Origin of the sequence: Spirillospora sp. CA-128828, from assembly GCF_050945415.1 — a bacterium.
In the GTDB taxonomy this organism is placed as follows: domain Bacteria; phylum Actinomycetota; class Actinomycetes; order Streptosporangiales; family Streptosporangiaceae; genus Spirillospora.
The window spans coordinates 6,102,727-6,555,318 of record NZ_CP191986.1 but is presented as its reverse complement, the minus strand read 5'-3'; the positions used below and the strand labels follow the sequence as shown (position 1 = coordinate 6,555,318).

General features: G+C 71.5%; 414 protein-coding genes and 7 pseudogenes (2 of these 421 cut by a window edge). 211 read left to right on the top strand and 210 right to left on the bottom strand.

The window, feature by feature from the left end; all coding sequences use genetic code 11:
* The 7 genes from ACQPXG_RS31675 to ACQPXG_RS31645 all read right to left on the bottom strand — a co-directional run.
* Positions 1-196 carry the beginning of a carbohydrate ABC transporter permease gene (locus ACQPXG_RS31675; protein ID WP_433462798.1) on the bottom strand. 791 nt of this gene lie to the left of the window's left edge, so the window shows 196 of its 987 coding nt (coding positions 1-196); its start codon is at positions 194-196; its stop codon lies off the left edge, out of view.
* 108 nt (positions 197-304) lie between these two features.
* Positions 305-1,600 carry an ABC transporter substrate-binding protein gene (locus ACQPXG_RS31670; protein WP_433462797.1) on the bottom strand — a complete coding sequence of 432 codons (1,296 nt, stop codon included), beginning with the start codon at positions 1,598-1,600 and terminating at the stop codon, positions 305-307.
* A 177-nt stretch (positions 1,601-1,777) separates the two neighbouring features.
* Positions 1,778-2,824 (bottom strand): LacI family DNA-binding transcriptional regulator, encoded by a 1,047-nt coding sequence (locus ACQPXG_RS31665; RefSeq protein WP_433462796.1) that lies wholly within the window; start codon positions 2,822-2,824, stop codon positions 1,778-1,780.
* Positions 2,825-2,829: 5 nt separating this feature from the next.
* Positions 2,830-4,470 (bottom strand): glycoside hydrolase family 13 protein, encoded by a 1,641-nt coding sequence (locus tag ACQPXG_RS31660; RefSeq protein ID WP_433462795.1) that lies wholly within the window; start codon positions 4,468-4,470, stop codon positions 2,830-2,832.
* A 28-nt stretch (positions 4,471-4,498) separates the two neighbouring features.
* Complete coding sequence (locus ACQPXG_RS31655) at positions 4,499-5,323, bottom strand: carbohydrate ABC transporter permease (protein WP_433462794.1); 825 nt, start codon at positions 5,321-5,323, stop codon at positions 4,499-4,501.
* A complete protein-coding gene (locus tag ACQPXG_RS31650) occupies positions 5,320-6,336 on the bottom strand; it encodes a carbohydrate ABC transporter permease (RefSeq protein WP_433462793.1) in 1,017 nt (338 codons plus the stop codon). The genes ACQPXG_RS31655 and ACQPXG_RS31650 overlap by 4 nt, the downstream gene beginning before the upstream one ends.
* A gap of 5 nt (positions 6,337-6,341) precedes the next feature.
* On the bottom strand, positions 6,342-7,658 hold the full coding sequence (locus ACQPXG_RS31645; protein ID WP_433462792.1) for an ABC transporter substrate-binding protein: 1,317 nt from the start codon (positions 7,656-7,658) through the stop codon (positions 6,342-6,344).
* 209 nt (positions 7,659-7,867) lie between these two features.
* Here ACQPXG_RS31645 and ACQPXG_RS31640 point away from each other — a divergent pair, with 209 nt between their 5' ends.
* From ACQPXG_RS31640 to ACQPXG_RS31600, 9 genes are all read left to right on the top strand, one after another.
* A complete protein-coding gene (locus ACQPXG_RS31640) occupies positions 7,868-8,569 on the top strand; it encodes a nucleotidyltransferase domain-containing protein (protein WP_433462791.1) in 702 nt (233 codons plus the stop codon).
* Positions 8,566-9,312 (top strand): nucleotidyltransferase domain-containing protein, encoded by a 747-nt coding sequence (locus tag ACQPXG_RS31635; protein WP_433462790.1) that lies wholly within the window; start codon positions 8,566-8,568, stop codon positions 9,310-9,312. Before ACQPXG_RS31640 ends, ACQPXG_RS31635 begins: the two co-directional genes overlap by 4 nt.
* Before the next feature lie 112 nt (positions 9,313-9,424).
* The gene (locus ACQPXG_RS31630; RefSeq protein WP_433462789.1) at positions 9,425-10,087 is read left to right on the top strand and encodes a GTP cyclohydrolase II; all 663 of its coding nucleotides are present in this window, start codon (positions 9,425-9,427) and stop codon (positions 10,085-10,087) included.
* 11 nt (positions 10,088-10,098) lie between these two features.
* Positions 10,099-10,941 carry a CDP-alcohol phosphatidyltransferase family protein gene (locus ACQPXG_RS31625; RefSeq protein ID WP_433462788.1) on the top strand — a complete coding sequence of 281 codons (843 nt, stop codon included), beginning with the start codon at positions 10,099-10,101 and terminating at the stop codon, positions 10,939-10,941.
* Entirely contained in the window at positions 10,898-11,869 is a 972-nt protein-coding gene (locus ACQPXG_RS31620; RefSeq protein ID WP_433462787.1) for a zinc-dependent alcohol dehydrogenase, read from the top strand. The genes ACQPXG_RS31625 and ACQPXG_RS31620 overlap by 44 nt, the downstream gene beginning before the upstream one ends.
* Before the next feature lie 20 nt (positions 11,870-11,889).
* Positions 11,890-12,288: a 6-pyruvoyl trahydropterin synthase family protein gene (locus ACQPXG_RS31615; protein ID WP_433462786.1), complete on the top strand. Its 399-nt coding sequence runs from the start codon at positions 11,890-11,892 to the stop codon at positions 12,286-12,288.
* The gene (locus ACQPXG_RS31610) at positions 12,285-13,397 is read left to right on the top strand and encodes a glycosyltransferase family 4 protein (protein ID WP_433462785.1); all 1,113 of its coding nucleotides are present in this window, start codon (positions 12,285-12,287) and stop codon (positions 13,395-13,397) included. Before ACQPXG_RS31615 ends, ACQPXG_RS31610 begins: the two co-directional genes overlap by 4 nt.
* Complete coding sequence (locus ACQPXG_RS31605) at positions 13,394-14,191, top strand: SAM-dependent methyltransferase (RefSeq protein WP_433462784.1); 798 nt, start codon at positions 13,394-13,396, stop codon at positions 14,189-14,191. Before ACQPXG_RS31610 ends, ACQPXG_RS31605 begins: the two co-directional genes overlap by 4 nt.
* Entirely contained in the window at positions 14,188-15,117 is a 930-nt protein-coding gene (locus ACQPXG_RS31600; RefSeq protein ID WP_433462783.1) for a lysylphosphatidylglycerol synthase transmembrane domain-containing protein, read from the top strand. The genes ACQPXG_RS31605 and ACQPXG_RS31600 overlap by 4 nt, the downstream gene beginning before the upstream one ends.
* A 3-nt stretch (positions 15,118-15,120) precedes the next feature.
* Here the strand turns inward: ACQPXG_RS31600 and ACQPXG_RS31595 are convergent.
* The 5 genes and pseudogenes from ACQPXG_RS31595 to ACQPXG_RS31575 form a co-directional block, all read right to left on the bottom strand.
* A pseudogene (locus ACQPXG_RS31595) lies at positions 15,121-15,624 on the bottom strand (creatininase family protein); the annotation flags it as partial.
* The gene (locus ACQPXG_RS31590) at positions 15,524-16,456 is read right to left on the bottom strand and encodes a phosphatase PAP2 family protein (protein WP_433462782.1); all 933 of its coding nucleotides are present in this window, start codon (positions 16,454-16,456) and stop codon (positions 15,524-15,526) included. The gene ACQPXG_RS31590 and the pseudogene ACQPXG_RS31595, both read right to left, overlap by 101 nt.
* A 149-nt stretch (positions 16,457-16,605) precedes the next feature.
* Positions 16,606-17,502, bottom strand: coding sequence for a metallophosphoesterase family protein (locus tag ACQPXG_RS31585; RefSeq protein ID WP_433462781.1), 897 nt, complete (start codon positions 17,500-17,502; stop codon positions 16,606-16,608).
* Positions 17,499-17,675 (bottom strand): hypothetical protein, encoded by a 177-nt coding sequence (locus ACQPXG_RS31580; RefSeq protein ID WP_433462780.1) that lies wholly within the window; start codon positions 17,673-17,675, stop codon positions 17,499-17,501. The genes ACQPXG_RS31585 and ACQPXG_RS31580 overlap by 4 nt, the downstream gene beginning before the upstream one ends.
* Positions 17,675-17,923: a hypothetical protein gene (locus tag ACQPXG_RS31575; protein ID WP_433462779.1), complete on the bottom strand. Its 249-nt coding sequence runs from the start codon at positions 17,921-17,923 to the stop codon at positions 17,675-17,677. The genes ACQPXG_RS31580 and ACQPXG_RS31575 overlap by 1 nt, the downstream gene beginning before the upstream one ends.
* Before the next feature lie 346 nt (positions 17,924-18,269).
* Between ACQPXG_RS31575 and ACQPXG_RS31570 the strand changes: the two genes are divergently transcribed.
* Positions 18,270-18,773, top strand: a complete 504-nt coding sequence (locus tag ACQPXG_RS31570) for a hypothetical protein (protein WP_433462778.1) — start codon at positions 18,270-18,272, stop codon at positions 18,771-18,773.
* 19 nt (positions 18,774-18,792) lie between these two features.
* Here the strand turns inward: ACQPXG_RS31570 and ACQPXG_RS31565 are convergent, their stop codons facing one another.
* Both ACQPXG_RS31565 and ACQPXG_RS31560 read right to left on the bottom strand, forming a co-directional pair.
* Entirely contained in the window at positions 18,793-19,515 is a 723-nt protein-coding gene (locus ACQPXG_RS31565) for a hypothetical protein (protein WP_433462777.1), read from the bottom strand.
* Between the two features lie 126 nt (positions 19,516-19,641).
* The gene (locus tag ACQPXG_RS31560; protein ID WP_433462776.1) at positions 19,642-20,049 is read right to left on the bottom strand and encodes a VOC family protein; all 408 of its coding nucleotides are present in this window, start codon (positions 20,047-20,049) and stop codon (positions 19,642-19,644) included.
* Between the two features lie 217 nt (positions 20,050-20,266).
* Here ACQPXG_RS31560 and ACQPXG_RS31555 point away from each other — a divergent pair, with 217 nt between their 5' ends.
* From ACQPXG_RS31555 to ACQPXG_RS31540, 4 genes are all read left to right on the top strand, one after another.
* On the top strand, positions 20,267-20,791 hold the full coding sequence (locus ACQPXG_RS31555; RefSeq protein WP_433462775.1) for an alpha-ketoglutarate-dependent dioxygenase AlkB: 525 nt from the start codon (positions 20,267-20,269) through the stop codon (positions 20,789-20,791).
* 203 nt (positions 20,792-20,994) lie between these two features.
* Complete coding sequence (locus ACQPXG_RS31550) at positions 20,995-21,522, top strand: hypothetical protein (RefSeq protein ID WP_433462774.1); 528 nt, start codon at positions 20,995-20,997, stop codon at positions 21,520-21,522.
* A gap of 269 nt (positions 21,523-21,791) precedes the next feature.
* A complete protein-coding gene (locus ACQPXG_RS31545) occupies positions 21,792-22,637 on the top strand; it encodes a DUF1963 domain-containing protein (protein ID WP_433462773.1) in 846 nt (281 codons plus the stop codon).
* Positions 22,638-23,014: 377 nt separating this feature from the next.
* Positions 23,015-23,743, top strand: a complete 729-nt coding sequence (locus ACQPXG_RS31540) for a hypothetical protein (protein ID WP_433462772.1) — start codon at positions 23,015-23,017, stop codon at positions 23,741-23,743.
* A gap of 314 nt (positions 23,744-24,057) precedes the next feature.
* Here the strand turns inward: ACQPXG_RS31540 and ACQPXG_RS31535 are convergent, their stop codons facing one another.
* Positions 24,058-24,495 carry an ATP-binding protein gene (locus ACQPXG_RS31535; protein ID WP_433462771.1) on the bottom strand — a complete coding sequence of 146 codons (438 nt, stop codon included), beginning with the start codon at positions 24,493-24,495 and terminating at the stop codon, positions 24,058-24,060.
* Positions 24,496-24,659: 164 nt separating this feature from the next.
* On the opposite strand from ACQPXG_RS31535, the gene ACQPXG_RS31530 reads away from it, so the two are divergent.
* The 5 genes and pseudogenes from ACQPXG_RS31530 (at position 24,660) to ACQPXG_RS31510 (ending at position 27,012) form a co-directional block, all read left to right on the top strand.
* Positions 24,660-24,860 carry a helix-turn-helix domain-containing protein gene (locus tag ACQPXG_RS31530; RefSeq protein WP_433462770.1) on the top strand — a complete coding sequence of 67 codons (201 nt, stop codon included), beginning with the start codon at positions 24,660-24,662 and terminating at the stop codon, positions 24,858-24,860.
* Between the two features lie 118 nt (positions 24,861-24,978).
* Positions 24,979-26,118, top strand: coding sequence for an ISAs1 family transposase (locus ACQPXG_RS31525; protein WP_433462769.1), 1,140 nt, complete (start codon positions 24,979-24,981; stop codon positions 26,116-26,118).
* A gap of 63 nt (positions 26,119-26,181) precedes the next feature.
* Positions 26,182-26,526 (top strand): annotated as a pseudogene (locus ACQPXG_RS31520) (Scr1 family TA system antitoxin-like transcriptional regulator); the annotation flags it as partial.
* Positions 26,527-26,542: 16 nt separating this feature from the next.
* Positions 26,543-26,812, top strand: a complete 270-nt coding sequence (locus ACQPXG_RS31515) for a Scr1 family TA system antitoxin-like transcriptional regulator (RefSeq protein ID WP_433470086.1) — start codon at positions 26,543-26,545, stop codon at positions 26,810-26,812.
* On the top strand, positions 26,809-27,012 hold the full coding sequence (locus ACQPXG_RS31510; protein WP_433462768.1) for a DUF397 domain-containing protein: 204 nt from the start codon (positions 26,809-26,811) through the stop codon (positions 27,010-27,012). The genes ACQPXG_RS31515 and ACQPXG_RS31510 overlap by 4 nt, the downstream gene beginning before the upstream one ends.
* A 109-nt stretch (positions 27,013-27,121) precedes the next feature.
* Here the strand turns inward: ACQPXG_RS31510 and ACQPXG_RS31505 are convergent, their stop codons facing one another.
* Positions 27,122-27,697 (bottom strand): dihydrofolate reductase family protein, encoded by a 576-nt coding sequence (locus ACQPXG_RS31505; protein WP_433462767.1) that lies wholly within the window; start codon positions 27,695-27,697, stop codon positions 27,122-27,124.
* A gap of 363 nt (positions 27,698-28,060) precedes the next feature.
* Here ACQPXG_RS31505 and ACQPXG_RS31500 point away from each other — a divergent pair, with 363 nt between their 5' ends.
* Entirely contained in the window at positions 28,061-29,731 is a 1,671-nt protein-coding gene (locus ACQPXG_RS31500; protein ID WP_433462766.1) for an IS1182 family transposase, read from the top strand.
* Between the two features lie 38 nt (positions 29,732-29,769).
* On the opposite strand, the pseudogene ACQPXG_RS31495 reads toward ACQPXG_RS31500, so the two are convergent.
* The 3 genes and pseudogenes from ACQPXG_RS31495 to ACQPXG_RS31485 all read right to left on the bottom strand — a co-directional run.
* Positions 29,770-30,134 (bottom strand): annotated as a pseudogene (locus ACQPXG_RS31495) (ISL3 family transposase); the annotation flags it as partial.
* A gap of 128 nt (positions 30,135-30,262) precedes the next feature.
* Positions 30,263-31,636 carry a DUF222 domain-containing protein gene (locus tag ACQPXG_RS31490; protein WP_433462765.1) on the bottom strand — a complete coding sequence of 458 codons (1,374 nt, stop codon included), beginning with the start codon at positions 31,634-31,636 and terminating at the stop codon, positions 30,263-30,265.
* Between the two features lie 529 nt (positions 31,637-32,165).
* Positions 32,166-32,921 (bottom strand): class I SAM-dependent methyltransferase, encoded by a 756-nt coding sequence (locus tag ACQPXG_RS31485; RefSeq protein ID WP_433462764.1) that lies wholly within the window; start codon positions 32,919-32,921, stop codon positions 32,166-32,168.
* Positions 32,922-33,006: 85 nt separating this feature from the next.
* Here ACQPXG_RS31485 and ACQPXG_RS31480 point away from each other — a divergent pair, with 85 nt between their 5' ends.
* Positions 33,007-33,507, top strand: coding sequence for a winged helix-turn-helix transcriptional regulator (locus ACQPXG_RS31480; RefSeq protein ID WP_433462763.1), 501 nt, complete (start codon positions 33,007-33,009; stop codon positions 33,505-33,507).
* Positions 33,508-33,509: 2 nt separating this feature from the next.
* On the opposite strand, the gene ACQPXG_RS31475 is transcribed toward ACQPXG_RS31480, so the two are convergent.
* Positions 33,510-34,628 (bottom strand): ROK family protein, encoded by a 1,119-nt coding sequence (locus tag ACQPXG_RS31475; RefSeq protein ID WP_433462762.1) that lies wholly within the window; start codon positions 34,626-34,628, stop codon positions 33,510-33,512.
* A 149-nt stretch (positions 34,629-34,777) separates the two neighbouring features.
* On the opposite strand from ACQPXG_RS31475, the gene edd reads away from it, so the two are divergent.
* Genes edd through ACQPXG_RS31455 form a run of 4 tightly spaced genes read left to right on the top strand, consistent with a single transcriptional unit; the run spans position 34,778 to position 38,612 of the window.
* On the top strand, positions 34,778-36,589 hold the full coding sequence (edd, locus tag ACQPXG_RS31470; RefSeq protein WP_433462761.1) for a phosphogluconate dehydratase: 1,812 nt from the start codon (positions 34,778-34,780) through the stop codon (positions 36,587-36,589).
* Positions 36,586-37,563: a glucokinase gene (gene glk / locus ACQPXG_RS31465; RefSeq protein WP_433462760.1), complete on the top strand. Its 978-nt coding sequence runs from the start codon at positions 36,586-36,588 to the stop codon at positions 37,561-37,563. The genes edd and glk overlap by 4 nt, the downstream gene beginning before the upstream one ends.
* Positions 37,560-38,186 (top strand): bifunctional 4-hydroxy-2-oxoglutarate aldolase/2-dehydro-3-deoxy-phosphogluconate aldolase, encoded by a 627-nt coding sequence (locus ACQPXG_RS31460; RefSeq protein WP_433462759.1) that lies wholly within the window; start codon positions 37,560-37,562, stop codon positions 38,184-38,186. Before glk ends, ACQPXG_RS31460 begins: the two co-directional genes overlap by 4 nt.
* A gap of 48 nt (positions 38,187-38,234) precedes the next feature.
* Positions 38,235-38,612 (top strand): PPOX class F420-dependent oxidoreductase, encoded by a 378-nt coding sequence (locus tag ACQPXG_RS31455; protein ID WP_433462758.1) that lies wholly within the window; start codon positions 38,235-38,237, stop codon positions 38,610-38,612.
* On the opposite strand, the gene ACQPXG_RS31450 is transcribed toward ACQPXG_RS31455, so the two are convergent.
* Positions 38,585-38,764 (bottom strand): hypothetical protein, encoded by a 180-nt coding sequence (locus tag ACQPXG_RS31450; RefSeq protein ID WP_433462757.1) that lies wholly within the window; start codon positions 38,762-38,764, stop codon positions 38,585-38,587. The two genes, ACQPXG_RS31455 and ACQPXG_RS31450, sit on opposite strands and share 28 nt — an antisense overlap.
* Positions 38,765-38,837: 73 nt before the next feature.
* On the opposite strand from ACQPXG_RS31450, the gene ACQPXG_RS31445 reads away from it, so the two are divergent.
* On the top strand, positions 38,838-39,764 hold the full coding sequence (locus tag ACQPXG_RS31445; protein ID WP_433462756.1) for a LysR family transcriptional regulator: 927 nt from the start codon (positions 38,838-38,840) through the stop codon (positions 39,762-39,764).
* Between the two features lies 1 nt (position 39,765).
* Here the strand turns inward: ACQPXG_RS31445 and ACQPXG_RS31440 are convergent, their stop codons facing one another.
* Positions 39,766-42,306, bottom strand: coding sequence for an ABC transporter permease (locus tag ACQPXG_RS31440; protein ID WP_433462755.1), 2,541 nt, complete (start codon positions 42,304-42,306; stop codon positions 39,766-39,768).
* A 130-nt stretch (positions 42,307-42,436) separates the two neighbouring features.
* Here ACQPXG_RS31440 and ACQPXG_RS31435 point away from each other — a divergent pair, with 130 nt between their 5' ends.
* Both ACQPXG_RS31435 and ACQPXG_RS31430 read left to right on the top strand, forming a co-directional pair.
* Positions 42,437-43,720, top strand: coding sequence for a sensor histidine kinase (locus ACQPXG_RS31435; RefSeq protein ID WP_433462754.1), 1,284 nt, complete (start codon positions 42,437-42,439; stop codon positions 43,718-43,720).
* A 5-nt stretch (positions 43,721-43,725) separates the two neighbouring features.
* Complete coding sequence (locus ACQPXG_RS31430; RefSeq protein ID WP_433462753.1) at positions 43,726-44,361, top strand: response regulator; 636 nt, start codon at positions 43,726-43,728, stop codon at positions 44,359-44,361.
* A 5-nt stretch (positions 44,362-44,366) separates the two neighbouring features.
* Here the strand turns inward: ACQPXG_RS31430 and ACQPXG_RS31425 are convergent, their stop codons facing one another.
* Both ACQPXG_RS31425 and ACQPXG_RS31420 read right to left on the bottom strand, forming a co-directional pair.
* The gene (locus tag ACQPXG_RS31425) at positions 44,367-44,852 is read right to left on the bottom strand and encodes a DUF1707 SHOCT-like domain-containing protein (RefSeq protein WP_433462752.1); all 486 of its coding nucleotides are present in this window, start codon (positions 44,850-44,852) and stop codon (positions 44,367-44,369) included.
* 2 nt (positions 44,853-44,854) lie between these two features.
* A complete protein-coding gene (locus tag ACQPXG_RS31420; protein ID WP_433462751.1) occupies positions 44,855-45,523 on the bottom strand; it encodes a PadR family transcriptional regulator in 669 nt (222 codons plus the stop codon).
* 207 nt (positions 45,524-45,730) lie between these two features.
* Here ACQPXG_RS31420 and ACQPXG_RS31415 point away from each other — a divergent pair, with 207 nt between their 5' ends.
* Positions 45,731-47,710 (top strand): phosphatase PAP2 family protein, encoded by a 1,980-nt coding sequence (locus ACQPXG_RS31415; RefSeq protein ID WP_433462750.1) that lies wholly within the window; start codon positions 45,731-45,733, stop codon positions 47,708-47,710.
* Between the two features lie 4 nt (positions 47,711-47,714).
* Here the strand turns inward: ACQPXG_RS31415 and hpnH are convergent, their stop codons facing one another.
* From hpnH to ACQPXG_RS31375, 8 genes are all read right to left on the bottom strand, one after another.
* Entirely contained in the window at positions 47,715-48,713 is a 999-nt protein-coding gene (gene hpnH, locus ACQPXG_RS31410; RefSeq protein WP_433462749.1) for an adenosyl-hopene transferase HpnH, read from the bottom strand.
* 10 nt (positions 48,714-48,723) lie between these two features.
* Entirely contained in the window at positions 48,724-50,667 is a 1,944-nt protein-coding gene (gene shc, locus ACQPXG_RS31405) for a squalene--hopene cyclase (RefSeq protein ID WP_433462748.1), read from the bottom strand.
* The gene (locus ACQPXG_RS31400; protein ID WP_433462747.1) at positions 50,667-51,692 is read right to left on the bottom strand and encodes a polyprenyl synthetase family protein; all 1,026 of its coding nucleotides are present in this window, start codon (positions 51,690-51,692) and stop codon (positions 50,667-50,669) included. Before ACQPXG_RS31400 ends, shc begins: the two co-directional genes overlap by 1 nt.
* Positions 51,689-53,008, bottom strand: a complete 1,320-nt coding sequence (gene hpnE / locus ACQPXG_RS31395) for a hydroxysqualene dehydroxylase HpnE (RefSeq protein WP_433462746.1) — start codon at positions 53,006-53,008, stop codon at positions 51,689-51,691. The genes ACQPXG_RS31400 and hpnE overlap by 4 nt, the downstream gene beginning before the upstream one ends.
* The gene (locus ACQPXG_RS31390) at positions 53,005-53,922 is read right to left on the bottom strand and encodes a phytoene/squalene synthase family protein (RefSeq protein WP_433462745.1); all 918 of its coding nucleotides are present in this window, start codon (positions 53,920-53,922) and stop codon (positions 53,005-53,007) included. The genes hpnE and ACQPXG_RS31390 overlap by 4 nt, the downstream gene beginning before the upstream one ends.
* Positions 53,919-54,782, bottom strand: a complete 864-nt coding sequence (hpnC, locus tag ACQPXG_RS31385) for a squalene synthase HpnC (protein WP_433462744.1) — start codon at positions 54,780-54,782, stop codon at positions 53,919-53,921. Before hpnC ends, ACQPXG_RS31390 begins: the two co-directional genes overlap by 4 nt.
* A gap of 111 nt (positions 54,783-54,893) precedes the next feature.
* Positions 54,894-55,172, bottom strand: a complete 279-nt coding sequence (locus ACQPXG_RS31380; RefSeq protein ID WP_433462743.1) for a DUF1905 domain-containing protein — start codon at positions 55,170-55,172, stop codon at positions 54,894-54,896.
* 355 nt (positions 55,173-55,527) lie between these two features.
* On the bottom strand, positions 55,528-55,740 hold the full coding sequence (locus ACQPXG_RS31375) for a hypothetical protein (protein WP_433462742.1): 213 nt from the start codon (positions 55,738-55,740) through the stop codon (positions 55,528-55,530).
* 395 nt (positions 55,741-56,135) lie between these two features.
* Between ACQPXG_RS31375 and ACQPXG_RS31370 the strand changes: the two genes are divergently transcribed.
* Positions 56,136-58,901 (top strand): aconitate hydratase, encoded by a 2,766-nt coding sequence (locus ACQPXG_RS31370; protein ID WP_433462741.1) that lies wholly within the window; start codon positions 56,136-56,138, stop codon positions 58,899-58,901.
* Positions 58,902-58,956: 55 nt separating this feature from the next.
* On the opposite strand, the gene ACQPXG_RS31365 is transcribed toward ACQPXG_RS31370, so the two are convergent.
* Positions 58,957-59,676 (bottom strand): SDR family oxidoreductase, encoded by a 720-nt coding sequence (locus ACQPXG_RS31365; protein ID WP_433462740.1) that lies wholly within the window; start codon positions 59,674-59,676, stop codon positions 58,957-58,959.
* Positions 59,677-59,762: 86 nt separating this feature from the next.
* Here ACQPXG_RS31365 and ACQPXG_RS31360 point away from each other — a divergent pair, with 86 nt between their 5' ends.
* Complete coding sequence (locus ACQPXG_RS31360) at positions 59,763-60,353, top strand: TetR/AcrR family transcriptional regulator (RefSeq protein ID WP_433462739.1); 591 nt, start codon at positions 59,763-59,765, stop codon at positions 60,351-60,353.
* On the opposite strand, the gene ACQPXG_RS31355 is transcribed toward ACQPXG_RS31360, so the two are convergent.
* Entirely contained in the window at positions 60,350-60,970 is a 621-nt protein-coding gene (locus ACQPXG_RS31355; RefSeq protein WP_433462738.1) for a LysE family translocator, read from the bottom strand. The two genes, ACQPXG_RS31360 and ACQPXG_RS31355, sit on opposite strands and share 4 nt — an antisense overlap.
* A gap of 74 nt (positions 60,971-61,044) precedes the next feature.
* Between ACQPXG_RS31355 and ACQPXG_RS31350 the strand changes: the two genes are divergently transcribed.
* Positions 61,045-61,983 (top strand): aldo/keto reductase, encoded by a 939-nt coding sequence (locus tag ACQPXG_RS31350; RefSeq protein ID WP_433462737.1) that lies wholly within the window; start codon positions 61,045-61,047, stop codon positions 61,981-61,983.
* Between the two features lie 46 nt (positions 61,984-62,029).
* Positions 62,030-62,749: a sulfite exporter TauE/SafE family protein gene (locus ACQPXG_RS31345; RefSeq protein WP_433462736.1), complete on the top strand. Its 720-nt coding sequence runs from the start codon at positions 62,030-62,032 to the stop codon at positions 62,747-62,749.
* A 9-nt stretch (positions 62,750-62,758) separates the two neighbouring features.
* Here the strand turns inward: ACQPXG_RS31345 and ACQPXG_RS31340 are convergent, their stop codons facing one another.
* The 6 genes from ACQPXG_RS31340 to idi all read right to left on the bottom strand — a co-directional run bounded on the left by ACQPXG_RS31340 (position 62,759) and on the right by idi (position 67,893).
* Entirely contained in the window at positions 62,759-63,367 is a 609-nt protein-coding gene (locus tag ACQPXG_RS31340) for a Uma2 family endonuclease (RefSeq protein ID WP_433462735.1), read from the bottom strand.
* 91 nt (positions 63,368-63,458) lie between these two features.
* Positions 63,459-63,887: a hypothetical protein gene (locus tag ACQPXG_RS31335; RefSeq protein ID WP_433470085.1), complete on the bottom strand. Its 429-nt coding sequence runs from the start codon at positions 63,885-63,887 to the stop codon at positions 63,459-63,461.
* A gap of 259 nt (positions 63,888-64,146) precedes the next feature.
* Positions 64,147-64,983: a carbohydrate ABC transporter permease gene (locus tag ACQPXG_RS31330; protein ID WP_433462734.1), complete on the bottom strand. Its 837-nt coding sequence runs from the start codon at positions 64,981-64,983 to the stop codon at positions 64,147-64,149.
* A complete protein-coding gene (locus ACQPXG_RS31325) occupies positions 64,980-65,846 on the bottom strand; it encodes a carbohydrate ABC transporter permease (protein WP_433462733.1) in 867 nt (288 codons plus the stop codon). Before ACQPXG_RS31325 ends, ACQPXG_RS31330 begins: the two co-directional genes overlap by 4 nt.
* Positions 65,847-65,869: 23 nt before the next feature.
* Positions 65,870-67,174, bottom strand: coding sequence for an ABC transporter substrate-binding protein (locus ACQPXG_RS31320; RefSeq protein ID WP_433462732.1), 1,305 nt, complete (start codon positions 67,172-67,174; stop codon positions 65,870-65,872).
* A gap of 140 nt (positions 67,175-67,314) precedes the next feature.
* On the bottom strand, positions 67,315-67,893 hold the full coding sequence (gene idi, locus ACQPXG_RS31315) for an isopentenyl-diphosphate Delta-isomerase (protein ID WP_433462731.1): 579 nt from the start codon (positions 67,891-67,893) through the stop codon (positions 67,315-67,317).
* A gap of 151 nt (positions 67,894-68,044) precedes the next feature.
* On the opposite strand from idi, the gene dxs reads away from it, so the two are divergent.
* Positions 68,045-69,967, top strand: a complete 1,923-nt coding sequence (gene dxs, locus ACQPXG_RS31310) for a 1-deoxy-D-xylulose-5-phosphate synthase (RefSeq protein ID WP_433462730.1) — start codon at positions 68,045-68,047, stop codon at positions 69,965-69,967.
* Here dxs and ACQPXG_RS31305 read toward each other — a convergent pair.
* From ACQPXG_RS31305 to ACQPXG_RS31280, 6 genes are all read right to left on the bottom strand, one after another.
* Positions 69,964-70,329: a hypothetical protein gene (locus tag ACQPXG_RS31305; RefSeq protein ID WP_433462729.1), complete on the bottom strand. Its 366-nt coding sequence runs from the start codon at positions 70,327-70,329 to the stop codon at positions 69,964-69,966. The genes dxs and ACQPXG_RS31305 overlap by 4 nt on opposite strands.
* A 71-nt stretch (positions 70,330-70,400) precedes the next feature.
* The gene (locus ACQPXG_RS31300; protein ID WP_433462728.1) at positions 70,401-71,759 is read right to left on the bottom strand and encodes an FAD-dependent oxidoreductase; all 1,359 of its coding nucleotides are present in this window, start codon (positions 71,757-71,759) and stop codon (positions 70,401-70,403) included.
* Between the two features lie 56 nt (positions 71,760-71,815).
* On the bottom strand, positions 71,816-72,637 hold the full coding sequence (locus tag ACQPXG_RS31295; RefSeq protein ID WP_433462727.1) for an SAM-dependent methyltransferase: 822 nt from the start codon (positions 72,635-72,637) through the stop codon (positions 71,816-71,818).
* A 73-nt stretch (positions 72,638-72,710) separates the two neighbouring features.
* Complete coding sequence (locus ACQPXG_RS31290; protein WP_433462726.1) at positions 72,711-74,195, bottom strand: amino acid permease; 1,485 nt, start codon at positions 74,193-74,195, stop codon at positions 72,711-72,713.
* 191 nt (positions 74,196-74,386) lie between these two features.
* On the bottom strand, positions 74,387-76,474 hold the full coding sequence (locus tag ACQPXG_RS31285) for a 3-hydroxyacyl-CoA dehydrogenase NAD-binding domain-containing protein (protein WP_433462725.1): 2,088 nt from the start codon (positions 76,472-76,474) through the stop codon (positions 74,387-74,389).
* Positions 76,471-77,673, bottom strand: coding sequence for a thiolase family protein (locus tag ACQPXG_RS31280; RefSeq protein ID WP_433462724.1), 1,203 nt, complete (start codon positions 77,671-77,673; stop codon positions 76,471-76,473). The genes ACQPXG_RS31285 and ACQPXG_RS31280 overlap by 4 nt, the downstream gene beginning before the upstream one ends.
* Positions 77,674-77,857: 184 nt before the next feature.
* Between ACQPXG_RS31280 and ACQPXG_RS31275 the strand changes: the two genes are divergently transcribed.
* Entirely contained in the window at positions 77,858-79,663 is a 1,806-nt protein-coding gene (locus tag ACQPXG_RS31275; protein WP_433462723.1) for an AMP-binding protein, read from the top strand.
* On the opposite strand, the gene ACQPXG_RS31270 is transcribed toward ACQPXG_RS31275, so the two are convergent.
* Together ACQPXG_RS31270 and ACQPXG_RS31265 are read right to left on the bottom strand one after the other, a co-directional pair.
* Complete coding sequence (locus tag ACQPXG_RS31270; protein ID WP_433470084.1) at positions 79,660-80,835, bottom strand: sensor histidine kinase; 1,176 nt, start codon at positions 80,833-80,835, stop codon at positions 79,660-79,662. The genes ACQPXG_RS31275 and ACQPXG_RS31270 overlap by 4 nt on opposite strands.
* 20 nt (positions 80,836-80,855) lie before the next feature.
* On the bottom strand, positions 80,856-81,518 hold the full coding sequence (locus ACQPXG_RS31265) for a response regulator transcription factor (RefSeq protein WP_433462722.1): 663 nt from the start codon (positions 81,516-81,518) through the stop codon (positions 80,856-80,858).
* 204 nt (positions 81,519-81,722) lie between these two features.
* On the opposite strand from ACQPXG_RS31265, the gene ACQPXG_RS31260 reads away from it, so the two are divergent.
* From ACQPXG_RS31260 to ACQPXG_RS31245, 4 genes are all read left to right on the top strand, one after another.
* Positions 81,723-81,947, top strand: a complete 225-nt coding sequence (locus ACQPXG_RS31260) for a hypothetical protein (RefSeq protein WP_433462721.1) — start codon at positions 81,723-81,725, stop codon at positions 81,945-81,947.
* Entirely contained in the window at positions 81,940-82,548 is a 609-nt protein-coding gene (locus tag ACQPXG_RS31255; RefSeq protein ID WP_433462720.1) for a DUF2637 domain-containing protein, read from the top strand. Before ACQPXG_RS31260 ends, ACQPXG_RS31255 begins: the two co-directional genes overlap by 8 nt.
* A 307-nt stretch (positions 82,549-82,855) precedes the next feature.
* Positions 82,856-83,266: a hypothetical protein gene (locus ACQPXG_RS31250; protein ID WP_433462719.1), complete on the top strand. Its 411-nt coding sequence runs from the start codon at positions 82,856-82,858 to the stop codon at positions 83,264-83,266.
* Between the two features lie 2 nt (positions 83,267-83,268).
* Positions 83,269-83,889 carry a hypothetical protein gene (locus ACQPXG_RS31245; protein ID WP_433462718.1) on the top strand — a complete coding sequence of 207 codons (621 nt, stop codon included), beginning with the start codon at positions 83,269-83,271 and terminating at the stop codon, positions 83,887-83,889.
* A gap of 1,077 nt (positions 83,890-84,966) precedes the next feature.
* On the opposite strand, the gene ACQPXG_RS31240 is transcribed toward ACQPXG_RS31245, so the two are convergent.
* Positions 84,967-85,998 (bottom strand): DUF4238 domain-containing protein, encoded by a 1,032-nt coding sequence (locus tag ACQPXG_RS31240; RefSeq protein ID WP_433462717.1) that lies wholly within the window; start codon positions 85,996-85,998, stop codon positions 84,967-84,969.
* Positions 85,999-86,127: 129 nt separating this feature from the next.
* Between ACQPXG_RS31240 and ACQPXG_RS31235 the strand changes: the two genes are divergently transcribed.
* On the top strand, positions 86,128-86,979 hold the full coding sequence (locus tag ACQPXG_RS31235) for a hypothetical protein (RefSeq protein ID WP_433462716.1): 852 nt from the start codon (positions 86,128-86,130) through the stop codon (positions 86,977-86,979).
* A 293-nt stretch (positions 86,980-87,272) separates the two neighbouring features.
* On the opposite strand, the gene ACQPXG_RS31230 is transcribed toward ACQPXG_RS31235, so the two are convergent.
* Positions 87,273-88,004, bottom strand: a complete 732-nt coding sequence (locus ACQPXG_RS31230) for an XRE family transcriptional regulator (RefSeq protein WP_433462715.1) — start codon at positions 88,002-88,004, stop codon at positions 87,273-87,275.
* Positions 88,005-88,178: 174 nt separating this feature from the next.
* On the opposite strand from ACQPXG_RS31230, the gene ACQPXG_RS31225 reads away from it, so the two are divergent.
* From ACQPXG_RS31225 to ACQPXG_RS31215, 3 genes are all read left to right on the top strand, one after another.
* Positions 88,179-88,667, top strand: a complete 489-nt coding sequence (locus ACQPXG_RS31225) for an ATP-binding protein (protein WP_433462714.1) — start codon at positions 88,179-88,181, stop codon at positions 88,665-88,667.
* 415 nt (positions 88,668-89,082) lie between these two features.
* On the top strand, positions 89,083-89,538 hold the full coding sequence (locus tag ACQPXG_RS31220) for a GntR family transcriptional regulator (RefSeq protein ID WP_433462713.1): 456 nt from the start codon (positions 89,083-89,085) through the stop codon (positions 89,536-89,538).
* Positions 89,539-89,587: 49 nt separating this feature from the next.
* Complete coding sequence (locus tag ACQPXG_RS31215) at positions 89,588-90,154, top strand: HD domain-containing protein (protein WP_433462712.1); 567 nt, start codon at positions 89,588-89,590, stop codon at positions 90,152-90,154.
* 19 nt (positions 90,155-90,173) lie between these two features.
* Here ACQPXG_RS31215 and ACQPXG_RS31210 read toward each other — a convergent pair whose 3' ends face one another.
* From ACQPXG_RS31210 to ACQPXG_RS31200, 3 genes are read right to left on the bottom strand one after another with little or no spacing between them, the layout of a single operon-like run.
* Positions 90,174-90,680, bottom strand: a complete 507-nt coding sequence (locus tag ACQPXG_RS31210) for a hypothetical protein (protein WP_433462711.1) — start codon at positions 90,678-90,680, stop codon at positions 90,174-90,176.
* Positions 90,681-90,708: 28 nt separating this feature from the next.
* The gene (locus ACQPXG_RS31205) at positions 90,709-91,185 is read right to left on the bottom strand and encodes an NUDIX domain-containing protein (protein WP_433462710.1); all 477 of its coding nucleotides are present in this window, start codon (positions 91,183-91,185) and stop codon (positions 90,709-90,711) included.
* A 3-nt stretch (positions 91,186-91,188) separates the two neighbouring features.
* Positions 91,189-91,932 carry an XRE family transcriptional regulator gene (locus ACQPXG_RS31200; RefSeq protein ID WP_433462709.1) on the bottom strand — a complete coding sequence of 248 codons (744 nt, stop codon included), beginning with the start codon at positions 91,930-91,932 and terminating at the stop codon, positions 91,189-91,191.
* A gap of 179 nt (positions 91,933-92,111) precedes the next feature.
* Between ACQPXG_RS31200 and ACQPXG_RS31195 the strand changes: the two genes are divergently transcribed.
* From ACQPXG_RS31195 to ACQPXG_RS31165, 7 genes are all read left to right on the top strand, one after another.
* On the top strand, positions 92,112-92,321 hold the full coding sequence (locus tag ACQPXG_RS31195; RefSeq protein ID WP_433462708.1) for a hypothetical protein: 210 nt from the start codon (positions 92,112-92,114) through the stop codon (positions 92,319-92,321).
* A gap of 11 nt (positions 92,322-92,332) precedes the next feature.
* Complete coding sequence (locus ACQPXG_RS31190; RefSeq protein WP_433462707.1) at positions 92,333-92,473, top strand: hypothetical protein; 141 nt, start codon at positions 92,333-92,335, stop codon at positions 92,471-92,473.
* A 13-nt stretch (positions 92,474-92,486) separates the two neighbouring features.
* Positions 92,487-92,675, top strand: coding sequence for a hypothetical protein (locus ACQPXG_RS31185; RefSeq protein WP_433462706.1), 189 nt, complete (start codon positions 92,487-92,489; stop codon positions 92,673-92,675).
* 30 nt (positions 92,676-92,705) lie between these two features.
* Positions 92,706-93,047 carry a hypothetical protein gene (locus tag ACQPXG_RS31180; RefSeq protein ID WP_433462705.1) on the top strand — a complete coding sequence of 114 codons (342 nt, stop codon included), beginning with the start codon at positions 92,706-92,708 and terminating at the stop codon, positions 93,045-93,047.
* 59 nt (positions 93,048-93,106) lie between these two features.
* Positions 93,107-94,831: an FtsK/SpoIIIE domain-containing protein gene (locus tag ACQPXG_RS31175; RefSeq protein ID WP_433462704.1), complete on the top strand. Its 1,725-nt coding sequence runs from the start codon at positions 93,107-93,109 to the stop codon at positions 94,829-94,831.
* Positions 94,832-94,994: 163 nt separating this feature from the next.
* Complete coding sequence (locus tag ACQPXG_RS31170) at positions 94,995-95,183, top strand: helix-turn-helix domain-containing protein (RefSeq protein ID WP_433462703.1); 189 nt, start codon at positions 94,995-94,997, stop codon at positions 95,181-95,183.
* A gap of 119 nt (positions 95,184-95,302) precedes the next feature.
* Complete coding sequence (locus ACQPXG_RS31165) at positions 95,303-96,448, top strand: tyrosine-type recombinase/integrase (RefSeq protein ID WP_433462702.1); 1,146 nt, start codon at positions 95,303-95,305, stop codon at positions 96,446-96,448.
* 89 nt (positions 96,449-96,537) lie between these two features.
* On the opposite strand, the gene ACQPXG_RS31160 is transcribed toward ACQPXG_RS31165, so the two are convergent.
* The 3 genes from ACQPXG_RS31160 to ACQPXG_RS31150 all read right to left on the bottom strand — a co-directional run bounded on the left by ACQPXG_RS31160 (position 96,538) and on the right by ACQPXG_RS31150 (position 100,231).
* On the bottom strand, positions 96,538-97,365 hold the full coding sequence (locus ACQPXG_RS31160; protein ID WP_433462701.1) for a hypothetical protein: 828 nt from the start codon (positions 97,363-97,365) through the stop codon (positions 96,538-96,540).
* 421 nt (positions 97,366-97,786) lie between these two features.
* Positions 97,787-98,146 (bottom strand): nucleotide pyrophosphohydrolase, encoded by a 360-nt coding sequence (locus tag ACQPXG_RS31155; protein WP_433462700.1) that lies wholly within the window; start codon positions 98,144-98,146, stop codon positions 97,787-97,789.
* Between the two features lie 123 nt (positions 98,147-98,269).
* Complete coding sequence (locus tag ACQPXG_RS31150) at positions 98,270-100,231, bottom strand: DUF2075 domain-containing protein (protein ID WP_433462699.1); 1,962 nt, start codon at positions 100,229-100,231, stop codon at positions 98,270-98,272.
* 751 nt (positions 100,232-100,982) lie between these two features.
* Here ACQPXG_RS31150 and ACQPXG_RS31145 point away from each other — a divergent pair.
* The 5 genes from ACQPXG_RS31145 to ACQPXG_RS31125 all read left to right on the top strand — a co-directional run bounded on the left by ACQPXG_RS31145 (position 100,983) and on the right by ACQPXG_RS31125 (position 104,721).
* The gene (locus ACQPXG_RS31145) at positions 100,983-101,333 is read left to right on the top strand and encodes a hypothetical protein (protein WP_433462698.1); all 351 of its coding nucleotides are present in this window, start codon (positions 100,983-100,985) and stop codon (positions 101,331-101,333) included.
* Positions 101,300-102,376 carry a peptidoglycan-binding protein gene (locus tag ACQPXG_RS31140; protein WP_433462697.1) on the top strand — a complete coding sequence of 359 codons (1,077 nt, stop codon included), beginning with the start codon at positions 101,300-101,302 and terminating at the stop codon, positions 102,374-102,376. Before ACQPXG_RS31145 ends, ACQPXG_RS31140 begins: the two co-directional genes overlap by 34 nt.
* Positions 102,373-103,089, top strand: coding sequence for an ABC transporter ATP-binding protein (locus tag ACQPXG_RS31135; RefSeq protein ID WP_433462696.1), 717 nt, complete (start codon positions 102,373-102,375; stop codon positions 103,087-103,089). Before ACQPXG_RS31140 ends, ACQPXG_RS31135 begins: the two co-directional genes overlap by 4 nt.
* Complete coding sequence (locus tag ACQPXG_RS31130; protein WP_433462695.1) at positions 103,086-104,279, top strand: ABC transporter permease; 1,194 nt, start codon at positions 103,086-103,088, stop codon at positions 104,277-104,279. Before ACQPXG_RS31135 ends, ACQPXG_RS31130 begins: the two co-directional genes overlap by 4 nt.
* A 79-nt stretch (positions 104,280-104,358) precedes the next feature.
* Positions 104,359-104,721: a hypothetical protein gene (locus ACQPXG_RS31125; protein WP_433462694.1), complete on the top strand. Its 363-nt coding sequence runs from the start codon at positions 104,359-104,361 to the stop codon at positions 104,719-104,721.
* On the opposite strand, the gene efeU is transcribed toward ACQPXG_RS31125, so the two are convergent.
* From efeU to ACQPXG_RS31105, 4 genes are all read right to left on the bottom strand, one after another.
* Positions 104,718-105,584, bottom strand: coding sequence for an iron uptake transporter permease EfeU (efeU, locus tag ACQPXG_RS31120; RefSeq protein ID WP_433462693.1), 867 nt, complete (start codon positions 105,582-105,584; stop codon positions 104,718-104,720). The genes ACQPXG_RS31125 and efeU overlap by 4 nt on opposite strands.
* A 117-nt stretch (positions 105,585-105,701) precedes the next feature.
* Positions 105,702-106,901, bottom strand: coding sequence for an HRDC domain-containing protein (locus ACQPXG_RS31115; protein WP_433470083.1), 1,200 nt, complete (start codon positions 106,899-106,901; stop codon positions 105,702-105,704).
* 220 nt (positions 106,902-107,121) lie between these two features.
* Positions 107,122-107,688 carry a DUF3000 domain-containing protein gene (locus tag ACQPXG_RS31110; protein WP_433462692.1) on the bottom strand — a complete coding sequence of 189 codons (567 nt, stop codon included), beginning with the start codon at positions 107,686-107,688 and terminating at the stop codon, positions 107,122-107,124.
* A 136-nt stretch (positions 107,689-107,824) separates the two neighbouring features.
* Positions 107,825-108,004, bottom strand: a complete 180-nt coding sequence (locus ACQPXG_RS31105) for a hypothetical protein (protein ID WP_433462691.1) — start codon at positions 108,002-108,004, stop codon at positions 107,825-107,827.
* Positions 108,005-108,261: 257 nt separating this feature from the next.
* On the opposite strand from ACQPXG_RS31105, the gene hemE reads away from it, so the two are divergent.
* Positions 108,262-109,278: a uroporphyrinogen decarboxylase gene (gene hemE / locus ACQPXG_RS31100; RefSeq protein WP_433470082.1), complete on the top strand. Its 1,017-nt coding sequence runs from the start codon at positions 108,262-108,264 to the stop codon at positions 109,276-109,278.
* Here hemE and ACQPXG_RS31095 read toward each other — a convergent pair.
* Positions 109,275-110,255: a DUF4349 domain-containing protein gene (locus ACQPXG_RS31095; RefSeq protein WP_433462690.1), complete on the bottom strand. Its 981-nt coding sequence runs from the start codon at positions 110,253-110,255 to the stop codon at positions 109,275-109,277. The two genes, hemE and ACQPXG_RS31095, sit on opposite strands and share 4 nt — an antisense overlap.
* A 171-nt stretch (positions 110,256-110,426) precedes the next feature.
* Here ACQPXG_RS31095 and hemG point away from each other — a divergent pair, with 171 nt between their 5' ends.
* The 3 genes from hemG to ACQPXG_RS31080 are packed head-to-tail and all read left to right on the top strand — an operon-like array spanning position 110,427 to position 113,189.
* Complete coding sequence (gene hemG, locus ACQPXG_RS31090) at positions 110,427-111,899, top strand: protoporphyrinogen oxidase (protein ID WP_433462689.1); 1,473 nt, start codon at positions 110,427-110,429, stop codon at positions 111,897-111,899.
* Complete coding sequence (gene hemQ, locus ACQPXG_RS31085) at positions 111,856-112,554, top strand: hydrogen peroxide-dependent heme synthase (RefSeq protein ID WP_433462688.1); 699 nt, start codon at positions 111,856-111,858, stop codon at positions 112,552-112,554. The genes hemG and hemQ overlap by 44 nt, the downstream gene beginning before the upstream one ends.
* A gap of 56 nt (positions 112,555-112,610) precedes the next feature.
* Complete coding sequence (locus tag ACQPXG_RS31080; protein WP_433462687.1) at positions 112,611-113,189, top strand: hypothetical protein; 579 nt, start codon at positions 112,611-112,613, stop codon at positions 113,187-113,189.
* Here the strand turns inward: ACQPXG_RS31080 and ACQPXG_RS31075 are convergent.
* Together ACQPXG_RS31075 and msrB are read right to left on the bottom strand one after the other, a co-directional pair.
* A complete protein-coding gene (locus tag ACQPXG_RS31075; RefSeq protein ID WP_433462686.1) occupies positions 113,186-113,737 on the bottom strand; it encodes a TIGR04222 domain-containing membrane protein in 552 nt (183 codons plus the stop codon). The genes ACQPXG_RS31080 and ACQPXG_RS31075 overlap by 4 nt on opposite strands.
* 69 nt (positions 113,738-113,806) lie before the next feature.
* Positions 113,807-114,208 (bottom strand): peptide-methionine (R)-S-oxide reductase MsrB, encoded by a 402-nt coding sequence (msrB, locus tag ACQPXG_RS31070; protein WP_433462685.1) that lies wholly within the window; start codon positions 114,206-114,208, stop codon positions 113,807-113,809.
* 51 nt (positions 114,209-114,259) lie between these two features.
* Here msrB and ACQPXG_RS31065 point away from each other — a divergent pair, with 51 nt between their 5' ends.
* Positions 114,260-115,342 carry a DNA polymerase domain-containing protein gene (locus ACQPXG_RS31065; protein ID WP_433462684.1) on the top strand — a complete coding sequence of 361 codons (1,083 nt, stop codon included), beginning with the start codon at positions 114,260-114,262 and terminating at the stop codon, positions 115,340-115,342.
* Positions 115,343-115,410: 68 nt separating this feature from the next.
* Entirely contained in the window at positions 115,411-116,181 is a 771-nt protein-coding gene (locus tag ACQPXG_RS31060; protein ID WP_433462683.1) for an MBL fold metallo-hydrolase, read from the top strand.
* A gap of 47 nt (positions 116,182-116,228) precedes the next feature.
* Here the strand turns inward: ACQPXG_RS31060 and ACQPXG_RS31055 are convergent, their stop codons facing one another.
* Positions 116,229-118,205, bottom strand: a complete 1,977-nt coding sequence (locus tag ACQPXG_RS31055) for a Xaa-Pro dipeptidyl-peptidase (RefSeq protein ID WP_433462682.1) — start codon at positions 118,203-118,205, stop codon at positions 116,229-116,231.
* Between the two features lie 174 nt (positions 118,206-118,379).
* On the opposite strand from ACQPXG_RS31055, the gene ACQPXG_RS31050 reads away from it, so the two are divergent.
* Positions 118,380-118,502, top strand: a complete 123-nt coding sequence (locus ACQPXG_RS31050; RefSeq protein WP_433462681.1) for a hypothetical protein — start codon at positions 118,380-118,382, stop codon at positions 118,500-118,502.
* On the opposite strand, the pseudogene ACQPXG_RS31045 reads toward ACQPXG_RS31050, so the two are convergent.
* Both ACQPXG_RS31045 and ACQPXG_RS31040 read right to left on the bottom strand, forming a co-directional pair.
* Positions 118,499-119,674 (bottom strand): annotated as a pseudogene (locus ACQPXG_RS31045) (2-isopropylmalate synthase); the annotation flags it as partial. The gene ACQPXG_RS31050 and the pseudogene ACQPXG_RS31045 sit on opposite strands and share 4 nt — an antisense overlap.
* A gap of 15 nt (positions 119,675-119,689) precedes the next feature.
* The gene (locus tag ACQPXG_RS31040; RefSeq protein ID WP_433462680.1) at positions 119,690-120,904 is read right to left on the bottom strand and encodes an RNA-guided endonuclease InsQ/TnpB family protein; all 1,215 of its coding nucleotides are present in this window, start codon (positions 120,902-120,904) and stop codon (positions 119,690-119,692) included.
* 27 nt (positions 120,905-120,931) lie between these two features.
* On the opposite strand from ACQPXG_RS31040, the gene ACQPXG_RS31035 reads away from it, so the two are divergent.
* Entirely contained in the window at positions 120,932-121,258 is a 327-nt protein-coding gene (locus tag ACQPXG_RS31035) for an FCD domain-containing protein (protein WP_433462679.1), read from the top strand.
* On the opposite strand, the gene ACQPXG_RS31030 is transcribed toward ACQPXG_RS31035, so the two are convergent.
* Positions 121,241-123,646 carry a HelD family protein gene (locus tag ACQPXG_RS31030; RefSeq protein WP_433462678.1) on the bottom strand — a complete coding sequence of 802 codons (2,406 nt, stop codon included), beginning with the start codon at positions 123,644-123,646 and terminating at the stop codon, positions 121,241-121,243. The two genes, ACQPXG_RS31035 and ACQPXG_RS31030, sit on opposite strands and share 18 nt — an antisense overlap.
* A 219-nt stretch (positions 123,647-123,865) precedes the next feature.
* Between ACQPXG_RS31030 and ACQPXG_RS31025 the strand changes: the two genes are divergently transcribed.
* Positions 123,866-125,539: an alkaline phosphatase D family protein gene (locus tag ACQPXG_RS31025; RefSeq protein WP_433462677.1), complete on the top strand. Its 1,674-nt coding sequence runs from the start codon at positions 123,866-123,868 to the stop codon at positions 125,537-125,539.
* 53 nt (positions 125,540-125,592) lie between these two features.
* Here the strand turns inward: ACQPXG_RS31025 and ACQPXG_RS31020 are convergent, their stop codons facing one another.
* Positions 125,593-126,684, bottom strand: a complete 1,092-nt coding sequence (locus ACQPXG_RS31020; RefSeq protein WP_433462676.1) for an ATP-dependent DNA ligase — start codon at positions 126,682-126,684, stop codon at positions 125,593-125,595.
* A 73-nt stretch (positions 126,685-126,757) separates the two neighbouring features.
* On the opposite strand from ACQPXG_RS31020, the gene ACQPXG_RS31015 reads away from it, so the two are divergent.
* Positions 126,758-127,459: a dihydrofolate reductase family protein gene (locus ACQPXG_RS31015; RefSeq protein ID WP_433462675.1), complete on the top strand. Its 702-nt coding sequence runs from the start codon at positions 126,758-126,760 to the stop codon at positions 127,457-127,459.
* A gap of 209 nt (positions 127,460-127,668) precedes the next feature.
* Positions 127,669-127,974: a hypothetical protein gene (locus tag ACQPXG_RS31010; RefSeq protein ID WP_433462674.1), complete on the top strand. Its 306-nt coding sequence runs from the start codon at positions 127,669-127,671 to the stop codon at positions 127,972-127,974.
* A gap of 3 nt (positions 127,975-127,977) precedes the next feature.
* On the opposite strand, the gene glgX is transcribed toward ACQPXG_RS31010, so the two are convergent.
* From glgX to ACQPXG_RS30975, 7 genes are all read right to left on the bottom strand, one after another.
* Positions 127,978-130,071: a glycogen debranching protein GlgX gene (gene glgX, locus ACQPXG_RS31005; RefSeq protein ID WP_433462673.1), complete on the bottom strand. Its 2,094-nt coding sequence runs from the start codon at positions 130,069-130,071 to the stop codon at positions 127,978-127,980.
* A 106-nt stretch (positions 130,072-130,177) separates the two neighbouring features.
* On the bottom strand, positions 130,178-130,759 hold the full coding sequence (locus ACQPXG_RS31000; protein ID WP_433462672.1) for a GNAT family N-acetyltransferase: 582 nt from the start codon (positions 130,757-130,759) through the stop codon (positions 130,178-130,180).
* A 47-nt stretch (positions 130,760-130,806) separates the two neighbouring features.
* A complete protein-coding gene (locus ACQPXG_RS30995; RefSeq protein WP_433462671.1) occupies positions 130,807-131,382 on the bottom strand; it encodes a DUF4262 domain-containing protein in 576 nt (191 codons plus the stop codon).
* 73 nt (positions 131,383-131,455) lie between these two features.
* Entirely contained in the window at positions 131,456-132,310 is an 855-nt protein-coding gene (locus tag ACQPXG_RS30990; RefSeq protein WP_433462670.1) for a hypothetical protein, read from the bottom strand.
* Between the two features lie 27 nt (positions 132,311-132,337).
* Positions 132,338-133,837, bottom strand: a complete 1,500-nt coding sequence (locus tag ACQPXG_RS30985) for a dihydrolipoyl dehydrogenase family protein (RefSeq protein WP_433462669.1) — start codon at positions 133,835-133,837, stop codon at positions 132,338-132,340.
* A gap of 55 nt (positions 133,838-133,892) precedes the next feature.
* The gene (locus tag ACQPXG_RS30980) at positions 133,893-136,190 is read right to left on the bottom strand and encodes a xyloglucanase (RefSeq protein WP_433462668.1); all 2,298 of its coding nucleotides are present in this window, start codon (positions 136,188-136,190) and stop codon (positions 133,893-133,895) included.
* An 81-nt stretch (positions 136,191-136,271) separates the two neighbouring features.
* A complete protein-coding gene (locus tag ACQPXG_RS30975; RefSeq protein WP_433462667.1) occupies positions 136,272-136,592 on the bottom strand; it encodes a hypothetical protein in 321 nt (106 codons plus the stop codon).
* 37 nt (positions 136,593-136,629) lie between these two features.
* Here ACQPXG_RS30975 and ACQPXG_RS30970 point away from each other — a divergent pair, with 37 nt between their 5' ends.
* Entirely contained in the window at positions 136,630-137,034 is a 405-nt protein-coding gene (locus tag ACQPXG_RS30970) for a hypothetical protein (RefSeq protein ID WP_433462666.1), read from the top strand.
* A gap of 5 nt (positions 137,035-137,039) precedes the next feature.
* On the opposite strand, the gene ACQPXG_RS30965 is transcribed toward ACQPXG_RS30970, so the two are convergent.
* Positions 137,040-137,681 (bottom strand): TetR/AcrR family transcriptional regulator, encoded by a 642-nt coding sequence (locus tag ACQPXG_RS30965; protein ID WP_433462665.1) that lies wholly within the window; start codon positions 137,679-137,681, stop codon positions 137,040-137,042.
* Positions 137,682-137,783: 102 nt separating this feature from the next.
* Between ACQPXG_RS30965 and ACQPXG_RS30960 the strand changes: the two genes are divergently transcribed.
* Positions 137,784-139,391 carry an MFS transporter gene (locus tag ACQPXG_RS30960; RefSeq protein ID WP_433462664.1) on the top strand — a complete coding sequence of 536 codons (1,608 nt, stop codon included), beginning with the start codon at positions 137,784-137,786 and terminating at the stop codon, positions 139,389-139,391.
* Position 139,392: 1 nt separating this feature from the next.
* Here the strand turns inward: ACQPXG_RS30960 and ACQPXG_RS30955 are convergent, their stop codons facing one another.
* Positions 139,393-140,325, bottom strand: a complete 933-nt coding sequence (locus ACQPXG_RS30955) for an amidohydrolase family protein (RefSeq protein ID WP_433462663.1) — start codon at positions 140,323-140,325, stop codon at positions 139,393-139,395.
* Between the two features lie 219 nt (positions 140,326-140,544).
* Between ACQPXG_RS30955 and ACQPXG_RS30950 the strand changes: the two genes are divergently transcribed.
* Complete coding sequence (locus ACQPXG_RS30950) at positions 140,545-141,180, top strand: TetR/AcrR family transcriptional regulator (protein WP_433462662.1); 636 nt, start codon at positions 140,545-140,547, stop codon at positions 141,178-141,180.
* A 268-nt stretch (positions 141,181-141,448) separates the two neighbouring features.
* Here ACQPXG_RS30950 and ACQPXG_RS30945 read toward each other — a convergent pair whose 3' ends face one another.
* From ACQPXG_RS30945 to qcrB, 3 genes are all read right to left on the bottom strand, one after another.
* Complete coding sequence (locus ACQPXG_RS30945; RefSeq protein ID WP_433462661.1) at positions 141,449-142,645, bottom strand: hypothetical protein; 1,197 nt, start codon at positions 142,643-142,645, stop codon at positions 141,449-141,451.
* Between the two features lie 311 nt (positions 142,646-142,956).
* Positions 142,957-143,124: a hypothetical protein gene (locus ACQPXG_RS30940; protein ID WP_433462660.1), complete on the bottom strand. Its 168-nt coding sequence runs from the start codon at positions 143,122-143,124 to the stop codon at positions 142,957-142,959.
* 15 nt (positions 143,125-143,139) lie between these two features.
* On the bottom strand, positions 143,140-144,480 hold the full coding sequence (qcrB, locus tag ACQPXG_RS30935) for a cytochrome bc1 complex cytochrome b subunit (RefSeq protein WP_433462659.1): 1,341 nt from the start codon (positions 144,478-144,480) through the stop codon (positions 143,140-143,142).
* 822 nt (positions 144,481-145,302) lie between these two features.
* Here qcrB and ACQPXG_RS30930 point away from each other — a divergent pair.
* From ACQPXG_RS30930 to ACQPXG_RS30915, 4 genes are all read left to right on the top strand, one after another.
* Positions 145,303-145,533, top strand: a complete 231-nt coding sequence (locus ACQPXG_RS30930) for a hypothetical protein (RefSeq protein ID WP_433462658.1) — start codon at positions 145,303-145,305, stop codon at positions 145,531-145,533.
* On the top strand, positions 145,530-146,117 hold the full coding sequence (locus tag ACQPXG_RS30925; protein WP_433462657.1) for an RNA polymerase sigma factor: 588 nt from the start codon (positions 145,530-145,532) through the stop codon (positions 146,115-146,117). The genes ACQPXG_RS30930 and ACQPXG_RS30925 overlap by 4 nt, the downstream gene beginning before the upstream one ends.
* Entirely contained in the window at positions 146,114-146,578 is a 465-nt protein-coding gene (locus tag ACQPXG_RS30920; RefSeq protein ID WP_433462656.1) for a hypothetical protein, read from the top strand. Before ACQPXG_RS30925 ends, ACQPXG_RS30920 begins: the two co-directional genes overlap by 4 nt.
* Positions 146,579-146,946: 368 nt before the next feature.
* Entirely contained in the window at positions 146,947-147,987 is a 1,041-nt protein-coding gene (locus ACQPXG_RS30915) for a hypothetical protein (RefSeq protein ID WP_433462655.1), read from the top strand.
* 875 nt (positions 147,988-148,862) lie between these two features.
* Here the strand turns inward: ACQPXG_RS30915 and ACQPXG_RS30910 are convergent.
* Together ACQPXG_RS30910 and ACQPXG_RS30905 are read right to left on the bottom strand one after the other, a co-directional pair.
* Positions 148,863-149,264 carry a hypothetical protein gene (locus ACQPXG_RS30910; protein ID WP_433462654.1) on the bottom strand — a complete coding sequence of 134 codons (402 nt, stop codon included), beginning with the start codon at positions 149,262-149,264 and terminating at the stop codon, positions 148,863-148,865.
* 294 nt (positions 149,265-149,558) lie between these two features.
* Positions 149,559-150,056, bottom strand: a complete 498-nt coding sequence (locus ACQPXG_RS30905; RefSeq protein ID WP_433462653.1) for an HIT family protein — start codon at positions 150,054-150,056, stop codon at positions 149,559-149,561.
* Positions 150,057-150,576: 520 nt separating this feature from the next.
* On the opposite strand from ACQPXG_RS30905, the gene ACQPXG_RS30900 reads away from it, so the two are divergent.
* Both ACQPXG_RS30900 and ACQPXG_RS30895 read left to right on the top strand, forming a co-directional pair.
* Positions 150,577-151,173 carry an HD domain-containing protein gene (locus ACQPXG_RS30900; RefSeq protein WP_433462652.1) on the top strand — a complete coding sequence of 199 codons (597 nt, stop codon included), beginning with the start codon at positions 150,577-150,579 and terminating at the stop codon, positions 151,171-151,173.
* Between the two features lie 193 nt (positions 151,174-151,366).
* Positions 151,367-151,804, top strand: a complete 438-nt coding sequence (locus ACQPXG_RS30895; protein ID WP_433462651.1) for a hypothetical protein — start codon at positions 151,367-151,369, stop codon at positions 151,802-151,804.
* 241 nt (positions 151,805-152,045) lie between these two features.
* Here the strand turns inward: ACQPXG_RS30895 and ACQPXG_RS30890 are convergent, their stop codons facing one another.
* Positions 152,046-152,276: a hypothetical protein gene (locus ACQPXG_RS30890; RefSeq protein ID WP_433462650.1), complete on the bottom strand. Its 231-nt coding sequence runs from the start codon at positions 152,274-152,276 to the stop codon at positions 152,046-152,048.
* A 1,453-nt stretch (positions 152,277-153,729) separates the two neighbouring features.
* On the opposite strand from ACQPXG_RS30890, the gene ACQPXG_RS30885 reads away from it, so the two are divergent.
* Entirely contained in the window at positions 153,730-153,897 is a 168-nt protein-coding gene (locus ACQPXG_RS30885; RefSeq protein ID WP_433462649.1) for a hypothetical protein, read from the top strand.
* A 121-nt stretch (positions 153,898-154,018) separates the two neighbouring features.
* Here the strand turns inward: ACQPXG_RS30885 and ACQPXG_RS30880 are convergent, their stop codons facing one another.
* A complete protein-coding gene (locus ACQPXG_RS30880) occupies positions 154,019-155,644 on the bottom strand; it encodes an acyl-CoA dehydrogenase family protein (RefSeq protein WP_433462648.1) in 1,626 nt (541 codons plus the stop codon).
* A gap of 172 nt (positions 155,645-155,816) precedes the next feature.
* Between ACQPXG_RS30880 and ACQPXG_RS30875 the strand changes: the two genes are divergently transcribed.
* Positions 155,817-156,527: a DUF1707 SHOCT-like domain-containing protein gene (locus ACQPXG_RS30875; protein WP_433462647.1), complete on the top strand. Its 711-nt coding sequence runs from the start codon at positions 155,817-155,819 to the stop codon at positions 156,525-156,527.
* A gap of 7 nt (positions 156,528-156,534) precedes the next feature.
* Here ACQPXG_RS30875 and ACQPXG_RS30870 read toward each other — a convergent pair whose 3' ends face one another.
* The 5 genes from ACQPXG_RS30870 to ACQPXG_RS30850 all read right to left on the bottom strand — a co-directional run bounded on the left by ACQPXG_RS30870 (position 156,535) and on the right by ACQPXG_RS30850 (position 160,277).
* Complete coding sequence (locus ACQPXG_RS30870; RefSeq protein WP_433470081.1) at positions 156,535-157,269, bottom strand: sirohydrochlorin chelatase; 735 nt, start codon at positions 157,267-157,269, stop codon at positions 156,535-156,537.
* Between the two features lie 23 nt (positions 157,270-157,292).
* Positions 157,293-158,003 (bottom strand): phosphoadenylyl-sulfate reductase, encoded by a 711-nt coding sequence (locus ACQPXG_RS30865; protein WP_433462646.1) that lies wholly within the window; start codon positions 158,001-158,003, stop codon positions 157,293-157,295.
* The gene (locus ACQPXG_RS30860; RefSeq protein ID WP_433462645.1) at positions 158,000-158,167 is read right to left on the bottom strand and encodes an Insertion element protein; all 168 of its coding nucleotides are present in this window, start codon (positions 158,165-158,167) and stop codon (positions 158,000-158,002) included. The genes ACQPXG_RS30865 and ACQPXG_RS30860 overlap by 4 nt, the downstream gene beginning before the upstream one ends.
* On the bottom strand, positions 158,164-159,816 hold the full coding sequence (locus ACQPXG_RS30855) for a nitrite/sulfite reductase (protein ID WP_433462644.1): 1,653 nt from the start codon (positions 159,814-159,816) through the stop codon (positions 158,164-158,166). The genes ACQPXG_RS30860 and ACQPXG_RS30855 overlap by 4 nt, the downstream gene beginning before the upstream one ends.
* A gap of 287 nt (positions 159,817-160,103) precedes the next feature.
* Positions 160,104-160,277 (bottom strand): hypothetical protein, encoded by a 174-nt coding sequence (locus ACQPXG_RS30850; RefSeq protein WP_433462643.1) that lies wholly within the window; start codon positions 160,275-160,277, stop codon positions 160,104-160,106.
* Between the two features lie 243 nt (positions 160,278-160,520).
* On the opposite strand from ACQPXG_RS30850, the gene ACQPXG_RS30845 reads away from it, so the two are divergent.
* The 3 genes from ACQPXG_RS30845 to ACQPXG_RS30835 are packed head-to-tail and all read left to right on the top strand — an operon-like array spanning position 160,521 to position 163,363.
* Entirely contained in the window at positions 160,521-161,585 is a 1,065-nt protein-coding gene (locus ACQPXG_RS30845; protein ID WP_433462642.1) for a YihY/virulence factor BrkB family protein, read from the top strand.
* Positions 161,586-161,624: 39 nt separating this feature from the next.
* Entirely contained in the window at positions 161,625-162,611 is a 987-nt protein-coding gene (locus tag ACQPXG_RS30840; protein ID WP_433462641.1) for a phosphotriesterase family protein, read from the top strand.
* A 35-nt stretch (positions 162,612-162,646) separates the two neighbouring features.
* On the top strand, positions 162,647-163,363 hold the full coding sequence (locus ACQPXG_RS30835) for a phosphoribosyltransferase (RefSeq protein ID WP_433462640.1): 717 nt from the start codon (positions 162,647-162,649) through the stop codon (positions 163,361-163,363).
* 278 nt (positions 163,364-163,641) lie between these two features.
* Here ACQPXG_RS30835 and ACQPXG_RS30830 read toward each other — a convergent pair whose 3' ends face one another.
* From ACQPXG_RS30830 to ACQPXG_RS30815, 4 genes are all read right to left on the bottom strand, one after another.
* Complete coding sequence (locus tag ACQPXG_RS30830; RefSeq protein ID WP_021600082.1) at positions 163,642-163,938, bottom strand: WhiB family transcriptional regulator; 297 nt, start codon at positions 163,936-163,938, stop codon at positions 163,642-163,644.
* 184 nt (positions 163,939-164,122) lie between these two features.
* Entirely contained in the window at positions 164,123-165,028 is a 906-nt protein-coding gene (locus tag ACQPXG_RS30825; protein WP_433462639.1) for a sucrase ferredoxin, read from the bottom strand.
* 42 nt (positions 165,029-165,070) lie between these two features.
* Positions 165,071-166,630, bottom strand: a complete 1,560-nt coding sequence (locus tag ACQPXG_RS30820) for a glycerol-3-phosphate dehydrogenase/oxidase (protein WP_433470080.1) — start codon at positions 166,628-166,630, stop codon at positions 165,071-165,073.
* Positions 166,631-166,647: 17 nt separating this feature from the next.
* Positions 166,648-167,256, bottom strand: coding sequence for a TetR/AcrR family transcriptional regulator (locus tag ACQPXG_RS30815; RefSeq protein ID WP_433462638.1), 609 nt, complete (start codon positions 167,254-167,256; stop codon positions 166,648-166,650).
* A 64-nt stretch (positions 167,257-167,320) separates the two neighbouring features.
* Between ACQPXG_RS30815 and ACQPXG_RS30810 the strand changes: the two genes are divergently transcribed.
* The 5 genes from ACQPXG_RS30810 (at position 167,321) to ACQPXG_RS30790 (ending at position 174,508) form a co-directional block, all read left to right on the top strand.
* On the top strand, positions 167,321-168,907 hold the full coding sequence (locus ACQPXG_RS30810; RefSeq protein WP_433470079.1) for an FAD-binding oxidoreductase: 1,587 nt from the start codon (positions 167,321-167,323) through the stop codon (positions 168,905-168,907).
* A 5-nt stretch (positions 168,908-168,912) separates the two neighbouring features.
* Positions 168,913-169,794, top strand: coding sequence for a diacylglycerol/lipid kinase family protein (locus ACQPXG_RS30805; protein ID WP_433462637.1), 882 nt, complete (start codon positions 168,913-168,915; stop codon positions 169,792-169,794).
* Positions 169,795-170,112: 318 nt separating this feature from the next.
* Complete coding sequence (locus ACQPXG_RS30800; RefSeq protein ID WP_433462636.1) at positions 170,113-171,627, top strand: metallophosphoesterase family protein; 1,515 nt, start codon at positions 170,113-170,115, stop codon at positions 171,625-171,627.
* Positions 171,628-171,795: 168 nt separating this feature from the next.
* The gene (locus ACQPXG_RS30795) at positions 171,796-172,320 is read left to right on the top strand and encodes a DUF4234 domain-containing protein (RefSeq protein WP_433462635.1); all 525 of its coding nucleotides are present in this window, start codon (positions 171,796-171,798) and stop codon (positions 172,318-172,320) included.
* A 382-nt stretch (positions 172,321-172,702) separates the two neighbouring features.
* Positions 172,703-174,508: a bifunctional 3'-5' exonuclease/DNA polymerase gene (locus tag ACQPXG_RS30790; RefSeq protein WP_433462634.1), complete on the top strand. Its 1,806-nt coding sequence runs from the start codon at positions 172,703-172,705 to the stop codon at positions 174,506-174,508.
* Here the strand turns inward: ACQPXG_RS30790 and ACQPXG_RS30785 are convergent.
* Positions 174,490-175,176, bottom strand: coding sequence for an SGNH/GDSL hydrolase family protein (locus ACQPXG_RS30785; RefSeq protein WP_433462633.1), 687 nt, complete (start codon positions 175,174-175,176; stop codon positions 174,490-174,492). The two genes, ACQPXG_RS30790 and ACQPXG_RS30785, sit on opposite strands and share 19 nt — an antisense overlap.
* An 11-nt stretch (positions 175,177-175,187) precedes the next feature.
* The gene (locus ACQPXG_RS30780) at positions 175,188-176,573 is read right to left on the bottom strand and encodes an MFS transporter (RefSeq protein ID WP_433462632.1); all 1,386 of its coding nucleotides are present in this window, start codon (positions 176,571-176,573) and stop codon (positions 175,188-175,190) included.
* Positions 176,574-176,681: 108 nt separating this feature from the next.
* On the opposite strand from ACQPXG_RS30780, the gene ACQPXG_RS30775 reads away from it, so the two are divergent.
* Positions 176,682-177,302, top strand: a complete 621-nt coding sequence (locus tag ACQPXG_RS30775; protein ID WP_433462631.1) for a TetR/AcrR family transcriptional regulator — start codon at positions 176,682-176,684, stop codon at positions 177,300-177,302.
* Between the two features lie 72 nt (positions 177,303-177,374).
* Here the strand turns inward: ACQPXG_RS30775 and ACQPXG_RS30770 are convergent, their stop codons facing one another.
* From ACQPXG_RS30770 to ACQPXG_RS30750, 5 genes are all read right to left on the bottom strand, one after another.
* Positions 177,375-178,637 carry a flavin-dependent oxidoreductase gene (locus tag ACQPXG_RS30770; RefSeq protein ID WP_433462630.1) on the bottom strand — a complete coding sequence of 421 codons (1,263 nt, stop codon included), beginning with the start codon at positions 178,635-178,637 and terminating at the stop codon, positions 177,375-177,377.
* Between the two features lie 93 nt (positions 178,638-178,730).
* Positions 178,731-179,606, bottom strand: coding sequence for an ABC transporter ATP-binding protein (locus tag ACQPXG_RS30765; protein WP_433470078.1), 876 nt, complete (start codon positions 179,604-179,606; stop codon positions 178,731-178,733).
* A 52-nt stretch (positions 179,607-179,658) separates the two neighbouring features.
* Positions 179,659-180,462, bottom strand: coding sequence for an ABC transporter permease (locus tag ACQPXG_RS30760; protein WP_433462629.1), 804 nt, complete (start codon positions 180,460-180,462; stop codon positions 179,659-179,661).
* A complete protein-coding gene (locus tag ACQPXG_RS30755) occupies positions 180,459-181,235 on the bottom strand; it encodes an ABC transporter permease (protein ID WP_433462628.1) in 777 nt (258 codons plus the stop codon). The genes ACQPXG_RS30760 and ACQPXG_RS30755 overlap by 4 nt, the downstream gene beginning before the upstream one ends.
* A complete protein-coding gene (locus ACQPXG_RS30750; RefSeq protein ID WP_433462627.1) occupies positions 181,232-182,218 on the bottom strand; it encodes an ABC transporter substrate-binding protein in 987 nt (328 codons plus the stop codon). The genes ACQPXG_RS30755 and ACQPXG_RS30750 overlap by 4 nt, the downstream gene beginning before the upstream one ends.
* 349 nt (positions 182,219-182,567) lie before the next feature.
* Here ACQPXG_RS30750 and ACQPXG_RS30745 point away from each other — a divergent pair, with 349 nt between their 5' ends.
* The 5 genes from ACQPXG_RS30745 (at position 182,568) to ACQPXG_RS30725 (ending at position 188,396) form a co-directional block, all read left to right on the top strand.
* Complete coding sequence (locus ACQPXG_RS30745; RefSeq protein ID WP_433462626.1) at positions 182,568-185,888, top strand: nitrate- and nitrite sensing domain-containing protein; 3,321 nt, start codon at positions 182,568-182,570, stop codon at positions 185,886-185,888.
* Positions 185,885-186,334, top strand: coding sequence for a roadblock/LC7 domain-containing protein (locus ACQPXG_RS30740; RefSeq protein ID WP_433462625.1), 450 nt, complete (start codon positions 185,885-185,887; stop codon positions 186,332-186,334). Before ACQPXG_RS30745 ends, ACQPXG_RS30740 begins: the two co-directional genes overlap by 4 nt.
* Before the next feature lie 28 nt (positions 186,335-186,362).
* Positions 186,363-186,836 carry a DUF742 domain-containing protein gene (locus ACQPXG_RS30735; RefSeq protein WP_433462624.1) on the top strand — a complete coding sequence of 158 codons (474 nt, stop codon included), beginning with the start codon at positions 186,363-186,365 and terminating at the stop codon, positions 186,834-186,836.
* 34 nt (positions 186,837-186,870) lie between these two features.
* Positions 186,871-187,488 carry a GTP-binding protein gene (locus ACQPXG_RS30730; RefSeq protein WP_433470077.1) on the top strand — a complete coding sequence of 206 codons (618 nt, stop codon included), beginning with the start codon at positions 186,871-186,873 and terminating at the stop codon, positions 187,486-187,488.
* Between the two features lie 134 nt (positions 187,489-187,622).
* Entirely contained in the window at positions 187,623-188,396 is a 774-nt protein-coding gene (locus ACQPXG_RS30725) for an SGNH/GDSL hydrolase family protein (RefSeq protein WP_433462623.1), read from the top strand.
* On the opposite strand, the gene ACQPXG_RS30720 is transcribed toward ACQPXG_RS30725, so the two are convergent.
* Positions 188,393-188,746: an STAS domain-containing protein gene (locus ACQPXG_RS30720; protein WP_433462622.1), complete on the bottom strand. Its 354-nt coding sequence runs from the start codon at positions 188,744-188,746 to the stop codon at positions 188,393-188,395. The two genes, ACQPXG_RS30725 and ACQPXG_RS30720, sit on opposite strands and share 4 nt — an antisense overlap.
* A 193-nt stretch (positions 188,747-188,939) precedes the next feature.
* On the opposite strand from ACQPXG_RS30720, the gene ACQPXG_RS30715 reads away from it, so the two are divergent.
* On the top strand, positions 188,940-192,506 hold the full coding sequence (locus ACQPXG_RS30715; RefSeq protein WP_433462621.1) for an AAA family ATPase: 3,567 nt from the start codon (positions 188,940-188,942) through the stop codon (positions 192,504-192,506).
* On the opposite strand, the gene ACQPXG_RS30710 is transcribed toward ACQPXG_RS30715, so the two are convergent.
* Complete coding sequence (locus ACQPXG_RS30710; RefSeq protein WP_433462620.1) at positions 192,503-194,533, bottom strand: ABC transporter ATP-binding protein; 2,031 nt, start codon at positions 194,531-194,533, stop codon at positions 192,503-192,505. The genes ACQPXG_RS30715 and ACQPXG_RS30710 overlap by 4 nt on opposite strands.
* Positions 194,534-194,739: 206 nt before the next feature.
* Between ACQPXG_RS30710 and ACQPXG_RS30705 the strand changes: the two genes are divergently transcribed.
* The 6 genes from ACQPXG_RS30705 (at position 194,740) to ACQPXG_RS30680 (ending at position 198,377) form a co-directional block, all read left to right on the top strand.
* Positions 194,740-195,855 (top strand): LCP family protein, encoded by a 1,116-nt coding sequence (locus ACQPXG_RS30705; RefSeq protein ID WP_433462619.1) that lies wholly within the window; start codon positions 194,740-194,742, stop codon positions 195,853-195,855.
* Positions 195,856-195,884: 29 nt separating this feature from the next.
* Positions 195,885-196,178: a hypothetical protein gene (locus ACQPXG_RS30700; RefSeq protein WP_433462618.1), complete on the top strand. Its 294-nt coding sequence runs from the start codon at positions 195,885-195,887 to the stop codon at positions 196,176-196,178.
* 86 nt (positions 196,179-196,264) lie between these two features.
* Entirely contained in the window at positions 196,265-196,423 is a 159-nt protein-coding gene (locus ACQPXG_RS30695) for a hypothetical protein (protein WP_433462617.1), read from the top strand.
* A 169-nt stretch (positions 196,424-196,592) separates the two neighbouring features.
* Positions 196,593-196,748, top strand: a complete 156-nt coding sequence (locus ACQPXG_RS30690; RefSeq protein ID WP_433462616.1) for a hypothetical protein — start codon at positions 196,593-196,595, stop codon at positions 196,746-196,748.
* Between the two features lie 95 nt (positions 196,749-196,843).
* Entirely contained in the window at positions 196,844-197,332 is a 489-nt protein-coding gene (locus ACQPXG_RS30685) for a glutathione peroxidase (protein ID WP_433462615.1), read from the top strand.
* Positions 197,333-197,462: 130 nt separating this feature from the next.
* Positions 197,463-198,377 (top strand): oxidoreductase, encoded by a 915-nt coding sequence (locus ACQPXG_RS30680; RefSeq protein ID WP_433462614.1) that lies wholly within the window; start codon positions 197,463-197,465, stop codon positions 198,375-198,377.
* 28 nt (positions 198,378-198,405) lie between these two features.
* Here the strand turns inward: ACQPXG_RS30680 and ACQPXG_RS30675 are convergent, their stop codons facing one another.
* The 4 genes from ACQPXG_RS30675 to ACQPXG_RS30660 all read right to left on the bottom strand — a co-directional run bounded on the left by ACQPXG_RS30675 (position 198,406) and on the right by ACQPXG_RS30660 (position 204,329).
* Positions 198,406-198,948 (bottom strand): methylated-DNA--[protein]-cysteine S-methyltransferase, encoded by a 543-nt coding sequence (locus ACQPXG_RS30675; RefSeq protein WP_433462613.1) that lies wholly within the window; start codon positions 198,946-198,948, stop codon positions 198,406-198,408.
* A gap of 73 nt (positions 198,949-199,021) precedes the next feature.
* Positions 199,022-201,673, bottom strand: a complete 2,652-nt coding sequence (locus tag ACQPXG_RS30670) for a DUF6493 family protein (RefSeq protein WP_433462612.1) — start codon at positions 201,671-201,673, stop codon at positions 199,022-199,024.
* Positions 201,670-203,040, bottom strand: coding sequence for an SWIM zinc finger family protein (locus ACQPXG_RS30665; protein WP_433462611.1), 1,371 nt, complete (start codon positions 203,038-203,040; stop codon positions 201,670-201,672). Before ACQPXG_RS30665 ends, ACQPXG_RS30670 begins: the two co-directional genes overlap by 4 nt.
* Positions 203,041-203,132: 92 nt before the next feature.
* Positions 203,133-204,329: an RNA-guided endonuclease InsQ/TnpB family protein gene (locus ACQPXG_RS30660; RefSeq protein ID WP_433462610.1), complete on the bottom strand. Its 1,197-nt coding sequence runs from the start codon at positions 204,327-204,329 to the stop codon at positions 203,133-203,135.
* Between the two features lie 111 nt (positions 204,330-204,440).
* Here ACQPXG_RS30660 and ACQPXG_RS30655 point away from each other — a divergent pair, with 111 nt between their 5' ends.
* The 5 genes from ACQPXG_RS30655 to ACQPXG_RS30635 all read left to right on the top strand — a co-directional run bounded on the left by ACQPXG_RS30655 (position 204,441) and on the right by ACQPXG_RS30635 (position 209,162).
* The gene (locus ACQPXG_RS30655; protein WP_433462609.1) at positions 204,441-205,565 is read left to right on the top strand and encodes a citrate/2-methylcitrate synthase; all 1,125 of its coding nucleotides are present in this window, start codon (positions 204,441-204,443) and stop codon (positions 205,563-205,565) included.
* Positions 205,566-205,628: 63 nt separating this feature from the next.
* A complete protein-coding gene (locus ACQPXG_RS30650) occupies positions 205,629-205,985 on the top strand; it encodes a hypothetical protein (RefSeq protein WP_433462608.1) in 357 nt (118 codons plus the stop codon).
* Between the two features lie 51 nt (positions 205,986-206,036).
* On the top strand, positions 206,037-206,348 hold the full coding sequence (locus tag ACQPXG_RS30645; RefSeq protein ID WP_433462607.1) for a DUF3817 domain-containing protein: 312 nt from the start codon (positions 206,037-206,039) through the stop codon (positions 206,346-206,348).
* A gap of 71 nt (positions 206,349-206,419) precedes the next feature.
* Positions 206,420-207,343: a bifunctional helix-turn-helix transcriptional regulator/GNAT family N-acetyltransferase gene (locus ACQPXG_RS30640; RefSeq protein ID WP_433462606.1), complete on the top strand. Its 924-nt coding sequence runs from the start codon at positions 206,420-206,422 to the stop codon at positions 207,341-207,343.
* Positions 207,344-208,214: 871 nt separating this feature from the next.
* Complete coding sequence (locus ACQPXG_RS30635) at positions 208,215-209,162, top strand: hypothetical protein (RefSeq protein ID WP_433462605.1); 948 nt, start codon at positions 208,215-208,217, stop codon at positions 209,160-209,162.
* A 63-nt stretch (positions 209,163-209,225) separates the two neighbouring features.
* Here ACQPXG_RS30635 and ACQPXG_RS30630 read toward each other — a convergent pair whose 3' ends face one another.
* A complete protein-coding gene (locus ACQPXG_RS30630; protein WP_433462604.1) occupies positions 209,226-210,650 on the bottom strand; it encodes a hypothetical protein in 1,425 nt (474 codons plus the stop codon).
* A gap of 201 nt (positions 210,651-210,851) precedes the next feature.
* Here ACQPXG_RS30630 and lon point away from each other — a divergent pair, with 201 nt between their 5' ends.
* Together lon and ACQPXG_RS30620 are read left to right on the top strand one after the other, a co-directional pair.
* The gene (gene lon / locus ACQPXG_RS30625) at positions 210,852-213,251 is read left to right on the top strand and encodes an endopeptidase La (protein WP_433462603.1); all 2,400 of its coding nucleotides are present in this window, start codon (positions 210,852-210,854) and stop codon (positions 213,249-213,251) included.
* 194 nt (positions 213,252-213,445) lie between these two features.
* Positions 213,446-213,862 (top strand): VanZ family protein, encoded by a 417-nt coding sequence (locus ACQPXG_RS30620; protein ID WP_433462602.1) that lies wholly within the window; start codon positions 213,446-213,448, stop codon positions 213,860-213,862.
* Here ACQPXG_RS30620 and ACQPXG_RS30615 read toward each other — a convergent pair.
* Positions 213,859-215,370 (bottom strand): nitroreductase family deazaflavin-dependent oxidoreductase, encoded by a 1,512-nt coding sequence (locus ACQPXG_RS30615; RefSeq protein WP_433462601.1) that lies wholly within the window; start codon positions 215,368-215,370, stop codon positions 213,859-213,861. The two genes, ACQPXG_RS30620 and ACQPXG_RS30615, sit on opposite strands and share 4 nt — an antisense overlap.
* A 164-nt stretch (positions 215,371-215,534) precedes the next feature.
* Here ACQPXG_RS30615 and ACQPXG_RS30610 point away from each other — a divergent pair, with 164 nt between their 5' ends.
* The 9 genes from ACQPXG_RS30610 to ACQPXG_RS30570 are packed head-to-tail and all read left to right on the top strand — an operon-like array spanning position 215,535 to position 223,983.
* Positions 215,535-216,548, top strand: coding sequence for a Gfo/Idh/MocA family protein (locus ACQPXG_RS30610; protein ID WP_433462600.1), 1,014 nt, complete (start codon positions 215,535-215,537; stop codon positions 216,546-216,548).
* Positions 216,545-217,396, top strand: a complete 852-nt coding sequence (locus ACQPXG_RS30605) for a TIM barrel protein (RefSeq protein ID WP_433462599.1) — start codon at positions 216,545-216,547, stop codon at positions 217,394-217,396. Before ACQPXG_RS30610 ends, ACQPXG_RS30605 begins: the two co-directional genes overlap by 4 nt.
* Positions 217,393-218,328: a 5-dehydro-2-deoxygluconokinase gene (iolC, locus tag ACQPXG_RS30600; protein WP_433462598.1), complete on the top strand. Its 936-nt coding sequence runs from the start codon at positions 217,393-217,395 to the stop codon at positions 218,326-218,328. Before ACQPXG_RS30605 ends, iolC begins: the two co-directional genes overlap by 4 nt.
* Positions 218,325-219,182, top strand: a complete 858-nt coding sequence (gene iolB, locus ACQPXG_RS30595) for a 5-deoxy-glucuronate isomerase (protein ID WP_433462597.1) — start codon at positions 218,325-218,327, stop codon at positions 219,180-219,182. Before iolC ends, iolB begins: the two co-directional genes overlap by 4 nt.
* Positions 219,179-221,029: a 3D-(3,5/4)-trihydroxycyclohexane-1,2-dione acylhydrolase (decyclizing) gene (gene iolD / locus ACQPXG_RS30590; RefSeq protein WP_433462596.1), complete on the top strand. Its 1,851-nt coding sequence runs from the start codon at positions 219,179-219,181 to the stop codon at positions 221,027-221,029. The genes iolB and iolD overlap by 4 nt, the downstream gene beginning before the upstream one ends.
* 44 nt (positions 221,030-221,073) lie before the next feature.
* Positions 221,074-222,063: a sugar ABC transporter substrate-binding protein gene (locus ACQPXG_RS30585; RefSeq protein WP_433462595.1), complete on the top strand. Its 990-nt coding sequence runs from the start codon at positions 221,074-221,076 to the stop codon at positions 222,061-222,063.
* Complete coding sequence (locus ACQPXG_RS30580) at positions 222,060-222,791, top strand: ABC transporter permease (protein WP_433462594.1); 732 nt, start codon at positions 222,060-222,062, stop codon at positions 222,789-222,791. The genes ACQPXG_RS30585 and ACQPXG_RS30580 overlap by 4 nt, the downstream gene beginning before the upstream one ends.
* On the top strand, positions 222,788-223,120 hold the full coding sequence (locus tag ACQPXG_RS30575) for an ABC transporter permease (RefSeq protein WP_433462593.1): 333 nt from the start codon (positions 222,788-222,790) through the stop codon (positions 223,118-223,120). Before ACQPXG_RS30580 ends, ACQPXG_RS30575 begins: the two co-directional genes overlap by 4 nt.
* Positions 223,117-223,983, top strand: coding sequence for an ATP-binding cassette domain-containing protein (locus ACQPXG_RS30570; protein ID WP_433462592.1), 867 nt, complete (start codon positions 223,117-223,119; stop codon positions 223,981-223,983). Before ACQPXG_RS30575 ends, ACQPXG_RS30570 begins: the two co-directional genes overlap by 4 nt.
* A 74-nt stretch (positions 223,984-224,057) precedes the next feature.
* Here the strand turns inward: ACQPXG_RS30570 and ACQPXG_RS30565 are convergent, their stop codons facing one another.
* The 4 genes from ACQPXG_RS30565 to ACQPXG_RS30550 form a co-directional block, all read right to left on the bottom strand.
* Complete coding sequence (locus ACQPXG_RS30565; RefSeq protein ID WP_433462591.1) at positions 224,058-227,396, bottom strand: hypothetical protein; 3,339 nt, start codon at positions 227,394-227,396, stop codon at positions 224,058-224,060.
* A 106-nt stretch (positions 227,397-227,502) separates the two neighbouring features.
* The gene (locus tag ACQPXG_RS30560) at positions 227,503-228,942 is read right to left on the bottom strand and encodes an aldehyde dehydrogenase (RefSeq protein WP_433462590.1); all 1,440 of its coding nucleotides are present in this window, start codon (positions 228,940-228,942) and stop codon (positions 227,503-227,505) included.
* Between the two features lie 109 nt (positions 228,943-229,051).
* On the bottom strand, positions 229,052-229,486 hold the full coding sequence (locus tag ACQPXG_RS30555; RefSeq protein WP_433462589.1) for a dCMP deaminase: 435 nt from the start codon (positions 229,484-229,486) through the stop codon (positions 229,052-229,054).
* Positions 229,479-230,165, bottom strand: coding sequence for a RibD family protein (locus tag ACQPXG_RS30550; RefSeq protein ID WP_433462588.1), 687 nt, complete (start codon positions 230,163-230,165; stop codon positions 229,479-229,481). Before ACQPXG_RS30550 ends, ACQPXG_RS30555 begins: the two co-directional genes overlap by 8 nt.
* A gap of 118 nt (positions 230,166-230,283) precedes the next feature.
* Here ACQPXG_RS30550 and ACQPXG_RS30545 point away from each other — a divergent pair, with 118 nt between their 5' ends.
* Complete coding sequence (locus ACQPXG_RS30545; protein WP_433462587.1) at positions 230,284-231,411, top strand: exonuclease SbcCD subunit D; 1,128 nt, start codon at positions 230,284-230,286, stop codon at positions 231,409-231,411.
* Positions 231,408-234,431 carry an AAA family ATPase gene (locus tag ACQPXG_RS30540; protein WP_433462586.1) on the top strand — a complete coding sequence of 1,008 codons (3,024 nt, stop codon included), beginning with the start codon at positions 231,408-231,410 and terminating at the stop codon, positions 234,429-234,431. The genes ACQPXG_RS30545 and ACQPXG_RS30540 overlap by 4 nt, the downstream gene beginning before the upstream one ends.
* Before the next feature lie 26 nt (positions 234,432-234,457).
* Here the strand turns inward: ACQPXG_RS30540 and ACQPXG_RS30535 are convergent, their stop codons facing one another.
* Both ACQPXG_RS30535 and ACQPXG_RS30530 read right to left on the bottom strand, forming a co-directional pair.
* Positions 234,458-234,826, bottom strand: coding sequence for a PH domain-containing protein (locus ACQPXG_RS30535; RefSeq protein WP_433462585.1), 369 nt, complete (start codon positions 234,824-234,826; stop codon positions 234,458-234,460).
* Between the two features lie 47 nt (positions 234,827-234,873).
* Positions 234,874-235,326 carry a MarR family winged helix-turn-helix transcriptional regulator gene (locus ACQPXG_RS30530; protein WP_433462584.1) on the bottom strand — a complete coding sequence of 151 codons (453 nt, stop codon included), beginning with the start codon at positions 235,324-235,326 and terminating at the stop codon, positions 234,874-234,876.
* Positions 235,327-235,429: 103 nt separating this feature from the next.
* Between ACQPXG_RS30530 and ACQPXG_RS30525 the strand changes: the two genes are divergently transcribed.
* Positions 235,430-236,437, top strand: a complete 1,008-nt coding sequence (locus ACQPXG_RS30525; RefSeq protein ID WP_433462583.1) for an SMP-30/gluconolactonase/LRE family protein — start codon at positions 235,430-235,432, stop codon at positions 236,435-236,437.
* A 57-nt stretch (positions 236,438-236,494) separates the two neighbouring features.
* Here ACQPXG_RS30525 and ACQPXG_RS30520 read toward each other — a convergent pair whose 3' ends face one another.
* From ACQPXG_RS30520 to ACQPXG_RS30510, 3 genes are read right to left on the bottom strand one after another with little or no spacing between them, the layout of a single operon-like run.
* On the bottom strand, positions 236,495-237,289 hold the full coding sequence (locus tag ACQPXG_RS30520) for a citryl-CoA lyase (protein ID WP_433462582.1): 795 nt from the start codon (positions 237,287-237,289) through the stop codon (positions 236,495-236,497).
* Positions 237,286-238,503, bottom strand: coding sequence for a CaiB/BaiF CoA transferase family protein (locus ACQPXG_RS30515; RefSeq protein ID WP_433462581.1), 1,218 nt, complete (start codon positions 238,501-238,503; stop codon positions 237,286-237,288). The genes ACQPXG_RS30520 and ACQPXG_RS30515 overlap by 4 nt, the downstream gene beginning before the upstream one ends.
* A gap of 45 nt (positions 238,504-238,548) precedes the next feature.
* Positions 238,549-239,370, bottom strand: a complete 822-nt coding sequence (locus tag ACQPXG_RS30510) for an IclR family transcriptional regulator (RefSeq protein WP_433462580.1) — start codon at positions 239,368-239,370, stop codon at positions 238,549-238,551.
* Between the two features lie 355 nt (positions 239,371-239,725).
* Here ACQPXG_RS30510 and ACQPXG_RS30505 point away from each other — a divergent pair, with 355 nt between their 5' ends.
* From ACQPXG_RS30505 to ACQPXG_RS30475, 7 genes are all read left to right on the top strand, one after another.
* Positions 239,726-241,207 carry an aldehyde dehydrogenase family protein gene (locus ACQPXG_RS30505; RefSeq protein WP_433462579.1) on the top strand — a complete coding sequence of 494 codons (1,482 nt, stop codon included), beginning with the start codon at positions 239,726-239,728 and terminating at the stop codon, positions 241,205-241,207.
* The gene (locus tag ACQPXG_RS30500) at positions 241,204-242,202 is read left to right on the top strand and encodes a zinc-dependent alcohol dehydrogenase (RefSeq protein ID WP_433462578.1); all 999 of its coding nucleotides are present in this window, start codon (positions 241,204-241,206) and stop codon (positions 242,200-242,202) included. The genes ACQPXG_RS30505 and ACQPXG_RS30500 overlap by 4 nt, the downstream gene beginning before the upstream one ends.
* 76 nt (positions 242,203-242,278) lie before the next feature.
* Positions 242,279-244,084: a thiamine pyrophosphate-binding protein gene (locus tag ACQPXG_RS30495; RefSeq protein ID WP_433462577.1), complete on the top strand. Its 1,806-nt coding sequence runs from the start codon at positions 242,279-242,281 to the stop codon at positions 244,082-244,084.
* A 63-nt stretch (positions 244,085-244,147) separates the two neighbouring features.
* Positions 244,148-245,305 (top strand): ABC transporter substrate-binding protein, encoded by a 1,158-nt coding sequence (locus ACQPXG_RS30490; RefSeq protein ID WP_433462576.1) that lies wholly within the window; start codon positions 244,148-244,150, stop codon positions 245,303-245,305.
* Between the two features lie 16 nt (positions 245,306-245,321).
* The gene (locus ACQPXG_RS30485; RefSeq protein WP_433462575.1) at positions 245,322-246,191 is read left to right on the top strand and encodes a branched-chain amino acid ABC transporter permease; all 870 of its coding nucleotides are present in this window, start codon (positions 245,322-245,324) and stop codon (positions 246,189-246,191) included.
* A complete protein-coding gene (locus tag ACQPXG_RS30480) occupies positions 246,188-248,029 on the top strand; it encodes a branched-chain amino acid ABC transporter ATP-binding protein/permease (protein ID WP_433462574.1) in 1,842 nt (613 codons plus the stop codon). The genes ACQPXG_RS30485 and ACQPXG_RS30480 overlap by 4 nt, the downstream gene beginning before the upstream one ends.
* Positions 248,026-248,745, top strand: a complete 720-nt coding sequence (locus ACQPXG_RS30475; RefSeq protein WP_433462573.1) for an ABC transporter ATP-binding protein — start codon at positions 248,026-248,028, stop codon at positions 248,743-248,745. Before ACQPXG_RS30480 ends, ACQPXG_RS30475 begins: the two co-directional genes overlap by 4 nt.
* Before the next feature lie 58 nt (positions 248,746-248,803).
* On the opposite strand, the gene ACQPXG_RS30470 is transcribed toward ACQPXG_RS30475, so the two are convergent.
* Positions 248,804-249,796 carry a ThuA domain-containing protein gene (locus ACQPXG_RS30470; protein WP_433462572.1) on the bottom strand — a complete coding sequence of 331 codons (993 nt, stop codon included), beginning with the start codon at positions 249,794-249,796 and terminating at the stop codon, positions 248,804-248,806.
* 194 nt (positions 249,797-249,990) lie between these two features.
* On the opposite strand from ACQPXG_RS30470, the gene ACQPXG_RS30465 reads away from it, so the two are divergent.
* The 6 genes and pseudogenes from ACQPXG_RS30465 to ACQPXG_RS30440 all read left to right on the top strand — a co-directional run bounded on the left by ACQPXG_RS30465 (position 249,991) and on the right by ACQPXG_RS30440 (position 254,869).
* On the top strand, positions 249,991-252,150 hold the full coding sequence (locus ACQPXG_RS30465; protein WP_433462571.1) for a PQQ-binding-like beta-propeller repeat protein: 2,160 nt from the start codon (positions 249,991-249,993) through the stop codon (positions 252,148-252,150).
* Between the two features lie 51 nt (positions 252,151-252,201).
* Entirely contained in the window at positions 252,202-252,303 is a 102-nt protein-coding gene (gene pqqA, locus ACQPXG_RS30460) for a pyrroloquinoline quinone precursor peptide PqqA (RefSeq protein WP_433462570.1), read from the top strand.
* A gap of 187 nt (positions 252,304-252,490) precedes the next feature.
* Entirely contained in the window at positions 252,491-253,792 is a 1,302-nt protein-coding gene (locus ACQPXG_RS30455; RefSeq protein WP_433462569.1) for an RNA-guided endonuclease InsQ/TnpB family protein, read from the top strand.
* Positions 253,793-253,840: 48 nt separating this feature from the next.
* Positions 253,841-254,026: pseudogene (gene pqqD / locus ACQPXG_RS30450) on the top strand (pyrroloquinoline quinone biosynthesis peptide chaperone PqqD); the annotation flags it as partial.
* A 67-nt stretch (positions 254,027-254,093) separates the two neighbouring features.
* Positions 254,094-254,375, top strand: a pseudogene (locus ACQPXG_RS30445) (radical SAM protein); the annotation flags it as partial.
* Positions 254,376-254,443: 68 nt separating this feature from the next.
* Positions 254,444-254,869, top strand: a complete 426-nt coding sequence (locus ACQPXG_RS30440; RefSeq protein ID WP_433470076.1) for an SPASM domain-containing protein — start codon at positions 254,444-254,446, stop codon at positions 254,867-254,869.
* Here ACQPXG_RS30440 and ACQPXG_RS30435 read toward each other — a convergent pair.
* Both ACQPXG_RS30435 and ACQPXG_RS30430 read right to left on the bottom strand, forming a co-directional pair.
* On the bottom strand, positions 254,842-255,504 hold the full coding sequence (locus ACQPXG_RS30435) for a TetR/AcrR family transcriptional regulator (RefSeq protein ID WP_433462568.1): 663 nt from the start codon (positions 255,502-255,504) through the stop codon (positions 254,842-254,844). The two genes, ACQPXG_RS30440 and ACQPXG_RS30435, sit on opposite strands and share 28 nt — an antisense overlap.
* A gap of 38 nt (positions 255,505-255,542) precedes the next feature.
* Positions 255,543-257,387, bottom strand: a complete 1,845-nt coding sequence (locus tag ACQPXG_RS30430) for a bifunctional sugar phosphate isomerase/epimerase/4-hydroxyphenylpyruvate dioxygenase family protein (RefSeq protein ID WP_433462567.1) — start codon at positions 257,385-257,387, stop codon at positions 255,543-255,545.
* A 209-nt stretch (positions 257,388-257,596) separates the two neighbouring features.
* Here ACQPXG_RS30430 and ACQPXG_RS30425 point away from each other — a divergent pair, with 209 nt between their 5' ends.
* Positions 257,597-258,010: a nitroreductase family deazaflavin-dependent oxidoreductase gene (locus ACQPXG_RS30425; protein WP_433462566.1), complete on the top strand. Its 414-nt coding sequence runs from the start codon at positions 257,597-257,599 to the stop codon at positions 258,008-258,010.
* 18 nt (positions 258,011-258,028) lie between these two features.
* On the opposite strand, the gene ACQPXG_RS30420 is transcribed toward ACQPXG_RS30425, so the two are convergent.
* The 5 genes from ACQPXG_RS30420 to ACQPXG_RS30400 all read right to left on the bottom strand — a co-directional run bounded on the left by ACQPXG_RS30420 (position 258,029) and on the right by ACQPXG_RS30400 (position 261,287).
* Positions 258,029-259,312 (bottom strand): RNA polymerase sigma factor, encoded by a 1,284-nt coding sequence (locus ACQPXG_RS30420; protein ID WP_433462565.1) that lies wholly within the window; start codon positions 259,310-259,312, stop codon positions 258,029-258,031.
* Positions 259,312-259,731 (bottom strand): YciI family protein, encoded by a 420-nt coding sequence (locus tag ACQPXG_RS30415; protein ID WP_433462564.1) that lies wholly within the window; start codon positions 259,729-259,731, stop codon positions 259,312-259,314. The genes ACQPXG_RS30420 and ACQPXG_RS30415 overlap by 1 nt, the downstream gene beginning before the upstream one ends.
* Before the next feature lie 151 nt (positions 259,732-259,882).
* Positions 259,883-260,938 (bottom strand): hypothetical protein, encoded by a 1,056-nt coding sequence (locus ACQPXG_RS30410; protein WP_433462563.1) that lies wholly within the window; start codon positions 260,936-260,938, stop codon positions 259,883-259,885.
* Positions 260,938-261,147, bottom strand: coding sequence for a hypothetical protein (locus ACQPXG_RS30405; RefSeq protein WP_433462562.1), 210 nt, complete (start codon positions 261,145-261,147; stop codon positions 260,938-260,940). The genes ACQPXG_RS30410 and ACQPXG_RS30405 overlap by 1 nt, the downstream gene beginning before the upstream one ends.
* Entirely contained in the window at positions 261,144-261,287 is a 144-nt protein-coding gene (locus ACQPXG_RS30400) for a hypothetical protein (protein WP_433462561.1), read from the bottom strand. The genes ACQPXG_RS30405 and ACQPXG_RS30400 overlap by 4 nt, the downstream gene beginning before the upstream one ends.
* Between ACQPXG_RS30400 and ACQPXG_RS30395 the strand changes: the two genes are divergently transcribed.
* Positions 261,219-261,944: a PmoA family protein gene (locus tag ACQPXG_RS30395; protein WP_433470075.1), complete on the top strand. Its 726-nt coding sequence runs from the start codon at positions 261,219-261,221 to the stop codon at positions 261,942-261,944. The two genes, ACQPXG_RS30400 and ACQPXG_RS30395, sit on opposite strands and share 69 nt — an antisense overlap.
* Positions 261,941-264,115, top strand: a complete 2,175-nt coding sequence (locus ACQPXG_RS30390; protein WP_433462560.1) for an aldehyde dehydrogenase family protein — start codon at positions 261,941-261,943, stop codon at positions 264,113-264,115. Before ACQPXG_RS30395 ends, ACQPXG_RS30390 begins: the two co-directional genes overlap by 4 nt.
* A gap of 7 nt (positions 264,116-264,122) precedes the next feature.
* Here ACQPXG_RS30390 and ACQPXG_RS30385 read toward each other — a convergent pair whose 3' ends face one another.
* The gene (locus ACQPXG_RS30385) at positions 264,123-264,725 is read right to left on the bottom strand and encodes a response regulator transcription factor (RefSeq protein ID WP_433462559.1); all 603 of its coding nucleotides are present in this window, start codon (positions 264,723-264,725) and stop codon (positions 264,123-264,125) included.
* Positions 264,722-265,927 carry a sensor histidine kinase gene (locus tag ACQPXG_RS30380; RefSeq protein WP_433462558.1) on the bottom strand — a complete coding sequence of 402 codons (1,206 nt, stop codon included), beginning with the start codon at positions 265,925-265,927 and terminating at the stop codon, positions 264,722-264,724. Before ACQPXG_RS30380 ends, ACQPXG_RS30385 begins: the two co-directional genes overlap by 4 nt.
* Before the next feature lie 162 nt (positions 265,928-266,089).
* Here ACQPXG_RS30380 and ACQPXG_RS30375 point away from each other — a divergent pair, with 162 nt between their 5' ends.
* Together ACQPXG_RS30375 and ACQPXG_RS30370 are read left to right on the top strand one after the other, a co-directional pair.
* Positions 266,090-266,527: a hypothetical protein gene (locus ACQPXG_RS30375; protein WP_433462557.1), complete on the top strand. Its 438-nt coding sequence runs from the start codon at positions 266,090-266,092 to the stop codon at positions 266,525-266,527.
* A 28-nt stretch (positions 266,528-266,555) separates the two neighbouring features.
* Positions 266,556-267,131, top strand: coding sequence for a hypothetical protein (locus ACQPXG_RS30370; RefSeq protein ID WP_433462556.1), 576 nt, complete (start codon positions 266,556-266,558; stop codon positions 267,129-267,131).
* Between the two features lie 28 nt (positions 267,132-267,159).
* Here ACQPXG_RS30370 and ACQPXG_RS30365 read toward each other — a convergent pair whose 3' ends face one another.
* From ACQPXG_RS30365 to ACQPXG_RS30340, 6 genes are all read right to left on the bottom strand, one after another.
* The gene (locus ACQPXG_RS30365; protein ID WP_433462555.1) at positions 267,160-267,480 is read right to left on the bottom strand and encodes a GroES family chaperonin; all 321 of its coding nucleotides are present in this window, start codon (positions 267,478-267,480) and stop codon (positions 267,160-267,162) included.
* Between the two features lie 10 nt (positions 267,481-267,490).
* Positions 267,491-268,399: an NAD-dependent epimerase/dehydratase family protein gene (locus tag ACQPXG_RS30360; RefSeq protein WP_433462554.1), complete on the bottom strand. Its 909-nt coding sequence runs from the start codon at positions 268,397-268,399 to the stop codon at positions 267,491-267,493.
* A gap of 60 nt (positions 268,400-268,459) precedes the next feature.
* The gene (locus ACQPXG_RS30355) at positions 268,460-269,230 is read right to left on the bottom strand and encodes a serine protease (protein ID WP_433462553.1); all 771 of its coding nucleotides are present in this window, start codon (positions 269,228-269,230) and stop codon (positions 268,460-268,462) included.
* Positions 269,231-269,247: 17 nt separating this feature from the next.
* Complete coding sequence (locus ACQPXG_RS30350) at positions 269,248-270,195, bottom strand: DMT family transporter (protein WP_433462552.1); 948 nt, start codon at positions 270,193-270,195, stop codon at positions 269,248-269,250.
* Between the two features lie 129 nt (positions 270,196-270,324).
* Positions 270,325-271,092: an SDR family NAD(P)-dependent oxidoreductase gene (locus tag ACQPXG_RS30345; RefSeq protein ID WP_433462551.1), complete on the bottom strand. Its 768-nt coding sequence runs from the start codon at positions 271,090-271,092 to the stop codon at positions 270,325-270,327.
* A 24-nt stretch (positions 271,093-271,116) separates the two neighbouring features.
* On the bottom strand, positions 271,117-272,574 hold the full coding sequence (locus ACQPXG_RS30340) for a flavin-containing monooxygenase (RefSeq protein WP_433462550.1): 1,458 nt from the start codon (positions 272,572-272,574) through the stop codon (positions 271,117-271,119).
* A gap of 116 nt (positions 272,575-272,690) precedes the next feature.
* Here ACQPXG_RS30340 and ACQPXG_RS30335 point away from each other — a divergent pair, with 116 nt between their 5' ends.
* The 3 genes from ACQPXG_RS30335 to ACQPXG_RS30325 are packed head-to-tail and all read left to right on the top strand — an operon-like array spanning position 272,691 to position 277,839.
* Complete coding sequence (locus ACQPXG_RS30335) at positions 272,691-275,123, top strand: DUF4132 domain-containing protein (protein ID WP_433462549.1); 2,433 nt, start codon at positions 272,691-272,693, stop codon at positions 275,121-275,123.
* Complete coding sequence (locus tag ACQPXG_RS30330; RefSeq protein WP_433462548.1) at positions 275,120-277,447, top strand: DUF4132 domain-containing protein; 2,328 nt, start codon at positions 275,120-275,122, stop codon at positions 277,445-277,447. The genes ACQPXG_RS30335 and ACQPXG_RS30330 overlap by 4 nt, the downstream gene beginning before the upstream one ends.
* Entirely contained in the window at positions 277,447-277,839 is a 393-nt protein-coding gene (locus ACQPXG_RS30325) for a hypothetical protein (protein ID WP_433462547.1), read from the top strand. The genes ACQPXG_RS30330 and ACQPXG_RS30325 overlap by 1 nt, the downstream gene beginning before the upstream one ends.
* A gap of 18 nt (positions 277,840-277,857) precedes the next feature.
* On the opposite strand, the gene ACQPXG_RS30320 is transcribed toward ACQPXG_RS30325, so the two are convergent.
* Positions 277,858-278,523 (bottom strand): DNA-binding response regulator, encoded by a 666-nt coding sequence (locus ACQPXG_RS30320; protein WP_433462546.1) that lies wholly within the window; start codon positions 278,521-278,523, stop codon positions 277,858-277,860.
* A 76-nt stretch (positions 278,524-278,599) separates the two neighbouring features.
* On the opposite strand from ACQPXG_RS30320, the gene ACQPXG_RS30315 reads away from it, so the two are divergent.
* Both ACQPXG_RS30315 and ACQPXG_RS30310 read left to right on the top strand, forming a co-directional pair.
* Positions 278,600-279,454: an aldo/keto reductase gene (locus tag ACQPXG_RS30315; protein ID WP_433462545.1), complete on the top strand. Its 855-nt coding sequence runs from the start codon at positions 278,600-278,602 to the stop codon at positions 279,452-279,454.
* A gap of 62 nt (positions 279,455-279,516) precedes the next feature.
* Positions 279,517-280,074, top strand: coding sequence for a PadR family transcriptional regulator (locus tag ACQPXG_RS30310; protein ID WP_433462544.1), 558 nt, complete (start codon positions 279,517-279,519; stop codon positions 280,072-280,074).
* A gap of 21 nt (positions 280,075-280,095) precedes the next feature.
* Here ACQPXG_RS30310 and ACQPXG_RS30305 read toward each other — a convergent pair whose 3' ends face one another.
* Positions 280,096-281,082 carry a diacylglycerol/lipid kinase family protein gene (locus ACQPXG_RS30305; protein WP_433462543.1) on the bottom strand — a complete coding sequence of 329 codons (987 nt, stop codon included), beginning with the start codon at positions 281,080-281,082 and terminating at the stop codon, positions 280,096-280,098.
* Positions 281,083-281,254: 172 nt separating this feature from the next.
* Here ACQPXG_RS30305 and ACQPXG_RS30300 point away from each other — a divergent pair, with 172 nt between their 5' ends.
* Together ACQPXG_RS30300 and ACQPXG_RS30295 are read left to right on the top strand one after the other, a co-directional pair.
* Positions 281,255-282,250: an alpha/beta hydrolase gene (locus tag ACQPXG_RS30300; RefSeq protein ID WP_433462542.1), complete on the top strand. Its 996-nt coding sequence runs from the start codon at positions 281,255-281,257 to the stop codon at positions 282,248-282,250.
* Between the two features lie 21 nt (positions 282,251-282,271).
* Complete coding sequence (locus ACQPXG_RS30295) at positions 282,272-283,159, top strand: amidohydrolase family protein (RefSeq protein WP_433462541.1); 888 nt, start codon at positions 282,272-282,274, stop codon at positions 283,157-283,159.
* Between the two features lie 70 nt (positions 283,160-283,229).
* On the opposite strand, the gene ACQPXG_RS30290 is transcribed toward ACQPXG_RS30295, so the two are convergent.
* The 3 genes from ACQPXG_RS30290 to ACQPXG_RS30280 all read right to left on the bottom strand — a co-directional run bounded on the left by ACQPXG_RS30290 (position 283,230) and on the right by ACQPXG_RS30280 (position 285,765).
* Complete coding sequence (locus ACQPXG_RS30290; RefSeq protein ID WP_433462540.1) at positions 283,230-284,252, bottom strand: cation diffusion facilitator family transporter; 1,023 nt, start codon at positions 284,250-284,252, stop codon at positions 283,230-283,232.
* Complete coding sequence (locus ACQPXG_RS30285; protein ID WP_433462539.1) at positions 284,249-284,638, bottom strand: ArsR/SmtB family transcription factor; 390 nt, start codon at positions 284,636-284,638, stop codon at positions 284,249-284,251. Before ACQPXG_RS30285 ends, ACQPXG_RS30290 begins: the two co-directional genes overlap by 4 nt.
* 77 nt (positions 284,639-284,715) lie before the next feature.
* A complete protein-coding gene (locus ACQPXG_RS30280; RefSeq protein ID WP_433462538.1) occupies positions 284,716-285,765 on the bottom strand; it encodes a DUF6777 domain-containing protein in 1,050 nt (349 codons plus the stop codon).
* Between the two features lie 101 nt (positions 285,766-285,866).
* Between ACQPXG_RS30280 and ACQPXG_RS30275 the strand changes: the two genes are divergently transcribed.
* Positions 285,867-287,366 (top strand): serine/threonine-protein kinase, encoded by a 1,500-nt coding sequence (locus tag ACQPXG_RS30275; RefSeq protein WP_433462537.1) that lies wholly within the window; start codon positions 285,867-285,869, stop codon positions 287,364-287,366.
* Here ACQPXG_RS30275 and ACQPXG_RS30270 read toward each other — a convergent pair.
* From ACQPXG_RS30270 to ACQPXG_RS30245, 6 genes are all read right to left on the bottom strand, one after another.
* The gene (locus ACQPXG_RS30270) at positions 287,355-288,521 is read right to left on the bottom strand and encodes a VWA domain-containing protein (RefSeq protein WP_433470074.1); all 1,167 of its coding nucleotides are present in this window, start codon (positions 288,519-288,521) and stop codon (positions 287,355-287,357) included. The two genes, ACQPXG_RS30275 and ACQPXG_RS30270, sit on opposite strands and share 12 nt — an antisense overlap.
* 283 nt (positions 288,522-288,804) lie before the next feature.
* Entirely contained in the window at positions 288,805-291,099 is a 2,295-nt protein-coding gene (locus tag ACQPXG_RS30265; protein WP_433462536.1) for a DUF5682 family protein, read from the bottom strand.
* Positions 291,096-292,181, bottom strand: a complete 1,086-nt coding sequence (locus ACQPXG_RS30260; protein WP_433462535.1) for an ATP-binding protein — start codon at positions 292,179-292,181, stop codon at positions 291,096-291,098. Before ACQPXG_RS30260 ends, ACQPXG_RS30265 begins: the two co-directional genes overlap by 4 nt.
* Positions 292,178-293,677, bottom strand: coding sequence for a DUF5691 domain-containing protein (locus ACQPXG_RS30255; protein WP_433462534.1), 1,500 nt, complete (start codon positions 293,675-293,677; stop codon positions 292,178-292,180). Before ACQPXG_RS30255 ends, ACQPXG_RS30260 begins: the two co-directional genes overlap by 4 nt.
* A gap of 2 nt (positions 293,678-293,679) precedes the next feature.
* Entirely contained in the window at positions 293,680-294,978 is a 1,299-nt protein-coding gene (locus ACQPXG_RS30250; RefSeq protein ID WP_433462533.1) for an SWIM zinc finger family protein, read from the bottom strand.
* Between the two features lie 55 nt (positions 294,979-295,033).
* Positions 295,034-295,795, bottom strand: a complete 762-nt coding sequence (locus tag ACQPXG_RS30245) for a M50 family metallopeptidase (RefSeq protein ID WP_433462532.1) — start codon at positions 295,793-295,795, stop codon at positions 295,034-295,036.
* Between the two features lie 267 nt (positions 295,796-296,062).
* Between ACQPXG_RS30245 and ACQPXG_RS30240 the strand changes: the two genes are divergently transcribed.
* Genes ACQPXG_RS30240 through ACQPXG_RS30225 form a run of 4 tightly spaced genes read left to right on the top strand, consistent with a single transcriptional unit; the run spans position 296,063 to position 302,582 of the window.
* Complete coding sequence (locus ACQPXG_RS30240) at positions 296,063-298,204, top strand: hypothetical protein (protein ID WP_433462531.1); 2,142 nt, start codon at positions 296,063-296,065, stop codon at positions 298,202-298,204.
* A 57-nt stretch (positions 298,205-298,261) separates the two neighbouring features.
* Positions 298,262-299,245, top strand: a complete 984-nt coding sequence (locus ACQPXG_RS30235; protein WP_433462530.1) for an AAA family ATPase — start codon at positions 298,262-298,264, stop codon at positions 299,243-299,245.
* 14 nt (positions 299,246-299,259) lie between these two features.
* Complete coding sequence (locus ACQPXG_RS30230) at positions 299,260-300,402, top strand: DUF58 domain-containing protein (RefSeq protein ID WP_433462529.1); 1,143 nt, start codon at positions 299,260-299,262, stop codon at positions 300,400-300,402.
* A complete protein-coding gene (locus tag ACQPXG_RS30225) occupies positions 300,399-302,582 on the top strand; it encodes a DUF3488 and transglutaminase-like domain-containing protein (protein WP_433462528.1) in 2,184 nt (727 codons plus the stop codon). Before ACQPXG_RS30230 ends, ACQPXG_RS30225 begins: the two co-directional genes overlap by 4 nt.
* On the opposite strand, the gene ACQPXG_RS30220 is transcribed toward ACQPXG_RS30225, so the two are convergent.
* Positions 302,563-303,201: a hypothetical protein gene (locus ACQPXG_RS30220; RefSeq protein WP_433462527.1), complete on the bottom strand. Its 639-nt coding sequence runs from the start codon at positions 303,199-303,201 to the stop codon at positions 302,563-302,565. The genes ACQPXG_RS30225 and ACQPXG_RS30220 overlap by 20 nt on opposite strands.
* An 18-nt stretch (positions 303,202-303,219) precedes the next feature.
* Here ACQPXG_RS30220 and ACQPXG_RS30215 point away from each other — a divergent pair, with 18 nt between their 5' ends.
* The 3 genes from ACQPXG_RS30215 to ACQPXG_RS30205 all read left to right on the top strand — a co-directional run bounded on the left by ACQPXG_RS30215 (position 303,220) and on the right by ACQPXG_RS30205 (position 306,512).
* A complete protein-coding gene (locus tag ACQPXG_RS30215) occupies positions 303,220-303,417 on the top strand; it encodes a hypothetical protein (protein WP_433462526.1) in 198 nt (65 codons plus the stop codon).
* Positions 303,414-304,346 carry a threonine ammonia-lyase gene (locus tag ACQPXG_RS30210; RefSeq protein ID WP_433462525.1) on the top strand — a complete coding sequence of 311 codons (933 nt, stop codon included), beginning with the start codon at positions 303,414-303,416 and terminating at the stop codon, positions 304,344-304,346. Before ACQPXG_RS30215 ends, ACQPXG_RS30210 begins: the two co-directional genes overlap by 4 nt.
* A gap of 90 nt (positions 304,347-304,436) precedes the next feature.
* Positions 304,437-306,512 (top strand): fibronectin type III domain-containing protein, encoded by a 2,076-nt coding sequence (locus ACQPXG_RS30205; protein WP_433462524.1) that lies wholly within the window; start codon positions 304,437-304,439, stop codon positions 306,510-306,512.
* Here ACQPXG_RS30205 and ACQPXG_RS30200 read toward each other — a convergent pair.
* Positions 306,509-308,179, bottom strand: a complete 1,671-nt coding sequence (locus ACQPXG_RS30200) for a protein kinase domain-containing protein (protein WP_433462523.1) — start codon at positions 308,177-308,179, stop codon at positions 306,509-306,511. The two genes, ACQPXG_RS30205 and ACQPXG_RS30200, sit on opposite strands and share 4 nt — an antisense overlap.
* A 303-nt stretch (positions 308,180-308,482) precedes the next feature.
* On the opposite strand from ACQPXG_RS30200, the gene ACQPXG_RS30195 reads away from it, so the two are divergent.
* Positions 308,483-310,042, top strand: a complete 1,560-nt coding sequence (locus tag ACQPXG_RS30195; protein ID WP_433462522.1) for a hypothetical protein — start codon at positions 308,483-308,485, stop codon at positions 310,040-310,042.
* 74 nt (positions 310,043-310,116) lie between these two features.
* Entirely contained in the window at positions 310,117-311,262 is a 1,146-nt protein-coding gene (locus ACQPXG_RS30190; protein WP_433462521.1) for a CaiB/BaiF CoA transferase family protein, read from the top strand.
* A 47-nt stretch (positions 311,263-311,309) separates the two neighbouring features.
* Here ACQPXG_RS30190 and ACQPXG_RS30185 read toward each other — a convergent pair whose 3' ends face one another.
* Entirely contained in the window at positions 311,310-311,648 is a 339-nt protein-coding gene (locus ACQPXG_RS30185; protein WP_433462520.1) for a hypothetical protein, read from the bottom strand.
* 135 nt (positions 311,649-311,783) lie between these two features.
* On the bottom strand, positions 311,784-313,229 hold the full coding sequence (locus ACQPXG_RS30180) for an MFS transporter (protein WP_433462519.1): 1,446 nt from the start codon (positions 313,227-313,229) through the stop codon (positions 311,784-311,786).
* Positions 313,230-313,281: 52 nt separating this feature from the next.
* Between ACQPXG_RS30180 and ACQPXG_RS30175 the strand changes: the two genes are divergently transcribed.
* Both ACQPXG_RS30175 and ACQPXG_RS30170 read left to right on the top strand, forming a co-directional pair.
* The gene (locus ACQPXG_RS30175; protein WP_433462518.1) at positions 313,282-313,959 is read left to right on the top strand and encodes a TetR/AcrR family transcriptional regulator; all 678 of its coding nucleotides are present in this window, start codon (positions 313,282-313,284) and stop codon (positions 313,957-313,959) included.
* Between the two features lie 192 nt (positions 313,960-314,151).
* Positions 314,152-315,009, top strand: a complete 858-nt coding sequence (locus ACQPXG_RS30170) for an esterase/lipase family protein (RefSeq protein ID WP_433462517.1) — start codon at positions 314,152-314,154, stop codon at positions 315,007-315,009.
* A gap of 71 nt (positions 315,010-315,080) precedes the next feature.
* On the opposite strand, the gene ACQPXG_RS30165 is transcribed toward ACQPXG_RS30170, so the two are convergent.
* The 5 genes from ACQPXG_RS30165 to ACQPXG_RS30145 form a co-directional block, all read right to left on the bottom strand.
* On the bottom strand, positions 315,081-316,334 hold the full coding sequence (locus ACQPXG_RS30165; protein ID WP_433462516.1) for an aspartate aminotransferase family protein: 1,254 nt from the start codon (positions 316,332-316,334) through the stop codon (positions 315,081-315,083).
* A 71-nt stretch (positions 316,335-316,405) separates the two neighbouring features.
* Positions 316,406-317,065 (bottom strand): GntR family transcriptional regulator, encoded by a 660-nt coding sequence (locus tag ACQPXG_RS30160; protein WP_433462515.1) that lies wholly within the window; start codon positions 317,063-317,065, stop codon positions 316,406-316,408.
* Between the two features lie 25 nt (positions 317,066-317,090).
* Positions 317,091-317,879 carry a maleate cis-trans isomerase family protein gene (locus ACQPXG_RS30155; RefSeq protein WP_433462514.1) on the bottom strand — a complete coding sequence of 263 codons (789 nt, stop codon included), beginning with the start codon at positions 317,877-317,879 and terminating at the stop codon, positions 317,091-317,093.
* A 35-nt stretch (positions 317,880-317,914) separates the two neighbouring features.
* Complete coding sequence (locus ACQPXG_RS30150) at positions 317,915-318,676, bottom strand: maleate cis-trans isomerase family protein (RefSeq protein WP_433462513.1); 762 nt, start codon at positions 318,674-318,676, stop codon at positions 317,915-317,917.
* Positions 318,677-318,692: 16 nt separating this feature from the next.
* Positions 318,693-319,175: a DUF3830 family protein gene (locus tag ACQPXG_RS30145; protein WP_433470073.1), complete on the bottom strand. Its 483-nt coding sequence runs from the start codon at positions 319,173-319,175 to the stop codon at positions 318,693-318,695.
* A 304-nt stretch (positions 319,176-319,479) separates the two neighbouring features.
* Here ACQPXG_RS30145 and ACQPXG_RS30140 point away from each other — a divergent pair, with 304 nt between their 5' ends.
* Positions 319,480-320,496, top strand: a complete 1,017-nt coding sequence (locus ACQPXG_RS30140; RefSeq protein ID WP_433462512.1) for a D-2-hydroxyacid dehydrogenase — start codon at positions 319,480-319,482, stop codon at positions 320,494-320,496.
* Positions 320,497-320,498: 2 nt separating this feature from the next.
* Complete coding sequence (locus ACQPXG_RS30135) at positions 320,499-321,896, top strand: amidase (RefSeq protein ID WP_433462511.1); 1,398 nt, start codon at positions 320,499-320,501, stop codon at positions 321,894-321,896.
* On the opposite strand, the gene ACQPXG_RS30130 is transcribed toward ACQPXG_RS30135, so the two are convergent.
* Positions 321,883-322,896: an alcohol dehydrogenase catalytic domain-containing protein gene (locus ACQPXG_RS30130; protein WP_433462510.1), complete on the bottom strand. Its 1,014-nt coding sequence runs from the start codon at positions 322,894-322,896 to the stop codon at positions 321,883-321,885. The two genes, ACQPXG_RS30135 and ACQPXG_RS30130, sit on opposite strands and share 14 nt — an antisense overlap.
* Before the next feature lie 127 nt (positions 322,897-323,023).
* Between ACQPXG_RS30130 and ACQPXG_RS30125 the strand changes: the two genes are divergently transcribed.
* Positions 323,024-323,740, top strand: coding sequence for a TetR/AcrR family transcriptional regulator (locus ACQPXG_RS30125; protein WP_433462509.1), 717 nt, complete (start codon positions 323,024-323,026; stop codon positions 323,738-323,740).
* Here ACQPXG_RS30125 and ACQPXG_RS30120 read toward each other — a convergent pair.
* The 4 genes from ACQPXG_RS30120 to ACQPXG_RS30105 all read right to left on the bottom strand — a co-directional run bounded on the left by ACQPXG_RS30120 (position 323,737) and on the right by ACQPXG_RS30105 (position 328,945).
* Positions 323,737-324,387, bottom strand: coding sequence for a DUF1707 SHOCT-like domain-containing protein (locus ACQPXG_RS30120; RefSeq protein WP_433462508.1), 651 nt, complete (start codon positions 324,385-324,387; stop codon positions 323,737-323,739). The two genes, ACQPXG_RS30125 and ACQPXG_RS30120, sit on opposite strands and share 4 nt — an antisense overlap.
* A 44-nt stretch (positions 324,388-324,431) precedes the next feature.
* The gene (locus tag ACQPXG_RS30115) at positions 324,432-326,720 is read right to left on the bottom strand and encodes an FdhF/YdeP family oxidoreductase (RefSeq protein WP_433462507.1); all 2,289 of its coding nucleotides are present in this window, start codon (positions 326,718-326,720) and stop codon (positions 324,432-324,434) included.
* Between the two features lie 61 nt (positions 326,721-326,781).
* Positions 326,782-327,867: a S1C family serine protease gene (locus tag ACQPXG_RS30110; protein WP_433462506.1), complete on the bottom strand. Its 1,086-nt coding sequence runs from the start codon at positions 327,865-327,867 to the stop codon at positions 326,782-326,784.
* A 97-nt stretch (positions 327,868-327,964) separates the two neighbouring features.
* The gene (locus tag ACQPXG_RS30105; RefSeq protein ID WP_433462505.1) at positions 327,965-328,945 is read right to left on the bottom strand and encodes a phosphotriesterase family protein; all 981 of its coding nucleotides are present in this window, start codon (positions 328,943-328,945) and stop codon (positions 327,965-327,967) included.
* Positions 328,946-329,045: 100 nt separating this feature from the next.
* Between ACQPXG_RS30105 and ACQPXG_RS30100 the strand changes: the two genes are divergently transcribed.
* Complete coding sequence (locus ACQPXG_RS30100) at positions 329,046-329,684, top strand: TetR/AcrR family transcriptional regulator (RefSeq protein ID WP_433462504.1); 639 nt, start codon at positions 329,046-329,048, stop codon at positions 329,682-329,684.
* 8 nt (positions 329,685-329,692) lie between these two features.
* Here ACQPXG_RS30100 and ACQPXG_RS30095 read toward each other — a convergent pair whose 3' ends face one another.
* The 7 genes from ACQPXG_RS30095 to grpE form a co-directional block, all read right to left on the bottom strand.
* A complete protein-coding gene (locus tag ACQPXG_RS30095) occupies positions 329,693-330,595 on the bottom strand; it encodes an LLM class flavin-dependent oxidoreductase (RefSeq protein ID WP_433462503.1) in 903 nt (300 codons plus the stop codon).
* A 70-nt stretch (positions 330,596-330,665) separates the two neighbouring features.
* Positions 330,666-332,387: a TRAFAC clade GTPase domain-containing protein gene (locus ACQPXG_RS30090; protein ID WP_433462502.1), complete on the bottom strand. Its 1,722-nt coding sequence runs from the start codon at positions 332,385-332,387 to the stop codon at positions 330,666-330,668.
* On the bottom strand, positions 332,384-334,594 hold the full coding sequence (locus tag ACQPXG_RS30085; protein ID WP_433462501.1) for a hypothetical protein: 2,211 nt from the start codon (positions 334,592-334,594) through the stop codon (positions 332,384-332,386). Before ACQPXG_RS30085 ends, ACQPXG_RS30090 begins: the two co-directional genes overlap by 4 nt.
* Positions 334,595-334,596: 2 nt before the next feature.
* Complete coding sequence (locus ACQPXG_RS30080) at positions 334,597-335,838, bottom strand: TRAFAC clade GTPase domain-containing protein (RefSeq protein WP_433462500.1); 1,242 nt, start codon at positions 335,836-335,838, stop codon at positions 334,597-334,599.
* Positions 335,835-338,447 carry a hypothetical protein gene (locus tag ACQPXG_RS30075; RefSeq protein ID WP_433462499.1) on the bottom strand — a complete coding sequence of 871 codons (2,613 nt, stop codon included), beginning with the start codon at positions 338,445-338,447 and terminating at the stop codon, positions 335,835-335,837. Before ACQPXG_RS30075 ends, ACQPXG_RS30080 begins: the two co-directional genes overlap by 4 nt.
* Before the next feature lie 26 nt (positions 338,448-338,473).
* On the bottom strand, positions 338,474-340,057 hold the full coding sequence (locus ACQPXG_RS30070; RefSeq protein WP_433462498.1) for an Hsp70 family protein: 1,584 nt from the start codon (positions 340,055-340,057) through the stop codon (positions 338,474-338,476).
* 7 nt (positions 340,058-340,064) lie between these two features.
* Positions 340,065-340,817, bottom strand: a complete 753-nt coding sequence (gene grpE / locus ACQPXG_RS30065; protein WP_433462497.1) for a nucleotide exchange factor GrpE — start codon at positions 340,815-340,817, stop codon at positions 340,065-340,067.
* Positions 340,818-341,011: 194 nt separating this feature from the next.
* Here grpE and ACQPXG_RS30060 point away from each other — a divergent pair, with 194 nt between their 5' ends.
* Together ACQPXG_RS30060 and ACQPXG_RS30055 are read left to right on the top strand one after the other, a co-directional pair.
* Positions 341,012-341,653, top strand: coding sequence for an ACT domain-containing protein (locus ACQPXG_RS30060; protein ID WP_433462496.1), 642 nt, complete (start codon positions 341,012-341,014; stop codon positions 341,651-341,653).
* Positions 341,654-341,723: 70 nt separating this feature from the next.
* Positions 341,724-343,274, top strand: coding sequence for an AMP-binding protein (locus ACQPXG_RS30055; protein WP_433462495.1), 1,551 nt, complete (start codon positions 341,724-341,726; stop codon positions 343,272-343,274).
* 1 nt (position 343,275) lies between these two features.
* Here ACQPXG_RS30055 and ACQPXG_RS30050 read toward each other — a convergent pair whose 3' ends face one another.
* Positions 343,276-344,193 carry a carbohydrate kinase family protein gene (locus tag ACQPXG_RS30050; RefSeq protein ID WP_433462494.1) on the bottom strand — a complete coding sequence of 306 codons (918 nt, stop codon included), beginning with the start codon at positions 344,191-344,193 and terminating at the stop codon, positions 343,276-343,278.
* Between the two features lie 71 nt (positions 344,194-344,264).
* Here ACQPXG_RS30050 and ACQPXG_RS30045 point away from each other — a divergent pair, with 71 nt between their 5' ends.
* Both ACQPXG_RS30045 and ACQPXG_RS30040 read left to right on the top strand, forming a co-directional pair.
* Complete coding sequence (locus ACQPXG_RS30045) at positions 344,265-344,909, top strand: class II aldolase/adducin family protein (protein ID WP_433462493.1); 645 nt, start codon at positions 344,265-344,267, stop codon at positions 344,907-344,909.
* Positions 344,910-344,944: 35 nt separating this feature from the next.
* On the top strand, positions 344,945-345,748 hold the full coding sequence (locus tag ACQPXG_RS30040) for an enoyl-CoA hydratase (RefSeq protein WP_433462492.1): 804 nt from the start codon (positions 344,945-344,947) through the stop codon (positions 345,746-345,748).
* On the opposite strand, the gene ACQPXG_RS30035 is transcribed toward ACQPXG_RS30040, so the two are convergent.
* Positions 345,705-346,775, bottom strand: a complete 1,071-nt coding sequence (locus ACQPXG_RS30035) for a hypothetical protein (RefSeq protein WP_433462491.1) — start codon at positions 346,773-346,775, stop codon at positions 345,705-345,707. The genes ACQPXG_RS30040 and ACQPXG_RS30035 overlap by 44 nt on opposite strands.
* Before the next feature lie 94 nt (positions 346,776-346,869).
* Here ACQPXG_RS30035 and ACQPXG_RS30030 point away from each other — a divergent pair, with 94 nt between their 5' ends.
* The 3 genes from ACQPXG_RS30030 (at position 346,870) to ACQPXG_RS30020 (ending at position 348,510) form a co-directional block, all read left to right on the top strand.
* Positions 346,870-347,289, top strand: coding sequence for a TIGR03668 family PPOX class F420-dependent oxidoreductase (locus tag ACQPXG_RS30030; protein WP_433462490.1), 420 nt, complete (start codon positions 346,870-346,872; stop codon positions 347,287-347,289).
* Between the two features lie 289 nt (positions 347,290-347,578).
* A complete protein-coding gene (locus ACQPXG_RS30025; RefSeq protein ID WP_433462489.1) occupies positions 347,579-347,965 on the top strand; it encodes a hypothetical protein in 387 nt (128 codons plus the stop codon).
* Positions 347,966-348,174: 209 nt separating this feature from the next.
* Positions 348,175-348,510: a hypothetical protein gene (locus ACQPXG_RS30020; protein ID WP_433462488.1), complete on the top strand. Its 336-nt coding sequence runs from the start codon at positions 348,175-348,177 to the stop codon at positions 348,508-348,510.
* Between the two features lie 81 nt (positions 348,511-348,591).
* Here ACQPXG_RS30020 and ACQPXG_RS30015 read toward each other — a convergent pair whose 3' ends face one another.
* Together ACQPXG_RS30015 and ACQPXG_RS30010 are read right to left on the bottom strand one after the other, a co-directional pair.
* A complete protein-coding gene (locus ACQPXG_RS30015; RefSeq protein WP_433470072.1) occupies positions 348,592-349,614 on the bottom strand; it encodes a flavin-containing monooxygenase in 1,023 nt (340 codons plus the stop codon).
* Complete coding sequence (locus ACQPXG_RS30010) at positions 349,554-349,811, bottom strand: NAD(P)-binding protein (protein ID WP_433470071.1); 258 nt, start codon at positions 349,809-349,811, stop codon at positions 349,554-349,556. The genes ACQPXG_RS30015 and ACQPXG_RS30010 overlap by 61 nt, the downstream gene beginning before the upstream one ends.
* Positions 349,812-349,953: 142 nt before the next feature.
* Between ACQPXG_RS30010 and ACQPXG_RS30005 the strand changes: the two genes are divergently transcribed.
* On the top strand, positions 349,954-350,724 hold the full coding sequence (locus ACQPXG_RS30005; protein ID WP_433462487.1) for a transposase family protein: 771 nt from the start codon (positions 349,954-349,956) through the stop codon (positions 350,722-350,724).
* 497 nt (positions 350,725-351,221) lie between these two features.
* On the opposite strand, the gene ACQPXG_RS30000 is transcribed toward ACQPXG_RS30005, so the two are convergent.
* From ACQPXG_RS30000 to ACQPXG_RS29990, 3 genes are read right to left on the bottom strand one after another with little or no spacing between them, the layout of a single operon-like run.
* The gene (locus tag ACQPXG_RS30000; protein WP_433462486.1) at positions 351,222-352,019 is read right to left on the bottom strand and encodes an alpha/beta fold hydrolase; all 798 of its coding nucleotides are present in this window, start codon (positions 352,017-352,019) and stop codon (positions 351,222-351,224) included.
* Positions 352,020-352,066: 47 nt separating this feature from the next.
* Positions 352,067-353,092 (bottom strand): ADP-ribosylglycohydrolase family protein, encoded by a 1,026-nt coding sequence (locus tag ACQPXG_RS29995; RefSeq protein ID WP_433462485.1) that lies wholly within the window; start codon positions 353,090-353,092, stop codon positions 352,067-352,069.
* A 15-nt stretch (positions 353,093-353,107) separates the two neighbouring features.
* Positions 353,108-353,908 (bottom strand): AraC family transcriptional regulator, encoded by an 801-nt coding sequence (locus ACQPXG_RS29990; RefSeq protein ID WP_433462484.1) that lies wholly within the window; start codon positions 353,906-353,908, stop codon positions 353,108-353,110.
* A gap of 62 nt (positions 353,909-353,970) precedes the next feature.
* On the opposite strand from ACQPXG_RS29990, the gene ACQPXG_RS29985 reads away from it, so the two are divergent.
* Complete coding sequence (locus tag ACQPXG_RS29985; protein WP_433462483.1) at positions 353,971-354,381, top strand: DUF2000 family protein; 411 nt, start codon at positions 353,971-353,973, stop codon at positions 354,379-354,381.
* Here the strand turns inward: ACQPXG_RS29985 and ACQPXG_RS29980 are convergent.
* Positions 354,356-355,453, bottom strand: a complete 1,098-nt coding sequence (locus ACQPXG_RS29980; protein WP_433462482.1) for an acyl-CoA dehydrogenase family protein — start codon at positions 355,451-355,453, stop codon at positions 354,356-354,358. The two genes, ACQPXG_RS29985 and ACQPXG_RS29980, sit on opposite strands and share 26 nt — an antisense overlap.
* A gap of 91 nt (positions 355,454-355,544) precedes the next feature.
* Positions 355,545-355,787, bottom strand: a complete 243-nt coding sequence (locus ACQPXG_RS29975; RefSeq protein WP_433462481.1) for a hypothetical protein — start codon at positions 355,785-355,787, stop codon at positions 355,545-355,547.
* 149 nt (positions 355,788-355,936) lie between these two features.
* Here ACQPXG_RS29975 and ACQPXG_RS29970 point away from each other — a divergent pair, with 149 nt between their 5' ends.
* Both ACQPXG_RS29970 and ACQPXG_RS29965 read left to right on the top strand, forming a co-directional pair.
* Positions 355,937-356,527 carry a Uma2 family endonuclease gene (locus ACQPXG_RS29970; protein WP_433462480.1) on the top strand — a complete coding sequence of 197 codons (591 nt, stop codon included), beginning with the start codon at positions 355,937-355,939 and terminating at the stop codon, positions 356,525-356,527.
* 81 nt (positions 356,528-356,608) lie between these two features.
* Entirely contained in the window at positions 356,609-357,523 is a 915-nt protein-coding gene (locus tag ACQPXG_RS29965; protein WP_433462479.1) for an NADP-dependent oxidoreductase, read from the top strand.
* Positions 357,524-357,588: 65 nt separating this feature from the next.
* On the opposite strand, the gene ACQPXG_RS29960 is transcribed toward ACQPXG_RS29965, so the two are convergent.
* A complete protein-coding gene (locus tag ACQPXG_RS29960; RefSeq protein WP_433462478.1) occupies positions 357,589-358,056 on the bottom strand; it encodes a MarR family winged helix-turn-helix transcriptional regulator in 468 nt (155 codons plus the stop codon).
* A gap of 170 nt (positions 358,057-358,226) precedes the next feature.
* Between ACQPXG_RS29960 and ACQPXG_RS29955 the strand changes: the two genes are divergently transcribed.
* Complete coding sequence (locus ACQPXG_RS29955) at positions 358,227-359,531, top strand: MFS transporter (RefSeq protein WP_433462477.1); 1,305 nt, start codon at positions 358,227-358,229, stop codon at positions 359,529-359,531.
* A 1-nt stretch (position 359,532) separates the two neighbouring features.
* On the opposite strand, the gene ACQPXG_RS29950 is transcribed toward ACQPXG_RS29955, so the two are convergent.
* Positions 359,533-359,904 carry a hypothetical protein gene (locus tag ACQPXG_RS29950; protein WP_433462476.1) on the bottom strand — a complete coding sequence of 124 codons (372 nt, stop codon included), beginning with the start codon at positions 359,902-359,904 and terminating at the stop codon, positions 359,533-359,535.
* Positions 359,905-360,031: 127 nt separating this feature from the next.
* Positions 360,032-360,328, bottom strand: coding sequence for an ATP-binding protein (locus tag ACQPXG_RS29945; RefSeq protein ID WP_433462475.1), 297 nt, complete (start codon positions 360,326-360,328; stop codon positions 360,032-360,034).
* An 82-nt stretch (positions 360,329-360,410) separates the two neighbouring features.
* Here ACQPXG_RS29945 and ACQPXG_RS29940 point away from each other — a divergent pair, with 82 nt between their 5' ends.
* The 5 genes from ACQPXG_RS29940 (at position 360,411) to ACQPXG_RS29920 (ending at position 363,130) form a co-directional block, all read left to right on the top strand.
* Positions 360,411-361,406, top strand: coding sequence for a helix-turn-helix domain-containing protein (locus ACQPXG_RS29940; protein ID WP_433462474.1), 996 nt, complete (start codon positions 360,411-360,413; stop codon positions 361,404-361,406).
* Positions 361,375-361,569 carry a DUF397 domain-containing protein gene (locus tag ACQPXG_RS29935; RefSeq protein WP_433462473.1) on the top strand — a complete coding sequence of 65 codons (195 nt, stop codon included), beginning with the start codon at positions 361,375-361,377 and terminating at the stop codon, positions 361,567-361,569. Before ACQPXG_RS29940 ends, ACQPXG_RS29935 begins: the two co-directional genes overlap by 32 nt.
* Before the next feature lie 126 nt (positions 361,570-361,695).
* Positions 361,696-362,118, top strand: a complete 423-nt coding sequence (locus ACQPXG_RS29930) for a hypothetical protein (protein ID WP_433462472.1) — start codon at positions 361,696-361,698, stop codon at positions 362,116-362,118.
* A 63-nt stretch (positions 362,119-362,181) separates the two neighbouring features.
* A complete protein-coding gene (locus ACQPXG_RS29925; RefSeq protein WP_433462471.1) occupies positions 362,182-362,685 on the top strand; it encodes a nitroreductase family deazaflavin-dependent oxidoreductase in 504 nt (167 codons plus the stop codon).
* Between the two features lie 10 nt (positions 362,686-362,695).
* Positions 362,696-363,130, top strand: coding sequence for an NUDIX domain-containing protein (locus ACQPXG_RS29920; protein ID WP_433462470.1), 435 nt, complete (start codon positions 362,696-362,698; stop codon positions 363,128-363,130).
* On the opposite strand, the gene ACQPXG_RS29915 is transcribed toward ACQPXG_RS29920, so the two are convergent.
* Both ACQPXG_RS29915 and ACQPXG_RS29910 read right to left on the bottom strand, forming a co-directional pair.
* On the bottom strand, positions 363,131-363,886 hold the full coding sequence (locus ACQPXG_RS29915) for an SDR family NAD(P)-dependent oxidoreductase (RefSeq protein WP_433462469.1): 756 nt from the start codon (positions 363,884-363,886) through the stop codon (positions 363,131-363,133).
* A gap of 11 nt (positions 363,887-363,897) precedes the next feature.
* Positions 363,898-364,623, bottom strand: coding sequence for an SDR family oxidoreductase (locus ACQPXG_RS29910; RefSeq protein ID WP_433462468.1), 726 nt, complete (start codon positions 364,621-364,623; stop codon positions 363,898-363,900).
* Positions 364,624-364,844: 221 nt separating this feature from the next.
* Between ACQPXG_RS29910 and ACQPXG_RS29905 the strand changes: the two genes are divergently transcribed.
* Positions 364,845-365,423 carry a Uma2 family endonuclease gene (locus ACQPXG_RS29905; RefSeq protein WP_433462467.1) on the top strand — a complete coding sequence of 193 codons (579 nt, stop codon included), beginning with the start codon at positions 364,845-364,847 and terminating at the stop codon, positions 365,421-365,423.
* A 79-nt stretch (positions 365,424-365,502) separates the two neighbouring features.
* On the top strand, positions 365,503-366,330 hold the full coding sequence (locus ACQPXG_RS29900; protein WP_433462466.1) for a helix-turn-helix domain-containing protein: 828 nt from the start codon (positions 365,503-365,505) through the stop codon (positions 366,328-366,330).
* On the opposite strand, the gene sbnB is transcribed toward ACQPXG_RS29900, so the two are convergent.
* On the bottom strand, positions 366,321-367,346 hold the full coding sequence (gene sbnB, locus ACQPXG_RS29895; RefSeq protein WP_433462465.1) for a 2,3-diaminopropionate biosynthesis protein SbnB: 1,026 nt from the start codon (positions 367,344-367,346) through the stop codon (positions 366,321-366,323). The two genes, ACQPXG_RS29900 and sbnB, sit on opposite strands and share 10 nt — an antisense overlap.
* Before the next feature lie 26 nt (positions 367,347-367,372).
* Positions 367,373-368,338: a 2,3-diaminopropionate biosynthesis protein SbnA gene (sbnA, locus tag ACQPXG_RS29890; protein ID WP_433462464.1), complete on the bottom strand. Its 966-nt coding sequence runs from the start codon at positions 368,336-368,338 to the stop codon at positions 367,373-367,375.
* 233 nt (positions 368,339-368,571) lie between these two features.
* Here sbnA and ACQPXG_RS29885 point away from each other — a divergent pair, with 233 nt between their 5' ends.
* The 7 genes from ACQPXG_RS29885 (at position 368,572) to ACQPXG_RS29855 (ending at position 393,176) form a co-directional block, all read left to right on the top strand.
* The gene (locus tag ACQPXG_RS29885; protein ID WP_433462463.1) at positions 368,572-370,119 is read left to right on the top strand and encodes an amino acid adenylation domain-containing protein; all 1,548 of its coding nucleotides are present in this window, start codon (positions 368,572-368,574) and stop codon (positions 370,117-370,119) included.
* A 458-nt stretch (positions 370,120-370,577) separates the two neighbouring features.
* Positions 370,578-380,036: an amino acid adenylation domain-containing protein gene (locus tag ACQPXG_RS29880; protein ID WP_433462462.1), complete on the top strand. Its 9,459-nt coding sequence runs from the start codon at positions 370,578-370,580 to the stop codon at positions 380,034-380,036.
* Positions 380,033-387,712, top strand: a complete 7,680-nt coding sequence (locus ACQPXG_RS29875; protein WP_433462461.1) for an amino acid adenylation domain-containing protein — start codon at positions 380,033-380,035, stop codon at positions 387,710-387,712. Before ACQPXG_RS29880 ends, ACQPXG_RS29875 begins: the two co-directional genes overlap by 4 nt.
* Positions 387,709-391,602 carry an amino acid adenylation domain-containing protein gene (locus tag ACQPXG_RS29870; protein ID WP_433462460.1) on the top strand — a complete coding sequence of 1,298 codons (3,894 nt, stop codon included), beginning with the start codon at positions 387,709-387,711 and terminating at the stop codon, positions 391,600-391,602. Before ACQPXG_RS29875 ends, ACQPXG_RS29870 begins: the two co-directional genes overlap by 4 nt.
* An 11-nt stretch (positions 391,603-391,613) precedes the next feature.
* A complete protein-coding gene (locus tag ACQPXG_RS29865) occupies positions 391,614-391,823 on the top strand; it encodes an MbtH family protein (RefSeq protein ID WP_433462459.1) in 210 nt (69 codons plus the stop codon).
* Entirely contained in the window at positions 391,816-392,442 is a 627-nt protein-coding gene (locus tag ACQPXG_RS29860; protein ID WP_433462458.1) for a GNAT family N-acetyltransferase, read from the top strand. Before ACQPXG_RS29865 ends, ACQPXG_RS29860 begins: the two co-directional genes overlap by 8 nt.
* Positions 392,439-393,176, top strand: coding sequence for a thioesterase II family protein (locus ACQPXG_RS29855; RefSeq protein WP_433462457.1), 738 nt, complete (start codon positions 392,439-392,441; stop codon positions 393,174-393,176). Before ACQPXG_RS29860 ends, ACQPXG_RS29855 begins: the two co-directional genes overlap by 4 nt.
* 69 nt (positions 393,177-393,245) lie before the next feature.
* Here ACQPXG_RS29855 and ACQPXG_RS29850 read toward each other — a convergent pair whose 3' ends face one another.
* Both ACQPXG_RS29850 and ACQPXG_RS29845 read right to left on the bottom strand, forming a co-directional pair.
* A complete protein-coding gene (locus tag ACQPXG_RS29850; RefSeq protein ID WP_433462456.1) occupies positions 393,246-394,301 on the bottom strand; it encodes a S1 family peptidase in 1,056 nt (351 codons plus the stop codon).
* Positions 394,302-394,578: 277 nt separating this feature from the next.
* Positions 394,579-395,655 carry a S1 family peptidase gene (locus tag ACQPXG_RS29845; protein WP_433462455.1) on the bottom strand — a complete coding sequence of 359 codons (1,077 nt, stop codon included), beginning with the start codon at positions 395,653-395,655 and terminating at the stop codon, positions 394,579-394,581.
* Positions 395,656-395,964: 309 nt separating this feature from the next.
* On the opposite strand from ACQPXG_RS29845, the gene ACQPXG_RS29840 reads away from it, so the two are divergent.
* The 4 genes from ACQPXG_RS29840 (at position 395,965) to ACQPXG_RS29825 (ending at position 399,885) form a co-directional block, all read left to right on the top strand.
* Complete coding sequence (locus tag ACQPXG_RS29840) at positions 395,965-396,960, top strand: ABC transporter ATP-binding protein (protein ID WP_433462454.1); 996 nt, start codon at positions 395,965-395,967, stop codon at positions 396,958-396,960.
* A gap of 31 nt (positions 396,961-396,991) precedes the next feature.
* A complete protein-coding gene (locus ACQPXG_RS29835) occupies positions 396,992-397,945 on the top strand; it encodes an ornithine cyclodeaminase family protein (protein ID WP_433462453.1) in 954 nt (317 codons plus the stop codon).
* Positions 397,946-398,035: 90 nt separating this feature from the next.
* On the top strand, positions 398,036-398,824 hold the full coding sequence (locus ACQPXG_RS29830; RefSeq protein WP_433462452.1) for an SDR family oxidoreductase: 789 nt from the start codon (positions 398,036-398,038) through the stop codon (positions 398,822-398,824).
* A complete protein-coding gene (locus ACQPXG_RS29825) occupies positions 398,821-399,885 on the top strand; it encodes an NAD(P)H-dependent amine dehydrogenase family protein (RefSeq protein WP_433462451.1) in 1,065 nt (354 codons plus the stop codon). Before ACQPXG_RS29830 ends, ACQPXG_RS29825 begins: the two co-directional genes overlap by 4 nt.
* Here ACQPXG_RS29825 and ACQPXG_RS29820 read toward each other — a convergent pair.
* Positions 399,882-400,808, bottom strand: a complete 927-nt coding sequence (locus ACQPXG_RS29820; RefSeq protein ID WP_433462450.1) for an alpha/beta hydrolase — start codon at positions 400,806-400,808, stop codon at positions 399,882-399,884. The genes ACQPXG_RS29825 and ACQPXG_RS29820 overlap by 4 nt on opposite strands.
* Before the next feature lie 297 nt (positions 400,809-401,105).
* Here ACQPXG_RS29820 and ACQPXG_RS29815 point away from each other — a divergent pair, with 297 nt between their 5' ends.
* From ACQPXG_RS29815 to ACQPXG_RS29805, 3 genes are read left to right on the top strand one after another with little or no spacing between them, the layout of a single operon-like run.
* Positions 401,106-402,227, top strand: coding sequence for a sugar ABC transporter substrate-binding protein (locus tag ACQPXG_RS29815; protein ID WP_433462449.1), 1,122 nt, complete (start codon positions 401,106-401,108; stop codon positions 402,225-402,227).
* Positions 402,224-403,711, top strand: coding sequence for a sugar ABC transporter ATP-binding protein (locus tag ACQPXG_RS29810; protein WP_433462448.1), 1,488 nt, complete (start codon positions 402,224-402,226; stop codon positions 403,709-403,711). Before ACQPXG_RS29815 ends, ACQPXG_RS29810 begins: the two co-directional genes overlap by 4 nt.
* Positions 403,712-403,714: 3 nt before the next feature.
* Positions 403,715-404,698, top strand: coding sequence for an ABC transporter permease (locus ACQPXG_RS29805; protein ID WP_433462447.1), 984 nt, complete (start codon positions 403,715-403,717; stop codon positions 404,696-404,698).
* Positions 404,699-404,721: 23 nt separating this feature from the next.
* Here the strand turns inward: ACQPXG_RS29805 and ACQPXG_RS29800 are convergent, their stop codons facing one another.
* The 3 genes from ACQPXG_RS29800 to ACQPXG_RS29790 form a co-directional block, all read right to left on the bottom strand.
* On the bottom strand, positions 404,722-405,549 hold the full coding sequence (locus ACQPXG_RS29800) for a nitroreductase/quinone reductase family protein (protein ID WP_433462446.1): 828 nt from the start codon (positions 405,547-405,549) through the stop codon (positions 404,722-404,724).
* 254 nt (positions 405,550-405,803) lie between these two features.
* Positions 405,804-408,740, bottom strand: coding sequence for a helix-turn-helix transcriptional regulator (locus ACQPXG_RS29795; RefSeq protein ID WP_433462445.1), 2,937 nt, complete (start codon positions 408,738-408,740; stop codon positions 405,804-405,806).
* Between the two features lie 306 nt (positions 408,741-409,046).
* Positions 409,047-410,276, bottom strand: a complete 1,230-nt coding sequence (locus ACQPXG_RS29790; protein WP_433462444.1) for a glycosyltransferase — start codon at positions 410,274-410,276, stop codon at positions 409,047-409,049.
* Positions 410,277-410,471: 195 nt separating this feature from the next.
* On the opposite strand from ACQPXG_RS29790, the gene ACQPXG_RS29785 reads away from it, so the two are divergent.
* Together ACQPXG_RS29785 and ACQPXG_RS29780 are read left to right on the top strand one after the other, a co-directional pair.
* Positions 410,472-411,080, top strand: coding sequence for a histone deacetylase (locus tag ACQPXG_RS29785; RefSeq protein WP_433462443.1), 609 nt, complete (start codon positions 410,472-410,474; stop codon positions 411,078-411,080).
* A gap of 9 nt (positions 411,081-411,089) precedes the next feature.
* Entirely contained in the window at positions 411,090-411,542 is a 453-nt protein-coding gene (locus ACQPXG_RS29780; RefSeq protein ID WP_433462442.1) for a peroxiredoxin, read from the top strand.
* A gap of 113 nt (positions 411,543-411,655) precedes the next feature.
* Here ACQPXG_RS29780 and ACQPXG_RS29775 read toward each other — a convergent pair whose 3' ends face one another.
* Positions 411,656-413,296: a CocE/NonD family hydrolase gene (locus ACQPXG_RS29775; RefSeq protein ID WP_433462441.1), complete on the bottom strand. Its 1,641-nt coding sequence runs from the start codon at positions 413,294-413,296 to the stop codon at positions 411,656-411,658.
* A gap of 165 nt (positions 413,297-413,461) precedes the next feature.
* Between ACQPXG_RS29775 and ACQPXG_RS29770 the strand changes: the two genes are divergently transcribed.
* On the top strand, positions 413,462-414,511 hold the full coding sequence (locus ACQPXG_RS29770) for a mechanosensitive ion channel family protein (protein WP_433462440.1): 1,050 nt from the start codon (positions 413,462-413,464) through the stop codon (positions 414,509-414,511).
* Here ACQPXG_RS29770 and ACQPXG_RS29765 read toward each other — a convergent pair.
* Together ACQPXG_RS29765 and ACQPXG_RS29760 are read right to left on the bottom strand one after the other, a co-directional pair.
* Entirely contained in the window at positions 414,501-415,739 is a 1,239-nt protein-coding gene (locus ACQPXG_RS29765; RefSeq protein WP_433462439.1) for an alpha/beta hydrolase family protein, read from the bottom strand. The two genes, ACQPXG_RS29770 and ACQPXG_RS29765, sit on opposite strands and share 11 nt — an antisense overlap.
* 69 nt (positions 415,740-415,808) lie before the next feature.
* A complete protein-coding gene (locus ACQPXG_RS29760) occupies positions 415,809-416,387 on the bottom strand; it encodes a TetR/AcrR family transcriptional regulator (RefSeq protein WP_433462438.1) in 579 nt (192 codons plus the stop codon).
* Positions 416,388-416,495: 108 nt separating this feature from the next.
* Here ACQPXG_RS29760 and ACQPXG_RS29755 point away from each other — a divergent pair, with 108 nt between their 5' ends.
* Positions 416,496-417,917 (top strand): MFS transporter, encoded by a 1,422-nt coding sequence (locus ACQPXG_RS29755; protein ID WP_433462437.1) that lies wholly within the window; start codon positions 416,496-416,498, stop codon positions 417,915-417,917.
* Positions 417,918-417,925: 8 nt separating this feature from the next.
* On the opposite strand, the gene ACQPXG_RS29750 is transcribed toward ACQPXG_RS29755, so the two are convergent.
* Complete coding sequence (locus ACQPXG_RS29750; RefSeq protein WP_433462436.1) at positions 417,926-418,762, bottom strand: ATP-binding protein; 837 nt, start codon at positions 418,760-418,762, stop codon at positions 417,926-417,928.
* A 56-nt stretch (positions 418,763-418,818) separates the two neighbouring features.
* Positions 418,819-419,538: a lysophospholipid acyltransferase family protein gene (locus tag ACQPXG_RS29745; RefSeq protein WP_433462435.1), complete on the bottom strand. Its 720-nt coding sequence runs from the start codon at positions 419,536-419,538 to the stop codon at positions 418,819-418,821.
* Between the two features lie 139 nt (positions 419,539-419,677).
* On the opposite strand from ACQPXG_RS29745, the gene ACQPXG_RS29740 reads away from it, so the two are divergent.
* Entirely contained in the window at positions 419,678-420,085 is a 408-nt protein-coding gene (locus ACQPXG_RS29740) for an organic hydroperoxide resistance protein (protein ID WP_433462434.1), read from the top strand.
* 2 nt (positions 420,086-420,087) lie between these two features.
* On the opposite strand, the gene ACQPXG_RS29735 is transcribed toward ACQPXG_RS29740, so the two are convergent.
* The 5 genes from ACQPXG_RS29735 to ACQPXG_RS29715 all read right to left on the bottom strand — a co-directional run bounded on the left by ACQPXG_RS29735 (position 420,088) and on the right by ACQPXG_RS29715 (position 426,750).
* A complete protein-coding gene (locus tag ACQPXG_RS29735) occupies positions 420,088-420,711 on the bottom strand; it encodes a GOLPH3/VPS74 family protein (protein WP_433462433.1) in 624 nt (207 codons plus the stop codon).
* Positions 420,708-420,956 (bottom strand): hypothetical protein, encoded by a 249-nt coding sequence (locus ACQPXG_RS29730; RefSeq protein WP_433462432.1) that lies wholly within the window; start codon positions 420,954-420,956, stop codon positions 420,708-420,710. Before ACQPXG_RS29730 ends, ACQPXG_RS29735 begins: the two co-directional genes overlap by 4 nt.
* Entirely contained in the window at positions 420,953-421,867 is a 915-nt protein-coding gene (locus tag ACQPXG_RS29725; RefSeq protein WP_433462431.1) for an SPFH domain-containing protein, read from the bottom strand. The genes ACQPXG_RS29730 and ACQPXG_RS29725 overlap by 4 nt, the downstream gene beginning before the upstream one ends.
* A gap of 105 nt (positions 421,868-421,972) precedes the next feature.
* Positions 421,973-423,511 carry an MFS transporter gene (locus ACQPXG_RS29720; RefSeq protein WP_433462430.1) on the bottom strand — a complete coding sequence of 513 codons (1,539 nt, stop codon included), beginning with the start codon at positions 423,509-423,511 and terminating at the stop codon, positions 421,973-421,975.
* 68 nt (positions 423,512-423,579) lie between these two features.
* Positions 423,580-426,750: a BTAD domain-containing putative transcriptional regulator gene (locus ACQPXG_RS29715; protein ID WP_433462429.1), complete on the bottom strand. Its 3,171-nt coding sequence runs from the start codon at positions 426,748-426,750 to the stop codon at positions 423,580-423,582.
* 51 nt (positions 426,751-426,801) lie between these two features.
* On the opposite strand from ACQPXG_RS29715, the gene ACQPXG_RS29710 reads away from it, so the two are divergent.
* Entirely contained in the window at positions 426,802-427,251 is a 450-nt protein-coding gene (locus ACQPXG_RS29710; RefSeq protein ID WP_433462428.1) for a limonene-1,2-epoxide hydrolase family protein, read from the top strand.
* Positions 427,252-427,301: 50 nt separating this feature from the next.
* Here the strand turns inward: ACQPXG_RS29710 and ACQPXG_RS29705 are convergent, their stop codons facing one another.
* Positions 427,302-427,859, bottom strand: coding sequence for a hypothetical protein (locus ACQPXG_RS29705; protein ID WP_433462427.1), 558 nt, complete (start codon positions 427,857-427,859; stop codon positions 427,302-427,304).
* A 197-nt stretch (positions 427,860-428,056) separates the two neighbouring features.
* The gene (locus ACQPXG_RS29700; protein WP_433462426.1) at positions 428,057-428,233 is read right to left on the bottom strand and encodes a hypothetical protein; all 177 of its coding nucleotides are present in this window, start codon (positions 428,231-428,233) and stop codon (positions 428,057-428,059) included.
* An 80-nt stretch (positions 428,234-428,313) separates the two neighbouring features.
* Between ACQPXG_RS29700 and ACQPXG_RS29695 the strand changes: the two genes are divergently transcribed.
* Positions 428,314-428,556 (top strand): hypothetical protein, encoded by a 243-nt coding sequence (locus tag ACQPXG_RS29695; protein WP_433462425.1) that lies wholly within the window; start codon positions 428,314-428,316, stop codon positions 428,554-428,556.
* Here the strand turns inward: ACQPXG_RS29695 and ACQPXG_RS29690 are convergent.
* Entirely contained in the window at positions 428,513-432,853 is a 4,341-nt protein-coding gene (locus ACQPXG_RS29690) for an AAA domain-containing protein (RefSeq protein ID WP_433462424.1), read from the bottom strand. The two genes, ACQPXG_RS29695 and ACQPXG_RS29690, sit on opposite strands and share 44 nt — an antisense overlap.
* A gap of 245 nt (positions 432,854-433,098) precedes the next feature.
* On the opposite strand from ACQPXG_RS29690, the gene ACQPXG_RS29685 reads away from it, so the two are divergent.
* Complete coding sequence (locus ACQPXG_RS29685) at positions 433,099-433,557, top strand: hypothetical protein (RefSeq protein WP_433462423.1); 459 nt, start codon at positions 433,099-433,101, stop codon at positions 433,555-433,557.
* Between the two features lie 130 nt (positions 433,558-433,687).
* Here the strand turns inward: ACQPXG_RS29685 and ACQPXG_RS29680 are convergent, their stop codons facing one another.
* Complete coding sequence (locus tag ACQPXG_RS29680) at positions 433,688-434,017, bottom strand: hypothetical protein (protein WP_433462422.1); 330 nt, start codon at positions 434,015-434,017, stop codon at positions 433,688-433,690.
* 273 nt (positions 434,018-434,290) lie between these two features.
* Here ACQPXG_RS29680 and ACQPXG_RS29675 point away from each other — a divergent pair, with 273 nt between their 5' ends.
* The 5 genes from ACQPXG_RS29675 (at position 434,291) to ACQPXG_RS29655 (ending at position 439,895) form a co-directional block, all read left to right on the top strand.
* Positions 434,291-435,472, top strand: coding sequence for an ISAs1 family transposase (locus ACQPXG_RS29675; protein WP_433462421.1), 1,182 nt, complete (start codon positions 434,291-434,293; stop codon positions 435,470-435,472).
* A gap of 33 nt (positions 435,473-435,505) precedes the next feature.
* Positions 435,506-435,922, top strand: a complete 417-nt coding sequence (locus ACQPXG_RS29670; protein ID WP_433462420.1) for a hypothetical protein — start codon at positions 435,506-435,508, stop codon at positions 435,920-435,922.
* A 227-nt stretch (positions 435,923-436,149) separates the two neighbouring features.
* Positions 436,150-436,680, top strand: coding sequence for a hypothetical protein (locus tag ACQPXG_RS29665; protein ID WP_433462419.1), 531 nt, complete (start codon positions 436,150-436,152; stop codon positions 436,678-436,680).
* A 262-nt stretch (positions 436,681-436,942) separates the two neighbouring features.
* The gene (locus ACQPXG_RS29660) at positions 436,943-437,245 is read left to right on the top strand and encodes a trypco2 family protein (RefSeq protein WP_433462418.1); all 303 of its coding nucleotides are present in this window, start codon (positions 436,943-436,945) and stop codon (positions 437,243-437,245) included.
* A 1-nt stretch (position 437,246) separates the two neighbouring features.
* Positions 437,247-439,895 (top strand): tetratricopeptide repeat protein, encoded by a 2,649-nt coding sequence (locus ACQPXG_RS29655; RefSeq protein WP_433462417.1) that lies wholly within the window; start codon positions 437,247-437,249, stop codon positions 439,893-439,895.
* 565 nt (positions 439,896-440,460) lie between these two features.
* Here the strand turns inward: ACQPXG_RS29655 and ACQPXG_RS29650 are convergent.
* Entirely contained in the window at positions 440,461-440,655 is a 195-nt protein-coding gene (locus tag ACQPXG_RS29650) for a DUF397 domain-containing protein (protein ID WP_433462416.1), read from the bottom strand.
* A 2-nt stretch (positions 440,656-440,657) separates the two neighbouring features.
* Positions 440,658-441,533 (bottom strand): helix-turn-helix domain-containing protein, encoded by an 876-nt coding sequence (locus ACQPXG_RS29645; protein WP_433462415.1) that lies wholly within the window; start codon positions 441,531-441,533, stop codon positions 440,658-440,660.
* Positions 441,534-441,872: 339 nt separating this feature from the next.
* Between ACQPXG_RS29645 and ACQPXG_RS29640 the strand changes: the two are divergent.
* Positions 441,873-441,989, top strand: a pseudogene (locus tag ACQPXG_RS29640) (IS5/IS1182 family transposase); the annotation flags it as partial.
* Between the two features lie 15 nt (positions 441,990-442,004).
* Here the strand turns inward: ACQPXG_RS29640 and ACQPXG_RS29635 are convergent.
* From ACQPXG_RS29635 to ACQPXG_RS29615, 5 genes are all read right to left on the bottom strand, one after another.
* Positions 442,005-442,349, bottom strand: a complete 345-nt coding sequence (locus tag ACQPXG_RS29635) for a hypothetical protein (protein WP_433462414.1) — start codon at positions 442,347-442,349, stop codon at positions 442,005-442,007.
* A 261-nt stretch (positions 442,350-442,610) separates the two neighbouring features.
* On the bottom strand, positions 442,611-443,060 hold the full coding sequence (locus ACQPXG_RS29630; RefSeq protein ID WP_433462413.1) for a hypothetical protein: 450 nt from the start codon (positions 443,058-443,060) through the stop codon (positions 442,611-442,613).
* A 40-nt stretch (positions 443,061-443,100) separates the two neighbouring features.
* Entirely contained in the window at positions 443,101-443,598 is a 498-nt protein-coding gene (locus tag ACQPXG_RS29625) for a hypothetical protein (protein WP_433462412.1), read from the bottom strand.
* Positions 443,595-444,041 (bottom strand): hypothetical protein, encoded by a 447-nt coding sequence (locus tag ACQPXG_RS29620; protein ID WP_433462411.1) that lies wholly within the window; start codon positions 444,039-444,041, stop codon positions 443,595-443,597. The genes ACQPXG_RS29625 and ACQPXG_RS29620 overlap by 4 nt, the downstream gene beginning before the upstream one ends.
* Positions 444,025-446,064 carry a hypothetical protein gene (locus ACQPXG_RS29615; protein ID WP_433462410.1) on the bottom strand — a complete coding sequence of 680 codons (2,040 nt, stop codon included), beginning with the start codon at positions 446,062-446,064 and terminating at the stop codon, positions 444,025-444,027. Before ACQPXG_RS29615 ends, ACQPXG_RS29620 begins: the two co-directional genes overlap by 17 nt.
* 547 nt (positions 446,065-446,611) lie before the next feature.
* On the opposite strand from ACQPXG_RS29615, the gene ACQPXG_RS29610 reads away from it, so the two are divergent.
* The 3 genes from ACQPXG_RS29610 to ACQPXG_RS29600 are packed head-to-tail and all read left to right on the top strand — an operon-like array spanning position 446,612 to position 448,112.
* The gene (locus ACQPXG_RS29610) at positions 446,612-446,881 is read left to right on the top strand and encodes a hypothetical protein (RefSeq protein WP_433462409.1); all 270 of its coding nucleotides are present in this window, start codon (positions 446,612-446,614) and stop codon (positions 446,879-446,881) included.
* Positions 446,882-446,891: 10 nt separating this feature from the next.
* Positions 446,892-447,050, top strand: coding sequence for a hypothetical protein (locus ACQPXG_RS29605; protein WP_433462408.1), 159 nt, complete (start codon positions 446,892-446,894; stop codon positions 447,048-447,050).
* 45 nt (positions 447,051-447,095) lie between these two features.
* Positions 447,096-448,112, top strand: a complete 1,017-nt coding sequence (locus tag ACQPXG_RS29600; protein WP_433462407.1) for an SMI1/KNR4 family protein — start codon at positions 447,096-447,098, stop codon at positions 448,110-448,112.
* 78 nt (positions 448,113-448,190) lie between these two features.
* Here ACQPXG_RS29600 and ACQPXG_RS29595 read toward each other — a convergent pair whose 3' ends face one another.
* On the bottom strand, positions 448,191-449,132 hold the full coding sequence (locus ACQPXG_RS29595; RefSeq protein WP_433462406.1) for a hypothetical protein: 942 nt from the start codon (positions 449,130-449,132) through the stop codon (positions 448,191-448,193).
* Positions 449,133-449,521: 389 nt separating this feature from the next.
* Here ACQPXG_RS29595 and ACQPXG_RS29590 point away from each other — a divergent pair, with 389 nt between their 5' ends.
* Positions 449,522-449,947 carry an ATP-binding protein gene (locus ACQPXG_RS29590; protein WP_433462405.1) on the top strand — a complete coding sequence of 142 codons (426 nt, stop codon included), beginning with the start codon at positions 449,522-449,524 and terminating at the stop codon, positions 449,945-449,947.
* Positions 449,948-450,128: 181 nt separating this feature from the next.
* Positions 450,129-450,383 (top strand): hypothetical protein, encoded by a 255-nt coding sequence (locus tag ACQPXG_RS29585; RefSeq protein ID WP_433462404.1) that lies wholly within the window; start codon positions 450,129-450,131, stop codon positions 450,381-450,383.
* A gap of 318 nt (positions 450,384-450,701) precedes the next feature.
* Here the strand turns inward: ACQPXG_RS29585 and ACQPXG_RS29580 are convergent, their stop codons facing one another.
* A complete protein-coding gene (locus tag ACQPXG_RS29580) occupies positions 450,702-451,895 on the bottom strand; it encodes a phospholipase D-like domain-containing protein (RefSeq protein WP_433462403.1) in 1,194 nt (397 codons plus the stop codon).
* Between the two features lie 333 nt (positions 451,896-452,228).
* Here ACQPXG_RS29580 and ACQPXG_RS29575 point away from each other — a divergent pair, with 333 nt between their 5' ends.
* Positions 452,229-452,592, top strand: partial view of a hypothetical protein gene (locus ACQPXG_RS29575; protein ID WP_433462402.1) — the 5' portion only. 50 nt of this gene lie beyond the right edge of the window; 364 of the gene's 414 nt are visible here — the first part of the coding sequence; it begins with the start codon at positions 452,229-452,231; the stop codon falls past the right edge of the window.

The following is a 452,592-nucleotide window of genomic DNA, read 5'->3' as shown; positions in this document are numbered from 1 at the left end:
AGACCCAGAGCGTGTAGACGAGCGGGAACGCGCCGAAGACCAGGAAGACGAGGTAGAACGGCGAGATGAAGGCGTAGGGCGCGCCCTTCACGTCGAGCCGGGCCAGCCGGGCCCGCCAGGTGCGGGACGGCCCCGGGCGGTCCCGCGCCGGCGAGGGCGGCGGGCCGTTCCGGCTGGGGCGCAGATCGGTGGTCACGTCGTGCGCCTCCTTTCCGAGGACGGGACGGAGCGGGAGATGGGAACGGCGGCGGCGCCGGCGGGGAGGTAGCGCGGCGCCGCCGCCGTGGTCACGGGCCGTCCGGGGTTACCGGGCGGCCTTCTTGGCCTCGTCGACCGACTTCGTCCAGGCGTCGCCCGGCTTCTGCTTGCCCTGGCCCACGGAGATCAGGATGTTCTCCACCGCGGCCCGCACGTCCTCGTTCTTCGGCCCGAGGTAGACCGGCTTCACCCCGGCAGCCAGCTGGCCGAAGATCTGGCCGACCGGCGCGTCGTTGAAGTACGCGCTCTTCGCGCCGGCGACCGCCGGGTCCTGCGCGGCCTGCGGCGAGGACGGGAAGACGTTCGCGGCCTTGTACGCGCCGACCTGCCCCTCCGGGGAGGTCAGGAACTTGGCCAGCTCGGCGGCGGCCTTCGCGTGCTTGGTCTGCTTGGGCACGGCCAGCCACGAGCCGCCCCAGTAGCCGGCACCGCCCGGAGTGGTCGCCACGTCCCACTTGCCCTTGCCGAAGTCGCCGGAGAATTCCTCGATGCCCCCGAGCATCCAGGACGGGCACGGCAGAGTGGCGAAGGTGTTGCGCTTGAGGGCGGTCTGCCACGGCGGCGTGAAGATCGACATGTCGGCGGTGAGCTTGTTCTCCGCGAACTTCAGCGACGTGTCGAACGCCTGCTTGACGGCCGGGTTGGTGTCGTAGGCGAGGTTGTCGCTCTTGTCGAAGAAGCTGTAGCCGGGCCCGTTGCCGGCGTTCTGCAGGACGGTGGCGCGGAAGACGGCGGTGGGGCCGTCCAGCCACTTGCTGTCGGGCACCTTCTGCTGGAACTTCTGCCCGGTCGACAGGAACTCGTCCCATGTGGGCCAGAGCTTGCCGACCTCGTCGCGCTCGGTGGGCAGGCCCGCCTTCTTGAACAGGTCCTTGCGGTAGCACATGGCGAGGGGGCCGATGTCGGTGCCGAGACCGATCAGCTGCTTGCCGTCCGGGGTGACGCCCATCTGCCACTTCCACGGCAGGAAGTTCTTCTCCAGCGACTTGCCGCCGTAGTCGAAGAGGTTGAGGAACTTGGCCTTCTGCTGCATGTAGAGCGGCAGGATGCCCTCCTCCAGCATGACGACGTCGCCCGCGCCGCTGCCGGTGGCCATCCACTGCTGGATGCGCGGCTTGTACTCGTCCAGGGTGGAGACCTTGCGCTGCTTGATCTTCACGTTGGGGTGCGACTGCTCGTACTGCTTGTAGAGCGCGTCGTAGCCCGGCTCGCCGAACACGTCGACGGTGAGCTCGACCGGCCCGCTGTCGGAGCCGTCCTTCTCGTTGTCGTCCCCGCCGCAGGCGACGCCAAGGCCGCCGACGAGCACGGCCGCCAGGGCCGTACTCAGTCCGCGCCGCATGATGGCCCTCATCGCGGACCCCTCTCAGGTTGTGTCTTCCGGGTGGTGTGGGAGCGCTCCCACGAAGGAAAGACCGTGACCCGGCTCACTGTCAATGCGCCGAAACAGAACCGTTACAACAACCTGGCCCCGGCACGAGGCCGGTCAGTCCCCGTCCGACACCCGGTCAGCGCCGGGTCAGCCGTCCTTGACGGGGGACAGCCGGGCCGCCGCGGGAGCCGGCGCCGTGGACCGCCGGACGACGAGTTCCGGCCGGTAGAGCAGCTCGGTGCGGGGTGCGCGGGCGCCGCGGATCTCGTCCAGGACGGTGCTCACCGCGGCCATGGACATCTCCCGCACCGACTGCCTGATGGTGGTGAGCGGAGGGTCGAGGTAGGCGGTGAGGAGCGAGTCGTCCATGCCGGTGACCGACACGTCCCCGGGCACCCGGAGGCCGCGCGCCCGCGCGGCCCGGATCGCGCCGAGCGCCATGATGTCGTTGCCGCCGCAGATCGCCGTGCAGCCCGCGTCGAGCAGCTTCGCCGCCGCGGCCTGCCCGCCCTCGACCGTGTACATGGTGTTGACGATCAGCTCGTCCACCTCGTCCGGGGCGAGGTCGGTATGCGCGGCCATCCCGCGCCGGAACCCCTCGGTCTTGCGCCGCGTCGGCACGTACACGTCCTGGCCGATCGCCAGCCCGATCCGGCGGTGGCCCATTGCGGCCAGATGCGCGACGATCGCCTCCAGCGACGCCACGTCGTCGTTGGAGATGTACGGCGCGTCGATGTCCGGCCGGTAGCCGTTGACCAGGACGATCGGGAGCGCCTGCTCCAGCAGCCGCGCGTAGCGGGCCCGGTCGGAGTTGGCGTTGGCGTGCAGGCCGTTGACGAAGATGATCCCGGCGACGCCGCGTTCCAGCAGCATCTCGATGTAGTCGTCCTCGGCCACGCCGCCCGGCGCCTGCGAGCACAGCACCGCCATGTACCCGTGCCGGGCCAGCGCGCTCTCGATGACCTCGGCGAACGCCGGGAAGATCGGGTTGGTCAGCTCGGGGATGATCAGCCCGATCAGCCCGGCCCGCTGCTGGCGCAGCCGGGCCGGGCGCTCGTAGCCGAGCACGTCCAGGGCGGTCAGCACCGCCTGGCGGGTGCTCGGGGACACGCCCGGCTTGCCGTTGAGCACACGGCTCACGGTCGCCTCGCTCACCCCGGCATGTGCCGCGATATCCGCCAGGCGCGTCGTCATGGGTTTCAAGCTATCTCCTCGGCGTCCCACCACAGTGCGGTGTCCGGGGGCAGGTGCACGTGCTCGCCGTCCACGTCGAGCGGCCCGCTCGCCAGGAGCGGGCTCCCGTGCACGCGGACGCGCACGGTGCGGTCGCCCATGTTGATCGCGCAGGCGAGCCGCCGGTCCCCGTCGCCGGCCTCCCGGACGAAGACCAGTGTGCCGGGCGGGCCGGTGAGCCACCGCAGGTCGCCGTCGCCCAGCGCCGGGTGCTCGCGGCGGATGCGCAGCGCCTCGTGGTACAGGGCGAGCATGGAGCCGGGGTCGTCGCGCTGCGCCGCCACGGTCAGGTCACGCCACGCGGTGGGGATCGGGAGCCACGAGGCGGCTCCCGCACCGAAGCCGAACGGGGGCTCCTCGCCCTCCCACGGCAGCGGGACGCGGCAGCCGTCGCGGCCCGCGCCCTCGCCGCGCAGCCGCTGCGGGTCCTGCTGGAACTCCTCCGGCAGGTCGAGCACCTCCGGCAGGCCCAGCTCCTCGCCCTGGTAGACGTAGGAGGAGCCGGGCAGCGCGAGCGTCAGCAGCGCCGCCGCGCGGGCGCGCCGCAACCCCCGCTCACCGCCGCCGTACCGGGTGACGTGCCGTTTCACGTCGTGGTTGGACAGCACCCAGGTCGCTGGCGCGCCGACCGCCTCGGCGGTGCGCAGCGACTCCTCGATCACCTCCCGCATCCCGGGCGCCTCCCAGGGCGCGGTCAGGTAGTGGAAGTTGAACGCCTGGTGCAGCTCGTCCGGGCGGGTGTAGGCGGCGAGGCGCTCCGGCGTGGGCGCCCACGCCTCGGCGACGGCGATCCGCTCCCCGTCGTAGGAGTCGAGCAGGCGCCGCCACTCGCGGTGGATGCCGTGGACGGCGTCCTGGTCGAAATACGGCAGGACGGCCGTGCCGAGCATCTCCACCTGGTCCGCGTGGCCGACGTCCGGGAGCCCGGGCGCCTTGGCCATGCCGTGCGCGACGTCCACGCGGAAGCCGTCCACGCCGAGGTCGAGCCAGAACTTCAGGACGTCCGCGAACTCGGCGTGGACCTCGGGGTTCTCCCAGTTCAGGTCGGGCTGCTCGGGCGCGAACAGGTGCAGGTACCACTGGCCGTCCGGCAGCCGCGTCCAGGCGGGGCCGCCGAACACCGACTCCCAGTCGTTCGGCGGCTGCGCGCCGTCCGGTCCCCGCCCGTCCCGGAAGATGTAGCGGGCGCGTTCGGGGGAGCCGGGAGGTGCGGCGAGCGCGGCCCGGAACCAGGCGTGCCGGTCGGACGTGTGGTTCGGCACGATGTCCGCGATGATCCGCAGGCCGTGCGCGTGCGCGTCGGCGATCAGGTCGCGGGCGTCGGCGAGCGTGCCGAACAGCGGGTCGACGTCGCGGTAGTCCGCCACGTCGTAGCCGAAGTCGGCCATCGGGGAGACGTAGAACGGGGTCAGCCACAGCGCGTCCACGCCGAGGCCGGCCAGGTAGGGCAGCCGCGACCGGATGCCCGGCAGGTCGCCGACGCCGTCCCCGTCGGAGTCGGCGAAGCTGCGCACGTACACCTGGTAGATGACGGCGTCGCGCCACCATCGGGTGTCCTCCGCGGCGAGGTCGCCGGCCGCGGGGGCGAGCAGGGTGTCCTGGGTCATGAACATCCTTCGGATCGGGAGCGGGAAATCACTTCACGCCGCCGGCGGTCAGCCCGGCGACGATCCGGCGCTGGAAGACCAGCACCACGGCGATGAGCGGGACGGTCACGACCACCCCGGCCGCCATCTGGGTGCCGAACGGCTGGTCGAACCCGGAGACGCCGGCGAACTTGGAGATCGCGACCGTGGCGGTCTGCATCTCCTTCTTGTTGACCATGGACAGCGCGATGAGGAACTCGTTCCACGCGGCGATGAAGGTCAGGATGGCCGTCGTGAACACCCCGGGCGCCGCCAGCGGGACGATGATCTTGCGGAACGCCTGGCCGCGGGTGCAGCCGTCCACCATCGCCGCCTGCTCCAGCTCGAACGGCAGCTGCCGGAAGAACGCGGTGAGCAGCCACACCGACAGCGGCAGCGCGAACCCGAGGCTGGGCAGCACCATCGCCTGGTAGGTGTTGATCCATTTGATATCGGTGAAAAGTTTCAGCAAAGGAACGAGCTGCGAGATTCCCGGGAACATCGTGGTCGCGACGATGAGCCCGAGCACCGCGTTCTTGAACCGGAAGTCCAGCCTGGCCAGCGCGTACGCGGTGAACGTGCCGATCAGCAGCGTCAGCACGGTGGTGCTGCCCGCCACGATCAAGCTGTTCAGCAGGGCGCGGCCGAACCCGTTGCCGCTGGAGAACACCGCGGAGAAGTTCTCCCACGACCACCGGGACGGGACGATCGAGTTGTCGAACTGGTCCTGCGGTCGGCGGAACGCCGAGATCGCCATCCAGTAGAACGGCGCCAGGCAGTACACGGCCACCGCCGCGAACCCGAGGTAGGAGAGAAGACGCTTGGCCCCGGTCATTGCGCGACCCTCCTCTTGCCCCGTACCGGCCGGCTCTTGCGTTCGCGTTTCGTGTGCCGGCGGGCATCGCCGATGATGTCGGCGCCGAGCAGCTTCACGAACAGGTAGGCGATCAGCGCGATGTACAGGAACAGCACGGTCGCGTACGCCGCCGCCGACCCGTACCGCAGGTTGGACGCCTCGAACCAGGCGATCATCGTGAGCGTCTCCACGGACTTCTGGTTGACGCCGATCAGCACGGCGGGCAGGTCGAACATCCGCAGCACGTCCAGCATCCGGAACAGCACGGCGACCAGCAGCGCGGGTTTGACCAGCGGCAGCGTGATCCGCCAGAACTGCTGGACGGCCCCGGCGCCGTCCACCCGGGCCGCCTCGTAGACGTCCCGGGGGATCATCTGCAGGCCGGCGAGGACGAGCAGCCCGATGAACGGGGACGTCTTCCACACCTCGGCGATGACGACGGCCATCTTGGCGGGGAACCCGTCGGCGGTCCACAGGATCTCCTGGCGCAGCACCGCGTTGGCGGCGCCGTCCGCCTGGAAGATCCACCGCCACAGGAGGCCGGAGATCGCGGTCGGGATCGCCCACGGGACGAGGATGCTCGCGCGCACGATCGCCCGCCCGCGGAACGCCTGATGCATGATCAGCGCCATCGCGACGCCGATCAGCGTCTCCAGCACGACGGTGGTGAGCGTGAAGAACGTGGTGTTGGAGAAGGCGTTCCAGAACGCGTCGGCGCGGTCGCCCTGGAAGATCGCCGTGTAGTTGCCGAGACCGACGAACCTGTCGCCCTCCACGACGAACCCTTCGGCGTCCAGGCCCTCGCCCCGCGCGTACAGCGATTCGCGGAATCCGGCGAGGACCGGGTAGCCGATGACCAGCGCGAGCACGAGCAGCGTGGGGGACAGCAGCAGCGCCGCGAGCCGCCGCGTCCCCTGCACGTCGCCCCTGCGTCCGCGGGGCGCGCCCGCCGCGGCGGTGCCCGCGGCGGACGCGCTCTCGGTGGTGGTCATGCCGCTCACTGCGCGGTCAGCGGCTGGAGCTTGGACTGCAGGTCCGTCAGGGCCTGGTCGACGGGCTTCTTGCCGGTCACCGCGTCGTACATCTCGCCCTGGACGGCGGCGGTCACGTCGCCGTACTTCACCGTCACCGGACGCGGCCTGGCGTTCGCGATGGCCTGCTTGAGGACGGGCAGGTACGGGAACTTCTTCACCATCTCCGGGTCGTCGTAGAGAGCGGCGACGGTCGGCGCCTTCGAGGTCGCGAGCAGGTTGGCGCGCTGTGACTGCTCACCGGTCAGATACCGGATGAAGTCGAGCGAGGTGGCCTTGTTCTTGGCGAACGCGGAGATCGCGAGGTTGTGGCCGCCGAGGTTGGCGACGCCCGGGCCCGCCGGGCCGGGCAGCGGCGCGACCGCGAACTTGCCCGCGACCTTCGACGAGCCGTCATCGGAGTTCGCGAGGGCGTACTGGTACGGCCACTGCCGCTGGAAGAGCAGCCTGCCGGACTGGAAGTGGCGGCGCCCGCCCTCGGTGTCGAGGGTGACGGCCTCCTTCGGCATGTGGTCCTTCTTGGCGCCCACGAGGAACTCGACGCCCCGCTTCGCCTGCGGCGTGTTCAGCGTGGGCTTGCCGTCGGCGCCCACGATCGAGCCGCCGGCGCTCTCGATCGCCTCGACCGCGCTGATCGTCATGCTCTCGGTCTTGTTGACCTCGGTGAAGTAGCAGTCGGCGTCCTTGGCCTCAGGCAGCTTCTTGACCTTCTCGCAGGCGGCCCACATCTCGTCGTAGGTCTTCGGCGGATCGGAGATGCCGGCCTTCTCCAGCAGGTCCTTGCGGTAGTACAGCATCCCGGCGTCGGACGTGGACGGCACCGCGTACAGCTTGCCGCGGTACTGCCCGGTGGTGATCGTCGCGGGCAGCATCTTGGCGAGGTCGACCTGGTTCTTGGGAAGCTCGGTCAGCCACCGGTTCGCGGCGAACTCCGCGGTCCACACCACATCGAGGCTCAGCACCGAGTAGGCGTCCGACTTCGTCGTGGCGTTCTGGATCATCTGCTGGCGCTGGTCGTTCGGCTCGTCCGGCAGTTCGATGACGCGGACCTGCTCCTTAGGGTGCTCGGCGTTCCAGCCGTCGACCTGCTTCTGCTGGTAGCCCGAGCGGTCCTTGCCGGTCACGAAGGTGATCGGCCCGCGGCCCTGCAGGCTCGCCGCGCTCGTGCCGCCCTTCGAGCCGCCGTCGTCATCGCCGCCGCAGGCGGAGAGCGAGAGCGCGAGGGCGGCGCACACGACGCCTCCGGCCAGAGGGGCGCGGCCGATCGGGGGGATGCGCCGCATGGTGTCCTCCTTCGCGGGACGCCGCCTCGCCGGGCCGTCGTCCCGCAGGTGAGAAGTGGGGGTGGCTGGACCGGGACGCTAGCAAGGTGTTTCAGTCTCGTAAACCTCTTGCAGAAACTTTCAGCAAGTCCGTGGCCGATCTGTAACCCCCTTGCAGAGGCCGGCCAAAACGGTCGACACGCCCGCGCACCCTGCGCCAGGCTTCCTCCGTGACGGAACCCGGCCATGACCCCGCGCTCGACCTCGTCCGCGACCACACGATCCTGTCCGTGGTGACAGGGTCGCGAGCATACGGGCTCGCCACAGGCGAAAGTGACGTCGACCGGCGCGGCGTCTACGCAGCCCCTGCGCCCCTGTTCTGGGGTTTCACCAAGCCGCCGACCCATCTGGACGGCCCGCTCCCCGAGCAGTTCTCGTGGGAGCTCGAACGCTTCTGCGAGCTGGCGCTGGGCGCGAACCCGACCGTCCTGGAGTGCCTGTGGTCGCCGCTGGTCGAGCGGGTCACGCCGGTGGGCAAGGAGTTGCTGGCCGCCCGGTCCGCCTTCCTCTCCCGGCACGCGCACCGCACCTTCCTCCGCTATGCCGAGGCCCAGTTCCGCAAGCTGGAAGGTGACTTGCGCAACGGCGGTGTTCCGCGCTGGAAGCACGTCATGCACATGCTTCGGCTGCTGGAGAGCGGCGTGCACCTCGTCCGGAACGGCGAGCCGCGCGTGGACGTCGGTGACCTGCGCGACCGCCTCCTCGCCGTCCGCCGCGGAGAGGTCGGCTGGGACGAGATCGGCGCGTGGCGCGCCTCCCTCACCGCCGACCTCGACGAGGCCCTGGAGCGTAGCCCGCTGCCGCCCGAACCCGACCGCGCCACGATCGAGGAACTGCTGATCTCCGTCCGACGCAGGAGCGTGACCTGGTGAACCTGCCCGAAGGCATGATCGACCGCTTCGCCGCCGACCACCCCTACCCGCGCGCGTTCGTCACCGTCAGCGGCGCGCACCTGTACGGCTTCCCGTCCAAGGACTCCGACGTCGACCTGCGCGGCGTCCACCTGCTGCCGCTGGAGGAGATCGTCGGCCTGGAGACGGGGGAGGAGACCGTCACGCTCATGTGGGACCACGCGGGCGTGGAGGCCGACGCCGTCACCCATGACCTGGCCAAGTTCTGCACGCTGCTCCTGCGCCGCAACGGGTACGTCCTGGAGCAGGTCATGTCGCCGCTTGTGGTGGCGACCTCCCCGGTGCACGCCGAGCTGAAGGCCCTCGTCCCAGGACTGATCACCTTCAACCACGCGCACCACTACCTGGGATTCGCGCGGTCCCAGTGGAAGCTGTTCGAGCGGTCCGGCGAGCTGAAACCGCTGCTCTACACGTTCCGGGTGCTGCTGACGGGCATCCACCTGATGCGGACGGGCGAGGTCGAGGCCGACCTGACACGGCTCACCGGCGACGGGCCGTCCTACCTTCCCGAGCTGATCGAGGCGAAGCGGGCCGCCGAGCACGGCGCGCTGCCGGAGGACGCGCCCGGCAGGTCCCGCCTCCAGGACGACGTGGCCTCGCTCACCGCCCGGCTGGAGGAGGAACGCGACGGCGGCGACCTCCCCGAATCCCCTTCGAACCGTCGCGCCCTCCACGACTTGGTGGTTCGGTCCCGCCTAGGGTGAACCCTGAGGCGCCTCCCCTGCGTGCCACCGGTTATACGGACCGTTTCAGGACGCAACCACCCGGTGCGGTCGCCACGTACCAAGGGTGATTCGTAGCCGAGAAAGGGGAGCGATGCACGACCAGGGCATCGACCAGAAGGACATCGCGGAGGCGGACCTCAGGACCCGGCGGGGCGTGTTCCGCGCCGTCGCGTTCCGGGACCCGGTCGACGGGCACGAGCACATGGCGCTGGTGCGGGGCGACGTGCGGGGGCGCGAGGGCGTGCTCGTCCGGATGCACTCCGAATGCATGACGGGCGACATCTTCGGCGCGACGCGCTGCGAGTGCGGGGACCAGCTCGGCGCCGGCCTGGACGCGATCGTCCGCGAGGGCGCCGGCGTCCTGGTCTACCTGCGCGGCCACGAGGGACGCGGGATCGGCCTCGTGGCGAAGGTCCGGACCCACATCCTGCAGGACGACCAGGGCCTGGACACCGTCGACTCCGCCACGGCCATCGGGCTGCCGGTGGACGTCCGCGACTACGGCCCGGCCGCCCGCATCCTGCGCCACCTCGGCGTCGGCTCGGTGCGGCTGATGTCGAACAATCCGGTCAAGCTCCGCGCACTGGAGTCCTACGGGATCACCGTCGCGGCGCGTGTGCCGCTGCTCGTCCCGGTCAGCGACGACAACGTCCGCTACCTCACCGCCAAGCGCGACCGGCTCGGTCACGACCTGCCCCAGCTCGACGTCCCGGCCGTGCCTCTCGACGACGCCCAGGTCAGCGAGGTCCGCTGATGACGAGGCCGATGACGATGACACGGCCGGTGACCCGGCCGCTGACGGAGCCGGTGGCCGGGCCGGCGGTGCCGCCGGCGCCGGTGCGGCTGCCGGGTGCGCCGCGCCGTCCCCGGCTGACCCGGGGGCCGGAGCTGGCCGCCGCGGTCATGGCGCAGGTCGCGCTGCTGGCGCTGCTCCGCCCCGGCCATGCGGGCTTGGCCGTGGGCGCCGGATACGCGCTGGCGTCGTGGGCGGTCCTGGCCAGGGCGTTCCGGCGGCGCCGGACGCTCGGCCCGGCCGACCATGTGACGCTGGTCCGCGTCGTCCTCACCGGGGGTGTCGCGGCCCTGGTCGCGGGGCATCTGACGGGTGTCGGGCACACCTGGCTGCTCGTCGCGGTCGCATCCGTGGCGCTGGTCCTGGACGGGGTGGACGGGCAGGTCGCCCGGCGCACCGGGACGGCGTCCGAACTCGGCGCGCGCTTCGACATGGAGGTCGACGCCTTCCTCGTCCTCGTGCTGAGCGTCGAGGTCGCGTGGTCGGCGGGCGCGTGGGTGCTGGCGATCGGGGCGATGCGGTACGTGTTCGGCGCGGCGGCCTGGGCGGCGCCGTGGCTGCGCGGGCGGCTGCGGCCGAGCGTCGCGCGCAAGGCCGTCGCGGTCGTGCAGGGCGTGACGCTGGTCGTGGCGGCGTCCGGTGTCGTCCCGTACACGGGCGTGCTGGTGGCGGCGGCGCTGGGGCTGCTGGTGTGGTCGTTCGGACGCGACGTCGTGTGGCTGTTCACGCGGCGCCACGCCGATCATCGGGGGGCTCGGGGGAGGAGCACGGATGGAGCGCGAGGCGCGCGCCTTCTGGATCCGGTCGCCCGGTAAGGGAGAGATCCGCGATGTCGTCCTGCCGGAGCCGGGACCCGGGGAGGTGCTGGTCCGGACGGTGTTCTCGGGCGTGAGCCGCGGCACCGAGGCGATCGTGTTCCGCGGCGGCGTCCCGCCGAACCAGCACGCGATCATGCGGGCGCCGTTCCAGGACGGGGCGTTCCCGGGGCCGGTCAAGTACGGGTACCTGAACGTCGGCGTGGTGGAGCACGGGCCGTCCGAGCTCGCCGGGCGCACGGTGTTCTGCCTCTACCCGCACCAGACGCGGTACGTCGTCCCGGCCGGCGCGGTCAGCGTCGTCCCGGACGGGGTGCCGCCGGAGCGGGCGATCCTCGCCGGGACGGTGGAGACCGCCGTGAACGCGCTGTGGGACGCGGCGCCGCTGGTCGGCGACCGCATCGCCGTGGTCGGCGCCGGAATGGTCGGCAGCGCGGTCGCGGGCGTCCTCGCGGGCTTCCCCGGGAGCCGCGTCCAGCTGATCGACACCGACCCGTCCCGGGCCGATGTCGCGCGGGCGCTCGGCGTCGGGTTCGCCCACCCCGACCAGGCCGAGGGGGGCTGCGACCTCGTGGTCCACGCGAGCGCGACGGAGGCCGGGCTGGCGCGGTCGCTGGAACTGCTCGCACCCGAAGGGGAGGTCATCGAGCTGAGCTGGTATGGGGACCGGCGCGTCACCGTCCCGCTCGGCGAGTTCTTCCATTCGCGGCGGCTGACCGTCCGGGCCAGCCAGGTCGGCGCGGTCCCGCCGGCCCGCCGCTCGCGCCGGTCGTTCGCCGACCGGGTGGCGCTGGCGCTGCGGCTGCTCGCCGACCCGGCGTTCGGCGCCCTGATCACGGGGGAGAGCCCGTTCGGGGAGCTGCCGCAGGTCATGCCGCGTCTCGCCGCCGGTGAACTTTCCGCGCTGTGCCACCGAATCACCTACTGAAACCCCGACTGGAGGCGTTCTTGTTCGCCATCACCGTCCGCGACCACGTGATGATCGCGCACAGCTTCCGCGGCGAGGTCTTCGGACCCGCGCAGCGGCTGCACGGCGCCACATACGTGGTGGACGCGACGTTCCGCCGGGCCGATCTGGACCCGGACGGTCTCGTCGTCGACATCGGGCTCGCCACCCGCGAGCTGGGTGAGGTCCTGGGCGGGCTGAACTACCGGAACCTGGACGACGAGCCGGACTTCGCCGGGGTCAACACCTCGACGGAGTTCCTCGCCAAGGTCATCGCCGACCGGCTCGCCGGCCGCGTCCACGAGGGCGCGCTCGGCGAGAACGCGCGCGGCCTGTCCGGCATCCAGGTGACGCTGCACGAGTCGCACGTCGCCTGGGCCAGTTACGAGCGTGAGCTATGACCGTGCACGAGGCGGACGCCGCGCCCGCCCGGCGGGCGGGCGCGCACGAGATCTGCGTGGTCGTCCCCGGCGACATCGACGACGCCGAGGTGCCGAGCGGCGGGAACCGGTACGACCGGCGGCTGTGCGACGAGCTCGCGGCGGCGGGGCGGCCCGTCCGGGAACTGGCGGTGCCGGGGGCGTGGCCGCGCCCGGACGAGACGGCCCGGAGCGGCCTCGCCGGGTCGCTCGCGGAGCTGCCCGACGACTCAGTCGTCCTGCTCGACGGGCTGGTGGCGTGCGGCGTGCCGGAGATCGTCGTCCCGGAGGCGCGGCGGCTGCGGATGGCCGTCCTCGTCCACCTCCCGCTGGCGGACGAACCCGGGCAGACCGACCTGAACGCGGGCGAACGCAAGGTGCTGGAGGCGGCCGGCGCCGTCGTCACGACCAGCCCGTGGGCCAAGGACCACGTCCTCGCCCACCACGGCCTCGACCCGTCCCGCGTCCACGCGGTCACCCCGGGCACCGACCCGGCGCCGCTCGCGTCCGGCACCGACGGCGCGGCCCGCCTCCTGTGCGTGGCGTCGGTGACCCCGCGCAAGGGGCACGACGTCCTCGTCGAGGCGCTCGCCACCATCGCGCATCTGCCCTGGCAGTGCGCATGCGTCGGCCCGGTGCGCAGCGACTCCGACCACGTGACGCGGCTGCGCGGCCTCATCGGCGGGCACCGCCTCGACGACCGCGTCGACCTGGTGGGGCCGCTGACCGGCAGGCCGCTGGACGACGCCTACGCCGCCGCCGACCTGCTCGTCCTGGCGTCCCGGGCGGAGACGTTCGGGATGGTCGTGACGGAGGCGCTCGCGCGCGGCATCCCGGTCGTCGCGACCGCCGTGGACGGCGTCCCGGACACGCTCGGCTGGGACCCGGTCGGCGCCGTCCCCGGCCTCCTCGTCCCGCCGGACGACCCCGCCGCGCTCGCCACGGCGCTGCGCCGCTGGCTCGTCGAACCCGAGCTGCGGGGCCGGCTGCGCGCCGCCGCCCGGCTGCGCCGCGGTGCCCTGCCCGGCTGGGACGACACCGCCCGCCGCATGGCGACCGTCCTGTCCCGGCTGAGAAGGGAAACAAGATGACCGAGTACGCGCCCTCGTGGCTGGCGCTCCGGGAGGGCGCCGACGCGACCGCGCGCGCCGCCGAACTGCTCGACCCGCTGCGCGCCGCGCTCCCGCCGGACGAGCCGCTGGTCATCTGGGACCTCGGCTGCGGCACCGGCTCGCTCGGGCGCTGGCTGTCCGGGCGGCTGCGCGGCCCGCAGCACTGGATCCTGCACGACCACGACGCCGCGCTGCTCGACCGGGCGGGCGGCAACGCCTACGTCACCGCCGACGGGCTGCCCGCGACGATCGAGACCCGGCAGGGCGACCTCGGCTCGCTGCGCGCGTCCGACCTGGTGGGCGCGTCCCTCGTGACCGCGTCCGCGCTGCTGGACGTCCTGACCGCCGCCGAGATCGAGGCGATCGCGGCCGCGACGCCCTGCCCGGCCCTGCTGACGTTGTCGGTCGTCGGCCGCGTCCGGCTCTCCCCGTCCGAGCCGCTCGACGCCGAGTTCGCCGCCGCCTTCGACGCCCACCAGCGCCGCGCCGGGCTCCTCGGGCCCGACGCCGTCGGCGCCATGACCGAGGCGTTCGGGCGCCGCGGCGCCTCCGTGCAGACGCGTCCGAGCCCGTGGCGGCTCGGCCCCGGACAGGCCCCGCTGACCGCCGAGTGGCTGCGCGGCTGGGTCGCCGCCGCCGTCGAGCAGGAACCCGGCCTGTCCCCGTTCGCGGACGACTACCTCGGCCGCCGCATCGCCGAATGCGTCGCAGGCCGGCTGACCGTCGAGGTCCGCCACGTCGACCTTCTCGCCCTCCCAGGGAGTACACAGTGAAGAAGCTCTGGCCCTGGCTGCGCCTGCTCATCGGGGTGGGCATCATCACCGGGCTGCTGTGGTGGCACAGCACGGACGCGTTCGTGAACGCGCTCCATGCCATCAGCCCCGGTGCCGGGGTGGTGGCGCTCGCCCTGGGTCTGCTGACCACCGCGCTGAGTGCGGCCCGCTGGTGGCTGATCGCCCGTCGCCTCGGGCTGCGCCTGCCCTTGGGCGGCGCAGTCATGGACTACTACCGTGCCCAGTTCCTCAACGCCGTGCTGCCCGCGGGCGTCCTCGGGGACGTCCACCGCGCGGTGAGCCATGGACATCGATCCGGGGACGTGGCCCGTGGGGTGCGGGCCGTGTTCATCGAACGGGTCGCAGGCCAGGGTGTCGCCATCGTCGCGGGCGTCATCGCCCTGTTCGCGCATCCCGGTCTGCTGTCGGCGATGGCCCCGGCGCTGATTCCGGCCGGTGTCGTCCTGGGCGTCGTGCTGATCCTGGCCCGCTGGCGCCACCGCGCCATGGCGGCCACGTTCGCCGACCTGCGCGCCGTCCTGCATCTCTGGCCCGGCGTCGTGGGGCTGTCCGTAGCGGCGCTGGCCGGGCACCTTGCCCTCTTCGTCGTCGCCGCCCGCCTGGTCGGTTCGACGGCCTCGCTGCTCACCCTCCTGCCGCTCCTGCTGCTGGCCCTGCTCGTGATGGTGCTGCCGGTGAACGTCGGCGGCTGGGGCCCGCGCGAGGCGGTCCTCGCCCTCGCGTTCGGCGCCGCCGGGCTGGGCTCAGCGCAGGGCCTGACCGTCTCCGTCGTGTACGGGGTGCTGACCTTCGTCGCGTCCCTGCCCGGTGCTGCGACCCTGCTGCTGAAGCACCGCGAGGCAGTCCCCGAACGACGCGACCAGGCTCCGAAGCGCGTCCCGGCCCTTCTCGGCGCGGGCCATTGACGGCCGCCCGATGACGCCCGTCCGCGTGTAGGCCGCCATCCCCGTGGTGAGCAGGTGCCGCCGGTCGTCGGCCAGGTGATCGGCGGTCTCGTACCCGTCCCTGACCAGTTCGGGATGGGCGTGCAGCAGGATCGACGTCTCCAGTTCCCCGGCGTGCATGTCGCTGGCGCCGGGCGTCTCGACACCGGCCGCCGCGCTCGCCTCGTCCCACTCGTCCAGACCGGGGAACAGTGCCATGTCTCCGTGCGCCTCCTGGACGACGTTGCCCAGCACGTAGTTGCCCCCGTGCCCGTTGACCAGCACCAGCTTCGGGACACCGGCCCGCCGCAGCGACTCGGCGACGTCCCTGACCACCGCGTGGAGGGTCGCCGCCGAGATGCTCACCGTCCCGGGCCAGCCGTCGTGCTCATGCGAGCACGAGATCGTCACGGGCGGGAGCGTCCGCACCGGATGGACCTTCGCGATCTCCGCCGCGATCGTGCAGGCGATCACCGTGTCCGTCGCCAGCGGCAGGTACGGGCCGTGCTGCTCGTGGCTCCCGACCGGCAGGACCGCCACGGGAACGTCCGGAACCTCGGAACTCGTGTGCGTCGGCAGCATGCCCCCCACTCTGCCGCACCCGCCCGGTGATCGAAACCAGCGCCATGGCACCCGCGAGGAGCACGGCGGCGACGATCCCGTCCGTCCAGTAGTGGTTGGCCGTGACGACCACCACGAAGACCGTGACCGGCGCGTGCAGGGCGACGACCCACCGCCACCGGCTCCGCGACACCCGCAGGACCGCGACGGCGACCAGGATCGCCCACCCGATGTGCAGGGACGGCATGGCCGCGTACTGGTTGGCGATCCCGCCGGCCGCCGCCGGATAGGCCGACGGGCCGACGGTCAGCATCGTGTCCACGGCGCCGATGCCCGCCAGCCGCGGCGGCGCCAGCGGGAACAGCATGTGCACGGCGAGCCCGGCCGCCGTCAGCACCACCAGCTCGTTCCGCACCCTGGCGTAGGCGGCGCGATGCCGGACGTAGAGCCAGACCAGCAGCAACGCCGTCCCCGGGAAATGGACGCTCACGTAATACACGTTGGCCAGGAACGCCGTGTGATCCCATCCGAGCGCCCAATGCTGGAAACCGACCTCGCTCGGCAGCCAGAGCCGCTCGAACCCCCACAGCCGATGCGCGTTCGACATGGCCTGACCGGGGCCGTGCTCGATCAGAGTCCGGCCCCACTTGTAGAAGGAGAACAGGACCGCGAGCAGCCCCATCTCGGTGAGGAGCGGCCGCACCCTGCCCCGCACGGCCCCGCCCCGCATCGCCCTGCCCGCCGCGACCCCGCTCGCCATCGTGTCCTCCCGTGCCGGTGTTCCGCGTCCAATCACAACCCTCGCGTCCGACACTTCTCGGGACATTGGGCCCAGCTACCCGAACCCGGGAGGGAAAGCCCACGGCCAGGGGTGGAGCTAACCCCACCCCTCCCGTGGATTCCCGGCGGTCACTTGCAGGTGAACTCCTTGGTGGGGCCGGTGCTCAGAACGCAGTCCAGCGGCCAGGCCTGCCCGGAACTCTCGTGGAAGGTGAGATGCCACTGACCACCCGTGTCCCGCAGTAGCGCGTAGCCGTGCATACCGTGCGAGACCGAGTGCTGAACCGTCTGGCCGTCGACCGTCTGGCCCATCACCTTGGTGTCGTCCGGAGGGGTGTCGAGCGTCGTCCCGGAGGAGCCCACGGTCAACTGCGGAGGACGCGTGCTGTTGAGGAAGTCGAGCATTTGGTAAAGGTGCACGTGCCCCGACAACACGAGGCGGACGTTGGCGGCCAGGGCGTTCACCTCGTCGAACCGCTTCGCGAACTCGCGCGCCTGGGACTTGTCCGGCTGGTCGCCGTCACTGGCCGAGCTGGAGTCGAACAGGATGAAATGCAGGGTGCCCGCATTGATCTGGGCGGGCTCGGTCTCGGTCTGTGGGATCGTGAAGCACTTGTTGTCGTTCCGGGGGACCGTGGCGAAATAGCGGAACCACTCGGCGCCGCGTCCCACCATTCCGGCCTTGCAGTCCTCGTGGTTGCCTCGCGCGAAGATCAGCGGCGCCTCGGCGAGTAGGGCCTCGGCCGGCCGGAGGAAGTCCTTGATGAGGCACGCCCAGTCGGCCGCCTGCCCTTGAGCGTCGCAGCCCGGGGTGGCGTCGTCGGCGCCTTCCGGCTGCTCCCGGTACACGTAGTCGCCGACGTGGACGACGAGGTCCGGCCTGGACTGGGAGGCCGCGTGCATGGAGAGCGGCTGGAAGGGCCAGTTCTTCTGGCAGTCCTGGTTCTGCGGAGCGCCGACCGTGGACGATGTGACCTCGCAACCGGCGTCTCCGATGACCGCGACGCTCCGGGGACGCCCGTTCACGGGCCACTCGGGCAGCGGGAGCTGATGGTTCCCGGATGCACGGTGAGCGCGTTGGTCGTCGTCGGCTCGATCAGCGCATTTGCCGCTCCGTCGGGGATCGGCACTGTGCAGAAGGTGGTCGGAAACTGCTGGAGTCCGCCGCCGGTGATGTAAGGATCGCTGACCTTCCTCATTACCGCGCTGTGAAGCAGCCCCCATGGCTGTATTGCACGGTTGGACAGTGCCCGGTGGGCTTCTCGGTCGTGGCGAACCGGATCTCGGTCGAATGGCTCGTCCCGTTCACCAACTGCGTCCACGCCCATGCCTCGCCGTTCTTCGTCATGACGGGCGGCGCCGGCCCCGACGGTTTCGCGGACGGGCCGGGGGCGGCCTGCGCCAGCCCGGCCATCACGGCGGCCAGCAGCCCGCCGGCGGCCATCATGGACGCCACTATTCGCGACATAGAACCAGGTATCCCCTCAAATGCTTAAAATGGGCTAATCCGACACCTGGGAATCGGTGCCCGACGCCGATCGATCTGCCCTGGTCGATCCGCCGCTATGTCAGATGTTGTATGTGGTGTTGTTCAAGGTATGTCCGTCCGATTGTGGAAGGGCGGCTCCTCGCCCCGACGCTCCATCCGGAGCGTGCGCGCGACGTCGGCGGGACCAGGCGGGGGCCGGTCCCGGCAGCCGACCGGTGATTGCCGTTTTTGGGAGGTTCTCGTCCCTCCCTTTGCGAGTGTTCGTGCGAGGCTCGATGGAGCGGACCGACCGCTTGGAGGGCCTATGAAGGCGCTGCTGAACTCGCTCAACGAGCCTGAACTGGCTCTCGTCCGGGAGACCGAGACCGCTGTGCTCTCCGACCTCACGGAGGACGGGCTCGCGGACCTGCACACGCGGATCCGGCGTGCCCGCAACAAGTACAGCAAGCTGTACCGGCGCACCGCGAGCACGCGGGTCGAGGAGTTCGGCGGACGCGGCAAGGCCCGTCCGAAGAACCAGCGGGACGCCCAGAAGGCGGAGGTGTTCGAGGACGCGCTGGCCCGCGTGAGCTGGTACCTGGCAAGAGCCGCGAGGCGCAGCGCCGCGGAACTGAAGGCCGAGCGCCTCGCCGCCGCCGGCCCCGCCCGCACGCCCCCGCCACAGCCTGGGACCCCCCAGCCGGAGGCGATGACGCCCCAGACCACGCCCCGCCGCAGACCGACGACCGCCGACCCGGCCCTCAACCGCCGCCACGCCGCGACCCGCGCCAAGGGAGCCCGGAGGCAGGCCCGCCGCGACAGCCGCTGACCAGCGTCGGCGGCCCTGGTCAGCGACCGATTCTGCGCGCCACCGTGGCCCGGTAGCAGAAGAGTTTCCAGTGGGCGGTCGCGTCGGTGTGCCCCACCGGCACGACCTTGGAACCGGTCGCGGCCGTCACGTCCTTCGCGCCGGCGAGGAAGACCATGAACGTACTGAGGTTGTGCTCGTATCCCTCGTAGTACCACTTGCTGCGCAGGATCTTCTGGCCCCTGCCGAAGGGCTCCTGCAGAAGCTCCTGAGCCCGCGGAGGCAGGTTGCCGATCACTCCGCGGGCCTCCCCGCTGAGACCCAGGTCAGGAGGGGTGGTTCCGTGGGAACCGATCGACGGAGAAGCGTGCGGAGCCGGACGGTGGTCCACCTCGACGGTACGCAGCGAACCGGGCGCGAACTGAAATGAGGAGATGGCGTACACCGGGCGGTGTGCGGTGTTGATCCGGGGCTCGGCGATGGACAGCCCCGCGTCCCCGAAGGTCACGGCGTAGGCACGGCCGTCTCCACTTGACCTGTCGGGACCGGCGAACCACTCGATGGCGGTTCCGGACAGCTCGGCGAGCCGCTGCCGGGTACGCGGTCCGATCGACTCCCAATATTCCTCACGCAGCATGCCCTCGCCGAGCGTCATCTCACCCGGACGATGAAGGGGAGTGGCGCCGCGGGTGGTGAGCGGGCCGCTGCCACGCCGCTCCGGGCTGACCGAGCCGGACGGCACTATCGAGAAGGACGAATCCACGGGCCGCGCCCCCTTGACCGCTCACCGACACTCTTGATCAGGCTACCGGGACGGCACAGACAAGTCAGGCGTCCGTCACCGATCGTGCGGCCTCTTCAGGACGCGGGAGCGATCCGGGCCCGGTCTTCACCCGAGCTGCTCGGCCAGTCCGACGATAATGCCCTCCGGGCCGCGGATGTAGCAGAGCCGATAACTGTCCTCGAACTGCGCGATCTCGCCGACGAGTTCGGCGCCATGGGCCCGCAGGCGGGCCACGACGTCCTCGATGTCGTCGACGGCGAACATGATGCGGCGGATGCCCAGCGTGTTCGCCGGCGCGTTCTGCGGCTCCGGGTTGATCGCCGTCGGCGTGTGGAACTTCGCCAGCTCGATCCGGCCGTGGCCGTCCGGGACCCGCAGCATGGCGACGTCCTGCCGGACGCCATCGACCCCGATGACACGTTCCACCCAGCGCCCCTCGATCGGCCCCTTGCCCTCCAACTCCATTCCGAGCTCGACGAAGAACGCAATAACAGCCTCAAGGTCATCGACCACGAACCGCAACACCTACCCATTACTCGATGGCAGTGGCCCGCCCGCAATCGAAAGGACTGCCCTTGTCCAACGACAAGCCGAGGATCCCGGGCCTCAATCGCGGACTGTGCGTCACCAACGGCGCCGCGCCCTCGCTCTCTTCCGACCAAAACCTGCAGAGCTGTGGCGACTCGACGAACCTGGACCGGGTAGGCCCTGATCGAATAAGTTTTCGAACATGGTTCCGGGTCTTCTCTGTGTCCACCGCTGGCTGGACGAGGACGGTCAGCGGCAACTGACGGCGGACATCGACGCCATGCCTTGGTCGTCGCAGCTGCGGCGTCGTGTCCAGCATTACGGGCACCGCTACGACTATGGGAGCCGTGGTGTGGGTGGCGCTCCGGCCCCGCCACTACCCGGCTGGGCGGTGACGCTGGCCCGGCGGCTGCAGGAGGACGGTCACTTCGACCGCCGACCTGATCAGGTGATCGTGAACGAGTACCTGCCTGGTCAGGGCATCAGCGCCCACGTCGATCACGTCCTCGGCTTTGGACCGGTCGTCGCTTCGGTCAGCCTGCTGTCGGCGTGCGTCATGGAGTTCACTCACCCAGAGGACAAGAAGCGCGTGCCGGTACACCTCGAACCCGGCAGCCTGTGCGTGATGGCAGGCCCAGCACGATTCACCTGGCGGCACGCTATCCGGCGCGCAAGACCGACCCTGGCCCAGACGGCCGGGTTCCCCGCGGCCGACGCGTGTCCGTAACGTTGCGAACCGTCCTTCAAAAGTCGGCCGCACCAACGCTGACACCCTGCGGCGAGGGGTGAGGAATGCGGTGACGCCGAACTCACCGTGACTCGCATGAAGGTACTCGCGCGACCGCTGGAGCCGGTATCTTCTCGCGAACGATCTTGCCTCTCGCTCCCAACTGATCGGACGTCGCCCCGGTGGACAGTGACTATTCACCCGTGCCGGAACTGAACCTGCTCAGCGAACTCGAGAGGCGGCTCGAAGGAGAGTTCATCTCGGACGGGTTCGAGCTGTTCGAATTCGGAGAACCGAAGCACGACGCATGGTCGGACGCCCAGGAGTTCGTCGAGGCATTCCTCCCCTTCGCCCAAGCCACCGGCTCGGGCTCGTTCTATGCCTTGTGGCGCATCGACGACCGCGCGGACCTCGCCACCTTGCCGATCGTGGTGTTCGGCGACGAGGGAGGAGTCCATCTCACCGGACGCAACCTCCGAGACCTGTTCTGCCAGCTCGCGAGCGACCGGCCACTGTCGGTGGACTGGAGCGATGCCTGCTTCGGAGAGTACGAGGGTTACCACCGCGAACGCGACGGCGCCCCTCAGGCGCACCAATCTTACGTCGCGTGGCTGAACCAGCATTTCGGCCTAGAACCAGCAAGCGACCCCAACGACCTGATCGAGGCGGCCCGGAACGATTTCGGGGCACGCTTCGAGACCTGGATCGAACCACTCACACAAGAAATCTGAAAGCACCGCGCCACCCGCTCCGACATACACCCTGTCGGCATAGCCGGCGATCGCCCGAGCCGCCAGAGCGTCGATGATGCCGTGCTCACGGGCGGCGGTCAGATCACGACATGCGCCTTGCGCTGTGCCGATGCGTACGGCCTACCGCAGGTCGGGAGCGAGTTCGGCGAGCAGTTCGATCATCTCGGTGACTTAATAGCGCGACCAAGGCCGGACCGGTGGCTCCGCGTCGGGCCAGCGTGTCGCTGGTGGATGTTTGAATGCCTCGCATGAATCCCTCGACCACGCTCGCCGCCCTGCACGAGTTCTGCACCGAACGGCTGGGGGCGGAGCTCGCCCACCACTTCATGAGAATGGCGCGGCCCGGCTTCGACCTCACCGTCGCCGCACCGGACGAGGCGGCAGGGGAAAGCCGGTTTGGCGGCCTGCCGATGCTCGAACCGGGAACTCCCTGGCCGACATGCGACAATTTCCCGCTCAGTCTCCTGGCGGTGCTCGACACCGACGCACTGCCAAAGAGGTGGCTCGGCGATCTGTTCCCGGCCGGTACCGGTCTGCTCAACTTCTTCTACCTGGACACCGGCTCCGAACAGTGCCACGACGACGCCTTTCAGGTGGCCGGAGAGCGTGGTGTCTTCGGCACCGATCCAGACTTGGCGCGAGTGATCGCGGTGCCTTCCTCGCACGCCGTCCCGGCGGAGCCACCGGCGAGAGCGAGCGTCTTCGCGCCGGTGCCCTGGGCGGCATCGCCGGGCTTCGCCTTCCCCAACCAAAGCCCCGACCTGGACCTGCCGGACGACCTCGGTCCCGAAGCCAAGGAGACGAGGGAAACGATCATGCGCGGGCTGTACCTCGAATACGACTTCCCCGACTGGGAGCAGCGGCCGGGCGCGCTCACCGCCGATGACATCGCCTTCGGATGGCCTGTTCTGTCGAACTCACCGCCCCTGCCGGACGACAAGAAGCTCCACCGGTTCCACCACCTGCTCCAACTGTCCGGGCCACACGAGTGGGGCCTCGGGGGCGACGGCGGCGACATGCACTGGATGATCCCCAGCGAAGCCTTGCGGACCGGCGACTTCAGCCGCTCCATCCCGACCCCGGACTGGTCGTAGCCGCCCCTGGCCCTCCGCAGGCATCGCCGCAGCCCTCATCTGCAACCGCCACCTCACCAAATGAGACGACGTCTTAGCGGTGCGCGGTCGCGGCACCGACGCCGAACGCCGCTGCCACCGTGACCCGACCCGGCGCCGGTGCTTGCGGATCAGATCGGCCACGAACGTGCGGGCCGGGCGCGGGGATCGAGGGCAGCGTGATAGATCAGCATCGGAGCTCCTGCTGGTCAAGATCGTCGCAAATCTCGATCTACCAGGAACTCTCTCGTTGTCGCTCACGCCGCGCGGGACGCAACCACGACGACCGGTCGGTGACGATCAGTGAACCGGCCAAGATCGCTGTTGCCTTGTCACGGCCCCGTCGCTACTTTCCCGCCATGACGGCCACGAGGCTTGAGGAACTGCTGGAAGCCGGGTTCACCGATGGTCTGAGCGATCACGACAAGGCGCTTCTGGCCGAGCGAGCGCTTGCCGGAGGCGCCGGTGACGAGCCCTTCGGCCTGTCGCTCGACTGGTGGTATGCGGTTCCCGGTGACCAGGACGGGGGCGTGTTCGCCGCCCTGAACCTGCACGACCCGCTCCCGGTGACCTTCAGCGAGGGGACCGGCGTCGAGGATCTGCCGTTCCACCAGGGTGCGGTCCCCTTGTTCATCACGCCCGCACTCGATCGCTGGCGGCTGATTTTCGGCAACCTGGACAGCGTGATCGGAGTCGACTGGGACGAGTGGATGCGAGCGGTGAAAGGGCTGAGTGCGCACTGCGGTCAGGCACAGATGTTCTTCACCGACACCGCCGGTGGAACCGACACTTGGGTCGTCGCTGAGGACGGCCAAATCCGGCGCCGGTTCTCCCTGGGGAGCGACCCCGAATGGACAGGCACCCCTCTCCCGTGGGAGAGGCTACGCGTCGACGCAGACGGCTTCGATCCCGTGCATGACGAGGCCGACCCCAATGAGGGCACGTCGACATGCCGCGAGGCGTGCGGCCACCTGTCCGTGGATCCTGCTCGGCTCTCCCCCGACATCCACGTGCGTGGTCACGGCTGGCTGGCACTCAGCGAACCCGGGGTCGGCCACCGGGACTTGCGGATGGTCGTCGAATGCTGAGCTTGCCGCCCCTAACCAGGCGATGCGAAGGCAGGCTCGACCTGGGCGCGTACGCGCCACGGCACGACCGGTCGGCTCCCGAGTCGCGGTAGGCGGTGCGTGCGTCGGGCCAGTGTTCCGTCCACGATCGGTACCGTGTTCTGTCCGTGCTGCCTGGTCACCGACGCCAGGGCCGGCAGCGGCGCCAAGGTGGTCCACCCCCCGGCGCGCAGCCGACCTCGACACCCCGATTAGCAACGCGACCTGCCCCCGCTCACCGCCCCGACGTGCGACGATTCGCACCAGCCTGCGGAACTGCCGCCTCGCTGGACAGATCAGGTCCGCGACCTTCCATGATCGTCGTCGATGATCTGCCGATCGGTGCTCCGAAGATCGTCGGGTCGCTTGGCCGGAGCGTTCTCGGTGGTGGGCATGAGAGCCCAGATGATTTTGCCTTCGCCGGTGGTGGACGGGCGGACGCCGGTGTCCTTGGCGTAGGCGGCGATGATCGCGAGGCCGCGTCCGCCCAAGGCGTCCGAGCCGGCCGCGCGGGCGCACGGGAGTTCGGAGGACGGGTCCCCGCACTCCAGCAACGGGGCGCAGTCCTGTATCGCGACCCGGATTCTGAGCAGGCGGCCAGAGGCGGCCTCGACCGCATTCGTGACGATCTCGCTCATGACGACCGCCGAGTCGTCGATCACGGTTCGCTCATAACCCCAATTGAGGAGCGCGTACCGGACGAGTTCGCGCGCGAGCGCGACCGAAGAGTCCACTCCGAGGATAGTCATCCGGAATTCGTCCGATTTGGGCACCCAGAGTACCGGAACTTGATCACTCATATCCGCCGTCCTGGTTTTGATGGCTTTCGCGCACAGGATCGGTGAAGAGTGCTTACGGTGAGATGGATTGGAATCCAAGGAATACACCGGAGGTCGGCGTGAGCGTTCGGGAGTCCATCGACCCGGATTCATCGCTGTGGGCCTGGCTGGCCTTTGACCTGTGGCTTTACCGGACTCGGCGTGGGCTTTCGCTGGCTCAGACCGCGCAGGTCGTTCGTGTCGCGCGCGGCACTGTTTCGAACTGGGAGGCGGGCAGGCTTCGCCCCCAGGGCGATTTCAAGGTCGCCTGTCTGGGGTGATTGTCACCTGATGTCCAGGTCGGCGATGACCACGGAGCGTGACGTCGAGACGAGGATGACCTTCCGTCCGTGATCATGGAGTTCTCACGCTGCCAGGATCAGGACAAGAAGGTCATCGGTGCCAGTCTCGCATGCTCAGGCCGGGGTTTCGTCGTTGCTGGAGATGCTGGCGGGCATCGCCGACCCCCGGGATCCGCGCGGGGTCCGGCATCCGCTGCTGGCGGTTCTGGGAGTCGCGGTGGTGGCGACACTGGCCGGGGCGGCGAACTACCGGGAGTTGGGGTCGACCGCGGCCGATCTGCCGCAGCGGCTGTTGCGGCTGCTGGGCGCCCGATGGGCTCGGTCCCGCCTCCGGTTGGCCGCACCGAGTGGCGCCACGCTGCGGCGGGTATTGATCGGCCTGGACGCCGACGAACTGGACCGGGCGGTGGGGGCGTGGCTGCGCGAGCACGCCGCCTGTGACCGGCAGGGATGGGCGATCGCGCTGGACGGCAAGGATCTGCGGGGAGCCTGGGCCGACGACGGCCGGCTGGTGCTGTTCTCGGCGATGACCCACCGGACCGGGCGCTGCGACGCCGTCGTGCTCGGGCAGATCGCCGTGCCCGAGGGCACCACCGAGACCACCCAGGTGCGCACCCTGCTCGACCAGGCCGACATCGCCGGAGCCCTGGTCACCGCCGACGCGGCCCACACCTGCATCGAAACCGCCCGCTACCTGGTCGAAGACAAGCAGGCCGACTACCTGCTCACCATCAAGGGGAACCGTTCCTCGCTGCATGCCGCCGCGATCGCGGTCGGCCGCGAACTGGTCGGCGCCGAGCCCGGCCACGTGCTCGAAGAACGCGGCCACGGACGGATCAACCGCTGGACGACCTGGGCCACCGATATCGACCAGAGCATCGGCCTGCCGCATGGAGCCCGGCTGGCGGTCATCCGCCGTGACGTCGCCGACCTGGCCGGACAGCCGATCAGCAAAGAGATCGCACTCGTGGCCACCAGCCGCCCCGGCTTGACGGCGGCGCAGATCTCCGGCCACACCCGACGGCACTGGGGCATCGAGAACCTTCAACACCGCCCCCGCGACACCGTCTGGCGCGAGGACGACCAGCAGGCGCATCACGGCAACGGCCCGCGAGTGATGGCCACCCTGCGCAACCTGTCCCTCGGCCTGTTCGCCATCAACGGCATCACCAAGATCACCGAGACCGTTCAGGCGATCGGACGCCGCCCCATGCGCGCCGTCCCACTGATCACATAACGCCACCGGCAGCGATCACCCGCCGACTTTGAAATCGCCCTGCTTCGCCCCGGTGACCAGTACATGGCCGTGCTGGACCGGACATGGGAGACCGGCGGGCATTTCCAGAGGTTGTTGCATTACGCGCGCACGGGGCATGACCCCGACTGGTTCGCGCAGTACATCCAGTACGAATCAGGCGCCAAAATTATCAGGATCTATCATGGTAAATCCATCCCGGTGCCCGTGCAGACACTGGAATACGCGAGAGCGCTGCTGCTTTCGGGTGGCCAGGCGCAGCAGAGTGATCGCGAAGTGGAGGCACGTCGCAGGCGTCAGGAGATCCTGACCAGACGCAACCCGCCCTACGTCTGGATCATCCTGGACGAAGATGTGCTTGACCGTCCGGTCGGAACCCGCGAGATCATGAAGGCCCAGCTCGTACCTGCTCGAAGTCGACGCGCTGCCCCATGTGTCCGTGCGATTCATCTTGAAGTCGGCGGGTGCTCATCCGGGGCTGGATGGCGCCTTTCAGATCCTGGACATGGGAGGTCGGCAGGTCGCTTATGCCGGTGCGCAGCTTGCGGGCCGCCTCATCGAGGCCGGTGACGAGGTTGCCACCCTCGCGATACAGTTCGAGCAACTTGGGGCATTGGCCCTATCTCGTGATGACTCGCGGAAGTTGATCCAGAAAGTGCGGGAGAGCTACCTGTGATCGAATGGCGTAAGAGCTCTCGGAGCGGTGGTGTCAACGACAACGCCTGTGTCGAGGTTGCCCGACTTGGTGACGGCATCGGCGTCCGGGATTCCAAGGCCCCGGACGGCCCCCGCCTTGGGTTCAGCTCGCGGGATTTCGGCGGGTTGCTGACGCGTATCAGGACCGGCGAGTTGGACCTGGACCGCCGTCCGTCCTGACGATGACACGTGGGCTCGGGGACCCCCGAAAGGGCCCTCGCGCGAGGTGCGCGAAGACCAGCCTGGTCAGCCCATGTCGTCGAGCCGAGGCTCGCTTCCCCGTCGCCGATCAGCCGTGTCGGGTCGGCCGATAGGTCAGCACCTGCGTGTGGCCGTCGAAGGTCCGGGCATCGAGGAGTTCGAGGTCGAAGTCGTCCGCACCGTCGAAGATCCGGTCCACGCCGGTCGCCCCGGAGATCACTGGGAAGACCGTCACCTCGATGGTGTCGATCAGGCCGGCGTTCAGCAGTGCGCGGTTGAGCGTCAGGCTGCCGTGGGATCGCAGCGGCAGGTCGGATTCGGCCTTGAGCCGCGTGACCACCTCGACAGGATCGCCGGACTCGATGGTGGTGTCCGGCCAGCCGAGCGGCTCGGTCAGCCGGCTGGAGAGCACCGTGACCGGAGAGTCGAACATGCGCGTGATCCACCCGTCGAACTGGCTGCGGTCAAAGCCTGGGTTGAGGAACGGCGCGTTCGAGGAGTAGGTGTTGGCCCCGAGCACCATGCGCAGCGGGTCGCGGTAGGCAGCGGCGCGATGCGCGAGGAATTCGGGGCCCTGCTTGCCCCAGTAGCCGCCCCAGTCGCCGTTGTGGTTGGCGAAGCCGTCGAGCGTGGAGAAGATGTCGAAGGTGTACGTGGCGGTCATGGTGTCTCCTTGCGGGAAGTTGGTCGCGCTGCCCCTTGTGGTGGCCTCACCCCTGCTACGAACACCACTGCCCCGATCCGACACGCCTCCCGGATTTCTTTCAAAACTGACGTGGCTGCGCCGCACACGGCGGATGCCGTAGAGCGGGTCGCCGGAGCGCCGCGGTGCCGCAGGTCTGCTTCCATCGCCACGACCTCGCTCCCGTCGCGGAAGGCGCTGCTTGGGCGTCGAGTCAGGTCTTGAACACTGAGGGACTCTGTCGGGAATCTTGGGGCTCGTCGGCGCGTCTCACGGGGTGGCCGATGAGTGACCGACAAACTACCGCGGGTTCATGATGACTCTCATGTCCCCCGAGGTGGTTACGTGTCGGTTCGTCCCCGGTCTGGTGTCGAGATCCCAGAGCTGACCGCGCGGGTGGCCCGCGCCAGTAATCCGAAGGGGACCGCCGCGATGTGGGTCCGTGACCGCCTCGACGGGTTGTGGAGCGATGAGGATTTCGTCGCCTGGTATCCGCGTGACGGGCGCGCGGGTATCTCGCCTGCGCAGCTGGCCACCGTCAGTGTCCTGCAGTTCCTGCACAATCTGTCCGACCGGCAGGCGGCCGAGGCGGTCTGCTGCCGGATCGACTTCAAGTACGCGCTCGGCCTGGAGTTGGACGACCCCGGCTTTCATCACAGCGTGCTGGGCGACTTCCGTGAGCGCCTCGCGCGCGAAGGCCGCGCCGATGCCCTGCTGGACCTGGCGTTGGAGCGGCTGAAGGCGGCGGGGCTGGTGCGTGAGCGAGGACGGCAGCGCACCGATTCCACCCGCATCCTGAGCGCCGCGCGGGTGCTGACTCGGCTGGAGTTGGTGTTGGAGACGGTGCGGGCCGCGGTGGAGGAGGTGGCCCGCACCGCCCCGGAGGTTCTGGACGGGCTGGTCACGGCCGAATGGGGCGAGCGTTACGGGCGGCAGGTGCGGATGTGCAGCCAGCCCAGTCGTCCGGTGTCCCGGCTCACCCAGGCCGGCCTGGACGCTCACGCCTTGCTGACCGCCGTTGGCGCACAGACCCCCTGGTGTCAGGCAGGCAGGCAGGTACGGGTGTTGCGGCAGGTCCTGTTGCAGCAGTTCTACACCGATGCCGGCGACCGGCTGCGCCCCCGCGATGAGAAGGCCGGCCTGCCACCGGCGGGGCGCCGGATCCAATCGCCCTACGACACCGACGCCCGCTACGTCAGCCGCAACGACACCAAGTGGACCGGCTACCTCGCCCACGTCACCGAGACCTGCGACGACGAGGGCACCAACGTGATCACAGATGTGGCCACCCTGGTCTCGGCAGGTGACATCAAGGCCCTGCCCGGCATCCACCAGCGGCTCGCCCACCGGCGGCTGCTGCCCGCTCAGCACCTGGTCGACGCCGGCTACACCTCGGCCGTCGCCATCGATGACACTGCCCGCGCGCACAACACCGAATTGGTGGGTCCGCTGGCCGCCCGAGGCCCGAACCGGCACCGCAAACAGCAAACCGGTTTCGCCCGAGAAGACTTCGCCATCGACTTCGACCACCGCACCGTGACCTGCCCGAACGGCAAGGTCACCGCCAACTGGGTCCAGGCCCCGGCGATGGCCCCCTACCTGGTGGCCCGCTTCCACAAAAATCACTGCGCGCCGTGTCCCGACCGGTCCCGATGCACCAGCGGAGCCTCACCACGAACGATCAACTTCCTGCCCCGGCATCTGCACCAGATCCAGGCCAAGAACCGCGCCGACCAGCACGATCCCGCCTGGCTGCGCCTCTATCACTCCCGCTCGGGCGTCGAGGGCACCGTCAATGAGATCGTCAACGGCCATCGAATGCGCCGCTGCCGCTACCACCAGACCGCCAAGGTCCACCTCCAGCATGTCCTGACCGCGATCGCGATCAACATCCAACGCCTCAGCGAACAGGACCCGGATACCTCCACTTACCGGCCCCGCCCGCCGACCGCGTTCCAGCAATACCTCCAGCAACGCGAATTCCCCCGGCCCATGTGGTGGCGCCAGGGCAAGTGATCTAACACCCCAAGATTCCCGACAGAGTCGCTCACTGCTTTGGAGCGGCCTTCGGCCATGTCCAGCAGCCGCGCCGGGTCAGTGCCGTCACGCGCCGGTGCCAGGTCGATGATCAACGTGACGCCCTTGTCCCGCGATGGTGTGTCGCCACGCGTGCTCGTTGACGCCGATGACTTGCACGCGGTCGAGACGGTGCAGGTCACTGGCGCACGATGGCCTGAAACGCCCCGCGCAGCGCACGCCGTGACAGTCGAGCTTGCGGTTCGGCCACCCGGTTCGTGCGCCAGATGCCTGATCACCGTGTCTCTGCGGTGTTCCCACGCACCGCGCAATCGGGTACAAGCAGCTGACCCACCACGTCCAAGCCAAGCTCGCCGAGGCGGCAGAACGCGCCGACCCTCACCCGGCGATCGACGCGCCGAGAGCTACACCCTCAAGCCGGAAGAGCCGCTTTAAGTAACTCAGCGGGCTTGGTCCAGGCTTGGTCCGCCTTGGTTGTGCAATTCGCACACCCGTGGCGGCTACCGAAGGCTACTGGCGGGTGGGGAGGGTGATGTGCCAGCGTCCCGAAGGGGTTACCCAGATGAGGAGGCCTGGCCAGGGCTGGATCAGTGTCCAGCCGGGGGACTGTTTCGTCCGATGATGTCGCCTGCAGAGTGGGGCGAGGTTGCATTGGCACGTGATTCCCCGGCCCCAGGGGATGGTGTGGTCGAGGTCGCAGCGGTTTGACCGGCGGTTGCACGTCGGGAAGACGCAGGTTTCGTGGCGGGCCTCGATCATCCGCCGCATTGCCGCCGGCGGGCGGTAGCCGCTGTGGCCGTGCCGGTCGGGCGTCTGACCGGTGGTCTGGCACCAGTTTTCGCATAGGCCGTGCAGCTGGTCGTGCATGTCCTGGACGGCGCGCGTGATCAGGAAGGGGAGTGCCTTCGCTCGTCCCGAGGCGCGGGCGTGAGTGAGGATCTTGGTGAGGCGCCGATCGGCCATCTCGGCGAGAGTTTCAACGAGCGTCACGTCCGGACGAGGAAGCTCTGGGGCGGTGACCGGGGCGGTGGTGGCCTCGGCGCATGGTGGCTCGACCGGCTGAGTAAGGAGTCTGTGCGCCGCTTCGGGGAACGGTGCGCCCTGCAAGAGTTCCTTCGCAAGGTCGGCGCGGATGGCGTGAAGTGGGCGAGTGCCGCCATCACTCCTAATCCTCCGGGAGACCGCGGTGATCTTGTTGAAGATGGCGTGCGCCTCGGTCGTCTCCAGCCCGGTGATGGCGAGGTCGGCGGTACCGTCGGGCGTGTCCCAGATCTGCAGGTCGCGGCGGCGGACCGCCTCGCGCTTGCGCTCTTCGAGTTGTTCAGGGGCGAGTCGCCGCACGATGCGCCTGAGGCGTCGTCGGAGCTGACCCGTGGTCTGATCGGGCGCCTTGTCGAGGACGGCGGCTTCGGCTCGTTCGGCGATTCCGTCCGGGAGCCCGTCGGTGAGATCGCAGATCACCCGGGTCTTGTGCAGGTCGATCCGACCGGTCTCCAGGGCCTGGCGTGTGGCGGGCAAGTCATCGGCAAGCCGGTCGGCGAGGTGGACGAGCGTGGCCGCCGTGTTGCCGGTGACCGTGAGTGCGGCGGCTACTTCCTCGACGACCGACTCATGGGCGGACAAGATCCGGCAATCGGTGGCATCGTCGTTCTCGGCAGCGGTCCGGCGACGGGACAGTTCGGCGATCGCGGCTAGTTCGCGCGCCTGTGCCCAGGAGGTCTGGCGGCGTGCCGCAGCGGCCACTTCCATGAGTTCGGTGTCCGAAAGTTCGTCCAGCCCGCCGGAGAGGCAAATCGCCAGCTGCGGTCCTGGGGGAAACCAGCCGCGCCCATCCCATTCGCCGATTTCCGTATGTACGTCATCGACGATCGACAGAGCAGTCATCGCAAGATCCCCCCTCTCGCAAGTAAAACCATAATACCATCACGGTGACCCTGTGAAGCCAATTAGCGACCATCTGTGAAGCTTTTCTCGACCCTTCTCTTGATCGTCAAAGCTGCGGCGGTCTTTTTGTCGGAAAAGCGTGGCTGAGTGAGGTGGATGGCTGAGGAGGCCACTGCGGGTAGTGCATCCGTGCAGGTCGCTGTCGGCTGAAGTCACGTTGGTTGCGGTAGGGGGCTGGGGATTTGGTCGATCGGGTTAAGGTCCGTGCGGGCTTGAGGCGCGCGCCTTCGGCGCGCGTCGCCGACGACCGCGCGGCCGTCAGGCCGCGCCAAGGGACGGAGGGGCCGTAAAGCCGCAGATAAGAAGCCCATCAGAACCGACTACCTTAGCCAACGTGACAGCAATATGTGGTGACCGGAACGGGCGCGCTGGCGGAAAGGACCGGGCCCAGTTGTCCACCCGCATCAGCCAGGCTTTTCAGTAAATCACCCACCTGTAGGTTCACCGACCATCACGTAAGCAAAGGGCTTCAGTTGCGGCGGGCGTGGCCCAGGTAGGTGACCAGGGGCGGGCCCTTCGGGTCGAGTTTGAATTCGACCAGGGAAGGCAACTGTTTGTCGGTGACGCGTCCCGCGCGTCGGGCGCGGGTGGCGGTCACCAGGGCGGCGGCGCTGCGGGGTTTGAATGAGCAGGTCCCCAGGTTGGTAAGGCCGTGCGCGGTCATTCGGGAGGCCAGTTCGGCGGGCGGACGCAGCCGGGCGGCGGTGTATCGGCCGGGCGGCATGATGCGGGTTCCGGGGAAGCGCTGGAACGCACCGAGATAGATCAGGCGGGACAGCGGTGTGCGGTTGACGGTGTCGTAGATCATGGTGCCGCCGCTGCGCAACAGCCGGGACGCGGCAGAAAGCACGGCGTCCAAGTCTTCGGTGATCTCGAAGGTGTCCGCGCAGTACACCAGGTCGAAGGCGCCTTCCGGCAGGCCGGGACGTTCGGGCGGCGCGATCGCGTACACGACATCCCCTGCGTCGTCGGCCTGCCGGGCGAGCTCGGCGGCCTCGGGTGACGGGTCCACCGATGTGACCTCCATGCCCAGGCCGGCGAGGCCGCGGGCGAGCAGGCCCCGGCCGCCGCCGATCACCGCCGCGCGGATTCCGGCGGTGGGCACGCCGTGAAGGACGTCGGTGACATAACGCAGGCGCACGTCCTGGAACACGACCGCGCGGACATGGCGTCCGTCGACGGTGCCGGGTGCGGACGAGTTCAGGGCCAGGGTCGGTGCTGCCATGGCGGATCCCTTCCCGAGAGCGAGTTTCCTAAGGGAACTTAACATCGCCAGGTTCCCTCGGGGAACTCGGGTAGGGTCGGATGCCGTGACGCGTACACCACTGGGCCAGGTCGCCTGCTCGATCGCCAGGGCCACCGACCTGTTCGGCGACGCCTGGACGGCGCTGATCATGCGGGACGTCATCGCCGGCGTCACCCGGTTCGACGATCTGGCCCGCGACCTGGGCATCTCCCGCAAGGTCCTGGCCGCGCGGCTGGCCCGCCTGGTGGAAGAGGACGTGCTGGTCCGCGAGCGCTACCAGGAGCACCCGCCGCGCGAGCACTACCGCGCCACCGCCAAGGGCGAGGAGCTGTATCCGGTCCTCCTGGCGCTCATGGCCTGGGGTGATCGCTGGTATGCCGGGCCCGAAGGGCCGCCGGCGCGCATCCGGCACCTGGACTGCGGGCACGACACCGTGTCCGTCCCGTCATGCGCCCATTGCGGCGGGCCGTTGACGCCGGCCAACACCACGCAACTGCCCGGCCCGGGCGGGCGCGTCGGCCCCGGCACCCGCGTGCTCGGACCCCTGCTGGCCGAACGCGCCTGACCTCAGGTGGCGTCGATGGCGGTGGGGGCGAGGATGTGGTCCAGCACCATGGCGGCGCAGCCGGTCAGGCCCGCCTGTTCGCCCAGGCGGCTGGGCTCGATGCGCAGGTTGCGGGTGGCCAGCGCGGTGGAGCGCTGGTAGACGATCTCGCGCAGGCCCGCGATGAGGGGCTCGTCGGCGCCGACGAGGTCGCCGCCCAGGACGACGACGGCGGGGTTGAGGAGATTGACGGCGGTGGCGACGACCTCGCCGATGCGGCGCCCGGCGTCGCGGAGGAGGGCGACGGTGGCGGGGTCGCCGGAGCGGGCGAGGGCGGCGAGGCCGGGGAGGTCGTCCGCCGGGGACCGGGCGAGGAGCGCCGTGCCGCTCGCGATGGCCTCGACGCAGTTCACGTTGCCGCAGCGGCAGGGGGCCTCGACGGGCGACGGGACGGGGACGTGCCCGATCTCCCCGGCCGCGCCGAGGGCCCCGCGCTGGATGCGGCCGCCGAGGATGAGGGCCGCGCCGATGCCCGTCGAGACCTTGACGAAGAGGAGGTCGTCGACGCCCGGATGCGCCTGGTGCTCGCCCAGGGCGGCGGCGTTGACCTCGTTGTCCAGGTAGGCGGGCACACCGAAGTGGTCGGAGACGGGGGCGCCGATCTCGACGGCGTCCCAGCGTCCGGCGACGTGCTCGACGGCGTCGGGGACGCCGAGGCCGACACCGCGGACGGCGGACGGGTCGATGCCGGAGGACGACAGCAGCGACGACCACTGGTCGAGGAGGCGGGGGAGCGTCTTGCTCGCGGTGACCTCGGCCGGGGGGCCGTCGGCGCGGGCGAGGATCGTCCCGGCGAGGTCGCAGACGGCGAGCTGGCCGCGGGACTGGCCGAGGTTCGCGACGAGGACGGCCCCGCCCGCGGCGTTGAACTCCAGGCGGGCCGGGGGGCGCCCGCCGGTGGACGGTCCGTCGGCGCGTTCGACGAGGAGGCCGCGGGAGATCAGCGAGGAGACGCGGGACGCCACCGCCGGGCGCGACAGGCCGGTGATGCGGCCGAGGTCGGCGCGCGTGGCGATGCCGTCCTCGCGAATCAGGCGGAGGATGTCGCCGCTCGTTGAGGGGCGGGTGACGGGGCGCGGCATCCGGCCAGTCAAGCATGAGCCTCTTCAGTACGTCCAGTTGGCGGAACAGACGAACTTTTGTCATCCAAAGTTCATAAGTGGGGTTGATTGCATGACCAATGTCTCGGTAGCTTGATGATCTGGAGATCCCCCCGGTCCTGGAGCATCTGATGGCTGTGCATCCCGTGTTGGCGGCAGTGACCCGCCGCGTCGTCGAGCGGAGCGCCGAACGGCGTGACGCGTACTTGAGCCGCATGAGGGACGCCCGCACCGAGGGCCCCGTGCGCGGCGGGATGGGCTGCGCCAACCTCGCGCACGGCTTCGCCGCCTGCGGCGTCCAGGACAAGTTGTGGCTCCGCGGCGACGTCACGCCGAACATCGCGATCGTGTCGGCGTACAACGACATGCTGTCCGCGCACCAGCCGCTCCAGGACTACCCGGACATGCTGAAGGCCTCGATCCGGGCTGCGGGCGGGACGGCGCAGTTCGCCGGCGGCGTGCCCGCCATGTGCGACGGCATCACGCAGGGCCGTGCGGGCATGGAACTGTCGCTGTTCAGCCGGGACGTGGTGGCGATGGCGACGGCCGTGGCGCTGTCCCACGACATGTTCGACGGCGCCCTCCTGCTGGGCGTATGCGACAAGATCGTCCCGGGGCTGGTGATCGGGGCGCTGTCGTTCGGGCATCTGCCGGTGATCCTGGTGCCGGCCGGGCCGATGGCGTCGGGGCTGCCGAACGGGGAGAAGGCGAAGGTCCGCAAGCGGTTCGCCGCCGGGGAGATCGGCCGCGACCAGCTGCTCGCCGCCGAGGCCGCGTCCTACCACTCGCCGGGCACCTGCACCTTCTACGGGACGGCCAACTCCAACCAGCTGCTCATGGAGGTCATGGGCCTGCACCTTCCGGGGGCGAGCTTCGTCCCGCCGGGCACGAAGATGCGCGACGCCCTGACCGAGGCGGCCGGCCGCCGCATCCTGAAGCTCACCGGACTGGCCGACGAGTACACCCCGATCGGGGAGCTGCTGGACGAGCGCGCGTTCGTGAACGGCGTCGTCGCCCTCCTCGCGACGGGCGGCTCGACCAACCACACGCTGCATCTGGTCGCGATGGCCGCGGCCGCGGGCATCGAGCTGACCTGGGACGACTTCGACGAGCTGTCGAAGGTCACGCCGCTGCTCACCCGGCTCTACCCGAACGGGACCGCCGATGTGAACCACTTCCACGCGGCGGGCGGCACCGCGTTCCTCATCGGCGAGCTGATCGACGCCGGGCTGCTGCACGAGGACGCGCGGACGGTCGGCGGCGCCACTCTCGCCACCTACAGGAACGTTCCAGAGTACGCCGACGGCACGGTCGAATGGCGTCAGAGCGTGACCGCGTCGGGCGACACGGACGTGCTGCGCCCGGTCGCGGAGCCGTTCGACTCGCACGGCGGCCTGCACACCGTGCGCGGCAACCTCGGGCGCGCGGTGATCAAGGTGTCGGCCGTCAGTGCCGAGCACCGGACGATCGAGGCCCCCGCCCGCGTGTTCGACTCGCAGGAGCGGCTCCAGGAGGCGTTCGCCGCCGGGGAGCTGGACCGGGACGTGGTGGCGGTCGTCCGCAACCAGGGCCCGCGCGCCAACGGGATGCCGGAACTGCACCGGCTCACGCCGCCGCTGGGGGTCCTGCAGGACCGCGGGCACCGTGTCGCGCTCGTGACGGACGGCCGCATGTCGGGCGCGTCCGGGGCGGTGCCCGCCGCGATCCATGTGTCGCCGGAGGCGGCGGCGGGCGGACCGCTCGCGCGGGTCCGCGACGGCGACATCGTCCGGCTCGACGCGGACGCCGGTGTGCTGGAGGTCCTCGTCCCCGACGAGGAGTTCGCCGCCCGCGAGCCCGCCGCAGGACCGCCCGAGCAGACCTGGGGCACGGGACGCGAGCTGTTCCAGTCGTTCCGCCACGCGGTCGGCCCGGCCGAACGCGGTGCCGGGGTCTTCTCATGAGCGAAGCCGGTTATTGGCTGGTCGCCGACGTCGGCGGTACCAATGCCCGGTTCGCGCTGGTGGACGGCCCGGACGGCACCCCGTTCAACGTCCGGTCGCTGCCGACCCGCGGCCACCCCGGCCTCGCGGAGGCCGCGGTCGCCTACCTCGCCCGGTACGCGCCGGAGGCCGAGCCGGTGGCCGCGTGCCTGGCGGTGGCCGGGCCGGTCGGGGACGGCACCTTCCACCTGACCAACGCCGGATGGCCGAGGACCTCGGCCGAGGCGGTCCGCACCCGGCTCGGTCTGCCGCACCTGGAGGTCATCAACGACTTCGAGGCGCTCGCCCTCTCCCTGCCGCGCCTGGGCGCGGACGATCTGGTCTTCATCGGGGACGAGCGGCCGGCGGCCGGCGGGCCGCGGGCGGTGGTCGGCCCGGGCACGGGCCTCGGCGTCGCCGGTCTCGTCCCGGCCCCGTCCGGCTGGGTGCCGCTGCCCGGCGAGGGCGGCCAGGTCGACATCCCGCCCGCCACCGACCGGGAGGTGGAGGTGACGCGGCTGCTGCGCGCCGAGAAGGGCGCGGCCACCGCCGAGTACCTGCTCTGCGGGGCGGGCCTCGCCCGCATCCACCGCTACCTGGCCCTGATCGACGGCGCACCGGCGACGGTACGGACCGCCGAGCAGATCAGCGAGAACCGCGACGACCCGCTGTGCCGCGAGGCGCTGGAGATGTTCTGCGCGCTGCTCGGGTCGCTCGCCGGCAACGTGGCCCTGACGCTCGGCGCCCGGGGCGGCGTCTATCTTGGCGGGGGCATCCTGCCCCGCATCGTGGACGTGCTGCGCGGCAGCGCGTTCCGCGCCCGCTTCGAGGGGAAGCCCCCCGTCGAGGACTACCTGCGCGCCATCCCGACGGCGCTCATCGTCCATCCCGCCCCGGCCCTCGCCGGGGCCACCGTCCGGCTCGCGCAGAGCCTGCCCCACCTGGAGCCCGCATGATCGCCGAAGACCTGTTCGACCTCGCGCCCGTCATTCCCGTCGTGGTGCTGGACGACGCGGAGACCGCCGTCCCGCTGGCTCGCGCCCTGGTCGACGGCGGGCTGCCGGTCATCGAGGTGACGCTCCGCACGCCGGCCGCGGTGGAGGCGATCACGCGGATCGCCGCCGAGGTCCCGGACGCGGTGGTCGGCGCGGGGACGGTCGTCCGCCCCGAGGACGCCGAGCGCTCGGCCGCCGCCGGGGCGAGGTTCCTGGTCAGCCCCGGCTGCACGCCCCGGCTCCAGGCGGCGATGGTCGCGACCGGGCTGCCGTTCCTGCCGGGCGTCGCGACGGCGTCCGAGGCGATCGCGCTGCTGGAGGGCGGGATCACGGCGATGAAGTTCTTCCCCGCCGAGGCCGCGGGCGGGGCCGGCTACCTGAAGTCGCTCGGCGGGCCGCTGCCGCAGGTCCGGTTCTGCCCGACGGGCGGCATCAGCCCGCGGAACGCCGCCGACTACCTGGAGCTGAAGAACGTCGGCTGCGTCGGCGGCTCCTGGCTCACCCCGGCCGACACCGTCCGCGCCGGCGACTGGGACCGCATCCGCAAGCTCGCTTCCGAAGCGGCGGCCCTCCGCGCGCGGTGATGTCACGTCCGGCGGCGGCACTCCCGTCTCCTGGGTATGAACACCACGATGACACCGGAGACACTGAAGAAGCAGCGGACGTTCCTGCTGACGTCCTACCGAAAGGACGGGAAGCCGGTAGGGACGCCCGTCAACGTCGTCGTGCGGGACGGCCGCGCGTACTTCCGCACGTACGACAAGGCGTTCAAGACCAAGCGGCTCGCGCGCAACCCCGAGGTGGAACTGGCGCCGAGCACCTTCAAGGGCAAGGTCACCGGCCCGGAGGTGCACGGCCGCGTCCGGCCCGTCGCCGCTGAGGAGTCGAAGCCGATCGCCAGGCTGCTCGCCCGCAAGCATCCCCTCCTGCAGGGGATCGCGGTGCCGCTCGCGCACCGGCTGAAGCACTACCGGACGATGTACTACGAGCTCATCCTCGCCGAGGAGTGATCGCGGCAGTGCGGGCAGGGGCCCGCGACGAGGCCCGGGCCGCCGCCCGTCGGGACGAGGTCCATCCGGAGCCGCCCGCAGGCGCAGCGCGTCCAGACCACGATGCCGTCGCTGGTGAGGTGCCGGGAAACGAGAGTGTTCTGCTGGCTCATGGCAGCAGTCTGCAACCGGCCGAACGTTGGCGTCCATTTCAGATTTACATACTGGATCGTGCAATATGGTTTCATGATTGACCTGCGGCGACTGCACATGCTCCGGCTCGTCCACCAGTACGGGACGGTCACGGCCGCGGCCGAGGCGCTGCACCTCACCCCGTCCGCCGTCTCGCACCATCTGCGCGAGCTGGCGCGGGAGCTGAAGGTGCCGCTGCTGGAGCCGCAGGGCCGCAAGGTGCGGCTGACCCCGGCCGCGTACCTGCTCATCGAGCACGCCGACGGGCTCCTCGCCAAGTGGGAGGAGACCCTCGCCGACCTGGAGTCGCACCGGGCCGGGGGCGCCGGCCCGCTGCGCATGTGCGGGTTCACCACGGCGGTCGGCGGCCTCGTCGCTCCGGCCGCCGGCGCGCTGCTGCGCGACGATCCGGATCTGACCGTCGAGATCCGCGAATGCGACACCGACGTCGCCATGGGGATGCTGGCCGCGGGAGAGACCGACATCGCGGTCATCGAGCCCACCCCGGACGCGCCGCCGCCCGGCGACCCGCGCTTCGACCGGGAGCCGCTGCTGGAGGAGGCCCTCGACCTCATCGTCCCGGCCGGGCATCCGCTCGCCCTCCGGCCCGGCGTCCGGCTGGAGGACGCGGCCGGTGAGCCGTGGATCAGCGTCGAGCCCGCGGGCTGCGCCCACCATCAGCAGGTCATGGCCTACTGCGCCGCCGCCGGGTTCACGCCCCGCATCGCGCACAACGCCACCACCTGGTCGGTGATCTGGGCGCTCGTCGCCAACGGCCTCGGGGTGTCCCTCGTCCCGCGGCTGGCCGGCGGGCCGTCCGACCAGCCCGTCGTGCGGGTGCCGCTGAGCGGCGACGGCGTCCCGAAGCGGCGCGTGCTGACCTGCGTGCGGCGCGGCAGCCGCGGAAACCCGCTGATCGCGCGCGGGCTCCGGGCGCTGCGGGACGCCGTCCCCGACCGCTGCGGCCGCATGGCGGCATGACTCATTCCGTGGCGATCGCCTGGAGGACGTTCAGCCGGGCGGCCCGGCGGGCGGGCCACACGGCGGCGGCGACGCCGATCGCGGCCGCCGCCGCGACGCACACCGCCAGCCGCCCGTAGGGGATCGCGAGGACCTCCATACCGCCGTCCCCCGCGGCCAGCGCGTGCTGCAGGACGATCCCGAGCAGTACCCCCGTGCCCACGCCCAGCACCGCGCCGAACAGAGACACCACGACCGCCTCGCAGCGGATCATCCGGCGGAGCTGGCGGCGCTGCATGCCGAGGGCCCGGAGCATGCCGATCTCGCGCGTCCGCTCCGTCACCGCGAGCGCGAGCGTGTTGACGATGCCGAGCGCGGCGACGAGGACCGACAGCACCAGCAGGCCGAGGACGAGGTCGAGGAACAGGTCGATGTCGCCGGCGGCGTCGTCCTTGATCTGGGCGCGGTCCTTCAGTTCCAGGTTGGGCCATGGGGCGAGCGCCTTCTCCAGCGCGCCCCGCGTCGCGGTGGTCACGTTGATCTCGATGCGGTCGACGGGGGCGTCCGGGTCGTGCGCCCGGTAGCCCGCCCAGTTGATGATCATGGTGGGGGCGGACGGGGTGAGGGACGGCCGGTCCGCGTAGACCCCCGCGATGCGGAACCTCCGGCGCGTCCCGTCCTGGTACTCACCGCCGATCGTGGTGCCGGCCTTCCAGCCCTGAGCCTTGGCGACCGTGGCGCCGACCAGCAGTTCGTCTCCGCCGGCGGACGAGGAGCCCGCCTGGAGCGGAAGCCGGAAGTGGGCCAGCAGCCCGCCCGGCGAACCGGCCGTGGCCGTCCGGACGGAACCGTCCAGCCTGAACCGGGCCGTCCGGATCGGGATCGCCGTCCGCACGCCCGCGACCCCCGCCACCGCGCGGGCCGCGTCCGCGCCCACCGGCGTGACCTGGCTGCGGCCCGTGACCTGGTAGTCGGCGGTGAGGCCGGCGTCGAGCTGCCGGTCCACCGACGACGCCATCGACTGGACGATCACCGACACGGTCGCGATCAGCGCGAGGCCGATCGTCAGCGCGGACGCCGTCGCCGCCGTCTGCCGCGGCTCGCGCAGCGCGTTCCGCCCGCCCATCCGGCCCGCGCTGCCGCCCCATCGCGCGAACGGCCAGGCCAGGACGCGGATCGCCGGACGGCTCAGCACCGGCGAGACCGTGACCACCCCGGCGAACACCGCCAGGGCCCCTGCTCCGGTCAGCGTCAGCGCCGCGCGCCCGTCCGCCGCGAATCCGGCCGCGATCAGCCCTGCGCCCGCGACGGACACGCCCGTGCCGCAAACGACACGTCTCCGCAGCGGCCGGGGCGGCGCCGTCCCCTCGCGCAGGGCGGCGACGGGCGGAATCCGCGACGCGCGGCGCGCCGGAACGAACGCCGCGGCGAGCGTCACCGGCATGCCCACCGCGTAGGACGCGACCACGGCCGAGGCGGGCAGCACCAGCGTCCCGACCGGCAGTTCGCCGCCCGTGACGGCCGACAGCAGCCGGGCCAGCCCGGCCGCGACGCCTGCGCCCGCCGCCAGGCCGAGCGTCGAGCCGGCCAGGCCGACCCCGGCCGCCTCGCCGAGCACCGACCGCGTCACCTGGCCGCGGGACGCGCCGACGGCCCGCAGCAGCGCCAGCTCCTTCACCCGGGCGGTCACCAGCATCGCGAACGTGTTGAAGATGATGAACGAGCCGACGAACACGGCGATCAACGCGAAGACCAGCAGGAACGTCCGCATCACCTTGAGGATCTCCGTGAAGGAGCCGGCCTGCTCGTCGATGGCCCGCCGGCCGGTGACCGCCTCGATCCCCGGCGGGAGCGCCGCGGCCACGGCGTCCCGGAGCCGCTGCTGCGAGACACCGTCGTCGGCGTGCACCACGATCCGCACATACGTCCCGGGATGGTCGGAAAGGACCCGCATCGCCGTGCCCGGCGCGAACGCGGTCATCGAGATCGCGCCGCTCAGCGCCGAGTCGCCGACCTCGAACAGGCCAGTGAGGCGGAACGTCCGCGTGCCGGAGAGCAGCGCGACCGTGACCCGGTCGCCGATCCGGTAGCCGGCGTCGCGTGCGGTGGTGACGTCGGTCGCGATCTCGTCCGGCGCCGCGGGCGGCCTGCCGGAGGTGAGGCGGGGCAGGGACAGGTCCCGGTCGCCGTCCCAGGCCACCCCGGTCTGCGGCTCGGAGCCGGCGATCCGGCCGTGCCGGTCGACGACGGCGGCGAATCCGGTGACGACCCCGTGCGCCTTGGCGACCCCGTCCACGTCCTGGACGGACGCGAGCACCGACGCCGGGACCGGACGGTCGGACGCCCGCTCGCCCAGCCCTGGCTCGAAGGCACGCTGCGACCGGACGATCACGTCCGTGCCGCGTCCGAGATCGTCGAAGGCACGGTCGAACGAGCGGTCCAGCGTGGCCGAGAAGATCAGCGTGCCGGCGACGAACGCCACGCCGGCGACCACCGCGACCGTCGACAGCAGCAGGCGGGCGCGGTGCGCGACCAGGCCCCGGAAGACGAGCTTGACCATCATGCCGCCGATTCCAGCCGGGAGAGGCGTCCCGGCGGCAGCGCGGTTCGTCGCGTCCGGTCCCTACGAACTGCCGGGCGGACGCGACTTTCGTAGGGGTGGCGGGGGCCGCCGGGCTGCGTACCGTGAGGGCATGACCCGGCTCCTGCCGCCCGGACGGCGCCGTGACCGCATGGCGGACGCCGTCGTCGTGCTGTCCGGGGCGGCGCTCAGCCTGCAGACCGCCACCGACCCGCACACGATCGTCCGCTGGTACGGCGGCGCGTCGATCGCGCTGCTCATGGTGCCCGCCGCCGCGCTGGCGTTCCGGCGCCGCGCACCGCTGCGGGTCGCCTGGCTCACCGCCGGGTTCGCCGCGCTGGTCTGGCTCCTGGAGGTGATCGCGCCGGGCACGGTGCTGCGGGTGCACGCCGACCACACCCTCAATCCGGTGCTGTGGTGGCCGCCGACCGCGCCGCTCGCCGCGTACGCGGTGATGGCGTTCCCGCGCGAGGGCGGGCGGCCGGTCTGGGTCCGCTGGCCGCCCGTCGCCGCGCTGCTCCTCACGCTCGGCTGGACGGACGACGTGCTCCCCGACTCGGCCATGCGGCACTTCTCCGCCGGCGAGACCGACAGCGTCGACGCGATGGTGTTCCGCAGCTTCGCCGTCGTGATCGGCGGGGCGCTGCTCGGCATGTACGCCGCCGCGCGCCGCCGCGTCCTGCACGCCCTCACCGAGCGGGCCGAGCGGGCCGAACGGGAGCGGCACCTCCTCGCCGAGCAGGCGCGGGCCGAGGAACGGGCCCGGCTCGCCGCCGAGATGCACGACGTCGTGGCGCACCGGGTCACGCTGATGGTGCTCCAGGCGGGGGCGCTGCGGGTCCGGGCGCCGGACGAGCCGACCCGCGCGGCCGCGGAGGAGTTGCGCGGCACCGGGTGCCAGGCCCTCGAAGAGCTGCGCGACGTGATCGGCCTGCTGCGCCGGGACCCGGAGGGCTCGCCCGCGGCGGTGTCCGAGCCGCTGCCGGATCTGTCCGCGCTGGTCGCCGACTCGGCCGCGGTGGGCGTCCCGGTCGAGCTGGCCGAGCACGGCGACCCGCCGTCCGCCTCGCCCGCCGTCGGGCGCACCGCCTACCGGATCGTCCAGGAGGCGCTGACGAACGCCCGCAAGCACGCGCCGGGCGCGGCCGTCGAGGTGGACGTCCGCTACCGGACGGACGGCGTGACGCTGACCGTCCGCAACGCGGCCCCGTCCCGCGAGCCGGACGCCGAACTGGCCGCCAGCGGCTCCGGGATGGGCCTCGCAGGGCTCCGCGAACGCGTCGAGCTGATCGGCGGGACGTTCACGGCGGGCCCGGACGGGGGCGGCTTCCGCGTCGAGGCGTCCCTCCCCGCCTACGTGCCCGTGCCGGCGCCCGACCCGGCCGGCCTGCCGTGATCACCGTGCTGCTCGTCGACGACGAGCCGATGGTGTGCGCGCACCTGCGCACCATCCTCGGCGCGGCCGGCGACGTCCAGGTGGTCGGGGAGGCGCACGACGGGGCGGCGGGCGTCGAGGCCGTCGTCCGGTACCGGCCGCACGTGGTCCTCATGGACCTGCGGATGCCGGGCGTGGACGGTCTCGCCGCCATCGAGCGGATCGCCGCGCTGCGCTCCCCGCCCGTGGTCGTCGCGCTGACCACGTTCGACGCCGACGAGTACGTCATCCGGGCGCTGCGGGCGGGCGCGGCGGGATTCCTGCTGAAGTCGACGCCGCCCGAGGACCTGGTGAAGCTCGTCCGCGTCGCCGCCGACGGGCACACGGTCATGTCGGCCGCCGCGACGACGCGGCTGCTCGGCTCGGCGGCGGACCGCGCGTCCGGCCGCGACCGGACGCGCGCGCTCGTCGGCGGCCTCACCGAGCGGGAGACGCAGGTGCTGGCCCGCCTCGGCGAGGGCCTGTCCAACGCGCAGATCGCGGGACGCCTCCACCTCAGCGAGGCCACCGTCAAGGGCCACGTCTCCCGGCTGCTCGACAAGCTCGGCTGCGCCAACCGCACGCAGGCCGGCCTCCTCGCCCGCGACGCCGGCCTGCGCTGAGCCCGTCAGGCTCCGGGCAGGCGCCGGTGGGACCGGCGCACCCCGAACGCCAGCATGAGCGCGCGGATGACCCAGACGGCCAGCGCGATCTGCAGGACGACGAGGAATCCCGTCCCCGGACCGGCCGTGAAGGCGAGCACGAGGAACACCCCGAGCAGGAGCGGAAACGCCGGGAAGCGCGGTCCGTGCCGGTGATGGCGGGCCATGTGCCGGTGATGGCGCTGCCACGCGGGGTGCCCCGGCCCGCCGAACATGACCGACATCCCCGGCTCCCACGCGGGCGCCTTGGGCGGTTCGGGCAGTCCGGTCGGGGACGGGAGGTCGCGGACGAGGGCGCGCAGGTCGCCGCGCGTCTTGGCGGACAGCACGGCCTCCAGCCGCTCGTCCAGTTCGCCGCGGTCCAGGCGTCCCTCGGCGAAGTGGTCGTGCAAGGCGACCATGACGGCGTCCCGCTCGGCGTCGCCGATCCGGATCTCGTCGTGGAGGGCCATGATCACTCCTCGGTGTCGTCCGCCGTCGGCCCCGGTTCGTCCCCGCGGTCGTCGGTCAGGTCGTCGGCCAGGATGCGGTACAGGCTGCGGCGCGTCTCCGACAGGACGTCCTTGGCCTGGGCGACCTGCTCGGGCGAGCCGGAGTGGACGATCTGCATCACCGCGGCCCCCGTCTGCGCGGCCTGCTTGAACAGCTCCGGTACGCCCTCGCCGAACTCGGGCGTCATCTCCGCCCACGGCTCGGTCAGCCGGTCGGCGTTCTCCTCGACGTAGGCCCGGCCCTCGTCGGTCAGGTGGAAGGTGCGGCGCCCGCCGGACTCGTCGCCGGCGATCAGCCCCTCGTCGGCGAGCTGCTGCAGCGCCGGGTAGACCGCGCCGGGGCTCGGCTTCCAGGCCCCGTCGCTGCGCTCGTTGATCTCCTGGATGATCTGGTAGCCGTTGCGCGGCTCCTCGGCCAGCAGCACGAGGATCGCCGCGCGGACGTTCCCCTTGCGCGCCTTGGGGCCCCGGCTCCACGGCCCGCCGCGTCCCCGCGCCCAGGGCGGGCGGGGGCCCGGTCCGTGGCCGAAGCCGCCGGGCGGGCCCCAGGGGCCGGGTCCGCCGCCGAACAGCGCGCCGAAGTTCGGCAGGTCGCCGCGTCCCCACGGTCCGCGTCCATGCATGTGCCCCATGTTCTGCACCACCTTCTGAGAGCTCTCTATGACCTCTCGCGATACGACAACGATATATCGAAGACGTACTGACGGGCCAGATGGTTCCCGGAGATTCCAGGCGGAGCGCGGAGGGGTTCATCGCGGCGAACCGGGCATGATCCCGAATACCGGCATCGCCGTCTGTTTTCGCGGATCAGTGGGTACCAATCCGGGGCGAGGGGGACGATGGGCGTACACGAAGCGGTGACAGCGCCGGACGCGGTCTACACACCGGACGTCACGGTCGGCAGGCCTCGCGCCAGGAACGAACTCGCGCTGGGCCTGGCGCTGTTCGCGCTGTACTCGCTGGTGACGATGCTGCCCGAGCAGTCGAGGATGACGGCGGCCCGCGAGCACGGGGAGTCGCTCTACAGCCTGGAGCGGGCCCTCCATCTCGACGTGGAACCGACCCTCAACGGCTGGCTCGCGGGCCAGCCGTTCTGGCGGGTGCTGGCCAACTACGAGTACGCGATCACCTACATCGCGAGCGCGCTGGTCCTGCTGATCTGGTTATTCCTGCGGCATCCCGAGCGGTACCGGACGGCCCGCAACGCCTTCGTCATGCTCAACATCGGCGGGCTGGCGTGCTTCGCGCTGTATCCCGTCATGCCGCCGCGGCTGATGCCCGACCTCGGCTTCATCGACACCGTCAGCAAGGGCCGCACGTGGGGGTCGTGGGGCTCCCCGATGGTGGAGCACGCGGACGAGTTCGCCGCCGTCCCGTCCCTGCACATGGCCTGGACACTGTGGGTCGGCGTCGAACTCGCCCGGGTGAACGCGAAGCGATGGGTGCAGGGACTGAACACCGCGCACATCCTGCTCACGCTCTACGTCATCCTGGCGACCGCGAATCACTATTTGCTGGACGCCGTCGCCGCCGTACCCTTCGTCGTCGTGCCGGTGTACGCCGCGGAACGCCTCGCCCGCCCGCCGTCGTCGCGCGTCCAGGGGCCCGACGCCTTCTTCCTCGCGGTGGAGACGCCCGAGGCGCCGCAGCATCCCGGCGGCGTGATCATGCTCGACACCTCGCGCGCGGACGTCGGCCGGGCCGATCTCGTCCGGGTGATCAAGGAGCGGCTGGACGGGCTCCCGCGCTTCCGGCAGCGGCTCGTCCGCCGGGGCCGCTGGCGCCGCCCGGTGTGGCGCGACCACGACTCCGTCGACTGGGAGTGGCACGTCCCCGAACGGCGCGTCGACGGCATGGCGGGCCTGCGCGCCGAGGTCGCCCGCACCCAGTCCGAGGCGCTGCCGCTGGACCGGCCGCCGTGGCGGATGGTGGTGGTGAAGGGGGCCGAGCCGGGCCGCACCGCCGTCATCTACCTGATGCACCACGTCGTCGCCGACGGCGTCGGCATCGTGGCGCAGGCGATGTACCTGATGGACCCGCCGCCGGAACCCGTCGCGGGGCCTCCACGTGCGCCGTTCCGCAAGGCGCTCGCCACCGTGGTCGGGCTCGGCCAGCTCGCCACCGCCGTCACGAAGCCGGAGCCGCTGCCCGCCGCCGGGACGGCCGAACGCCGGTACAGCACCATGGACCTGCCGTTGGGCACGGTGCGGGACGTGGCTCGCCGGTACGGCACCCGCGTGACCGACGTCGTCCTGTGCGCGGTCGCGGGCGCCCTGAACCGGGTCGTCAGCGAGGACGACGGGCGGCCCGACACCTGCCGCGTCGCGGTCCCGCTGATGATGCGGCCGCCCGGCAGCGCGATGGTGGGCAACCACACCACCGCCGTGATGGTGGACCTGCCGGTCGGGAAGATGTCGGAGCCCGACCGGCTCGCGCTGATCGCCAGGCGCAGCCGGGTGCTGCGGTCGGGGACGCGGGCGCAGGCCGCCTGGTTCGTGATGTGGCAGGCGGGACGGCTGATGCCGGTCCCGCTGCACGCCCGCTTCGCCCGGATGTCCTACAGCGGACGGTTCCTGCAGGGCACCGTGTCGAGCCTCCCGGGGCCCGACAGGCAGCTGTGGCTGGCGGGCGCGGCCCTCACCGCCGTGTACCCGATCGTCCCGCTCGCGCCCGGCGCGCCGCTGGCGATCGCCGGGCTCGGCGTCGACCGCGACCTGTGCTTCGGCCTCTCCGTGGACCCGGGCCTGGCGGAGGACGCCGACGCGCTGATGGACGCCGTCCACGACGTCATCGAGGAACTGCGCGACGAGCCCGAGTGAAGGTTCACACGCTCCGCATCGCGCGGAGCGACTCCCTGAGCGAGCCCATCGTCGCGAACACGGCGGTGGGCTCGTAGCCGCAGTGCGCCATGCAGTTCGCGCAGCGGTCGTCGCGTCCCCGGCCGTAGGCGTTCCAGTCGGTCGTGTCGAGGAGTTCCTGGTAGGTCTCCGTGTACCCGTCGTCCATCAGGTAGCAGGGCCGCTGCCAACCCTTCAGCGAGTACGACGGGATCGCCCACGCCGTGCACGGGAAGTCGACCTTGCCTTCGAGGAAGTCGAGGAACAGCGGGGAGTGGTTGAACCGCCAGCGTTTGCGCCGGCCGTCGGCGAACGTCTTGCGGAACAGGTTCCTGGTCTCCTGGACGCCGAGGAAATGGTCCTGGTCGGGTGCCTTCTCGTAGGCGTAGGCGGGCGAGATCATCATCTGGTCGACGCGCAGGTCGTCGTTGAGGTAGTCGAGCACGTCGATGACGGTCTGCGGGGTGTCGGTGTTGAACACGGTCGTGTTCGTCGTGACCCTGAACCCGCGCTCCTGGCACATCCTGATCGCCTCGACCGCCTGGTCGAACACGCCCTCCTTGCAGACGGACGCGTCGTGCCGATCCCGCAACCCGTCGATGTGCACCGCCCAGGCGAAGTAGCGCGACGGCTTGAACCGGTCGATCTTCTTCGGGATCAGCGCAGCGTTCGTGCACAGGAACACGTACCGCTTCATCCGGATCAGCTCGGCGACCAGCTCGCCGATCCGCGGATGCATCAGCGGCTCGCCGCCCGCGATCGACACCATCGGCGCGCCGCACTCGCGGACCGCCGCGACCGCCTGCTCGACCGGCATCCGCTGCTTCAGCACGTCCGCCGGATGCTGGATCTTGCCGCAGCCCGCGCACGCCAGGTTGCACGCGTACAGCGGCTCCAGCTCGACGATCAGCGGGTACCTCGTCCGCCCCGCCAGCCGGTTGCGCAGGACGTATCCGCCGACGCGCAGGCTCTGGCGCAGTGGCATCGCCATTCTTCTAGGCCCCTTCCGGGTCGCTGTCCTCACCGTGCGCGGCGGCGGGATGTGGCAGGGGGGACGGACTCCCCTTCACGTACCGGCCGAGCGCGCTCAGCGGGAACACCAGGCGGTACAGGTGGTAGTTGATGTAGAAGTCGCCGGGGAAGCCGGTGCCGGTGAAGTGGTCCTCGTCCCACGTCCCGTCAGGGCGCTGGTGCTCGACGAGCCACCGGACCCCGCGCTCGACGGCCGGGCCGCGCTCACCGGCGGCGAGCAGCGCGAGCAGCGCCCACGCGGTCTGCGACGCCGTGGAGGCGCCGTGCCCGACCCACGTCCGGTCCCGGTAGGAGCGCAGGTCCTCGCCCCAGCCGCCGTCGTCGCGCTGGTGGCGCTCCAGCCAGCCGACCGCGTCCCGGATCGCGCGCCCGCCCGGCCGGACGCCCGCCGCGATGAGCGCGGGCACGACGCTGCCCGTCCCGTACACGTGGTTGGCGCCCCACCGGCCGAACCAGGACCCGTCCGGTTCCTGTGCCTTCAGCAGCCAGACGACGGCTCGCTTCACGAGCAGCGAGTCGGCCATGCCCCGGTGCGCCATCGCCTCCACGACGTGCGCGGTGACGTCGGCGGACGGCGGGTCGATGACCTCGCCGAAGTCGCAGAAGGGCAGCCTCCGGCACAGGGCGCGGGTGTTGTCGGCGTCGAACGCGCCGAACCCGCCGTCCCGGGACGCCATCCCGGCCATCCAGCGGACGCCGCGCTCGATCGCCGGCTCGGCGTCCGGATGCCGGACGCGGTTGAGCGCGATGACCGCCTCGGCGGTGTCGTCGGTGTCGGGGTAGCAGTCGTTGTCGAACTCGAACGCCCAGCCGCCCGGGGGCAGGCCGGGACGCCGCACCGCCCAGTCGCCGGGGCCCTTCACCTCCTCGCCGATCACCCACTCCGCGGCCCGCTCCAGGGCGGGGTGCCCGGCCTGCAGGCCCGCGTCGGCGAGCGCGTTCATGGCGAGGACGGTGTCCCAGACGGGGGACTGGCACGCCTCCAGGCGCCGCCCCTTCTCGTCCCGGATCGTGAACCGTTCGAGCCCGTCCAGTCCCCGCCGGACGACCGGGTGGCCGAGGCCGTAGCCGAGCAGGTGCAGCGCGATCAGCGAGTACACCCAGGGCGGCTGGATCCCGCCCCAGGACCCGTCCCGCTCCTGCCGCGCGACGATCCACTCGCCGGCGCGGCGGAGCGCGGCCGTGCGCAGCCCTTTCAGCGGACGCCGCTCGTACACGTGCAGGGCCCGGTCGAGCGCCCCGAACGCCTCGCCCCAGCCGGGCAGGCCGCGCTTCCGGGGACGCGGGACGTCGTAGCCGGGGTACAGCTCGTCCAGCCCGAACGGCAGCGGCCGGACCGGACGCAGCGCGGCCACCACCGTCAGCGGCACGACCGTCTGCCGCGCCCAGCACGCGAAGTCGTAGACGTTCAGCGGGAACCAGCGCGGCAGGAAGATCATCTCCGGGGGCAGGACCGGCAGCCGGTCCCACGGCCAGCGGCCGAACATGGCCAGCCAGAACCGGGTGAACACGCGGGTCGCCGGGATCCCGCCCTCGCCGCGGACGTAGGCGGCGGCCCGGATCATGTGGCCCGCGTCCGGCGGGTCCCCGGCGAGCCGCAGCGCCACGTACGCCTCGACGGTCGTGGACAGGTCCGGCGGGCCGTCGTGGAAGTTGGCCCAGGTGCCGTCCGCGGCCTGCTGGGATCTGATCCAGCGGGCCGCCTCGCGGGTGTCCTCCTCGGAGCGGATGCCGAGGAACTCGCGGAGCAGCAGGTCCTCGGCGTCCATCGTCACGTTGGTCTGCAGCTCGCCCTTCCACCAGCCTTCCGGCGACTGGAGGAACAGCAGCTGCTCGCGGGCGGCGTCCAGCGCCTCCGCGGCCGTCCTCGTCCCGGTGGCCGCCGCGGCGGGTTCGGTGGTCGTCATCAGTGGTCCCGGCAGGTGACGAAGTCGGCGATGTGCAGGAACTCGGCGCGGACGGGTTCGGGCAGCCGGGCGGAGACGAGATGCTCGGCGGCGCGCTGGATGCGGCTCTCCGCCTCTATCTCGGCCCAGGCTCGGCCGCCCGCCGCCTCCACGAGCGCGGCGGCCTCGGACAGCTCCTCCTCGGCGGGCTCCTTCCCGTCCGGCCCGGGCCGCGCGTACAGCGCGGCGAGCTTCGCGGCCTCCGGGGTGCCGGAGTTCAGCGCGGCGACGACCGGCAGCGACATCTTGCGGGACCGCAGGTCCGACAGCGCGGGCTTGCCGGTGGTCTCCGGGTCGCCCCAGATGCCGAGCAGGTCGTCCACGAGCTGGAACGCGATGCCGAGGTCCTCGCCGAACGCCTGCAGCGCGTCGCAGAGCCTGTCGGAGGCCCCGTCCAGGACGGCCCCGATCGAACAGGAGCACGCCAGCAGCGCGGCGGTCTTGCCGGACGCCATGGCGACGCACTCGTCCACGCTGATCTGCCTGCGCGTCTCGAAGTCCATGTCGAGGGACTGGCCGGCGATGAGGCGGCGCGTCGCGACGGACAGCGCGCGCGCCGCCCGCGCCGATCCCTGACCAGGCGCCTCCAGCAGGACCTCACCGGCGAGGGCGAGAAGCGCGTCCCCGGCCAGGATCGTGGACGCCTCGCCGAACACGGTCCATGCCGCCGGGCGGTGCCTGCGCGTCCGGTCGCGGTCCATGATGTCGTCGTGCAGGAGCGAGAACGCATGGGTCAGCTCGACCGCGACCGCTCCCGGCAGCCCGCTTTCCGGCGGCGCCACCGCGGCGCGCGCGGACAGCAGCGCGAGCGCCGGGCGGAGGGCCTTGCCCACCGGCGCCTTGTGCGGACGGCCCTCCTCGTCCGTCCAGCCGAGGTGGTAGGCCGCGACACGGTAGGTGCGCGGGTCGAGGCGGCCGACCGCGGCGCGCAGCGCGCCGTCGACGAGCCCGCGGACATCGGTCATCGAGACCGGCACAGTGGTCATCGGTCGGTCACCCTCTCCAGGTGGCGGCGGACCAGGCGGGCGGCGGTGAGACCACTGCGCACTGCTCCCTCCATCGTGTCGGGCCAGCCCGTGTCGGTCCACGCGCCGGCCAGGAACAGCCCGGGGGCGCGCGTCGCCGCGCCGGGACGCGCGGCCGCGGTGCCGGGACGCTGCCGGAACGTCGCGCGCCGCTCCCGCGTCACGAACAGCTCGCGGACCTCGGCGTCCCACGCGGCGGGCAGCAGCCGCCGCAGCTCCGGCAGGAACCGGGCGCGCAGCCGCGCGGTCGGCATGTCGACCCAGCGGTCCGCGGCCGACAGCGACACCGCGAGGTACTGGCCGCGGCGCAGCCCGCTCACCGCCGTCCGGTCGAACACCCACTGGACGGGGGAGCCCACCGCGGCGGCGAACGGCCCGTCCATGACCTTCCGGTCGTAGACGACGTGCACGTTCACGATCGGGCTGGCGTCCAGCTCGGGCCAGCGCAGCGGGTCCGGCAGCGCCTGCGCCGGCAGCAGCCGGGCCGCGGCCTCGTGCGGCACCGCCATGATCACCGCGTCGGCGGCGATCGGCACCCCGTCCACGACCACCTTCGGGTCGGTGGTGACGGCCTCGACCTTGGCCTTCAGCCGGACGGTCCCGCCCATCTCCGCGATGCGCCGCAGCGCCGGGCCGCCGTGCAGCTCCTCCAGCGGGACGAGCGGCAGCCCGATGTCGGCCGCGTCGGCGCGTCCGAACAGGGCCCGCCTGCAGACCATCGCGGACAGCCCGAGCGCCGCCTCGTCCACGTCGGCGTTCAGCGCGGACGTGATGAACACGCCCCACAGGGCGTCCCGCGCCCACGGCCGCTGCCCGTGCCGCGACAGCCACGTCCCCGCGGAGATCAGGTCGAGCTCGGGGTCGGCGGGATCGAGGCGCCGGAGCCCGGCCGCCGCGCGCACCGCGCGGAGCCGGTCGGCGGCCGACAGCGGCGCGTACCGGGCCAGCGCCGGCAGCAGGTGGAACGGGCTCGGCAGGCTCGACCGCCGCAGCCGCGCCGGGCCGCCGCCCGCCCTCAGGACGGGGACGTCGAACCGGTCCTGCAGGTCGACGAGATGGTCGGCGCGCAGCCTGCGCAGCAGTCCCTGATACGCCGAGCAGCACCGCAGGAACACGTGCTGGCCGTTGTCGACGCTCAGCTCGCCGCGCACGAACGAATGCGTGGCCCCGCCGAGCCATGGCCGGGCCTCGACGAGCGTGACCGGCACCCGCGACTCCTGGAGCGCGATCGCGGCGCTGATGCCCGCGAGCCCGCCGCCGACGATGACGACGCTCATCGCTCCACCCCCGAGAGTGCGCGTGCGGCCACGACCGCCTTCTGCCAGGTCGGCAGGGAGACCCGGGTGTTCAGCGCCAGCTGCGGGCGGGCGGCGATGGACTCCAGCAGCCGCCGGTAGATGCCGGCCATCGCCGCCGTGCACGCCGCGCTGCGCCGGTCCAGCAGCGGCAGGAGCCGCAGGCCCTCCGCGTACCAGGCGCGGGCCCGCTCCGCCTGGAAGCCGATCAGCTCGCCCAGCCGCCACGGCGGGTCGATGAACGTGCCCGACTCGTCCAGCTCCAGCGTGCAGCCGAACCGCGCGAGGTCCTCGGCCGGGATGTAGACCCGCCCGGCCATCCGGTCCTCGCGCAGGTCGCGCAGGATGTTGGTGAGCTGAAGCGCGACGCCGAGGGAGTCGGCGAGCCCCTCCGCCCGCTGCCGGCCGTCCGAGCCGAACACCCCGAGCGACAGCCGGCCGACCGTCCCCGCGACCCGCTGGCAGTAGCGCAGCAGGTCGTCGAACGTCCCGTAGTCGGCGCCCCGCACGTCGTTCTCGCACCCGTCGATCAGCTCGTCGAACGCGTCGAGGGGGATCGGGTAGCGGCCGGCCGCGTCCGCCAGCGCGGTCAGCACCGGATGCCCCTCCAGCGCCTGGACGTCCACCCGCCGCCGCAGCACCTCCTGGACGGTCAGCAGCCGCTGCCGGGACCGGTCCAGCAGGTCCAGCCGCACGCACGCCGGCTCCGGCCCGTCCCCGATGTCGTCGATGCCCCGCGCGAACGCGTAGATCGCGCTCATCGCCCGCCGCTTCGGGGCCGGCATCAGCCGGATCCCGTAGGCGAAGTTGCGGGCCTCGTCGCGCACCACCCGCTCGCAGTGCCGGTACGCCTCGACGACCCGCTCGGAACGCTCGCAAGCCTCCGAAACCGTCATCGCCCCCTCCTTCCAAGAGCGCGCGCCCAGCCGGCCGGCAGCGTCGCCCGCCGTGGACGCAGCGGATGCGCGAGCACGTCATGGCGCCCGCGTTCCAGGGCCGACAGCGCCGTGCGCCCCCCGGCCACATAGCCCGCGACGGCGAATCGCGCCCAGCCCGTCAGGTCCGCCATCAGGGGGGCGGCACCGCCGTCCAGCAGGTCGCGGGCGCGGCCCGCCTGCAGCGCCAGGACGCCGCGCAGCCGCGTCGGCGTCGCCCGGCGCGCCAGGTCCTCCTCCGCGCAGCCGAACCTCCGCAGGTCCTCGGCGGGCAGGTAGATCCGGCCGTTCCGGTAGTCCTCACCGGCGTCCTGGCAGTGCTCGATGATCTGTAACGCCGTGCAGACGTCGTCGGACGCGGCCACGAGACGCGGCCGGTGCGCGCGGAACAGGTGCAGGACGATGCGTCCCACGGGCGCCGCCGACAGGGCGCAGTAGCGTCTCAGCTCCTCGAACGTCTCGTACCGGTGGACGGCCTGGTCCTGCCGGTTCGCCTGGACGAGGTCGCGGAACGGCTCCTCCGGGATCCGGTGCGCGTGCACCGTCCCCGCCAGCCTGCGCAGTTGCGGCAGTGCCGGCGTCCGCCCCGCGAACACCCGGTCCAGGTCGTCGTCCACGAGGCCGAGCAGCTTGGGCCGCTGCTCCGGCGGCGCCTCGTCGCCGATGTCGTCGACGAGGCGCGCGAAACCGTAGACGGCCCGCAGGTCGGCGCGGTGGCGGGCGGGCAGCAGCCGCGCCGCCACCGGGAAGTTCTCCCGTGCCGCGAGCCGGTCCAGCGCGCGATCGTGCTCCGCGGCGCTCCAGGACGGTTCAATGATCACCTTGATGAGATCGACCGGTCCGGCACCAGAGAAACTCTGGCCAAGGTATGGACTTATTTAAACGGCGCGTGTCCGGGGCCTGAACCGTTCCAGGGCCCCGCCTGGGCGGCCCTATCCGAGGCGTTCGTCCAGGTGGACGGTGACGGTGTCGCCGGCGTCCTTGCCGAGCGCCTCGCGGATCTCCGCCTTCACGGCCAGCTTGTGCGTGCCGTCGCCCAGCGCCATGAAGGAGCCCCGGAACGGGTGCCCGTCGATGGTCCCCTTGACCTTCACCAGTCCGCGGGTGCCGAAGAACTCTACCGACTTCGGCCAGATGACGTACGTCCAGCCGCCTTTGGCCGGGCTCTTCCGCAGAACCGCCGTGAATGCCTCGTCGAGTTGCGTGGTCATGAGGTGTCCTTTCCGGAGCCGTTGTTCTCGGATGCAGACCTTCCGGGCGGCCGGAACTCATCGCGGCGCGTGCGCGCGGCGAGGCGGGATGTCGGAACATGACCAAGAGGCGTCCCCCTTCTCGGCATCAACCCATGATCCGGAACGGCGGGCATTGGACCTCTTGCAAGGCCGAGATCTGCGGTGCATCGTGGACCCATCGCGTCGAAGATCGTTTCGGATGCGATCCCCCTACAGGGAGGAAGACGCAGATGCGCCTGCGCAGAACAGCCGTTGGCGTCGGGATCGCCATCGCGGCGGTCGGCGGCATGAGCGGATCCTGTGGCTCAAGTAGAGCCCCCCTCATCCACCCGATTCACCAGCTGAGAAGAAGGCCGTAACCCGCCTCGGCGGTCTCCTCCATCCACCGGAGCATTTCGCCCGGGAGGGGATCGCCGAGGAATTCCTCGAACGGTGGCGGTTCCGCCACGAACACCTTCTGATTCCCTGGCACGCGGCGGTTCCATTTCCGCGCCAGGCCGATGAAAGGCGCGGCATCGACGCCGCCCGTTGCCGGACGGTCGTCCATTCCCCGGCGAGACGGCGGCTCACGGAGTAGGCGTCCCAGGCGTGCGGACACCGCCTGTGCCCTCCGTCCTCCCCCTCCGCGATGTGGGCGCGCCGGCGCCGCACGGCGGTCGGCGTCCACCCGTCGAGCCCACGGAGCCGCGGTCCGGTGGGTGCAAGTAACTTGATGTCGAGATAAATTGAAGATAGCTTGACGTCGAGAGAAAAGACGCGGAAGTTAGGCGGACCTGATTCCCGGTCGGGAGCCTGACTAGGGCAGGATCAAGGAAGACGAGCATCCCGCCCCGCCGCGCGCCGCCCCGCGACGGCCCCCGGGGCGGGCCTATCGAGGAACAAGACGAGCGCCGCGCGCTCATGTCCCGGACCGGACGCGCGGTGTCGACTGAGGAGGAGTCCGTGTCCGCGAACAGCTTCGGCAGCCGTGACAAGCTGCAGGTTGGCGACAGGTCGTACGACATCTACCGGCTGGACGCCGTCGAGGGCGCGGCCCGTCTCCCGTACAGCCTGAAGGTGCTGCTGGAGAACCTGCTGCGCACCGAGGACGGCGCGAACGTGACCGCCGAGCACATCCGCGCGCTGGCGCAGTGGGACTCGCAGGCGCAGCCGAGCAAGGAGATCCAGTTCACCCCCGCGCGGGTGATCATGCAGGACTTCACCGGCGTGCCGTGCGTGGTGGACCTCGCCACGATGCGCGAGGCCGTGCGGGACCTGGGCGGCGACCCGGCCAAGATCAACCCGTTGGCGCCGGCCGAGATGGTGATCGACCATTCGGTGATCGTCGACTACTTCGGCTCGCCGGACGCCTTCGAGCGCAACGTGAAGCGCGAGTACGAGCGCAACAAGGAGCGCTACCAGTTCCTGCGGTGGGGGCAGACGGCGTTCGACGAGTTCAAGGTCGTGCCGCCCGGCACCGGCATCGTGCACCAGGTGAACATCGAGCACCTGGCCCGCGTGGTGTTCGACCGGAACGGGGTCGCCTACCCGGACACGTGCGTCGGCACCGACTCGCACACCACGATGGAGAACGGCATCGGCGTCCTCGGCTGGGGCGTCGGCGGCATCGAGGCGGAGGCCGCCATGCTCGGCCAGCCGATCTCGATGCTCATCCCGCGCGTGGTCGGCTTCAAGCTGACCGGTGAGCTGCCCGCCGGCACGACCGCGACGGACCTGGTGCTGACCATCACCGAGATGCTGCGCGAGCACGGCGTCGTCGGCAAGTTCGTCGAGTTCTACGGCGAGGGCGTGCACGCGCTGCCGCTGGCCAACCGCGCCACGATCGGCAACATGAGCCCCGAGTTCGGCTCCACCTGCGCCATCTTCCCGATCGACGACGAGACGCTGAAGTACCTGCGGCTCACCGGGCGGGACGAGGAGCAGATCGCGCTCGTCGAGGCGTACGCCAAGGCGCAGGGCATGTGGCTCGACCCCTCGGTGGAGCCGGAGTTCTCCGAGTACCTGGAGCTGGACCTCGCGACGGTCGTCCCGTCGCTGGCCGGCCCGAAGCGCCCGCAGGACCGCATCTCCCTGGCGGAGGCCAAGCAGACCTGGCGGCGGGACGTGCAGAACTACGTCGCGAGCGTGCAGGGCGCGGCCGACGAGGCGTCCAACGAGTCGTTCCCGGCCTCGGACTCCCCGGCGATCAGCCACGACACGAGCGGCGACAAGCCGCGGCCGCACGGCACCAACGGCGCCGGGCGCCCGCACGACCTCGTCCCGGTCACCCTGGAGGACGGGACGGCGTTCGAGCTCGACCACGGGCACGTCGCCGTCGCCGCCATCACGTCCTGCACCAACACGTCCAACCCGTACGTGATGATCGGCGCCGCGCTGCTGGCCAAGAACGCGGTGGAGAAGGGCCTGACCCGCAAGCCGTGGGTGAAGACGTCGCTCGCGCCCGGGTCCCAGGTCGTCACCGACTACCTGGAGCGCGCCGGCCTCACCCCGTACCTCGACAAGATCGGCTTCAACCTGGTCGGGTACGGCTGCACCACCTGCATCGGCAACACCGGCCCCCTGCAGCCGGAGATCTCCAAGGCCGTCAACGACAACGACCTGGCGGTCACCGCGGTGCTGTCCGGCAACCGCAACTTCGAGGGCCGCATCAGCCCCGACGTGAAGATGAACTACCTGGCGTCCCCGCCGCTGGTCATCGCCTACGCGCTGGCCGGGACGATGGACATCGACATCCTCAACGACCCGATCGCCGAGGGCGCCGACGGCCCCGTACACCTGCGCGACATCTGGCCCGAGCCGGATGAGGTCGCCTCGATCGTCGAGTCGTCCATCGGGCAGGAGATGTTCGCGCAGAGCTACGCCGACGTCTTCAAGGGCGACGAGCGCTGGACCGGCCTCGACATCCCGACCGGCGACCTGTTCGAGTGGGACGCCGCGTCCACCTACGTCCGCAAGGCGCCGTACTTCGACGGCATGGCCGCCGAGCCGGAGCCGGTCGCCGACGTCCACGGCGCCCGCGTCCTGGCGAAGCTGGGCGACTCGGTCACCACCGACCACATCTCCCCGGCCGGGTCCATCAAGGCCGGCACCCCCGCCGCGCAGTACCTGCGGGACAACGGCGTCGAGGTCAAGGACTTCAACTCCTACGGCTCGCGCCGCGGGAACCACGAGGTCATGATCCGCGGGACGTTCGCCAACATCCGGCTCCGCAACCAGCTCCTGGACGGCGTCGAGGGCGGCTACACCCGCGACTTCACCCAGGACGGCGCGCCGCAGGCGTTCATCTACGACGCCGCGCAGAACTACGCCGCGCAGGGCACCCCGCTCGTTGTCATCGCCGGCAAGGAGTACGGCTCCGGATCGTCCCGCGACTGGGCGGCGAAGGGCACCGCGCTGCTCGGCGTCCGCGCCGTCATCGCGCAGTCCTACGAGCGGATCCACCGCTCGAACCTGATCGGCCTCGGCGTCCTGCCGCTGCAGTTCAAGGAGGGCGAGTCCGCCGAGTCCCTCGGCCTCACCGGCACCGAGACGTTCGACATCACCGGCGTCACCGCGCTGAACGAGGGCGGCGTCCCGGACGAGGTCACCGTCAAGGCCGACGGCAAGGAGTTCACCGCCGTCGTCCGCATCGACACGCCGGGCGAGGCGGACTACTACCGCAACGGCGGCATCCTCCAGTACGTCCTCCGCAACCTGATCCGCAAGTAGCCCACGACCGCGAAAAGGGCCGCTCCCTCCCGGGGGAGCGGCCCTTTTTCCGTGGTCAGCGGCCGGTGGGCAGGCTCAGGCCGCCGTTGCACTCGACGACGTTGCCGGTGATGAACCCGTTCGTCGCGGTCAGCAGGACCGCCTGCGCGACGTCCTCCGGACGCCCGATGCGGCCGACCGGAAGGGCGGCGGCGTGCTCGGCGAACATGGCCGCGCGCTGCTCGGCCGGCATGCCGTCCCACCACGGGGTCTCGATGACGCCGGGGGAGACCGCGTTGACGCGCAGCGGGGCCAGTTCCGCCGCCAGCGGGCCGACCATCGCCTCCAGCGCGCCGTTGATGGCGGCGAGGCCGGCCGTGCCGGGCAGCGCCGCGCGCGCCGACGACGCGGTGATGAACGTGATCGAGCCGCCCGGCGCCATCCGGGGCAGCGCCGCCTGCACGAGCCGCAGGTGCAGCCAGAACTTCGCCTCGAAGCCGGCGCGCAGGTCGGCCAGGTCGAGGGTGGCGATGGGGCCCGCCCCGGACCCGCCGCTCAAGGCCAGGACGAGGTGGTCGTACGTGGCGTCCCCGGCGAAGAAGGCGGTCACCTCCTCCTCCGCGGACGCGTCCATGCGACGCGCGGTGAGGCCGTCGGCCGCGGCCTTGGCAAGGCGCTCCTCGTCGCGTCCGGTGACGGCGACGTCGGCGCCCTGACCGGCGAACAGCGCGGCCGTGGCCGCGCCGATGCCCGAGGTGCCACCGCAGACCAGGACCTTCTTCCCGTTCAGCGTCATGGTGTGCGCTCCTTCATTGTCGAGACTTGCCGTCTCGTCAATTATTTGTCGAGACCGATGGTTTCGTCAAACGGTATGCTCGGGCCATGACCGCCGAGACCCGCCGCCCGCACACCGGCCGGCGCCGCAACGAGGCCGCGCGCCAGGCGATCCTGGACGTCGCCGTCGACCTGCTGGGACGCACCGACGACACGCCCGTGACGATCGACACGATCGCGGCGGCGGCCGGTGTCGGGAAGCAGACGATCTACCGCTGGTGGCCGTCCAAGGGGGCCGTCCTGCTGGAGGCGCTGGCGGGGCGGGCGGGGGTGGACGTGCCCGTGCCCGACACCGGCACGCTGGAGGACGACCTTGAGGCGTTCCTCCGCGCGACGTTCCTCGCCGGCGGGCATCCGCGGACCGTCTCGGCTCTGCGGTACACGATGGCCGAGGCGCAGCGCGACCCGCACGCCCGCGAGCACATGCGCGAATTCATCGCGGGGCGCCGCCGCGTCCTGCGCGGCCTGCTGGAACGCGCGCGCGATCGTGGCGAGACCGCGGCGGGGGCCGACCTCGATCTCATCGTCGACCAGGCCTACGGCGTGCTCTGGTATCGCATCCTGACCGGGCACGCGGACCTGTCCGAGGCGGACGCGGTCGCGCTGGCCGGGGCGCTCGCCGGCCAGGCCCGGGGTTAGCGCTCGATGGCGAGGCGGAGGCCGAAGCCGATGAAGGCGAGGCCCGTGACCTGCTGGATGCGGCGCTTCACGGCGGGGCGGGCCAGGGCGCGGCGCGCGGCGCCCGCGGCGCCGACGACGAGCCCGAACCACAGCAGGCCCTGGACGGCGTGGATCGCGGCGAAGAGCATGCTCGTCCAGAACATGGACGCCCCGTCCGGCACGAACTGGGGCAGCAGGCTCATGTAGAAGACGCCGATCTTGGGATTGAGCAGGTTGGTGGTGAAACCGGTGCGCAGCGCTGCGGCGCCGGACAGCTCCGGCTCGGGTGTCCCGGCGGTGTCGTGGGATTTGCGGCGGGCCCTCCACAGCGCCTGGCCGCCGAGCCACAGCAGGTAGCAGGCGCCCGCGACGCGCAGCACGTCGAACGCGATGCGGGACGCGGCGAGCAGCGCGGTCAGCCCGGCGGCGCTCGCCATCGCCCAGCACAGGCAGCCGGACGCGATGCCCAGGGCGGCGAGGTAGCCCGTCCGCCGTCCGCTGGTCACGGTGGTGCGAAGGACGAGCATGGTGTCGAGCCCCGGCGTGATCGTGACCAGGGCCGCCATGGCGGCGAAGGCGAGGCAGGCGGCGAGCATCCGGACATTCTGCCAAGAATCATCTTCGCGGCGAAGGGAAGGGCCGCCTCGAACCCGTTTGATTGGATCGACACATGGCTGACCCGAAGAAGATCGGTGACCTGGACGTCTTTCCCATGTGCCTGGGCGGCAACGTCTTCGGCTGGACCGCGGACAGGGACCGCTCGTTCGAAATCCTGGACGCCTATGCCGAGGCCGGCGGCGACTTCCTGGACACGGCCGACTCGTACCTGGCGTCCGCGCCCGGCAACAGCGGCGGCGAGTCCGAGACGATCATCGGCGAGTGGACGGCGTCGCGCGGCAACCGGGACGACATCGTCGTGGCGACCAAGGTAGGCCGCCATCCCGCGCGCCTGGGGCTGTCGGCGCCGAACATCAAGGCCGCCGCGGACGACTCGCTCCGGCGGCTCCGCACCGACCGCATCGACCTTTACTACACGCACTTCGACGACCCGGACGTCCCGGTCGAGGAGATCATGACGGCGCTGGACGACCTGGTCGCCGCCGGCAAGGTCCGGCAGATCGCGGTGTCCAACATCGAGCCCGACCGGCTCGAAGCCTCCCTGGCGTTCAGCGAGCGCGAGGGCACGGCCCGCTACGTCGCCATCCAGCCGCACTACAACCTGGTGTCCCGCGACACCTACGAGGGCCCGCGCCGCGACATCGCGCGACGGTACGGTCTGGCCGCCGTGCCGTACTACGGGCTCGCGTCCGGATTCCTGACCGGCAAGTACCGTCCCGGGGCCCGGGTGGACAGCGCGCGCGCCGGCCGCGCGGCCGGGCACCTGGAGACCGAACGCGGCCGCCGTGTCCTGGCCGCGCTCGACATCGTCGCAGGGGAACAGGGCGTCGCCGTCGCGGCCGTGGCGCTCGCCTGGCTGGCCGCGCAGCCGACCGTCGCCGCGCCCATCGCGAGCGCCCGGACCCTCGAACAGCTCCCGCCGATCATCGAGGCCGCCCGGACGACCCTGACCGACGACCAGCTCAAGCGCCTCACCGAGGCGTCCGCGTGATAGTGGCTTCACCGATCGGATAAGTCGGGATGTAGCGTCCGGCGGCGTGCCGGATCTCGACTTCCTCCTGTTCGGCGGCCTGGCCGCGCTGGTCGGCGCGATCGTGCAGGGCAGCGTCGGCCTCGGCGTCGGGCTGGTCGCGACGCCGATCGTGACGATGCTGTTCCCGTCCCTGATGCCGGGGTCGATCCTCGTCGTCGCGCTCGCCCTGCCGTTCGCGACCCTCGCCCAGGAGGTCGGGCACGCCGACCTGCGCGGGCTCGGCTGGGCGTTCGGCGGCCGCCTCGTCGGGACGCCGCTCGGCGTGTGGCTGGTGGCGGCCGCCCCGGAGCGCGTCCTCGGCGTCGTGATCGGCGTGGTCGTCCTCGCCGCGCTCGCCCTGACGAGCTGGTCGCGGGAGGTGCCGCGCAACCGCCGCACGCTCGCCACCGCCGGCGTCATCTCCGGCACCACCGGCACCGCGTCCGGCATCGGCGGCCCGCCGATGGCGCTGCTCTACCAGCGCGAGAGCGGGCCCCGCGTCCGCGCGACCCTGGCGGTCTTCTTCATCGCCGGCGCGCTGTTCTCCCTCGCCACCCTCGCCGCCGCCGGACGCCTCCCCGCCCGGCAGGTCGTCGCCGGGCTGGAGCTCCTCCCGTTCGTGCTCGCCGGGTTCCTCGCCGCCGGCCCGCTGCGCCGCTACCTGGACGCCGGCCGCCTCCGCCTGGCGCTCCTCATCGTCGTCGGGACGTCCGCGGTGACGCTCATCGTCCGCAACCTGGTCTGAACTTCCCGCTCAGAACTCCGTGAGCACCTGCGGGTCGAACCGCACGGTCAACGCTCTGTCCGCCTCGACCTCGGTCTTCAGTACGTCGCCTGCCCCGACCGTGCATCCGTGACGGTAGGCGGCGACCCCATGATCTAGAACGAAGACCTGGACCTTGGGCTGAGGGGAGAACTCGACGAGCCAGTACTGGGGGATGCCGAGGACCGCGTACTCCTTCAACTTGCGCACGCGGTCGGTACGTTCGCTGGCGCTGCCGGGAGAGATGACCTCGATCGAGAGGAGGACCTCCCGGCCTGGAATCACGATCGGGTTACGCTCCACGATCGACGCCCGGGCCACACACCTGGGCACCACGAAGACATCCGGCTTGCGGATACCCGCCTGCGTGCTGATCTCCCAATCGCCGCCACCGGCGACGAACACGGAGGCCCCGGCCTCCGCGGCGGCTTCCTTGATGATGTCCTGCAACTGCATGGCGACCCAGTTGTGCGTCGCGCTGGGGGACAAGTTGATCAGCCACCCGTCTTCGAGTTCCAGGCCTCGGCCTTCGTCCTCTCGGGCGTGTAGATCGTCCATGGTGTACGGACCAAATCCGCCATGATCGTGCGCGACGCTCACGTTCCGCTCCAGTTGGTGGCATGACGAATCCATGCAGGGACTACGTTACCCCGCCCGACTTTCGCGACCTAGCGTAGTGAAACGTTTACTCTCAGGTGGCGTTGTTGAAGGCGGCGGCGGCGAACATCGTGTTCACCTCGTTGACCAGGGTGGGGGACGGCTGCCAGAGGTCGGTGCGGCCCAGCGCCACGATGGGGCGGGGGAGTGCCCGGATCCCGGTCAGATGCCAGTGGTGGAGGCCCGGCGCGGCCCAGGGGCCGCAGTCGCAGGGGGCGTTCCCGACGGCGGCCGAGCACACGTGGTCGAGCTCGGCGACCGCGATGATGGCGCCGATGGTGGCGAGCGGGTCGCGGGGGTCCCAGCCGGCGGCCTGGATGAGCGGGGAGTCGCACGCCTTCAGGTCGACGCGCATGGAGGCGTGGATGAGGAGCGGCCCCCGGTAGGCGGACGGCAGGCTCTGGTTCGAAACCGACTTGCCACCACGCGCGATCGCGAACGCCCAGGGCTGCTGAACACTCATCGCCTGCACGCGGTCACCTCCAGTGCTCGCCCGTTCTCCACCGGCCCGGAATCGTCCGGGGCCTCCGGCCGGACGCCGGGGTGCCGCGCGACGATGCCCGAGAGGCTAGGCGCATCCCGGCTGATTTGCCAATGAACGAGGCGAATGGGTTGTTGTCCGCATGGGACGGCTGCCGGGCCGTTTCATCCCCATGCGGATCTCGTCTGAACACCCATGTGACGCCTGAGGATGGGGCCCGGTTGACGTGTTCGTGAGACTTTCAGCCCTTCAGCGCGCCCGCCATAAGGCCGCGCATGAAGAACCGTCCGAGCAGCAGGTAGACGAGGAGCGTCGGCAGGGAGGCCAGGAGTGCCTCGGCCATCTGCTGGTTGTACTGGACGGCGACCGCGCCCGACCCGGCCGTGTTGTTCAGCATCACCGTGACGGGCCAGCTGTCGGGTGCACCGAGGAAGACCGCGAACAGGAAGTCGTTCCACATCGACGTGAACTGCCAGATCAGCGTCACCGCGAACGCCGGCGCCGACACGGGCAGGACGACCGACCAGTACGTGCGGAGCATCCCGGCGCCGTCCACGCGGGACGCCTCGATCAGCTCGTCCGGGATCGTCACGTAGTAGTTCCGGAAGATCAGCGTGCAGATCGGGATGCCGTACACCACGTGGGCGAGGACGAGGCCGCGGATCGTCCCGACGAGCTCCATGTCGGTCAGCAGCCCGGCCAGCGGGATCATCACCGCCTGGTACGGGATGAACATGCCGAACAGGAACAGCGTGAAGACGACGTCCGCGCCGGGGAACCGCCACTTGGACAGGACGTATCCGTTCAGCGAGCCGAGCACGGCCGAGATCAGCGACCCGGAGACGGCGATCTTGACGCTGTTCTCCAGGCCCGGTCGCAGCGCGTCCCAGGCCGAGCTCCAGCCGGACGTGCTCCACTGGCCCGGCAGGTTCCACGCGCTGCTCGGATCCGCCTCGTCCAGCGGCTTGAAGCTCGTGACCACCAGCACGTACACGGGGATCAGGAACAGCAGGACGAACGCCAGCAGGACGGCCAGCTTCACCGCCCGCCAGGCGCCGGGTGCCTCCGCGCGCGTCATCGCGTCCGCTCCGAACGTACCGACCAGACCAGGTAGGGGATCACCAGGACGGCCACCGCGACCAGCATGTACGTGGCGATCGTGGCGCCGTTCGCGGGATCGTGCCGGTCGAAGATCTCCACATAGGTGGCGACGGCCGGCACGTAGGTGATGATCTGCTTGCCCGCGATCGCCATGATCAGGTCGAACACCTTCAGCGAGATGTGCCCGAGGATGATCAGCGCGGACAGCGTCACCGGGCGGAGCTGCGGGAACACCACGTACCGGTACACCTTCCACTCCGACGCGCCGTCCACCCGCGCCGCCTCCCGCAGCTCCTCGGGGACGCTGCGGAACCCGGCCAGATACAGCGCCATGACATATCCGGACATCTGCCAGATCGCGGGGAGGGCCATCGCCGCCATCCCCCAGTCCGGGTCCTGCCACCAGTCGTTCGCCAGCGCTCCGAAGTGCAGCTTGTCGAACAGCTGGTTGAAGCCGACCGCGCGCTCCGGCGGCGCCGGGTTCATCAGCCAGCGCCACACGACGCCGCTGGCGATGAACGACACCGCCATGGGGAACAGGTAGATGACGCGGAAGGACGCCTCACCCCTGATGCCCTTGTCCATCAGGAACGCCAGGAACGCGCCGAGCAGCAGCGCGCCGAGGACGAACACCGCCGTGAACAGCAGCGCGTGCTTCACCGCGCCGGGCCAGCTGGGCTGGTCCCACAGGTCGACGAAATTCTTGCCCTTGTCGAACCCGTACTCGGTGACCTCGTCGTGCTTGCCGCTCAGCGCGACCCGCGTGTTCCAGAAGATGAGCCCGTAGACGAACAGGCCGATCGCGACGATGGACGGCGAGACCAGCAGCAGCCCGGGCAACCACTTCCGGCTACGGCGAAACCTCACTGGCCGCTGTTCTTGGCCGCGTTCACCAGTCCCTGCTGCAGCTTGCCGACGTCCTTGTTCTGCAGGAAGAGGCCCACCGCCGTGTCGATGTCGGTGTGCTGCTTCTTACTGGCGTTGACGCCGTGCCAGAACGAGCCCGCCAGCTTGATGCTCGGGCTGTTCCACTGCTCGAACGCGTACTGGAGGTAGCCCTTGTAGAGGCTCTTGTCAGCGTCCTTGCGGGCGGGGACGGAGCCCTTCTTCGGGTTGAACAGGTCCTGCCCCTCCTTGCTGGACACCTCCTTCAGCCACGCGAGGGCACCGCCGCGGTGGGGTGCGCCCTTGGGAAGGGTGAAGCTGTCCGACAGCCACATGTAGGTGCCGTCCGTGCCGGGGGACGGCGCGTACTTGAAGTCGGTGTCGAGCTTCTTGCCGAGGCCGTTGGGCGCGCTGCCGGTGAAGTACCCGTACGCCCAGTCGCCCATGATGTTGAACGCGGCCTTGTCGTCCACGACGGCCTTCGCGGCGCCCTGCCAGTCGGTGGACGCGGCCTCCAGGGTCGTGTACTTCATGATCTCGGCGTAGTCGTTGAGCGCCTTGGTCACCTGCGGGCCGCTCCAGTCGGCGCCCGGCTTCCACAGCGCGTTGTAGCCGTCGGTGCCGAGGTCGCCGAGCAGGACGTTCTCCAGCAGGTGGTCGGCCGTCCACTGCGCGCCGAGCGACAGCGGGACCTTCTTGGTCTTCTCCTTGACGGCCTTCAGCGCGGTGATGAACTCGGCGATCGACTTGGGCGGCCCGGCGACCCCGGCGTCCTTGAGGATGTCCGGGTTGTACCAGAGCACGTTCGACCGGTGGATGTTCACCGGCACCGAGTAGATCTTCCCCTTGTAGCTGATCTGGTCGAGCAGCTGCTGGGGGTAGACCGACTTCAGCTTGTTCTCGTCGTAGAAGGAGTCCAGCGGCTCGATCTGGCCGGCCTTGATGTAGTCGAGCAGCTCGGCGCCCGCGTGGCCCTGGAACGAGTCCGGCGGCTTGCGGTTCTGCAGCCGGCTCGCCAGGACGGCCTGGGCCTGGGTGCCCGATCCGCCGGCGATGGCCGCGTTGACGAACTTGGTGCCGGGGTTCTTCTTCTCGAAGTCGGCCTGCATCGCGGCGAGCCCGTCCGCCTCGCCCGGCCCGGTCCACCAGGAGAAGACCTCGACCTCGGACTTGTCGTTCGAGCCCTTGTCGTCGTTTCCGCCGCAACCGGAGACGGCAAGGGCGCCGGTCATGGCCACGGCCGCGAACACCGTCCAGCGGCGCCGGGGAACACGTACTCGCATCGTCCGTCCCTTCGTTGCCCCGAAAAGCAAGCGTCCGCTCGGGGAACGGGACGGTCAACACCGGGCACCGCAATGTGATCTTTCGGTGATGCGCGGTGATCTTCCGGTGATCGCGCGAGCGCGCGCCGGGCCGCCGGCCGCTACCAGCCGAGCGCGGGCGGCAGGCCCGACCGCCCGGCGTCCGGCCAGTCGGCCGGCGCGCCGAGCGGCGCGAGCTCGGCCAGCTGAAGCCTGTACCAGGGCGAGGACTCGGGCCGGCCCGTCAGCTCCAGGCAGCGCTCCCAGGTCCACCACTCGGCCTGCTCGACCTCGTCCGGGTTCGGGTGGACGGCCTCGTCCGCTGGGACGGTCGCGCGCACGACGGGGCAGCGCTCGTGCTCGACGGTGCCGTCCTCGGCCACGGCCCGGTACCGGAACCGCGGCAGGACGGACGTGAGCGAGGCGTCCGGGATGCCGAGCTCGTCCCGCAGCCGCCGGAGCACGGCGTCGCGGAGCTTCTCGCCCGGGCCGGGATGGCCGCAGCAGCTGCCCGTCCACACGCCCGGGAACGTCCGTTTGTCCAGCGCGCGCCGAGTGATCAGCACGCGACCCTCCGTATCCACCACATAGCATGAAAAAGCCAGATGATATGGCGTGTCACTGTGGTGGCTGTCGCTCTTCGGTGCGGTCCCGACCGCCTCGTCATCCGCGTTGAGCAGCACGATCTCTTCGACGCCCATGCTCACTTCCTACCCCATCCCTCCCGATGGGGTCAGCCTTTTCACACCCGTGAGGCGGGTGGCGTGCGACGCGTCGCGGGCGAACCGGGATTAAACTCGGAACGGCCCGAGCCAGGGGCGAGACCGGGCCCCGACGGAGGAGTTGAAACGAGTGAGCCTGCTGGAGTCGATCAAGGGTCCCGACGACCTCAAACGACTGGAGGCCGGTCAGCTGTCTCGGCTCGCGGAGGAGGTCCGCGAGTTCCTCGTCCAGGCGGTCTCCAAGACCGGCGGGCATCTCGGCCCCAACCTGGGCGCCGTGGAGCTGACGATCGCGCTGCACCGCGTCTTCGACTCGCCGCACGACAAGATCCTCTTCGACACGGGCCACCAGGCGTACGTGCACAAGATGCTCACCGGGCGGCACGACTTCGAGCTGCTGCGCAAGCGCGGCGGCCTGTCCGGCTACCCGAGCCGCGCCGAGTCCGAGCACGACGTCATCGAGAACTCGCACGCCTCGACCGCCCTGTCCTACGCCGACGGGTTCGCCAAGGCGTTCCAGCTGCGCGGCGAGAGCGACCGCGCGGTGGTCGCGGTCGTCGGTGACGGCGCGCTGACCGGCGGCATGTGCTGGGAGGCGCTCAACAACATCGCCGCCGGCGTCGACCGTCCGGTCATCATCGTCGTCAACGACAACGGCCGGTCCTACTCGCCGACGATCGGCGGTCTCGCCTCCCACCTCGCCGACCTGCGCGTCACGCAGGGCTACGAGAACGCGCTCGACCTCATCAAGAAGACGGTGCCGCGCGCCCCGGTGGTCGGCAACGTCGCGTACGAGGCGCTGCACGGCATCAAGAAGGGCATCAAGGACGTCCTGCAGCCGCAGGCCATGTTCGAGGACCTCGGCATGAAGTACGTCGGCCCGATCGACGGCCACGACGAGGACGCCGTCGAGCGCGCGCTGCGCCGGGCCCGCGGGTTCGGCCGCCCGGTCATCGTGCACTGCATCACCACCAAGGGACGCGGCTACGCGCCCGCCGAGAACGACACCGAGGACTGCATGCACGGCGGCGGCGCGTTCGACCCCGCCACCGGCAGGTTCGTCACGAAGAAGGGCGGCCCCGCCTGGACGAAGGTGTTCGGCGAGGAGATGGTCGCGATCGGCCGGGAGCGCCGCGACGTCGTCGGCATCACCGCCGCGATGCTCTATCCGGTCGGGCTCGCGCCGTTCGCCGAGGCGTTCCCCGACCGCATCTTCGACGTCGGCATCGCCGAGCAGCACGCCGTCACCTCGGCCACGGCCCTCGCGATGGGCGGCATGCACCCGGTCGTGGCGGTCTACGCGACGTTCCTCAACCGCGCCTTCGACCAGGTCCTGATGGACACGGCGCTGCACCGGCAGCCCGTCACGTTCGCCCTGGACCGCTCCGGCGTGACCGGCGACGACGGCGCAAGCCACAACGGCATGTGGGACATGTCGATCCTCCAGCTCGTCCCCGGCATGCGCGTCGCCGTGCCTCGCGACGGCGCCCGGCTGCGCGAGCTGCTGCGCGAGTGCGTGGAGGTCTCCGACGGCCCCACCGCGATCCGCTACCCCAAGGGCTCGGCGGCCGACGACATCGAGGCGATCGGCAAGGCCGGCGGCATGGACGTGCTGGCCCGCCACGAGGGCTCCAACGGCACCCGCGTCCTGCTGGTCGCGGCCGGCTCGATGGCGACGCCCGCGGTCGAGGCCGCCGAGCTGGTCGCCGCGCAGGGCATCGGCGTCACCGTCGTCGACCCCCGGTGGGTGAAGCCGCTCGACCCGGCGCTGCTCGACCTCGCCCGCGAGCACGCGCTCGTCGCCGTCGCCGAGGACAACGGCCGCACCGGCGCCGTCGGCGACGCCGTGGCCCGGCTGCTGCGCGACGCCGAGGTGGACGCCCCGATCCGCACGTTCGGCATCCCGCAGGAGTTCCTCGACCACGCGTCCCGCGGCGAGATCCTCGCCGACATCGGCCTGACGCCGCAGGCCCTGGCCCGCGACATCACCGAGTACGTGGCCCGCATCACCGCGGACGCCCACGAGCCGGCGACCTCGGACGAGCGGCCCTAGACGCCCTCCGCGGACACCAGATGCCAGAAGTGGGTGATGGACGCGGAGGACGTGCCGAGTTCGCGTCCCGAGTACGTCCATCGCCCACGCAGGCACCAGGGGCGTCCGGCGCCGTCCTGGACGTAGACCTGGAGCGGGAAGCAGGCGTCGTGCGCGCGGATGACGCCCGCCGGGTCGACCGAGGGATCGAGCCGGGGCTCGCCTTCGCACCGCACGCCCATGACGGACGTGCGCGGGTCCTGGCGCAGAAGTCCCTGCGTCAGGTCGTACACGAGCACGGACACGTAATCAGGGCCGAGCCACCTCAGGTCGGGGACCGTCTCGGGTGGGGGGAACCCGTACAGTTCTGGACCGCCGGTCACACGCCGCACCGTAGCGCTCGGGTCACATGTCCGTCACTACTTTCCCGGCGGGATCTTCTCGCGAAGATGAATCACTCGTGTTTGCGGCAGGCGGACGTCATCGCCTCCCAGCGGGCGAGCTTGACGCGCTCGCCCCGGTCGAGGCTGCGGGCGAGGGCGATCTCGGCGGCGTCGAGGTTGAGCCAGTCGTCGTAGGTGACGACGGGCAGCCCGCGCGACTCCAGCAGCTCCTCGATGGTGCGCTCCGGCGCCGTGCCGGCTCCGGCGACGTCCTCCAGCAGGTTGCGGACGGTCTCGGCGGCGTCGGACTTGTTGGTCCCGACGACGCCGGTCGGCCCGCGCTTGATCCAGCCGGCGACGTACTCGCGGGGGACGGGCGCGCCGTCCGTCCCGATGATGCGGCCGCCCTCGTTGGGGACGACGAAGGAGCGCTCGTCGAACGGGACGCCCTCCAGCGGCACGCTCTGGTAGCCGACCGACCGCAGCACCATCCCGACGGGCAGCGTCTCGAACTCGCCGGTTCCGGTGACGCGGCCCGAATCGTCCAGCCGGGTCCTCTCCAGCCTGAGGCCCTCGACCCGGTCCGTGCCGATGATCTCGGCGGGCGCGCGCCAGAACCGCACGTCGATGTGGCGGGCCCGGTCCGCGGCGGGCTCGCCGGTCCAGGCGTTCAGGACCTTGACGTTGCCGCGGACGTGCCGGTCGCTCTCGGCCAGCTCGGCGCTCGCCGGGTCGAGGTCCATGTCCTCCGGGCTGACGTGGATGCTCGCGTTGGGCAGCTCGCCCAGCTCACGAGCCTCCTTGGTGGTGAACTTCGCCTGCGCGGGCCCGCGCCGCCCGATCATGTGGACGCGCTTGACCCGGCTCCGCGACAGCACCTCGATGACCTGCTCGGGGACGTCGGTCTCGCGCAGTTCCCCGGCCGTCTTGGCGAGGATCCGGACGACGTCGACGGCGACGTTCCCGACCCCGATCACCGCGACCTCCTCGACGGAGAGGTCGAACTCGTGGTCGGCGGCGTCGGGGTGCCCGCAGTACCAGTTGACGAAGTCGGTCGCGGCGATGCTGCCGGGCAGGTCCTCGCCCGGGATCCGCATGTGCCGGTCGACCATCGCGCCGGTGGAGTAGATCACGGCGTCGTAGCAGTCCAGGAGGTCGGCGCGGGTGATGTCGCGGCCCAGCTCGACGCAGCCGAAGAAGCGGACGCCGGCGGTCTCCAGCACCTTCTGCAGGTACCGGGCGATCGACTTGATCGACGTGTGGTCGGGCGCGACACCGTAGCGCACCAGCCCGTACGGCGTCGGCAGCCGGTCGAACACGTCCACCCGGACATCGCCGCCGGTCTGCTTGACGAGGGCCTCCGCGGCGTAGATCCCCGCCGGGCCGGAACCGATCACCGCGACGCGCGCTGGAGATGCCATGCGGGTCATTGTGCCCACCCGTCGGTCAAAAGGACACCGTGACCCCGGTCACGGGTCGGGCGTGTTCAGGGTTTGCGCGCGACGCCCGCCCACATCGGCACCTCGCATGGCTCCCGCTCCCCGTCCGGGCGCCACTGCGTCGGCGTGACCAGCCCCGGCTCCACCAGCTCCAGCCCGTCGATCAGCGCCAGGACCTCGTCGTGGTCGCGCGGCCGCGCCTTCTGGACGGCGTTCTCGTTCCACATGCGGAACGCCTCCCGCACCTGCGGGCCGCCGAGCTCCGCCGTGGCGTGGGTGAAGGCCAGCCAGCTCCCGGGCGGGACGGCGTCAAGCAGCCGCCACAGGATCGCGCGGGCGTCGCCGGCGTCGGTCACGAAGTGCATGAGGCTCATCAGCGTGATGGCGACGGGCTCGCCGAGGTCCAGGGTGCGGGACGCCTCGGCGAGGATCCGGCCGGGTTCGCGCAGGTCCGCGTCCAGGTAGGCGGTGACGCCCGACGGGGCGGAGTTCAGCAGCGCCCGGGCGTGCGCGAGCACCACGGGATCGTTGTCGGCGTACACCACGCGGGCGTCGGGCACGACGTCCTGCGCGACCTGGTGGACGTTCGGCTCGGTCGGCAGCCCGGTGCCGATGTCGAGGAACTGGCGGACGCCCTGCCCGGCGAGGAAGGCGACCGAGCGCCGCATGAACGTCCGGTCGGCGCGCACCATCGCGACGACGTGGGGATTGGCCTGGGCGATCTGCTCGCCGAGCTCGCGGTCGACCTCGTAGTTGTCCTTGCCGCCGAGCCAGTAGTCCCAGACCCGGGCCGAGTGCGGCCTGGTCGAGTCGATCCGGTCCGACGGGGTGGGGCCGCCCGCCGGAGGGGCGGAGGTGTCGCCTGCCATGTGCCTGTCACCGTCCAAGCGGGGGGATGCCGTGGCGCCTCACCAAGATCGTATGACGGATGAGACCGCGGTATCAGGACTTGACGGAAACCTCTGAGGCGCGGCCCAGCCGGCTGTGGCGGTACCCGTACAGGGCGTAGACGACGATGCCGACGACCATCCAGACAAGGAAGCGCAGCCAGGTCGCCACCGGCAGGTTGATCATCACGAACAGGCAGGCGAGCACCGACAGCACCGGGATGACCGGCACCCAGGGGGTGCGGAAGGCGCGCGGCAGTTCGGGGCGGGTGCGGCGCAGGATCATGATGCCGACGGAGACGACGAGGAACGCGAACAGGGTGCCGATGTTGACCAGCTCGGCGAGCTCGCTCAGCGGGATGAACCCGGCGAGGACCGCGACGATCACGCCCATGATGATCGTCGAGCGGTAGGGCGTGCCGAACCGCGGATGGACGACCGACAGCCAGCGCGGCATCAGGCCGTCCCGTCCCATGGCGAAGAAGATGCGGCTCTGCCCGAGCAGCAGGATCATCACCACGGTGGTGAGGCCGATCACGGCGCCGACGCTGATGATGGTGGAGAAGGCGGTGTGGCCGACGGACTTGAAGGCGTCGGCGAGGGGCGCGTCGGTGCTCAGATTCTTGTAGTTCTCCATCCCGGCGACGACGGCCGAAACGGACGAGTACAGGACCGCGGTGACGATGAGCGAGCCGATGAGCCCGATCGGCAGGTCCCGCTGCGGGCGGCGGGCCTCCTCGGCGGCGGTCGCGACGACGTCGAACCCGATGTAGGCGAAGAAGACGATGGCGACGGCGGAGAAGACGCCGGGCCAGCCGTAGCTGACCGGCGCGCTGCCGAACATCACCTGGACCAGCGGCGCGTCGAGGCCCGCCACGTCCGGGGTCGGGTGGGCGGGCGGGATGAACGGGTCGTAGTTGGCGCCCTTGATGAAGAACAGCCCGGCGAAGATGACCAGGAGCACCACGATGACCTTGATCGCGACCACCACCTCGTTGACCCGCGAGGAGATCTTGACGCCGAGGACGAGCAGCCCGGTCACCAGCAGCACGAGGGCGATGGCCGGGACGTTGACCGTCCCGCCCTCGCCGGGCGGGTCGGCGAGGGAGCCCGGCACCGTGATGCCGATGTCGTCCAGCAGCTCGGCGAAGTAGCCGGACCAGCCGACCGCCACGACCGCCGCGCCGAGCGCCATCTCCAGGATGAGGTCCCAGCCGATGATCCAGGCGGGGAACTCGCCGAGCGTGGAGTAGGAGAACGTGTACGCCGACCCCGCCACCGGGAGGGTCGAGGCGAACTCGGCGTAGCAGAGGGCCGCGAGACCGCACACCACGGCTGCGAAGATGAACGACAGCGAGACCGCCGGGCCTGCCTTGTCCTTGGCGACCTGCCCGGTCAGCACGAAGATCCCGGTCCCGATGATCACGCCGACGCCGAAGACGGTCAGGTCGAGCGCGGACAGTTCCCGGCGGAGCCGGTGCGCCGGCTCCTCGGTGTCCCGGATCGACTGCTCGACCGACTTCGTGCGCAGCAGGTTCATCCTCGGCGCCCCTTCGCGTCCCGGTGCTCAACGGCCGTCAGCCGTATGCCCATATGTGCGCGGCTTATGATCAGCCGAAACGCGGGCGCGTCCGTGACGTGCGGAGACGCCGGAAAAGAGGCGTTCCGAGAGCGGCTCGGGACGCCTCTTCTCCGGTGTTCTCCGGTCTCGGCGGTGCGGCAGGGGGAGCCTCAGGCGGGCAGGGAGGCGACCCCCGGGCGCAGGAAGCGGCGGCCGGCCGCCCGCTCCGCGACACCCGACCTGTCCAGGTACGGGGTGATGCCGCCGAGGTGGAACGGCCAGCCGGCGCCGAGGATCATGCACAGGTCGATGTCCTCGGGCGCCGCGACGACGCCCTCGTCCAGCATGATGCGGATCTCGTCGGCGAGCGCGGCGAGCGCCCGGTCCAGGACCTGCTCCTCGGTGGACGGGGCCGTCCCGCCGCCGAAGATCTGCACGACCTCCGGGTCGAGGGAGAAGTCGGGCAGGTACACGCCGCTCTTTCCGGCCGCGACCATCTTCGCCAGGTTGTCCGACAGCGGGAACCGGTCCGGGAACGCGCCGTGCAGGGTCTCGTTGACGTGCAGCGCGATGGCCGGGCCGACCAGCCCCATCAGCACGAACGGCGGCATCGGCAGGCCCAGCGGTGCGGCGGCCCGTTCGGCCACCTCGATCGGGGTGCCCTCGTCCACCGTCCTGACGATCTCGGCGAGCAGCCGCAGCAGGACCCGGTTGACGACGAACGCCGGGGCGTCCTTCACCAGTACGCAGGACTTCTTCAGCGCCTTGCCGGTCGCGAACGCGGTGGCGAGCGCCGCGTCGTCGGTCCTCTCACCCCGGACGATCTCCAGCAGCGGCAGCACCGCGACCGGGTTGAAGAAGTGGAACCCGACCACGCGCTCCGGGTGCTTCAGCCGCGCCGCCATCTCGCTGACCGACAGCGACGAGGTGTTGGTCGCGAGGACGCACTCGGCCGAGACGTACTCCTCGACCTCGGCGAACACCTTCTGCTTGACCGACATCTCCTCGAAGACGGCCTCGATGACGAAGTCGGCGTCGGCGAAGGCGTCCTTGGTGAGCGAGCCCGTGATGAGGGCCTTGAGCCGGTTCGCCTTGTCGGGGGAGAGGCGTCCCTTGCCGAGCAGCTTGTCGATCTCGCCGTGCGCGTAGCCGACGCCCTTGTCCAGGCGCTCCTGGTCGAGGTCGGTCAGCACGACCGGCACCTCCAGGCGGCGCGCGAACAGCAGCGCGAGCTGCGAGGCCATCAGGCCCGCGCCGACGACGCCGACCTTGGTGACCTTGCGGGCCAGCGACCGGTCGGGCGCCCCGGCGGGACGCTTCGCGCGCTTCTGCGTGAGGTCGAACGCGTAGAGGCCGGCGCGCAGCTCGTCGCTCATGATGAGGTCGGCGAGAGCCTCGTCCTCGGCGGCGAAGCCTTCGTCGCGGGTGCGGTCCTTGGCGGCGGCGACCAGGTCCAGGGCGCGGGTGTAGGACGGCGCGGCGCCGTGCAGCTTGCCTTCAACGTTCCAGCGGGCCATCGCGACGGCGTCGTCCCACGCCTTGCCCTTGTCGACCTCGGGACGCCGGACGGTGATCTCGTCCTTCAGGACCCGGGCCGTCCAGGCCAGCGACTCCTCCAGGAAGTCGGCCGAGTCGAAGACCGCGTCGGCGATGCCCAGCTCGTACGCCTGCGCGCCCTTCAGCATCCGGTTCTGGGAGAGCGGGTTCTCGATGACGACCTTGAGGGCCTTCTCCGCCCCGATCAGGTTCGGCAGCAGGTACGTCCCGCCCCAGCCGGGCACCAGGCCGAGGAACGCCTCCGGCAGCGCGAACGCCGGGACACCGGACGAGATCGTCCGGTAGGTGCAGTACAGGCCGATCTCGACGCCGCCGCCCATCGCCGCGCCGTTGTAGTAGGCGAAGGACGGGACGCCCAGCTCGCCGAGCCGCCGGAACACGTCATGGCCGAGCTTGCCGATGGCGCGCGCGTCCGCGTGGTCCGCGATCAGCGGGACGCCCTTGAGGTCGGCGCCGACCGCGAAGATGAACGGCTTGCCGGTGACGCCGACGGCCACGATGTCGTCGCGGCCGGCGATCGCGTCGATGGCGGCGTTCAGTTCGGCGAGCCCGTTCGGGCCGAAGGTGTTCGGCTTGGTGTGGTCGTGGCCGTTGTCGAGCGTGATGAGCGCGAGCGTGCCCGCGCCATAGGGAAGCGCCACGTCACGGACGTACGCGTGCGTGACGACCTCGTCCGAGAAGAGTTCTCCAAGGCTGCTCACTTCGCGCCCTCCCAGTTGGCGTTCTCCCAGAGGACGGTTCCGCCCATGCCCATGCCGACGCACATCGTGGTCAGCCCGTACCGGACGTCGGTGCGCTCCTCGAAAAGGCGGGCGAGCTGGTTCATCAGCCGCACGCCGGACGAGGCGAGGGGGTGGCCGAGGGCGATCGCGCCGCCCCAGGGGTTCACCCGCGCGTCGTCGTCGGCGATCTTGAAGTGCTCCAGGAACGCCAGGACCTGCACGGCGAACGCCTCGTTGATCTCGATGAGGCCGATGTCGTCCATGGTCAGCGCGTTGCGGGCGAGGAGCCGCTCGGTGGCGGGCACGGGCCCGACGCCCATGACCTCGGGCTCCACCCCGGCGAACGAGAAGTCGATCAGGCGCATCTTCGGCGCGAGGCCGAGCTCGCGGGCGACGTCCTCGGCGGCCAGCAGGCACGCGGTGGCGCCGTCGTTGAGGCCCGCGGCGTTGCCGGCGGTGACGTTGCCGTGCACGCGGAACGGGGTCTTCAGCTTGGCGAGGTCGTCCAGCGTGGTGCCGGGACGCGGCGGCTCGTCCTCCGTGGCGAGCCCCCATCCCTTCTCGGCGGAGCGGATCGCGGTCGGCACGAGGTCCGGCTGGATCTTCCCGGCGGCGTAGGCGGCGGCGACCTTCTGCTGGCTGCGCACGGCGTAGGCGTCCGCGCGCTCCTTGGTGATGCCGGGGAACCGGTCGTGCAGGTTCTCCGCCGTCGACCCCATGACCAGGGCGGACGGGTCGACGAGCTTGTCGGCGAGGAACCGCGGGTTCGGGTCGACGCCCTCGCCCATCGGGTGCCGGCCCATGTGCTCGACGCCGCCCGCGATGACGACGTCGTAGGAGCCGAAGGAGATGCCGGCGCCGGAGGTGGTGACGGCGGTCATCGCGCCCGCGCACATCCGGTCGACGGCGTAGCCGGGGACGCTCTTCGGCAGCCCGGCCAGCACGGCGGCGGACCGCCCGATGGTCAGGCCCTGGTCGCCGGTCTGCGTGGTGGCGGCGATCGCGACCTCGTCCACCCGCGCGGGCGGGAGGGACGGGTTGCGGCGCATCAGCTCGCGGATCGCGCGGATGACCATGTCGTCGGCGCGGGTCTCCGCGTACAGGCCCTTGGGGCCGGCCTTGCCGAACGGCGTGCGTACGCCGTCGACGAACACGACGTCGCGTGCGGTGCGAGGCACGGGGTCCTCCCTGGGATGGGACTCGGTGAAGGTGTCGAGCCTCGTGCCGCCCCTGCCTTCGGACGGCGGCACGAGTACCCGCTGCAACGATGCTACTCGCTGGTAACCGCTTATTCTACTCGTCAGTAACCACTGACCGGTGGCGCGGGTGTAACGTGGCTTGAAATCACCGCAGGAGGGCACGGTGACGCACGCGAGGCCCACGTACCGGCCGGGGATGCGCCGGCGGATCGGGCATATCCGCGACCTCACCTCGCTCCTCCTGCGCACCGGCCTGCTGTTCGGCGGCGGCCCGCGCCGGCTCGTCCGGCAGCTGCGCACGCTGCGCCGCTGGGGCACCACGCTCGCCGGGCTGGTCGCCTCGTCCGCCGCCCGCTCCCCGGCCCGCCCCGCCCTGATCGACGACGAGGGCGTGCTCACCTTCGCCGAACTGGACGAGCGCGCCGCCCGCCTCGCCGCCGGGCTGCCGCTGCGCGGCCCCCGCCCGCGCGTCGGCGTCCTCTGCCGCAACCACCGCGGCATGGCGGTGACGCTCGTCGCGTGCTCCCGGCGCGGCGCCGAGGTCGTGCTGCTCAACACCGGCTTCGGAACGGGCCAGATCCGCGCGGTGCTCGGCGAGCTGCGGCCCGGCCTGATCGTCGCCGACGCCGAGTTCGCGCCGCTGCTCGCGAACGTCCCGATCGCGCTGCGCCGGACCGTCCTGTGGGCCGACCGCCGGCCGCCCGCCGCCGCCCCGCTGTCCGCGCCCGTCCCCGCCGCGACGCTGCCGCCCCCGCCGCGCCCGGCGCCGGACGCCGACCCCGGCCCGGTCGAGCCGGGGCCGAGCATCGAGGAGGTCATCCGTTCGGTGCCGGCGTCCGCGGCCGTGGCCGCGCCGCCGCAGATCCAGAGCCGGACGATCATGCTCAGCTCGGGCACCACCGGGCGGCCGAAGGGCGCCCGCCGCCCGCCCCGCCCCGGGCTGTGGCCGCTGGCCTCGATGACGTCGCGGATCCCGCTGCGCGCCCGGCACACGATGATCGTCGAGGCGCCGCTGTTCCACACCTGGGGCTACGCCGCGCTGCAGATGGCGTGGGCGCTGCGCGCGCCGGTCGTCCTGCACCGCCGGTTCGACCCCGAGCAGACGCTGCGCGCGATCGCCTCGCACCGGGACGTCACCCTGTTCGCCGTCCCGGTCATGCTGCAGCGGGTCATGGAGCTGGCCCCCGAGGTCCGCGCCATCTACGACACCTCCTCGCTGCGGATCGCGGCGCTGAGCGGCGCCGCGCTGCCCGGCGACCTCGCCACCCGGTTCATGGACGCGTTCGGCGACCGCCTGTACAACGTCTACGGCTCCACCGAGGCGTCCTGGGTGTCCATCGCCACCCCGCGCGACCTGCGGCTCGACCCGCGCACCGCCGGGCGCCCGCCGCGCAACACCAAGCTGTCGATCCTGGACGGCGAGGGCCGCCGGCTGGGCCGCTCCACACGCGGCCAGATCTTCGCCGCCAACGAGCTGCTGTTCGAGGGCTACACCGGCGGCGAGCCGATGGAGGTCCGCGACGGGCTGCTGTCCACCGGCGACCTCGGCCACATCGACCACCGCGGCCTGCTGTTCGTGGACGGGCGCAGCGACGGCATGGTCGTCTCCGGCGGCGAGAACATCGTCCCCGGCGACGTGGAGGACGCCCTGCAGCGCCTGCCGGAGATCCACGAGGTCGCCGTCACCGGGGTCGCCGACGCCGAGTGGGGTCAGCGGCTCGCCGTGTACATCGTCCTGCGGCCCGGCGCGCGGCTGGACGCCGACGCCGTCCGCGAGTACGTGCACGCGCAGGTCGCCCGCTACGCGGTGCCGCGCGACGTCCACTTCATCCCCGAGCTTCCGCGCAACGCGACCGGCAAGGTCGTGCACCGCTGGCTGTCCGCGCGCCCCGACCGGCCCGAGCCCGAGGGACGCGTCAGCTGGCCGCAGCCGCCGCCCTGGCCCCTCGGCGCGCAGCGGACGGGCTAGCCCGCGGCGAGGGCCGGCTCCCGCGCCATCGGCAGCCGGACGGTGATCGACAGCCCGCCTTCCGGCCGCGGGACGGTCTCGATGGCGCCGCCGTGCGCGCGCACCACGGCCCGGACGATCGACAGGCCGAGACCCGCGCCGTCCCTGGACCCCGTCCGGTCCGCGCGCAGCCGCCGGAACGGCTCGAAGATCGTCGCGACCTCGTAGGACGGGACGGGCCGGCCGGTGTTGACCACCTGCAGGAACGCCTCGCCGTCCCGGACGCCCGTGCGGACCCAGATCCGCCCCTCCCGCACGTTGTACTTCACGGCGTTCTCCAGCAGGTTCACGGCGCACCGCTCCAGCAGCACGGGGTCACCGGTCACGGTGGCCGGGGCGAGCCGCGCCTCGACGTCCACCTCCGCCTCGTCGGCCGGATCGTCCAGCTGGTCGAGCGCGCTGCGGACCACGTCCGGCAGGGGGGTTCCGACCCGGGTCGCGAGCTCCCGCTCGGACTTCGCGAGCAGCAGCAGCCCCTCGATGAGCCGCTCGTGCCGCGCGGTGTTGCCGAGCAGGACGTCGGCGAGCGCCTTCGTCTCCGGCGGGCTCTTCCGGCTCGCGAGCGCGACCTCCAGCACCGTCCGGTTGATGGTCAGCGGCGTCCGCAGCTCGTGCGAGGCGTTCGCGACGAACCGCCGCTGACCGTCGAACGCGCGGTTCAGCCGGTCCAGCATCCGGTCGAATGTGTCGGCCAGGTCCTTGATCTCGTCCTGGGGGCCGTCCAGTGCGATCCGCTCGTGCAGGGTGCTCTCCGACAGCCGCCGCGCCGTCGCCGTCACCTTGTGCAGGGGGCGCAGCATCCGCCCCGCCACGACGTACCCGATCACCACGGCGAGGACGCCGAGGACCAGCATCGTCACCAGTGAACTCTGCAGCAGCTGCTGGAGGACGTCGTGCTTCTGCTGGGCGAGCTGCCGGTCGGCGTCGGCCTTCAGCCTCATCAGCTGGCCCACGTCGCCGTTCACCGCCATCGCCCGCAGCCGCGTGACCGTCGTCGCGTCCATGCTCTGGCGCACCGGGAACCGGTCGTCCATCGTCCGCACGGTCAGCAGGTATGTCACCGCGACCAGCGTCGCCGAGGTCACAAGGAACAGCGACCCGTACACCAGCGTCAGCCGCGTCCTGACACTCAGCCTCGTCACCGCCGGCCCCCTCACCGCGACTCCAGCCGGTATCCCGAGCCCGTCACCGTCTCGATCACCGGCGGCCCGCCGAGCTTGCGCCGCAGCGTCGCCATCGTGACCCGGACGATGTTGCTGAACGGGTCGATGTTCTCGTCCCACGCCCGCTCCAGCAGCCGTTCGGCGCTCACCACGCCGCCCTCCGCCCGCAGCAGTTCCTCCAGCACGGCGAACTCCTTGTTCGTCAGCCGCAGTTCCCGGCCGTCCCGGGCGACCCTGCGCCGGTGCGGATCGAGCCGGATTCCGCGGCACTCCAGGACGGGCGGCACCGGCGGCCCCGACCTGCGTCCGAGCGCCCGCACCCGCGCCACGAGCTCACTGAACGCGAACGGCTTCGGCAGATAGTCGTCGGCGCCGAGCGACAGCCCGTCCACCCGGTCCTCGACGTCCCCGGACGCGGTCAGCATCAGGATCCGGCCGGTGCGGCGGGATTCCACCAGCTCCCGGCACACGTCGTCCCCGTGAACGGTCGGCAGATCCCGGTCGAGGACAACCACGTCGTACTCGTTGTACGAGGCCCGCTCCAGCGCGTCGTCGCCGTCGTACACCACGTCAACGGCCATGGCCTCGTCGCGGAGCCCTTCGGCAATGGTGTCCGCGAGCACCCGCTCGTCCTCGACGATCAGTACACGCATACCCCCGAGCATCCCCCGCCACGGGTTAAACCCCGATAAGCCGCACCCTCTTTGCTGATATCGGGCCAAGTCTGAGGACGTCGCCGAGAGCCCCTCTCATCAGCGCAAACGTCCGGGTGAGTCGCGGTGAGTCAGAGCACATCGGATCTCATTGGCTCCCTGCTCTGGCTCCCGTGGCTCCCCGGACCGAGAGGAGGAGATCACATGTCCCTCAAGATCAACGACACCCGCATGATCCTCACGGTGAACGATGCTGTGATCGCCACCGCCGCCCGCGTCGATGGAGCCTGGCACGTCAGCACGTGGCCAACGCCCCTCAACCGCAACCAAGCAATCACAGCCCTCACGCTCGCCGAACTCCTCGCCATGGGACACAACGAGAGCGACTCCCTGGTGATCTCGTTCCGAGAGGAGTTGGCCCATGGCTGATCGCCTCACTCGGATCACTACCGCGCTGGCCGTGGGCATCGTCGCCGTGATCGCGGCCGTGATCTCGTACCGCCACGCGTACGAGTTGGTACGCACCCATGGCGAGACCGGCTTCACTGCCCGGTTGGTGCCGTTCACCGTGGACGGCCTCATCTGGGCCGCCTCCATGGTGATCCTCGACGCGAGCCGCCGGAAACAACGCGTACCAACGTTGGCCAAGTGGAGTCTCGCCGTGGGCATAGTGGCCACCATCGGCGCCAATGTGGCGCACGGTCTGAACCACGGCCCCACAGGTGCCCTCGTCAGCGCATGGCCCGCGCTCGCCCTCGTCGGCTCGTTTGAGCTACTGATGACACTCACCCGGAACGCCGCATCACAAGCTAGAACGCCTGAACAAGCTCAGTCGGCGGAGCCAGCGTTGATGGAGCCCGAACCAGGCCACACCAAAGTGGAGCACAACCCCGAACAAGCGGTTCTCGCTGACTACGTAGCGAGCCTCAACGGTCCAGGCAAGCCACTCTCGCAACGAGCGCTGGCCGAGAGGCATGGCATCGACCGACGCAAGGTGAAACAGATCATCACCACTGTGGCGCAGACCTGAACCATCGGGGTGCAAGACGAAACCCTCGCCGATTCGGAACATGGACGGCGGGGGTTTCGTATGCCCTGGATGCTGCTATGCCCTCCGTACCAGCGGTGTCCGGCCTGGGGATGTTGGGAAGCGAGGCCCCCAGCCGGACGCTACGGACCCGCCTGACACGTGCCTCGGGCAGAGTTTCCTAAGGCAGCGCTATATCAAACTGGCATGTTGCGGACACACTGATCAAGTGAATCTGTCGTTGCCTACACATAGAGTGAAGCTGACCCGATGCTGGAGATACGAAATCACCGGAGTTGCTGACAGGAGCGTGCTTGAGATGCTGGACCCGGAGACAACAGCGATCATCACCGGCGCAGCGGGAAACCTGGTTGCCTACATGCTCAATGGCCAGGTAGACGCTGTGCGTTCGTGGGTCGGGCGTATCTTCCGGGGAGGGAGCGAGGAGGATCAAGCCACCTCACTCCGCATCGTAGAAGAAGACTTGACGTCTCTGACACAACGAGCGGTATCAGAGGTTGAAGTGAGGGCTAGATGGGGTGCACTCCTAGCAGCGTACCTAGCTGAGCATCCCGAAATCCGGGCCGATCTTGAGGGTATGGCGAAATCGACATTCATGACGACGGAGACTATGAACGTCGGCGAGCAGCACAATTACGGCTCGGGCTCCTTCATTGGCCGAGACAACTATGGAGAAATCGCTACAACTGGAGAATCGTGACGATGGGCGAGCATCCGGACAGCAAACAGCCCCGAATCGAGCAACACAACCATGGTTCCGGTGCATTTATCGCCCGCGACAACTATGGCACAATAAATACCATTGATGCGACGACAAAAAAGATTCTCTCAAAGCTTTCAAAGGAGGCGCCAGCACTTGCGGAGCTACTGCAAAAGGCTCTTCAGGATGGCGTCGTATCGTCTGATGTCGTCTTCGCTCTTGAACACGCTGCTCGGAGCATCAACGAAGATGTCGCACATGCACTCTTAGTTGCCGGAAACAGTATCAATGAAGACGTTGCAAGCAACCTCCTTCATGCCAGCAGACAAATAAATGAGGCGGAAGGTCTAACGCAGGCCATCACAAGAATTGAATATGCATTGGGAGAGTTCGAAAGGGTGGCCACTGTCTTGAACGGCATGACCCCGCCTTCTGGCCGGAATGATCTGCTCAGCCGGCTAGAAAGCACCTTGCGCAGCATTGGAGATCACGCCGACCGGATCGAAGGTACAGTACAACCTCCGCCAGCACAGATGGTCGTCAATTGGAAGGTGACCATGTGGGCATTCGGGGTAGGATTCATGCTTGGCGTCGTCCTGCTGGCTTATGCGATAAATGGCTAGTGTAGCGGATAAGATTAAATTCTTTGACAAACAGATTCTTGTTCGCGCCGAGAAGCTTAGCTGGGCAGGGGCCGAGGCGGTTGGTCAAAGCGGTCATAACTGCCCTCCACGTAAGGATCGTTTGGACTGGCTAGCCCTTCAAGGTCAATTTCTTCTACCCACTTAAGGACTGTCGGCCATTCATCTGTCAAAGTCGTCCGAATTTCATTAACGAGATCCTCGCTGGGTGGCAAGCTGTGACGTGTGACGCTGCGTCGTCGAAACCTCTCCTCGTTGTCGACCCCTACGATGATTTCAATTTCTGCAGACTCTGTGTCGTTTACATGAGGCCATGTTACATATAGCAGAATCCATCGATTCAAAGGCTTGCCTGTTCGGACTGCGCTCCATGCCCAAGAACCGTGTCTATCGGCGGTGGACGACAAGACCTCGAAATGACTTGAGTCACACATTGCAGCAAAAGAGGCGGTTATTGGATCCAGTTTCTCCGTGTGCGGCTCATGCATGAATGCTACTCCCTCAACAGAGTTGTATCGCCCAGCCAGGACCGATTACCGCCTGGGGTAGGTATCCGCTAGGCAATATGTATTCGATGCCGGTGCTGAGTTCTATTGGATAGGGGCCATAAATCTTCTCGATCTTATCTGGGTCGAGCAGGATTACGTGGGTACGGCTCTTTTCGGGGGCTGGTAGTACCAAAAAATAAGACACGTGCTCCAAGCAATACGGTGTCGGTGTGACATAGGTTTTTGTCGTACGCCCTTCCGTGGATTCGTGGGCATTGTTCGCGTCAACGTATCGAAGCAGCGGTCGACCTTTTAGTATGTCATGCGCGTTGACATCCGAAGATGGGGCCTGGTCGCGCGATGTAAAACGGTCAGTGAATATCGCTCCGGATCTCCACGAAGTATAGCCATCGAGCCAAGTTGCTAGATTGCATGCACAGGCCATCGTCCCCCCTCCCGCTCCACGTTATTCATCGTACCCTTGGCTCAAGTTTCTATTGCGAACATAGATTCTATTGGACATATTTATACAATGGGATTGACGGATCTTGGTATCGAATTTGGCCAGATATTAGAGCATATGTTCGATGAGCGCGTTGAGGTCGTCGGGGCCGAACTCGGCATCGAGCAACACTTGCCGGTCATCCTCCGGGATCCACCCCCACAACTGCGCGGTAACGGCAACCTCACGCTCGCGGGGCTGCGGCAGATCGAACCCGGCGAGGGGCGTGTCCTTCGGGTGGTGGAACAGGAAGCGACGGGCACTGTTGACCACGCACGAGTTGCTGAATAGCGCCACCGCGGCGACCCCGGCAACGCGGACATCACGCTCATGGGCCGATATCTCGGGCGGAACCGCGGACGGTGGGTACATCGCCAGCGAGTGGCGACGGGTCAACGGCGCATGGAGGACGGTCGCGTTCTCAACACCGGTGCCCATGCCCATTCCGGTCGCATCGTCGTTCGGGACGACAAACACGGGGTGGTCGCTGGTCGCGAGGGTCTTGCGTTGGAACACGGTGAGCAGCCAGGAGCGGTCGAGGAGTGATTGCGTGACCCTGGGTAGCAACTGCGCTAGGTGCTGCACGTGGTGGTTGGCGTGAACCTGCGCCCGGAGCGGATTCTTGAAGAAGCCGACCCATTCGCGGTCGACCGTCTCGTCGTCGGCCGGTTCGCCCGCGGCTTGGAGGGCCTCGCGAACCCGTCGGCGCCCGCCGATGATCGTTTCGAGTAGCAGCGCGTGGGTCGCGATCTCACTCATGGAGTTCCTCACCCCACTACCGCGCAGGAGTTGCAGCGCCAACCACGCGGCCATGGCCTCTCGGTGCTCCTCGGGGAGCGGCCACACCCCGGCGGCGAGTTCACGCCACGCGTCGGCGGCGAGCGTCTCGATCTGGGAGAGGGCCTGTTCCGCGAGGTCGGACTCGTGCCCGTCGTTGTCGATGACCGTGTAGAAGTCGGTCTGCACCGAGGCATTCGCGATGTTCTGGGTGAAGGTCCGCTCACCCGGCAGCATGACCGTCGTGACCCGGTCGAGCTCGTCGGCGAAGTACCGCAGATAGAATCTCGACACGACGTGGTGGCGCCTCGCCCGCTCCGGCACGTTCCCCCTCAACACCCGTTCCCGCCCGGCCAAGGTCAGGCTAGGACGCCCCGCCCGACATACGCCCGTGTTTGCCGAATACTCCGAATCCTGCGGTTCCGGGCCCTCGCGGCAGCTAGCGTCCATCGGGTGACGAAGGACGAGTACGGCGACGGCATCATTGCCAAAGTTACCCGGGCGGCCGACTTGCTGGAGCAACTCCAGGCCATGCAAGCGGAACTCCGCGAGGGCCGCGAGGAACCCCAATACGAGCGCCGCGACAACGCACGCGGCGACGAAACCAACCCACTGGTGTGGGTTGAATGGGTGGTGACCAAAACCCCTGCGCCGCTTCCCCTGGCGTTCAGTGCTCTACTCGGCGACGTCATCCACAACCTCCGCGCCGCACTCGACTATTCCACCTGGGCCGCCGTCGACGGCGGCATTCGCGAGACGGACCCGCGAGGCGTCGCGTTCCCGCTGTACGACCGTGAGGCCGATTTCATCAAGTGGGCTAACCGGAAGAAAGACTGGTACGCAAAGCCCACCATGGACGCCATTGAGCGCGCCCAGCCGTTCAAGGCGCCGGCCGACCGGCTGCACCCGCTGGCGGTGCTCCAGCAACTCTCCAACGTCGACAAGCACCGGCTGCTCAACGTGGTCGAGTACGCGGCGTTCGACCTCGGGCCCGTCGGCATCACGCCCGAGCCGGTGGTGAAGCACTACGGGGCGGCGACGGGCCGAGTGGAGGCTGGTGATGTCCTGGTGCGCGTCGAGTTCCCGCGCCCGGTTGAGGGTCATGAGGTGGAATTGCGGCCCACGTTTGGCTGGTATGAATCCGTGCCGTACGAGCGCGACGGCGAGGTCGACTACCTCCGTATCGACTGGATGCTGACCGCTATTTACCAGATGGTCGTGACCACGGTAGCGGACATGGACGTGGCCCGCCGGATTGAACGCGGCGAGGTCGACCCGAACGCCGAAGCCGAGCGCGGCAACTAGCCCGAGGTCCGATCCCGCGGCGGGCTGTTCAAACCGGCCAGCGGCACGGGCGCGGTCAACTCGGCTTCGTGGCTGGTCTTCGTCTTCGTGCGGCCCCGTGACTCCTGCTTGTCTTCGCGCCTGCCCGACCGGCGTCGGCCGGGTCCCGTAGCCTGGCGCCCAAGCAGAGGCGGAGGGCCAAGCGCCGAGTCGGCGGCGCGTGCGGCCCGGTTCTAGGGCGGCCTTGAGACGTGCAGAAAGTCTGCACAAGGTCCCGGGCGCTAAATTCCGTGCGCTAGATCACGGGATACGTTCTAGGCCATGGGGGACGCGCCGGACCATACGCGTTCAAGGCTTTCCAGGTACATGCTCGCCATGTTGCCGTCTTCAGCCCTGCGTAGGTGGAGGACGGGGGCGTGGGATGCAGCGATGCCGTAGGCATGCGGGTTGATCAGTAACTCGCCGTCGGCGCGGTAGATCGAGTTGTAGAGCACCGTGTCATGTAGCCGGACGTCAACGTTGTCCACGTCCTGTAGAGCCCGGTAGTGGACGAGCGCATTGCGGATCTTCGCGGCCATGGATTCGCCCACGCCCTCGTCGCTGCCGCGCTCAGCTACGCACGTTCCGTCCGGGTCGCCGAGCAGGATCCGCACGCGAACGCCTTCACGTGCTCGCTGGGCGAGCGTGCGCATGATGCCCGTGTCTTCGGCGAGGAAGAGCCCCGCGTAGGCCAGGATGCCGATCTCGTCCCGCGCGGCTTGGAAGAGCTGGTGCCAGACCGTACGAGGCACCGCCCAGCGGTGCGGGTAAGTCGTAAGGATCTCAATCACCGGCGCCTCTACCGGTGTGCTCGTCACGGCGACGTGCGGCCATAGGTCGACCTCGTCGCGTCCGACCAGTGCGGCGACCCTCGTCCGGTGGCGCGGGTAGGGGACACGTCCGGCGATCCATCGGTGGACGGTCTTCGGGTCCACGCCCAGCCGCGCGGCAACGCCGGCTTCGGTCAGGTTCGCGTCGGCAAGGGCACGCCTCAACAAGTCGTTCACCGGACCTCCCGCGGATGCAAGCGACAACGACGCACAAGCGACGCTAACAGAAGACGTCCCTAGACGTCCCTAGATGCCGATGGAGAGGTCCCACTCCGGACGGAAAGCTCAACACGCACAGCGACGAGACACAGCCCCCGCGAGAGGCCAACCCCGATGACCACAACAGCCCTAATGGACAAATCGACGCATCTGCGTTCGCAGACGTTGACGAAAGCGTGCCCCGACAGCGTGTATCTGACCCGCTCTCTGGTGCGTGAGGCTCTCGACGGGTGGGGGCTGGCGGCGTATGCGAGCGACGCCTGTCAGATCATGAGTGAGCTTGCGGGAAACGCCGCAAGGCTCTGTGAAGGCGAGGAGATCCGGGCTTGGGTGTGCCGGATCGACGCAGGGGTAGAGCTGTGCGTGTGGGACGGGCACCCCGGGCGCCCCGAGCTGCAATCGCCGCGTGACGGTGCCGAGTGTGGGCGTGGGCTGATCATCGTTCAGGCGTTCGCGTCCGGTGGCTGGGGATGGTGCAGCCTGGGGGAGGGCAAGATCGTTTGGGCGCGCATCGCCATCGATTACGCGTTCATGCTGTCCGCCGCGCGGGCGGCGGGCCGCCCGGTAGTCGGACCTTTGCCACACGTGGACAGGCCGACCGCGCCAGCGGCAACCCCATAGACGGCCCCCGCCCTGCGGAGTCTCCCCGTCGGTTCCCCCGGCTTGGTGGGTTCCCCAGTCCCCGCAGGGCGGGCGGCAACCAACTCAACCCTGGCGTCAAAGTCACTCCGCGGCCCCAAGCGCCACACGTTTCAAGGGCCGTCCAGGAGAATCCAAGGCTCAATACGCACCCGGTGGGACACCGTTCAGGGGAAAACGGGGCCTGCGTCAACAAGGGTTGAGCCGGGCCCCGGCGCATCGCTGCCGACCCCTGCGAACCAGCGCCGGGGGCTCAGAACGCACGCTTGACTCTGCAACAATGAAAGGCCATTAATGTATGCACGTGGTTTGCAATTAGAAGGAATTGTGGACAAGATTTCAGTCAGGCTCATAATTCGTTTCGGGTCCGCGCAGAAAATTAAAGATACGTTCTGACATGGCCCGCCGAACGGAATGGGGTGCCTACCTTAAGATCACTGACGCCCTGCGTCAGCGCATCACCAATGGCACCTACCCTCCTGGTAGCCGCATACCTGGGGAAGCCGCGCTTTGCGCCGAGTTCAGCGTTGCCCGCAACACCATACGGCGGGCCCTCTCCGCCCTACATGCCGAAGGACTCATCACCGTCCGTACCGGCGTAGGACGCTTCGTCCGCGACTCGGCTACGCAACCGCGTACGCGTTCCGAGCATGTCGCCGCGAATCTACGCCACCAGATCGAGATCGGACGCTACCAACCGGGGGACGCACTCCCCAGCGAGGCGCAACTTGCCCGCCGCCATGGCGTGTCCCGATTCACCGCCCGCGCGGCCCTCATCGATCTTGAAACCGCTGGCCTGGTCACCTGCGTCCATGGCAAGGGACGCTACGTCCGTCAAGACGTCCCCAGATGAGCCACACATGCCCGTGGACGTCCACGTTCGCCCCCGTAGCGTCGACCTCATGAAGAAAAACACCGCAGCATGGGCCCTCGCCCTCGCGCGCAAGCACCTGGAGACCCCGCTCCCGCGCCGCTGGGCACACACCCAAGGAGTAGCCCGCCAAGCCCGCACACTTGCTCCCGTCCTGGGCGACAACGCCGACCTCCTAGAGGCCGCCGCATGGCTTCACGACATCGGCTACGCCCCCGACCTCGTCAATACCGGCTTCCACCCCCTAGACGGCGCCCGCTATCTCCGTGACATCCACCACGCCGACGACCACCTATGCCGTCTCGTTGCTGGTCATTCCTGCGCGATCATCGAGGCGAGAGAGCGAGGTCTAGACGAGAGCCTTGCCAGTGAGTTCCCTCCCGCCAACCCCGGGCTGGCCCGCGCCCTGACCTACTGCGACATGACCACAACCCCAGATGGTGCCCAGGTCACGGTAGAGGCTCGCCTCGCGGAAATCCGCAACCGTTACGGCCCCGTTCACCTAGTGACCCGGTTCATCAATCGTGCCCAGCCTTACCTAATCCAAGCTGTCCTCGACGTGCAGCAGGAGACGCTTCTCGCATGCTTGGATGTCTAGTGTGTCGCGTGAATGAAGTTCATCGCCGTCGAAGCAAACCCTTTCTCAGTTCCATTCGAATGGCGCTGCACAGGGAGTCGTATTTATCGTCAACCGACTCGCCTTTTGCAATGAAATCGTCTTGAGGAGTATGCCACCTTTCGCCAAAGAGTGGCGACTCGCCCAAGAATCTCCTTGGTTCACTTTCAAGGCGCCTAATGTCACGTTCGCGCCAATTTATTATTTCCGTCAACAGTTCATTCAAAGCCATCTGTACGGAGTCGGAAGCAAGAATTTCAGCCCTTCGCACGATCTCTGTTTCATTTGAGAGGGCTGCAGGAAATGGGGATGAAGGGGGCGAGCGATCGTACAGGCGCTGCCACATTTCACGGTTGTGTCTACCCAGGTGATCGACTAGTTCCATGTAGATATCTGCTCGCCTTGCCCAAGTTCTCTCCGAACTTTGTAGGCGCCGCTGATTCGCATATGCGATAATGCCGCCCACTGATACGCCGGGAATGCTGGCCAACCACACACTCAAGCTCATGACAGTACTCTGCGAAATTGATAGGCGATTAGTTAACGACTGGGTGTTGGCGATTCTCTAGGTAGTGGCCGATGCGGAGGCTCATTGATCGGTCCATCTGTCGATTTGTGGCCTTGTTGGCGGGAACCCAAAGAACTTCACTAGACTCGTCGCTTGTGCGGCGTTCGCCGGCCATTAGACGTGCCGTGAGTAGAATCGAGAACTCTTGACGGACCTCGTCGTTGCTGGTGTATTGGATTACGTGTTTGGGGTCACTGTAGATGCCCACTAGGCCGGTGATCTCTATCTCTATACCGGTTTCTTCTTTAGTTTCGCGTATGGCGGCTTGGGTTACAGACTCGCCGAGGTCGATGGCTCCGCCGGGGAGGGCCCAGTTGTCGTTGTCAGTGCGGCGTATCATGAGGATCTCGCCGTTGTCGTTCTCGACGACGACGTTGACGGATGGGACGAGGCTGTTGGCCTGGGGTGCGTTGGGGTCGTCGTAGTAATCGATTCTGCGGCCCATGCTTCAGTCCCCCGGTATCGGTGTGGCACCGTCCCAGACGCGTTCGAAGCTCTCTAGGTAGGTGTTGACCAAATCTCCGCCGGCTATGCGGCGCAGGTGCCAGACGGGGGCGTGTGCGGCTGTGACGCCGTAGACGTGGGTGTTGACGAGCAGTTGGTCATCGGCGCGGTAGATGGAGTTGTAGAGGACCGTGCGGTGAAGGCGGAACTCTACGCCGTCTCGTTTGCGTAGGTTCTTGTAGAGAACGAGGGCGTTGCGGATCTTTGCGGCCATGGCGTCGTCTACGCCCTCGTCTGTGCCGCGTTCGGCTACTTGTGAGCTATCGGGATCGCCTAGGAGGATGCGGACGCGCACACCCGCCTCCGCTTTCTCGGCGAACGTGCGGTGAATGCCTGCGTCTTCGGAGAGGAACAGGCCGGAGTAGACCAGCACGCCGATCTCGTCTTTGGCTGTAGCGAAGAGACGTCCCCATGCGTCCCTTGGGACGGACGTGCGGTGAGGGTAGATCGTCACCAGTTCGCTGCTGGACGCTGCCGTGACTTGCTCGTTGGAGAGAGCGTCCGGCCAAAGGAACGTCTCATCTACGCCCAAGCGCGAAGCCACTGCGTAGCGGTGCCGCCGGTAGGGGGTGCGGTCTTTGGTGATCCACCGTTCTACCGTTTTGGGGTCCACGTCGATCGCTTCGGCGAGCGTGGCGATAGTCAGGCCCTGCTCCAGCAGGGCTGCGCGTAGACGTTCGTTTGGCATGCACCCGTCCGAGATCCGGGACGTCCTAGGACGCGGTCAACCCTATGAGGACGTCATGAACACGTCCAGTCATGTAGTGATCTCGTCCCCCAGGTCAAGCGCACTCTCTTTCTCGTAAGCCACCGACCGCCCGAAACCGCCCCCGCCGGACACGGGCCTTACGAGAGGAGTGATCGCACATGATCCTCGTCCTGGCCTCCATTCTCGCTGTGTTCCTCGCCGGCTCCACCTGCGGCATCTTCGCCATGCTCGTCATCGGTATCCACGCCGAAGAGCGACGGGTGGCACGGGGGCGCGCCGCCTCGTCCCGCGCCGGTACGGCCTCCCGCCGTCTGCTCAGCACCCGGACGGGTGACGACCTCCCGGACCGCGTTCCGGCGGGGCGGTGAGCATGCGGCACATGCCTCGCGTCATCACCGGCCACGCCTGCGTGTGCGGCGCGCGTGTGGAGCCCGGTAACCGGCGGTGCCGCAAGTGCCGCGCCCGCGCCCGGTGGCTCCGGCGCGGGCGCGGTTCGCGGTACCCGGACCTGTGGCTGTGAAGGGGGTGAGCCTGTGAACGTCTCGGTTCCCCTGGTGGCGATTCTTGGCGCGGTGGTGTGGGTCGCGTGGCGGTACATGGGGCTTCGTGGCTGGCACATCGCGGTGTGTCTGCTGTTCGGGTTCTTCCTCGCCGCGACCAGTGCCGCGCCGGAAATCCGGCGACTGGTGTCCGTTCTCGTCCAGTCCCTTTCTCAGCACTGACGTCCCCTGACTGAAGGGAGGGATGCCCTGGTGCCTGATACACCGCACGTGAAGGTCAACGTTCAGGAGGTCCGTACGCGCAACCTCGCCGCGCGTGAAATCGTCTCGAATCTGTCCGCCGCGATGCCGTCCATTGAGGACTTGTGGCTTCGCCTCTACGCCGCGCTCGCCGATGTCCCCGCGCTCGTCTCCGAGATCGCCCGACTTGCGTCCGTGCTGTCGAAGGTGCGGCGCGACCGCGCGAATCTGGTGGCCGCTGGACGCGCCACCCTCAAGGCCGAGCGGGAGGCCGAACCGGATCCGTTGTACTACCTGCGGGACGAGCTTCGTGCGCAAGGGCACCTTCCCCCGGACTTCTGGGGGCGCTCATGAGCAGGACGCGTCAGATGCGGCGGCATGCCCACAAGATGCGCCGCAATGGGCTCCAGCCCATGGTGATCATCGACAGTGAGGGGCCGTTCCCGGACGTCGCCGGCGTCCTCCTCGCGCGGGCCATGTGGCGATACCGGTCCGAGCTGGCACCGGTCTACCTGGTGGCCGCGCTCACCCTTGGGGGCGCGCTCATGCACCTAACCCACTCGGAATGGTGGCCGTGGCTTTTGGCTCTGGCCACGGTGGCCGCATGGGCTCTCACCGTGTTCGGCGGACGGGTCGGGCTTGTCCTGCGGATCGAGCGGGCATATGCCGCCGCCGTTGCCACGGGTACCGGTGGGTGGCTCTCGGCCGCTACCGCGTTGGGAGTCACGTTCCGGCCGCTTCCTCTCGTTCTCGTCGGCGGCGGGCTTGCGCTCGCCTTGCCGTGGTGGGCACACCGGAGACGGCGCGCCAAAGTACGCGTCGATCGTCAGATAGCCGCATGGCCGGACATCGCGAAAGACGTCGGCCTCGCTGGATCACGCGCACAATCCGCGGTGGTGGACGTGTGGGGATGGCGCGCACGATTCGCCCTGGCACGCGGCCAGACGATTCAAGACGTCATCGCCAAAGTTCCGGCGATCGAGTCGGCTCTCGGGACGTTCCGGGGCGCTGTACGTGTCGCACCGACACGCGACGACAAGGCTAACCGATTCGAACTGCGGGTACTGGACACCGACCCGCACGCCGACGCCATCCCATGGCCTGGACCGTCCGTCTCGTCCATAACAGAGCCGATCGACCTGGGCCCGTTCGAGGACGCGACCGGCGCACGCGTTCTGCTGCTGCGACGTCACGGACTCTTCGGAGGTGTGGCCGGTTCGGGCAAGAGCGGCGGAATCAATGTCCTGATGGGGAACCTCAGCGCGTGTCAGGACGTGGTCATCTGGGCTATCGACCTCAAGCGCGGTATGGAACTCCAGCCGTGGGCGTCCTGTATCGATCGACTCGCCACCACACCCGAACAAGCTCGCGCCATGCTGCGCGACGCCGTCACCGTTCTGGAGGCGCGCGCCGAATGGCTCACTGCCAACGGACGGCGCGTGTGGGATCCGACTCCGGACCTTCCTGCACTCGTCATCGTCGTGGACGAGTACGCCGAACTCGCCGACGACGCTCCCGATGCCGCCGGCGACACGGACTCGATCGCGCGGCGGGGGCGTGCCGTCGCCGTAACGCTGATCGCGGCCACTCAGCGGCCCACACAGAAAGCCATGGGCAAGGGTGCCGTCCGGTCTCAGATGGACGTCCGCGTGAGCTTCCGCGTGCGGGAACGCAAGGACGTCGATCTCATCCTTGGGCAAGGGATGCTCAGCGCCGGATGGCACGCCCACATCCTCAACGCGCCCGGCAAGTTCCTGCTCTCCGCACCCGAACACGACACACCACGACGAGGCCGCGCCTACCTCCTCACTGACGCCACCGTGGCAGAGACGGCCCAGCGGCACTCATCCGCCCGTCCGTCGCTGGACGAGGTCTCTCGGCGTGCACTGGACGAGGCGCGCATGCCTGTCTCCGTGCCGTCCGTACACGTCATACCGTCCCGTGAGGACCCTGCAGAGACGGCGCTCAGGGAAGCCCTGGACGGCGCGCCCGACGAGGGGCTTCCGATCGCCCACCTTCTGATGATCACGCAACTGAGCCGCCCTACCCTCTACCGGCGCCTCGCCGAGCTGGTGAGGACCGGCCGCGCCGTCCAGGTCGGACGAGGCCGCTACAAGGCGTCCGATCACGCCCGGTAATCGTCTCAGCGTCTCGTCTCGCGTGCGCGTCTGCACGTATGGGCGGCGGAGACGTCCATGAGACGAGACGGAGACGGGCACTCCCCGTAGCCAAGGAGATGATCATCAACCCGCATCCACGCACGACCCCGGGACGATCCCGGGTGAGAGGAGGTGGTGTCCCTTGCAGGCGTACACCGTCGAACAGGCGGCCGAGATCCTCAACATCGGACGGGACAAGGTCTACTTCCTGATTCGCACCGGCCAACTCCGCAGCATCAAAATCGGCAAGTTGCGCCGCGTCACTGACCGGCACCTCGCCGAGTTCGTCACCTCCCTGGAAGAGCCCTCCCTCGAAGACGCGACGCGCTGACACGTGCGGGAGGTCCGTCCGGACACAGCATCCGTAGACGGACCTCCCAACCTAGGGACGTCTTGGGACGTCTTGAGTTATTGTCGGTGGTGACCTCGATCGAAACGAGGAGGGATCCGTTGGCAAAGATCCTGGTCGGCAAGTACGAAGGGTCGATTTACGAAGAGGGCGACGGGTACACCGGCGCCATCTCGCTCGGGTTCGGCCCGGACGGCAAGCGCAAGCGACTCAAGAGGAAGGGACGGACGAAAGCACAAGTCAAAGACAAGCTCATCAAGGCCGTGGAAGACCTTGAGAAGGGCGTCAAGGAAGAACGGGACCACACGGTAGAGAAGGCCGTGAACGCCCTGCTCGTTCACCTCGCCAAGCAAGGCAAGAGCGAGGCGACCATGGACACCTATCGCGGCCTCGCCGATCACCACATCATCGGCAGAATCGGGAAGGCCAAGCTCACAGACCTCACGGCGGACGACGTCGAGAGGTGGCTTGACGAGTGCGCCGAGAGGATGACCACGCAGACACTCAAGATCGTCCACGGTCTCCTCAGACGGTCGATCCGCCTCGCGGAACGACGTGACAAGGTGGCACGGAACGTTGCCCTACTGGTCGACACGCCGCAGGGCAAGCACCCCGGGAGGCGTTCGCGCTCCCTCTCCTTGGACGAGGCGACCAAGCTTCTCCGCGAAGCACAGGGGCCACAGCACCGACTCGGCGCATACGTCATCCTCGCGATCGTTTCGGGGCTCCGCACGGAGGAACTCCGGGCGCTCACGTGGGCGGACGTGGATCTCAAAGAGAAGGTCGTCTATGTCCTCCGCTCCGACCGGGAGGGAGGTGACACCAAGACCAAGAAGAGCCGCCGGGGCATCGCCGTGGCGGACATGGCCGTTGACGCGCTCACGGCACACCGCAAGCGGCAAGCCGCCGAGAAGCTCGCCGCAGGTGACGCGTGGCAGGGGCACAACCTCGTCTTCTGCAGAGAGGACGGCACCCCATACAGCAGTGACGACGTCCTACGCCGCTTCCAGCAGCTCACGGCGGCGGCCGGCATCGGTTCCACCTGGGTGCCGCGGGAGTTGCGGCACACGTTCGTGTCCATCATGAGTGACCACGGCGTCGCCTTGGAGAAGATTAGCGACCTCGTCGGACACTCTGACACCCGCACCACACAGACCGTCTACCGGCACGAACTCCGACCCGTGATCACCACGGGCGCCGAGAAGATGAATGCCATCTTCAAGGACGAGAGCAGCAAGTCAGCCTAGGGGAGTGGCTCCCGAATCGGCTCCTCAGACCTGGTACGACCCCGCTGAGCAGGCACGCGGCAAGATCATCGACTACACCCCGATAAGGGCTAGTGGTGTCGGCAGGTGAACGACACGGTCGCGGTGCCTCCCGGCTCGAATGAGACCGTCCCGCGGCCCCGGCCGGCGATGAAACACAGCACCGTTGGATGCACGGTCACCGGCACCGACTCCGACCGCCCTCCGGTGAGGGTCCCGCCTCCGTCGGCGCTGACGCGTCCGGCTCTGTCCTGCACCGACGACACCGACCACTTCACCGGCCCGCCGATGGCGGTCAGCCGGATGTAGCACCGGGCCGGCAGCCCGACGGCCCGCACTCCTTGACAGCCCTCGTCGTCCACCGAGAGCTGCCCGGGCCCGTCCGGCACCTTGTGCGTCTTCTCGGGCGCGGCCTTCTCCGGCTTCGGTTCGGGTTTCTTCTCCTCCTTCTTCGGGGGAGACGGCGTCGGGGTGGCCGTGGGGGAGGGCGACGCGGGCGTGGTCATCGCGACCGGCGGGGCGGCCGACGGCTTCGGCTCCAAGTCCGTCGACTCGAACAGGACGAGCATGCCGCCGGTCAGCGCGACCGCGGCCGCCGCGCCGCCGATCACCACGAGCGGTCCACACGGGGGCGCCGTCCGGCACCGGTCGCGCACCAGTTCGTACAGCCGGTCCCGGAACGTCCCGGCGTCGAGCGCGTCCGCGTCCCGCAGCGAGAGCAGCGCCTCCTGGACGGCCTCCACCGCCCGCTCGTGATCGCCGAGCAGCTCCTGCGCGTATTCGGCGAGCTCCGCTCCATAGACGTTGTAGACAAGGCCGACCGCCCCCGGCCGCTGCGCCTGAAGCGCTTCGACCAGCCGGAAGTCCTCGTTCACCGGCAGCGCGCTTTGAGAGGCCACGCCCGGATTATCACCGACCGACCGCATCACGCATTGCGTCGCGACCCCACATTTTGCGAACAATCTTTATCAACCAGCCAAGAAGGCCCGCCGGTCCACCCGCCGCCCGTTGCCCACCGGACGATCTTCATAAACGCGTCCGACGAGGCACGCCGCTCGATCCAGTCGGGCACGACCGCGCCTCACCCGCGCACTCGGATGTGCCCGGGCAGGTGGCGCGGCCACGATCCTCAGGCCAATCCGGGCATCGACGTGCCGCTCCCGTCCTTCCACATCCACCAAGCCGAGTCGTTCGCCGACGCCTGGACCTCACCTAATGCGCGTCAGGCTCCACGCAAAGCGGGTAGGCCCAAAATGTCGCGCGTGGTCTTTGCGCAACTTTCATGAACAGGTGCCCTGAGAAGTCGGACCCTGCTTCGAATTATTCTTCCCGTATTGCAGAATATTTGAGCGCATTACCGCGTGACTTGGATACAGGGTAGCGACTCTGATTTTCTTGGATTTTAGCGTTGACTGCTGACGGGAGGTCGATGTCCAGGACGTCCGCCAATCGCAAAAGGTAGGAAAACACGTCAGCCATTTCGTCTCGGATGGCTGCGCTCTCCTCGGGGTCATTCATGATGGAAGCAGATTCTTGTGGTGTTTTCCATTGTAGTAGTGCCAGCAATTCCCCGATCTCCCCGGCCAGGGCCATTGCCAGGTTCTTGGGCGTGTGGAACTGCTCCCAGTCTCGCTCATGCGCGAACCGCCGCAACTCTTCCTGCAACTCTTCGATGTCCACGTCATCACCTGATATCCGCCGGTGCTGATGGTTCTGTCGCCTATGGCCTGGCCGTGCCGATGAGGGAAGTGCTGATATCGCCTCGATCGTGAACTCAAAGACCTCATTTCTCGGTGCCAATCTTCAGAATATGGTCTCCTGAATCGGTGGAGGCTCCTTTGAGTGGGCAATTGAGTTCGCGACGTGAGGGTGTCGTCTGAGTATATCCGCCAGGATTGGCTGGACTGGAGGGATGCCAAGTGAGGCTAGCTTTCCTTGCGTTTCGTCATCGGTTGAGTAGAGAACAGTGCCCAACTTACCTCTTGTCGCCAGGACACGATAAATGTTGCGGATGAGCTGATGTCTTCTCCTGCTCTGTGTCCATATATCGAAATTGCGGATGGATGTCCACCGGTCATTCCGCCACGTGTAGTCGGGTCCCATGATCACGCCCGCGTGGTCCCAGTCGAAGTTCTGGGCCGTGTAGATGCAGCCAATCTGCTCGAACCCACTGGGATCGGTCGGCCACATATTGCGGCTGGGTATGTTGAGTTTAACGTTTCCCTTGTTTGCGTTCCAGGGGCGCTTCCAAGTCCCGATTTCGATGTCGGTTGCCAACCACCCGCCGGCAAGCGGTTCTTTCGTCCATTTCCAACAGAAACCCGCTACCATGCGTGCAGTATATCCGAGTGCGATCTTGGCTCTCAGATAGTCTTCCATTTGTTGAGGAGAATCGGCCAAGAGCAATCGGAACTCGCCTCCGCTTCTCCAGGGCCGCGGTGCGGGACCGTAGCCGAGCAGGTCTTCTATCCAGTCAACGTACCCTGGACAGGTGCTGTGCCGGAATTGGCGTCCCAAAGTGATTTCATGAATATTGTCTGGGGCTACTCCGCGATCCAGTGCCGCCTGTCTGATGAGTTCGGGTGCGCCGACTTCGTTGCGCGCCACCACCTGGTGGGGATCAAGGAGGAAGACCGGTACGCGGGCAGCTCTGATCAACTCCCAGACCTGAGGGGTGTTGCTGCGGAACTCTGCTTTCGTGAATCTCACATTGGAGTCTTTGCGGAGCCGGTGTGCCTCATCGATGATCAACACATTCAGGTCGTTGGGTTTGCGATTCCTGTGGTGGTGGAAGTAGGTGAATATTTCATTTATGCTGCCCCGCTGTCCAACGACGTGCTCCCGCAGGTTCACGCCAAAGGCGGAACTGCCCGACGCGTGGACCGTCGGGCAGCCCAGCCTGCTGAGTCGGCCGAGCAACTCCAAGGCTAGAACACTCTTGCCTGTGCCTGGACCGCCATTGATGATGAATACCTGCTTATTATCTTCGGTGAGCGCCTGATCCACTGCTCTGATCACACGATCCGCTGTCTCCTGTTGTTCGTCGAGGAGGACGTACATCTCGCGGTCGGCTACGGCTCGTGCGACTGCACGCATTAGGGACTCAGTCGGACGAACATGTGCATGGTTGATGTCTCGTGCATGTTCATGGGCATTCTCGGGGCTGAGTACCTGACTCAGGAACTGGGCGAACTCTATCCTGGCGTGCTTATCCTTGCCGTAGGTCCTTACTCGTTCTCTCACTTCTGCGGGGAATGGGTAGCGCGGAGGCAAGATGGCGGCGATGTCCTCGGTGTTGGCGTTGTGAAGGTTCACCACCGCGTGGAAGCGGCCGCCGAGCATGGGAAGGTTGCGTTCTAGAGCCCTGCAGTAGTTCCAGACCTGCTTGGCAGGGTGCTGACTGCCGTCATGCCTGGCACCAGGATGTGCGATGAGGTTGGTCCGCGGGTTGACGCCCGCGTGTGACCACTGTTTGTTCTCGATCGCGACCAAGGAAAGTTCATTGGCAGAAGAAGGGTGGGACCCGACCAGGAGCATGTCGATTCGAGCGTCGCTTGAGAGGGTGCTCATCTCCAGAAGTACCATTACTTGTCCCAGCCCGGCTGAGACGAGAACTTCAAGGACGGTCGGGATGCTGTGCCGCCAGGAATCAAGTTCTGCTGGGCCAACGCTGAAGCGGAACTGCTGCCCAGCGAGTTCTTCCATTTCCTCCACGAGGGCGATGATGTCCCTGGTGTGCAGATCGTGGGCGGTGCCGGCCAGCAAGCAACGCGGATGCAATCTCGATCTCCTAGCGAGAGCAGCTGATATCGGGATGTCCGATGGTACTCGGAGGCTGCAGGCCGCCTGTACCGATCGGTGCAAGAAGATGGGTCTCGACGCAGGGCGATGGAGGCCTCGCCACCCGAACTATTGGTAAGATTTTCTTACTGGCCGGTTCAGGCCGCGAGTGCGAGCGGTTGTTAAGGGGGTATCCCCTCCTGCTGAGTCCAAGGGGGCCACGCTCCTTAACGGCCGGACAGTATGCCTATCATCCCGCTCAGCTCGCAACGTTGCTGACGAGGCCACTTGCGTCGGCCCTCGGCGCTTTCCTTGCGCGAGGTAACGCGAGGTCGACGGTGGCAGCCTCGAGCTCCTGCGAAGATCTCCGTCTTCCCTCGCTTGTGACGATTCCTCATCCGCGTTGTGTGTGGGCGGTGGGTGCGACAGTCCAGCTGCCAGAACAGCGGTCATCTTGTCTTCCCCGCCGGGCGGTGCGGTCGGAGGGGGCACGACTAATGCGGGTTTAACCCGCGGGTGGGTCTTATTGCTGTTCGCCGGGGTGTGGCGCCTTGGCGGAGAGGATGAGATGGGGATTCGTGTGCCCACCGCGGTGCTTGTGCTGACGGTCGTGCTCGGGGTGGCTGGGTGTGGGGACGACGGGGGTGGGGGTGGGGTGGCCAGTGTTGGTGGGGCGGCGGGGAAGGCTTCGGCTTCGGCTTCGGCGAGTCGGTCGGTTTCGCCGGAGGACGCTCAGTTGAAGTTCGCGCAGTGCATGCGGGAGAACGGGGTGGACGTCCCCGACCCCGGCACCGGCGAGGGCAGGGCGTTGCGGCTTGGGAAGGGCGGCGACCGGACGAAGCTGCAGGCGGCGCTGGAGAAGTGCCAGCAGTGGCTGCAGGCGGGCGGGAAGATGCCCGATCTGAAGGACCCGAAGGTGCGCGACCAGTACGTCAAGTTCGCGCAGTGCATGCGCGAGCACGGGGTGAACATCCCGGACCCGGGGCCGGACGGGCAGATCACCATCCCGACGCAGCGCGTCGATCGGAGCAAGGCCGAGAAGGCCCGTGAGGCGTGCAAGGGCAGCCTGCCCGGGGCCGGACGGTGAAGCGGGTCGTGGTCGCGGGCGGCGTCGCCGTCGCGGTGGTGGCCGGCGGGGGAAGCGCGCTGGCCTGGACGATGGACGGAGGCGAGGCCGAAGCCGGGCACGAGACACGGCTGACCACCGTGGCCGTGAGCCGGGGCGATCTCGTGGACACCGAGGAGGTGGACGGGAAGCTGACCTACGACGACGTCCGCGAAGTGTGGACGGGCGCGTCGGGAGTTGTGACCTGGGCGCCGAAGGAGGGCCAGGCCGTCAAGCGGGGCGGGACGCTGCTGAAGGTGGCGGGTAAACCGGTCACGCTCATGTACGGCGGTAGCCCCATGTACCGGACGCTCAGGAGCGGTGACTCCGGCAAGGACGTCCGGCAGCTCGAAGAGAATCTGAAGGCCCTCGGCTACGGCGGCATGACCGTGGACGACGAGTTCACGGGGGCGACCGAGACCGCGGTCAAGGAGTGGCAGGACGATCGAGGTCTGGACCAGACCGGGATGGTCGACGCGAGCCAGGTCGTCTTCCTGGGCGGGGCCGTCCGGGTCCGGGAGGTCAAGGCGCCGGAAGGGAAGCGGACCGCACAGGGGCAGCCCGTCCTGACGGTCGCCGGGACGAAGCGTGTCGTGCACGTCGATCTGGACGCCGACAAGCAGGATCTCGCGAAGGAGGGCGCCAAGGTCTCGGTGGAGCTGCCCGGCGGCGCGACCGTCAAAGGGACGATCTCCGAGGTCGGCAGCGTCGCCGAGACCACCGGGTCGGGCCAGGACAAGCAGACCACGGTCGGCGTCGACATCTCGCTCGGGAACGCCAAGACGGGGCGGCTGGACGAGGCGCCGGTCACCGTCGAGCTGGAGAGCGAGCGGCGGGAGAACGTCCTGTCGGTGCCGGTCGAGGCGTTGCTGGCGCTGCGGGAGGGCGGTTTCGGCGTCGAGGTCGTGGACGTCAGTGGGCGGCACCTGCTTCCCGTGGAGGTCGGGGCGTTCGGCGGCGGGCGGGTCGAGATCAGCGGGAACGGGCTGCGCGAGGGACTGAAGGTCGGGGTGCCGGCCGAATGAACGCACTCGGAGCAGACGTCCAGGGCGCGAACATCGTCGAGCTGTCCGGGGTGACCAAGGAATACGCGGGCGGGGTCGCGGCGCTGCGGGGCGTCGACCTGGTGATCGCGCCGGGCGAGCTGGCCGCGATCGTCGGGCCGTCCGGGTCCGGCAAGTCCACGCTGCTGCACATGATCGGGACGCTCGACCGTCCGACCGAGGGCGGCGTCCAGGTCGCCGGGCACGAGGTCGCCGGCCTCACCGACCGGGAGCTGTCAGCGCTGCGGGCGCGGCACATCGGGTTCGTCTTCCAGCAGTTCCACCTCGCCGCGGGGGTGAGCGCGCTCGACAACGTCGCCGACGGCCTGCTCTACAGCGGCGCCGGCCTGAAGGAGCGGCGGGAGCGGGCACGCGCCGCCCTCGATCGGGTCGGGCTCGGGGAGCGGACGACGCACCGGCCGCATCAGCTGTCGGGCGGCGAGCAGCAGCGGGTCGCGGTCGCGCGGGCCGTCGTGGGGGAGCCGGACCTGCTGCTCGCGGACGAGCCGACCGGCAACCTCGACTCCGCCGCGGGCGCCGAGGTGCTCGCGCTGCTGGACGAGCTGAACCGCGCCGGCACCACCGTCGCGATCATCACGCACGACCTGGAGGTCGCGGCGCGTGCGCCGCGGCGGGTCCGGGTCCGGGACGGCCTCGTCGTCGCCGACGAGCGGGCGGAGGTGGGCAGCCGATGAGGGCGGCGCTGGCGCCGGCGAGACTCGGCGCGAACGACGTCCTGCGCGTCGGCCTCGGCGGGCTGCGGGCCCGCCCGGCGCGGGTCGTCCTGTCGGCGCTCGGCATCGCGATCGGGATCGCCACGATGGTCGCCGTCATCGGGATCTCGTCGTCCAGCAAGGAGGACCTGCTGCGGCGGCTCGACCGGCTCGGCACCAACCTGCTGACCGCCAAGCCGGGCGACACGCTGTTCGGCGAGAAGGCGGAGCTGCCCGAGACGGCGCCGGAGATGGTGCGCCGCATCGGGCCCGTGACGGCGGTCGGCGCGACCGGGTCGGTGGAGGCGACCGTGCGCCGCACCGACAAGATCCCGGACGAGGTCACCCAGGGCATCGCCGTGCAGGCCGCGACGACCGAGCTGCTCGGCACGCTCGACGTCGCACCGGCGAGCGGAAGCTGGCTCAACGCAGGTACCGGACGCTATCCCGGCGTCGTCCTCGGCTCGGAGGCCGCGCGGCGGCTCGGGCTGGACCGGGCGGGCGGCCAGGTGTGGATCGGCGGCCGCTGGTTCGTCGTCCTCGGCGTCCTGCGGCCGGCCGAGCTGGCGCCGGAGATCGACCGCTCCGCCCTCGTCGGGTGGGACGCGGCGCAGCGCTACCTCGGCTTCGACGGGCATCCGACGACGATCTACGAACGGTCCACGGACGCGTCCGTCGACGACGTCCGGGAGGTGCTCGCCCGGACGGTCAGCCCGGAGCGCCCCGAGGAGGTCGAGGTCAGCCGTCCGTCCGACGCGCTGGAGGCGCGGGCCGCGGCGGCCGGGGCGTTCACCGGGCTGCTGCTCGGGCTCGGCGCCGTCGCGCTGCTCGTCGGCGGCGTCGGCGTCGCCAACACGATGGTGATCTCGGTGCTGGAGCGGCGCCGCGAGATCGGGCTGCGCCGCTCGCTGGGCGCGACCCGCGGCCAGATCCGGGTCCAGTTCCTCGCCGAGTCGCTGCTGCTGTCGGCGTTCGGCGGCGCGGCGGGGGTCGTGCTCGGCGCCGCGGTGACCACCGGGTTCGCGCTGTGGAAGGGCTGGCCGCCGGTCGTGCCGCCGTGGGCGCTCGGCGGCGCGCTCGCCGCCACGCTGGCGATCGGGACGGTCGCGGGCCTGTACCCGGCGATGCGCGCGGCGCGGCTGCCGCCGACCGCGGCGCTCGCGACGGCCTGAGGCTGGTCACGCTCCGCCGAACCGGTGCATGATTGTCACGGCCGACGACGTCACGCCCGGGGGAGGTGCCTCACCAGCCATGCCGGTGCCACGCCCGCTCCGCGAGCGCTGCAGGGAGTTCCTCGGGATCGACGGAGAGATCCGCTACATCTTCCCCGCGATGGCCTACGGCGGCGGTGCGGGATTCATCTTCGTCGTCACCGACGACCAGGTCGCGGTGATCTCCACCGGCTCGCTGAGCCGCAGCACCCCGAAGACCGTCTGGGGCAGCTACCCGCGCGGCACCCGGATCGGGCCGGTGGAGACCGGCGGCGGCGCGTCGTTCGAGTTCGCCGGCGCCGTGTTCGAGGTGGACGACGAGTACGTCCCGGTCGTCAACGCGGCCGACGCGGAGATCTTCGCCCGCGACAGCCTCCCCCGCGACCCGCTGCCCGACCTCTAGGACGAGCTGGCGGCAGGCTCGGTGGTCTTGGCGGGGGCGGGCTTGGGCGTGGACGGCTTGCGCAGGAACAGGAACATCACCGGCACCAGGTAGGCCGCCCACATGATCAGCTGCAGCCAGGTGATCTGCGGGGTGACGTTGAGGACGCCCTGGAAGACGGTCTGCATCCAGTCGCCCGCGCTGCCGAACTTGGCGAAGAACGTGTGCGGCTCCAGCGCGACGGAGTTCAGGCCCGGGAAGACCTCGGCCTCCTGAAGGTCGTGGAAGCCGTAGCCGAAGACGCCCGCCGCGACGACGATGAGCGCGGCGCCCGTCCAGGTGAAGAACCGCTTGAGGTTGATCTTGAGGCCGCCCCGGTAGAGCAGGTAGCCGAGCGCGACGGCGACCGCGAGGCCGAGGAACGCGCCGACGATCGGCTGGGTGGACCCTTCGGAGGAGTTGGAGATGTTCGTCCACAGGAACAGGGCGGTCTCCAGGCCCTCGCGCCCGACGGCGAGGAAGGCGACGGCGGCGAGCGCGAGCGGCCCGACGTTCAGCGCGCCCTCCAGCCTGCCCTCCAGTTCGGCCTTCATGAACCGGGCGGTCTTGCGCATCCAGAAGACCATCCAGGTGACGAGCCCCACCGCGACGATCGACAGCACGCCGCCGAACAGCTCCTGCGTCTTGAACTGCATCTCCGACGACGCGGCGGTCAGCGCGATGCCGAACGCGAACGCGAGGACGATGGCGATGCCGATCCCCGTCCAGACGGGGAGGAGGGCCCGGCGGTTGCCGGTCTTCACCAGGTACGCGATCAGGATGCTCACGACCAGGGCGGCCTCAAGCCCCTCGCGCAGTCCGATGAGGAAGTTGCCCAGTAGCATCGCCGCACTCCTCGGGGGTCACACAGACGTTTTAGGCAAACCTAACCTAAGCCAGTGTGTGCTCCCCGGCCGCCCCCTGACAAGGCTCGAATCTCCGCAGCCGCCACAGGCCGGGAGTTACAGCTCGCCTTTGCTTTCGAGGCGGAGGAACGCCTTGGCGATGGGCTGGGCGGTCAGGCCGACCTGCCAGCCGCGGGCGCCGAGCTCGCGCAGCGCCGCGCCGACCGCGGACGCCGACGACTCCGCGGGCGGCGTCCAGGCCAGCCTGCGGACGTAGTCGGGCTGCACGAGGTTCTCCGACGGCATCGAGTGCTCGTCGGCGAGCGCGGCGACGACGGCGCGGGCGGCGGTGAGCCGCTTGGCGGCCTCCGGGTCGCGGTCGGCCCAGCGGTGCGCGGGCGGCGGGCCGTCGCCGGGCAGGTTGGACTCCGGCAGCGCGCGGTCGCCGAGGTCGCGGGCGCGGGCGACGGCGCGCAGCCACGCCGACTGGTGCCGGCGGGCGCCGCGGCCCCGCATCGTGGGCAGCGACTGCAGCTCGGCCGGGGTCTTCGGGGTCTTCTGCGCCAGCTCGATGATCGCGGCGTCCTGCAGCACCCGGCCGGGGGACAGGTCCCGGTCCCGGGCGATCCGGTCGCGCGCCTCCCAGACCTCGCGGACGGTGGCGAGCGCCCGCCGGTTCCGCACCCGGTGGATGCCGGACGTGCGGCGCCACGGGTCGGGACGCGGCGGCTTCGGCGGCGTGGTCAGGATCGCGGCGAACTCCTCCAGCGCCCAGTCCAGCTTGCCCGCGGCCTCAAGCTCGCCCTGCAGGGCGTCGCGCAGCTCGACCAGCAGCTCGACGTCCAGCGCGGCGTAGCGCAGCCAGTCCTCCGGGAGGGGACGCGTCGACCAGTCGGCCGCCGAGTACCCCTTCTCCAGCAGGAAGCCCAGCACGTTCTCGACCATGGAGCCGAGCCCGACCCGCGGATAGCCGAGCAGCCGCCCGGCGAGCTCGGTGTCGAACAGCCGGCGCGGCGCGAGGCCGACCTCGGCCAGGCACGGAAGGTCCTGGTTGGCGGCGTGCAGCACCATCTCGACGTCGGCGAGGGCGGCGTCCAGCCCGGACAGGTCGGGCAGCGCGACCGGGTCGATCAGCGCGGTGCCCGCGCCGGCCCGGCGCAGCTGGATCAGGTAGGCGCGCTGCCCGTACCGGTAGCCGGAGGCCCGCTCGGCGTCGACCGCGACCGGGCCGGTGCCCGCGGCGAACGCCGCGATGACACGTTCCAGATCCGCGGCGGTGGTGAGCACCGGCGGGACGCCCTCGCGCGGCTCCAGCAACGGGACGGCGGGGGGACCGGTGTCGGCCTCCGTGCCCGCCGGGCCGGGTTCCGGCCCGGCCGGCCCGGGAACGGTCCCGGGCGGAGTCGTCGCCGTCTTTTCTGCACCGGCGTCCCGTTCGGGGCCGGTGGCGCGCGTTTCGGACACTCCCACTGCTTCCGTGTTCTCCCCCGCCGCCTCGGTTTCGGACGCTGTGCTCACGCCCCCTACCGTACGTCGCTCAGCCGCCCGCCCCGCCCGGCCGGTCGGGCAGCGCCGCGACGCCGGTCGGGGGCAGCCCCGCCGTGGTGCACATCACCTCGCACCACGCCAGCACGTGACCGGCGAGATCGTCCCCGGCCGGGGACCACGACGCGCGCAGTTCCAGCTCGGTCGTGGACGGCTCGTCGCGCTTGTCGCCGAAGCTCTCCGACACCGCGCGGGTGATCGTGCCGGACTCGCCCGCGTAGCCGGCGGGCTCCAGCGCCTCCAGCAGCCAGTCCCACGCGACGGAGCCGATCAGCTCGTCCGCGGCGATGTCGGGCTCCAGGTCGGCGCGGATGTAGGCGACGACGCGGAAGCCGTTCGTCCAGCCGGGACGGCCGTCGGGGTCGTACAGCACGATGAGGCGTCCCATCGCGACCTCGGTGTCGTCGTCGCGGTAGACGCTGCCGGACATGGCCGCCGCGTACGGCGCGAGGCTCTGCGGGGCCGGCATGTCCTCCAGGTCGAGCTCCGGCCGGAGGGCGGGGCCCTCGAGGATCTCGCGCAGCGTGTCGACGGCCCGCTGGAAGGCAGGTGGGTTCATGGGTGGACCGGCCTGATCGCGGGGGAGTGACTCGGGTCGGGGAAGCCGGGACGGGCCGCCGCCGCACGCGGCGGCGGGGGGACGCGGAGGGGAGAAAGGCACGGCACAGGCTGTTTCGTTTCGGGGGCCGGGCCGTTCAGGCCACGGCCCGCTCGGCTGCGGCGCGGGCGCGCGCCGGGGCGGTGCCGGAGACCCGGACGGGGGCCGGAGCGGTCACGGGCGGCAGACCGACCAGGATGGCCGTGCCGCACTCCGCGCAGGCCCGCTCCGGGCACTCCTCACCGTGGCCGTCGGGACACGGCGGCTGCTCGAACACACGTTCATCACCGCAGGTGGAGCAGTACAAGGGGGAACCTCCCTCGGCTATGACACGCATCACGTTCGCACGCGCCGGTGACAGAATGCGGGACTTCGCTCGGCGTGTCCGGAAGTTCGTGCCGCCTCACATGTCACTCCCGTGCCTTGCCGACGTGTTTTCGTGGGACCATACGCAACGTGACCGCTGACGTTGCCCGCCCCAACGACGACTCCGCGAATCCGCCCGGCGACGGCGGCCTCGCGGGGAGCCCCTTCCTGCTGGCCTGCCGCCGGCGGCCGGTGCCGCACACGCCCGTGTGGTTCATGCGGCAGGCCGGGCGCTCCCTGCCGGAGTACCTGCGGGTGCGCGAGGGCGTGCCGATGCTGGAGTCGTGCACCCGGCCCGACATGATCGTGGAGATCACGATGCAGCCGGTGCGGCGGTACGCGGTGGACGCGGCGATCTTCTTCAGCGACATCGTGGTCCCGCTCAAGGCGATCGGCGTCGACGTCGACATCAAGCCGGGCGTCGGGCCGGTCATCGCCGACCCGGTCCGCTCGGCGGCCGACCTGGACGCGCTGCGCCCGCTCGTGCCCGACGACGTCCCGTACGTCACCGAGGCTGTCGCCGGGCTGCTCGGCGAGCTCAGCACGACGCCGCTGATCGGTTTCGCGGGCGGCCCGTTCACGCTCGCCTCGTACCTGATCGAGGGCGGCCCGTCCAAGAACCAAGAGCGCACCAAGGCCATGATGTACGGCGAGCCGGAGCTCTGGGCGAGGCTCATGGACCGGCTGGCCGACATCACGATCGCGTTCCTGAAGGTGCAGGTCGCCGCCGGCGCGAGCGCCGTGCAGGTCTTCGACTCGTGGGTGGGTTCGGTCGCCGCGCAGGACTACCGGGAGTCGGTCCTCCCGCACACCCGCCGCATCTTCGCCGAGGTCGAGCCGCTCGGCGTCCCGCGCATCCACTTCGGCGTCGGGACGGGCGAGCTGCTCGGCCCGATGGGCGAGGCCGGGGCGGACGTCGTCGGCGTCGACTGGCGGGTGCCGCTGGACGAGGCCGTCAGCCGCGTCGAACCGGGCAAGGCCCTGCAGGGCAACCTCGACCCGGCGATCCTGTTCGCGCCGTGGGAGATCGTCGAACGCCGCGCGCGCGACGTGCTGGCCCGCGGCCGCACCGCCGAGGGGCACATCTTCAACCTGGGGCACGGCGTCACGCCGTCCACGGACCCGGACGTCCTGGCCCGCCTCGCGGACCTCGTCCACGAGGCGAGTGCCGAGGACGCGTCCTAAGCCGACGGCGGGGCCTGCGGGGCCTCTTCATCGGCACCGGCACCGGCCACGGCCTTCTCCGCCTCCGGTCCGGGCTCGCCGTTCGCGCGGTCGCCCTCGCCGCCGCGGCGACGGCCGCGGAGGCGGTGCCGGAGCGCCAGCAGCGGGATCCCGATCACGGCGGCCGTGACGAGGAACGGCAGCAGCCAGCCCAGCACGGCGGCGACGCCTCCGACGAACGCGGTGAACGCGTGCCAACCGCTCTCCAGCCCGCCGGCGAAACCGCCGCGGGGCTCGTCCTTCTTCGGCGGCGTGGGCTTGGTCACGACCGTCACGGTCACGGTCGCGTACTGCGTCCGGTGCGCCAGCGACCTCTGGCGGGCCTGCAGCGCCTCCAGGTCGGCCTCCCGCTCGGCGATCTCCTGCTCGACGTTGATCACCTCGCCGACCGAACCCGCGCGGTCGAGCAGCTTGCGGAACGACTCCAGTGCGGCCTTGGCGGACCGCACCCGCGCGTCGACGTCGGCGACCTCGCCGGTGACGTCCTCGGCCTGCTGGCTGAGCGAGAGCTTCGTGCCGAGCTGCGTGCTCAGCTGGTTCAGCACGTCGGTGTACCGGTCGCCGGGGATCTTCAGCGCGATCTCCGAGCGCGCCGGGTCGCTGGAGGTCGACTCCCGCTCGACGTACCCGCCCGCCGCCGCGACCAGTTGCTTGGCCTTGCCGGCGGCGGCCTCCACGTCCCCGGCCCTGACCCGCAGGTCCGCGGTGTGGACGACCTCATGCCCGGTGGGCAGCGGCGCCTGGGGCGCCTTCTGCGCCCCCGGCCGAGAAGGGCCCGCCTCGCCGCGGGTGCCGCTCGCTCCGGCCGGTGCGCCGGCGCCGCCCCGGTCGGCCGCCTCCGAGGACGTCCCGGAGTCGCCGCCGCCGCTGCATGAGGCCAGGACCCCGGCCAGCAGCAGGACGACCAGTGCGCAGGTGATGCTCCTGACGATCCGCATAGGGCTTGGACGAGGTGACGTGGATCACCGTTCCGCGGACCGGATCGCGATGCGGGCACGGAGAGGGCACGCGCCGGTCACGGCCCGGCCCTGTGCGGGCGCTGTGCCCGCCGGCCCCTGTGCCCGCCGCCCCGGTGCGCGGTGCGGCGGGACGTCTGGGAGGCTGGGGCCATGACCACGTCCCATGCCGTTGTCGTCGGGGGCGGCATCGCGGGCCTCGCCGCCGCGCGCCTGCTCGCCCGGGGCGGCCTGCGGGTGACCGTCCTGGAGGGCTCCCCGGACATCGGCGGCAAGCTGCGGGTCGGCGACATCGCCGGCGTCCCGGTGGACGAGGGCGCCGAGTCGATGCTCGCCCGCCGCCCCGAGGGCCTGGACCTGGTGCGCGACCTCGGCCGGTCCGGTGACCTCGTGAACCCCGGCACCACGTCCTCGGCGATCCTCAGCCGCGGCGCGCTCCGGCCGATCCCGTCCGGGCAGGTGATGGGCGTCCCGTCCGACCTGAAGGCGCTGGCCGCCTCGCAGGTGCTGTCGCCGGCCGGGCTGGCGCGCGTCCCGCTCGACCTGGTGCTGCCCGAGACGCCGCGCGGCGCGGACGTGTCCGTCGCGGACTTCATCGGCGCCCGCGTGGGCCGGGAGGTCGTCGACCGGCTCGTCGAGCCGCTTCTCGGCGGCGTCTACGCGGGACGCGCCGAGCTGCTGTCGTTCGACTCCACCCTCCCCGCCGTCGCCGCCGCGGCGCGCGCGCACCGGTCGCTGATCAGCGCCGTCCAGGGCATCCGGGACGCCGCGCCCAAGGACCCCGGCCCGGTGTTCGCCACGCTGCCGGACGGCCTCGGCACGCTCCCGCACCTGGTCGCCGCCGACCTCGCCGAGGCGGGCGGGACGGTCCGCACCGGCGCGATGGTCCGTGAGCTGCGCCGCCGCGCGGACGGCTGGCGGCTCACCGTCGGCCCCGTCCGCGCCCCCGAGTACCTCGATGCCGACGCGGTGGTGATCGCGGTCCCGGCGGCCCCCGCGTCCCGGCTGCTGAAGCCGGACGTGCCCGCCGCCGCGCGGGAGCTGGCCGGCATCGAGTACGCCAGCATGGCGATCATCACGCTCGCCTACCGGGCCACCGCGTTCCCGCGGCGGCCGGACGGCAGCGGCTACCTCGTCCCGGGCGTGGAGAGCGCCCCGGACAACGGCGGCCGAGGGGTCAAGGCCGTCACCTTCAGCTCGGTAAAATGGCCTCACCTGCGCGACCGTGACCCCGGTGTCATCGCGGTCCGCTGCTCCATCGGGCGGTTCGGCGAGGAGCACACGCTCCAGCGGGCCGACGAGGAGCTCACCGCGACCGCCATGGCCGAGCTCGGCGCGACGTGCGGCGTCACCGAGTTGCCGGTGGAGAGCCGGGTGACCCGGTGGGGCGGCGGCCTCCCGCAGTACAACGTGGGCCACGCCGACCGCGTGGCCAAGATCCGGGCCGCGGTCGCCGGTGAACCGGGGCTGGCCGTCGCCGGCGCCGCCTACGACGGCCTCGGCGTCCCCGCGTGCATCGCCTCGGCGCGCGCGGCGGCGAACCGGGTGCTGGACCATCTGCGCAGTCGAGAAGGAGTGGATCATGACCGAGCCGGCGGGCAAGCCGAAGGCACGCGAACTCAATAACGTCATCCGCTACACCATGTGGTCGGTCTTCCGGGTCGCGGACCCGGGCACCGTCGGCGAGAAGGACGCGGCCGAGGTCCAGGACCTCCTCGACCAGGCGGCCCAGAAGGACGTCACCACGCGCGGCGCCTACGACGTCGCCGGCCTGCGCGCGGACGCCGACTTCATGTTCTGGTGGCACGCGCCCACGTCCGACGACCTCCAGGAGGTCTACACCCGGTTCCGCCGGACGGCGCTGGGCCGCGCGAGCGAGCCGGTGTGGTCGCAGATGGCGCTGCACCGCCCCGCCGAGTTCAACAAGAGCCACATTCCCGCGTTCCTCGCCGACGAGGAGCCGCGCAACTATGTCTGCGTGTACCCGTTCGTCCGGTCCTACGAGTGGTACCTGCTGCCGGACGAGGAGCGCCGCGCGATGCTCGCCGAGCACGGCATGATGGCGCGCGACTACCCCGACGTCCGGGCCAACACCGTGTCGGCCTTCGCGCTCGGCGACTACGAGTGGATGCTCGCGTTCGAGGCCGACGAGCTGCACCGCATCGTCGACCTGATGCGCCACCTGCGCGGCGCGAAGGCGCGGTTGCACACCCGCCTCGAAATCCCCTTCTACACCGGCCGCCGCAAGCCGGTCGCCGAGCTCGTCGCCGGCCTCGCCTAGCGGCACATCGCCCGACCCGGCGGAGGACGGGGCGAATCAGCAGTAAGGTGCCGTCCGTGACCAAGTCTCCCGGCAGCCACTCCCGCGGACGGCACGCGAGGCCGCCGTCCGAGTTCGCGATCCGCTGGAACCGCCTGACCGCGTCGCTGCGGGGGTCGCGGCGGCGCCGGCTGGCCGCCGCAGTCACGGCGGCCGCGGCGGTGGCGGCGGTCGTGACCGCCGGGGTGCTGGTGCTGCCCGGCGGCTCGGAGCCCGCCCCCCGCGCCGCCGCCGTCCGCAGCGCCGCCGCCTCCCCGTCGACGCACGAGAGCCTCGCGGCCGCCGGGGACCCCGACGAGATCACCGACGCGGTGCCGTACTTCGAGACCAAGGACCCGGACGGGAAGGTCGTCAAGCACGTCACCGACGTCCGCCGCAGCGGCAGCTTCGTCCGCGTCTACACGGACCTGGGCGAGGAGGACGAGAACTCCAAGCCCGCCCTCGACCTCTGCAAGTGGACGACCCAGTTCCTGGAGGACGGCGGCGACGACGAACCGCGCGTCTTCGTCCACGGCAAGAGCGACGACAACGGCAGCGTCGTCCTCGCGAACAAGCAGAGCGACAAGGACGACTGCGAGGTCCCCGAGACCCGCTAGTAGGCGCCGCCGCCGTACTGGTCGTCCGAGAGGTTGCTGGCCTCCAGGTTCCAGCGGCCGCGCGACCGGGCCCGGGGGAGCGTGACCGGCTTCGGGTCGCCGCTTTCCAGGATCTCCCGCAGCTTGGCGTCTTCGATCCCGGCCGGTCCGAGCACGGCGAGCCTCTCGACCTGGGACGCGCCTGGCCGTTCGGCGAGCGTCCGGCGGAGCGTCCGGCCCAGCCGGGTGGGCCGGAGCCGCCTGCCGCGCAGCAGGCCGGCCTCGCGCATCGCCTCGCCGATGGCGGCCACCTCCGGCGACCCGGCGACCGCCGCGATCACCTGGCCGAGCGGGCGCCCGATGCGGGGGATCTCGCCGAGGACCGCGTCCAGCAGCGGATCGCCGGACTCCTCACGCCGCACGACCTCCACCCGATGCGTCCCCCTGAAGATCCGGACCCGGCGCTCCTCGTACAGGGTGAACACCGCGATCTGGACGACCCTCGACGGACCGCCGCAGAGCAGCGCGGTCGTGTAGTGATCGAACTCGTCCGCATCGAACGCGTCCATGGCGACCCCCTGTGCCGTCGTCCATAGGACGTCCGGACCCCCACCGGGGTTGCCTTGCAGGCTTCGGTGTCAGCCGGCGGGTTCGAGCGTGAGCGAGATCGAGTTGATGCAGTAGCGGTCGTCGGTCGGGGTGTCGTAACCCTCGCCGTGGAAGACGTGGCCGAGGTGCGAGTCGCAGACGGCGCACCGCACCTCGGTGCGGACCATGCCGAGCGTGGTGTCCTCGATCAGGACGACGGCGTCGGACTCCGACGGCTCGAAGAACGAAGGCCAGCCGCAGTGGCTCTCGAACTTGGCGCCGGACCGGAACAGCTCCGTCCCGCAGGCGCGGCACCGGTACACGCCGACGGTCCTGGTGTCGGTGTACTCGCCGGTGAAGGGCTTCTCGGTGCCCGCTTCGCGCAGTACGTGGTACTCCTCGGGGCTGAGCCGCGCCCGCCACTCGTCCTCGCTCTTGCGGATCTTCTCCATACTCCCGACGGTACCCGCCACCTTGTCGGACGAGTGGGTTAGCGTGCTGGCATGGCCTCGCCCTTCATCGAGATCCCGGTCGGGGATCGGCTCGTCAAGGTGACCAATCCCGACAAGGTCTACTTTCCGGAGCACGGCTACACCAAGCGACAGCTGGTGGAGTACTACCTGGCCGTGGGGGAGGGGATCCTGCGCGCCACCCGCGACCGGCCGACGACTCTGGAACGCTGGCCGGCCGGCGTCTTCGAGGGCGCCAAGATGGCCACCCGCGAGGACTACGCCCGCGGCCAGGCCGGCATGGGCGCCGGCAAGTCCGACGCGTTCTACCAGAAGCGCATCCCGAAGGGCGCGCCCGACTGGGTGCGGACCGCCCGGATCGCCTTCCCCAGCGGACGTTCCGCCGACGAGGTCTGCCCGACCGAGGTCGCCGTGATCGCCTGGGCGGCGAACCTCGGCACGCTGACGTTCCACCCGTGGCCCGTCCGCAAGGGCGACGTCGATCACCCGGACGAGCTGCGGATCGACCTCGACCCGCAGCCCGGCACCGACTTCTCCGACGCCGTCAGGGTGGCTCTCGGCCCGGCCCGCGACCTGCTGTCGGAGCTGGGCTACACCGGCTACGTGAAGACGTCCGGGAAGGGCGGCGTGCACATCTACGTCCGCATCGAGCCCCGCTGGACGTTCACCGAGGTGCGCCGGGCCGCCCTCGCCTTCGGCCGCGAGGTGGAGCGCCGCGTCCCCGCCGAGGTCACCACGAAATGGTGGAAGGAGGAGCGGGGGGAACAGATCTTCATCGACTTCAACCAGAACGCGCGCGACCGCACGATCGCCTCGGCCTACAGCGTCCGCCCGGCTCCGCACGCCCCCGTCTCCGCCCCGGTGACCTGGGACGAGCTGCCCGACGTCGACCCGCACGACTTCACCATCGCCACCATGCCCGACCGCTTCGCCAAGGTCGGCGATCTCCACGCGTCCATCGACGACGAGTCGTTCTCCCTTGAGGCGCTCCTCGAGATGGCCGACCGCGACGAGGCGGACCACGGCCTCGGCGACATGCCGTACCCCCCGAACTACCCGAAGATGCCCGGCGAGCCCAAACGCGTCCAGCCGAGCAAGGACACCGACAACCACTGATCAGCGGGAATTTCCGCTGCCGCCCGGCGATTACGGCAAGACCACGTGATCGACCTGAAGGCGGCGCGATGTCCTCGCTGAACATCCGGTACCTCGGCGGTCCGAGCGCGATCCTGGAGACCGGCGGCGTGCGGCTCGTCGTCGACCCGACGTTCGACGCGCCCGGCGACTACCCGATCGGTTCCCGGAAGCTGACCAAGACCGCCGAACCCGTCCTCGGCCCGGACGAGATCGGCCCGGTCGACGCGGTGCTCCTCTCCCACGACCAGCACCCGGACAACCTGGACACCGGCGGCCGTGCCTACCTGTCCGGGGTCCCGCTCACCCTGACGACGGAGGCCGGTGCCGGACGCCTCGGCGGCACCGCCCGTGCGCTGCCGAACTGGGAGCACGTCGACCTGCCCCGGCCGGACGGCGGGACGCTCCGGGTCACCGGTGTCCCGGCCCAGCACGGCCCGGACGGCACCGAGCACCTCACGGGCCCGGTCACGGGCTTCGTCCTGTCCGGCGAAGGCCTGCCCAGCACCTATGTGAGCGGCGACAACGCGTCCCTGGACGTGGTCCGTGCCGTCGCCGGGCGGTTCGCCCCGTTCGACGTGGCCGTCCTCTTCGCCGGGGGAGCCCAGACCCCGCTCCTGGGCGACGCCTACCTGACGTTGACCAGTGAGGACGCCGCCGAGGCGGCCACAATCCTGGGCGCCGCCCACATCGTCCCGCTGCACTTCGAAGGCTGGGCGCACTTCTCCCGGGGGCGCGACACGATCCCGCCCGCCTTCGACAAGGCCGCCCTCGCCGACCGCCTCCACCTGCTCGGGCCCGGCGAGAGCATCGAGTTGTGAGACATGCGTGAGGCCCGCCGCATGGGGGCGGCGGGCCTCGGGGCGGGTCAGTAGAGCTTGCGTTCCTGGACGGGCAGGGTGACCTTGGACGGGCCGCGCCAGGTCTCGGCGGGCTGCGGCGGGGCGACCAGGGTGGTCACGTCCTCTTCGGCCGCGACGACCGGGATGCGGAGGGAGCTGCCGCGCAGGTCCACGGTCACCTGGGCGCCGGTCGGCATGTCGAAGTTGTAGTCGGCGTCCGTCCCGGCGAGGACGAGGGCCAGCCGGTGGCCCTTCTTGAGCAGGTACTCCTGGCTGAGCGTCCCCCAGCGGACGTCGTAGTAGCGGCCCGGCTCCAGCGGCGCCGGGCGGCTCAGCGACCGGTCGTTCTGGGCGTCGAGCCAGCCGCGGGCGACCACGTTCACCGGTGAGGTGACCGTCGTGACCTGGGTCTGCTTGTAGCAGGCGTCGTCGGCGGGCGTGCTCTCACCGTGGCAGTCCTCGGTGGTCAGCGTCCGGATGCCGGAGCCTGGGCCGAGGTAGTTCACGCGGGTGTCGTCGCCGTAGTCGACGAGCAGGGCGGTGAGGTTGGCGGTGGGCTTGTCCAGCTTGATCCTCAGGCGGGCGTCCGGGGTTCCGGACAGGCGGCCGGTCTTCGGCAGCGGGGCCGAGACGAACGCGGCCCGGTAGGGCTGGGAAGCCGTCGGGTCGGAGACCATCGCGTCCTCGGGGTGGCCCGCGCCCTGCGGGCCGGCGGCGTCGGTGAACGTGGCGGTCGTGCCCCCGGCGGCCTGCTCCAGGCCCAGCGTGCCGTTCGCGCCGGGGCGGAGGGTGATGGCGCGTGCGCCCGGGGACGGCCAGTCCCGCTGGGTGATCCACTGGTCCGGGCCGACCTCGATGTCGGCGCGCGGCTGCTTCATGACGTCGTTGGGGATCTTCTGCAGCTCGTGGTCGAACCACTTGTGCAGGGTCGCGACCCACGCGTCCCGCCGGGTGTCGAACGGGTCGACGTGGCCGCGCTGCGTCAGCCACACCTTGCGCTGCACGCCGCGCCGCGCGAGGGCGTTCCACCACTCGGCGAAGTTGTCGTCCTTGACGTTCAGGTCGTTGACGCCGTGGGCCGCGAAGATGCTCGCGCGGACGCGGGACGCGCGGGCGATCGTCCCGTCCCGGTAGTCGGCGGTCTTCCAGTACGCGTTGTAGTTGCCGGTCGCGTCGTCCTCGCCCCGGTCGAGCCCGGCGTTCACGGCGGCGCACTTCGCGGGCGGGTCGGTGTCGACGTAGTCGGCGAGCCAGGGCTGCTCGTCGTCGGTGTACTTCACGCCGTTCATCCGGCTGTAGTCGTACCAGCTGCTGATCGCCGAGATCGGGACGATCGTCTCCAGCCCCTCGACGCCGGTCGCGGCGACGCCGTTGGCGAGCGTCCCGTCGTACGACTTGCCGATCATGCCGGTGCGGCCGGTCGTCCAGGTCGCCTTCGCCGGGCTCCCGTCCGGCCGGTACGCCTTGGCGCGCCCGTTGAGCCAGTCCACCACGGCCTTGCCGCCGAGGACGTCCGTCGGCCCGCCGCTGACCGGGCAGCCGTCCGAGCGGGTCGTCCCCACCATGTCCACGGCGAGGAACGCGTACCCGCGCGGGACGAAGTAGTTGTCGTAGAACAGCGGGAACTTCACAGGGTTCCCGTTGGCGTCGTAGGTCTTGAGCTCGCTCTCGTTGCCGCGCCCCGCGTTGTCGTAGTACGGGCTCTCATCCATGATCACCGGCACCTTGAGACCGTGGTCGGTCTCCTTGGGCCGGATGATGTCGACGTTGACGCGGTCCTTCTTGCCGTCTCCGTCGCTGTCCACGCCGGACTCGACGTAGACGTGCTCGCGGATCGCGTCCTTGTAGGAGAAGGCGGGCTGGGTCACGCCGTCCTTCACCACGATCTTGGGGGACGGCTGGGCCAGCGCCGTCGCGCCGCCGCCCGCGCCGGTGAGCGCCGCGCCGGTCAGCACGGCCACCGTCATCGTCCGCCGGGTTCGTCTCAGGGGTCGCCTGGCCAACCCGCACCTCCGGGAATGAAAATGATCTCCGACGGGGCACAGGTTCCTCGCCCCGCGACGGCGGGTAAAGGGCGGCGCACGACGAACTCGGGCCGGTTTTGGTCACCTCCTGCCCTTGCGGGCAACGGTCGATCCGTATCCCGGTTCTCGGTCCGGCCGTGAAGGAGGGCGGGGATGCCCGGCCTCTTCGCCGGGCATCCCCGCAGCAGCCACTCGGCGGACGGGCGCCGGGAGATGACGTTCCGCATCCCTGGGACCGGCCTGTCCTGGCGGCGCCCCCTGCGGCGGCGCCGCTAAACGGTCTTCGTGCGGTTCACCGCCGACAGGACGGCCTGGACCGATGCGGTGAGCACCGACGTGTCGTGGCCGGCGCCCCAGGACGTGACGCCGTCGACGCGGCACTCGGCGTAGGCGGCGGCCCTGGCGTCGGGGCCGGCCTCGGTCGAATGCTCGGCGTACTGCAGGACGTCCACCTTCATCCCGGCGGCCGCCAGGGCGCCGGTGAGGGCGTCCAGCGGGCCGTTCCCCGAACCGGTGTACTCGCGCTCACTCCCGCCGACGCGGATGACGCCGGTGAAGTCGTGCCGCGCCGGACCTGTCTCCTGTGGGGGGCGACCCCCCACACCCCCCGGAAGAGCACCGGTGTGCGACGTCCGCCACCCGGCGAGCATCACCGGGCCGCCGTCGGACCGGTCCAGGTACTCGGCGCGGAACAGGTCCCAGAGCTCGGCCGCCGTGATCTCCTCGCCGCTGCCGTCCGTCGCCCGCTGGACGACCTGGGAGAACTCGATCTGCAGGCGGCGCGGGAGGTCCAGGCCATACTCCGTCTTCAGGAGATAGGAGATCCCGCCCTTCCCGGACTGGCTGTTGACGCGGATGACGGCCTCGTAGCCGCGGCCCACGTCGGCCGGATCGATCGGCAGGTACGGGACGTCCCACGGCAGTTCCTCCGGAGGCACGCCCCTCTCCTCGGCGCGCCGCGCGTGGAGGGCCATGCCCTTGCCGATGGCGTCTTGGTGCGTCCCGGAGAAGGCCGTGTACACCAGGTCGCCGCCGTACGGGTGCCGCTCGTGGACGGGCAGCCGGTTGCAGTACTCGACCGTCCGGCGGATCTCGTCGATGTCGGAGAAGTCGATCCGCGGGTCGACGCCCTGGGCGTGCAGGTTCATCGCCAGCGTGACCAGGTCGACGTTGCCCGTCCGCTCGCCGTTGCCGAACAGGCAGCCCTCGACCCGCTGCGCGCCCGCCAGCAGCGCCAGCTCCGCGCAGGCCACGCCCGTCCCGCGGTCGTTGTGCGGGTGGACGGACAGGACGACCGCGTCGCGCCGAGCCAGGTGGCGGTGCATGTACTCGATCTGGTCGGCGTACACGTTCGGCGTGGCGATCTCGACCGTGACCGGCAGGTTCAGGATCACCGGACGGTCGGGGGAGGCGTCCCAGAGCCCGGTGACCGCGTCGCACACCTCCATCGGGCTCGGTGACGGTCAACTACCCGGCCCCGAGGGCGGGTTTGCGGCTCGTGACTGTCCCTTACCTGGGGGCGGTGACACGGCCGCATTGGGCGTGTTGACGAACGCCCATGCCGTGCGTGCGCGTCTGGTGACGTTCACGGCGGCGATGTGGTCGGCCGGGCCAGCGAGCCCGCAGACCATGCAGGTGAAGTCGTCCCGGGTGGGACGGTTCTTGCGGCAGACGTGCCCGCAACGCGGGCACGTCTGCGAGGTGTAGGCGGCATCCACTTCCAGTACCGGCACGCCCGCACGCTGAGCCTTGTAGGCGATAAAGGCGCCGAGCTGGTGGAAAGGCCAGGACGAAAGGGTGGCCCGCTGGTGCCGCTTGAGCCGTACCCGGTCGCGGATGCCCTGGAGGTCTTCCAGAGCGATGCCGCGTCCGGTGCGTTGGGCATCGGCCACCACCGTCTTGGCGATCGAATGATTGACGTGCGCGGCGTGCCGCCGCTCGCGGCGTGCACGCCGCTTGAGCCTGCGTTTTGCAGACTTGGTGCCCTTGGCCTGCAGTTCGGCACGGACCCGCGCCATGCGCCGCCGATACCGCTGCAGACCGCTGCCCTGGTGATTGTCACCGTCGGACGTGGTGGCCAGATTGGCGATACCTCGATCCACCCCGATCCAGTCGCGCGGGCAGGTGTTCAGCGGGGTCTCGAGGACTTCGCAGGTGGCGATCAGGAACCACTTGCCATCCCGGTGCACCAGGTCCGACTCGCCTCTGCGGTACTCGGCGAGTGTCTTGAGCTGGGACGGCTTGCCGGTAAAAGCGACGCTCTTCAACCGGCCGCGGGTGGTCCAGATTGACACCGTTCGAGCGTCCATCTGCCACGACAGGCACCGGTCATCGAACGGGTGCGCAGCCTCCGCACGGAAGGTGATCGGCCTACTCTCAGCCTTGGCTCGGCGGGCCGACCCCGCTCGACCAAGCAACCCGGTCTGGACATGGGTGTGGAGGGTCCTGTAGGCGTCGGCGGTCTTACGGATCACATGCAATGCCGGCTGCGCTGACAGCCCTCGCGCTCTCAGTTCCAAGTAGAGGAGTTTCTGCAAGCCGGCGCGGGTGAAGACCCGCTGCTTGAACGCCACCTGCGATACCCAGTCAGCGGCGCTGTTGCAAGTGCGCAGGGTCTCAGCCAGAGCCGCCGCCTGCTCGGGCGTCGGGACCAATTTCACCTGCACCGTCAGCTTCACAAGGTGTGATGATTGCATATACCCAGGGTGATCGCAGCTAAAGCCGGGATTTGCGGTGCCCGGCGCTGCGGCGGTGCGTTCATCGACGCCGACATCGCCCTGCACACCGCCGTCATCGCCGCCGCGCACAACCCGGTCCTTGCCGACCTCTTCGCCGGGTTCGTCCCGGTCCTGCGCGACGGCCTCCTCGACCTCGTCACCCTGGTGGACGTCCGCGAGTCCGACACCGCCCACGGCCGGGACGCCCATGCCGCCCTGGTGGAGGCGATCCGCGCCGGCGACCCCGCGGCCGCCGGCCGGATCATCGAGACCGAGCTCCACCTGACCCTGGCGGCCCTACTCCAGGGCCGATAGGAGGGGCGGGAGGTCGTTGTCGTGGACGATCGTCAGACGGCGGGTCGCTCGGGTCAGCGCCACGTAGAGATCTTGGCCGCCCTTCGGGGACTCGGTGAGGACGCCGGACGGGTCGACGACGATGACGGAGTCGAACTCCAGGCCCTTGGCCTCCTCCGCGGTGAGGACGACGGTGGGGGAGTCGAGGGCCTCCGGGGTGGCGCCCACGGCGGCGTCCGGGAGGGCGTCCAGGACGGCGGTGCGGCGGGCTCCGGAGGTGATGACGGCGAGGCGGCCCTCCTTGAACGCGCCGCCGATGTCGTCGTCGCCCGCGATGCGGGACAGCTCCGAGCCGACGAGCGACGGCAGTTCGGCCACCGGCAGCGCCATCGCGGCAGGGGGCGGGCCGTCGTCGCGGACGGGTTCGGGCGGGGTCTCGCCCGGGGCGACGGCGGCGAGGACGTCGGCGGCGACCCGCATGATGGCGGCCGGGGTGCGGTAGTTGACGAGGAGGCGCTGCTCACGCCAGCGGCCCGGGACGTAGCGGTCGAGCATCTGGCCCCATGACGCGGCGCCCGCCGCGTTGCCGGTCTGGGCGATGTCGCCGACGACGGTGAGCGAGCGGGTCGGGACGCGGCGCATCACCGTGCGCCAGGCCATCTCGGAGAGTTCCTGCGCCTCGTCCACGATGACGTGGCCGTACGCCCATTCGCGGTCGGCCTTGGCGCGCTGGGCGGTGGTGAGGAACGGGCCGTCGTCGTTGTGGCGGTCGGCGAGGGCGCCGGCGGAGATCACGTCGGCCGCGGAAAGCAGGTTCGTGGTGCCGGCGGCCTCGATGACCTCCTGGGCGTAGCGCTCCTCCTCGGCACGGGCGGCGTCGGCGGCGCGCTTCCGGGCCTTGTCGGCGGAGTCGTCCTTGCCGAGGTGTTCGGCGGCCTCGTCGAGGAGGGGAACGTCCGAGACCGTCCAAGGGGAGCCGGGCGGGCGCTGCAGGAGCGTGCAGTCGGGAAGGCCCACCTGGGCGCCGAGGCGGGCGAGGGTCTCGGGGGAGTCGTAGAGGTCGGTGAGCAACCGCTGCGGTGTCAGTTTGGGCCAGAGCTTGTTCAGGGCCTGCCGGACGGCAGGGTCCTGCCAGAGGGCTTCCTTGGCCAGGCGGAGGTCCGTCTCGTCCAGGAGGGGTTCGTCTTCGGCCTCGTCGATGAGTTCCTGGATCCATTCGGGGAGCCCGCCGGATTTGGCCATCTCCTCCAAAGGCTCGTCCATGATGCGCTCGTACTGCTCGGCCCGGTTGACGGCGAGGGCCTCCAGCATGTCGTGGACGAAGCGGCGCCGCTGAACGTTGTGGGGGAGGCGCAGGCCACGGGCATGGTCGCGGATCTGCTCGCACTTTTCGGCGTCCACGACGAGAGTGAGGCCCTCCACGTCGAGATGGAGGCCGCCCGAAGGCACGCGCTGCCGGTCGTGAACGGCCGCTAGCACGAGGTCCGCCATGCGGTGGTCACCCTTGATGACGGCGACCGCGGGCGTTTCAGTGGCCGTCGCCTTGACGCCCGGATACAGTTCGCCGACCGTGGCCAGGGCGACATCGGTCTCGCCGAGACCCGGAAGGACCTGCTCGATGTAGCGGAGGAACGTGGCGTTGGGGCCGACGACGAGGACCCCGCGGCGTTCGAGGACGTCCCGGTGCGTGTACAGGAGGTACGCGGCCCGGTGCAGCGCGGCGACCGTCTTGCCGGTGCCGGGCCCGCCCTGGACGACCAGCACACCGTGCAGCCCCGAGCGGATCACTTGGTCCTGCTCCTCCTGGATGGTCGCGACCACGTCGCTCATCCGGCCCGTCCGGCGGCGGCGGAGGGTGGCGAGGAGGGCGGCCTCGCCCACGACGCCGCCGCGCTCCGACTCCTCCAGACCCTCCAGGTCGAACACCTCGTCGTCCAGCCGGACGACCTCGCGGTGGCGCAGGTGCAGGTGGCGGCGGCGCGCGAGCGTGCCGGGGGCGCCCGGCGTCGCGGTGTAGAACGGGCGGGCCGCCGCGGCGCGCCAGTCGATCAGGACGGGTTCGTGCTCCGCGTCGCGGAGGCCGATCCGGCCGATGTAGAACGTGTCGCCGGGGCCGTCGGCGTCGGCGCGGTGATCGATCCGGCCGAAGCACAGGCCCTGCTCGACGCCGCCGAGCCGGGCGAGCCGGCGGGCGGCCTCGTCGGTGGCGACGGCGCTCTCCAGCCGTGCCTGGAACGCGGCCCCGCCGCCCGCCGCCGGGCCCTGGCGCAGCGCGGACTCGGCGCTCTCCCGCTCGGCGTCGAGCAGCGCGTACACGCGGGACACGTATTCCTGCTCGGTGCGCACGGCGGCCTGCCGCGATTTTTCTTCCCGTTCCGGGTTGACAGCGTCGGCTTGACGGAGTCCCATGCCTCGGCTACACTCCTATTCATAGGATGGAGCTATTTGTGCGCAAGTCGCGATCTGCAAGCTTACCATCCTTCCTCCCGCGCCGCATGATCTTCTAGCGCCGCCCAAAAGATCGTCTTTGTTGTGGCGGGCGTCATCCGCGCGGTGCCCCGAGGTCACCGATCTTCGTGAGGCTGTCCGGCGATCGCTGTCGGACCCCCTCCGAAAGGTCGCTCCTCCATGGCCGACTTCGCCCGCCCGCTGAACCGGCGCACCTTCCTGGTCACCAGCGGACTCGCCACCGCCGTCGCCATCGCCCCCGGAACCGCCGCCAACGCGGCCCTTCGCACCCGTGCCCTCCCCGGCGACCCGTTCACGCTCGGCGTCGCCTCCGGTGATCCCGGCCCGGACGGATTCGTCCTCTGGACCCGGCTGGCCCTCGACCCCCACGCCGAGGACGGCCTCGGCGGCATGCCGGCCCGCACGATCCCGGTGCGCTGGGAGGTCTCGTCCGACCAGCGGTTCCGCCGCGTCGAACGCCACGGCGTCGCCGCCGCCCGGCCCCAGTCCGCCCACTCCGTCCACGTCGAGCTGAGCGGGCTGCGCCCGGGACGCGACTACTGGTACCGCTTCCGCGTCGACGACCACGTCTCCCCGGTGGGGCGGACCCGCACCGCCCCGCACCCCGCCACCTTCGGCCCCGCCCTCGCCATGGCCTTCGTGTCGTGCTCCCAGTTCGAGCACGGCTACTTCACCGCGTACCGGCGGCTCGCCGAGGAGCACCCGGATCTGATCCTGCACCTGGGCGACTACCAGTACGAGTACAAGAAAGGCGTCTACACCATCCCGGGCGGCAACGTCCGTGACCACGAGGGCCCCGAGACCGTCACGCTCGCGGACTACCGGCTGCGGCACGCCCAGTACAAGGCCGACCGTGACCTGCAGGCCGCGCACGAGGCCGCGCCGTGGCTCGTCGTGTTCGACGACCACGAGGTCGAGAACAACTGGGCCGGCTACATCCCCGAGGCGGGCTCGGACACACCCTCCTACGAGGAGTTCCGCGCCCGGCGCGCCGCCGCCTTCCAGGCGTACTACGAGAACATGCCGCTGCGCCGCCGGTCCATCCCGAAGGGACCCGACATCCAGGCCTACCGGCGCGTGCAGTGGGGCCGGCTCGCCAATTTCCACATGCTGGACACCCGCCAGTTCCGGGACGACCAGGGCTGCGGCGACGGCTACAAGGACTGCCCCGAGGCCACCGACCCGAAGCGCTCCATCACCGGCAACGAGCAGGAGAAGTGGCTGCTCGACGGCTTCCGCCGCTCCACCGCCCGCTGGGACGTCATCGGCCAGCAGGTGTTCTTCGCCCAGCGCGACAACACCGACGGGCCCGTCAAGAAGACCTCCATGGACGCCTGGGACGGCTACGCCGCGTCCCGGGACCGGATCACCAAGGGCTGGCTGGACGCCAAGGTCCGCAACCCGGTCGTGCTCACCGGTGACGTGCACGCCCACTGGGCCAGCGACCTCAAGGCCGACTACGACGACCCGAACTCCAGGACCGTCGGCTCCGAGCTCGTGTGCACGTCCATCACCAGCACCGGCGACGGCACGGACTCCGACCCCGCCGCCCAGCCCTTCCTCAAGATCAACCCGCATCTGCGCTTCTACAACAACCAGCGCGGCTACGTGCTGACGAAGATCGGCAAGGAGGAGCTGAAGGCCGACTTCAAGACGCTCCCGACCGTCCGGACGCCGGGCGCCGCGATCTCCACCAAGGCGACGTTCGTCGTAGAGGACCGCGTCCCCGGCGTCCACCAGACCTACCTGCGCCCCTACGTGTCGCCGAAGCTGGCCGCCGAGTCGGAGCGGCAGCTGATCCAGCAGACCATCGACAACGAGACCCAGCCCTGACGCCGCGCGGCCGGGACGCGCCGCACGCGTCCCGGCCCACGGCCCGCGGGTCCTCAGCGGTCGACGCGCGGATTCGTCGCCGGGCCGCTGAAAATATCGTCGAGGTCGTAGGCGACAGGCACCTCTAGCTGTTCGTAGGTGCAGGAATCGGGTGTCCGGTCGGGGCGCCAGTTGCGGAAGCGGGCGGTGTGCCGGAACCGGTCGCCCTCCATGGCCTCGTACGCCACCTCGACGACCAGGTCGGGGCGCAGCGGCACCCAGCTGAGGTCCTTCTTGCCGGTCCACCGGGAGATGGCGCCCGGCATGCGGTCGACGGTCGCCTCCGTCTGGTTCGCCCATTCCGCCCACGGATGCTCGGAGAGATCCTCCAGCCGGTACGGCTGCAGCTCCTCGACCAGCTCGGCACGGCGCTTCATCGTGAACGAGGCCGCGACGCCGACGTGCTGGAGGTGCCCATCGGTGTTGAAGAGGCCGAGAAGCAGCGACCCCACGATCGGGCCGGACTTGTGCCAGCGGAAGCCCGCCACCACGCAGTCGGCCGTCCGCTCGTGCTTGACCTTGAACAGCACCCGCTTGTCGGGCTGGTACGGGGTGTCCCGCGGCTTGGCGATGACGCCGTCCAGCCCGGCGCCCTCGAACTCGTCGAACCAGCGCAGCGCCAGGTCGTAGGAGTCGGACGCCGGCGTGACGTGGACCGGCGCCTTCACCCCGGACAGGGTCTCGGTGAGCCGCCGCCGCCGCTCGCCGAGCGGCACCTCCATCAGCGACTCGTCGCCGAGGGCGAGCAGGTCGAACGCCACGAACGAGGCCGGGGTCTGCTCCGACAGCAGCTTGATCCGCGACGCGGCGGGATGGATGCGCTGCTGCAGGGTGTCGAAGTCCAGGCGCGTCCCCTTCGGCAGCACGATCTCGCCGTCCACCACGCAGCGCGCGGGCAGCTCACGCCTGACCGCCTCGACCAGCTCGGGGAAGTAGCGGGTGAGCGGCTTCTCACCGCGGCTGGACAACTCCACCTCGTCGCCGTCGCGGAAGACGATGCAGCGGAAGCCGTCCCATTTCGGCTCGTACAGCAGGTCGCCCTTGGGCATGGTCTTGACCGCCTTGGCCAGCATCGGCGGCAGCGGCGGGCTGATCGGCAGATCCATCCCCCCATCTTGCGCCCCGGCACCGACAAAGGACATCACGGGCGGGGAAAGGGGGTTCGATAATGTGCAGGTCATGCGCCGCCTGCTGCCCGAGCCCGCCGCCGGCGGCGTCGACCCGTACGACGCCTACGGCGACCAGCCCGGGCTCAGGCTGGGCATGGTCATGAGCGTGGACGGCTCGGTCACCGACGCCGAGGGCTGGACGGACGGCCTCGGCGGCGCCGCCGACTTCCGCGTCTTCCGCACCCTCCGGGCGTTGACCGACGCGATCCTCGTCGGCGCCGGAACCGTCCGTACAGGGCGCCTCGGCCCGGCCCGCCTTGGCGACGATCTGCGCGCGCGCCGCGGCAGGCCCCCGGCGCCCATCGTCGTCGTGAGCCGTTCCCTCGACCTCGACTGGACGCTCCCGCTGTTCACCGGCGCCGAGACACCCACCATCGTGGTGACGTCACGGGACGTCCGGCAGAAGGTGCCGCCCCACATCCAGGTCGTCGCAGAAGGCGAAGGCGACGTCGATCTGAACGAGGCCGTCAGAACGCTCCGCGAGGACCTCGGGTACGAGCATCTTCTCTGCGAGGGCGGCCCATCCCTGGCGACCGCGCTCATCAGGGCGTCCCTGGTGGACGAACTCTGCCTCAACATCGCCCCGGCACTCTCCGGTGGCCCGCGTCACACCCGTCTCTTGGGCGACCTCGACGCCGAGGTGCCGCTCGACCCCACCGCCCTTTATCTGGACGAGGGCGTGCTGTTCGCCCGTTACCGGGCGCGGATCTGACCGTCCGAGTGACCGGCCGTACATCAATCTGTACGAATCCGTCATGCCGGGAGCGTTGGGGGGCGACACTATGCGGCGGGGACGGGGATGAGATTCTCACGAAAGGAGCGGGGGTGGAGTTCGCCGCATTGGGGGCGTGGATCCTCGCCGCCTTAGCGGGCGGTTATCTACTGATCATTTGGATGGCCAACGGGGGAGCCTCGACGAAGGTGACACGGTTCCCGATCCTGGTCGTGGTGGGGCATCCCCTCGCGGCCGTCGCGGGCCTGGCCGTCTGGATCGCCTACCTGGTCAACGGGGCCGCCGCGTACGCCTGGGTCGCGTTCGCGGCCCTGCTGATCGTCATCCTGCAGGGCTTCCTGCTGTTCACCCGCTGGCTCGTCGGACGCGGCGGGCGGCACGCCCGGGGCGCCGAGCAGGCGTTCCCCGCCACGGCGGTCGCCGTCCACGGGACGGTCGCGGTCACCACGCTGGTCCTGGTGTTCCTGACCGCGATGGAGGTCACCCGCGCGTGACGGTCACGAGCCCCTCTTCAGGACGAGGAGCGCGCGGCCGGTGACCCGGACGACGTCGCGGGCCTTGACGCGGGGACGTTCGCCGGCCGTGCCGGGCTCGGCGGTGTCGAGGGTGAACTCCCAGCGTTCGCCGTACTCGGCGCCGGGCAGCGTGAACTCGACCGGCTCGGACCCGGCGTTGATCAGCAGGAGGAACGAGTCGTCCCGGACGCGGCGGCCCCGCGGGTCGGGCTCGGTGATGGCGTCGCCGTTGAGGAACACGCCGAGCGACTTGGCGAACCCGACGTTCCAGTCCTGGTCGGTCATGGTCTCGCCGGCCGGGGTGAGCCAGGCGATGTCGGCGGCGGCGCCGGTGCCCGTCCCTGTGAAGAAGCGGCGGCGGCGGAACACCGGGTGGTCGCGCCGCAGCCGGGACAGGATGCGGACGAACTCCATGTCGTCCGAGTCCTCCCAGCGGACCCAGGCGATCTCGTTGTCCTGGCAGTAGGCGTTGTTGTTGCCCTGCTGCGTGCGGCCCAGCTCATCCCCGTGGGAGAGCATCGGCACGCCCTGCGAGAGGAACAGCGTGGCGAGGAAGTTGCGGCGCTGCCGGGCGCGCAGCTCCAGGACGGCGGGGTCGCGGGTGGGGCCTTCCACTCCGCAGTTCCAGGACCGGTTGTCGTCCGTCCCGTCCCGGTTGTTCTCGCCGTTGGCCTCGTTGTGCTTGTGGTGGTAGGAGACGAGGTCGGTCAGCGTGAACCCGTCGTGGCACGTGACGAAGTTGATGGACGCGAACGGGCGCCGCGCGCTGTGCTCGTACAGGTCGGACGAGCCGGTCAGCCGGGACGCGAACTCCGGCATGGTCGCGTACGAGCCGCGCCAGAAGTCGCGGACGGTGTCGCGGTACTTGCCGTTCCACTCCGTCCACAGCGGCGGGAAGTTGCCGACCTGGTAGCCGCCCTCGCCCACGTCCCACGGCTCGGCGATGAGCTTCACCTGGGAGACGACCGGGTCCTGCTGGACCAGGTCGAAGAACGCGGCCAGCCGGTCGACGTCGTGCAGCTCACGGGCGAGCGCCGAGGCGAGGTCGAAGCGGAACCCGTCCACGTGCATCTCCAGGATCCAGTAGCGCAGCGAGTCCATGATGAGCTGCAGCGCGTGTGGGTTCCGGACGTTCAGCGAGTTGCCGCAGCCGGTGTAGTCGAGGTGGTAGCGCTTGTCGTCGTCCCTCAGCCTGTAGTACGAGGCGTTGTCGATCCCGCGGAACGACAGCGTCGGGCCCAGGTGGTCGCCTTCCGCGGTGTGGTTGTAGACGACGTCCAGGATGACCTCGATGCCCGCCTCGTGCAGCGCGCGGACCATCGCCTTGAACTCCAGCACCTGCTCGCCGTACTGCCCGGACGAGCTGTAGGCGTTGTGCGGCGCGAAGAACCCGATCGTGTTGTAGCCCCAGTAGTTGTCGAGGCCCCGCGCCACCAGCGCGTGCTCGGGGACCGACTGGTGCACCGGCATCAGCTCGACGGCCGTCACGCCGAGGTCCAGCAGATGGTCGATCATGACCGGATGCGCGATGCCCGCGTACGTCCCGCGCTGCTCCTCCGGGATGCCGGGGTGCAGCTTCGTCAGGCCCTTGACGTGCGCCTCGTAGATGACGCTCTCGTGGTAGGGGACGCGCGGCGGCCGGTCGTCCGCCCAGTCGAAGAACGGATTCACCACGACGTTCTTCGGCATGTAGGGGGCGCTGTCGTCCTCGTTCAGGGCGTCGGGGTCGGCGAACCGGTAGGAGAACAGCGACTCGTGCCAGCGGACATCGCCCTCCACCGCCTTGCCGTAGGGGTCGAGCAGCAGCTTGGACGGGTTGCAGCGGTGCCCCTCGCGCGGGTCGAACGGCCCGTGCACCCGGTAGCCGTACCGCTGGCCGGGGCCGACGCCGGGCAGGTAGCCGTGCCAGACGAACCCGTCCACCTCGGGCAGCTCGCGCCGCGTCTCGCGCCCGCGGTCGTCGAACAGGCACAGCTCGACCCGCCGGGCGACCTCCGAGAACAGCGCGAAGTTCGTGCCCGTGCCGTCCCAGGTGGCGCCCAGCGGATAGGGATCCCCGGGCCAAACCTCCCGCATGCTCTCCACCCCTCGGCCGCTTCGTTCCTGGCCCGTCGATTGTGGCCTACCCACCGTCCTCCACCCCCCACCCCCACCCATCACCCGACCGTCCGGCATCAGGGTGTCATGGTGGGGTGGCGTGGGGGAGGCGCCAGACGGTCTCGTCGTCGCGGGTCTCGCCGGTGCGGCGCAGGCCGATCCTGGACGCGACGGTCTCGGACGCGCGGTTGTCCGGGTGCACGGTCGCGACGACGTCCCCGATCCCGTGCCCGAGGAGCCAGTGCAGCAGCGCGCGGGCGGCCTCGGTGGCGAAACCGAACCCCTGGTAGGGCATGCCGATCACCCACGCCACCGACGCGACGTGCCGCGGCGGGCCCGGCGTGACCGTCGACCCGGCGGACGCGGGCGTCACCGTGAACCCCGGTGCCGCGGGCGTGACCGTCGCCTGGACGTAGCCGACGGCCTGCCCGTCCCGGACCCGGCGGACGATCCAGTTCAGCCAGTACTCCTGGTGGAAGGGGGCCGGGCCCGCGACGAGATGCGCGTAGCGGGCGTGGAGCTCGTCCCGCGAGAGGGGCTCGCCGCCGATGTGGCGGTGCAGGCGCGGGTCGTCCAGGACGGGGGCCATCTCGTCCGCGTGATGGACCGCCAGCGGCTCCAGGACGAGCCGCTGGGTGCGGATGGTCTCGGCGATCGGCCCGTACACCCGCCGATCGTATGCCCTGGCACCCGACTAGGAGGTGAAAGTGCAGGTCAGAGGCGCCACTCGGCGCGTTTGTCGGAGAGCCTTCTGGTCCAGGCGCCGTCGGGGTGCTGTTTCGGGTCGAGCCACAGCCACGGCTGGGAGTGCCGGAACGGCAGTTCGGTGCCCGGCTGCCAGGGGAACAGGCCCTGCGGGTTCGGCCAGACGACCTGGAGGACCGGCAGCGGGGGGCGCCGGTAGAACGCGACCGCGCCGCCGAACATCCCGTCGTACCAGTGCGGGTCGACGTCCCGGAAGGCCGCCTGCTGCCCTCGGACGACGCCGTCGTGGCGCTCGCCGTCCGCCGGGCCGCGTCCCTCGGCGGTCTCCCGGCCGAGCCTGTTGAGGATCTCCTCCGTCTCGTACACGTCCCCGCCGAACATCGCCAGCTCGGGCGCCCGGTGGCTGTGCCAGAGCCCCACCGTGTACGCCCATCCGGGCCCTTCGTCGTCCGGGTGGACGAGGACGACGCTCCATCCGTACTGCGTGATGTGCACGATCGTGCGGAGCTGGAAGTTGTCCAGGCTGCCGCGGTCGCCGTAGTCACGGCAGATCACGCACGTGCACGAGGGACGATCGCCGGACATGACCCTCAGTTTACGATCAATCGACCCTGGGCGAGTGCGCCGTCCGGGTCCGCGAGATCGGGGGGGCGCACGGTCACCAGAAGACGCCGGTGTCCCGCGGCCGCGTCTCGGGCCCGTACCGGCCGGCCGGGCCGCCGAGCCGCCGGACGGCCACCGTGACGAGGAGCATCGCGGCCGGGAGACCGAGCGAGACGGCCGTCAGCGGGGCGACGGACGCCACGTCCAGCGCCGTCCCGCCGAGCAGCCCGGCGACGCCGAGGTCGGCCCCCGGCCGTCCCGCCGAGAGCGGCACCGCGAGGATCGCGGCGCAGACGGCGAGCGCGGCCGCCGGAAGGGCGATGACGCGGCGCCGGACGAAGAAGCCCAGCGCGACGCCGAGCGCCCCGAGCACCGGCAGCGCCATGACGGCGAACCAGTGTCCCGGCTCCGGCCTCATCTCGATGTCCACGACCGGAGCCGGGTCGCCCTTGCGCAGGTGCCACAGTCGATGTCCGGGCGAATCCGGGCGCACCGTGGCCGAAACCGGCGGCAGCCGCAGTTTCATGGCCGTGTCGTGAAACCCCCATGCGGTGAGTTCGCGCAACGCGCCGGAGGCGTCGATCCGCATGACCGGCCGGCGTCCCGTCCGGTAGGCGCGATCGATCTCGGCCCGGGCGAACGGCACACCGCGCCCTTTCCGCGTGCCGACGCGGACGTTTCCGGCGCCGGGGAACAGCTCCCGGCCGATCCGGGCGGCGAGCGCACGCACCTCGGCGTCCGAGCGGAGCCGTCCCGCCGCGTACAGGTCGACGCGGGCGTCCCCGTCGTCGAGGACGGCGACCTCGACCCGGGCGCGCTGCTCCCGGACCGGCGCCCCGCCGCCGCACCCGGCGAGCACGCCGAGCGCGATCAGCGTGATCACGATCGCGGCCAGCCGCCGAGAACGCATTCGGCCTCGCTTCGTCGGTCCGAGCGGCTACCGGCCGGCGTGCCGTTGCGTGCGCAGCGTCTCCAGCAGGCGGAGCCAGATCTCGCTGGCGGTGGGGTAGCTGGGCACGACGTGCCACAGGGTGGACAGCGGAACGCGTCCGACGATGGCCACGGTCGCCGAGTGCACGAGGTCGGCGATCCCGGCGCCGGCGAACGTGGCGCCCACGAGGACGTCGGCGGCCCGGTCGACGACGAGCTTCGCGCGGCCGCGGTAGTCGGCGCGCATGACATAGGTCCCGGCGAGCGCGCCGAGGTCGTACTCGACCACCTCGACGTCGAGGCCCGCCTCCCGCGCCTGCCGTTCGGTGAGGCCGGCGCTGCCGACCTCGGGGCTGGTGAACACGACCTGCGGCGCCCCGACGTGCCCGGCCGCGGCGGACGGCAGGTCGGCCGACCCGGCGGCCCGTGCCGCGATGACCTCGCCCGCGATGCGGGCCTGGTACTTGCCCATGTGGGTGAGGAGCGCGCGGCCGCACACGTCGCCGATGGCGTACAGCCAGGTGCCGTCGATGCCCCGGACGCCCTGCTGGTCGTCGACGTCGAGGTACCCGCCGGGGGACAGGCCGACGGTCTCCAGCCCGATGTCGCCGGTGTTCGGGGTGCGGCCGGTCGCCACGACGACCTCGTCGGCGACGACGGCGGTGCCGTCGTCGAGGGTCACGCTCACCTCGCCGCCGTGCACGCGGCCCTCGCCCGTGTCACGGATGTCGGACCGCTTCACCTGGGACATCGTGCGTCCGAGGCGCAGCCGCACGCCCGACTCCCGCAGCTCCTCGCCGACGAGGTCGCCCGCGAACGGCTCGTTGCGGGCCAGCAGCCGCTCGCCCCGATGGACGAGCGTCACCTCGGCTCCCAGCCCGCGCAGCCAGGTGGCCGCCTCGCAGGCGACCACGCCGCCGCCCAGGACGGCCACGCGGCGCGGCACCTCGTGCATCGTCGTCACGTCGCGTGAGGTCCAGGGCAGCGCGGCGCGCAGGCCTGGAACGTCCGGTACGGCCGGGCAGGAACCGGTGTCGATGACGACGGCATGCCGGGCGGTGAGCGTCCTGACCGAACCGTCCGGACGGCTCACCGCGATCGTGCGGTCGCCCGCCAGCCGCCCGTAGCCGCGGACCACGTCGATCCCGGTGTCCAGCGCCCACGCGACCTGGGAGGCGTCGTCCAGTCCGTTGATCACGACGTCGCGCCGGGCGAGGACGCCGGCGGGATCCAGTCGCGCGGACACGCCGGGCAGATGGGCCGCCGCGTCCACCACCTCCACGGGCCGGAGGAGCGCCTTACTGGGCATGCACGCCCAGTAGGAGCACTCCCCGCCGAGGAGCCGGTCCTCCACGAGCACCGAGGACAGGCCGGAGAACTGGCTCGCGTACTGGGCGGCGTTCTCGCCCGCGGCGGCTCCGCCGAGGACGATGACATCCCACTCCGACCGATCCGGGTCCACTGCCGCCGTCATGAGGTCCTCCCGGTCGTCCTTCGCCGCTGGCACGCGACGACAGCCTATGTGCCCGGCGGGCCCAGGGGAGTGGACCCGCCGGGCCGCGTCAGCCGGAGGTGTCGCCGTAGATGATCCCGCGGCCGTTGGTGCCGAGGTAGACGCGGCCGTAGACGCGGGGGTCGCCGGTCAGGGCCTCGCCCATGTTGCCGTACTGGTGCTGGTCGTCGTTGACGCGGACCCACGTCTGGCCGGTGTCGTCGGAGCGGAACACGCCCGTGACGCCGCCGATCGTGGCGACCGTGTAGATCGCCTGGTAGGACCGGCCCGGGGCGGCCTTGCCGAAGCCGACGTTCACCGCCTTGGCGGCCGAGGGCAGCTTGGTGAACGTGGCGCCCGAGTCCGTGGAACGGAAGAGGCCGGTGTCGCCTGCCAGCCAGATGTCCCCCTCATGTCCGGGCACTGCCTTGAAGTGTGCTGAGGATGGGAGGCCGGAGGCGGCGCCGGTGAAGGTCTGGCCACCGTCGGTGCTGACGTACAGGCGTCCGTTGGAGAACGCGTAGAACTTGCGGGGATTCACGCGGTCCGACTCGATCCGGGCGTTGGCCGGCACGCCCGAGGACTGCGCCCAGCTGTTGCCGAAACCGGTCGAATGGACCACGGGCTGTCCGCTGTCACCGGGAGCCCACACGAACCGCGCTCCGTCCGCGGACGCCGCGACGGTTCCTCCGTTGTTGACGCCACCGGGCTCGGTCCCCTGGAACCAGTTGGCGCCGCCGTCGGTGGAGAACGCGACATGGCTGTCGTTCGGGCGGTCGGAGTCGGTGAAGTTGCCCGCGCGCACCATCACCGACGGATTGTTCTCGGCGTAGTCCAGGCTGGTGGTGCTGGTGAAGCCCGGCCGCACGAACATCATGGCGGGCACGGCGTTCAGGTCGTCGTGACGGAAGCCGCCGATGTCGCCGAGGCCGCTGACCAGCGGTGCTCCGGAGGGCGGGCTGACGAGGTCGAGGACGGCCGTCTCTTCGAGCCCGGTCACCATGGGCTTGATCGTGAACTGCCCGCCGCCGTCCCACTGGGTGAGGTTCTCGGTCCCGTAGATCGTGGCGCCCGTCCCGTACATCATGCGGTCGGAGCTGAACGGGTCGATCTCGACGGACTCGGTCATCCAGCCGAGCTTGGGGGTGGCTTCGGGCGGGGCCGGGTTCTGGCCGAAGGTCAGCCAGGGGACGGCCGAGATGTCCAGCTTGTAGCGGAGGCTGCGGTTCGGGTAGCTCGTCCAGTCCCAGACCCGGGTCCAGGTCTGGCCCGCGTCGGTGCTGCGGAAGAAGACGACGTCCGGCCACCAGGAGATCTGCGTGGCGACCATGAGCGTGTTCGGGTGCTGCCGGTCGATGGTCAGGCCGCTGTAGCCGTAGTACGCGTCGGAGCTCGTGGACGGCACCGGACTGACGCGTGTCCAGGTGGACGCCCGGGTGTCGTACTTCCACACGTCTCCCTTGGCGCCGTTGTACGGGCCGGCGGTGTCGCTCGTGGCGATGTAGAGCGCGTGGCCGGCGGCGTCCAGCACGCCCTTGTGCGCGATGTAGCCGGTCGGCTGCCCCGGCACGCGTTGCCAGGAGGCGCCGGCGTCGGTGCTGCGGTAGACGGTGTTGTCCTTGTCGGCCACACCCGCGTAGATGGTGCGCGTCGGTGTTCCGGACGTCGCGGTGCTCTCGTCGAACGTCACCCACACGACGCCGGGCCGGTGACTGCCGTAGCCGCTGGAGTCGGACGGGTCGTCGGAGTAGTTCCCGGGGTTGGGGAAGGCGGAGACCTTCGCCCAGGTCGCTCCCCGGTCGGTGCTTCGCCACAGGCCGTTGCCCTCTGGGGCGCCGAAGTACAGGACGCGGTCGTCGCCGGGGTCGACGGCCAGCCGCTCGCCCATGCCGCGCCCTGGCATGTTCCCGCCGAGCTTGAACGGCAGCTGCGTGACCTGCCAGGTCCGTCCCCTGTCGGCGGACCGCAGGATCGCCCCGTTGTTCGGGTCCCAGGCGTTGGTGTACATCCCGGCGGCGGCGTACACCCGGTCGGCGTCCACCGGGTCGGCGGCGAGGCTGACCACGCCGTTGTAGCCCCACTTGTCCCAGCCCACCCAGTCCAGGAGCGGGGTCCAGCGCCGGGCGGCCTGGTCCCACCGGTAGGCGCCGCCGATGTCGGTGCGGGCGTAGATCAGGTTGTGCTCCTTGCGGCTGAACACGATCCCCGGGACGAAACCGCCGCCCGCGATCTGCACGTTCCGCCAGCTGTAGGCCGCCGCGCGGGGGGTCGCGGGCGCGGCCGCCGAAGCGGGCGCGGTGAAGGACGTGATGGCCAGCGTCAGCGCGGTCACGGCGGTCGCCATGAGGCGGGGGCGGTGTCTTCGCATCGGAGCCTCCTCGGGGATGCGGCGTGTCCGAGGAGGATGATCGAAGCGCTTCGACAGGGTCAAGACGGCTTTCGCCGCCTTTCACGCCATCGCCCCGAAAGCGGGCACGGCGGTGTGGAGCGCGGAGAGCCGCCCGGCGCGCAGGACCGTGCCGTCGGGCCGGACGATGGCGGCGCCCACGCGGCCTCGCCTCAGCCAGTGGTCCAGTGCGTCACCCGGCCCGGTGGTGATCACCACTGCCCCGCGCCGCTCGATCTCGGCCCGCTGCCCGGCGGACGGTTCGGTGGCTGTGACGATCGCGAACCGGCCCGCGGCCACGTCGTCGAACCGGCGGCCGCCGTCCAGCGGCGCGTTCGGGCACAGCCGGCCCGCCAGGGCGCGGCCGGGACGGCTCCGCGCCATCAGGCCGGAGCGGCGCAGCGCCGGGGTCGCGCTGTTCGTGATCTATTCCCTGAGGCCCGGGACGAGACGCAGCCGCGGCGCCACCGCGCGGCGCAGGAGGTCGCCCGGCTTCAGCAAGGTCCTGCTCAACAACGGCCTGGAACTGGCCACGTCCCACAGGGGCCTCGCCCCGCGCGCCCGGCGCGACATCGAGGCCGGTGTCCGCGCCGGCCGGTTCAGCGTGCGTGACCCTGAACTCGCCATGGTCACCGTGGCGGGCGCGGCGCTGTGCCTCGGCCGTCTGCTCCATGACCGTCCTGAACGCGACGACGCCGAAGCCACCGACCAGGTCACCGAGGACCTTCTGCGCATGCTCGGCCTCCCGGCCGGCGAGGCGCGCGAGATCTACCGGCGTCCGCTCCCCGGTCTCGCCGAGGCCGGGCGCAGCGACGGCACCGGGTAGGAGGGCTACGCCGGGGTCCGGCCGTCCTCGTCGAGGATCGTGCGGACGCGGCGAGCGGCCTCGGCGGGGGCGATCCCGGCGGCGACGAGAGCGGCGGTCGCGGCGGGCTCCGCCGTGTCGCCGGTCCAGCCGGGGCTGCCGCTGTTCTCGACGAGGCTCAGCAGGAACGCCTCCAGTGCCTGGGCGAGGACGGGCACGGGCAGGTGGCGGGCGAAGACGCCCTCCTCCTGGCCGCGCCGCAGGATCGAGATCGTCTCCTCCCGGGCCGGGCTGAGGACGGCGCGGACACCCTCCTCGCCCAGGTCCCGGCGCGCGAGCGAGATCAGCATGCGGTAGCGGTCCCCGACCCCCCAGACCGCCAGTGTCATCCGCGCCATCGCCGTGGCGGGATCCGCGCCCGGACGCCGCGCCTCGGTGAACGCCTGCTCCACCGCCTGCCCGGCCTCCTCGGCCAGTGCCCCGATCAGGATCTGGCGGTTCTGGAAGTGGCCGTAGAGCGTGCGGCGCACCACACCGGCGGCGCGGGCGATGTCCTCGATGCTCGCCTCCGGGTCGCGGCCGAGCTCCCGGCGGGCGGCGGCCAGGATGCGGGCCCGGTTGGAACGCGCGTGGCTGCGCTGCGGGGCGCCCCCTGTGAGCTTCGTCATGCCCCTCATACTTGCACATCACTGTGCACGTAACTAAATTTGCACACGAATGAGCAAGTTTTGTGGGCCGGCTCCCGGCCCGCTCGTGCGGAAGGAACGCCGATGTCGTTGATCGCCTCCACGCCGGTGGAGCGGATGAACGCCCCCTACGCCCGCCGGTGGCAGGCCCTCCTGGTGCTGTGCCTGAGCCTGCTGATGGTGCTGATGGCCAACACCTCGCTGCTCGTCGCCGCGCCCGACATGACGAAGGACCTGGGGCTGAGCAGCAGTGACCTGCAGTGGGTCATCGACGGCTACACCGTCCCGTACGCGGCGCTGATGCTGGTGCTGGGCGCGGTGGGCGACAAGTACAGCCGCCGCGGCGCGCTGGTCGCCGGCCTCGTGCTCTTCGCGGCCGCCTCGGTGGCCGGCAGCCTGGCGCACAGCGCCGCGGCCGTCATCGCGGCCCGCGCCATGATGGGCGTCGGCGCGGCGGTCGTCATGCCGGCCACCCTGTCGCTGCTGGTCGCCATGTTCCCGCGCGGGGAGCGGGCCCGGGCGATCACCGCCTGGTCGGCGACCTCCGGGCTCGCCATCGCCGCCGGCCCGCTGCTGGCCGGGTGGCTGCTGGAGGACCACGGCTGGGGCTCGACGTTCCTCATCAACGTGCCCATCGCCGCGGTGGCCGCCGTCGCCGCGCTGGTGCTGGTGCCGCCGTCCAAGGCCGCGGTCACGGGACGGCTCGACCTGATGGGCGGGCTGCTGTCGGTGCTGACCGTCGGCTCCCTCGTCTACATGATCATCGAGGGCCCGCACTACGGCTGGGGCACCGCCGCCGTCACCGCCGCCGTGGTCGCCGCCGCCGGGCTGGCCGCCTTCGTGGCGCGGGAGCTGCGCCACCCGCGTCCGCTGCTGAACCTGGGCATGTTCCGTGACCGGACGTTCACCGGTGCTGTGCTCGCCGTGCTGCTGTTCTTCCTCGGCGCGTTCGGCACCATCTACTACGCCAGCCAGCACCTGCAGTTCGTCCTCGGCTACGGCCCGCTGGAGACCGGAACGCGGCTTCTGCCGCTCGCCGCCGCCGTGTTCGCCGGCGCCGTGCTGACCGGCCGGCTGACGCCGCGCCTGGGCATGAAGCCCGTCGTGGTGACCGGCATGGTGCTGGGCACCATCGCGATCTTCCTGCTGACCAGGGTCGACTCGGGCTCGTCCTACGTCGACTTCCTGCCGACCCTGCTGCTGCTCGGCGTCGCCATCGGGCTCAGCGCCTCACCGTGCACCGACACCATCATGGGCGCGTTCCCCGAAGCCGAACTCGGCGTCGGCGGCGGCATCAACGACACCGCCCTGGAGTTCGGCGGCTCGCTGGGGATCGCCGTCCTGGGGTCGGTCCTGGCGACCGCCTACAGCGACAAGCTGGGCGGGGCGCTCGCCGGACACCTGCCGCCCGCGGCCCTGGCCACCGCCCAGGACTCCATCGGCGGCGCCCTGGGGGTCGCCGAGCAGGTGAGCCGGAACCCGGCGGGCGGGCCCGAGCAGGCCCACGCCCTCGTCATGGCCGCCGACAGCGCCTTCGCCCACGCCGTCGCGCACACCAGCCTGGTCGGCGGCATCATCCTGGCCGTCGGGACCGTCCTGGTCGCCCTGATCCTGCCCGGCCGCCGCCCGGCCCCGTCCGAGCCGGAGCCCGAGCGGGACGAGCCGGAGACCCTCGCTCTCCCGGTCCGGTAGATCAGTGCCCGGCCAGGCGGGGGAACAGCGCGAGAGCGTTGGCGGAGTCGATGGCCTGGTGCAAGTCCTCATCGTCCGCGGTGAAGGCGTCCAGGCCGTCGGTGAAGTACTTCACGGCGGCGTCCGGGGCGAACGGCCAGTCGGAGCCGAAGAGGACGTGCCCGGGACGGGCGAACGCCAGCAGGCTCGGCAGCGCGGCCGGGCTGCCCGACAGGGCGGTGTCGAAGTAGAAGGAGGCCAGGTCCTCGAACACCTCGCCGGGGTCGTGCCCCTGGCCGACGAGGGTGACGGCGATGCGGTGGGCGGCGTAGGGCAGGAACCCGCCCGCGTGCGAGAGGATGATCTTCAGGCCGGGATGCCGGCGCGGGATGCCGTGCAGGACCAGGTTCGCGGCCGCGCGGGTGGTGTCCAGCAGGAAGTCGGCGGCGAACGGCGGCAGCCCGGGCACGGCGGGTGCGGGCAGTTCCGCCGGGTGGACGAGCACCACCGCGGACCGGCGGCCCAGCTCGGCCATGAGCGGGTCGAAGGCCGGGTCGCCCAGGTAGGTGCCGCGGGAGTTGGCGAGCAGCACGACGCCGTCGGCTCCAAGCTCGTCCAGGGCGCGGACGCTCTCCTGGACGGCGCCGTCGACATACGGCAGCGGAACGGTGGCGAAGTGGCCGAACCGGTCGGGACGGTCCTTGACCAGCTCTGCGCCGAAGTCGTTGATCTCGCGCGCCAGGTCGAGCGCGCGGGCGTCGTCGCCCAGATGGGTGCCGGGCGTGGACAGCGACAGGACGCCGGTCGCGATCGAATGGTCGTCCATCAGCGCGATGGCGCCCTCGACGCTCCAGGCGGGGAGATCGCGTCCGCCCGCCTGGGCGATCCCCTCGGCGTTCAGCCGCCGGACGTACGCGTCGGGCAGCAGATGCTGATGGACGTCGATGCGGCTCATGATCCTCCCCTTGGCCGTTCCCTACCCTGGCCCGGTCATGGAACGATTGGTACAGTCCGGAACGATTGGTCCAGAGCGTATGCGGCCCCGGGCGGCGGCGTCAACGAAGCGGGAGCGGCCGGACGAGCGCCCGCGGGCGGGTCGGTCCCGGCGGCTCCGGGCTGAGAGACTGGGCGCACATCGACGCCCCCGCCGAAGGGCGGGCCGGGAAGGACACGGATGGGCCCGAAGACCGAGCGCCGCCAGCAGCACGGCGAGGAGTCGCGGCGGCGCATCCTCGACGCCACCGTCGAGATCGCCGCAGAACGCGGGTACGAGGGGACCAGCATCGGCCTGGTCAGCCAGCGGTCCGGTCTGCCCCGCAGCTCGATCTACTGGCACTTCCGCGACAAGGACGACCTGCTCGCCGCCGTGATCGAGCGCAGCTACCACCTGTGGCGGGAGCGCCTCCTCGGGGCCGAGATGACCAGCGATCCGAGGACGGACCGTGCCGGGCGGCTGCGCGAGATGACCGCCGCCGTCGCGGCGAGCCTGCTCGACCAGCCGGAGTTCCTGCGTCTCGGAATGATGCTCACTCTGGAGCGGCGTCCCGTCGAGGCCAAGGCGCGCCAGCTGTTCGTCGACATCCGCGACGAGGTCCTGGCGTTCGCGGCCGGGGAGTTCCAGGAGATGCTCGCCGACGCGCCGGCCGCCGAACGCAAGGCCGTCGCCCGCAAGCTGGCCGCGTTCACGCTCGCCGCCGCCGACGGGCTCTTCCTGGCCTACCAGCTCGATCCCGGGAGCTTCGACATGCGGGGCCAGTTCGAGATGCTCGCCGTCACCATCGACGCGGCCTGGGACCGCCTCACCGCCTGAACGCCGCCGCCACCGCCGAGGCCGGCGGTGAGGAGCCCGGCGGCACTGGGCAGGCGGAGCGGGATGAGCATGCCGGATGATGAGGTGCGGGTGCTGCAGGCATTGCCCCGGCTTGTGCTGACTTATGGCGGACGGTTGGTGGAGCTCGCCGAGGCGCATGGCGGTGGACGGCCTGACATGGAGTCCTGGAAAAGGTGGTGCCCCGGTGGGACGGCGTCACGCCGTCCCACCGGGCACCAGTTGGACCGGGCCGCACCGATCAGGCGGCCTAGTGGATGGTTGTCAGGACGCCCCGGGGGGTCGACCATGACTGCTTGGGATCGATCCCTTCCTCGGTTGGGGAGATCCAGATGCGGTCCTTCGGAGTGAAGTCGCCGGGGATGAACGGGCCGGGACCAGATCCTCCGAGGACCTTGGGCAGCGAGGAGACGAGCGCGAGCGGGAGTTCCCTGTCGGTGAAGTCCTCGCTCATGCCGATCGCGGTCTCCGCGTCGGGTGAATCGCTGACCGCGACGACCGGGGCCCGTTCGGCCTCGGCGGTCAGGGTCAGCGTCCGTGACATGGCGACCAGGTCCCCGAAGGTTCCGGGGACCTGCCACTCCAGCGCCGTCGGCCACCCCGATTCGGTGGCCCCGCGGAGGTCCTGGACCAGCTGCTCCAGGACCGGCTTCCGGTCCTGCGCCAGGCAGTCGAGGACGTACCTGCGGATGGGCTCGTCCGCCGAGGCGCCGACCACCGTCAGCCCCCCGTAGAGGTCGCCCATGGGACGGTAGTTGGCCTTCGCCGCCAGCAGCTCACGGAAGTACCCCTCCACGAACTCGTCGTGACGATCGGCAGCCTTGACCAGCCGGCGCAGTCGTGCGACGAGATCGCCCTGCCGGGGTGCGTCCAGTTTGCGCAAGACCCGCCCGAACTCCGAGGAGATCACGACATGCATGGCACCCGGCACCCCCCCGGACCGCCCACGGGCGGTGCAGAGCATGGCGATGATCGCCGTATGGCGGTGCATCGCCTCCCTCGTGGCGAATGACCACTTCCCTGCTGTCAGCAGCGGGACGTCTTGGAACGTCACGGCGTCGGTCACGACGGTCAGCCTGTCCTCGAAGGACGCGCCGTCCTGCGCGAGCCTGGCCGCCACCGCATCGGGCCGGCCCAAGACGGCCACATGCTGCCTGCCGCTCTGCCGACTCGACAGCTCGGCGTAGACCTGCTCATCCCGGCCAGGCCGACTGAGCCTGACACCGGACCACCCGACGCCGGCGCGCATGATCCGCAACCCCTCGATGAGGGCCCTGGCGGACTTGCCGGCCGCCCGCGCGGGCGGCAGCGTCTTGGGACGGCCGCTTCCGTGAATCCGGTGGATGTACTCCAGCCCAGGCAGTTTCGCCTGGCTGAGGTCCAGCACGGCAAGCCGTGCCTGCGCCCCCTCACCTTCCAGGTCAAGGAGCCAGTAGTCGTCCAACATGAACGCCACCTCCGGTTTCGATTGGCACGTCCGCGTACACACGCGGACGGGTCCGGGCTTCACACCGGACGTATGTGACCGTACCGGAAGCTCCAGACAAGGCAACGCGCCAGCTGTGCGGCGGCATCGGCAAGGGCGCCAAAGACACCGGGTGCTGCCCATTCGCCGGCTTCGCGGGCGCCGGCGACCGATGCCCTGAAGTATTCAGTCGCCGCGCGTCTGACGGCTGTTGGACGACGTGGCATCGACACCTCGGAACGGCTCGGACGACCTACAAGAAGCTCGCTCAGATCACCACATAGGACATGCTCTTAGTTCAAGCCGAGGGTCCCGTCTTTTAGCAGCTGAGCCAGATCGACCGAGGTCAGCTTGACGGTGTTGGGGAACACGCCCTCCTCGTCGCCGGAGTCTGTGGCAGGACGCTCGGGGGCGCCCCGGAACATCCGCGCGACATGTTTGCGTAGTCGGTTGCGCTTCATGTCATCCCTTTCTGGTCAGTGCGTCAGTTCGCGGGGGCTGTGCGGGGCTTCGTGAATCTCGCTGAAGCCGCCGTCCGGGCTCATCAGGATCCGTCCGGTCTCGCGGCCGTGCTCGGACTCCTTCTGCTCCCGGTAGGTCAATCCAAGGCAGATCCACCGGGTGACGGCGTAGGCGAGCGGTGGTCCGGCGAAGATGGCCACCCGGAAGAACCAGGTGACGTCGTACAAGGACAGGTGGAAGTCGCGTGCGATCTGGTCGTTGGCGGCCGCGGCCCACAGCAGTCCATAGAAGGCGATGCCGGCCGCGCCCACCGCGGTGCGGGTCGCCGCGTCGCGGGGACGGTCTAGGACGTGGTGGATGCCGCGATCGCCGGTAAGCCGCCGTTCGATCAGGGGATAGGCCGCCAGGAGGGTGAAGAACGCCCCCGGCATCAGGAGCGCGGGAACCAGCACCGCGAGGGTGACCGGGTGACCGGCCACGCTGAGTTCCCAGCCCGGCATGATCCGCACGGCTCCGTCCAGGAAGCCCATGTACCAGCCTGGCACCGCTCCGGCGGTGGTGTCCCCGGGCCGGTACGGGCCGTACTGCCAGATCGGGTTGATCTGCGCGAATGTGCCGATGAGTGCGAGGACCCCGCAGGTTGCCAGCAGAAGCGCCACCGCTGAGCCGCGCGACGCACGTCCTGAGAAGGTGTCGGGGAAACGGGTGTGGCCATGGTTGCGGACGAGCCTGTGGCGGAGCACGAACAGGCCGGCCAGGACCGCTGGGAGCACCAGGATGTGCAGCCAGTAGAGCCGGGGAATGATCTCCTCGCCCGGGAACTCATCGCCGAAGATCAAGAACGTCAGACTGGTGCCGACCAGCGGGATCGCCTGGGTCACGCCCTGGAGAAGCCCGAGGCTGCCGCCGGACAACATGTCGTCCGGCAAGATCGTGCCGGTCCAGGCCGTCACCATGCCCAGCACCAGTACGGTCACCCAGATCAGCCAGTTGAGACCGCGTGGGCGGCGGAACGCGCCGGTGAAGAACAGCCGCAGCAGTTGCAGGGCGATCGAGGCGACGAAGATCAGCGCGGCCCAGTGGTGGATCTGCCGCATCAGCAGCCCGCCGCGCACGTCGAGGCTGATGTCGAGCGTCGACGCGTACGCCTCGCTGACCGGAACGCCCCGCAGCGGCGCGTACGAGCCGTCATAGGCGACCTGCGTCATGTCGGGGTCGAAGAACACGGTCAGGAACGCACCCGTGGCGATGAGCACCAGGAACGAGTAAATGGCGAGCTGGGCGAACAGGAACGACCAATGATCGGTCCGTGCCTGTCGTGACCACCGGCCCACCCAGCGGGTTTGTCCCTGCATTGGCTCCACTCCCCGATTTGGTTCCGGTACACATGCGACGTGCCAAGATCGGCAGATGTGACACCGAAGGGAGTGAATCCGGCTGATGTGACATACGAGACAGGAAGACCGCCCGTGCGCATTCACAGGAAGGCGGCCTCCGATAGGTGGGTTTCAGTTGGGATCTTGGTGGCGTGGCAGCCGGAGGCCGCTCGGCCGCGGTATCCGGCAGGACCAACGCGGCGGTCCCGCAACGTGCATGACCACGGGCACCGCCTGGGTGTCGGTGGCGGCCTGAACGAACCGAATCGGCACCGTCGAAACGATCTTCGACCTCCACGCCGACGACTACAAAGAGGCTCTCGGGCTCCGCGCCGCGCACTGACTGGCGCCCTTCAGGACAGGGTCTGGTAAGTGGCCGCCAGATGGCCTTGGAGTTCGACGTGGCGGAGCTGGTAGATCGGACCGACCGCGCGCTGCAGCCCGAGCCGTCGGGTTGCGACGCGAGAAGCAGCAACGTTTGTGTGTCGGTGAGGTGGCGTTTTCCCACCTTGCGCCGCCGGTGTCGACCCGCGCCTACCCGACCGCGGTGTCGCTCGTGGCCCGCGTGAGGGACGGCCCGTCTGGCTTTGGCCGGTGACGTTCGTGGTGAGGTCGTCCTCCGCCTTGGTCCCGCGCCCTCCCCGCCGAGTGCGCGGGTGATCTGGGCGGTCTGGTCTTGTGCTGCCGACGTCTCCGCGCTCGGCGGCCAAACGGTTGTGCGGTCTGGTGCGAGGTAGCGGTGTGGCGGCAATGAGAACCCCCGGTGCGGGAGTGTGGGGGACAACGGTGGCAGGCGGTGTGATGTCGGGGGTGCTCTCCTGGCGGGCCGCAGCGATGGTGGTCGCGATCCTGGTGGTGAGCGGAGCCATGCGGATCCTCGTCGAGTGGCAGCGGCGCCAGACCTTTGCTGCTTTGATGGCCGACGCGCCGCCGGGCACGGTGGTCGTGCAAAGTGATCGTCCGGGGGAGCAGACGATGAAGGTCACGCTGGGTGGGCGGCCGCGCCGCTCCCGGGCACGGGACAGTGGGTGACCGGCGCCATTCCCCCCGAGCACGCCGATGAAGTGGGGAAGCTGTACGTGCAGACCGCGCAGGCGTTGTTCGGGTATGCCTGCACGCTTCCGCAGGTGGACCCTGCGCGTGCCGAGGACCTAGTGCAGGTGGCGTTTCAGGAGGCCGCGGTGTGCTGGGACAAGCTCGCCGCTCTGGATGCCGAGCGTCGGCGTCAGTGGCTGTTCCGGGTCGTGCGGAACAAGGCGATCGATGAGTGGCGTCGTAACCGGCGCGTGCAGCCCGACGCCGATCCCGCAGAGCACGGCCATCCGGCAGCAGAGCCATTCAGCCAGGTCTTGTCCACGCTGGCGTTGCGGAAATGCTGGTCGGCCATTGAGCGGATGCCTACGACCCGGCAGCGTGTGGCCTTCCTGCGCTGGAACGAGGAGTGGAGCACCCGTGAGATAGCCGACTGGCTGGGCGTCGCATCGGCCACGGTGCGGTGGCATCTGAAGATCGCGCGGGACGAACTGGTCGAACAGGTGGGTTCTGCCGTCCCGTTCTTGGACGGCCCCGAGGATGCTTGTGACAGTGAGAACGATCTCGGGGAGGAGGCGTCATGAGGGAAAAGGACCTCGACCTCCGCGTTCATGATCGAGTGGCACTCGATGAGATCGAACTCTACGCCGAAGTCCTCTCGGCAGCGGCCGCAGCCGATGGGCCCTTGACCGCTGCGGAGATCGACAACGTGCTCGGTGTCCGTCCCGGTCATCCCCCGCGGGGGGGTCTCCGAGCACGAACGCGGACGGCAGCGCTGATAGGCACGGGAGCCTCCGCCGGGCAGCACGCGCCAGATCCGGCGGAAGGCCAGATGGAAGGCCCGGTGCAAAGCCAGGCGCCAGACTTGACGGAAAGCCGGGCGCCGAGCTCTGCGGTGGAACGGGCCGCTGCGGTATCGCCGGCGCAGGTGTATCGGCAGGCCCGGCGCCAGGCGGCTGCCGAGCAGCCCTCCTTGGACGTGCGTAGCGGACTCGAAAAGCTGAACCGGTGGATGGCCGGTGGTTCCGGCGAGGACTCCGACTGAACCCGCCACATCCCACTGCAAGGACGGCCGGCCCTCGCCGGCAAGGGGTCCCGCTTGTCCCGTACGGGGACCGGGGCCGACGTGCTGCATGCGGTCTCATCGTGAAGATCGGCGCAATCCGACCGCCATGGGGCTGCGAGACGCGTGCTTGCGCATCACCGCACGGATCGACGGACGCAGGAACGTGTCCGGCAAGGATGAGATGCGCGATCAGGTCGGCAGATACTACCGCCCGGACGTGCAGCGGCGTCCTGCGCGGCCAGGGGCGGGGGCGCACCGGCGACGATGGGGGCGGGCACCATCCCAGGGGGTGGGGGAGAGGGCGAAGCGATCTTCCGCAGTGGTCGCGGACGACCTTGGTTTACCGGTTGATCGACCATCGGACGACGCGCGGGCGGTGGTGGCGTCGTTACCTTCCGGGCATGCGACGACCTGGACCGGCATTGGGCCTGTTTCTGCTGGCCCCGTTCGTAGGGGAATTCCTGCTGGGAAATCTCACGGGCCCCGATCTGGCCTTGGGTGTGTTCCTGGCGCCGCTGTACGGCTGCGGTGCCCTGCTGGTACGCGAGATGGGGCGGCGCAGCGGAGGGTGGCCGACGATGGTGCTGCTGGCCGCGGCGTACGCGCTGATCGAGGAAGGGCCGGTCGACCAGTTGCTCTGGAACGACGACTACGCCGGCCATGACTATCTCTCCGGTGACTCCTACATTCCGGTGCTCGGGATGAGCGTCGAGCTCACTCAGGCGATCCTGGCGCTCCACACAGTGTGGAGCATTTGCGTTCCAATCGCGATTGTGGAGGCGTTTGCGAAGAAGCGCGGCCCGTGGCTGGGCCGCACCGGAATGACGATCACGGCCGTGTTCTATGTGCTCGGCGCGTTGCTGGTGTTCTTCGGTAACTACAGCGAGGAGCACTTCCTGGCCTCGCCGACCCAGCTCATCGGGATCACGGCCGTCATCGTCGGGCTCATCGTGCTCGCGTTCCTGATGCCGCTTCGGCGGCTGCCCAGAGTGCGCGGGCGGGCGCCGACCCCGTGGATGGTCGGCGGGGCGGCACTGGCCGTGACCAGCGCCTACATGGGGCCGTCGACACTGGTCACTGCCGGATGTTACGAGTGGATCGGCGTGGTGGTGTGGTGCGTCGTGGTCGCCTGCGGTGTGCCGCTGGTGTCTCGTTGGTCGCGGCGGGACGGCTGGGACGGGCGGCACCGCTTCGCCATCGCCGCCGGCGCCACGCTGACGTACGTGTGGACCGCGTTCCCGACACGCCCGGAGGGCGGGGGCTCACTCACGGTCGACCTGGCGAGCAACGCCGTGTTCGGCGCCGTGTCGATCGTCATCCTGGTGCTGGCCGGACGAAGGGTCGCCACGCGATCCGATCGATCACCAGCGGCAGTAGATCCGAGGTAACCGTCGTGGAAACGGCCGCAGCGATCAAGGAGTTGCTGCGGTGGTCGTCGACCGCCTGCGTGATGCCGTTCATCGCCGCAAGCCCATCGACGAGGGCACCGCCCACGAGATCAAGGCGTGCCTCGTGATCGATCTTCACCACCGGGCTCAAGGACCGGGTCATGAGTGGGGCGCTGGTGCACCGGATCACCGACTTTGCGTCCACGCACCACCTACGGCCGAAGGACCTGTTGTTCGCCGCGCCGGCACAGCCGCCGCGTCCGGTGCCGCCGACGTTGCCGGACGGTGGCGACCTGGGGGCGACGGCGCCGAACTCCGCCGGCCGTACCTACCGGCACGGCACGTTGACGGGCTATTCGATGGGCCGTTGGCGCTGCGCGCATTGGCGCGTACGCGCAGTACCGGACAGTGCGACGAGCGCAGGGAAAAGATCAGCCGGGCCGGAGCCGGGTGCTGGATATTGATGGGCATACGCCACGGGATTGGTTTCGGCGCCGGGTGTGGGATCCGGCGGTGCGGGCCGCGGGCATCGGGCGAAAAATCCGGGTGGAGGGCCTGCGCATGCGCACGCCTCGCGGGTGTTGGCCGGGGAGTTGATGTGCAGATCGTGCGGGAACGGCTGGGCCACGCCAGCCTGCGCGCCACCGAGAGGTACCTGCACATCCTTCTGGATGCGGGCGATACGGCGCTGGGTGGGTAGCGGCCGGAGCTGTGACCTGGGCTTACGTGGTGGGCGATACTGGGATTGAACCAGTGGCCTCTACCGCGCCAAAAAAAATTCGTCCCGATCAACCCTCGACCTGCAAATATCCGAAATGCCGCGGGTCAGCGGTGGTGTGAGGCTTCCTCGTTTCGGGCCAAGTAGGGGCGGAGACTCAAGGGAGCTCCGTCCAGCCCCGCACCATCGCCAGCAGATCCTCCTCGGGCACGGAGGCTCGCCTGACATCGCCCAGCCACAGCATGTCGCCGGGAGTTCCGCGCTCGGGCGGCGTCAGCCATGCCGCGAGCAGCCGTCTACGCCCGGCGACCCGGACGCCGCAGCGCTCCACCCCCGACCAAAGGATCATCGCGCGGCGCCCCGGCAGCCGCACGCCGTCTGGAGTGAGCTTGGCCGGCCGGCCGTTCCACCAGCCCACTGCCAGGAGAACGCCGGCTACCACGACCACCAGCAGACCCACGACAAGAAGCGCCCAGGTGAGCAGTCCAACGACCCCACCATGGGCGTTGCGGATCGCCAGGCCGCCCGGCAGGACCGCAACAAGGAGCGCGAAAACCACGAACGCGACGATCGCTCGAGTCAGCGGCCACCCGAACGCGCCGGCATGCCCGAGACGCACGGGAGCGTCAGTGGGCCTCTCGCACTGATTCATCGACGTCCCCCTATATGGACCGGCATCCGATCCTAACGACGCCTGGGTGGCGTCCTCGGCAGCGTGCTTGACAGTCGTTCATGCCCGACGCCTGCCGAACTCGGCAGCAAGAGCGTCCTCATGTCCCACACCACGCTCCGCGGGAGCATGCCTGGAGAGCGATCACGACAACCATTTGGCTCGGGTCCAGTTCACGGTCCGTCAACCTCTGGACAGGACCGCTCGAAGTTGCCGGCACAACGCTTCCACCTCGCTCGCGCCCGGCACTGCCGCTTCACGAAACATTGCCATCTGCAGCGCAGGCCCGCACGCGTGAAACCGGGCCATGACCGCCTTCACCACAGGCTGGACCACGAAATGCACGTGACCCGGCACGGCATCCGCATGCGACCAGAGGCACACGTAGACCTGCTCCGGCCGGACAACCTCCGTCACCGCGGCAGCTACCCGCCGCAGCAACGGGCCCAAAGCCTCGCTCTCGACACCGTTCAACTCGGCGACATGGACAACATGTCGCACTGGCTTGACCACCAACGTCCCCAGGCCAAGCGGGCCCACCGAGTGCTCAACAACCCAACCCGACGACTCCGCAAGACGACCTCCTGGAAGAGGACGAACGCCAACAAGAAGATCACACGCAAGGCACCCGGCGACCGGTTCCATGACGGCCATCTTCGTGGACGCCAGCCCGATCGTCACCGCAATCTCCCCGGGTGGTCAGGGCCCTTGGCATACAGCGAGATGCCCCGGAGGGGGAGGACGAGGACGACCTGATGCGCAACCGAGTTCGAGCGGCCGCCAAGCCGCCCGCCCCGACAGCGGCAAGACCAGCGCACTGACCGAGCGGCAGGTGAGGCCCGCTGCTAGGAGGCTGCTGAAGATCTTGGGTTCTGGCCCGGCCGCGTGAGCGGCGGGGCCAGACTCCTGTGGTGGCGATGGGGAATGGGTTGCGGGGGGCCGGTCGGACCGGGTGTGTAGAAGACCTGCCGGGAACTGTTCCCGGCAGGGAGCCTGTTCGCGTTCTTGGCCGAGGACCGGGGGCACTGTTCCCGGCGGGATGTTCGCGGACATGTATCCCACCGGCGAACGGCAGCCCCAGCATGCCTCCGCAGATCCTGGCCGCAGCGATCACTTTGGAGGGCAATGCCGGCTGGCTCCCCCCTCCACACGTGTTGAGGATTACTCGGTTGTCGGAGAATGGGGAAGCATGATGGCATCTGTGAGACTCGACGACCTTTTGATCCCTGACACCCCGGCCTGCCGCGGCGCTCTCGAAGTGGCCACGATGTACGAGACGCCCTCCCTGCTCAACCACTCCGTCCGCTCCTACCTCTGGGCGGCGGCCCACGCGCGGCGCAACGGCATTGTGTTCGACGCCGAGTTGCTCTACGTGTCGGCCGTGTTGCACGACATCGGCTTGGTGGCGGAGTTCGACAGCCGCACGGTGCCCTTCGAGGAGGCGGGCGGCCACGTGGCCTGGGTCTTCGGTGCCGGCGCGGGCTGGCCCCCGGAGCGGCGGGTACGGGCTTCGGAGATCATCGTCCGGCATATGTGGCCCGAGGTGCCGATCGAACAGGATCCCGAGGGACACCTGCTGGAGCTGGCCACCGGCATCGACATCTCCGGCCGCGGCCTCGACGGGATCCCGGCCGGGCTGCGCGGCGAGGTGCTGGAGCGCTACCCGCGCCTGGACCTGGTCAAGGAGTTCACGGCCTGCTTCCGCGAGCAGGCCGCGCACAAGCCGGGCAGTTCCGCCGCGCTATCCGTGGCCGGCGGAGTCGCCGACCGCATCGCCCGTAACCCGCTCGACGCCTGACGGACCTCCCATGCACTGAGAGTCGAGCGGTGAGGGTTGAATTCCTTCTATGTCAAAGGGCCGCACCGCCCCCACGGGCGTGGCGAGCACGCGGTGTTCCCTACCGGCCGATGAAGCTGTTGTGAAGCAGATGTGAAGCCGCCGTCTGCTGAGCTTCAGTCCAGCGTCCACGAAAGGGGAGACCATGAAGGGAATGACACGGTGTGCCCTGGCTGTAACCGCCTTGGCCGCCCCGGCGATCATGGGAGCTGGTGCGCCCGCCCTCGCGGCGGCAGGACCAGCCGCGCCGAGTCCGGCCCGGGCCGCCACCGTCCACGGCTGCCCGTCCGGTGCCTTCTGCATCTATCCCGGCACCGGCTGGAACCAGGACCGGCCGGAGTACGTGTTCTACAGCTACGGTGCCCACAACATCTACAACGAGTACGGGTGGCGCAACACCTATAACAACCAGTACGCGGACCCTCCTGGCACTTATCCCCCGACCGTGGCCTACTGCAAGGGCTACAACGGAACCGGCGGTGCGCAGTTCGCGAACGACTACCTCGGTGAGGGCGGATTCGACGCCACCCCGATCAACTCGATCGAGATCATCAAGTACACCGGTGGCGGCACGTCGATCAATCCCTGCTGAGCAAGTCTCGCCGCGGCGGGCCCGCGGGCAGCGCCTCGGGCAGCCGCAGGCGCTCACCCCCGACCAGGTCCACCGGGCCCGCACCTTGCTGGCCCGTCCAGACGAGTCGCTCCTCCATCGCCCGGCTGCTCGGGTCAGCCGGTCCACGCTCTACAAGTAAGTGCCCAAGGCCAAGGGCGGTGCCCTAGCCGTCGACGCCGACCAAGCCCAGTCGGTCCCAGCACTGGCGGCCGGGCCCGACCTAGAGCACGACGTCGTCCACGCCGGGCACGTCGACGAGGACGCCGACGAAGTGGCCGCACTGCACGGCGAGGCAGCGGGCGTCGCCGATGAGGACCAGGACGACGCGGCCGAACGGCAGCGGGAAGAGGAGCAGAGGTGGCGGCGGGCGCTCAAGCCGATCGCCGTCGAGGTCGCCGGTGCCGAGGGGGATCGGGGCGCGGTCTGGCCGGACGGGTGGGGCCGGTGCCACGTGGTCGCGGGGTACTCACGAGCATGCCCGGACCCCGCCGCCCTGTTCGGAGTATCCGATCCGCTCCCCGCCCGGCGATCACCGCATATAGCGGCGCGGGACCCCCGTGCGCGGGGAGAACCTGCTGGCCTTTGATCACGGGCCGGTCGGGGTGGGACCATCCCCGCACGCGCGGGGAGCCCTGCCTCGCCACCTCCGACGGCAGCCGCTTCGAGGGACCATCCCCGCGCGCGGGGAGCATCTGGCCCCCATGCCCGGGAGTTGGCGTCGATCCTGGGACCATCCCCGCGCGGGGATGATCCCGAGCACGGCGGCCTGCGGGCCATCGCTTCGGCGTGCTCCCCGCACACGCGGGGACGTGTCGGCACGAGCCCAGTGTCGGTGGCGGCTGAATACTGCCCCCTGTCGGCGAACCCGCCCGCCCTCAGAGGGGCGCGATGACCTCCGTTGATACCCAGCCGCGCTCCCGGCGGCCACGTGCTCCCCGGGCAAGCGGGGATGGTCCGTGCCAGGCTCAACAGCTCATCAAGCGCCGGAAGTGCTCGGGTGGTCGCGCCCTGGCGTCGATCTTGCGACTGAAGCATCAAGAGGTCTTCGAGTAGCGATGGTCTTGTTGGCCGGCCTCACCAGCGCTCGGTCGCTGGGTCGCGGCCCAGACGCGCCGGTAGGTGATGGCGGCCGGCTCACTACGGCGGACGCCGCAGAACACGTGCCCGTTGGCGGGGCCGGCACCGATGGTCTCCAGGTGGCGCACGTAAGGTCCGGATGCGGGGCGGCCCTACGGGGACGCGTCGGCATGCGCCTTCTCCGCCGGGCGCCCGGCGGACCCATAAGCCTCGTCGGCCAATTCTGCACACCGCTCCCGCAGTACGGTCCCCACCCTCAGCGCGATAGGACCTGCGGACCCCGGTGACAGCCGCCAGCAGCAGCCCTCGGAACAGGACGCTGTGGATCAGTGGCTGGGACTGTTGTACTGCCGCAGCCCGACGCCCTGTGTCCGCCGAGCGGGCAACCGACTCTCCACCTTCCTGACCGCGATTGCAGTGTGATGATCCGGACCCTCTCAACTGCCAGAGGTCTGGCCGCCGCGCATGGAGGACACGCGGACGACGAGTGTCAGGGGATATCCAAACATCACCCGTGACTCGCCTGTCACCTGAACCCGGTGCCGCGTGAGAGCGGTGCCAGCGCCGGGCAAGCAGCGCGGTCGTGCTGGCGAGCATGCGGGAGGGGGACCCCAAAGAACAAATTCCGGTTCGGTCGGCTAGGCGCCCGAGCCGGACTCACGAAAGATCGAGACTGGCCAGGGTGGTCGAAACGGAGGGGAGCTGAACGCGATCAGCGCCGACCACGTCGAAGTCTGGCTGCGCTTGGTCCATCTGTCGGGACGGTTGTACCTGTCTGCTGTAAACCAATGCGGACTGGACAACCGAGACGACGAATGGAGTTCGACATGACTCAGCCGACGAACCCCCAAGGTCAGAGTGGCTCTCAGGGTGAGGGCTACTCCTTGGAGGACCTGGCAGCGGTGTCCGGGCAACTGCGGAGCGAGCAGGACGAAGACGTCGCCGCCTACGACAGCGCCGACGAAGACGCCGCCACGTGGACGCCTACGGATTGACGTCGCCCGTCTGAGCGGCCCGGCCCACCGGCCGGATAGAACCGCACCGCTCCTGTAAGCGGCAAGCACCGAGCCCGGTCCTTTCCGAAAGGGCCGGGCTTCCCTCTGATCGAAGGAAGACTCAGCCGACTTTTGGTGTGGCGCGGTCGATGATCGGGGCGAGGTCCAATCCTGCTGGGAGGGTGCCGAAGGCGGCTCCCCAGTCGCCGCCGAGGCGGGTGGCGCAGAAGGCGTCGGCTACCGCTGGGTGGCCGTGTCTGACCAGCAGCGATGCCTGTAGGACTAGTGCCAGGCGCTCGGCTACGCGGCGGGCGCGGTACTCGATTGTTGCGGTGTCGGCGAAGCTTTCCTTGGTTTCCTTGATGGCTGCGTCTAGGCGCTTGTCGGCTCCTTGGGAGAGGGCTACTTCCTCGAAGAACGCATCTAGGGTTTGCGGCTCGCGTAGTGTCGCGCGGAGGAGATCGAGCGCGGCGACGTTGCCGGAGCCCTCCCAGATGGAGTTCAGGGGCGACTCGCGGAACAGGCGCGGCATGCCGGACTCCTCGACGTAGCCATTGCCGCCCAGACATTCGAGCGCTTCGGCGGCGTGGCCGGGCCAGCGCTTGCAGATCCAGTACTTGCTGACCGCCAGGCCGAGGCGCTTGAAGGCGGTCTCGGACTCGTCCCCGCGCACCGAGCGGTCGGTGGCGCCCGCCAGGCGCAGCATGGTGATCGTGGCGGCCTCAGACTCGATCGCCAGGTCGGCGAGCACGTTGCGCATCAGCGGCTGGTCGATCAGGTAGGCGCCGAACGCTCTCCGGTGCGCGGCGTGGTGCGCGGCCGTGGTGACGCCGTGCCGCATCCCGGACGCCGCGCCGATCACGCAGTCGAGCCGGGTCATGTTGACCATCTCGATGATGGTGCGGACGCCGCGGCCCTCGTCCCCGACGCGCCAGGCGACCGCGTCGTCGTACTCCACCTCCGAGGACGCGTTCGACCTGTTGCCGAGCTTGTCCTTGAGGCGCATCAGGCGAAGCGGGTTGAGCGTGCCGTCCGGCAGGACGCGCGGGACGAGGAAGCAGGTCAGGCCGCCGGGAGCCTGGGCGAGTGTGAGGAACACGTCGCACATCGGGGCGCTGGTGAACCACTTGTGGCCGGTGAGGCGGTACGTCCCGTCCGGCTGGGGCGCGGCCTGCGTGGTGTTGGCCCGGACGTCCGAGCCGCCCTGCTTCTCGGTCATGGACATGCCGGCGAGCAGGGCGTTCTTGGTGAGGGGTGCGCGGAGCCCGAAGTCGTACTCCGGCCGCGCCAGCAGCGGCTCGTACCGAGCGGCCAGTTCCGGGGACTGCCGCAGGGCGGGGACGGCCGCGTAGGTCATCGAGATCGGGCAGCCATGGCCCGCGTCCACACGCCAGGTGTAGAACTTCGCGGCGCGGGCGACGTGGGCGCCTTCGCGCGAGTCGGCCCAGGCGGTGCCGTGCAGGCCGTGCGTCACCGCGACGGTCATGAGCTCATGCCAGGCCGGATGGAACTCGACCTCGTCGATCCGGTGCCCGTAACGGTCGTGGGTGCGCAGCACGGGCGGGTGCTCGTTGGCGAGGCGTCCCCACTCCTGGGCGCGCTCGGTGCCCGCCAGCCGGCCGAGCTCGCGGACCTCGGCCCCGGCCCATCCCGCGCCCTCGCGCTCCAGCCCGTCCAGCAGGACCGCATCGTCGGCCACATCGTGACCGGTCAGCGGGGGAACCTGATTCAACACCTCGTGCGTCACCCTGCTCCTCCCAACAACGTTCACGCCGCCGACCGAAGGATACAGAACCGCGTTCGGGCAAATGTTGATCATGCCGGTACGGTGGGCGGACCGTCCATCCTCCTCAGGTGGTGGGGCGATCTCGTTCGCGTGGCGGATTGTCCGGCGGCGCGAAGGGCATACCTTCTGAATCATGAGTCAGTCCAGTCCGCAGCCTGAGCGGCCGTGCCCCAGCCGCCCACTGGACCGGCGGCCGGACGTCCACCCCGAGCGGCACGTTCCCGACTCCCTCGACGCCGCCATCGCGCCGGACGGGGTTCGCGCGTCCGACGCCGAGCGGGAGGCGGCCGTCGAGCGGCTGCGGATCGCCTCGGTCGAGGGACGGCTCACCTTCGAGGAGCTCACCGAGCGCACCGAGGCCGCCTACGCGGCCGTCACCCGCGGCGACCTGGAGCACATCACCGCCGACCTGCCCGGCATGGGCGCGCCCGGGGCCACCCCCGCGCCCCTGCAGGTCAAGCGCAGGTTCAGCGCGGTCATGGGCGACTGCAAGGAACGCATCGTCGGGCGCATCGACGGCCCGCTGGAGGCGGTGTCGGTGATGGGCGACGTCGAGCTCGACCTGCGCGGCGCCCAGGTCCCCACCGGCGAGGTCCTCATCTCCGCGACCGCCGTGATGGGCGACGTCAAGATCATCGTCCCGGACGGGGTCAGCGTCGAGCTGTCCGGCCACAACTTCCTGGGAGACCGCAAGGTCGCCGTCCGCGACCCCCATCCCGGCGCCCGCGTCCCCGTCGTCCGGGTCACCGCGCACGCCGTGATGGGCGATATCAAGATCGTCGACGACGAGCACCACACCCCGCTCCGCCGCGCCCTCAGCACCTGGTGGAAGGACCGGCGGTAGGGCGGGCTCAGACGGCGGTGGCCGCCCGTGTGGTCTCCAGCGCCTCCTCGTAACGGAGGAGGACCAGCTCGGCGATCTCCGGGGCCGCGCCCAGCACCGGGGAGACCACGGACGCGCCCGCGGCCAGGGACTCCTTGCGGACCTTGTCGGCGAAGTAGCCGGGCGCCAGGAAATAGCACGCGACGGCCACCCGCGGCGCACCCGCGTCGAGCAGGGCCGCGACCGCCTCGGCCGGTTTCGGGCCGGTCGCCGACGCGTACGCGGGGACGACGTCCCGCCAGCCGCGCGGGCGCCACTCCCGGGCCAGCCGCGCGATCGTGGCGTTGGCGGACGGGTCGCTGGAGCCCGCCGAGACGAGCACGACCGCGGTGTCCGGGTCGCCGGGCTCCACGCCCGCGTCGGACAGCCGGCGCTCCAGGGCGTCCAGCAGCAGCGGGTGCGGCCCCAGCGTGCCGGCCGTGCGCAGTCGCAGCCGCGGGTGCATGCCCCGCACCCGGTTCAGCACACCCGGGATGTCGGTCTTGCTGTGGTAGGCCGCCGTGAGGAGCAGCGGCAGCACGACCGCCTCGTCCGCGCCGTTCCGGGCCAGGCCGTCCAGGACCCGGTCGGGGGCGGGCGGCGCGTGGTCCAGGAACGAGGCGTGCACGGGCAGGTCCGGGCGGCGGGCCCGGACGGCGCCGAGCAGTTCGGCGACCGTCGCGGCGGCGCGGGGGTCCCTGCTCCCGTGCGCCACCGCGGTCATCGGCACCGCCGCGGGAGGGACGCTCAAAGGTGGATACCGCACTCGGTCTTGCCCATCCCGGCCCAGCGGCCGCTGCGCGGGTCCTCGCCGGGCGCCACCGGGCGGGTGCACGGCTCGCAGCCGATCGAGGGGTAGTCGTCGTAGTGCAGCGGGTTGATGATGACCCCGTTGTCCTCGATGTAGTTGTCCATGTCCTCCTGGGTCCAGTCCAGGATCGGGTTCACCTTGACCATGCCGCGCTTGCGGTCCCACTCGACGACCCTGCGCTCGCGGCGGCTCGCGGTCTCGTCCCGGCGGATGCCGCTGAACCAGGCCATGTAGCCCTCCAGCGCGCGGCCGAGCGGCTCCACCTTGCGCAGGTGGCAGCACAGGTCGGGGTTGCGGCCGAACAGCCGGGGGCCGAGCGCGGCCTCCTGCTCCTCGACCGTCCGGGACGGGGTGACGTTGATGACGTTCACCGGGTAGACGGCCTCGACCGCGTCTCGCGTGCCGATCGTCTCGGCGAAGTGGTAGCCGGTGTCGACGAACAGCACGTCGATGCCGGGCTTCACCTTCGACACCAGGTGGATCAGCGCCGCGTCCGACATGGAGGAGGTGAGGCAGATGCGGTCGCCGAACGTCGCGGCGGCCCAGCGGATGACCTCCAGCGTGGGGGCGCCCTCCAGGGCGGCGGCGGCCGATTCGACGATGTCTTCGAGGTCAAGGGTAGGTCTGTCGGTCTCCAGAAGGGTCACCGAGGGATCTCCTTGCTCGCGGTGCGGGGAGCTCCGACACCGAGGAATTTCAACGTGAAGGAACGAAGGCAGTCGGGGCAGGACCACGACCCGTGCTCGGCACGGGGTTCGAGGTTCTCCTCGCCGCAGTAGGGGCAGTAGAACGGCGCCATGCGCTCGCTCATTTGAGGTCGGCTTCGTCGGCGCGGTGCACCCAGTCGGCGAACGTCTCGCCGTCGGCGCGCTGCTCGTCGAACCTGCGGACGACCCGCTCGACGTAGTCGGTGAGCCCGGCCGAGGTGGTCTTCAGTCCGCGGACCTTCTTGCCGAACGAGGCGCCCAGCCGTCCGCCGAGATGGATCTGGAAGCCCTCGACCTGGTCGCCGTTCTCGTCCACGACCAGCTGGCCCTTCAGCCCGATGTCGGCGACCTGGATGCGGGCGCAGGCGTTCGGGCAGCCGTTGACGTTGATCGTCAGGGGCTGGTCGAAGTCGGGCAGCCGCTTCTCCAACTCGTCGATCAAGTCCATCGCGCGCTGCTTGGTGTCGACGATCGCGAGCTTGCAGTACTCGATGCCCGTGCACGCCATCGTCTGGCGGCGGAACGTCGACGGGCGGACCTGGAGGTCGTGCTTCGCCAGCTCGTCGGCGAGCGCCTCGGTGTTCTGCTCCGGGACGTCCAGGATGACCATCTTCTGCTCGATGGTCGTCCGCACCCGGCCCGAGCCGTAGCGCTCGGCGAGGTCGCCGATGACGCCGAGCATCTCGCCGCTCACCCGGCCCACGCGGGGGGCGAACCCGACGTAGTAGGTGCCGTCCTTCTGCGGGTGGACGCCGACGTGGTCGCGGCGGGCCAGCGGCGCGGCGGGCTCGGGGCCGTCCGGTAGCGCGTACCCGAGGTACTCCTTCTCCAGCACCTCGCGGAACTTCTCCGCGCCCCAGTCCTTCATCAGGAACTTCAGCCGGGCGCGGCTGCGCAGCCGCCGGTAGCCGTAGTCGCGGAAGATGGACGTGACGCCGTGCCAGACCTCGCTGGTCTGCTCCGGCTTGACGAACACGCCGAGGCTCTGCGCGAACATCGGGTTGGTGGACAGCCCGCCGCCGACGAACAGCGCGTAGCCGGTCTCGCCCGCCTCGTTCACCACGCCCACGAACGCGATGTCGTTGATCTCGTGGACGGTGCAGTGCGACGTGCAGCCCGACAGCGCCGTCTTGTACTTGCGCGGCAGGTTGGAGAACTCGGGCGAGCCGATGTAGCGGTCGTGGATCTCGCGCAGGTCGCGGGTCGCGTCTATCACCTCGTCGGCCGCGATGCCGGCGAGCGGGCAGCCGAGGATGGTGCGCGGGACGTCCCCGCACGCCTCCATCGTGTGCAGCCCGACGGCTTCGAGCGCGTCCCAGATCGCCGGGACGTCCTCGATCCGCACCCAGTGCAGCTGGACGTTCTGCCGGTCGGTGATGTCGGCGCTGCCGCGCGCGTACCGGGTGGAGATGTCGGCGATCGTGCGGAGCTGCGGGCCGCTCAGCTGCCCGCCGTCGATCCGCACCCGCATCATGAAGTAGCGGTCCTCGAGCTCCTCGTCCTCCAGCGCGCCGGTCTTGCCGCCGTCGATGCCGGGCTTGCGCTGGGTGTAGAGGCCCATCCAGCGGAAGCGGCCGCGCAGGTCGGCCGGGTCGATCGAGTCGAAGCCGGTCTTGGAGTAGATGTCGATGATGCGGCGGCGGACGTTCAGGCCGTCGTCGTTCTTCTTGTTCTCTTCGTTCTTGTTGAGCGGCTCGTGGTAGCCCAGGGCCCACTGGCCCTCGGCCTTCTTGCGTTTGATCGCGGGTGGCACGGCGCGCGTCCTCGTCTGTGGTCGTGAGGGACGCGTAGCGCACCGGCGCTCTGAGGCAGCCGGCTCGACGCTGAGCTGGATGAAGTCAAAGGTGACGCCGATGCACCACGCGCCCGGTTGAGCTGGGGCGTGGTCGGAGCGTCACCGACAGATCGCGCTGCGGACGCGGAGGAAGTCGACGTGCCGGCGCTTGGCCAGCAGCGGGTCCGCGGCAGTCATACCAGAACTCTGACATGCCGTCTCGCGGGCTGTCCAGTTACGTCCGGCATGCGGACGCGTGAGATGTGTCATCCCTGCCGCCTCCAGTTCACCGGAGGCTCGGCGTCCTCGCCGGCCGGGGGATCCGTCCCGGGCGCCGCGGCGCGGCGCTCGCCGCCGGGCGCGGGAACGTGCTGGCAGTCGCACCAGGAGCCGCCACGGCACTCCTCGTGGCGGCGCTCACGGCACGACTCGCAGATCATGTCTCCTATTGTCACCCATGAAGGCAAATGCCCGGTTCACCGTGGCCGGACGGGGACGATCATGGTCCGGGCGACGTTCCGCACCGTCATAACGGGTATGGGCAAAGGGATGTGCAGGGGGCGGGCGGCACGCCCGCGCAATGACCGGGCGGGGGAGGCGATCGGCACGCCACGCGCGGAGCGGACCAGCGAAATGGGCGAGGCGGCATGTTCCGGGCGCGTAACGCTCTACGGTGGGGCGGTGTGACCACCGTCTCCGACGCCGCGGGCGTCCCCCCGGCCGGGGACTCCGAGTCCGGCTCCGACTCCGGGGAGGGCCGCAAGGGCCCGGAGCCGCGCGTGCGCGACCGCCTGCTCGCCCGTGCCAAGGCCGGGGCGCGGGCGGCCCCGGGGACCACGTGGATCCTGATCAAGGGCACGGCGGTCGGCGCGTTCCGCTACCGGGTGACCGGTCTCGCCGCCGAGGCGGCGTTCTTCGCCTTGCTGTCCCTGCCGCCCCTGGTCATCGGGCTGATCGGCACGATGGGCCACATGCGCGGCTTGTTCGGCCAGGACACCGTGGACGACGTCCACAAGTGGGTGATCGAGCAGGCGCAGACCGTGCTGACCGGCCCGGCCGTCAACACGGTCGTCGAACCGCTGATCCAGGACGTGCTCAGGGGCGGCAGTCCCGACATCGTCTCGGTCAGCTTCCTGATCTCGCTGTGGGCGGGGTCGCGGGCGACGAACGTCTACGTCGACACGATCACGATCGCCTACGGGCTGTCCGGCGTCCGCGGGGTGATCCGCACCCGGGTGCGCGCGTTCTTCCTCTACCTGATCGGCCTGCTGGTCATGCTGATCGTCATCCCGCTGCTGGTGGCCGGTCCCGCGCTGGTGCGGCAGGCGCTGCCGGAGAGCGCGGCGGCGGTCCAGACGGCCTACTGGCCGATCGTGGTGAGCCTGTCGATCGTCTTCCTCTCGCTGCTGTACCACATGAGCATCCCGGTGCGGACGTCCTGGTGGCGGCAGGTGCCCGGCGGCATGCTGGCGCTGCTGATCTGGATCGTCGGCAGCGTCAGCCTGCGGCTCTACCTGGCCGGGTCGCTGAGCGGGGTGTCGGTGTACGGGTCGCTGGCCGCCGCGATCGCGGTGCTCGCCTGGCTGTACGTCGCGGCGCTCGCGGTGCTGATCGGGGCCGCGCTGAACGCCGAGATCGACCGGCGGTGGCCGAGCGGCGACACCGCCCAGGCCCGCGCGGTGCGCGAGGCGCAGACCGCGCAGGTGCCGCGCGATCAGGAGGCGACGGGTAAAAACAACCCCGCCTGAGGTCTTGAAAAGGGCAAACATGTCGTAGCCTCCGGTGGCATGACCCCCCGTGAGGAGCCCGGTCGGCTGCGCACCGTGACCGGCACGATCGCCACGTCCGACATCACCGGGCCGGTGCTCTCCCACGAGCACCTGCAGCTGGACCTGCGCTGGCCGGCGCGCCCGCAGCAGGCCGCGTCCGACCCGGCCCGCTGGCTGGACGAGGAGAAGGCCGTCCAGCGGGAGCTGTCGGAGCTGCGCAAGGAGCACGGCCTCGGCCTCGTCGTCGACCTGACGTGCTCGGGCATGGGGCGCAACGCCGCCGCGCTCGCCCGGATCAGCGCCGGCGCCCGGGTCGCCGTGGTCGCCGGGACGGGCGTGTTCACCGAGCCGTTCCATCCCGCGTTCGTCCGCGAGACCCTCGCCGCCGCGACGGGGCCGGGCGCGCCGTCCGCCGTCGAGCGGCTCTCCGAGCGGCTGCTCGCCGAGGTCGGCTTCGGCATGGACGGCACCAACGCGCTGCCCGGCGTCATCGGCGAGATCGGCACCTGGGGCGAGGCGCCGACCGAGACCGAGGAGCTGTGCCTGCGGGCCGCCGCCCAGGCCGCGCGCTACTCGGGCCTCTCCGTCGCGACCTACGGGCGGGCGGGCCTCGCGCAGCTGGAGATCCTCACCGCCGCCGGGCTGTCCCCGGACCGCGTCGCGGTCGGGCAGCAGGACCGGGTGGACGACCCGGGCCAGCACCGCAAGATCGCCGAGATGGGCGGCTACGTCTCGTTCGGCACGCTCGGCCTCGCGGGCGACGACCGCGCCGCCCTCGGCGCGCGCGTCCGCTGCGTCATGGACCTGCTGGAGGCCGGGCATGGCGGCCGCGTGCTGCTCAGCACGGGCGTGTCCCGCATGGCGCAGGTCACCCGGTACGGCGGCGCCGGCTTCGGGTACCTCTTCGACACGTTCCTGCCCGCGCTGCGCGCCGCCGGCGCGGACGACGCCGCCCTCGCCGCGATCCTGCGCGACAACCCGCTGAGGTGGCTCACGGCTTCCTGAGTGGGTAGGGGTCCCTGGATGAAGGGGGTGCGCCGATGTCCTGGAACAGATCAGCGCACGAAGACTTCCAGCAGACGGAGACCGTCCGGCTCCCCTACACCGACCGCGCCGAGGCGGGCCGGGTGCTCGCCGGGCGCCTCGCCCCCATGGGACTGGACGGCGCCGCGGTCCTCGCCCTGCCGCGCGGCGGCGTTCCCGTCGGGTTCGAGATCGCGCGGCGGCTCGGCTCCCGGCTCGACGTCCTGGTGACCCGCAAGATCGGATACCCGCCGCAGCCGGAGCTCGGCGTCGGGGCGATCGCCGAGGGCGGCGTCCCGGTGTTCGACGGCGAGCTGCTGGCCCGGCTCGGGCTCGGTGAGGACGACCTGGCCCGCACGGTGGAGGCCGAACGCGCCGAGCTGGACCGCCGGGTGGCGGTCTACCGGCGCGGCCGCCCCCTGCCGGAGATCGCCGCCCGCCCGGTGATCGTCGTGGACGACGGGCTCGCCACCGGCGGGACCGCTCGCGCGGCCGTGCGGGCGATGCGCGAGCGCGGCCCGTCCCGGCTGGTCCTCGCGGTCCCGGTGGGCGCCGCCGAGACGGCGCGGAGCCTGGAGGCGGAGGTGGACGACCTGGTGGTTCCGGCCGCGCCGTGGGAGTTCCGCGCCGTGGGCCAGTGGTACCGCGACTTCGACCAGCTCACCGACGACGACGTGATCGCATGGCTGGACCGTGCGGCGCGGGCGGCCGGGGGCGCCACGGGGAAGGGCTGAGCGACGGGCCGGGCGCCGGGCGCCCGGCCGGAATGGTCCGGCGCGAAATTCCGGTGAATTGGCCACATCGGAGAGCCGGGTGCGGTAAAAGGGCGGCTCGGCAGAATGTCGTGGCACGATGTAACTCTGATGTGATGCACATGTGACGAAGCGCCGGGCCCGGCCGGGAGGGACCGGGCCCGGGCAACGCAAACGGCCCCGCGGGGCGGGGCCGTGACGTTTTTCAGGTGGCGTGCCGGGGATCGCGATGGGAGCGTTCTGGCTGCCTGCGTTCTCGGTTAGGCGGCGTTGGCGCGACGCATCCGGCGACGGCGCTCGGACGCGCGCTCGTCTTCGTTGAGCCCGCCCCAGGTGCCGTACTTCTCCGGCCGGGACACGGCGTAGTCCAGGCACTCCGTGCGAACGGGGCACCCCATGCAGATCTGCTTGGCCTTGCGCTCGCGAATCTCGCGCTCGGGCTGGCGTTCGCCGTCGGGACCGAAGAAGAGGACGAGGTCTTCCCCCCGGCACGCCGCGGCGTCCTGCCAGCCCCAGCTGGGACGAGGGAGGTTTGCCTGCCGACGTACCTGAGCCATGGAACACCCACCTTGATTGGTTTCGAACAAATTCGGGACATGGACGCTCGACGTACTTCGAGTGACATGAGTCAGAAGCGCCGAATGTTCCAACGTCTGGAGTTGCCGCTCTGTTCCCCACCCGGTTACTCCGGAATCTTGGGGACGTGCGACAGGGAGACCCTCGAATGGGGCCTCCAGGAGATTACACGAGGGCCGCCTCGTTGAGAAGGGTGAGTTCCCTAACAACATAGGTTCGCTGGTTCTCCTCGCACCCCGTCCCGCACGGGTCGGGCTGCTGAACGGCCTCCACGATCACCCGGTAACGGCTCTGCCGGACGGCAACGACCGCTTCGTACCGAGATGTCCCAGTGACCGATTCCACCCTGAGGCCGTCCACCCCGAGGTACCCCGTGTGCAGCCGGACGAAGTGCTCGGCCGCCTGCGCCGGCTCGGGCGTCCCGGCCCGGCCGCGCAGCCTGTCGAGGACGACCTCGCCCCGCAGGTAGGCGTCCACCGCCGCGACCGCCTCGGTCTCGCCGAGGTCGCCGTAGGAGAGCGCGTGGGGAAGACATACCAAATTCGCAGCAAATCGGTCACCGCCGACATGGGTGGTTTCCCAGATGAGCCGTTCGAAACGCGCCGCGAGGGAGCGGGCCAGCGGACCCCCCGTCCGGGCGCAGCAGGCGTTGCGGCGGCCGTGCGCGCAGACCAGCAGCACCGGCTCCGGCACCGGGTCGCCGAGACCGGGCGACCGGCCCTCGGCGAGCGCGTGCAGGTCGAGCGCCGCCAGCTCGGCCGGGTCGGCGAGCTCGCGCCCCTCGATCCAGACCTCGTCCCCGCGCGAGAACGCGGCGTAGACCTGCAGCGGCGGGGTGGCGCGGCGGCGGCCCGGCCGGCGGATCAGCTGCGGCCGGACGCCCGCCTTCTTCGCGGCGCGCACCGCCTCGGCGACGGGCCCCGGGCCGGCGAGGTCGGTGACGCGTTCGGGCCAGGGGCCGGGGTGCTCCACGAGCAGCCAGGCGCCCGCCTTCACGGTCGCGGTCGCCAGGCACGGCCGCTCGCCGGTGTGGCTCCCCGGGCAGTGCCCGCAGCCCTTGCCGCGCGTCAAGTGAACCCCCTGTCGATCTTCACTCGATTAGGTTAGGGTAACCTAACAGATCGCGGCGAAACCTGGAGGGGTCGCGAGTAGCGCCTCTGCCGCGGGCAGCGCGGTCTCCCGGTCGGCGGCGACGAGGCCGATCCGGGTGCGGCGGTCCAGGAGATCCCCGGCGTCGAGCGCGCCCTCGTGCAGGACCGCCCAGGCCAGCTCCGCTCCGGTCACCGGCAGTCCCGGGACGACCGGCTCCAGCAGCGCCGCGTCCGCCCGGCCCAGCGCGGCCAGCAGCGGCGCCTCGGTCCCGTACCGCTGGACGAGGCGGGACGGCGCGTCGAGCGCGTCCAGCCGGGCGCGTGGAGCCGCGCCGACGAGGGGCAGGCGCGCGGTCCGGCACGGCCCGGCGGGCAGGCCGCGGGCGCGCACGACCGCGTCCACGGCGTCCTGCGCCATCCGCCGGTACGTGGTGAGCTTGCCGCCGACGATCGTGACGACGCCGTCCCGCGAGGTCAGGACGGCGTGCCGGCGGGAGATGTCGGCTGTGTCGCGCCCGGTCCCCATGTCCAGCAGCGGGCGCAGCCCGGCGAACGCCCCGATCACGTCGTCGCGGCGCACCGGGACGTCGACCGCCGAGCCGAGCACGTCGAGCAGGAACCCGATCTCGCCCTCCGCGGGCTCAGGCACGTCCGGGACGGGCCCGTCCGCGGGCTCGTCGGTGAGGCCCACGTAGACGCGGCCGTCGCCCTGCGGCATCACCAGCATGAAGCGGTTGCCCCCACCCGGGATGGGGACGTGCATCGCGGCGGTCAGCCCGCGCAGCGTCTCCGCCCGGAGCACCAGATGGGTGCCCCGCGACGGGCGAAGCCGGACCCCGTCCACCAGGTCGCCCGCCCACACGCCCGTCGCGTTCACCACCGAACGGGCCCGGACGGTGAACTCCCGGCCGGTCAGCTCGTCCCGGACGAGCGCGCCGTCGCCGGTCAGCCCGGCCGCGCGGCAGCGGGTGAGGACGCGGGCGCCGTGCCCGGCGGCGGTCCGGGCGATCGCGGTGACGAGGCGGGCGTCGTCGGCGAGCTGCCCGTCCCACGACAGCAGCCCGCCGCGCAGCCCATAGGGGCGCAGCGCGGGCGCGAGCCGGAGCGTCTCGACCGCCGACAGCCGGCGCGGGCCGGGCAGCACCGAGCGCGGGGTGCGCGCGCCCAGCCGCAGCAGGTCGCCGGCCCGCATCCCGCCGCCGGCGAGCAGCGCCTGCGAGCGGGAGACGAGCGGCGTCAGCGGCAGCACGAACGGCAGGGCCCGCACCAGGTGGGGGGCCGTGTGCCGCATCAGCGTGCCGCGCTCGACCGCGCTCTCGTGCGCGACGTCCACCTGGCCCTGCGCGAGGTAGCGGAGCCCGCCGTGGATCAGCTTGGAGCTCCACCGGGACGTGCCGAACGCCAGGTCGTGGGCGTCGATCGCGGCGACGGACAGGCCGCGGGAGGCGGCGTCCAGCGCCGCGCCCGCCCCGGTCGCGCCGAGGCCGACGACCAGGACGTCCACCACCTCGCCGGGCAGGGCGGCGAGCTCGCGTTCGCGGCGCGCCGCGTTGAGTGACGTCAGCGGGTCAGGGCCGGGCATGGTTCGGCTGGGTGAGGTCACGGTGCGAGCATCCTTTCCAGGATTCCGCGGAGTTCGGCGTCGAAGGCGTCGGAATCCAGGTCGGGGTCGGCGTCGTCGAGCATCGTCGGCGCCGACAGCGCGTAGGACTGGACGACCAGCAGCAGCGCGCGGGCCTGCCGGGCGGGATGGCCGGGGCGGATCGTGCCGTCCCGGTGCCCGGCCGCGACCGCCTCCTCGAACCAGGCGAGGAACGCCTTCTGGCTGGCGCCGCAGCGGTCGAGCAGGTAGGGCAGCAGCAGCTCCGGGTCCACTTCGATGATCTTGCGGAGCAGCGGGTGGTCGCGGAACGTCCGCACGCCGGTGACCAGGCCGTCGACGAGCCGGGGCCGGACCGGGCGGCCGTCGTCCGGCGGCTGCAGCGCCGCGCCGATCCCGGTCCATTCGCGGGTCATCAGGTCGGCGACGATCGTGCGGACGTCCGGCCACCGGCGGTACAGCGTCATCCGGGAGACGCCGGCGCGGCGGGCGATGTCGGTCAGCGTCGTGCGGCGCACGCCGACGGCCAGCACGCAGTCGCGCGCGGCGTCGAGCACGGCGTCGTCGGCGGTCCGCCCGCCGTTCCTGTTGTGACGAATCGACGTCATGTGTCACAGTGTAATCATACGAACGGGAGGCCCGGTGACCGGAGACAGGGTGCAGACGCGGGACATGCTGTGGAGCGGCTGGGGCGACCCCGCGAAGGCGTCGCCGCTGCCCGAGCCGACGACCGGCCTGCTGCGCGACCTGCTCGGCGTGCGGCCCGCGGACGCGCCTCCGGTCGCCCTCGCCGACATCAAGGTCGCCGGCCCCCGGCTGTCCGGAGCGGACCTGACCGCGCTCGCCGGCATCGTGGGGGACGGCAACGTCCGCGCCGACACCGAGGCGCGCGTCCGGCACACGCGCGGCAAGTCGACGCCCGACCTGCTGCGCATCCGCGCCGGCGACACCTCCGACGCGCCGGACGCGGTCGTCCTGCCCGGATCCCACGACGAGGTCCTCGCCGTGCTCAGGACCTGCGCGGGCCGGGGGATCGCGGTCGTCCCGTTCGGCGGCGGCACCTCGGTCGTCGGCGGCCTCGCGCCGCGGGCCGTGGACAAGTTCATCGCCCTCGACCTGCGGCGCATGGACCGGCTGGTCGAGCTCGACGAGGTCTCCCGCACGGCCGTCCTCCAGCCGGGGCTGCGCGCCCCGGCGGCGGAGGCGCTGCTCAACGAGCGCGGCTTCACGCTCGGGCACTTCCCGCAGTCGTACGAGTGGGCGACGATCGGCGGGTTCGCGGCGGCGCGGTCGAGCGGGCAGGCGTCCGCCGGATACGGGCGGTTCGACGACATGGTGGCCGGCCTGACCGCGGCCACCCCCGAGGGGACCCTCGACCTCGGCCGGGCGCCGAAGTCGGCCGCGGGGCCGGACCTGCGGCAGCTCGTCCTCGGCTCCGAGGGCGCCTTCGGCGTGATCACCTCCGTGCGCGTGCGGATCCATCCGGTCCCCGAGGCCAGGGAGTACGAGGGCTGGCGGTTCGCGTCGTTCGACCGGGGCGCCGCCGCGCTGCGCCGGCTCGCCCAGGACGGCCCGCTCCCCGCGGTGCTGCGGCTGTCCGACGAGGCCGAGACCATGGTCGGGCTCGCCGACCCGGCCGCCATCGGGACGCCGAGAGGAGCCGGGTGCCTCGCCGTCCTCGGGTTCGAGGGCACGCCCGCGCGGGTCGCCGCGCGGCGGGCCGAGGCCGCGGACGTGCTGCGCGACGCCGGCGGCGAGCCGCTCGGCGCGGGGCCGGGCGAGAAATGGGAGCACGGCCGCTTCCACGCCCCCTATCTGCGCGACGCCCTGCTGGACGTGGGCGCCTTCGTCGAGACCCTGGAGACCGCGGGGTTCTGGTCGGACGTCCCGGCGCTGTACGAGGCCGTCCGGAACGCGCTGATCGGGACGCTGGCCGGCGCGGGGACGCCGCCGCTCGTGATGTGCCACATCTCGCACGTGTACGAGGCCGGCGCGTCCCTCTACTTCACCGTCGTGTCCGCGCAGGGCGAGGACCCGGCCGGGCACTGGGACCGGGCCAAGCGCGCGGCCAGCGACGCGATCGCCGGTGCCGGCGGGACGATCAGCCACCATCACGGCGTGGGCACCGACCACCGGGACTGGTACGCGCGGGAGATCGGGCCGCTCGGCGCCGCCGTGATCCGCGCCGTCAAGGACCGGCTCGATCCGGCCGGGATCCTCAATCCGGGCGTCCTCGTCCCGCCGGCCGCGGGGGAGTAGCCGCCGTGCGCGCGTTCACCGCGATCGTGAATCCGGCGGCGGGCGGGTCCGCGTCCGCCTCGTCCCTGGTGCCGCTGGGCCGGCTGCTGCGCGACGCGGGCGCCGAGCTCGACGTCGAGTACAGCCGCGGGATGGAGCACGCCGCGGGCGTCGCGCGGGCCGCCGCCGAGGCCGGGCGCGTGGTGCTCGGCGTCGGCGGGGACGGGATGGTCGGCTGCGTCGGCGGGGCGCTGGCGGGCACCGGGGCCGTCCTCGGGATCGTCCCGGCCGGGCGGGGCAACGACTTCGCGCGGCAGCTCGGCGTCCCGTCCGAGCCGGAGAGGCTCGCCCCGCTGCTGCTGGAGGGCGAGCCGCGCGCCGTGGACGCCATCGACGCCGACGGGACGGCCGTCCTGGGGAGCGTCTACGCGGGCGTGGACGCGGTCGCCAACGACAACGCCAACAGGACGCGGCTGCTCCGCGGCTCGGCCGCCTACTACGTCGGGGCGCTGCGCGCGATCCTTTCGTGGCGGCACGCCGACTACCGGATCACCGTGGACGGCGTGGAGTACCGGCGCGAGGGCTACACCGTCGTGGCCGCCAACTCCGGCTACTACGGCTTCGGCAAGCACATCGCCCCGGACGCGCGCCTGGACGACGGGCTGCTCGACGTCGTCCTGATCCGGAAGGCGCCGAGGAGGCTGTTCTTCGCGGTCATGCGGGAGCTGGAGGACGGGACGCACGTCCGGCGTCCCGAGGTGGAGGTCATGCGCGGCCGGGAGGTGCGGATCGAGCTGGCCGGCCCGGCCGGCCGGACGCTCCCGTACGGTGCGGACGGCGAGCTGCCCGGAGTCCTTCCGGTCACCGCCAGGGTGCTGCCGGGCGCGCTCCGCGTCCTCGCTCCCTGACCTGCGGTTCCGCGGTGCCCCGAGGTTTTGGGCACGCGTTTGGGGGGGTTTACGCCCCCATTACGGCCTCCCGGATAGCGTCGATTACGTCCCGCTTTCGGGACCTTGGGGCCGTCTGTGGGCCCATCATGGGAAGGCGACTGCTCGCCGTTCTGGGGGGACTCATGATGACCGCAGACGACCTGGTCGTGGTGGCGCCGGCGTCTCTGGGGGTGGCGCCGGCGTCCACCACGCGCGGCTGACCGTCGTGTCAGCTTGACGGCGCGATCACCTCCGGACAGGCTGTGAGCAACCCCTCACCCTGGCCGGAGGCGTTCTGTGTCTGCCGAGGTTCCCCCCGGACCCGACAACTCGCGCACGTCCGAAGCGGGCGCCGGATGGGTCTGCGGAAGACCCGGCACGTTCAACGACCTTCTCCCGGACCGCGTCCCCGACTTCTCCTGGCGCCGCCCGTCGGTGCTGTGGCGGTCGCGCAACGACGTCCTCGCGCGGCTGTTCGGCGACCCCACGGACGCGATCCGGCGCCGCTGCATCACGGCCCTGCGCGAGCGGGGCACGCCCGCGGCGTTCACCGTGCACCGCTCGGCGCCGGAGTTCTCGTTCGCGCTGCTCGGCGACACCGGGGAGGGGGACCGGTCGCAGTACGCGGTGGTCCCGCCGCTGCTGCACGCCGCCGCCGGCACCGACTTCATGGTCATCGCCAGCGACGTGATCTATCCGACGGGGGACGCGGGCGACTATCCCGAGAAGTTCTTCCGGCCTTACAAGGACTACCCCGCCCCCATCTACGCCGTGCCCGGCAACCACGACTGGTACGACGGCCTGCGCGGCTTCCTCCACGTGTTCTGCGACCTGGACGAGAACTGCTCACCGCCGCCCTGGCGCGGCCCCCTCGCCTTCCTGCCGCGCCTCCTCTGGCGCCATTCCGGAACGGTCGACTCGCACGCGCTCGCCGAGGCCCGCCGGACGTACCGGGGGGCGCCCGGCCAGCAGGGCGGGCAGCCGGGGCCGTACTGGGCGATCGACACGCCCTCGCTGCGCATCATCGGCGTCGACACCGGGATCACGGGGGTCCTCGACCGCGACCAGGGCCGCTGGCTTCGGGAGGTGTCCGGCGGTCCGAAACCCAAGCTGCTGGTGACCGGAAAGCCCCTGTACGTGGACGACGACCGCCGTCCCGGGCCGATCCGCGGGGGCGGGACCGTCGACGCGATCGTCCAGGACCCGGCGCACAACTACGTGGCCGCGATCGGCGGCGACATCCACAACTACCAGCGCTATCCGGTGCGGACCGGCGACGGCCGCACGATCCAGTACATCGTCTCGGGCGGCGGCGGCGCCTTCATGCACGCGACCCACACCATCCCGCGGACGCGCGTGGTGGAGGAGCGGGAATTCCGCTGCTACCCGCTGCGCGGCGACTCCCTCTCGCGCTACAGCAAGCTGTACGGCCGGTGGCTCCGGCTCCCGAAGCTCTTCGAGCTCACTCCGGAGGAGGCCACCGCCGCCGTCCGGCACCGGCTCGGCATCCGGCCGGGGCGCGGCTACAGCGGCCCCGAACCGTCCCGGCGCGCGCGCTTCGTCGCGGCCGTCCTGGGCGTCCCGCGCGACGGACGCCGCCGTCCCCGCTTCCTGCGCTTCCCGGTGCGCAGGCTGCCGCAGCGGTTCCGCTCGGAACTGGCCGACTGGGACAGGCCGCCTTTCTTCAAGAGCTTCCTGCGCCTGGACGTGACCGAGTCGCGGCTCCGCATCCGCTGCTACGCCGTGACGGGCTGCGGCGACCACGAGACGGCGCCGCCGTGCGAGGACGAGGTGACGATTCCGCTGCGCTAACCGGGCGGCCGGCCACCCGGTTTGGAGAATTCGCCAGTAATACGCGGAAAGTGGCCGATCTTGCCTCCCGACGTGCCCCGATGCCGTTACAGTCGTGGATCACCACATCGGTGGACGGTAACGGACGGTCGGCCGGAAAACGACCGCGTCCTTCAGGAGAGCTTCTCGATGAGTTACCCCCAGCAGGGTCAGGGCCAGCAGTACCCGCAGCAGCAGCAACAGCAACAGCAGGCGTACCAGGGCGGCTACTCGCCCGCCCCGGCCCAGCAGCAGCAGGCGCCCGTCGCCCGCGGCGCCGGCTACAACATGAAGCGCCGCAACCCGGCCGGTGCCTGGCTCGGCCTTCCCATGGTCACCTTCGGCATCTACGGCCTCGTCTGGTTCTTCAAGGTCCACAACGAGCTGCACGAGTACGACCGCCGCATCGACAACGCCGCGACCAACGCGCTGCTGTCCATGCTCTTCGGCGGCATCACCCTCGGCATCTGGCCGCTGGTCATGTGGGTCAAGCTCGGCGGCCGCATCGCCGAGGCCCAGCGCGCGGCCGGCCTGCAGCCGAGCTGCAGCGGCGGCATGGGCTTCCTGCTCGGCATCCTCGGCTTCGGCGTGCTGTACTACCAGATCCAGCTGAACAAGGTCGTCGACCGCTACGGCGACACCCCGGCCGGCCAGCAGGTCTCCCTGGTCGCGTGACTGTGTTCATTGCGTTTCCCTCCTCCTTCGGGCCTAGCGGCCCTGCTGTGCTCATGGCAGTGCCCTCCTCCTTCGGGCGCAGGGCGCCCTCCATCGTCGGGCACTGCATGCGATCGCTGCATCGCTCCGGCTCGCCTGGCGGCTCGCTGCGCGATCAGGTTCTCGCAAGCTCGAACCTGGCTTCGCACGCGATCGCAGTAGCTGAGGTCGGAGACGGCTGGGATTCAAAAAACTGAGATTCAAAAAACGCCGGAACGGCGGGCCGCGGCCCTGGCCTGCTGAATGAGATTGCGCTAGGCCCCTTCGTGCAACCGTCACGGAGGGGTCTTCGCGTGTGCGCGGTGCCCGCGGTTCTGTCGGTGGGCGGGGACACAATGGGGCGGTGAGGATCGCGGTGGCCGCCGGGCCGCGGGGCGGGGGAGCGCTGCGGGCGCTCGCCGAGGACGGCTCGCCCGCCGGGCCCGTGCAGGTCGTGCCCGACCTCGTCGCGGCGATCGCGGAGCGGGAGCGGGACGATGCGCCGCGATGGGTCTGGGCGTCCACGGCGCGGCTCTATCCCCGGCTGCTGGACGCGGACGTGCGGGTGGGCCGCTGCCATGACCTTGAGCTGGTCGAGAGCCTGCTGCTCGGTCACGCGGGACGGTACGGGGAGCCGCGCTCGGTCCCGGCGGCGTGGGCGCGGCTGCGCGGCGAGCCGGTGCCGCCGGACCGGCCGCCGCAGGAGGAGTCCGCGCAGGCGTCGCTGTTCGACGACGACCCGGGCGGACGGGACGACTCCGCCGACGACATCGGCCGGATCGTCGCGGTGCACGCCGAACAGCGGCGCGCCATCGCCGGGCTGGACGGGTTCGCGCTGCTCGCGGCGGCGGAGTCGGCGGGCTCGCTGGCGGCGGCCGAGATGGGCCACGACGGGCTGCCCTGGTCGGCCGAGGAGCACGACGCGCTGCTCACCGAGCTGCTCGGGCCGCGCCCGCCGGGCGGGCTGCGGCCCCGCAGGCTGCAGGATCTGGCCGACCGCATCAACGCCGCGTTCGAAGCTCCGCTCGGGCGACCGTCCTCCAGCCCCCACCAGCCACCAATCAATCGACGAGCTCCGCTCGGCCGTGTCATGCACGTCAACCCCGACTCTCCGGCGCAGATCCTCAAGGCGTTCGCGTCGGCGGGGCTGCCGGTCCCGTCCACCCGCGCGCACGTCCTCAAGCAGCTCGACCACCCGGCCGTCCCGCTGCTGCTGGAGTACAAGGAGCTGGCGCGGCTGCACACCGCGCATGGCTGGGCCTGGCTCGACACGTGGGTGAGCGGCGGGCGGTTCCGGCCCGAATACGTGGTCGGCGGCGTCGTGTCCGGACGGTGGGCGACGAGCGGCGGCGGCGCCCTGCAGATCCCGCGCGTGCTGCGCAGGGCCGTGGTCGCCGACCCCGGCTGGGCGCTGGTCGTCGCCGACGCGGCGCAGCTCGAACCGCGGGTGCTGGCGGCCCTGGCCGGCGACCGGGCGTTCACCGAGGCCGCCGCGCACGGCGACCTCTACGCGGCGCTCTCCGACGCCTTCCGCGACGGCGGCGGTGAGGGGAGCGCGCGCGACAAAGCCAAGATCGCCCTGCTGTCCGCGATGTACGGGGGAGGGACGGGGGAGGCGGTGCAGCTCCTCGCCATCCTCAGGAGCAGGTTCCCCGACGCGTTCGAGTACGTGGAGTCCGCCGCGCGGGCGGGGGAGCGGGGGCGGCTCGTCCGGTCCCGCCTCGGCCGCACCTGCCCGCCGCCGTCCGCCGGCTGGCGGGAGCTGACCTCGGCGGGCGACGACGACACGCTGCCGGAACCGCGCCAGGGCTCGGCCGCCCGGGCGCTGCGCAGCCGCGGCCGCTTCACCCGCAACTTCGTCGTCCAGGCGACGGCCGCCGACTGGGCGCTCGCCCTCCTCGCCTCCCTCCGCCGCCGCCTCACCGCGCTCGCCCCGTCCTCCAGCCCCCACCCGCCACCAGTCAATCGACGAGCTCCGCTCGCCGTCCCCCGGTTGGTGTTCTTCCAGCATGACGAGGTCATCGTGCACACCCCCACCGAGCTGGCCGGGGACGTCGCGGACGCCGTCCGCGCCTCGGCGGACGAGGCGCGGCGGCTCCTGTTCGGCGACATCCCCGTCGTGTTCCCCATGGAGATCGCCGTGGTGGACCGCTACGCCGACGCCAAGTGAGCCGCGAGCGCGCGGATCGTGTTGGCGGCGGCGAACGCGTGGCCCCGGGCGTTGAGGTGCAGCTGGTCGCTGCTGTAGATGCCCGGGTCGGCGGCGACCGGATGCCCGGGCGGGTTGTCCACGTGGCAGGCGCCGTGCTCGGCGGCGACCTCGGCGGTCAGGGCGGCGAGCCGCCGCGTCCGCGCCGACATCACCTCGCGGTAGCGGGCCGGGCCAAGACCGGCGGCTGTGATGTCGAGCAGCCCGATGGTGACGACGTCGGCGCCGGCCGCGCGGAACGCGGAGACCATCGAGACCAGCTCGCGGCGCACCTCGTCCTCGTCGAAGTGCGGGCGGAGCATGTCGTTGCCGCCGGCGACCACGAAGGCCAGGTCGGGTCCGAACGCCAGCGCGGGCCGGAGCTGCTCGGCCGCGACCTGGGCGGCGACCAGGTCGCGGCGGCCGAGGTTCAGCGCGGCGAACTCCGGCGTCACCGCGCCGAGCGCCTCCTCGACGCGGTCCGTCCAGGACATGTCGCGGTACCCGGGGACGGCCTCCCGGATCCCCTCGGCGACGCTGTCGCCGATCGTCACCATCCTCGTCCAGGGCGCGTCGGCCAGCAGCGCGGCCGCGTCGGCGGCGGGCATGACGGACGGGTCCGTCCACTCCGACAGGGTCGTCTCGGTCATGGTCTCTCCTTTCACGGCCTCGCCGGGCGGACGGCGAGGAGCAGGCCCGCGACGGCCGCGCCCGCGGCGGCGAGCGTGCAGAACAGGTAGACGGCGGTGTAGTCGTCGTGCACCGCCCGCTCCGGCAGGAGCGCGGCGAGGACGGCGATGCCGAGCGCGCCGCCGAGCTGCCGGGCCGTGGTGTTGAGCCCGGTCGCGCCGGCGAACCACAGCGGGCCGGCCGACAGCGCGGCGGCCGAGGCGGTGCCCGTGCTGACCATCCCCATCCCCGTCCCGGCCAGGAGGCCGAGCGGGAGCCAGAACGTGAGGAAGTGCGGCTCGGCCGGCAGCGAGACGACGGCCCAGACGCCCGCGGCGACCATGACCAGCGCGCCGCCGGTCACGGCGGGACGGACGCCGATGCGCCCGGTGAGCCGTCCCATCGCCACGGCCGCCGCGGTCGCGGTGAACGCCCCCGGCGTCGACGCGAAGCCCGCCTTCAGGATCGAGTAGTGCCACTGGCCGGTCACATAGAGCACACCGAGCAGCAGCCACGCGTACAGGGCCGTGCCGTACAGGAACGAAGCGGCGTTGGCGACGGCGAACTGGCGGTTTCGCCACAGCGAGATCTCCAGCGCCGGCACCGGGTGCCGCGCCGACCGCCACAGCGCGAGGGCGGCGAGGGCGGCGCCGCCCAGCAGCAGCGCGAGCGTCCGGGGATCCGACCAGGCCCAGTCCTGGGTCTGCGTCACGCCGAGCGCGACCCCGCCCACGCCGGCGCCGAGCAGGATCGTCCCGGCGAGGTCGGGCAGCCGGCCCGCCCCGGCCTCGGCGCGCGGCAGGCGCAGCCCGCCGAGCAGCATCGCCAGGCCGAACGGCACGTTGATGACGAACAGGGCGCGCCAGCCGGACTGGTCGACGAGGACGCCGCCCAGGCTGGGGCCGATCGCGGCGGCGAACGCGCCCGCGGCGCTCCACAGCCCGATGCTGCGCGCCCGCCGTTCGGCGGGCGTGTCGTGCAGCAGCAGTGCGAGGGACGCCGGGATCAGCGCGGCCGCGGCGGCGCCCTGCACGGCCCGCGTCGCGAGCAGGACGGGCACGTTCGGCGCGATCGCGCAGGCCAGCGAGGCCAGCGTGAACAGCCCGGTGCCCCACAGGTACAGCGACCGCCGGCCGACCAGGTCGGCCAGCCTCCCGGCGGGGGCGAGCAGCGCCGCGAACAGCACCGCGTACAGGGTGATCACCCAGGTCAGGCCGGACAGCGAGGTGCCCGGGAAGTCGGCGTGCAGGTCGGCGACGGCCAGGTTGGCGACGGTGGCGTCGAGCATGGCCAGGAACGTCGCCCCGGCCGCCAGCCAGGGCACGTCCCGCCGCGTGCCGGCCGCGCGCGGCGGCGCCGCGGTGGTCTCGGTGGTCATGACGGAGTCTCCCAGAAAAATAAACGAACGGTCGTACAATCTTCTACGGCGAAGGCCCGCGTCAAGGGGGTTGACGCATTGACTTTGAACGAACGGTCGTGCAGATTAATGAGGGTGAGCACCGACGGACGGCTCCTCAAGGGGGAGCAGACGCGCAAGGTCATCCTCCGCCGTGCCGCCGACATCGCCTCGGCGGAGGGCCTGGAGGGCCTGTCGATCGGCCGGCTCGCCACCGAACTGCGGATCAGCAAGAGCGGCGTGTTCACGCACTTCGGCTCCAAGGAGGAACTGCAGCTCGCGACCGTCCGCAAGGCGGTCGAGGTGTTCCGTGAGCACGTGGTGGAGCCCGCCCTCGCCGTCCCCGCGGGGCTCGGCCGCGTCCGCGCCCTGCTGGACGCCTGGCGGCGCTACCAGCGAGAACCGGTCTTCCCCGGCGGCTGCTTCTTCCACTCCACGATGGCCGAGTTCGACGCGCGTCCGGGCCGGGTCCGCGACGCCATCGCCTCGTCCCAGCGCGACTGGGGCGCCTTCCTGGAGCGGTGTCTTCGCGAGGCGCGCGAACTCGGCGAGATCGACGCGTCCGCCGACATCCCGCAGCTCGCGTTCGAACTGGACGCACTCTGCCGCACGGGCGCCGCGCACGCGCTCCTCTACGACGACCCGTCCCTCTTCGACCGCGCCACCCACGCCATGACCGCCCGTCTTGCCGCGGTCATGACCTCGTCCTGAGCCGGAAAAGCGCGACGGGCGCGGTGAGGCCGAGACCTCACCGCGCCCGTGGGGAACGCCTGGGGGACGCCGTCAGCTCGCCACCGTGTACGAGGGACGGGAGTTCAGCGCCTCGACGTCGGAGAACGAGGTCTGCCGGTATGCGCCGCTGATCGTGCTCAGCTCGTCCGGGGTCAGCACGTCCTCGATCGAGTCGAAACCGTGCGGCGCCCGCTGGGTCACCGTGTGCAGCACCCGGTCGGCCGGCATGTCCCGGCAGGCCATGACGATGGCGTTGACCGGCTCGCGGCGCCCCTTCTCGTAGGCGAGCAGTCCGTCGGCGGGGTCGGCGGAGCCGGCCAGCTCGTGCGCCAGCACGCGGGCGTCGAGGACGGCCTGGGAGCCGCCGTTGGAGCCGATCGGGTACATCGGGTGGGCGGCGTCGCCGAGCAGGGTGACGCGGCCGAACGTCCACCGGTCGAGGGGGTCCCGGTCGACCATCGGGTACTCCAGGATCTCCTCCGCCCGGGACATCAGCGCGGGGAAGTCGAGCCAGTCGTACTTCCAGTCCGCGAAGTAGGGGAGCACGTCCTCCAGGCGGCCGGCCTTGTTCCAGTCGGGATCCCAGTCGAGCCGGTCATTGGCGAGCCTGACCTCCGCGGCCCAGTTGAGCAGCGCCTTCCCCCTGCGCTCCGCCCGCATGGAGATCGGGTAGACGACGATCTTGGAGGTGGCGTTGCTGCCCGCGACGACCATGGTCCGCCCGGTCAGGATGGGGTCGGCCTCGGTGACGCCGCGCCACAGCCTGATGCCGTTCCACAGCGGTGCCGTCTCGTCCGGGTACAGCTGCGCGCGGACGGCGGAGTGCAGGCCGTCCGCGCCGATCAGCGCGTCGGCCGTGACCGTCTCGGCGGTGCCCGACGCCCGGTCGAGCAGGCGCGCCCGCACCTGCGTGCCGTCCTGCTCGAAACCCTCGAAGAGGGTCCCGGTGCGGACGGCGTCCTTGCCGAGCCGCGTCAGGACGGCGTCGAGCAGCATCATCTGCAGCTCGCCGCGGTGGATCGAGTACTGCGGCCAGTTGTAGCCGAGCGCGCGTCCGCGCGGCTCCGCCCAGATCCGGCCGCCGTACCGGTCGAAGTGCACCATCTCGCCCGTCGGGATGCCGATCTCGGCCATCTCGTCGGCGAACCCCAGCTCGGTGAGCTCCCGGACGGCGTGCGGCAGCAGGTTGATGCCGACGCCGAGCGGCAGCAGCCGGTTGGCGGAGTCGACCACGAGGGCCTCGACCCCGGCCTCGTGCAGGCTCAGCGCGGTGGTGAGCCCGCCGATGCCCGCCCCCACGATGAGTACGCGCATGAATCACCCTCCGTTGGTCTCGGGGCGAACGGGACCCCTGTGGCGGCCCCGCCCGCGCCGTCTCTTTCGTGTCGCCGCTCGTGGCGGCCGTTCTCACCGGGCCGGGTTCGTGCCCCGGCCGGGCCCGTGCTTGGACGCCGTCACGACTCCCGGCCCGTCGTCCTGCCCCGGCCCGCCCGGCGCGGCCCCGGTGCCCGCGGGCGCCGCGCCGGGCACCTTCGCGCCACCGCGGACCAGGCGCCCGACCTCGGCCCGGAGCTGGACGAACTCGGGCATCCCCCGGGTCTCGATCTGGTCGCGCACCGAGGGCAGCCCGACCGGCAGGTCGGCGTGCACCCGGGCGGGCGAGCGGTTCAGCACGACCACCCGGTCACCGACGTAGACGCTCTCGTCGATGTCGTGCGTGACCAGCAGGATCGTCATCTTCCGGGTCCGGTGCATCTGCAGGACGAGATCTTCCAGGTCCTCCCGGGTCTGCGCGTCCACGGACCCGAACGGCTCGTCCATCAGCAGCAGCGAGGGACGGTAGGCCAGGGCCCGCGCGATCGACGCGCGCTGCTGCATGCCCCCCGAAAGCTGCCAGGGGTACTTGCGTCCCGCGTCCGCGAGACCCACGGACTCCAGTGCCTCCTGGGCCGCGGCGCGCCGCTCCGAGCGGCCCTTCCCGCGCCGCCGCAGCGGCAGCGCCACGTTGTCGCGGACGGTCAGCCAGGGGAACAGCGACCGGCTGTAGTCCTGGAACACCACCGCGAGGTCGTCGGGCACGCCGTTGATCGGCGTGCCGTCCAGGGTGACGGTCCCGGCGGTCGGGCGGATCAGCCCGCCGATGCAGCGCAGCAGGGTGGACTTGCCGCAGCCGGACGGGCCGACGATGCTGATCAGCTGGCCGTCCGGGACGGTGAGGTCGAGTCCGTCGATGGCTCGGTGGCCGTCGCCGTAGGAATGGCTGAGGCCGGTTATCTGCAGCATCACGGCCGCCTTTGCTGTGTATACGTCGTCAGGGTCGGCGTAGGGGACATCGTCAGCTCGCGAGCCTCTTCGCGCCGGTGTGCCAGGCCAGCAGGCGCCGCTCCAGGAGCATGAAGACCGCGTTGAACAGAAGGCCGAGTATGCCCAGCATGACGATCCCGGCCCACATCCTGGGCAGTTCGAACGAGCGCTGGGCGCCGATCAGCTCGGAGCCGATGCCCGCGGTGCTGCCGAACAGCTCGGAGATGACCATCAGGATCAGCGCGAACGACAGCGCCACCCGCAGGCCCGCGAAGATCTTCGGGGAGGCCGCCGGGAGGATGACGGTCAGCAGCCGGCGGAGCCGGCCGACGCCGAACACCCGGGCTGTCTCCAGCTGCAGGGGGTCCACGGTGCGGACGCCCTCGCAGGTGTTGAGCAGCACCGGCCACACCACGCCGAACGCGATCGTGACGACCTGCATGGTCGCGCCGAGCTGGAACACGATGATGAAGAACGGCACCAGCGTGGGCGGCGGCACCGCGCGCAGGAACTCCAGCACCGGGTTCAGCAGGTCGTACAGGGCCCGCGACCGGCCGATCGCCGCGCCCACCAGGACGCCGGCGGCGCCCGCGGCGGCCCACCCGATGAACAGGTGGGTGAGGCTGGTGGAGAAGTCGTCCACCGCTTTGTCCGTGAGGAACAACTGGGACGCGGGTCCGGAGAACCACAGTTCGTGCAGCGCGTCGATGATCGTCGTGGGCGGGGGGAAGTAGGTCTCCTTCACCGCGCGCGTGATCAGTTCCCACAGCACGACGGCGACGGCGACCAGCCAGACCCGCTCGGCGAACCCGCGCAGCGCTCCGAGCGCCCTCATGCGACTCCCTCCACGCGAGCGGTGTGCCAGCGGAACGCGATCCGTTCTAGCCCGAAGAGGGCGGTGTTGGCCAGCAGCCCCAGCGCCCCGGCCCAGCAGGCGCCGGCCAGCAGCAGGTCGGTCCGGCCGCCTCCGGACTGGGTGTCGCTGAGGTAGATTCCCACTCCGTTGATCCCGCCCGCCAAAAGCTCGGTGCTGATCACGACGATGAGGGCGACGGAGGCGGCGATCCGGACGCCGGTGGCGATGAACGGCGCGGCGCTCGGCAGGGAGACGCGCCACAGCACCGACAGCGTCCCGAACCCGAAGCTGCGCAGGCTCTCCTTGGCGACCGGGTCGACGTCGCGGAGCGCGTACAGGGTGTTGATGAGGATCGGCCACAGGCAGGCGTAGAAGATCAACGACATCTTCATCTGCGTGGGGTCGGCGAACAGGATGATGGCGAGCGGGATCAGCGCGACCGAGGGGATGGGGCGCAGCAGTTCGACCAGCGCGCGGGAGGCGGTGCCCAGCAGCGGTACCGAGCCGAGCAGCACGCCCAGCGGCACCGCCACGAGCACCGCCAGCGCGAGCCCGCCGAACCACGCCTTGAGCGTGGCCCCGACGTCGACGAGGAACTCCTCGTCGACGGCCAGTTTCCCGGCCTCCCGCAGGACGGTCGACGCCGGGGGCAGGGCGGTCGCGTCGACGAGGCCGGCACGGCTGACGACCTCGACGGCGGCGACCACCCCGGCTACCCCGGCGGCGCCCAAAGCGATACGGCGGTATTTCATTGAGCGGATGTCGCCATGAAGGTCTTGACGTCGAGGGGCTTGTCCAGGTAGCCGAACTGCTGCATCAGGTCGGCCACGCGCTGGACACGGGTGGCGTTCAGCGTGGTCGGCCACGTGCCGAAGCTCATGGTGGAGGCGACCTTGGCGTCGATTCCCTTGGCGTAGGTCGGCAGGACGTCCTGGACGACCTTGCGGTCGGCGGCCATGCCCTGCGCCTTCAGCATCGCGCGCTGGAAGGCGGCGACCGTCTTCGGGTTCTCCTTGGCGAACTTCTCGGTGGTGGCGTAGCCCGCGATCGGGAAGTCCGCGGTCGGCCCGCTGGACAGGTCGGCGACCATGCGGGCGCCCATCGACTGCTGCATCTGGGTGCCGAACGGCTCGATCGCCTGGACGGCCTCGACGCTCTTGGACTTCAGGGCCTGCTCCATTGCGGGCGGGGCGACCTCGACGAAGTTCTTGTCCTCGTCGAATTCGACGCCCTGGGGCTTGCCGGCGGCGCGTACCAGCAGCGTGGCGATGTTGCGCTTGGTGTTGACGGCGATCTTCTTGCCGGCGAGGTCCTTGACCGTGTGGTACGGGGAATCCTTGCGCACCATCAGCGTGTGCGTCTTCGGAGCGCTCTGCATGCCCTCGACGACGATCTTCGGCTTGAAGCCGGGGTCCTTGGACCCGGCGGTGAGCAGCGAGACGTAGTTGCTGATGCTGAAGTCCAGCCGACCGCTCTTCAGGAGCGGGATGCCCGCGGCGCCACCCGGGATGACCTGTGTCTTGACGGTCAGGCCCTCGGCCTTGAACAGGCCCTTGGAGATGGCGAGCTGGACGGGCGCGGTGTCGGCGACGGTCATGTTGCCGAGGGTGATCTCGGACTTCTCCAGACCGTTGGCCGACACCTTCTTCTCTGAGTCGCCGCAGGCTGTGGCGGAGAGCGCCAGCGCGATCGCGAGCGTGCCGGCGACGGCCGTGCGGCGGTGGGAAGCAGACATGGGCAAGGCTCCATTTTGCGGGGGAAGCTAGTTGAAACCTGATCTTTCAAACGAGGCGGGAGCGTAGCGCACCGTGGGCATGGCTCGGGTGAGATGTGAGGTTTACGTGCAATTATGTGAACATGGGTTAACACACTGTGACATTGGTATCTTCCGCATCACAAGTCCAGACCTGTGTGATCATTCGGGTTGGCCATGATGGTGGCACTGTGTTGCAATGTTCCGCGCTCGCCAGCAGTGGCGCGGGCGAGCGATGCGACCCGAATCCCGTTCAGGTCACGGTACGCCGCGAGCGATCCACCCCATTGAGAGGTAGCGGAGGGCAGTGCGGAAAGCCGAAGGGGCCGAGATGGCCCCGCAGTCCCCCCAGCCAGGCCCGTCTGCCAGGGACGACGCCCCCAAGCGAGGCTCCCAGGGCGGCAGGTACAAGCTGCGCAACTGGCGCGTGCGCACGCGCCTGTTCGCCCTCATCGCGGTGCCCACGATCGTGGCCGCACTCCTTGCGGGTTACCGGGTTTCGGTGTCGATGGACAACGCCGAGGCCTATAACCGGACGGGCCAGGTGGCTACGCTAGGTAATCAGCTGACCGCACTCGCGCACGATGTGGAAGCCGAGCGCGACGTGATGGCGGAACGGGCCGCGGGAGGTTCGCGCGCCGTCACTCCCGAGACGATCGCCGCGCGCCAGGAATCGGTGGACGCCGACGCGCGCAAGGTGCGGGCCGCCGCCGCGGACGTCAAGGCGTACTCGCCCGGCCTGCGGCTGGCGGTCGGCAACGTCCTCAACCGGGTGGACGACCTGCCCGCGCTGCGCACGGCCGCCGCGCGCCTCGCGCCCGGAGTGGTCATCGACAAGTACACCGAGTTCGTCGACGACTTCACCTCCTTCCACGTCCTGGTCTCCCAGGACGCCCCGACGGCCGAGCTCGCGCAGAGCGCGCTGGCGCTGGCCGACCTCGCGAACGCCAAGGACGCCGCGTCCCGCGAGCGGGCCCTCCTCTCGGCGGCGCTCTGGGAGGGCCGGTTCGAGCCGCTCGACCGCGCCGCGGTCGACGACGCCCGCGCGGACATGAACACCAGCATCACCGCGTTCCGCAGCTCGGCGACGCCGGCCCAGCTGCGGCTGTTCGAGGACACCGTCACCGGCCCCGAGCTGGACCGCGCGGAGGTCACCCGGCTCCAGACGCTCGCCGTCGCCGACGCCTCCCCGCAGCTGAAGGTCAGGCTCGGCGCCCGCACCGCCCGGTCCTGGACGGCCGACTCCAGCGTGCGGGTCGACAGGCTGCGTACGGTCGAGAAGAGCATCGCCGCCGACCTCGCCGCCTCGGCGGACGACGCCCGGACCGACGCGCAGACGGCCGCGATCCGGGACGGCGTGCTGCTGTTCCTCGTCCTCGCGATCGTGCTGGCGACCCTGATCGTCATGGCCCGCTCGCTGGTGCGGCCGCTGCGCCGGCTGCAGTCCGGCGCGCTCGACGTCGCCAGCACCCGGCTGCCCGGCCTGGTCGACCGGCTCCGCGACCCGGAGGCCGCCGCCGACGGCATCGAGGTCGAGCCGATCGAGATCGACTCCACCGACGAGATCGGCCAGGTCGCCCGGGCGTTCGACGAGGTCCACCGGGAGGCGGTCCGGCTGGCGGCCGACGAGGCCGTCCTGCGCGGCAACATCAACGCGATGTTCGTCAACCTCTCCCGCCGCAGCCAGTCCCTCATCGAGCGCCAGCTGCGGCTGATCGAGGAGCTGGAGCAGAGCGAGCGCGACGAGGAGCAGCTCGGCAACCTGTTCCGGCTGGACCACCTGGCCACCCGCATGCGTCGCAACTGTGAGAACCTCCTCGTCCTCGGCGGGCAGGAGCAGGTGCGCCGGTGGAACCAGGCCGTCCCGCTGATCGACGTCGTCCGGGCGTCGTTGTCGGAGGTTGAGCAGTACGAACGGGTCGCGCTGCGGGTTCAAGGCGACATGACGGTCGCGGGACCGGTCGTCAACGACCTCGTCCACCTGCTGGCCGAGCTGGTGGAGAACGCCACGGTCTTCTCCTCCGAGAACACCAAGGTGACGGTCTCCGGGCAGATGCTGAGCGGCGGCGGCGCCATGCTGCAGATCACCGACAACGGCGTCGGCATGTCGCCGGAGGAGCTGGAGCAGGCCAACTGGCGGCTGGCCAACCCGCCCGTCATCGACTTCTCCGCGGCCCGCCGGATGGGTCTGTTCGTGGTCGGCCGGCTGGCCGTCCGGCACGGCGTCCGCGTGGAGCTGCGGGCCGCGCAGGGCGGCGGGCTCACCGCGTTCGTGGTGCTGCCCGACGTGGTGGTGACGCCCGGCGAGACCGGCGGCATCGGCGCCCGCGGCCTCGGCCCCCGCGACCTCGGCTCGCAGGGCCAGCTCGCCGCGCTCACCAGCGCGGTCGAGCCGCCCGCTCCCGGCGGCGCCTTCCGACCGGACGAGTACGGCCCCGCGGGGCAGCCGATGGGCGCCCCGCCCGGCGCCCCGGTCGCGGGCGGTACCGGCTCGAACCCCATGGTCGGCGGCACCGGCCCGCTCCGGCCCGTCCGGGGCGCCACCGGCCCGCAGCCCGCCCTCGGCGAGACGGGCCCCATCCCCTCCGCCGGCACCGGCGGGCACCCCGTGTACCCGGCCACCGGCCCGCAGCAGGCGGTCCCGCCCATCGACCGCCGCCCGCCCCGGGACCGCCGTCCCGCGGCGGAGGACCCGTACCAGCCGGGCGACTCCTACCGGCCCGGCGACCCGCGGTCGACGCGCCGGCCGGGCGAGCTGCCCGTTCGCGAGCCCGGCGCGCATCTGCCGGGACGTACGTCGAACGACCCGCCGAACGGCCTGTTCCAGCCGCGCGAGGAGCGTCCGCACGAGGACCGCCCGCGGGACGGCGCCGCCGGACGGCCCGGGACCAACGGCGTCTACCGGACCGGCGGTGGCCAGACCGGGCCGCAGTCCGTCGTCCCGGAGGCGCAGCCGATCATGCCCGAGCCCGGCGGCGGCCGGCACATCCCGTGGGAGACCGGGCCGCTGGAGCAGGTCGCGAACCCGGGTGTGGGGCCGTCCGGCCCCTACGCCGACGGACCCCCCGCCATGTCCGCTCCCAACCCGCCGGAGAGCCCCGTCCCCGAACCGGTCGTGCGGGCTCCGGAACCGGCGGCGCCGAGGCGGATGCCCGAGCGCTCGCCCATCTTCGACGCGATGCAGTCGGAGTGGTTCCAGCGCAGGTCGGGCGGGGCGTCCGGCGAGGACCCGGGGAAGGGCTGGGAGTCCCCGGCCGACGCGGGCTTCCGCGCCGCCGAGGCCGTCCGCGAGCCCGTGGCGGCGTCCCGGACCAGCGTCGGGCTGCCGAAGCGGGTGCCCGGCAAGAACCGCATTCCCGGGGCGGTGGGCCGGGCGGCGCAGGACGCGCCCCAGGCTCCGCCGGGGGTCCCGTTGCCAGGTGGGGCCGCCCAAGGGCAGGCTGTGCAAGGTCAGCAGATGCAGAGTCAGCAGGGTCAGCAGGTGCAGGGTCAGCAGGGTCAGCAGGGTCACGGCCAGTCGGCCGACGTCGTACGCAACCGCTTCGCGAGCCTGCAGCGCGGTGTCCACCGCGGACGCAACGAGGCTCGCGGCGGAGGCACTTCAGGTGAGGTGCCGTCACAGGGTGACGGCGAGACAGGAGGCACCCGGTGAGCGGGCAGGATCTCAACTGGTTGGTGACGAACTTCGCGGACCGTGTCGCGAAGGTCGCGCACGCCGTCGTGGTCTCCTCGGACGGATTGCCGATGGCGTACTCGTCGGGCTTCCCGCCGGAGCGGGCGGACCAGCTTTCGGCGATCGCCTCGGGGCTGATGAGCCTGACCCAGGGGGCTGCGAAGATCTTCGACGCCGGCGGGGTGAACCAGACCGTCGTGGAGATGGACCGCGGGCTGCTGTTCGTCATGTCCATCACGAACGGGTCGGTGTTCGCGGTGCTGGCGGCGCCCGACTGTGATCTCGGGCTGGTCGCGTACGAGATGACGTTGCTGGTGGAGCGGGTGGGCCGGGTGCTGACCCCCGCGCTGCGCGCCCAGGATCAGCAGCCGCCCCATGCGGGGCCTTCCGTGACCGAGCTGGGCGCCGGGCCCGCCCGCTATTGACCGTGAATGACTGACGGAGGTCGGCGACATGGATCGAGGCAGTCCCTTCGGCGGGGGTCCCGGAGGACCCGGCGGTCCGGGCGGGCCCGGCCGCTGGCCGGGTGACCAGGGACGAGGCCCGGTGCAGGGGCGGCCCGCCGCCCGCGACGAGGGCGACTCCAGCTCGCTGGTGCGCCCCTACGCGGTGACCGGCGGGCGGACGAAGCCGCGCTACGACCTGGCCATCGAGGCCCTGGTCACCGCGGCGCCCTACCCGCCGCGGGACGTGGCCGTGCTGACCCCGGAGTACCGGGCGATCATGGACCTGTGCCGGTCGGCCCGCTCGGTCGCCGAGGTGTCCGCGCTGCTGCGCCTGCCGCTCGGGGTGGCGCGGGTGCTCGTCGCCGACATGGCCGTCGAGGGGCTGCTGCGGCTGCACCAGTCGCAGCCCCCCACCACCGCCGGCGGACAGCCGGACCTCCGCTTGCTAGAAAGGGTGCTCAGTGGCCTTCGGAAGCTCTGACCAGGTCCCGGGGCCGCACGGCGGGGAGGCCGAGCTGACCTCGGTCAAGATCGTCGTCGGCGGCGGCTTCGGCGTCGGCAAGACCACGTTCGTCGGCTCGGTGTCGGAGATCATGCCGCTCACCACCGAGGCGGTGATGACCGCGGCCAGCGCCGACGTGGACGACCTGTCGGCCGTCCCGGACAAGACGACCACCACGGTCGCGATGGACTTCGGACGCGTGTCGCTGGACAGTGAGCTGATCCTCTACCTGTTCGGCACGCCCGGGCAGCACCGCTTCTGGTTCATGTGGGACGACCTGGTCCGCGGCGCGATCGGCGCCGTCGTGCTCGTCGACACCCGCCGGCTGGAGGACTGCTTCGCCGCGGTGGACTACTTCGAGGAACTCGGCCTGCCGTTCGTGGTGGGCGTCAACGGGTTCCACGGCGAGTTCCAGTACGCCGTCGAGGACATCCGCGACGCGCTGTCGATCAGCGCGCACGTGCCCATCGTGCAGTGCGACGCGCGGAGCCGCGAGTCCACCAAGCAGGTGCTGATCACGCTCGTGAAGCACGCGATGACGGTGCACGCCGGCGGCGCGCCCGCCGCTCCCGCGGGGCCGCCCGGCGCCCCGGGCGGCCAGCTCGGCTCCACCTCCCCGAGCTGGACGTAGCCGCGAGCGGCACCGTCCGGCCCGGATCGGCGTGTCGCGTCGCCCACATCCGGCCGGGCTACGGTCGCGTAGGTCGTGTGTACGATGCATGATTGATCTTCGTGATCGACCATGAATCCGTGCTGGGGGTTGCGATGAGCGAAATGGAGCAGATCCGGACGTACGTGGCCATCGGCGACAGCTTCACCGAGGGCCTGAACGACCCCTATCCCGGCGAGGACGACGTCTTCCGCGGCTGGGCGGACCGGCTCGCCGAGCACCTCGCCGAGCTGAGCCCCGGCCTGCAGTACGCCAACCTCGCCGTCCGCGGCAAGCTCGTCCGCCAGATCGTGGACGACCAGGTGCCGGTGGCCGTCGATCTCGCCCCCGACCTGGTGACGCTCTGCGCCGGCGGCAACGACATGATCCGCCCCGGCGCCGACCCGGACGCCGCCGCGGTCGTCTTCGACGACGCGGTCCGCCGGCTGCGCGGCACCGGCTCCCGCGTCGTGATCTTCACCGGGTTCGACCCGCGCGGGCTGCGCAGCGGCGGCCGCATCCGGGGCAGGGCCGCGACCTACAACATGCACCTGCGCGCGATCGCCGACCGCCGCGGCTGCACCGTCGTCGACCTGTGGTCGCTGCGGGTCTTCCACGACCCGCGCGCCTGGTACGAGGACCGCCTGCACCTGTCGCCCGAAGGGCACCGGCGCATGGCCCTCCTCGTCGCCGAGGCCGTCGGCGTCCCGGTCAAGGGGGACTGGCGCGAGCCGTGGCCGCCGCTGGACCGCGCCGACTGGCTCACCATGCGCCGCGAGGACGTCCACTGGGCCCGCACCTACCTCCTCCCGTGGATAGGCCGCCGGGCCACCGGCCGGTCCTCCGGCGACGGGCGGGGGCCCAAGCGCCCGACGCCCCTGCCCCTCTAGGCCGGGTCGGGCTCGGCCGCCAGCGCCTCCTCCAGGGTGTCCAGTACCGGGATGCGGCGGTGCAGGCCGGTGATCTCCAGCGTGCGGCGGACGATGGGGAGGGGCCCCGCGAGGACGAGGCTGCCGCCCGCCGCGGTCGTCGCCTTGTAGCAGGCGACGATCACCGAGAGCCCGCCCGAGTCCATGAACGCCAGTTCCGTCATGTCCAGGACGAGGCGCTCGCCGTGTTCGCGGCGGGCCTCGTTCAGATGCCTGCGCAGGTCGTCCGCGGAGGCGATATCGAGTTCTCCGCACAGCCGGACGACGGCGCGCCCGCCGTCCGGCCGTGTGGTGACTTCCAAAGGTGGCACGGGGGGTTCCCCTCCTGTGGTGCGGCATGCGCCGGAGGGTCGTCGTCCGGCGGATATTTTCCGTGTGACAACTATCGCCGACGGCGGGCCGCCTGCCAACCCGGCGCGCAACAGGGGTGTGCGTGATCGTGCCGGGTCGTAGGGTGCTGGGGGATGTGAATGCCCCGATCCGCTGTGTAGGAGACGACCACAGGTGAGTTCCCCCCGGCTGCCGGACCATCTCGAAGTGCTGCTCACCGAGGAGCCCGTCCTCGACGTGTACGCGCACGGGCCCTGGCGGGTGCCCGACGGCCTGTACGAGGAGATGCGCGAGCGCGCGGTCGCCTACAACACCGACCAGCGCGCCGTCGTGCTGACGCGGCAGCTCAGCGACTTCTACGGGAGCGGCACCAGCGCGGCGGGCGCGGAGCAGTGGTCGCTGCTGACCTTCCTGCTGGGCGCCTCCGCGGTCCGCGGCGGGTCGCGGGGGGACGTGGACTACGAACTGCTGTCGGACTTCCTCGCGACGCCCGAGTCGGCCGTCCACGACCCGGTGGCGTGGTTCACCCAGGGCGGGCGGTGGCGCCCGCCGGGCCTGTGGCTGCCCGAGCCCGCCGGGGACGACCGGGAGCGCCGCGCCGTGATGTTCGAGCTGGCGCGGGCCGGGCTGGACGTCTTCGAGGGCCTGGAACCGATCGAGCGGCGCCGGCGGACGCTGATGGACCTGTTCGACCGGCGCGCCGCCGACCCGGCGCTGCGCGAGATGGACATGACCGTCCCCAACCGCCGGCTGGAGGACGCCTGGGTCTCCGGCCTGACCGACGAGGAACTGGCCGTCCTGCCCGAGCTGGGCGGGCCGGTGGCCTATCTGGGCTGGGCCTGCGCGGGCCTGGACACCGCGCACGAGCGGCTGGCCGGGGCCGTCGACGACGGGGACGAGCCGGACGTGTCGCTGGCCAGGCTGCTGCTGGCGGCCGAGGCCCCGGTCGTCCCGGCCGAGCTGGCGGTCGTGCTCGGCACGGCGCGCTACGAGAACGTGGAGGAGCGGTTCCGCGCCGCGCGCGAGGGCTTCTCCGCCGAGGCATGGCAGTTCGAGGTGCGCGCCTGGCTGGCCCGGGGCCTGGTCGCCGGGGAGGCGGACGCGTCCCGCGCGTGGCTGGACATGGCCGTGCGCATCACCGGCGCCGTGCAAGGCCTGCCGGACGCGCCGGTCAGCCCGCGCTGCCGGGTGCCGGTGCGCCCCTTCCAGGCCGACCTGCGGCGCCTGTTCACCGTCCGCCGGGTCTTCAACACCCTGACGTTCGGCGCCGGGAAGAGCGAGGAGGGCGCCGGGACCGGCCGGCCCGAGCCCGCGGAGGCCGCCGGACCGGCACTCGTCGGGCAGCCGGAGCTGTCCCGGGCGCTGCGCGACGCGGTGGCCGCGCGGCTGGCCGGCGAACGGCCCGTCCGGCTGCTCATCGCCGGCCCGGAGGGCACCGGGAAGGGCACCGCCGCCGAACTGGCCGAGGGCATGCTCGCCGAGCGCGGCGCCGTCCGCGAGGCACTGTGGATCTCCGACCAGGTCTTCGCGTCGCTCGGCGTGAGCGACGCCGTCCTGTGGCTTCAGGCCCGCGTCCGGGACTGCCAGGAGGGGCGGATGCTCCTCGTCGTGGACGACCTGGAGAAGCTCGCCGCCCACGAGCGGTGCGGTGCCGCCGCCGCCGAGGAGCTGCGGCGGCTGATGGCGCGCTCGCCCGCCCTGAACGTCGTCGCGCTGTGCCGCCCCGGCGGCGACCGGCGGCTGTTCGACGCCAACCCGGCGCTCGTCCGGGCGTTCGACGTCGCCCGCACCCGGGACTTCGCCGAGGACGACTTCGCCGAGCTGTTCACCCTCGCCGTCGCGCGGCGCGGCGCGCACGCCGCCGCCGAGGTCGCGGCGACCGCCGCGGGCATGCTGCGGCGCACCCCGCCGCTGCTGAACCTGCGCGGCGCCCGGCTGGTGGAGCACATGGCCGGCCAGGCCGTCGCCGCGGCGGACCGGCGCGGCCGGGAGGCCGACGGCGCCGGGAGGTCCCTGGAGGTCACCGCCGCGGACCTGCCGCAGCGGCTCATCGCGGGCCGTCCCGCCGAGGCCGACCCGCTCGCCGAGCTGGCCGCCTGCGCCGGCATCGAGCCGGTGAAGCGCGAGGTCGAGGCCCTCGTCGCCGAGGCGAAGGCGGTGCGGCTGCGCCGCGACGCCGGCATGCCGGCCACCTGGCGGCCCCGCCACCTGGTGTTCGCGGGCGGCCCCGGGACCGGCAAGAGCAGCGTCGCCGGCATCATCGGCCGGATCTACGCCGACCTCGGGGTGCTGTCGTCCGGGCACCTGGTCGAGGCCGAGCGCGCGGACCTGCTCGGCGACTTCGCGGGGGACAGCGTCCAGCGCGTCCGCAGGACCGTCGAGCAGGCGTACGGCGGCGTCCTGGTGATCCGTGACGCGCACACACTGGTGTCGGCGGCGTCGGACGCGGTGCGCGGGCGCGAGGCGCTGGACGTGCTGCTGGGCACCGTCCAGGCGCACACCGAGGACCTCGTCGTCGTGCTGACCGGACCGGAGGCGGAGCTGAACGGGCTGCTGAAGTCGCATCCCGACCTGGCCGCGTACTTCCCGCGCACCGTCCGGTTCCCGGACCTCAGCCCGGACGAGATGGCGGAGGTCTTCGCGGGCAAGGCCGAGGACGCCGGATTCGCGCTGGCCCCCGGGGTGCTGGACAAGGTCCGCTCCCTCGCCCAGGCCGCGCCGCGCGAGCAGGGCTCCGGCAACGCCCGCGCGATGATCGCCCTGCTGGACCGCGCGGTGGCGATGCAGGGCCGCCGCGTCCTCGCCGACGGGGTCGTCGACGAGGACGAGTCGCTGGACGAGATCCTGCTGGTGGACGTCCCCGACACGCTCACCCGCGGCGCGGGCGCCGGCGACGTGCCGGGCGACCCGCTCGCCGAGATCGACCGGCTGATCGGCCTGGCCGAGATCAAGCGGGAGGTGGCGACGCTCGTCGCCGAGGCCCGTGCCGAGGGGCTGCGGCGCGACGCCGACATCGTCCCCGCCGCCCCGGCGCGGCACATGGTCTTCATGGGCAACCCCGGCACGGCCAAGACGACGATCGCCCGGCTGATCGCCGCCGTGTACGCGCGGCTCGGGCTGCTGTCGTCCGGCCATCTGGTGGAGGTGAGCCGTGCCGATCTCGTCGCCGAGTTCGTCGGCCAGACCGCGCCCCGGGTCCGGGGCGTGGTCGAGCGGGCGCTCGGCGGCGTGCTCTTCCTGGACGAGGCGTACGCGTTGGCGACCGGGAGCGGGGACCGGCACGACTTCGGCCACGAGGCGATCGCCGAACTGCTGCGGCTGATGGAGGAGCACCGGGGTGACCTCGTGGTCATCGTCGCGGGCTACGACGCCGAGATGGAGCAGTTCCTCAAGGCCAACCCGGGGCTGCGGGCCCGGTTCCCGAAGGTGCTGCGCTTCCCCGACTACACCGACGCCGAGCTCGTCACGATCTTCGAGCACATGGCGGCGGAGGCCGGGTTCACGCTGGCCGACGGGGTCCTGGACGCGCTGCGCCGGCTGGTCGGGGCGCACCGGCGGGACGCCTCGTTCGGCAACGCCCGGCTCGTCCGCAACCTGCTGGAGGCGGCGATCTCCCGGCAGGCGCTGCGCATCACCTCGGGCGGCGACATCGAGCCCGCCGAGGTGCGGCTGCTGCGCCCCGAGGACCTGCCGGACGCCCCGCCGCCCGAGAGGTCAATCGGCTTCGGCGCCTACATCTAGCCCGCCTGGGCGCGCGGGTCCACCGCGTGGTCCACCGCCGGGTCCTGGGCGCCGTACGCCGCCGCCTGCAGCGAGTACAGGTCGGCGTAGAGGCCGTCGCGCGCCATCAGCGAGGCGTGGTCGCCCTCCTCGGTCACCTCGCCGTGCTCCAGCACGTAGATCCGGTCGGCGTAGCGGACGCTGGCGAGCCGGTGCGTGATCAGCAGGACGGTCCGGCCGTCGGCGTGCGTGCGGATCCGCTCGAACAGCTGGTGCTCGGCGCGGGCGTCGAGGGCGGCGGTGGGCTCGTCGCAGATCAGCAGCGGCGCGTCGCGGAAGAAGCCGCGGGCCACGGCGAGCCGCTGCCACTGCCCTCCGGACAGTTCGGCGCCGCCCTTGAAGCGGCGGTCCAGCAGCGTCCCGTACTTGTGGGCGAGGTCCTCGACGACCTCGTCGGCCCCCGAGGCGCGGGCGGCGCCGAGCATCGCGGGGTCCTCGTCGTCACCGTCCGCGTGTTCGCGCCCGCGGCCCATGGTGATGTTCTGCCGCGCCGTCATCGGCCAGTGCGTGTACTCCTGCGCGATGACGGCGATGCGCTCCCACACGTCCTGCGGGTCCACCTTCGCCAGCGGCACCTCGTCCCAGCGCACCTCGCCGGCGTCCGGGTCGTACAGGCCCGCCATGATCTTGGCGAGGGTCGTCTTGCCGGAGCCGTTCTCGCCGACGAGCGCCACCACCTCGCCCTTCCGCAGGCTCAGCGAGACGCCCCTGAGGGACGGGGTCTTCGCTTCCGGGTAGGTGAACGTGACGTCCCGGACGCGGATGCACGCGAAGTCGTCCGGGAGCCGCTCGCGGCTCTCCGCGGCGGCCGCCGGCAGGGCGCGGCGCGGGATCCGCTCCTCGGCGGCGGCGCAGAACGCCACGTAGTCGCCGAAGTACAGCCCCTCCTCATAACACCGGTTGACGGCGAACACGAGGTTGACCAGGGACGTCTGGCCCGACCGTATGGCCAGCACCGCCGTGCCCGCGACCGCCAGCGGCACGGCCCCCTTCCACAGCATGACGCCCAGCGCGACGTAGACCAGCGCCGTCGCCACGCCCTTCAGCATGTCGCCGGTGATCTTCACGACCGTCTGCCGGCGGGCGACGTCCAGCTCGACGCCGCGCTGGTAGGAGGCGGACCGGTCGTACTGGTCCAGCAGGAACCCCCGCATCGTGAACGAGCGCACCTCGGCGGCGTGCCGCCGGTCCACCATCAGGTCGGACAGGATCCACTTGCGGCGCGTCACCCCGATCAGCGACAGCATCATCAGGTACCGCATCCGCGCGCTGCGGACCGACGCCCAGCCCTCCGGCACGGCGGTGAGGAGCAGCAGCGGCAGCAGCAGCAGCGGATGCAGCACGCCGAGGGTCCCCGCGGCCGCGACCATGCCGATGAGGCCGGTGAGGACGTCCACGGCGTGCTGGACGACCAGGGGCGCCGACATCATGCCCCGCCCCTGCGCGCGCTTCAGATCGTCCAGGAAGTCCGAGTCGTCCAGCGCGGTCATGTCCACCGCGGTCGTCGCCTCGTACAGGCGCAGCTCGACCAGCCGCTCGACCTGCGGCTCCAGCCGCGCCTGCGCCCAGCCGGCGCCCGCCTGCAGCCCGGCGCGCAGCGCCACCGCGCCCGCGACCAGCGCGAGCGACGGCAGCGCGTCGCGGACCCGGGACGGCGTCGGCGCGGCGCCGAACAGCGCGGTCAGCACGCCGGTCGTGGCCAGCAGCCAGAACGCGGTGAAGAACCCCGCGGCGATGTTGAGCGAGACCGTCACGAGCGTGTCGGCGCGGCTCGCCCGCCACGCCAGCGCCGAAGCCTGGACGATCATCGACGGGAGCCGCCGCGCGATCGTGGCCATGCCCGTCTCGGTGAGCTCCTTGTCCCGCGCGTGCCAGGTGAGAATCACCTCGGGCAGCCCCGGATCGGGGGGTGTCTCCCGGTGGCGACGGCGGCGCCGGGCCGCCCCGCGCACCCCGAGCCGCCTCGACAAACGCCGTCGTGCACCCATGCGCCACCCTCCGCGCGTACTACCGGCCAGGGGCAGTGTGCGCCTTTAGGGGGACGGTGTCCGCTTCATTCGTCACAGAGCGCGGTGATTTGTGGCTGTGGACAATCATGCGGCGGACGGACGCGGCGGGCGGTCGGGTTTGTCTATGGTGTCTACGCATGACCGAGGCCTGGCCAGAGGGCCGGACACACAGGGAGGGCGGCCGCGTGGCGCGCAGCAGAGACCATTCCGCACGCGCGGAGCACCAGCACGCCGCCTACGGGCGGGACACCCACGGGGACCCGTACGACGACCCGTACGCCGGAGACCAGCTCGCCGGCGGCCGGTTCGACGAAGGCGGCCCGGGCGGCGTCGCCCCCCACCGGCGGCGTCGCCGGCGCCGCTGGCCGCGGGTGCTCGGCGCCCTCGTGGTGGTGCTCGTGCTGGTCATCGTCGGCGGCTACTTCTACCTGGACTCGCGGCTGAAGCGGGAGTCGGTCCTGGTGGACTATCCCGGCCGGGTCGCCGACACCCCGGGGACGAACTGGCTGATCGTCGGGTCCGACAGCCGCGCCGGGCTGTCGAAGGCCGACCAGAAGCGGCTCCGCACCGGGTTCGCCGCCGGCCGCCGCACCGACTCGATGATGCTGCTGCACTACGGGTCCGGCGGGACGTCCCTCATCAGCCTTCCGCGCGACTCCTACGTCCCGATCGCGGGGCACGGGTCGAACAAGCTGAACGCGGCGTTCGCCTTCGGCGGCCCCAAGCTGCTCGTCCAGACGGTCGAGAAGGCCACCGGCGTCCACGTCGACCACTACGCCGAGATCGGCTTCAACGGCTTCGTGGGCGTGGTGGACGCGGTCGGCGGCGTCGACATCTGCGTCAAGGAGAACATCAACGACCCGAAGGCGGGGCTGAAGCTCAAGGCCGGCTGCCAGACGCTCGACGGCGGCCAGGCGCTCGGCTACGTCCGGACCCGCGCCTTCGCCCGCGCCGACCTCGAACGAGTTGAGCACCAGCGGCAGTTCTTCGGCGCGCTGATGAAGAAGGCGGCGAGCCCGGGGACGCTGATCAACCCGTTCCGCAGCGTCCCGCTGGCCCTGAACGCGACCAGCAACTTCCTGGTGGACGACGACGACCACCTGTACGACCTGGTCCGGATGATGTGGGCGATGAAGAACGTCAGCGGCGGGAGCGGCGTGACGACCACCGTCCCCATCGGGGGCACCGGCAGCTCGGCGGCCGCCGGTTCCTACATCACGTGGGACAGGTCCAAGTCGTCCAAGCTCTTCGACGCGCTCAAGCAGGACCAGGAGATCCCGCAGGACGTCATCACGAAGTGACCGTCCCGGCGCTCGATTAGAGTCGGACCATGTCCGATGTGACGCCAGAGGGCGCGGAACTGGACGACCTGACGTCCAAGGAGCTGTACGACCGCGCGGTGAACCTCGCCAGGGAGCGGCGCGACGTCGGCTTCCTCTGGGACCTGCTGCGCGCGATCCCCGCCGCCGCGGCGGCCACGGGGGAGGTCGGCCGGGCCGAGTTCGACCTCTTCCACGGCCTGTCGCTGCTGGAGGAGTTCACGCACGCGGGGGAGGGCGAGATGGCGGACGCGCTCCGGCCGTTCTACATCGAGTACCTCAGCGAGCACGCCAAGGGGACCTGACTCGCTCTTTACGCCCCCTTGATCTCCGTTCTCCCGCCCTCGGGTAATCACTCTCTGTAGTCCGTTGACCGCAGAGGGTGGTTGAAGTGAACAAGAAGCATATGAAGATCGCCGCCATCGCCTTCGTGGCGTGGTACGTCATCAGCAGGCCCGAGGGGGCGGCGAGTCTCGTCAACAACGCCCTCAGCGGGCTCGGCAACGCCGCGGAGTCGTTGTCGCAGTTCATGAGCGCCATCCCGAGCTGACAGGCGGGTCCCTGGCCCCGTGCCCCCGGCGGCGCGGGGCTTCTTCGTGCCCCGCCACCAAGCGGTGGCGCGCGCGTCACAGTAAAATCGCGCTTTGCGGGCAGACGCGGCTGGGCACAATTGGATCGGGTCAATTGTGTCGCGCGCTACAACCAGGGACGGCGTACGGATGAAGAAGAACCTCCGCTATGTGGCGATCGCCTTCGTCATCTTCTACTTGCTGAGCTCACCTACGGATGCGGCGGGAGTGGTCAACAACGCCTTCGACCAGCTGGGCAACGCGGGCAACCAGCTCGCCGCCTTCGTGAACGCCTTGGGCAAGTGAGACGCCGCCGGCGGCGCGGGCTCTCCGGCCCGCACCGGCGGCACGTCGGCGCAGGCCGGGTCCGGCCGGGGGAGTGATCTCCTAGGATCGGCCTCATGTCTGTCTTCGACGTAGAGATCGATGGTCTGCGGGGCGGATCCGCAGACCTCGCCCAGTACCGGGGCAAGACCGTGCTCGTCGTCAACGTCGCCTCCAAGTGCGGCCTCACCCCGCAGTACTCCGGCCTGGAGCGGCTGCAGGAGACGTACGCCGGACGGGGCTTCACCGTCCTCGGCGTCCCCTGCAACCAGTTCATGGGCCAGGAGCCCGGCACCGCCGGCGAGATCGCCGAGTTCTGCTCCACCACCTACGGCGTCACGTTCCCGATGACCGAGAAGATCGAGGTCAACGGCGACGGCCGGCACCCCCTCTACCAGGGGCTCGTCGGCACGCCGGACGCCGAGGGGCACACCGGCGACATCCGGTGGAACTTCGAGAAGTTCCTGATCGCCCCGGACGGCACGGTCGCGGCGCGGTTCGCGCCCCAGACCGAGCCGGAGGCGGACGAGGTCGCCGCCGCCATCGAGAAGAACCTCCCGGCCTGAGAGAACGGACGCGCCCTCCGTCGCCGGAGGGCGCGCCCGCGGCTGTGAATCGCGCCACATCGCGATTCCTTGCCCTCTATTCGAGCACGCGTCTAACTTGTGAAGTCGAGATATGACGTGGAGGTGCCCCATGGGCGGATGGACGACCGGCGACATCCCCGAGCTGCGCGGGCGGCGGGCGATCGTCACCGGGGCCAACAGCGGCATCGGCTACCACACCGCGCTCCAACTCGCCCGGCACGGCGCGTCCGTCGTGCTGGCCTGCCGCAGCGCCGAACGCGGCGGAGCCGCCCTCGACCGGATGCGGACCGCCGCGCCGGACGCCGACATCGTCCTCGGCTCCCTGGACCTCGCCGACCTGTCGTCCGTCCGGACGTTCGCGGCCGAGCACGGCGACGGGCCCCTCGACATCCTGGTCAACAACGCCGGCGTGATGGCCATCCCGCGCCGCGCCACCGCCGACGGGTTCGAGATGCAGTTCGGCACCAACCATCTCGGCCACTTCGCGCTCACCGGCCTGCTGCTGCCCGCGCTGCGCGCCGCGTCCGCCGCCCGTGTCGTCACGGTGACCTCGGGCTTCGCCTGGGCCGGGCGGCTCCGCTTCGACGACCTGCAGGGCGAGCACCGGTACCGCAAGTGGTCCGCCTACGGCCAGGCCAAGCTCGCGAATCTGATCTTCGCCAAGGAACTGGACCGGCGCGTCCCCGAGCTGACCAGCGTCGCCGCCCACCCCGGCTACGCCGCGACGAACCTGCAGCGGACGGGGCCGAGGATGCAGGGCAACACCTTCATGGAGAAGGCCACCGACCTCGGCAACACGGTGATGGCCCAGTCCGCCGCCGCGGGCGCCCTCCCGTCGCTCTACGCGGCGACGGCTCCGGACGTCCAGGGCGGCGCCAGCTACGGCCCCCGCCTGCTGCAGTACCGCGGCGCCCCGGTCAAGGTGGTCACGCCCCCGCAGGCGGACCGTCCGAACCTCGGAGAGCGCCTGTGGAAGGTCTCCGAGACCCTTACCGGCGTCACCTACGCCGAGGCGCACGCCTGACCCGGCCCCCGGCGGCTCGCCGAGACGGTCACGGGGCGCGGGTGATGTCCCAGTCGAGCGTGGCGGGGACGGCGCCCTCCAGGGTGAGGAGCCAGCGTTTGACCTCGACGCCGGAGCCGCCGCTGTAGCCGCCCAGGCCGTTCGAGGCGACGACCCGGTGGCAGGGCACGATCAGCGGGATCGGGTTGCTGCCCATCACCTGGCCGATGACCTGCGCGTGCACGCCGGTGCCGCTGCGGTCGCCCAGTTCACCGTAGGTGACGGTCCGCCCGTACGGGACGGACTCGTACAGCGTCGAGAGCACCTGCCGCTGGACGTCGGACGTGAGCCGCCAGTCGACCGGGACCTCGAAGCGTTTCAGGTCGCCGGCGAAGTAGTCGCGCAGGGCGGACAGGACGGGTGCCGTCCGGCCAGGGGCCTCCACGACCGGCAGGCCGGTCGTCTTGGCGACGCGGGCGCGGTGGGCCGGGGTGTCGCGGAAGTGCAGCGAGACGACGCCCGTCTCCGTCTCGCCGACGAGCAGGCGGCCGAGCACGGTGCCGACCGTGCCGAACGCGAGGGTCTCGGTCATCGTCCAGCGCTCCTTCCCAACGGTTCAGCGTCCCATACGGGACCGACATTCCTCTCAACACCGCGGCGGGCCGTCACGTTGCGAGGGTGCGGGCGAGGCGGGCGGCCTCCTTCACCAGACGGCTGGAGCCGCCGCGGGCCGCCGTGGCCTCCACCGCGGGGATCGGGCCCTTCGCACCGGTGGTCTCGGCCAGGCGGGTGGCCAGGGCGAGGAGGTCGGGCAGGCCGGTGGCGGCGCGCTCGCCCGGGGCGGGGAGCGCGTGCGGGAGCGCGGCGCCGACGATCGTCCAGACGCCGGCATGGGCGCCCGCGTCGGCGGCCGTGGTGAGAGCCTTCACGGCGCGGGGGAGGGTGACGCGCTTGAAAGCGGTCAGCCTTCCGAGTGCCGTGCCCGTCCCGGCCGCCGGAAGGGTGCCCTGGGCGCTGAAGGCGAGCAGGGCCTCGACGGCGTTCACGCGCTCGTCCGCGTGCCGGTTGGCGAGCGCGTAGGCGAGCAGCGTTCCGGTGGCGGCGCCGGTGGGGCCGCCGGCCTCCGCGAGGTCGAGCATGACGGCGCCCTGCTCCCATTCGCTGTCGTCGGTGCCCGCCAGGCAGGGGACGAGATGCGCGGCGGCGACCTCCCGGTGCGAAGGCAGCACCGACGGCCAGAACGTGGTGGACACGTTGTAGGTCGGCCTTCCGAAGTCGGTCCAGCCCTCTTCGGGGAAGGCGCAGAGATGCGCGATGTCGGAATCGCCGGGCACGTCCACCGTGGACAGGACACGGGTCGGGAGCCGCAGTTTCCGGTCGCCGACACGTCCGACCGGCTCGGCGAGGACCTCGCAGGCGACGTCGGGGTCGGCCAGCCCGCCCTCGGCCAGCCAGGACGCGACGGCCCGGCCCGCCGTGGACGTCAGATTCTTCGCGCGCACCACGGCGGCCGCGTCGATGTCGCGGGGGACGCGCAGCAGCGCCTGCGTCAGGTCGGACCGGCCGGGCTCGGCGCCGGCCTTCTCCAGCCTTTCGAGCCGGTCGACCAGGACGTCCGGGTCGACGTGGCCGCTGCCTTCCGTCGGCGTCGCCAGCAGGACGGGCACCTTCCCGACCGCGGACGCGATCTCGTGTCTCCGCAGGGTGAGGAAGCGCTGCATCTGCGGCTCGAACACCGTCCCGGACTTGCGGGACCGCCCCTTGAGGAACGAGCCGAGCACGCTGAACAGGCCGTGCGGCGTCGCCGGGACGAGCAGGCTCTGCACCGGGAACTGGATCCAGCTCGCGCGGACGTGAGCGCGCATGTACGGGTAGGCGTCGGCATTCGTGATCCACTGCGCCGTGCCGTCGGCGGCCTTCCGAAGGGCCGCACGGGTCGCCTCAGGGTCGCGGTAGGCGAACTCGACGAGCGCGGCCAGGAAGCGTTCGGCCGCGCGCCACTCCTCGGGGGCCCGCAGCAGGACGGCGAACTCCTCGGCCAGTTCGGCGAGAGAGCCGATGGGGGCCGGGGCCTCGCGCGGGACGAAGGGCGGCGGGCCCATGGGCGGCTCCGGCTCGGCCGGCGCCTGGACCTCGCCGAACGCCGTCGCGATCGGCTCGCGCAGGGCGGCGGGAAGGTCGGCGGCGGCGTCCCGGATCTCCTCGCGCACCGCACCGCTCGCGCGATCCGCGTGCCTGACGGCGATCTTCACGGCGCGTTCCCTGAGGTCGAGGGCGTCGGACGCGAAGACGGCGGCGACGGCGCGCAGCGTGGCGTCGACCCGGTCGCGCTTGCGTGCCGACCTGTCCAGCCAGGTCAGCGTGGTCTGGACGAGCTTCTTCTCCGGCCGGAACAGCACCGCTCCCGCGGCCTCTTCGAACAGCGCGTCGTCCAGCCGCCCCAGCTCGTCGGCCCGCCGTACCTCGCGCAGGGCCGGCGCGGCGACGGTCGAGGGCGCCGCGGGCAGGAGGCGGACGTAGTCGCGCACATGGGCCACCGCCTCGTCCTCGGTGGGCTCCAGCGCGTCGTGCAGCCGCACGAACCAGCGGAGGTTGTGGGGCGTGCCGCCGCGCAGGAAACGGCTGACACAGCCGTCCAGCAAGGGGGCGCGGTCGAGGCGGCCGGTGCGCGCCAAGCCGGCGAGGGCGTCGGCCCAGGTGCCCGCCCGGGTCTTGTCCCAGCGGAGTCTTGATTCGTCACTGGCCAGGGCCGCGCCCACTCCGTCCGCCTCGAACAGCTTCGGGACCAGGGCGTCCAGGAACGGATCGCCGGCGAGGTCGTGCGGAAGGACGCCGTCCGTCACCCAGCCGACCACGAAGCCGTCCGACACCGGGGGAGCCGCCCCGGCGGACCTGGTGAGGGCGGCCGCGATGTGCCAGAGCGCCCATTCGCCGTCGGAGACGCGGAGGCGGTCGGCGACGCGTCGGGCGACCTCCGCGCGCCACTCGTCCGGGCGGGTCGACGTCACCGCGCACAGCGCCGTGCAGAGCCGGGCGTAACGGTCCTGACTCCACCACAGCCGCAGGTCCCGGCGGCACAGCCACTGGGCCGCGGCGGCGGCCCCGCCGATCGTCCCCGCGCCGGTGAGCAGCAGCGGCTCCAGCACCGTGCGGTCCAGGAACCCGTACTCGGAGGCGGCGCGCATGTCCTTCAACCAGCCGGGCAGCTCTTTCGCGACGTCGCGGCGCGCGGCGTCGTCGAGCCCGGCGACCAGGCGCGCCGTCCGGTCCAGATCACCGGAGTCGATGGCCTTCCGGATCTCGCCCCAGCCGCTCATCGTCCCGCCTCCACGGTCGCCTCGCGGCGGACGATGCGGGCGGCGAGGACGTGCTTGCACGGCCCGCGCTCCCCCCGATGGTCGAACCACCAAGGGCACGTGCACGTGACGCGGTCGCCGTCGAAGCGGACCTGACGCTCACCGCCGTTGCTCAGCACGACCGCCGTGTCGTCACCGGTGAACCGCACGGCGCCGTCATCGACGAGCCGGCGGGCAGAACGCAGCCGCGGATTGAGACCGGCCACCCGCGCGGGATCGTAGGGCAGCTCCCGGTGGAAGAACGCGGCCTCGGCGGTGTCGAACCCGACCCGCCCGGACGTGCCCAGCTGGACCAGCGCGGCCTTCGTCCGCTCCAGCGTCAGCCCCGATCGCTCGGCGAGGAGGTCCGGCTCCACGCGCGGCTCGAAGGACAGCAGCGCGCCGACCAGGTCGGCGTCTCCCGCGGCCTCGTCGGTCGACAGGGCGTCCAGCACGGCGCCCTCGCCGGAGAAGCCGCGCGAGTGCTCGGGAGACAGGGTCAGGACGTACCGCATGCCAGGCAGCTCCAGTTCCCAGACGCTCGCCACGGGACCGCCGCCGCTGACGGCCGGCCCGTAGACGCGCATGGCCCGCGCGAAGCGGAGCAGCGGCAGCATCGTCCGCAGCCGGTCCGGCCCCGCAAGGCACACCGCCCCCGGAGCCGGACGGGACGTGACCCGGAGCGTCCGCCCGGCGGGCACCGCCCACAGCGCCCCGCGCGAGCCGCGCGGCAGGGAGCGCAGGAACCGCACCGCGTCGGGCCCCTTCAGCTCCCCGCGCAGATCGAACCCCGCCGTGATGACCTGCACCTCGGCGAAGCCGCGAAGCCACCGGTCGGGCAGCGGCACCTTCTTCTCCACGACGGCGCCGTCGAGCGTGGTCACCGCCAGTTCCTCGGCGCCGACCGCCAGGTGCAGCGGATCGGAACCGCCCACCCTGGCGAGGGCCTCGCGCAGCGGCCCGTTGACGTCCACGTTCGTCGTCCCGCGCTCGTGTACCTCGCCGTCCAGCGCGGGTTCCAGGACGTCCAGCCGGGCGTAGACGCCGCCGCAGGCGGAGAACGACTCCATCCGGATCCGGTCGCCGTTGCACGTGACGACCGGATCCCGGAAAGCGGTGGGACGCGGCTGGAAGTACCGGGTCTGCGCGACGTCGGCCAGCCCGAGCATCGCCGCCGCGGCCGGCGCCGCCTGGGTGAGCACGCCGCTGAAGAAGCGCGGATGCGCCTGCGCCCCGCTGCTCGTCGTCCCACCGGACGTGGACAGCCCCAGAAGGCCCTCCTCCAGCCCGGACGGCCGTGCGTACGTATAGGACTGTGCGACCCCTGCCGCCACCGCGCTGCTCGCCATGCCCGAGAACATAAGGTCCGGTGCCGACAGTTTCTTCCACGTTGTACGCCTACTTGGCATCCTCCCCCATAAGGGGATTCCAACGGCGACTGCTACCCCGTGAGGGGCAGGTCGTGTTGAGGTTCACGGTTCACCGGCTCGCCCGTCGGCGGGCCTCCCCGTGCAGCGACCGCATGCCCTGCGGCCGTATCGCGTATGTTGCGGGCGGCGTTCACGTCGGCGTTGACCCGATACCCGCAGGCCACGCATGAGAAGACCGTTTGGCTCTCGCGGCTCTCCCCGGCGACATGCCCGCAGGCGCTACAGGTCCGCGACGTGTTACGCGGATCGATCTTCACGACGCGCCCGGGTGCTTTGTCCTCAAGCCGCTGCACCAATCCGCCCCACCCGTTGGCCAGGATGCCCCGGTTCAACCCGGCCTTCTGCCGCACGTTGCGGCCCGGCGCCTCGACCGTGCCCTTCGCCGACCGCGTCATACCCCGGATGCTGAGGGCTTCGACTCCGATCAGGTCGAACCGGCGGGCCAGATCGGTGGAGGTCTTGTCGATCCAGTCGTTGCGGCGGTCGGTCTCGCGGGCCCGCAGTTGGGCGATGGCGGCCTTGACCCGGGCCCGCCGCTTCGACCCGCGCTGGGTGCGGGCGAGTCTGCGCAGCAACCGTCCCAGCCGGGCCCGCTCCGTCTCACGCAGGCCGGGGGCATGCAGCAGGTCGCCGGTCGACAGCGCAGCACTGACGGCGATGCCACGGTCCAGTCCCACCACCTCGCCGCCGCCGGGCGCGGGGATCGGGGCGGGGATCGCGGCGAACGCGACATGCCAGCGACCGCCCCGGTCCCGGGTGATGCGGTAGGACTTGGCGCTGTCGGGGACGGGCCGGGACCAGCGGAACCGCACCCACCCCACCTTGGGCACCTTCACCTGGCCGACCCGGCGGGAGACGCGCCGCACGTCGCAGGGCTCGACCGCCACGATCCGGAACCCCTCATGCCGTCCGGCCTTGCGCCAGGTCGGGCGCCGGTGGGTGCCGGCGAAGAAGTGGGCCATGGCTTGGTGGAAGTCCTTGAGCGCCTGCTGCTGCACCGTCACCGACCCCGCCCGCAGCCAGGCGAACTCCGCCCGCGCCTGCGTCAACTGGCGGCATTGCTCGGCGAACCCTGGCGCCGACCGGCGGCCTGGCCGCCAGCAGGCATGCTGCTCGACAGACAGGTTCCACACGAACCGGGCGTGCCCGCAGTGCTCCAGCAGGGCCTGCTCTTGAGCGGGCGTCGGCTGCAGACGGTAGCGAGACATGTCCAGTAGGTTACCGACCGCCACAGACAAAAAAGGGAGACCATCGTGCGGCACCGTGCCCGGATTTTCGCCCCATTCTGAGGGACTGGGCTCCACACCAGAAGACAACGGGTGAGCCGGGGCGTCCTGCGGCGCAGGCGGGCGCCGGACGGCCGCCGCAGCCTCTTCGACGCCGCGCAGGTGGAGGAGCTCGCCAGGCGAGGGAAGCCCCGCCGCCCACCCGGCCCCGGAGAGCTGGCGATCGAGTCGGCGATCACCGCCCTCGGGCCCGACCGGCCGTTCTACCGGGGGCGCGACGTCCTGCACATGGCGGAGACCATGGGGTTCGAGGACGTCGCCGAGTGGCTGTGGACGGGCCTCGACGGCCACGGGCCGGCCTGGCGCGCCCAGCCGGACGGCGTCGCCGCGGCCGTCGCCGCCCAGTCGGGGCTGCCGCCGGGGCTCCTGCCGCTCGACCGGCTCCAGCTGATCGTCAGCGCGCTCGCCGCGACCGATCCGCTGCGCCACCACCACGATCCCGAGGGCGTCACCGCGACCGGGCGGGCGCTGATCGCCGGCCTCGTGGAGGCCCTCCCGGCGGCCGGTGCGGTCCCGGGCGGCGGACGCCTCACCGAACGGCTCTGGGCTCGCCTGTGCCCGCGTCCGCCGGGCGACGGGCTGCTGCGCGCCTTCGAGGCCGCGATGATCCTGCTGGCCGACCACGAACTCGCCGCGTCCACGGTCGCCGCGCGGGTCGCGGCCTCCGTGCGCGCCGATCCGTACGCCGTCGCCGCGTCCGGGCTCGGGGTCCTGAGCGGCCCGCTGCACGGCGGCGCGTCCTACGGCGCGGAACGCCTGATCGCCGAGGTGGGCGATCCGGCGGGGGCGTCCCGCGTGATCGGGGAGCGGCTGCGCGGCGGCGAGCGCATCCCCGGATTCGGGCACGCGGTGTACAAGTCCGGCGACGGGCGCTTCACGCTGCTGATGGACCTCGTCCGGGCCGCGGCGCCCGGTCACGACCGGCTCGCCGCCGCGGAGGCCGTCCTGGACGAGGCCGCCCGGCGCCGCCTGCCGAGGCCCAACGTCGACTTCGCGCTCGCGACGCTGGGCGCGGTCGCCGGGCTCGTCCCGGGGGCCGGCGAGGCGGTCTTCGCGGTCGCCCGCACCGCCGGATGGCTCGCGCACGCGCTGGAGGAGTACGGCCGGCGCAGCCCGCTGCGTCCCCGCGCGGTCTATGTGGGGCCGGTCCCCGGATGACCGCCCGCGCGCCCGGACGGGGTCGGGGACGCGGCGCGCGGGACCGGCGGTAGGCTCGGTGACGTGCGACGGTTCCTCACCCCAGGCTGGCTCGGGTTGCACGCGCTCGCGATCGTGCTGTGCGGCGCGTTCATCGGCTTCGGCTGGTGGCAGTTCGACCGCGCCCAGGGCGGCAACGACCGCAGCTGGGCCTACACGTTCGAGTGGCCGATCTTCGCGATCTTCGTCATCGTGATGTGGGTCAAGATGATCCGGGACGAGCGGGCCGGGGTGCAGCCGGCCCCGAAGGTCCTGGAGGAACCGGCGGAGGCCAAGGTCAAGCGGGAGATCATCCGGCAGCAGGAGGAAGAGGACCCCGCCCTCGCGGCCTACAACCGCTACCTCGCCCGGCTCAACTCGCAGAGCCGCGGACGCGGCTGACCCCGCCTCGCGGGCCGTTGACGTGAAAGGTGTGCTCCTGTGGAAGGCGCGGTGACCAGGTACCGGATCCTGGCGCTTGTGGTCGGCACGCTGCTGGTGCTGCTGACGATCGGCATGATCCTCAAGTACGGGCCCACCGACATGCCGATGCTGGCGGGCATCGTCGCGCCCGTGCACGGCTTCCTCTACATGGTCTACCTGGCGGCCGCGTACGACCTCTGGCGGCGTACGGACTGGCCGCTCACCAGGATGGTCATGATCGTGCTGGGCGGCATCGTCCCGTTGATGACCTTCTTCGTCGAGCGCAAGGTCGTCCAGGAGGCGCGCACGCTGCCGCCCGCCAAGGTCGAGGCGAACGCCTGACGCTTCCGGGGCTGGCGCCTTTCCCCTCGCCGGTCTAATGTTTGACTGAGTCAAACATTGGAGGCAGCGGCATGGAGGTGACCCGGGAGGACGTCGGCACCGTCCGCGCGTTCAACCGCTTCTACACCGGCGTCATCGGTGTGCTCGGCGAGGGACTCGTCCGGTCGCCGTACTCCCTCACCGAGGCACGGGTGATCTTCGAGCTGGCCCAGCGGGAGGACACCGAGGTCCTCGCCCTGCGCCGCGTTCTCGACCTCGACGCCGGCTACCTCAGCCGGATGCTGGCCCGGTTCGAGACCGACGGCCTCGTCGTCCGGGAGCGTGCGGCGGAGGACGCCCGCCGCCAGATCGTCCGGCTCACCCCGCGGGGCCGCGAGGTGTTCGCCATGCTGGACGAGCGGTCCGTGGCCGAGATCCGCGGGCTGCTGACCGGGCTGGACCCCGGCGACCGCCACCGCCTCCTCGCCGCGATGCGTTCCATCAACGGCATCCTCGGCGACCGCCCGCGCGGGGACGCCTTCGTCCTGCGCCCGCCGCGTCCCGGCGATCTCGGCTGGGTGGTGGAGCGCAACGGCGCCCTCTACGACGAGGAGTGCGGCTGGGACCGCACCTACGAGGCTCTGGTCGCCTCCGTCGTCGCCGACTACGTGCGCGGCCACGACCCGGAACGGGAGAACGCGTGGATCGCCGAGTCCGGCGGCGACCGGCTGGGCGCCGTGTTCTGCGTCCGGCGGGAGGACGACGTCGCGCAGCTCCGGCTGCTGCACGTGGAGCCCGCCGCCCGCGGAACGGGCGTCGGGGCCGCGCTGGTCGCCGAGTGCGTCCGGTTCGCCGCCGAGGCCGGCTACGCCGAGATCATGCTGTGGACCACGGCGCTCCAGCGTCCCGCGCATCGCCTCTACGAACGGGCCGGGTTCGTCCTGGACGAGGAGGAGCCCCCGGCCGAACGCTTCGGGGACGTCATCACCGGGCAGATCTGGCGCAGGAAGCTTTGAACCGGGCCCGTGGAGGGTGTCGCGCCTCCACGGGCCCGGTTCCGCAGCGATCCCTACTGCGTGGGCGGCCGGGACGGGGGTCGGACGGAGTTCCGGCCGCCCGGGTTCACCGGCGGGACGCCGGTTCGTGTCGCGGCTGATTCCCACCTCCTCTCCGTGCCCGGCCGGACGCGGGCGATCGTCCGGCGTTCGGGGGAGGGCGCCGTCGCGGCGCCCGGATGCCTGCGGCCGGACCGGCGGCACGGCTCGCCGCCGCGGCCGGCCCGGCCGTCGGGGACGCCGGTGCCGCGGGGGCGGGCGGCACCGGGCCCAGGGGAGGACGATGACGCCGGTCCGGTCCGATACGGCCGAGGACCCGAGGTGTGTCGCCGTGTGCCGTCGCCGCGGCATCCGCCGGGGGGCGGTGCCGGCCGCGGTTCGGCGCGCCGCGAACGCCCTCGGCCGTATCGGGCCGGGCCGTGCGGGGGAGGGGCGCGGGGGCGGTCCGGATCTTGTGCTCCGTACGGTTCATCCGCCGCCTCCCGTCCCACGACCTGGGGCTTTGCCGCCCCGAGGCCTTCTCGTTCACCGTGTGTCACGATCTCGTTGCGTTAAGTACCCGCGCGTCATGCGCACGTAAACCGGCCCCCGCGCAAAGAATCAAGATCGCGAAGCGTCCTTTACCTCCGCATGGTGCGAGCCCCCGGCTCCGGCGAGATTCTCCAGTTTTTCGACTGGTTTAGTTGACAACTCGCCACCGCCCCGCACGGTCTCCCTTGCCGGTTCGCGGAACCGGTGGCTGACCGCTCCCAGAGCTCGGCCACCGGTTCGCAGGACCGGTGGCCGCTCGCTCGCGGAGTGCTCGGCCCCTTACAAACAAAGGGGCGGACGCATGTCCTCTTCACCCCACCCTCGCCGGCGCCTCGCCGGGAGGGGGCTCGTCGTTGCCAGCCTGTTATCGGGTGGCATCGGCTACGCGTTCACGACAGATTATCCGGCGCTGGAAGTGGCAGGACCGATGCAGTCGGTCGGTGCTGTCGCCCTTTGCGCACTGATGCTGTTCACAGGACGGTCTCCATTCAGGCGATACAGCACCGCCATGCGGTGGCTGATCGCCCGTCTGGCGGCGGGAAACGCGATCGTGGCGATCGCCTACCCGTTCGCCGTCCAGGGCCTGACGCTGGGCACCGTCGCCGCCGTCGTGGTGCTCGGCTACCTTTCGGTGGATTTCGCCATGATCTTGCGGCTCGGTGCGACCGCATGGGGCGTCAAGCACCTGTGCGGGCGTGCACTCGTGCTGGGCGGGGTCGTCGTGCTCAACTGGCCGCTGCAGGGCGGGAGCGAGTCTCTGGGGATGCCGTGCGCCGTGGTCAGCGCATTGTGTGTCTGGAACACGATCGACACCCTGGGGCGGATGAAGAAGCACGGACTGGAGGACCAGGGCGCCGCCATCGCCAATCTGCTGGCGGCACCGGTGCTCTTCGTACTGGTGTTCGTGCTGCACGGGTCCGGATGGATGTCCTGGGGCCTCTTCTCCACAGCCGGTCTGGCGGGTCTGCTCACGCTGTTCCTGCCGGTCCTGCTGATCAACGCCGCGCTCCGTCGTTCCCCGAAGGGCGACGTTGCGATGATGCAGTCACTCTCGTCGCCGGTCCACGCCCTGGTGGCGCAGGTCGGCGCGGCGATGGGGTGGCTCCCCTCCAAACAGGGACTCGCGCTCGGAGATTGGGCGGCCATCCTCCTGATCGCCGCCACGGCCGTCAGAGTCTCTTCGCTCAAGAAGCCTCCCGCCGCCGTGCTCGGCGACGGGACGCGACACCGCGGCGCAAGACGCCGCTGACCCGCAACGGCGGGAAGGGAACCCCCCTTTCCGCCGTTGTACCTCGCCACCGAGAGCCGAGATCTACACGGTGACAGGCCAGAGCCGCACAGTCCCATCGGTTCGGTCGGCGGTGGCGAGAAGCGTCCCGTCCGGGCTGAAGGCGACCGCGTCGGCGCCTGTGTCGAGGACGCTGATCTGTTCGCCGGTCGCCGGGTCCCACATCCGGACGGCGGCATCGGTCCAGAGGACCGATCGGCCGGTGGCCACCAGGCGTCCACCGGGGTGGAACGCGACCGCGTCGGCACCGCTGTCACCGAGGTCGCCGACGTGTTCACCGGTCGCCGGGTCCCAGAGCCGGACCCTGTCGTTGCCCGCGGTGGCGAGGAGGGTCCCGTCGGGGCCGAAGGCAACGGCGTTGGCCCTCGTGCTGAGGGCGTGGATGTGTTCGCCGGTTTCCGGGTTCCAGAGCCGCACCCGCCCGCCGCCGTTCCCGGCCATCAGCGTCCCGTCAGGGCTGAAGGCGGCCGCACGGGCGACGCCGAAGGTCGGCAGGGTGTGGAGATGCTCGCCGGTGACGGGGTTCCACAGCAGGATCGTTTGGTCGTTACCGCCGCAGGTGGCGAGCATCGCCCCATCCGGGGTGAAGGCCAGCGCGCACACGTAGCCGCCGCCGGTGAGGTCGATCGCTCTGAGCTCCCGGGCCGGCTGCCGGGCGGACAGCACTGCGGCCAGGTCGCGTCCTGCGATGCGGTCTCCTCTGGAGGCCAGCGCTCGAAGCTCGCTGATCGCCTCGTCCCGGCGGCCTTGGAGAAGCAGCAATCCTGCCCGTGTTCGCCGGCAGAGCGGGTGGTCGACGCCTCCCAGCAAGCCGATGGCCTCCTCGCGAAGGCGGAAGCGACCCTCCCGCCAGCCCTTGGCGATGTTCAGCAACGCCTGGTCGAGATCTCGATCACTGGTGGGGAAGGTGATGAGCAGCTTGACGCCCTCGCCGACGCGGGCCGCCCGCCACAGCCTTTGAATGATCCAGCGCAATTCTCCCCACGCGGCGTCGTCCCCGGAGGCGGCCCGCTGCTGGAGGAGGTCGATTCGCCCTTGACTCGCCAGCCAAGCGCATACGCGCCATCGGTCGTCCAATCGGACCCTCTGCAACTCCGCCATGGCCTCCTTGACGCGTCCCCGGCCCGCCAGCAGGCGTGCCAGGCGCCAGGTACCGCCCTCGTCGCCGGCGTCGGCCAGTGGCCGCAGTTCATTGATGGCGTCGTCGATCCGGCCCTGGCCCACCAACCAGTCGGCCAATTGCCGGCGAGCGAAACGATCTCCATTGTCCGCACGGCTCCGCAGCTCGTCGATGCGCCCCGTGCTGGCCAGCAGGACGGCCAACTGCCGCGCCCCCTGCGGATCACCGGCCTCGGCCAGCCGCTGCAATTCCTCGATGCGGCCCGCCCTCATCAACCGGATCGCCGCCTGGCGTCCGACGGGAGCATGGCGTGGGGAAGACCGGCTCACCGTGAAGTCTCCGGGTCGGTGCTGGGCGGGCGGCGTGATGCGGTCACCGTAATGCAGGTTCGAAGGGCGAAGTACTTCCACGGACGCACGGGGGTGATCGCTGAGAGCGAACGTTGCTGCGGAAACAAAATGCTGCTCCGTTTTCTTGAGTGTGTATGACTCAACTTGAGGTTGGGTCGACCTACGGACTTGGAGCTGAGCATGAGCGAGACCCTGACGCTGCCGGTGCTGCCCCTGGAAGACGGGGTCGTTCTGCCCGGCATGGTGGTGCCTCTGGACCTGTCCGAGAGCGGCGAGGTCCGGGCCGCCATCGAGGCCGCGCGGGCGGTGGCGCAGTCCAAGGGGCCGGGCATCCGGTCGGCGGGCAAGCCGCGGGTGCTGCTGGTGCCCAGGCTGAACGGGCAGTACGCCGGCATCGGGACGCTCGGCGTGATCGAGCAGGAGGGGCGGCTGCCCGGCGGTGAGCCGGGCGCGGTCGTCCGCGGCGTGCGGCGGGTGCGGATCGGGACCGGGACGACCGGGCCGGGCGCGGCGCTGTGGGTCGAGGGAACCGTGATCGAGGCGCCGCCGGCGTCCGGGCGCGCGCAGGAGCTGGCGAAGGAGTACAAGGGCCTGGTCAGCGCGATCCTGCAGAAGCGGGGCGCCTGGCAGGTCGTGGACGTGGTGCAGCAGATCGACGACCCGTCCACGCTGGCCGACAACGCCGGGTACGCGCCCTACCTGACGGACGAGCAGAAGATCGAGGTCCTGGAGACCGTCGATGTGGTGGAGCGGCTCGACCTGGTGATCGGGTGGACGCGCGACCACCTCGCCGAACTGGACGTGGCGGAGACCATCCGCAAGGACGTCCAGGAGGGCATGGAGAAGACGCAGCGGGAGTTCCTGCTGCGGCAGCAGCAGGAGGCCATCCGCAAGGAGCTGGCCGAGCTGAACGGCGACCCGGCCGACGAGGAGGACGACTACCGGGCCCGGATCGAGGCCGCGAACCTCCCCGAGAAGGTGCGCGAGGCGGCGCTGAAGGAGGTCGACAAGCTGGAGCGGTCGTCCGACGCCTCACCGGAGGGCGGCTGGATCCGCACGTGGCTGGACACCGTCCTCGACATCCCGTGGAACGAGCGGACCGAGGACGCCTACGACATCGCGGGCGCCAGGGAGATCCTGGACGCCGACCACGCCGGGCTCGATGACGTCAAGGAGCGCATCGTCGAGTACCTGGCCGTGCGCAAGCGCCGTGAGGAGCGTGGCCTGGGTGTCGTGGGCGGCCGCAGGAGCGGTGCGGTTCTGGCGCTGACCGGTCCCCCTGGCGTCGGTAAGACGTCGCTGGGCGAGTCGGTCGCGCGGGCCATGGGACGCGAGTTCGTCCGTGTCGCCCTGGGCGGCGTCAGGGACGAGGCCGAGATCCGCGGTCACCGCCGTACCTACGTGGGTGCGCTTCCGGGACGGATCGTCCGCGCCATCCGCGAGGCCGGTTCGATGAACCCGGTCGTCCTGCTGGACGAGGTCGACAAGGTCGGCGCCGACTACCGGGGCGACCCGACGGCGGCGCTGCTGGAGGTCCTCGACCCCGAGCAGAACCACACCTTCCGGGACCACTACCTGGAGGTGGAGCTCGATCTGAGCGACGTGCTGTTCCTCGCCACGGCGAACGTGGTGGAGGCGATCCCCGGGCCGCTGCTCGACCGGATGGAACTGGTGCAGCTGGACGGCTACACCGAGCACGAGAAGGTCACGATCGCCCGCGACCACCTGCTGCCGCGCCAGCTCGACAAGGCCGGGCTGGAGGCGTCCGAGGTTGGCTTCGGCGATGACGCCCTTCGGCTGCTGGCGTCGGAGTACACCCGCGAGGCCGGCGTCCGGTCCCTGGACCGCTCGATCGCGCGGGTGCTGCGGAAGGTCGCGGCCAACGTCGCGCTGGAGAAGGCGACGCTGCCCGTCCAGATCGGCGCGGACGACCTGAAGGACTACCTGGGACGGCCCAGGTTCACTCCGGAGGTCGAGCTGAGCAGGAACGAGCGCCGCACCGGTGTGCCGGGCGTCGCGACGGGCCTGGCTGTCACCGGCGCGGGCGGCGACGTCCTCTACATCGAGGCGTCGCTGGCCGACCGGGAGACCGGCGACACGGGCGTGACGCTCACCGGGCAGCTCGGCGACGTCATGAAGGAGTCGGCCCGGATCGCGCTCAGCTACCTGCGCTCGCGGGGGGCGGAGCTGGAGCTGCCGGTCGGCGACCTGAAGGACCGCGGCGTGCACGTCCACGTGCCCGCCGGCGCGATCCCGAAGGACGGCCCGAGTGCGGGCATCACCATGACGACGGCGCTGGCGTCCCTGCTGTCGGGCCGGCCGGTCCGGGCGGACGTGGCGATGACCGGCGAGGTGTCGCTGACCGGGCGGGTGCTGCCGATCGGGGGGCTGAAGCAGAAGCTGCTGGCCGCGTCCCGGCTCGGCATCACCACCGCGATCGTCCCGAAGCGCAACGAGCCGGACCTTGAGGACGTCCCGGCCGAGGTGCTGGACAACATGACGGTCTTCACCGTCAGCGACGTCCGCGAGGTGCTGGACCTGGCCCTGGAGCCGGCCACCACGGCCGCGGTGGCCGCCTGACCCTCATCGGAAACGCCCGCGCCGGGTTCGTCCCGGCGCGGGCGTTTCGACGTCAATTGGAGTTTCGGTCGACCCAAATTCCGGCCGGGCGCATGGAGCGGGACGGGCCCGGGGACACCGGCTGCGTGTTGGTGGCGATGTGGCAGCCCGCCCCGGCGGGTGAACGGGTTTCGTGGTACATCATCGTCCTTCGCGTGATCGTCGTGACCATCGCGTTGGGCTGTCTCGGCATCTTCTTCTATTTCGCGTTCAGGCTCACTCTGACGCCCGTCCACGACAATGGGCAGGCGGGCGGGAACACCGACCCGGGCCGTTCGGTCCGCTTCTACCTGGACCGCCCCACCAAGGAGGCGTTGCCCCAGATAGGCGGCAACCTGGTGCTGCTCGCGCCCATGGGCGTGCTGTTGCCGATCATCTGGACGACCCTGCGCGGTCCCATTCGGCTCGCACTGGTGACCGGCATGTTCTCGCTGACCATAGAGACGATCCAGGGCGCCTTCGTGGTGGGGCGGGCGTTCGACGTCGACGACGTCATCCTCAACGTCATCGGTGCGGTGATCGCCTATCTGTTCCTGGGCCGTCGCCTGTCGAGAACCTTTCGCGGCACTTAGCGGGGTGTCAGACGGAAAATTCTGATCTGCCGGTCTATGCGCTCGACGTAACGGTCGTAGACGGGCCATACGGCGGTGAGCCGGGGCCAGATCTCCTTGCGTTCCGCGTCGTCCAAAAGGTGCGCGGTCACGGGAACGGGACGGCCCTGGAAGCTGACCTCCGCGTCGGGGTTCTTCAGGAGATTGCCCGTCCAGGCAGGATGCTTCTCGCGGCCGAAGTTCGAACCGACGACGTACCAGCCGCCCTCTGGGTCGGGGAGGCAGGCGAGCGGGGTCTGCCGGGGGAGGCCGCTCACGGCGCCGGTCGTCGTCAGGACGAGGCTCGGGACGAGGAGCTGGCCGAGCAGGAGCCGTCCGCCGCTGAGCCTGTGCAGCGTCTTGTCCACGGGCGGGACGATCTTGGGACCCACCTTGGAGAACCATGCGGCGCCCGAGACCCGGTGGAAGACCGGCCCGAACGTGCGCTGGATGAGAGTCGGCATCGGTGTCTCCTTGGTGGCGAGCCGTCCGGCCCGGCGTGGGTTGAGGTGGCCGCTCTCGGCCAGCCACCGTAGGGCGTCGGCCACCGTCTCCTCGACGGGACGCAAGGTGAGGTCGAGCGCGTCCAGGACCGGGCGGTCGTCGGTGGGCACCAGCGTGACCATGAAGTCGGCGGCGTCACGGGTGAGCGGGTAGTCGAAATGATGGACGCGCTTGGCCGCGTCCAACACGGAACCCAGTCCGAGCATGACACGACTGGGGACGCGTACACGGCGGCACTTGACGCCGGTCAGGCGGTCGCACAGGTCGGCGCACTGCTGCCATGTCAGGTAGTGGCCGCCGAGCACCCAGCGGCTCGGCCCCTGCCTGGTCTCGACGGAACGTGCCAAAGCCTCGCCCAGGTCACGGACGTCGATGACCGAGACGCCGCCTCCTGGGAGCGGCCACACCTTGCCGAGCGCCGCCGCGAATCCCTCCATCAGCGCGTCCAGCGTCGGCTGGTCCGGGCCGCACACGCCGCCCGGGTAGACGATCGTGACGGGCGCGCCGTCCGCTTGCAGGCCGCGCACGTACCGCTCGGCCGCGAGCTTGGACCTGCCGTAGTCGGTCCTGGGGCTCGCCAGGGCGTCCCCTGCGGTGATGACCTGGCCGGCCGGCGGGACGAACACCGCGACCGTCGACACGTGGATCACCGGGGAGAGGCCCTGGGCGACGGCCGCGCCGACCACGTTGCGGGTCCCCTGGACGTTGACCTGCACCAGGTCGCCGGCTCCGCCGGTCACCCCGATGGCGGCGGCGGTGTGGATCGCGGCGTCGCAGCCGGCGAGCGCCTCGGACACCGTGTCCGCGTCCAGCATGTCGCCTGGGACGAGTTCCACCTCCTCGGCCGCGACACCGATCGCCTGCAGGACCTTGGCCGTCCTGCCCGGGTCCCGGACCAGCGCGCGCGGCCGGTGACCGGCGGCGAGGAGCGCGCGGACGGCATGGGATCCGACGAACCCGGAGGCGCCGGTGACGAAGATCCGCATGGTGCAAAACTAGCGCTTGGTAAGACCGCAGCGACAGCCGCCGGAGTAACCGGCCCGATTTCGGACACCTCCTTTTCCGGGAAGGCGGACGGCCGGTCGTTGACGGTTCTGGAACGCTCCATCACACTCGTGACTTCACCTGACCGCCGACCGGGAGGGGATCGATGAGGATCGGACTGGCCGGCGCGGGGCGCATCGGTGCGCGCCACGCCGCCGCTCTGTGTGGACTGCCGGAAGTGGACGCGCTGGTCATCGCCGACGCCGACCCGGGGCGCGCCCGCGACCTCGCGGCGCGGCTGCCCCGGACGCCGTCCGAGGTCACCGCGCTGGAGAAGGTCGACGCGCTCTTCGCCGCCGGCCTGGACGGGCTGGTCGTTGCGGCGGCCACGGACGCGCACGCGGACCTGGTGGACCGGGCCGTGACCGCCCGAATGCCCGTCTTCTGCGAGAAACCGCTCGCCTCGAACCTGGATGGAACGTTCCAAATCGTCCAGGCCGCGGCCGCCGCCGGGGTGCCCGTGCAGGTCGGGTTCCAGCGCCGGTTCGACGCCGGGAACGCGGCGGCGCGCGAGGCCCTCGCCTCGGGGCGGCTCGGCTGGCTGCACACCGTCCGGTCGTGCAGCTTCGATCCCGCGCCGCCGCCGGCCGGGTACATCCCTTCGTCGGGCGGGCTGTTCCGCGACTGCGTCATCCACGATCTGGACCTCATCCGCTTCGTCACGGGACGCGAGGTCGCCCGCGTGATGGCCGCGGGCGCCAATCGCGGCGACGACTTCTTCCGCGAGTACGGCGACGTCGACACCGGGTCGGCACTGCTGGTCCTGGACGACGGGACGCTCGGCCAGGTCTCGGCCACCCGCTACAACGCCGCCGGGTACGACGCACGGCTGGAACTGTTCGGGTCCAAGGACAGCGTCATCACCGGCATGGACGAGCGGACGCCCACGACCGCCCTCCCGGAGCGTGGGGAGGAGCCCAGGACCGCCTACAGCGGCTTCATGGACCGCTTCTCCGACGCCTACGACGCCGAACTCCAGGCGTTCGTGGACGTCGTGGCGGGCCGCCGCGCGAACCCGTGCCCGCCCGAGGACGCGCTGGAGGCGTTCTACCTCGCCGAGGCGTGCGAGCTGTCCATGCGGCAGGGGCGGATCGTCGGCACCGAGGAGGTGCGGCGGTGAGGATCGCCGGCGCGCCGATCTCGTGGGGCGTGTGCGAGGTGCCCGGCTGGGGGCACCAGATGGAACCCGGACGGGTGCTCGCCGAGATGCGCGCGCTCGGCCTCGCCGCCACGGAGCTCGGGCCGGACGGCTTCCTGCCGGGCGGTGCGCGGGAGCGGGACGAGCTGCTGGCGTCCCATGCGCTGGGCCTCGTGGGGGCGTTCGTCCCGATCGTCCTGCACGACCCCGCGTTCGACCCGGTGCCGGTGATCGACCGGGCCCTGGACGGCATCGGCGGTGTGCTCGTCCTGGCCGCCGCGACCGGCCTCGACGGATACGACGAGCGTCCCGTCCTCGACACGAAGGCGTGGTCCACGCTCCTGGCCAACCTCGACGCGATCACCGCGCGGGCCGCCGCACGCGGACGGCTGGTCACGCTGCATCCGCATGTCGGGACGGTCGTGGAACGGCGCGATGAGGTCGAACGTGTGCTCGGCGGCTGCAGCGTCCCGCTCTGCCTCGACACCGGGCACCTGCTCGTCGGCGGGACCGATCCGGTGTGGCTGGCCCGTTTCGCGGCGCCGCGCATAGCGCACGTCCATCTGAAAGACGTCGATGTGGGGCTCGCCCAGCAGGTGCTCAAGGGCGACGTCACCTACACGAACGCGGTCAAGGACGGGTTGTACCGGCCACTCGGGGACGGTGACATTGACATCCCCGGCATCATCCGCACTCTGGAGGACGCCGGTTACGAAGGCTGGTGGGTGATGGAACAGGACACCGTCCTGACCGACGAGCCCGCAGAGGGCGCGGGGCCGTACGACGACGTCCGCCGGAGCCTGGACTTTCTCTCCAGGGTGGCCCGATGACGTTCGACCTCATCACGATGGGACGGGTGAGCGTCGACGTCTACCCCGACCAGGTGGGCGTGCCGCTGGAGGACGTCGAATCGTTCGGGAAGTACCTGGGCGGCAGCCCGACCAACGTCGCCGTGGCGGCGGCCAGGTACGGCCGCCGCGCCGCCGTCATCACCCGCACCGGCGACGACCCCTTCGGACGATTCATCCACAAGGCGCTCCAGGGCTACGGCGTCGACGACCGGTTCGTCACGCCCGTTCCCGGACTGCCGACGCCGCTGGCGTTCTGCGAGATCTTCCCGCCCGACGACTTCCCGCTGTACTTCTACCGCTATCCGAAGGCGCCCGACCTGGAGATCCGCCCGGACGAGCTCGACCTTGAGGCGATCCGCGCCGCCCGCATCGTGTGGGCCACGGTCACGGGCCTTTCGCAGGCGCCCAGCCGTGAGGCGACCCTCACCGCGCTCGCCGAGCATCCCGGCCAGACCGTCATCGACCTCGACTACAGGCCGATGCTCTGGGACGATCCTGGAGAGGCACCGCACTGGGCCGGTCTCGCTCTGGAACGGGCGTCGGTCGCCGTCGGCAACCTGGACGAGTGCGAGGTCGCCGTGGGGGAGCGGGAACCGCATGCCGCCGCCCGCGCCATCCTGTCCCGTGGCCCGGAACTCGCCATCGTGAAGATGGGCCCCGAGGGCGTCCTCGCGGCGACGGCCGAGGAGGTGGTGCAGGTGCCGCCGGTCAAGGTCGACGTCGTCAACGGGCTCGGTGCCGGAGACGCGTTCGGCGGCGCGGTCTGCCACGGCCTCCTCGCCGGGTGGGACCTGCGGCGGCTGGTCGAGTTCGCCGGCACCGCCGGGGCGATCGTCGCATCCCGCATCGCCTGCTCGGACGCGATGCCCACCCAAGACGAGGTCGAAGAACTCCTCAAGGAGCCTCGATGAAGTACCACCTGCCCGCCGGGACCGCCGGCGAGGGCCCGTACGGGCTCGTCGTGACGCCCGAGTCGGCCGGCTGGGCGCATTCCGCGTTGCGCGTCCTGGAACTGCCCGACGGCGGCGAGCACACGTTCGCCACCGGCGAGTTCGAGACCATCGTGCTGCCGCTGGCGGGGTCGTGCGCCGTCGAGTGCGATGGCGAGCGGTTCGAGCTGGAGGGGCGGGACCACGTCTTCAGCCGGGTCAGCGACTTCGCGTACGTGCCGCGCGACGCGCAGGTGACCGTCCGGGGCCGCGGACGGTTCGCGCTGGCGGGCGCCCGGTGCGAGGGGCGGCTCGCACCCCGCTACGGCCCCGCGGAGAAGGTCCCGGTGGAGCTGCGGGGGGCGGGGGCGGCGAGCCGGCAGGTCAACAACTTCGGGACGCCCGAGGGTTTCCCGTTCGCCGAGAAGCTGATCGCGTGCGAGGTGCTGACGCCGGGCGGCTGCTGGTCGTCGTTCCCGCCGCACAAGCACGACGAGGAGACGCCGGACGAGGCCGTCCTGGAGGAGATCTACTACTTCGAGGTCGCCCGCGACGGCATGGCCTACCAGCGCGTCTACGGTTCGCCCGGGGGTCCGATCGACGTGCTCGCGGAGGTGCGCAGCGGCGACGCCGTGCTGATCCCGCACGGCTGGCACGGCCCGTCGATGGCCCCGCCGGGGCACGACCTGTACTACCTGAACGTGATGGCCGGGCCCTCGCCGGAGCGGGCCTGGCGCATCTGCGACGATCCGGCGCACGCATGGATCCGGGACACCTGGTCCGGGCGGCCGGTCGATCCCCGGCTCCCCCTGACCTCGGCGGAGGGACGGTCATGAGGCTCACGGTCGGTCAGGCGGTCGTCCGGTTCCTGGCATCCCAGTACAGCGAGCGGGACGGCGCCGAACGGCGGTTCTTCGCGGGCTGCTTCGGCATCTTCGGCCACGGCAACGTCGCGGGGGTCGGGCAGGCGCTGCTGGAGTACGCCGACGAGTTCCCGTACTACATGGCGCGCAATGAGCAGGCGATGGTGCACACCGCCTCCGGCTACGCCCGGATGAACGACCGGCTTTCGACGTTCGCGTGCACGACTTCCATCGGCCCTGGGGCCACCAACATGGTGACCGGTGCCGCTTTGGCGACCGTCAACCGGCTGCCGGTACTGCTGTTGCCCGGCGACATCTTCGCCACCAGGGTGGCCAACCCGGTGTTGCAGGAACTGGAAGACGCCCGCTCCTACGACGTGTCCGTGAACGACTGCTTCAAGCCGGTGTCGAAGTACTGGGATCGGATCAACCGTCCCGAGCAGCTTCCCAGTGCGCTGCTGGCGGCGATGCGGGTGCTCACCGACCCCGCCGACACCGGCGCGGTCACGCTCGCGCTGCCACAGGACGTGCAGGCCGAGGCGTTCGACTGGCCGGAGGAGCTGTTCGCCCGCCGGGTGTGGCGGATCGGCCGCCCCGTGCCCGAGCCGGCCGCGCTGGCCGAGGCGTCCGGCATTCTCCAGGCCGCCGAGCGTCCGCTGATCGTGGCGGGCGGCGGCGTCATCTACTCGGGCGCGACGGAAGAGCTGCGCGCCTTCGCCGAGCGGACGGGCGTCCCGGTGGCCGAGACCCAGGCGGGCAAGGGCGCGCTGCCCTGGAACCACGCCTGCTCGGTGGGCGCGATCGGCGCGACGGGGACGACCGCCGCCAACGCGCTGGCTCGCGAGGCCGACGTCGTGGTGGGGATCGGCACCCGCTACAGCGACTTCACCACCGCGTCCCACACCCTGTTCGCCAACCCGGACGTCCGCTTCGTCAACATCAACGTCGCCCGCGCGGACGCGGTCAAGCTCTCCGGCGCCGCCGTCGTCGCCGATGCCAGGGAGGCCATCCGGGGGCTCGGCGCGGCCGTCGGCGGCTACACCGCCCCGGATTCCCACCGCGACCGGGCGCGGACCCTGATCGCCGACTGGAACGCCGAGGTCGACGGCGCCTTCGCCCCCCAGAACGCGGAGCCGCCCACCCAGGCGGAGGTCATCGGAACCGTCAACGAGATCAGCGAGCCGCAGGACGTCGTGGTGTGCGCGGCGGGCTCCATGCCGGGCGATCTGCACAAGCTCTGGCGGACCCGGGACCCCAAGGGCTACCACGTGGAGTACGGCTACTCCTGCATGGGCTACGAGATCGCCGGCGGACTCGGGGTGAAGATGGCCGCACCCGACCGCGAGGTGTTCGTCCTCGTCGGGGACGGCTCGTACCTGATGATGGCGCAGGAGCTGACCACGGCGGTCGCCGAAGGGATCAAGCTGATCGTCGTCCTGGTCCAGAACCACGGGTTCGCGTCGATCGGGAACCTGTCGGAGTCGGTCGGGGCGCAGCGGTTCGGCACCCGCTACCGCGCCCGGACCGGCACCGGCCTCGACGGCGGCACCCTTCCGGTCGATCTCGCCGCCAACGCCGCGAGCCTCGGCGCCGACGTGATCCGCGCGTCCACCGTGGACGATCTGCGGGACGCGCTCCGCACCGCCAGGAAGGCCGAGCGCACGACGGTCGTCCACGTCGAGACGAACCCCTTGGCAGGGCCCCCCGACAGTGCGGCATGGTGGGACGTCCCAGTCGCGGAGGTGTCGGCGCTGGACTCCACCCGGGGGGCCCGTGCCCGATATGAGAGGGATCGGGGCGCACGCCGCCATCATCTGTGATCAACTCCTCAGACCGACCATTCGGGGAGAACGGAGATCAGTCGATGAGAGGCGTTTTCGCGCGTGGATCGTCGAGGGGACTCGCGGTGCTGGCCGCCGCGGGACTGCTGGCGCTGAGCGCCTGCAGCAGCTCGGGCGGCAAGAAGTCCGAGGAGACGCCGGAGGGCGCCGGGCCCCGGCTGAAGATCGCGATGGTCACGCACTCCGGCGCGGGCGACACCTTCTGGGACATCGTGCAGAAGGGCGCGAAGGCCGCCGCCGCCAAGGACAACGTCGAGTTCCTGTACTCGGCGGACCCGGACGGCGGCAAGCAGGCCGAGCTCGTCCAGGCCGCGATCGACAAGAAGGTCGACGGCATCATCGTCACCCTCGCCAAGCCGGACGCGATGAAGGACGTGCTGGTCCGCGCCATCGCCGCGAAGATCCCGGTCGTGTCGATCAACTCCGGCGCCGAGGAGTCGGCCAAGCTCGGCGCGATCGCGCACTTCGGGCAGGACGAGTCGATCGCCGGTGAGGCGGCCGGCACCGAGCTGGCGAAGATCGGCGCGAAGAAGGCGCTGTGCGTCGTCCACGAGCAGGGCAACGTCGGCCTGGAGGACCGCTGCGCCGGCGCGAAGAAGACGTTCGGCGGCGACATGCAGAACCTGTTCGTCCAGGGCACGAACATGCCGGAGGTGAAGTCGTCCATCACCGCCAAGCTGCAGGCCGACAAGAGCATCGACGGGATCCTGACGCTCGGCGCGCCGTTCGCCGCGACCGCCGTCGACTCGGTGAAGGAGACCAGCAGCAAGGCCAAGATCGGCACCTTCGACCTGAACAAGGACCTGATCGCCTCGATCGACTCCGGATCCATCCAGTTCGCCGTCGACCAGCAGCCCTACCTGCAGGGGTACGAGGCCGTGGACGAGCTTTGGCTGCTGAAGAACAACGGCAACGTGCTCGGCGGCGGCCGTCCGGTGCTGACCGGCCCCGCGATCGTCACCAAGGAGAACGCCGGTCAGCTGGCGGCGTTCGCCAACCGGGGGACGCGATGACGCAGGCCGTGACCGAGCCGCCCCCGGTGGCCGGCCCGGGCTCCGACGAGCGTCTGGCCCGGCGGTCGCCGATGCGGCGGCTGTTGGGCCGCCCGGAGCTCGGCGCGCTGCTCGGCGCGGTCGCCCTGTTCGTGTTCTTCTCGATCATTGCGGACGCGTTCCTGCAGACCGGGTCGTTCTCGACCGTGCTGTACGCCAGCTCCACGTTCGGGATCATGGCGGTCGGGGTGTCGCTGCTGATGATCGGCGGCGAGTTCGACCTGTCCGCCGGGGTGATGGTGACGTCCTCGGCGCTGATCGCCGCGCTGACCGCCTACCAGCTCACGCTGAACGTGTGGGCGGGCGTGGCGATCTCCCTGGTGCTGACGCTGGCGCTCGGCATGGTGAACGGCATTCTCTACGTCCGGACGAAGCTGCCGAGCTTCATCATCACGCTCGCGACGTTCTTCATGCTCGCCGGCCTGAACCTCGGCGTGACGAAGGCCCTCACCGGCAACGTCGCCAGCGACTCCGTCCGCGACATGGACGGCTTCGGCTCGGCGCGCTCGATCTTCGCGTCCGACATCGACGTCCTCGGCGTCAACGTGAAGATCACCGTGTTCTGGTGGCTGCTGTTCGTGGCGATCGCGACCTGGATCCTGCTGCGCACCCGCATCGGCAACTGGATCTTCGCGGTGGGCGGCTCGGCCGACAGCGCCCGCGCGGTCGGCGTCCCCGGGCCCGGGTGAAGATCGGCCTGTTCATGGGGGTCGCGTTCTGCGCCTGGTTCTCCGGGATGCACCTCGTGTTCGCGTTCGCGACCGTCCAGTCGGGGGAGGGTGTCGGCAACGAGTTCCTGTACATCATCTGCGCGGTCATCGGCGGGTGCCTGCTGACCGGCGGCTACGGGTCGGCGATCGGCGCGGCCATCGGCGCGTTCATCTTCGGCATGACGAACAAGGGCATCGTGTACGCGGAGTGGAACCCCGACTGGTTCCGGTTCTTCCTCGGCGCGATGCTGCTGATCGCCACCGTGGTCAACCTGATCGTGCGGCGCAGAGTGGAGCGGTCGTCATGACGGACGCGAAGACCGAGGCGGAGGCGGACGCGAAGGGGGCGCCGCTGATCAGGCTGACCGGCGTCGGAAAGAACTACGGCAACGTCATCGCGCTGCGGGACGTGACGCTGGAGGCGTCCGCCGGCGAGGTCACGTGCGTGCTCGGCGACAACGGCGCGGGCAAGTCCACGCTCATCAAGGTCGTCGCCGGGCTGCACCGGCATGACACCGGCACCTACGAGGTCCAGGGCGAGGGGGTCTCCTTCGGCTCGCCCCGGGAAGCGCTCGACCGGGGCATCGCCACGGTCTACCAGGACCTCGCGGTCGTCCCGCTGATGCCGGTGTGGCGGAACTTCTTCCTCGGGTCGGAGAAGCGCAAGGGCTTCGGCCGCATGGACATCGACTTCATGCGGCGGACCACCCACGGCGAGATGGCCGCGATGGGCATCGACCTGCGGGACGTCAACCAGCCGATCGGGACGCTGTCGGGCGGCGAACGGCAGTGCGTGGCGATCGCCCGCGCCGTGTACTTCGGCGCCAAGGCCCTCGTCCTGGACGAGCCGACGGCGGCCCTGGGCGTCAAGCAGGCCGGGGTGGTGCTGCGCTACATCGTCCAGGCACGGGAACGCGGCCTCGCGGTCATCTTCATCACCCACAACCCGCACCACGCCTACCCGGTCGGTGACCGCTTCCTGATCCTCAACCGGGGCCAGAGCATCGGCTACCACACCAAGGACGAGATCACCCGCGAGGAGCTGACCGGCCTCATGGCGGGCGGCAGCGAACTGGAGGAACTGGCCCACGAACTGGACGCCGCGGGGTCGCCGGCCGCGGCCGGGCAGCTGACCAAGGAGGCCGAGCACCTGGGCTTGACCAAGGACTGACCATCACGCCTTCCCCGCGCCTGCCGGCGCGGGGAAGGCGGGTGAGCCACCTGGTGTGTTCCCAGGGGGCGCCCTCACTCGTCGGCCGTGTGGATGTCGCGTGCGGAGAAGGCGACGTCAGGGGCCGGGTGGGTGCGGAGGGTGCGCAGGAGGGTCCGCCACTCGGGGGGCCAGCCGGCGCGCGGACCGTGCCGTGCGGTGAGCGCGCACGCGAACAGGCCGCCCGCCAGGTCACCGCGGTCCGCGAGCCGCACCGCGTGCGGGCGCACGTCGTCCGCGTCCGGTAGCAGCCAGGCCGAGGACCCCGAGTGCGGGCCGTCCGCGAGGGCTCGGGCGACCCACCGGACGGCGAGGACGGCCACGCCCGCGCAGTCGCCGGCCAGCGCGTCCACGGTGGCGGCCGTGTCCGGCGCCGTCCAGCGCACGGTCGCGGCCGACAGCTCCCGCGCAAGCTGCGCCGGAAGCCGTCCGATGACGGCCCGCAATGCGGGTTCGGCGGCATCGCGGCGGTTGGCGGCGGAGCTGCGGAGCGCGTCCGCAAGCGCGGTCAGCCGCTGCGCTGCGGGCAGGTCGCGCTCGGCCTCGGCGTCAGCGACGTCGCCGGCGGCCGCGAGCGTCGCGGCGGCCCCGGCCAGTTCCTCCGTGCCGGTGCCGCCGACGGCGCACGAGACCAGCGTGAACAGGGCGGTGCGCCAGCTGCGCGTCTCCCCGAGGTCGGTGAGGACGCCGGCCAGCACCGCCGGGATCTCCGGCGCCCAGGGCGCCCACCGCCCGAGCGCGGACAGCGCCGGGTCGGAGACGTCCGGGTCGGGGGAGTACGCCACCCGGACGACCAGGGCCGCGTACGCGGCCCGCCACGCGTCCTGGATCTCGTACGGCCACGCGCCGAGCACCTGGCGGGCCAGGTCGCGGGGACCGTCCGCCGCCTCGGCCAGGATCCGCCGCGCGACCGGCTCGGTCATGTGCGGGCGGACGGCCGACACGATCGCCGCGCGCACGTCGCGGTGCTGCCCCGGGTCGTCCCAGGCCGCCGCGACGACGTCCATCGCCTCCGGCACGCGGGTGCGCAGCAGGATCCGCAGCGCCTCCTTCCGCGCGGTGATCTTGCCGTCGGTGAGGACGGGGCGCAGCAGCGCCGCGAGCGCCGACGGCCGGACGAACCGCGCCGCGCGCCCCGCCGCGTACACGGCCACGTGCGCGTCGTCGGACGAGGCGTGCGCGAGCAGGTCGGGCAGGACGTCCTGCGGCCGGGCCGTCCACGGCGCGGCGGTCAGCGCCATCCGGCGCAGGTGGGTGTCGCCCGACTCCAGGAACGGGCGCAGCCGGGCGGCGTCCACGCCGGGAACGGTCGCGATCGCCGTGACCGCGCGTCCCCGGTCCGTGTCCGCAAGCCGCCCGTCGTGCGCGACCCGCTCCAGGAGGCTCAGGTAGGCGGTGTGCTGACGGGCCGTCCAGCGCCGTGTCCAGCGCGGCACAACCCAAGGGACGTAGGTGACGTCGGCGCGCTGGAACCGCCCTGCGGGCGTGGCGTCCGACAGGACCAGGTGCAGGAGGTCGGTCCGCTCGGCGGCGATGGCGGCGAGCACGGCGGGGACGGCGACGGTCGACGGGTCCTTCCCGACGACGCGCTCGACGCGCTCCGCGCGGGTCGCCGCCGGCTCCAGCCAGAGCGTGATCGCGTCGCGGATCACTCCGTCCGCGCGGGCGTCCAGCGCCTTCTCCAGCGCGTCCTGGAGCGCCTGGACGCCGTGGGCGCGGGGGCCGAGCGCCCGGACGAGCAGCAGCGCGAGGGCGTGGTCGTCGCGGCGCGCGCCCTCGTCGAGCAGCGGGACGAGCCGTTCGACGAGGCGGTGCTCCTGACCGCGGCGCAGGACGTGGTCGATCCGGCCGAGACGAACGTGGGAGGCGCTGCCCATGAGGCGCGTCATCAGCCCGATGCCGGACACCGCCAGTTCGGCGTCGTCACGGACGGCGCCCTGCGCGAAGATCGCGAGAGCGATCCGCATGAGCATGTCGCGCGTCGCGTCGGAGCAGTCACGGGCGTTCAGCGAGTCCTCGGTGAGCCGCTCGACGGCGGCCGCGTGCCCGGCCCGCAGCACCGTGCTCGGGACGGACACCAGGGCATGCAGCGCGGCGAGCCGCACGGGATTCTGCTCGTTCCGCAGCCGGCCGAGCGACTCCAGCAGGGCGGACAGCACCTCCGGGTCGCGCTCGCGCCCGGCGCACTCGACGAGCAGCCCGTAGCCTTCCGCGCGCTCCTCGGCGTCGGGCCTGCGCGTCTGCTCCTCCAGGAGGGGCCGCGCCTCCTCGAACGGGAGGAACGCGGTGACGGCGCGCACCCGCCGCGGCCGTTCGGCGACCGTGCGCAGCGCGAGCATCCGGCGTGCCTCCCGGACCCGGACCGGGCGGGGCAGGGCGTTCAGCAGATCCTCCCCGAGCTCGGCGGCGGTGAGGTCCACATCGGCCATCGCGGCGTCGAACAGGGCGCCGCGCCGGCTCGGCGGGACCGTCTTCAGCAGCCGCCGCAGCACGTACTCGTCGTCGCGGAGGGCGCGGGCCACGGCGATGAGCCCGTCCCCGCCGACGCGGGCGAGGCGTTCGCACAGGGAGCGGGAGTTCAGCAGCGAGGGGAGCGTCGGCCGGCAGCCGTCCGACAGCAGCAGCCGCAGCGTCCGCTCCGGCTCGGCGTCCAGCAGCGCTCCGATCCGGGGCCGCACGGCCTCCGGCAGCCCGCCCGCGTGCCAGTAGTCCTCCACCAGGCCGAGGACGCGCCCCGGGTCGTGCCGCACGGCCGCCGCGACGCCCGGGCCGTTCCAGTGCCACCAGGAGTTCCGCGCGCTTCCGGTCAGATCGCGCAGCTCCCGCTCCGCCTGGCCCAGGACCGTCTCCGGATGGGCGCGGCCGAGCGAGCGGCGGTTCGGAACGGCGTGCGCCAGCCCGGGGAGGTGTTCGGCGGCCTGCTCCGGGTCGCAGGCGGGCAGCAGCGCGGCGGCCTCGTCCGCGCCCCACCGCGCGGCGACCGGTCCGACCAGCGCGCCGGCGAGATCCGCGCGGCGGTGCCTGCGGATCGCCCGGTACGTCGCGGCCCGGATCGCGATCGGGGCGTCCGTCAGGCTCCGCACCAGCGGCTCCGGCGCGGGCGTGTACCGCACCGACAGCCGGATCGCCTGCAGCGCCAGCGCCGTGTCGGGGTCGCGCGCCGCCGCGAGGATGTGCGCGAGCGACGCCTCGTCCCGCACCGCGGACGCGATGAACAGCGCGACCGACCGCTCGTAGTGGCCGCGTCCTCCCAGCTCCGCGAGCAGGGCGGTGAGTTCCGGCCCGCCCGCGAGCCTCCGCAGGCCGACCAGGCGGCGGACGCGGTCCGGGTAGGAGAGGGGCTCGATCTCGTCGAGCAGATCGTCGGCGCGCATGAGCTGCATCGTTCCGGATCACCCGCCCCGATTCACCCGGTTTTCCGTTACCCGCGCGGCCACCGCGCCCCCGGGGTGGAATCGGCGAGGGCGCGGGGCCGGGCCGTCACGCCGGTGCGGGGTGGGGGATGGACTTGTGCTCCAGGTAGGCGCGGATGCCCTCGGGGCCGAGCTCGCGGCCGAGGCCGCTGTTCTTGTAGCCGCCGAACGGCGTGTTCGGGTCGAGCGTGTACATGTTCACGCCGCAGCTGCCGGTGCGGATCCGGCGGGCGACGTCGACGCCGTGGCCGACGTCGGACGTCCACACCGAGCCGCCGAGGCCGTAGTCGCTGTCGTTCGCGATCCTGACGGCGTCGGCCTCGTCCTCGTAGGGGATGAGGACGAGCACCGGCCCGAAGATCTCCTCGCGGGCGATGCGCATGTCGTTGCCGACGTCGCCGAACACGGTCGGGGCGACGTACCAGCCGCGGTCGTGCGGCCGGTTCAGCCCGCCGGTGATCAGCTTGGCGCCCTCGTCCTGGCCGATCCGGATGTAGTTCTCCACGCGTTCCTGCTGCCGCCTGGCGACCAGCGGGCCGATCTCGCTGCCGTAGTCGGCGGGGTCGCCGACGTTCAGGCCGCCGACCATGGTCGCGAGCGCGTCGGCGACCTCGTCGTAGCGGCGGCGGGACGCGAGGATGCGGGTCTGCGCCGCGCACGCCTCGCCGTTGTTCATCAGCGACGCCAGCTTGAAGCCCTCGACGGTGGAGGCGAGGTCGGCGTCGTCCAGGATGATCGCGGCGGACTTGCCGCCGAGTTCGAGGGTGACCCGCTTGAGCTGCTCCCCGCACACCGCGCCGATCTTGCGGCCGGCGGCGGTGGAGCCGGTGAAGGACACCTTGTCGACGTCCGGGTGCGCGACGAGGTACGCGCCGACCTCGCGCCCGGCCGGGACGAAGTTGACGACGCCCTCCGGGATCCCGGCCTCCTTGATCCACTCGGCGAGCAGGTAGGAGTCGAGCGGCGTCTCCGGGGACGGCTTGGCCACCACCGTGCAGCCGGCGATCAGCGCGGGCGCGAGCTTGAGCATCAGGGTGAACTGCGGGACGTTCCACGGGACGATCGCCGCGACGACGCCGACGGGTTCCTGTGTGACCGTGACCGGCCCCAGCATGCCCTGCCGCTCCTCCTCCCACGTGTAGGAGCCGGCGAGGTCCACGTAGTACTGCAGCACCATCTGCGGGATCGCGGACTGCCCGAACACCGAGAACATGATGGGCGACCCCATCTCCGCGGTGACGAGGTCGGCCATCTCCTGCTGCCGCTCGGCGTAGATCGCCGACAGCCGGCCGACGATCCCGGCGCGCTCCGCGGGCGTCATCCGGGGCCAGGGGCCCTCGTCGAACGCGCGCCGCGCCGCCGCGACGGCCGCGTCGATGTCGCCCTCGGTGCCCTCGGGCACCCGCCCGATGACCTCCTCGGTGTGCGGGGAGACGACGTCGATGGTGCCGGTGCCGGCCGGTGCGGTCCACTCGCCGCCGATGAACAGCCGATCGTGCTCGCGCATGCTGCTGTGCCTCCCTGCCCGCCGGGCCGATTCGGGTAACCGAATGCTTGCTTGGGCTCAGCATCGCATGCGGTCCCGGGGCGTTGGCAAGAGCAATGAGACTCGCGTCTCATTTCCCGAGGAGATGGGCGTTGGGTTCGCGGGCCCGGCCGGCCAGTTCCGGCACCTCGACCAGCTCGACCCCCGCCGCCGCGAGGATCTCGGCGCCCTTCCCCGCGGCGAACAGCGCCGGCTCCCGCCACGCGAACACCACGCGGCGGGCGCCCGACGCGACGATCAGCTCCGCGCACGTCCGGGGGCGGGACGCCCGGTGCCCGCACGGTTCGAGCGAGCTGTAGACGGTGGATCCCGTCAGGTCCCGGGCGGTCTTGGCGAGCGCGGCCTCCTCGGCGTGGTCGTGCGGGTCGTGCTCGCGGGAGAAGCCGCGCGCGACCTCCCGGCCGTCCGCGCCGACGACGACCGCGCCAACAGAGAACGCGGTGCTCGAAGGCGGGCACAGGGCCGCCAGATCGCAGGCCAGTTCCAGCCAGCCGAGATCATCCACGCACGTTCCCGATCACGTAGCGGAGCAGGGCCAGGTCGCCGATGCGGGTGGCCTCCTCCAGCCGCATCGGACGCTCCGGCGACTGCGGGAACACCCCGGACCGGACGAACCGCGGCGCGGACGGGTCGCCGATGAAGAACGGCGCCACCACGAGGTGGAGTTCGTCCACCACGTCCGCCGTCAGGAACAGCGTGTGGACGCCGCCGCCGCCCTCGACCATCAGCCGCCGGACGCCCCGCTTCGCGAGGTCGGCGAGCACCGTCCGCAGCGCGAGCGGGTCGCCCGCGTCCACGACCTCGGCGCGGCCCTCCAGCCGGGGCGCCAGCTCGCGGGCCGTGCCGGACGGCGCGTACACGAGCTTCGGCGACTCGCCCGTGGTGAAGAAGCGCGCGCCGGGGTCCAGGCCGCCGCTCCAGGTCAGCGTCACCTTGGTGAGGTCGGCGGGCAGCCCGCGCGCCACCCGCTGCTCCCGCCGCGCCGCGCCGCGGATCAGCAGCCGGGGATCGTCGGCGCGCACGGTCCCGGCGCCGACGAGGATCGCGTCGCAGCCGGCCCGCACCGCGTCGACCCGGTCCCAGTCCGCCGTGCTGGACAGCCGCAGCCGCTCCGGGGTCGCGTCGTCGATGTAGCCGTCGGCGGACATCGCGCAGCTCAGCAGCACATGGGGACGCTCGCTCACGCCGCCACCCTACGGGAGGGCGCAGGCCCGTGACCGCATGGGGTTTCGGAGATCGTTCGGGACGACTCGGCGTTTCTGCGCGGGATGTGTCGGAGGGGGTGCCTATGGTTGCTGCGACATGCGATTCCTGCACACCTCCGACTGGCATCTCGGCAGATCGTTCCACCGCGAGGACCTGCTGGCCGCGCAGGCGGCGTTCGTCGACCACCTGGTCGAGACCGTCACAGCGGAGCGGGTCGACTGCGTGCTGGTCTCCGGGGACGTCTACGACCGCGCGCTGCCCGGCGTGGACGCCGTCCGGCTGTGCGACGAGGCGCTGGCGCGGCTCGCCGCCCGCACCCGGGTCGTGGTCATCGCCGGCAACCACGACTCGGCGCGCCGCCTCGGGTTCGGGTCGGCGCTGATGGACGCGGCCGGCGTGCACGTCCGCACGGACTTCGCGGCCGTGGGGGAGCCGGTCATCGTCGGCGACGCGGCCGTCTACGGCATCCCCTACCTGGAACCCGAACTCGTCCGGCACCCATGGGAGCTGGACGAGCGCAGCCACGCCGCCGCGCTCACCGAGGCCATGCGCCGCGTCCGCGAGGACGCCGCGCGCCGCGCCGAGCGATCTGTCGTCCTCGCCCACGCGTTCGTCACCGGCGGCGAGTCCAGCGAGAGTGAACGCGACATCTCGGTCGGCGGGTCGTCGCTGGTGTCCGCGTCGGTGTTCGAGGGCGTCGACTACGCCGCGCTCGGCCACCTGCACGGCGCCTGGCGCATCACCGACCGGGTCCGCTACTCGGGCTCGCCGCTCGCGTACTCGTTCTCCGAGGAGAAGCACGTCAAAGGCTCCTGGCTCATCGATCTGCGCGAGGACGGCGTCGCGGCGGAGTTCGTGGAGGCGCCCGTCCCGCGCCGCCTCGCCCGGCTGCGCGGCCGCCTCGACGACCTCCTCGGCGACCCGGCCCACGAGGAGCTCGAAGACCGCTGGCTGCAGGTCACGCTCACCGATGCGCGCCGCCCGTCCGCCGCGATGGAACGGCTGCGCCGCCGCTTCCCCCACACGCTCGTCCTCGGCTTCGAGCCCGCGGGCGGCGGGACGGACGGCCCCCGCACCTGGTCCGGGCGCGTCCGCGAACGCTCGGCCCTCGACATCGCGGGCGACTTCGTCGCCGAGGTGACCGACGGCCCCGCCACCGGCGCCGAGCGCGCCCTCCTCCACGAGGCCTTCGAGGCCTGCCGCCACAAGGAGGCGCTCGCTTGAGGCTGCACCGGCTGGAGATCGCGGCGTTCGGGCCGTTCTCGGGGACGGAGGTCATCGACTTCGACGCACTGTCGGACGCCGGGCTGTTCCTCATCCAGGGCCGGACGGGCGCGGGCAAGACGAGCATCCTCGACGCGGTCTGCTTCGCCCTCTACGGGCAGGTGCCCGGCGTCCGGAACGCGGCGAAGGGGCTGCGCAGCGATCACGCCCCGCCCGGCGCCGGGCCGCGCGTCGTGCTGGAGACGACGATCCGGGGCCGCCGGCTGCGCATCACGCGGTCCCCGGCGTGGGAGCGGCCGAAACTGCGCGGCTCCGGGACGACCCTGGAGCACGCGAAGGTCGTTCTGGAGGAGTCCGAGCACGGCGAGTGGATCGGGCTCACCACGCGGCTGGACGAGGCGGGCGACCTGGTGTCGCGGATGCTCGGGATGACCGCCGTCCAGTTCTGCCAGGTGGCGATGCTGCCGCAGGGAGAATTCGCCGGGTTCCTGCGGGCCGGCGCGGACGAGCGCCGCAAGGTGCTGGAGCGCCTCTTCGCCGCCGAGGTGTTCACGCAGGTCGAGAAGTGGCTGGCCGACCGGCGCGCGGCCAACGGCCGGGAGGCCGCCGAGTTCGGCGCCGCCGCGGCGTCGATCGCCGACCGGATCGCCGGGACGACCGGTGCCGCGCCGCCGCGCGGGGAACGTCCGGTCGTGCCCGCTCCGCGCCGCGGCGAGCCCGCCGTGGAGCCGTTCGCCGAGGTGGAGGCGCTGCCCGCGTGGGCCGCCGAACTGGCCGGGGGGCACGAGGACGTCCGCTCGACGGTCGAGGAACTGCGCGCGGGCGTCACCGCGACGCTGCGCGCGGTGCGGGACGCGCTGGACGAGGCGAAGGGGCTCGCCGACCGGCGGCGCCGCCACGCCGAGGCCGTCACCAGGCGGGACGCCCTGGCCGGACGCGCGGAGGAGAAGTCCCGGCTGGCGTCGCGGCTCGACGCCGCCGCCCGTGCCGACCGGGCCGTCCCGCTGGTCAAGGACGTCCAGGTCCGGTACGGGGAGGCGGCCCGGGCGCGCCGCTGGGCCGACGAGACCCGCGCCAGGGTCGCCGCGCTGCTGCCGCCGAAGGCGCCCGAGGACGTCCTCGCCAAGGCCGAACGCGACCGCCGCGACGAGGCCGCGGCGCTGGACGGGCACCGCCGCGCGACGGTTCGGCTCAAGCAGATCGCGGACGAGCGGGCGGAACTCGCCCGCGAACTGACGCGCCTCGAACCCGAGGAGGCCAGGGTCGGCGCGGTGCTCGCCGACCTGCCGGGCATCGTCGCGGCGCGGCAGGCCGAACTCGACGAGGCCAGGGCCGCGGCCGCACGGCTGGCCGGCGCCGAGGCCGCCGCGACCGCCGCGCGCCACCGTTTCGAGGCGGCGCGGCGCCGTGACCAGGTGGAGCACCTGCTCGGCGACGCGGAGGCCGCGCACCGCGACCTGGTCGACGCCGCCCAGGCCGCGCGGCAACGAGTCCTCGACCTTCGCCAGGCGCGTCTCGACGGCATGGCCGCGGTGCTCGCCGGCGAGCTGAAGGACGGCGAACCGTGCCTGGTCTGCGGCGCGACGGAACACCCCGACCCCGTCGCGTCCCTCGCCGTGATCCCGACCGAGGAACAGGTGGACGACGCGCAGGCCGCCGCCGACAGGGCGCAGGCCGGCCGCGAGGAGAGCGGACGGCAGGTGGAGGCGCTCCGCACCGAACGCGACGGCCTCCTTGAGACGGCCGGCGAGGTCCTGGCCGAGTCGCTCGGCGAGGAACTCGCCGAAGCCGATCGGACCGTCCGCGAGACGACGGCGCGCGCCGCGGACGCCGAACGGCTGGAGGAGGCCCTCCACCGGGACGAGCGGGAACTCGCACGGGTCCGGGACGAGCGGGAGGAGATCTCCCTCGCCCTCACCGCGAACCGCACCGAGGACCAGAAGCTCGCCGACGAGCAGGCGAGGCTGTCCGCCGAGCTCGACGATGCGCGAGGTGACGATCCCAGCCTTGAGGCGCGCATCGCACGTCTCGGCAGGGAGGCCGACGCGCTCGCCGAGGCGGTCGAGGCGTCGCGCGCCTCCGGCCGCGCGGACGAGGAGCTGTCCGCCGCACGTGCGAAGGCGAAGCAGGAGGCCGAGGAGCAGGGCTTCGGAACACCCGAGGAGGTCCTCGCGGCCGCGCTGTCCGACGAGGACCAGGGGGAGCTCCGCGACGGGATCCGCCGTCTGGACGACGAGGAGGCGGCGGTCCGCGCGCTTCTCAAGGACCCGGCGCTGGTGGCGGCCGCCGCCGAACCCGAACCCGACCTGGCCGCGCTCGAAGCGTCGGTGCGGGTGGCGGAGGCGGCGCACACCGAGGCCGCGAACGCCGCCGACCGGGCCCGGCACCGCTGCGACCGCCTCGCCGAGCTCCGCGCGGAACTGGACCAGGCCGTCCGCGCGTGGCGTCCGGCCGCCGAACGGCACGCGGTCGCCGAGCGGCTCGCGGGCCTGACCTCGGGCAAGCACGGCGCGAACCGGCACGCGATGTCGCTGTCGGCATACGTGCTGGCGGCCCGCCTGGAACAGGTCGTCGCCGCCGCGAACGAGCGGCTGCACCGCATGTCCGGGGGCCGTTACGCCCTCGTCCACACCACCGAGAAGGCGGCCGGCGACCGCACCAAGGGCGCCGGCGGCCTCGGCCTGCGCGTCGCCGACTCCTGGACGGGCCTCGAACGCGACCCGGTGACCCTGTCCGGCGGCGAGTCGTTCATCACCTCGCTGTCCCTGGCGCTCGGGCTCGCGGACGTCGTCACCGCCGAGGCGGGCGGCACCGAGATCGGCACCCTGTTCGTCGACGAGGGGTTCGGCACGCTCGACGAGGAGACGCTCGACGAGGTCCTGGACGTCCTCGACGGCCTGCGCGACGGCGGCCGGGCGGTCGGCATCGTCAGCCACGTCGCGGAGCTGCGCGCCCGCATCCCCGCGCAGCTCCGCGTCGCCAAGGACCGCGCCGGCTCCACCGCCCGCGTCGTCGTCTGACGGCGGCCCTTCCGGCCGCGACGGGCTCAGCCGGAGATGTACTGCAGGATCACGTTGTGCACGTGGTGGCTCTTGTCGGAGCCGCGGAACTCGATCTCGTAGGTGTGGGTGCCGACGTTGATCGCGATCGACCCGGTGGAGAAGTACGACCCGGCCCACGACTTGTTGCTGACCACGCTCACCGAGGTGATCTTGCAGTAGGGGACGCTGGTGATCGCGTACCTCTTGCCCGCGAAGCTCTTGTCCTGGATGATCACGCGGCGGTCGGTGAGGCCGATGAAACCGGTGCCGGTGCCGACGGCGTCGTAGACGGCGATGATCTGCTCGCCGGGCAGCAGCCCGCTCTCGATCTGCTTGAGCTGCCCCGACCTGTCGTGCTCGACTTCGTTGCCCATGAGCCCTCCCGTGCCGGCGGTGTTCGTCCCGTTCCGTAGTGAGTGTCTCAGCCACCGGGGGCGGACCGCGCGGCATCCAGGAAGCCGACGCACCGGCCCAGCAGCGCGATCAGCGTCTCCCGCTCCGCGTCGGTGAACTCGGCGGCGAGCCCCCGCTCGACCCGGACCGCGCGGGCGTCGGCGTTCTCCAGCACCGCCTCGCCCTCGGCGGTGAGCCGGGTCTCCAGGATGTTGCGGTGCCATTCGTGCGGGGTGCGCTCGATCAGCCCGCGTTCCTGGAGGTTCTTCAGGACGGTGTTCATCGTCGGCGGGGTGACCGCGCACGCGCGGGCCAGCGCGGCCGCCGACATCCCCGGGTGGTCGGCGAGATGGAGCAGCGCCGCGTACTGCGGGACCGTGAGCCCGCTCGGCTTGAGCGCCGCGTGCTTGGCCCCGTTGAGCGCCTGCTCGGCACGCTTGAGGTGGGAGCCGAGCCGCTCCGGGGCGGGCATCGAGGTCATTCCCGCATGGTATCGAGCCGCGAAGAGAAGTCCGTTGACGAGCATTAGAGTTCTAACTATCGTATGAACGCATTCTAAGAATCTAGTTCGAATGGAGACGTTCATGTCGCGCTTCCAGCGCACCACGGCGGCAGCGGCGGCCGCTCTGGCCGTCGCCGTGCTGCCCGCGTCCGCGGCCCTGGCCTCGCCCTCCGGCGCCTCGCCGACGACCGCGTCGCACGCGCGGATCTCCACGGCCTATGTCCTTCCGGGAGACCGCGTGTACCCGGAGGGGATCGCCGCCGACCCCCGGAGCGGCACGATGTACGCCGGTTCCTTCGCGGACGGCACCGTCTACCGGATGCGGCCCGGCCACCGGGTGGCCGAGGTCTTCCTCCCGGCGGGCGCGGACGGCCGCCACACCGCCAACGGCCTGAAGGTCGACCGGGCGGGACGGCTCTGGGTGATCGACTCCTCGTCCGGCGTCGCGGTCTACGACGCGCGGAGCCGCCGCCTCCTGGCGCGGTTCACCGTCCCGGGCGACGGCGCCCGGTTCGTCAACGACCTCGCCATCGCCCCGGACGGCACCGCCTACCTGACCGACAGCGCCCGCGCGGTCGTCTACCAGGTCACGCCGGACGACCTGGCGAAGGCCCGGGGTGGGCACGGCACGCTGACCGCCCGGTTCGACCTGGACGGTGTCCTCGAACCGCACAAGCCGGGCGACTTCACCCTGAACGGGATCGCCGCCGACCCCGCCGGCCGGTTCGTCCTGACGGACGACATGCTCGGCGGCGATCTCTACCGGTTGGACATCGGCACCGGCGCGATCCGGAAGGTCGCCCTGGCCGGGGGCGACATGCACAACGCCGACGGGCTCGAACTCCAGAACGGGCGGATCTGGACGGCCGACAACGTCGACAACGTCCTCACCCGCTGGCGAGTCGCGCGCGACGGAACGCGGGCCCGCCTTGAGCGCACACTGGCGGACCCGTCCCTCCAGGTCCCGACGACGCTCGTCCGCCGCGACGGGACGCTCTACGTGGTCCGCTCGCAGTTCGACAAGGGCGGCCCGCTCGGCGACGGCACCCCGGAGATCCCGTTCACCGTCGCCGCCGTCCAGGGGCTCTGAAGAGCGGAGCGAACCGGGGGGTGTGGGGGTCGTCCCCCCACAGGCGGCTCTGATCCATCAGGACGGCGGACGGTAGGCGGGCAGGACCGAGCGCGGTACCGGTCCCTTGTTGCGCCGGCCGCTCTGGGTCTCCTCCCAGGCGTGCGCGAGGATGCCGATGCTGCGGCTCAGCACGAACAGGCCGCGGGCCAGGGGGGCGGGGAAGCCGAGTTCGGCGTAGACGATGGCGGTGGCGCCGTCGATGTTCATCGGCACCGGCCTCTCCCGCCCCCGGGCCAGGTACGCCTCCACCGCCAGGCCGGCGCGCAGGTGTCCGCCCGGGACGACACCGTCCCGGGCGGCCTCCTCCACCAGGGACAGCAGCGGGTCCCGGCGCGGGTCCACCGGGTGGAACCGGTGGCCGAACCCGGGCAGGTAGCGGGGCCAGGCCGCGACGACCTCCGCCGTCGCGGTGTCCAGCCCGGCCCCGGCGGCCTCCCGTTCGAGGATCTCGTCCAGCAGCCGGACGCACTGCTCTCCGGCGCCGCCATGGGAGTCGCCCAGGGTGTTCACCGCGCTGGCGACGGCGCCGTTGAGCCCGATGCCGCAGGTGGCGGCCATCCGCGCGACGGCGATCGAGGGCGCCTGCGGGCCGTGGTCGACGGCGGCGACGAGCGCCGCCTCGAGCAGCGCCGCCTGCCGGGGCGAGGGCGGGTCGCCGCGCAGCATCAGCCAGATCATGGAGGTGAGGCCGGTGGTGCCGATGAGCTCCTGGACCGGACGCCCCCGCAGCTCGATCACACCGGGCTCCATGCGGCTGATGCCGGTGGCCCACCACTCGCCGACGGCTCCCGTCGGATCGACGTCGCTCACGGGGTCTCCCGCCGCGTGCCGTTCATGACGGCGTCGTCCTCCCGGTCGTTCCAGCGGGCCGTGAGGGCCTCCCTTTCGCCGTTCTGCTGGCCGAGCAGCGGGGGAGGGGCGGCCGGCCGCAGCGCCTCGCCGTCGTGCAGGACCCCGCTGCCCGCGACCCGGAGGACGCGCCCGGACCCGTCCGGGAACGGGAGATCGGTGAAGAAGCCGCGGTGGCCGAGCTGTTCGAGCCGGACGGCCTGCGGGACGTCGGTGACCCGGGCGGCGGGGACCCCGGCCGCGCCGAGGAGTTCCTCCCATTCCGCGGCGGTGCGGCGGCGCAGCGCGCGGTTCAGCTCGTCCGTCAGCTCGTCGCGGTGCAGCTTGCGCGCCTCCCGGTCGGCGAACCGGGGGTCGTCGAGGAGATCGCGCCGGTCGAGGAGGCCGCAGAGCGTCTCGAACTGCCGCTGCCGGTTGGCGGCGATGTTCAGCGGCCCGTCGGCGGCCTCGAACGTGCCGGACGGCGCGGCGGTGGCGTTCTGGGTCCCCATCGGCTCGGGCGCGACCCCGCTGACCAGGTAGTTGGAGACCGCCCAGCCCATCGCCGAGACGGCCGCCTCCAGCATGGACACGTCCAGGAACGTCCCCCCGCCGGTGCGGGACCGGCCGGCCAGCGCCGCCGCGATGTGCAGCGCGGCGGCCAGCCCCCCGATCGTGTCGCAGACGGGGAAGCCGACGCGCAGCGGGGCGGTCTCCTTGGTCCCGGTGACGCTCATCATCCCGGACAGCCCCTGGATGATCTGGTCGTAGGCGGGCGCCTGGCTCATCGGGCCGGTCTGCCCGAACCCGGAGATGGCGCAGTAGACCAGCCGCGGGTTCAGCTCCCGCAGCCGCGGCCACCCGAAGCCGAGCCGGTCGAGGACGCCGGCCCGGAAGTTCTCCAGCAGCACGTCCGCCCCGCGGACCATCGCCGCGAACCCGGCCCGGCCGTCGGCGTCCTTGAGGTCGAGCTCGACCGACTTCTTCCCCGCGTTCTGGGCGAGGAACGAGGCGCCGAGGCCGTCGCGGTTCAGCTCGGCGTCCGGGCCGAGCCGCCGGGCGAGGTCGCCATGGCCGGGCACCTCGATCTTGACGACCTCGGCCCCGAGCAGCATCAGCTGGTAGCTGCAGTACGGCCCGGCGAGGACGTTGGTGAGGTCGAGGACCCGGATGCCGCTGAGCGGTCGCTCCTGCATGCGCGTGCTCCTTCCGCCCCGCCGCGCGGACGCCGGGGCGATTGGTCAGTGCGTGGGGCTGAGCGGGTGGTCGAAGCCGCGTTCGGACATCTCCCGGGCGACCTGCCGCAGGTCCTCGGCGAACTCCCGGACGACGTCGTCGGGGAACCGGACGGTGGGGCCGCTGAGCGACAGCGCCGCGACGACCGCGCCCGAGCGGCCGATGACGGGGACGGCGACGGCGGACAGGCCGTCCTCGCGCTCGCCGTGGCTGACCGCCCAGCCCTGATGGGCGGCCTCGTCGATCCACTCCCGGAGTCTCTTGACGTGGCCTTCTCCGTAGGGGGAGCTGAGGGCGACGCGCCGCAGCAGCGAGTCGGGGGCGTCCCTCAGCAGTGCCTTGGACGACGCGCCCGCCCACAGGGGGAGCTCGTCCCCGACGTGCACGACGTGGCGGAGCGGCTGCGGGCTCTCCTGCTGGGCGACGCAGACCCGGTAGATGTCGCGGAGCATGTAGAGGTTCACCGTCTCGCGGCGGCGCGCGCCCAGGTCCCGCATGGCCTTGCGGGTCTCGGGCGGCAGCTCCCAGCTGCTGCGGGCCAGGTGCGCCCAGCGCCAGAGGCCGGGGCCGGGCAGGTAGCCGTTGGGCGCGGCCCACAGCAGGCCGTTCTGCTCCAGAGTCTGGACGAGCCGGATCACCGTCGTCTTCGCCAGGCCGGTCGCCTCGACGATGTCCCGGACGGACACGACGGGACGTTCCTCGCTCAGCAGTGACATGATCTCGATGGCGCGCTGAACACTGCGAACGCCCTGCGCGTCGCCTGCGGGCGGGGCGCCCGGGACCTCGGCCGGCCCGGAACGGGCCTCCGGCCGCTTCGCTGGACTCACTGGTCTTCGCTCTCCCCGCTCTCGTGCTCGGACGGCTGCGGTCCGTACGTTACACGCAGTCCACACAGTGGTCTAGTTGGACCGTCAGTCGGTTCATCATCGTCTCCCGGCGGGAAATCCGGCCCGTCCCCTTCCCTCGATCCACCCGGTCGCCTATAACTAACTCACTGGTTCGAACATTAGAGACGCGGTCGGATCCGGGGAGGTGGCCGGGCATGCGCGAGAGTCACGCCCGCGGCCCGGTCGCGACTTTTCCGGCGGCGGGCCCTTGTCAGCGTCCCGAACCGCCCCGTACGTTGACTCGCAGTCCATATGACGGAACTTGTAGACCGCTGAGTGGTCCAGGAGGGGCTTGATGCTGGAAGCCTTGCTCGCATCCGCATCCGAGGTCAGACCGGTTGACGCGGCGGCACTCATCGGTGGCCGATGGGTCATGGATGGTCCGCAGAGTGAACGAGTTGGACCGTATTTGCGACGTCCGGTGAGCCGGGCGCCGGCCGCTTCCACCGGGGACGTGGCGGCCGTCCGCGCCTTCGCGCGCTCCTCGGCCCGCGTAGTGGGACGCCTGGCCCCCGCCGTCCGGGCGGAGGTGCTGGAGCGCGCCTCCGCCGCCGCGTCCGCGAACCGCGACGGCCTGGCCCGCCTGCTCGCCCTCGAACTGGGCAAACCCGTCAAGGACGGGCGCGGGGAGATCGACCGCGTCGCCGACACGTTCGCCGTCTGCGCGGCCGAAGCGCGGCGGATCGGCGGGGAGACGCTTCCGGTCGCGGGATGGGCCCGGGGCGTCGGCGACACCGCCTTCACCTACCGGGCACCGGCGGGCGTCGCGCTCGCCGTCACGCCGTTCAACGCCCCCGCCAACCTGCTGGCCCACAAGCTGGGCGCCTCGTTCGCGGCCGGCAACACCACGATCGTCAAGGCGCCGCCGCAGGCCCCCGCGACCTCGGCCGCCGTCGTGGCGCTGCTGACCGAGGCCGGGATGCCGTTCGAGGCCGTCCAGCTGCTGCACGGGGACGGTTCGGTCGGCGCGGCCCTGTGCGCGGCCGACGAGGTCGCCGTCATCAGCTTCACCGGCGGCGCCGCCACCGGCGCCGCGGTCGCCCGCGCGGCGGGCGCGAAGCGCCTGGTCCTGGAGCTGGGCGGCAACGCCGCGACGATCGTGTGCGAGGACGCCGACATCGCCGAGGCGGCCCGCGTCTGCGCCCGCACCGGATACAGCAACTCCGGCCAGAGCTGCATCTCCGTCCAGCGCGTCTACGTGCAGCGCTCCCGGTTCTCCGAGTTCCTGGACCTGTTCGCCGGGCACGTCGCCGCCCTCAGGGTCGGCGACCCCCTCGACCCGGACACCGACGTCGGCTCGATGGTCGACGAGGACGCCGCCGAGCGGGTCGTGCGCTGGAGCGCGGAGGCCGCGGCGGCTGGGGGACGCGTCGTCCTCGGCGGGAAGCGGGACGGTGCCACCGCCGCGCCGACCATCGTGGCCGACCCGCCCGCCGGCGCCTCGGTCGTCACCGAGGAGGTCTTCGGGGCGCTCGTCGCGGTCCTGCCGTTCGACGACCTCACCGAAGTGATCGAGCACTGCAACGAGAGCCGCTACGGCCTCCAGGCCGGCCTGTTCACCCGCGACCTCGACCGGATCGTCACCGCCTGGCGGGACCTGGACGTCGGCGGGCTCGTCGTCAACGGCTCCTCCAACCACCGGCTCGACCACGTCCCGTTCGGCGGGGTGAAGGACTCCGGCTTCGGACGGGAGTCGCCGCGCTGCATGATCGAGGACTTCACGGTCGTGAAGACGATGATCCTTCGCGGCACCTCCCTCTGGGGAGCGCGCGCATGAGGGCCGTCACGCTGGTCTCACCGGACAAGGTGGCGGTCGTCGACGACTGGCCCGAGCCGTCCTGCGGACCCGGCGACGTCATCGTCGGGGTGCACGGCGTCGGCCTGTGCGGCTCCGACATGGCGGTGGTCTCCGGGCGCCGCAAGGTGCCGGTGCTGCCGTGGGTGCTCGGGCACGAGGCGTTCGGTGTCATCCTCGCCGCGGGCCCCGGCGTCACCGACCGGGTGCCCGGGCAGCGGGTGGTCGTCGAGCCCAACTACGCGTGCCTGGCCTGCGAGCCGTGCCGGTCGGGCGCCACCGCCGGGTGCCGCAACCGGCGGGTCGTCGGGATCTCCGAGCCCGGCCTGCTGGCGGAGCGCGTCGCGGTGCCCGCCCGCTTCACCTGGCCCGTCCCCGAGCTGTGGGAGGACGCCGACGTCGTCTGCGTCGAGCCGTTCACCGTCGCGCTCAACGCGGTCCGGATGAGCGGGCTCGGCGACGGGGACCGCTGCCTCGTCGTCGGCGCCGGCTCCCAGGGGCTCCTTGTGTCGCTGGCCGTGCTGCACGCCGGGGGCGTGCCCTTCGTGACCGAGCCTCATCCCGGACGCAGGGAGCTCGCCCTCCAGATGGGGGCCGAGGACGCCGCCCCGCTGCCGGACGAGGCGACGTTCCCGGTCGTGATCGAGACCTCCGGTGTGCCCGAGGCGTTCGAACGCGCCGTGGAACGCACCGCAGACGGCGGCACCCTGATCGTGGTCGGGCAGAACCCCCGCCCCGCCCGCCTTTCCACCTTCGCCCTCGTGCAGCGGCGGCTGACCCTGCGCGGATGCCTCATCTACGACCACCCCGCCGGGTTCGCCCACACGCTCGCGACGCTTCGCAAGCACGATCTGCGGCCCGGCCGCGTGCTGCGCGAGCGCTTCGAGCTGGCGCAGGCGCCGGACGCTTTCGCGCGCGCCGCCGCCGTCGCCGGCAAGACCTGGATCAGCCTGCCCAGAGCAGAGGAGACGGCCTGATGACCGCAGCGAAGCGAGGATCTTCGGGCCGTCCGCCCGGGGGTCTGGGGGTCGTCCCCCAGGAAGGTACGGCCCCATGACCGTGGACGCCCGGCCCCGCACCGGCCCCGCGCCGGACGAGGCCGCGCCGGTACCGGCCGCCGAGGCGCTCGTCCGCCGCCTTGAGGCCTACGGCGTCGAGTACGTCTTCGGCACCTGCGGGCACACCAACATCGCGCTGCTGGACGCGCTCGGCCGCAGCCCCGTCGAGTTCGTCATCGCCCGGCACGAGCAGGCGGCCGCGCACGCCGCCGACGGCTACGCGCGCGCCTCCGGCCGGCCCGGGGTGCTCCTGCTGCACGTCGGGCCGGGGATGATGAACGCCGTCACCGGGGTGGCGACCGCCGCGATGGACTCGGTACCGCTCGTCGCGATCTCCGGCGACGTCCCGTCCTACTTCCACGGCCGCCACCCGCACCAGGAGGTCAACCTCCACGCGGACGCCGACCAGACCGCCGTCTACCGGCCGTTCGTCAAGCGGGCGTGGCACGTGCACCGCGCCGAGGACCTGACCCGGTTCACCGAACGCGCCTTCTGGACCGCCACGTCCGGGCGCCCCGGCGCCGTGCTCCTCAACGTCCCGATGGACCTGTTCTCCCGGCCGGTCGTCCCGGACCACCGCCCGCTGCCCGCCAGCGCGGCGGCCCCCGACCTGCCGGCGCCGGTGGCCGGACGCATCGCGGGCATGCTCGCCGACGCCGAACGGCCGCTGGTCTACCTCGGCGGCGGGCTCCGCGAAGGGGCCGGACGCGACGCGCTGCTCGCGCTCGCCGAGCACCTGGACATCCCGATCGTGCACTCGCTGATGGCCAAGGGCGCCGTCCCCGACGACCATCCGCTCCTGCTCGGCATGCCCGGATTCTGGGGACTGGAGGCGACCAACGAGTACACCCGCGGCGCCGACGTCGTCCTCGCCCTGGCGACCCGGTTCGCCGAGACCGACGCCAGCTCGTGGGACGAACGCCACACCTGGAACCTCGGCGCCGGCCCCGGGTCCGGGCGGCTCGTCCAGATCGACATCGACGCCGCCGAGATCGGCCGCAACTACCCGGTGGAGATCGGCGCCGTCGCCGACGTGACGCTCGCGGTTCAGGCCATCGAGAGGGCGGTGCGCGAAGTCCACCCCGACCCGGTCGGCCGTCCCGCCCTCCGCGAGCGGATCCGTGCCGCCCGCACCGGCCTGTTCGCCGGGAGCCGCGAACGGGGCCGCGCCGACGACTTCCCCCTGCGGCCGGAGCGCATCCTCGCCGACCTGCGAGACGCCCTCCCCGCGGACGCGGTGCTGGTCACCGACGTCGGATGGAACAAGAACGGCGTCGCCCGGTGCTACGAGCTGCCCGCCGAAGGGCGCTTCATCACCCCCGGAGGCGCCTCGACGATGGGCTTCGGCCCCGCCGCCGCGGTCGGCGTCCAGATCGCTCAGCCGGACCGGGTCGTCGTCGCGCTCGTCGGTGACGGAGGCATGAGCGCGCAGCTCCCGGCCGTGCCGATGGCCGTCGAGCGGGGCCTGCCGGTGATCTTCGTGGTGATGAACAACCGCGCGCACGGCACGATCGCCGACCTGCAGTCCGCCAACTTCGGCGCGAGCTACGGATGCGAGTTCCGCGATCCCGCCGGACGCCCCTACAGCCCCGACTTCGCCGCCTTCGCCAGGGCGTGCGGAGCCGACGGATACGACGTCCCGGCGCCGGCGGACCTGCCGCGGGCGCTGCGGTCGGCGACGGCCGGGCGGCGACCCGCCGTGCTGGACGTGCCCATGGTCAATGAGCCGGTGCCGACACCCGGGCACTGGAACATCAACGACATCTACCAGGGTGTCTTCCCGGAACGGGGGACGCGATGACCCGCGTGCCCGCCTCCCTCCGACACCGCCCGCCCCGTTGTTCCACCCCCCCGAGGTGACATCATGCGAAACCGTTCCAGACTCCGCCTGCCCGCGCTCGCCGCCGGCGTGCTCGCCGCCGTCCTCGCCGCGGGCTGCGCCGCCCCCGGCGAGTCGGACGACTCCGGCTCCGGCGGCACCGGCCCCATCAAGATCGCCCTGGTCGACGCGCAGAGCGGCCAGCTCAGCTCGCTCGGCAAGTGGGAGCACAAGGGCGCCAAGCTCGCCGTCGACGAGTGGAACAAGGCCGGCGGGATCAACGGCCGGACGGTCCGCCTCGACGTGTTCGACGACCAGGGCGACCCGACCGTCGGCACCAACCTCGCCCGCAAGATCGACAGCCAGGGCTACATCGCGATGCTCGGCACCGCGGAGAGCGCCGTCACGATCGCGATGGCGCCCACGCTGCGGACGGCCGAGATCCCCAACATCGCGTCCGGCCAGTCGCCGGGGATGGTGGCGCTGAAGAGCCCGTTCCTGTTCCTCAACGGGCCGACCAGCACCACCTACGACGAGACGCTCGCCAAGTACGTCGTCGACGGAAAGAAGCTCAAGAAGATCGCGATGATCACCAACAACGGCGCGTACGGGAAGGGCGAGCACGACGCCTTCCTCAAGGCGCTGTCGGACCGGGGCGTCAAGCCGGTCGCCGACCAGGTCGTCACCACCGACCAGAAGGACTTCAGCGCGCAGCTCACCAAGATCCGGCAGAAGTCGCCCGAGGTCGTCTTCCTCGGCGCCGAGGAGGTCGAGTCCGGGCTGATCGTCAAGCAGGCCCGCGACCTCGGCATCGACGCGCCGTTCGCCGGCGCAGCCCCCCAGGGCACCCCGGTCTACCTCGACACCGCGGGCGCGCGGAACGCCGAGGGCACGATCGTCAGCTCGCCCTACCTCGGCAACGACATCAGCGACGCGTCCAAGAAGTTCGCCGCCGCCTACAAGGCCGCCTACGGCGAGGACGCCGAGATGCACGGCGCCAAGGCCTACGACGGCGCGCAGATCCTGCTCACGGCGCTGAAGAACTCGGGCGTCGCGAAGGGCAGGAAGCTGGCCGACGCGATCAGGGCGGTGAAGTACCAGGGGCTGCTCGGCAACTTCGCCTACGACGAGACCGGGGTCGGCATCAAGACCACCTCCATCGGAATCATCAGGAACGGGAAGCTCGTCAAGGCCGGCGGCTGACCGGGGAGGCGGAACGATGCAGGTCTTCCTTCAGACGCTGATAGGCGGGCTGAGCCTCGGCGCGATCTACGCCCTGGTCGCGATGGGGTTCTCCCTCGTCTACCGCACCATGGGGCTGGTCAACTTCGCGCACGCCGACGTGCTCATGATCGGCGCCTATGCCGCGTCCACCTTCTACATGTCCACCAAACTGCCGTTCGCGGTGGCGATGGCGCTCGCGATCGCGGTGACCGGGCTCATCGGCCTGTTCATCGAGCGGGTGCTGCGCCCGCTGGAGAACAAGGACTTCACGCTGATGCTGATCGGCACGATCGGCTTCGGGATGGTCCTGCAGGCGGTCGCCGTCCTGATCTGGGGCGCGACCGGGCGCGCCGTGTCGTCCCCGGTGGGCGGCGCCCCGCTGGAGTTCGCCGGGCTGCGGGTCCGCACCTACGACCTGGTCGTCCTCGCCATCGCCGCGGTCGCGGTCGTGCTGCTGGCCGGTTTCCTGCAGCGCACCAAGATGGGCGCCGCCATGCAGGCGGTCGCGATGGACCACGAGGCGGCCACCGCCGTCGGCATCCACGTCGGCCGCAGCAACGCCATCGCGTTCGCCATCGGCGCGGGGCTCGCCGCGCTGGCGGGCGGGCTGGTCGGCCCGCTGCTGTACGTGAACCCGACGATGGGCGGGACGATCGGGATCAAGGGGTTCGCGGCCGCCATGCTCGGCGGCTGCGGCAACATCCCGGGCGCCATCGCGGGCGGCTTCGCCATCGGGATCCTGGACTCCTTCGCCGCCGGGCACTTCCAGGGCTACTCCGAGCTGGTCGTGTTCCTGGTGTTCACGGTGGCGATCATGATCCGGCCGACCGGGCTGTTCGGCGAGATGACGGTGAGCCGCGCATGACGGACCTGCTCAGGCATCCCCGCACCCCGCGGCTCGGCGGGATCGCGGTGCTCGTCGCCGCGGCCTGGATCCTGCCGTACCAGGTCGGGAGCTACGCGATCCACGTCGTCAACATCGCGCTGGTGTTCGCGCTGCTGGCGATAGGGATGGGCCTCGCCATGGGCATCGCGGGCCAGATCAACCTCGCGCAGGTCGCCTTCTTCGGGGTGAGCGCCTACGCGACCGCGATCCTCACCACCCACAACGGGCTCGGGTTCTGGCCGGCCGCCGCGCTGGCGATGCTGGCGTCCGCGGTGATCGGCCTGCTCGTCGGCGTCCCGGCGCTGCGCATGCAGTCGCACTACCTCGGCATCGTCACGCTCGGGCTCGCGCTCGGGTTCATCAACTGGACGACGAACGCCGAGATCGCCGGCGGCGCCGAGGGCATCTCGGCCATCCCCGTCCCGCCGATGTTCGGCATCGACCTGTCCAGCGAGTACCTCTACTACTACCTGGAAGTGGTGGTGTTCGCGCTTGCGCTGGTGTTCGGGCGGTTCGTCGTCCGGACCGGCCTCGGCCGGCGGATGATGGCGATGCGCGACGACCCGCTGGCCGCGGGCGCGGTGGGGGCGGAGATCCCGCTGCTGCGGATGACCGCGTTCATGCTGTCCAGCGTGTTCGGCGGCCTCGCCGGTGTGCTGTACGTGGGCCTGATCCGCTACATCGCGCCGGACACCTTCAACATCGCCAACATGTTCCTGCTGCTGGCGATGGTCGTCATCGGCGGCCGGCAGAGCCTGGTCGGCTGCGTCGTCGGCGCGGTCGGCCTCACGCTGATCCGCGAGCAGCTGGTGGACCATCCCACCTACGCGCAGCTCGGTTTCGGCGTGGTCGTGGTGCTCATGGTGGTCTTCGCGCCGACCGGCCTGGCGGGCGTGCCCGCCCGGCTGAAGGCCGTCGTCGACCGGCGCCGCGGCAGGTCCGCCGACCGCGCCGCGCTCGGCCCGTTCCGGCCGTACGAACCCGGCGGGGACGCTGGGACAGAGAAGGACACGACGCCGATGCTGGAGATCGAGGACGTCTCCAAGCAGTTCCGCGGGCTGAAGGCGCTCAAGGACGTCTCCCTCACCGTGGAACGCGGCGAGATCAGGGGCATCGTCGGTCCCAACGGCTCGGGCAAGACGACCCTGTTCAACGTCATCAGCGGCTTCTACAAGGCGTCCGGCGGGCGGGTGCTCATGGACGGCCGGGTCATCTCGGGCTGCCGCCCGTACCGGCTGTCGATGCTCGGCCTGGCCCGCACGTTCCAGAACCTCCGCCTGTTCGGGGAGCTGTCCGTCCGCGACAACCTGCTCGTCGCGCTGGACCGGTCGCGCACCCGCGCCATCTGGCGGTACGTGCTGTGGCCGGTCGGCGTCTGGCGGCAGGAGCACCGGCTGCACCGGCAGGCGGACGACCTGCTCGGCCGCTTCGGGCTCGGCGAGTTCGCCGGGGCGCCGCCGGGCTCGCTGCCCTACGGCATCCAGCGCCGCATCGAGATCGCCCGCGCCATGGCCGGTTCGCCTCGGCTGCTGCTGCTGGACGAGCCGGCGGCCGGGCTGAACGGTGAGGAGGTCCGCCAGCTCTCCGAGATCGTCCGGTCCATCCGCGACAGCGGCGTCACCGTCGTGCTCATCGAGCACAACATGGGCCTGGTCATGTCGCTGTGCGAGCGGGTCACCGTGCTGGCGGGCGGCAGCGTGATCGCCGAGGGGGCGCCCGCCGAGGTGGCCGGCGACCACGCCGTGATCGAGGCGTACCTCGGCGACTCGGCGATGGCCGGCATGCCGCTGCCGGACACCTCGGAGGTGAGCCGATGAAGGCGGGAACCCTCATGGTGGAGGACCTCTCCGTCCACTACGGGGGCGTCTGCGCGGTCAGGTCGATCGGGTTCACGGTGGCGCCGGGGCAGTCGGTCGGGATCATCGGTGCGAACGGGGCGGGCAAGACGTCCACGCTCAAGGCGCTGATGGGGCTGGTGCCGCGCAGCGGCGGCCGGATCCGGTTCGGCGACACCGACCTGACCAAGGTCAAGGCGCGCGACGTGGTGCGGCACGGGATCGGCTATGTCCCGGAGGGGCGGCACGTCTTCCCCGGCCTCACCGTCGAGAAGAACCTGATGCTCGGCGCGTACGCCCGGTCGTGGCGTGGCGACGGCACCGGGGAGGCGCTCGCCGAGGTGTACGAGCTGTTCCCCGTGCTGAAGGAGATGCGGTCCCGGCTCGCCGGGGCGCTGTCCGGCGGGCAGCAGCAGATGCTGGCCGTCGGCCGGGCGCTGATGTCACGGCCCCGCCTGATCCTGCTGGACGAGCCGTCCATGGGGCTGTCGCCGAAGCTCGTCGAGGACATCCTCGCCGTCCTGGTGCGGCTGCGCGAGGAGGGGCTCAGCCTGCTGCTCGTCGAGCAGAACGCCAAGCTGACGTTCGAGGCGACGAGCGACTGCGTGGTCATGGAGAACGGCGAGGTCGCCATGACCGGGACCTCTCCGGAACTGCGCGAGGACGTCCAGGTCAGGCGCATCTACCTGGGCCTGTAGCGGGGGCCTGTAGCGGGGGCCTGTAGCGGGCGGCGCCGCCCCGCTACAGGCCGTACCGTCACCGGCAGAAGGGCTTCCTGCCCATGGCCGACTCGATGCCGTTGAGCAGCAGCGTCCGGAACTGCGGGGCACCGGCGAAGCCCGTCCCGTCGTCGGTGAAGGCCTTGGCGTCATGACCGAGCGTGGTGAGCCAGGCCCGTCCGCCGTCGTAGTACTGGCACCAGGCCACGGGGTGGAAGGACCCGTGCCCCGGATGCCCCGACCCGCCCTTCACTCCCTCCGGCAGGGACTTCTCGTCCACGGCCGCGAGGAACCGCACCCGGGACGGGAACGGGACGAGGTTGTACCACTCGTCGCCGAACGTCCAGCGGCCCGGCAGCCCGGCGGTGGAGACGTCCTTGCGGTCCACGGTCTGGACGGTCCCGGTCTGCGCGTGCCCGTGGTCGTAATAGTTCGCGCCGCCGAGGAGCCCCTCGTACCAGGGCCAGTTGTACTCGGTGCCGAACGCGTTGTGGACGCCCACGAACCCGCCGCCGCCACGGATGTACTGGCGCAGCGACGTTTGCGCGGCGTCGTCCAGGGTGTCGCGCGTGGTGCTCATGAAGATCACGGCGTTGTACCTGAACAGCCGCGCGGGGGTCGAGAGTTGGGTGACGTCCTCGGTCCAGTCGACGGCGAACCCGTTCTCCTCACCCATCTTCACCAGGGCCTTCTGTGCGACGTTCGCGTCGCCGAGTGGCGGGTTCAGCCCGGCGGCGAGGGCGGGGCCGAGGTTGGCGTGCCGGGGTCCGGCGGTCCGGCTGTACACCAGCACCCGGTAGCCCGCGGCCGGGTCGAAGTTGCCCCAGTCGTGGTAGCAGCGGGGGTCGGTGCCCCGGCAGACGCGGTACTCGGGGTCGCCGAGCTGCTGCGCGCCGCGGGCCGGCGGCTCGGCCCGGGTGCCGCCCGCCGACGCGGGCAGCCCGGTGAGCAGCGTGGCCGCGACCAGCGCGGCGGCGGTGCCGGTCGCCGCCGACACCGCGGTCACCAGGTGGGACGAGGGTCTTCTCATGGTCCGGGTTCCTTCCCGACAGAGGCGATCGAAGGTCCGTCTAGCGGTACAGATATACCGTTCAGAGGTTGTAGGACGATCTCACGAGGACGGGAAAGCGGCAATACCTTGCCAACTTCGCATCTGCGGCTTACCGTGTCGTCCGTTGATCGGACTCATCAGTCCATCTAGTGGACCTTGAGTTGGGAGAGCAGATGGACCGACGGAACTTCCTGACCGGTGCCGCCGTCATCGGCGGAACGGCCGCCTTCACCCCGCTCCTCGCACCGGAGGCCGAGGCGGCGACGCGCCCCCGGCTCGCCCTCCCGGTGCCCGAGCAGTCCCGCCGCCTCGGCCGCGCGGCCCGCGACTTCCCCAAGGTCTGCGGGGACTACGGCAACCAGAACCACTCCGCGCTGCGCGGGATCACGCGGGGCAACGCCCGGCACCTCGGCGGCGCGTGGCACGTCAACCTGGAGGGCGGCAGCACCCAGGCGCGCTCGCAGCAGAGCTGCATCGTGGCGCAGGACGGCGTGCTCTACGTCCAGACCGGCCAGCAGAACGTCTTCGCGGTGGACGGCCGCACGGGCGAGGTCAAGTGGAAGACCAACGTCGGGGCCGAGCAGACCAACATGCGCGGGGTCGGGCTCGGTGAGGGGCTCGTCTTCACCACGTCCGGCGCGAACATCGTCTACGCCCTCGACCAGCGGACCGGAGCGGTCGTCTGGCAGCGTGAACTGCTCGTCGCGGGCGAGGGCGACCCGAACTGCGACCCGCAGACCGGGCAGTGCGGCGGCAACCGCGGCGGGCTCGCCGGCGCCATCGTCTACTGGGACGGCCTCATCTACGTCGGCACCGAGGGCAGCACCGCGGGCGCGCGCGGGCGCGGGTACGCGCTGAACGCCCGGACCGGCGAGACCGCCTGGATCTTCTGGGGCCCGCCAGGGCCGGGCGAGTACGGCAACGACACCTGGGAGGGCGAGACCTGGAAGACCGGCGGCGCCGTCTGCTGGATCCACCCGGCGGTCGACCCCGAGCTCGGCATCGTCTACTGGACGTTCGGCAATCCCTATCCCCGCACCAACGGCTCCACCCGCGGCGGCACGAACCTGTTCTCCAACTGCCTGGTCGCCATCGACGCCAAGACCGGCAAGCGGCGCTGGCACTTCCAGTCGGTGCACCACGACATCTGGGACTTCGACAACGTGATGGCCCCGGTGCTGTGCGACCTGAAGATCGGGCACCGCACGCGCAAGGTCGTCGTGTACGGCAGCAAGACCGGGATGTACTACATCCTCGACCGGGAGAACGGGAAGCCCGTCCACGGCATGACCGAGCGCCCCGTCCCGCAGGACCCGCGGCAGAAGACGTGGCCGACGCAGCCGTTCCCGGGCGGCGAGCCGTTCGTCCACCAGTCGCCGAGTTTCCACGACACCACGAGGCCCGTCCCGTACTACCCGACCGGGGAGATCTACACGCCGTTCTGGGACGACGCGACCATCCTGTTCCCCGGCGCCGGCGGCGGCGCGGACTGGTCGTACCTGTCCTTCAGCCCGCATACCGGGTTCGTCTACGTCGGGTACGGGCTCGTGAACTCCGCCTACTCCAACACCAACGGCGGACGCGTCAACACGGCCCGCCCCCTCGGCGAGTACTTCTCCGGCGGCATCGTCGCCGTCGACCCGCGCACCAACAGGCCCGTGTGGCGCCGGGAGGGCGAGTGGTCGCTGGCGCACGGCAACGGGATCCTCACCACGGCCGGGCGGGTCATGTTCCAGGGACGCCCCGACGGCGTGCTCGTCGCCATGGACGACGCCGACGGCCGCGAGCTGTGGACGTGGCAGTGCGGCGCCGGCGTGCACACCAGCCCGATCACCTACGAGATCGACGGCGAGCAGTACCTCGCCGTGTTCGCGGGCGGAAGCGGGCTGCCCTACCCCGACATCCCCAAGGGCGACCACCTGTGGGCTTTCAAGCTGAACGGAAAGGTCGGCCCCGCGCCCGCGCCGAAGCCGCCGTCCAAGCGCAACCAGATCCGCGCGGCCGCCGTCACGGGCGCCATTGCCGGCAACACGGTCACGCTCGGCCGCATCTGGGACGCCTCGAAGAACGCCCCCGGCGACGGGGAGAACCTTGTCGCGCAGAACGCCATGTCGCCGCAGCACATGACGATTCCGGCCGGCACCGAGGTGACGTTCGTGAACCCGTCCGGAAACGAGCATTCGCATGGCGCCGCGTCATTCTTCGAGCACGAGTTCAACACCGGGCGGCTGAAGCCCGGCGAGTCGTTCCGGCACACCTTCACCAAGAAGGGCGAGTTCTTCTACAACGACCCGATCTTCCCGCAGAGCACCGGAAAGATCGTCGTCCAATGAGTTTCCGGTGAACGCCACCGGATCGCCGTTCATCGACCGAAAGGAGAACGCATGACCGACTCCCAGGACCGGGCCGCCCAATGGGCCGCACCCGACTACGAGATCATCGAGACTTCGCTCGAGGTCACGGCCTACTACCGCGCCGAAGACTGACGAGGCCGCGCATGCGGTTGCGGATTCTCGGCACCGCGGCGGGCGGCGGCGTTCCCCAGTGGAACTGCGACTGCACCGGGTGCGCCGCAGGTGAGGATCTCGTCGATGAACGCTCCGCGCCATACCCGGCGAAGAAGACTATTGTGGCGAAATGGTTCCAGAGTAAACAGCTGATAGATTGGCGGTCATGAAATTGGTGGTGCAGGTGAAGCTGCTGCCGACCGCCGAGCAGGCAGTGGCGCTGGCCGAGACCCTGCACACCGCCAACCAGGCCGCCAACCATGTGTCCATGGTGGCCTTCCAACAGCGGGTGTTCTCCCGGGCCGGGCTGCAAAAGCTGCTGTATCACCAGGTGAAGACGCTGGGGCTGTCGGCGCAGCCGGCGCTGCATGTGATCCGGAAAGCGGCCGACGCGTACACCACCCTGCACGCGCAGATCGATGCGGGCCTGCTCGGCCCGGAACGCTCGAAGCGGCGCCGTAAGGCCGAGTCCAAGCCGATTGCGTTCCGCCCCGATGCGGCGCAACCATTTGATAATCGCTGCCTTTCATGGCAATACGACGCGCGGACCGTGTCGATCTGGACGGTGCACGGCCGGTTGCAAGGCATCGCCTACACCGGCAAGCCGTCCCACCTGAAGACCCTGGCCGAGCACCGGCAAGGCGAATCGGACCTGGTCCACCGGGACGGCAAATGGTTCCTGTACGCCACCTGCGAGATCCCCGTGGCCCCGCTCAACACCGACCCGGTCGACTGGATCGGGGTGGACCGGGGCATCGAAAACCTGGCCACCACCTCCGACCAGACCAACTATCAGGGGCAGGCCCTGAAACGCTACCGGCGCCGCGCGGCCCGCCGACGCGCCGAACTCCAGAAGAAGAAGGCGGCCGGATCCCGATCGGCCGCGCGTCGACTGACCAAACGCAAGCAGCGGGAGGCCCGGCACGCCACCGGCGAGAACCACAAGATCAGCAAGAGCATCGTGGCCGATGCCCAACGCACCGGACGCGGGATCGCCGTCGAACAACTGGCGGGGATCCGTGACCGGGTCCGGCTCAAGCGGCACCAGCGGGCCACACTTACCACCTGGCCGTTCCACCAGCTCGGCACCTTCCTGGAATACAAGGCCCGCCGGGCCGGGGTGCCATTCCTGGAAGTGGACGCCCACTACACCTCCCAGACCTGCCCCGTGCCCTGGTGCGGGCACGTCTCCCGCCGCAACCGGCTCACCCGGGACCGGTTCCGCTGCGTCGTCTGCGGGCTCGCTGGCCCAGCCGACGACATCGCCGCCGTGAACGTCCGCCAGCGGGCGCGCACGCCGTGGGCATTTGTCACCATGCCCGACCCCACCCTCCACCACCAGCCCACACGGGCCAGGCGCAAGGGGCGGGGTGATGCGCCCCCGACACGGCAACCAGCCGCCACGGGGAGCGCGACGAAGCGTGAACACCGAGCTACCACAGTCGGCCGTTCACGGCCGAGAAGGTGACATGCGACGTCCTGTTCGAGCACGCGTCCCGGGTCGAGGGGGTCGTCCGTGTCGGTTGACCAGGAGTGGCGGCCCGCTCTCGCGCGCTCGATCAAGCTGCGTCACGACACGGTCCGTGGTGCGGACCTGCTGCTCATGCGCGAGCGGGCGGTGCGGCTGAGCGAGAGCGGCGGCCGGATCCTGCGGCTGTGCGACGGCACGCGGACCGTCGCCGGCATCATCGCCGAGCTGGGCGCGGAGTTCCGGACGCACCGCTGGACGGCGATGTGCCCGTGTTCCTCGACAGGATCCGGGCGGAGGGATGGCTGCGATGACCGTTGTGCCCGCCCCGTGGGCCCTGCTCGCCGAGGTCACCCACGCGTGCCCGCTGCACTGCCCGTACTGCTCCAACCCGCTCGAACTCGTCCGGCGGGACGCGGAACTGGACACCGCCGAATGGTCCCGCGTGTTCGCCGAGGCGGCGGAGATCGGGATCGTCCAGGCGCACGTCTCCGGCGGCGAGCCGCTGCTGCGCCGCGACATCGTCCAGATCGTGGCGGCGGCGGACGGCGCCGGCGTCTACACCCAGCTCGTCACCAGCGGGCTCGGCCTGACCGCGCGAAGGAGACCGTCGCCGGGTGGCGGGAGCGGCAGGGGCCGAAACCCGAGATCGTGTGGGTCCTGCCGGACTACCACGAGGGCGTGCCGAAGCCATGCATGGGCGGATGGGGCGCGCGGTCGATCACGGTCGGGCCGGACGGAACCGCGCTGCCCTGCCCCGCCTCGTACGCGCTGCCGGATCTGGCGCCCCCGAACGTCCGCGAGCACTCCCTCGCCTGGATCTGGGCGGAGTCGCCCGCCTTCAACGCCTACCGGGGGACCGGCTGGATGACCGGCCCGTGCGGCGAATGCCCCCGGCGGGAGACGGACTTCGGCGGCTGCCGCTGCCAGGCGTACGCCCTTACCGGGGACGCCGCGCGCACCGACCCCGCCTGCGGCCTCTCCCCCGACCACCACCTGGTGCGCGAGCCCGCGCTCGCGGCGGGCCGAGATCCCGGGACCGCGTTCGACTACCGGCGGCCGCCGCCGGTCAGGTAGGCGACGACCATCTCGCCGATCATCTCGCGGTGCCTGGTCCGGTGCTCGGGCGCGGTCATGTCCCGGCCGAACAGCGCGCCGAACGTGTGCTGGTTGGCGATGCGGAAGAAGCAGAACGAGCTGATCATCATGTGCATGTCGATGGCGTCGACGTCCGCGACGAAGTCGCCGCTCGCGCGGCCGGCGGCGAGGATCTGGGAGATCAGCTCCGACACCGGCCCGCCGAGGTTCACCAGCACCTCCGACTTGCGCAGGTGCTCGGCCTGGTGGATGTTCTCGATGCTGACGAGCTTGATGAAGTCCTGGTGCGCCTCGTGGTGGTCGAAGGTCAGCTCCGCCAGCGTGCGGATCGCCTCGACCGGCGCCAGATGGTGCACGTCGATGGTCGACTCCAGCGCCCTGACCTCGCCGTACGCCTTTTCCAGGACGGCGATGTACAGCTTTTCCTTGCCGCCGAAGTAGTAATAGATCATTCGTTTGGTGGTGCGCATGAGCGCCGCCATCTCGTCCACCCTGGCGCCGGCGAATCCGTGCCGCGCGAACTCCCGCTGCGCGACGTCGAGTATCTCCGCCCGGGTGCGGTCGGCGTCGCGCTGACGCTCTCCGGCGGCGGGGGTGGCGGGCTGCGACGACATGTGACTCCACGAGGGCGGTTGCTGGAGGAGAACCCATCCTATGGCGACGGGGCGCGATGGGCCCGCGCGTGCTGGGCGGCGAGCCGGACCGGCGCGTTGACCGCGCCGTAGCCCCGGTAACCGCCGATCCGCTGCACGATTTCGAAGAACACCCGGCCGGAGGTGGCGGTGTAGAAGTGCAGGAATTCGCCGTGCTCGTCCCGGTCGTACAGAAGGCCCAGTTCGCGGAGCAGCCGGTGCCGTTCCGCACCCAGGTCGTGCCGGGCTTCGAGATCGTCGTAATAGTTCGCCGGAATGGCGAGCGGGGACAGGCCCGCGTCGCGCAGCCGGCGGGCGCTCGCGACGATGTCCCGGCTCGCGAGCGCGACATGCTGCCACGCCACGCCGGGTGCCCCGTCGTGCGCGCCGACGTAGGCGACGTTCAGCGCGACCCGTACACCGCCGTCTTCGCCGGCCACCGCTCGGCTGCGCATCAGCCCGTAGGGGTCGGGCAGTTCCAGGCTCTCGTGCGGGCGCAGCCCGAGCACGCTCCGATAGAACAGCGCCGCCTCGTCGAAATGGTGCCACGGCTGGGTGAGCGCCACATGGTCGATGTGGGTGATCTCGCCGCCGGCCGCGGGCGGGCGCCGGTCCGCGGCGAAGTCGTCGGTCCAGCTCGTGTGGTCGGGACGGCCCGTCCGGCAGAAGAACAGCTCGGTGCCGTCGGGGGCCGCCACGGCGTCCAGCGGCACGTCGTGCGGGCCCCGCGGCCGCGGCAGGACGGGTGACAGCAGCGCCTCGGCGCGCTTCACGGACGCGGCGGGATCCGGGGACTCCAGCCCGATCGCGCCGAGGGCGGGGCCGTCCTGGCTCTCCGCGCTCCCGCGGTTCAGCAGGATCCGTGCCCGCCCCTGCTCCCAGAGATCCACCGGCTTGCCGGTGTGCGTCCCGGTGCGGGTGAAGCCGAGACCGTCCAGCAGCCCGCCCAGCGACGCGGTGTCCGGCGTGGCCAGTTCCGCGAACGCGAACCCGCTCGGCACCACCGGCCGCGGTGGCGGCGTGAGCGCCGCCGCCCGCTGCGTGCCGCCGAGCCGCTCGCCGGCCTGCTCCTCCAGCGCGATGAGGGAGCGCATGGCGTCCTGCGCGGTGCGCATCGCGGCGGCCTGCCGGAAGATGTCGTTGAACACCTCCAGGGAGAGCGGCCCCGCGTAGCCGGTCCGCAGGACGCTCGCGACCAGCCCCGCCACGTCGAGATCGCCCTGCCCGGGGAAGCAGCGGTAGTGCCGGCTCCAGTAGAGGACGTCCATCGGCAGCGCCGGCGCGTCGGCGAGCTGCAGGAAGAAGATCTTCTCGCCCGGGATAGTCTCGATGGCGTAGGGGCCGGTGTCCCGGGCGAGGATGTGGAAGCTGTCCAGGCACAGCCCGAGGTTCGGGTGGCCGGCCGCCCGGACGATGCGCCACGCGTGGTGGTAGTCGCTGACGTGCGCGCCCCAGGCGAGCGCCTCGTAGGCGATCCGGATCCCGTGCCCGGCCGCCCGCTCCGCGAGGGCCCCCAGTTGCTCGGCGGCCAGGGCGTCGTCGTCGACGGCGGCGGGGGAGACGTTCGAGCAGACCAGCATCAGCGAGACGCCGAGCCGTTCCATCAGCGCGAACTTGTGCTCGGCGCGGCGCAGGCCGGCGGCGAGGGCGCCGGGCGGCACCGCCTCGAAGTCGCGGAACGGCTGGTAGAGGTCGATGCCCAGGCCGAGGTCGGCGGCGCGGCGGCGCACGTCCTCGGGGGCGAGATCACCGGCGACCAGGTCGTTCTCGAAGATCTCGACACCGTCGAACCCGGCCGCGCCGGCGGCGGTCAGCTTGTCGGCGAGCGAGCCGCTGAGCGACACCGTGGCGATCGACCTGCGCATCCCGCGACCCGCCTCCCATTATGGACGAACTAGTACGTTAGCGTAGTGGTTCCGGTGAAGCCCGTCCACGGCCGGTGAAGCGACCACCTTCGCCTATAAACGGAGAAAATTTCTCCAGTTCCACTTGCGGACGGGCGGTCGCCGTGTCACAGTCAAATGGAGGAAGTTCCACCACTTACGTGTCCGCGACACCGTGACGGAGTGATGACATGACCGCCGATCTTCCGCCGAGGCTGGCGCGGATGAACCGCGTGCCGTCCCGGATGCTCGCCTGGGGGCTCCCGATGGGCCCGCTGGTCCTGCTGCGCACCCGCGGCCGGCGCAGCGGCCTGCCCCGCACCACTCCCGTCGCCCTGCTGAAGCTGGACGGGAGGCAGTGGCTCGTCTCGCCCTTCGGCGAAACGCATTGGGTCCACAACGCCCGCGCCGACGGCCGAGCCGAGGTCGGCCGCGGGCGGCGGTTCCGCCGGGTGCGGCTCACCGAGATCGACGACGAGCGCGTGGAGCCGATCCTCGCCGCCTATCGCCGCAAGTTCGGCATCGTGCCGTTCGTCCGGGACGCCTTCGAGGGGCGTCCTCCCACAGGGGACCGGCCCGTCTTCCTGCTCGAACCCGACTCCTGATCCTCGTGCGCCGGGAGGTCAGAGGGCGGCGAGCTTGCGCTCCAGAACGGTCCGTTCTCGTGCGTTGCCGCAGAGCCGCAGTGCGCGTTCCAGTTCGGTGCGCGCCTCGCCGGTGCGTCCGAGGCGGGTGAGCAGCTCGCCGCGGACGGTCGGCAGGAGGTGCGAGTCCGGGAGCGCCTTGGCGGCCACGAGCGCGTCCACGATGGGCAGGGCCGCGGCCGGTCCCTGGGCCATGGAGACCGCCACCGCGCGGTTGAGGTCGACCACCGGGGACGGCGCCAGGCGGCCGAGGGCCTCGTAGATGAGGACGATGCGGTCCCAGTCGGTCTCGTCGACGGACGCGGCGACGGCGTGGCATTCGGCGATCGCGGCCTGCAGGCCGTAGGCGCCGAGGCCGCGCCCGGCCCGTTCCGCGCGGGCGAGAGCGGCTCGTCCGCGGCGGATCGCGGAGCGGTCCCAGCGGCCGCGGTCCTGGTGTTCCAGCAGCACCGGCTCGCCGTCCGGGCCGGTCCGGGCGGGGAAGCGCGCCGCGGTCAGCTCCAGCAGCGCGAGCAGGCCGTGGACCTCGGGCTCGTCCGGCATCAGCCGGCTCAGCACCCGCGCGAGGCGCTGCGCCTCGCCGGCGAGGTCGAACCGGATCAGCGTGTCGCCGGAGCTGGCCGAGGACCCCTCGGTGAAGATCAGGTAGATGACGCTGAGGACCGGGCCGAGCCGCCCGGCCCGCTCCCCGGGCGGCGGCACCTCGAACGGCACCCGGGCCGCGCCCAGGGTCTTCTTCGCCCGGGTGATGCGGGCCTGCACGGTGGCGGTCGGGACCAGGACCGCCTTGGCGATCTCGTCGCTGGTCAGACCGCCGACGACCCGCAGGGTGAGCGCCACCCTCGCCTCCCGCGACAGCACGGGGTGGCAGGAGACGAACATCAGCGCGAGGACGTCGTCGTCGATCTGGTCCGGATCCCACAGCACGTCGTCGTCCTCCCGGGCCGGATCGGAGGGTGCGCGGCCGGAGGCCACGCCGCCCTCGCCCAGGTCATGGGCGAGGGCGGCGTACCTCTCATCGCGGGCGGCGCGCCGCCGGTAGGCGTCGATCGCGCGGCGCCGGCCGACGGTGAGCAGCCACCCCGCGGGGTTGCGCGGCACGCCGTCGCGCGGCCAGGTCACCAGGGCCTCGGCCAGCGCCTCCTGGGCGAGGTCCTCGGCCAGCGCGAAATCGCCGGTGTACCGGGCGAGCGCACCGACGATCCGCGCGGACTCGATCTTCCAGACGACGGCGACGGCCGCCCGGCCGGTGGAGTCGGACATCAGAGCTGACCGGTGGCCTCGCGCCACGCCCGCTCCTTCTGGATCCACTCGTTGTCCTGCGGGAACTCGTCGATCGTGGTGACCCGGCGGATCTCGGTCTTGAACCCCGGGCCGGTCATCGGCGACCGCTTCGCCCACTCGACGGCCTCCTCCTTGGAGGCCACGTTGAGGATGTAGAACCCGCCGAACAGCTCCTTGGTCTCCCCGTACGGGCCGTCGGTCACCACCGGCGGCTCGGCCGAATAGTCCACGACCACGCCCTCCTGCGCGTCGTCGAGCCCCTCGGCGGCGAGCAGCACACCGGCCCGGATCAGCTCCTGGTTGTACCGGCCGACCGTCGCGATCATCTCGGTGAAGTCGATCTCCCCCATCCCCGCGAACGCCTCGTCGGTGGCGCGCATGATCAGCATGTACTTCATCGTCCGTCTCCCTGTGTCGTCCGGGCCCCTCTCTCGGACCCTCTCATCCCTAGGTCGAACGGGAGGCGACCCGGATCGACACGGCTGCGGATCTTTTTCTGAGAACTTCCGGACCCGCCGTACACCTGCGAAAACGGGGAGGCGGGAGCCGCTAGGCCGCCGTCGCGCCGACGTCGGCGAGCCAGGCGAAGGCCGCGTCCTGCATGGGACGGTCGAAGACGTGGGGCGCGTCGAAGAAGGTTCCCGTGTACCGGTCCGGCGCCCTCCGGTAGGCCTCGGTGATCTGGCGGTGAGCCCGGTGCATGCCCTGGATGGGGAAGAGCGGGTCCGCGGTGGCGTAGAGGACCATCAGCGGGGCCGGTGCGCGGGCGGCGACCACGCCGGGCCAGTCGGCCAGGCGGGTCAGGCCCGCCGGGAACAGCATCCACGAGTGGGCGGCCACGTGCTCTTCGCAGAGATCGCGGAACGAGGACACCACTGCGGCCACGGCGACGGCCCCGATCCCCGGATCGAGCGCGCCGAGGAGGGCGGCCCGGCCCCCGCCGCCCGACAGGCCGATCGTGCTGACGGCGGTGATGTCGGGCCGGGAGCGCAGATACGCCGCGGCCGCGAGGTCCTCGGAGGCGAGGACGCCCGCGAACGAGGTGCCCAGCACGGTGCACGCCTTCGCCAGGACGTGCTCGTGGTCGCGGGCGGCGCGGTCGTAGCGGTCGGGCTCGCTCGCGTCCGGGCCCGGACCGGTTTCCAGCGGGAAGCGGCGGCCGCCCCAGGCGAAGACGTCGTGGACCAGCACGGCGAAGCCTCGGCGGGCCAGCTCGTTCGCGTAGGCGCGGCCGCCGTAGAGCCGGGCTCGCAGGCGGACGATCTCCGGAGCGGGCGGCTCCGGACCGTCGGCGATCTTGTCCTTGCCCGCCCACTTCATGCCCGCGTGGCAGTGCATCGCGACGACGCCCGGCAGCGGGCCCGCGGCGTCGCGCGGGCGGAGCAGGAAGGCGCGGGTGCGGGGGCCGAAGCCGACCGTCCAGGACAGCTCCTCTCCCGCCAGGCCCGCCCCGGTCCAGCGGCGTTCGACCCGGACGTCCCCGGCGGTCAGCTCCAGCAGGCCGAGCGCGTCCCGGAGCCGCTCGCGCAGGTCCGGGCCCGGCGGAGGGAACAGGCCGCGGCCGCGCATGGCGATCTCCGCCAGGCCCGAGAACTCGCCGAGCATCAGCCCGCCAGGCGGGTGCCGCCCGCGGTGAGGGCGACGGGGGCGCCGGACGCCGCCGACAGGCCGGCCGACACGCCGATCATCACGCTCGCGATGCCCGCGCGGTGCCCGGCCTGGCGGGCGAGCGGGTCCTCCGACGGGCCCCGGAACACGTCGTCGAGCAGCAGGGCGTCACCGCCGCCGTGCGCGCCCGCGCCCCGCTCGATCACGATCTCCTCCGGCTCCCGCCGCCTACGTCCAGCGCGGCGATCTGCAGGCCACCGACGCGCCGCGGCCCCACCTGCACCCGGTCCGGACCCTCGGCGGGACGGTCGTCACCGAGGTCCAGCCGGACGACCACGTCCACCACTTCGGGGCGAGCATCGCGATCTCCGACGTCGACGGGGCCAACTTCTGGGGCGGCTCCACCTACGTCCGCGGTGCAGGGCCGAAGATGCTTCCCAACCATGGACGGCAGCGGCGGCGCACGCTCCGTCCGGTCGACGGCGGTTACGCGGAGAGCCTCGACTGGGTCGGCCCGGACGGCACCGTCCTCGCCGGCGAGGAGCGGACCCTGACCGCGCGGACCGTGCCCGGCGCCTGGGCACTGGACGTCGCGTTCACGCTGACCGGCCGGACCGGGCGGCCGCTCGTCCTGCAGAGTTCGGCCTGCAAGGGCCGGACCGGCGCGGGCTACGGCGGATTCTTCTGGCGCGCCCCCAAGGACGCCACCGGGCTGGCCGTCTTCACCGGCGAGGCATCCGGCGAGGAGGCCGTGCACGGCAGTGTCACCCCCTGGCTCGCACTGACCTCGGACGCGTGGAGCCTGGTTTTCGTCCAGACCACCGGCCTGGATCCGTGGTTCGTGCGGGTCGCCGAATATCCGGGCGTCGGCCCTGCGCTGGCATGGGACCGGCCGCTGACCGTCCCGGAGCGGCTGGACCGGGCGATCACCGTGCTGGTCGCCGACGGGCGGCTCACTCCGGATCGCGCCCGCGACCTCGCCACCGAGAGGACGACCCCATGAGGATCTTCATCGCGGGCGACTCGACGGCCGCGGACTACCCGTCGGGCCAGGCGCCTCAGGCGGGCTGGGGGCAGGCGCTCGCCGCCTTCCTGGACGTCCCGGTCGTCAACGAGGCCTACCCCGGCGCGAGCGTGCGCAGTTCGATCGAGCAGCTCGGCATGTACGAGCGGATCATGGCCGAGATCGGCCCGGACGACCTGCTGCTGATCTGCTTCGGCCACAACGACGGAAGGCACGACCGGGGACGGTTCGGCGCCCCCCACGGCTCCTACACCGCCCACCTGCTCCGCTACGCCGAGGGCGCCCGGGCCCGGGGAGCTCGTCCGGTGCTGGTGACCTCGGTCGAGCGCCGCACCCCGGGCGGGTCCCCGACCCACGGCGAGTACCCGGCGGCGATGAAGGCGCTGGCCGCCGCCGAGGGGATCCCGCTGATCGACCTGCAGGACGCCAGCGCGCGCCGCTGGCGAGAACTCGGCGCAGAGGCCACCGAGAGGCTGTTCCTGTGGCTCGGCCCGCACCCCAACTATCCGCACGGCAGCGCCGACGACACCCATTTCACCGGCGCGGGCGCGATCGAGGTCGCACGGTTGCTGCTGGAGGAGGCCGGGCCGCTGCTGCCTCCGGCCGTCCGCACCCCCTCCGACCTGACCTGGAGGACCCCCGTGCCGGTCCGGAGCATCGACGCGCGCTCCGGCGGGCAGCGCGGGGAGTACGCCGCGGCGACCCCGCAGGAGGTGGGCGCGGTCTGCCGCCGCGCCGCCGAACTGCTGCCCGTCCTCGACGAGGCCGGGCCGCGGGAGCGCGCCGCGCTGCTGGACGCGATGGCCGGCGCCCTCGACGCCCGCGCGAGCGCGTTGGTCGCGGCGGCCGACGCCGAGACGGCCCTCGGCGTCGCACGGCTGACGGGGGAAGTGGCCCGCACCACCGGGCAGCTCCGGCTGTTCGCCGAGGTGCTGCGCGAAGGATCCTTCCTCGACGTCCGCATCGACTCCGCCGATCCCGGCGCCACCCCGCCCCGGCCCGACCTGCGCCGCATGAACGTCCCGCTCGGTGTCGCCGGCGTGTTCTCCGCCTCCAACTTCCCGTTCGCGTTCGGCGTCGCAGGCGGCGACACCGCCTCCGCCCTCGCCGCGGGCTGCACCGTGGTCGTCAAGGCCCACGAGCTCCACCCGGAGACCTCGGCCCTGACCCTCGGCGCGCTCCGCGCGGGCGCCGCCGCGGCGGGCCTCCCCGACGACGTGGTCCAGCTCGTCCACGGCCGCGATGCGGGCACCGCCCTGGTCCAGGACGGCCGGGTGCGCGCGATCGGCTTCACCGGCTCCCTCCGCGGCGGCCGTCACCTGCACGACCTGGCCGGGGCACGTCCGGAGCCGATCCCGTTCTACGGCGAGCTGGGCAGCCTCAACCCGCTCGTCGTGACGCCCGGCGCGGCGAAGGCCCGGCTGACGGAGATCGCCAAGGGCCTGGCGGACTCCGTGACGCTCGGCGCGGGCCAGTTCTGCGTGAAGCCCGGCCTCGTCCTCGCCCCCGCCGGGGCCGGCCTGCCCGAAGCGATGGCCGGGCACTTCACGTACCTCGCCCCGCAGACGCTCCTCGGCGACTCCATCCGCACCGCCTTCACCGAGGGCGTGGCCGACCGCGCCTCCATCCCCGGCCTGCGCACGGTCGCGACCGGCCGGACGGGCGAGAGTCGCCAGACCGCCGCGCGGCTCATGGCGGGCCCGGTCACCCTGCTCGGCTCGTCCGAACTCCTCCTGGAGGAATGCTTCGGCCCGGTGACCGTCGTCCTGGAGTACACCGGCGAGGACGACCTTGCCGACGCCCTCGCCTCGGCCTCCGGCACGCTCACGGTCACCCTGCACAGCGAACCCGGCGAGACCGGCCTCGCCGCGCGCCTCGCCGCCGTGGCCCGGGACCGGGCGGGCCGCCTGGTCTTCGACTCCTACCCCACGGGCGTCGCCGTCGGCTGGGCCCAGCAGCACGGCGGCCCTTACCCCGCCACGACCGCCCCCGCCACGACCTCCGTCGGCACGGACGCGATCCGGCGCTTCCTCCGCCCGGTCGCCTACCAGAACTGCCCGCCGCGGCTCCTCCCGCCGCCACTGCGCGACGACGACCCGTGGCGCCTTCCCCGGCGGCTCGACGGCACCCTGGTCCTCCCCGAACGGTGAGAGCCCGTCAGATCCAGCCTTGCTGCCATGCGTGGTGGGCGGCGGCGTGGCGGGTGGAGACCTGGAGCTTCGCCATGGCCGCGGAGAGGTAGTTGCGGACCGTCCCCGGCGCCAGATGGACCTGGGCGGCGATCTCGTTGACGGAGGCACCGGTGCGGGCGGCGCGCAGGACCTCCAGCTCGCGGTCGGTGAGGGGGCACTCGTCCTCGGTCAGCGCGGAGGCGGCGATGTCGGGGTCGACGTAGCGGCGGCCGGCGGCGACGTCGCGGATGATCTCGGCGAGCCGGGCGGCCGGGGTCGTCTTGGGGACGAAGCCGCGGACGCCGGCGGCGAGGGCACGGCGGAGCACGGCGGGGCGGGCGTGCCGCGTGACCAGGACGACCTGGGTCGGCAGCGCCGCCCTGATCTCCTCGGCGGCGCGCAGCCCGTCGGCGGGCGGCATCTCCAGGTCCAGGACCGCGATGTCCGGGCGGTGCTCGCGGGCGAGGCGCACCGCGTCGGTGGAGGTGGACGCCTCGGCGACGACGGCGAGGTCCTCCTCAAGGGCGAGCAGGGAGGCGAGGGCGCTGCGGAGGAGGTCCTCGTCGTCGGCGATCAGCAGGCGGATCATCGCCCCTCCTCGTTCCCGGGACCGGCCGCGGGCAGGGACGCCTCGATCTCGAAGCGGCCGCCGTCGTGGGTCCACGTCAGGTCGCCGCCCGCCGCTCTCAGCCGTCCGGACAGGGACCGCAGCCCGGTGCCGGACGCGGTGCCGGCGGTGACCTCGAAGGCGCCGTCGTTGGTCACCCGGAGGCGCGCGACGCCGCCGGTGACGCGGTAGTCGACCGACGCGTGGCGTGCGCGGCTGTGCCGGAGGAGGTTGGTGGTGGCCTCTCGCATCACCAGTCCGAGCAGGTGGCGGGCGCCATCTCCGATGGCGGCGGGGTCCGCGGTGGTGCGGGCGTCGATGCCCGCCGAGGCCAGGACGCGGGTGGCGTTGGCGATCTCGTCGTCCAGGCTCGTGCGGCGGTAGCCCAGCACCACGGCGCGGGTGTCGCGGAGCGCGTCGGCGGCCAGCCGCCGCACCTCCTTCATCTCGGCGGCGGCGCGCGCCGGGTCGGTCTCGGCGAGCCGGGCGGCCAGTTCGCTCTTCAGCGCGATGACCTGGAGGTGGTGGCCCTGGATGTCGTGCAGGTCGGCGGCGAACCGCAGGCGCTCGTCCTTGACCGCCAGCTCCGCCGACAACCGCCGGGCCTGGTCCAGCCGTCCCGTGATGTCCCAGGCCCACAGGGGGCCGAGCATGGCCCAGATGACGAAGGCGGTGATCCCGGGCGGGAACAGCGCGGCGTACACCAGCCGGCCGTCCCCGCTCACCAGGCTGACGGCGCCGCCCGGCAGCGCCGCGAGGGCCGTCGCGCCGATGATCAGCCACCGCCGGGGCCGGCCGTCCAGGTACGTCGCGGCGACCGCCGTCATGATGGCGGGCGCCATCGGCCACAGCCCGTAGTTGCGCAGGGTCAGCGGGCAGACGGCGAGCACGACCGCGGCCAGCGCCCCGGCGGCGGGCCAGCCGGCGGGCGGGCGGGGGCGGGCGGTGCCCTCGCCGGCCGCCAGCCGCGCGTTGAGGAGCGCCACGACCGCCGTCACCTCGACCACCAGGGCGGCGGCGCTGAAGAGGCGCGGCTGGACCGGCACGTCGCCGTCGAGGATCCATTCGCCGGTGAACAGGATCAGGACGCCCACGTTGGTGCCCGGCACCGCCCACCAGGTGTAGCGGCGAAAGCCCGCAAGGCCGGTTCCGCCCTCGTTCGCCCCGTCATGCACGCCGCTCATTGTTCCAGCAGCGCCCCCATTTCGGCTGGATGCCATTTGTCCGGTATCCGCATGACAAATGTCATGCGCGCCGATGCCGGTACGTCACTACTGGAGATTTCCGCGTTCCCGCAGGCTGAGGACGTCGGAAAGCCCGACGGCGGTAAGTGAGGGAGAAGCCCCGTGCAGGCTCGGAACGAGATCACACTGACCCGCGAAGCCGGCATGCCCCGCCACGGCGGCTGGGGACATTTCGCGCGGCACTACGTGGAGATGGTCATCGCGATGGCGATCGGGATGTTCGTCTTCGGCGCGGCCGTGGGGGGCGTCCTCGCGCTCACCGGGGCGGAGCCGTTCATGGAGCGTCACCCCGAACTGGAGTCGCTGGAGATGGCGTTCGACATGTCGGCCGGGATGCTCGTCTGGATGCGCGTGCGCGGCCACGGCCTCGCGGGCTCGCTGGAGATGTGCGGGGCGATGTTCGCGCCGCTGGTGGTGCTGTTCCCGCTGCTGTGGCTGGACGTCGTCTCCGCCGGCTCCATGATGACGCTTGAGCACGCGGTGATGCTCCCGCTCATGTTCGTCGTCATGCTCCGGCGCCGCGACGAGTACTCCCATTGACCACCCGTCATATTCGGAAGGCGGCGTCATGTCCGAAGTAGTGCGCGAGCGGCGGGGACCTTTCTGGACGCTGATGCGGCGCTGGCCGACGGCGCTGGCCCTCGCGTCCGTGGTCTTCATCTGGAGTGCCGGCCTGGGGGACCTGGCCGACGCGGTGTCCGGGTTCGGGGAGGCGGTGCTCCTGCTGCCCCTGGAATACCTGATCCTCAACCGGATCGGCCGCCCCGCGATGTCCTGGCCCGTGATCGGCGCCATCGTGGCGGCCATCGTCGTGATCGACCTGCTGGACGTGGTCGCGCTGTCGACCGTCGTCATCGCCGGCGCGCTGGTCCTGCTCGTCTGGGGGGTCATCGGCGAGGTGCCGGACGGGAGGGCCTCGTTCGGGATCCAGGCCGCGGGGATGCTCGGTTTCGGCGCGATCGCGCTGGCCGGCCTCGCGGTGGATCCCGACCTGGGCCGCTACCTGGTGGCGGCGGGCTGGTTCCTGCACGGGGTGTGGGACGCCGTGCACCTGAAGCTCGACAGGGTCGTGTCCCGGTCGTACGCCGAAGCCTGCGGCGTCGTCGATGTCGGGGTCGCCGCCATGCTCCTCTTCCTGGTGTGAGCACGCGGGGACGTATCGCAGGGCCCGGTCAGAGGTAGAGGCCGGTGCCGTGCTCGGGACGTTCGCTGGCGATGGCGTGCAGGTCGCGCTCGCGCATGACGAGATAGTTCTCGCCCTGGATCTCGACCTCGTACTGGTCGCCGGGGTGGAACAGCACGCGGTCGCCGGCCTTGACGATCCGCACGTGGTGGCCGACCCCGCAGACCTCGCCCCACACCAGGCGGTTCTCCTGCTCGACCGTCGCGGGGATGACGATGCCGCCGGTGCTGCGGCGCTCACCGCTGTCCTTGTCGACCTTGATCATGACGCGGTCGTGCAGCATCTGGACTTCGAACTTGGGCTCCGGCACGAGCGCGAGTTTAGCCGTCCGCGCGGGTCAGGGCGTTCCAGGAGGCGGCGATGATCTCCGGCAGCGTGGAGCGTTCCGGCCGCCAGCCGAGCTCGGCCCGGATGGCGGCGGCGTCGCAGACCAGCACCGGCGCCTCCGGGCGGGCCGGGCGGCGGCGGACGGGCACCGGCCGGCCGGTCGCCTTCTCGACGGCGGCGATCACGTCGCGGACGGCCGTCCCGGTGCCGGTGCCGGTGTTGTAGACGCGGTCCTCGCCGGGACGGACGGCCTCCAGCGCCCGGACGTAGGCGGCGGCGAGGTCGTCCACGTGCAGGAACTCGCGGACGGCCAGGCCGTCGCCGTTGATCTCCAGGCGCGGGGCGCGGCCGGCGGCCACCGCGAGCGCCTTCGGAATCAGCCGGGTCTCGTCGGGGTCGGCCCGGCCGTCCACCGACCCGGCGACGTTGAAGGTGCGCAGCACGACCGCGCCGATCGCGCCCGTCCGGGCATGGAAGCGGACGGCCTGCTCGGCGGCGAGCTTCGACGCCCCGTACGGGCTGGCCGGCGCCGTCTCCGCGCTCTCGGGGATCGGCCGCCGCCCGGTCGCCCCGTACACGGCGGCCGTCGACCCGAACACGACCCGGTCCGCGTCCACCGCCTCCAGGAGGTTCACCGTGCCCTGGACGTTCGCGGTGAAGTACCGCAGCGGCGCGCCGAACGACTCGCGGACGCGGGTGAGCGCCGCGAGATGGCAGACCCCGTCGTAGGGCCCGCGCGGGAGCGTGTCCGGGGTGAGGAGGTCGCCGTGGACGGGACGGACGCCGTCCGGCACGCCGGCGTCCCGCCGCACCAGCCCGTCCACCTCGTGCCCGGCCGCCGCCAGCCGCCGCCCGACCGCGTATCCGATGTATCCCGCCGCCCCCGTCACCAGTACCCGCATACGGTCAGCATCCGGCCGGGACGGCGGGCCGGCAATGTCCGCATAAGGGCAGGGTCCGCATCAGGGCAGGGAGGTGAGCCTCGCGTAGACGCCCGGGTAGCCCGGTTCGCCGCAGCCGCGGCCCCAGGACACCAGTCCCACGACGCGTCCGCGGGCGATCAGGGGGCCGCCGCTGTCGAACTGGCACGAGTCGGCCTTCTCCGATCCGGCGCACAGCATGTCGGACGGGTCGAACGAGTCGCCGTACGCGCGCTCGCACGCCGCGTCGCCCGGAAGCGGCACGGCGGCCTCCCGCAGACGCGTGTTGAGCAGGTCGTTCTCGGAGGTGAAGCCCCAGCCGGCGATCCGCCCGGCCCGGGCGGAACCGGGCGTGCCGAGGGGCGCGGCAGGACGGTTCACGCGGCGCGCCAGCGTGAGGACGGCGAGATCGTGGTGGCCGACCGTCTCGCCCTCGAACGAGGTCTCCCGGTACTTCGGATGCATGCGGACGGACTTCACCTTGACCGTCTCGCCGCCGCGGCCCGTGAGGTCGTCCCGGCCGAAGGTGGCCGTCAGGACGCCCGGCACCGAGCGGAACATCGAGACGCAGTGCCCCGCGGTGAGGAGCCGGTCCGGCTTGATCAGCACGCCGCCGCAGAACTGGCCGGACGGCCGGACGAAGAAGATCGGCGACCCGACCGCGGCCAGCCACGGATACGCCGCGGTCCGTGCCGGGGTCCCGCCGACGACGGCGTTCGCGGGAGCCGCGGGCAGCGGGAGCAGCAGGGAGGCGGCGAGCAGTGCGGCGGAGAGCAGGGCCGTGCCGAGGGCCCGGCGGCGGGAAAGGGCCATTGCGGCAATGTAGGCGATCAAGAGCGAGCGCGCACGCCCTTCCCGGCGGCCGCTTCCGGCGCCGCTCGCGCCGGCCGCTCGTACCGGGGGAACGACACCAGCGCGACCAGCGCGAGCACGAAGCCGCCCGTCCGCAGCGCGAACGGCACGGTGTCCCGCGGCCACTGCTCGTCGAACAGGACGGTGCTGCTGACGAGCAGGTACGTCCGGCCGATGACGGTCAGCACGACCGCGACGATCGCGACCCGGCAGCGCTGCAGCGCCACCTGCAGCTGCGCGAGCGCGAGGGCGGCGAGCACGAACGTCAGGTACGGGTAGGCGGATTCCATCACCGCCCGGATGCTCCCGGTGTCCTCGTAGACGATCGAGATGCCGCGGATCCCGGCCTCGGCCAGCCCGGCGCACGCGCCCGCGCCGATCCCGTAGGCGACCCCGGCGAGCTTGCGGGCGTGCCGGCCGCCCGCGCGGCGGTCGCCGACCAGCCACACCAGCGCCGCGACGACCACCGCCGGGGCGCAGACCGCGGCCATCGTCCACGGCTCGGTCAGCGTGCCGGTGAGCGTGGCGTCGGCGCGCAGCTTTCCCTCGGACGTGGCGGACAGCCCGATCAGCACCGTCGCGAGCACGAACAGCGCGACGCTCGCCCACTCCCGGGCGCTCAGCCGCTCGCCCAGGAACCGCACCGCGAACGCGACGAGGAACACCAGGCTGACGGCGAAGATCGGCTGCGCGACGGCGAGCGAGACGGCGGAGAACGCCACCACCTCGTAGCCGAGGCCGAGGAACAGCAGCAGCCCGCCGACCAGCCACACCGGGTCGGTCATCATGAGCCAGCCGACGCGGAGCGGGCGGCCTCCCCGGAGCGGCTCCATGCGGCGCGCGGAGATCCGGAAGATCAGGAAGGCGACGTAGTAGACGGTGGTCGCGATCAGCGCGAGGGCGGCATAGCCCAGGTCGTGACCCATCGGGTGAGACCTCTCGGCGGACGGGGGCGGGGGGTGGGAGGAGCCGTCGGCGCGCCATCGAAGCGACTCGATCTGCCACCTTGCCCTGTCGCACCGCGCGTGACAAGACCGTGACCCTTGACTAATCGATCACTCGTATTTACGGCCCGTAGTGGACGACAGCCGCGCGACCAGCGAGCGGGGCAGCAGCCGGCCGACGCCGACGGCGACCTTGTACTGCAGCCCGGGGATGCTGACCCGCACGCCCCGGCGCAGGTCGCGCAGGGCGGCGTCGACCACGTCGTCCTTGTCGAGCCACATGAATTCCGGGACGTCCGACATGTCCATCTGGGCGCGCTCGTGGAACTCGGTGCGCACGAAACCGGGGCACAGCGCCATCACTCGGACCCCGCCCCGCGACCGCGCTTCGATGTCGACCGCGACGCCCTGGCTGAAGTTCACCACCCACGCCTTGGACGCTCCGTACGTGCCGCGCGTCGCGAACGCCGCGGCCGACGAGACGTTGACGACGCCGCCTCGTCCGCGCTCCAGCATCCCGGGCAGGACGGCGTGCGTGAGCCGGAGGACGGCCTCGCAGTGCACCTTCAGCATGGTCAGCTCGTCCGATACCGGGACGTCCAGGAACACGCCCTTGTTGCCGAACCCGGCATTGTTGACCAGCAGGTCGACGTCCTCGCGGACGCGGTCCTCCGCCGCCGCCAGGCCCTCCTCGGTGGACAGGTCGGCGGGCAGCGCCTCGGCGTGCACGGCGTACCGTTCGCGCAGTCCGGCGGCGGTCCGCTCCAGCCGCTCGGCGTCCCGGGCCAGCAGGACCAGGTCGAACCCGTCCGAGGCGAGACGGCGGGCGAACGCGGCACCGATCCCCGCGGTGGCGCCGGTGATGAAGGCGGTCGGCATGGCACCGAGCCTAGGCCGCGCCGGCTACCGGGCGGTAGCGTGCCGCGCGCGGAAATGCCGCGGGTCGGGACGGCGGGTCGCGCGGCGGTAGGCGAAGGTGTACCCGGGCCAGTTGTTCACGACCTTGCCGTCAGCCGTCATGTACCAGCTCTTGCAGCCCGCCTCCCAGACGGTCGCCCGCATCCGCTCCCGCATCTCGCGGGTGAACGCGTCCTGGACGTCCGGCTTCACGTCGATCCAGTCGAGCCCGGCGTCGCGCAGCGCCCGCACGCAGCCGGCGACGTACCGGAACTGCGACTCCAGCATGTAGATGATCGAGTTGTGCCCGAGGTTGGTGTACGGCCCGTAGAGCAGGAACAGGTTCGGGAAGCCGCTGACCGTGATGCCGAGATGCGCCTGCGCGCCGTCCCGCCACGCCTCGTTCAGCTCGCGCCCGCCCCGCCCGGCGATCTTCATGGGGGAGAGGAACTCGGTGGATCGGAACCCGGTCGCGTAGACGATGGCGTCCACCTCGTACGCGCGGTCCGCGGTGGCGATCCCGGTCGCCGTGATCCGCTCGATCGGGTCGGTCACGAGGTCCACGTTCGGCCTGTTCAGCGCCGGATAGTAGTCGCCGGACAGCAGGATCCGCTTGCATCCCATCCGGTAGCCGGGGACGAGGTCGGCGCGCAGCCCGGGATCGCCGACCTGCTCCGCCAGGTGCCGGTGGAAGCCGCGCTCCAGGAGACCCATCAGCCTCGGGTACCTGATGAAGCCGAGGGCCCGCGCCTCGAACGTCGTGTAGATCCGGGCGCGGCTCAGCTCGTACGCTCCGGGCACGGCCCTCAGGACGGCCCGCTCCCATGCCCGGTAGGGCCGGTCCGGCTTGTCGATCACGTACGGCGCGGACCGCTGGAACAGCCGCAGCTCCGCCGCCTCCTTCGCGATCTCCGGGACGATCTGGATCGCGCTCGCCCCCGTTCCGATCACCGCGACGCGTTTGCCGCGCAGGTCGGTGCCGTGGTCCCAGCGGGACGAGTGGAACGCGGGCCCGGCGAACGACTCGCGTCCCTCGATCGGCGGCAGCTCGGGCCGGTTGAGCTGCCCGCACGCCGAGATCAGCACCCGGGCGTCCAGCTCGCCGGCCGTCGTGGAGACCCGCCACAGCGCCGCGTCCTCGTCGAACCGCGCCTCGGTGACCTCGGTGCCGAATCGAATCCTGTCGAGCACGCCGTGCTTGCGGGCGCAGTGCCGCAGGTATTCGAGGATCTCCGGCTGCGGCGGGAAGCGGCGCGACCAGTCCGTCTTGCGCTCGAACGAGAACGAATACAGGTGGGACGGCACGTCGCAGGCCGCACCCGGATAGGTGTTGTCCCGCCAGGTTCCGCCGAGGTCCGCGGCCTTCTCCAGGATCACCACGTCGTGGACGCCGGCCTCCCGCAGCCGGATCGCCATCCCGATCCCGCCGAACCCGCTTCCGATGATCACCACGCTGTGTGCCATGGGCCGTCCCGAATGTCATTCTGCAGCGGTACCACCCGAGCGTAGGTGACCATGAGGTCACTGAACAGATGCCGGGATCGGCGGCTTTTGTCGGTCGCTCCTGCCAGCATCCCGCCATGGTCTACGACACCCTGGTCGCCGAGGCGCGCAAGAACGACGGCCTGGACGACGTCCGCCTCGCCGCCCTCGACCGGGCCCGCCCGCTCTTCGAGCACATCGGCGGGCGCCTCCCGACCGGAACCGAGATCCGCCTGAATCTGGAAGGGCGCCCGGACGGTGACGGCAGGGCCGCAGCCGTCTTCTGCCTCATGCTGATCGTGGGCTTCGGCGACTACGGCTACTGGGAGTACCGCGGAACGCTGCTGAGACTGGTGTCGAAGACCGACGGCTGGACACCGGACGAGGTCGCGGTCATGCTGCAGTGCGCCATCGATCTCCGGGGGAGCGAGGACCGGCTCGCCGACGTGCTGGAGGCCGCGCTGGCCGCCGCGCAGCGGCTCGACGCCGGCGGCCTCCGCGAGGTCGGACCCCGGCTCCGGCGCGCCGACCGGAGGTTCGCGCGGGCGGACGTCCCGATCGGGCTGCGCGCCCCCGTCGACAGGCGGCTGCGGTCATTGCTGGCGAGCATGGACGAGACGTACATCTCCCATGGGCTGCTGCCCGTGCGCGAGCCCTGGGTCGCGGCGCTGCGCGACCGCCTGGGGACGGCGCCCACGCTGGAGCTGGCCCGGTTCGTCCGGCATCTGGCCGGTCTGTCCGCACCGCGTCCCTCACAGAAGTGGCGCCGGGAATGCCTCTCTCTGGCCGACGCCGCGTCCGGGCGCGACGCCGTGGCCGAATGCCTGCGCGCGCTCGCGGAGGACGAGCTGCTGGACACCGGCGAACACGGCCCGCACGCCGACTGGGTGAGCGGCGGCCACGACTACCGGTACCTCGTCCACCAGAACCACGGGGACGTCGCGCGCGGCATCGTCTGGGCGGCGGCCCTGACCGGCGGCGCGGAGACCACGTCCCGGCTCTCGGCGCTCGCCCTGCGCGCGGGCGCACCCGGCCGCGACCTCTACGAGGACCTGAAGCTCGCGGGAGCGGCGATCAACGCGCTCGGCGCGATCGAGGACCCGGACGCGCTCGCCGCGCTGTGGGGACTGCGCGCGAAGATCAAGAACCGGGCCCTGCGCAAGCAGCTCGACACCGCGCTCCAGGCCGCCGCCGAACGGCAGGGCATCACGCGCGCGCAGCTCATCGAGCGCACCGTCCCCGCCCATGGCCTGCGGCCGGGCGGCGCGCTGGAGCGGACGCTGGGCGAGCACACGGCACGGGTCGCGGTCGAGGACGCGGCGACCGTCCGGCTCACCTTCGCCGACGCCGGCGGCCGCGCTTCTCGGACGGCCCCGGCCGCGGTCAAGGACGGTTTCCCGGACGAGTTGAAGGGGCTGAAGACCGTCGCCAAGGAGGTCCGGGGAACGCTGTCGAGCGAGCGGGCCCGCGTCGAGGGCATGATGTCGGAAGACCGCGTCTGGCCCTACCGCGAATGGTGCGAGCACTACCGCGACCACCCGATCACCGGCGTCGTCGTCCGCGGCCTCATCTGGGAGTTCCAGGACGAGGACGGTGTGTGGCGCGCCTCCTTGGAGAGCACGGGCGACCCCGTGCGGGTGCGGCTCTGGCACCCCATCCGGGCGACGCCCGGCGAAGTCCGGGCCTGGCGGGAGCGTGTGGTCGACGAGCAGATCCGGCAGCCGTTCAAGCAGGCGTTCCGCGAGATCTACCTGCTCACTCCGGCCGAGGAGGAGACGCGCACCTACTCCAACCGGTTCGCCGCGCACATCGTCCACTACCGGCGGCTGTACGCGCTGTTCAAGGAGCGCGGCTGGCAGGCCAACTTCCTCGGCCGCTACGACGGCGGCTACAACGGCGAGGCGCGCGGCGAGTTCGGCGGCGGCGAGTGGCGGGCGTGCTTCTACCACGACCCGGCCGACGACGCCGACTGGGCACCGGAGCACGCCGCGACCGACCAGGTCCGGTTCGAGCGCAGGCAGGGACGCGGATGGCGGGAGGCGCTCGTCGCGGACGTCCCGCCCGCCGTCTTCAGTGAGGCGATGCGGGACGTGGACCTCTTCGTCGGCGTCACCTCGATCGCCGCCGACCCGGACTGGGCCGACCGGGGCGAGGACAGGTACGCCGCCTACTGGCGTGAGGCGACGTTCGGGGCGCTGACCGCGACCGCCGAGGTCCGCCGCGCCGCGCTGGAGCGCATCCTGCCGCGCACGAAGATCGCGGGCCGCTGCTCGATCGACGGCCGCTACCTGGTCGTCCGCGGCGAACTGCGCACCTACAAGATCCACCTCGGGTCGTCCAACATCCTGATGGAGCCGAACGACTCCTACCTGTGCATCGTGCAGGCGAGAGGAGGCGGCCGGGGCACTCCGTACCTTCCCTTCGAGGACGAGAGGCTCTCGCTCATCCTCAGCAAGGCGTTCCTGCTCGCGGCCGACCATAAGATCACCGACGAGACGATTCTGGGACAGATCAAGAGGGGTGCCCGATGAACCTGGCCGCACGGCTGCTGCGCGCCATGACGGACCCCGCGCCGGAGGACGAGGAGTTCCGCACCTGGTATCCCGGCCTGTCGGAACTCTCCGACCAGGACCTCGGCGACCTCCTGCCCGCCGCGTACGCGGTCGGCGCCAAGGCGGCGTACGTGTCGACCTCCGTCCGGTTCAGGGTGGAGGACGAGGGCAAGAACAGGCAGCCGCGCTACACGCCGGAGGCGTGCGAGCGGATGTTCGAGGCGCTCGTCGGCGGGCTGGACCAACGGGAGTGGGCGGACCTCGACCTCGGAGCGGGCGCGCTCCTGCGCTGCACCGGCCCGTGGCCGGACGTCGCGCGGCCGGCCCGCACGCTGGTCGAGTTCCTCCTGGGCGGGAAACGCGACGAGCAGCGACTCGCCCTCCTCGCGATCAGCGGGCTCGCGGGCGAGGACGTCATGCACGTCACGGCGGAACGACTTCGCCAGAAGGTGACGGGGCCCGTCGCGCTCGACGAACTCGACGTCATCCTGCGTCTCGCCCCGGCGGAGCGTGTGCTGCTGACGGAACTGGGCCGTAACCGGTCCTACAACTCCCCGCCGCCCCTCCCGGAGTTGTGGGATCGCGTCGCCGGCATCCCCGCCTATGCCGAGTTCGCCCGCCGGGCCCTGGAGACGGCCGCGGACCGTGTTCGGGCCGTTCAGCGCGGAGAGATCCCCTACCGGGCCGACAGGACGTTCGCCTCCGACGAGGTCGAGACCCTCGGCCGTGCCGTGCGCCTTGTCCTGCGGAACGACGAGCCGTGGCTCCCCGGCTTCTTCGACCGGTTCCTCCCCGACATCTCGGTGGCCCCGACCGAGGCGAAGACGCTGCCGTCGCAGGCGCTGCTGTACGAGCTCGTCCGGGCCGCGCAGGAGTTCCCCACGCCCGAACTGGTCACCGCGATCCGGACCGTACGCGGGAGCGTCCGCCACGCCGGGGTGCCCAAGCAACTCGACAAGATGCTCAAGAAGGTCGAGACGGCCCTCGCCGAGCGGACCGACGTCGCCCTGCGCCTCCCTGATCTCGGCTTCGGCCCGGACGGCGTCCTCCACCGGGAACTCGGCGGCTACACGGCCGTCGTCACCGTCACCGACAAGGCCGAGCTGACCTTCGAGAAGGACGGCAAGGCGCTGAAAGGCGTCCCCGTGCCCGTCCGCCGCGACCACAAGGACGCGGTCAAGGAACTGCGCGACCTCGTGAAACGGGTCTCCGCCCAGCTGGTCACCCTCGCGCGGGCGCTGGAGGGCGGCTTCACCGTCGACGCCGCCCACCCGTTCGGCCGCTGGCGGGACACGCTCCTCCGCCACCCGATCGCCGGGCCCACGGTGCGCACGCTGATCTGGCGGATCGAGGTCGCGCCCGGCGACCAGCGGGCCGTCCTCCCGGCGACCGGCGAACTCCCGGACGCCGCCGACGACGCGGCCGTCCGCCTGTGGCACCCGATCGGGTCCGGGCCGGACGAGATACGCGCGTGGCGCGACCTGCTCGTCGACCGCGGGATCCGGCAGCCGTTCAAGCAGGCGTTCCGCGAGATCTACCTCCTCACGCCCGCCGAGGAGGAGACCGGGACGTACTCCAACCGGTTCGCCGCGCACCTCGTCCACTACCGGAGGATGTTCGCGCTGTTCCGGGCCCGCGGCTGGACGAGCGGCCTCCTCGGCCCGTGGGACGGCGGCGGCGCGGACGAAGCGGTCCGCACGCTCGCGGCGGGGGAGTGGCGGGTCAGGTTCTCGCACGTGCTGGCCGACTGGCAGGGCGATCACGAGATCGCCGGGACGAACCGGGTCATGTTCGACCGCCGCGAGGAGGGTGCCTGGCGGGAGGCACCGCTCGACGCCGTCCCGCCGCTGGTGCTGAGCGAGGCGATGCGGGACGTGGACCTGTTCGTGGGCGTCACGTCCATCGCCGCCGACCCCATGTGGGAGGACGGTGAGGCGCACGAGTACTGGGTGCGCGAGTGGTACGCCGACCTCGGCGAATCCACGAAGACCCGGGTGGACGCCCTGGAGCGCGTCCTGCCCCGCACGAAGATCGCCGGCCGCTGCTCGATCGACGGCCGGCACGTGATCGTCCGGGGGCGGCTGCGCACCTACAAGATCCACCTCGGCTCGGCCAACATCGTCATGGAGCCGGACGACACGTTCCTCTGCATCGTCCCGGAGCGCCGCAAGGCCGGGGCGAAGGTGTTCCTGCCCTTCGAGGACGAGCGGCTCTCCCTCATCCTCAGCAAGGCCTTCCTCCTCGCCGCCGACGACGAGATCGACGACGAGTCCATCCTGGCGCAGATCAAGCGAGGTGACTGATGCCGGCCGTGAACTTCCGGGACGAGACGGCGACGGGAAAGCCCGTCGCCGAGTTCGAGGTGGCCGGGCTGCCGGACCGGATGACCGTCCGTGAGCTGATCAGGCTCCGGGTCCGCGAGGAGGTCGCCCGGCACAACGCGCGCCCGTCCGACCGGTTCAACGGCCTGGTCCGCCCGGACGACGCCGAGACGGAGCTGAACGGCTACCGGCTTCGTGAGGCCCGCCGCATCGACTGGGAGCGGCAGGCCGAGATCGCCGAGCGCGCCTTTCTCGGCAACGGATTCTTCGTGCTCGCCGCCGACCGCCAGGTGGAGGACCTCGACGAGGAGATCGACCTCACCGCCGGCCCCGACCTGGTCTTCGTCAAGCTGGTCCCGCTGGTCGGCGGCTGACCGGCGTCCGGCGGACGGCTATCCGATCAGGCCGAGCTCGTGGGCGCGCAGGCCCGCCTGGAAGCGGGAGCCGGCGTCCAGCAGGGTGAGGATCTCCGCGACGCGGCGCCGGTAGGTGCGCAGTGACATGCCGAGCTGCCGCGCCGCCGCCTCGTCCTTCAGCCCGCCGGCGAGCAGCCGGAGGATGCGGCGGCTCTCCTCGGTCAGCGCGGGCGGCCGGTCACGCCGGTAGTCGGCGAGTTCGATCGCCGTCTCCCAGGTCGCCCAGAACAGCGACACGACTCCCTTCACGACGCTCGGCGACCGGACGACGGTGTACTCGCGGATGCCGGCCTCGGGCGGCCCGGCCAGGATCGCCACCCGGCGGTCCACGATGATCGTCTCGTGGGGGAGCGGCGTGGCGCAGATCCGCACCCGCGTTCCGGCCCTCGCCATCTCCACCAGGTGCCGCTCGGACTCCTCGTCCGCGAGCGCCGCCGGGTTGTGCAGCTTGCAGGAGAGCGGCCGCGGCCGGATCCTGCGCCGCTCGGCGACCAGCCGTTCCCGGAACCCCGGCAGCGCCCACGTGTTCAGGTCCGTCGCGGCGCAGGCGAACTCCTCCCGCGCGAGGAACAGCCGGCCGGCGCGCTCGACCAGCTCGGCCTCGCCGCGCAGCACGACATTCCGGTCCATATCGACAGTCATCAGGATTCAGTCTGCCACGCTGGCAGCAAGCTGCCAGCCGCTCGTGCCGGACGGGTCCGCGCAGCACAGTGGAGCCATGACACAGCATTTCGATCTCGGCGGCGACCTGCGGATCTCCCGGATGGGCTTCGGCGCGATGCGGCTGCCCGCGAGCACCCGGGGCGGCCCCGCCAACGACCGCGGCACCGGCCTGAAGATCCTGCGCAGGGCCGTCGAACTGGGCGTGGACCACATCGACACCGCCGCGTTCTACCACCACCCGGACGGCCAGGCGGCGAACGAGCTGATCCGCGCGGCGCTCGCCCCCTACCCGCCAGGCCTGGTCGTCGCCACGAAGGTCGGCCCGTACCGGGGACCGGGCGACCCGTACCCGTCCGGGCAGCTCCCGGCGTCCGGGCTGCGCGCCGAGGTGGAACGGAACCTGGCCGAGCTGGGCCTCGACCGCCTCGACCTCGTCTACCTGCGGCCCGGTGGCCTGGAGACGCCGCAGGACGAGCCGATCGGCGAGCGCTTCGAAGTGCTCGCCGGACTGCGCGAGGAGGGCCTGATCCGGCACCTCGGGCTGAGCCACGTGAGCCCGGCGCAGCTCCACGAGGCGCGGAGGATCGCACCGGTCGCGGCCGTCCAGAACCGGTTCGACGTGACGCAGCCGCAGGACACCGCGCTCCTGGAGACGTGCGAGCGCGAGCACATCGCCTACGCGCCCTACTTCCCGCTCGGCGGGTTCGGCATCCCGGACGACGCCCGCGTCAACGCGATCGCCGCCCGGCACGGCGCGACCGTCCCGCAGGTGCTCCTCGCGGGCCTGCTCGCGCTCTCGCCCGTGATGCTCGCGATCCCCGGCACCGGCTCCCCGGACCACCTGGAGGAGAACGTCGCGGCCGCGGACCTGGCCCTCGCTCCGGAGGACCTCGCCGCCCTGAAGCGCTGAGGATGGCGCGCGGCGCCGGCCGGAGCCCTTACCCTGAACAGGTTTGCGATCAGGGGGAGCGGATGTCGACGACGCGGCTGCTGGTGCTCGGCGGGGTGCGGCGGTTCGGGCGGGCGCACGGTTACGAGGTCCGCCGCGAGCTGATCTCGTGGGGATCGGACGAATGGGCCCACGTGAACCCCGGCTCGATCTACCACGCCCTCAGGCAGCTGGCCAAGGAGGGCCTGCTGCGCGCCCACGAGGTGGAGGAGAGCGAGGCGGGGCCGCCGCACACCGACTACGAGATCACCGAGGCCGGCCGGGCCGAGTTCCTGCGGCTGCTGCGCTGCGCCCTCGCCACGGTCGACGTCCGGCATCCGGAGATGCTGACGGCCGGCCTCGGTTTCCTCACCGAGCTGCCGCGCGCCGAGGCGGTCGGGCTGCTCCGCGAGCGGCTGGACGGCCTGGCCGGCTGGCGCGCGTCCGTCGCCCCGCACCTGGACGAGCAGGACCCGGCCGACCACCTGCGCGAGCTGCTCGGCTGGTGGGTCCACTCCGCCGACTCCGCCGCCGTCTGGACGCGCGGCCTCATCGAGCGGCTGGAGTCCGGCGCCTACACCATGGCCGACGACCGCGCGTGACCGGCGGCCGCGGCCGGCGGGTCACGTGTCGAGGAACGTCCGCGGGACGATCACCCGCAGCGCGTTGCCGCGCAGCTTGATCGACACCGGGGTGCGGCCGCGGATCTCACCGTCCACGTCGACCCGCATCGGCGGGTCGGTCTCGATCTCGACCTGGGCGGTGGTGAGGAACGCGTCCTCCTCCAGCGACCGCCACTGGCCGGTGAGGACGTGCCGGGCCGTGGCCGACGCCAGCCGCAGCCGCCGCTCGTCGCCCAGCCGGTAGACGGCCAGCAGCCGGTCGTCCGGGCTGGCGTCGCGGGCGATGCGCTGCCCGCTGTGGTGCGCGCCGTTGGCGATGTTCAGCTGGTGCGTGGCGAGCTCGCGCGTCACACCGTCGATCTTGACGCGGGCGGTGAACGCCTCGTGCCGGGGCAGCAGCCGCGCGGCCGTGAGCGCGTAGGCGGGACGCCCGACGAACTTCTTGAGCGTGTGCGGGACGTGCTCGGCGACCTGGACCGACAGGCCGAGGCTCACCATGTTCGCGAAGATGTGCTCCCGGTCGGTGCCCGGGCCCTCGCCCTGCGGGTCGCCGGTCGACTCGAACCAGCCGACGTCCACGTCCGCGACCTTCCCGGCGCCCGGCCGGCCGAGGGCGAGGGTCTCGATCGCGCCCGGCAGGTCCAGCGGCAGCTCCAGGCTCCGGGCGAAGTTGTTGGTGGTGCCGAGCGGCAGCACGCCGAGCGCGATGTCCCGGTGCGCGAGGTGCCCGACCGCCTCGGCGACCGTGCCGTCCCCGCCGCCGACCACCACCAGGTCGGGCTCCAGCGCGAGGACGTCGGCGAACAGCTCCCGCAGCCGGGACGGGTCGGTGACCGGGAAGACGTGCGGGAATTCGAGACCGGCCTCGCGCAGCAGCCGGCGGGCGGTGCCGTAGAGCCGGCGGCCCCGCCGCGAGCGGGAGTTGACCACCAGCACCGCGCGGCCGCCGGCCGCGATCGCCGATTCCAGCTCCGCCTTGCTCCGCATCTGGACGCTCCGCATCTCGACCGGTCGCCCCCTTCATCCGCGTCACCCTACAAGGAACGTGGACCGGAACCTCCGGCCCGACATTTTATAAACCGATTACACAGCGTTGAAACACGGCTGTCAGCGGGAATCCTTACCCACAGGCGCACATCTGAATGACCGGGGCGGGAACATGCGGCTGCGGGGCTTGGCGGGAGCGGGATTCATCGTGATGGTCGCCGGGTTGACCGCGTCCATCGCGGCGGGCGGTACGGCCCCGCCCGGCGCCCCCTCCGACGACGGCGCGACCGTGGTCGGCGAGCGCCGCCCGCGCCGCCGCGTCCTCGACCTCGCCATCGGCTCCCCCGTCCTGGACGCCGTCGCGCACGCCCGCCTCCTGCTGCCCCGCGGCTGGTCACGGGACGCCTCCCGCACCTGGCCGGTGCTCTGGCTCCTGCACGGGGCCGGCGCCGGCCGGGACGGCCACACCGCGTGGAGCGACCACAGCGACATCGAGGAACTGACCGAGGACGCCGATGTGATCGTCGTCATGCCGGACGGCGGCCCGTGCGGCAATTACACCGACTGGTGGAATCGCGGCGCGGGCGGCACGCCGAAGTGGGAGACCTTTCATCTCGCCGAACTCCGGCAGATCCTGGAACGCGGATACCGCGCCGGGCCGGACCGCGCCGTCGCCGGATACGCGATGGGCGGGCTCGGCGCGCTGGCGTACGCGGCCAGGCACCGCGGCCTTTTCCGGGCGGCGGCCTCGTTCAGCGGTCCCGTCCACACGCTGCACCGCGACCCGTCCGGGCTCGACGTCGCCGACCTCGTCGAGCTATGCGTCGCGATCGGCGCGCCGTCCCTGGACTGGACGGACGTGTGGGGCGACCCCGACGAGCAGCGGGTCGTGTGGCGGCAGCACAACCCGTACGACCTCGCGGGCCGGCTCGCCGGCGTCCGCGTGCACGTGAGCGCCGGCGACGGCACCCAGGGCCCGTACGACCCGGGCGCCGGTCCCGACGTCCTGGAGGCCCTCGCCCACACCGTCTCCCAGGAGTTCGCCGAGAAGCTGCGCAAACTCGGCATCCCGGTCTCGACGCACTTCTACCGGGGCACCCACACGTGGCCCTACTGGCGGCGCGAGCTCCGCGCGGTGCTGCCCGCCCTGCTGGCGGAGATCACCTGACGTCCGGCTAGGGTCGGGGGGGTGACCGAACCCCATTCTGATTCAGCCGTCCCCGCGTTCTGGCGGGCCCTCGGGCTGCCCGGCATCATCGACGTGCACGTCCACTTCATGCCGCCGCGGCTGATGAGCGCGGTCTGGGGGTACTTCGACGAGGCCGGCCCGCTGATCGGCACCGAGTGGCCCATCCGGTACCGGGACTCGGAGGAGGAACGGCTCGCCTTCCTGCGCGGCCTCGGCGTCCGCGCGTTCACCTCGCTCGCCTACCCGCACCGGCCCGGCATGGCCGAGTCGCTGAACGAGTGGACCGCCCAGTTCGCCGCCCGCGTCCCCGAATGCCTCCAGACCGCGACGTTCTACCCCGAGCCCGGTGTGGAGGACTACGTGCGCCGCGCCCTGGACACCGGTGCCCGCGTGTTCAAGGTCCACCTCCAGGTCGGCGGCTTCGACCCGCGCGCCAAGGAGCTCGACGCGGTGTGGGGGATGCTCGCCGACGCCGGGGTGCCCGCCATCGTGCACGCCGGTTCGGGCCCGGTCGCCAACGGCTACACCGGCCCCGGCCCCTTCGGGGAGGTCCTCGCCCGCCACCCGCGCCTGACGGCGATCGTCGCGCACCTCGGCGCGCCCGAGTTCGACGGCTTCTTCGCCCTCGCCGACGAGTACGACCGCGTCCACCTCGACACGACGATGGTCTTCACCCGCTTCGCCTCGCTCGCCGGGTTCCCGGACGCGCTCCTGCCCCGCCTGCGCGACCTCGGCCTGGACGGGCGCATCCTGCTCGGCACCGACTTCCCCAACATCCCCTACGAGTACGCGCACCAGCTGGAGTCGCTGGCCGCGCTCGACCTGGGCGACGACTGGATGCGCTCCGTCTGCTGGCACGGCCCCGCCGCCCTCTTCGACCTCACCTGAGCGACCGCCCGCCGGTGCCGGTGACCGGGTGGCGGCCTGCGTACCGGCGGCGGTGTGACCGCGAGCGGCGTCAGTGGTCACACGGCGCGCTGCCCGCGTGCCGGTGCGGTTCGCCGGCCTCCGCCACATGGCGGGGGCCGTGCGGGTCGTCGCAGTGGCCGTGCCCGCCGCCGTCCGGCTCGTCCAGGTGGTCGACCTCCAGCGTCGTGTGCGTGATCCCGTACGAGTCGCGCAGCAGTTCCTGCAGGTCGCGGCGGACGGCGTGGCAGTCGCCCTGGGTGTCGACGAGCACGTGCGCCGACAGCGCCGGGTAGCCGGAGCTGACCTCCCAGACGTGCAGGTCGTGGACTTCCTCCACGCAGGGGCGCCCGGCGAGCCGGGTGCCGAGCTCGGACGGGTCGATGCCGGCGGGCGCGGCCTCCATGAGCACCCGGCCCGCGTCCCGCAGCAGCCGGTATCCGGCCTTGAGCATCAGCGCGGCCACCAGCAGCGAGGCGATCGCGTCGGCGCGGGTGAAGCCGGTCGTCCACACGACCAGGCCCGCGATGGCGGTCGAGATGAACGCGAACAGGTCGTTGAGGATGTGCTGGAACGCGCCCTCGACGTTCAGGCTGCGCCGGTCGGCCCGGCTGATCAGCACGGTCGCCGCGATGTTGACGGCGATGCCCGCGACGGCCGTCCAGAAGACGAACTGGCCCTCGACGGAGGGCGGCTCGACCAGCCGCCGGACGCCCTCGTACACGAAGTAGACCGAGAGCAGGATCAGTGTCAGCCCGTTGAGCTGCGCGGACAGGATCTCGGCGCGGCGCAGGCCGAAGGTGAATCCGCCCTTCGGCGGGCGCGCGGCGATGCGCATCGCGACCAGCGCCAGCACGATCGCGAACGCGTCCGTCATCATGTGCGCGGCATCGGTGATCAGCGCGAGCGAGCCGGCGACGAAGCCGATGGCCACCTCGCCCGACATGTAGGCGAGGATCAGCACCAGTGCGGCGGTGAGGAGCCGCCGGTCGGCGCCCGCCGAGACGGCGTGCCCGTGCCCATGGCCATGCCCGTGCCCGCTGTCGTGCCGTCCGGACGCGTGCTCCCCGATCATGTGCCCTCCTCCCCGTGCCCGACGTGGGTGAGGGCGAGATCGAGCAGCAACCGGACGTGCGAGTCGTCCAGCCGGTAGTAGGCCATCCGGCCGGCCCGGCGGACCCGGACGACGCGGTTGGCGCGCAGCAGGCGCAGCGCGTGCGAGACCGCCGACTCCGAGTGCCCGCAGGACGCGGCGATGTCGCACACGCACATCTCCCCGCCTTCGAGCAGCGCGATGATCACCCGCAGCCGGCCGGGGTCGGACAGCAGCCCGAACACCTGCGCCAGCTCGGTGATCGTCTCGGCGTCCGGCAGGGACGCGGCGACGACGGCGACCTTCTCGGCGTCGACCACGCGGACGGCGCACGCGTCGGCGGGAACAACGTCTGAAGTACTGCTCATATGAGCAAATATATCGCACCCCGGGTCGGACGACCGCCCGGGGCCGGGCGAACGCTCAGGTCAGGAGACCGCTCAGGTCAGGAGACCACAGGGGCGGGCTCCTCCGACGGCGGGAGCGAGATCGGGCTCTGCGGCCCGTCCCCGGGCGGCACCATCCCGCCCGTTCCCGTACCCGGCTCCTGCGGGGTCACGCCCGGTGATTCCGGGGAGATCCCGGGACCGGGCGTCTCCGTTCCGGGCGACTCGGTGCCCGGTGATTCCGTTCCGGGCGACTCGGTGCCCGGCGACTGCGGGCCCGGCGATTCGGTGCCGGGAGACTCCAGGCCGGAGTCGGACGGCGCGGGGGACTCGCCGGTCGGGACCTCCGTCTCCGCCGGCGGCAGCGCGACCGGCGGGCCGTCCGCCGGTCCCGCGGTGGCGCGGGGCCGCTCGAACCCCATCGTCGCCTCCGGGTCGACGAGGACGAAGGTGACGATCGTGCCCTTCCGGGAATCCCGCGGGCGGATCCGAGTCACATTCCGTTTCTCGAATCCCGGCCAGGATCGGCCATCGTAGGACGCGTTCCGAGTGGAGATCTTTTTTTCCGGAGGGGTCAGGGGATTGCCGCAATTGCACTTCACGGTGGGCACCCCGTAGCCATTGATCAGAACGCCCATTCCGGCCTGCAGGACGGCGGGGCCGCTCGTCGCCTTCCCGTTCGAGTAGCCGTGGTTGGTGACGAGCGTGTCGGTGCGCAGCAGCACCGGGGTCAGCCGGGACACATACCTCGGGATGTCGCTCGCCGGGATGCCCTGCGCGCCCGCCCAGGCGCGCGCCTTGTCGGGGTTGGCTTGCAGGAACGCCACGAGTTTCTGCCGGTCGCAGGTCGACGCCTGCCGCGTCCCGCCGTACAGGCCGGGAGAGTCGCCGACCTTCGTGCCGCCGGCCCGCGGCCGGTCCTTCACGCCCGTCTTGTCGGTGTTCGACACCAGCGTGTAAGGGTCGGGGCCCGGCGAGCCCACGGTCAGCCGCGTGATGGTCGCGCCCGCGTCGCTGCAGCCGGACAGCATGCCCGCCGCCGCCACGAGTGCCGCGGCGGACGCGGTGAGCGCCCTGTGCCGGGCAATTGCCGAAAAGATCTCAATCATGCGTCGTCTCCCCGCTCCGGGCCGGCCGAACCTATACTCTTTGATGCCGGACAGAGTGGATTTGTGCCCGGTGAAGGCCCTATTTCTCACGGGGGGTACGAATGGTGAGCCCGGTTCCCCTCACCGCGGCCGACCCCACCCGCCTCGGCGGCTGGCAACTGCTGGGCCGGATCGGCGCCGGCGGCCAGGGCGTGGTCTACCTCGGCCGGCCGGCCGAACCGGGCGCCGAACCGCCCCGTGTCGCGATCAAGCTCCTGCACGTCCAGCTCCTGCGCGACGCCGGCGCGCGGGAACGGTTCGTCCGCGAGCTGGCCCTGCTCCAGCGCGTCGCCGGGTTCTGCACCGCGCAGATGCTCGCCGCCGACATGGCGGACGACCGTCCCTACATCGTCAGCGAGTACGTGCCGGGGCCGTCGCTGCGCGCCCTCGTCCAGGACGAGGGGCCGCGTACCGGAGCCGACCTCGACCGCCTGGCGATCAGCTCGGTGACGGCGCTGTCGGCGATCCACCGCGCGAACGTCGTGCACCGCGACTTCAAGCCGCAGAACGTGCTGATGGGCCCGGACGGGCCGCGCGTGATCGACTTCGGCGTCGCCCGCGCGTTCGACGCGGGAGCCTCGCTGACCAGCCAGGTCGTCGGCACCCCCGCGTACATGGCGCCCGAGCAGTTCTCCGGCCACGTCGAGCCGACCACCGACATGTTCGCCTGGGCGAGCACCCTGCTGTTCGCCGCCACCGGCCGGGACCCGTTCGCCGGCGGCCCGCCTCCCACCGTGATGTACCGGATCATGAACGAGAAACCCGACCTCCGCGTCCTGCCGGAGCCGCTCGCGGAGGTCGCCGACGCCTGCCTCGCCCAGGACCCGAAGGCACGCCCCGCCTCGGAGGACGTCCTCCTGTGGCTGCTCGGCCAGCGTGAGCGGCTCCCGGACCTGGACATCGCGCCCAAGGACCTCTCGGCTCCGACGGCCGCCGCCCCGACGGCCTCCTCCGCAGCGCCCTCCGCCCAGACGGACCCCGCCCCGTGGCCCGAGCAGTGGACCACGGGGGAGAGCAGCCCGCCCGGCGACTCCGGGCCCGCCACGGCGGGGCCGGGGACGGTCACCTACACCGCCGGTTCGGGGCAGGCGCCGTGGGCCGCGGGCGAAGCCGTGGACGGAACCGCGGACGAGACCGCGGGCAGGGCCGCGGAGAGGGCCGCGGCCCCGCCTCCGTGGAGGTACCGCGGGCTGCGGCGCGGCCCGGCCGTGGTGATCGGCCTCCTCCTCGCGGGCTTCCTCGCCGCCCTGGACGTCGCCGCCCTGGCGATCCTGATCGCCCGGCCGTCCCTCTCCGAGGGGCATGGCGGCGCCCTGCTGCCCGTGGTGGCCTCCTCGTTCGCCGTCGTGGCGGTGGTCACGCTCGTGGCGGTGATCCTCGCGTGGCGCGGCAGCCGTAAGGCCGCGGGGACGGTGATGGCCGCGCGCGTGGCCCGGGTCGCGATGTGGGCGGCGTGGGGCGCGCTCGTCGAGATCCAGGTGTCCGCGCTCGTGGGGCACGCGCTCCTGACCGCGCTCGTCGTGGTGCTGCTGGCCCGCGGCCTGGCCAGGTCACCCGTCTGACGCGGTGCGCTCGGACCACTCCTTCAGGTCGCGGCGCTCGATCGCGGCGGCCATCAGCCCGGGGAACGCGTCCGGCGTGCACGCGAACGCCGGCACGCCCATCGCGGCCAGCGCCGCCGCGTTCTCGTGGTCGTAGGCGGGCGCTCCCTCGTCCGACAGCGCGAGCGGCACCACGACCTGGACGCCCGCCGCCGTCAGCGCCGCGACCCGCTGGAGCATCTCGTCCCGGATCCCGCCCTCGTACAGGTCGCTGATCAGCACGAGGATCGTGTCGGCCGGCCGCGCCACGAGCCCCTGGCAGTAGGCGATGGCCCGGTTGATGTCGGTGCCGCCGCCGAGCTGGGTGCCGAACAGCACCTCGACCGGATCGTGCAGCTGGTCGGTCAGGTCCACCACGCCGGTGTCGAACACCACGAGGGACGTCCGCAGCGACCGCATCGACGCGAGCACGGCCCCGAACACGCTCGCGTACACGACCGACGCCGCCATCGACCCGCTCTGGTCGATCGCGAGCACCACGTCCCGCTTGACGGCCTGGCGGCGCCGCCCGTACCCGATCAGCCGTTCCGGGACGAGCGTCCCGTGCTCGGGCAGGTAGTGCCGCAGGTTCGCGCGGATCGTCCGCTCCCAGTCCACGTCGGCGAGCCGCCTCGGCCGCAGCACCCGCGCGGACCGGTCGAGCGCCCCGCCGACGGCCGACCGCGTCTTCTGCGCCAGCCGCCGCTCCAGATCTCGGACGACCTTGCGCACCACCGCCCGCGCCGACTCCCTGGCCTTGTCGGGCATCACCCGGTTGAGCGACAGGAGCGTCCCGACCAGGTGGACGTCCGGTTCGACGGCCTCCAGCATCTCGGGCTCCAGCAGCAGCCGGGTGAGGTCGAGCCGCTCGATCGCGTCCTTCTGCATCACCTGCACGACACTGGAGGGGAAGTACGTGCGGATGTCGCCGAGCCATCGCGCCACCGACGGCGCCGAATCCCCGAGCCCGGCGCTGCGCCGCCCCGGGCGGGAGCGCCCCTCGTCCCCGCCGGCCCCGTAGAGCTTCTCCAGCGCCCCGTCCATCCGTGCGTCGTCCCCGGCGAGCGTCACCCCGGTCCCGTCGGCGCGTTCGCCTCCGAGCACCAGCCGCCACCGCCGCAGCCGGTCCTCGGCCATGCCTTCGTCGCTCACGCCCGCACCTTCCGTCCGCGTCCGGGGCTCGGCTCGACACGCCGATCACTGGTCGTGTCTCCTCGCACCTCGTGGAGATCATGAACTCGCCGTCGCATGGCCGGGTGCCGTCCAGGCGGGCATCCGTCCTGCCGTGCGGCCGGGGGCCAGGTGGGGGCGCAGGACCAGGTCGTCGGCCCGTGGTTCTCGGTGCTGCCGGGGCGGACGGGCGGCGAGCGATGCCCGGGTCGGCCGGACAGGTCCGGGGTGCGGGTTCTCGACCGCATGGTCATGAGTGCGTCCAGCCGAGAATGCGCAGGGCCGTGTTCGCGGCCGGCGCCGCGCGATGTTCGTCCACGTCGTCCTCGTGTGCGGGAGATGTGCCGGCCGCGGGCCTGTCACGCCGGCGGAGCCGCTCGCCTATGGTGCGGCGTTCGGCGGCGGGGAAGGCGCCGAAGGTGCGGCGCAGGAGGGGGAGAACGTCGGTGAACGAGCCGGCGGGCAGGCCGGAGATCCACTCGTCGACGAGCCGCAGGAGGGCCTCGTCGTGCATGAGGAGGAGGCCGCCTCCGGACAGGAACCCCTCGACCCACGCGGCGGCGCGGTCGGGTGCGGCGCCGGCCGAGACGGCGCGCGCCATCCGGTCGGGGACGTCGTCCAGGCGCCCGGCGTCGAGGAGGAGGCGGGTGAGACGGCCCTCGATGAGGCCGTGCAGGCTGTCCGGGCGGGAGAGGAGGCCCTCCAGGGTGCGGCGCCAGCGTTCGATGTGGCCCTCGTCGGCGAGGAGGGACAGGGCGCCGTGGACGGCGTCGACGTGGCCGAGGAACTCGCGGGCGGCGTCGTCGTCCAGGCCCGTGATCGCGGGCGGGAGGCCGACGCAGACCCGCACCACGAGGCCGTCGGCGACGGTGCGGAGCGGGCCGGTGGAGGTCGCGCGGACGTCGCCGTAGCGCAGCGCGCGGACGATGGCGGGCATCGCCGACATCAGGTGCGCGACGTCGGTGTCGACGGCGGCCCGGTCGGCGAGGGCCCCCATGACGGTGGGGAGCGCGTCGCCGAGGTCGGCGAGGAGGCAGCGCTCGGCGACGGACGTCAGGTCGGCGAGGGTGGCGGCGTCCCTGGCCAGCGCCTCGGCGCGGGCCGTGGTCGCGCCGCGGACGGTGGTGCCCCACGCGCCCGCCTCGATCAGCTCGACGTCGAACTCGGGACGCCAGACCAGCGTCCAGGTCTCGCGGAACGTGCCCTTGGAGCGGCTCTCGGCCGGCACGCCCCAGTGGACGTCCAGCAGCCGGAGGCGGTGCAGCAGGCGGCTGCGCTCCAGGTCGGTGGGTTTGCGCAGGTCGAGGTCCTGCTCCTTGCCGAGCGCGGACGGCTTGAGCCGCAGCCGCCGCTGCTCTGCCTGCAGGTCGCGCTGGAGCGGCACCATCGGGGTCCGCTCCGGGACGGCGCCGAGCCGTTCGCCGACCACCATGCGGTTCTGGATCAGCTCGACCGGCAGATCGGCGCCCTCGCAGAGGACGGCCCGGGTCGCCTCGGTGACCTCGTCCAGCCCGGCGAGGGGGCGCCCGCGCAGCGCGGCCAGGGTCTCGGCGAGGCGGACGGCCTCGATCACGTGCGCGGAGGAGACGTGCAGGTCCTCCTGGCGCAGGACGCGGGCGGCGGCGGTGAGCCAGCGCTCGATCGGGCGGTCGCGGGCCGTGAACAGGTGGTGGTACCAGCCGGGGGAGCGCACGCCGGCGCCGTAGCCGGAGCGTCCGGCGAGCCGGCCGTGCGTCCACGGCACCCAGGTCATGGCGACCTTGGTCTTCGCCAGGCCGCGCAGCGCCCGGTCGTCGCGCGTCGCCGGGACCTTGGCCCGCAGGGCCGGGACGTGCCAGGCGCCGCAGACCACCGCGACCCGCTCGTGGCCCTCCTTCAGGGTGCGGCGCAGTGTCCGGCGCATGTGGGCCTCGCGCTGCTCCTCGCGGCGCAGGTGGCCGGGCGGCAGGCCGGCGGACGCGGCCTCGTCCGGCAGTGCGGCCAGCTGGGCCCGCAGTTCCGCCATGGCCTCCGCGATCGCCGGGAACGGCGAGGGGCCGCCGCCGCGGTGCTCGACCACGTCGTCCCACCAGCGTTCGGCGTCGTCGTACCCGGCCGCCTTCGCCAGCCAGCCCAGCGGGTCGAGCCGGATGCCCTCCGCGGCCGGCTCCGCCGCGGCGGGCCCGTCCGGCCCGGGCTCCGGCTCACCGGGCGTGGCCTCGTCGGCGTCCGGGACGAGCTGGTTCGCGGCCGGCAGGTCGCAGAACCGGACGGGGACTCCGGCGGACAGCGCGTACCGGATCGCCTGCCATTCCGGGCTGAACTCGGCGAACGGCCAGAACGCGGCCCTGCGGTCGCCCTCGCCGGGCCCGGGGGCGGGGGAGTAGGCGAGCAGCGCGACCGGCGGGACCATCCCCTCGTCACCGGCCAGCTCCACGATCGCGTCCGCCTCGGGCGGCCCCTCGACGAGCACCGCGTCCGGTTTGAAGTCCTCCAGGGCGCCGCGCAGCGCGCGGGCCGACCCCGGCCCGTGGTGCCGGACGCCGAAGACTTCGACCTGGCTCAAGAGACCTCCCGGCAGGCGCGGTAGAAGTCGCGCCACTCCGGACGGTCCCGGACGACCGCCTCCAGGTACTCCTGCCAGACCACCCGGTCGGACACGGGGTCCTGGACGACGGCGCCGACGATCCCGCCCGCGACGTCGGCGGCGCGCAGCACCCCGTCGCCGAAGTGCGCGGCCAGCGCCAGCCCGCTGGTGATCACCGAGATGGCCTCGGCGGTGCTGAGCGTCCCGCTGGGCGACTTCAGCTTGGTGCGCCCGTCGGCCGTGGCCCCGGACCGCAGCTCGCGGAACACCGTGACCACGCGCCGGATCTCCTCCAGGCCCGCCGGGGTCTCGGGCAGCTCCAGCCCCGCGCCGATCTGGTCGACGCGGCGGGCGACGATGCCGACCTCGTCCTCCACGCTCTCCGGCAGCGGCAGCACGACCGTGTTGAAGCGGCGGCGCAGCGCGCTGGACAGCTCGTTCACGCCCCGGTCGCGGTCGTTGGCCGTCGCGATGACCGTGAAGCCCTTGCGCGCCTGCACCTCGGTGTTCAGCTCGGGCACCGGCAGCGTCTTCTCCGACAGGACGGTGATCAGGGTGTCCTGGACGTCGGACGGCATCCGGGTCAGCTCCTCGATGCGGGCGACCTGGCCGCGCCGCATCGCCCGCATGAGCGGGCTCTCCACCAGCGCCCGCTCCGACGGGCCCTCGGCCAGCAGCCGCGCGTAGTTCCACCCGTAGCGGATCGCCTCCTCCGCCGTGCCCGCCGTCCCCTGCACCAGCAGCGTCGAGTCGCCGCTGATCGCGGCGGCGAGATGCTCCGACACCCAGGTCTTCGCCGTCCCGGGGACGCCGAGCAGCAGCAGCGCCCGGTCGGTCGCCAGCGTCGCCACCGCGACCTCCATCAGCCGCCGCGGCCCCACGTACTTCGGGCCGATCGCGGTGCCGTCGGGCAGTTCCCCGCCGAGCAGGTAGGTGGTGACGGCCCACGGCGACAGCCGCCAGCCGGGCGGCCGCGGCCGGTCGTCGTGCTCGGCCAGCCGCGCCAGCTCGCCGGCGTGGTCCTGCTCGGCGTGCGGCCGCAGGACGGCGTCGTCTGTCACGTGAGCTCCTTCAGCATCTCGTCGCGGAACCGCAGGGTCGCGATCAGGTCGGTGACGGCGCGCGGGGCCGCCGGTTCCAGCTCCTCCAGGCGGGCCGCGGCGGCGGGGTCGAGCCGCTGGTCGGCGAGCCGGCACAGCTGCGTGACCAGGTGCTCGTCGCGCCGCGTGGGACGCTCGGCGGACGCGGTGAGCGTCCCGGCCACCGCCGACGCGAGCGGCCCCGTCCACGGCCCGGGGACCCGTTCGAGGACCCGCAGCAGATCGGGCCGCCCCTCCACCCAGCGGATCAGGCCGGCCGCGGCCGGGTCGCGCTCGTCCTCGGGCAGGACGGACAGCAGGTCGGCGAGCGCCTCCGGCTCGTCCACCATCACGCCGCCCTTGAGCAGCGCCCGGGCCCATCCGCCGTCGCGCTGGCCGAGTGCGGCCCGGGCCCATCCGATGTGGACGTCCCGCCCGTCCGCCTCCGAGACCGGGAGGCAGACGATCTCCATCGGAGGCAGCCCGAACAGCTCCGTCCAGGTGGACAGCGGGGTGCGGGCGAGGATCTCCCGCAGCCACGCGGCCCGCGTCCCGACCGGAGCGCCCCCGCCGCGCGGCGCGAACGATCCCACCGGATGGAACGGGACGCCGTCACGCGCCATGTCCTCGTCATGGGCCTGCGGCGGATCCACCTGGATCCAGGTCTGCTTCCGGCCCCGCTCCGTCCGGGCCTGCGGGGTCAGGCAGGCCCGGGCGCGCGCCGCCATCCGCTCTCCGTACGCGGACCCGGGCAGGCGGGCAAGCAGGTCGGACGCGAGCTGCCGGACGTCCTTGCCCCTGTCCTCCAAGGCGTCCTCAAGGAACTCCTCGTCGTCCAGCGACAGCCCGTGCTCGAACGTGGCGAGGAACGCCGCGCGATCGGGGGCGGGCTCCTTCGCCCACGTCGCGCGCAGCAGTTCTCGCGCGCGCTCCGGCTCGGACCCGCGGAGCCTGGTCAGATAGGCCACACGCCGGTTGCGCGTCCCGGTCTCCCACACTTCGGCGCCGCCGCCGGGGTCGTCCCCCGAGCCCACCAGATACGCCCAGTCGGTGTTCTGCAGGGCCAGCCAGACGCCTCGCCTCCCGGCCGCCCGCGCGATCGACGGCCGCAGCACCCGATCGCTGCGCCCCCGCTCCAGCAGGTCCGGAAGGGCCTGGGCGGGCACGCGGAAGCCATGCGCCGCCGCCGCGTCCAGCCATTCGGGCAGCACCCGGATCTGCTCCCCGGCCAGGATCCGCCGCAGCCGCACGGCCGCCGCCTCCGGCACCACCGGGACGTCCTCCACCGGGGCGAGCGCGACCGGCTCGGCCGTGACCGGCGCCGGCACGCGCCCGGCCCGCCGCCGGACGGCCAGCAGCGCCGCCTGGTCGAGCAGCCGTCCCGCCCTGTCGCCGTTCCCGGCGGGGGCCGCGGGCAGGACGGGCGGGTCACGGCGCTCGGTGCCGAGGAGGGCGGCGGTGACGTGCTCGCTCCACACGATCACAGGATCACCGTCCCTTCGTCCTCGTGCCAGGCCGCCAGCGGGCGAAGGCCACGCGGGCTCCACTCCCCGGCCAGGGTGACGGGCCCGCCGCCCGACAGGGCGAGCAGCCGCCACGGGTCGCCCATCCGCAGGGGCAGCGCGTCCCCGGCTTCGTCGGCCACGTAAAGGTCGCCTCCTTCGGCGCGCGCCAGCCGGACGTTCTCCAGCGTCGCGGGCCAGCGGTCCAGCCAGGGATCACGCGCCAGGGCCGCCGCCTGCTCGTCCAGAAATCCCTGGACGGACGTCCCGGCGGGCGCGCTCGCCACAGCCGCCCCATGCCGGTCGGCGACCAGCGCCCGCAACGGCTGCGACCCCGGATAGAAGGCCAGCCCGGCGTCGACTTCCGTACCCACGACCAGCGACGCGTCCAGGGATGTGCCCGGTGCGGCGAACGACAACACGAGAGCGGGACGCCCCGTCCGCCGCCCGCGAAGCCACACCCGCCGCGTGGTCAGCAGATCCTGCGCGGTGTCGTGCGACCCCGTCACACACCACCGGTCCTGGACGCGCTCCCCTCCGCTCAGGACCTCCTCCTGGGGGACGGTGAACCCGACCCGCGACCGGACGGTCTCACGCAACCCCTCGGGCAGTTCGTCCCGTCGCCGGTGGGCCTGGACGAGCAGCCGCAGCAGCGCGTACTCCTCCAGCAGGCGGTCGGGCCAGCCCGGGCGGCGCGGGATCGCGGCGAGCCCCCTGACCTGCCCGGCGAGGGCGCCCGCCTGCGCGTCGACCAGCCGCCGCGCCGCGTCGTCCCACAACCGGTAGGGTGCCTTCTCCGCCTGGGCGAGCCCGTGCGCGACCTGGTCGCGGAGCCACTGGTCGAGTTCGGCGAGCCCGTCGTCGACCCGCCGCTCCCGCCGCTCGGCCGTCTTCGGATCGCGCCCTCTGGCCGCCGACGCGACCCTGCGGTCCGCCGCCTTCTCGGCGCGCTCCCGCCGCTCCTCGATCCACTCGGCGGCCCACCCCGGCCGCGTCCCGGCCTCGATCACGCCGTCCGCCCACAGGAGCAGCAGCCCGAGCGCGTGCTTGCACGGGAACTTCCGGCTCGGACACGTACACCGGAACGCGGGCCCGGTCAGATCGGCGCACGCCCGGTAAACGGACGCGCCGCTGCCCTGGCACTCGCCCCAGACGGCCTCGTCATCGCACCCCGTCCGCCCCCACTTGGCGGGCTTGGCGACACCGCCCGCCGCCTTGGCGCCCGCAGCATCCGGCGCAAGCCCGGCCACCTGCTCCCGAGACCACCGATCCCTCACACCACCGAAACTATCGGTGCCCTCGGACAATCGGCGGCCCCGTCACCGGGCTTCGTCAGCCGGTTCCACCGAAGCCGGGTGGGGTGGGGAGGTCGGGGAGGGAGACGTCGGGGACGAGGAGCGCGCCGCCGGTCAGCAGGGCGAGCAGGGCGGTGGCGGCGAACAGGCCCACCCAGGCGAGGCCGGGCACTCCGGTGAGGTGGGCGAGCTGGTCGGCGTCGGAGCTCGGCGCCATGTGGCGGGAGCGCATCCGCTGCAGCTCGATCACGGGCCGGGTGGCGGCGAGCAGCAGGAACCAGGCGGCCAGGTAGGCGAACGCGGCCTGCACCGTGGCGCTGCCCAGCCACGACACCCCGAAGACGATCGCGCCCGTGGCGACCACCGAGAGCGCGCCGTAGGCGTTGCGGATCATGATGAGCATCGCCGCGAGCAGCGCCAGCGAGAACCACAGCATCAGCGTGATGCGGCCGTCCGCGAGGAGGAGCGCGAAGAACAGCCCGAGCAGCGGTGGAGTGAGGTAGCCGGCCATCGCCGTGAGGATCATGCCGAGGCCGTGCGGCTTGCCGCGCGACACGGTCACGCCCGACGTGTCGGAGTGCAGCTTGATGCCGTCCAGCTTGCGGCCGGTGACGAGGGCGATGAGCGCGTGCCCGCCCTCGTGCGCGATCGTCACGGTGTTGCGCGCGAGGCGCCACGTCGGGCCGTGGATCACCGCGGCGAGCGCCACGAGACCGACGAAGCCCACCAGCCACCACGGCGGATCCGGCTGTGTTCCCGTCACCCGGTTCCACAGGTCGGCGATGCTCACGTTTTCCACGTCCACCTCGGAGTCGTCGTCGCGATGCCCAACAGTAGGACGTCGGGGATAACGTTCGCGTTCGGTTCGCCTCGGTCGTTGTCCGGCGCGGGCGGAGAATGTGATCCATATCACGGCAGGTCGCCCGTAACCTGTCGCGCCTCCCCGGGTTTCGCCAGGTCGATCTTCGCAATCCCGTTACGGTGTGACCCGCATTCCCGTTATGGTGCCCTTCGCGTCCGGGGTCGCGGCTCCCGCTCCCCGGCGTGATGAGAGGGTGAGCGGGGATTGAACGGGGACCGATCCTCCGCGCGTGCGACCGGTGCGCGCGGGCTTTTCCACTACTTCCGGCGTGACCGGCTGACGGGTCAGATCGCGATCGGGCTCGTCGGCGTGCTCTGCGTGAGCGCGCTCGTGTACGGGGTGGGCACCGCGAGTGCGCGCTACCGGCTCTCGGACGTCGGGGCCTGGCTCGGCGCGAGCGCGAAGGGCCTGGTCGTGCACGCCAACGGGCTGGCCGGCAAGGTCGACGGCAAGGCGACCGTGGTACCGGAGATGCGCGGTCACCATATCAAGATCGTTCAGGACGGCACGACGGTGCTGCTGCTCGACGAGGACACCGGCGTGGTCAGCCGGATCGACCCCTCCCAGCTCAAGATCACCAAGAGCCGGCAGGTCGGCGGGCCGGGGATGCAGGTGCTGTCCGCCGCCGGGGCCGCCTACACGGTCGACCTCGTCAAGGGCTCGGTCCAGCAGATCGACCCGCTGAACCTCACGCCGGTCGGCGGGCCCGCGACGCTCACCGCGCCGCTCGGGCAGGCCGGGATCGACACGGACGGGTCGCTGTGGGTGCCCGTCCCGCAGAACGGGACGGTGGTCCCGTTCCAGAACGGCCGCCAGGGCAAGCCGGTGGCGGCCGGCAAGGGCGGTGACCGCCTCGCGCTGACGATCGCCGCCGGGCGCCCGGTGATCACCGACAGCACGGCCGCGACGGCGCTGATCGTCCGGCCCGAGGGCACGCAGCGGATCAACCTGCCCGCGCCCGTCGCGCAGGCGAAGTACGGCGTCAAGGTCCCGGCGGTCGCCGACGGGCAGATCGTCCCGATGCTCGGCGCCGGCGGCGCCCTCTACCTGCTCGACACCGGAGTCGGGCGGGTCGACTCGGTCGCCTTGCGCATGCCGGACCACTCCTTCGAACCGCCGCACGTCCTGGGGTCCCGCGTCTATCTGCCGGACCGGACGTCCGGGCGGCTCCTGGTCTTCAACACCGAGCGCAACGCCTGGGAGCCGCCGATCACGGCCACCCGGCCCGGCGGGGGCGTCGAGATCATCGTCCGCGACCACATGCTGTGGGTGAACGACCCGGACGGCCCGACGGCGCTCGCGTTCGACCCCGAGGGCCGCGTCAAGCGCATCAAGAAGTACGAGGACAAGATCCCGGGCAGCGCGCGGCAGCCGCTGCCCGTCCAGGCCAACCCGGGCAACGGCCAGGGCAACCGCAACGGCCCCGGCGGGGGCGACGGCGGCTCCGATCCCGTGCCGCCCGGCCGGCCCGCGAAGCCGCCGGCGAAGAAGGACCCGACCGCGCCCGATCCGCCGACGCCCGCCGCGTCCGGCGACAACGGCTCCGTCAGGGTGCGGTTCACCGCGGCCGCGCAGCCCCAGGGCGTCTACCCGGTGACCCGGTTCGTCCTCCTCGGCCAGGACGGCAAGCCCGTCGCCGGTGCGAGGCCCGCGCAGTTCCCCGGCGGCAGCCAGGGCGGGACGTTCACCGTCGGCGGCCTCACCTGCGACACGACCACCCACACCTACAAGGTGGCCGCCGAGTACAAGGGCAAGAACGGCAGGACCGCCTACAGCGAGTCCGGCGCCGTGGGCGCCACCGCCTGCACCGCCCCCGGCCCGCCGACCGGCCTCACCGCGACGCCCGTCAACCACGGGGCGAACCTCAGTTGGGGCCGCTCGTCCGGGTACGACGTCACCTACGTGGTGACCTCGCCCAGCGGGACGGTCACGACCACGGGCACATCGAAGTCGATCAGCGGCCTGCCCAACGCGGCGACCCACACCGTGACCGTCAGGGCGCGCAACGGCGCCGGTGACTCAACGGAGCTGACGAAGACCGTGGATCTCGGTTATCCCACCAAGCAGATTCAGAACCAGAACAACAACCAGACCAACACGATCATCCGGCCGGGCCCGAGCACCGCCGGCTCGACGGCCCAAAAGATTCCCAAGGGCCAGGTCATCACGATGACCGTGGTGTGCCAGGTCCACGGGCAGTCGTACCACGAGCCGGAGAGCAACACCACCAGCACGGTCTGGAACAAAGTTCAGACGCAGTACGGCGACGGCTACCTCAACGACACTCTGGTGGCCACATCCAAGAACGTCTACCCGTCGAATGGCCTTTATGAATGCGAAATGTGAGCGGCGGAGGCCGATGGCGGGCGAACGATCCATGTCGAGCATGCGGGGATGCGGACCATGAATGAGAACGGAGCGGTGGACGCGGATGCGCTGGCGGGGCGGTTCGCGCAGATGTTCGCGGCGCTGGCCGGGAACATCGAGCGGGTCGTGCGCGGCAAGCGGGAGAAGGTCGAGCTGGCGCTGGTCTGCCTGCTCTCGGAGGGGCACCTGCTGGTCGAGGACGTCCCGGGCGTCGGCAAGACGACCCTGGCGCGGGCGGTGGCGGCGTCCGTCGAGGCGAAGTGGGCGCGGATCCAGTTCACGCCCGACCTGCTGCCCAGCGACATCACCGGCGTGTCGATCTTCAACCAGGGGACGAACGAGTTCGAGTTCCACCAGGGCCCGATCTTCGCGAACCTCGCCGTCGCGGACGAGATCAACCGCGGTTCGCCGAAGACGCAGTCGGCGCTGCTGGAGGTCATGGAGGAGCGCCGGGTGACGGTCGAGGGCACCCCGCATCCGGTGCCGCGCCCGTTCATGGTGATCGCGACGCAGAACCCGGTCGACATGGACGGCACCTACCCGCTGCCGGAGGCCCAGCTCGACCGGTTCCTGATGCGGATCTCGATGGGGTATCCCGACCATCAGGCCGAGGTGGCGCTGCTCGCGGGCGCCCCGACGGGCACGACGCTCGACCAGATGGCGCCGGTGATGGGCCGCGAGGACCTCGCCCGGATGATCGAGTTCGCGCAGCGGCTGCATGTGGCGCCGCCGCTGTACGACTACCTGGTGCGGGTCGTCGCGGCCACCCGCGAGCACCCCGACCTGCGGCTCGGCGCGAGCCCGCGGGCCGGCATCGCGCTGCTGCGCGCGGCGCGGGTGCGGGCGGCGGCGGCCGGCCGCTCCTACATCGTCCCGGAGGACGTGAAGGCGCTCGCGGTCCCGGTCATCGCGCACCGGCTGATCGTCACGCCGGAGGCCGAGCTGCGCGGGCGGTCCGGCGCCGACGTGGTCGGGGAGGCCCTGCAGAACGTGCCGACACCGCAGGCCGCCGGTGTCTGAGAAGCGGGTGTGACGTGCTGACGCCGCTCGGATGGGGGACGGCGGCCGTCTCGGCGCTGCTGTACGCGGCGGGCTGGTGGCTCGGCTATCCGGAGCCCGCCGTGCTCGCCGTCGCCGGGCTGGCCGCGGTGGCGGCCGCCGCGCTGTGGACGCTGCCGCGGCCGAGGCTGGACGTCCGCAGGGAGATCGCGCCCACGAAGGTCGAGCGCGGCGAGCCCGCCGTCGGCGTCCTGCACGTGACGAACAAGGGACGCGGCGTCCGGGGCCTGAGCGCGCAGGAGACCATCCGAGCCGGGGCGGGCGCCACCTCGGTGGCGGTCGACATCCCGCGGCTGCGGCCGGGCGGGAACCGCACCGTGACCTACCGGCTGCCGACGGACCGGCGCGGCGAGATCCCGGTCGGGCCGCTGCGGCTGGTGCGCGCCGACCCGCTCCGGCTGGCCCGCCGGGCCCGCGAGTACGGCGCGCCGGAGGTCCTGCTCGTCCGGCCGAAGACGGTGCGGCTGGCGCTGCTGCCGTCCGGCCGCGCCTACCATCTGGAGGGCCCGACCAGCGACAGGTCCCCGGCCGGGACGGCGACGTTCCACGCGCTGCGCGAGTACGTGATCGGGGACGAGCTGCGCCACGTCCACTGGAAGTCCTCGGCCCGCACCGGCACGCTGATGGTCCGCCAGCTCGTGGACGCCAGCCTGCCCACGACGACGGTCGTGCTGGAGGCGCGGCCCGGTTCGTGGCCGGAGCCCGACGACTTCGAACTGGCCGTGGACGCGGCGGCGTCGGTCGCCGCCGGCGCGGCGTCGGCGAGTTTCCCCGTCCGGATCCTCACCGGGAACGGCCGGCTGGCGGACACGCGCGGTGGGCCGGACGACGTCGAGGTCCTCCTCGACCGCCTCACCGCCGTCCGGACGGAGGAGGGGCCGCAGTCGACCGTGGACGCGGTACGCCGTGTGCGCGCGGGCGGGTCCCTCGTCGTCGTGACGAACGGCGCCGCCGAGCTCGGCCGGATCGCGTCGGTCCGGAGCCGCTTCGACCGGGTCGTGGTGCTGCGGGTGCGGCCGCCCGGGCCGGCGGCGGCCCCGCCCGGCGTCCAGCTGGTCGACTTCGCCGACCTGGACGGGCTGGCGGAGTCGTGGCGGCGGCTGGGGAGCGTCCGGTGACGCGCTACGTCTCGCTCGTCGTGACGGCCTGCCTGGTGGCCGTCGCCGGCCTGTCGTTCCAGCGGGTGTTCGGGTTCGGGCCGGTCGTGCCAGTCGCCGCCGTCGCCGCGGTCGTGCCGACTCTGCTGTGCGGGCTCCTGTCGGGCCCGCGCAAGGACAAGGGCCCCTGGCCGTTGTGGATCTCGCTCGTGCTGACCGTCGTCGCCTGGGCGGGGACGGTCTCGGTCACCGTCCTGCGCCCGGCCCTCGGTGACGGGACGCTGCCGCAGACGCTCCGCGAAGGCGTGCTCAGCTCGTGGAAGTCGATCCTGACCACGCTGCTGCCCGCCCCGGCGAAGCCGGAGTTCCTCGTCCTGGTCAACGTGGTGGTGTGGCTGGCGGCGTTCGCGTCCGCCGAGCTGGCGCTGCGGACCTCGCTGCGCGCCCTCCCGGGCCTGCCCGCCCTCGCCGTGTGGGCGGTCGCGCTGCTGCTCGGGGTGGACGGACCCGGGAACAACCTGCCGCTCGCCGCCGCGACCGTCGTGCTGATCGCCGTGCTGGTCCTCGTCCGCGCGGACGGGCCGCGTCCGGGCGTCGCGTGGCGGCCGCTCGTGATCGGGATGCCGGCCGCCGCCGTCCTCGGCGGGCTGGCGTTCGCCGCCGGGCCCGTCGTTCCCGTCAGCGCCGAGCCGTACAACCCGCGCGAGCAGGTGCAGGCTCCGCCGCCCCAGCAGCGCGACAGCGTCAGCCCGCTCGACCGCGTCGGGGGCTGGCTGCTGAGCCCCGACCAGGTCATGTTCACCGTCCAGGCGAAGCGGAACGAGATCGAGCGGCTCGCCGTCCTGGACAGGTTCGACGGCGTGACCTGGTCGTCCACGGCCCGGTTCGTCCCGACCGGGAGCCGCGTGCCGCAGGGGCCCGCCCCGGACAAGAAGCACCCGGTCGCGCAGCGCATCACGATCCGCGACCTGCCGGGTGTGTGGGTGCCCGCCGCCGACCGGCCGCGCGAGGTCGCCGGGCTGCCGGTCGTCGTCGACCCCGGAAGCGGCGCGCTCGCCGCCGCGCAGCCACTGCGCACCGGGCAGACGTACCGGGTCGACTCCGTCGTCCCCGAGTGGACGGCCGACGATCTCGCCGACGCGGCCGTCGCCAACGACGCCGAGGCCGTCGCCGCGCGGCAACTGCCGTGGGGTCCGGGCGCGAAGGAGCCGCCCGTCCAGCTGGCCGAGTTCCGCAAGTTCGCGGAGGCCGCGACGCAGGGCGCCGTGTCGCCCATCCAGAAGGCCGCGATGCTCGCCGAGTACCTCAAGCGATACGCCAGGTACGACGTGACCGCCCCGCCCGGGCACAGCTACCGGCAGCTCGACTACTTCCTCGGCGAGGGCAGGCGCGGCACGCCCGAGCACTTCGCGACCGCCTACGCCCTGCTCGCCCGGACGCTCGGCCTGCCGTCCCGTGTCGTCGTCGGTTTCGACGGCGGGAACCGCGCGGGTGACACCGTCCAGGTCCGTTCCGGGGACGTCATGGTGTGGCCCGAGATCAAGTTCGACGGGCTCGGCTGGATTCGCTTCAACCCGCTTCCCGACAGCGCGCGCAAGTCGAAGAAGAACGACTCCGTCGCGGCGGGGGAGACGGAGCAGAAGCTGGAGCAGGCCCAGAAGAACGCGGCCTCCCAGCAGCGCGGCCAGGGGCCGGGCAACACGCCCCAGAAGGGACCGCAGAAAACGGCCGCGGAAGACGGGTCGCCCACCCCTTGGTGGGTTTTCGCCTCCATCGCGGTGGGCGTGCTCCTCATCGGCTACCTCTTCGCGGTTCTGCTCGCGCCCGCCTTGCGCAGGCGACGCCGCCGGGCGGGGACGCCCGCCGCCCGCATCACCGGTGCCTGGCATCAGGCCCTCGACCACCTTTCGGACGTCGGCCTGTCCACGGCCCGGACCCTGACCGCGCACGAGGTCGCGCGGTTCGGCGCGTCCAACGTCGGCGAGGACGCCCACGGGCACCTGGGCCCGCTCGCCGACCTCGTCAACCGCAGCCGCTTCGCCGCGTCCCATCCGGACCCGCACGCCGCCGACCGGGCCTGGCACCACACCGACGAGCTGGGCCGCCTCGTCACCGCGAAGGCCGGGCGTCTCCGCCGGCTGCGGCGCCGCCTGCACCCGCGGTCGCTGAAGGACCGCCGGGTCACCGGGAAGGGACGCTGACCCCGATCTCGCCGCCCAGCACGGCGCCCGTCTCCAGCTCCAGGTCGTCCCCGCTCCAGAACCGGCCCGGGTCGAACCAGTTCGGGCGGCGGCCCTTCGGCAGCAGCCCCATCGACTGGTACGTCACCGCGACGATCTCCGCGCAGAACGCCGTCTCCAGATTCACGTCCCTCTCGGCCGGGCGCCGGATGGGCACCCGCCCGCGCAGCCACCGCGTCGCCAGTTTCGACGTGGACGGGAACGGGGTGCCGTCCAGCCGCGCCACCGCGCGCAGCGCCGCGTCCTCCATGGCCCCGGTCGGCGGCGGTTCGAGCTGCCGCAGCCAGGCCCGCTGCCCGTACCGGTTGCCCCAGGCGAGGACGGCGTCGCGCAGGTCGTGCAGCTGCGCGCCGCGGTGGTGCCCGCCCGTCCACATGTCCCGCAGCGAGCGGCCCAGCTCGGCGTGCCACATCAGCGGCGGCAGGTCGCCGATGACCAGCGACATGCCGACATGGTTGACGGGGCTGTTCGTCGTCATCTGGATGGCGCGGTCGGCCACCGTCCGGCCGCGGAACAGCCACACGTCCCCGGTGCGGGTCAGCTCGGCGGCCTCGTCGAGGGAGATGCTCGTACCCGGCATGATCGCTACCGTAGCCGCATGCGAACGTGGAAAACGCCCAGCCCGTGGAAGGCGCCCGGCTTGTGGAAGGCACTGGGCATCGCCGGGTTCATCGGCGTGGCCGCGACCGGGGCCGTGATCGTGCGCGCCGAGCGGCGGCGCCGCTCCTACACGCCCGACGAGATCCGGCAGCGCCTGCACGAGCGGCTGGACGAGTCGTCCGGGGAGCGGCCGTGACCGTCCGCGCCGTCCGCCCGCCGGGCCCGGACGATCTGGACCGCGCCTGGCGGGCCGTGTCCGCCGCACTCGACCCGACGCCGCTCGTCCCGTCCGGCCTGGCGCCCGGCGCGCTGCTGAAACTGGAGTCGTTCCAGCCGACCGGCGCGTTCAAGGTGCGGGGCGCGCTCGCGGCCGTCGCCGCCCTCCCGCAGAGGGAGCCGGTGGTCACGGCGAGCGCGGGCAACCACGGCCTCGGCATGGCGTACACGGCCGCGAAGACCGGCGCTGACGTCACCGTCGTCGTGTCGACCCGGGCCTCCCAGGCCAAGATCGACAAGATCGGCGCGTTCCCGGTGCGGCTCGTGCAGCACGGGACGACCTACGACGACGCCGAGGCGCACGCGATGACGCTGCCCGGCCACTACGTCTCGCCGTACAACGACCCGGCGGTCATCGCCGGGCAGGGGACCATCGGGCGCGAACTCGAACGGCAGGTGGACGGGCCGCTCACCGTCATCGCGCCGGTCGGGGGTGGCGGGCTCCTCGCGGGACTGTGCCTGTGGGCGCGTGAGCGCGGGAACGTGCGGGTCGTGGGCGTGGAGTCGGCGGTGTCGCGCGGCGTCTCCGCCTCGGTGGCGGCCGGGCGGGTCGTCACCGTCGAGGTCGGCGAGACGTTCGCCGATGGGCTGCCCGGAAACCTCGAACCCGGCTGCGTCACGCCGCAGGTGATCGGGCACACCGCCGAACTGACGTCCGTGACCGACGACCAGATCCGGACGGCGTTGCGCTGGCTGTTCCACGAGCACGGGCTCGTCGCCGAAGGGGCGGGCGCCGCGGGCGTCGCCGCCGTCCTCGCCGGGCGGGCCGACATCACCGGCCGCCCCGTGGTGATCGTTTCTGGACGAAATATCACCGCTGCGACATTCACCAACGCAATTCGCGAATAGCGAGAATTGCCATTCTTCCCGGAAACGCGGACGTCATGGGACGGAAGCCGCTACGGTGTCTCGGGCGAGCGGGGACAGGTGATTCGGGACGTGGTCGGCCTGAAGGTGTTGTTCCGGCGTGACCGGCTGACGGGCCAGGTCGCCGCCGGTCTCGTCGGGGTGCTCGTCATCGCCGCCGGCGTCTACGGGGTGGGCGTCGCCAGCGCCAAGTACCGGATCGCCGACGTCGGCGCCTGGCTCACCGCGCGGGACAAGGGCGCCGTCGTGCACGTCAACGGCCCCGCGGGCAAGGTGGACGGCAAGACCGGCGTGATCCCGCAGATGCGCGGCCACGACATCAAGATCGTGCAGGACGGCGCCACGGTGCTGATCATCGATCTGCACACCGGCGTGGTCAGCCGGCTCGACCCGTCCCAGCTGAACATCGGCGCGAGCCGGGCCCTCGGCAAGGGCATCCAGGTCCTCGCCGAGGCTGGCAAGGCGTACACCGTCGACTCGGTCAAGGGCGTCGTCCAGCAGATCGACCCGGTCGGCCTGACGCCGGTCGGCGCGCCCGCCACGCTGCCCCCGGTCCTCGGGCAGGCCGGCATCGACGCGCAGGGCACGCTGTGGGTGCCGGTGTCGCGGGACGGGCAGGTCTCGGCGTTCAAGGACGGCCGGCTGCAGCCGCCGGTCCGCGTCGGCGGGGCGGGCGACAGCCTCGCTCTCACGATCGCGGGCGGAGACCCGGTCGTCACCAATTCCACCTCGGCCACCGCCACGGTCATCAAGCCGTCCGGGGCGCGGCTCACGGTGAGCCTGCCGACGACCGTCCGGGAGGCGGGACGCGGCGGCGTGCTGGCCCCGCCCGCCACCGAGGGCAAGACCGTCCCGCTGCTGGTGCCCGGCACCGGGTCTCTGGTCACGGTCGACACCGACACCGGCCGGTACTCCAGCGCGCGGCTCGCCATGCCGAAGCACCGGTACCGGCCGCCGCAGATGCTCGGCGCGAAGGTCTACATCCCGGACGAGACGGCCGGGGCGCTGATCGTGTACGACTCGGCGGGCAACCGGTTCGAGCCGCCGGTCCCGGTGACCGGGCGGCCGGCCCCGCTGGACGTGTTCGTCCGGGACGGGCTGCTCTGGGCGAACGACCCGACCGGCCCGCGCGCCGTCGTGATCGACGGGCAGGGCGGCCACAAGGCGATCGACAAGTACAAGGACAGGGTGGCGGGCGGCCCGAAACGCCGCACCCTTCCGCTTCCCGGCGGCGGGGACGCCCCGCCGCCCTCCAGGTCGCCGCAGAGCCCGCAGACGCCCACGCCGCCGCGTCCCGGGCAGCCGCCGGCGGCGCCGGCCAACGTGTCCGTCACCCCGGGCGCGGGCACGATGCGGATCGACTTCCAGCCCTCGCAGGGCGACGGGATCACCGGGTACGTGCTGAAGGACGTCCCGTCCGGTCTGACGGCCACCCCGTCCGCGATCCGCCAGGGTGCGGGCCCCTTCACGTTCACGGTCGGGGGCGGCGACTGCGGGCGCGAGTACCGGTTCCGCGTCGCCGTCCGTTACCGCGACGCCCACGGCCGCACGCGTGAGCAGGTGTCGGCGGCCAGCGACCCGGTCCGGCCGTGCGTGACCCCGGGCGCGCCGACCGGCCTGAAGGCGCAGGCCACGACGTCCGGGGCCAAGGTCTCCTGGACGGCCCCGCCCGGCGCGGCGACGTACAAGCTCAACTGGGACGGTCCCGCCCAAGGGAGCACGACGGTGTCGGCCACGGCCGCGACGCTCGGAAACGTGTGGACGAACGGGTCCTACACCTTCACCGTCGCCGCCGTGAACGATGCCGGCGCGGGGACGACCGCGACCCTGACCAGCGGGCTGGCCGGCCCGACCTACGATTACGCCGTCCGCATGAACGGCAATTCCGACGGCTACATCAGGTCGACACCCGACGCGAACAACGGCGCGACCGTCGCCACGATGCACGACAACAACGGCGAGAAGGTCGTCGTGCACTGCCAGGAGAAGGGCGCCCACTACACCCATCCCCGGGACTCGAACCTCACCGGCGACACCTACGCCAAGATCACGTGGCAGGGCAAGACCGGCTACGTGATCGGCTACCTGGTCAGCACGCCGGGCGACTGGAACAGCTACGCGGGACCGGCCGTGTGGAGATGCGCCTAGCCGCGCTTCTTCCCCTTGCCGATGCAGGCGGGCTGCGACCACGACACGTCCGGTGCCTGGCCCTGGTTAAGCCGCAGCACCGCGCCGACCTTGAAGCAGTGGACCAGGTTCGGCCGCACACCGGGGAACGTCGCCGAGCGGGAGCCCGCGGCGACCGTCACGATCGGTTTGCTGCCGGCGGGCTGCTGCTGGATCAGCAGCGGGAGCTCGCGCGCGGCGGGCGGCAGCGTCCAGATGAGCGCCGCCGTCCCGCGGACCGGCTTCGCGACCACCTTGCGCGGGCGGGTCGCGGCGAGCTGCGCGGGCGTGAACGGCTGCTGCGGGCCCCCCGTGACCTGGCCCTGGGGGACGGTCTGGGACGGCGCCCCCGAGTTCGCGGCCGGCCTGCCGTCTTCGGCGTCGGCGCCGCTGTTCGCCAGCGCGAGCGCCCCGATGCCGAGCGCCAGCCCGCCGGTGAGCGCGACACCGGCCGCGATGATCAGGCCGCGCCGCGGGCCGTTCTGGGGCCGGTCAAGAGTGGTCTGCTGCGGGTTCGCGTGCGGCGTCGTGGCGGAATCGCCCGCCCGCGTGTCGCCCACGGCCGGTCCCTGCTGAGTCGGTGTCCAGCCCGCCTCGGGGACCGGCTGCGGCCTCGGGGCGTCCTGGGGGACGGCGTTCGGCGGCTGCGGCGGGACGGCGTTCGGCGCCCATGGCGACGGCGGCGCCTCCGGTGCCGTGACGGGCACGGGGGGCGGCGGAGCGACGGGCGGCGTGGCCGAGGCGTCGGGGAACGAGAGCCGCCGCCCGGTGTCCGGCACCGGGGCCGGGGCCGGCAGGACGGAGCCGCCGTGCGCGACGTCCGTCACCGGCAGCCCGAGCTCGGCCTGCACCCGCTGGAGCGCCTGCGCGAACTCCACCGCGGTCGCGAACCGCTGGTCGGCCGACTTCGCCATCGCGCGGCCGATCACGTCCGCCACCTGCGCCGGGACGTCCGGCCGGGGGATCGGCGGCGGCGGGTCGTTCAGGATCCGCAGCATCAGCAGCGCGATGCCCTCGCCCCGCGGCCCCTTGAACGCGGGCTTGCCGGCCAGGAGCTGGTACAGGGTCGAGCCGAGCGAGTAGAGGTCGGAGCCGACGCCTGGCGGCCGGCCCTCCAACACCTCGGGGGCCGCGTGGTGCGGGGTGAACGCCTGCGTGTGCGTGGCGTCGAAGGAGTCGACCAGGCGGGCGATGCCGAAGTCGGCGAGCGCGGGCTCCCCGTACCGCGACAGCAGCACGTTCTGCGGCTTGACGTCCCGGTGCAGGACGTCGGTCTCGTGGGTGGCGGCGAGCGCGCCCGCCATCTTCACGCCGATCCGCAGCACCTCGGCGACCGGCAGCGGCCCCTCCCGCGCGAGCCGGTCGGTGAGCGCGCCGTGCTCGAAGTACTCCATCGCGATGTAGGGACGGCCGGAGCGGGTGGTGCCGGTGTCCAGCACGGTCACGATGTTCGGATGCCCGCTGAGCCGCCCGGTGATCTTGCATTCGCGCTGGAAGCGCCGCATCGCCGCGTCGTCGACCGCGCTGATCGACAGGACCTTCAGCGCGACCATCCGGTCGAGGCGCTCCTGGTGCGCGCGGTACACGACGCTGAAGCCGCCCTCGCCGACCTGCTCCAGCACCCGGTAGCCAGGAACGTCCTCGGTCATGGGTCGGGGGATCCCTCTCCGTTGCTCGTCTCGTCCGGGTCGCGGCGGGGGCGCGATCATTCGATGTCGTGCGGCCCGGGGCGGTTCCCCCGGCGGCCAACAGCGTAGTACGGGGACGAAACGGGCGTGGCCGATCTCGCCGGGACGCTCCGGCTCCGCCCGCCCCTCGCGTCTCGTACGGAAATGAGATGACATTTCCATTGGCCTGGTTAATCCTTGTGCCAATTCCGCTCCAGGCGCGCCTTGATACGTCCTAACCTCGGGATTCGCGACGAAGGAACGGCCCAGAGGGAGTGGCCCGCCGTGACGGACGATGTCATGACGAATCCGCGGACGGAAATGCCGCCGGCCAAATCGGCCTATGGCGACCTTGTCCGAATAGCGTATTTCGTTCTGCCGGGGAGGGGAAAGCGCGTCTACCGGCTGGCGATCGCCCGCCGGATCGTGGACACCAGCGCGCGCGGCGCCCGCGACCGCTCCGCCGTGGGACACGCTCGCCGCCGCACCCGCGTGCTGCGCCGGGCGCTGCGCCCGTCCCGCCGCCTCCAGATCGGGCTCGGCCCGTGGCTGCGGGCCTTGCCCGCCCGGCTGCCCGATCCCGCGCTGACGGCGGCGCTGTCCAAGCTCGAACCGCACGTCCGCCTCGCCTACGTGCTGCGGACCGTGGAGGGGCTGCCCCGCTACGCCGTCCGCGACCAGCTGATCGAGCTGCGGGTGCGCGACCCCTGGTCGGCGATCCGCGCCGCCGAGGCCGTCGAGGTGCCCCCGCTCCGCCGTGAGGACCGGTTCGAGCCGGCGCTGCTGCGTCCGGTCCGCAACCGCTCCGTGCTGCCGCTCGCCACCGCGGCCCTCCTCACCGTCGCGCTGGCCGCGGCGCTGGTCCTGACCGAGCGGAGCGGGCCGCCCGAGGCGTCCGCGCGCGTGCTGCGCCTCGTCGCGGCGGCGCCGGACGCCTGGACGCGCGGCGCCCGCACCCTCGACGCCTGGCCCGCCCGCGGCGACCTCGCCCGCGACCGGGCGTTCACCGGACGCGCCGCCGGCGCGTGGGCGGCCGTGCCCGGCGGCCGCCGCGCCGGCGGCGGCACCGCGCAGCTGCTCTTCGCCGGGCACCTCGACGGCGCGGCCCTCGCCGTCATGCGCAGCGGCGGCCTCCTGGCCCGCTACGCCTCAGGTCGCCTGGACGTCGTCACCGCCGGCGCCGACCCGTCCGCCCCGATCGCTCTCGGCGGCGGCCGCTACCTTCTCGCTCCCTGGGAGACGCGTCCGGAGACGCTCGCCGGGCAGCGGCTCGCCGTGTCCGACGGCGTGACCGTGCCCGTGCGCCCCGGCACCGGCTGCGGGCGGGGCCCGCTCTTCCACCTCGGCTCCCGGACGGTCGGCGACCTCGGCGGCCCCCGCGGCACCGTCCTCACCTACCACTCGCCGGCCCACCGGCCGGGCGCCGACCGCCCGGCACGCCTCGGCCAGACCGCCCGGGAGTTCTGGAACCGCCTGGCCTGCGCGACGCCCCGTCCGGCACCGGCGGTCTCCGAGGCGCTGGCGTTCGACTTCTGGTCGGGGAGGCTGCCGCACGGCGGGCCGTCCGCCGACTGGGTCTGCACCCGGCTGACGTACGCCGGCGGTGACACGGCGGCCTTCGCGACGCTGCTCGGGGCGGAGGACGTGGCCACGGGTGCCTGCGACGCGCGCCGCCCGGTGAGCGGGACCTGGTGGCGCGCCCCGTCCCGCCGGCGGTACTACGTGGCCGCGGCCGGACGCGGCCTCGTTCCGCATGCGGACGGCGTCCGCCGGCCGACGACGCGGAACCGCCTCCTCGTCGCCACGGGCGCCCCGGACGGTCCCGTGCGCCTCACCGCCCGTTAGGACGGCCCGGTCAGCACCCGCTTACCTCGATCGGGCACACTGGTGGGGACCGAACGAGATTCAGGGAGTCGCAGATGGGCAAGGGGCCGCTCTCCGGAGTACGGGTGATCGAGCTGGCCGGGATCGGCCCGGGGCCGTTCGCCGCGATGCTGCTGGCCGACCTCGGCGCCGACGTGATCCGCGTGGACCGCGCCTCGGCCGTCCGCGACGGCGAGACGACCGGTGGCACCGACTTCACCAACCGCGGCAAACGGTCGATCGCGATCGACCTCAAGAGCGAACGCGGCAAGGAGGTCGTGCTCCGCCTCGTCGAGAAGTCCGACGTCCTCCTCGAAGGGTTCCGCCCCGGCGTGACCGAGCGCCTCGGCATCGGCCCGGACGACTGCCTCGCCCGCAACCCGCGTCTCGTCTACGGCCGGATGACCGGCTGGGGCCAGGAGGGCCCGCTGTCCCAGACCGCGGGCCACGACGTCGGTTACATCGCCATCACCGGCGCCCTGCACGCCATCGGCCGCGCCGGCGGTCCGCCCCAGGTCCCGCTGAACCTGCTCGGCGACTTCGCGGGCGGCAGCATGTACCTGGTCGTCGGCGTCCTGTCCGCCCTGCTGGAATCGCGGACGAGCGGCCGCGGCCAGGTCGTCGACGCCGCCATCGTGGACGGCACCGCGCACCTGTCCACCTTCATCCACGGCTTCCTCGCGGGCGGGATCTGGGAGGACCGCCGCGGCGTCAACATGCTCGACACCGGCGCCCCCTGGTACGACGTCTACGAGACCTCCGACGGCCGGCACATGGCCGTCGGCGCCATCGAGCCCCAGTTCTACGCCGAGTTCCTCCGCCTCGCCGGCCTGGACGAGGAGGACCTCCCGGCCCAGTACGACCGCGCCGGATGGCCGGCCATGCGCGACCGCTTCGCCGCCGTCTTCCGGACGAAGACCCGCGACGAGTGGACGGAGATCTTCGTTCCGAGCGACGCCTGCGTGGCCCCCGTCCTCTCCATGGCGGAGGCCGCCGAACACCCCTACAACACGTCCCGCGACGTCTTCCCGGACCTGGCCGGCCACCGCCAGCCCGCCCCGGCCCCCCGGTTCTCCCGCACCACCACCGAGACCGGCGGCGTTCCCGTCCTGCCCGGCGGCCAGACCCGCGCCATCCTGGACGACCTGGGCTTCGACGACACCGACGCCCTCCTCAAGGAAGGCGCGGTGGCCCAGGCCTGACCCCGAGGGCGCCCGGCGACCACGACACGCCGGGCGCCCTCGGCCTCTCAGCCGACCCCGGGATCCGGCACCCCGAGATGCTTCAGAATCGCCCCGAGCCGAGCATCCACCCGCTCGAACCGCTCGTCGACGCGGTCGAACCGCTCGTCCATGCCGTCGAGTCGGGCGTCCACCCGGTCGAGGCGGGCGCCGATCTTGTTGAACTGGAGGCTGTGCTGCTCCAGCGTCTTCTGGATCTTGCCGACGTCGCCCTTGATCTGCGTGACGTCCGTGCGGAGGGCCCTCAGACCGTCACTGAGAGCCCTCGACTGGCCGGGACCGGCCCAGGTCTCCAGGTTCGACACTCGCACCTCCAGGTCGATGAACTGCTCTCGGGTCACCGTCACGTCATTCTCTCCTTTTCACGGTCGGTCCCGCTCCCCGACACGGAAAGTTAGCGACGTGGTCAAGGTCGTGTTCGCCGATCACAGAAAGTGGTCGACTTTTCACGGTTTGCGAGTCTAAACCAGACAGAAATCTCATCACGGTTGTGGTGATGTGTTCTTTTGTGAATTCTCCCGGCCGACGGGGCGCGGCTCCTGACGGGGGCCGCGGGGCAGGGTGCGGGGGAGGGTGACGGCGGCCGTGGTCGCCAGGAGGAAGAGGGTCGCGGAGATGGTGAGGGCCAGGGCGTAGCCGTTGTTGAGGGCGGATTCGGTCGTGGCGTCGCCGGTGTGGTGGGCGGCGACGGTGGCCAGGGCCGCCAGGCCGATGCAGCCGCCGAGCTGGCGGGAGCTGTTGAGCAGGCCCGAGGCCATCCCCGCCTCGCCGGGCGCGACGCCGGTGGTGGCGGCGACGGCGACCGGGGCGAGGACGAGACCGGTGCCGACGCTGCACAGCAGGGACGGGCCGAGGACGTCGGTGAGGAAGCCGCCGCCGGGACTGATGAGCGCGAACCAGCCGAGGCCCGCGGCGGCGAGCAGGCCGCCCGGGATCAGGGACGCGCGCGGCGAGCGGGCCGAGGTGACGCGGGTGGCGACCACGGATCCGGCCACCAGCCCGGCGGAGAAGGGCAGGAACGCGGCGCCCGTCGCGGCCGCCCCCATGTGCAGGATCTCCTGCAGGTAGAGGGACACGAAGTAGAAGGCGGCGAACTGGCCCGCGGCGGCGAGGAACACGATCAGGTTCGCGCCGGCCACCCAGCGTCCGCGCAGGAGGCCGAGGCGGACGAGCGGGGCGGGTGACCTGGACTCGACGAAGACGAACGCCGCGAGAATGGTCAACGCCGTGGCGAGGGTGCCGATCGTCGCCGCGGACGTCCAGCCGCGGGTGTCGGTGCGGACGACGCCGAAGACCAGCAGCCCGATGCCGCCGGTGGCGAGCACCGCGCCGAGCACGTCCATCCGCTCCCGTGCCGCGGAACGCGCCTGCGCGGGGATTCCGGCCGGGACGAGCGCCAGTGCGGCCGCGACGATGGGCAGATTGATCAGCATCACCCAGCGCCAGCCCGCGTACTCGGTCAGGATCCCGCCGGCGAGGACGCCGAGCGCCCCGCCCGCCGCGTTCACCGCGCTCCAGACGCCGAGCGCCCGGACGCGGGCGCGGCCATCGAACGTGGTCGTCAGCAGGGCGAGGGCGGCCGGGGCGACGGCCGCGGCGCCGAGGCCCTGCCCGGCGCGGGCGGCGACGAGCTGCCAGGGCGCCTGGGCCAGACCGCCGGCGAGCGAGCAGAGACCGAAGAGCGCGAGGCCGAGGACGAACAGCCGGCGCCGTCCGTACAGGTCGCCCGCCCGTCCGCCGAGCAGCAGGAACCCGCCGAAGGTGAGCGCGTAGACGTGCACGACCCAGGCCAGGTCGACCGGGGCGAAGCCGAGGGACGTCCGGATCGCGGGCAGGGCGACGTTGACCACCGCCATGTCCAGGGCGACGACGAACTGGGCGACGGACGCGGCCGCCAGCACAATCCCGGGTCTGGAGTTTTTATACATGTATAAAAACGTACCCGGACTTTCGTCCGGCTGTCCAGCCCGCGTCGCGGGCATGGGCGATGATGAGGGGATGGCGTCCCCAGAGCGGCGGGGCGGTGGCAGGCCGCCCCGCATCTCCCGCACGGAGATCATCGAGACCGCCCGCCGGATCGTGGACGAGGAGGGCGTCGGCAAGCTGACGATGCGGCGGCTGGCCACGGAGGTCGGCAGCACCCCGATGGCGCTCTACCACCACGTTCGCGACAAGGAGGACCTCCTCCTGCTGCTGGTGAACGATTACGCCGCGCGGACGCTGCACAGGCCCGACCTCCCGTCCGACCCGCGCGAGCGCGTCGTCGTCCTGGCCGCGGCCATCCGCGAGACGCTGGCGGGCGTGCCCTGGATCGTGGAGTTGCTCACCGCCGACGACCTGATGGCGGAGGAGGCGCTCTGGTACAACGAGCGGATCGTGGACGCCCTGATGGAGTGCGGTCTCACCATCGAGCAGGCCGTCCACGGCTACCGGGCGGTCTGGTACTACACGGCCGGGGAGATGCTCGTGCGGGCCGCCTCCGCCCGCAGGCGGGCCCGCGACGACCGGCCCACCCACCGCGACCGGATCTTCGCCGACCTCGACCCGGTGGCGCTGCCGAGGTTGGCGTCCCTGTCGGGCCGCTGGGCGACGCTGACAGCCCAGGACACCTACCTCGACGGGCTGCGCGCGCTCGTCGACGGGCTCACCCGTGACTGAACGCGCAGGTCGAGCGGTGTGCCGGCCGAGCCGATTGTGAGACGCCTGACAATTTCCCCGGGGTAACCGGCGGTCGTCGCACAAGACCGCGCCGGAAAGCGGCCGTACCTTGTGGGCACTCCACCCCGACCACGACGAATCGAAATGCCGGACGCCCGGCCTTTTCGTCGTGCCCGCATTAGGGAGATGCACATGCGTTTCAGACGGCTCCGTTCATGGGCGGTCATCGCCGCGACGTTTTCCGCCGCGTCCGGCATGGCCGGAATGGTCGCGCCCGCCGCGCACGCCGAGACGAGCCCCGAAGGGGCGAACGACTGGAACTGCAGGCCCTCGTTCCTCCACCCGCGTCCGGTGGTGCTCGTGCACGGCACGTTCGAGAACATGGCGTTCAACTGGCAGAAGCTCTCCCCGGCGCTGAAGAAGGCCGGATACTGCGTCTACGCCCTCAATTACGGCGGCCCGAAGGACGGCCCCATCCAGGGGATCAACGACATTCCCACGTCGGCCGGGGAACTGTCGGCCTTCGTCGACAGGGTGATCGCCTCGACCGGGTCGTCCAAGGTCGACATCGTCGGGCATTCGCAGGGCGGCATGATGCCGCGGTACTACCTGAAGTTCCTCGGCGGGGCCGCGAAGGTGGGCAAGCTCGTCGGGGTCGTCCCGTCCAACCACGGCACCAACATGTCGGGGCTGGTCGAGCTCGGCAGCCTGCTCGGCATCACGCAGGCGGTCGTGAAGGCCGCGCCCGCCGCGGGGCAGCAGATCGTCGGCTCGGACTTCCTGACGAAACTGAACGAGGGCGGCGACACCGTGCCCGGCCCCACCTACATCGTGCTGTCCACCAAGTACGACGAGGTCGTCACGCCCTACACCTCGGAGTTCCTCAACGGCTCGAACGCTCAGAACGTGCTCTTGCAGGACAAGTGCGCGAACGACACCAACGCGCACGTCGGCATCGCCTTCGACCCGGTGATGATCAAGTTCGTGCTGAACTCGCTCGACATCTGGGGGCCGTACTGGCCCATCGACTGCGGCAACCCGCTCGGCTGACCTCGCCCGATGACGGCGGCGCCCGGTGGCCTCGTCCTTGCACCACCGGGCGCCGCTCGCCGTGCCTCAGGTCAGCCGACCGCGTCCGCCACGGCGTGCGACCAGATGCCGAGCGCGTCGTCGATCTGCTCCCCGGTGACGATCAGCGGCGGGATCATCCGGACGACGTTGCCGTAGGCGCCGCAGGTCAGCAGCAGGAGCCCGCGCTCCGCGGCCGCCTTGTGCGCCCGTGCCGCGGCGGCGGCGTCGGGCTCGCCGTCCGGCGTGGTGAACTCGCCGGCCTGCATCAGCCCGAGGCCGCGCACGTCGCCGATCTCCGGATGGTCGGCGGCGACCTTGCGGAGCCCGTCGTTCAGCCGCGCGCCCTGCCGGGCCGCGTTGCCGACGAGGTCCTCGTCGGCGATGACCTGGAGGGTGGCGAGCGCGGCGGCGCACGAGACGGCGTTGCCGCCGTACGTCCCGCCCTGCGACCCCGGGCGGGCCTTCTCCATCAGCGCCGTCGGCGCCGCGATCGCCGACAGCGGGAACCCGCTGGCCAGCCCCTTCGCGGTGATCAGCACGTCCGGACGCGCCGCCGAGTGCTCGTGCCCCCAGAACCGGCCGGTCCGCCCGAACCCGGTCTGCACCTCGTCCATGATCAGCAGGATGCCGTGCCGGTCGGCGCGCTCCCGCAGCCCCTCCAGGAACGCGGGCGGCGCCGGGATGTAGCCGCCCTCGCCGAGCACGGGCTCGACGATGAACGCGGCGGTGTCGGACGCGGGGCTGGCGGTGGCGAGCAGGTAGTCGAGTTCGCGCAGCGCGAACCGGGTGGCCTCCTCCTCCGGCCAGCCGTACCGGAACGCCTGCGGGAACGGGGCGATGGCGGCGCCCGGCATCAGCGGGCCGATGCCGGCGCGGAACTTCGTGCCCGCCGTGGTGAGCGCGGCGGCGCCCATCGTCCGGCCGTGGAAGGAGCCGTGGAAGACGACGATGTTCTGCCGCCCGGTCGCGTGCCGGGCCAGCCGGATGGACGCCTCGACGGCCTCGCTGCCGCTGTTGAGGAAGAACAGCGAGTCCAGGCCGTCGGGAAGGACCTCGCCGAGCGCTTCGACGAGCCGCAGCAGCGGCCGGTGCATGACCGTCGTGTACTGCCCGTGGATCAGCGTCCCGACCTGCTTCTGCGCGGCCTCGACCACGCGCGGGTGGCAGTGGCCGGTGTTGGTGACGCCGATGCCCGCGGTGAAGTCCAGGTGCCGGCGGCCGTCGGCGTCGTACAGGTACACGCCCTCGCCGCGCTCGGCGAGGACGGGGGTGGCCTGCTTCAGCAGGGGTGACAGCGTAGCCATGCATCCCTCCGGTAGATTGTCGACAATCTGCAATCTATGTGCCCCGGGACTCGGATGTCCAGGGGCCCTGGTTAAGACACGCGGAGCCGGTCGATGGAGTCGGTCATGTGCTCCTCGATGAGGGTCAGCAGCCGCTCCTCCTCCCCGTCCCCGATCGCGTCGACGAGCCGGCGGTGCTCCTCGACGAGGTCGGCGGGCTCGGGGTAGGTGTCCTGCAGCGCGTTCAGGCACATGCGGGTCTCCACCAGCAGCGTGTGCGCCATCCGCTCCAGCCGGGGACTGCCGGACGAGCTGACCAGCACCTCGTGGAACGCCTGGTCGGCGTCGCTCATGGCGACGCGGTCCCGCTCGCGCGCCGCCTCGACCAGCGCCTCCAGGGCCTCGGTGAGCCGGGCCACCGCCTCGCCCCGGTTCCGCTCCATGATCAGCTGGCATGCCTCGCGCTCGATCGCGAGCCGGGCGAGGTAGACGTCCTCGACGTCCCCCTCGTCCAGCGTGATCACGAACAGGCCGCGGTGCGGCTCGCTGACGAGCAGCCCCTCCTGGACCAGCCGCTGCATCGCCTCGCGGAGCGGGCCGCGGCTGATGCCGAGGCGCGCGGCGAGTTCGGCCTCGCCGAGCTGCGCGCCGGGCTCCAGCGATCCGTACATGATCGCCGAGCGCAGCTCGTCCGAGACGATCTCGACGGTCGACTTGCGGGGGACAGGTTCCAGCTCACCCAACCGGCCCATGCCCGGGCCCCTTTCGTCATAGCTGTCAGGTATGTCGTCCCTGCTCGGCCCCATGTTCGGCGGGACCGGCGGGGACGGTGGCCGGGACGGCGAACAGCCGGCCCAGCCCGGTGCGCGGCGGGAGTCCCCCCGGGCCGGACGCGAGTCGCAGCCCCTCCCACACGCTCACCTGGTTGGCGGTCAGCACCGGCTTGCCGACGCGCGCCTCCAGCTCGTCGAGCCAGGACACGGTGTGCAGCGCGGTGTCGGGCACCAGCACCGCCTCGGCGTCCGGATGGTCGTTGGCCGCGACGAACGCGAGCACCTCGTCGCGCCCGAGGGTGCCGACCTCGGCGGCGGTGACGATGCCCCGGCAGGACAGCGCCACCACCTCGATGCCGGCGTGGCCGAGGAACGCGACGAACCGCTCGGCGACGTCGGACGGATAGGTCGCGGCGACCGCGACCCGCGTCACGCCGAGCGCCCGCGCCGCGTGCACGAACGCGAACGACGTGCTGGACGCGGGCACGCCCGCGGCCTCCCGCACGCCCGCGACCTGCTGCGCCGCACCGTCCCAGCCGAACACGAAGCTTCCGCTGGTGCACGCCCACACGGCGGCCTTCACACCCATGGCGCGCAGCGTGCGGGCGCCTTCGCCCAGCACGTCGGCGCCGCCGATGTCGAGCAGCGCGTCGACGCGGTGCGCGTCCTCGCGCATCAGCGTGTGGACGACCGGCAGGCTGACGCCGCCGAGGGCGCGCTCGATGGCCGGATACTCGTCCTCGGCGCTGTAGCCGGGGTACAGGAACCCGGCGCTCAACCTGTTATGCGGCATGTCGCCGTCAACCCTACCTTCGCGGATCATGGCGGTCAGGCCGCCGTGGTCGGGGCGAGCTGCACCAGCGACTGCCCGGGACCGGCCGCGGAGCGGCCCATCGCGCGCAGCGCCGAGCACATCGTCACCTGGTTGGCGGTCAGCACCGGCTTGCCGATCATCTGCTCGAGCGGCGCGATGATGTCGTACGTCGGGACGTTCGTGCAGCTGATGAAGACGGCCTCGGCCTCCGGGGCGTCCACCGTCGACACCGCCGACACGATCTCGCCGTACCCGACCTTCCAGATGTGGCTGAGCAGCCCCATCCCGACCGACGACACCACCTCGATGCCGTACTCGCCGAGGAAGGACACGAGCCGCTCGGTGACCGCGTCGATGTACGGCGTGACGACCGCGATGCGCGACACGCCGAGCAGCCGGAGCGACTCCACGAGCGCGCCCGAGGTCGTCGTCGACACCGGCGCCCCCGCCGCGGTCATGGACTGGTGCAGCTCCAGCTCGCCCGCCTTGCCGCGGATGAAGCTGCCGGACGCGCAGGCGTAGGCGACCGCGAGCGGCTCGGGGGCGAGGACGTCCCGGGTCGCCTGCCGGACGATGGACTGGTCGGACAGCGCGGAGGCCATCTCGACCGTGACCGGCACCGGGACGTACGGCAGCCGGGTCATGAACAGCGACACGTCGTCGGGCGTCCAGCGCCACAACTCACGGTCGAGCGCGAAGTCGAACGGCGCGACCACGCCGATGCCGTGCTGCGCGAGCAGCTCGGGGCCGACGACCAGCGTGGGGTCGAATGTCATCTGTGTGCCCACCGCTCTAGGACTCGGCACGCGCGTAGACGAGACGCTCACCGACGCCGCCGGATCGCCAGACGTCGTTGCACGCCTCCGCCATCCGGTCGAGTCCGTCGACGATCGTCGCGTACACGTTGCCGGGCACCCAGCCGACGTCGCCGTTCAGCAGCAGGTTGTTGCGGCCGTAGAAGATGGCGAGGTCGATGACGCCGGGCAACCCGTGGATGTTCTTCTCCTCCTTGAACTTCCGGTCGAGCATCCCGCCGGTGAAGGAGAAGTAGACGACGTCGCCCGGGATGGGGGTGACGGTGGTGTTCTCCAGGCCGACCTCTTCCTCGGAGAACCGTTCGACCATCGTGTACACCTCGTTGCGCGCGTACTTGGCGTGGTACGCGTCGCCCCCGAGAGGCAAGGAGCGCCAGACCGCTTCGCAGGTCCGCGGCGCGTCCTTCTCCAGCAGTTCCGCGACGCACGAGACGCCGCGGTGCTCCAGAGTGATGGTCATGAGCTTGGGCATGCTGGACCTCCCCGTGCACAGGGGTGGGCGAGAGCGTCGCCACCCGAAAGGACTCTCCATGTTTGCGAGGGCGCACCCCCACACCCCCGGAGGGGCTTAGTCAGAGCGCTCTGGGATCCGTCCTGGCCATGCTGGGCAGGTTGCGACGGTCTTGCAGCACACGTTCCAGTGCGGTGACCGGGGCCGCGGTGCACCGCGCTGATTGTTGACAATCCTACGAACGCTTTCTAGCGTGTCAATGCCTCCCCGAGTTGCCATCTCGTAAACTCCGCACACCCCGGAAGTGACACCCATGGAGTCTGTTCAGCACGCCCGCGAAGGGCGGCCCGACGTGGTGGTGCTGGTCGGGGACGTCCAGCCGCGCGGCATGGCCGAGGCCGAACGCCTCGCGCGCCTCCGTTATGTACGCGAAACAGAGCTGGCCGAGGCGCTTCCGGGCGCCGACGCCCTGTTCATGTGGGACTTCCTGTCGGACGCGGTCGCCGCCGCGTGGCCGTCCGAGGGGGGCCCGGCCTGGGTGCACATCGCGAGCGCCGGCGTCGACCGGCTGATGTTCCCCGGCCTCGTCGAAAGTGAGACGGTTATCACCAACTCGCGAGGGGTGTTCGACGAGCCCATCGCCGAGTACGTCCTCGGGCTGGTGATCGCCTTCGCCAAGGACCTGCACACCACCCTCCGGTTGCAGGGCGAGCGGCGCTGGCTGCACCGCGAGACCGAGCGGATCACCGGTGCCCGCGCGCTCGTCGTCGGCACCGGGCCGATCGGGCGCGCGATCGGGCGCCGGCTGTCCGCGGCCGGGCTCGCCGTCGCCGGCGCCGGCCGCACCGCCCGCGACGCCGACCCCGACTTCGGCGTCGTCCACTCGATCGAGCGGCTGGACGAGGTGCTCGCCGAGGCCGACTACGTCGTGCTCGCCGCGCCGCTCACCCCGCAGACCCGCGGCATGGTCGACGCCGTGACGCTGGCCCGGATGCGGCCGTCCGCGCGGCTGATCAACGTGGGACGCGGCGCGCTGGTGGCCGAACCCGACCTGGTCGAGGCGTTGCGCGCCGGCCGGATCGCGGGCGCCGCGCTCGACGTCTTCGAGGACGAGCCGCTGCCGCCGTCCTCGCCCCTCTGGGAGATGCCGAACGTGATCGTCTCCCCGCACATGTCCGGCGACGTGATCGGCTGGCGCGACGAGCTGGTCCGGCTGTTCGCCGACAACCTCGGCCGCTATGTGTCCGGCCGTCACCTGCGCAACGTCGTGGACAAGCGGCTCGGCTATGTCGGGTCGGGTCCGCGGGCGGGTTCGAATCAGAGGGGGTAGCCATGAGTGACGCGGCCGATCTGACCGCGACCGAACTGCGTGCGGCGTACGAGGCCGGGACGCTCTCCCCGGTCGAGGCCGCCGAGGCCGTCCTGGCCCGGATCAGGCGGGACGACCCGGAGCTCAACGCGTTCTGCCTCGTCGACGAGGAGACCACGCTCGACATGGCCCGCGGGGCGGCGGACCGGTGGCGCCGCGGCGCGACCCTCGGGCCGCTGGACGGCGTGCCCGTCTCCATCAAGGACGTGCTGCTCACCCGCGGCTGGCCGACGCTGCGCGGCTCCACGACGATCGACCCGGACCGCTCGTGGGACGAGGACTCGCCGTCCGTCGCCCGCCTCCGCGAGCAGGGCGCGGTGTTCGCCGGCAAGACGACCACGCCCGAGTTCGCTTGGAAGGGCGTCACGGACAACCCGCTCACCGGCGTCACCCGCAACCCGTGGGACACGTCCCGCACGCCGGGCGGGTCGAGCGGCGGTGCCGCGGCGGCCGTCGCGGCGGGCATGGCGCCGCTCGCCCTCGGCACCGACGGCGGCGGCTCGGTGCGCATCCCCGCCGCGTTCACCGGCACCTTCACGCTCAAGCCGACGTACGGCCGCATCCCGCACTACCCGGCGAGCCCGTTCGGCACGCTCGCGCACATCGGCCCGATGACGAACACCGTGGCGGACGCGGCGCTGCTGCTCGACGCGGTCTGCGGCGCCGACGGCCGCGACTGGTCGGCGCTGCCGCCGCCGGACGTGCCGTTCCACGAGGGCGGGCCGGACGACCTGACCGGGCTCCGCGTCGCGTTCAGCCCCGATCTCGGGTTCGCGCGGGTCGATCCGGAGATCGCGGCGTCCGTGGCGGCCGCCGCCGAGGTCTTCACCGAGCTGGGCGCGAAGGTCGAGCAGGCCGACCCCGGCTTCGGCGGCGACCCGGTGGAGGAGTTCGAGGTCCTGTGGTTCGCCGGGGCCGCCAAGGTCGTCGAGCACCTGTCGCCGGAGGAGTTCGCGCGGCTCGATCCGGGGCTGCAGGAGATCTGCGAGCAGGGCGCGCGGTACTCGGCCGTCGAGTACCTCACCGCCACGGCCCGCCGCATGGAGCTCGGCCGCATCATGGGCCTGTTCCACGAGCGGTACGACCTGCTCCTCACCCCGACGATGCCGATCGCCCCGTTCGAGGCCGGTCTGGAGGTTCCGCCTGGGTCCCCGTCCCCGCGCTGGACGAGCTGGACCCCGTTCACCTACCCGTTCAACATGACCCAGCAGCCGGCGGCGAGCCTGCCGTGCGGCTTCACCTCCGGCGGCCTGCCCATCGGCCTTCAGGTCGTCGGCGCCCGGCATGCCGACGCCCTGGTCATGGCCGCCTGCGCCGCCTACGAGCGGGCGGGCCCCTGGACGCCCTTCACGCGAAGGTGATGACGGCGCGGCCCCGGCTGGTGCCCTCGTCCATCGCGGCGAGGACTTGCGGGGCCTCGTCCAGCGTGACGGGCCTGACCTCGGGGACGATCCCGTGCGCCGTCGCGAACGCGAGCGTGTCGCGCAGGTCGTGCGGGGAACCGGACGGCACTCCCATCACCCGCAGCCGGTTCATGACGAGCGCCGCCGGCGGCACGCTCACGTTCTCGGCGCCCATGCCGAGGTAGAGCAGGGTGCCGTCCGGGCGCAGGCCGCCGAACGCGGCGAGGCCGGTCGCGGTGTCGGGCGCGGTGTTCACCACCAGATCCGCGCCGCCCCACGCCCGCAGCGCCTCGGCCGGATCCTGCTCGGCGGTCGCGACGAACAGTTCGGCGCCGGCGTCCAGCGCCTCCTTCTCGGCGCGGCGCGACCGGGACACCACGGCGACACGGGCGCCCATGGCGGCGGCGAACCGGAGAGCCATCGTCCCGACGCCGCCGGTGCCGAGCACGGCGACCTTCGAGCCGGCGGCGGCGCCGGCCTGCCGGAGCCCGTTGAACGCGGTGATCCCGGCGCACATCAGCGGCGCGCCCGCGACCGGGTCGAGGCCGTCCGGCAGCGGGGTGACGAAACCGGCGCTGCCCACGAAGTACTCGGCGTAGCCGCCGTCGGTGGTGACGCCGTTGACCTGCTTGCGCGCCCCGGTGCACAGGATCTGGTCGCCCCGCACGCACTGGTCGCAGTGCCCGCACGACCCGTGGATCCATCCGGCGCCGACCGGGGTGCCGACCTCGGGCCACCCGACGCCCTCGCCGAGCGCGGCGACGACACCGCTGATCTCGTGCCCGGGGACGGCGGGGAACGTCCCGAACGGGTAGTGGCCCCGCAGGTGGTTGACCTCGGAGTAGCACATCCCGCAGGCGGTGACCTTGACGAGGATCTCGCCGGGGCCCGGTTCGGGCACCTCACGCTCGACGATCTCCAGCGGCTTGCCGGGTGCGGAAAGAACGGCGCTGCGCATGGCGGCGCCCCCTCTCATGTCTCGTGACGGCCCGCGGCCGTCCATAGCGTTGGTATAAGCAGGACTATAGTCACGCTACACGCCGTTCGCATAGCGATGATTCGGAAATTTCTGTAACATCGTTGTTGTGACAGCTCAGAAGGACCTCGCCACCCGGGACCGGATCCTGCGCGCGGCGGCGCGGCTGCTCACCGAGGCGAACGGCGAGCCCGTCTCGACGCGGGCCGTGTGCGCCGCCGCGGGCGTCGGGGCGCCGACCCTCTACCACCACTTCGGCGACAAGCAGGGCCTGTTCGACGCGGTCGCGGCGCACGGGTTCGAGGAGTACCTGGCGAGCAAGCGCGCGCAGGGCACCACCGGCGACCCGGTCGAGGACCTGCGCCGCGGCTGGGACCTGCACGTCGAGTACGGCGTCACCCACCCGGCGTTCTACACGCTGATGTACGGGACGGCGCGCACCCCGGCCGCCGCGAAGGAGGCGCACGACCTCCTGCTCGGGCTGGTCGAGGCCGTCGCGCGCGCGGGCCGCCTCCGCGTGCCGGTCGAGACCGCCGCGCGCGTCCTCCACTCCGCGGGAACCGGCGTCACCCTCACGCTCATCGCGAACCCCGCCGGTGAGGAGGCGGACCGGGAGACCTCGGTCCGGACACGGGAGGCGGTCCTCGCGGCCGTCACCGTTCCGCCCGACGCGTCCCCGCTCACCGACGCGGTGGCACTGAGGGCGGCCGCGCTGCGGGGCGCGCTGGCCGCCGCTCCGCCGCCCGATCTGACGGGCCCCGAGGCGGCCCTGCTCGGCGAGTGGCTCGACCGCCTCGCCGCCCAGCCGGTCTCCAGTGCCGGCTAGTCGGAGTCCAGTTCCTTCCGGCGCTTCTTCTGCCGGCTGGACCTGCGGCGCTTGACGCCGACGCCGCCCCAGAACGCCAGGCCCTTCACGACGACCGTGGGGGAGCCGGGCACGCCCGGCCCGCTCGCCCGCTGGTCGAACCCGCCCATGATCCCGAGGCCCTTGACGTGCACGGTGATGTCGTCCGGCACGATGATCTCGAACCCGCCCATGATCGCCAGCGCCCGGATCGTCACCTGGCCCTCGTCGAACCGGGCCTCGCGCAGGTCGATCTTCCCGCCGCCCCAGAACGCGAACGCGCTGAACCTGCGCGGCACGTTCCACACGCCCGAGCGCTGGAACCCGCTCATGATCCCGATGCCGATCCGCCAGGACGGCGCGCCCTCGACCGGCCGCCAGTCCGCCCCGGTCGCCGGCACCGGCGGCGCCGCCGTGCCCGCCGCCGGCAGGTCGCGGGTGATCGGCTCCAGATCGGCGTAGGTCTTGGCCGCGTAGACCGCGTCCAGCCGCTCGTCCAGCTCGGCGAGCGTCAGCCGCCCCTCGCCGGCGGCGTCCCGCAGGACCTGCGCGACCCGCTCGCGGTCGGCGTCGCCGGCCCGCATCTCCGGCGCTCCGGGCGTCCCGGCATGCTCGGGGAGGTTCGTCATGGATCGAGCCTAGACCGCCGCCGTGCTCCGGGCGACCGGATGGCCTACGCCTCCGCGGACGCCGGTTCCAGGCGGACGACGACGGACTTGGACGTCGGGGTGTTGCTGACCTCGGCGGTGCTGTCGAGCGGAACCAGGACGTTCGTCTCCGGAAAGTACGCGGCCGTACAGCCCGGCGCGGTCGGGTACGAGACGACGCGGAAGGCGGGGGCGCGGCGCTCGGCGCCGTCCGACCACTCGGAGACGAGGTCGACCATGGCGCCGTCGGCGATCCCGAGCCCGGACAGGTCGGCCGGGTTGACGAACACGACGCGGCGTCCCGCCTTGATGCCGCGGTACCGGTCGTCCAGCCCATAGATGGTGGTGTTGTACTGGTCGTGGCTCCGGACGGTCTGCAGCAGCAGCCGCCCTTCCGGGACCCGCAGGACCTCCAGCTCGTTCACCGTCAGGTTGGCCTTGCCGGTCGCGGTCGGGAACCTGCGCTCGTCGCGGGGCGCGTGCGGGAGGGTGAAGCCGCCCGGCTCGCGGACGCGGGCGTTGTAGGCGGCGAATCCGGGGACGACCCGCGAGACGTGGTCGCGGATCACGTCGTAGTCGCGCTCCATCGCCGCCCAGTCGATGCCCGCGTCCGGCAGCGCGGCCCGCGCGAGCCGGCAGACGATCGCGACCTCCGACACCAGGTGCTCCGACGCCGGGGCCAGGCGGCCGCGGGAGGCGTGCACCATGCCCATCGAGTCCTCGACGGACACGAACTGCGGCCCGGTCTCCTGCTCGTCGCGTTCGGTGCGGCCGAGCGTCGGCAGGATCAGCGCCAGCTCACCGGTCACCGCGTGCGAGCGGTTGAGCTTCGTGGAGATCTGGGCGGTGAGCCGGCAGTTCTTCAGCGCCGCCTCGGTCACGGCGGAGTCGGGGGTGGCGCGGACGAAGTTGCCGCCCATGCCGAGGAACACCCTGGCCTTGCCGTCCCGCATGGCGCGGATCGCGTCCACGGTGTCCACCCCGTGCTCGCGCGGCGGCTCGAACCCGAACTCGGCGGCCAGGGCGTCGAGGAAGGCGGGCTTCGGCTTCTCCCAGATGCCCATCGTCCGGTCGCCCTGCACGTTGGAGTGGCCGCGCACCGGGCAGACGCCCGCGCCGGGACGGCCGATGTTGCCGCGCAGCAGCAGGAAGTTGACGACCTCGCGGATCGTCGGGACCGAGTTGCGGTGCTGGGTGAGGCCCATCGCCCAGCAGACGATGATCCGCTTCGCGGCGAGGACGTCGTCGAGCGTCGCGGCGATCTCGCCCCGGGTCAGGCCGGTCGCCTCCAGCACGTCGTCCCAGTCCAGGCCGAGGACGTGCTTCTGGAAGGCGTCGAAACCGTGCGCGTGGGCGTCGAGGAACCCGCGGTCGAGGGCGTCCGGCGCGTCCGACTCCAGCAGCATCCGGTTCAGCGCCTGGAACAGCGCGAGGTCGCCGTTCAGCCGGATCTGCAGGAACCGGTCGGCGAGCATCGTTCCCTGACCGGTCACCCCGGACGGGCGCTGCGGGTTCTTGAACCGCATCAGCCCGGCCTCGGGCAGCGGGTTGACGGCGACGACGCGGGCGCCCTCCTTCTTCGCCCGCTCCAGCGCCGACAGCATGCGCGGGTGGTTCGTCCCCGGGTTCTGGCCGACGACGAAGATGAGATCGGCCTGGTAGAGGTCGTCCAGCAGCACCGAGCCCTTGCCGATGCCGATGGTCTCGCTCAGCGCGGACCCGGACGACTCGTGGCACATGTTGCTGCAGTCCGGCAGGTTGTTGGTGCCGAACGCGCGGGCGAACAGCTGGTAGGCGAACGCGGCCTCGTTGCTCGTCCGGCCCGAGGTGTAGAAGACGGCCTCGTCCGGCGACTCCAGCGCGCCCAGCTCGGACGCCAGCAGGCCGATCGCCTCGTCCCACGACACCGGCTCGTAGTGCTCGGAACCGGCGCGCTTCAGCATCGGCTCGGTCAGCCGCCCCTGCTGCCCGAGCCAGTGGTCGGACCGCCCGGCCAGCTCGGCGACGGTGTGCTCGGCGAAGAACTCCCGGGTGACGCGCCGCGTCGTCGCCTCCTCCGCGACGGCCTTCGCCCCGTTCTCGCAGAACTCCGCGATGTGCCGGTGGTCGCCCTCCGGCCAGGCGCAGCCCGGGCAGTCGAAGCCCTGCTTCTGGTTGACGCGCAGCAGCGTCAGCGCCGTCCGCCGCACGCCCATCTGCTCGTACGACTGCCGCAGCGCGGCCGTGACCCCCGGAACGCCGGCCGCCCACGTCTTCGGTTCCGAGATCTCAAGGCCCGAGTCGTCGAAGTCGTCCGTGGGGGCTTTGCGCGTCATGGAACACATCCTCGTAGTCGGCCGACCATCCCACTGTCGCACGTTACGCCTGTTCGGCGCGCTACTGAGGGGGGCCCTCGGTCAGGCGCAGGGTGGCCGCCGCGCGGTCGCCCTGGCGGGTCGCCCATTCGATGCGGACGACATCGCCGGGATGGCGGGCCTGCATCAGGGCCGTGAGGGTGGACGGGGAGTCGACCGCGCTGCCGCCGAAGGTGACGATGGCGGCGCCGACCGGGACGCCCGCGGTCTCGGCGGGACTCCCGGGCACGATCTCGGCGACCAGCGCGCCGGGGGACCGGCCGTTGGAACGGACCTTGACCCCGAGCATGGCCGTCCGGCCGATGTGCACGGTCGAGGACGCCTCGCCCCGCTGGATCTGCCGGGCGATCTCCAGCGCCCGGTCGGACGGGATGGCGTAGCCGCGGTGGTCCCGCTTCTGCTGCGTGCCCTTCATCGAGTACCCGGCGGACGCGGCCGTGTTGATCCCGATGACCTTGCCGCCGGTGTCGAGCAGCGGGCCGCCGGAGTCGCCCGGCTTGATCGGGGCGTTCGTCTCGATCAGGCCGGTGAGCCGCTCGGACGACCCGTTGCTGTCGTCGCGCGCGGTGACGGACTGCTCCAGAGCGGTGACCTTGCCGGTGACGACCGTGGGCGTCCCGCCCTTGCCGCCCGCGTTGCCGACGGCGGTGACCGTGTCGCCGACCGCCGCGCCGGCCGCGGAGGCGAACGCGGCCGGCTTCAGCCCGGACGCGCCGGACAGGCCGATCACCGCGATGTCGCCCGTCCGGTCGTAGCCGACGACCCGCGCGGCGTAGGTGCGGCGGTTGTCGGTGTCGGTGCCCTTGATCGTGGTGGCGCCCTGGATCACGTGGTTGTTGGTCAGGACGAGGCCGGACGGGGTGAGCAGGATGCCCGTCCCGGCGGCGCGGGTGCCGTTCAGCGTCTGCTCGGTCTCGATGTTGACGACGCCGGGCCGGCGCCCGCTGGGTTTGGCGGGCTTGGCCGTGGTGGCCTCGACGGGCGGCGGGACGTCCCGCGCGCCGCCGGTCTCCACCGTGCGGCAGCCGGGGACGAGGAAGGCGGGCACCGTGACCAGGAGCAACGCGATCGCGGTACGGGTTCCGTGCCGCGCGGGGTGCTCGCTCACCTCGGTGCCTCCTCCCTCGATTTCCTCCCATGATTCCCGATTCCTGGCGAATAGTCGTTGGGGACCTGGGGGTCGCGCCGGGGGAGACGGCCGGGGGTCAGCGGGTGAAGTAGCGCCGGGGGTTCTCGACGAGCATCTGGTCGATCTGCGCGTCGGAGACGCCGGCGGCGCGCAGCGCGGGCAGGACGTCGTCGCTGATGTGCCGGTAGTTCCAGTTCGGCTGCAGCGCGGGCACCGTCGCGGGGTCGGGGCCGAACCAGTCGATGAAGCAGCTCGCGTCGTGGCTGAGGACCATCCGGTCGGTGTAGCCGCGCTCGCACAGGGACGCGACCGTGCGCACCCGCTCCGCGGTCGGGTTGATGATGTCCAGCCCGAACCGGTCCATGCCGAGGATCGCGCCCGTGTCGGCCAGTTCCATCAGGTAGTCGAGGTCGTTGCTGTCGCCGGCATGCCCGATGACGACCTTGGCGAGGTCCACGCCCTCCTTGCCGAGCAGGTCGACGACCGTCCGTCCCGCGTGGATCGAGCTCTCGGTGTGGACGGTGACCGGCGCGCCCGTCTCGCGGTGCGCGGCGGCGACGGCCCGCAGGATCCGCTCGACGGACGGGGTCAGGCCGGGGGCGTCGATCGCGCACTTGAGGAACGCGGCCCTGACCCCCGTGCCGGCGATGCCCTCGGTCAGATCCCGGGTGAAGCCGGCGATCATCGGGTCGGCGCCCTCGTCCATCATCGTGCCCGGGCCCCGGTGGAGGAACTGGAAGGGGACGTCGTTGTAGGTGTAGATGCCCGTCGCCACGATGATGGTGAGCTCGGGGACCTGCTCGTTGACGCGCTGGATCCGCGGGATGTAGCGGCCGAGCCCCCACACGGTCGGGTCGGCGATGGTGGTGATGCCCCGCTCCGCCAGCTCGCGGAGCTTGCCGACCGCGTCGGCGACCTTCTCCTCCTCGTCCCACCAGTCGCCCGGGCCGTAGTTCTGGACGTTCTCGCTGCCGAGCACGAAGACGTGCTCGTGCATCAGCGTGCGTCCGAGGCTGGTGACGTCGACAGGGCCGCGGACGCTCTCGACTACGGGCATCGATTCTCCCCCTACACGTGCATACCGACCGGTCGGTTTCTGGCAAGCTATGCGCAGGGCCCATCCGAGTCAATGCCCGCGTCCGAGGGAGGTGCGTCCGGTGCCGGAAACCGAACCGGCCGTCGACACGGTGCCGGAGTCGACGGTGCCCGTCCGGCAGAGCGCGGTCGAGCGGCGGATCCTGGACGCCGCGCTCCGGCTGTTCGCCGAGCACGGCTTCGACGGGACGTCCGTGCAGGGCATCGTGGAGGCCGCCGAGGTCACCAAGGGCGCCCTCTACCACTACTTCGACTCCAAGGACGATCTTCTCTACGAGATCTACCACTCGCTGATCGCCCGGCAGCTCGCCGACCTCGGCGCCGTGCTGGCGGAGTCGCCGCCGCCCCGCGAGGCCGTCCGCGCGGTGCTGACCGGCCTGATCCGCAGCACCGCGGAGCACATCGACGAGGCGAAGGTGTTCTCCCGCGAGATGCACCGGCTGGACGGCGCCCGGATGCGCTCGGTCCGCGACGACCGGCGCCGCTACCACGTGACGTTCCGCGGGCTCATCGAGCAGGGCCAGCGGGACGGTGTGTTCGGCACCGCCACGCCCGCCGAGACGGTCACGATCGTCGCGCTCGGCATGGTCAACCAGATGCCGTCCTGGTACCGCGCGGACGGCCCCAAGACCGCCGCCCGGCTCGCCGACGAGGTCGCCGCCTTCATCCTCGACGCCCTGGACCGGCAGGCCCCCGCCTAGCGCGCCGCTCAGCGGCGGGTCTGCAGGTGGAGGGCGGCGTCGCGGACATCGGCGAGTTCGGCGTCCCAGTCGTCCGGAGGCGACAGCGGCGCCAGCACGAACTTCGACAGCCCGGCCTCGACGAGCCGCTTGAGATGCGCCTCCAGCCCGTCCAGTTCGGGCACGAACTCGTCCAGCGGGGCAGGCCCGCTGACTCGCCGGACCCGGGCGAGCCGGGCCTCGGCCCGCTCGGGCAGCGGACCGCGCCGGTAGGGGACGATCGCGCCGAAGTGCTCCTCCTCGATCTCGCGTCCCGCGCCCGCCGCCGCCTCCTGCACGACCAGCCGGCCGCGCTCGCCCTCCGCCGGCGTGGTGAACGCGGCGAGCCAGCCGTCCGACAGCCGGCCGGTACGGCGAAGTTCGGCCTCGGACGTCCCGCCCATCCACACGTCGAAGCCCCGCGCGGCCGGTTTCGGCTCGACCCGGAGCGCCTCGTAGTGGAAGCGGGGGCCGTCGTGGGTGACCTCGTCCTCGGCCCAGAACCGGCGGAGCAGCGGCAGCGCCTCCTCGAAGATCGCCGCGCGCTCCTCCCGCCGCACCCCGAACGCCTGCTGCTCGCCCGCGTGCCGCTGCCCGAGCCCGAACGCGGGCAGCAGCCGGCCGCCCGACAGGACGTCGAGCGACGCGAGCTCCTTGGCGAGGACGGCGGGGGAGCGTCCCGGCAGGGCCATCACGGCGGTGCCGAACTTGATCCGGGACGTCAGCGCCGCCGCGTAGGTGAGGGTGACGACGGGGTCGAGGACGGGCCCGGTGACCCGCTCGGTCACCCACAGGGAGTCGAAGCCCTCGCGTTCGAGGCCGAGCGCGAGGGCGGTCAGCGCCTCCGGCCCGAGGGTGGACGCGGCCGGGGCCATGCCGATGCGAACGATCACACGGCCGACGGTACGCGTCGTCAGTTCCGTGACGCAACCCTGGTGCGCCGGGGCGGGTCCGGCACGGGCGTCAGAACGGGAATCGTTGCGCCGCCGCGACGACCGCGCCGGTGACGGTGGCGATGGTCAGGACGGACACGCCGGACAGGACGGCCCAGCGGCCGATCTGGTAGCCGGCCGGGACGCGGTCCGAACCGCGGCCGCGCACTGGCCAGGGGGCGCGCAGCGGCGCCGTCCCCGGAAGCTCCTGCGGCACGTCGGTGGGCGGACGGTCCCCGTTGGACGCCGCGGCCGGCGGCAGCCCGGTCACCCAGCCGAGCAGGTCGGCGACGTCCCCGGGCTCGGTGCCGAGCCCGGACGCGAAGTAGCGCACCTGGCCGGCGACCTGGTCGAGGGTCCGGACGGTGTTGCCGAGCCCGACGCGTCCGAGCCATTCGCGCAGGTCGGCGTCGTGGTCCAGGCAGCGGCCGATCTCCGTGCGGGCCAGCAGGTCGGTCTTGGTGACGACGACGGCGACGCGTTTCTGCCGTCCCTGGTCGGGCCGGGAGCGCAGCTCGTTCAGCACCCGCTGGAGGGTGTCGGCGGGGTCCTCCTCCGACGACACGGCGGCCTCGTCGACGAACTCCCTCTCGTTCCCGGTGAGCGTCCTGCGGAGCTGCGGGAGGGCGAACGGGTCCACGACGAACAGCAGCGCCTCACTGTGGTCGAGGTAGCGCAGTGACTCGACCTCGGTCGCGCCCGTGTAGTGCTCGCCCGCGGGGTCGAACAGGTAGAGGATGCGCCGCGCGCGGCCCGGCAGCTCCACGTCCACCATCGTGGCCAGGGGAAGCTCCGGTCCGGTCTTGGCGAGGCGTCCGCCGCGCTGGAACTCGCGGATCGCGCCCGCGTACGCCTGCGCGTGCCGCTGCTCGACGAAGGCGAGCCTCCCGTGGGCGGCGCGGGTCCGCGCGTGGAGGGCCCGGATGCCGAGGACCATGAACGTGGTCTTGCCGGCGGCCGGACCGCCGACGAACGGCAGCGGCTCCACCCGGACGCGCCCGATCCGCTCGGGCAGCCGCCCGCCGCAGTGCGGGCAGTACGCGGCGAGACGGAAACGCCCGAGGGGGACGGTCGTGGGCAGCCGCGCCCCGCAGCGGCACACGTGCCGGAACGCGCCGCCCGATCCGGGCGCGAGACGTCCGTGCCGCGCCCCGCATCCGGGGCATTCGTACTCGGGCAGGCCGATCCGCTCGTAACAGAACGGGTGCGGGCACGTCTGCAGGATCCGGCCGTACATCATGAAGACGCGTTCCACCGCCGCCAGGACGAGCACGCACGCCAGCCACACGGCGAGCCCGACCGCCGCGACCGCCCCGTACAGGACGGTCAGCGCCAGCACGAACACGGACGCGGGAACGGCGGCGGCGACGATGCCCGTGCAGAGCGCCAGCCAGATCGGGAAGACGAAGAACCCCCACGGGCCGCCGAGAAGCGTCTTCGTCAGGTGGTAGACCACACTGCGGGCCGTCCGGTACACCTGCGGGGCGACGGTGCGGCTGATCGTCCACCAGTCGCGCCACACCTGGCCGAGCAGGTAGTGCCGGTAGGCGATGCCGGGCGCCGCGACCGGCGACGGCCCCTCCGGGGTGGACGGCGCGAGCGTCCGGTAGGCGTGCAGGTAGTACACGCCGAGGGCGGTGGCCCCGGCGACGATCAGCGTGGCGGCGAACAGCACCGGGAACACGTACATGAACCCGAGCCACATGACGCCCACCCACACGGCGACCAGCAGCAGCACGATGAGGGGGTTCACGGCGTCCCCTCCGCGAGGAGGTCCCGCAGTTCGGCCCGCAGCTCGGGACGGCGCGCCAGATGCGCGTCGAGCTGTTTCGCCGCGAGCCAGCGTCCGGCCGCCGCCCGCGCCCATGTCTCCAGGGACGGTTCGGTGACGCCGCGCTTGCGCAGCCGCAGCACGACCTCGACCAGCGCGTTGCGCTGCTCGACCTCGGCGCCGCGCAGCGGGGTCCGCCCCGCGCGGACGCGGCCCGGCAGCTCGGCCGTCCACTGTTCGCCGAGCCGGGCCCGGACGGGCGCGGACACGGCCGCCAGCAGTTCCGCCCGGAACCCGGGCGGCCGCAGGAACAGCCGCCGCGCCGCGCCGGTGAACGCCTCTCCGGCCAGCTGCGGGGTGGCGCCGCCGGGGCCGCCGATCTGGTCCAGCGCGCGGGCGGCCCGCGCCGGGCCCGCGGTGATCGCCTTCCCGTACGCCTGGACGAGGGCGGCGTCGTGTGCGGCGCGTCCGTCCGGCATGAGCTCGCGGACCCGGTCGGCGAGCCGCAGCGTCGCCGGGTCCGCGAGCGCGTCGCCGCCCGGGAACGCGAGCCGCGTGAACGTCCGGGACGGCAGCCCGGCCAGCGCCGGATGGACCGCGGGCCCGTGCGCGTCGAGCAGGTCGGCGCATTCGGCGGCGGAGGGGGGCGTCGCCCAGATCTTCCGCAGCGCGGCCTCGATGTCACCGCCGTCCAGCCGTAACAGCTCGCCGGTCACCTTCGTCCGGCGGCCCGGATGCCTCCGCCCGACCGAGGTCAGCACCGGGATCGCGGCGGCGGGCACGCGGCGCAGCCGCTCGGCGTGCTCGTAGAGGAGGTCGCAGTTCCCGGGCGTGAGGACGGCCGTCCGCCCCTCGGCGTCGGCGAGCCCGGTGACGGCGCCGTCCAGCAGCGCGTCCCGCACCCCGGCCGGGCAGCCGGCCAGAGCCGCCCGTAGCTCGGCGGAGCCGTGCCGGACGCAGCGCGCCGCCGACGCGCTCACCTCGGCCGGATCGAGCGGCACCCCCGCCCGCTCGGCCACCCCGGCCGCCTCCGCGACGTCCCGCAGGCCGGTCGCCTCCGCGAGCGCGTCCGAGACCCGTTCGCCGACGCGGAGCGCGCACTCCCGGGCGACGTCCGCCGCCCCTGCCTCCCGCGCCCGCTCGTGCAGGGCCAGCGCGAGATCGAGCCCCATGGACGGGACGCCGGGGACGAGGTCGCGCCACACCCATTCGGGGATTCCGGGCCCGCGTCGCGACAGCAGCTCCGCCGCCGCGCCCTCCTCACCGGCCGTGACGGTCGCGTCGCCCCGGCACAGCGCCAGCAGCGCGGCCGCCGCCTCCTGCGCGGGGTCGTTCGGCGGCGCCAGTTCGCCGAGGGTGTCCAGGCCGCCGAAGTCACGGACGCGCCAGCAGCCGGCGACGGTCCGGGCGAAGCGGCTCGCCCGGCCGCCCTCGGCGCCCTGGCGGAGGTCGAAGACGGCGGCGTGCGAGGCATGGTTCTGAGCGGCGGCCCAGACGGCCGGGGTGGTGCCGACCAGGCGTTGCGCGGCGCCGTCCGGGTCGGCGGTGTAGGTGACGAACGACAGCCGGGCCGCGGCCGCGACCGGCAGCGAGTACGACACGACCGCGATCCAGCGGGCGATCGGCTCGACGTCGTCGGCGACCAGGACGACGCGCCCGTGGCCCCTTCCCAGCACCCCCGCGACGGCGTCCACCAGGTGGGCGAGCAGCGCGTAGGGGTCGCCGGGACCGGAGTCGGCGATCCACTCCGCGAGGGACTCCGGATCGAGACCGGCGCCCGGGTTCAGCTCGTCCAGCGGATCGAGGACGGCCTCCGGCGCGGGCAGCGGCGTCCAGTGCGCGGCCTGCCAGAGCTCGGCGGGGCGCAGCCCCTCCAGCTCCTCGGGCTCCGCCACCACCGCGTGCGCGAAGAAGTTGCCGTAGCGGCCCGAATAGTCGCGGCCGAGGTACTGGCAGCGCAGCAGCAGCGGGCGGCCGTCCACCTCGTCGTACAGCAGCGAGACGGGGAACAGGCCCAGCTCGGAGTCGGCGGGGGACAGCGGCGCCTCGGGCGGCGGACGGTACGACAGGTACGGCGTCACCGCGGCCCGCGCCCCGGCCGGCAGGCCGGGCGTCTCGGCGACGAACTGGAACCCGGCCCGGCCGGTGGGGCCCCGCCGTGCCGACGTGTAGTGCAGTTGCCAGGCCACCGCTACGCCCCTCCCGGACGGACGCCGTCGAGCATCCCGAACCGGTGCAGCAGCCACAGCAGCGGGTCCTCGGCCCGGTACGGCCGGACGCCGCCCGCGCCGACGCGTCCCGCCTCCGGGACGCCGCCGAGCGCCGACAGCCCGAACAGCGCGTGGTCGGCGTACTGCTGCCCGAGGTAGGTGTCGAGCTGCCCCGCCTGCCAGTCGTGCAGCAGCGCGCGGACCTGCTCGTTCACCGCGTCCCTGTCGTCCAGGTCGAGGACGCCCTGCCCGGACCGCGACCGGTGCAGCGCCGACTGCTTCAGCAGCCCCGGCCGCAGCACGTCGATCTTGGTGAGCGCGACCGCGACCGGGACGGGCAGCGGGTCGCCCGGCCGGGTGCCGTGCCGCTGCCGGAGCGTCTCGGTGACGCGCGCGATGATGTTCAGCGGCTCGCTGCCCGGGTCGTCCCCGGCCGCGCGCGGGCCCGGTACGGCGTCCCGCACCCCGGTCCGCGCGCCGGGCAGCTCCAGCGGATCGACCAGGAAGATGATCGCGTCGGCGGCCTCCAGGTACCGGAGGTGCAGGTCGGTGACCTCGCGGCTCCGCAGGTCCTCGCCGGCGGTGTCGAACAGCACCAGGGCGAGGGAGTCGTTGCGGGAACGCGAGAACCGCCCCTTCCGCGTCCGGGTCAGGAGGTACACCAGCGGCTCGCGCGGCCCGGTCGCGGCACTCGCCGTCGTCGGGAGCAGCCGCCGCTCCTCCAGCAGCGGCCGCGCGAAGTCGCGCTTGTACCGGTCGATCGTCCGGTCGTCGCAGGCGACCAGCGACGCGTCCAGCTCGGTGCCGACCCGGTTCATCAGCTCGTGCAGCAGGACGGCGATGTAGGTGCTCTTCCCGGCGTTCTTCGCCCCTACGAGCGCGACGATCCGCCCCGGCGAGTCGCAGTAAGCGGACGGCAGCGGATTGTGGCACTCGGGACAGGCCCGGTTCCCGGTCGGAAGCCCGCACTCGGGGCAGTCGGCCCGCCCCCGGCGCCCGGACGCGGCGAACACCGGCGGAAGCGACGCGCCCGCCGTCGACCCCGTGTACTCGGCCAGCTTCTCGTCGAGCTCCGGGGCACAGCCCTGCCGCCGCCCGGACTGCCCCCGGCACCGGAACAGGATCCGCTGCGCCGCGACCGGCGCGAAGCAGTAGGGGCAGGTGACGGCCTGCCTGGACGGCACCCCGGGGATCGCCAACCGGGCCGGCGGTCTGGTCATCATGCGACCCGAAGCCGGCGGACAGGGGGGTCGCTCAGCTCCACGACGTCGTCGTCGGCGAAGCAGCGCAGCCAGTACGGCCCGGACGCGTCCGGCACGTCCAGCGACAGCTCGCCCGGCACGGGCACCTGCTCCCACGCGCCGAGCGTCTCGCCGTCGCCGGCGCGATGCGGCATCACCTTCCCGGCGCGCAGCACCAGCGACAGCCGCGCCACCCGCAGCGGACGGGACGAGGTGAGCCGGATCGTCAGCGACCGCCGCCACGGCGGCCCCGACCGCAGCACGTCGTACCGGACGATCGTGCGCGCCGCCACCTCGGCGGTGACCGGCGGCCCCGACACCCGCGTGCCGCCGACGGTCCCGGCCGCGGCGACGGACAGCTCGACGGGCTCGTCCTCGGGCACGGCGAGCCGGATCCCGCCCTGGGTGTCGTACGCGGCCCTGGTCACCACTTCGCTGGAGCGCGGGTCGCCGGCCTGCGCGGGTTCCCGGCCGACCCGGTAGACGACGTCGACCTCGGCGACGTCTGGCGGCCAGTCGAACCCGACGTGCACGTACGCCCCGCGCCGTTCGGCCACCAGCCGGCACGGCGGGGGCAGGTTCACGTGCCGGTGGTAGGCGCCGATCGCGGCGGTGCCCTCCGCCACCGTCACCGCCAGCAGCCACCCGCCGGCCCCCGGCCGCACGTCGAGCCCGCCCGGCGTGGGCGTGCACGCCAGCCGCCGCGTCTCCCGCCGCACCTCCTCCAGCGGGACGAGCGCGCTGCGCGGCCATGGCGGCGGGCCGTCCGACAGCACCAGTTCCACGGTCCCGTTCCCGGGCGCGTCGAACCGGACGCGCACCAGCCCCGGATCGGACGCGCCGGTCTCGGCGGTCAGCTCGTACACCGGCTCGGGCGGCGCGCTCGGGGTGGCGGAGGCCCGGACCCCGTCCGTGACGACCTCCCGCCCGGACGCGTCGAGGTAGACGGCGGCGATCCGGTAGTGATGCGTGCGCCCGTTCGGGACGCGCTCCCGGAACCCGTCCCTTCCCGCCGGAACGGTCCGCCCCTCGCGGACGACGACGACCCGCGCCGCCTCAGCCGGGCACCGCCACCGCCCGGTGATCTGCCCGTCCCCGGCCAGCAGCTCGACGTCCCCGGGCTCGGGCCGCACGATCACCGGCCCCGCCACGGCGGGCGCCGCGACGGCTTCCCCCCGCGCCGCGAACACCCCGTAGTACAGGGGCACGTTCACCGGCGGCCGCTCGTCCACCGCGCCGCCGATCACTTCTCCGTCGCGCATATCGCGCGGTGCCCTGGCCCGCTGCCGCACGACGTGGTAGCCGATCTCTCCCGCCGTGGACGGCGAAACCTCCCAGGACACCCGCACCGACGCCTCGTTCGGCCGTCCGGCGTCGGCCCGGGCGGCGGGGACGGGACGTGGCGGCAGTCGGAGCTGGTGGGCGGCGGCGCCGGGGAGGTCGCGGACGAGGCGGAGGGCGTCGGCGAGGAGGCGGTGGGCGCGGTCCGGGTCCGGCTCGGCGGCGGCGGTCTCGCGGAGGCGGAGCGCGGTGTCGAGGCGGTGCCGGGCCTCGGCGGCGAGGACCTCCTCCTCGGACGCCTCGGCGTCCGGCGACGGGTGCGGGATCTTCGCGGCGTCGGCGAGCTCGGCCGCCGCGTACACGTCGCCCGCGTCCAGCAGGGCGCGGAGGCGGCCCGCGAGCCCGCCGCCCGGCCCGGTCTCGCGGACGACGGCGAACACCAGCCGGCGCGCGTCGCCCTGCTCGACGCCGAGGTCCTCGACCGCGTACCGGAGCAGGGCGCGCTCGGACGCGCGCTGCCGCAGGCGCTCGCGGAGACGGTCGGCGATGTCGAACAGCAGCAGCTCGGGCAGTTCCGCCCCCGACCGCAGCGCCGCCAGGATCGTGTCGGCGTGGGTGGTGCTGGTGTCGCGGCTGCGGCGCGCCCATCCGGCCCCGGCCGCCGCCACCGCGTCCTCGTCGGGGCGCAGGGCGCCGCCGGGCGCGGCGAAGCCGTCCAGCAGCCGGATCGGGCCGGTCAGCCGCTCGCCGAACAGGAAGTCGGCCAGGTGCCGCCTGCCCAGGACGTCCAGCGACTCCCGCACCTTCCGGTAGGCGGGGTAGGGCGCGGCGGACGGCAGCCGGTCCGGCTCGCGGATCTCGACCCGGTCGGCGGCGGCCAGCTCCGCCAGCTCGGCCCGGGTCACGCCGCCGGCGCGGGCGATGCTCTCGACCTCGGCGGGCGTCGCCATCCGCAGCGTCCCGGCGGCGTCGGCGAGCCGGGCGCGGGCCTCCGCGCGGCGCCGTTCGGTGCGTTCCGCGCCGCCGCGCAGCCGTGCCTCCAGCGCGCGCGGGTCGCCGCGCTCGGCGGCGGCGAACAGCGGTGCCAGCTCGCGGTGCTCGGCCTCCAGCCGGTCGATCAGCTTGCGGTACTTCAGCTGCCCGCGCGCCCGCCGCCAGCACTGCCGGACCTGCTTCACCCGCGCCGCCACGGCCGGCGCCGCGAGCTGGCCTTCCAGCGCGTAGCGGACGCGCAGATCCTCGGGAGGCTGGTCGCCCGCCGCCCGCGCGGGCTCCAGCACCTCCCGCCGGTAGTCGTCGTCGAACGCCACGGGCGCCTCCCGGTGGACGGCTGGTGCTAGCTGACCTGGACCCGGGAGAGGGCCTTCCGGGAGCGCTCGACCTCCTCCTCGGACATGCCGCCGACGTCCACCTTCAGCTCCAGCCGCTCGCCGGTCTCCTTCTCCACGGCCGTGACGTTCAGCAGCCCCGACGAGTCGAGCGCGAACGTGACCCCGATCGGCCAGCCCGCCTTCTTGCCCGGCGGGACGCGGATCTCCCCGGTCGCGATCTCGGTGTTGTCGATCAGGTCGGCGGACTCAACGACCCCGGCCTGCTCCACCACCCGGATGTCGGCGGACGTCTGGTCGTCGTAGACGGTGAAGAAGTCCTCGGTCTTGGCGGCGGGCAGCTCGTCGTTGGCGTGCACGAGGTGCGCGACGTTCTCGGCGCCGGTCTCCCGGTCGACCACCACGATCCCGAAGGCGTGCGACGCGACCGTCTTGATCTGCCGCCCCGCGATCTGCTTCTGCTGCTCGGCCGACAGCCCCGCCCGGCTCGCCATCTCCTCGGCCCGCTCGGCGGCGCCCTCCCGGACGAGCCGCCGGTAGGTCTCCTCGAACGCGTACAGCGCCGCGCCCTTCGCGACCGCGAGGTCGGGGTCCTGCAGGCGGGGCGCCAGGCCGAGCTCGGTCTCCAGCCGCGCCGCGACGACCGGCATCTTGGTGGACCCGCCGACGAGGACCAGGTCGTCGTAGTCGTCCACGCCCTTCTCCGCGGCGGTCGACAGCGTCCGGCCGGTGATCTCCACGGTCCGGTCGAGGAGGTCCTTGGTCAGCTCCTCCAGCTTCTCCCGCGTCACCTCGACCGCCGCGACCCGCCCGCCGTGCATCACCCGGACGGTGTGGGACGTCCGCGTGGTGAGCGCCTTCTTCGCGTCCTCGGCGTCGCGGCGGAGCTGCTGCTCGGTCTGCTTGTCGTCGAGCGGGTCGCCCGCGTCCGCGTGCTCGGCGCGGAACCGCTCGGCGAGGTGCTCGACGAGCCGCGCGTCCCAGTCGGCGCCGCCCAGCTCGTGGTCGCCGTCGGTGCACACCACCTCGATGTGGCCGCCGCGCAGTGAGATGACCGTGGTGTCGAACGTCCCGCCGCCGAGGTCGTACACCAGGATGGTGCGGTCCTGCTCGGGGTTGAGGACGCCGTAGGTGATCGCGGCGGCGATCGGCTCGGACACGATGTCGATGACGTTCAGCCCGGCGATCCGGCCCGCCTTGCGGGTCGCGTCGCGTTCGGCCGCGCCGAAGTAGGCGGGGACGGTGACGACGACGTCCCGGGTCTCCTCGCCGGTGGTGGTGCGCGCGTCCGTCGCCAGCTTCAGCAGGATGAACGCCGACACCTCCTCGGGGGTGAAGTCGATCCCGTGGATCGGGCGCGTCACGTCCCGGCCCATGTCCCGCTTGATCAGGCTGACGACGTTGTCGGGCTCCAGGACCGCGGTGTCCTTCGCGGTCGCGCCGACGACGACGTTCTCGCCGCTCTCGAAGAAGACCACGGACGGCGTCGTGTCGGTGCCCTCCAGGTTCCGCAGGACCGCGGGCCGCCCCACATCGTCGATGGAGGCAATGCAGGAGTACGTGGTTCCCAGGTCGATCCCGTAGACGGCCATGTCCCTCTCACCCGCTGTTCGTCGTCTGTCCGGTGTTCACCGTGCCGCCCGCCCCGCTGTCGCGGCCCGTCCCGCCGCCCAGGTCCGAGCCCGTCCCCGCGGCGGGCCCGGTTCCGTTCGAGCCGGCCGCCACCGCCTTTCCGTCCCCGCCGTCCGCCGTCCCGTCGAGGCGCCCGACGCTGACCGCCGCCTTGCGCAGCACCTTCCCGCTCTGCTCGAACCCGTCGGACTGGACGGCCGTGACGGTGCCGTCCCTCAGCGGGTCGTCGACGGGCGTGACCGCGACCGGGCGGTGCCGTGCCGCGTCGTAGGGCGCGCCCGGCTCGACCGTGAACCTCTCCACGCCGAGCCGTGCCAGCGCGTCGGCGACGTCGTCGGCGACGGCCGCGAGCAGCAGCGCCGTCTGCTCCGGATCGGGCGGTTCGGCCAGGCCGGGCGCGGCGAGCCGGCCGGACTCGCGCCGCGCCTGGTCGTGCAGCCGGTACAGCGCGGCGCGGACGGGCTCCAGCATCGCCTGCAGCTCTCCGCGCCGCAGCCGCTGGTTCTCCTCGTGCAACCGGTCGATGACGGCCTCGCGGTGCGCGGCGCGCTCGTGCTCGCGGTCGAGCCGCGCCGTGAGCCCGGCGAGCGCGTCCTTCATCTCGGCGCGGAAGACCGCGTCGGGGACGCCCGGCACGGCGACCGCCCCGTTCCCGGCGGGCGCCGGCTCCGGCCCGGCTCCGGAGTCCTCGCTGACTGGGGGTTCCCCGTCCCTCGACACGTGCAGTTACCTTAGTGGTGGGCGGCAGGAGGTGACAGGCCATCCGATGACCTTCACCGGACTCTAGTTTGACCTGTACCCGCCATTCCAGCACCGACTTCCCGTGCCGTTTTCTTCGAACGACACCTCGGGGTAACACGAGGGAAACGGCCGTCGCCGAGGCTGGGGGCCTCGCACGAAGACTGGAGGTGGCGATGTTGCTGCGGATACGCGTGCGCCTGCCGGACCGGCCCGGCTCGCTGGGCCGGGTCGCGCGCACCCTGGGCGCGGCGGGCGTGGACGTCGTCCAGATGGCCGTGCTGGAACGTGACAAGGGCCGGGCGATGGACGACTTCACCGTCGCCTGGCCGGCCGGGGCGGGCGTGGAGCGCCTGGCCGAGGGGCTCGAATCGGTGCCCGGCGTGAGCGTCGTCGGGATCTGGCCCACGGCCGAGCCGCAGGGCGCCTACCCGGACGCGGCGGTGATCGGGCAGGTGGCCGCCGCTCCGGAGCGCGGCCCGCAGATCCTCGCCGACGCCGTCCCGGCCATCCTGAGCGCCGACTGGGCGGGTCTCGCCGAGCCGAAGGGGGAGGGCGGGGCGGTCCTCGTGCACGCCAGCGCCGGCGGCGAGCCGGGCGCCGATCTGCCGGGGCTGCTGCCGCTGCGGCCGCGCGCGTTCACGGCGCCGGACGGCACGCAGTTCGCGCTGTGCCCGCTCGCCGGGGGCGGTGTGGCGCTGGTCGTGGCGAGGACGGGTGCCCCGCCGTTCCACCGGACGGAGGTCTCCCGGCTGGAGCAGCTCGCCGTCGCGGCCGACGCGGTCCTCGCCGGCGCCGCCCGAGTGGTCGGAGCCTGACCTGGCCAGGACGGCCCGCCTGGTTTTAGAGTCGCGTTCTAGGATTTAGTCGCGCTCCAGGAGGTGGCCGATGGCCGTCCTGCTCACCCCGCACGCCGAAGCCAGGCCGGACGAACCCGCGATCACCGACGAGCGCGGCAGCACGTCGTGGCGGGAGCTGGACGCCAGGACCGGCCGTCTCGCGAACGCGCTGCGCGGCCTCGGCCTCGCGACCGGCGACGCGATCGCGATCCACTCCGGCAACCGGCGCGAGTACTTCGAGCTGATGTGCGCCGCCACCCACATCGGCCTCCGCTACGTGATGGTCAACTGGCACTGGACGGCCGACGAGCTGCGCTACGTCCTGGAGGACGCGGGAGCGCGGGCGCTGTTCTCCGAGGACGCCTTCGGCGGCATCGCGCGGGAGGCGTCCGAAGGGCTCGGCCTGGCGGCGCGCGTCGCGTTCGGCGACCCCGTCGAGGGCTTCACCCCGTACGAGGAGTTCCTGGAGACGGGCGGCCAGGAGGAGATCGCCGATCCCGCCCTGGGCTTCCCGATGTTCTACACGTCGGGCACCACCGGTCGGCCGAAGGGCGTCAGCCGCAAGGTGCTGGGCGTGGGCGCCCCCGTCGAGACGGCGACGCTGCTCGGCGACGTGTTCGCCGACATCCTGCGGATCCCGCCGGACGGCCGGTCGCTGCTGGTGGGGCCCGTCTACCACTCCGCCCAGTGGCTGTGGTCGTTCATGTTCCTGCTGGTCGGGCGGTCGGTGGTGATCCGGCGCGGCTTCGACCCGGCCGAGACGCTCCGGCTCGTCGACGAGCACGCGATCACGAACGTCCATCTCGTCCCGACGCAGTTCGTCCGGCTGCTGAGGCTGGACGAGGGGACCCGCGCGGCGTTCGACGGCTCCAGCCTGGCGGTCGTGTGGCACGGCGCCGCGCCCTGCTCTCCGGAGGTCAAGCGGCGGATGATCGACTGGCTGGGCCCGATCGTCTCGGAGTACTACGGCTCCACCGAGGCGTCGGTGAACAGCGTCATCACCGCGCCGGAGTGGCTGGAGAGGCCCGGCAGCGTCGGCCGCCCGCTGCCCACGACCGAGGTGCACATCCTGCGCGAGGACGGAGAGCCCGCCGGGCCGGGGGAGCGCGGCCAGATCTACTTCCGCTACACGTCCGGCGACGACGTCGAGTACTGGGGCGACGAGGAGAAGACCCGCTCGGTGCACCGCGCGGGCGGCCTGTTCACCACCGGCGACGTCGGCTACCTGGACGAGGACGGCTACCTGTTCCTCGCCGACCGCGTCATCGACATGATCATCAGCGGCGGGGTGAACATCTACCCGGCGGAGATCGAGGGCGTGCTGATCACCCACCCGTCCGTCCGGGACGTCGCGGTGTTCGGCATCCCGGACGAGGAGTTCGGCGAGCAGGTGAAGGCCGCCGTCGAGCTCGGCGACGGCGCCGTCCCGTCGGACGCGCTCGCCGGCGAGCTGATCGAGCACGTCCGCGGCTCGCTGGCCGGCTACAAGGCCCCGCGCTCGATCGACTTCGTCGAGCGGATGCCGAGAACGCCGACCGGCAAGCTCTACAAGCGCCTTCTGCGCGACCCGTACTGGGAGGACCAGAAGCAGAAGATCTGAGTCAGCCCAGCAAGGCGAGGACCGCGTCCAGGTCGGTGAGGCGCGCGTCGGAGCCGAGCCCCTGGGCGACGGTCGCCGCGGCCGCGGTGCCCCAGAGCGCCGACTCCAGGACGTCCTTGCCGTGGACGAGGCCGGTGATGTACCCGGCGCAGTACGCGTCGCCGCAGCCGGTCGTGTCGACGACGTCCACGGGAAGGATGGGTATGCGGTGCACGTCCTCGGCGGTGGCGACAAGGCTGCCGTCCCCGCCGAGCGTGACGACGACGGTGCCCGGCCCCTGCGAGAGCAGCGCGGCGGCGGCCTTCTCCGGGTCGTCCTCGCCGGTCATCAGGGCGGCCTGCTCCTCGTTGGGCAGGAAGTGGTCGACGTGGGGCAGGAACGCGGCGGCGCCGGTCAGCAGGTCGGGCATGTTGGACAGCAGGTCCATGGTCACGACGGTGCCGGTCTCGCGGGCGGCGGCCAGCATGCCGAAGAACGCCGGGTTGTTGAGCCCGAACGTGACGTCCGGCCCGCCGAGGTGCACCACGCTCGCCGCGCCCAGCAGGCCCGGCCCGACCGCGCCCGCGGTGAGGGTCAGGTTCGCGCCGGGGACGTGGAAGCTCGGCCGCCCGCCGTCCGGCCGGATCGGCAGGATGGACGCGCTGGTCTGGTCGGAGGTCCGCCGGACGAGCCCGGTCACGTCCACGCCGTTCCGGTCCATGATCGTGACGAGCAGGTCGCCGAGGTCGTCGTCCCCGATCGCGCCGACCGAGATCACCTCGTTGCCGAGCCGGGCGAGCGCGACGGCGGTCCCGGCGGCGGCGCCGGCGGCGGTCACCCGGATCTCGTCCACGACGACGGTGTCCTGCCCGTCCGGGATTCCCTGCACGGGCCGGGCGAGCACGTCAAGGATGTGCGCGCCGAGAGTGACAACGGTCATGACCCGCCCCTTAATGATCGTCAGGGCCGTAGCGTACGCGGTGAGAACCGTGGAATGTGAGAGGTATTCGCATGTTGCTGGAGAAGGAACGGGACGACCTGTGCGCGCTCGGCCGCAGGCTGGCCGATACCGGTCTGGTGACGGGCGCGTCCGGCAACATCAGCGTCCGGTCGGGCGACCTGGTCGCGGTCACGCCGACCGGGATGATGCTCGACCGGATGGAGCCCGCCGACTGCCCGGTGGTGAACCTGTCGTCGCAGCTCGTCGAGGGCGAACGGGCGCCGTCGTCGGAGACGCCCATGCATCTGGCGCTCTATGAGGCGACCCCCGCCGCGGCGATCGTCCACACGCACTCGACCTACGGCACGGTCGTCGCGACGACCATGTCGGAGCTGCCGCCGATCCACTACAACACGCTTCTGCTTGGCGGCGTGGTGAAGGTCGCCGAGTACGCCACCTACGGGACGCCCGAACTGGCGGAGAACGTCCGGACGGCCATGGCGGGCGGCAAGCGGGCCGCGCTGTTGGCCAACCACGGCGGCGTCACGATCGGCCGTGACCTGGACGAGGCGTTCGAGAACGCGCGTCTTCTGGAGTGGCTCTGCGGCGTCTACGTCCGGGCCAGGATGATCGGCGAACCGCGCATCCTGACCGGCGAGGAGCTGGCGAAGGTGGTCGAGCGGGGCCTGACGCCACCGGAGTTCCCGCGCGTGTAACCTAACGCTTGTTAGGTCACCCTGGGAGGCCCGCTTTGCCCTTCGTCCTGATCGACAAGCCGCGCCCGGACGTCACGCTCATCACCCTCAACCGGCCCGAGCGCATGAACGCGATGGCGTTCGACGTCATGGTCCCGTTCCGCGAGGCGCTGGAGGAGGTCGGCCGCGACAACGGCACCCGCGTCGTCGTGATCACCGGCGCGGGGCGCGGGTTCTGCTCGGGGGCCGACCTGGAGAACCCGGGAAACATCCCCGGTATCGACGGGCTGACGCTGCCGACCATCGCGCTCCGCTCGATGGAGCTGCTGGACGACGTGATCCGCGCGATGCGCCGCGTCCACCAGCCGGTCATCGCGGCGATCAACGGCCCGGCGATCGGCGGCGGCCTGTGCCTGTCCCTGGCCGCCGACATCCGGCTCGGCGCGGACACGGCGCTGTTCCGCGCGGCCGGGATCAACAACGGGCTGACCGCGAGCGAACTCGGCCTCAGCTACCTGCTGCCGCGCGCGATCGGCGCGTCCCGCGCGTTCGAGCTGATGCTGTCCGGGCGGGACGTCGACGCGGCCGAGGCCGAGCGCATCGGCCTGCTCTCCCGCGTCGTGCCCGGCGACAAGCTGCTCGACGCGTGCTACGAGCTGGCGGAGCGGATCGCCGGGTTCAGCCGTCCCGGGACCGAGCTGACGAAGCGGATGCTGTGGTCGAGCCTGGACGCCGCGAGCCTGGAGGCCCACATGGGCCAGGAAGGGCTCGCCCAGCTGTACGTCCGCCTCACCACCCACAACTTCGAGGAAGCGATCAAGGCCCGGAAGGAGCACCGTCCCCCGGACTTCCGGGACTGACGCACCGCGGCCGCGTCCGGCGCTGGTACGACCACGCCGCGACGCCCAGCGCCACCCCGTAGACGGCGAACGCGCCGATCCCGCACGCCGCGACCGTCCAGCCGGACCATCCGTGCAGGAGCGGGTCGTCGGGGAGGTCGCCCAGGCCGATCACGGGCGGCAGCAGGTACCCGAACGTCGCCACGACGCCGTACGGACCGAGCGTCACGGCGCCCAGCCATGCGGGCGTGAGCGGCAGCCAGCGCGGCACCCTTCGCCCGGAGAACGGCGCCCATCCGGGGAAGACCTGCCCCCATTCACGCGTGAGCCCCAGCAGCAGGAAGATGCCCAGCAGCGCGGACAGCGTGGTGAAGTCCAGCCCGTACTTCTCCAGCGTCAGGATCAGGCCGGACGCGCCGTTGCGCTCGAACTCGGCGACGACCCGCTCGCCGTCGATCCCCGCGAACGAGCCGCCGAACGCCCATGTCGTCTTCATGACGATGTAGGGCACGAACGCCAGCATCCCGGCATGGGCCGCCCGGCGGACCCCGGGCGGCGCGGCCGACACGGGCGCGGGACGCTTTACGGCGCCCGTCCCGGCATGGGCCTCGCCGCACCGGGCGCAGGCTCCGGCCGTGCCGCGCCGATACGCCAGCGCGGTGCCCGCCAGCAGGGCGGCGCCCGCCGCGCACAGGACCTCGACGCCGAAGGCGGGCCAGTCGTCGACCGTCCCGGTGAAGGCGAGCTGCAGCGCGTTCATGACGAACCCGAACGTTCCGGCCCCCGCGAGGACGCAGGCCGCCCAGATCCCGGTGAGCGGCCACCAGCGCGGCATCTGCCGCCCGACGTCCCGGACGCTCGACACCGCCATGATCCCGCCGACGCCCAGGCAGGCGGCGATCAGCCAGGCGACGCTCTTCCCCTCGTCCAGGGGATATCCGGCATCTCCGCCGCCGGCCCAGTAGAGGGCCAGCCCCACCGCGACCAGCGACCACGCGCCCGCCGCGTATCCGGCCCAGCGCGGCCACGTCCTGACGATCGGCTCCATGGGGCGACCATCGCGCAGATCCCCCGGCGGGGCCTCCCGCCGAGGGGCGATCTTCCTACCCCGCGCGGGGGAGCGGCGTGGCAGGCTGAGGGATGTGCCGAAGCTTTCGCCGGACGAGGCGCGCCGGCTGCTGACGACCGTTCCTGTCGTGCGCCTGGCGACCGTGGGGGAGGACGCGCGGCCGCATCTCGTCCCCGTGACGTTCGCCGTCCACCGCGGTGCCGTCTACACGGCCGTCGACCACAAGCCCAAGAGCACCCGCGATCTGCGGCGGCTGGCCAACATCCGCGCCAATCCCCGCGTCACGCTCCTGGCCGACCACTATGAGGACGACTGGGACCGCCTCTGGTGGGTCCGCGTGGACGGCCACGCTCATATCGTCGAGGACCAGGCGCAGATGGCCGAACCCGTCCGCCTCCTGGCCGACCGCTACGCCCAGTACCGCGACCGCGCGCCGGAGGGCCCGGTCATCGCGATAACGATCGAGGCCTGGACGGGCTGGTCCGCGTCCTAGCCTGCGGCTTTCATGGCGCGGGTCCAACTGCGCTTCGCCGATCTGGACGGGCACCGCTTCATTTGGACCCTGACCAGCCCGCCGGATCGTTTCACGACCTCGCCGACTCACCAAACCCCGAGGGCCAACAAGAGCATATGTCGTGAAATGGACGGCTTCTCATCTGCCTGATCTGCAAAGACACGCCGACATTTTGGTAAATGAGATACATTTGCGTGCGAAATGCTTGCATTCACTGAGAGGTGGGGACATATCATCAATGTAGACACACAAGAAGGGAGGCGCCGCTGTGAGTCACACTCAAGAGGAGACGCGGCAGGCGGGGATGGAATATTCAGAGCCTGTCCTGGCCCCGACCACGAATGAGAGCTTCTCACTCGCACCTATCCCGGACGGCCGCGTCGACGGCGATGCCCGGATAGTCAACTACGTCCAGTTCTACTTTTACGACCGCGGAGGGTTCGACAAGTGGCTGGTCTGTAGTCCGCAGGTAAACAGAGAGAGTAGAGTATTTGCCTCGATCTGCGAGGTCGATGCCGGCGGGCGCCCATTCCTGGGAGCCGCAAGCGTCCAAATACACAACATCATCCCGCAGGACGACCACATAGTGATCGTGCGAGGTCACATCGGCTGGGAGAGCGACATTCGAGTACGAGTCAGCATCCTCGCCGTGTAGCAGAATCGCATGCCCGGCCAAGCGAGGGTACCGGGTACGCGCGGAGCCGGGAGGGATCTTGACCTCCCGGCTCCGGCACGGCACCAGGCGATCGATCTCCTTCAACCGGTCCTACCAAAACAGGCGAAGCCAGTCTCCCAACGAGAGGGATGAGAGCCGGATACGGCAACCGAAGCCCGATCGCGACGCCCTGACAGGAGGTCAACTCTATGACTATTACGAACATCGAGACGGTGGAACCACTTGAAGTTCCCCAGGACTTGCGCGAGGAAATTCTCGCATTTGAGAGCATTCGCACAAGCCGGTTCTTCTACCGCACCAAAGGGCTGAACATCCTCACTGCGTCAGCACCTGGATCCACTCCGGAGACTCGGGTGACGGCCAGTGTTACGGAGGTGGATCCAGTATTTAGGCCAATGATCGGAAGTGCTCGAATGAGCGTACACAATATCGTTCCCCAAGGTGGGGATATAGCGGTATTGGTTAACGTCGAATCAAGTCAACTGGTGACAGTTGCACTTACCTTGGTCTATGTGAACCCGTGACCTGGGCTCCCGGCGGCATGATCGGCTCAAGCCGGGGTGAACCCTGCTTGCTCTCAAGCGGCCTTGCTGCGTCCCCTCCGTTTACGGCACCGGACGCACCGTGAACGCAGTTTCAGGGTTCTTGCGGGTGAGTCTCCGGTAACGCATGGTCGAGGCAGGCCAGGGATTGGTCACGCGGCCAGTGTCGTTCTTGTACCAACTCTGGCAGCCGGCCACCCACACGGTTCGGTTGATCCAGCGGTCGAGGGTCTGCCGGTACTGCTGCATTGCTTCGGGGAGTACTTCGATCTCGGCGGCGGCGCCCGTACGCATCAGCAGTCGCAAGCATTTCATGATGTAGTGCACCTGGCACTCGATCATGAAGACGTTGGAGTTGTGCCCCAGGGTGGTGTTCGGCCCGTGCACGAAGAACAGGTTGGGGAACCGGGGGTAGGCCATGCCAAGGTATGCTTGGGCACCCTGCTGCCATTCTTCGTGGAGTCTGGCTCCGTCTCTTCCTTGGACGTCGATGGGGACAAGGAATTCAGAGGCCCGGAATCCGGTGGCGTAGATGATGGTGTCGACGTTCCGGTGTGTCCCGTCGCTGGACTCGATACCGGTCTTGGTGATTCGGGAGATACCGGTGGTGACCAGCTCGACGTTCATGCGGTTCAGCGCCGGAAGGAACGTGCTGTCGATGACGATGCGCTTGCAGCCGACCGGATAGTCGGGGGTGAGTAGTTTTCGAAGTTCCGGGTCGGTGACCTGACGACGCAGGTGACGGCGTGCTATCCGTTCGGCCGGGCGGGCTGACCATCCTCGGGCGATGACCGGCGAGAGCATGATGTCCGCTGCCAGGTAGGTGGCCGCCCGGTAGAGGGGATGCAGAAACGGCAGGTTGCGGAAGGCCAGTTGGGTGACGGGGCCGAATTCGGCCTTCGGCTTTGGAATGACCCAGTTCGGCGTGCGCTGATAGACATAGATCTGACGGGCTCTCTGCGCGACGAGCGGGATCAGTTGGGCGGCGCTGGAGCCGTTGCCGATGACCGCGACCTCCCGGCCGGTCAGATCCTTGCTGTGGTCCCATTCCGCGGTGTGGAAGCGGGAGCCGCCGAAGTCCTCCAGACCGAGATGTTGGGTTGTTTGGGGCGGTGCAGCTGGCCGACGGCGTGATACTTCTCGAAGGAGAAGGAGTACAGGTGGGACGGCACGTCGCAGCCGCATCCGGGGCAGGTGTTGTCCCGCCAGATTCCCCCGACGTCGGCGGCCTTTTCGAAAATGGTGGAGGAGTTGATCCCTGCCTTCTTCAGCGCCACGCCCATGCACAGTGAGCCTTTTTCGCTTGCGTCGATGAGATCGCCGATCACGGCATGATCGCGGACGGCGTGTCCATCCTCGGCAGCGGAAAACCCCTGGTAGTCGGGTTGATCACCACAATCCACGCCAGACCACCAGGGGCTTTGCATGCTGTTGTACCGTGCTTCGCTGCCGTTGTCGCGTTCGACCCTGAAGTACGTGACCGGAGTCGTCCGGCGGCACCGCGCGCGCCTGGACGGCAAGGACCGGGCATTGCCGCCCGGCATGCAGGCGCTGATGGTGCTGGTCTACCTGCGCAAAGGCGAGACGTTCGCTGAGCTGGGCGCCGGGTTCGGAGTATCGACCACGACTGCGTGGAGGTATGTCAACGAGACCGTCGAGCTGCTGGCCGCACGGTCGCCCAAGCTGGCCCAGGCCCTGCGCAAAGCAGTCGAGGACGGGCTGCTCTATCTGGTGCTGGACGGCACCCTCATCCCGATTGACCGCGTCGCCGCCGACCGGCCGTTCTATTCCGGAAAGCACCGCAAGCACGGCATGAATCTGCAGGTCATCGCCACGCCGAGCGGGGAGATCGTGTGGGTGTCGGGCGCGCTGCCCGGTGCGGTCCACGACCTCAAAGCCACCCGGATCTGGGGCCTGTTGCGGGCGCTGGAGGCCACCGGGCTGCTGGTGCTGGCCGACAAGGGGTACAACGGCGCGGGCGAACCGCTGTTCACCCCGTACAAGGGCCGCAACAAGCCTGAGCACCTCAAGAACGCCAACCGGTCCCACGCCCGGCTTCGCAGCCCCGGCGAGCGCGCGAATGCGCAGTTCAAGAGCGGGCGGATCCTCCGCAAGCTCCGCTGTTGCCCGCACCGCGCCGGCCACCTGGCCAAGGCCATCCACGTGCTACAGGCTCGCGAGACTCACGCCAACTGAAAAGGGTTCAGTCCACCGAAACCCGCTCCGGCGATGGCGATGGTGAGGTTTTTCCCCGGCCCCTGCGTCATGGGATGCTCCGATGGATTCTGCGACGAGATGGCTATCGGATGCGGGCGGTCTGTGAGCGACGGCGACGTCGGGCCATGCGTCGTCAGGGCGGTGACCTTGCCAGGGTTGTCGGTCAGCGGCCGCAGGCTGCGGATGCCGAGATCAGTGCGGAACTGGACACCGGCCGCGGGTCGCGAGCGTCGATGGGCAGGCCGGGCGCGAGGTTTGCGTCGACAGTGTCGTATCCGATTCCTTAAGCCGCAGATGCGCAGTTCGGGCAGCGGGGCTACCTTGCGATCTCTTGGTTACTCAAGCGTGAGACGACTCAATCGTCGCCCCAGCATCCTCAATGTCGACATCATGGTTGATCTACCAACAGAACGCAAGGATCTCGTCACCCATGCGGCACCCGGCCTCCGCGGTCGGTGAGCAGCGGTCACGCGGCCCTAGAGGGACCGCTGGAAGGTCTCGACGGCCTCGGCGACCTTCTCGGGGAACTCCACGTGCGGGTGGTGCCCGGCGCCGTCCAGGAGGACGACCTGGCCGTTCAGCTTCTGCGCGACCCACTCGGCCTCGGCGGCGGGGTCGTCCCAGTCGATGTCGCCCGTCCCCATGATGACGAGGGTGGGCGCCTGCACCCGGTCGAGTCGAGCCTCGGCCTCGGCGTGCGACATGCTCAGGTAGTCGACGATGACCTTGCTGCGGCCCGGCTCCTTGAAGTTGGCCTTCAGCTTCGCCTTGTGCTCGGCGAAGTCGGCCGGAGGCTTCGGCTCCCACTTCGGGTAGTACGACATGTAGAGCGGCAGCGCCAGCCCGGGGATCCGCATGAGCGCGGTGGTCAGCTTCTGGGCGAACCCGCCCTTGCCGTCCCGGACGAACGGGGCCGCCAGCACGAGACCCTTGACCAGCTCGGGCGCCTCGGCCGCCACCCACACCGCCGCGGCCGCGCCGTTCGAGCACCCGTAGACGAGGGCGGGTCCGGCGTCCAGGTGCCGCAGCAGCGCCAGCAGGTCATGGGCGAGCGGCGTGCTCCCGTACTCGGGCCACCGCGCGCTGGTCTCGCCCATCCCGCGCTGGTCGACGGTCACGACCCGGTAGCCGGCCTTGAGCAGCAGCGGGCGGAGGAACCGGTACTGCGACCGCAGGTCGAGCATCGAAGGCAGGCAGACGACCAGCGGCCCGTCCCCGCTGTCGTCGTACGCCAGCCGCCCACCGGGAAGGTCGAGGAACCGGGTCTCGCTCATGACGCACTCCTAGAATTTCTGTAGCCCTATGGCTAATGAGGTTAGCTTTACGGCAAGCCGCCGTCAACCCCCGGCCGGTCCCAGGCTCCGCCGATCCTGGCGAGGTCGGCGGCGTACTCGATGCGGGCGGACCACTCGCCCGGCCAGGCGTCCATGCCGAGGTGCGCGCCCGCGAACGCGCCGGCCAGGCAGGCGATCGAGTCCGAGTCGCCGGAGCTGGCGGCGCCGCGCCAGATCGCCTCGACGGGCTCCTCGGGGAACAGCAGGAAGCAGAACAGCCCGGTGGCGAGCGCCTCCTCGGCGACCCAGCCCGCGCCGGTGATCTCGCACGGGTCGGACGCGCGGCCACCGAGCGTCACGGCCGCGTCCAGGCGGTCGAGGACGGCGAGGCACTCGTCCCAGCCCCGGGCGATGAACGTCTCCGGTGCGTCCATCCCGGGCTGCTGCCACAGGGTGCCGAGCCACCGCTCGTGATACGTTTCGCGCTGGTCGTGGCAGCGGGCGCGGAGTGCTTCCGGCAGGTCGGACGGGGCCATCCCGTCGGCCAGCCACCGGACGGCGAACGCGGTCAGCTCGCTAGCCGCCAGCCCGGTCGGGTGACCGTGGGTGAGGGCGGCCTGGAGCTGCGACGCGCCCGCCCGCGTCTCGTCCGACAGGCCGGGCACGAGTCCGACCGGCGCGACGCGCATGTTGGCGCCGCAGCCCTTGGAACCCGCCACGGTGGCCTCCACCCAGGGCATCCCGGCTTCGAGGTTCCCGCACGCCCGCAGGCACGTGTTGCCGGGCGCGCGGTTGTTGTCGGGACTGTTCAGCCAGTCGACGAAGCGCCGCCTCCACATGGGCGTGATCAGGTCGGGGGTGAACGGAGGGTTCTCCAGGGCGTCCAGGAGGGCGAGACCGACCGCGATCGCCATCTGGGTGTCGTCGGTCACGAGCGCCGGATCGCCGTTCAGCTGCGTGGGCCCGTGGTCGCCGAAACGCCTGTGGATCTGCTTCATGGTGAGGAACTCGGTCGGCGCCCCAAGGGAGTCCCCGTACGCCAGCCCGAACATCGCCCCGCTCGCCCTTCTCATGGCGGGCATTCTTCCTCAAACGGCGCTCTGAAACCTGCCCGGCGTCATGCCGTAGCACCGGACGAACCAGCGCGTCAGGTGGCTCTGGTCGGCGAAACCGGTGCGGGCCGCCACGTCCCCGATCGCGTCGCCACGGGCGAGCAGCCGACGCGCGGCGCGGAGGCGGAGCTGCCGCTGGTAGTCGCTCGGCGCCATCCCGTACGCCCGCCGGAACGCCCGGTACAGCGCGAACCGGCTGCACCCCGCCGCCTCGGCCAGCTCGTCGGCGCCGATGTCGTCCAGGTACGCGCCCTCAAGCCGCCGCCGGGCCCGCTCGACGAAGCCGCTGGACGACGAGGTGCGCAGCCGTCGCGTCGCGGCCCGGTCGACCATGGCCCCGACGGTCGCCGTGAGCAGCTCGTCCCGCCGCAGCGCGGGCGCGCCGCCGAGCAGCGCCGCGTGCAGGCCGCGCAGGTTCCTCGCCAGGACCGGGTCGGTCACGACGGGGGAGCCGAACAGGGGCAGGCCGGCCGGGGCGTCCGCGATGTCGGCAAGGACGTCGGCGACCAGCTCCGGGCCGATGTGCACGATCCGGTAGGTGAAGCCCAGCTCGTCCGCGGCGTGGCCGTCGTGCGGATCGTCGGGGTTGAACGCGATGACCATCCCGGCCGCGCTCGTGTGGGCGTCGCCCCGGCACCGGAACGCCTGGTAGCCGTCCTCGGTGACGCCGAACGAGTACGTCTCGTGGCTGTGCCGGTGGTAGACGTGCCGCTCGAAGTGAGCGTGCATCGCCTCCAGCGGGCGGTCGGGCGACCGCCAGTACCTGCTCCAGTCCACCCGCCCAGTCTGGCGCACGAGCGTTCAAGACGGCGCACCCCCGCCCGGGCAGGCTGGAGGGCATGCGCTTCGACACCAAGATCGGGATCGTGGTGCGGGACGACCTGGCCGCCTGGCAGCGGCTCAACGTCACCGCGTTCCTCGCCAGTGCCGTCGCGGGCGGCGTGCCCGGCGTCATCGGCGAGCCGTACGAGGACGCGTCCGGCAACACCTACCTGGCGATGTTCCGGCAGCCCGTCCTCGTCTACGAGGCCGACACCGACGCGATCCTCAAGGCGCACGGCCGGGCCCTCGCCCGCGAGATGGACCTCGCCGTCTACATCGAGGACATGTTCAAGACCGGCCACGACGAGGCCAACCGCGAGACCGTCCGCGCGGTCACCGCCGAGGAGATGCCCCTCGTCGGGTTCGCCGTCCACGGCCCGAAGAACGGCGTGGACAAGGTCCTCAAAGGGCTGCGGCTGCACCCGTGAGCCCGGCGAGCGCGGCGACGCGCTCCCGGTGCCGGTCCGGCGCCCCGAACAGCTGCCGAGACCCCTGTGCCCGCTTGAAGTACAGGTGCGCGTCGTGCTCCCAGGTGAACCCGATGCCGCCGTGCAGCTGGATGGCCTCACCGGCCGTGTGGAAGTAGGCGTCCGAGCAGTACGCCTTCGCCAGCGCGGCGGCGGCCGGCAGCTCCTCCGGGCTCTCGTCCGCGGCTCCCGCCGCGTTGAGCACGGCCGACCGCGCCGACTCCACCAGCACGAACATGTCGGCGCACCGATGCTTGATCGCCTGGAACGACCCGATCGGACGCCCGAACTGGTGCCGCACCTTCACGTACTCGACGGTCATGTCGAGGGTCTTCTGCGCCCCGCCGAGCTCCTCGGCGGCCAGGGCGACGGCCGCGACGTCGAGCGCCCGCCCGAGCGCGTCCCGGTCGCCCACCTTCCGCGCCGGGACGCCGTCGAACTGGATCCGCGCCAGCTTCCGCGTCTGGTCGAGCGTCGGCAGGACGTTCCGGGCGAGCCCCGCCGTGTCCTCGACGGCATAGACCCCGACCCCGTCCCCGCTGCGGGCCGCCACGAGGATCACGTCGGCGACGTGCCCGTCCAGGACGTAGTTCTTCGTCCCCCGCAGCAGCCCGCCGTCGAACGTCGCCGCCACCTCGTCGACGTCCCAGGAACCGCCGTCCTCGGCCACCGCCAGCGTCGCGATCACCGACCCGTCCGCGATGCCGGGCAGCAGGTCGTGCCCGCCCTCACCGGCCTCCAAGGCCGCGGCGGCCATGATCGTCGCGAGGAACGGCGCGCACACGACGGCCCGTCCCATCTCCTCGAACACGACGGCCAGCTCCCGCACCCCGAACCCGGCTCCGCCGTGCTCCTCGGCGATCGCGAGGCCCTGCAGCCCGAGCTGCCCGGCCATCTGCGCCCAGACCCCGGGGTCGTAGCCCTCGGCCGTCTCCATCAGCCGCCGCACTTCCGCCGCGGGGGACCGGTCCGCGAAGAACCGCCGAAGTGCGTCCCGCAGCTCCCGCTGCTCCTCGGTGACGACGAGTTTCATCGGGCGGCCTCCCACACAGGTCCCACGCTCACCGGGTCATCGTGCCACGCGCCCGGCGCCCGCCTTAAGGGGTTCCCGTCCACCGGGACGATCAGGGCGCCCAGTCGTGCGGCCCGAGCACGTACCCCTTGCTGGTCGAATGCAGGTGGTTGATCGAGACGAGGTGCCCGAGCGCGGCCCACAGATCCTCCTCGGGCGCCTCGACGAGCGCCCCGATCGTCTCGAAGTCGGCCGCCCCGCGCTCCTTGTCGATCTCCGCGACGGTCTCGTACACGACCAGCTCGAAGTCGCTGAGTTCCTGAACGTCCCCGCGCCTGCTATCTCGCTCATCCATAGACAAACCGTGCCCACTCGGGCTGGTTCTATCTGCCCCGCGCGAGACACAGGGCCGTACGCTGGGAGCGTAAGCCTCGGTAACTACGATCTGTATGCGGAAGGTGGCGCTCTGCTCATAAACTCGCCCGGCGAGGAAAGGAGCAGAGCATGACTGTGATGGTTCATGAGCCTCTGTCACACGAGGACGCCGACGTTCTCCTTGAAGGTTTCCTCGCCCTCGACACCCCGGAGGGCTTCCGAGCCGAACTGGTCGACGGAGAGATCGTCGTGACACCACCCCCCCTTGGCGACCATGAACGGTGCATAGCCAAGATCATCCGCCAGGTCATCCGGTACAGCGCCACCGAGTTCGAGTGCGCTTGCAACAAGGGTCTTAAGGTGCCCGGCACAGGGGAGCACCCGGACAACCGTGTGATCCCGGATATCACCTTCACCTCCATGGAGGAGGATCCCTTCCACGGTGCCGCCTCGTGGATGCCCGCGAAGAGCGACGGCATCGTCATGGTGGTCGAAGTGACCTCCACGAGGCCGGCGCAGGATCGAGAGGCCAAAAGAACCGGCTACGCGCGGTCGGGCATTCCCCTCTACCTGCTGATCGATCGCGACGAGGAGAAGGTGGTCCTCTTCAGCGGGCCGGACGGCAAGGACTACGGGCACATCGATCAGGTTCCGTTCGGGAAGCCGCTGCCGCTGCCGGAGCCGTTCGAGATTGAGTTGGACACGTCCGGCTTCGCCTGAGCGTGGCTCCATCCGCCCGTCACAGTGGGCGGGGGAATGTTGTCTCCTTGGGAAGGAGTCACTGCAGAGGAGCGGAGCACGATGAGAGCTGTACGGATCCACAAGCGCGGCGGTAGCGACGGGCTGGTCTTCGAGGACGCGCCGATGCCGAGCGGGGCGACCGGCGATGTCGTGGTCCGCGTGCACGCGGCCGGGTTCGTCCCGGACGAGCTGGACTGGCCCGGCACGTGGGTCGACCGGGCGGGGCGGGACCGGACGCCGTCGATCCCCGCCCATGACGTCGCTGGAGTTGTCACCGAGGTCAAGTACGGAACCGCCGGCCTGGCCGTGGGCGACCGCGTCTTCGGCCTGACCGACTGGCACCGCGACGGCGCGGCGGCCGAGTACGTCGCGGTGGAGGCGCGCAACCTCGCCCTGATGCCCCAGTCACTGACCTACACCGAGGCCGCCGCGCTGCCATTGGCCGGGCTGACCTGCTGGCAGGCCCTCTTCGTGCACGGCGGGCTGGAATCGGGGCAGACGGTCGTCGTCCATGGCGGGGGCGGCGGCACCGGGGCCCTGGCCGTCCAGCTGGCGCGGCAGGCGGGAGCGCACGTCATCGCCACAGGGCGGGCCCGGGCCGCGGACCTCGCGATCGAAATGGGCGCCCATACGTTCGTCGACCTGGAAAGGCAGCGCTTCGAGGACGCCGTCGAGCCGGTCGACCTGATCTTCGACACGATCGGCGGCGACCTCCTCGCCCGGTCGGCGGCCAAGATCAAGCCGGGCGGCGCACTCGTCTCGATCACCGCGCCGCCCCCGGTCGAGCCGGACGAGGGACGCGCCGTCTTCTTCATCGTCGAACCCGACCGGGAACAACTCACCGAACTGGCGAAGCGAGCCGAGTCGGGCGGCCTTCGAAACCACGTCGGCGCCACCTACCCCCTGGCTCAAACGCGCGAGGCGTTCCAGGCCAAACAGAACGGCATCCCCGGCAAGGTCGTCATCGAGATCTGACCCGAGGATCGCCGGTCGGGTGAGGACCCCAAGCGGCGGGCATCCTGTGCGCGGGCGGCGGCAGGTCAGGCCGGCTGGATACCGCCCTGCAATTGCAGCACGGCATGGACCAGGGGCGCGAGCGTGGGGTCGGTGGCCGCCTGGTCGAGGGCCTCGCGCAGAGCCGTGTTGTGGGTGGGGCGGGCCTCCTCCAGGAGGCGCAGGCCGGCGTCGGTGACGTCGGTGTAGATGCCGCGGCGGTCGGTGGGGCACAGGTAACGGGAGAGCAGTCCGCGGTCCTCCAGCCGGGTCACCAGCCGCGTGGTGGCGCTCTGGCTGAGGACGACGGAGTCGGCGACCTGCCGCATCTGCAGGTGCCCGCCCTCGCCGTCGTGCTGGCGGCTCAGCACGTCCAGCAGCGAATACTCGCGCGCACTCAGCCGGTGTCCGGCCTGGAGAGCACGTTCGACTCTGCTCTCGATGCGTCCGTGCAGCAGCGAGAGCGCCGACCAGCTGTGCGCCAGTGCGGTCATCGCCGGGTCGGTCGCGGTCATCAGCAGCTCCCTCGGTCGGGCCGTGCGAGCGGACGCGCCGGCAGAGCGCCTACCGCCGTGTCACGGACCTCACTATACCCGCGCTTGCCATTAGCCCGCGTTTGCAATTATTGTCGACGCTCGTAGAATGCTCATGCAATCTCACCCGGAACCCCAGAGGGACTGCTCACATGCCGCTCGCACTGCTGGCCCTGGCCATCGGGGCCTTCGGAATCGGCACCACGGAATTCGTGATCATGGGGCTTCTTCCCCAGGTCGGCACGGACCTCGGCGTGTCCGTGCCGACGGCTGGCCTCCTCGTCACCGGCTACGCCCTCGGCGTCATGATCGGCGCACCGATCATGACGGTCCTCGGCACCAGGATCTCTCGCAAGAACATGCTCATGCTGCTCATGGGCCTGTTCATCCTCGGCAACCTCATCTCCGCCGTCGCTCCGGTCTTCGCCGTCATGCTGATCGGCCGCGTGGTGGCATCGCTGGCCCACGGCGCCTTCTTCGGCATCGGCTCCGTCGTCGCCGCCGAACTCGTCGCGCCGGAGAAGAAGGCCGGCGCCATCTCCATGATGTTCACCGGCCTGACCGTGGCCAACGTCATCGGCGTGCCCCTGGGCACGTTCGTGGGCCAGACCGCCGGCTGGCGCGTGACCTTCCTGATCGTCGCCGCCCTCGGCGTACTCGGCCTGGCCGGTGTCGCCAAGCTCGTGCCGGACGTTCCCAAGCCGGAAGGAGTACGGCTGCGGCACGAGGTCGCCGCCTTCAGGAACACCCAGGTCGTCCTGGCCATGGCCATGACGGTCCTCGGCTTCGGAGGGGTGTTCGCCGCGATCACCTATATCGCGCCGATGATGACCGAGGTCGGTGGCTTCGCCGAATCCTCCGTCACCTGGCTGCTGGTGGTCTTCGGACTGGGCATGGTGGCCGGAAACCTGATCGGCGGTCGTTTCGCGGACCGCAGGCTCATGCCGATGCTCTACACCGCCCTGGGCGGCCTGGCGCTGATCCTGCTGCTGTTCACGTTCCTGGCCTCCGGGAAGGCCGCGTCCGTCGTGGCCGTCTTCCTCATCGGCCTTCTCGGCTTCGCCACCGTCCCGCCGCTGCAGAAGCGCGTCCTGGACCACGCCCACGACGCGCCGACGCTTGCCTCCGCGGCCAACATCGGCGCCTTCAACCTGGGCAACGCCCTGTCCGCGTGGCTCGGCGGCCTGGTGATCTCCGCAGGCCTCGGCTACACCGCACCCAACGCCGTCGGCGCCGTTCTGGCCGCCGCCGCTCTCGTGCTGGCCGTCGTCTCACACTGGCTCGAACAGCACCGACCCCGCACCACCGCGGCCTCCGTCCCGGCGAACCTCGGCCAAGCCGCGGCCTCCGACCACAGCACCACCCCCGCGGCGGCGGAAAGACGTCAAGGGTCCGGCGGTGCCGGACCCTTGCAAGTCAGTCAGTGGTCCGGCGGCGGGCCGGACCCTTGCAGGTGAGTCAGTCGCCGACGACGCGCTCGCGGATGCTGCCGACGGCGAAGCCGACGAGGAGGGTACAGAAGAAACCGGCGAAAGGCATCGCCCTGAGGGCGTGGAGGTAGCCGGCGATGAGGGCGACGTTTCCGACGAAGACGACGACACATACGCCGACGCCGCCGACGAAGCCGAAGCGGTTGGTGATGTAGCGGACACCGTCGCTCACGTGGTCGGCGATGTACCTGCCGTAGATGACAAGGACGGCGCTGAGCACGGCACCGAGGGTGCCGAAGCCGGCGGCGACCATGGAGGCCCCGAAGAAGCCGCCGGTGAAGCCGCCGACGATGGCAGCGATGAGGACGGCGGCGACGCTGTGGGCACGCTTGATGGTCATGGGTTGTCCCCTTTTCCTTTGTCATGGCGTCTATGGGCGCGCTTCGTAGGGGACCGTCCAGAGCGCACCGCGAACCGCAGCCGAGGTCAGCCGCGGGTGGATCGGCCGGCAGAGCCTGGGGGCGTTGTCACGGCTTGAGGCGAGCCCAGGCCCATTTCCCGCCGGACGGGTCGGGGGTGTGCCCACACTCGGCGGCCAGGGCCGCGACGATCGGGAGGCCCCGGCCGCCGTTGTCGTCCCAGTGCTCTTCGGAAACGTCCAGGGTGCCGAGCGTCATGTCGATCACCGGGCGCAGACGAGGGAGAGCCGGGCTGGAATCCCACACGGCGATGAGCACGCCGGATGCGTCACGGCTGCACTGGTAGCGGATCTCCTGGCCGGGCGTCGCCGCGACGGCGTTGGTGATCAATTCCGATGCGATCAAGAATGCATCGTCCGAAATGTGCATACAGCCCCAATTATGTAGGCGCGATCGCGTGAGCGTGCGCGCCAGACCAGGTGCCGCCTTGGACGCCAACATAGGGAACAGCAGGCAGTCGTGCGGTGTGATCATTTCCGTTCGGCCCTTCCTGGAGATGCTCACGATTTGTGGCTCCAGGGTCACCATCTGTGGGCTAGGGTGCGGTGTATACGTAAACTCTGTAAACAACGGGAGGTCCTCAGTGACCGCCGCGGATGAGATCGATCCAACGTCTTCGCTCTATGCATGGCTGGCCTATGACCTGCGGGTTTACCGAAAAAGGCACGGTATGACCGGCATTCAGGTCGGTAAGATCATCGGCTACGTTCGTTCTCATGTTTCGAACCTGGAAGCGGGCAGGGTCCAGCTCGATATGAGGCAGGCTGAGCTGCTGGATGAGGCATGGGACACGGGGGGCCACTTCCAGAGGCTCGTCACGTTCGCCCGCAGAGGCCATGATCCAAATTGGTTCCTGCGGCATGGCCGGTATGAGGCGGCCGCGTCCGTGATCCGGATCTACCAGGGGCAGATCATTCCGCCGCCTTTCCAGACCGAGGACTACATGCGCGCCCTTCTCGCGGAGAGCGACGCAGAGGACGTCGAACAGGCGGTCCGGTCACGGAAGGCTCGGCAGGACGCCATACTTTCCCGGCCGTCCCCTCCCTATGTCTGGGCGTTGTTGGACGAGGATGCCGTGACATCTGAGATCGGTGGCCATGCGGTGATGGCCGCCCAGCTCGCCCATCTCCTCGAACTCGGGAGGCATCCGCACGTATCGGTGCGTCTGCTCCCCAAGTCGGCCGGTGCACACCTGGGGCTGGATGGACCGTTCTCGCTCATCACCGTGAACAACCGTCAAGTCGCCTATGTCGGCGCTCGGAGGGGCGGCCGACTGATCGACGACACAGCGGAGGTACAGGAACTCGCCGTAGATTACGAGCGAATCGGGTTCAAGGCCCTGTCTGAGGAGGCCTCTCAAGCCCGCATCGCTGAGTTGTCGGAGGTGGCGAGTGAAGACCGGCTGGCGCAAGAGCTCACATAGCGGAGCGATCAACGATGAAGCCTGCGTCGAGGTGGCCGGATTGCGCACGGGCATTGGAATCAGGGATTCCAAGGACCCGGATGGTGACCGGCTGGCTGTGAGCGGGGAAGGGTTCAGCGAGCTTGTGCGGCGGATCAGGGAGGGAAGCCTCGACAGGCCGTAGGTCCGCGCTCTAGCGGCTCCGGGGTGAAGCCTTCGACGCCTTGCCTCGGAGCCGGGGCGGATGTGGGCGGGTTCGGAACTCTGAGCGTCGGAGGGGCGGCGATCACTGCGGATGAGGGAGAGCGGCGTGCCCGTGGAATTGAAGCTGGTGGACGGCGGGGGTGGCCAGACGGGACGCGACGACCAGGTCGAAGACTCCTTCATCGCCTGGCAGAACGCCAGTGAGCTTGCCCTGGACGCGTTCGAGAGCCTCATCCGGGCCGCACGTCGGCAAGCGGTGGACCGAAACCTTCTCGAGGCGCTGTTGCGGCACCTCGACCCGGACGCCTTCGACATCAAACCGACCGAGCCCTATACCGCCGAGGCCATGCTCGCGGTCGCCGAGCGGGCCGGGCTCACACCGGGCTCCAGCCGACCCGAACTGCCCGAAGGGCACGGCGAACCGGCGGGCCGCCGCGTCCACCTCATCGACCATCCCGGACAGTGGGCGCCGTTCGAGGAGAGCTTCCTGACCGAGGGCGTCCCTATGCACCTGTGCTGGTCGCCGTAGGGGAGCCAGACCGGTCAGGAATCGAGAAGCGCCCATGACCGAGCCGCTCATAGCGTCATGTCCATGGACACCACAGTGGAGGCGGACATGGCGCAGAAGAAGCAGGCGGGCGGTCGCGAAGGGCGCAAGAGCGGTACGCCCGGCGCGTTCTCGCGGTGGATGCAGCACCGCATGAACGCCCGTACGAACCGCAAGATCCGGCGAGGGCGCGGCACGTTCATGGGCATGGACGTGCTGATCCTGAACACGGTCGGCAGCCGGAGCGGGGAGCCGCGTGAGACACCCGTGGCCTGGTTCGCCGACGGTGAGGACGCCCGGCTCGTCGTCGCCTCGGGCGGCGGCAGTCGGAACCCGGACTGGTACGTCAACCTGATTGCGCACGCCGACCGGGCCTCGATCGAACTGCCGGGCCGCGACCCCATGCCGGTGACGCCGCACCTGCTCGACGGCGCCGACCGTGAGCAGGCCTGGCAGCGCATCGCCGAAGCGCAGCCCCGCATCGCCAAGTACCAGAGCAAGTCCGACCGCGAATACCCGGTGATCCGCCTCACCCGGCGCGACCGGTAGGTTGCGGGGGGTGAAGGTTCGGGTCACGGGCGTCGTCGTCGAGGACGGGCGCATTCTGCTGCTCGACCAGGACACCGGCGCCGGACGGTCGTGGTCGCTGCCCGGCGGGACGGTCGAGGAGGGCGAACCCCTGGCCGACGCGCTGGTCCGCGAGATGCGCGAGGAGACCGGCCTAGAGGTCGAGATCGGACGGCTCCTCTACGTCTGCGATCACCTGCCGCCCGACGGAGCCCACGTCCTGCACATCACCTTCGAGAGCCGCCGCATCGGCGGCACCCTCGGTGACATCGCGGGCAACGACACCAGGCCGATCCGCGCCGTGACGTTCGTCAGGCTCGCCGACCTGCCAGGTCTCGGCTTCTCTGAGCGGTTCGCGGAGCTGGCCCGCGCCGGGTTCCCCGGCGCGGGCTCCTACATGGGCGCCAAGGCCAACATCGGCCTCTGATCACTGGGCGGTCCAGCCACCGTCCACGGCGAGGAGCGCTCCCGTGATAAAGCTGGACGCGTCCGACACCAAGAAGGCGATGGTCTCGGCGACCTCTTCGGGACGTCCGATCCGGCCGATGGGGTGGGCCGGGCCGAACGAGGCGAGCATCTCGCGGCTGTTCTCCACGACGCCCTCCATGATGTCGGTGTCGATGACGCCCGGGAGCACCGCGTTGGAGCGGATGCCCTTCGGACCGCCCTCGATGGCGAGCACGCGCGTCATCTGGGCCAAGGCGCCCTTGGACGCGGCATAGGCCGTCTGCGTCTCGAACGCGACGACCGAGGAGACCGACGCGACGGACACGATCGCGCCGCCGTCACCCGCCTCCATCACCCGGAACGCCTCCCGGGCCTGGACGAAGTTGCCGCGCGCGTTGACGCGCAGGATGCCCTCGAAGTCCTCGACGGTGGTCTCGGTGATCGGCTTGTTGAGCGTGCGGCCCGCGTTGTTGACCAGGATGTCGAGTCGTCCGAAGCGGTCGAGGGCCAGCCGCATCGTCGAGCGGGCGAGATCCTCGTCGGCGACGTCCCCGACGAGGGCCTCCACGCCGTCGGCCGTCGCGAGTTCCTCCACTGCCTCGGAGCGGTCGGTGACGATCAGGCGGGCGCCGCGGTCGCGGAGCAGGAGGGCCGTGGCGTGGCCGATGCCGCGGGCGGCGCCGGTGACGACGGCGACCCGGCCGGTGAGGTCCCAGGTGGAAGGGATGTTCTGCATGAGCTGTTCCTTCAGCGTTGGCGGGCCGGACGGACGACGATCTCGTTGACGTCGACGTCGTCCGGCTGGGAGAGGGCATAGGAGACGGCCTGGGCGATGGCGTCCGGGGCGATCGCGGTCGCCCGGTAGGCGCGCATCGCCTCGGCCGCTCCGGGGTCGGTGATGGAGCCGGCGAGTTCGGAGGTGACCACGCCTGGCGAGACCGTCGTGACGCGGATCGACGGATCGCACTCCTGGCGCAGGCCCTCGGTGATCGCCCACGCGGCGTACTTGGTGCCGGAGTAGACGGCGCTGGTCGGGACGACCTGATGCGCGCCTATGCTCGCGATAGTGACGAAGTGCCCGCCGCCCTGGGCGGTGAAGACGGGCAGCGCCGCGGCGATCCCGTGCAGCAGCCCGCGGACGTTCACGTCGATCATGCGGTCCCACTCGTCCACGAGCAGAGAGTCCAGCCGCGACAGCGGCATGACACCGGCGTTGCCGATCAGGACGTCGACCCGTCCGTGAAGTTCCCGGGCGCGCCGGACGAACGCCTCGACGCCCGCGCGGTCGGTCACGTCCAGCCGCACCGGGGCCAGGAGGTCGCCGCAGCGGTCGGCGAGCGCCTTCAGGCGGTCGATCCGCCGCGCCCCCGCGACCACGCGGTGTCCCTCCCGGACGAGCCGGGCGGCGACGGCCTCGCCGATCCCGCTGCTGGCCCCGGTGACGAGGACGACCTTCGGTTGTTTCGTTGCCATGGCCACCACACTGGCCGGTCCGGCGGAAAGGCGGCAGGCCGCAGCGTTCCTGGGAGTGCCGCACCCAGAAAGCCCGCCGAGCCCAGGCCGCGCCGGAAAGGTGGTCCTTTCTGGGGTGAGATCGGACCCCGTACGCTGGGTATGCAAGGCCCTGCTACTACTATCTGCATGCGAAGGGTGACGCTCTGCTTTAGGCTCGTTCGCGAGGAAGGGAGCAGAGCATGGCTGTCATGGTTGATGAGGCTCCGGCGCAGGGAGACAACGGTCTCCTGGACAAGTTCCTCGCCCTCGACACTCCCGAGGGTCTCCGAGCCGAGCTGATCGACGGAGAGATCGTCGTGTCACCACCCCCCGGTAGCAGGCACGAGCGGAACATCGCCAGGATCAACCGCCAGGTGACTCTGCACAGTTCGACCGCATTCGACTTCTCCGGCAACATGGGCTTGGTCCTGCCTGGTGACGGCGGCCTCCCGCACTACGTGATCCCTGATGGCACGTTCGCGCCCCTCGACCTGGACGTCTACGACAACGACGATTCGTGGTCGGAGCCGGACGGCATCGCCATGGTCGTCGAGGTGACGTCGTCGAGACCGGGACCTGACCGGGAGGCCAAGCGGTACGGGTACGCGCGTGCAGAGATCCCGCTCTACCTGCTTGTGGATCGGGACGAGAAACGAGTGGTCCTGTTCAGCCAGCCGGACGGCAAGGACTACGCGCGCACCGATCAGGCGTCCTTCGGGAAGGGGCTGGCACTGCCCGAGCCGTTCGGGTTCGAGCTGGACACCTCCGACTTCGTCTAGCCCTGTTCACCAAGTCCTGCGGTGTTCGTGGGAGTGCCGCACCCAGGAAGTCCGGCGCCGCTCGACCTAGCATGGCGGCATGACGCGTACCGATCTCGGGGCCTACCTCTCCGCTCAGCGGGCCCAGGTGACCCCGGGCGAGGTGGGCCTTCCCTCCACCGGGTTTCGCAGGGTTCCCGGGTTGCGCCGTGAGGAGGTCGCGATGCTCGCCGGGGTCAGCGTCGACTACTACGTCCGGCTCGAACAGGGCCGGGAGCGGAAGCCGTCAGCGCAGGTCATCGACGCACTGGCCGTCGCGCTGCGGCTGGCGGAGGACGGCCGGCTGCACCTGTTCCGCCTGGCCGGGCTGAGCCCGCGCGCCCGAGCCGCCGCCGTCACCGACCGTGTCGACCCGAGCCTCCTGCAACTCATGGACGCGTGGCCGGACAACCCCGCCATCGTCTACAACCGCGCCTACGATGTGCTCGCGTCGAACGCGATCGCCGACGCGCTGTTCCATGACTGGGCGCACTCCCGCAACCTCATGCACGTCGTCTTCACGGACCCGGCCGCGCGGACGTTCTACCGCGACTGGCACGAGGTCGCCCGCAACAGCGTCGCCGGCTTCCGGCTCGGCCACGGCGAGGCGCCCGACGACCCCCGGGTCCGGCGGGTGCTCGCCGAACTACTCGACCGGAGCCCTGAGTTCGCCGAGCTGTGGGCGCGGCACGACGCCCGGGGCAAGGCGCTCGAAAGCAAGCGCTTCGACCACCGGCAGGTCGGGCCGCTGACGCTGACGATGCAGACGTTCGACGTACGGTCGAGCCCGGGCCAGGAGCTCGTCGTCTACCACGCGGAACCGGCGTCGCCGAGCGCCGAGGCGCTCGCCCTGCTCGGCTCCCTCGCCGCCACGTCCCGTCAGCCGTAGCGTTTCATCTCGTGGAAGAAGTCGGGGACGGTGTTCAGCGTGCCGGACGACGAGACCTGGTCGTAGACGTACTTCGCCACCGCCAGGTCGAGGACGCCCAGGCCGAACGGTGAGAAGACGACCGGCTTGCCGGCGGGCGGCGTCGTCCTGCCGGTGAGCACGTCGTACAGCGTCCCGTCGACGAAGTCGCGGTTGCCGGTCTGCTGTTCGGCCAGGTGCGGGGAGGTGTTCGCCTTCATGCAGTGCTCGACGTCGTCCACGATGTTGCAGGACGACAGGATGACCTCGGGGGAGAGGTCCCGCAGCGACACGTGCAGGACGAGCGGTGCGTGCGCGAACCAGCCGGGGTCCGGCACGTGCGGCTCGCCGGCGACGGTGGCGAAGACGACCAGGTCGGACGAGCGGATCAGCGACTCGGCCGACTCGTGGATCGTGATGTCGCCCTTCTCCGACCGCTCCAGGTATCCCTTGAAGCCCTCGGCGTGCTCGCGCGAGAGGTCGTGGACGCCGAGCTCGTCGAACGCGAAGCCGTTCCCCGCCAGGTAGGTGTGGATGTAGCGGGCGATGAGGCCGACGCCGACGAACCCGACGCGGCGCGGGCGGGGACCGCGGGCGTCGGCGAGGGCGGCGGCCGCCAGGGCGGCGGACGCGGCGGTGCGCGCGGCGGAGATGATCGAGCTCTCCAGGCACGCGAACGGGTAGCCCGTCTCCGCGTCGTTGAGGATCAGCACCGCCGACGCGCGCGGGATGCCGTTCGCGACGTTGCCGGGGAAGCTGGAGATCCACTTGATGCCGTGCACGCCGACGTCGCCCTTGACCGAGGCGGGCAGCGCGATGATCCGGTCGGACGGCCGGCCCGGGAACCGCAGGAAGTAGGAGTCGGGGTTGACGGTCAGCCCCTCGCCGTGCAGCCGGTAGGCCGCCTCGACCGTCCGGGTGACCTCCGCCTCCCGTCCGGCGACCGCGTCGTGGACCTGGGCGCCGGAGATCACGGCGAACGTCGGGGGCTGCGTCATTGAGAAACTCCGTGATTTCCAGATGATCAGGTGCCGAGGGTGGCGGCGAGGTCGCCGAAGTGTTCGCGCACCCAGTTCTTCTCGTAGATCGAGTCCAGGTAGCGTTCGCCGAAGTCGGGGGCGATGGCCACCGCGACCGGGTCCTCGCCGGGGTACTTCTCGTCCAGCCAGCGGGACGCGCCCGACACCACGGTGCCGGTCGAGCCGCCGAACAGGAACCCGCGCGACGCCAGCGCGTGCACGGCCCGGATCGTGTCGGTCTCGGGGACGTGCACCACGTCGTCGATGAACGACTCGTCCACCAGCGCCGGCTTGCTGCTGGTGCCGAGCCCCGGCACCATCCGCCGCTCGGGGATGCCGCCGAAGGTGACCGAGCCGACCGCGTCCACCGCCACGATCGTGACCGGGCGGCCATGCTCCCGGAAGTAGCGGGCGCAGCCCATCAGGGTCCCGGTCGTCCCGGCCCCGACGAAGAGGACCTCCAGGTCAGGGAACTCCCGGTCGATCGCCGGCGCGGTGCCGCGGTAGTGCGCGAGCCAGTTGTTCCGGTTCGCGTACTGGTTCAGCCACACGTACTCGCCGCCGGCCGCGCACAGGTTCCGGACGTACGCGATGCGGCCCCCCAGGTAGCCGCCGTTGGCGTCCCGGTCGGACACGACGCGGACCTCCGCGCCGAGGGCCCGCATGACCCGCATCGACGCGGGATTGCAGCGCGGGTCCGTGACGCACACGAACCGCAGCCCGCGGCTCGCGGCGATCAGGCTGAGCGCGATGCCGAGGTTGCCGGAGGACGACTCCACGATGATCGAATCGGGGGTGAGCGCGCCCTCCCGTTCGGCCGCCTCGACCATCGCGGCGGCCGCCTTGAGCTTCACCGAACCGGCGAAATTGAAGCCCTCGCATTTGAGGTAGAGCGGCCGCTCGATGACGTGCCGGAGATCGACGTAAAGGTCGTCGACATTGAAATCCTGCGGCGAGGTCACTATCGGCACGCTGCCACCCTGAAATGAAGAAGCAATTCCCTCATCTTCCCCCGACGCTCGCCGCGGGCTGCACACCGGAGCCATGGCGGAGCATCACGGTACCTTCGCCCATCTTCCCGCCGCAACCCCCTGATTACCGACCGGTAGGGCAGAATGCGAGATGCTTCTGGGGAACGCCGGACATAAGCTATGCCCCCGCTTGCATTGCTGTTACAGCGAGAAGTTCTACATCACGGAGAGTAATGATGAGTGCTCGCGGACCCGCCGTGGACCGGCTGCTCGCCCAGGCCGGGCTGCCCGCCCTGGAGGTGTCCGCGGCCGAGACCGGCCGGGCCCGCGCGCTGGCCGCGCGGCACGGGATGCTCCGCGAGCGGGACGTCGACCTCGCCGACCCCGTCATCACGCGGGTGGAGCGGTTCGCCGCCGAACGCGACCGTCCCGCCGTGACCGACGAGCACCGCTCGCTCTCCTACGCGGAACTGGCCGCCGAGGCCCGCCGCCTGGCCACGCTGCTGGAGGACGAGGGCGTCGAGCCCGGCACGGTCGTCGGCGTCGGCGGCGGGCGCCGCGCGTCCGTCATCGCGGCGTTCCTGGCGATCGAGCTGATCGGCGCCCTCTACGTCCCCGCCGACGAGTCCTGGCCCGCCGGCCGCGTCCGCGACGTGCTCAGCCAGGCAGGGGCGTCCCTGCTGGTCACGGTCGATGCGGGCAACCCCGCGCTGGCGGAGGGCGCCGCCGAGGCAGGCTGCCGCGTCGTCGACGCCGCCCGGTCCGGGCACCTGCCCGAATGGCCGGGCGAGCCGCGCCTGAACGGGCTGGACCAGCCCCGGTACGTCCTGTTCACCTCGGGTTCGACGGGCCGTCCCAAGGGCGCGGTCGTCGAGCACCGGGGCATGCTCAACCACCTCTGGGCGAAGATCATCGACCTGGAGCTGACCGGCGACGACGTGCTCGCGTTCACCGCCCCGCTCGGCTTCGACATCTCGATCTGGCAGATGCTCTGCCCGCTGCTGCTGGGCGGACGGGTGGACGTCATCGGCGACGAGACCGCGCACGATCCGGTCGCGTTCGCCCGCGCCGTCGACGCCCAGGGCATCACGATCGTCGAGCTGGTCCCCACCATGGTCAGGCACCTCCTGGACGACCTCGCCCCCGGCTCGGGCCTCTCTGGGGGGACGACTCCCCAGACCCCTCGGCAACGACCTTTGGGCACCCTCCGCTGGATGATCGCCACCGGCGAGGAGCTGCCGGCCGAGCTGTCCCGCCGCTGGCTGGACGCCGTGCCGCACGCCCGCCTCCTCAACGCCTACGGCCCGACCGAGTGCTCCGACGACGTCACCCACCACACCGTGACCGCCGCTGACCTGGACCTTCTCCGCCTGCCGATAGGCACCCCGATCGTCAACGCCCGCCTGTACGTACTCCGCGAGGAGGGCGACGGCACATGGGCTGCATGCGACGTGGGCGAGACCGGCGAGCTGTTCGTCGGCGGGGTGGTCGTGGGACGCGGCTACCTCGGCGACGACGAGCGGACCCGCGAGGCGTTCTTCCGCGACCCGTTCGGCGCGTCCCCGACCGGGCGCCTCTACCGGACGGGCGACGCGGTGCGGCTGCTGCCGGCCGGCGCGGGCGGCGAGGACCGGGCCACCCTGCAGTACCTGGGACGCGTCGACCGGCAGGTCAAGATCGGGGGCGTGCGGATGGAGCTGGGCGAGATCGAGGCGGTGCTGCAGCGCCATCCGGCGGTGCGCGCCGCCGCCGTCGTCGTGCACGAGTACCCGCCCAGGTAGAGGCGCGACAGTTCACCGAACGTAATCGCAGTGGCCGGATTCAGTCGTCAACCTTTGTCACCCGGCGAGCGTCCGGCCGGCCTGGTGGCGGTACCTCGACCGGCAGTTTTGTCACTCTTGTTAGCAATGGGTCGGGTCAAGTTCTGCTTTTGAGGGGATTGCGAGGCATGTGACCGGCTGGTTGACTGTGACCCCGCTACTCCCGAGTAGTACGCGGGACGCGGGCGGCTCCGGCCGAGAGCGGAAAGCGGCGGCGCTCCGTATTGGCCGGAACACAGGGCGTTGACTCCGAGATCGCGGGGGCATTCTCGCGTTCCCGGAAGGGGCTCGGGGTGAAAGGGGACGGGGAAACCCGATCAGTCTGTGGTCATTCTCTTTGATTGTGTGCCCGGCGGCGTCCTGCTGATTTCGATACCGGGCGTAAAGAAAACCCCCTGCGACCGGGAAAGTGCCGCTTGATGTCCATCGAGTACGTTCCTCTGTCGGCCGCTCAGCAGAGCGTCTGGTACGCGCAGCAGCTGGCGCCCGAAACGCCGATCCACATCGCGCAGTACATCGAGATCGAGGGCCCGGTCGACCACGGCCTGCTGGACCGGGTGGCGCGCATCGCCGCGCACGAGGGGCTGGCGCTCAACGCCCGGCTGACCGAGCGGGACGGCATGCCGCTGCAGGTGCTCGACCCGGACGCGACCGCGACGATCCCGCTCGTCGACCTGTCCGGCGAGCCCGACCCGGACGCCGCCGCGCGGGCGTGGATGAAGGAGCGGATGGCGGCGCCGCTGCCGCTGGACGCCGACCGGCTGTACGTCACGGCCCTGCTGCGGCTGTCCCCGGACCTGCACCGGTGGTTCATCCGCGCGCACCACGCCATCCAGGACGGCTACAGCGGCCTGGTCATCAGCCGCCGCGCCGCCGAGATCTACACGTCGCTCGCGAACGGCGGCGAGTACGTCCCGGCCGAGCAGGGCGACTACCGCAGAGTCCTCGCCGAGGAGGAGGCGTACCGGGCGTCGGAGAGGTTCGAGCGGGACCGCGCCTACTGGACCGAACGGTTCGCCGACCGGCCGGTCGCGGTGTCGCTGTCGGACGAGATGGCCGAGCCGACCGACGACTACCTCAGCCTGATCACCGTCATCCCGCCGGACCGGGCGGCCGGGCTGGCCGCCGGCGCCCGCCGGCTGCGCACCGCGACGCAGGGCCTCGCGATCGCCGCGACCGCCGCGTACGTGGCGCGGATGACGGGCACCGAGGACGTCATCCTCGGCCTGGCCGTCACCGGCCGCACGACGCGGGTCGCGCTGGACACCCCGGCGATGATGGCGACGGTCCTGCCGCTGCGCGTCCGGGTCCGGCCGGACATGACGGTGGACGAGCTCGTCCGCGCGGCGACGCGGGCGAGCGCGCGGGCGCTGCGCCACCAGCACTACCGGCGCGAGGACCTGCTGCGCGACCTGAAGCTGCTCGGCGAGCGCCGCCGCCTCTACGGGCCGGTCATCAACATCATGGCGTTCGACTACCGGCTGGACTTCGCGGGCCTGCCGGCGAGGATGCACGCGATCACGACCGGGCCGATCGACGACCTGTCCATCAACATCTACGACAACTTCGACGGCACCGGCATGCGCGTCGACTTCGAGGCGCACCCCGACCTCTACACCGAGGACCAGGTCTCCACCCACCTGGACCGCTACGTCCGGCTCCTGCGCACGCTCGGCGACGCCGACCCGTCCACCCCGCTCCGCGACGTCGAGCTGCTCGACGACGCCGAGCGCTCCCTCGTCCTGGACGAGTGGAACGACACGGAGCTACCCGTCGAGCCGGCCGTCGTCCCCGAGCTGTTCGAGGCGCAGGCCGCCCGGACACCGGACGCGACCGCCGTCGTCTCCGGCGATGTCCGCGTCACCTACGCCGAGCTGAACGCCCGCGCGAACCGCCTCGCCCGCCACCTCATCGAGCGCGGTGCCGGCGCGGAGGACTTCGTCGCCCTCGCCCTTCCGCGCGACGCCGACCTGGTCGTGGCCGCGCTGGCCGTGCTGAAGGCGGGCGCCGGGTACCAGCCGATCGACCTCGCGTACCCGCCGGACCGCATCGCCTACATGCTGGAGGACGCCGCCCCCGCCTGCGTCATCACGACGTCGGACGCCGCCCTGCCCGGCGGGACGCCCCGTGTCGAACTCGACGCGATCTCGCTCGACGGGTACTCCGGCGACGACATCGGCGACGCCGACCGGGTCCGTCCGCTGCGCCCCGCCAACCCGGCGTACATCATCTACACGTCGGGTTCGACGGGCCGCCCCAAAGGCGTCGTCATCTCGCACGCCAACGTCGTGGACTTCTGCGCCGAGTCGATGGCGAGCTACGGGCCCGACCGGATGCGCCGGGTGCTGTTCTCCACGTCGCTGAACTTCGACGTGTCGGTGTTCGAGTGGCTGGTGCCGCTGACCGAGGGCGGCGAGATCGAGGTCGTCCGCGACCTGCTGGAGATCGCCGAGCGCGGCGGCTGGTCCGGGACTTTGATCAGCGGTGTCCCGTCCGCGGTGTCGGTCCTCCTGGCCCGAGGCGGACTCGACCTCGCCGTGGGGGACGTGGCGCTCGGCGGGGAGGCGCTGCCGCCGCAGCTCGTCCGGGACGTCCGGGCGCTGCTGCCGGACACGCGGATCTCCAACATCTACGGCCCGACCGAGGCGACGATCTTCGTCACCGGCTGGAACGACGACGGCAACGCCGAGGGCCACGCGCCGATCGGCCGCCCGATGGCCAACACCCGCGCCTACGTGCTGGACGACCGGCTGAAGCCCGTCCCCGTCGGTGTGCCCGGCGAGCTGTACGTCGCGGGCGACGGGCTGGCACGCGGCTACCTGCGCCGCCCCGCCCTGTCCGCGGACCGGTTCGTCGCGTGCCCGTTCGGCGGGCCGGGGGAACGGATGTACCGCACGGGGGACCTCGTCCGCTGGAACCGCGCCGGCCACATCGAGTACCTCGGCCGCCTCGACGACCAGGTGAAGGTCCGCGGGTTCCGGATCGAGCCCGGCGAGATCGAGGCCGCCCTCTCCGCGCACCCCGCCGTCACGCAGAGCGTGGTCGTCGCGCGCCGCGACGCCGCCGGCGACACCGTGCTCGCGGGCTACGTCGTCGGCCGGGTGGACCCGGCCGGGCTGCGCGCGTTCGTCGCCGGGACCCTGCCGGACTACATGGTGCCGTCCGCGATCGTCGTGCTGGACGCGATGCCGCTCACCCCGAACGGCAAGCTCGACCGGGCCGCGCTGCCCGAGCCCGACTTCGCCGCCGGCCTCACCGGACGCGGCCCGCGCGACGCCCGCGAGGAGATCCTCTGCGGGATCTTCGCCGGAGTCCTCGGCCTGGAGCGGGTCGGCGTCGACGACGGCTTCTTCGACCACGGCGGCGACTCGCTCAAGGCGACCCGTGTCGTCGGCCGCGCCCGCGCCGCGCTGAACGTGGAGCTTCCGGTCCGGGCGCTGTTCGAGACGCCCACGGTCGCGGGCCTCGCCGAGTACATCGCGTCGGCGGCCGAGGCCGGGCGCCCCGCGCTGAAGGCGATGGAACGTCCCGCTCCGCTCCCGGTCTCGTACGCGCAGGAGCGGCTCTGGTTCCTCAACCGGCTCGAAGGGACCACCGCCACCTACAACATGCCGATCCCGCTGCGGCTCACCGGCGCGATCGACCACGACGCGATGCGGGACGCGCTGCGCGACGTCGTCGCCCGGCACGAGTCGTTGCGGACGCTGTTCGGCGACGCCGACGGCGCACCGCACCAGATCGTGCTCGCCCCCGGCGAGGCCGACCCGCGGCTCACGATCACCGAGCCCGCCGACCTCCGCGGCGCCCTGTTCATGGACGCCACGCGCGGCTTCGACCTCGCGAACGAGCTTCCGGTGCGCGCCCACCTGTACCGGCTCGACGAGGACGAGCATCTGCTCCTGATCGTCCTGCACCACATCGCCGGGGACGGCTGGTCCATGGCGCCGCTCGCCCGCGACGTGATTAGCGCCTACGTGGCCCGGCGCGACGGGGACGCCCCCGCATGGGCGCCACTCGCCGTCCAGTACGCCGACTATGCGCTCTGGCACCGCGAGCTGCTCGGCGACGAGGACGACCCGGGCAGCCTCGCCGCCCGCCAGCTCGCCTACTGGAAGGACGCCCTGGCCGGGCTGCCCGACCAGATCAGGCTGCCGCACGACCGCCCCCGCCCGGCCCGCGCCTCCTACCGGGGCGGCCAGGTCTCCTTCGAGGTACCGGCCGACCTGGCGGACGGGCTGCGGACGCTCGCCCGCGACCACCAGGTGAGCGTCTTCATGGTCCTGCAGGCGGCGCTCGCCGCCCTCCTCACCCGGCTCGGCGCGGGGACGGACGTGCCGATCGGCTCGCCCGTCGCGGGCCGCACCGACGAGGCCCTGGACGACCTCGTCGGCGTCTTCGTGAACACGCTGGTGCTGCGGACCGACACGTCCGGAGACCCGTCGTTCGCGGAGCTGTTCGCCCGCGTCCGGGAGACCGGCCTCGCCGCCTACGCGCACCAGGACGTCCCCTTCGAGCGGCTCGTGGAGGTGCTCAACCCGGTGCGGTCGCTGGCGCGGCACCCGCTGTTCCAGGTCATGCTGACGCTGCAGAACAATCCGGAGGCGTCCGTCGAGCTGCCCGGCCTGGAGGTCGCCGTCGAACCGGTGGACCCAGGGGTCGCCAAGTTCGACCTGGAGTTCCTGCTGGAGGACGCCCGCGACGATGAGGGCGGGTTCACGGGAACCCTCGAATACGCCCTCGACCTGTTCGACATGGAGACCGCCGAACGGCTCGCCCGCTGGTACCACCGGACCCTTGAGCGGGTGGTCGCGTCCGGCGGCGCGGTCACCGTCGGGGGACTCGATCTGCCCGGCATCCCCGAAGTCGTGGACGGCCCGGCGGAGGAGCGGCTCGTCGCGTACGTCGTCGCGGCCCCCGGCCGGACGCTCGACCCGGAGGAGCTGCGCGCCCACATCCGGGAGAGCCTGCCCGACTCGATGGTGCCCGCCGCGGTCGTCGTGCTGGACGAGATGCCGCTCACCCCGAACGGCAAGGTCGACACCGCGGCGCTGCCGAAGCCGGAGCCGGGCATCGCCCCGGCGGCCGCGTACCGCGCCCCGTCCGGGGAGACGGAGGAGGCCGTCGCCGCCGTCTTCGCCGACCTGCTGGGCGCCGACCGGGTCGGTGCCGACGACGACTTCTTCGCGCTCGGCGGCAACTCGCTCGTCGCGATGCGGGTGGTCAGCCGGATCCGCCGCGCCCTCGACGCCGAGCTGCCGGTCCGCGCGCTGTTCGAGGCCCCGACCGTCGCGGGCCTCGCCGCGCTGCTCGGCGGAGGCGTCTCACCAGGGCGTCCCGCGCTGGAGCCGCGCGAACGCCCGGACGTCGTCCCGCCGTCGTACGCGCAGCAGCGGCTCTGGTTCCTCAGCCGGTTCGAGGGACCGTCCGCGACCTACAACATGCCGGTCGCGCTCCGCATCCGCGGCCCCCTGGACGTCGACGCGCTCCGCGCCGCCGTCGGCGACCTCGTCGGGCGGCACGAGTCGCTCCGCACGATCCTGCCGGACCGCGGGGGAGTGCCGCGCCAGCTCGTCCTGGACCCTGCCGCCGCCCGCCCCGAGCTGGAGGTCACCGAGACGACCGAGGCGGAACTGCCGACCCGGCTCGCCGTGGCCGCCGGATACGCGTTCGACATCTCCGCCGAGCCGCCCCTGCGCACCCACCTGTTCCGGGTCGGGCCGCAGGAGCATGTGGCACTGCTCCTCATGCACCACATCGGCGGCGACGGCTGGTCGATGGCGCCCCTCGCCCGCGACTTCATCACCGCCTACGCGGCGCGCGCCGGCGGGCGCGCGCCGGAGTGGGCGCCGCTGCCCGTCCAGTACGCGGACTACACGCTCTGGCAGCAGGACCTCTTCGGCTCGGAGGACGACCCGGACAGTCTGATCGCGAAGCAGATCGCCTACTGGCGGGGCGCGCTGGAAGGGCTCCCGGAGGAGCTTGCGCTCCCGGCCGACAGGCCGCGTCCGGCGGAGGCGTCCTACCGGGGCGGGACGGCCCGATTCCGGCTCGGCGCCGACCTTCACGCCGGTCTGCAGAAGGTCGCCCAGGAGACCGGCGCCAGCCCGTTCATGGTCGCCCAGGCCGCCTTCGCCGCCCTCCTCACCCGGCTCGGCGCGGGGACGGACGTGCCGATCGGCTCACCCGTCGCCGGCCGCACCGACGAGGCCCTGGACGATCTCGTCGGCATGTTCGTGAACATGCTCGTCCTCCGGACCGACACCTCGGGTGATCCGTCGTTCCGGGATCTCGTCGGACGGGTCAGGGAGACCGACCTCGCCGCGTACGCGCACCAGGACGTCCCGTTCGAGCGGCTCGTCGAGGTGCTCAACCCGCCCCGGCATCTGGCCCGGCACCCGCTGTTCCAGGTCGGGCTGACGTTCCAGAACAACCCGGAGGCGCGGCTGGACATGCCCGGGTTCAGCGCCGAGCCGGAACCGCTGACCGCCGGTGTGTCGCGGTTCGACCTGCTGATGATCCTCACCGAGCGGGACGACGGGCTCGACGGCGAGTTGGAGTACGCGCTCGACCTCTACGACTCGTCCACCGCGCAACGCCTCGTCGAGAGGTTCGAGCGGTATCTGTCGGCGCTGCTCGCCGACCCTGACGCGCCCATCGGCGACGCCGACGTCCTGGCGCCGGAGGAGCGGTCACTGATCCTCGGCGAGTGGGCCGGTGGTCATGGACGGCCTGTGGAGCAGGCCACGATTCCCGCGCTGTTCGAGGCGCAGGCGGCGGCTCGTCCGGGCGCGGCTGCGGTGACGTTCGAGGGTGTGTCGTGGACGTATGCGGAGGTGAACGCGAGGGCGAATCGTCTGGCGCATCGGTTGGTCGAGCAGGGTGTGGGGCCTGAGCAGTTCGTGGCGCTTGCTCTGCCGCGTTCGGCGGATCTGGTGGTGGCGGTTCTTGCTGTGTTGAAGGCGGGCGCGGCGTACGTTCCGATCGATCCGGACTATCCGGAGGATCGGATCGCCTACATGGTCGAGGACGCCAAGCCTGTTCTCACGTTGGGGCCGGAGGACCTGGACGCGGCCGGTTACGACGACACCGACCTCGGTGTCGCGATCTCGCCGGACCATCCCGCGTATGTCATCTATACGTCGGGTTCGACGGGGCGTCCGAAGGGTGTGGTGGTTCCGCATCAGAACGTGGTGCGGTTGCTGTGTTCGACCGAGGAGTGGTTCGGCTTCGGTCCGGATGATGTGTGGACGCTGTTTCACTCCTATGCGTTCGATTTCACGGTGTGGGAGTTGTGGGGCTCGCTTCTGTACGGCGGGCGTCTGATCGTCGTCCCGTACCTGACCTCTCGCTCGCCGGACGATTTCCTGAGGCTGCTGGAGCGGGAGCGGGTGACCGTCCTCAATCAGACCCCGTCGGCGTTCTACCAGCTGATGGCCGCCGACCAGCAGAACCCCGGCACGGACCTGGCGCTGCGCTATGTGGTGTTCGGCGGGGAGGCCCTGGACCTGGGGCGCTTGGAGGACTGGTACTCCCGGCACGACGAGGACGCACCGACGCTCGTCAACATGTACGGGATCACCGAGACCACGGTCCACGTCTCCTACATCGCGCTCGATCGCGCCATGGCGGCGATTGTGCCTGGCAGCGTTATCGGTGTCGGTATCCCGGACCTGCGCGTCTACGTCTTGGACGACCGTCTCCAACCCGTCCCGCCCGGCGTGTCCGGCGAGCTGTATGTGTCGGGGGCTGGTCTGGCACGCGGTTACCTGAACCGTCCGTGCTTGTCGGCGGAGCGGTTCGTCGCCGACCCGCACGGTGACCCGGGTTCCCGTATGTACCGGACCGGTGACCTTGGCCGCTGGCGCCCCGACGGAACTCTCGAATATCTCGGACGCGCCGACCAGCAGGTGCAACTGCGCGGCTTCCGGATCGAGCTGGGCGAGATCGAGTCGGCCCTCGCCCGGCACGACACGGTCTCCGACGTCGCGGTCATCGTCCGCGACGACCGTCTCATCGCCTACGTGACCGGCGACGATATCGACACCGCCGACCTGCGCCGGTTCGCCGGCAAAGATCTGCCCGACTACATGGTTCCGGCCGTGGTCGTGGAGTTGGAGGCGCTGCCGCTGACGGTCAACGGCAAGCTGGACCGCACGGCGTTGCCCGCACCCGACGTCACCGTCAAGGTGTCGTCGCGCGCCCCCCGCACCGCCGAAGAGGAGACTCTCGCCCGGCTGTTCGCCGAGGTGCTCGGCTTGGAACGGGTCGGGATCGATGACGGGTTCTTCGACCTGGGCGGCGACTCGATCATCGCGATCCAGCTGGTCTCCCGGGCCCGCCAGTCCGGCCTGGTCATCACCCCGCGGGATGTGTTCCAGCATCAGACCGTCGAGGAACTGGCCGCCACCGCCAAACCGGTCGGCGAAGACGAGCAGATCGAGGCAGAGGCTCCGGGCGCCGGCCTTGGTCCCGTCCCGGTCACCCCAATCGTCGCCTGGCTCCGCGAAAGAGTGGGCGGCGACGCCTCGCTGATCAGCCGCTTCCACCAGTCGATGCTGCTGCGCACTCCGCCGGATCTCGGCCTGGAGCGGCTCACCGCCGCGTTCCAGACGCTCCTGGACCACCACGACATCCTCCGGCTCCGCCTGGACGTGGACGGCGACCGCTGGCAGCCCGTCGTCCGGCAGCCGGGCGCGTCGGACGCGGCCTGCCTCGTCACCCGCGTCGACGTCGCCGGCCTGGACGGCGACAAGGTCCAGGCCGTCATCACCGAAGAGGCCACCGCCGCCCGCGACCGCCTCGACCCGGCCGCCGGGACGGTCGCGCAGCTCGTCTGGTTCGACGCGGGCCACGAGCAGGGACGGCTGCTCGTCGTCCTCCACCACCTGGTCGTGGACGGGGTGTCGTGGCGCATCCTGCTGCCCGACCTCGTCGCAGCCTGGGCCGGGGGCGAGCTCCAGCCGGTCGCGACGTCGTTCCGCCGCTGGGCGCAGAAGCTCACCGCGTCCGAGCGGAACAAGGAGGAACTGGAGGACTGGCTCGACATCGTCGACGGCCCGCCGCAGAACCTCGCCGGACGAGCGCTCGACCCCCGCGTGGACATCGCCGCCCGCGCCCGCTCGCTGACCCTCGACCTGCCCGCCGACGTCACGGGACCGCTGCTCACCGACGCCCCCGCCGCGTTCCACGGGCGGGCGAACGACGTGCTGCTCACCGGCCTCGCCGTCTCCGTCGCCCAGTGGCGCAGGCGCCACGGCGCGCGCGGCACCGGCGTCCTCGTCGACCTGGAGGGCCACGGCCGCGAGGACGTCGTCCCCGGCGTCGACGTCTCCCGGACGGCAGGCTGGTTCACCTCGATCCATCCCGTCCGGCTCGACGCGGGCGGCGCGGCCGGCGGCGGCGCCGTCAAGAAGGTGAAAGAGCAGCTCAGGGCGGTCCCGGACACCCTCGGCTACGGACTCCTCCGCCATGTCGACGGCGAGGAGGAACTCGCCGGAGCGCCCCCCGCGCAGATCGCGTTCAACTACCTCGGCCGCGTCGACACCGGCGGCGAGGACGGCGACTGGACACTCGCGTCCGAGGAACTGCCGCCGGGCGAGGACCCGCGGATGCCGATGGCGCACGTCCTGGAGATCAACGCCGTCACCCGGGAGCTGCCGGGCGGGCCGGTGCTGTCCGCGACCTGGACGTGGCCGGGCGGGCTGCTGGACTCCGCCGACGTCCGGGAGCTGGCCGAGGGATGGTTCACGGCGCTCCGGGGTCTCGTCGCCGACGTCGCCGCCGGCGGGACGGGCGGGTTCACCCCCTCCGACCTGCTCGTGGAGCTGGACCAGCGCGAGATCGACAAGCTGCAGACGGCCTGGAGGCGGACGCCGTGAACCGGGGTGATCTTGAGGACATCCTGCCGCTGTCGCCGCTTCAGCAGGGCTTCTTCTTCCACGCCCTTCTCGACGCCGGCGACTCCGACGTCTACACGGCGCAGTTCGTCCTCGACCTGGAAGGGCCCCTGGACGTCGCGGCGCTGCGGACGGCCGCCGGGACGCTGCTGCGCCGCCACTCCAACCTGCGCGCCGCGTTCTGGCACGAGGACCTGTCCCGACCGGTGCAGGTGATCCCGCGCACCGTCGAGCTGCCGTGGGAGGAGATCACCGCCTCCGGCCCGGACGCGGACTCCGTCGTCGTGCGGGAACGGGCACGCGGATTCGACATGACGAAACCGCCGCTGCTGCGGTTCGTCCTCGTCAGGACGGGGCCCGAGCGGTTCCGGCTCGTCTTCACCGACCACCACATCCTGCTGGACGGCTGGTCCACGCCGATCCTCGCCACCGAACTGTTCCTGCTCTACATGCAAGGCGGCCACGACACGGGGATGCCGCGCGTCACCCCGTACAAGAACTACCTGGCGTGGCTCGCCCGGCAGGACCGCGCCGCCGCCGAGGACGCCTGGCGCCGCGCCCTGGACGGCCTGGACGGGCCCTGCCTCGTCGCCCCCGAGGCCGCCGCCCGCGCCCCCGAACCGCCGAGGCGGACCGTCACCGAGCTCGACGAACGCGCCACCCGCCGCCTCACCCGCGCGGCCCGCCGCCACGGCGTCACGCTGAGCACCGTCCTGCAGGGCGCGTGGGGCCTCGTCCTCGGGCGCCTCCTCGGCACGAACGACGTGGTGTCCGGCGCCACCGTCTCGGGCCGACCGCCCGAACTCCCCGGCGTCGAGCAGATGATCGGGCTGTTCATCAACACGCTGCCGATCCGCGTCCGGTACCGGCTGGACGAGTCGCTCGGCACGCTGATGGAACGGCTCCAGGACGAGCAGACCGTACTCCTCGCCCACCACCACCTCGGCCTCAGCGACATCCAGCGTTCGGCGGGCCACGGCGGCCCGCTGTTCGACACGATGACGGTGCTGGAGAACTACCCGTTCGATCCGTCCTCGATGGACGGCTCGCTCAACGGCGTCCGCATCATTGCGGCCGACTCCTACGACGCGACCCACTTCCCCCTGTCGTTCGTCGCCGCGCCCGGCGAGAGGCTGTCGCTCCGCCTGCACTACCGGCCCGACGTGTACGAGGGGGCGGTGGTCGAGGCGCTCCTGGCCCGGATCCGCCGATTCCTGGAAGCCTTCACCGAGGACGCGGACCGCCTGGTCGGCGCGGTCGACCTGACGGACGACGCGGAACGGGCGGATCTCGCCGCCTGGAACGACACGGCCGCGGAGACCCCGTCAGGAACCCTCCCGGCCCTGTTCGAGTCCCAGGCCGCCCGGACGCCGTCGGACATCGCCCTCGTCCGCGACGGCACGCGGCTGACCTACCGCGAACTCAACGAGCGCGCCAACCGCCTCGCCCACGAGCTGATCGCCCGGGGGATCGGCCCGGAGGACCGCGTCGCCCTCGTCCTGCCGCGCACCCCGGAGATCGTCGTCGCGATCCTCGGCGTCCTGAAGGCGGGCGCCGCCTACGTCCCGGTCGACCCCGAGTACCCGCCCGGCCGCATCTCCTTCATGCTGGACGACTCCCGCCCGGTCCTGACCATCACGGCCGGCGGCCTCCCCGGCACGGCCACGCGGCCCGCGCACGATCCCTCCGACGACGAGCGGGTGCGGCCCCTGCGGACGGACAACGCCGCATACGCCATCTACACCTCCGGGTCCACCGGGCGGCCCAAGGGCGTGACCGTTCCCCACGTGGGGGTGCTGAACTACTTCGAGGCCCACCGGGACGCGTTCATCGATCCGGCGGTCGAGGCCGCCGGCGGGCGCAGGATGCGGTTCGCCCATCTGGCGTCGTTCTCTTTCGACACGTCATGGATGGGGCTGCTGTGGATGATGTGCGGCCACGAGCTGCACCTCATCGACGACGAGACGCGCCGCGACGTGGAGGCGTACACGGCGTACGTGGCGCGCGCGCAGATCGACCTGGTCAACACCACCCCCTCCCACTTCGCGGCGCTGCGCGAGGCGGGGCTGCTGAGGCAGGACGGGCGCCATCTCCCGGCGCAGCTACTCCTCGGCGGCGAGGACATCAGCGAGAGCCTGTGGGCCGAACTGCGGGCGGTCCCCGGGCTGACCACGCGTAACTTCTACGGGCCGACCGAATCGACGATCGACACGATGAACCAGGTGCTCGCCCGCAGCGAGCACCCGTCCGTCGGCCGCCCCGGCCGCAACACCCGGTCGTACGTGCTGGACACCGCGCTGCGGCCCGTCCCGGCCGGGATCCCCGGCGAGCTCTACCTCGCGGGCGCGCAGCTCGCGCGCGGGTATCTCGACCGGCCCGGGTTGACCGCCGAGCGGTTCGTCGCCGACCCGTTCGGCGCGCCCGGCGACCGCATGTACCGCACCGGCGACCTGGCCCGGTGGCGTCCGGACGGGACGATCGAGTACCTCGGCCGCGCCGACGACCAGGTCAAGATCCGCGGCTACCGGGTGGAGCCCGGCGAGATCGAGAACGTCCTCACCGGATGCGCGGGCGTCACCCGGGCCGCCGTGATCGTCCGCGAGGACCGGCCGGGCGACCGGCACCTCGCCGCCTACCTCGTCGGGCCGGACGTCGACGTCGCGGCGGTCCGGCGCCACGCCGCCGAGCGGCTGCCCGACCACATGATCCCGGCGTTCACCGTCCTGGACGCGCTGCCGCTCACCGTGAACGGCAAGCTCGACCGGGCCGCGCTGCCCGCGCCCGGCACCGGCGCGGCGGCCGGCCGGGCGCCGCGCTCGCCGCAGGAGGAGATCCTCTGCGGGCTGTTCGCCGAGATCCTGGGAGTGCCGCGGGTCGGCGTGGACGACGGGTTCTTCGACCTCGGCGGCGACTCCCTCACCGCGACCCGGCTCGTCAGCAGGGTCCGGTCGGCGCAGGGCGCCGAGCTGCCCGTCCGGGCGCTGTTCGAGGCGCCGACCGTCGCGGGTCTCGCCGAACGGCTCGCGGACGCGGCCGGTGACGTCCGGCCGCCGCTGGCCCGGGCCGAGCGCCCGAGCGTCGTCCCGCTGTCGTACGCGCAGCAGCGGCTCTGGTTCCTCAACCGGTTCGAGGGGCCGTCCGCGACGTTCAACATGCCGATCGCGCTGCGCCTGAACGGGGAACTCGACCTGGACGCGCTGCGCCTCGCGCTCGCCGACGTCACCGCCCGGCACGAGTCGCTCCGCACGATCTTCCCGGACTCCTCCGGCAGCGCCCGGCAGCTCGTCCTCGACCCAGCCGACGCCCGCCCCCGCCTCGACGTCGCCGACACCGAAGAGAGCGCGCTGCCGATGGCGCTGGCCGCCGCGGTCGGGCAGGGCTTCGACCTGTCCGTGGAGCCGCCGCTGCGGGCGCGCCTGTTCGCGCTCGGCGACGACACGCACGTCCTCATGCTCGTCCTGCACCACATCGCTGCGGACGGCTGGTCGATGGCGCCGCTCGCCCGCGACGTGATCCTCGCCTACACGGCCCGCTCGGAGGGACGGGAACCGCAGTGGGCGCCGTTGCCCGTCCAGTACGCGGACTACACGCTCTGGCAGCGCGAACTGTTCGGCTCGGAGGACGACCCGGACAGTCTGATCGCGAAGCAGATCGCCTACTGGCGGGACGCCCTCGCCGGGCTGCCGGAGGAGCTTGCGCTCCCGGCCGACAGGCCGCGTCCGGCGGAGGCGTCCTACCGGGGCGGGACGCACGCGTTCGAGTTGGACGCCGAACTCCACACCGGGCTCCTGGCGCTCGCTCGTGAGAGCGGCGCGAGCTTGTTCATGGTGATGCAGGCCGCCTACGCCGCGCTGCTCACCCGGCTCGGTGCGGGGACGGACGTGCCGATCGGCTCGCCCATCGCCGGCCGCACCGACGACGCCCTCGATGACCTGGTCGGCATGTTCGTCAACATGCTCGTGCTGCGCACCGACACGTCCGGGGAACCCTCCTTCCGGGACCTGATCGGACGGGTGAAGGAGGCCGACCTCGCCGCCTACGCGCACCAGGACCTTCCGTTCGAGCGCCTGGTGGAGGTCCTCAACCCGGCCCGGTCGATGGCGCGGCACCCGCTGTTCCAGGTCGTCCTGTCGTTCCAGAACAACCCGGAGGCGCGGCTGGCGCTGGACGGGCTGACCGGCGGCGCCGAGCCCCTCGCCGCGGGGGCGGCCAAGTACGACCTGTCCCTCTACCTGGAGGAACGGCACGCCGACGACGGCGCGCCCGGCGGCATCGACGCCGGTCTCGAATACGCCCTGGACCTCTTCGACCCCGGCACCGCGCAGACGATCGCGACCCGCTTCGAGCGCCTCGTCCGCGAACTCGTCACCGACCCCGACGCGCCGATCACCGCGGCGGAGATCCTGGACCGGAGCGAGCGGCGCACCCTCCTGCGCCGCTGGGCCGGCGGCAGGGGCGGCGACGTCGAACGGACGACCATCCCCGCGCTGTTCGATGCGCAGGCGGCGGCTCGTCCGGGCGCGGCTGCGGTGACGTTCGAGGGTGTGTCGTGGACGTATGGGGAGGTGAACGCGAGGGCGAATCGTCTGGCGCATCGGTTGGTCGAGCAGGGTGTGGGGCCTGAGCAGTTCGTGGCGCTTGCTCTGCCGCGTTCGGCGGATCTGGTGGTGGCGGTTCTTGCTGTGTTGAAGGCGGGCGCGGCGTATGTCCCGATCGATCCGGATTATCCGGCGGATCGGATCGCCTACATGGTCGAGGACGCCAGGCCCGTCCTCACGTTGGGGCCGGAGGACCTGGACGCCACCGGCCAACCCGACACCAACCCCGGCGTTGCAATCGACCCCGCCCACCCCGCGTATGTCATCTACACGTCGGGTTCGACGGGGCGTCCGAAGGGTGTGGTGGTTCCGCATCAGAACGTTGTCCGCCTGCTGCGCTCGACCGAGGAGTGGTTCGGCTTCGGTCAGGCCGATGTGTGGACGTTGTTCCACTCCTATGCGTTCGATTTCACGGTGTGGGAGTTGTGGGGCTCGCTGCTGTACGGCGGGCGTCTGGTCGTCGTCCCGTATCTGACGACCCGCTCGCCGGAGGACTTCCTTGCTCTGCTGGAGCGCGAGCGGGTGACCGTTCTCAATCAGACGCCGTCGGCGTTCTACCAGTTGATGGCCGCCGACAAGCAGAACCCGGGCGCAGATCTGGCGTTGCGTTATGTGGTGTTCGGCGGGGAGGCCCTGGATCTGGGGCGCCTGGAGGACTGGTACTCCCGGCACGACGAGAACGCCCCGGTCCTGGTGAACATGTATGGGATCACCGAGACCACGGTGCACGTCTCCTACTGCGCATTGGACCGTGCGTTGGCAGCGACCGCACCCGGCAGCGTGATCGGCGTCGGTATCCCTGACTTGCGCGTCTATGTGCTGGACGACCGTCTCCAGCCTGTCCCGCCCGGTGTCGTGGGCGAGTTGTATGTGTCGGGCGCAGGGTTGGCACGCGGTTACCTGAACCGTCCGGGCTTGTCGGCGGAGCGGTTCGTCGCCGACCCGCACGGTGACCCGGGTTCCCGTATGTACCGGACCGGTGACCTTGGCCGCTGGCGCCCCGACGGAACTCTCGAATATCTCGGACGCGCCGACCAGCAGGTGCAACTGCGCGGTTTCCGGATCGAGCTGGGCGAGATCCAGGCCTGCCTGACCAGGCATGAGCACGTCGGCGACGCCGCCGTCATCGTCCGCGACGACCGTCTCATCGCCTACGTGACCGGCGACGATATCGACACCGCCGACCTGCGCCGGTTCGCCGGCAAGGCACTGCCGGACTACATGGTTCCGGCCGTGGTCGTGGAGTTGGAGGCGCTGCCGCTGACGGTCAACGGCAAGCTGGACCGCACCGCGCTGCCCGCACCCGACTTCACCGTGAAGGTGTCGTCCCGCGCCCCCCGCACCGTCGAGGAGGAGACTCTCGCCCGGCTGTTCGCCGAGGTGCTGGGTCTGGAACGGGTCGGGGTCGATGACGGGTTCTTCGATCTGGGCGGCGACTCGATCATCGCGATCCAGCTCGTCTCCCGGGCCCGCCAGTCCGGCCTGGTCATCACCCCGCGGGATGTGTTCCAGCATCAGACCGTCGAGGAACTGGCCGCCACCGCCAAACCGGTCGGCCAAGCAGAGGAGATCGAGGCCGAGGCCCCAGGCACCGGCGTCGGCCGCGTCCCGGCGACCCCGATCATGCGCTGGTTCCAGGAGCTGCACGGTCCCGTCGACGGCTACAGCCAGCGGATGCTGCTCCAGGTTCCGCCGGCCCTCGGCGTCGAGGACCTGACCAGGGCGTTCCAGACCGTCCTCGACCACCACGACATGCTCCGCCTCCGCGTGGAGGGCGCCGAGTTCGAGGTCGCCGAGCCCGGCAGGGTCGACGCAGCCGCCCTCGTCCGGCGCGTGGACGTCGAAGGCCTCGACACGGACGCGCTCCGCGCCGTCCTCGCCGACGAGGCCGAGGCCGCCCGGCGGCGCCTCGACCCGGCCGCCGGGACGATGGCGCAGCTCGTCTGGTTCGACGCCGGCCCCGCCGCGTCCGGGCGCCTGCTCCTCACCCTCCACCACCTCGTCGTGGACGGCGTGTCCTGGCGGATCATCCTGCCCGACCTGGTCACGGCGTGGGCCGGGGAAGACCTCGACCCCGTCCCGACCTCGTTCCGCCGCTGGGCGCAGCGCCTCGCCGCCGAGGCGTCCGACCCCGCCCGGACGGCCGAGCTGCAGTTGTGGGACGACATCCTCGCCACCCCCGACCCCGTCCTCGGCGCCCGCCCGCTGGACCCGGCGGCCGACACGTTCGCGACGGCGCGGCACCGCACGCTCGACCTGCCCGCCGACGTCACCGGACCGCTCCTCACCGACGTCCCGGCCGCGTTCCACGGCCGCGTCAACGACGTCCTGCTCACCGGCCTCGCCCTCGCCGTCGCCGAATGGCGGAACGAACGGGGCGTCTCCGACGAGACCGCCGTCCTCGTCGACCTCGAAGGACACGGCCGCGAGGAGATCGTCCCCGGCGTCGACCTGTCCCGCACCGCCGGCTGGTTCACCTCGATCCACCCGGTCCGGCTCGACCCCGGGCGGCTGTCGCCCGCCGACGTCCGCGACGGAGGCCAGGCCGTCGGCACCGCCCTCAAACGGGTCAAGGAGCAGCTGCGCGAGATCCCCGGGAACGGCATCGGCCACGGGCTCCTCCGCTACCTCGGCCCCGCCCTGCAGACCGGCGGTCACCCGCAGATCGCGTTCAACTACCTCGGCCGCGGTGCCGCCGAGGCCACCGACTGGGGCCCCGCGGACCAGGCCGACACCGCCGCCCTCGGCCCCGGGGTGGACGGCGCGCTCGGCCTCGTCCACGCCATCGAGGTCAACGCGCACACGCGCGAGCTGCCGGACGGCCCCGAGCTGTCCGCGACCTGGACGTGGGCGGGCGGCCTGTTCGACGACGCCGCGATCGAGGACCTGGCCGGCCGCTGGTACGCGGCGCTGTGCGGCCTCGTCGCACACGTCGTGGACGGCGCCGCGGACGGCCCCGTCGGGGGGTTCACCCCGTCCGACCTGTCCCTGGTGGACGTCAGCCAGGAGGAGATCGACGAGCTCGCCGCCGAGCTCGACGGCGAATGGGAGCTGGATTGACCGCGTCGCAGCTTGAGGACATCCTCCCGCTGTCCCCCCTGCAGCAGGGGCTGTTCTTCCACGCCCTCTACGACTCGGGCCACGACGTTTACACCGCGCAGATCGTGTTCGACCTGCGCGGCCCACTGGACGTGGACGCCCTGCGCGCCGCCGCCGCGGCCCTCCTGCGCAGGCACGCCAACCTTCGGGCCGGGTTCCGGCAGCGCAAGGAGGGCTCACCGGTCCAGGTCGTCCACCGGACGGTGCGGCCGCCCTGGCGGGACGAGGACCTGTCCGCCCTCCCCGAACCCGAACGCGAGTCCAGGACGCGCGAGCTCGCCGACGCCGAACGCGCCCGGCCGTTCGACATGACGAAACCGCCGCTGCTGCGCTTCCTGCTCATCAAGCTCGCGGACGGCCTGCACCGCATGGTGTTCACCAACCACCACATCCTGCTCGACGGCTGGTCCACGCCCGTCCTGCAGACCGAGCTGTTCGCGCTGTACCTGGCCAAGGGCGACGACACCGGAATGCCGCGCGTCACCCCCTACAAGAACTACCTCGCATGGCTCGCCGCCCAGGACCGCCCCGCCGCCGAGAACGCCTGGCGCCGCTCCCTGGACGGGGTCCACGAACCCACCCTCGTGGCCCCCGGCGCACCCGAGCCCTGCACGGCCACACCCGGACGCGTCCGGACCCGCCTCACCGAAGAACTGACCTCGGCGCTCAGCGCGCGCGCCCGCGCCCACGGCGTCACCCTCAACACCGTCCTGCAGCTCGCCTGGGGAACCCTGCTCAGCCGCCTCACCGGCGCGACCGACGTGGTGTTCGGCGCGGCCGTCTCCGGCCGTCCGGCGGAGCTGCCCGGCGTCGAGCAGATGATCGGGCTGTTCATCAACACGCTGCCGATCCGCGTCCGGGTCCGTCCGGCCGACACCGTCGCGGAGGCGCTGACCCGCCTCCAGGACGGGCAGGCCGCGCTGATGCCGCACCACCATCTCGGCCTGTCCGACATCCAGCGCCTCACCGGCGCCGGGACGCTGTTCGACACCATGACCGTCCTGGAGAACTACCCGTTCGACCCGGACGCCGCCGGCACCGACCTCGGCGGCCTCACCCTCCACGACGTCGACGGCTACGACGCGTCCCACTACCCGCTCACCCTCGCCGCCGTCCCCGGCCGCGGCCTGTCCCTGCGCATCGACCACCGCACCGACCTGTTCTCCGGGGCCGCCACGGAACGGCTGATGCGCCGCCTCACCCGCATCCTCGAAGCCGTCGCCCACCGCCCCGACCTGCCCCTCGCCCGGATCGACGTGCTGGACGACGAGGAACGCGCCCACGTCCTGCGTGACTGGCAGGGCCCGGCCACCGAACGCCGTCCCGGAACCCTCACCGCCCGCTTCGCCGAACAGCGGGCGAGGACTCCGGACGCCATCGCCGTCCAGGCCGGCGGCGAATCGCTCACCTACGCCGAGCTCGACGCGCGGGCCGGCAGGCTGGCGCGCCGCCTCACCGGGCTCGGGGTGGGACCGGAGACACCCGTCGCGGTGCTGCTCGAAAGATCCGCCGACACCGTCGTGGTCTCGCTCGCGGTTCTTCAGGCCGGCGGCGCCCTCGCGCCCATTCACCACGGCTACCCGCCGGAGCGGATGGCCTGGGCGGTCGCCGAGATCGGCGCGCCCGTCCTCGTCGTCGACACCTCGATGCGCGACCGCGTCGCCGGCCTCGGCACGCCCGCGCACATCCTGGTCGTGGACGACGACCCCGGAACCGAGGCGCCGCCGGACACCGCCCCGGCCGTCGAACGTCATCCGGACCAGCTCGCGTTCGTGCTGTTCACGTCCGGGTCCACGGGAGTGCCCAAGGGCGTCATGCTCCGCCACCGCGACGCGGTCGACCTCGCCACCGACGGCATGTTCCGCGCAGGGGCGCACGACCGGGTCCTCGTCCACTCGCCGCACGCGTTCGACGCGTCGATCTACGAGGTGTGGACGCCGCTGCTGCACGGCGGGACGGCCGTCGTCGCGCCTCCCGGGCACCTGGACGGCGCGGCCCTGGAGGAGACCATCGCCGCCGGCGGCGTCACCGGCCTGTTCCTCACCACGACCCTGTTCAACCTGGTCGCGGACGAGCGGCCGCAAGCGTTCGCGCGGCTCCGCGAGGTGCTGACCGGCGGGGAGGCGGGGTCGTCCACCGCGATGCGCAAGGTCCTCGACGCATGCCCGGACACCCAGGTCGGCCACGTGTACGGGCCGACCGAGGCCACCACGTACACCACCTTCGCCGGGCAGCGGGCGCCGCTCGCCGGATCGTCCGAGACGTCCCCCGTGCTCGGCCGACCCATCGACGACATGCGCGTCTACGTGCTGGACCAGGGGCTCCGGCCCGTTCCCCCCGGTGTCGTCGGCGAGGCCTACATCGCGGGCGCGGGACTCGGCCGCGGGTACCTGCAGCGGCCCTCGCTCACCGCCGAACGCTACGTCGCCGACCCGTTCGGCGCCCCCGGCGACCGCATGTACCGGACGGGCGACCTCGTCCGGTGGCGGCCGGACGGCGCCCTCGACTACGTCGACCGCGCCGACCTCCAGGTCAAGGTGCGCGGGTTCCGGATCGAACTCGGCGAGGTCGAGGCGGCCGTCGCCGCCCACCCGGCCGTCGCGAACGTCGCCGTCGTCGCCCGCGAGGACACCCCGGGCGTCAGGACCCTCGTCGCCTACGCCGTCACCCCGTCGACCGACGGCCTGCGCGAGTTCGTCAAGGAGCGGCTGCCCGAGTACATGGTGCCCGCCGCGTTCGTCCGGCTCGACACGCTCCCCGTCGGGCCGAACGGCAAGCTCGACCGGCGCGCCCTGCCCGCGCCGGACTACGGCGAGGCCGCAGCCGGACGCGACCCCCGCACCCCCGAGGAGGAGCGGCTCTGCGGCATCGTCGCGGAGGTCCTCGGCCTCGGCCGCGTCGGCGCCGACGTCAGCTTCTTCGACCTCGGCGGCGACAGCCTCGCCGCGCTCAGGCTCGTCACGCGCGCCCGGCGGGCCGGCATCGAGCTCACCCCGCGCGACGTGTTCACCCACCAGACGGTCGAGGGCCTGACCAGGGCCGGCGAGCCGGAGGACCGGCTCGGCTTCGAGGTCCTCCTCCCGATCCGGACGTCGGGGACCCGCCCGCCGGTCTTCTTCGTGCACCCCGCGGGCGGGCTCGCCTGGGGCTACCTCGGGTTCCAGCGGCACCTCGGCCCGGACCAGCCGGTCTACGGGCTCCAGGCCCGCGCGTTCACCCGGCCGGAGCTGCCCGGCTCCGTCGAGGAGATGGCGGTCGACTACCTCGCGCAGATCCGCGCCGTCCAGCCGTCCGGCCCCTACCACATCGCGGGCTGGTCGCTCGGCGGGCTCGTCGCCTACGAGATGGCCGTCCGGCTCCAGGCGGCGGGGGAGCGGATCGGCCTGCTCGCCCTCATCGACTCCTACCACGGCCAGGACCTCGGATCCGAGCGCCGCGAGATCCTCCCCGAGCTGCTGGAGGGGATCGGCGTCGACGCGAAGATGGTCGCCGAGGACGGCAACCCCGACATGGCGCAGATCATGGCGATCCTCGCCGAGCGCGACGACGCCCTCGCCACGCTCGGCGAGGACGACCTGGTCAACGTCTACCGGAACTACGAGAACGGGGTCCGCCACGCCGAGGAGTACCGGCCCCGGCGGTTCCGCGGCGACATCGTGTTCTTCACCGCCCTCCAGGGCCGCACCGGCGGCTCTCCCACCGGGCGGGCCAACTGGGGCCCGCTCGTCGACGGCGAGATCGAGGACTACCCGCTCGACTCCGCCCACCACCTGCTCCTGGAGCCGGGCCCGGTCGCCGAGATGGGCGCCGTCCTGGCCGCCAAGCTCGACAAACTGCACAGCGCACAGTGAAAGGGACGCAGATGACGAACCCCTTCGAGGACCCCGACGGCCGGTACGTCGTTCTCGTCAACGACGAGGGCCAGCACTCGCTGTGGCCGACCTTCGCCGAGATCCCCGCCGGATGGACGGTGGCCAAGGAGGAGGACACCCGGCAGGCGTGCCTCGACCACATCGAGGAGAACTGGACGGACATGCGGCCGAAGAGCCTCATCGAGGCCATGGGTGACTGACGTCGGGATCCCCGGGGTCACCGAATGGACGATGGAGATGCTGGACGCCGCCGACCTGCGTCCCGCGCCGCCGCCGGGCGCCGAGATGACGTTCACGCTGGCCGCGCTCCCGTCCGCGGACGTCAGCCGCGCCCTGTACGCGGCCGTCGGCGCCCGCGTCTGCTGGACCGACCGCTTCCCGTGGACGTACCCGGACTGGCGCGCCTGGGTGGAACGTCCTGAACTGTCCACGTGGATCGCGATGGCCGAGGGGACGATCGCGGGCTTCTTCGAGATCGAGGCGCAGCCCGGCGGCGACACCGAGATCCACCTGGTCGGGCTCACCCCCGCGTTCGTCGGCCGCGGCTACGGCGGCCACCTCGTCGAGCAGTGCACCCGCCGCGCCTGGCGGCGCGGGGAGCTGTGGGCGCCGGGCCGCGGCCCGGCGTCCCGGGTGTGGCTGCGCACCAGCAGCCTCGACCACCCGAACGCGATCTCCAACTACCGGCGGCGGGGCTTTAAGGTGGCCGCGGAGCGTACCGCCCCCAAGCTCGTCCCGGACCCGCGGGTCGCGCCGTGGCCGCTCCCCGGCGATCCGCGCGTGGCGCCCCGGCGCCACGAGGAGGAGTTGATCAAGTGAGCTGGTTCCGCTGCCCCGAGACGCGGCCCTGGGCGTCGATGCGGCTGTTCTGCCTGCCGCACGCGGGCGGGTCGGCGGTGTTCTACCGGCCGTGGGCCAAGGAGATCAGCCCGGCCGTCGAGGTGCACGCCGCCCAGTACCCGGGCCGCGCCGACCGGATGGGGGACGCGCTCGTCACCGACGCGCACCAGCTCGCCCGCCTCGTCGCCGGGGCGATGGCCCCGCTGATGGACCGTCCCGCCGCGCTGTTCGGGCACAGCATGGGCGCCGTCCTCGCCTACGAGGTGGCGCGGCTGCTGCAGGAGCGGGGGAGCGCGCCGGTGCACGTGTTCGCCTCCGGAGCCCGGCCCCCGCACGACCGCGGCGAGGACCGCGTCTCCGGCAAGGACGACGACGGCGTCGTGGCCGAAATGATCAAGCTCGGCGGCACCGACGCCGAGGCGCTGCGGGACCCGGAGCTGCGCGAGCTCGTCCTGCCCTACGTCCGTAACGACTTCGCGCTGATCGAGGACTACGCCCACCGGGCCGGGACGCGGCTGGCCGTCCCGGTCACCGCGATCGTCGGGGACGACGACCCGCACGTGACCGAGGACCAGGCGCGCGGGTGGGGACAGGTCACCGACGGCCGCTTCGCGCTGAAGGTCCTGCCGGGCGGCCACTTCTACCTGACCGAGCAGCAGCCCGCCGTGATCGCCGAGATCCTCCGCACCCTCGAAGTCCCGGCGAAGGGTTGAGCGCCCGGACGGGCCGTCCCCACCGGAGTCCGTGGTGGGGACGGCCCGCCTCTCAAGAGAGCCTTCCGGTCAGTAGACGCTCAGCCCGTAGCGGGAGAGCGGCTCGGTGACGGGCTGGAAGAACGTCGTCCCGCCCGAGGAGCAGTTGCCGCTGCCGCCAGAGGTCATGCCGAGCGCGGTCGACCCGGCGAACAGCGAGCCGCCGCTGTCGCCCGGCTCCGCGCAGACCGTGGTGCGGATCAGGCCGCTGACGCTGCCCTCCGAGTAGTTGACGGTCTGGTTGAGCGCGGTGACCCGGCCGTTGTGCAGGCCGGTGGTGCTGCCGCTGCGGTACACGGTCTGCCCGACGGTCGCGTTCCCGGCGGCGGTGATGTTGCGGGTGCCGCTGTAGAGCTGCACGGCGCCCGCCGTGTCGGCGGGAGTCGAGCTGTACTGGACGACGCCGTAGTCGTTGCCGGGGAAGCTGCTGTGGACGGTGCGGCCGAGCGTCCGCCCGGACCCGTCGGTCCAGGTCGTTCCGATGTTGGTGCAGTGGCCGGCGGTCACGAAGTAGTACGTGCTTCCGCTCCGCACGTTGAAGCCCAGCGAGCAGCGGGCACCACCGGTGTAGATGGCCTCGCCGCCGAGGGTGAACGTGCGGAAGGCGCCGGCGACGCGTTCGGTCCGGACTGCCGTGCCCTGTTTGGTCGCGGCGGCCTGGACCTTCTTGAGCTTGGTGCCCTTGACGGTGCTGTCCATGGTCAGGACGACCTGGTTGGTGGCCGGGTCGACGGCCCAGGCGGTGCCGGCGACCGTCGCGTCGCGCTTGAGCGCCGACATGACCTGTTTCAGGTCGGAGCCGCTGCGCGTGACGCTCTTCGGCACGGCGCCGGCGGCGCGGACAGCCTGCGCGGCCTTCGCGTCGGTGACCGTGACGACGAGCTTGCCGCCCTTCAGGTAGGAGCCCGCGCTGCGGGTGCCGAGCTGCTGGGCGAGGGACGTCGCCACGTCGCCGGGTGCGGCCGGAGCGGCGGGTGCCGCCGGGGACGCGGACGCGCTGGGAGCGATGGCCAGGGTGGCGGCCACCATGCCGGCGGCTGCCGTGGTGACGGCGGCGGCGCCGACGCGCCTGTGACGGATCTTCACTTGTGCCTCCACGGGGGGTTGGGTGCACCCGAGTGGTGCACCGGAGGTCACCGACATCGTGTAAGAACCGTCAAGGTGGGCGTAAGACGCATAAAGTGACCAATTAGTAACCTCGCCATTGGCACCCTCGACGCGGCTTCCGTGGTCAGTCGCGCAATACCAGCCGGGACCCACCCGGAACAGAACGCGGTTCGGCCCCGGTCCCTCACAGGGAGGGACCGGGGCCGAACGTCGGGGCTTCCCGCCGCCTGGGAGCTCCGGCGGGCCGCCGGGACGGCTAGTAGATCTCGACCCCGAACTCCGACAGCGGCTCGGTCACGGGCTGGAAGAACGTGACACCGCCGGACGAGCAGTCGCCGCTGCCGCCCGAGGTCAGCCCGATCGCGCCGGCGCCGGCGAACAACGGGCCGCCGCTGTCGCCGGGCTCGGCGCACACCGTCGTCTGGATGAGGCCGCTGACGCTGCCCTCCTGGTAGTTCACCGTCTGGTTGAGCGCGGTGACCTGCCCGTCATGGACGCCGGTGGTGCTGCCGCTGCGGGTCACGGTCTGCCCGACCGTGGCGTCCGCGGCGCCGGTGATGTCGTGGAACTGGCCGTCGACCGTGACGCCGCCCTGCGTGTCCTCCGGTGCGGAGGCGTACTTGACGATGCCGTAGTCGTTGCCGGGGAAGCTGCTGCCGGCGTTGCCGCCGAGCGTGCCCCCCGACTCGTCGGTCCACGTGGAGCCCGCCTCGGTGCAGTGCCCCGCCGTCAGGAAGAAGTACTCGCTCCCCTTCTTGACGTTGAAGCCCAGCGAGCAGCGGGCGCTGCCGGTGTAGATCGGGTCGCCGCCGGCGGTGAACGTGCGGAACGCGCCCGCGACGCGCGTGGTGCGGACCGCCGTGCCCTGTTTGCTCGCGGCGGCCTGCACCTTCTTGAGCTTGGTGCCCTTGACGGTGCTGTCCATGGTCAGGACGACCTGGTTGGCGGCCGGGTCGACGGCCCAGGCGGTACCGGCGACCGTCGCGTCGCGCTTGAGCGCCGACATGACCTGTTTCAGGTCGGAGCCGCTGCGCGTGACGCTCTTCGGCACGGCGCCGGCGGCGCGGACCGCCTGCGCGGCCTTCGCGTCGGTGACCGTGACGACCAGGTTCTTCGTGGCCTGGTCCACATAGGCGCCGGCGGTGCGGTCGCCGAGCCGCTGCGCCAGCTTCGCGGCCACCCCGCCCGTGTCGGACGTGGTGGTGACGGCTCCGCCGGGCGCGTCGAGGGACGCGTCCGCGGCGGGAGCGGCGACCAGGGCGGTCGCCAGCAGCCCGGACGCCGCCATGGTCGCGGCGGCGGTGCCGCCGATTCGGGTGGAACGGATCTTCACTGTGCCTCCAGGGGGGATTGGGCGCACCCGTGTTGGTGCGCCGGAGGTCACGGGACATGCTGGAAGAATCCGGAATGCCGACGTAAGGCGGAAAAGTGACTAATCGACCATGAACGGATTGTCACAATGGGTGCGGGTTCCGTGGTCGATCCCCGGGGAGGATGGCCCGTTTAGGGCGTTTGTGACTGGACGGTAGGTCCAATGGGTCTCCCCAGGCATACCACCCCGGACGTACAGTCGGAGGCGACGGGGGACCGGACATACGACGCGGAGCCCCCGCACCCGGTTCCCTCGCACGGGAGTGGCCCCATGGGTGTCGAGATCCGGGTGGAAGGGCTCAGGAAGTCGTTCGGACGGCAGGTCATCTGGGAGGACGTCTCCTTCACCATCCCGGCGGGCGAGATCTCCGCGCTGCTCGGGCCGTCCGGAACCGGGAAGTCGGTGTTCCTCAAGAACCTCGTCGGGCTGCTGCGTCCCGACCGCGGCCACGTCTACGTCGGCGGCGGCGACGTACCGCGGCTGCGCGAGCACGACCTCTACGAACTGCGCCGCCAGTTCGGTGTGCTGTTCCAGGACGGCGCCCTGTTCGGCTCCATGAACGTCTACGACAACATCGCCTTCCCGCTGCGCGAGCATACGAAGAAGGGCGAGGCGGAGATCCGGCGCATCGTGCTGGAGAAGATGGACATGGTCGGCCTCACCGGGTCGGAGAACAAGCTGCCCGGCGAGATCTCCGGCGGGATGAAGAAGCGCGCCGGGCTCGCCCGCGCCCTCGTCCTGGACCCCGAGATCATCCTGGCGGACGAGCCGGACTCCGGCCTCGACCCCGTCCGCACCGCCTACCTCAACCAGCTGTTCGTCGACCTCAACACCGAACTCGGCGCCACCTTCCTGATCGTCACCCACGACATCGGCACCGCCCGCGTCCTGCCGGACAACCTCGGCCTGCTGTTCCGCCGCGGCCTGGTGATGTTCGGGCCGCGCGAGATGGTGCTGTGCAGTACGCATCCTGCGGTCGACCAGTTCTTCAACGCCCGCCGCCAGGGCCCCATCGGCATGGCCGAGGAGAAGGACCTCGCCGGCGTCGCGGCCGAGCCGCAGGGCCCGCCGCCGATGCCGGCGCCGATCCCGCCGCAGCTCATGCCGAGCGACGGCCGGCTGCGTCCCGCCATGCGCCGCCCCGGCCAGTGGCTGCGCGAGCACCGGGTGACCCCGCCGCCGGGCTCGTTCATCGACGACGCGGGACACGACTGGCTCACCGAATGGGACGCCCTCGTGGCCGCGCGGCGACGTCCCGGGCAGTGACCCCGAACCGGAAGAACGGGAGAATGGTCCGGTGACGCTCCTTCTGACCCGCTCGGACCTCGCGGCGCTGCTCGACCCGGCCGCCTGCCTGGACGCGCTGCGCCGCGGTTTCACCGCGGCGGACGACGGGACCGCCGCCCGCCGGGTGATCGCGAAACTGCCCGGGCAGGGCACCGCGACGGCACTGCTGCCGGGCGTGGTCGAGGACGTCCCCGCCTACACGGTGAAGGTCAACGCCAAGTTCCCGGGCAGCCGCCCGGCGCTGCGCGGCGTCGTCTGCCTGCACGACCTCGCCACCGGCGAGCTGCTGGCGCAGCTGGACTCGGCGACCGTGACCGCGTGGCGGACCGGCCTCGCCGCCGCCCTCGGCACGCACGCCCTGGCCCGTCCCGACGCCGGCACCGTCGCGGTCATCGGCGCGGGCGCCCAGGCCGAGCTGGTCATGCGGGGGCTGACCGAGCTGCGGGAGGTGCGCGGCCTGACCGTCTGCGACCTGGACGCGGGCCGCGCCGCCGCTTTCGCCGAACGGCACGGAGCCCGGCTGGACCTGCCCGCGGCCGTCGTCGCGGACCCGCGCGGGGCGGTCCGGGACGCCGGGATCGTCGTCATGGCCACCTGGTCGCACCGCCCCCTCCTGCACGCCGCCGACGTCCCGCGCGGAGCGCACATCACCTCGCTCGGCGCGGACGAGCCCGGCAAGGCCGAGCTGGGCGCCGACCTGCTGGAGGGCGCCCGCGTCGTCGTGGACGACGTCCCGCTCGCCGTCGAGATGGGCGTGCTGGCCGGGGCGGGCCTCGACGTGAAGCACGCTGCCGGCACGCTCCGCGACCTCCTGCGCGGCGACGTGCCCGGACGGGTGAAGGGCGGCGAGGTCACGGTGTACGCGCCGGTCGGGCTGCCCTGGCAGGACCTCGCGCTGAGCTGGACGGCCTACCGGGCCGCCCGCGCCGCCGGAGTGGGAGCGGAGTTCGACTTCCTGGCCTAGCCCCGCCGCGTCCTCCCGCCATATTGAAACACGTTCTACTTCGTGCGTAGGCTGGGCGGTCAGTGACGCGACGGACCGGAGGTGACGCCGGTGATCTGGGACCGGTTCCGAATCGAGGGCAGGGTCGCGGTGGTGACCGGCGCCGGCCGCGGCATCGGCGCGGCCACCGCGGTGGCGCTCGCCGAGGCGGGCGCCGACGTGGTGATCTCCGCCCGGACCGAGGAGCAGCTCAGCAAGGTCGCGGCCGGGATCGAGGCGGCCGGGCGGCGGGCGCTCGTCGTCCCGTCCGACCTCAGCGATCCCGATGCCGCGGCCGCGCTGGCGGCCCGCGCCGCCGAGGCGTTCGGCCGCCTCGACATCGTGGTGAACAACATGGGCGGCGCCATGCCGGCCGCGTTCCTGGACACCTCGCCCCGGCAGCTTGAGAACGCGTTCCAGTTCAATGTGAGCACCGCGCACGCGCTGACCCGCGCCGCCGTCCCGCATCTGCTGGAGGCCGGCGGCGGCAGCATCGTCAACATCTCCTCCGTCATGGGACGCATCGCCGGGCGCGGCTACCTCGCCTACGGCAGTGCCAAGGCCGCGCTCGCCCACTACACCCGGCTCGCCGCGTTCGACCTGGCCCCGCGCGTCCGCGTCAACGCGATCGCCGTCGGGTCCGTCGCGACGTCCGCGCTCGACATCGTCATGACCAACGACGAACTGCGCACCGAGATGGAGCGCAAGACGCCGCTCGGCCGCGTCGGCGACCCCGAGGACGTCGCCGCCGCCGTCCTGTATCTCGCCTCGCCCGCCTCCGCCTACGTCACCGGCAGTGTCCTGCGCGTGGACGGCGGCATCGAGACCCCGAACCTCGATCTCCGCCTGGAGGACCTGTGACCTTCCGCGTCGTCCAATGGAGCACCGGCAACGTCGGACGGCACGCGATCGCCGGCATCGACGCCCGTCCCGACCTCGAACTCGCGGGCGTCTGGGTCTCCAACCCCGCCAAGGTCGGCAAGGACGCGGGCCGGCTGGCGGGCCTCGGCCGCGACCTCGGCGTCACCGCGACAGGTGACACCGATGCACTGCTCGCGCAGCGGCCCGACTGCGTCGTCTACACGTCGATGGCGGACGTCCGGCTGATGGAGGCGATCGACGACCTGTGCCGCATCCTGCGCGCCGGCGTGAACGCCGTCTCCAGCAGCCCGGTGTTCCTGCAGTTCCCGGACGGCGTCGTCCCGCCCGAGATGTCCGATCCGGTGCGGGAGGCCGCCGCCGCGGGCGGTGCGTCCATCTTCGTCAACGGCATCGACCCCGGCTTCGCCAACGACGTGCTCCCGCTCGCCGTCACCGGCATCAGCGAGCGCATCGAGCAGGTCCGGTGCACGGAGATCCTCAACTACGCCACCTACGACCAGGGCACCGTGCTGTTCGACATCATGGGCTTCGGTCGTCCCCTGGACGAGACGCCGATGCTGCTGCAGCCCGGCGTGCTCACGATGGCGTGGGGAAGCGTCGTCCGGCAGATCGCCGCCGGCCTCGGCGTGGAGCTGGACGAGATCACCGAACGGCACACCCGGCTGCCCGCGCCCGAGACCTTCGGCGTCGCCTCCGGGACGATCGAGAAGGGCACCTCCGCCGCCCTCCGGTTCGAGGTCCGGGGAATGCGCGGCGGCGAGGCCGTCGTCGTCCTGGAGCACGTCACCCGCCTCCGCGACGACCTCGCCCCCGGCTGGCCGCAGCCCGCGGGCGCCGGCTGCTACCGGGTGGAGGTCCGCGGCGAGCCGAACTACACGGTCGATCTTCAGCTGCTGGGCACGGACGGCGACCACAACACCGCCGGCCTGAAGGCCACGGCGATGCGCCTGGTCAACGCCGTCCCCGCCGTCGTCCAGGCGCCGCCGGGCCTGCTCACGGCGCTGGACCTGCCCCTGATCACCGGCCGCGGCCTGCTCTAGACCCCGAGCAGCCGCCCGAAACTCCGGACGATCTCGTCGCGGGTGCCGCGCGCCTCCGGGATCGCCTCGACGAACTCCAGGAAGCCGTGCACCGTCGCCGGCACCGCGATCTCCCGCACCGCGACGCCGGCCTCGCGCAGCCGCCGCGCGTAGCCGGCGCCCTCGTCGCGGAGCGGGTCGTACTCGGCCGTCACGACGAGGGCGGGGGCGAGCCCGGCCAGGTCCGCCGCGTGCAGCGGACCGGCGCCGGGCAGAGTCCGCGTCGCCGGGTCGGGAAGGTAGGCGTCGATGAACCAGCGCATGGCGTCCGCGGTCAGATAGTGCCCCTCGGCGAACTCCGCGTAGGACGCGCAGCTCATCGTCGGATCCGTCACCGGGTAGACGAGCAGCTGCGCGCGCAGCCGCACGTCCGCGTCGCGGGCCGCCAAGGCGACCGCCGCGGCGAGGTTGCCGCCCGCGCTGTCCCCGGCGACCCCGAGCCGGCCGGCGTCGATGCCGAAGGCGGCGGGATCGCCGGCCACCCGCCGGGTGACCGTCCAGCAGTCCTCCAGGGCCGCCGGATACGGGTGCTCGGGCGCCAGCCGGTAGCCGGCGGCGACCACGACCGCGCCGAGCCCTGCCGCGATGGCGCGGGCGTGGGCGTCGTGCGTGTCGAGGTCGCCGATCACCCAGCCGCCGCCGTGGAAGAACACGACGCCGGGCGCGGGCCCGCTGCCCCCGGACGGCCGGTAGACGCGCACCGGCACCCCGTCCAGGACGGTGTCCTCGCGGTCCAGGCCGGGCGCGGCGGGATCGGGTTCGCCGATGAGGTCCCGGATGCGGGCGGCGTAGGCCGCGCGGGCGCGCTCCGGCCCCAGCTCGGTGAACGGGGGCTCCGCGTCGAGGCGATCGACGAGGCGTCTGACGTCGGGTGGGAGCGGCATCGAGGTCCCTCCGTGCACCGGGGTGAGATACGACGACGGACGTTAACAGTCAGAATGTTAAGTAATCAAGCCTCCGGTCCCGATCCGCCGAGGAGGCCCCGCCGCCACCGACTCCGCCTGTGCCCCCTGGTCAAATCCGACCTGACTGGATGCACCCGGAGTGCTCGGCGGCCGGGGCCCGCCGAGGACGTGTTTCGTCGCGCCTCTTCTCAGACCTCACATTGATGTGTTAACAATCACTCCACTGATGTTGGGAACACATCGAGCGACGTGACGAACCGTCGGAGGTAACAAGTCATGTTCACATCAAGCCCCGAGGCATCGCGCCGGGATCTGCTCAGGTCCGGCGCCCTCGGCCTGACCGGCCTCGCCGCCGCGCCGCTCCTGAACGCCTGCTCGTCCGGCTCCGCCGGTGCGGCGGCCGGCCGCAAGACGCTCGCGTGGGAGACCGGCTACCTGTCGTTCTTCTTCTTCGTCGTCCTCCAGGAGACCGCCAAGCGGGAGTCGAAGCGGCGCGGCCTGGGGTTCGTCGGCAAGAACGCCAACGGCGACTCCTCCGCCCAGGTCAACGACTGGAACAGCCTCATCCTCCAGCAGCCGCGCTACCTCATCTCCGACGCGCTGGACTCGGAGGTCCTCGTCCCGCTCACCAGGAAGGCCGACACCAAGAAGATCCCCGTCGGCATGGTCGACACACCGCTCACCGGAGGCGAGGTCGACATCTCCGTCACGTTCGACAACCGGCAGTCCGGTGTCATGGCCGCCGAGAAGACCGCCGAACTGCTGAAGGCCAAGAACGGCTCGCCGCGCGGGACCGTCCTGAACGCCTACGGCAGCCTGACCGCCGTCGCGCTGCGCCAGCGGAAGGAGGGCTTCGAGCAGACCATCCAGTCCAAGTACCCGGACATCAAGGTCGTCTCGCGACCGCAGAACAACGACCACGCGCAGGCGCTGTCGGTGGTGAACACGACGCTGCGCGAGTACCCCGACCTCGACGCGATCCACCTGCCGACCGACATCTTTCTGCCGGACGCGAAGAAGGCCATGCAGTCGCAGAACCGGTTCTTCAAGGTCGGCGACAAGAAGCACATCGTGCTCACCAGCATCGACGGCTCGCCGAACGCCCACGAGTGGATCCGCGCGGGCGACCTGGACGCCGACATCGCCCAGGACCCGGTCGCCTACGTGCAGATCTGCATCGAGATGCTGGAGAAGTACTCGGTCAAGGGCAAGGACGTCCCGCTCGGCCCGTACCAGAACAAGAAGTACTTCTGGGAGAACGCGGCGATCGCCAAGGGACCGTCCGGCCCGATCATGACGATCCCGCCGTACTTCGTGACCAAGGACAACTCCCAGGACCCGCGCCACTGGGCGAACATCGTCACCGACCAGTGGGGGCTCAAGGAGACCCAGTCGTGACGAAGCCGCTGCTGGAGGCCGCGGGCGTCGTCAAGACGTACGGGGCCGCCCGCGCGCTCGACGACGTCACCGTCACCGTCAACCAGGGCGCGATCCACGGGCTGCTGGGCAAGAACGGGGCCGGGAAGTCGACGCTGGCAGGGATCGTGGCGGGCCTGGTGCGGCCCGACGCGGGCACGCTGACCCTCGCCGGGCAGGACGTCACGCACGACTCCGCGATGTCCCGCCAGCGCGCCGGCATCCGGCTGCTCGACCAGCATTCGGAGGTGCTGCCCGACCTGACCGTGGCGGAGAACCTCCTGCTGGGGGCGCTGCCGCGGCGGCGCGGGCTGGTCGACTGGCGGGCGGCGGACGAACAGGCCGCGGAACTGCTGGACGCTCACCACCTGCGCATCTCGCCGCGCCGCCACGCCGGGGGGCTGTCGCTGAGCGAGCGGCGCCGGCTGAGCATCGTCAAGGCCCTGATCGGGAACGGCCGTCTCGTCATCCTGGACGAGCCCACCACCGGCCTCACCATCGGCGAGCGGCGCGACCTGATGGGCTGGGTCCGGCGGCTGGCCGAGCAGGGCCGCACGTTCGTCTACATCTCCCACCACAACGACGAGGTGCGCCAGCTCTGCACCGAGTACACCGTCCTGCGGGACGGACGGGCGGTGCGGAGCGGCACGCGGGTCTCCTCGCTCACCGCCGAGACGCTGTCCGCCCTGGTCAGCGGCGAGGCCGTGGACGAGTTCCACCGGGACCGGACGGCCGCCGGGGAGGGGCGGGAGCGGCTCGGCGTCCGCGGGCTGCGGTTCGGCGGGCACGGCCCGGTCGACCTGAGCGTCCGGGCCGGGGAGATCGTCGGCCTGGTCGGGCTGCCCGGATCGGGCGCCCAGGAACTGCTGCGCGTGCTCGCCGGGCTGGCGCCCGCCACCGCCGGCGAGGTCCTGGTGGACGGCCGCCCGGTCGCCACCGGCCGCCCGCGCGCCGCCCTCCGCGCGGGCATCGGCTACCTCACCCACGACCGGATCGCGGAGGGCGTGGCGGCGCAGATGTCCATCGCCGACAACGTCCACCTCGGCCGATGGCCGCGCGGCCGCCACCGGCTGCTGGACCTGCGCCGGATGAGCGACCGGGCCGAGAGCGTCCGGCGGGACCTGTCGGTGGTCATGACCGGCCCGGACCAGCAGATCAACCGGCTCAGCGGCGGGAACCAGCAGAAGGTCCTGATGGGGCGGCTGCTGTCCCGCGAGCCCCGTGTCCTCGTCCTGGACGAGCCGACGGTCGGCGTCGACGTCGCCGCCAAGGAGGAGATCCACCGGCTGATCGACCGGGTGGCGCGGGACGGCGTGGCCGTCCTCGTGCGCGCCTACGACCCCGACGAGACCGCGCGGCTGGTGGACCGCGCCGTCCTGTTCTCCGGCGGATCGGTCGACGGGGAGCTCACCGGCGACGACCTGACGCTGTCCGCCGTCGCGACCGCCCAGCATGTTGGAGGCTGACCCATGACCCAGACCCTGGACGCCGCGCCGCCGCTGCGCCGGGACCGCTTCGACGTCCTCCGGTTCGGCCTCGACAACGTCGTCTGGGCCCTGATCATCATCTTCAGCCTGGTCACCGGGCTGTTCAACTCCTTCTTCCTGACCACCGCGAACCTGCAGAACGTGCTCGTCCAGGCCACCTCCCTCGGCGTCCTGGTGCTGGCCGTGTCGTTCGCCCTGCTGGTCGGCGAGATCGACCTGTCGGTGACGGGGAACCTGGCGTTCAGCGGCATGGTCGGCGCGATGCTGATCCAGCACCTGCACGTCCCCGGCCTGCTCGCGATCCTCGCCGTCGTCGGGACCGGAACGGTGATCGGGCTGCTCAACGGCGTCTTCGTCGCGTTGCTCCGGATGAACTCGCTGATCACGACGCTGGCGATGGGCCTGTTCCTGCAGGGCGCGGTGCTCGGCCTGACCAAGGCGCGGACCCTGGTGATCGACGACACGGCGTTCACCTATCTCGGCAGCGCGACGGTCGGCGGCTGGCCGCTCATGCCCGTCGCGCTGCTGCTGGCCTACGCCGCCGCCGCGGTCGCCCTGCGGCGCACCCAGTGGGGCCGCAACCTGTACGCGACGGGCGGCAGCGCCGGCGCCTCCCTGGTCGCGGGCATCCCGGTCCGCCGGGTCCGGCTGAGCGCGTTCGTCGCGGCGGGCACGCTCGGCGGGCTGGGCGGCTTCCTGTCGGCCTCGTACCTGGGCGGGGTCAACGTCACCGTCGGCAACAGCCTCCTGCTGTACGCGGTCGCGGCACCGGTGATCGGCGGCGTCTCGCTCACGGGCGGACGCGGGCGCATCGCGGGGATGCTGGGCGGGGCGCTGCTCATCAGCGTCATCCAGGTCGGGCTGCAGCTGATCAACCTGTCCGCCTACTACATCCAGATGATCGGCGGGGCCATGATCCTGGTGGCCATCGCCGTCGACGCGGTCCGCGTCCGCCGTACCGAGTAGCCGGCCGTCCCCCGGGAGGCGCGCTAGAACACGAGGGTGTCGAGGAGCGGGACGAGCCGCTCCTCCTCGCGATCCAGGTGCGCCTCCAGGGCGGCGGTGAGCCGTTCGACCTCGGTGAGCAGCGATTCGGCCGCACCGGAGTCGAGGGCCCGGCGCAGCTCGCCCAGCAGCTCCGCCACCACCTCGTGCTCGTCCCGCAGGCGCGCCAGGGCCGGCGCGAGCTCCGGATGTTCCCGTTCCAGGAGCGGGAACAGCTGCGTGTCCTCGCCCATGTGGTGGTTGCCGAGCCCCTGGCACAGCGTCAGGCAGTTGACCCGCAGCTGCGCGCCCACACCGGGCCCGGACGCGGCGACCTCCGCGCGGATCAGCGCCAGCTCCCGCCGGAACGCGTCGTGCACCGCGACCAGCATCTTGCTGGGCGACTCCGGCCCTGGCGGCGGCCCGGGGCTGGCGGGAACCAGGGCGACGACGGGCAGTGCTCGTCCCGACTCGACCTCGTACTCGGCCCACCCCGGGTCGGCCTCGACGGCGCGGGCGAACGCGCTTTCGCGTTCGTCCCCCTCCAGGACGACGGCGTTCGCCTCATAGGTGAACGCTTCGCTTTCGACCGTGACGCGCGGGTTCGCGACCAGGTTGTGGAACCAGGCCGGGTGCTTCGGCGCGCCCCCTGCCGAGGCGATGACGAGGACGCGGCCCACGCCGTCCGGAAGGTATCCGAGCGGCGTCGTGTGCGAGGCACCCGATCGGGCCCCGGTCGTGGTGAGCAGAAGCAGCCGCCCGCCCTCGAACGGGCCGCCGACGCGTCCGCCGTTGGCGCGGAATGCCTCGATGATCTGCCGATTGAAATCCATCTGTCTCCTGAACTGTTTTCGGGCATGGCGAATCGGCCACGGAAACGGCATGCGACCGTGGCTGGGGAAATGGTGGAAAGGGCATGCCGAAGGCGCGGGCATGCCCGATGACGTCGCGCGACGCGCGTGAGAAGAAGAGGAGGAACGCGAGTGGAAAAAGGCGGGCCGCGGGCCCGCACCGGCCTCACTCGGAGGCCGGGAACCTCACTCGCTCATGGCCCATGGCCGACCCGGCAGTCACGAAAAGGAAGATATCAAATACCTTCGCGGTGCGCGACGGCGGCGGCCTGGGTGCGGCTGGTGACGTTCAGTTTGGCGAGGATGTTCGAGACGTGGACGCTCGCCGTCTTGGGGGAGATGAACAGCGCCGCCGCGATCTCCCGGTTGTTGCGGCCCTCGGCGACCAGTTTCAGGACCTCGCGTTCCCGTCCGGTGAGGGAGGCGAGCGGGCCGGACGGCCCGGGCGCGGACGAACGCCCGGTACCGAGGCGGGCTCGGGTTCCGAGGTCGCGCAGCGCGGAGAGCAGCGGGGCGGCGCCGAGGCGTTCGGCGGTCTCGACGGCCGACCGCCACTCGGCGGCGGCCCCGTCCCGGTCGCCGTTCTCGGCGAGCGCCTCCGCCAGCCGCCACCGGGAGCGCGCCACCTCGTAGACGAACCCGCCGTCCGGGTCGCCGTAGGTGAACAGGTCGGCGGTCCTGCGCCACAGGCCCACGTCGTGGACGCCGTCCACACGGCGCCGTTCGGCTTCGGCGCGACTCACCCAGGCGTGCCCCTCCAGCCCGAGCCAGGTGCGGGGCTGATCGCCGAAGGTGAACTCGACGGCCCGTCGCGCCCGCCGGATCAGCTCGTCGGCGGCCTCGGCCGCCCGCCGCACGGCCTCCTCGTCGCCGGCGGCGCGCGACCGGGCCGCCAGCTCGGCGTGGGCCCAGAGCCCGGTCGCGGCGATGCGGATGAAGGACGCGCCATCGCCGTAGACCGAGTCGGCGATGCTGTCGACGTGTTCGAGCGCGGTTCGCGGGTCGTCCCGCCACAGGGCGTGCTCGGCGGCGAGGCTCCGCCCGATGTAGAGGGCCAGTTGGTCCTCGTGCCACAGTGGCGCGATCCAGCGCAGGCGCTCGTCCACGACGGGACGTCCCTGCGCGACCTCGATGAACAGCGCGTAGGCCGAGATCTGCGCCTCGTACGGCCGGACGACCTGGAGGGGGAAGCCGTCCGCGATCCGGCCGGCCTCCGCCCAGTCTCCGGTCGTGTAATGGACGAGATACCGCATGGTCCGGATGGCGATCCCGTACATGCTCCATCCGACGCCGTTGTCCAGGGCGAACCCGACGCCCTCGTCGGCCGCCGCCGCGGCGCCCGCGAGGTCACCGCGGTCGAACTTCGTCCGGGTGTACTGGAACCTGGCGCGCAGCGCCGACTGCGGGCTGTCCCCGGCGTCGGCGAGGTCGCGGGCCCGCGCGAACACCTCGGCGACCCCGCTGTCGGCCTCGCGCGACTCCCGGTAGATACCGAGCGTGACCAGTAGGGCGGCCTCTGCGCCCGGCGCCGCGGCGGCACGCGCCTCCTCGACGGCCTTCTCGGCCAGCCCGGGCATCTCCCCGTCCGGGTCCGTGTAGAGAAGCGTCCGCGCGTAGGTGGCGAGGGCCCAGGCGCGATCGGAGGTCGGCGGGGCGGCGGGCAGCATCGTCACCGCCTCCAGGGCGAGGACCCGCGCCTCCTCCAGTTCGTCGAGGTCGAGCGAGTATTCCGCGAGGTGCTCGCGGATCGTCGAGCCGAGCGACACGTCCGCCGGTTCGGCGAGATGCAGCAGCCGGCGCAGCCGGTGCGCCGCCCGCCGCACCTCGCCGGCCCGCCCCGACGCCTGGGCGGCGGTCAGCGACAGCCGGACCCGGTCCGTCCCGGCGGCGGACTCCGGATCGGGGACCGCATCCCACAGCTCCAGCGCCCGCTCGTAGTGCTCGAACGCCTCGGCGGGCGCGCCGAGCCGGTCGGCCTCCCGGCCCGCCCGGACGGACGCGGCGAACGCGCCGGGCAGGTCGTGCGCGGCGAGGCTGTGGTGCGCGAGCTCCGCCGCCGACCCGCGCGTCCCGTCCGGGAGCCCGGCGAGAAGCCGGGCGAAGTCGGAGTGCAGCCGGGTCCGCTCGCCCGGCAGCAGGTCGGCGTAGACGGCCTCGCGCAGCAGCGCGTGCCGGAACGTGTACCCGGCGCCGGACGGGACGAGCAGCTGGTGCGACACCACCTCGCGCAGCGCCTCCCCGGCCGCGGACTCGTCCAGCTCGGACACGCGGCGGACCAGTTCGTCGTCGACGCGGCGCCCCGCGACGGCCGCGACCCGCACCACGCGCTGCCCGCCGTCCGAGAGCCGCTCCACCCGCGACAGCAGCAGGTCGGCGAGCCCGGACGGCAGCGCCTCCAGGCCGTCGCGGGTGTCCAGGCCGGAGGAGTACAGCTCGGCCGCGTAGAACGGGTTGCCTTCCGACCGGTGGTGCACCCGCTCGACGACCTCCGCGGTGAGCGCCGCGGACCCGCGCGACAGCGCGGCGAGGTACTCGGCCGTCTCGCCCGGGCGGAACGGGCGGACCTCGACGCCCGCCACGTTGGGCAGCCGCAGCAGCTCCGCCACCACCGGCCGCAGCGGATGCCGCCGGTGCAGGTCGTCCGACCGGTACGTGCCGACGAGGCAGACCCGCTCGCGCTGCAGGACGCGGCTGAGGAACGTCAGCAGATGCCGGGTCGAGCGGTCGGCCCAGTGCAGGTCCTCAAGGACGAGCAGGACGGGCCGGTCGGTCCCCAGTTCGCCGAGCAGCCCGAGCACCGCCCCGAACAGCTGCTGCTGCCCCAGCTCGGACGCGGCCCCGGGGCCGCCGTCGCCGTCCGGCAGCAGCCGCCCGAGGACGGGACGGGCGTCGAGCGCGGCGCGGACCGGGTCCGCCTCCGGCGCGCCGGCCTGCGCGGCCGTCCACAGCGCGTCCGTGAGCGGCAGGTACGGCATGCTCTCGCCCAGCTCCGCGCACTGCCCGACGAGCACGGCGCAGCCGCGGTCGCGGGCGGTGCCGGTCAGCGCGGACACCAGATGCGTCTTGCCGACCCCGGCGTCCCCGCTGACGAGCACGACGCCCGCGCCGCCCGCGGAGGCCCGGTCCAGCGCGGCGGTCAGCGCGGCGAACTCCGCGGCCCGGCCGATCAGCACAGAACGGTCCTTCTCGTCATTCCATCGAGTATCCCACCCGTGGAGACGCGAACGGGCCCCGAACCGGTACGGAATCCGGGGCCCGCAGTGTGCGCCGAGCGGAGCTCGTCCCTTGATTGGTGGTGGGTGGGGGCTGGAGGACGGTGTGCCGAGCGGAGCTCGTCCTTTGATTGGTGGTGGGTGGGGGCTGGAGGACGGTGTGCCGAGCGGAGCTCGTCCTTTGATTGGTGGTGGGTGGGGGCTGGAGGATGGTGTGCCGAGCGGAGCTCGTCCTTTGATTGGTGGTGGGTGGGGGCTGGAGGACGGTTAGCCGACCAGGGCGGGGGTCCGGTCGGTCTCGTGCTCCGCCACGTCTTCGACCTCCGGCTGCGGCTCCGGGACGGGCAGGACCTTCTGGTAGACGCGGAGCGTCTCGGCGGCGATCCGCTCCAGCGAGTAGCGGGAGCGGGCGCGGTCCGCGGCGGCGATCGAGTAGCCGTGCAGTGTGGTCTCCTCGGCCAGCAGGTGCCGGACGGCCCGCCCGATCACGACGGGCCGCCCCGCCGGGACGTGCAGGCCGGTGATGTGGTCCAGGACCTCGTCGGCGTTCCCGCCGGCCGGGGTCGCGACGACGGGGACGCCGCAGGCCATCGCCTCCAGCGGCACCGACGGGCACGGCTGGTGCGGGGTGAGGCAGAGCACGAGGCTCGCCGTCCGCAGCAGCTTCGGCAGGTTCTTGCGGGGCAGCCGGCCCAGGAAGATCACCCGGTCGGCGACGTGCAGCTCCTTGGCGAGCATCCGGAGCCGGTGGACGGCCCCGTCGCCCTCCAGGTCCTCGCGGGCGGGGCCGCCGGCGACGGCGAGCTCGGCGTCCGGGACGTGCACCAGCGCGCGCAGCGCGGTGGCGACGTCGTCGCCCTCCAGGTCGTCGCAGACCATCACGAGGCGGTGCCGGTCGCCGTGCGGCATCGCCGGGCCGGCCTGCGCGAACTGCTCACCGTCCACGCCGTAGGGGACGACCGCGACCGACGGCCGCGGGACGCCCATCCGCACGACCGCGCCGGCCTCTTCGGCGTGCCCGGCGACCACCAGGTCGGCGTCGCGCCCGATGGCCTTCTCCAGGCGGTCGCGGTGCGGGTGGACCAGGTGCCCGGCCTGCCGCTCGGCGGCGGCCACGCCGTGGTAGCTCTGCGCGAACGGGATGCCGAGCTCGCGGGCGACGGCGCAGGCGGCGAGCCCGCCGATCCAGCCGTGCGCGTGCACGATGTCGGGACGTCCCGCGCCCGCCCAGCGGCGTCGCAGCCCGTCGGCGAAGTCACGGATGTGCTGGAGCAGTTCGTCGTCGGAGAGCGGGCGGGCGGGCCCGGCCTCAAGGTGGACGAGCGCGGCGCCCGGGGCGAGCCGGACGCGGCCGCGCGCGGCCCTGTCCTGGCGCCGGGCGTAGACGGTGACCTGGTTCGGCTCCGCGCCGGCGGTCAGCGGGCGGGTGAGCGAACGAGCGAGGTCCCGGACGTGGACTGACTGCAGGTGTTCGCCGTCAAGGTCGGAGGCGGACACGAGAGCAATGTTAAGCGGCCGGTGCATGGCGGATCCTCCGGGGCTACGCAGGGGAAGCACGGAGGTATCTGCGTCGTAGACACCTGCTCGGCAATCTTCATATCCGCCCGCCCTCCCCGTCAAACCTCGCGAAACGGATTCCAAACCCCGGCGAGACGTGCATGTCGCCGCCGACCTGCGGGGATACTGGACCCGATGGACGACGAACCCCTCTGGTACGTGGCGTACGGCTCGAACCTCCACCGCGAAAGATTCCGCTGCTACCTCTCCGGCGGCCGTCCGCGCGGCGGCGCCCGCCACTACACCGGCTGCCGCGACTCCCGTCCCGCCGGCGCCGAGCATCCGATCACGATGCCGGGCGGCATCTACTTCGCGCTGACGTCGCTGACCTGGGGCGGTGGCATGGCCTTCTACGACCCCGCCCTTCCCGGACGCGCCGCCGCCCGTGCCTACCTGCTGACGCGCCGGCAGTTCTGCGACGTCCTCTCCCAGGAGATGCGCCGCGACATCGGCGCCGACCATGACCTCTCCGAAGCCGTCGCCCGCGGCCGCCAGCGCCTCGGCCCGGGCCGCTACGAGACCGTCCTGAAGGTCGGCGAGCGCGCGGGCCACCCCATGCTGACCTTCACCGCGCCGGCGGCGCACCCGCCGAACGCGCCCACCGCCCCCTACCTGACCATGCTCGGGCACGGCCTGCGCGAGGCGCACGGCTGGTCCGCCGAACGCGCCGCGTCCTATCTCGCCGGGCGCCCCGGCGCCCGCGGCCACTGGACGCCCCGGGACATATGCGATCTCCTCGGCTAGGTTCGTCCCATGGACGTCGGTGACATCGTTGACGATTTCGAGCTGCCCGACGAAACGGGCGAACCCCGCACCCTGACGACCCTCCTGGAGAAGGGCCCGGTCGTCCTCTTCTTCTACCCGGCCGCGATGACCCCCGGCTGCACCGCCGAGGCCTGCCACTTCCGCGACCTGGTCGCCGAACTCGCCGAGGTGGGCGCCCATCCCGTCGGCATCAGCGCCGACCCGGTCGCCAAGCAGAAGGAGTTCGCCGACAAGCACTCCTTCGGCTACCCTCTCCTGTCCGACCCGTCCGGCGACGTCCGCGCCCGATTCGGCGTCAAACGCGGCCTGGCCCTCATGCCCACCAAACGCCAGACCTTCGTCATCGGCACCGACCGCCGTGTCCTCGCGGTCATCAAGAGCGAGATCCGCATGAACACCCACGCGGACAAGGCCCTGGAAGCCCTACGGGCCAACAGATGAGGCGGCCTCCGCTCGCTGGCGCTCGCTGCGTCCGCCGTGGGACGGCGCTCTTCTTCGCGGGGACTGCCTCCGCTCGCTGGCGCTCGCTGCGTCCTTCGCCGTTGGTGCTCGGGTCAGCGGACGATGGGGAGGGTGATCGTCGAGGGGTGGGCGGGGGAGTGGAAGATCTCCTGGTCGGCGGTGAGCATCTCGGTGGCGGTGCCCATGGGGGCGCCGGTGCCGGGGTTGCGGGCCACGCGGGGGTAGGCGCCGCTGGCGACCTGGACGCGGACGCGGTGGCCGCGGCGGAAGCGGTGGCCGACCGGCCATAGTTCCAGGGCGACGTGGCGGACGCCGTCGGGGCCGGGTTCCGGGGTGCCGGGGACGAGGCTGCGCATGCCCTCGCAGAGGTTGAGGGACTCGCCGTCCGGGGTGACGTCGCACACCCGGACGACGAAGTCCGTGTGCTCGCGGTTCGACCGGATGTGCAGGTCGGCGGTGACCGGGCCGATGATCTCCAGGTCGTCGTCCAGGACGGCGGAGGTGTAGGTCAGGACGTCCTGGCGGCGTTCCAGGCGCTTCTGGTCGGTGGACGGGTGGGTCTCGCCGAGCAGGGTGGGGCCGCCGAGGAACGGGGTGGGGTGGTTCGGGTCGTACCGGTAGGTGTCGGGCTCGGATTCGGGCGGCGTGTCCGGGGAAAGGGCGCCCGCGGGGTGCAGGTGCCAACGCTCCTCGCGCATTCCGGGGACGGGCCAGTCGGGGAACTCGCGCCACTCGTCCGCGCCGGTGATGAAGAGGCGGACGGGCTGGTCGCGCAGCTCGGACGGGTCGTCCAGCAGATGGGCGCGGAACCACTTGATCGAGTCGGCGACCGAGCCGCGCATCATCCGCTGGTCGGCGTGGAACCAGGGGCCGATCGTCAGGTACGGGCGCTGCCCGGCGGCCCGCAGGGCCGCGTAGTCCTTCATCTGCCAGGGCAGGAAGATGTCGTACCAGCCGCCCGTCATGTTCACCGGCGCGGTGACCTGGGAGACGGTGGGGCTGAAGTCGCGTTTGTCCCAGAACGGGGTGTCGGGGCCGTTGACGAGCAGGTCCTGGAAGAAGCGCTGCTGCTCACCGGTGGCGAGCCGGTCGAGCTCGGCGAGCGGACGTCCCGACAGGGTGGCGCGCCGGGCGCGGCGCGGTGACATGATGCCGGTCGTGATGCCCGAGAGGGAGTTCTTCATCCGGGCGGTCAGGTCGACCCAGATGAGCGCGGATTCGAGGGCGAAGGTACCGCCGACGTTCACCGCGTCGCGGAACGTGGAGGCGGTGACCTGCATCGACAGCGCCTTCAGCTCGGGCCCGGCTTCGGCGGCGACGGCCCACTGGACGTAGCCGAGGTAGCTCGGGCCGTGCATCGCGAACGTCCCGCCGAACCACGGCTGTGAGGTGAGCCACCCGATGGTGGCGATGCCGTCCTCGCGCTCGTCGAGGGCCTCGAAGACGCCACCGGACCCGAAGCCGCCGCGGACGCTCTGCACCACGGCCTGGAACCCGTGCGACGCGAACGCCTGCCCGCACATGAGCCCGAACGGCCCGCGCCGCCCGTAGGGGGAGCGGACGAGCACCGTCGGCGCCTTCTCGACGTCCGCGGGGGCGTACCGGTCGGCCAGCAGCGTCACGCCGTCGGCGGTGGGCACCTCAAGGTCACGCTCGACCGTCACCCGGTGGGGGCCGTTCCGCAATCCCAGCGCCGTGACCCCGAGCCGGCGCATCATTCCCACGCCTACCACTTGATCGATCGTACCGGTGGGTAGCCCGGGCCTCCCGGCCACATCTCCGTGATGTCCCTCGCACCGCTCCCGGGTTTCACTACGATCGGGGGCGCATAAGCACGCAAAACGGGATTTGACGGGCAGCGGCCGGGCCGTCCGGCCGGAGGGAGAGTTTCTCGCGTCATGGGTGACCTGGGCGATCTGACCTGGCAGCGAATCGTCGGCGCCGCCGCCGTGATGGTGGCCGCGATCGCGATCGCCGTGGTCCTGCGGCTGCTGACCGGCCGGCTGTTCCTCCGGGCGGGCGACACCCGGTGGGCGTGGGACGACCTGGGCGCCCGGCTGATCCGGGACCTCGCGATGCCCCTCGCGGTTCTGCTCGGCCTGTGGAGTGCGGTGAAGGTGCTGCATCCGCCGAACGGCACGCTGGACGTGGCCGCCAAGGTGCTGACCGCCCTCACGATCCTGGTGATCTCGCTGGCGCTGGCCCGGCTGATCGCGGCGTCGGTCAGTTCGATCGCGCTGGCCAGGCAGGGCGTCGCCGCCAACGTGACGATCTTCGCCAACATCACCCGGGTGGTGGTGCTCGGCGTCGGCATCCTGGTGATGCTGCAGAGCGTCGGCGTGTCGATCACACCGCTGCTCGGCGCCCTGGGCGTCGGCGGTCTCGCGGTCGCGCTCGCCCTGCAGGACACCCTCGCCAACCTGTTCGCGGGCGTGCACGTCCTCGCGTCCAAGACGATCGAGCCCGGCGACTACATCAAGCTGTCCTCCGGCCAGGAGGGTTACGTCGTCGACATCAACTGGCGCAACACCTCCATCCGGACGCTGTCGGACAACATCGAGGTCATTCCGAACCAGCGGTTCTCAGACACGATCCTCACCAACTACCACCGTCCCGCTCAGGACATGTCGCTGCTGATCCAGGCCAGCGTGGCCTACGAGAGCGACCTGGAGCAGGTCGAGAGCATGGTGATCGAGGTCGGCCAGGACGTCATGAACGAGGTGGAGGGCGGCGTGAAGGACGCCGAGATCCTGGTGCGCTTCCACACGTTCGCCGAGTCGGGGATCAATTTCACCGTCATCCTGCGCACCGGTGAGTTCGGCGACCAGTTCCGGATCAAGCACGAGTTCGTCAAGCGCCTGCACCGCCGCTTCCAGAAGGAGGGCATCGGGATCCCCTACCCCCGCCGCCAGATCATCCTGCCCGAGGGCTCCACGCTCAGCGGATGAACCGGACATCGGGGTACCGGGGCGACGGACGGTCCAGGATGGGCCGGTGCTCGCCGCGCAGTGCGCGGTCGAAGAACGCGGTGACGTAGGCCCGGACCGACGCCGTCATCCGCGCCGGATCGACCGTCCCGACGAGGGCGGCGCGGTCCCGCGCCGGAATGTCCAGCTTCTCGTCCAGCGCGGGCAGGACGGCCTGGACGTCGGTGTAGGAGTAGTGGCTCGCGGCGGGCACGTTCAGATCGCGCTTCCAGCCCGTCGAGTGCCGCCAGAACGAGCCCCAGGACGGGGTGGTCCGGTGCGTCTGCGGGGAGCCGCCCGACGCGGCCCCCATCAGCATGAACGGACGGTCGAGGCCGGTGCGGGCGACCTGCACGAAGTCGTTCTCGGCGTACTGCATGGTGCCGTCCATGTCGATGCCGGCGTCCACGCGGCGGTCGACGCGCATCGTCTCGGCCGCCTCGATCCCGCCCGCGGAATGCCCGACCATGCCCACCTCGGACAGGTCGAGGATCCGCCCGAGGCCGGGCGGCAGGGCCCGTCCCTCGGCGTCGGGATTGTGCCCGCCGCGCAGGGCGGCGAGCCGGTCGAGGACGAGCCGCGTGTCCTGGACGCGCGCGCGCAGTGCGGTCTTCAGCCGTTCGGGACCCTGCCCGGGAAGGCGCTGGGGCTCGACCCGCCCGCCGGGGAACTCCACCGGCGCCGTCTCGTAGGTGTGGTCGACGGTCACCACGACGTATCCGCGGCTGACCAGCTCCTCGGCGATCGTCGTGCCGAGGGCGCGGGGGACCCCGAAGCCGGGGGAGTACAGGACGACGGGCCGGGCGCCGTGGCGCGTGTCGGCGGGGGCGGATTCGGTGGCGTGGGTGCGGGCGCTCCGCCAGTCGACCGTCCCGGCCTTGAACACGCCGAGCGCGTCGACCTGCTCGAGCGCCGCCGCGACCCCGGGACGCAGATAGGGCGCGGTCCGTGCCGACGGCCGGGCCGCCGGGTACCAGACGCTGACCATCAGCTCGCGGGTCCGCCCCGGCACCCAGGGGTCGGGACGCCCGGCGTCCACCAGGTGCAGCTCGGTCGTCCCGATGGTCGTGGAGGGGCCGGTCGGCCGGGGCAGCTCGAACGCGGCCGGCGGGGTGGCGGCCGTTCGCGCCGCGTTCGCGGACGCGCCGCAGGCGGACAGGGCCAGGACGAAGGCGACGGCGAGCGGAAGCCGCTGTGCAGGTGATCGCATGCCCGTAGCCTTGCGGGCCGGGCCGGTTCCCGATCATGGTCGAACGGCTGCCGCGCACCCCGACTTTCGTCAGGGGCGGACGATCGGCATCACGATCTCGTCAACGACCGACGCCAGGTAGTCGTCGGTCATGGGGCCGCCCTCGGTGAGGTTGCGGTAGACGATCACCGACGGGCCGACGTCCGCGATCTGCCGGGTCACCGCCGCGGGACGGATCTCCCCGCGCGCCGCCGCCTCCTCCAGCGCCTGGAACAGCAGGTCGCGGATGGGCTGGGACAACCGGTCGCGGATGACGTCGTGCAGCAGGCCCTTGCCCTCCTCGGTCTCCTCCTTCAGCACCCGGAACGCGGCGCCGCGGCAGGCGACGATCGTGTCGCGCAGGCACGTGAGGATCTGCAGGACGTCCTCCCGCACCTTGCCGGTCGCGGGTGCGGCCGGAGACTCCGGCAGGACGTGCTTGAGCGCGTCGGCGATGAGCTCGTCGGTGGACCGCCAGCGCCGGTAGATGGCGGCCTTCCCGGTGCGGGCGGCGGTCGCGACGCCCTCCATGGTGAGCCTCCGGTAGCCGACCGTCTCCAGCTGCGCGAACACGGCGTCGAAGATCGCCGCCTCCAGGTCGCCGCCGCGGCGGCGGGTGGCCGGGGTCATGACACGGTCCCGAAAATAGTGAACGCTAGCGTTCTCTTTCGTGCGAATCGGTGGTACGTTCCCCACATAGTGTACTTCGCCGTTCCTTAAATCTCGGGAAGGTCCGACTTGACCGCGTCCAACGAGCGGACGGCCGCACCCCGGGAGTTCGCCGCTCCCGGGAAGACCGCACCGCCACTCCATCATCGTCCAGGAATCATCCTGGCCGTCATCGTCGGCTGCCAGCTCATGATCGGCCTGGACACCTCCGTCGTCACCATCGCGCTCCCGGAGGTCAGGCAGGGCCTCGGGCTGTCCACCGGGGGGCTCGCCTGGATCCAGAACTCCTACATGCTCGCATTCGGCGGGCTGCTGCTCCTCGGCGGGCGCGCCGGGGACGTGTTCGGCCGCCGCCGCACCTTCACCGCCGGGATCGCGCTGTTCACCGCCGCGTCGCTGCTCGGCGGGCTCGCGAGCGCCGGCTGGTGGCTGCTCGCCGCCCGCACCCTGCAGGGCGTCGCCGCGGCCTTCGCCGCGCCGAGCGCGATGGCGCTGATCGCCACGAACTTCCAGGGCCCCGCCCGCGTCCGGGCGCTCAGCGTCTTCTCCGCGGTCACCGGCGCGGGCGCCGCCGTCGGCATGATCGTCGGCGGGGTGCTGACCGAGGCCGGGTCGTGGCGCTGGGTGTTCTTCGTCAACGTCCCCGTCGGACTCGTCCTGATGCTGGTCGCGCCGCGGGTCCTCACCGGGACGCAGCGGAAGGCCGGCCGGTTCGACCTGGGCGGCGCCGTCGCGTCCACGCTCGGCATGACCGCGCTCGTCTACGCGCTGATCAGGGCCGGGGAGGGCGGCTGGGGCGACGGCCGGGCGCTCACGGCGTTCGGCGCCGCAGCGGTCCTGCTCGCCGCGTTCGTGGCGGTCGAGGCCCGCGTCAGGCAGCCGATCATGCCGCTGTGGCTGCTGACCGGACGTGACCGCGCCGCCTCCTACCTGACCCAGCTCTGCCTGGCGGCGGGGATGTTCGGCGCGTTCTTCTTCCTCACCCAGTACCTGCAGCAGGTGCTCGGCTACGGGCCGCTGCGCGCCGGCGCCGCGTTCCTGCCGATGGTCGGGATGCAGTTCGCGGTCGTCCGGACGGCGCCGCGGGTGATGCAGCGCCTCGGCGCGAAGCCGCTCGTCGTCACCGGCACCGTCCTGCTCGCCGCCGGGCTGCTGTGGCTATCGCGGCTCGGGCCGGGGGACGGCTACGCCGGCGGGCTGCTCGTGCCGTTCATGCTCATGGGCGCGGGCGGCGGGATGGCCGTCCTGCCGCTGAACGCGACCATCCTCGCCAGCGTGGAGCCGGAGCAGGCCGGGGCCGCATCCGGCGTCGCCCAGACCATGCTGTGGTCGGGCGGATCGCTCGGCTCGGCGGCCGCGGTCACGGCCTACGCTTCCGCGTCCACCCGCCACGACGTCGTGGCGGGGATGGACGCCGCGTTCACGACGGGCGCGGTCTTCGCCGCCGCCGGGCTGCTGGTGGCGGCGCTGGTCCTGCGCGTGCGCCGCTGAGTCACGCCTTACGCGGGCGGGGGAGCGTACTCGTCGAACCACGCGAGGAACTCGGTGTGGCCGAACATCCGCGCGGTGTCGGCGGCGGACGGCGACCCCGCCCGCGGGTCGGCGCCCGCGTCCAGCAGGGCCAGCACCACGCCCGTCTCCTTCCGGAACACCGCGCCCGCGAGGGGACGTCGGCCGAGGTCGTTCGCCCGGTCCGGGTCCGCGCCGCGCACCGCGAGGGCCCGGACGGTCTCGGGGTGCCCGTGGCAGGCGGCGAGCATCAGCAACGTGTCGCCCCGGTCGGTGGACAGGTTCACGGACGCCCCGGCGTCGACGTAGCCGACGAGCCGCTCGGTGTCGCCGTCCCGGGCCAATTCGAACAGCCGGGCGGTGACGTCGTCGGTCTCCGGGTCGGCGCCGGTCATGACGGGAACCCGGTTGCCGGCGGTGAGCAGCCCGCCGAGGCTGTCCTCGCCGTAGGTCAGGTGCTTCTCCAGCGCGACCAGCGCCCCTTCCTCCGGGAAGGAGCTGAACCGGACGTCGTCGGCCAGCGTCCGCATGATCAGCAGCCCGCGCCCGTGCTCCGCCACCGGATCGGGCCGCGGGACGCGCTCCGCGTCGAACCCGGCACCCGAGTCGATCACCTTGATCACGCAGCGCCGGTCCTGGATCATGGCCCGCACCGTGTAGTCGGCGCCGTGCTCGGCGTGCTTGATCACATTGGTGCACGCCTCGGTCAGCATCATCTCGATGTCGCTCCGGATGTGGTCCTCCACGCCGAGCGCGGCGAGCGCCGCGGCCAGGAGCCTCCGTGTCGCCGGGACGCTCGCGGCGTCCCGGGGAAGCAGGAGGTCCATGGTGATTTCCACATCATCTCCGTCCGTCCCCTTGAATCGTGCCCTTTCGGTCACGCTCAAACATGCGGACGGTCAGGCGGGGGCGGCGTGTGGCCGGCCGGCGGCCTGGGCGCGTAGTCGTCGACGTACTCCTGGCCCGACAGCCGCTGGATCGCCTCCATGATCTCGTCGGTGACCTGCCGGGCCGCCTTGCCGCGCGGGACGCCCGCGTCCCGTCCGGCGAAGTCCATCGGCGCGCCGATGCGCAGCCCGATCCGTCCCGGCCGCGGGACGGCCTGCCCGCGCGGCTGCACCCTGTCGGTGCCCTCGATCGCGACCGGGACGACGGGCGCGCCGGTCCGCATCGCCAGCCGCGCCACGCCCGTCCGGCCCCGGTAGAGCCGGCCGTCCGGCGACCGGGTGCCCTCGGGGTGGATCGCGAACACGCCGCCGCGCTCCAGCACGGCCGCCGAGGTGTCGAGCGCGTCCAGAGCCGCCCGCCCGCCGGACCGGTCGACGGCGATCGCGCCGACGCTGCGGAAGAACGTCGCCGTGGCGCGGCCCTTCACGCCCGGTTCGGTGAAGTACTCGTGCTTGCCGAGGAAGTAGACCCGTCTCGGCACCATCAGCGGCAGGACGAACGAGTCGAGGAACCCCAGGTGGTTCGCCGCGAGGATCACCGGCCCGATCCGCGGGACGTGCCGCAGGCCGCTCACCTTGGGGAGGAAGGCGACGCGCATCGCGGGTCCCATGACGACGTACTTCATCAGCGGGTAGATCAGGCGTTCAGGGTCCATGTCCGAGCAGGCTATGGCGGCGCCGTGCCCGCCGCCGCTCGCGCTCGATACAAGTTCACGCCCCTCGAAGTTGTAGGAACCCACACTTGCCGTATATTGGTTGCACGCAATTGAATTGGTGGCAACTCAAGGAGGACGCATGGACACCCACTACACCGCCGTGGCCACCGCCAACGGGCGCGACGGCAAGGCCGTCAGCTCCGACGGGCGCCTCAGCCTGCCACTCGCCATCCCCCGCGAGATGGGCGGCAGCGGTGACGGCACCAACCCCGAGCAGCTGTTCGCCGCCGGCTACGCGGCCTGCTTCGCCAGCGCCCTCGGCGCCGTCGCGCGCGCCACCCGGCAGGACGTCCGGGACGTCTCCGTCACCGCCGAGGTCGGCATCGGCGGCAGCGTCGAGAGCGGGTTCGGGCTCTCCGTCGTCCTGCGGATCGAGCTCCCCGACGACCTGCAGAACGGCCGCGACCTGGTGGAACGAGCCCACCAGGTCTGCCCCTACTCCAACGCAACCCGGGGCAACATCCCGGTGGAGCTGGTCATCGAGTGAGTTCACCCGGCGGCGGCCGCGTTGCGCTGGCGGATCGCCTTGCGGACCGCGTCCGCCGCCGGCCCGGTCCGGGCCGACAGCTCCTCGATCCGCCGCTTGTGCCGCCGCCGGTCCGCCCCGGGCAGGACGCTCTTCAGCTCGCCCGCCGCCGCCAGCGCCACCGCCGCCGCGTCGTAGCTGTTCACGTGCGCCACCGGACGTCCCCGCAGCGCCGACGACGCCCCGCCCCACAGCTCCTTGACGACCCGCGGGTCCTTCACCGTGACCCGGCGGCGCGGGAACAGCCCGAGCGTCCGGCGGGTGCTCACCTTGATCCAGCCGCCGCGCACCAGCTCGTCCCGGACCGTCTCCACGAGGGCCCTGCCGTCCTTGCGCACCCAGTGCCGCCACGACCGGGGCCGCGACGCGGAGATCTGCGCCAGCACGCCGTACGGGTCGTCGCCCGGCGTTCCCGGAACGGGCTTGCATCGCTCCTCGCCGAGGCGCCCGTCCAGGTACAGCTCGGTCAGCGCCGCCGCCCGCAGCACGTAGCCGAGCTCCGCGCCTCCCTTGGTCATCTTCTGCTTCCGCAGGTCGTACGCCAGCAGGTACATCCGCGCCGGCAGCGAATCGGGAACATCGATCATGGCTGGTCCTCGCCCCCGCCGGGCGGCGGGTTCTCCTCGTCTTCCCCGTTGCGGGCCCTGCGCGGACGGCCGGGCCCGCGCATCCGCCGCGCCGTCCCCGGCATCCGCCCCGCGTCGGCGAGCGCCCGCCGCAGCAGGAACTCGATCTGCGCGTTCGTGCTGCGCAGGTCGTCCCCCGCCCACCGGGCCAGCGCGTCGTGCACGGCGGGGTCGAGCCGCAGCAGGACCTTCTTGCGTTCCGTCACTGGTAGAGCGAGCCGGTGTTCACTATCGGCTGGGCGTCCCGGTCGGCGCACAGCACGACCAGCAGATTGCTGACCATCGCCGCCTTGCGCTCCTCGTCCAGATCGACCACGTTCTCCTCGTCCAGCCGGTCCAGCGCGAGCTGCACCATGCCCACCGCGCCCTCCACGATCCGCTGCCGGGCGGCCACCACCGCGCCCGCCTGCTGCCGGCGCAGCATCGCCTGCGCGATCTCCGGCGCGTACGCCAGCCCGGTGATCCGCGACTCGATGATCTCCACGCCGGCGGACGCCACGCGCTGCGCCAGCTCGTCCGACAACTGCGCGGTGATCTCGTCGGCATTGTCGCGCAGCGACGTCCGGTCGTGCGCGTCGTAGGGGAAGCTGCCCGCGATGTGCCGGACGGCCGCCTCCGTCTGGAACGCCACGAACTCCACGAAGTCGTCGACCTCGAACACGGCCCGCGCCGTGTCGGCGACCTGCCACACCACCACCGCGGAGATCTCGATGGGGTTCCCGTCCAGGTCGTTGACCTTGGCGAGCCCGGTCTCGTGGTTGCGGATCCGCGTCGACACCCGGCTCCGGTTCGTCAGCGGGTTCACCCACCGCAGCCCGTCGTGGCGGACGGTGCCCTTGTACCGCCCGAGCAGCTGCAGCACCCGCGCCTCGCCGGGCGCCACGGCGGTGAGGCCCGCCGCCAGGACCAGCCCGGCCAGCCCCAGCAGCGACCCGGCCGTGACGCCCGCCGCGATCGCGGCGCCCCCGCCGGCCGCCGCCGCGGCGAACACCGCGGCCGTGCCCACCACCAGCAGCAGGACCGCGATCCCGAGCATCGCCCACCCGCCGCGGTCCGCGGCGGGCCGTTCCGCGATCTTCGGCCGCGGCATGTCCACCTTCGCCGTCGTGTCGGCCATCCCGTCCTCCTCGTCATCCGTTATCACCAACATAGCAAAGTGATATCACATTTTCGACCTCCGGACGGGACGATCCCGCCCCGGGCCAGGGGCGGGATCGGGCGGTCAGCCCACGGTGACCGGCTCGGCCTCCTCGTTCTCCGGGATGACCTTGGGGACGTTGCGGAGGGTGATCAGGGCGAAGACGGCGACCAGGGCGGCGAAGGCGGCGCTGCACAGGAGGGCGGCGTGCATGCCGTCCACGAAGGCGGTCCGCGCGGCCGCGGAGACCTGGGCGGCCACCGTCCCCGGCAGGTTCGCGGCCGCCTGGAGGGCGGCGCCGAGCGAGTCGCGGGCGGCGGACGCGGCCGGTGCCGGGACGCCCGCGGGCAGGTCCAGGACGTTCCGGTACACCGCGTTCAGCACGCTGCCGAGGATCGCCATGCCGAGCGCGCCGCCCAGCTCGGTCGCGGTCTCGGAGATCGCCGACGCGGCACCGGAGCGGTCCTTCGGGACGGACGCGAGGACGGTGTCGGCGGTGACCGTCAGCCCCATCCCCATCCCGATGCCGGACAGCAGCATCGCCGGGAGCATCGTCCAGTACGAGGTGTGCAGCCCGATGATCAGGAAGAGGCCGAAGCCGCCGGCCGACAGCAGCATCCCGGCCGCGACGACCCGGGCCCGGCCGAACGCGTTGATCAACGGCGGGGCCAGCGCGGCGCCGCCGACCATGGCGCCCGCCGCGCCGGGCAGCCCGGCCAGGCCCGACTTCAGCGGCGACCAGCCGAGCGCGAGCTGGAAGAACAGCGAGAAGATCAGCGACTGGGCGACCAGGGCGAACATCGCGAACATGTTGGTGACGACCGACCCGCTGAACGCGGCCCGGCGGAACAGCCGGATGTCGATCAGCGGCTCGGCGAGGCGGCCCTGCCGGACGAGGAACGCGGCCAGCGCCAGCACGCCGACCACGGCCGACACGTAGACCCGGGCCTCGTCCGGCCCGTGCGCCGCCGCCTCCTTGACCGCGTACACGAGCCCAAGGACGCCGGCCACCGACAGCGGCACGCTGAGCAGGTCGAGCCGTCCGGGGACGGGGTTGCGCGACTCGGGCAGCAGGGCCGCGCCGGCGAGGCACGCCACCGCCATGATCGGCACATTGATCATGAAGACGGAGCCCCACCAGAAGTGGTCCAGCAGCGCGCCCCCGATGACGGGCCCGAGCCCGACCGCGAGACCGCCGACACCGGCGAACGCGCCGACCGCCATCGTGCGCTCCTTCGGCTCGGTGAACACGCGCCGGATCAGCGACAGGCACGACGGCATCAGCGTCGCCCCGGCCACGCCGAGCAGCGCGCGGGCCGCGATCAGCAGTTCCGCGCTCGGCGCGTAGGCGGTCACGGCGGACGCGGCGGCGAACACCGCCGTGCCGATCAGCAGCAGCCTCTTGTGGCCGATCCGGTCGCCGACCCCGCCCATGGTGATCAGCAGGCCGGCGAGCGCGAACCCGTAGGCGTCGGCGATCCACAGGATCTGCGTGGACGAGGGGTGCAGGTCCGCGCTCAGGTGCGGGACCGCCTGGTTCAGCGCGGTCAGGTCGATGTTCGGCACGATCGCGACCAGCAGGCAGATCGCGAAGGTGCTCCATTTGCGGGCTGAGGTGTTCATGCCCGCAACGTTCGCCCGCCGTGCTGACCGTCCCCGCACCGCGCGCTGACAGCGCGGACCGCGGGCCGTCAGCGGCCGGGCTGCTCTTGCGGGGGGTGCGGGGGGTCGTCCTCCCGCGAGAGACCGGGCCGGTCTTCCAGCAGCAGGGCGAGGGCCTGGTCACGGGGGAGCGCGGCGCCCCTGCCGAACGCCTTCTCGTACGCCTCGTCGCCCAGCACGGCGCGCACGGAGGAGGAGACCTGCTCGACGTCCGGATCGCCCGCCACCGTGATGCCGCGCAGCGTCCTCCCCACGCCGAGCAGGAAGGCCGCGCGCTCGCCGTCACCCTCCGCCGCGGCGACGTCGGCGAGCCCGGTGGCGGCGGCCGCGCGATAGGCGAAGATCGGGTGGTCGAGCGACATGTCCAGCGCCTCGGCGAACAGCGCGCGCGCCCGCCCGGGGTCGCCCTCGCCGTTCGCCAGCCGGCCCAGCCCGACCAGCGCCGAGCCCCGCACGGCGGCCGCGATGAAGCGTTCGGACGTGTACCCGCTCAGCGCCGTCTCGTACAGCCGGCGCGCCCCGGCGGCGTCGCCGCGCAGCCGCGCGACCTCGCCGAGCCCCAGGTAGCCGCCCGCGATCTTGTCCGGGGTGCCCGCGCGGCGGGCCAGCTCGATGCCGCGCTCGTACTCGGCCCGCGCCGCGTCCAGGTCACCGGCGTGGATGCGGACCAGGCCGCGCTGGTAGAGGATGTCGGCGGTGTCCTCCAGGGCGCCGAGCTCCCCGAGCAGCTCCAGCGCCTCGTCCAGCAGCGCGAGGGCCCGCTCCCGGTCGCCGCGCCAGTCCGCCACCTGCGCCAGCGGGTCGATCGAGTTGGCCGTGCCCCAGCGGTCGCCGCAGGCCCTGAAGCCGCGCACCGCCTCGCCGCACGCCCTCTCCGCCTCGTCCAGGTCGCCGCTGAACTGGGCGAGGAACCCGTCGCTCATCCTGACCAGCGCGCGCGTCCACGGGTCCTCCCCGACCTGTTTGGCGAAAACGGCGAGGTCGGTGCGGTCGGGCCCGGCGGTCAGCGCCCACAGGACGATCGCGACCGGGTACCGCAGCGGACGGTCGATCCGGCGCAGCAGGTCCGCGGCATGGTCGAGGCACAGCACCGCGTGCTCGCCGGTGATCCCGCCCGACACCGCGTTCGCGACGCACAGGACGTACTCCTCGTCGAGCCCGTCCGGCGGGTCGACGCCGACGACGTCCAGCAGCTCGGACGCCAGCGGCGCGCCCTCGACGCGTCCGCGCAGCCACCAGTACCACGACAGCGACGCGATCAGCCGCAGCGCGAGCGCCGGGTCCGGCCGGACGATCCGCCGCAGCGCCGCGTGCAGGTTCCCGTGGTCGGCGGCGAGCAGGTCGAGCCATTCCAGCTGCGCGGCGCCGCGCAGGTGCGGGTCCGCGCGCCGCGCGAGCCCTGCGAAGTACTTTGCGTGCGCCCGCTCGAACCGCTCCCTCTCCCCGGCCTCGGCCAGCCGCTCCGCGCAGAACGCCCGCACGGTGTCGAGCATCCGGTAGCGCGTCCCGTCGCTCTGCACCAGCGACTTGTCGGCCAGCCCGACGAGCAGCTCGTCGGCGTCGTCCAGGTCGCAGACGCCTGCCGCCGCGTCCAGCGTGAGACCTCCGGAGAACACCGTCAGCCGCCGCGCGAGGGTCTGCTCCGCCTCGTCCAGCAGGTCCCAGCTCCACTCGACGACGGCCCGGAGCGTCTGGTGGCGCGGCGCCGCCGTCCGGTTCCCGCGCGACAGCAGCCGGAACCGGTCGTCCAGCCGGGTCGCGACCTGCGCGACCGGCAGCGACCGCAGCCGCGCCGCCGCCAGCTCGATCGCCAGCGGCAGCCCGTCCAGCGCCCGGCAGATCCCGAGCACGGCGCCGGCGTTGCCGTCGTCCACCACGAATCCGGGACGTACCGCCTCGGCCCGGTCGAGGAACAGCCGGACGGCCGGATACCCCGGCATCTCCCCGGCCGGGGTGCCCTCGGGCGGGAGTTCCAGCGGCGGCAGCGGGCGCAGCGCCTCACCCGTGATCGCCAGGGCCTCCCGGCTGGTGGCCAGCACCCGCAGCTCCGGGCAGGCGCTCAGCAGCCGGTGCGCGAGGTCCGCGACGGGGGCGACGACGTGCTCGCAGTTGTCCAGGACGAGGAGCATCCGCCGCCCGTCCAGCGCCGTGACCAGCCGCTCCACCGCGTCCGGCGGCTGCTCGCCGGGCATCGGCCGCATCCCGCCCTCGCGCAGCCCGAACGCCCCGAGCAGCGCCTTCGGCACCTCGCCCGCGACGACGGGCGCCAGGTCGACGAAGCAGACGTCACCGCCCTCCCGCCCCGCCGCCTCGATCGCCAGCCGCGTCTTGCCCGCGCCCCCCGGCCCGAGCAGCGTGACGAGCCGCCCGTCCGCGAGCATCTTCCCCACGCGCCGCAGCTCCTCCTCGCGCCCGACGAAGCTGGTGAGCTGCGCCGGAAGGTTCGCCCGGACGGCCTCCGCCGCCGTCTCCAGATCGCCCCGCAGGATCGCCATGTGGACGTCCGCCAGCTCCTTGGACGGGTCCGCTCCCAGCTCGTCGGCCAGGATCCGCCGCCCGTCCTCGAAGACCGCGAGCGCCTCCGCCTGCCGTCCGCTCCCGTGCAGGGCCCGCATCAGCAGCGCCCGCGCCCGCTCCCGCAACGGCTGCGCGTCCACCAGTTCGCGCAGCGGGGAGACCACCGCCCCCGGATCTCCGCCCTTCAACCGCGCCTCGGCGTACTCTTCCACGACCGAGGCCCGATCCTCCTCCAGCCGCGCCGCCTGAGCCCCGGCGAACGGCGCGACCACATCGGCCAGCGCGGGCCCGCGCCACAGGTCGAGCGCCTCCTCGAACAGCCCGGCCGCCGCCTCGTGCCGCCCGCCCGCCAGTACCTGCCTCGCGTCTCGGGCCAGGTCCTGGAAACGGTGCACGTCGACGTCCTCGCGGTCGACGACGATCCGGTACCCCGTCGGCAGCCCCTCGACCGACCCCGCGTCCTTCAGACCCCGCCGCAGCCGCGACACCTGCGACTGCAACGCGTTGGCCGCCCCGCTCGGCGGCTCTTCCCCGTAGAGCCCGTCGATGAGACGCTCGCTCGGGACGACCCGTCCCGCGTCCAGCAGCAGCATGGCCAGCAACGCCCGCACCAGCGGCCCGCCCACCGGCACGACCGCCCCGTCCGCCCAGACCTCGACGGGCCCCAAGATGCCGAACCGCATGCCCCGATTCTCCCGCACTACCGTGGTCCTCCCGACCCGCGGAAGGACGCCATGACCGAGATCCAGACCGTCACCGACTTCCTCGCCGCCCTCGAAGAGCTGGACATCGACCGGGCCCTCGGCCACGCCGCCCCCGGCATGATCTACCAGAACGTCCCGCTTCCCCCGGCTCGCGGCCTGCCCGCCGTCGAGCGGACCCTGCGCGCCATGGCCCGCCACGGCACCGGCTTCGAGGCCCGCGTCCACAGCATCGCCGCCAACGGCCCGGTCGTCCTCACCGAACGCACCGACGTCCTGGAGAAGGGCTCCTGGCGGGCCGAGTTCTGGGTCTGCGGCACCTTCGAGGTCCACGACGGCAAGATCACCGTCTGGCGGGACTACTTCGACTGGACCACCTTCCTGGCGGCCTCCGCCAAGGGACTCCTGTCCGCCGCCCTCTCCGCCGCCCGCGCTCCGCGGACAAGGCCGAGCCGAGGCGCGACCGCGGACGCACAAAAGTAGATCCCCGGGGCGCGCAGCCCCGGGGATCACCCGTCAAACCGGTCGGCTCGTCACCGGCCGGTCGTCGTCGCACTCGACGTGTTCGCGCACGTCGGGTACGTCTGGTACTGCCCGCGTTCTGCGAAGTCCGCCTTGGACTTGAACGCCTGGCAGTGGTTGAAGACGTCCTGGGAGACGCTGACCTTCGAGAGCTTGTCGTGGTACGGCAGCCAGGTCTGAACCTTGCCCAGGTCCCGCAGGCTGTCGTTCAGCACCAGCTTCTCCAGGCTGGCCGGGTCGGCGTCGACCGGCGCGAGGACGAGGTACGGGCCCTCGGCCTTGTCGTCGAACTTGGCGACCACGATGCCCTCGTCCGCCGGGCCGGACGTGCCGGTGGCCGACGGCGTGGGCGAGGTGGCGGCGGGCTCGGTGGTCGGCGCCGCGGATGAGGGCTCGCCGGCGCCCGATGCGCTGGACGAGCTCGGCTGGACCGTGACCGGCGGCGGGACGGCTGCCGGCTGCTCGGCGTGCGGGCGGATCGAGATCACGCCCGTGATGAGACCCACGAGGATCGCGAGTGCGGCGAGGGCGAGCCAGGTACGTTTCCGGGCAGGCTTAATTTTCGGCATTTTGTTCGTATGCTGGCGACAGGCCCGACGTATTGCGGACACGTGGATGACGCCAGCCCTCCGAGGAGGACCGTCCGGCCTCCGGACACGATGACCACCACCGACGTTGATCAAGAAGGCGCCGCCCGGGCCGCATATACCGCACACCCGAGCCGGAACAAGGCTGCCGGTGACTGCCGATTCCACCCGCCCCCGGCTCAGTACGGCGGCGCGATGACGTCGACCGCGGCGGTGTTCACACCGGCGGCGACGCCCAGCAGGATGCCCGCGAAGGCCGCGGTGACGACATCGCCCTGAGCGGGCTCGCCGCTGACGGTGGCCAGGAGAGGCCAGGTGGCGAGCGTCCCGGCGGCGGCCGCGGGCACGGACGCCACGTCGGTCGTGCTGACTCCGGGGACGTCCTGCGCGGGCTGCGGGCGTGGTCGGCAGGGGGCTCGTGTGGTGGGGTGGAGGTGTGACCACGGTTGACGTCCTGGAGCGGGGGCGGCGGTCGTTCGCCGCGGGCCGGTGGGCGGACGCGTGCGCGCACCTGGCCGACGCGGACCGGGACGCGCCGCTCGAACCGGCGGACCTCGAACGTTCCGCCACGGCCGCCTACCTGACCGGCCGGGAGGCCGACAGCGTCGCGCTCTGGGAACGCGCGCATCACCTTCTCACCCGGCGGGGCGACCCGGCGCGGCGTTCGCCTCCGGCGTGATGCCGAGGGATTCGAGCAAAGGCCAGAGTGAGGCGGTGGCGGCCTCCGGGTCGCGGTAGAAGGCGCTGCCGCGCACGCGCCAGAAGCGCCAGCCGAGCCGTTCCAGGACGGTCTGGCGGCGCAGGTCGTCCTCCCACTGGTCGGGCCCGTGGAACTTGTCGCCGTCGCATTCGATCGCGAGCTTCTGGCCGCCGCCCCGCACGACGAGGTCGATCCGCAGGTTCCCGACCGGGTGCTGCGGGGTGACCAGATGGTTCCGGGCCAGCAGCATGCGCAGGAGCCGCCGCTCGAAGTCGGAGTCGCAGCGGGCCTCCAGGTCGCGGGCGAGGCCGGCGGACCGCTGCCCGTCGGCGGCGTAGCGGATCAGCTTCGCCCGCTGGTCCTCCGGGTGCAGCAGGTGCGGCCGGACGCTGTGGAACACCCACATCTGGTCGCGGGCGCGGCTGGCGGCGACGTTGACCCGCTGCTCGTACCGCCGGGACGTGAACGGCGCGCCCTCCCCGTCGGACACCACGCTGATGAAGATCACATCGCGTTCGTCGCCCTGGAAGCCGTAGGAGTCTCCGCAGCGCAGCAGCCGCCGCTCGTACTCCTCCGGGCCGAGCTTGCTCAGCAGGCGCTGGTCGATGAGCTGGGCCTGGCGGCTCGTCCCGAGCAGCGAGATGACGCCCATGGAGCGGCCGTCGTACGCGGGATCGGAGCAGCACTGGACGATCTGGTCCACGACCGCGTCCGCCTCCGCCTCGTTCACGTTCCCGATCGCCAGGTCCCGCCGCACGCCGTCCGGGACGTACACGGCGCGGACGGCGGGCCCGGGCGGCCGGTCGGCGGACTCCTCCCGCAGCGGCTGGATCTCGCCGCCGTAGTAGTGCTGTGAGGAGAACTCGATGATGCGGGGCAGGCACCGGAAGTGCTCGCGGAGCCGCACCACACCCGGGAACAGCCGCGCGGACGCGTCGTACAGGCTCGACTCCATGTCCAGAAGCAGCGAGTTGGGGAAGCTCGGCAGGTGCGTGCGGATCAGCTCGTCCACGCGGTCGCGGCGGACGCCGACCGCGGACGGGCTGATCTGCTTGTCGTCGCCCACCACGACGACCTTGTGGCCGAGGCCGAGGAGCCCGATGGCGAACACGTCGCACTGGCTGCTCTCGTCGATGATGACGACGTCGAACGGGTCGGCGACGGCGGGGTCGAAGGACTCGGCGACCCGGTAGTACGGCATGATCCACACCGGGACGGAGCCCATCGCCTCCGGCATGAGCCGCTGCGCCTCGGCCCGCCACTTGCCGGCGTTGGCCCCGGTGCCCTTGCCGATCTTGCGGAGGGTCTGCAGCCAGCCGACGAGGGCCTGCCGCTGGGTGTGCCCGAGGCCCCGCTTCATCGCGAGCCACGCGGACCGGCGCGTCAGCTCCAGGGTGACGCGGCGCCGCTCTTCCTGGGCCTCGTCGAGACGCCGCTGCACCTGCCCGAGGTCGTCGGCGTCGATGATCGCGCGGATCCACGTCTCCGCCTGCCGCCACCGCCACAGCGGTTCGAGCCGCGCCGGGTCGCCGCAGGCGTCCGCGTCCCCGCCGGTCTCCAGGATCCGTTGCGCCCACTGCGGTGCGGTCGTGGCGAGCCGGCCGTGCAGGTCGTCGAGCCGTGCCACCCGCGGCCGGAGGGCGGTGAGCCGTGCCGCGGTCGCGAGAGCGGAGTCCCAGGCCGCGGCGTCGCCTCGTTCCAGCGCGGTCACGAGGTCGGTCCACAGCGGACTCGCGCCGTCCCGTCCGCGGGACTCGGTCAGGTAGGCGGCGAGGGAGTCGAGTTCCGCGCGCACCTGCCGCTGCCGGGTCCGCGCCCGCAGGCCACCGAGGACGGTGGTGAGCCGGTGCAGATCGTCCGGGACGGGCCGTGCCGGGACGGCGTCGGCCGCGAGCACACGGGACAGCCGAGCGCGCAGCGCCGGCCAGTGATCGGTCTCCCAGGCCAGCGCGGCGTGGATCTTCTGGACCTCCGCGTCGATCCAGATCTCCACGGCACCGCCCCCGCCCGGGGGGACGGGCGCGCCGAGCGCCGCGACGAGCTCGTCCTGCCACAGCCGGGCGGCCGTCGAACGCCGCCTGCGCAGCTCCACGAACGCGATGATCTTGTCGACGTCGGCGGCGGTCCGCGGGGCCTCGCCGTCCAGGCTCGTGGCCCTGAGGAACTGGGCGAGCCCGCGCTGCACGAGCGGGGAGACCCCTTTGCCCTGGGCGAAGCGGGCCCGCGCCTGCTCCAGCAGGGCGAGGGTCTCGCGGTAGGGGACGTCCGCCGGAAGCTCGATCGCCGACCCGGCGAGCGTCGCCCGGAACCGCGCGCATTCCGCGGTGTCCTCGGTGAGCCGCCGCGCGTGCCCCTCCCACAGGGCGTGCCATTGAGGGTTCTGGGCGACCTGCTCGCGCAGCCGCGCCAGCCACGGCTCCCGGAGCCCTTCGATCGTGCGTGCGGCGTGCCCGCTGTGTTCGGCGAGCGCGGCAAGTTCCTCTTGCGGGACGCCGTCGACGCGGGTGAGGTCGGCGACGTAGTCCTGGAGGCCGGCGAGGATCTCGCCGAGCCTGCGCAGCTCGTCCCAGCGGGCGGTGAGGTCGCCGCCGGCGGGGAGCCGCCCGGCGGGCGGCAGACCCATGACCGCCGCGGCGGCGTCGCGCGGTCCGATCCCGGCGGCGAGGGAGTAGAGCTCGGTCAGTTCGGACGCGTCCAGCGGGCAGGCGGACGCGGTGGTCAGCGGGTCGGGGATGCGGGCGAGGGCGTCCTCGTTCTCGGCGAGCCAGCCGGCGACGTCCGCCGCCGTGCGCCGGAACCCGCCGACCTCCAGGCTCTCCTGCTCGCGCTCCAGCGACTCGCGGAGCCGCTTGCGCAGCACCGCCACGTCCCCCTCCACGTGTTCGAGCCGCTCGCGGAGCGCGGCGGTCGCCCTCTCCTCACGCTCCTCGTCGACACCGTCGGCCGCGGCCGTGATCGCCTGGACGGACCGCTGTAGCTCGGTGAGGTCCGCCGAGGACGAGCCCAGCACCGCAAGGGACAGGTCCCGCAGCTCGGCCGGGATCTTCTCGCGCAGGACGGCGAGCGCCTGGTCCTTGTGCGCGGTGACGAGGACCCGCTTGCCGTGCGCGACCAGATGCGAGACGAGGTTGGCGATGGTGTGGCTCTTGCCGGTGCCGGGCGGGCCCTGGACGGTGACGCCGCTGTGCCGGGCGAGCTTGCGGGCGATCTGCTCCTGCTCGTCGTTGGCGGCGAGGGGGAGCAGCAGCCGCTCGGCGACCGGCGCCCAGCCGGCGTCGTCCGCCGCCAGGGCGTCTCGCGCGGCGCCCTCCCCGGCGGCGAGCGCCACCATCGGGGCGGGCAGCCGTTCCCCTTCCGCGACCGCGGCCTTGAGCTGCTCGAAGAAGCGCAGGAACATGACACGGCGCTTGCGGACGAAAAGCCGCCACGTCGCGGCGATGACCGGCGAGGGGCCGACTTCCGGCAGATCCGGGCCCTCCTCAAGCCGGTCGTCGAGACCGAGCGGCGCGAGAACGCGCCGGTACAGGGGTCGCGTCTCGTCCGGCGTCCAGGGGTCGACGGCCGTGTCGCGCACTTCCTCGACGACCGCGTTGAGCCGGTCGAGGCCGGCGATGCCGAGACCCTGCGCGCAGTCCGGTTCCAGCGCCGGCATCCCGTCGGGGACGATCGAGATCTCACCGGACCGTTCGTCGAACGCGATCCGCGCTCTCGTGATCAGCAGCGGATGGCAGATGCGGTGCCCGCCGTGGTTCCACCCGAGGATTCCGTGGCCCCACACGAGCTCGTGCGTGGCCTCGTCCGTGCGCATCCGCTGGCGGAGCCGGAACAGCGTCTCGTACAGGCGCCGCGCGGCCATCGCCTCCCGCGCGGTCTCGGACCAGGGCGTCCACACTTGCTCGCGCCACCGCTCGAACGCCGCACGGGCCCGTTCCGGTGCAGGGTCGTCCTCGGCCGGAGCACCGACGCGCCAGGCGAGGTCGGCGGGGGCCTCCGGCGGGGTGTACGGATCGTCCCGGACCACATCGTGGAACGGCTCGCGAAGCTCGGTGGGCAGGCCGGGCGGCAGGGGCCTGCCCACCTTGCCGACGCGCAGCCACGCATCCCCGGCCGCGGCCCCGACGCGCACGGCGGGATGTGACGGCAGGTCGCCCGGAGACACGACGACATCGTGGTCCGCGACATGCCGGACGGGTTTGGCGTAGATCTCCTGAGCGAGCGCGCTCAGATAGTCGTACAGATGCCCGATCCGCTCCCGCGTCAGCGTGTCCAAGGCCATCCACACCCCCGCATCGCGCTCTCTTCCACCCCGTTTGCCGCCCAGAGTGCCAGAAGGACGGTCTTCCGAGAATCGCAAGCCCTAGATGGGACGCACGCCGCCGCACCCCGGTTGCCCTCCCCATCGAGCGAGGTCTGACGCGGGCCAACGCCCATCTTCGCCGGCGTCATCGGCTGCTGACCCGGGCCGCGACGATGCAGCGCAGGGCTCTGGCGGAACCCGCCCGGTCGCCGTACGGTAACCCCGTGATCAGTACTGGAAGGCGCGCGCTGCGCCTGGCCGCCGTCATGCTTCCCACGTTGACGCTGACGACCGTGCTGGCGCCCAGCACACCGGCGAGCGCGGCAGGCCCGTCATGCGGGTCGAGATACGCCTTGCGCAGCACCCATTCGATCTACGTGAACTCCACGGTCCGCGGCTACCTCAAGGTCTACTACAACTCCTCCAACGGCTATAACTGCGCACTGGCCATCCGTAGGGGCTCGACGTCGCTCTACAGCATCAAGCTCAAGCTCTGCGTCTACAACGCGGCCAGGACCAAGTACGGCAACTGCAAATACGACGGTTACAGCAAGAGGAACCACTGGTATTCCGGGCCGCTCTACGTCTACGCCCGCCATCGGTGCCTTTACGTCAAGGCCTCCATCAACACCAACGGCTCGAACACGGGTGAGGTGACCGGCAAGAAGGTCCACTGCGGCTGACCAACGCCAATCCCGACCCCCACCCGGCGCCGGCCAGACGACGGTGCTGTCCCGGCGGCGAAGCCGCCGGGCTTCCCTTCGGCCGGCGCCGGCCACTGCCGCGCTTCCGCCAGATTCCGGGTGAACGTCGTCAGCAGAACCCGCCCGCCCTTGGACGCGAGGGACTTCGCCCGATGAAGCGCCGTGACGGTCTTCCCCGTCCCGCCCCGCTCGTCACCTGAGCAGGCCCCCTGTAGGACGGCCGCAGCGCAACCCCGCTATGCGCCGGATGCGGGAAGATACGCCAGGTGTCGAAGGGATGCGCCAGAATATCTCGCAGTTCCTCCGGCTCTTTGACGAAGACGACCTGCCCGGGTGTTCGCCGCATCGCCGTCACCAGGTCGTCGGGATCGACCGCCGCAGGCTTCTCCTCAGTCGGCAGATACTTGGTGACCTCTTCCCACGCCTGCTCGACGTTCATGCCGTCGGCGCGCGCCGGCAAGGCGTGTACTGCGACTCCGGCAGCAACTTCTCCAAAGCCTGCAGGTGCGAATCCTCGGTCAGCAGCCGGGCCAGGGCTGTTCCAAGATCGACATCGTGGGATGTCGCGATCTGATCACTACGGCGTGTCAGTTCCCGGACGCGACGAAGCTCCGGTTAGGCAAGGTCTTTCCACAGATCAACTTGCCGCCGGAGCTTCGACATGCCCCAGTGTGTCACTGCTGCCCCCTCGCCCGCACCAGCAGCACCGGTCGTGTCGGTCCCGCTCGCCGATGCGTGCTGTGACCTGCTCGAACTGTTGAAAGACGTGTCCGATGGCCGCTGCGACCAGGACAGGGATCATCCGGTCGCGGCGGTGCTGGCGCTGGCCGCCGCGGCGACCGTGGCCGGAATGACGGGCTATACCGCGATCGCCGGGTGGGTCACCGACGTCCCCGCCGCCGTGCTGGCCGAGCTGTACATGCGGGCCGGGGCGGCCCCCGCCGGGCCGCCGGGCAAGTCCACGATCTGGCGGGTGGTCACCGGCGCCGACACCGAGGCCTTCGACGCCGCGATCGGAACGTGGCTGATGAACAACCTGCTGGCCTGCGCCGCCACGCCTGAGGTCGGGAACGGCGACGAGCACGACGGTGCGATGGTCCAGGTCCGCCTGGACGGCAAGTCGGTGCGCGGCGCCACAGACGCCGACGGGCACCAACTACATCTGCTCGCGGCGCTGGCCGGCCCACCGGGACCCACCCGCGAGGCGGTGGTGGTGGCCCAGACCGAGGTGGACGGCGCCAAACCCCGCGAAAGCGTGGTGGCCCGGCGCCTGCTCGCCGACATCGACCTGACCGGCAAGGTGGTCACCGCCGACGCGTTACACACAGTGAAGGCCACCGCCGAACTCGTCCACACCCGGGGCGGCGAGTTCGTCTTTCCCGTCAAGGAGAACCGGCGCGCGCTGTTCGACGCCCTGGACCAGCTGGCCTGGAACACCGCCGGCATCGCCCACACCAGCACCACCCGAGGCCACGGCCGCATCACCACCCGCACCGTCCAAGTCCTGCCCGCACCCCACGACCTGCCGTTCCCCCACGTCAACCAGGTCTTCCTCATCGAACGCCACACCACCGCCACCGACGGCACCCCCATCTCGGCCGTCGCGCAACTCGGTGTCGCCAGCCCCACCCCACACCACGCCACCCCAGCCCACCTCGCCCGCTACGTCCAAGGCCAATGGGCCATCGAGGTCCTGCATTGGATCCGCGACACCCTGTTCCGCGAGGACCACTCCCAGATCCGCACCCGCTCCGGACCCCGCATCATGGCCACCCTGCGCAACCTGGCCATCGGCGCCCTGCGCATAGCCGGACGCACCGACACCACCGAAGCCACCCGCTGGGCCTGCCGCGACATGACCAGGCCCTTCGCCATCCTCGGCCTCACCTCATGACCATTGAACGGGCCGCGAGCTAATCTCACGGCCATGCGCACTCTCGACCCCGGCGCCTCGGACGAGGAGATCCTGGACGCAGTCCTGGAGTGGGTCCGGCTGCTCGCAGCCGACGACTACGCCGCCGCCGACGCATTCCTCAAACCACACCCGGACCCTCACTACCGGCTCACACCCCAGCAACTACGCACCTACATCGCCAACTACGGAGCCTGGGAATCGGACATCAACGGCATCGCTGCAGGCCGCACGATGCGAGTCACATCTCCCGACACCGCCACGGGCGACTATCCGACACGTATAGAGATATGGCGCGAAGACGACATGCTGCCGCACATCGAATTCGCCCTACCGCTCAACGGAGTCTGGAGCGACCTGACCGCCATACTCGACATCGAGGAAGGTACCGGACGCTGGGTGCTCGCACTCGAACAAGTACACGTCCTGTGACAACTCCGGGCACACCACGATCTGGCCAACACACTAAATGACCGAGTCATCAACCTAGGCGACAAAATCCCCCAACCCCGATGATCTTGAAACGGCCGTGGCAGCCGGGCCGAGCGGAATGACGTCCTTGTCGATCCCCGCCCGCTGGGAAGATTGAACCCTGCACAACCCGGCGCCCGCCTCCGGACAACCACGGGATCATCGCGACCGAGAGTGGAGGAGGAGCGATGAAGGACGCCCCCGAGTACGAAGCCGACTTCCAACGGCTGATCACGGAACAGAGAATCGACCGCCACGAGTTCTTCGGGAACCTCCCGGACGACTTCGGCTACGACGAGCCACCCCTCTACGCCCAATACCACCAGCTGCGGTTCCTGAACAGCCTGCCGACCGACGAGAAGAACGGCGTCCTAGTCCGCGCGGCCGTCCGCCACCTCCGCACACTCATCGACCACGGCCACGACCTCTACTGCATGCTCTCCATCCAGGGCTGGGACGAATGGGAGAACGGCGGTTTACTCGACCCCAGATTCTTCAATGCCGCCCCGGACCATCGCCCCGATCCCAGGGACCCGCGCACAATCCTCGACTGCCTTCGCTTCGACCCACCGACCAGCCGATACAGCGCCTTCGTCGCCAACGCCCTGGACCACGACCCTGCCCTGATATTCCACGAGAACATCGCCTCCCACGACGAACCCCGCGTCTACGTCCGCCCGACCCTTCACTGGTCCGACACCTACCAGACCTACCGTTGAACACGGCAGGGTGGCTCGCCGGGCACCTTCGGTCGGCGCTGTGGGGCCGTGTGCCAGGGGCGGGCTGGGCTACTCCCCTCCGTGATCCGGTATTGGCCTTCTCTGGCCGCATGCGCCCGGACGGCTCCTCATGGCGACGAAGGTCGTAGAGGATCGCGACATGGGCGTGGCATGAGTACCGGACATCCGGCGCGAAGGATCGCTTGCCGCGCCGTCGGGGTTCCAGCTCACCCTCGACGGAATGCTGGTATAGGAGGATTTCGTGGGCCAACTCGGACTTGCGGAAAGCATCGCCGCACTACGTGCGGAGCTGATGGAAGCCTTGGAGGCGGGGAAGGACTCGGAGTTCGTTTTCGGCGTCGGCCAGATACAACTCGAATTCCACGTCGGAGTCACACGGCAGGGCGGCGCGTCCGGCAAGGCGAAGTTCTGGGTTCTCGAACTGGGCGGTGACGGCTCCTATCGGAGGGAGGAGATCCAGCGGGTAACGGTCACGCTGGAAGCGCCACTCGACGAAGACGGAAACCCGATAAAGGTGACGCGCGGACTCGGAGACAAACCCTGAAATGCCCGAACTCAAGACCCGCGCCGTCGAGATCCTGCGTCGAGGCCCCGGCGGCCGTTGGACCGTGGGCTCCGGTTACCTGGTCGGTCGGCAATGGGTGCTGTCGGTGGCGCACAACGTCCTGGACGCCGAGACACTGCTCGTCCGGCTCGTGGACGAGACGGAGCACCCGGCCGAAATCGTGACGGTGGACGAACCCACGGACCTCGCCCTCCTCGCGGTGACCGGCGACTGCTCGCCCGCCGACTTGGACCCGGTCCGCTTCGCCCGTATCCATCGCTCCGAGACCGACGAGATCGCCGAGTGCTGGACGGTCGGCTACCCGAGATGGAAGGAGCGCCCGCAGCAGTCGAAAACGGTCCCGAAGCGCGACACCGCCCACGTGCGCGGCGTCATACCGACGGGTTCGAACCTACGCGCGGAGTCGATGGAGCTGCGCGTCGAGTCAGACCCGCGTTCGGCCAGCGGGCGAGGTGTGAGCGAATGGCAGGGGATGTCCGGGGCGCTGGTGTTCGCCCGGCACCCCGGGCACAGCGCACTCGCGGTCGGCGTGGTGATCGAACACCACGCAGCCCAGGGAACGTCCGTGCTCACGGTCGCCCCGCTGGACCGGTGGGCGGACACGATGCGGGACACGCCCTGGGGCCGGGAACTCCGGCTGGACGAACTGATCCGCCTCCCACGCCCGACCGGCACCGCTCCGTTCTCTCAGGGCCACGTGAAGCTGAACAGATCGCTTCCGGACTTCACGGATCGGGACGAGGTCATCGCCAGAGCGAGAGTTCTGCTCACCGAACGGCTGGCCGAGACCTGCCCGCTGGTCGTCTTCCACGGCATGGCAGGGGTCGGGAAGACGGAGGTGGCCAACGAACTCGCCCACAGGCTCGCCGCCCCCTTCACTTATGCGCGCATACGGGTGGACGTGGCGGCAGCCGCCACCGTGGACGCCGTCATGGTGGAGGTCATGGCCGCGTTCGGCATACCCGCCGACAAACTGCCGCATGACCCCGTCCAGCGTCAGCGCAAATACCAAGAGCAGTTGGCAAAGGGGCCCGGCCTCCTTTTGCTCGACAACGTGTCCGAAGGACGGCAGATCGCCACGCTCCTGCCCGAGTCGCCAGGCACAGCTGTTATCGCGACCAGCCGCACCACGCTTGCGTCGGTAGACGGCGCCGACAGGCTCCGCCTCGACCCGCTGCCCGACCCCGACGGATTCCGGCTGTTCGAAAGGATCGTCGGTACCGAGGTGGTGGACCGCGACCGTCCATCCGTCCAGCAGATCGTGCGGCTCCTGGCCGGGCTTCCGCTGGCGATACGCATCGCCGCCGCCCACATCGTGATGAACAGCAGATCGCCAGCGCGCTACCTGACCGATCTTCAGGACGAGAGCAGGCGTATTTCCCGCCTCGAAGGCGAGGACAGGGGAGTGCGCAGCAGCTTCGAACTCAGCTACCGGTCTCTGCGGCCTGACACGGCATCGCTGTTCCGCCACCTGGGCGTCCTGGCGGGCCGGGAATTCACCGCCGAACTGGTCGCCCGCACCGGCGACGTGGACGACGAGCACGCCGAGCGCATGCTCGGGGAGATGTCGGACCGTCATCTGATCGAGCCCGCGGGAGAAGACCGATACCGCCTCCACGACCTGCTCCGGCTGTACGCAATGGAACGCTTGTCGGCCGAGGAGTCACCGTCCGCCCGGCGGGCCGCCTTCCACCGCGCACTGAACTGGTACGCCGACCGCCTGCACGAGTGGATGTCGCAGCCCGGCGCGCACGAACAGCCTCCGGCCGAGGCGATCGCATGGTTCGCGGACGAATCCCTCAACGTCCACGCGAATCTCGGGGCCGCCGCGGAGGCGGATGAACACGAACTTGTCGTAAGGATCACGGAATCGCTTTATGGCCTCCTCTTCTACCGCGGGCAGTGGGAGGAGATGGAGACGGTCAAGACACTCGCCGTCCAATCGGCGCAGCGCACCGGGGACGCCCCCGCCGAGCTCGGATCGTTGATCCACCTCGCCGAGGCCCGCAGAATCCTGGGACGTGCGACCGAAACGCCGCCTCTCTATGATCGCGCGCTTGAAGTGGTCCGCTCCATGCGCGATCCCGGCAAAGAGGCGTGGGTGCTGACCCACTTCGGTGATTTCCAGTGCGATCTCGACCATCCTGAACAGGCCCTCGACCTTTACGCTGAGGCACAGGCCATCTACGAGCGCCAGGACGACGCGGCGGGCGAGATCTGGCTGTCAGCGCACATTGCCGACGCCTACCGCCAACTCGGCCGGCACGCGGACGCCGCCCGCGTACTGGAACACGCCATGGCCTTGAGCCGGCAACGTGACGACCGCGACGAGATCATCTGGTGCGCATGGCACCTGGCCTTGGCCTACGACGGCCTAGGCCGTTTCGCCGACGCCGAGGAAGTACTGAAGCCCGCCATCGACTTCCATCGAGAGATCAAGAACAAGGCCGGCCTGGCGACGATGCTGTGCATTCTGGGCGACATCCACCGCCACACCGAACACCTGTCCGGAGCTAGGCGAGCCTACTCCGAGGCGCTCGACCTGCTCATCGAGATCGACGCCCCCACAAGGGCAACCGAAGTACGAGAACTCCTCGTAAGCCTCCCAGAGCCCCCCGAACACCAATAGCGACTTCAATGGATTTAGGCGGACGGCTGGAACGCCAAGAGAAACCTGTCATCCGCCGGGCCCACATCCCGCCGCAACACCCACGATGCTCTCCGGAAAGTTAGCGACACTCCATCAACATGTCCGGTGACACCGGGTGCGTCCCGAGGCGAATCGTGAAGTTGTTTTAAACGGCATGATTATTCAAAACTTTGTCCGCGAGGCCGGAGGCGATGGTAGGCCGATTTCGTAGGACGAGGAGCGGAGGGTTCTTAATGCTTATCCAATTGGATGCTGCGTACTTCCGCCTCTCCAGCGTCGGCCGTGATGATGGCGGCTACATCCGGAACGGCTTCGGGCCTTCAAGCGCAACAATCCCGACCGGTTCTCACGGACAAAGACTCGGGTCATGGACGTCTATGACGCGATGGCGCAGGCGACACAGGTGGGGTAACCCTACAAAACCATTCACGCCCCTCCTCCTGGGAAGGGCTGCGCCATCCGGAGAGGTAAGTGTGGGGCCTTAGCTACGCCAGCGGCCTTGAGGCGAGCGAGCCTGGTCTCAAGGCTGCTGATGTTCGAGGGGTCAGTGGCCGTCCGTACGGATCCTGTGGAGGAAGACCCGCCAGTCGTCACTTGTGAACTCCAGAATGGGACTCTCGCCGTTGAGCTTCGTGTCGCGGACGCCGATGGTCCCATCGCGGGCGCGGCCTACTTCGACACAGTGGCCGTCAGGGTTGCTGCGACCGGATTTGCGCCAGCCAGAGTAGTGCTTGGTCATGTTCACGATCCTGTCTGGTCTGCCAGCCGGTTGGCTACCCGTGCGAGGAAGGCGATGCTGTCTTCTGGGGAGAGGGCGGCCTTTCGGAGGCGGTCGTACATCCCGGTATACCTCACGACCTCGCGACGTTGGGTGAGAACAAGGTCGGTGGTGGCAGTGTCGACCACTGCCATCGGCGGGTCGCCGGGCTCGGCGAAGGTGTAGAGGTAGAACGACGACTGAGGGAGGAAGCCTCCTGGGAGGTGGGCGTCGTGCATCAGCACCCGCACCGTGATCCGCTTTTCCTCCGAGATCGTTGTGATCATGTGCCAGAGCTGGGCGGCCATCGCCTCAGGCGGTACCGCCAACCTGTGAATCACGCACTCGTCGAGGACGGTCTCGTAGGCGGGTCCGTCTGGCCTGAGTAGTTCGCGCTGCCGCCGTTCGCGAGCTTCCGCCATCCGGTCCGGTTGGTAGTCGAGAGTCCTTTGGCTCTCATCGAGCTTGACGAGAGCGTCGATGAATGGACGGCACTGCAGGGCGCCGGGAATCGCCGTCTGGTCGTAGTTGCGGACGGTCGCGGCGTTGTACTCCAAGTCCGCCGCGAGCTTCTGGCGTGGCCCCATCGACATGCCGTACCGGTCCCACCAGCCCTTGTGTGCAGCCTCTCGAGTGAGTTGGAGGAGCCTGTCGTACTGGCTGCCGGTGACTTCGAGGATGTCGAGCATGTTCATGATCTCGCCCACGTCCGGGCGGCTCTGGCCGTTCTCCAGCCGGGAGATCTTCGCGCGGTTGTAGAACATGAGGCCGGCCAGATCATCGGCCGTGAGGCCGCGGCTCTCGCGGAGTTTGCGGATCTCAGCCGCCAGCCGACGGCGGCGGACGTAGGGGCTCGGCATGGCCGTCCTCCTGATATCGCGGAGACGCGATCCGTACTGATCGCTAACTCTATGCGGTCAACCACTATCGAGTAATCGTATGGTCACGCTCGGACAAACGCTCGCCTCGCGCGCCGATATGAAGCGCCACCCGCGATATGCACACGTGCAAAACCTGAACGTGCGCCATTCAGGCGCCCGATTCGACCCAAGAAGCCCAAATCACAAAGCCCACACACAGCGATGTGTCGGAATTGCGAGCACATGACTTCGCAATCGGCGAAGCCACGAAGAAGCCGACATCCCACCCACTGCTCGCGCCGACCCGCCAGCGCGGAGTACTGCCCGGCACCCGAGCCGCGGATGATCAACAGGCTCAGCACATCTCGTGCCGTGGCAACGCGCTACCACAGGCGCGCCTACGTCTACCACGGCGGCGTCAGTGTGGCAGCGATCCGTCTCTGTCTCCGAGCGTGACCAGCGGCTCCCAGCTCAGCTCGCTTCCAGCACGTCAGCGCGGCGCGTGAGGTCCGTCGCGATGTCGTCCCAGTCCGGGCCGTGCAACCAGAGATTCTCTGCGGCCTCTCGCATCAATGCGGGCTCGTCCGGTCGCTGCAAGAGCAACAGCCGGTAGGCCAGGTTACGGACCCAGACCGGCAGAAGGCCGTCGACCCTGTGCGGGCACAGCTCATGCAGCATTGCGAGAATCGAATCCGCATCCGCAAATGTCAGCTCTTCGATGAAGTAGCGCTCCTCGTGCTCGAGGCTGCACTCCGGCCTAGGTCGATACTCGTCCCCGAAGAGACACCGAGCGTGCTCCGTCAGGGTGCTGTGCATGACCCGGAGCATACGACACCTTGATTCAAGGACACGGTCTTGTCTCACCCGGTGTAGTCACGACGGGGCACATTCAACCTGTCACCCCGGGTGTAGCGCAGTCACGAGGCACTTCGCCAGCGTTCGCGTCGCCACGGCCACAATGTTTCGTCCGTCTGCATCTTGCTCGACAGCGGCCCCCAGGCATCCGGTCCTTCCAAGAGGAAGGGCCGCCGCAAGGCCAAGATCTTTCCTCACGAATCTCAACGGCCGAGTACTGCATCAGTTGATCGCCTCGTCCGCATCGGCTCGAATTTTGTTCAAGAATGTGTCTAGGTCTGACTCGCTCAGTTGAGCATCGCCGATCAACGCGACCAACAGGACCATTTGATGCTGGATTGCCATTTCTTTGTCAATGTTTGATATCGAGACGCCTTTATTGAGTGCGTGAAAGATCATGCGTTCGGCGATGTCGGGCTTAATGAGATCGGGTGTTTCGTTCGTCCTTTCCTGAATCGAGGCGACGAAGTCGACGACCGTAGAGTCGTCAGTCGCCTTGCCATTAACGATGAAACGTCGCTCAATCGCCTCGAAAAGACCGGCTGCGAGTAGCGCGGAGTAGCCTACATTGGCTGCGGATCGATCCAGTTGGTTAAGGAGTTCGCGATGCTTCTTGCGCTGCCCTGTGAGCAGGGCATGAAGGACTGCTACCTGCTTATCCGTTGTCGGCATGGCCTCTTCCTCTTGCTGTTTGGGAGACCCGCCGCTCGGATCACGCCTGCTTGGTCGCCTTGGTCCGTAGAGCATCGAGCCACTTCCTAGCGTAGGTCGTGGTCTCTTCGATAAACTGCTCCAGGTCGGCCCGGTCATAGTCCGCTTCGGCGATGAGGTAAAGCAGGATGTGGACCTCGGCGCTCATGACGGCCGTCAGGTCGTCCGGTACGTCGCTTTTGAGTTGGGGAGCATTGATGGCCCGGCGAATCATATCCTCGGCGACGAGCGGGTTGATCAGATCTGCCTCCTCCTTGGCCTCGATCCGCAGGTCGGCGACGAAGCGGACGATCTCACCAATGGTGTAGGTCGGCGAGAATCTCCGGTGCACCGCAACGTTGAACGCCCCGTAGAGCAGCGACATGTAGCCGACTGCCGTCTCATCGTCCTTCTGAATCTCGTCTTGTAGCGGCACCCAAGCCTCCGGCCCTTCCAACAGGAAAGACCGCAAGGCGAGTACGTTTTGTTCACTGATCTCAACCGCCGAGTAATCCATCATTCAAGGAGATCTTCGGCGATGGAACGAACTTCGGACAGGAATGCTTCGAGTTCGCTGCCGGCGAACTGTTCCTCGCCCGCGAGGGTGGCCAGCAGTACAAGTTGATGTCCGAACTTGGTATCTGCATCGGCATCTATCACGGGCCCCTTTTCGAGGAGATGCAGGATCAGGCTCTCGGCGAGTCGTGGGTCGATGACGTCCGGCATCTCAGGACTTTTTGCGCGAACCTGCGCGACAAAATCGATCACTTCTGACTCGTCTGCGAATTCTCCATTTTTAATGAAGCGTCGCTCGACCGCCACGATGAAGGCGGCAGTTACCAGAGCCGCATATTCCCGATTCGCTTCGTCGGCGTCGAGTTGTTTTACAAGGCGAAGGTGCTCGTCGTGTTGACCAGTCAGTTGAGCGCGCAGTACGGCCACGTGCTTATCGGTGATCGCCATGGTTTCTCCCTCTCAGTTGCCGTGCGATCCTGGTGCCACGGCGCGCGCCTTCTAGCACGATGATCGCTGTACTTGCCATCGCGAGCACGGCGCTGCCGGCCTGCATCGGATGATCGGGCGTTTTGAACTGATCTGTATTGTTGTCTGTGCCTGTATGTTGCCCCGTTGGCGGGACTCGTTCGAAGCCTTTTCGGATAGGATCAGCGAACGTGTCAACGGATTTCTTTACATCGCCGGGGTTGTCGAAGAGCCCGCGACGAGCTTCCCGCCGCCGAGATGAATTTTCGGGGTCCCTCTTGCGGGGATCACGGTCGGTGGGATCGTTTTCGGGACTTCCGAACTCGCCGCGTCCTCGTGTGCCGACCTCTGTCTTAACCGAATCTTCGCGGGTCGGGAGCCCGGTCGGGTCCGTTGTCTCCGGTTCGTTTCGTGCCAGTTCGTTGCCGGGTTCGCTGGTCTGCTCGCGTCCATATCGAGGTTCGATGTGCACTCGGCCGCGGCTGTCGGTGTAGACATTGGAAAGGTCGGGATTGGTGCGGGTCTCAGGGTTTGTCTCGGTTGTCTCGTTGGTCTCGTTTGGCGGCGGCTCGGTGTCGGTGCCTTCGGCGTTCTTATCATGGTCGCCGTCTTGATCGCCGGGAGGTTGGTCGGCCCGGGTGTCGTTGTCTTGGACCTCGGATTGTTCGGTGTCGGGTCGGCTCGCCGGCTCGTCCGGCGGCTGTTCGGCTGACTCGGGCTGGGACGGTTGGCCGTCGGCTGCGGGTTCTCCGTCCGGAATCTGTGGGTTCTGGTCGGAGTCGCCGGGCGACTCGGCGTTGGGTTCCCCTGCTTGCGGTTGCTCGGGTGTGCCTTGCTGTCCCTCGTCCTGCGGACCGACGGGCTGCTCGCTGTTGTCCCCTACCCGCTCGTGGTGGGGCTGGGGGCCGTTGTCGTCCGGCTTGTCCGCGGCCTGCGGGTTCTGGTCGGTGGCGGGCGGCACGTCGGAGCCCTCGGGTTTGGGCTGCTCCTGGTCCGTCCTGGTGCTGCCGATGTCGTGCTGGTCGGTGGTCTCGGGCTGATGCGTGCCGGATTCCTGCTGGAAGCCTTCGTTGGCGCGAGCGCGGTCTTCGATGCGGGACGGCTGGGTACCCGAGCCGGGGTCGTCGGCCGGCAGGGCGTACGCCCACTCCGATGACGGGGATTTGTCGGTGGTCTCGCCGTGGGCGTCGGTTTGCTCTTGGGGCGTCCCATCCGTGGGCCGGTGACGGTCGCCGGACTCTGGCTTCCCCTGATCGGCGACCGCTTTCCCAGCGTCCTGTTCCTGCCCGGTCTCGGGCTTGCCGTTGAGACCGGCAGATGGGCCGTCGCTTGTGCCCTGGGCCGTGGTGGGTTGGGCGTCACGCTCCTGAGACGGCGGGTTACCGGTGTCGGAGGCTTCGGTCCGCTGAGTCCCGTTCTCTTGGGCGGATCCGTTGGCGCGGGCGCGGTCTTCGATGCGGGACGGTTGGTTCCCCGAGCCGGGGTTGTCGGCCGGCAGCGCGTACGTCCGAGATGAGGGGGATTTGTCGGTGGTCTCGCCGTGGGTGTCGGTCTGCCGTTCGGGGGACTGGCCCTGGAGTGGCTCGCGGTCACCGGGTGGGGCGTTGTCCGACTTGTCTGCCGGGGTTCCGCTGTTTTCGGAACGTGGTTCCTTGTCGCGGCCGTCTTGCCGTTCTGTTTCGCCGGTCTTGGATTCGCCGTCGTCCTTGCCCCGCTCGCGCTCACCCTGGCCCATGTCCTCGGTCTTGGCCTGGCCGGGCGCCTCCGCTTCCTCGCCGCCGTTGTCGTGTTTGTCGGCGGGCTGGGTGCGGCTGTCTTTGACCTCGGTCTGCTGTGTCCCGTTCTCTTGGGCGGATCCGTTGGCGCGGGCGCGGTCTTGGATACGGGACGGCTGGTTCCCCGAGCCGGGGTCGTCGGCGGGCGGTGTGGTCGGCCGCTCAGATGAGCTGGGCTTGTCGCCGGTCTCGGTGCCCTTATCGGGCCCGCTGGGGTGTTCCACGCCCACGCTCGCGGTCCTTCCATCGGGGGGAGACGAACCGCCATCGGGGCATCGGTCGGACGGCACGCCGGGCGTGTCCCTTGACGCGCGGGGCTGACGTCGAGATCACACCGAGCCCCTATGTAATCGCGCACGTGCGAACTTTGCACGTGCGGATACTCCACCCACGCCATCTGACTGTGCGTATCACTGGCCTGAATGCTGGACGGCCCGTTGCTTCATCTATATAAGCGAGTGACTCAGAACGATGCGGTCAACAACAAGGAGTCATTCAAGCGATACGACGATGCTCTATTCGTCCCGAAATGGGCGATTCAAGGGCGCCTGGGGTGCGGCAGGAGTAGCCGCTACGTCCGGTCATCGAGCAGACCCCTGTCCCACTGACCACTGCTATTGACACATGACCTTCCCGCTGGAGGAGATGCTCGACCGCGTCCGACACGATGAAGGCCGGGGGTGCCGCATACGCGGCCAAGAACGCAACGGCAGGCTGCGCGGTCGGCGCGTCGTGGCGCTACGGTTCGGGGACGTCCGTCCTTGGAAGGGAGTTGGCGTGAGACCGCCGATGTGCTTGATCTGCTACCGGTCCCTCGGGGACGACCTCCCGGTCTCGTCCTTCAAGCTCGTCCGGTTCGCGCTCACCCCCGAGGAGGAGGCGGTCGAACGGGAGCAGGCTCGGGAGGGCTGGACCGGCCATCCCGCGTGGGAAGAGTGGTTCTGCGACGAGCACACCGCACTGGCCGAGGAGCATTCGCATCTGCACTGGCGTGAGGCAATGGAGTTGCTGGCGCAGCAACGGAAGCCACCCCGCCAGGTGCGGTGATTGCCGGAATGTGGCGGGCGGCCTGGAACGTCACGTGACGTTCTGCCAACCTCGCGTCATCGCCGGTACCTATGACGTGCACATTGTGGAGACCGCGCTCGACCTGTCAGCGCCTCCCGACGAACTCCATGCCCAGGTCATCCGGCTTGCACTGCGCCTGCGTCAGTGATCTCGCTAGGTGTTCGCCCACCCGTCCAACCGCCCCGGAGAATCCATGTCGAATGACGAACCGTCGGCTACGGATCTCGCCGATGCGGGCCGGGCGCTGGCGGGGACCATCCGGGTGACGCCGGACGATGCGCTGGAGTGGGAGCCGCGGTTCGTCGGCCGCGACGTTCCGGAGGACTACACCGCCCTCGTATCGCGGACGGGGCCGGGGACGCTCGCCGGGGCGCTCCGCCTTCTGGTTCCGGGCTTCGACGGCTTTGACCAGGAAACGGAGCAGCGCCGGCACGCGGCACCGCACGAGGAGGCGCTGCTGTGGGGTGTGTTCGGCAGCGGGGAGACCTGCTGGTGGCTGCCGATACGCCCCGATCCGGCCGAGTGGCTCGTCGTGGTGGCGGGCGACGGACACCAGCAGCTCAATCTCACCGCTGCCGAGTTCCTCGACGAATGGCTGGACGGACGACTTGATCTGCCGGTCTTGTCCCTGCCGCCTGTACGGCGCGAGCGCGTCCTGACCCGGCCCGGTCATCCGGTCGAGGACCTCGCGTCCGGCCGGAGCGCGGTTCGGGATCCGCTGGCGCAGCTTCAGACCATCATCGGGCTGGGGGAGGCATGGGCTTGTGACTGGCAGGCCGTCGAGCGAGAGGTCGGCGTGAGCCGGCTGCCGTCCGACTACAAGCGCCTTCATGAGGCGTATGGGCCACGGGTCGTCCTCAATGGCATCTTCGTCTGCGCGCCCGGTGAACTCGCTGAACATCACGACATGCACGCCGGTCTGCTGCGGTCCTACGGCAGTTCGGAGGATTCCACGCGCGTCCATCCGGAGCCGGGGGGCCTGCTGTTCTGTGGGAGCACCGAGGGACGGGACGTCCTTTGCTGGGAAACCGCGAAGCCCGATCCGGACGAATGGCCCATCGTCAACATCGATTCCGGGGTCTTCCACGGAAACATCACCGAACTTCTGGTCGCCGAACTGACCGGGACGGGGCTCGGCATGACCGATTCCTCCCTGGGCGACCCCGCCACCTGGGCGTGGCCCATCTGGGGACCGCGCCGTCCGAGATGACGCTCTACCGCCGCGGGCATGGGCGGTGGATTCCCGTCGACTGGAGCGTCGGAACCCGACCTCCGCGGAGCCGCGGCGTCAGCGCGGGCGGTGACCTGGGGCGTCCGGCGGCCATTCGGTCTGCGTAGGCATCAGGTACAGGCCGCTGAGCCACACATGGTCGGTCTTCGGCACCACGCGGACCGAGACCGGGATGTTCCCTGCCCGGCGGGTCGGGAATTCGCCCGGCCCGGCGTTGCGGGTCAGGTAGGCGAGCCCTTGCCGCAGGAAGACGCGCGGGCCCGGATCGAGTTCGGCCGCCCAGTCCGGCTCGGTGTCGTGGCGCAGCCACGCGTAACAGGCCATCGCGTAGCCGAACTCCCGTTCCGTGAGATAGCCGAGCCGTGAATAGCTGTCATTGCGAGCGGCGTTGAGCGTGCGCTCGTCCAGATAGCCGAGGGGCTGGACGGAGAAACCGCGGGACGTCTCGCCGTATCTCAGCGCTGCGTTCGTGGTGAAGACGCCGAATCCGAAATACACGGTGAGGAGATCGGTGAGCCACTCGTGGTCCTTGCGGTCGGCGGTGATCCGTCCTTCGCCGAGGAGCCGGACGTGGCACAGTTCGTGTGCGATGACGGCGATCAGATAGGAGGCGTCGGACGCTTCCGTCACATCCAGGCCGATGACCGGACGGCCGTTCTCGACGCGGTAATGCCCGACCGTGCGCTTCTCCTCCCGCGCCGCCGCCGCGTCCTCGTCGCTCCGGTCGAAGAGTTCGACGGTCAGTGTGGACCGGTCGATTCCCATCCACTCGCACACAAGGGCAACTAAGCCCTCGATCTGCTCCGGCGTCCCGCTGTACGCAGCGGACCGCAGCTCCGGGCCCGGCACTACGACGCCTCGCATCGCCGGTCCCCGGCCGAACTCGTGGACGAACCAGGTCATCGACGCCTCGATCCACACCTGGTGCGGCACGCCGACCGGACAGCCGGTGCGCACGGCCGGCAGCCACGGCCGCAGACCTTCGGGTTCGTCGTTCATCGCACTCCCTGGCGATCGTCCTGGCCCGTCCGCATTCGCGGAATGGGGTCGACGGTGACCCGCCGCGCCATTTTTACCATGCCGTCGATGGAGATCGCCAACATTGGTGAAAGGTTCTGGAGCGGATCACGAAGAATGGTGAAGGTGTTTAAATTTCGAGCTCATTTCCCGTGTGTTCGTTGATTGAATGTCGTCGCTGCACGCGTGCGAATCTTGCACGTTCGGTATTCGCGGGTGCGACGTCCGTCCGTGCTCATCTGCCGCCCAGGGATCCAACAGGAGGATTCTTCGTGGTTCGAGGGATTAGGCGGTGCGCCGATCGGCGGGCGGACCATGAGTGACCCGAGTGATCCGCAACCCGGCTCGTCCATCACGATCTGAGGTGCCCGATGCTTCCGACGATGGTCCCGGCAGGTCCGTCCGCGACCCCCGCTGCGGTGGCGGCGCTCCTTCCCCGGCGGACCCGAGTAGGCCCGCAACGCCCGCCGGTTCGCGCCCGCCGGTTCGTCGGCTGCCCGTACCTCGACGTTGGCCTTCTCGCCGCCGACGAACTTGTCGTCAACGCCCTGCGGCACACCAAGTCCGGGCAGGACGGCGGCTGCTGCACCGTCGAGATCGCCCGCGACGGCGGGCTGCTCGCGGTCTCCGTCGTCGACCAGGGCGGTCCCGGCGAGCCCGCCGCCGACGCGGGAGAGCTGGCTGAGTCCGGCCGGGGACTACGCACCGTCTCCCTGACCACCGCGAGCTGGGGCTGGCACGGCAACGACGAGGGTCGCACCGTCACCGCCATCTTCGCCGGGGAGTGGGCCGCGTGATCGCGCCGGTCACGGCTCCCCAGGCACCACCCCCACCAACGCCCGTGGGCTCCGACCTACATTCGATCAAGCTGTGACTGTGCGTGAAATCGCGCTCCCCCTAGGGGAGCAATCCGGGAGAGCCCAGGGAAGTTCCCCATGTGCCCGGGGATGGGTGGCGGACGAGGCTGGAGGCATGTTGATGCCTGCGCTCTCCGTGACACTGATTGCTCTGGTCGTCGCTGCGGCAATCTGCCGGAACCGGCGGCCCCTCGCGCGGCCCCTCTTAGGGGCCCTCGTGGGTGCTTGGCTCGGTTTCATCCTCGGCGCGCTCGCCGGTCTGACCGTGGACGTGATCACCGGCAGTGGATTCTTCCTGGCGATCGTCGGTCACGCGGCCGCGGTCCCGGGGGCGGTGCTCGGTGTTCGCCGAGCCGCGCCCGCAGCGGCAACCTGAACCTGCACGGCCCGGCACCCCCACCCTGACCTCACGGGACGAGGCGGTCCGCGCGAACACCGCGCCAGCCGCCGGCGATACCGCCCACCGGATCTCGGGGAACCCTGACCTCTAGGGGGGACGTCGGTCAGCACGCTGCGCCCCTGCGTTCGAGCCCGGTCCACCAGCATCGAGATCAACTGCTCGTCCGAGGCCGTGCTCGACGGCACCTGGACCGGCTGCTCCCGGACTCGTCCCCAACGACGGTGCCGGGCACCCGGGGTCTCCTTGATCATCGGATCCCGTCAGAAACCAACCCGTTGGACCCCCTGTATCGGACTACGGGGCCAGCGGCTTGCAGTCCTCCTTGGGCACGCTGAAGGCCGGGAGTTCGATGTCGGCGGCGGCCTTCACGTCCTCGAAGTTCTCGACGAACCGGTCGTGGATCGCCGAGTCGGCGATCCGCACGGTGATCTCGTCGTTCTCGGACAGCGACGACGGCGTGATGTTGTCCGACCCGGTGAACGTGATCTTTCGGTTCTTACCCAGATAGTGGCCGTCGATCATGATGTTCTTCTCGTGGTTGCCCGTCTCGCGCTTTCCACGCGAGAAGCCCTTGATGTGCAGCGGGGCTCCGGCGATGTACTTGGCCAATATCTCGCAGGACGACATCGAAATCTGATTGGCCACGATGTCGACGGAGCACCCGGACTGCCCCATATCCCAGAGCTTCTTGGCCACGGCCTTCCGGCCGATCCACCAGTTGCTGACGCGTACCGTGGCGCCCTTCTTGCAGTCGACCCCGTCGAGAACGTTCTTGACCGTGTCGCCGCCCTTCTTCCGTGGATGGAAGTAGGTCTTGACATTGCCGGTGGTCTCCGGCTTGTTGTGGTTGTAGTAGTCGGGAAGGTTCGGCTCGTCCTTGAGGTCGTTGAAGTACCCCCTGAGCCGCTCGTACAGGCCGTCGCTGGAGACATCGGTGTAGCCGGCGTTCCACCCCTTGGTGCCGCCCACCCCGCCCGTCTTGCTGTCCGTGAGGTTTGCGGTGGTGACGAAGCTGACCTTGCTCCTGCGCAGCGTCTGCGAGAACAGTGCGAACTTGCTGTGCAGGGCCGGACTGTCCCCCTCGCCGACGCATCCTTCGGAGCAGAGCTTCGCCCACGAGTTTCCCCCTTCCTTCTTCAGCGCCGCCGCGAAGTCCTTGAATATCCCGTAGTGCTTCCGCTTTGTGTCGCTGTCGGCGAGGACCTTGACCGTGACGTCGTTCTTGGCCGCGGCGAGAAGATGCTTCGCGACGACCTTGTCGCGGAAGAGATAGGTCGAGAGGTAGATCGTGGAGCCGCCGTGCGCCCCGTCGATCAGTCTGGTCAGCTGGTCCCTGACCTCTGTCCCACCCGGTTCGTTGAAGACCGCGCTCGTCCCGAGGTCCGGGGGCGCCTCGGCGATGACGGGACCGCCCAGCAGGCCGGGCACGGCCAGGCCGGCGGCCATGGCTCCGGCCTTACCGATCCGTGCGGTGTTGCGGATGCGCATGAACGTTCTCCCCCGTGAGATTGATTCGTGTTTCCCCGTACTGGTCCTTGCGATGGTCGGGGAAAGCGCAGTTGGTTCGCACCCCCTTTCAGCGCTGCCTAAAAGGGTCACCCGATGGCGCGCTCGCCGGTCTGACCGTGGACGTGATCAACGGCAGTGGATTCTTCCTGCAGCGGGAACCTAACCAGTGCGGCCCGCGACCCGGCCGATGAACAAGTCACCGCCGCCGTGCGTACAGGTGAGCGCAGCCAGAGTGCCGACCGGCCGTGCGACGGCGGGAGGGAAAGGAAAGCGATGGAAGCGCCTCGCCGACGTCGTGGTCTGTCCAGTTGCGTGCTCGCTGGGGCGGCCTGCGTCACGACGCTGGCGCTGTGCACCGGCTGCGGCTCCGATTCCGCCGACCGCGGCCGCAGGACGCCCGGGGCGGCGACACCGGCGCGGCCGCTCACCCTGCAGCAACTCGGCACCGCGCTGGGCTGCACACCACAGCAACGCGGCCGGGCGGCCGACTACCAGCAGGCGATCTGCGCGGCCCCTTCAGGCCAGTACCTGATCAACACCTTCGCCACCGACAAGGGCCAGCGGGCGTGGCTGGAGTATTCGATGATGTACGGCGGCAGCTATCTGGTCGGACCACGCTGGATCATCGTCTCCAGCCCCGAGCGGCTGGCACCGCTGCACGCCCGGCTCGGCGGTC

Bases quoted from the DNA above. Each gene is read 5' to 3' on its own strand.
- ACQPXG_RS30960 (WP_433462664.1), top strand. From the start codon at position 137,784: ATGTCGTTGATCGCCTCCACGCCGGTGGAGCGGATGAACGCCCCCTAC.
- ACQPXG_RS31590 (WP_433462782.1), bottom strand. From the start codon at position 16,456: ATGGCGAGCGGGGTCGCGGCGGGCAGGGCGATGCGGGGCGGGGCCGTG.
- ACQPXG_RS29980 (WP_433462482.1), bottom strand. From the start codon at position 355,453: ATGAAACTCGTCGTCACCGAGGAGCAGCGGGAGCTGCGGGACGCACTT.
- ACQPXG_RS29710 (WP_433462428.1), top strand. From the start codon at position 426,802: ATGACCGAGATCCAGACCGTCACCGACTTCCTCGCCGCCCTCGAAGAG.
- ACQPXG_RS30770 (WP_433462630.1), bottom strand. From the start codon at position 178,637: ATGCGCGTACTCATCGTGGGGGCGGGCATCGGCGGGCTCACCACCGCG.
- ACQPXG_RS31460 (WP_433462759.1), top strand. From the start codon at position 37,560: ATGATCGCCGAAGACCTGTTCGACCTCGCGCCCGTCATTCCCGTCGTG.
- ACQPXG_RS30515 (WP_433462581.1), bottom strand. From the start codon at position 238,503: ATGCAGGAGCGACCGCTCAGCGGCATCCGGGTCCTCGACCTCACCAAC.
- ACQPXG_RS31260 (WP_433462721.1), top strand. From the start codon at position 81,723: ATGTCCCTCAAGATCAACGACACCCGCATGATCCTCACGGTGAACGAT.
- ACQPXG_RS29635 (WP_433462414.1), bottom strand. From the start codon at position 442,349: ATGCACAGCACCCTGACGGAGCACGCTCGGTGTCTCTTCGGGGACGAG.
- ACQPXG_RS30115 (WP_433462507.1), bottom strand. From the start codon at position 326,720: ATGACGCGCAAAGCCCCCACGGACGACTTCGACGACTCGGGCCTTGAG.
- ACQPXG_RS31475 (WP_433462762.1), bottom strand. From the start codon at position 34,628: ATGCCGCGCCCCGTCACCCGCCCCTCAACGAGCGGCGACATCCTCCGC.
- ACQPXG_RS30415 (WP_433462564.1), bottom strand. From the start codon at position 259,731: ATGAAGTACATGCTGATCATGCGCGCCACCGACGAGGCGTTCGCGGGG.
- ACQPXG_RS30685 (WP_433462615.1), top strand. From the start codon at position 196,844: ATGTCTGTCTTCGACGTAGAGATCGATGGTCTGCGGGGCGGATCCGCA.
- ACQPXG_RS29630 (WP_433462413.1), bottom strand. From the start codon at position 443,060: ATGCCGACAACGGATAAGCAGGTAGCAGTCCTTCATGCCCTGCTCACA.
- msrB (WP_433462685.1), bottom strand. From the start codon at position 114,208: ATGGAGAAGATCCGCAAGAGCGAGGACGAGTGGCGGGCGCGGCTCAGC.
- ACQPXG_RS30275 (WP_433462537.1), top strand. From the start codon at position 285,867: ATGGTGAGCCCGGTTCCCCTCACCGCGGCCGACCCCACCCGCCTCGGC.
- ACQPXG_RS30020 (WP_433462488.1), top strand. From the start codon at position 348,175: ATGACTATTACGAACATCGAGACGGTGGAACCACTTGAAGTTCCCCAG.
- ACQPXG_RS29905 (WP_433462467.1), top strand. From the start codon at position 364,845: ATGGCTGTCATGGTTGATGAGGCTCCGGCGCAGGGAGACAACGGTCTC.
- ACQPXG_RS31545 (WP_433462773.1), top strand. From the start codon at position 21,792: ATGAATCCCTCGACCACGCTCGCCGCCCTGCACGAGTTCTGCACCGAA.
- ACQPXG_RS30080 (WP_433462500.1), bottom strand. From the start codon at position 335,838: ATGATGACCAGACCGCCGGCCCGGTTGGCGATCCCCGGGGTGCCGTCC.
- ACQPXG_RS30525 (WP_433462583.1), top strand. From the start codon at position 235,430: ATGTCGCGCTTCCAGCGCACCACGGCGGCAGCGGCGGCCGCTCTGGCC.
- hemQ (WP_433462688.1), top strand. From the start codon at position 111,856: ATGACCGAGCCGGCGGGCAAGCCGAAGGCACGCGAACTCAATAACGTC.
- ACQPXG_RS29800 (WP_433462446.1), bottom strand. From the start codon at position 405,549: ATGGATTTCAATCGGCAGATCATCGAGGCATTCCGCGCCAACGGCGGA.
- ACQPXG_RS31065 (WP_433462684.1), top strand. From the start codon at position 114,260: ATGGCCTCGCCCTTCATCGAGATCCCGGTCGGGGATCGGCTCGTCAAG.
- ACQPXG_RS30455 (WP_433462569.1), top strand. From the start codon at position 252,491: ATGAAATTGGTGGTGCAGGTGAAGCTGCTGCCGACCGCCGAGCAGGCA.
- ACQPXG_RS30165 (WP_433462516.1), bottom strand. From the start codon at position 316,334: ATGGCTACGCTGTCACCCCTGCTGAAGCAGGCCACCCCCGTCCTCGCC.
- shc (WP_433462748.1), bottom strand. From the start codon at position 50,667: ATGACGACCACCGAACCCGCCGCGGCGGCCACCGGGACGAGGACGGCC.
- ACQPXG_RS30940 (WP_433462660.1), bottom strand. From the start codon at position 143,124: ATGAAGCGCAACCGACTACGCAAACATGTCGCGCGGATGTTCCGGGGC.
- ACQPXG_RS31555 (WP_433462775.1), top strand. From the start codon at position 20,267: ATGGTTCCGGGTCTTCTCTGTGTCCACCGCTGGCTGGACGAGGACGGT.
- ACQPXG_RS30680 (WP_433462614.1), top strand. From the start codon at position 197,463: ATGGGCGGATGGACGACCGGCGACATCCCCGAGCTGCGCGGGCGGCGG.
- ACQPXG_RS29645 (WP_433462415.1), bottom strand. From the start codon at position 441,533: ATGCCGAGCCCCTACGTCCGCCGCCGTCGGCTGGCGGCTGAGATCCGC.
- ACQPXG_RS30665 (WP_433462611.1), bottom strand. From the start codon at position 203,040: ATGGCGAGCAGCGCGGTGGCGGCAGGGGTCGCACAGTCCTATACGTAC.
- ACQPXG_RS29925 (WP_433462471.1), top strand. From the start codon at position 362,182: ATGGACACCACAGTGGAGGCGGACATGGCGCAGAAGAAGCAGGCGGGC.
- ACQPXG_RS30385 (WP_433462559.1), bottom strand. From the start codon at position 264,725: ATGATCCGCCTGCTGATCGCCGACGACGAGGACCTCCTCCGCAGCGCC.
- ACQPXG_RS30690 (WP_433462616.1), top strand. From the start codon at position 196,593: ATGAAGAAGAACCTCCGCTATGTGGCGATCGCCTTCGTCATCTTCTAC.
- ACQPXG_RS31295 (WP_433462727.1), bottom strand. From the start codon at position 72,637: ATGGCAGGCGACACCTCCGCCCCTCCGGCGGGCGGCCCCACCCCGTCG.
- ACQPXG_RS31435 (WP_433462754.1), top strand. From the start codon at position 42,437: ATGACCCGGCTCCTGCCGCCCGGACGGCGCCGTGACCGCATGGCGGAC.
- ACQPXG_RS31025 (WP_433462677.1), top strand. From the start codon at position 123,866: ATGGCCGACTTCGCCCGCCCGCTGAACCGGCGCACCTTCCTGGTCACC.
- ACQPXG_RS31415 (WP_433462750.1), top strand. From the start codon at position 45,731: ATGGGCGTACACGAAGCGGTGACAGCGCCGGACGCGGTCTACACACCG.
- ACQPXG_RS30500 (WP_433462578.1), top strand. From the start codon at position 241,204: ATGAGGGCCGTCACGCTGGTCTCACCGGACAAGGTGGCGGTCGTCGAC.
- ACQPXG_RS31130 (WP_433462695.1), top strand. From the start codon at position 103,086: ATGAGGGCGGCGCTGGCGCCGGCGAGACTCGGCGCGAACGACGTCCTG.
- ACQPXG_RS30220 (WP_433462527.1), bottom strand. From the start codon at position 303,201: ATGCCGGGTACGAGCATCTCCCTCGACGAGGCCGCCGAGCTGACCCGC.
- ACQPXG_RS30840 (WP_433462641.1), top strand. From the start codon at position 161,625: ATGACCCCCCGTGAGGAGCCCGGTCGGCTGCGCACCGTGACCGGCACG.
- ACQPXG_RS29760 (WP_433462438.1), bottom strand. From the start codon at position 416,387: ATGACCCCGGCCACCCGCCGCCGCGGCGGCGACCTGGAGGCGGCGATC.
- ACQPXG_RS30565 (WP_433462591.1), bottom strand. From the start codon at position 227,396: ATGCGCGCCGACGATCTGCTCGACGAGATCGAGCCCCTCTCCTACCCG.
- ACQPXG_RS30465 (WP_433462571.1), top strand. From the start codon at position 249,991: ATGGACCGACGGAACTTCCTGACCGGTGCCGCCGTCATCGGCGGAACG.
- ACQPXG_RS30670 (WP_433462612.1), bottom strand. From the start codon at position 201,673: ATGAGCGGCTGGGGCGAGATCCGGAAGGCCATCGACTCCGGTGATCTG.
- ACQPXG_RS30380 (WP_433462558.1), bottom strand. From the start codon at position 265,927: ATGAGCGGCGTGCATGACGGGGCGAACGAGGGCGGAACCGGCCTTGCG.
- ACQPXG_RS29735 (WP_433462433.1), bottom strand. From the start codon at position 420,711: ATGATCGATGTTCCCGATTCGCTGCCGGCGCGGATGTACCTGCTGGCG.
- ACQPXG_RS30775 (WP_433462631.1), top strand. From the start codon at position 176,682: ATGAGGGTGAGCACCGACGGACGGCTCCTCAAGGGGGAGCAGACGCGC.
- ACQPXG_RS30660 (WP_433462610.1), bottom strand. From the start codon at position 204,329: ATGTCTCGCTACCGTCTGCAGCCGACGCCCGCTCAAGAGCAGGCCCTG.
- ACQPXG_RS31210 (WP_433462711.1), bottom strand. From the start codon at position 90,680: ATGAGCTTGAGTGTGTGGTTGGCCAGCATTCCCGGCGTATCAGTGGGC.
- ACQPXG_RS31320 (WP_433462732.1), bottom strand. From the start codon at position 67,174: ATGCGAGTACGTGTTCCCCGGCGCCGCTGGACGGTGTTCGCGGCCGTG.
- ACQPXG_RS30120 (WP_433462508.1), bottom strand. From the start codon at position 324,387: ATGACGAACCTCCCCGAGCATGCCGGGACGCCCGGAGCGCCGGAGATG.
- ACQPXG_RS30530 (WP_433462584.1), bottom strand. From the start codon at position 235,326: ATGACCTCGATGCCCGCCCCGGAGCGGCTCGGCTCCCACCTCAAGCGT.
- ACQPXG_RS29815 (WP_433462449.1), top strand. From the start codon at position 401,106: ATGTTCACATCAAGCCCCGAGGCATCGCGCCGGGATCTGCTCAGGTCC.
- ACQPXG_RS29985 (WP_433462483.1), top strand. From the start codon at position 353,971: ATGCGCTTCGACACCAAGATCGGGATCGTGGTGCGGGACGACCTGGCC.
- ACQPXG_RS30135 (WP_433462511.1), top strand. From the start codon at position 320,499: ATGAGTGACGCGGCCGATCTGACCGCGACCGAACTGCGTGCGGCGTAC.
- ACQPXG_RS31330 (WP_433462734.1), bottom strand. From the start codon at position 64,983: ATGACGCGCGCGGAGGCACCCGGCGCCTGGCGGGCGGTGAAGCTGGCC.
- ACQPXG_RS30570 (WP_433462592.1), top strand. From the start codon at position 223,117: ATGACGGACGCGAAGACCGAGGCGGAGGCGGACGCGAAGGGGGCGCCG.
- ACQPXG_RS30930 (WP_433462658.1), top strand. From the start codon at position 145,303: ATGTCGGGGGTGCTCTCCTGGCGGGCCGCAGCGATGGTGGTCGCGATC.
- ACQPXG_RS29840 (WP_433462454.1), top strand. From the start codon at position 395,965: ATGGGTGTCGAGATCCGGGTGGAAGGGCTCAGGAAGTCGTTCGGACGG.
- ACQPXG_RS29965 (WP_433462479.1), top strand. From the start codon at position 356,609: ATGAGAGCTGTACGGATCCACAAGCGCGGCGGTAGCGACGGGCTGGTC.
- ACQPXG_RS30280 (WP_433462538.1), bottom strand. From the start codon at position 285,765: ATGATTGAGATCTTTTCGGCAATTGCCCGGCACAGGGCGCTCACCGCG.
- idi (WP_433462731.1), bottom strand. From the start codon at position 67,893: ATGGGCGTCGAAGAGATCGTGCTGCTCAACGCGGATGACGAGGCGGTC.
- ACQPXG_RS31215 (WP_433462712.1), top strand. From the start codon at position 89,588: ATGAAGAAAAACACCGCAGCATGGGCCCTCGCCCTCGCGCGCAAGCAC.
- efeU (WP_433462693.1), bottom strand. From the start codon at position 105,584: ATGCTACTGGGCAACTTCCTCATCGGACTGCGCGAGGGGCTTGAGGCC.
- hemG (WP_433462689.1), top strand. From the start codon at position 110,427: ATGACCACGTCCCATGCCGTTGTCGTCGGGGGCGGCATCGCGGGCCTC.
- ACQPXG_RS30835 (WP_433462640.1), top strand. From the start codon at position 162,647: ATGTCCTGGAACAGATCAGCGCACGAAGACTTCCAGCAGACGGAGACC.
- ACQPXG_RS31455 (WP_433462758.1), top strand. From the start codon at position 38,235: ATGACACCGGAGACACTGAAGAAGCAGCGGACGTTCCTGCTGACGTCC.
- ACQPXG_RS30340 (WP_433462550.1), bottom strand. From the start codon at position 272,574: ATGGCACACAGCGTGGTGATCATCGGAAGCGGGTTCGGCGGGATCGGG.
- ACQPXG_RS30700 (WP_433462618.1), top strand. From the start codon at position 195,885: ATGTCCGATGTGACGCCAGAGGGCGCGGAACTGGACGACCTGACGTCC.
- ACQPXG_RS30345 (WP_433462551.1), bottom strand. From the start codon at position 271,092: ATGCCGACCGCCTTCATCACCGGCGCCACCGCGGGGATCGGTGCCGCG.
- ACQPXG_RS30430 (WP_433462567.1), bottom strand. From the start codon at position 257,387: ATGCGCAGGTCGATCGCCACGGTGTCGCTCAGCGGCTCGCTCGCCGAC.
- ACQPXG_RS31175 (WP_433462704.1), top strand. From the start codon at position 93,107: ATGGTGATCATCGACAGTGAGGGGCCGTTCCCGGACGTCGCCGGCGTC.
- ACQPXG_RS29715 (WP_433462429.1), bottom strand. From the start codon at position 426,750: ATGCGGTTCGGCATCTTGGGGCCCGTCGAGGTCTGGGCGGACGGGGCG.
- pqqA (WP_433462570.1), top strand. From the start codon at position 252,202: ATGACCGACTCCCAGGACCGGGCCGCCCAATGGGCCGCACCCGACTAC.
- ACQPXG_RS29785 (WP_433462443.1), top strand. From the start codon at position 410,472: ATGGACGACGAACCCCTCTGGTACGTGGCGTACGGCTCGAACCTCCAC.
- ACQPXG_RS30580 (WP_433462594.1), top strand. From the start codon at position 222,060: ATGACGCAGGCCGTGACCGAGCCGCCCCCGGTGGCCGGCCCGGGCTCC.
- ACQPXG_RS30815 (WP_433462638.1), bottom strand. From the start codon at position 167,256: ATGACGTCGATTCGTCACAACAGGAACGGCGGGCGGACCGCCGACGAC.
- ACQPXG_RS31655 (WP_433462794.1), bottom strand. From the start codon at position 5,323: ATGACCGGGGCCAAGCGTCTTCTCTCCTACCTCGGGTTCGCGGCGGTG.
- ACQPXG_RS29955 (WP_433462477.1), top strand. From the start codon at position 358,227: ATGCCGCTCGCACTGCTGGCCCTGGCCATCGGGGCCTTCGGAATCGGC.
- ACQPXG_RS30505 (WP_433462579.1), top strand. From the start codon at position 239,726: ATGCTGGAAGCCTTGCTCGCATCCGCATCCGAGGTCAGACCGGTTGAC.
- ACQPXG_RS30190 (WP_433462521.1), top strand. From the start codon at position 310,117: ATGGGCAAGGGGCCGCTCTCCGGAGTACGGGTGATCGAGCTGGCCGGG.
- ACQPXG_RS29950 (WP_433462476.1), bottom strand. From the start codon at position 359,904: ATGACCATCAAGCGTGCCCACAGCGTCGCCGCCGTCCTCATCGCTGCC.
- ACQPXG_RS30330 (WP_433462548.1), top strand. From the start codon at position 275,120: ATGAACCTGGCCGCACGGCTGCTGCGCGCCATGACGGACCCCGCGCCG.
- ACQPXG_RS29880 (WP_433462462.1), top strand. From the start codon at position 370,578: ATGTCCATCGAGTACGTTCCTCTGTCGGCCGCTCAGCAGAGCGTCTGG.
- ACQPXG_RS31580 (WP_433462780.1), bottom strand. From the start codon at position 17,675: ATGAGGAAGGTCAGCGATCCTTACATCACCGGCGGCGGACTCCAGCAG.
- ACQPXG_RS30070 (WP_433462498.1), bottom strand. From the start codon at position 340,057: ATGGCCGTCTACGGGATCGACCTGGGAACCACGTACTCCTGCATTGCC.
- ACQPXG_RS30745 (WP_433462626.1), top strand. From the start codon at position 182,568: ATGGCCCCGCAGTCCCCCCAGCCAGGCCCGTCTGCCAGGGACGACGCC.
- ACQPXG_RS30860 (WP_433462645.1), bottom strand. From the start codon at position 158,167: ATGAGCGAGCGCATGGCGCCGTTCTACTGCCCCTACTGCGGCGAGGAG.
- ACQPXG_RS30335 (WP_433462549.1), top strand. From the start codon at position 272,691: ATGGTCTACGACACCCTGGTCGCCGAGGCGCGCAAGAACGACGGCCTG.
- ACQPXG_RS31200 (WP_433462709.1), bottom strand. From the start codon at position 91,932: ATGCCAAACGAACGTCTACGCGCAGCCCTGCTGGAGCAGGGCCTGACT.
- ACQPXG_RS30975 (WP_433462667.1), bottom strand. From the start codon at position 136,592: ATGGCGCGGAGCCGTCCCGGCCGCGCCCTGGCGGGCCGGCTGTGCCCG.
- ACQPXG_RS31425 (WP_433462752.1), bottom strand. From the start codon at position 44,852: ATGGCCCTCCACGACGAGATCCGGATCGGCGACGCCGAGCGGGACGCC.
- ACQPXG_RS29650 (WP_433462416.1), bottom strand. From the start codon at position 440,655: ATGACCAAGCACTACTCTGGCTGGCGCAAATCCGGTCGCAGCAACCCT.
- ACQPXG_RS30235 (WP_433462530.1), top strand. From the start codon at position 298,262: ATGAATGAGAACGGAGCGGTGGACGCGGATGCGCTGGCGGGGCGGTTC.
- ACQPXG_RS30175 (WP_433462518.1), top strand. From the start codon at position 313,282: ATGGGCGATGATGAGGGGATGGCGTCCCCAGAGCGGCGGGGCGGTGGC.
- ACQPXG_RS29655 (WP_433462417.1), top strand. From the start codon at position 437,247: ATGCCCGAACTCAAGACCCGCGCCGTCGAGATCCTGCGTCGAGGCCCC.
- ACQPXG_RS29975 (WP_433462481.1), bottom strand. From the start codon at position 355,787: ATGGATGAGCGAGATAGCAGGCGCGGGGACGTTCAGGAACTCAGCGAC.
- ACQPXG_RS30045 (WP_433462493.1), top strand. From the start codon at position 344,265: ATGTTGCTGGAGAAGGAACGGGACGACCTGTGCGCGCTCGGCCGCAGG.
- ACQPXG_RS29625 (WP_433462412.1), bottom strand. From the start codon at position 443,598: ATGATGGATTACTCGGCGGTTGAGATCAGTGAACAAAACGTACTCGCC.
- ACQPXG_RS31400 (WP_433462747.1), bottom strand. From the start codon at position 51,692: ATGACCACTGTGCCGGTCTCGATGACCGATGTCCGCGGGCTCGTCGAC.
- iolD (WP_433462596.1), top strand. From the start codon at position 219,179: ATGAGGCTCACGGTCGGTCAGGCGGTCGTCCGGTTCCTGGCATCCCAG.
- ACQPXG_RS31205 (WP_433462710.1), bottom strand. From the start codon at position 91,185: ATGGGCCGCAGAATCGATTACTACGACGACCCCAACGCACCCCAGGCC.
- ACQPXG_RS31660 (WP_433462795.1), bottom strand. From the start codon at position 4,470: ATGACCCAGGACACCCTGCTCGCCCCCGCGGCCGGCGACCTCGCCGCG.
- ACQPXG_RS31670 (WP_433462797.1), bottom strand. From the start codon at position 1,600: ATGCGGCGCGGACTGAGTACGGCCCTGGCGGCCGTGCTCGTCGGCGGC.
- ACQPXG_RS31265 (WP_433462722.1), bottom strand. From the start codon at position 81,518: ATGCGTGTACTGATCGTCGAGGACGAGCGGGTGCTCGCGGACACCATT.
- ACQPXG_RS30535 (WP_433462585.1), bottom strand. From the start codon at position 234,826: ATGGGCAACGAAGTCGAGCACGACAGGTCGGGGCAGCTCAAGCAGATC.
- lon (WP_433462603.1), top strand. From the start codon at position 210,852: ATGAGCGAGACCCTGACGCTGCCGGTGCTGCCCCTGGAAGACGGGGTC.
- ACQPXG_RS30320 (WP_433462546.1), bottom strand. From the start codon at position 278,523: ATGACTGTCGATATGGACCGGAATGTCGTGCTGCGCGGCGAGGCCGAG.
- ACQPXG_RS30850 (WP_433462643.1), bottom strand. From the start codon at position 160,277: ATGATCTGCGAGTCGTGCCGTGAGCGCCGCCACGAGGAGTGCCGTGGC.
- ACQPXG_RS30325 (WP_433462547.1), top strand. From the start codon at position 277,447: ATGCCGGCCGTGAACTTCCGGGACGAGACGGCGACGGGAAAGCCCGTC.
- glgX (WP_433462673.1), bottom strand. From the start codon at position 130,071: ATGCGGGAGGTTTGGCCCGGGGATCCCTATCCGCTGGGCGCCACCTGG.
- edd (WP_433462761.1), top strand. From the start codon at position 34,778: ATGGCTGTGCATCCCGTGTTGGCGGCAGTGACCCGCCGCGTCGTCGAG.
- ACQPXG_RS30615 (WP_433462601.1), bottom strand. From the start codon at position 215,370: ATGCGGATCTTCGTCACCGGCGCCTCCGGGTTCGTCGGATCCCATGCC.
- ACQPXG_RS31645 (WP_433462792.1), bottom strand. From the start codon at position 7,658: ATGCGGCGCATCCCCCCGATCGGCCGCGCCCCTCTGGCCGGAGGCGTC.
- ACQPXG_RS30035 (WP_433462491.1), bottom strand. From the start codon at position 346,775: ATGGAGCCGATCGTCAGGACGTGGCCGCGCTGGGCCGGATACGCGGCG.
- ACQPXG_RS31125 (WP_433462694.1), top strand. From the start codon at position 104,359: ATGCCGGTGCCACGCCCGCTCCGCGAGCGCTGCAGGGAGTTCCTCGGG.
- ACQPXG_RS30420 (WP_433462565.1), bottom strand. From the start codon at position 259,312: ATGTCCGACTCCACCGGCCGGGCGGCCGTCGCCGTCGTCTGGAAGATC.
- ACQPXG_RS30635 (WP_433462605.1), top strand. From the start codon at position 208,215: ATGTCCTCTTCACCCCACCCTCGCCGGCGCCTCGCCGGGAGGGGGCTC.
- ACQPXG_RS30410 (WP_433462563.1), bottom strand. From the start codon at position 260,938: ATGCTCGGCGAGTTCTCGGGCCTGGCGGAGATCGCCATGCGCGGCCGC.
- ACQPXG_RS31630 (WP_433462789.1), top strand. From the start codon at position 9,425: ATGCACGACCAGGGCATCGACCAGAAGGACATCGCGGAGGCGGACCTC.
- ACQPXG_RS30725 (WP_433462623.1), top strand. From the start codon at position 187,623: ATGAGCGAAATGGAGCAGATCCGGACGTACGTGGCCATCGGCGACAGC.
- ACQPXG_RS31220 (WP_433462713.1), top strand. From the start codon at position 89,083: ATGGCCCGCCGAACGGAATGGGGTGCCTACCTTAAGATCACTGACGCC.
- ACQPXG_RS31355 (WP_433462738.1), bottom strand. From the start codon at position 60,970: ATGCTCGCCGCCTGCCTCGCCTTCGCCGCCATGGCGGCCCTGGTCACG.
- ACQPXG_RS30895 (WP_433462651.1), top strand. From the start codon at position 151,367: ATGACACGGTGTGCCCTGGCTGTAACCGCCTTGGCCGCCCCGGCGATC.
- ACQPXG_RS30820 (WP_433470080.1), bottom strand. From the start codon at position 166,630: ATGCCCGGCCCTGACCCGCTGACGTCACTCAACGCGGCGCGCCGCGAA.
- ACQPXG_RS30870 (WP_433470081.1), bottom strand. From the start codon at position 157,269: ATGACCGCGGTGGCGCACGGGAGCAGGGACCCCCGCGCCGCCGCGACG.
- ACQPXG_RS31380 (WP_433462743.1), bottom strand. From the start codon at position 55,172: ATGACCACGCAACTCGACGAGGCATTCACGGCGGTTCTGCGGAAGAGC.
- ACQPXG_RS30585 (WP_433462595.1), top strand. From the start codon at position 221,074: ATGAGAGGCGTTTTCGCGCGTGGATCGTCGAGGGGACTCGCGGTGCTG.
- ACQPXG_RS30310 (WP_433462544.1), top strand. From the start codon at position 279,517: ATGTCGACGACGCGGCTGCTGGTGCTCGGCGGGGTGCGGCGGTTCGGG.
- ACQPXG_RS29960 (WP_433462478.1), bottom strand. From the start codon at position 358,056: ATGACCGCGACCGACCCGGCGATGACCGCACTGGCGCACAGCTGGTCG.
- ACQPXG_RS30435 (WP_433462568.1), bottom strand. From the start codon at position 255,504: ATGTCGTCGCAGCCCGCCACCCCCGCCGCCGGAGAGCGTCAGCGCGAC.
- ACQPXG_RS30350 (WP_433462552.1), bottom strand. From the start codon at position 270,195: ATGGGTCACGACCTGGGCTATGCCGCCCTCGCGCTGATCGCGACCACC.
- ACQPXG_RS30145 (WP_433470073.1), bottom strand. From the start codon at position 319,175: ATGACCATCACTCTGGAGCACCGCGGCGTCTCGTGCGTCGCGGAACTG.
- ACQPXG_RS30150 (WP_433462513.1), bottom strand. From the start codon at position 318,676: ATGACATTCGACCCCACGCTGGTCGTCGGCCCCGAGCTGCTCGCGCAG.
- ACQPXG_RS30735 (WP_433462624.1), top strand. From the start codon at position 186,363: ATGGATCGAGGCAGTCCCTTCGGCGGGGGTCCCGGAGGACCCGGCGGT.
- ACQPXG_RS31245 (WP_433462718.1), top strand. From the start codon at position 83,269: ATGGGCGAGCATCCGGACAGCAAACAGCCCCGAATCGAGCAACACAAC.
- ACQPXG_RS30315 (WP_433462545.1), top strand. From the start codon at position 278,600: ATGACACAGCATTTCGATCTCGGCGGCGACCTGCGGATCTCCCGGATG.
- ACQPXG_RS30675 (WP_433462613.1), bottom strand. From the start codon at position 198,948: ATGACCGAGACCCTCGCGTTCGGCACGGTCGGCACCGTGCTCGGCCGC.
- ACQPXG_RS31060 (WP_433462683.1), top strand. From the start codon at position 115,411: ATGTCCTCGCTGAACATCCGGTACCTCGGCGGTCCGAGCGCGATCCTG.
- ACQPXG_RS30305 (WP_433462543.1), bottom strand. From the start codon at position 281,082: ATGCGGAGCAAGGCGGAGCTGGAATCGGCGATCGCGGCCGGCGGCCGC.
- ACQPXG_RS31050 (WP_433462681.1), top strand. From the start codon at position 118,380: ATGCCCGGCCTCTTCGCCGGGCATCCCCGCAGCAGCCACTCGGCGGAC.
- ACQPXG_RS30170 (WP_433462517.1), top strand. From the start codon at position 314,152: ATGCGTTTCAGACGGCTCCGTTCATGGGCGGTCATCGCCGCGACGTTT.
- ACQPXG_RS31610 (WP_433462785.1), top strand. From the start codon at position 12,285: ATGACCGTGCACGAGGCGGACGCCGCGCCCGCCCGGCGGGCGGGCGCG.
- ACQPXG_RS31135 (WP_433462696.1), top strand. From the start codon at position 102,373: ATGAACGCACTCGGAGCAGACGTCCAGGGCGCGAACATCGTCGAGCTG.
- ACQPXG_RS30490 (WP_433462576.1), top strand. From the start codon at position 244,148: ATGCGAAACCGTTCCAGACTCCGCCTGCCCGCGCTCGCCGCCGGCGTG.
- ACQPXG_RS30355 (WP_433462553.1), bottom strand. From the start codon at position 269,230: ATGGCCCTTTCCCGCCGCCGGGCCCTCGGCACGGCCCTGCTCTCCGCC.
- ACQPXG_RS29705 (WP_433462427.1), bottom strand. From the start codon at position 427,859: ATGCCGAAAATTAAGCCTGCCCGGAAACGTACCTGGCTCGCCCTCGCC.
- ACQPXG_RS30215 (WP_433462526.1), top strand. From the start codon at position 303,220: ATGCGAACGTGGAAAACGCCCAGCCCGTGGAAGGCGCCCGGCTTGTGG.
- ACQPXG_RS30885 (WP_433462649.1), top strand. From the start codon at position 153,730: ATGACTCAGCCGACGAACCCCCAAGGTCAGAGTGGCTCTCAGGGTGAG.
- ACQPXG_RS31485 (WP_433462764.1), bottom strand. From the start codon at position 32,921: ATGGCAGCACCGACCCTGGCCCTGAACTCGTCCGCACCCGGCACCGTC.
- ACQPXG_RS31015 (WP_433462675.1), top strand. From the start codon at position 126,758: ATGCGCCGCCTGCTGCCCGAGCCCGCCGCCGGCGGCGTCGACCCGTAC.
- ACQPXG_RS29600 (WP_433462407.1), top strand. From the start codon at position 447,096: ATGTCGAATGACGAACCGTCGGCTACGGATCTCGCCGATGCGGGCCGG.
- ACQPXG_RS29970 (WP_433462480.1), top strand. From the start codon at position 355,937: ATGACTGTGATGGTTCATGAGCCTCTGTCACACGAGGACGCCGACGTT.
- ACQPXG_RS30780 (WP_433462632.1), bottom strand. From the start codon at position 176,573: ATGACCACCGAGACCACCGCGGCGCCGCCGCGCGCGGCCGGCACGCGG.
- ACQPXG_RS30765 (WP_433470078.1), bottom strand. From the start codon at position 179,606: ATGCTGCAGATAACCGGCCTCAGCCATTCCTACGGCGACGGCCACCGA.
- ACQPXG_RS31020 (WP_433462676.1), bottom strand. From the start codon at position 126,684: ATGGATCTGCCGATCAGCCCGCCGCTGCCGCCGATGCTGGCCAAGGCG.
- ACQPXG_RS29745 (WP_433462435.1), bottom strand. From the start codon at position 419,538: ATGGACCCTGAACGCCTGATCTACCCGCTGATGAAGTACGTCGTCATG.
- ACQPXG_RS29580 (WP_433462403.1), bottom strand. From the start codon at position 451,895: ATGCGCATCCGCAACACCGCACGGATCGGTAAGGCCGGAGCCATGGCC.
- ACQPXG_RS30610 (WP_433462600.1), top strand. From the start codon at position 215,535: ATGAGGATCGGACTGGCCGGCGCGGGGCGCATCGGTGCGCGCCACGCC.
- sbnB (WP_433462465.1), bottom strand. From the start codon at position 367,346: ATGACGCAGCCCCCGACGTTCGCCGTGATCTCCGGCGCCCAGGTCCAC.
- ACQPXG_RS30050 (WP_433462494.1), bottom strand. From the start codon at position 344,193: ATGACCGTTGTCACTCTCGGCGCGCACATCCTTGACGTGCTCGCCCGG.
- ACQPXG_RS29590 (WP_433462405.1), top strand. From the start codon at position 449,522: ATGCTTCCGACGATGGTCCCGGCAGGTCCGTCCGCGACCCCCGCTGCG.
- ACQPXG_RS30360 (WP_433462554.1), bottom strand. From the start codon at position 268,399: ATGCGGGTACTGGTGACGGGGGCGGCGGGATACATCGGATACGCGGTC.
- ACQPXG_RS31375 (WP_433462742.1), bottom strand. From the start codon at position 55,740: ATGGACGACCGTCCGGCAACGGGCGGCGTCGATGCCGCGCCTTTCATC.
- ACQPXG_RS30300 (WP_433462542.1), top strand. From the start codon at position 281,255: ATGCGGCTGCGGGGCTTGGCGGGAGCGGGATTCATCGTGATGGTCGCC.
- ACQPXG_RS30055 (WP_433462495.1), top strand. From the start codon at position 341,724: ATGGCCGTCCTGCTCACCCCGCACGCCGAAGCCAGGCCGGACGAACCC.
- ACQPXG_RS31450 (WP_433462757.1), bottom strand. From the start codon at position 38,764: ATGAGCCAGCAGAACACTCTCGTTTCCCGGCACCTCACCAGCGACGGC.
- ACQPXG_RS30750 (WP_433462627.1), bottom strand. From the start codon at position 182,218: ATGTCTGCTTCCCACCGCCGCACGGCCGTCGCCGGCACGCTCGCGATC.
- ACQPXG_RS30795 (WP_433462635.1), top strand. From the start codon at position 171,796: ATGAGTTACCCCCAGCAGGGTCAGGGCCAGCAGTACCCGCAGCAGCAG.
- ACQPXG_RS31075 (WP_433462686.1), bottom strand. From the start codon at position 113,737: ATGGACGCGTTCGATGCGGACGAGTTCGATCACTACACGACCGCGCTG.
- ACQPXG_RS30060 (WP_433462496.1), top strand. From the start codon at position 341,012: ATGTTGCTGCGGATACGCGTGCGCCTGCCGGACCGGCCCGGCTCGCTG.
- ACQPXG_RS30545 (WP_433462587.1), top strand. From the start codon at position 230,284: ATGCGATTCCTGCACACCTCCGACTGGCATCTCGGCAGATCGTTCCAC.
- hpnE (WP_433462746.1), bottom strand. From the start codon at position 53,008: ATGAGCGTCGTCATCGTCGGCGGCGGGCTCGCGGGCATCAGCGCCGCG.
- ACQPXG_RS29595 (WP_433462406.1), bottom strand. From the start codon at position 449,132: ATGAACGACGAACCCGAAGGTCTGCGGCCGTGGCTGCCGGCCGTGCGC.
- ACQPXG_RS30955 (WP_433462663.1), bottom strand. From the start codon at position 140,325: ATGAGCCGCATCGACGTCCATCAGCATCTGCTGCCCGACGCGTACGTC.
- ACQPXG_RS31195 (WP_433462708.1), top strand. From the start codon at position 92,112: ATGATCCTCGTCCTGGCCTCCATTCTCGCTGTGTTCCTCGCCGGCTCC.
- ACQPXG_RS30390 (WP_433462560.1), top strand. From the start codon at position 261,941: ATGAGGATCTTCATCGCGGGCGACTCGACGGCCGCGGACTACCCGTCG.
- ACQPXG_RS29865 (WP_433462459.1), top strand. From the start codon at position 391,614: ATGACGAACCCCTTCGAGGACCCCGACGGCCGGTACGTCGTTCTCGTC.
- ACQPXG_RS29805 (WP_433462447.1), top strand. From the start codon at position 403,715: ATGACCCAGACCCTGGACGCCGCGCCGCCGCTGCGCCGGGACCGCTTC.
- ACQPXG_RS29680 (WP_433462422.1), bottom strand. From the start codon at position 434,017: ATGAACGTCGAGCAGGCGTGGGAAGAGGTCACCAAGTATCTGCCGACT.
- ACQPXG_RS30980 (WP_433462668.1), bottom strand. From the start codon at position 136,190: ATGCGAAGACACCGCCCCCGCCTCATGGCGACCGCCGTGACCGCGCTG.
- ACQPXG_RS31575 (WP_433462779.1), bottom strand. From the start codon at position 17,923: ATGATGGCCGCCGGCGGGCTGCTGGCCGCCGTGATGGCCGGGCTGGCG.
- qcrB (WP_433462659.1), bottom strand. From the start codon at position 144,480: ATGCAGGGACAAACCCGCTGGGTGGGCCGGTGGTCACGACAGGCACGG.
- ACQPXG_RS31095 (WP_433462690.1), bottom strand. From the start codon at position 110,255: ATGCGGATCGTCAGGAGCATCACCTGCGCACTGGTCGTCCTGCTGCTG.
- ACQPXG_RS29900 (WP_433462466.1), top strand. From the start codon at position 365,503: ATGACGCGTACCGATCTCGGGGCCTACCTCTCCGCTCAGCGGGCCCAG.
- ACQPXG_RS29725 (WP_433462431.1), bottom strand. From the start codon at position 421,867: ATGGCCGACACGACGGCGAAGGTGGACATGCCGCGGCCGAAGATCGCG.
- ACQPXG_RS31650 (WP_433462793.1), bottom strand. From the start codon at position 6,336: ATGACCACCACCGAGAGCGCGTCCGCCGCGGGCACCGCCGCGGCGGGC.
- ACQPXG_RS30640 (WP_433462606.1), top strand. From the start codon at position 206,420: ATGGAGGTGACCCGGGAGGACGTCGGCACCGTCCGCGCGTTCAACCGC.
- ACQPXG_RS30755 (WP_433462628.1), bottom strand. From the start codon at position 181,235: ATGAAATACCGCCGTATCGCTTTGGGCGCCGCCGGGGTAGCCGGGGTG.
- ACQPXG_RS30200 (WP_433462523.1), bottom strand. From the start codon at position 308,179: ATGACCGAGGACGTTCCTGGCTACCGGGTGCTGGAGCAGGTCGGCGAG.
- ACQPXG_RS30875 (WP_433462647.1), top strand. From the start codon at position 155,817: ATGAGTCAGTCCAGTCCGCAGCCTGAGCGGCCGTGCCCCAGCCGCCCA.
- ACQPXG_RS31190 (WP_433462707.1), top strand. From the start codon at position 92,333: ATGCCTCGCGTCATCACCGGCCACGCCTGCGTGTGCGGCGCGCGTGTG.
- ACQPXG_RS29670 (WP_433462420.1), top strand. From the start codon at position 435,506: ATGCGCACTCTCGACCCCGGCGCCTCGGACGAGGAGATCCTGGACGCA.
- ACQPXG_RS30010 (WP_433470071.1), bottom strand. From the start codon at position 349,811: ATGGGCGTGGCGCTGAAGAAGGCAGGGATCAACTCCTCCACCATTTTC.
- ACQPXG_RS30480 (WP_433462574.1), top strand. From the start codon at position 246,188: ATGACGGACCTGCTCAGGCATCCCCGCACCCCGCGGCTCGGCGGGATC.
- ACQPXG_RS29885 (WP_433462463.1), top strand. From the start codon at position 368,572: ATGATGAGTGCTCGCGGACCCGCCGTGGACCGGCTGCTCGCCCAGGCC.
- ACQPXG_RS30920 (WP_433462656.1), top strand. From the start codon at position 146,114: ATGAGGGAAAAGGACCTCGACCTCCGCGTTCATGATCGAGTGGCACTC.
- ACQPXG_RS30140 (WP_433462512.1), top strand. From the start codon at position 319,480: ATGGAGTCTGTTCAGCACGCCCGCGAAGGGCGGCCCGACGTGGTGGTG.
- ACQPXG_RS31225 (WP_433462714.1), top strand. From the start codon at position 88,179: ATGGACAAATCGACGCATCTGCGTTCGCAGACGTTGACGAAAGCGTGC.
- ACQPXG_RS29770 (WP_433462440.1), top strand. From the start codon at position 413,462: ATGGGTGACCTGGGCGATCTGACCTGGCAGCGAATCGTCGGCGCCGCC.
- ACQPXG_RS29665 (WP_433462419.1), top strand. From the start codon at position 436,150: ATGAAGGACGCCCCCGAGTACGAAGCCGACTTCCAACGGCTGATCACG.
- ACQPXG_RS30270 (WP_433470074.1), bottom strand. From the start codon at position 288,521: ATGGCCGAGGACCGGCTGCGGCGGTGGCGGCTGGTGCTCGGAGGCGAA.
- ACQPXG_RS31505 (WP_433462767.1), bottom strand. From the start codon at position 27,697: ATGACCGCCACGTACACCTTCGACATCTTCTCCACGCTCGACGGCTTC.
- ACQPXG_RS30470 (WP_433462572.1), bottom strand. From the start codon at position 249,796: ATGAGAAGACCCTCGTCCCACCTGGTGACCGCGGTGTCGGCGGCGACC.
- glk (WP_433462760.1), top strand. From the start codon at position 36,586: ATGAGCGAAGCCGGTTATTGGCTGGTCGCCGACGTCGGCGGTACCAAT.
- ACQPXG_RS31335 (WP_433470085.1), bottom strand. From the start codon at position 63,887: ATGAGTGTTCAGCAGCCCTGGGCGTTCGCGATCGCGCGTGGTGGCAAG.
- ACQPXG_RS30710 (WP_433462620.1), bottom strand. From the start codon at position 194,533: ATGGGTGCACGACGGCGTTTGTCGAGGCGGCTCGGGGTGCGCGGGGCG.
- ACQPXG_RS29910 (WP_433462468.1), bottom strand. From the start codon at position 364,623: ATGGCAACGAAACAACCGAAGGTCGTCCTCGTCACCGGGGCCAGCAGC.
- ACQPXG_RS29750 (WP_433462436.1), bottom strand. From the start codon at position 418,762: ATGGACCTCCTGCTTCCCCGGGACGCCGCGAGCGTCCCGGCGACACGG.
- ACQPXG_RS30990 (WP_433462670.1), bottom strand. From the start codon at position 132,310: ATGCGTTCTCGGCGGCTGGCCGCGATCGTGATCACGCTGATCGCGCTC.
- ACQPXG_RS31300 (WP_433462728.1), bottom strand. From the start codon at position 71,759: ATGACCCGCATGGCATCTCCAGCGCGCGTCGCGGTGATCGGTTCCGGC.
- iolB (WP_433462597.1), top strand. From the start codon at position 218,325: ATGAAGTACCACCTGCCCGCCGGGACCGCCGGCGAGGGCCCGTACGGG.
- ACQPXG_RS30000 (WP_433462486.1), bottom strand. From the start codon at position 352,019: ATGAGCGAGACCCGGTTCCTCGACCTTCCCGGTGGGCGGCTGGCGTAC.
- ACQPXG_RS30830 (WP_021600082.1), bottom strand. From the start codon at position 163,938: ATGGCTCAGGTACGTCGGCAGGCAAACCTCCCTCGTCCCAGCTGGGGC.
- ACQPXG_RS31110 (WP_433462692.1), bottom strand. From the start codon at position 107,688: ATGAACCCACCTGCCTTCCAGCGGGCCGTCGACACGCTGCGCGAGATC.
- ACQPXG_RS30995 (WP_433462671.1), bottom strand. From the start codon at position 131,382: ATGTCCGGCGATCGTCCCTCGTGCACGTGCGTGATCTGCCGTGACTAC.
- ACQPXG_RS31350 (WP_433462737.1), top strand. From the start codon at position 61,045: ATGGCTGACCCGAAGAAGATCGGTGACCTGGACGTCTTTCCCATGTGC.
- ACQPXG_RS30005 (WP_433462487.1), top strand. From the start codon at position 349,954: ATGCTGTTGTACCGTGCTTCGCTGCCGTTGTCGCGTTCGACCCTGAAG.
- ACQPXG_RS31365 (WP_433462740.1), bottom strand. From the start codon at position 59,676: ATGACGCTGAACGGGAAGAAGGTCCTGGTCTGCGGTGGCACCTCGGGC.
- ACQPXG_RS30290 (WP_433462540.1), bottom strand. From the start codon at position 284,252: ATGATCGGGGAGCACGCGTCCGGACGGCACGACAGCGGGCACGGGCAT.
- ACQPXG_RS31665 (WP_433462796.1), bottom strand. From the start codon at position 2,824: ATGACGACGCGCCTGGCGGATATCGCGGCACATGCCGGGGTGAGCGAG.
- ACQPXG_RS31390 (WP_433462745.1), bottom strand. From the start codon at position 53,922: ATGACGGTTTCGGAGGCTTGCGAGCGTTCCGAGCGGGTCGTCGAGGCG.
- ACQPXG_RS29740 (WP_433462434.1), top strand. From the start codon at position 419,678: ATGGACACCCACTACACCGCCGTGGCCACCGCCAACGGGCGCGACGGC.
- ACQPXG_RS30785 (WP_433462633.1), bottom strand. From the start codon at position 175,176: ATGACCGAGACGACCCTGTCGGAGTGGACGGACCCGTCCGTCATGCCC.
- ACQPXG_RS31290 (WP_433462726.1), bottom strand. From the start codon at position 74,195: ATGAACCTGCTGCGCACGAAGTCGGTCGAGCAGTCGATCCGGGACACC.
- ACQPXG_RS31440 (WP_433462755.1), bottom strand. From the start codon at position 42,306: ATGATGGTCAAGCTCGTCTTCCGGGGCCTGGTCGCGCACCGCGCCCGC.
- ACQPXG_RS31540 (WP_433462772.1), top strand. From the start codon at position 23,015: ATGACGGCCACGAGGCTTGAGGAACTGCTGGAAGCCGGGTTCACCGAT.
- ACQPXG_RS30475 (WP_433462573.1), top strand. From the start codon at position 248,026: ATGAAGGCGGGAACCCTCATGGTGGAGGACCTCTCCGTCCACTACGGG.
- ACQPXG_RS30945 (WP_433462661.1), bottom strand. From the start codon at position 142,645: ATGTTGGACGACTACTGGCTCCTTGACCTGGAAGGTGAGGGGGCGCAG.
- ACQPXG_RS31445 (WP_433462756.1), top strand. From the start codon at position 38,838: ATGATTGACCTGCGGCGACTGCACATGCTCCGGCTCGTCCACCAGTAC.
- ACQPXG_RS31420 (WP_433462751.1), bottom strand. From the start codon at position 45,523: ATGGGGCACATGCATGGACGCGGACCGTGGGGACGCGGCGACCTGCCG.
- ACQPXG_RS30810 (WP_433470079.1), top strand. From the start codon at position 167,321: ATGCTGTGGAGCGGCTGGGGCGACCCCGCGAAGGCGTCGCCGCTGCCC.
- ACQPXG_RS29585 (WP_433462404.1), top strand. From the start codon at position 450,129: ATGCCTGCGCTCTCCGTGACACTGATTGCTCTGGTCGTCGCTGCGGCA.
- ACQPXG_RS31625 (WP_433462788.1), top strand. From the start codon at position 10,099: ATGACGATGACACGGCCGGTGACCCGGCCGCTGACGGAGCCGGTGGCC.
- ACQPXG_RS30130 (WP_433462510.1), bottom strand. From the start codon at position 322,896: ATGCGCAGCGCCGTTCTTTCCGCACCCGGCAAGCCGCTGGAGATCGTC.
- ACQPXG_RS30105 (WP_433462505.1), bottom strand. From the start codon at position 328,945: ATGCCCGTAGTCGAGAGCGTCCGCGGCCCTGTCGACGTCACCAGCCTC.
- ACQPXG_RS30485 (WP_433462575.1), top strand. From the start codon at position 245,322: ATGCAGGTCTTCCTTCAGACGCTGATAGGCGGGCTGAGCCTCGGCGCG.
- ACQPXG_RS30370 (WP_433462556.1), top strand. From the start codon at position 266,556: ATGTCCGAAGTAGTGCGCGAGCGGCGGGGACCTTTCTGGACGCTGATG.
- ACQPXG_RS31620 (WP_433462787.1), top strand. From the start codon at position 10,898: ATGGAGCGCGAGGCGCGCGCCTTCTGGATCCGGTCGCCCGGTAAGGGA.
- ACQPXG_RS30425 (WP_433462566.1), top strand. From the start codon at position 257,597: ATGACCGCCGATCTTCCGCCGAGGCTGGCGCGGATGAACCGCGTGCCG.
- ACQPXG_RS29780 (WP_433462442.1), top strand. From the start codon at position 411,090: ATGGACGTCGGTGACATCGTTGACGATTTCGAGCTGCCCGACGAAACG.
- ACQPXG_RS30160 (WP_433462515.1), bottom strand. From the start codon at position 317,065: ATGGGCCGGTTGGGTGAGCTGGAACCTGTCCCCCGCAAGTCGACCGTC.
- ACQPXG_RS30180 (WP_433462519.1), bottom strand. From the start codon at position 313,229: ATGTATAAAAACTCCAGACCCGGGATTGTGCTGGCGGCCGCGTCCGTC.
- ACQPXG_RS29995 (WP_433462485.1), bottom strand. From the start codon at position 353,092: ATGAGAAGGGCGAGCGGGGCGATGTTCGGGCTGGCGTACGGGGACTCC.
- ACQPXG_RS30965 (WP_433462665.1), bottom strand. From the start codon at position 137,681: ATGACGAAGCTCACAGGGGGCGCCCCGCAGCGCAGCCACGCGCGTTCC.
- ACQPXG_RS30155 (WP_433462514.1), bottom strand. From the start codon at position 317,879: ATGCCGCATAACAGGTTGAGCGCCGGGTTCCTGTACCCCGGCTACAGC.
- ACQPXG_RS29915 (WP_433462469.1), bottom strand. From the start codon at position 363,886: ATGCAGAACATCCCTTCCACCTGGGACCTCACCGGCCGGGTCGCCGTC.
- hpnH (WP_433462749.1), bottom strand. From the start codon at position 48,713: ATGCCACTGCGCCAGAGCCTGCGCGTCGGCGGATACGTCCTGCGCAAC.
- ACQPXG_RS30285 (WP_433462539.1), bottom strand. From the start codon at position 284,638: ATGAGCAGTACTTCAGACGTTGTTCCCGCCGACGCGTGCGCCGTCCGC.
- ACQPXG_RS29620 (WP_433462411.1), bottom strand. From the start codon at position 444,041: ATGGCGATCACCGATAAGCACGTGGCCGTACTGCGCGCTCAACTGACT.
- ACQPXG_RS31360 (WP_433462739.1), top strand. From the start codon at position 59,763: ATGACCGCCGAGACCCGCCGCCCGCACACCGGCCGGCGCCGCAACGAG.
- ACQPXG_RS31605 (WP_433462784.1), top strand. From the start codon at position 13,394: ATGACCGAGTACGCGCCCTCGTGGCTGGCGCTCCGGGAGGGCGCCGAC.
- ACQPXG_RS29690 (WP_433462424.1), bottom strand. From the start codon at position 432,853: ATGGCCTTGGACACGCTGACGCGGGAGCGGATCGGGCATCTGTACGAC.
- ACQPXG_RS30560 (WP_433462590.1), bottom strand. From the start codon at position 228,942: ATGCGCGAGCACGATCGGCTGTTCATCGGCGGCGAGTGGACCGCACCG.
- ACQPXG_RS30760 (WP_433462629.1), bottom strand. From the start codon at position 180,462: ATGAGGGCGCTCGGAGCGCTGCGCGGGTTCGCCGAGCGGGTCTGGCTG.
- ACQPXG_RS31030 (WP_433462678.1), bottom strand. From the start codon at position 123,646: ATGGGACTCCGTCAAGCCGACGCTGTCAACCCGGAACGGGAAGAAAAA.
- ACQPXG_RS31490 (WP_433462765.1), bottom strand. From the start codon at position 31,636: ATGACTGCTCTGTCGATCGTCGATGACGTACATACGGAAATCGGCGAA.
- ACQPXG_RS30950 (WP_433462662.1), top strand. From the start codon at position 140,545: ATGGGCCCGAAGACCGAGCGCCGCCAGCAGCACGGCGAGGAGTCGCGG.
- ACQPXG_RS29820 (WP_433462450.1), bottom strand. From the start codon at position 400,808: ATGCCGCTCCCACCCGACGTCAGACGCCTCGTCGATCGCCTCGACGCG.
- ACQPXG_RS29765 (WP_433462439.1), bottom strand. From the start codon at position 415,739: ATGCGATCACCTGCACAGCGGCTTCCGCTCGCCGTCGCCTTCGTCCTG.
- iolC (WP_433462598.1), top strand. From the start codon at position 217,393: ATGACGTTCGACCTCATCACGATGGGACGGGTGAGCGTCGACGTCTAC.
- ACQPXG_RS31570 (WP_433462778.1), top strand. From the start codon at position 18,270: ATGAAGGCGCTGCTGAACTCGCTCAACGAGCCTGAACTGGCTCTCGTC.
- ACQPXG_RS30495 (WP_433462577.1), top strand. From the start codon at position 242,279: ATGACCGTGGACGCCCGGCCCCGCACCGGCCCCGCGCCGGACGAGGCC.
- ACQPXG_RS31255 (WP_433462720.1), top strand. From the start codon at position 81,940: ATGGCTGATCGCCTCACTCGGATCACTACCGCGCTGGCCGTGGGCATC.
- ACQPXG_RS29720 (WP_433462430.1), bottom strand. From the start codon at position 423,511: ATGAACACCTCAGCCCGCAAATGGAGCACCTTCGCGATCTGCCTGCTG.